Origin of the sequence: Nonomuraea sp. NPDC050328 (genome assembly GCF_044459405.1) — a bacterium.
In the GTDB taxonomy this organism is placed as follows: Bacteria; Actinomycetota; Actinomycetes; order Streptosporangiales; family Streptosporangiaceae; genus Nonomuraea.
Genome location: NZ_JBITIW010000003.1, coordinates 111923 through 553197, shown reverse-complemented (window position 1 = coordinate 553197; position 441275 = coordinate 111923). Strand labels below are relative to the sequence as shown.

General features: G+C 71.6%; 462 protein-coding genes, 1 tRNA gene and 2 pseudogenes (2 of these 465 running past the window's edge). 182 read left to right on the top strand and 283 right to left on the bottom strand.

Features of this window, described 5'->3' with window-relative positions; translation table 11 throughout:
* From ACIBG7_RS14045 to ACIBG7_RS14030, 4 genes are all read right to left on the bottom strand, one after another.
* Positions 1-707, bottom strand: partial view of an alpha/beta fold hydrolase gene (locus tag ACIBG7_RS14045; protein ID WP_397336404.1) — the 5' portion only. It extends 124 nt beyond the left edge of the window; only the first 707 of its 831 coding nucleotides appear in the window; its start codon is at positions 705-707; the stop codon falls past the left edge of the window.
* Positions 682-1179: a hypothetical protein gene (locus tag ACIBG7_RS14040; RefSeq protein ID WP_397336403.1), complete on the bottom strand. Its 498-nt coding sequence runs from the start codon at positions 1177-1179 to the stop codon at positions 682-684. Before ACIBG7_RS14040 ends, ACIBG7_RS14045 begins: the two co-directional genes overlap by 26 nt.
* Before the next feature lie 45 nt (positions 1180-1224).
* On the bottom strand, positions 1225-1776 hold the full coding sequence (locus ACIBG7_RS14035; protein ID WP_357923426.1) for a VTT domain-containing protein: 552 nt from the start codon (positions 1774-1776) through the stop codon (positions 1225-1227).
* Positions 1777-1869: 93 nt separating this feature from the next.
* Positions 1870-2703 (bottom strand): SDR family oxidoreductase, encoded by an 834-nt coding sequence (locus ACIBG7_RS14030; RefSeq protein ID WP_397336402.1) that lies wholly within the window; start codon positions 2701-2703, stop codon positions 1870-1872.
* A 124-nt stretch (positions 2704-2827) separates the two neighbouring features.
* Between ACIBG7_RS14030 and ACIBG7_RS14025 the strand changes: the two genes are divergently transcribed.
* The 3 genes from ACIBG7_RS14025 (at position 2828) to ACIBG7_RS14015 (ending at position 5090) form a co-directional block, all read left to right on the top strand.
* On the top strand, positions 2828-3577 hold the full coding sequence (locus ACIBG7_RS14025) for a class I SAM-dependent methyltransferase (RefSeq protein WP_397336401.1): 750 nt from the start codon (positions 2828-2830) through the stop codon (positions 3575-3577).
* A 65-nt stretch (positions 3578-3642) separates the two neighbouring features.
* Positions 3643-4500, top strand: coding sequence for a metalloregulator ArsR/SmtB family transcription factor (locus ACIBG7_RS14020; protein ID WP_397336400.1), 858 nt, complete (start codon positions 3643-3645; stop codon positions 4498-4500).
* A 2-nt stretch (positions 4501-4502) separates the two neighbouring features.
* Positions 4503-5090: a dihydrofolate reductase family protein gene (locus ACIBG7_RS14015; protein ID WP_357923434.1), complete on the top strand. Its 588-nt coding sequence runs from the start codon at positions 4503-4505 to the stop codon at positions 5088-5090.
* A gap of 21 nt (positions 5091-5111) precedes the next feature.
* Here ACIBG7_RS14015 and ACIBG7_RS14010 read toward each other — a convergent pair whose 3' ends face one another.
* Complete coding sequence (locus ACIBG7_RS14010) at positions 5112-5765, bottom strand: TetR/AcrR family transcriptional regulator (RefSeq protein ID WP_397336399.1); 654 nt, start codon at positions 5763-5765, stop codon at positions 5112-5114.
* Positions 5766-5853: 88 nt separating this feature from the next.
* Between ACIBG7_RS14010 and ACIBG7_RS14005 the strand changes: the two genes are divergently transcribed.
* Positions 5854-6795 carry a zinc-binding dehydrogenase gene (locus tag ACIBG7_RS14005; protein WP_397336398.1) on the top strand — a complete coding sequence of 314 codons (942 nt, stop codon included), beginning with the start codon at positions 5854-5856 and terminating at the stop codon, positions 6793-6795.
* 139 nt (positions 6796-6934) lie between these two features.
* On the opposite strand, the gene ACIBG7_RS14000 is transcribed toward ACIBG7_RS14005, so the two are convergent.
* Positions 6935-7651 carry a MerR family transcriptional regulator gene (locus tag ACIBG7_RS14000; RefSeq protein WP_397336397.1) on the bottom strand — a complete coding sequence of 239 codons (717 nt, stop codon included), beginning with the start codon at positions 7649-7651 and terminating at the stop codon, positions 6935-6937.
* Between the two features lie 41 nt (positions 7652-7692).
* Between ACIBG7_RS14000 and ACIBG7_RS13995 the strand changes: the two genes are divergently transcribed.
* Positions 7693-8166 (top strand): DUF6194 family protein, encoded by a 474-nt coding sequence (locus tag ACIBG7_RS13995; RefSeq protein WP_397336396.1) that lies wholly within the window; start codon positions 7693-7695, stop codon positions 8164-8166.
* A 53-nt stretch (positions 8167-8219) separates the two neighbouring features.
* Here the strand turns inward: ACIBG7_RS13995 and ACIBG7_RS13990 are convergent, their stop codons facing one another.
* Positions 8220-9425 carry an MFS transporter gene (locus ACIBG7_RS13990; RefSeq protein WP_397336395.1) on the bottom strand — a complete coding sequence of 402 codons (1206 nt, stop codon included), beginning with the start codon at positions 9423-9425 and terminating at the stop codon, positions 8220-8222.
* The gene (locus ACIBG7_RS13985; RefSeq protein WP_397336394.1) at positions 9422-10378 is read right to left on the bottom strand and encodes an EamA family transporter; all 957 of its coding nucleotides are present in this window, start codon (positions 10376-10378) and stop codon (positions 9422-9424) included. The genes ACIBG7_RS13990 and ACIBG7_RS13985 overlap by 4 nt, the downstream gene beginning before the upstream one ends.
* Before the next feature lie 105 nt (positions 10379-10483).
* Here ACIBG7_RS13985 and ACIBG7_RS13980 point away from each other — a divergent pair, with 105 nt between their 5' ends.
* Complete coding sequence (locus ACIBG7_RS13980; RefSeq protein ID WP_397336393.1) at positions 10484-10984, top strand: MarR family winged helix-turn-helix transcriptional regulator; 501 nt, start codon at positions 10484-10486, stop codon at positions 10982-10984.
* Here the strand turns inward: ACIBG7_RS13980 and sigJ (ACIBG7_RS13975) are convergent.
* Positions 10981-11904, bottom strand: a complete 924-nt coding sequence (gene sigJ / locus ACIBG7_RS13975; RefSeq protein ID WP_397336392.1) for an RNA polymerase sigma factor SigJ — start codon at positions 11902-11904, stop codon at positions 10981-10983. The genes ACIBG7_RS13980 and sigJ (ACIBG7_RS13975) overlap by 4 nt on opposite strands.
* A 129-nt stretch (positions 11905-12033) precedes the next feature.
* Between sigJ (ACIBG7_RS13975) and ACIBG7_RS13970 the strand changes: the two genes are divergently transcribed.
* The 5 genes from ACIBG7_RS13970 to ACIBG7_RS13950 all read left to right on the top strand — a co-directional run bounded on the left by ACIBG7_RS13970 (position 12034) and on the right by ACIBG7_RS13950 (position 16567).
* Positions 12034-12555, top strand: a complete 522-nt coding sequence (locus tag ACIBG7_RS13970) for a YceI family protein (protein WP_397336391.1) — start codon at positions 12034-12036, stop codon at positions 12553-12555.
* 42 nt (positions 12556-12597) lie between these two features.
* On the top strand, positions 12598-13290 hold the full coding sequence (locus tag ACIBG7_RS13965; protein WP_397336390.1) for a TetR/AcrR family transcriptional regulator: 693 nt from the start codon (positions 12598-12600) through the stop codon (positions 13288-13290).
* A 142-nt stretch (positions 13291-13432) separates the two neighbouring features.
* The gene (locus tag ACIBG7_RS13960) at positions 13433-14557 is read left to right on the top strand and encodes a VOC family protein (RefSeq protein ID WP_397336389.1); all 1125 of its coding nucleotides are present in this window, start codon (positions 13433-13435) and stop codon (positions 14555-14557) included.
* Positions 14554-15273 carry a hypothetical protein gene (locus ACIBG7_RS13955; protein ID WP_397336388.1) on the top strand — a complete coding sequence of 240 codons (720 nt, stop codon included), beginning with the start codon at positions 14554-14556 and terminating at the stop codon, positions 15271-15273. Before ACIBG7_RS13960 ends, ACIBG7_RS13955 begins: the two co-directional genes overlap by 4 nt.
* 82 nt (positions 15274-15355) lie before the next feature.
* Entirely contained in the window at positions 15356-16567 is a 1212-nt protein-coding gene (locus ACIBG7_RS13950; RefSeq protein WP_397336387.1) for a serine hydrolase domain-containing protein, read from the top strand.
* Positions 16568-19090: 2523 nt separating this feature from the next.
* On the opposite strand, the pseudogene ACIBG7_RS13945 reads toward ACIBG7_RS13950, so the two are convergent.
* Positions 19091-19909: pseudogene (locus ACIBG7_RS13945) on the bottom strand (BTAD domain-containing putative transcriptional regulator); the annotation flags it as partial.
* 206 nt (positions 19910-20115) lie between these two features.
* Positions 20116-20850 (bottom strand): NAD(P)H-binding protein, encoded by a 735-nt coding sequence (locus tag ACIBG7_RS13940; RefSeq protein WP_357923462.1) that lies wholly within the window; start codon positions 20848-20850, stop codon positions 20116-20118.
* Between the two features lie 87 nt (positions 20851-20937).
* Between ACIBG7_RS13940 and ACIBG7_RS13935 the strand changes: the two genes are divergently transcribed.
* Positions 20938-21600, top strand: coding sequence for a TetR/AcrR family transcriptional regulator (locus ACIBG7_RS13935; RefSeq protein WP_357923464.1), 663 nt, complete (start codon positions 20938-20940; stop codon positions 21598-21600).
* Here the strand turns inward: ACIBG7_RS13935 and ACIBG7_RS13930 are convergent, their stop codons facing one another.
* Positions 21601-22344 carry an NADPH-dependent F420 reductase gene (locus ACIBG7_RS13930; RefSeq protein WP_397336386.1) on the bottom strand — a complete coding sequence of 248 codons (744 nt, stop codon included), beginning with the start codon at positions 22342-22344 and terminating at the stop codon, positions 21601-21603.
* Between the two features lie 107 nt (positions 22345-22451).
* Between ACIBG7_RS13930 and ACIBG7_RS13925 the strand changes: the two genes are divergently transcribed.
* Entirely contained in the window at positions 22452-23312 is an 861-nt protein-coding gene (locus ACIBG7_RS13925; RefSeq protein ID WP_397336384.1) for a helix-turn-helix domain-containing protein, read from the top strand.
* Positions 23313-23348: 36 nt separating this feature from the next.
* Positions 23349-24083 (top strand): VOC family protein, encoded by a 735-nt coding sequence (locus ACIBG7_RS13920; protein WP_357923470.1) that lies wholly within the window; start codon positions 23349-23351, stop codon positions 24081-24083.
* On the opposite strand, the gene ACIBG7_RS13915 is transcribed toward ACIBG7_RS13920, so the two are convergent.
* A complete protein-coding gene (locus ACIBG7_RS13915) occupies positions 24080-24442 on the bottom strand; it encodes a nuclear transport factor 2 family protein (protein WP_357923472.1) in 363 nt (120 codons plus the stop codon). The genes ACIBG7_RS13920 and ACIBG7_RS13915 overlap by 4 nt on opposite strands.
* A 117-nt stretch (positions 24443-24559) precedes the next feature.
* On the opposite strand from ACIBG7_RS13915, the gene ACIBG7_RS13910 reads away from it, so the two are divergent.
* From ACIBG7_RS13910 to ACIBG7_RS13890, 5 genes are all read left to right on the top strand, one after another.
* Positions 24560-24928: a metalloregulator ArsR/SmtB family transcription factor gene (locus ACIBG7_RS13910; RefSeq protein WP_357923474.1), complete on the top strand. Its 369-nt coding sequence runs from the start codon at positions 24560-24562 to the stop codon at positions 24926-24928.
* A complete protein-coding gene (locus ACIBG7_RS13905) occupies positions 24921-26237 on the top strand; it encodes an alpha/beta fold hydrolase (RefSeq protein WP_357923476.1) in 1317 nt (438 codons plus the stop codon). Before ACIBG7_RS13910 ends, ACIBG7_RS13905 begins: the two co-directional genes overlap by 8 nt.
* Positions 26234-26935, top strand: coding sequence for a S9 family peptidase (locus ACIBG7_RS13900; protein WP_397336383.1), 702 nt, complete (start codon positions 26234-26236; stop codon positions 26933-26935). The genes ACIBG7_RS13905 and ACIBG7_RS13900 overlap by 4 nt, the downstream gene beginning before the upstream one ends.
* Before the next feature lie 69 nt (positions 26936-27004).
* Positions 27005-27349, top strand: a complete 345-nt coding sequence (locus ACIBG7_RS13895; RefSeq protein ID WP_357923480.1) for a metalloregulator ArsR/SmtB family transcription factor — start codon at positions 27005-27007, stop codon at positions 27347-27349.
* Entirely contained in the window at positions 27346-27831 is a 486-nt protein-coding gene (locus ACIBG7_RS13890; RefSeq protein ID WP_357923482.1) for an SRPBCC domain-containing protein, read from the top strand. The genes ACIBG7_RS13895 and ACIBG7_RS13890 overlap by 4 nt, the downstream gene beginning before the upstream one ends.
* A gap of 99 nt (positions 27832-27930) precedes the next feature.
* Here the strand turns inward: ACIBG7_RS13890 and ACIBG7_RS13885 are convergent, their stop codons facing one another.
* Positions 27931-28878 (bottom strand): hypothetical protein, encoded by a 948-nt coding sequence (locus tag ACIBG7_RS13885; RefSeq protein WP_397336382.1) that lies wholly within the window; start codon positions 28876-28878, stop codon positions 27931-27933.
* 121 nt (positions 28879-28999) lie between these two features.
* Here ACIBG7_RS13885 and ACIBG7_RS13880 point away from each other — a divergent pair, with 121 nt between their 5' ends.
* Genes ACIBG7_RS13880 through ACIBG7_RS13870 form a run of 3 tightly spaced genes read left to right on the top strand, consistent with a single transcriptional unit; the run spans position 29000 to position 31610 of the window.
* On the top strand, positions 29000-30124 hold the full coding sequence (locus tag ACIBG7_RS13880; RefSeq protein WP_397336381.1) for a sensor histidine kinase: 1125 nt from the start codon (positions 29000-29002) through the stop codon (positions 30122-30124).
* Entirely contained in the window at positions 30064-30711 is a 648-nt protein-coding gene (locus tag ACIBG7_RS13875) for a response regulator (RefSeq protein WP_397336380.1), read from the top strand. Before ACIBG7_RS13880 ends, ACIBG7_RS13875 begins: the two co-directional genes overlap by 61 nt.
* Positions 30708-31610 carry an aminoglycoside phosphotransferase family protein gene (locus ACIBG7_RS13870; RefSeq protein ID WP_397336379.1) on the top strand — a complete coding sequence of 301 codons (903 nt, stop codon included), beginning with the start codon at positions 30708-30710 and terminating at the stop codon, positions 31608-31610. The genes ACIBG7_RS13875 and ACIBG7_RS13870 overlap by 4 nt, the downstream gene beginning before the upstream one ends.
* Positions 31611-31624: 14 nt before the next feature.
* On the opposite strand, the gene ACIBG7_RS13865 is transcribed toward ACIBG7_RS13870, so the two are convergent.
* Positions 31625-32566 (bottom strand): haloalkane dehalogenase, encoded by a 942-nt coding sequence (locus tag ACIBG7_RS13865; RefSeq protein WP_397336378.1) that lies wholly within the window; start codon positions 32564-32566, stop codon positions 31625-31627.
* A gap of 127 nt (positions 32567-32693) precedes the next feature.
* Here ACIBG7_RS13865 and ACIBG7_RS13860 point away from each other — a divergent pair, with 127 nt between their 5' ends.
* From ACIBG7_RS13860 to ACIBG7_RS13850, 3 genes are all read left to right on the top strand, one after another.
* Positions 32694-33281 carry a peroxiredoxin-like family protein gene (locus ACIBG7_RS13860; protein WP_397336377.1) on the top strand — a complete coding sequence of 196 codons (588 nt, stop codon included), beginning with the start codon at positions 32694-32696 and terminating at the stop codon, positions 33279-33281.
* Positions 33278-34147, top strand: coding sequence for an RNA polymerase sigma factor SigJ (gene sigJ / locus ACIBG7_RS13855; RefSeq protein ID WP_357923493.1), 870 nt, complete (start codon positions 33278-33280; stop codon positions 34145-34147). The genes ACIBG7_RS13860 and sigJ (ACIBG7_RS13855) overlap by 4 nt, the downstream gene beginning before the upstream one ends.
* A gap of 99 nt (positions 34148-34246) precedes the next feature.
* Positions 34247-34627, top strand: coding sequence for a 3-keto-5-aminohexanoate cleavage protein (locus tag ACIBG7_RS13850; protein ID WP_397336376.1), 381 nt, complete (start codon positions 34247-34249; stop codon positions 34625-34627).
* Here the strand turns inward: ACIBG7_RS13850 and ACIBG7_RS13845 are convergent.
* The 3 genes from ACIBG7_RS13845 to ACIBG7_RS13835 form a co-directional block, all read right to left on the bottom strand.
* Entirely contained in the window at positions 34599-35315 is a 717-nt protein-coding gene (locus ACIBG7_RS13845) for a TetR/AcrR family transcriptional regulator (RefSeq protein WP_397336375.1), read from the bottom strand. The two genes, ACIBG7_RS13850 and ACIBG7_RS13845, sit on opposite strands and share 29 nt — an antisense overlap.
* Positions 35316-35361: 46 nt before the next feature.
* On the bottom strand, positions 35362-35694 hold the full coding sequence (locus ACIBG7_RS13840) for a YnfA family protein (protein WP_397336374.1): 333 nt from the start codon (positions 35692-35694) through the stop codon (positions 35362-35364).
* Positions 35695-35782: 88 nt separating this feature from the next.
* Entirely contained in the window at positions 35783-36928 is a 1146-nt protein-coding gene (locus tag ACIBG7_RS13835; protein WP_397336373.1) for an MFS transporter, read from the bottom strand.
* A gap of 152 nt (positions 36929-37080) precedes the next feature.
* Here ACIBG7_RS13835 and ACIBG7_RS13830 point away from each other — a divergent pair, with 152 nt between their 5' ends.
* Genes ACIBG7_RS13830 through ACIBG7_RS13805 form a run of 6 tightly spaced genes read left to right on the top strand, consistent with a single transcriptional unit; the run spans position 37081 to position 44705 of the window.
* Positions 37081-38277, top strand: coding sequence for an ROK family protein (locus ACIBG7_RS13830; protein WP_397336372.1), 1197 nt, complete (start codon positions 37081-37083; stop codon positions 38275-38277).
* Positions 38274-39212, top strand: coding sequence for a carbohydrate ABC transporter permease (locus ACIBG7_RS13825; RefSeq protein WP_397336371.1), 939 nt, complete (start codon positions 38274-38276; stop codon positions 39210-39212). The genes ACIBG7_RS13830 and ACIBG7_RS13825 overlap by 4 nt, the downstream gene beginning before the upstream one ends.
* Complete coding sequence (locus ACIBG7_RS13820; protein WP_357923506.1) at positions 39205-40011, top strand: carbohydrate ABC transporter permease; 807 nt, start codon at positions 39205-39207, stop codon at positions 40009-40011. The genes ACIBG7_RS13825 and ACIBG7_RS13820 overlap by 8 nt, the downstream gene beginning before the upstream one ends.
* A 13-nt stretch (positions 40012-40024) precedes the next feature.
* A complete protein-coding gene (locus ACIBG7_RS13815) occupies positions 40025-41278 on the top strand; it encodes an ABC transporter substrate-binding protein (protein WP_397336370.1) in 1254 nt (417 codons plus the stop codon).
* 26 nt (positions 41279-41304) lie between these two features.
* Positions 41305-42498, top strand: a complete 1194-nt coding sequence (locus tag ACIBG7_RS13810) for a glycoside hydrolase family 15 protein (RefSeq protein WP_397336369.1) — start codon at positions 41305-41307, stop codon at positions 42496-42498.
* On the top strand, positions 42495-44705 hold the full coding sequence (locus tag ACIBG7_RS13805) for a TIM-barrel domain-containing protein (protein WP_397336368.1): 2211 nt from the start codon (positions 42495-42497) through the stop codon (positions 44703-44705). The genes ACIBG7_RS13810 and ACIBG7_RS13805 overlap by 4 nt, the downstream gene beginning before the upstream one ends.
* Here ACIBG7_RS13805 and ACIBG7_RS13800 read toward each other — a convergent pair.
* The 4 genes from ACIBG7_RS13800 to ACIBG7_RS13785 all read right to left on the bottom strand — a co-directional run bounded on the left by ACIBG7_RS13800 (position 44684) and on the right by ACIBG7_RS13785 (position 47737).
* On the bottom strand, positions 44684-45442 hold the full coding sequence (locus tag ACIBG7_RS13800; protein WP_397336367.1) for a MerR family transcriptional regulator: 759 nt from the start codon (positions 45440-45442) through the stop codon (positions 44684-44686). The two genes, ACIBG7_RS13805 and ACIBG7_RS13800, sit on opposite strands and share 22 nt — an antisense overlap.
* Positions 45443-45490: 48 nt before the next feature.
* Positions 45491-46375 (bottom strand): DUF2268 domain-containing protein, encoded by an 885-nt coding sequence (locus ACIBG7_RS13795; RefSeq protein ID WP_397336366.1) that lies wholly within the window; start codon positions 46373-46375, stop codon positions 45491-45493.
* 107 nt (positions 46376-46482) lie between these two features.
* The gene (locus ACIBG7_RS13790; protein ID WP_397336365.1) at positions 46483-47238 is read right to left on the bottom strand and encodes an SDR family oxidoreductase; all 756 of its coding nucleotides are present in this window, start codon (positions 47236-47238) and stop codon (positions 46483-46485) included.
* A gap of 13 nt (positions 47239-47251) precedes the next feature.
* The gene (locus ACIBG7_RS13785; RefSeq protein ID WP_397336364.1) at positions 47252-47737 is read right to left on the bottom strand and encodes a carboxymuconolactone decarboxylase family protein; all 486 of its coding nucleotides are present in this window, start codon (positions 47735-47737) and stop codon (positions 47252-47254) included.
* A 133-nt stretch (positions 47738-47870) separates the two neighbouring features.
* On the opposite strand from ACIBG7_RS13785, the gene ACIBG7_RS13780 reads away from it, so the two are divergent.
* Positions 47871-48779 (top strand): RNA polymerase sigma-70 factor, encoded by a 909-nt coding sequence (locus ACIBG7_RS13780; RefSeq protein ID WP_397336363.1) that lies wholly within the window; start codon positions 47871-47873, stop codon positions 48777-48779.
* Between the two features lie 324 nt (positions 48780-49103).
* Complete coding sequence (locus ACIBG7_RS13775) at positions 49104-49844, top strand: VOC family protein (RefSeq protein ID WP_397336362.1); 741 nt, start codon at positions 49104-49106, stop codon at positions 49842-49844.
* A gap of 3 nt (positions 49845-49847) precedes the next feature.
* Here the strand turns inward: ACIBG7_RS13775 and ACIBG7_RS13770 are convergent, their stop codons facing one another.
* From ACIBG7_RS13770 to ACIBG7_RS13750, 5 genes are all read right to left on the bottom strand, one after another.
* Complete coding sequence (locus ACIBG7_RS13770; protein WP_397336361.1) at positions 49848-50768, bottom strand: aminoglycoside phosphotransferase family protein; 921 nt, start codon at positions 50766-50768, stop codon at positions 49848-49850.
* A gap of 72 nt (positions 50769-50840) precedes the next feature.
* Positions 50841-51725 carry a LysR family transcriptional regulator gene (locus ACIBG7_RS13765; RefSeq protein ID WP_397336360.1) on the bottom strand — a complete coding sequence of 295 codons (885 nt, stop codon included), beginning with the start codon at positions 51723-51725 and terminating at the stop codon, positions 50841-50843.
* Positions 51726-52026: 301 nt separating this feature from the next.
* Positions 52027-52680, bottom strand: coding sequence for a PepSY domain-containing protein (locus tag ACIBG7_RS13760; RefSeq protein WP_357923530.1), 654 nt, complete (start codon positions 52678-52680; stop codon positions 52027-52029).
* Between the two features lie 86 nt (positions 52681-52766).
* Positions 52767-53312: a pyridoxamine 5'-phosphate oxidase family protein gene (locus tag ACIBG7_RS13755; RefSeq protein ID WP_397336359.1), complete on the bottom strand. Its 546-nt coding sequence runs from the start codon at positions 53310-53312 to the stop codon at positions 52767-52769.
* A gap of 5 nt (positions 53313-53317) precedes the next feature.
* Entirely contained in the window at positions 53318-53665 is a 348-nt protein-coding gene (locus ACIBG7_RS13750; RefSeq protein WP_397336358.1) for a helix-turn-helix domain-containing protein, read from the bottom strand.
* Between the two features lie 74 nt (positions 53666-53739).
* On the opposite strand from ACIBG7_RS13750, the gene ACIBG7_RS13745 reads away from it, so the two are divergent.
* On the top strand, positions 53740-53907 hold the full coding sequence (locus ACIBG7_RS13745) for a hypothetical protein (RefSeq protein ID WP_397336357.1): 168 nt from the start codon (positions 53740-53742) through the stop codon (positions 53905-53907).
* Positions 53895-54230, top strand: a complete 336-nt coding sequence (locus ACIBG7_RS13740; protein ID WP_397336356.1) for a hypothetical protein — start codon at positions 53895-53897, stop codon at positions 54228-54230. Before ACIBG7_RS13745 ends, ACIBG7_RS13740 begins: the two co-directional genes overlap by 13 nt.
* 10 nt (positions 54231-54240) lie before the next feature.
* Here the strand turns inward: ACIBG7_RS13740 and ACIBG7_RS13735 are convergent, their stop codons facing one another.
* A complete protein-coding gene (locus tag ACIBG7_RS13735; protein ID WP_357923538.1) occupies positions 54241-54648 on the bottom strand; it encodes a MerR family transcriptional regulator in 408 nt (135 codons plus the stop codon).
* A gap of 48 nt (positions 54649-54696) precedes the next feature.
* On the opposite strand from ACIBG7_RS13735, the gene ACIBG7_RS13730 reads away from it, so the two are divergent.
* The gene (locus ACIBG7_RS13730; RefSeq protein ID WP_397336355.1) at positions 54697-55581 is read left to right on the top strand and encodes an NAD(P)-dependent oxidoreductase; all 885 of its coding nucleotides are present in this window, start codon (positions 54697-54699) and stop codon (positions 55579-55581) included.
* A gap of 4 nt (positions 55582-55585) precedes the next feature.
* Here ACIBG7_RS13730 and ACIBG7_RS13725 read toward each other — a convergent pair whose 3' ends face one another.
* Genes ACIBG7_RS13725 through ACIBG7_RS13715 form a run of 3 tightly spaced genes read right to left on the bottom strand, consistent with a single transcriptional unit; the run spans position 55586 to position 58940 of the window.
* On the bottom strand, positions 55586-56659 hold the full coding sequence (locus ACIBG7_RS13725) for a hypothetical protein (RefSeq protein WP_397336354.1): 1074 nt from the start codon (positions 56657-56659) through the stop codon (positions 55586-55588).
* A gap of 22 nt (positions 56660-56681) precedes the next feature.
* Positions 56682-57701 (bottom strand): ArsO family NAD(P)H-dependent flavin-containing monooxygenase, encoded by a 1020-nt coding sequence (locus tag ACIBG7_RS13720; RefSeq protein WP_357923544.1) that lies wholly within the window; start codon positions 57699-57701, stop codon positions 56682-56684.
* A 57-nt stretch (positions 57702-57758) separates the two neighbouring features.
* Complete coding sequence (locus tag ACIBG7_RS13715; RefSeq protein ID WP_397336353.1) at positions 57759-58940, bottom strand: MFS transporter; 1182 nt, start codon at positions 58938-58940, stop codon at positions 57759-57761.
* A gap of 86 nt (positions 58941-59026) precedes the next feature.
* Here ACIBG7_RS13715 and ACIBG7_RS13710 point away from each other — a divergent pair, with 86 nt between their 5' ends.
* Positions 59027-59620 carry a TetR family transcriptional regulator gene (locus tag ACIBG7_RS13710; protein ID WP_397336352.1) on the top strand — a complete coding sequence of 198 codons (594 nt, stop codon included), beginning with the start codon at positions 59027-59029 and terminating at the stop codon, positions 59618-59620.
* Here the strand turns inward: ACIBG7_RS13710 and ACIBG7_RS13705 are convergent.
* Positions 59610-60248, bottom strand: a complete 639-nt coding sequence (locus ACIBG7_RS13705) for a TetR/AcrR family transcriptional regulator (protein WP_397336351.1) — start codon at positions 60246-60248, stop codon at positions 59610-59612. The genes ACIBG7_RS13710 and ACIBG7_RS13705 overlap by 11 nt on opposite strands.
* A gap of 86 nt (positions 60249-60334) precedes the next feature.
* On the opposite strand from ACIBG7_RS13705, the gene ACIBG7_RS13700 reads away from it, so the two are divergent.
* Positions 60335-60979, top strand: coding sequence for a DUF4386 domain-containing protein (locus ACIBG7_RS13700; RefSeq protein WP_397336350.1), 645 nt, complete (start codon positions 60335-60337; stop codon positions 60977-60979).
* On the opposite strand, the gene ACIBG7_RS13695 is transcribed toward ACIBG7_RS13700, so the two are convergent.
* Positions 60972-61730, bottom strand: a complete 759-nt coding sequence (locus ACIBG7_RS13695) for a PIG-L family deacetylase (RefSeq protein WP_397336348.1) — start codon at positions 61728-61730, stop codon at positions 60972-60974. The two genes, ACIBG7_RS13700 and ACIBG7_RS13695, sit on opposite strands and share 8 nt — an antisense overlap.
* A complete protein-coding gene (locus ACIBG7_RS13690) occupies positions 61730-62683 on the bottom strand; it encodes an aminoglycoside phosphotransferase family protein (RefSeq protein WP_397336347.1) in 954 nt (317 codons plus the stop codon). The genes ACIBG7_RS13695 and ACIBG7_RS13690 overlap by 1 nt, the downstream gene beginning before the upstream one ends.
* Before the next feature lie 121 nt (positions 62684-62804).
* On the opposite strand from ACIBG7_RS13690, the gene ACIBG7_RS13685 reads away from it, so the two are divergent.
* Both ACIBG7_RS13685 and ACIBG7_RS13680 read left to right on the top strand, forming a co-directional pair.
* Positions 62805-64064, top strand: coding sequence for a carotenoid oxygenase family protein (locus ACIBG7_RS13685; RefSeq protein ID WP_397336346.1), 1260 nt, complete (start codon positions 62805-62807; stop codon positions 64062-64064).
* 20 nt (positions 64065-64084) lie between these two features.
* Positions 64085-64963 (top strand): GntR family transcriptional regulator, encoded by an 879-nt coding sequence (locus tag ACIBG7_RS13680; RefSeq protein ID WP_397336345.1) that lies wholly within the window; start codon positions 64085-64087, stop codon positions 64961-64963.
* A 15-nt stretch (positions 64964-64978) separates the two neighbouring features.
* Here ACIBG7_RS13680 and ACIBG7_RS13675 read toward each other — a convergent pair whose 3' ends face one another.
* Entirely contained in the window at positions 64979-65329 is a 351-nt protein-coding gene (locus tag ACIBG7_RS13675) for a VOC family protein (protein ID WP_397336344.1), read from the bottom strand.
* A 58-nt stretch (positions 65330-65387) separates the two neighbouring features.
* Between ACIBG7_RS13675 and ACIBG7_RS13670 the strand changes: the two genes are divergently transcribed.
* Entirely contained in the window at positions 65388-65930 is a 543-nt protein-coding gene (locus ACIBG7_RS13670; protein WP_397336343.1) for a TetR/AcrR family transcriptional regulator, read from the top strand.
* Positions 65931-65933: 3 nt separating this feature from the next.
* On the opposite strand, the gene ACIBG7_RS13665 is transcribed toward ACIBG7_RS13670, so the two are convergent.
* The 11 genes from ACIBG7_RS13665 to ACIBG7_RS13615 all read right to left on the bottom strand — a co-directional run bounded on the left by ACIBG7_RS13665 (position 65934) and on the right by ACIBG7_RS13615 (position 90501).
* Positions 65934-66689 carry an SDR family NAD(P)-dependent oxidoreductase gene (locus ACIBG7_RS13665; RefSeq protein ID WP_397336342.1) on the bottom strand — a complete coding sequence of 252 codons (756 nt, stop codon included), beginning with the start codon at positions 66687-66689 and terminating at the stop codon, positions 65934-65936.
* Positions 66690-66770: 81 nt separating this feature from the next.
* The gene (locus ACIBG7_RS13660; RefSeq protein WP_397336341.1) at positions 66771-67628 is read right to left on the bottom strand and encodes a helix-turn-helix transcriptional regulator; all 858 of its coding nucleotides are present in this window, start codon (positions 67626-67628) and stop codon (positions 66771-66773) included.
* Positions 67629-67711: 83 nt separating this feature from the next.
* Positions 67712-69529, bottom strand: coding sequence for an AMP-binding protein (locus ACIBG7_RS13655; RefSeq protein WP_397336340.1), 1818 nt, complete (start codon positions 69527-69529; stop codon positions 67712-67714).
* Complete coding sequence (locus tag ACIBG7_RS13650) at positions 69526-74841, bottom strand: amino acid adenylation domain-containing protein (protein ID WP_357923569.1); 5316 nt, start codon at positions 74839-74841, stop codon at positions 69526-69528. Before ACIBG7_RS13650 ends, ACIBG7_RS13655 begins: the two co-directional genes overlap by 4 nt.
* Positions 74838-75005, bottom strand: a complete 168-nt coding sequence (locus tag ACIBG7_RS13645) for an MbtH family NRPS accessory protein (protein ID WP_357923571.1) — start codon at positions 75003-75005, stop codon at positions 74838-74840. The genes ACIBG7_RS13650 and ACIBG7_RS13645 overlap by 4 nt, the downstream gene beginning before the upstream one ends.
* A 5-nt stretch (positions 75006-75010) precedes the next feature.
* A complete protein-coding gene (locus ACIBG7_RS13640) occupies positions 75011-80065 on the bottom strand; it encodes an SDR family NAD(P)-dependent oxidoreductase (protein WP_397336339.1) in 5055 nt (1684 codons plus the stop codon).
* A gap of 11 nt (positions 80066-80076) precedes the next feature.
* Positions 80077-83394, bottom strand: coding sequence for an amino acid adenylation domain-containing protein (locus tag ACIBG7_RS13635; RefSeq protein ID WP_397336338.1), 3318 nt, complete (start codon positions 83392-83394; stop codon positions 80077-80079).
* On the bottom strand, positions 83391-86438 hold the full coding sequence (locus ACIBG7_RS13630) for a thioesterase domain-containing protein (RefSeq protein ID WP_397336336.1): 3048 nt from the start codon (positions 86436-86438) through the stop codon (positions 83391-83393). The genes ACIBG7_RS13635 and ACIBG7_RS13630 overlap by 4 nt, the downstream gene beginning before the upstream one ends.
* Positions 86435-88045, bottom strand: a complete 1611-nt coding sequence (locus ACIBG7_RS13625; RefSeq protein WP_357923579.1) for a beta-ketoacyl synthase N-terminal-like domain-containing protein — start codon at positions 88043-88045, stop codon at positions 86435-86437. Before ACIBG7_RS13625 ends, ACIBG7_RS13630 begins: the two co-directional genes overlap by 4 nt.
* Complete coding sequence (locus tag ACIBG7_RS13620) at positions 88042-89403, bottom strand: DUF6002 family protein (RefSeq protein WP_397336335.1); 1362 nt, start codon at positions 89401-89403, stop codon at positions 88042-88044. Before ACIBG7_RS13620 ends, ACIBG7_RS13625 begins: the two co-directional genes overlap by 4 nt.
* Positions 89404-89418: 15 nt before the next feature.
* A complete protein-coding gene (locus tag ACIBG7_RS13615; RefSeq protein WP_397336334.1) occupies positions 89419-90501 on the bottom strand; it encodes a hypothetical protein in 1083 nt (360 codons plus the stop codon).
* Between the two features lie 270 nt (positions 90502-90771).
* Between ACIBG7_RS13615 and ACIBG7_RS13610 the strand changes: the two genes are divergently transcribed.
* Positions 90772-91800, top strand: a complete 1029-nt coding sequence (locus ACIBG7_RS13610; protein WP_357923585.1) for an LLM class flavin-dependent oxidoreductase — start codon at positions 90772-90774, stop codon at positions 91798-91800.
* A gap of 92 nt (positions 91801-91892) precedes the next feature.
* Here the strand turns inward: ACIBG7_RS13610 and ACIBG7_RS13605 are convergent, their stop codons facing one another.
* Genes ACIBG7_RS13605 through ACIBG7_RS13595 form a run of 3 tightly spaced genes read right to left on the bottom strand, consistent with a single transcriptional unit; the run spans position 91893 to position 103492 of the window.
* Positions 91893-97307 (bottom strand): SDR family NAD(P)-dependent oxidoreductase, encoded by a 5415-nt coding sequence (locus ACIBG7_RS13605; protein ID WP_397336333.1) that lies wholly within the window; start codon positions 97305-97307, stop codon positions 91893-91895.
* A gap of 3 nt (positions 97308-97310) precedes the next feature.
* Positions 97311-102371, bottom strand: coding sequence for an amino acid adenylation domain-containing protein (locus ACIBG7_RS13600; protein WP_397336332.1), 5061 nt, complete (start codon positions 102369-102371; stop codon positions 97311-97313).
* Entirely contained in the window at positions 102368-103492 is a 1125-nt protein-coding gene (locus tag ACIBG7_RS13595) for a thioesterase domain-containing protein (RefSeq protein ID WP_397336331.1), read from the bottom strand. The genes ACIBG7_RS13600 and ACIBG7_RS13595 overlap by 4 nt, the downstream gene beginning before the upstream one ends.
* A 475-nt stretch (positions 103493-103967) precedes the next feature.
* Here ACIBG7_RS13595 and ACIBG7_RS13590 point away from each other — a divergent pair, with 475 nt between their 5' ends.
* Together ACIBG7_RS13590 and ACIBG7_RS13585 are read left to right on the top strand one after the other, a co-directional pair.
* Positions 103968-110219 carry an amino acid adenylation domain-containing protein gene (locus tag ACIBG7_RS13590; protein WP_397336330.1) on the top strand — a complete coding sequence of 2084 codons (6252 nt, stop codon included), beginning with the start codon at positions 103968-103970 and terminating at the stop codon, positions 110217-110219.
* Entirely contained in the window at positions 110216-113299 is a 3084-nt protein-coding gene (locus ACIBG7_RS13585) for an amino acid adenylation domain-containing protein (protein WP_397336329.1), read from the top strand. The genes ACIBG7_RS13590 and ACIBG7_RS13585 overlap by 4 nt, the downstream gene beginning before the upstream one ends.
* Positions 113300-113331: 32 nt before the next feature.
* Here the strand turns inward: ACIBG7_RS13585 and ACIBG7_RS13580 are convergent, their stop codons facing one another.
* Positions 113332-113796 carry a hypothetical protein gene (locus ACIBG7_RS13580; protein ID WP_397336328.1) on the bottom strand — a complete coding sequence of 155 codons (465 nt, stop codon included), beginning with the start codon at positions 113794-113796 and terminating at the stop codon, positions 113332-113334.
* 383 nt (positions 113797-114179) lie between these two features.
* Between ACIBG7_RS13580 and rox the strand changes: the two genes are divergently transcribed.
* Positions 114180-115643: a rifampin monooxygenase gene (gene rox / locus ACIBG7_RS13575; RefSeq protein WP_397336327.1), complete on the top strand. Its 1464-nt coding sequence runs from the start codon at positions 114180-114182 to the stop codon at positions 115641-115643.
* Positions 115644-115718: 75 nt separating this feature from the next.
* On the opposite strand, the gene ACIBG7_RS13570 is transcribed toward rox, so the two are convergent.
* Positions 115719-116915 (bottom strand): MFS transporter, encoded by a 1197-nt coding sequence (locus ACIBG7_RS13570; protein ID WP_397336326.1) that lies wholly within the window; start codon positions 116913-116915, stop codon positions 115719-115721.
* A 154-nt stretch (positions 116916-117069) separates the two neighbouring features.
* On the opposite strand from ACIBG7_RS13570, the gene ACIBG7_RS13565 reads away from it, so the two are divergent.
* Together ACIBG7_RS13565 and ACIBG7_RS13560 are read left to right on the top strand one after the other, a co-directional pair.
* Positions 117070-117660 (top strand): helix-turn-helix domain-containing protein, encoded by a 591-nt coding sequence (locus ACIBG7_RS13565; protein ID WP_397336325.1) that lies wholly within the window; start codon positions 117070-117072, stop codon positions 117658-117660.
* A gap of 80 nt (positions 117661-117740) precedes the next feature.
* Entirely contained in the window at positions 117741-119204 is a 1464-nt protein-coding gene (locus tag ACIBG7_RS13560) for a SulP family inorganic anion transporter (RefSeq protein WP_397336324.1), read from the top strand.
* A gap of 16 nt (positions 119205-119220) precedes the next feature.
* Here the strand turns inward: ACIBG7_RS13560 and ACIBG7_RS13555 are convergent, their stop codons facing one another.
* From ACIBG7_RS13555 to ACIBG7_RS13540, 4 genes are read right to left on the bottom strand one after another with little or no spacing between them, the layout of a single operon-like run.
* Positions 119221-120645: a nitrilase-related carbon-nitrogen hydrolase gene (locus tag ACIBG7_RS13555; RefSeq protein ID WP_357923607.1), complete on the bottom strand. Its 1425-nt coding sequence runs from the start codon at positions 120643-120645 to the stop codon at positions 119221-119223.
* Positions 120629-121198, bottom strand: a complete 570-nt coding sequence (locus ACIBG7_RS13550; protein ID WP_357923609.1) for a TetR/AcrR family transcriptional regulator — start codon at positions 121196-121198, stop codon at positions 120629-120631. Before ACIBG7_RS13550 ends, ACIBG7_RS13555 begins: the two co-directional genes overlap by 17 nt.
* Before the next feature lie 39 nt (positions 121199-121237).
* Complete coding sequence (locus ACIBG7_RS13545; RefSeq protein WP_397336322.1) at positions 121238-122059, bottom strand: MBL fold metallo-hydrolase; 822 nt, start codon at positions 122057-122059, stop codon at positions 121238-121240.
* A 13-nt stretch (positions 122060-122072) separates the two neighbouring features.
* Positions 122073-122705, bottom strand: coding sequence for a TetR/AcrR family transcriptional regulator (locus tag ACIBG7_RS13540; protein ID WP_357923613.1), 633 nt, complete (start codon positions 122703-122705; stop codon positions 122073-122075).
* An 84-nt stretch (positions 122706-122789) separates the two neighbouring features.
* Between ACIBG7_RS13540 and ACIBG7_RS13535 the strand changes: the two genes are divergently transcribed.
* A complete protein-coding gene (locus tag ACIBG7_RS13535) occupies positions 122790-123890 on the top strand; it encodes a serine hydrolase domain-containing protein (protein WP_357923615.1) in 1101 nt (366 codons plus the stop codon).
* Here ACIBG7_RS13535 and ACIBG7_RS13530 read toward each other — a convergent pair.
* On the bottom strand, positions 123887-124984 hold the full coding sequence (locus ACIBG7_RS13530; RefSeq protein ID WP_357923617.1) for a hypothetical protein: 1098 nt from the start codon (positions 124982-124984) through the stop codon (positions 123887-123889). The two genes, ACIBG7_RS13535 and ACIBG7_RS13530, sit on opposite strands and share 4 nt — an antisense overlap.
* Positions 124981-125370, bottom strand: a complete 390-nt coding sequence (locus ACIBG7_RS13525; protein ID WP_357923619.1) for a GntR family transcriptional regulator — start codon at positions 125368-125370, stop codon at positions 124981-124983. Before ACIBG7_RS13525 ends, ACIBG7_RS13530 begins: the two co-directional genes overlap by 4 nt.
* Positions 125371-125462: 92 nt before the next feature.
* Here ACIBG7_RS13525 and ACIBG7_RS13520 point away from each other — a divergent pair, with 92 nt between their 5' ends.
* The 7 genes from ACIBG7_RS13520 (at position 125463) to ACIBG7_RS13490 (ending at position 133115) form a co-directional block, all read left to right on the top strand.
* Complete coding sequence (locus ACIBG7_RS13520; protein ID WP_397336321.1) at positions 125463-126344, top strand: ABC transporter ATP-binding protein; 882 nt, start codon at positions 125463-125465, stop codon at positions 126342-126344.
* A complete protein-coding gene (locus ACIBG7_RS13515) occupies positions 126341-127132 on the top strand; it encodes an ABC transporter permease (protein ID WP_357923623.1) in 792 nt (263 codons plus the stop codon). Before ACIBG7_RS13520 ends, ACIBG7_RS13515 begins: the two co-directional genes overlap by 4 nt.
* Before the next feature lie 78 nt (positions 127133-127210).
* On the top strand, positions 127211-127537 hold the full coding sequence (locus ACIBG7_RS13510; RefSeq protein ID WP_397336320.1) for a hypothetical protein: 327 nt from the start codon (positions 127211-127213) through the stop codon (positions 127535-127537).
* A 57-nt stretch (positions 127538-127594) separates the two neighbouring features.
* A complete protein-coding gene (locus ACIBG7_RS13505) occupies positions 127595-130213 on the top strand; it encodes a BTAD domain-containing putative transcriptional regulator (RefSeq protein ID WP_397336319.1) in 2619 nt (872 codons plus the stop codon).
* Between the two features lie 70 nt (positions 130214-130283).
* On the top strand, positions 130284-131336 hold the full coding sequence (locus ACIBG7_RS13500) for a serine hydrolase domain-containing protein (protein ID WP_397336318.1): 1053 nt from the start codon (positions 130284-130286) through the stop codon (positions 131334-131336).
* 53 nt (positions 131337-131389) lie between these two features.
* Positions 131390-132208, top strand: coding sequence for an SMP-30/gluconolactonase/LRE family protein (locus tag ACIBG7_RS13495; protein ID WP_397336317.1), 819 nt, complete (start codon positions 131390-131392; stop codon positions 132206-132208).
* A 43-nt stretch (positions 132209-132251) separates the two neighbouring features.
* Positions 132252-133115, top strand: a complete 864-nt coding sequence (locus ACIBG7_RS13490) for an alpha/beta fold hydrolase (protein WP_397336316.1) — start codon at positions 132252-132254, stop codon at positions 133113-133115.
* Between the two features lie 15 nt (positions 133116-133130).
* On the opposite strand, the gene ACIBG7_RS13485 is transcribed toward ACIBG7_RS13490, so the two are convergent.
* Complete coding sequence (locus tag ACIBG7_RS13485; RefSeq protein ID WP_357923635.1) at positions 133131-134024, bottom strand: DJ-1/PfpI family protein; 894 nt, start codon at positions 134022-134024, stop codon at positions 133131-133133.
* A 15-nt stretch (positions 134025-134039) separates the two neighbouring features.
* Positions 134040-134624: an isochorismatase family protein gene (locus ACIBG7_RS13480; protein ID WP_357923637.1), complete on the bottom strand. Its 585-nt coding sequence runs from the start codon at positions 134622-134624 to the stop codon at positions 134040-134042.
* Between the two features lie 135 nt (positions 134625-134759).
* Between ACIBG7_RS13480 and ACIBG7_RS13475 the strand changes: the two genes are divergently transcribed.
* Entirely contained in the window at positions 134760-135623 is an 864-nt protein-coding gene (locus tag ACIBG7_RS13475; RefSeq protein ID WP_397336315.1) for an MBL fold metallo-hydrolase, read from the top strand.
* Positions 135624-135737: 114 nt separating this feature from the next.
* On the opposite strand, the gene ACIBG7_RS13470 is transcribed toward ACIBG7_RS13475, so the two are convergent.
* Positions 135738-136499, bottom strand: coding sequence for an SDR family oxidoreductase (locus ACIBG7_RS13470; protein WP_397336314.1), 762 nt, complete (start codon positions 136497-136499; stop codon positions 135738-135740).
* Positions 136500-136525: 26 nt separating this feature from the next.
* The gene (locus ACIBG7_RS13465; protein ID WP_397336313.1) at positions 136526-137107 is read right to left on the bottom strand and encodes a TetR/AcrR family transcriptional regulator; all 582 of its coding nucleotides are present in this window, start codon (positions 137105-137107) and stop codon (positions 136526-136528) included.
* A gap of 90 nt (positions 137108-137197) precedes the next feature.
* Here ACIBG7_RS13465 and ACIBG7_RS13460 point away from each other — a divergent pair, with 90 nt between their 5' ends.
* The 4 genes from ACIBG7_RS13460 (at position 137198) to ACIBG7_RS13445 (ending at position 138782) form a co-directional block, all read left to right on the top strand.
* Positions 137198-137698: a hypothetical protein gene (locus ACIBG7_RS13460; RefSeq protein WP_397336312.1), complete on the top strand. Its 501-nt coding sequence runs from the start codon at positions 137198-137200 to the stop codon at positions 137696-137698.
* Between the two features lie 76 nt (positions 137699-137774).
* Positions 137775-138101: a PadR family transcriptional regulator gene (locus tag ACIBG7_RS13455; protein WP_357923647.1), complete on the top strand. Its 327-nt coding sequence runs from the start codon at positions 137775-137777 to the stop codon at positions 138099-138101.
* Positions 138098-138454: a DUF1048 domain-containing protein gene (locus tag ACIBG7_RS13450; RefSeq protein ID WP_397336311.1), complete on the top strand. Its 357-nt coding sequence runs from the start codon at positions 138098-138100 to the stop codon at positions 138452-138454. The genes ACIBG7_RS13455 and ACIBG7_RS13450 overlap by 4 nt, the downstream gene beginning before the upstream one ends.
* 1 nt (position 138455) lies before the next feature.
* Positions 138456-138782: a DUF1048 domain-containing protein gene (locus ACIBG7_RS13445; protein WP_357923651.1), complete on the top strand. Its 327-nt coding sequence runs from the start codon at positions 138456-138458 to the stop codon at positions 138780-138782.
* Positions 138783-138923: 141 nt separating this feature from the next.
* Here the strand turns inward: ACIBG7_RS13445 and ACIBG7_RS13440 are convergent, their stop codons facing one another.
* Positions 138924-139292, bottom strand: a complete 369-nt coding sequence (locus ACIBG7_RS13440; RefSeq protein WP_397336310.1) for a hypothetical protein — start codon at positions 139290-139292, stop codon at positions 138924-138926.
* A gap of 179 nt (positions 139293-139471) precedes the next feature.
* Between ACIBG7_RS13440 and ACIBG7_RS13435 the strand changes: the two genes are divergently transcribed.
* The 3 genes from ACIBG7_RS13435 to ACIBG7_RS13425 are packed head-to-tail and all read left to right on the top strand — an operon-like array spanning position 139472 to position 141259.
* Positions 139472-140050 (top strand): hypothetical protein, encoded by a 579-nt coding sequence (locus ACIBG7_RS13435; protein WP_397336309.1) that lies wholly within the window; start codon positions 139472-139474, stop codon positions 140048-140050.
* Between the two features lie 23 nt (positions 140051-140073).
* Complete coding sequence (locus tag ACIBG7_RS13430) at positions 140074-140643, top strand: TetR/AcrR family transcriptional regulator (RefSeq protein ID WP_397336308.1); 570 nt, start codon at positions 140074-140076, stop codon at positions 140641-140643.
* A complete protein-coding gene (locus tag ACIBG7_RS13425) occupies positions 140633-141259 on the top strand; it encodes a hypothetical protein (protein ID WP_397336307.1) in 627 nt (208 codons plus the stop codon). The genes ACIBG7_RS13430 and ACIBG7_RS13425 overlap by 11 nt, the downstream gene beginning before the upstream one ends.
* On the opposite strand, the gene ACIBG7_RS13420 is transcribed toward ACIBG7_RS13425, so the two are convergent.
* From ACIBG7_RS13420 to ACIBG7_RS13410, 3 genes are all read right to left on the bottom strand, one after another.
* On the bottom strand, positions 141222-141839 hold the full coding sequence (locus tag ACIBG7_RS13420) for a DJ-1/PfpI family protein (RefSeq protein WP_357923660.1): 618 nt from the start codon (positions 141837-141839) through the stop codon (positions 141222-141224). The two genes, ACIBG7_RS13425 and ACIBG7_RS13420, sit on opposite strands and share 38 nt — an antisense overlap.
* Before the next feature lie 5 nt (positions 141840-141844).
* On the bottom strand, positions 141845-142801 hold the full coding sequence (locus ACIBG7_RS13415) for a GlxA family transcriptional regulator (protein ID WP_357923662.1): 957 nt from the start codon (positions 142799-142801) through the stop codon (positions 141845-141847).
* Positions 142802-142869: 68 nt separating this feature from the next.
* On the bottom strand, positions 142870-143811 hold the full coding sequence (locus ACIBG7_RS13410; RefSeq protein WP_397336306.1) for a zinc-binding alcohol dehydrogenase family protein: 942 nt from the start codon (positions 143809-143811) through the stop codon (positions 142870-142872).
* Positions 143812-143907: 96 nt separating this feature from the next.
* On the opposite strand from ACIBG7_RS13410, the gene ACIBG7_RS13405 reads away from it, so the two are divergent.
* From ACIBG7_RS13405 to ACIBG7_RS13395, 3 genes are read left to right on the top strand one after another with little or no spacing between them, the layout of a single operon-like run.
* On the top strand, positions 143908-144774 hold the full coding sequence (locus tag ACIBG7_RS13405) for a LysR family transcriptional regulator (protein WP_397336305.1): 867 nt from the start codon (positions 143908-143910) through the stop codon (positions 144772-144774).
* Between the two features lie 60 nt (positions 144775-144834).
* Entirely contained in the window at positions 144835-146340 is a 1506-nt protein-coding gene (locus ACIBG7_RS13400) for an MFS transporter (RefSeq protein ID WP_397336303.1), read from the top strand.
* A 36-nt stretch (positions 146341-146376) separates the two neighbouring features.
* Positions 146377-146958 (top strand): TetR/AcrR family transcriptional regulator, encoded by a 582-nt coding sequence (locus ACIBG7_RS13395; protein ID WP_397336302.1) that lies wholly within the window; start codon positions 146377-146379, stop codon positions 146956-146958.
* Positions 146959-146987: 29 nt separating this feature from the next.
* Here ACIBG7_RS13395 and ACIBG7_RS13390 read toward each other — a convergent pair whose 3' ends face one another.
* Positions 146988-147284 carry a hypothetical protein gene (locus tag ACIBG7_RS13390; protein WP_357923671.1) on the bottom strand — a complete coding sequence of 99 codons (297 nt, stop codon included), beginning with the start codon at positions 147282-147284 and terminating at the stop codon, positions 146988-146990.
* Between the two features lie 457 nt (positions 147285-147741).
* Between ACIBG7_RS13390 and ACIBG7_RS13385 the strand changes: the two genes are divergently transcribed.
* The 5 genes from ACIBG7_RS13385 (at position 147742) to ACIBG7_RS13365 (ending at position 150969) form a co-directional block, all read left to right on the top strand.
* A complete protein-coding gene (locus ACIBG7_RS13385) occupies positions 147742-148128 on the top strand; it encodes a YciI family protein (protein WP_397336301.1) in 387 nt (128 codons plus the stop codon).
* A gap of 318 nt (positions 148129-148446) precedes the next feature.
* On the top strand, positions 148447-148995 hold the full coding sequence (locus tag ACIBG7_RS13380; RefSeq protein ID WP_397336300.1) for a TetR/AcrR family transcriptional regulator: 549 nt from the start codon (positions 148447-148449) through the stop codon (positions 148993-148995).
* Entirely contained in the window at positions 148992-149333 is a 342-nt protein-coding gene (locus ACIBG7_RS13375; RefSeq protein ID WP_357923677.1) for an SMR family transporter, read from the top strand. Before ACIBG7_RS13380 ends, ACIBG7_RS13375 begins: the two co-directional genes overlap by 4 nt.
* The gene (locus tag ACIBG7_RS13370; protein WP_397336299.1) at positions 149330-149656 is read left to right on the top strand and encodes a DMT family transporter; all 327 of its coding nucleotides are present in this window, start codon (positions 149330-149332) and stop codon (positions 149654-149656) included. The genes ACIBG7_RS13375 and ACIBG7_RS13370 overlap by 4 nt, the downstream gene beginning before the upstream one ends.
* A 47-nt stretch (positions 149657-149703) precedes the next feature.
* Entirely contained in the window at positions 149704-150969 is a 1266-nt protein-coding gene (locus ACIBG7_RS13365; protein ID WP_397336298.1) for a serine hydrolase domain-containing protein, read from the top strand.
* Positions 150970-151054: 85 nt separating this feature from the next.
* Here the strand turns inward: ACIBG7_RS13365 and ACIBG7_RS13360 are convergent, their stop codons facing one another.
* On the bottom strand, positions 151055-151900 hold the full coding sequence (locus tag ACIBG7_RS13360; RefSeq protein ID WP_397336297.1) for a serine hydrolase domain-containing protein: 846 nt from the start codon (positions 151898-151900) through the stop codon (positions 151055-151057).
* Positions 151901-152007: 107 nt separating this feature from the next.
* Here ACIBG7_RS13360 and ACIBG7_RS13355 point away from each other — a divergent pair, with 107 nt between their 5' ends.
* The gene (locus ACIBG7_RS13355; RefSeq protein ID WP_397336296.1) at positions 152008-153045 is read left to right on the top strand and encodes an RNA polymerase subunit sigma-70; all 1038 of its coding nucleotides are present in this window, start codon (positions 152008-152010) and stop codon (positions 153043-153045) included.
* Positions 153046-153075: 30 nt separating this feature from the next.
* Here the strand turns inward: ACIBG7_RS13355 and ACIBG7_RS13350 are convergent, their stop codons facing one another.
* From ACIBG7_RS13350 to ACIBG7_RS13340, 3 genes are all read right to left on the bottom strand, one after another.
* On the bottom strand, positions 153076-153660 hold the full coding sequence (locus ACIBG7_RS13350) for a dihydrofolate reductase family protein (protein WP_357923687.1): 585 nt from the start codon (positions 153658-153660) through the stop codon (positions 153076-153078).
* Positions 153661-153860: 200 nt separating this feature from the next.
* The gene (locus ACIBG7_RS13345) at positions 153861-154217 is read right to left on the bottom strand and encodes a TfoX/Sxy family protein (RefSeq protein ID WP_397336295.1); all 357 of its coding nucleotides are present in this window, start codon (positions 154215-154217) and stop codon (positions 153861-153863) included.
* The gene (locus ACIBG7_RS13340) at positions 154210-154860 is read right to left on the bottom strand and encodes a winged helix-turn-helix transcriptional regulator (protein WP_397336294.1); all 651 of its coding nucleotides are present in this window, start codon (positions 154858-154860) and stop codon (positions 154210-154212) included. Before ACIBG7_RS13340 ends, ACIBG7_RS13345 begins: the two co-directional genes overlap by 8 nt.
* Before the next feature lie 86 nt (positions 154861-154946).
* Here ACIBG7_RS13340 and ACIBG7_RS13335 point away from each other — a divergent pair, with 86 nt between their 5' ends.
* The 3 genes from ACIBG7_RS13335 to ACIBG7_RS13325 all read left to right on the top strand — a co-directional run bounded on the left by ACIBG7_RS13335 (position 154947) and on the right by ACIBG7_RS13325 (position 156605).
* On the top strand, positions 154947-155327 hold the full coding sequence (locus ACIBG7_RS13335) for a nuclear transport factor 2 family protein (RefSeq protein WP_397336293.1): 381 nt from the start codon (positions 154947-154949) through the stop codon (positions 155325-155327).
* 115 nt (positions 155328-155442) lie between these two features.
* Positions 155443-156042: a TetR/AcrR family transcriptional regulator gene (locus tag ACIBG7_RS13330; protein WP_397336292.1), complete on the top strand. Its 600-nt coding sequence runs from the start codon at positions 155443-155445 to the stop codon at positions 156040-156042.
* Positions 156042-156605, top strand: a complete 564-nt coding sequence (locus tag ACIBG7_RS13325) for a carboxymuconolactone decarboxylase family protein (protein ID WP_397336291.1) — start codon at positions 156042-156044, stop codon at positions 156603-156605. The genes ACIBG7_RS13330 and ACIBG7_RS13325 overlap by 1 nt, the downstream gene beginning before the upstream one ends.
* Positions 156606-156628: 23 nt before the next feature.
* On the opposite strand, the gene ACIBG7_RS13320 is transcribed toward ACIBG7_RS13325, so the two are convergent.
* Entirely contained in the window at positions 156629-157048 is a 420-nt protein-coding gene (locus tag ACIBG7_RS13320; RefSeq protein ID WP_397336290.1) for a DUF1761 domain-containing protein, read from the bottom strand.
* 50 nt (positions 157049-157098) lie between these two features.
* Here ACIBG7_RS13320 and ACIBG7_RS13315 point away from each other — a divergent pair, with 50 nt between their 5' ends.
* Positions 157099-157788, top strand: coding sequence for a winged helix-turn-helix transcriptional regulator (locus tag ACIBG7_RS13315; protein ID WP_397336289.1), 690 nt, complete (start codon positions 157099-157101; stop codon positions 157786-157788).
* A 566-nt stretch (positions 157789-158354) separates the two neighbouring features.
* On the opposite strand, the gene ACIBG7_RS13310 is transcribed toward ACIBG7_RS13315, so the two are convergent.
* The gene (locus ACIBG7_RS13310; protein WP_397336288.1) at positions 158355-159371 is read right to left on the bottom strand and encodes a recombinase family protein; all 1017 of its coding nucleotides are present in this window, start codon (positions 159369-159371) and stop codon (positions 158355-158357) included.
* 107 nt (positions 159372-159478) lie between these two features.
* Between ACIBG7_RS13310 and ACIBG7_RS13305 the strand changes: the two genes are divergently transcribed.
* Both ACIBG7_RS13305 and ACIBG7_RS13300 read left to right on the top strand, forming a co-directional pair.
* Positions 159479-160147: a GAP family protein gene (locus ACIBG7_RS13305; RefSeq protein ID WP_397336287.1), complete on the top strand. Its 669-nt coding sequence runs from the start codon at positions 159479-159481 to the stop codon at positions 160145-160147.
* A complete protein-coding gene (locus tag ACIBG7_RS13300; RefSeq protein WP_397336286.1) occupies positions 160134-161408 on the top strand; it encodes a DUF1254 domain-containing protein in 1275 nt (424 codons plus the stop codon). The genes ACIBG7_RS13305 and ACIBG7_RS13300 overlap by 14 nt, the downstream gene beginning before the upstream one ends.
* Before the next feature lie 30 nt (positions 161409-161438).
* On the opposite strand, the gene ACIBG7_RS13295 is transcribed toward ACIBG7_RS13300, so the two are convergent.
* Both ACIBG7_RS13295 and ACIBG7_RS13290 read right to left on the bottom strand, forming a co-directional pair.
* Entirely contained in the window at positions 161439-162428 is a 990-nt protein-coding gene (locus ACIBG7_RS13295; RefSeq protein WP_397336285.1) for a Tn3 family transposase, read from the bottom strand.
* Positions 162429-162797: 369 nt separating this feature from the next.
* Entirely contained in the window at positions 162798-163370 is a 573-nt protein-coding gene (locus ACIBG7_RS13290; protein WP_397336284.1) for a carboxymuconolactone decarboxylase family protein, read from the bottom strand.
* Positions 163371-163516: 146 nt separating this feature from the next.
* Here ACIBG7_RS13290 and ACIBG7_RS13285 point away from each other — a divergent pair, with 146 nt between their 5' ends.
* Positions 163517-164071 carry a TetR/AcrR family transcriptional regulator gene (locus ACIBG7_RS13285; protein ID WP_397336283.1) on the top strand — a complete coding sequence of 185 codons (555 nt, stop codon included), beginning with the start codon at positions 163517-163519 and terminating at the stop codon, positions 164069-164071.
* Between the two features lie 111 nt (positions 164072-164182).
* On the opposite strand, the gene ACIBG7_RS13280 is transcribed toward ACIBG7_RS13285, so the two are convergent.
* The 3 genes from ACIBG7_RS13280 to ACIBG7_RS13270 all read right to left on the bottom strand — a co-directional run bounded on the left by ACIBG7_RS13280 (position 164183) and on the right by ACIBG7_RS13270 (position 167136).
* Positions 164183-165673, bottom strand: coding sequence for a hypothetical protein (locus ACIBG7_RS13280; protein ID WP_397336282.1), 1491 nt, complete (start codon positions 165671-165673; stop codon positions 164183-164185).
* A 93-nt stretch (positions 165674-165766) separates the two neighbouring features.
* Positions 165767-166582, bottom strand: a complete 816-nt coding sequence (locus ACIBG7_RS13275; protein WP_397336281.1) for a hypothetical protein — start codon at positions 166580-166582, stop codon at positions 165767-165769.
* Complete coding sequence (locus tag ACIBG7_RS13270; protein WP_397336280.1) at positions 166582-167136, bottom strand: RNA polymerase sigma factor; 555 nt, start codon at positions 167134-167136, stop codon at positions 166582-166584. Before ACIBG7_RS13270 ends, ACIBG7_RS13275 begins: the two co-directional genes overlap by 1 nt.
* Before the next feature lie 176 nt (positions 167137-167312).
* Here ACIBG7_RS13270 and ACIBG7_RS13265 point away from each other — a divergent pair, with 176 nt between their 5' ends.
* Positions 167313-167906 carry a DinB family protein gene (locus tag ACIBG7_RS13265; RefSeq protein WP_357923720.1) on the top strand — a complete coding sequence of 198 codons (594 nt, stop codon included), beginning with the start codon at positions 167313-167315 and terminating at the stop codon, positions 167904-167906.
* Here the strand turns inward: ACIBG7_RS13265 and ACIBG7_RS13260 are convergent.
* Entirely contained in the window at positions 167882-168469 is a 588-nt protein-coding gene (locus ACIBG7_RS13260) for a dihydrofolate reductase family protein (RefSeq protein ID WP_397336279.1), read from the bottom strand. The two genes, ACIBG7_RS13265 and ACIBG7_RS13260, sit on opposite strands and share 25 nt — an antisense overlap.
* Positions 168470-168535: 66 nt before the next feature.
* Positions 168536-169375: a helix-turn-helix domain-containing protein gene (locus ACIBG7_RS13255; RefSeq protein ID WP_397336278.1), complete on the bottom strand. Its 840-nt coding sequence runs from the start codon at positions 169373-169375 to the stop codon at positions 168536-168538.
* A 156-nt stretch (positions 169376-169531) separates the two neighbouring features.
* On the opposite strand from ACIBG7_RS13255, the gene ACIBG7_RS13250 reads away from it, so the two are divergent.
* From ACIBG7_RS13250 to ACIBG7_RS13230, 5 genes are all read left to right on the top strand, one after another.
* Positions 169532-170728 (top strand): hypothetical protein, encoded by a 1197-nt coding sequence (locus ACIBG7_RS13250; protein ID WP_397336277.1) that lies wholly within the window; start codon positions 169532-169534, stop codon positions 170726-170728.
* Positions 170729-170894: 166 nt separating this feature from the next.
* Positions 170895-171356 carry a VOC family protein gene (locus ACIBG7_RS13245; protein WP_397336276.1) on the top strand — a complete coding sequence of 154 codons (462 nt, stop codon included), beginning with the start codon at positions 170895-170897 and terminating at the stop codon, positions 171354-171356.
* A 30-nt stretch (positions 171357-171386) separates the two neighbouring features.
* Entirely contained in the window at positions 171387-171923 is a 537-nt protein-coding gene (locus ACIBG7_RS13240) for a pyridoxamine 5'-phosphate oxidase family protein (RefSeq protein WP_357923917.1), read from the top strand.
* A gap of 39 nt (positions 171924-171962) precedes the next feature.
* Positions 171963-172370, top strand: coding sequence for a YciI family protein (locus ACIBG7_RS13235; RefSeq protein WP_357923919.1), 408 nt, complete (start codon positions 171963-171965; stop codon positions 172368-172370).
* Positions 172367-173512 (top strand): RNA polymerase sigma factor, encoded by a 1146-nt coding sequence (locus ACIBG7_RS13230; protein ID WP_397336275.1) that lies wholly within the window; start codon positions 172367-172369, stop codon positions 173510-173512. Before ACIBG7_RS13235 ends, ACIBG7_RS13230 begins: the two co-directional genes overlap by 4 nt.
* 15 nt (positions 173513-173527) lie before the next feature.
* On the opposite strand, the gene ACIBG7_RS13225 is transcribed toward ACIBG7_RS13230, so the two are convergent.
* The 6 genes from ACIBG7_RS13225 to ACIBG7_RS13200 all read right to left on the bottom strand — a co-directional run bounded on the left by ACIBG7_RS13225 (position 173528) and on the right by ACIBG7_RS13200 (position 177876).
* Positions 173528-173800, bottom strand: coding sequence for a hypothetical protein (locus ACIBG7_RS13225; RefSeq protein ID WP_397336274.1), 273 nt, complete (start codon positions 173798-173800; stop codon positions 173528-173530).
* Between the two features lie 50 nt (positions 173801-173850).
* Positions 173851-174516, bottom strand: coding sequence for a nitroreductase (locus tag ACIBG7_RS13220; RefSeq protein WP_397336273.1), 666 nt, complete (start codon positions 174514-174516; stop codon positions 173851-173853).
* A gap of 108 nt (positions 174517-174624) precedes the next feature.
* Positions 174625-174774, bottom strand: coding sequence for a hypothetical protein (locus ACIBG7_RS13215; protein WP_397336272.1), 150 nt, complete (start codon positions 174772-174774; stop codon positions 174625-174627).
* Positions 174775-174800: 26 nt separating this feature from the next.
* Positions 174801-175583: a MerR family transcriptional regulator gene (locus ACIBG7_RS13210; protein ID WP_397336271.1), complete on the bottom strand. Its 783-nt coding sequence runs from the start codon at positions 175581-175583 to the stop codon at positions 174801-174803.
* A 62-nt stretch (positions 175584-175645) separates the two neighbouring features.
* The gene (locus ACIBG7_RS13205) at positions 175646-176761 is read right to left on the bottom strand and encodes a serine hydrolase domain-containing protein (protein WP_397336269.1); all 1116 of its coding nucleotides are present in this window, start codon (positions 176759-176761) and stop codon (positions 175646-175648) included.
* A 92-nt stretch (positions 176762-176853) separates the two neighbouring features.
* Positions 176854-177876 (bottom strand): zinc-dependent alcohol dehydrogenase family protein, encoded by a 1023-nt coding sequence (locus tag ACIBG7_RS13200; RefSeq protein ID WP_397336268.1) that lies wholly within the window; start codon positions 177874-177876, stop codon positions 176854-176856.
* 179 nt (positions 177877-178055) lie between these two features.
* Between ACIBG7_RS13200 and ACIBG7_RS13195 the strand changes: the two genes are divergently transcribed.
* Positions 178056-178859 (top strand): alpha/beta fold hydrolase, encoded by an 804-nt coding sequence (locus tag ACIBG7_RS13195; RefSeq protein WP_397336267.1) that lies wholly within the window; start codon positions 178056-178058, stop codon positions 178857-178859.
* The gene (locus ACIBG7_RS13190) at positions 178856-179308 is read left to right on the top strand and encodes a GbsR/MarR family transcriptional regulator (protein WP_397336266.1); all 453 of its coding nucleotides are present in this window, start codon (positions 178856-178858) and stop codon (positions 179306-179308) included. The genes ACIBG7_RS13195 and ACIBG7_RS13190 overlap by 4 nt, the downstream gene beginning before the upstream one ends.
* A gap of 8 nt (positions 179309-179316) precedes the next feature.
* Here the strand turns inward: ACIBG7_RS13190 and ACIBG7_RS13185 are convergent, their stop codons facing one another.
* From ACIBG7_RS13185 to ACIBG7_RS13175, 3 genes are all read right to left on the bottom strand, one after another.
* On the bottom strand, positions 179317-179784 hold the full coding sequence (locus ACIBG7_RS13185; RefSeq protein ID WP_357923935.1) for an SRPBCC family protein: 468 nt from the start codon (positions 179782-179784) through the stop codon (positions 179317-179319).
* Between the two features lie 45 nt (positions 179785-179829).
* A complete protein-coding gene (locus tag ACIBG7_RS13180) occupies positions 179830-180738 on the bottom strand; it encodes a phosphotransferase (protein WP_397336265.1) in 909 nt (302 codons plus the stop codon).
* 72 nt (positions 180739-180810) lie between these two features.
* A complete protein-coding gene (locus tag ACIBG7_RS13175; protein ID WP_357923937.1) occupies positions 180811-181413 on the bottom strand; it encodes an NAD(P)H-dependent oxidoreductase in 603 nt (200 codons plus the stop codon).
* Between the two features lie 85 nt (positions 181414-181498).
* Between ACIBG7_RS13175 and ACIBG7_RS13170 the strand changes: the two genes are divergently transcribed.
* Positions 181499-182125, top strand: coding sequence for a TetR/AcrR family transcriptional regulator (locus tag ACIBG7_RS13170; RefSeq protein WP_397336264.1), 627 nt, complete (start codon positions 181499-181501; stop codon positions 182123-182125).
* On the opposite strand, the gene ACIBG7_RS13165 is transcribed toward ACIBG7_RS13170, so the two are convergent.
* Complete coding sequence (locus ACIBG7_RS13165) at positions 182122-182535, bottom strand: ester cyclase (protein ID WP_397336263.1); 414 nt, start codon at positions 182533-182535, stop codon at positions 182122-182124. The genes ACIBG7_RS13170 and ACIBG7_RS13165 overlap by 4 nt on opposite strands.
* 313 nt (positions 182536-182848) lie before the next feature.
* Between ACIBG7_RS13165 and ACIBG7_RS13160 the strand changes: the two genes are divergently transcribed.
* On the top strand, positions 182849-183181 hold the full coding sequence (locus ACIBG7_RS13160) for an STAS domain-containing protein (RefSeq protein ID WP_357923943.1): 333 nt from the start codon (positions 182849-182851) through the stop codon (positions 183179-183181).
* 15 nt (positions 183182-183196) lie between these two features.
* Complete coding sequence (locus ACIBG7_RS13155; protein ID WP_397336262.1) at positions 183197-184120, top strand: GNAT family N-acetyltransferase; 924 nt, start codon at positions 183197-183199, stop codon at positions 184118-184120.
* Here ACIBG7_RS13155 and ACIBG7_RS13150 read toward each other — a convergent pair.
* Positions 184117-185112 (bottom strand): hypothetical protein, encoded by a 996-nt coding sequence (locus tag ACIBG7_RS13150; RefSeq protein WP_397336261.1) that lies wholly within the window; start codon positions 185110-185112, stop codon positions 184117-184119. The genes ACIBG7_RS13155 and ACIBG7_RS13150 overlap by 4 nt on opposite strands.
* 94 nt (positions 185113-185206) lie before the next feature.
* On the opposite strand from ACIBG7_RS13150, the gene ACIBG7_RS13145 reads away from it, so the two are divergent.
* Positions 185207-185785, top strand: a complete 579-nt coding sequence (locus ACIBG7_RS13145; protein WP_397336260.1) for a TetR/AcrR family transcriptional regulator — start codon at positions 185207-185209, stop codon at positions 185783-185785.
* 24 nt (positions 185786-185809) lie between these two features.
* Here ACIBG7_RS13145 and ACIBG7_RS13140 read toward each other — a convergent pair whose 3' ends face one another.
* Positions 185810-186439, bottom strand: coding sequence for a maleylpyruvate isomerase family mycothiol-dependent enzyme (locus tag ACIBG7_RS13140; RefSeq protein ID WP_397336259.1), 630 nt, complete (start codon positions 186437-186439; stop codon positions 185810-185812).
* A gap of 89 nt (positions 186440-186528) precedes the next feature.
* Here ACIBG7_RS13140 and ACIBG7_RS13135 point away from each other — a divergent pair, with 89 nt between their 5' ends.
* Entirely contained in the window at positions 186529-187170 is a 642-nt protein-coding gene (locus tag ACIBG7_RS13135; protein WP_397336258.1) for a TetR/AcrR family transcriptional regulator, read from the top strand.
* Between the two features lie 7 nt (positions 187171-187177).
* On the opposite strand, the gene ACIBG7_RS13130 is transcribed toward ACIBG7_RS13135, so the two are convergent.
* On the bottom strand, positions 187178-187732 hold the full coding sequence (locus tag ACIBG7_RS13130; protein ID WP_397336257.1) for a hypothetical protein: 555 nt from the start codon (positions 187730-187732) through the stop codon (positions 187178-187180).
* A gap of 50 nt (positions 187733-187782) precedes the next feature.
* Positions 187783-188697 (bottom strand): LLM class flavin-dependent oxidoreductase, encoded by a 915-nt coding sequence (locus ACIBG7_RS13125; protein WP_357923956.1) that lies wholly within the window; start codon positions 188695-188697, stop codon positions 187783-187785.
* Between the two features lie 119 nt (positions 188698-188816).
* Here ACIBG7_RS13125 and ACIBG7_RS13120 point away from each other — a divergent pair, with 119 nt between their 5' ends.
* Entirely contained in the window at positions 188817-189593 is a 777-nt protein-coding gene (locus ACIBG7_RS13120; RefSeq protein WP_397336256.1) for a phytanoyl-CoA dioxygenase family protein, read from the top strand.
* An 80-nt stretch (positions 189594-189673) separates the two neighbouring features.
* Complete coding sequence (locus ACIBG7_RS13115; protein WP_357923960.1) at positions 189674-190297, top strand: DedA family protein; 624 nt, start codon at positions 189674-189676, stop codon at positions 190295-190297.
* On the opposite strand, the gene ACIBG7_RS13110 is transcribed toward ACIBG7_RS13115, so the two are convergent.
* Complete coding sequence (locus tag ACIBG7_RS13110) at positions 190294-191337, bottom strand: class I SAM-dependent methyltransferase (protein WP_397336255.1); 1044 nt, start codon at positions 191335-191337, stop codon at positions 190294-190296. The two genes, ACIBG7_RS13115 and ACIBG7_RS13110, sit on opposite strands and share 4 nt — an antisense overlap.
* 90 nt (positions 191338-191427) lie before the next feature.
* Here ACIBG7_RS13110 and ACIBG7_RS13105 point away from each other — a divergent pair, with 90 nt between their 5' ends.
* From ACIBG7_RS13105 to ACIBG7_RS13085, 5 genes are all read left to right on the top strand, one after another.
* Positions 191428-191874 (top strand): SRPBCC family protein, encoded by a 447-nt coding sequence (locus ACIBG7_RS13105; protein WP_357923963.1) that lies wholly within the window; start codon positions 191428-191430, stop codon positions 191872-191874.
* 41 nt (positions 191875-191915) lie between these two features.
* Complete coding sequence (locus ACIBG7_RS13100) at positions 191916-192257, top strand: hypothetical protein (RefSeq protein ID WP_357923965.1); 342 nt, start codon at positions 191916-191918, stop codon at positions 192255-192257.
* A 46-nt stretch (positions 192258-192303) separates the two neighbouring features.
* Positions 192304-193161 carry an alpha/beta fold hydrolase gene (locus tag ACIBG7_RS13095; protein WP_357923967.1) on the top strand — a complete coding sequence of 286 codons (858 nt, stop codon included), beginning with the start codon at positions 192304-192306 and terminating at the stop codon, positions 193159-193161.
* A 28-nt stretch (positions 193162-193189) separates the two neighbouring features.
* Positions 193190-195406: an ATP-dependent RecD-like DNA helicase gene (locus tag ACIBG7_RS13090; protein ID WP_357923969.1), complete on the top strand. Its 2217-nt coding sequence runs from the start codon at positions 193190-193192 to the stop codon at positions 195404-195406.
* A gap of 233 nt (positions 195407-195639) precedes the next feature.
* The gene (locus ACIBG7_RS13085; protein WP_397336254.1) at positions 195640-196839 is read left to right on the top strand and encodes an Ig-like domain-containing protein; all 1200 of its coding nucleotides are present in this window, start codon (positions 195640-195642) and stop codon (positions 196837-196839) included.
* Between the two features lie 61 nt (positions 196840-196900).
* On the opposite strand, the gene ACIBG7_RS13080 is transcribed toward ACIBG7_RS13085, so the two are convergent.
* On the bottom strand, positions 196901-197410 hold the full coding sequence (locus tag ACIBG7_RS13080; protein WP_397336253.1) for a GNAT family N-acetyltransferase: 510 nt from the start codon (positions 197408-197410) through the stop codon (positions 196901-196903).
* A 21-nt stretch (positions 197411-197431) separates the two neighbouring features.
* Here ACIBG7_RS13080 and ACIBG7_RS13075 point away from each other — a divergent pair, with 21 nt between their 5' ends.
* Entirely contained in the window at positions 197432-198175 is a 744-nt protein-coding gene (locus ACIBG7_RS13075) for an MBL fold metallo-hydrolase (RefSeq protein ID WP_397336252.1), read from the top strand.
* A gap of 34 nt (positions 198176-198209) precedes the next feature.
* On the opposite strand, the gene ACIBG7_RS13070 is transcribed toward ACIBG7_RS13075, so the two are convergent.
* The gene (locus tag ACIBG7_RS13070; RefSeq protein ID WP_397336251.1) at positions 198210-199136 is read right to left on the bottom strand and encodes a radical SAM protein; all 927 of its coding nucleotides are present in this window, start codon (positions 199134-199136) and stop codon (positions 198210-198212) included.
* Positions 199137-199257: 121 nt separating this feature from the next.
* On the opposite strand from ACIBG7_RS13070, the gene ACIBG7_RS13065 reads away from it, so the two are divergent.
* From ACIBG7_RS13065 to ACIBG7_RS13040, 6 genes are all read left to right on the top strand, one after another.
* Positions 199258-199578, top strand: coding sequence for a multidrug efflux SMR transporter (locus tag ACIBG7_RS13065; protein WP_357923978.1), 321 nt, complete (start codon positions 199258-199260; stop codon positions 199576-199578).
* Between the two features lie 77 nt (positions 199579-199655).
* Positions 199656-200216 carry a GNAT family protein gene (locus ACIBG7_RS13060; protein ID WP_357923979.1) on the top strand — a complete coding sequence of 187 codons (561 nt, stop codon included), beginning with the start codon at positions 199656-199658 and terminating at the stop codon, positions 200214-200216.
* Complete coding sequence (locus tag ACIBG7_RS13055) at positions 200213-201232, top strand: aminotransferase class V-fold PLP-dependent enzyme (protein ID WP_397336250.1); 1020 nt, start codon at positions 200213-200215, stop codon at positions 201230-201232. Before ACIBG7_RS13060 ends, ACIBG7_RS13055 begins: the two co-directional genes overlap by 4 nt.
* Entirely contained in the window at positions 201229-201522 is a 294-nt protein-coding gene (locus ACIBG7_RS13050; RefSeq protein WP_397336249.1) for a DUF952 domain-containing protein, read from the top strand. The genes ACIBG7_RS13055 and ACIBG7_RS13050 overlap by 4 nt, the downstream gene beginning before the upstream one ends.
* A gap of 151 nt (positions 201523-201673) precedes the next feature.
* A complete protein-coding gene (locus tag ACIBG7_RS13045) occupies positions 201674-202477 on the top strand; it encodes an ABC transporter permease (protein WP_357923984.1) in 804 nt (267 codons plus the stop codon).
* A gap of 63 nt (positions 202478-202540) precedes the next feature.
* A complete protein-coding gene (locus ACIBG7_RS13040) occupies positions 202541-203950 on the top strand; it encodes an MFS transporter (RefSeq protein ID WP_397336248.1) in 1410 nt (469 codons plus the stop codon).
* Here the strand turns inward: ACIBG7_RS13040 and ACIBG7_RS13035 are convergent.
* Together ACIBG7_RS13035 and ACIBG7_RS13030 are read right to left on the bottom strand one after the other, a co-directional pair.
* Positions 203947-205167 carry a cytochrome P450 gene (locus tag ACIBG7_RS13035; protein ID WP_397336247.1) on the bottom strand — a complete coding sequence of 407 codons (1221 nt, stop codon included), beginning with the start codon at positions 205165-205167 and terminating at the stop codon, positions 203947-203949. The two genes, ACIBG7_RS13040 and ACIBG7_RS13035, sit on opposite strands and share 4 nt — an antisense overlap.
* A gap of 46 nt (positions 205168-205213) precedes the next feature.
* Positions 205214-205789, bottom strand: a complete 576-nt coding sequence (locus ACIBG7_RS13030) for a TetR family transcriptional regulator (RefSeq protein ID WP_357923988.1) — start codon at positions 205787-205789, stop codon at positions 205214-205216.
* 94 nt (positions 205790-205883) lie between these two features.
* On the opposite strand from ACIBG7_RS13030, the gene ACIBG7_RS13025 reads away from it, so the two are divergent.
* The 4 genes from ACIBG7_RS13025 to ACIBG7_RS13010 all read left to right on the top strand — a co-directional run bounded on the left by ACIBG7_RS13025 (position 205884) and on the right by ACIBG7_RS13010 (position 209438).
* Positions 205884-207086 (top strand): sensor histidine kinase, encoded by a 1203-nt coding sequence (locus tag ACIBG7_RS13025; protein WP_397336246.1) that lies wholly within the window; start codon positions 205884-205886, stop codon positions 207084-207086.
* Positions 207067-207711: a response regulator transcription factor gene (locus ACIBG7_RS13020; protein ID WP_357923991.1), complete on the top strand. Its 645-nt coding sequence runs from the start codon at positions 207067-207069 to the stop codon at positions 207709-207711. Before ACIBG7_RS13025 ends, ACIBG7_RS13020 begins: the two co-directional genes overlap by 20 nt.
* Before the next feature lie 71 nt (positions 207712-207782).
* Positions 207783-208475, top strand: a complete 693-nt coding sequence (locus ACIBG7_RS13015; protein WP_397336245.1) for a hypothetical protein — start codon at positions 207783-207785, stop codon at positions 208473-208475.
* A gap of 162 nt (positions 208476-208637) precedes the next feature.
* On the top strand, positions 208638-209438 hold the full coding sequence (locus ACIBG7_RS13010; RefSeq protein WP_397336244.1) for a hypothetical protein: 801 nt from the start codon (positions 208638-208640) through the stop codon (positions 209436-209438).
* A 58-nt stretch (positions 209439-209496) separates the two neighbouring features.
* Here ACIBG7_RS13010 and ACIBG7_RS13005 read toward each other — a convergent pair whose 3' ends face one another.
* Together ACIBG7_RS13005 and ACIBG7_RS13000 are read right to left on the bottom strand one after the other, a co-directional pair.
* Positions 209497-210252, bottom strand: coding sequence for an ABC transporter permease (locus tag ACIBG7_RS13005; RefSeq protein WP_357923996.1), 756 nt, complete (start codon positions 210250-210252; stop codon positions 209497-209499).
* Positions 210252-211181, bottom strand: coding sequence for an ABC transporter ATP-binding protein (locus ACIBG7_RS13000; protein WP_397336243.1), 930 nt, complete (start codon positions 211179-211181; stop codon positions 210252-210254). The genes ACIBG7_RS13005 and ACIBG7_RS13000 overlap by 1 nt, the downstream gene beginning before the upstream one ends.
* A gap of 53 nt (positions 211182-211234) precedes the next feature.
* Between ACIBG7_RS13000 and ACIBG7_RS12995 the strand changes: the two genes are divergently transcribed.
* The 4 genes from ACIBG7_RS12995 to ACIBG7_RS12980 all read left to right on the top strand — a co-directional run bounded on the left by ACIBG7_RS12995 (position 211235) and on the right by ACIBG7_RS12980 (position 215423).
* The gene (locus ACIBG7_RS12995) at positions 211235-211621 is read left to right on the top strand and encodes a nuclear transport factor 2 family protein (RefSeq protein ID WP_397336242.1); all 387 of its coding nucleotides are present in this window, start codon (positions 211235-211237) and stop codon (positions 211619-211621) included.
* A 529-nt stretch (positions 211622-212150) separates the two neighbouring features.
* The gene (locus ACIBG7_RS12990; protein WP_357924001.1) at positions 212151-212402 is read left to right on the top strand and encodes a hypothetical protein; all 252 of its coding nucleotides are present in this window, start codon (positions 212151-212153) and stop codon (positions 212400-212402) included.
* A gap of 243 nt (positions 212403-212645) precedes the next feature.
* Positions 212646-214172, top strand: a complete 1527-nt coding sequence (locus tag ACIBG7_RS12985) for a UDP-N-acetylglucosamine 1-carboxyvinyltransferase (RefSeq protein WP_357924003.1) — start codon at positions 212646-212648, stop codon at positions 214170-214172.
* Positions 214173-214412: 240 nt separating this feature from the next.
* Complete coding sequence (locus ACIBG7_RS12980; RefSeq protein WP_357924005.1) at positions 214413-215423, top strand: tyrosine-type recombinase/integrase; 1011 nt, start codon at positions 214413-214415, stop codon at positions 215421-215423.
* Positions 215424-215888: 465 nt separating this feature from the next.
* Here ACIBG7_RS12980 and ACIBG7_RS12975 read toward each other — a convergent pair whose 3' ends face one another.
* Complete coding sequence (locus ACIBG7_RS12975) at positions 215889-216158, bottom strand: helix-turn-helix transcriptional regulator (protein ID WP_357924009.1); 270 nt, start codon at positions 216156-216158, stop codon at positions 215889-215891.
* A gap of 47 nt (positions 216159-216205) precedes the next feature.
* On the opposite strand from ACIBG7_RS12975, the gene map reads away from it, so the two are divergent.
* The 4 genes from map (at position 216206) to ACIBG7_RS12955 (ending at position 219435) form a co-directional block, all read left to right on the top strand.
* Complete coding sequence (map, locus tag ACIBG7_RS12970) at positions 216206-216973, top strand: type I methionyl aminopeptidase (RefSeq protein ID WP_357924010.1); 768 nt, start codon at positions 216206-216208, stop codon at positions 216971-216973.
* A gap of 330 nt (positions 216974-217303) precedes the next feature.
* Entirely contained in the window at positions 217304-217525 is a 222-nt protein-coding gene (locus tag ACIBG7_RS12965; protein WP_397336241.1) for a hypothetical protein, read from the top strand.
* 499 nt (positions 217526-218024) lie between these two features.
* Positions 218025-218588 (top strand): RNA polymerase sigma factor, encoded by a 564-nt coding sequence (locus ACIBG7_RS12960; protein ID WP_397336239.1) that lies wholly within the window; start codon positions 218025-218027, stop codon positions 218586-218588.
* Entirely contained in the window at positions 218581-219435 is an 855-nt protein-coding gene (locus ACIBG7_RS12955) for a CU044_5270 family protein (protein ID WP_397336238.1), read from the top strand. The genes ACIBG7_RS12960 and ACIBG7_RS12955 overlap by 8 nt, the downstream gene beginning before the upstream one ends.
* A 54-nt stretch (positions 219436-219489) precedes the next feature.
* Here ACIBG7_RS12955 and ACIBG7_RS12950 read toward each other — a convergent pair whose 3' ends face one another.
* Complete coding sequence (locus ACIBG7_RS12950) at positions 219490-222660, bottom strand: S8 family serine peptidase (protein WP_397336237.1); 3171 nt, start codon at positions 222658-222660, stop codon at positions 219490-219492.
* 135 nt (positions 222661-222795) lie between these two features.
* Between ACIBG7_RS12950 and ACIBG7_RS12945 the strand changes: the two are divergent.
* Together ACIBG7_RS12945 and ACIBG7_RS12940 are read left to right on the top strand one after the other, a co-directional pair.
* A pseudogene (locus ACIBG7_RS12945) lies at positions 222796-223257 on the top strand (MFS transporter); the annotation flags it as partial.
* 56 nt (positions 223258-223313) lie between these two features.
* Positions 223314-224075, top strand: a complete 762-nt coding sequence (locus tag ACIBG7_RS12940; RefSeq protein WP_397336236.1) for a MerR family transcriptional regulator — start codon at positions 223314-223316, stop codon at positions 224073-224075.
* A gap of 15 nt (positions 224076-224090) precedes the next feature.
* On the opposite strand, the gene ACIBG7_RS12935 is transcribed toward ACIBG7_RS12940, so the two are convergent.
* From ACIBG7_RS12935 to purB, 3 genes are all read right to left on the bottom strand, one after another.
* Complete coding sequence (locus ACIBG7_RS12935; RefSeq protein WP_397336235.1) at positions 224091-225140, bottom strand: DUF4037 domain-containing protein; 1050 nt, start codon at positions 225138-225140, stop codon at positions 224091-224093.
* Between the two features lie 166 nt (positions 225141-225306).
* Positions 225307-226053 carry a GNAT family N-acetyltransferase gene (locus ACIBG7_RS12930; protein ID WP_357924020.1) on the bottom strand — a complete coding sequence of 249 codons (747 nt, stop codon included), beginning with the start codon at positions 226051-226053 and terminating at the stop codon, positions 225307-225309.
* 6 nt (positions 226054-226059) lie between these two features.
* Positions 226060-227478 (bottom strand): adenylosuccinate lyase, encoded by a 1419-nt coding sequence (gene purB, locus ACIBG7_RS12925; protein WP_357924022.1) that lies wholly within the window; start codon positions 227476-227478, stop codon positions 226060-226062.
* Positions 227479-227558: 80 nt separating this feature from the next.
* Here purB and ACIBG7_RS12920 point away from each other — a divergent pair, with 80 nt between their 5' ends.
* Positions 227559-228533, top strand: a complete 975-nt coding sequence (locus ACIBG7_RS12920; RefSeq protein WP_397336233.1) for a hypothetical protein — start codon at positions 227559-227561, stop codon at positions 228531-228533.
* A gap of 544 nt (positions 228534-229077) precedes the next feature.
* On the opposite strand, the gene ACIBG7_RS12915 is transcribed toward ACIBG7_RS12920, so the two are convergent.
* The 9 genes from ACIBG7_RS12915 to ACIBG7_RS12875 all read right to left on the bottom strand — a co-directional run bounded on the left by ACIBG7_RS12915 (position 229078) and on the right by ACIBG7_RS12875 (position 237051).
* Positions 229078-230040, bottom strand: coding sequence for a winged helix-turn-helix domain-containing protein (locus tag ACIBG7_RS12915; protein WP_397336232.1), 963 nt, complete (start codon positions 230038-230040; stop codon positions 229078-229080).
* Between the two features lie 497 nt (positions 230041-230537).
* Complete coding sequence (locus tag ACIBG7_RS12910) at positions 230538-232478, bottom strand: hypothetical protein (RefSeq protein ID WP_397336231.1); 1941 nt, start codon at positions 232476-232478, stop codon at positions 230538-230540.
* 104 nt (positions 232479-232582) lie between these two features.
* Positions 232583-233416, bottom strand: coding sequence for a hypothetical protein (locus ACIBG7_RS12905; protein ID WP_397336230.1), 834 nt, complete (start codon positions 233414-233416; stop codon positions 232583-232585).
* Positions 233417-233420: 4 nt separating this feature from the next.
* A complete protein-coding gene (locus ACIBG7_RS12900) occupies positions 233421-233888 on the bottom strand; it encodes a hypothetical protein (RefSeq protein ID WP_397336229.1) in 468 nt (155 codons plus the stop codon).
* Positions 233889-233900: 12 nt separating this feature from the next.
* Positions 233901-234191, bottom strand: a complete 291-nt coding sequence (locus ACIBG7_RS12895) for a hypothetical protein (RefSeq protein WP_397336228.1) — start codon at positions 234189-234191, stop codon at positions 233901-233903.
* Positions 234192-234380: 189 nt separating this feature from the next.
* A complete protein-coding gene (locus tag ACIBG7_RS12890) occupies positions 234381-234632 on the bottom strand; it encodes a hypothetical protein (protein WP_397336227.1) in 252 nt (83 codons plus the stop codon).
* A gap of 165 nt (positions 234633-234797) precedes the next feature.
* Positions 234798-235205: an SsgA family sporulation/cell division regulator gene (locus ACIBG7_RS12885; RefSeq protein ID WP_397336226.1), complete on the bottom strand. Its 408-nt coding sequence runs from the start codon at positions 235203-235205 to the stop codon at positions 234798-234800.
* Positions 235202-236680 (bottom strand): DUF2637 domain-containing protein, encoded by a 1479-nt coding sequence (locus tag ACIBG7_RS12880; protein ID WP_397336225.1) that lies wholly within the window; start codon positions 236678-236680, stop codon positions 235202-235204. The genes ACIBG7_RS12885 and ACIBG7_RS12880 overlap by 4 nt, the downstream gene beginning before the upstream one ends.
* A complete protein-coding gene (locus ACIBG7_RS12875) occupies positions 236677-237051 on the bottom strand; it encodes a WhiB family transcriptional regulator (protein ID WP_397336224.1) in 375 nt (124 codons plus the stop codon). Before ACIBG7_RS12875 ends, ACIBG7_RS12880 begins: the two co-directional genes overlap by 4 nt.
* 247 nt (positions 237052-237298) lie before the next feature.
* On the opposite strand from ACIBG7_RS12875, the gene ACIBG7_RS12870 reads away from it, so the two are divergent.
* Positions 237299-238051 (top strand): GntR family transcriptional regulator, encoded by a 753-nt coding sequence (locus tag ACIBG7_RS12870; RefSeq protein ID WP_397336223.1) that lies wholly within the window; start codon positions 237299-237301, stop codon positions 238049-238051.
* 4 nt (positions 238052-238055) lie between these two features.
* On the opposite strand, the gene ACIBG7_RS12865 is transcribed toward ACIBG7_RS12870, so the two are convergent.
* Together ACIBG7_RS12865 and ACIBG7_RS12860 are read right to left on the bottom strand one after the other, a co-directional pair.
* A complete protein-coding gene (locus ACIBG7_RS12865) occupies positions 238056-238532 on the bottom strand; it encodes an SAM-dependent methyltransferase (RefSeq protein WP_397336222.1) in 477 nt (158 codons plus the stop codon).
* A gap of 29 nt (positions 238533-238561) precedes the next feature.
* Positions 238562-239944, bottom strand: a complete 1383-nt coding sequence (locus ACIBG7_RS12860; protein ID WP_397336221.1) for a hypothetical protein — start codon at positions 239942-239944, stop codon at positions 238562-238564.
* Between the two features lie 329 nt (positions 239945-240273).
* On the opposite strand from ACIBG7_RS12860, the gene ACIBG7_RS12855 reads away from it, so the two are divergent.
* The 5 genes from ACIBG7_RS12855 (at position 240274) to ACIBG7_RS12835 (ending at position 244302) form a co-directional block, all read left to right on the top strand.
* Positions 240274-240591, top strand: coding sequence for a hypothetical protein (locus ACIBG7_RS12855; RefSeq protein ID WP_397336220.1), 318 nt, complete (start codon positions 240274-240276; stop codon positions 240589-240591).
* Positions 240592-241004: 413 nt separating this feature from the next.
* On the top strand, positions 241005-241790 hold the full coding sequence (locus ACIBG7_RS12850; RefSeq protein ID WP_397336219.1) for a hypothetical protein: 786 nt from the start codon (positions 241005-241007) through the stop codon (positions 241788-241790).
* 2 nt (positions 241791-241792) lie between these two features.
* Entirely contained in the window at positions 241793-242893 is a 1101-nt protein-coding gene (locus ACIBG7_RS12845) for a radical SAM protein (RefSeq protein ID WP_397336218.1), read from the top strand.
* Positions 242890-243489 (top strand): dTMP kinase, encoded by a 600-nt coding sequence (gene tmk / locus ACIBG7_RS12840; RefSeq protein WP_397336217.1) that lies wholly within the window; start codon positions 242890-242892, stop codon positions 243487-243489. The genes ACIBG7_RS12845 and tmk overlap by 4 nt, the downstream gene beginning before the upstream one ends.
* A 15-nt stretch (positions 243490-243504) precedes the next feature.
* Positions 243505-244302, top strand: coding sequence for an endonuclease/exonuclease/phosphatase family protein (locus tag ACIBG7_RS12835; RefSeq protein WP_397336216.1), 798 nt, complete (start codon positions 243505-243507; stop codon positions 244300-244302).
* A 7-nt stretch (positions 244303-244309) separates the two neighbouring features.
* Here ACIBG7_RS12835 and ACIBG7_RS12830 read toward each other — a convergent pair whose 3' ends face one another.
* Positions 244310-244861 (bottom strand): class IV adenylate cyclase, encoded by a 552-nt coding sequence (locus ACIBG7_RS12830; RefSeq protein WP_397336215.1) that lies wholly within the window; start codon positions 244859-244861, stop codon positions 244310-244312.
* Between the two features lie 872 nt (positions 244862-245733).
* Between ACIBG7_RS12830 and ACIBG7_RS12825 the strand changes: the two genes are divergently transcribed.
* A complete protein-coding gene (locus ACIBG7_RS12825) occupies positions 245734-247410 on the top strand; it encodes a TROVE domain-containing protein (protein ID WP_397336214.1) in 1677 nt (558 codons plus the stop codon).
* Positions 247411-247466: 56 nt separating this feature from the next.
* Here ACIBG7_RS12825 and ACIBG7_RS12820 read toward each other — a convergent pair.
* Both ACIBG7_RS12820 and ACIBG7_RS12815 read right to left on the bottom strand, forming a co-directional pair.
* Positions 247467-247543 (bottom strand) — tRNA-Met (locus tag ACIBG7_RS12820).
* Between the two features lie 106 nt (positions 247544-247649).
* Positions 247650-247922 (bottom strand): hypothetical protein, encoded by a 273-nt coding sequence (locus ACIBG7_RS12815; protein ID WP_397336213.1) that lies wholly within the window; start codon positions 247920-247922, stop codon positions 247650-247652.
* A gap of 135 nt (positions 247923-248057) precedes the next feature.
* Here ACIBG7_RS12815 and ACIBG7_RS12810 point away from each other — a divergent pair, with 135 nt between their 5' ends.
* Positions 248058-248471, top strand: coding sequence for a hypothetical protein (locus ACIBG7_RS12810; protein WP_397336212.1), 414 nt, complete (start codon positions 248058-248060; stop codon positions 248469-248471).
* A 314-nt stretch (positions 248472-248785) separates the two neighbouring features.
* Here ACIBG7_RS12810 and ACIBG7_RS12805 read toward each other — a convergent pair whose 3' ends face one another.
* The 8 genes from ACIBG7_RS12805 to ACIBG7_RS12770 are packed head-to-tail and all read right to left on the bottom strand — an operon-like array spanning position 248786 to position 256410.
* A complete protein-coding gene (locus ACIBG7_RS12805) occupies positions 248786-249553 on the bottom strand; it encodes a CHAP domain-containing protein (protein WP_397336211.1) in 768 nt (255 codons plus the stop codon).
* Entirely contained in the window at positions 249550-249720 is a 171-nt protein-coding gene (locus ACIBG7_RS12800; protein ID WP_397336210.1) for a hypothetical protein, read from the bottom strand. Before ACIBG7_RS12800 ends, ACIBG7_RS12805 begins: the two co-directional genes overlap by 4 nt.
* Positions 249713-249850, bottom strand: coding sequence for a hypothetical protein (locus ACIBG7_RS12795; RefSeq protein WP_397336209.1), 138 nt, complete (start codon positions 249848-249850; stop codon positions 249713-249715). Before ACIBG7_RS12795 ends, ACIBG7_RS12800 begins: the two co-directional genes overlap by 8 nt.
* Positions 249847-250239, bottom strand: a complete 393-nt coding sequence (locus ACIBG7_RS12790) for a hypothetical protein (protein WP_397336208.1) — start codon at positions 250237-250239, stop codon at positions 249847-249849. Before ACIBG7_RS12790 ends, ACIBG7_RS12795 begins: the two co-directional genes overlap by 4 nt.
* On the bottom strand, positions 250236-250940 hold the full coding sequence (locus ACIBG7_RS12785; RefSeq protein WP_397336207.1) for a hypothetical protein: 705 nt from the start codon (positions 250938-250940) through the stop codon (positions 250236-250238). Before ACIBG7_RS12785 ends, ACIBG7_RS12790 begins: the two co-directional genes overlap by 4 nt.
* Before the next feature lie 19 nt (positions 250941-250959).
* Positions 250960-253734 carry a hypothetical protein gene (locus tag ACIBG7_RS12780; protein ID WP_397336206.1) on the bottom strand — a complete coding sequence of 925 codons (2775 nt, stop codon included), beginning with the start codon at positions 253732-253734 and terminating at the stop codon, positions 250960-250962.
* A gap of 6 nt (positions 253735-253740) precedes the next feature.
* On the bottom strand, positions 253741-253890 hold the full coding sequence (locus tag ACIBG7_RS12775; protein ID WP_397336205.1) for a hypothetical protein: 150 nt from the start codon (positions 253888-253890) through the stop codon (positions 253741-253743).
* Positions 253891-253905: 15 nt separating this feature from the next.
* Positions 253906-256410: a hypothetical protein gene (locus ACIBG7_RS12770; RefSeq protein ID WP_397336204.1), complete on the bottom strand. Its 2505-nt coding sequence runs from the start codon at positions 256408-256410 to the stop codon at positions 253906-253908.
* A gap of 298 nt (positions 256411-256708) precedes the next feature.
* On the opposite strand from ACIBG7_RS12770, the gene ACIBG7_RS12765 reads away from it, so the two are divergent.
* Positions 256709-257551, top strand: a complete 843-nt coding sequence (locus tag ACIBG7_RS12765) for a hypothetical protein (RefSeq protein ID WP_397336203.1) — start codon at positions 256709-256711, stop codon at positions 257549-257551.
* Positions 257552-257554: 3 nt separating this feature from the next.
* Here the strand turns inward: ACIBG7_RS12765 and ACIBG7_RS12760 are convergent, their stop codons facing one another.
* Entirely contained in the window at positions 257555-258424 is an 870-nt protein-coding gene (locus tag ACIBG7_RS12760) for a hypothetical protein (RefSeq protein ID WP_397336202.1), read from the bottom strand.
* Positions 258425-258539: 115 nt separating this feature from the next.
* On the opposite strand from ACIBG7_RS12760, the gene ACIBG7_RS12755 reads away from it, so the two are divergent.
* On the top strand, positions 258540-259130 hold the full coding sequence (locus tag ACIBG7_RS12755; RefSeq protein ID WP_397336201.1) for a hypothetical protein: 591 nt from the start codon (positions 258540-258542) through the stop codon (positions 259128-259130).
* Here the strand turns inward: ACIBG7_RS12755 and ACIBG7_RS12750 are convergent.
* The 27 genes from ACIBG7_RS12750 to ACIBG7_RS12620 form a co-directional block, all read right to left on the bottom strand.
* Positions 259103-261130, bottom strand: coding sequence for a hypothetical protein (locus ACIBG7_RS12750; protein WP_397336200.1), 2028 nt, complete (start codon positions 261128-261130; stop codon positions 259103-259105). The genes ACIBG7_RS12755 and ACIBG7_RS12750 overlap by 28 nt on opposite strands.
* Positions 261131-261163: 33 nt before the next feature.
* Positions 261164-263125, bottom strand: coding sequence for a hypothetical protein (locus ACIBG7_RS12745; RefSeq protein WP_397336199.1), 1962 nt, complete (start codon positions 263123-263125; stop codon positions 261164-261166).
* A 3-nt stretch (positions 263126-263128) separates the two neighbouring features.
* Complete coding sequence (locus tag ACIBG7_RS12740) at positions 263129-263344, bottom strand: hypothetical protein (RefSeq protein WP_397336198.1); 216 nt, start codon at positions 263342-263344, stop codon at positions 263129-263131.
* 41 nt (positions 263345-263385) lie between these two features.
* Entirely contained in the window at positions 263386-263778 is a 393-nt protein-coding gene (locus ACIBG7_RS12735; RefSeq protein ID WP_397336197.1) for a hypothetical protein, read from the bottom strand.
* A 5-nt stretch (positions 263779-263783) separates the two neighbouring features.
* Entirely contained in the window at positions 263784-264254 is a 471-nt protein-coding gene (locus ACIBG7_RS12730; protein WP_397336196.1) for a phage tail tube protein, read from the bottom strand.
* A gap of 66 nt (positions 264255-264320) precedes the next feature.
* Positions 264321-264767, bottom strand: coding sequence for a minor capsid protein (locus ACIBG7_RS12725; RefSeq protein WP_397336195.1), 447 nt, complete (start codon positions 264765-264767; stop codon positions 264321-264323).
* Positions 264764-265117, bottom strand: a complete 354-nt coding sequence (locus tag ACIBG7_RS12720; protein ID WP_397336193.1) for a hypothetical protein — start codon at positions 265115-265117, stop codon at positions 264764-264766. Before ACIBG7_RS12720 ends, ACIBG7_RS12725 begins: the two co-directional genes overlap by 4 nt.
* On the bottom strand, positions 265114-265428 hold the full coding sequence (locus tag ACIBG7_RS12715; protein WP_184968692.1) for a hypothetical protein: 315 nt from the start codon (positions 265426-265428) through the stop codon (positions 265114-265116). Before ACIBG7_RS12715 ends, ACIBG7_RS12720 begins: the two co-directional genes overlap by 4 nt.
* 16 nt (positions 265429-265444) lie before the next feature.
* Positions 265445-265840, bottom strand: coding sequence for a hypothetical protein (locus ACIBG7_RS12710; RefSeq protein ID WP_397336192.1), 396 nt, complete (start codon positions 265838-265840; stop codon positions 265445-265447).
* Positions 265841-265843: 3 nt separating this feature from the next.
* The gene (locus ACIBG7_RS12705; RefSeq protein WP_397336191.1) at positions 265844-266191 is read right to left on the bottom strand and encodes a hypothetical protein; all 348 of its coding nucleotides are present in this window, start codon (positions 266189-266191) and stop codon (positions 265844-265846) included.
* Positions 266191-266487 (bottom strand): hypothetical protein, encoded by a 297-nt coding sequence (locus ACIBG7_RS12700; protein WP_397336190.1) that lies wholly within the window; start codon positions 266485-266487, stop codon positions 266191-266193. The genes ACIBG7_RS12705 and ACIBG7_RS12700 overlap by 1 nt, the downstream gene beginning before the upstream one ends.
* Positions 266487-266831: a hypothetical protein gene (locus tag ACIBG7_RS12695; protein WP_397336189.1), complete on the bottom strand. Its 345-nt coding sequence runs from the start codon at positions 266829-266831 to the stop codon at positions 266487-266489. The genes ACIBG7_RS12700 and ACIBG7_RS12695 overlap by 1 nt, the downstream gene beginning before the upstream one ends.
* Positions 266831-267058 carry a hypothetical protein gene (locus ACIBG7_RS12690; RefSeq protein ID WP_397336188.1) on the bottom strand — a complete coding sequence of 76 codons (228 nt, stop codon included), beginning with the start codon at positions 267056-267058 and terminating at the stop codon, positions 266831-266833. Before ACIBG7_RS12690 ends, ACIBG7_RS12695 begins: the two co-directional genes overlap by 1 nt.
* Complete coding sequence (locus ACIBG7_RS12685) at positions 267055-267996, bottom strand: P22 phage major capsid protein family protein (protein WP_397336187.1); 942 nt, start codon at positions 267994-267996, stop codon at positions 267055-267057. The genes ACIBG7_RS12690 and ACIBG7_RS12685 overlap by 4 nt, the downstream gene beginning before the upstream one ends.
* Before the next feature lie 50 nt (positions 267997-268046).
* Positions 268047-268766: a hypothetical protein gene (locus tag ACIBG7_RS12680; protein ID WP_397336186.1), complete on the bottom strand. Its 720-nt coding sequence runs from the start codon at positions 268764-268766 to the stop codon at positions 268047-268049.
* A gap of 246 nt (positions 268767-269012) precedes the next feature.
* Entirely contained in the window at positions 269013-269156 is a 144-nt protein-coding gene (locus tag ACIBG7_RS12675) for a hypothetical protein (RefSeq protein WP_397336185.1), read from the bottom strand.
* Entirely contained in the window at positions 269153-271672 is a 2520-nt protein-coding gene (locus ACIBG7_RS12670) for a phage minor capsid protein (protein WP_397336184.1), read from the bottom strand. Before ACIBG7_RS12670 ends, ACIBG7_RS12675 begins: the two co-directional genes overlap by 4 nt.
* Positions 271656-273218 (bottom strand): phage portal protein, encoded by a 1563-nt coding sequence (locus ACIBG7_RS12665; protein ID WP_397336183.1) that lies wholly within the window; start codon positions 273216-273218, stop codon positions 271656-271658. Before ACIBG7_RS12665 ends, ACIBG7_RS12670 begins: the two co-directional genes overlap by 17 nt.
* A gap of 92 nt (positions 273219-273310) precedes the next feature.
* Complete coding sequence (locus ACIBG7_RS12660) at positions 273311-273571, bottom strand: hypothetical protein (protein WP_397336182.1); 261 nt, start codon at positions 273569-273571, stop codon at positions 273311-273313.
* A gap of 10 nt (positions 273572-273581) precedes the next feature.
* Positions 273582-273869, bottom strand: a complete 288-nt coding sequence (locus ACIBG7_RS12655) for a hypothetical protein (protein ID WP_397336181.1) — start codon at positions 273867-273869, stop codon at positions 273582-273584.
* A 14-nt stretch (positions 273870-273883) separates the two neighbouring features.
* Complete coding sequence (locus tag ACIBG7_RS12650; protein WP_397336180.1) at positions 273884-274984, bottom strand: hypothetical protein; 1101 nt, start codon at positions 274982-274984, stop codon at positions 273884-273886.
* On the bottom strand, positions 274981-275661 hold the full coding sequence (locus tag ACIBG7_RS12645; RefSeq protein ID WP_397336179.1) for a hypothetical protein: 681 nt from the start codon (positions 275659-275661) through the stop codon (positions 274981-274983). The genes ACIBG7_RS12650 and ACIBG7_RS12645 overlap by 4 nt, the downstream gene beginning before the upstream one ends.
* Positions 275662-275672: 11 nt before the next feature.
* Entirely contained in the window at positions 275673-276389 is a 717-nt protein-coding gene (locus ACIBG7_RS12640; protein WP_397336178.1) for a hypothetical protein, read from the bottom strand.
* Positions 276390-276421: 32 nt separating this feature from the next.
* On the bottom strand, positions 276422-276931 hold the full coding sequence (locus ACIBG7_RS12635) for a hypothetical protein (protein ID WP_397336177.1): 510 nt from the start codon (positions 276929-276931) through the stop codon (positions 276422-276424).
* A 12-nt stretch (positions 276932-276943) separates the two neighbouring features.
* Positions 276944-277423, bottom strand: a complete 480-nt coding sequence (locus ACIBG7_RS12630) for a hypothetical protein (protein WP_397336176.1) — start codon at positions 277421-277423, stop codon at positions 276944-276946.
* Between the two features lie 157 nt (positions 277424-277580).
* The gene (locus ACIBG7_RS12625; protein ID WP_397336175.1) at positions 277581-278867 is read right to left on the bottom strand and encodes a PBSX family phage terminase large subunit; all 1287 of its coding nucleotides are present in this window, start codon (positions 278865-278867) and stop codon (positions 277581-277583) included.
* A complete protein-coding gene (locus ACIBG7_RS12620; protein WP_397336173.1) occupies positions 278864-279289 on the bottom strand; it encodes a hypothetical protein in 426 nt (141 codons plus the stop codon). The genes ACIBG7_RS12625 and ACIBG7_RS12620 overlap by 4 nt, the downstream gene beginning before the upstream one ends.
* Positions 279290-279436: 147 nt before the next feature.
* Between ACIBG7_RS12620 and ACIBG7_RS12615 the strand changes: the two genes are divergently transcribed.
* Positions 279437-279883 (top strand): ASCH domain-containing protein, encoded by a 447-nt coding sequence (locus tag ACIBG7_RS12615; protein ID WP_397336172.1) that lies wholly within the window; start codon positions 279437-279439, stop codon positions 279881-279883.
* On the opposite strand, the gene ACIBG7_RS12610 is transcribed toward ACIBG7_RS12615, so the two are convergent.
* Entirely contained in the window at positions 279870-280889 is a 1020-nt protein-coding gene (locus tag ACIBG7_RS12610; protein WP_397336171.1) for a GNAT family N-acetyltransferase, read from the bottom strand. The genes ACIBG7_RS12615 and ACIBG7_RS12610 overlap by 14 nt on opposite strands.
* Before the next feature lie 143 nt (positions 280890-281032).
* Between ACIBG7_RS12610 and ACIBG7_RS12605 the strand changes: the two genes are divergently transcribed.
* Complete coding sequence (locus ACIBG7_RS12605; RefSeq protein ID WP_397336170.1) at positions 281033-282013, top strand: hypothetical protein; 981 nt, start codon at positions 281033-281035, stop codon at positions 282011-282013.
* Here the strand turns inward: ACIBG7_RS12605 and ACIBG7_RS12600 are convergent.
* The 3 genes from ACIBG7_RS12600 to ACIBG7_RS12590 all read right to left on the bottom strand — a co-directional run bounded on the left by ACIBG7_RS12600 (position 282006) and on the right by ACIBG7_RS12590 (position 285800).
* Positions 282006-282617, bottom strand: a complete 612-nt coding sequence (locus tag ACIBG7_RS12600; protein ID WP_397336169.1) for a hypothetical protein — start codon at positions 282615-282617, stop codon at positions 282006-282008. The genes ACIBG7_RS12605 and ACIBG7_RS12600 overlap by 8 nt on opposite strands.
* A gap of 1723 nt (positions 282618-284340) precedes the next feature.
* Entirely contained in the window at positions 284341-285336 is a 996-nt protein-coding gene (locus ACIBG7_RS12595) for a site-specific integrase (RefSeq protein WP_397336168.1), read from the bottom strand.
* Positions 285333-285800 carry a DUF6283 family protein gene (locus ACIBG7_RS12590; RefSeq protein ID WP_397336167.1) on the bottom strand — a complete coding sequence of 156 codons (468 nt, stop codon included), beginning with the start codon at positions 285798-285800 and terminating at the stop codon, positions 285333-285335. Before ACIBG7_RS12590 ends, ACIBG7_RS12595 begins: the two co-directional genes overlap by 4 nt.
* Positions 285801-286089: 289 nt before the next feature.
* On the opposite strand from ACIBG7_RS12590, the gene ACIBG7_RS12585 reads away from it, so the two are divergent.
* Complete coding sequence (locus ACIBG7_RS12585; protein ID WP_397336166.1) at positions 286090-286668, top strand: hypothetical protein; 579 nt, start codon at positions 286090-286092, stop codon at positions 286666-286668.
* 292 nt (positions 286669-286960) lie between these two features.
* On the opposite strand, the gene ACIBG7_RS12580 is transcribed toward ACIBG7_RS12585, so the two are convergent.
* From ACIBG7_RS12580 to ACIBG7_RS12430, 31 genes are all read right to left on the bottom strand, one after another.
* A complete protein-coding gene (locus tag ACIBG7_RS12580; RefSeq protein ID WP_397336165.1) occupies positions 286961-287509 on the bottom strand; it encodes a hypothetical protein in 549 nt (182 codons plus the stop codon).
* A 93-nt stretch (positions 287510-287602) separates the two neighbouring features.
* Positions 287603-288052: a hypothetical protein gene (locus ACIBG7_RS12575; protein ID WP_397336164.1), complete on the bottom strand. Its 450-nt coding sequence runs from the start codon at positions 288050-288052 to the stop codon at positions 287603-287605.
* Between the two features lie 60 nt (positions 288053-288112).
* Entirely contained in the window at positions 288113-288898 is a 786-nt protein-coding gene (locus tag ACIBG7_RS12570) for a hypothetical protein (RefSeq protein WP_397336163.1), read from the bottom strand.
* A 685-nt stretch (positions 288899-289583) separates the two neighbouring features.
* Positions 289584-289790, bottom strand: a complete 207-nt coding sequence (locus ACIBG7_RS12565; RefSeq protein ID WP_397336162.1) for a hypothetical protein — start codon at positions 289788-289790, stop codon at positions 289584-289586.
* Positions 289787-290185 (bottom strand): hypothetical protein, encoded by a 399-nt coding sequence (locus tag ACIBG7_RS12560; RefSeq protein WP_397336161.1) that lies wholly within the window; start codon positions 290183-290185, stop codon positions 289787-289789. Before ACIBG7_RS12560 ends, ACIBG7_RS12565 begins: the two co-directional genes overlap by 4 nt.
* Positions 290182-290469 carry a hypothetical protein gene (locus ACIBG7_RS12555; protein ID WP_397336160.1) on the bottom strand — a complete coding sequence of 96 codons (288 nt, stop codon included), beginning with the start codon at positions 290467-290469 and terminating at the stop codon, positions 290182-290184. The genes ACIBG7_RS12560 and ACIBG7_RS12555 overlap by 4 nt, the downstream gene beginning before the upstream one ends.
* Before the next feature lie 226 nt (positions 290470-290695).
* Positions 290696-291115 (bottom strand): hypothetical protein, encoded by a 420-nt coding sequence (locus ACIBG7_RS12550; RefSeq protein WP_397336159.1) that lies wholly within the window; start codon positions 291113-291115, stop codon positions 290696-290698.
* A gap of 116 nt (positions 291116-291231) precedes the next feature.
* Positions 291232-291432, bottom strand: a complete 201-nt coding sequence (locus ACIBG7_RS12545) for a hypothetical protein (protein WP_397336158.1) — start codon at positions 291430-291432, stop codon at positions 291232-291234.
* Positions 291429-292010 carry a hypothetical protein gene (locus ACIBG7_RS12540; RefSeq protein ID WP_397336157.1) on the bottom strand — a complete coding sequence of 194 codons (582 nt, stop codon included), beginning with the start codon at positions 292008-292010 and terminating at the stop codon, positions 291429-291431. The genes ACIBG7_RS12545 and ACIBG7_RS12540 overlap by 4 nt, the downstream gene beginning before the upstream one ends.
* Positions 292010-292531, bottom strand: coding sequence for a hypothetical protein (locus tag ACIBG7_RS12535; RefSeq protein WP_397336156.1), 522 nt, complete (start codon positions 292529-292531; stop codon positions 292010-292012). Before ACIBG7_RS12535 ends, ACIBG7_RS12540 begins: the two co-directional genes overlap by 1 nt.
* The gene (locus ACIBG7_RS12530; RefSeq protein ID WP_397336155.1) at positions 292528-292887 is read right to left on the bottom strand and encodes a hypothetical protein; all 360 of its coding nucleotides are present in this window, start codon (positions 292885-292887) and stop codon (positions 292528-292530) included. The genes ACIBG7_RS12535 and ACIBG7_RS12530 overlap by 4 nt, the downstream gene beginning before the upstream one ends.
* 21 nt (positions 292888-292908) lie before the next feature.
* Entirely contained in the window at positions 292909-293718 is an 810-nt protein-coding gene (locus tag ACIBG7_RS12525; protein WP_397336154.1) for a hypothetical protein, read from the bottom strand.
* Positions 293705-294058: a hypothetical protein gene (locus tag ACIBG7_RS12520; RefSeq protein WP_397336153.1), complete on the bottom strand. Its 354-nt coding sequence runs from the start codon at positions 294056-294058 to the stop codon at positions 293705-293707. Before ACIBG7_RS12520 ends, ACIBG7_RS12525 begins: the two co-directional genes overlap by 14 nt.
* A gap of 114 nt (positions 294059-294172) precedes the next feature.
* Positions 294173-294730 carry a WhiB family transcriptional regulator gene (locus ACIBG7_RS12515; protein WP_397336152.1) on the bottom strand — a complete coding sequence of 186 codons (558 nt, stop codon included), beginning with the start codon at positions 294728-294730 and terminating at the stop codon, positions 294173-294175.
* 55 nt (positions 294731-294785) lie between these two features.
* Positions 294786-295256, bottom strand: coding sequence for a RusA family crossover junction endodeoxyribonuclease (locus tag ACIBG7_RS12510; protein WP_397336151.1), 471 nt, complete (start codon positions 295254-295256; stop codon positions 294786-294788).
* Entirely contained in the window at positions 295253-295498 is a 246-nt protein-coding gene (locus ACIBG7_RS12505; protein ID WP_397336149.1) for a hypothetical protein, read from the bottom strand. The genes ACIBG7_RS12510 and ACIBG7_RS12505 overlap by 4 nt, the downstream gene beginning before the upstream one ends.
* A complete protein-coding gene (locus ACIBG7_RS12500; protein ID WP_397336148.1) occupies positions 295495-295653 on the bottom strand; it encodes a hypothetical protein in 159 nt (52 codons plus the stop codon). Before ACIBG7_RS12500 ends, ACIBG7_RS12505 begins: the two co-directional genes overlap by 4 nt.
* 9 nt (positions 295654-295662) lie before the next feature.
* Entirely contained in the window at positions 295663-296454 is a 792-nt protein-coding gene (locus ACIBG7_RS12495; protein WP_397336147.1) for an RNA ligase family protein, read from the bottom strand.
* A 97-nt stretch (positions 296455-296551) separates the two neighbouring features.
* Positions 296552-297415: an SPFH domain-containing protein gene (locus ACIBG7_RS12490; RefSeq protein WP_397336146.1), complete on the bottom strand. Its 864-nt coding sequence runs from the start codon at positions 297413-297415 to the stop codon at positions 296552-296554.
* Entirely contained in the window at positions 297412-297663 is a 252-nt protein-coding gene (locus ACIBG7_RS12485) for a hypothetical protein (RefSeq protein WP_397336145.1), read from the bottom strand. The genes ACIBG7_RS12490 and ACIBG7_RS12485 overlap by 4 nt, the downstream gene beginning before the upstream one ends.
* Positions 297660-298043, bottom strand: coding sequence for a hypothetical protein (locus tag ACIBG7_RS12480; RefSeq protein WP_397336144.1), 384 nt, complete (start codon positions 298041-298043; stop codon positions 297660-297662). The genes ACIBG7_RS12485 and ACIBG7_RS12480 overlap by 4 nt, the downstream gene beginning before the upstream one ends.
* Positions 298043-298237 carry a hypothetical protein gene (locus ACIBG7_RS12475; RefSeq protein WP_397336143.1) on the bottom strand — a complete coding sequence of 65 codons (195 nt, stop codon included), beginning with the start codon at positions 298235-298237 and terminating at the stop codon, positions 298043-298045. The genes ACIBG7_RS12480 and ACIBG7_RS12475 overlap by 1 nt, the downstream gene beginning before the upstream one ends.
* The gene (locus ACIBG7_RS12470) at positions 298234-298518 is read right to left on the bottom strand and encodes a hypothetical protein (RefSeq protein WP_397336142.1); all 285 of its coding nucleotides are present in this window, start codon (positions 298516-298518) and stop codon (positions 298234-298236) included. Before ACIBG7_RS12470 ends, ACIBG7_RS12475 begins: the two co-directional genes overlap by 4 nt.
* 54 nt (positions 298519-298572) lie before the next feature.
* Complete coding sequence (locus ACIBG7_RS12465; RefSeq protein ID WP_397336141.1) at positions 298573-299010, bottom strand: hypothetical protein; 438 nt, start codon at positions 299008-299010, stop codon at positions 298573-298575.
* A gap of 20 nt (positions 299011-299030) precedes the next feature.
* Entirely contained in the window at positions 299031-299276 is a 246-nt protein-coding gene (locus ACIBG7_RS12460) for a hypothetical protein (RefSeq protein WP_397336140.1), read from the bottom strand.
* Complete coding sequence (locus ACIBG7_RS12455; RefSeq protein WP_397336139.1) at positions 299276-300682, bottom strand: hypothetical protein; 1407 nt, start codon at positions 300680-300682, stop codon at positions 299276-299278. The genes ACIBG7_RS12460 and ACIBG7_RS12455 overlap by 1 nt, the downstream gene beginning before the upstream one ends.
* Positions 300682-301584, bottom strand: a complete 903-nt coding sequence (locus ACIBG7_RS12450; RefSeq protein WP_397336138.1) for a YqaJ viral recombinase family protein — start codon at positions 301582-301584, stop codon at positions 300682-300684. Before ACIBG7_RS12450 ends, ACIBG7_RS12455 begins: the two co-directional genes overlap by 1 nt.
* Positions 301581-301778, bottom strand: a complete 198-nt coding sequence (locus ACIBG7_RS12445) for a hypothetical protein (RefSeq protein ID WP_397336137.1) — start codon at positions 301776-301778, stop codon at positions 301581-301583. The genes ACIBG7_RS12450 and ACIBG7_RS12445 overlap by 4 nt, the downstream gene beginning before the upstream one ends.
* Positions 301775-302032, bottom strand: coding sequence for a hypothetical protein (locus ACIBG7_RS12440; protein WP_397336136.1), 258 nt, complete (start codon positions 302030-302032; stop codon positions 301775-301777). The genes ACIBG7_RS12445 and ACIBG7_RS12440 overlap by 4 nt, the downstream gene beginning before the upstream one ends.
* On the bottom strand, positions 302029-302352 hold the full coding sequence (locus ACIBG7_RS12435) for a hypothetical protein (RefSeq protein ID WP_397336135.1): 324 nt from the start codon (positions 302350-302352) through the stop codon (positions 302029-302031). The genes ACIBG7_RS12440 and ACIBG7_RS12435 overlap by 4 nt, the downstream gene beginning before the upstream one ends.
* A gap of 22 nt (positions 302353-302374) precedes the next feature.
* Entirely contained in the window at positions 302375-302743 is a 369-nt protein-coding gene (locus tag ACIBG7_RS12430; RefSeq protein WP_397336134.1) for a helix-turn-helix domain-containing protein, read from the bottom strand.
* A 223-nt stretch (positions 302744-302966) separates the two neighbouring features.
* On the opposite strand from ACIBG7_RS12430, the gene ACIBG7_RS12425 reads away from it, so the two are divergent.
* Positions 302967-303485, top strand: a complete 519-nt coding sequence (locus ACIBG7_RS12425) for a hypothetical protein (protein WP_397336133.1) — start codon at positions 302967-302969, stop codon at positions 303483-303485.
* A gap of 22 nt (positions 303486-303507) precedes the next feature.
* Here the strand turns inward: ACIBG7_RS12425 and ACIBG7_RS12420 are convergent, their stop codons facing one another.
* From ACIBG7_RS12420 to ACIBG7_RS12395, 6 genes are all read right to left on the bottom strand, one after another.
* On the bottom strand, positions 303508-304491 hold the full coding sequence (locus ACIBG7_RS12420) for a hypothetical protein (protein WP_397336132.1): 984 nt from the start codon (positions 304489-304491) through the stop codon (positions 303508-303510).
* Between the two features lie 35 nt (positions 304492-304526).
* Positions 304527-304787, bottom strand: coding sequence for a hypothetical protein (locus ACIBG7_RS12415; RefSeq protein ID WP_397336131.1), 261 nt, complete (start codon positions 304785-304787; stop codon positions 304527-304529).
* A gap of 985 nt (positions 304788-305772) precedes the next feature.
* On the bottom strand, positions 305773-306006 hold the full coding sequence (locus tag ACIBG7_RS12410) for a DUF397 domain-containing protein (RefSeq protein ID WP_397336130.1): 234 nt from the start codon (positions 306004-306006) through the stop codon (positions 305773-305775).
* A complete protein-coding gene (locus ACIBG7_RS12405) occupies positions 306006-306857 on the bottom strand; it encodes a helix-turn-helix domain-containing protein (protein WP_397336129.1) in 852 nt (283 codons plus the stop codon). Before ACIBG7_RS12405 ends, ACIBG7_RS12410 begins: the two co-directional genes overlap by 1 nt.
* 119 nt (positions 306858-306976) lie before the next feature.
* The gene (locus ACIBG7_RS12400; protein WP_397336128.1) at positions 306977-307582 is read right to left on the bottom strand and encodes a hypothetical protein; all 606 of its coding nucleotides are present in this window, start codon (positions 307580-307582) and stop codon (positions 306977-306979) included.
* Positions 307575-307892 (bottom strand): hypothetical protein, encoded by a 318-nt coding sequence (locus ACIBG7_RS12395; RefSeq protein WP_397336127.1) that lies wholly within the window; start codon positions 307890-307892, stop codon positions 307575-307577. Before ACIBG7_RS12395 ends, ACIBG7_RS12400 begins: the two co-directional genes overlap by 8 nt.
* An 86-nt stretch (positions 307893-307978) precedes the next feature.
* Here ACIBG7_RS12395 and ACIBG7_RS12390 point away from each other — a divergent pair, with 86 nt between their 5' ends.
* From ACIBG7_RS12390 to ACIBG7_RS12380, 3 genes are all read left to right on the top strand, one after another.
* Positions 307979-308740: a helix-turn-helix domain-containing protein gene (locus tag ACIBG7_RS12390; RefSeq protein WP_397336126.1), complete on the top strand. Its 762-nt coding sequence runs from the start codon at positions 307979-307981 to the stop codon at positions 308738-308740.
* Positions 308727-309194, top strand: a complete 468-nt coding sequence (locus ACIBG7_RS12385) for an NUDIX hydrolase (protein ID WP_397336125.1) — start codon at positions 308727-308729, stop codon at positions 309192-309194. Before ACIBG7_RS12390 ends, ACIBG7_RS12385 begins: the two co-directional genes overlap by 14 nt.
* A 114-nt stretch (positions 309195-309308) precedes the next feature.
* Positions 309309-309491, top strand: a complete 183-nt coding sequence (locus ACIBG7_RS12380; protein ID WP_397336124.1) for a hypothetical protein — start codon at positions 309309-309311, stop codon at positions 309489-309491.
* A 69-nt stretch (positions 309492-309560) separates the two neighbouring features.
* Here the strand turns inward: ACIBG7_RS12380 and ACIBG7_RS12375 are convergent, their stop codons facing one another.
* The 18 genes from ACIBG7_RS12375 to ACIBG7_RS12290 form a co-directional block, all read right to left on the bottom strand.
* Positions 309561-309971, bottom strand: a complete 411-nt coding sequence (locus tag ACIBG7_RS12375; RefSeq protein ID WP_397336123.1) for a hypothetical protein — start codon at positions 309969-309971, stop codon at positions 309561-309563.
* Positions 309968-310651 carry a hypothetical protein gene (locus tag ACIBG7_RS12370; RefSeq protein ID WP_397336122.1) on the bottom strand — a complete coding sequence of 228 codons (684 nt, stop codon included), beginning with the start codon at positions 310649-310651 and terminating at the stop codon, positions 309968-309970. Before ACIBG7_RS12370 ends, ACIBG7_RS12375 begins: the two co-directional genes overlap by 4 nt.
* Positions 310652-310727: 76 nt before the next feature.
* The gene (gene dnaN, locus ACIBG7_RS12365; protein ID WP_397336121.1) at positions 310728-311837 is read right to left on the bottom strand and encodes a DNA polymerase III subunit beta; all 1110 of its coding nucleotides are present in this window, start codon (positions 311835-311837) and stop codon (positions 310728-310730) included.
* Positions 311834-312148: a hypothetical protein gene (locus ACIBG7_RS12360; RefSeq protein ID WP_397336120.1), complete on the bottom strand. Its 315-nt coding sequence runs from the start codon at positions 312146-312148 to the stop codon at positions 311834-311836. The genes dnaN and ACIBG7_RS12360 overlap by 4 nt, the downstream gene beginning before the upstream one ends.
* Positions 312149-312356: 208 nt before the next feature.
* Positions 312357-312650: a hypothetical protein gene (locus ACIBG7_RS12355; RefSeq protein ID WP_397336119.1), complete on the bottom strand. Its 294-nt coding sequence runs from the start codon at positions 312648-312650 to the stop codon at positions 312357-312359.
* Positions 312647-313366: a hypothetical protein gene (locus ACIBG7_RS12350; protein WP_397336118.1), complete on the bottom strand. Its 720-nt coding sequence runs from the start codon at positions 313364-313366 to the stop codon at positions 312647-312649. The genes ACIBG7_RS12355 and ACIBG7_RS12350 overlap by 4 nt, the downstream gene beginning before the upstream one ends.
* A 14-nt stretch (positions 313367-313380) precedes the next feature.
* Complete coding sequence (locus tag ACIBG7_RS12345) at positions 313381-313716, bottom strand: hypothetical protein (RefSeq protein ID WP_397336117.1); 336 nt, start codon at positions 313714-313716, stop codon at positions 313381-313383.
* 12 nt (positions 313717-313728) lie between these two features.
* A complete protein-coding gene (locus ACIBG7_RS12340) occupies positions 313729-314025 on the bottom strand; it encodes a hypothetical protein (RefSeq protein ID WP_397336116.1) in 297 nt (98 codons plus the stop codon).
* Positions 314022-314408: a hypothetical protein gene (locus tag ACIBG7_RS12335; protein WP_397336115.1), complete on the bottom strand. Its 387-nt coding sequence runs from the start codon at positions 314406-314408 to the stop codon at positions 314022-314024. Before ACIBG7_RS12335 ends, ACIBG7_RS12340 begins: the two co-directional genes overlap by 4 nt.
* Entirely contained in the window at positions 314408-314905 is a 498-nt protein-coding gene (locus ACIBG7_RS12330; protein ID WP_397336114.1) for a hypothetical protein, read from the bottom strand. The genes ACIBG7_RS12335 and ACIBG7_RS12330 overlap by 1 nt, the downstream gene beginning before the upstream one ends.
* A 53-nt stretch (positions 314906-314958) precedes the next feature.
* Positions 314959-315189: a hypothetical protein gene (locus ACIBG7_RS12325; protein WP_397336113.1), complete on the bottom strand. Its 231-nt coding sequence runs from the start codon at positions 315187-315189 to the stop codon at positions 314959-314961.
* The gene (locus ACIBG7_RS12320; protein WP_397336112.1) at positions 315186-315416 is read right to left on the bottom strand and encodes a hypothetical protein; all 231 of its coding nucleotides are present in this window, start codon (positions 315414-315416) and stop codon (positions 315186-315188) included. The genes ACIBG7_RS12325 and ACIBG7_RS12320 overlap by 4 nt, the downstream gene beginning before the upstream one ends.
* On the bottom strand, positions 315413-315727 hold the full coding sequence (locus ACIBG7_RS12315; RefSeq protein WP_397336111.1) for a hypothetical protein: 315 nt from the start codon (positions 315725-315727) through the stop codon (positions 315413-315415). Before ACIBG7_RS12315 ends, ACIBG7_RS12320 begins: the two co-directional genes overlap by 4 nt.
* Positions 315720-316055: a hypothetical protein gene (locus tag ACIBG7_RS12310; protein WP_397336110.1), complete on the bottom strand. Its 336-nt coding sequence runs from the start codon at positions 316053-316055 to the stop codon at positions 315720-315722. The genes ACIBG7_RS12315 and ACIBG7_RS12310 overlap by 8 nt, the downstream gene beginning before the upstream one ends.
* The gene (locus ACIBG7_RS12305) at positions 316048-316260 is read right to left on the bottom strand and encodes a DUF4314 domain-containing protein (protein ID WP_397336698.1); all 213 of its coding nucleotides are present in this window, start codon (positions 316258-316260) and stop codon (positions 316048-316050) included. Before ACIBG7_RS12305 ends, ACIBG7_RS12310 begins: the two co-directional genes overlap by 8 nt.
* Positions 316260-316448 carry a hypothetical protein gene (locus tag ACIBG7_RS12300; RefSeq protein ID WP_397336109.1) on the bottom strand — a complete coding sequence of 63 codons (189 nt, stop codon included), beginning with the start codon at positions 316446-316448 and terminating at the stop codon, positions 316260-316262. Before ACIBG7_RS12300 ends, ACIBG7_RS12305 begins: the two co-directional genes overlap by 1 nt.
* A 57-nt stretch (positions 316449-316505) precedes the next feature.
* The gene (locus ACIBG7_RS12295; protein ID WP_397336108.1) at positions 316506-316838 is read right to left on the bottom strand and encodes a hypothetical protein; all 333 of its coding nucleotides are present in this window, start codon (positions 316836-316838) and stop codon (positions 316506-316508) included.
* Positions 316835-317572 carry a DUF2786 domain-containing protein gene (locus ACIBG7_RS12290; RefSeq protein WP_397336106.1) on the bottom strand — a complete coding sequence of 246 codons (738 nt, stop codon included), beginning with the start codon at positions 317570-317572 and terminating at the stop codon, positions 316835-316837. The genes ACIBG7_RS12295 and ACIBG7_RS12290 overlap by 4 nt, the downstream gene beginning before the upstream one ends.
* Before the next feature lie 364 nt (positions 317573-317936).
* Here ACIBG7_RS12290 and ACIBG7_RS12285 point away from each other — a divergent pair, with 364 nt between their 5' ends.
* Complete coding sequence (locus ACIBG7_RS12285; RefSeq protein ID WP_397336105.1) at positions 317937-318536, top strand: hypothetical protein; 600 nt, start codon at positions 317937-317939, stop codon at positions 318534-318536.
* 491 nt (positions 318537-319027) lie between these two features.
* On the opposite strand, the gene ACIBG7_RS12280 is transcribed toward ACIBG7_RS12285, so the two are convergent.
* The 11 genes from ACIBG7_RS12280 to ACIBG7_RS12230 all read right to left on the bottom strand — a co-directional run bounded on the left by ACIBG7_RS12280 (position 319028) and on the right by ACIBG7_RS12230 (position 331060).
* Positions 319028-319333 (bottom strand): HU family DNA-binding protein, encoded by a 306-nt coding sequence (locus ACIBG7_RS12280; RefSeq protein WP_397336104.1) that lies wholly within the window; start codon positions 319331-319333, stop codon positions 319028-319030.
* Between the two features lie 63 nt (positions 319334-319396).
* Positions 319397-320113 carry a DUF2786 domain-containing protein gene (locus ACIBG7_RS12275; protein ID WP_397336103.1) on the bottom strand — a complete coding sequence of 239 codons (717 nt, stop codon included), beginning with the start codon at positions 320111-320113 and terminating at the stop codon, positions 319397-319399.
* Between the two features lie 7 nt (positions 320114-320120).
* Complete coding sequence (locus ACIBG7_RS12270) at positions 320121-321740, bottom strand: DUF3560 domain-containing protein (protein WP_397336102.1); 1620 nt, start codon at positions 321738-321740, stop codon at positions 320121-320123.
* A complete protein-coding gene (locus ACIBG7_RS12265) occupies positions 321737-322390 on the bottom strand; it encodes an ArdC-like ssDNA-binding domain-containing protein (RefSeq protein WP_397336101.1) in 654 nt (217 codons plus the stop codon). The genes ACIBG7_RS12270 and ACIBG7_RS12265 overlap by 4 nt, the downstream gene beginning before the upstream one ends.
* 80 nt (positions 322391-322470) lie before the next feature.
* Complete coding sequence (locus ACIBG7_RS12260) at positions 322471-322698, bottom strand: hypothetical protein (RefSeq protein ID WP_397336100.1); 228 nt, start codon at positions 322696-322698, stop codon at positions 322471-322473.
* Positions 322695-322958, bottom strand: coding sequence for a hypothetical protein (locus tag ACIBG7_RS12255; RefSeq protein ID WP_397336099.1), 264 nt, complete (start codon positions 322956-322958; stop codon positions 322695-322697). The genes ACIBG7_RS12260 and ACIBG7_RS12255 overlap by 4 nt, the downstream gene beginning before the upstream one ends.
* A 15-nt stretch (positions 322959-322973) precedes the next feature.
* On the bottom strand, positions 322974-324440 hold the full coding sequence (locus ACIBG7_RS12250) for a UvrD-helicase domain-containing protein (protein WP_397336098.1): 1467 nt from the start codon (positions 324438-324440) through the stop codon (positions 322974-322976).
* 53 nt (positions 324441-324493) lie between these two features.
* The gene (locus ACIBG7_RS12245) at positions 324494-324781 is read right to left on the bottom strand and encodes a hypothetical protein (RefSeq protein ID WP_397336097.1); all 288 of its coding nucleotides are present in this window, start codon (positions 324779-324781) and stop codon (positions 324494-324496) included.
* Between the two features lie 74 nt (positions 324782-324855).
* Positions 324856-325572 (bottom strand): hypothetical protein, encoded by a 717-nt coding sequence (locus ACIBG7_RS12240; RefSeq protein ID WP_397336096.1) that lies wholly within the window; start codon positions 325570-325572, stop codon positions 324856-324858.
* Positions 325573-325863: 291 nt separating this feature from the next.
* Entirely contained in the window at positions 325864-327888 is a 2025-nt protein-coding gene (locus ACIBG7_RS12235; protein WP_397336095.1) for a recombinase family protein, read from the bottom strand.
* Positions 327776-331060 (bottom strand): efflux RND transporter permease subunit, encoded by a 3285-nt coding sequence (locus ACIBG7_RS12230; protein WP_397336093.1) that lies wholly within the window; start codon positions 331058-331060, stop codon positions 327776-327778. The genes ACIBG7_RS12235 and ACIBG7_RS12230 overlap by 113 nt, the downstream gene beginning before the upstream one ends.
* A 133-nt stretch (positions 331061-331193) precedes the next feature.
* On the opposite strand from ACIBG7_RS12230, the gene ACIBG7_RS12225 reads away from it, so the two are divergent.
* Positions 331194-331655 carry a MarR family winged helix-turn-helix transcriptional regulator gene (locus ACIBG7_RS12225; RefSeq protein ID WP_397336092.1) on the top strand — a complete coding sequence of 154 codons (462 nt, stop codon included), beginning with the start codon at positions 331194-331196 and terminating at the stop codon, positions 331653-331655.
* A gap of 48 nt (positions 331656-331703) precedes the next feature.
* On the opposite strand, the gene ACIBG7_RS12220 is transcribed toward ACIBG7_RS12225, so the two are convergent.
* The 5 genes from ACIBG7_RS12220 to ACIBG7_RS12200 all read right to left on the bottom strand — a co-directional run bounded on the left by ACIBG7_RS12220 (position 331704) and on the right by ACIBG7_RS12200 (position 337169).
* Entirely contained in the window at positions 331704-332180 is a 477-nt protein-coding gene (locus tag ACIBG7_RS12220; RefSeq protein ID WP_397336091.1) for a copper chaperone PCu(A)C, read from the bottom strand.
* Positions 332181-332190: 10 nt separating this feature from the next.
* The gene (locus ACIBG7_RS12215) at positions 332191-333441 is read right to left on the bottom strand and encodes an arginine deiminase (protein WP_357924032.1); all 1251 of its coding nucleotides are present in this window, start codon (positions 333439-333441) and stop codon (positions 332191-332193) included.
* 18 nt (positions 333442-333459) lie between these two features.
* Complete coding sequence (locus tag ACIBG7_RS12210) at positions 333460-334842, bottom strand: basic amino acid/polyamine antiporter (protein WP_357924034.1); 1383 nt, start codon at positions 334840-334842, stop codon at positions 333460-333462.
* Positions 334839-336329, bottom strand: a complete 1491-nt coding sequence (gene nhaC, locus ACIBG7_RS12205) for a Na+/H+ antiporter NhaC (RefSeq protein ID WP_357924036.1) — start codon at positions 336327-336329, stop codon at positions 334839-334841. Before nhaC ends, ACIBG7_RS12210 begins: the two co-directional genes overlap by 4 nt.
* A gap of 81 nt (positions 336330-336410) precedes the next feature.
* Entirely contained in the window at positions 336411-337169 is a 759-nt protein-coding gene (locus ACIBG7_RS12200) for a class I SAM-dependent methyltransferase (RefSeq protein ID WP_397336090.1), read from the bottom strand.
* Between the two features lie 160 nt (positions 337170-337329).
* On the opposite strand from ACIBG7_RS12200, the gene ACIBG7_RS12195 reads away from it, so the two are divergent.
* Complete coding sequence (locus ACIBG7_RS12195; RefSeq protein WP_397336089.1) at positions 337330-338919, top strand: ABC-F family ATP-binding cassette domain-containing protein; 1590 nt, start codon at positions 337330-337332, stop codon at positions 338917-338919.
* On the opposite strand, the gene ACIBG7_RS12190 is transcribed toward ACIBG7_RS12195, so the two are convergent.
* Positions 338892-340280 (bottom strand): MFS transporter, encoded by a 1389-nt coding sequence (locus ACIBG7_RS12190; RefSeq protein ID WP_397336088.1) that lies wholly within the window; start codon positions 340278-340280, stop codon positions 338892-338894. The two genes, ACIBG7_RS12195 and ACIBG7_RS12190, sit on opposite strands and share 28 nt — an antisense overlap.
* Before the next feature lie 98 nt (positions 340281-340378).
* Positions 340379-342790, bottom strand: coding sequence for a HelD family protein (locus tag ACIBG7_RS12185; RefSeq protein WP_397336087.1), 2412 nt, complete (start codon positions 342788-342790; stop codon positions 340379-340381).
* A 93-nt stretch (positions 342791-342883) separates the two neighbouring features.
* Here ACIBG7_RS12185 and ACIBG7_RS12180 point away from each other — a divergent pair, with 93 nt between their 5' ends.
* The 4 genes from ACIBG7_RS12180 to ACIBG7_RS12165 all read left to right on the top strand — a co-directional run bounded on the left by ACIBG7_RS12180 (position 342884) and on the right by ACIBG7_RS12165 (position 347079).
* Positions 342884-343648, top strand: a complete 765-nt coding sequence (locus tag ACIBG7_RS12180; protein ID WP_397336086.1) for an SDR family NAD(P)-dependent oxidoreductase — start codon at positions 342884-342886, stop codon at positions 343646-343648.
* Positions 343649-343695: 47 nt separating this feature from the next.
* Positions 343696-344472: an SGNH/GDSL hydrolase family protein gene (locus tag ACIBG7_RS12175; protein WP_397336085.1), complete on the top strand. Its 777-nt coding sequence runs from the start codon at positions 343696-343698 to the stop codon at positions 344470-344472.
* Positions 344473-344572: 100 nt separating this feature from the next.
* Positions 344573-346309 carry an alpha/beta hydrolase gene (locus ACIBG7_RS12170; protein ID WP_397336084.1) on the top strand — a complete coding sequence of 579 codons (1737 nt, stop codon included), beginning with the start codon at positions 344573-344575 and terminating at the stop codon, positions 346307-346309.
* Positions 346310-346380: 71 nt separating this feature from the next.
* Complete coding sequence (locus tag ACIBG7_RS12165; RefSeq protein ID WP_397336083.1) at positions 346381-347079, top strand: MerR family transcriptional regulator; 699 nt, start codon at positions 346381-346383, stop codon at positions 347077-347079.
* 56 nt (positions 347080-347135) lie between these two features.
* On the opposite strand, the gene ACIBG7_RS12160 is transcribed toward ACIBG7_RS12165, so the two are convergent.
* On the bottom strand, positions 347136-347606 hold the full coding sequence (locus tag ACIBG7_RS12160) for a pyridoxamine 5'-phosphate oxidase family protein (protein WP_397336082.1): 471 nt from the start codon (positions 347604-347606) through the stop codon (positions 347136-347138).
* A 60-nt stretch (positions 347607-347666) separates the two neighbouring features.
* On the opposite strand from ACIBG7_RS12160, the gene ACIBG7_RS12155 reads away from it, so the two are divergent.
* Both ACIBG7_RS12155 and ACIBG7_RS12150 read left to right on the top strand, forming a co-directional pair.
* Entirely contained in the window at positions 347667-348002 is a 336-nt protein-coding gene (locus tag ACIBG7_RS12155) for a metalloregulator ArsR/SmtB family transcription factor (RefSeq protein WP_357924053.1), read from the top strand.
* 34 nt (positions 348003-348036) lie between these two features.
* Positions 348037-348477, top strand: a complete 441-nt coding sequence (locus ACIBG7_RS12150; protein ID WP_397336081.1) for an SRPBCC domain-containing protein — start codon at positions 348037-348039, stop codon at positions 348475-348477.
* Here ACIBG7_RS12150 and ACIBG7_RS12145 read toward each other — a convergent pair.
* From ACIBG7_RS12145 to ACIBG7_RS12120, 6 genes are all read right to left on the bottom strand, one after another.
* Entirely contained in the window at positions 348437-348646 is a 210-nt protein-coding gene (locus ACIBG7_RS12145) for a hypothetical protein (protein WP_357924056.1), read from the bottom strand. The genes ACIBG7_RS12150 and ACIBG7_RS12145 overlap by 41 nt on opposite strands.
* Before the next feature lie 20 nt (positions 348647-348666).
* The gene (locus tag ACIBG7_RS12140) at positions 348667-349290 is read right to left on the bottom strand and encodes a LysE family translocator (protein WP_397336080.1); all 624 of its coding nucleotides are present in this window, start codon (positions 349288-349290) and stop codon (positions 348667-348669) included.
* Positions 349291-349359: 69 nt separating this feature from the next.
* On the bottom strand, positions 349360-350331 hold the full coding sequence (locus ACIBG7_RS12135) for a YafY family protein (RefSeq protein WP_357924059.1): 972 nt from the start codon (positions 350329-350331) through the stop codon (positions 349360-349362).
* 60 nt (positions 350332-350391) lie between these two features.
* A complete protein-coding gene (locus ACIBG7_RS12130) occupies positions 350392-351153 on the bottom strand; it encodes a TSUP family transporter (RefSeq protein ID WP_397336079.1) in 762 nt (253 codons plus the stop codon).
* Positions 351154-351320: 167 nt separating this feature from the next.
* Entirely contained in the window at positions 351321-351944 is a 624-nt protein-coding gene (locus ACIBG7_RS12125) for an ATP-dependent Clp protease proteolytic subunit (RefSeq protein ID WP_357929482.1), read from the bottom strand.
* The gene (locus tag ACIBG7_RS12120) at positions 351941-352528 is read right to left on the bottom strand and encodes an ATP-dependent Clp protease proteolytic subunit (protein WP_357929485.1); all 588 of its coding nucleotides are present in this window, start codon (positions 352526-352528) and stop codon (positions 351941-351943) included. Before ACIBG7_RS12120 ends, ACIBG7_RS12125 begins: the two co-directional genes overlap by 4 nt.
* Positions 352529-352662: 134 nt before the next feature.
* Between ACIBG7_RS12120 and ACIBG7_RS12115 the strand changes: the two genes are divergently transcribed.
* Positions 352663-353886, top strand: a complete 1224-nt coding sequence (locus tag ACIBG7_RS12115) for a sensor histidine kinase (protein WP_397336078.1) — start codon at positions 352663-352665, stop codon at positions 353884-353886.
* Complete coding sequence (locus tag ACIBG7_RS12110) at positions 353883-354518, top strand: response regulator (RefSeq protein ID WP_397336077.1); 636 nt, start codon at positions 353883-353885, stop codon at positions 354516-354518. The genes ACIBG7_RS12115 and ACIBG7_RS12110 overlap by 4 nt, the downstream gene beginning before the upstream one ends.
* A 5-nt stretch (positions 354519-354523) precedes the next feature.
* Here the strand turns inward: ACIBG7_RS12110 and ACIBG7_RS12105 are convergent, their stop codons facing one another.
* Both ACIBG7_RS12105 and ACIBG7_RS12100 read right to left on the bottom strand, forming a co-directional pair.
* The gene (locus ACIBG7_RS12105) at positions 354524-355396 is read right to left on the bottom strand and encodes a DUF2268 domain-containing protein (RefSeq protein ID WP_397336076.1); all 873 of its coding nucleotides are present in this window, start codon (positions 355394-355396) and stop codon (positions 354524-354526) included.
* 61 nt (positions 355397-355457) lie between these two features.
* On the bottom strand, positions 355458-356207 hold the full coding sequence (locus ACIBG7_RS12100; RefSeq protein WP_357929496.1) for a hypothetical protein: 750 nt from the start codon (positions 356205-356207) through the stop codon (positions 355458-355460).
* 58 nt (positions 356208-356265) lie between these two features.
* On the opposite strand from ACIBG7_RS12100, the gene ACIBG7_RS12095 reads away from it, so the two are divergent.
* The 9 genes from ACIBG7_RS12095 to ACIBG7_RS12055 all read left to right on the top strand — a co-directional run bounded on the left by ACIBG7_RS12095 (position 356266) and on the right by ACIBG7_RS12055 (position 364555).
* A complete protein-coding gene (locus tag ACIBG7_RS12095) occupies positions 356266-357255 on the top strand; it encodes an AAA family ATPase (RefSeq protein ID WP_357929499.1) in 990 nt (329 codons plus the stop codon).
* Positions 357252-358193 (top strand): DUF58 domain-containing protein, encoded by a 942-nt coding sequence (locus ACIBG7_RS12090; RefSeq protein WP_357929502.1) that lies wholly within the window; start codon positions 357252-357254, stop codon positions 358191-358193. The genes ACIBG7_RS12095 and ACIBG7_RS12090 overlap by 4 nt, the downstream gene beginning before the upstream one ends.
* Positions 358190-359137: a VWA domain-containing protein gene (locus ACIBG7_RS12085; RefSeq protein ID WP_357929505.1), complete on the top strand. Its 948-nt coding sequence runs from the start codon at positions 358190-358192 to the stop codon at positions 359135-359137. The genes ACIBG7_RS12090 and ACIBG7_RS12085 overlap by 4 nt, the downstream gene beginning before the upstream one ends.
* 11 nt (positions 359138-359148) lie before the next feature.
* Entirely contained in the window at positions 359149-359754 is a 606-nt protein-coding gene (locus ACIBG7_RS12080; protein WP_357929508.1) for a methyltransferase, read from the top strand.
* A complete protein-coding gene (locus ACIBG7_RS12075) occupies positions 359751-360290 on the top strand; it encodes a TrmH family RNA methyltransferase (protein WP_357929511.1) in 540 nt (179 codons plus the stop codon). The genes ACIBG7_RS12080 and ACIBG7_RS12075 overlap by 4 nt, the downstream gene beginning before the upstream one ends.
* A 35-nt stretch (positions 360291-360325) precedes the next feature.
* The gene (locus ACIBG7_RS12070; protein WP_357929514.1) at positions 360326-361126 is read left to right on the top strand and encodes a glycerophosphodiester phosphodiesterase; all 801 of its coding nucleotides are present in this window, start codon (positions 360326-360328) and stop codon (positions 361124-361126) included.
* Positions 361123-362550, top strand: a complete 1428-nt coding sequence (locus tag ACIBG7_RS12065; protein ID WP_357929516.1) for an MFS transporter — start codon at positions 361123-361125, stop codon at positions 362548-362550. The genes ACIBG7_RS12070 and ACIBG7_RS12065 overlap by 4 nt, the downstream gene beginning before the upstream one ends.
* A gap of 54 nt (positions 362551-362604) precedes the next feature.
* Entirely contained in the window at positions 362605-363315 is a 711-nt protein-coding gene (locus ACIBG7_RS12060; protein WP_397336075.1) for a DUF3152 domain-containing protein, read from the top strand.
* A 118-nt stretch (positions 363316-363433) separates the two neighbouring features.
* Complete coding sequence (locus ACIBG7_RS12055; protein ID WP_397336074.1) at positions 363434-364555, top strand: MBL fold metallo-hydrolase; 1122 nt, start codon at positions 363434-363436, stop codon at positions 364553-364555.
* A 55-nt stretch (positions 364556-364610) separates the two neighbouring features.
* On the opposite strand, the gene ACIBG7_RS12050 is transcribed toward ACIBG7_RS12055, so the two are convergent.
* The 3 genes from ACIBG7_RS12050 to ACIBG7_RS12040 all read right to left on the bottom strand — a co-directional run bounded on the left by ACIBG7_RS12050 (position 364611) and on the right by ACIBG7_RS12040 (position 368877).
* Entirely contained in the window at positions 364611-365504 is an 894-nt protein-coding gene (locus ACIBG7_RS12050) for a pirin family protein (protein WP_397336073.1), read from the bottom strand.
* Between the two features lie 35 nt (positions 365505-365539).
* Complete coding sequence (locus ACIBG7_RS12045) at positions 365540-367831, bottom strand: serine/threonine protein kinase (protein WP_397336072.1); 2292 nt, start codon at positions 367829-367831, stop codon at positions 365540-365542.
* Positions 367832-367905: 74 nt separating this feature from the next.
* Entirely contained in the window at positions 367906-368877 is a 972-nt protein-coding gene (locus ACIBG7_RS12040; protein WP_357929529.1) for a hypothetical protein, read from the bottom strand.
* A gap of 184 nt (positions 368878-369061) precedes the next feature.
* Between ACIBG7_RS12040 and ACIBG7_RS12035 the strand changes: the two genes are divergently transcribed.
* Positions 369062-369613, top strand: coding sequence for a DUF4396 domain-containing protein (locus ACIBG7_RS12035; RefSeq protein ID WP_397336071.1), 552 nt, complete (start codon positions 369062-369064; stop codon positions 369611-369613).
* Between the two features lie 19 nt (positions 369614-369632).
* Here ACIBG7_RS12035 and ACIBG7_RS12030 read toward each other — a convergent pair whose 3' ends face one another.
* Both ACIBG7_RS12030 and ACIBG7_RS12025 read right to left on the bottom strand, forming a co-directional pair.
* Positions 369633-370688: an FAD-dependent oxidoreductase gene (locus ACIBG7_RS12030; RefSeq protein ID WP_397336070.1), complete on the bottom strand. Its 1056-nt coding sequence runs from the start codon at positions 370686-370688 to the stop codon at positions 369633-369635.
* A gap of 58 nt (positions 370689-370746) precedes the next feature.
* The gene (locus ACIBG7_RS12025; RefSeq protein ID WP_357929537.1) at positions 370747-371766 is read right to left on the bottom strand and encodes an endonuclease/exonuclease/phosphatase family protein; all 1020 of its coding nucleotides are present in this window, start codon (positions 371764-371766) and stop codon (positions 370747-370749) included.
* A gap of 163 nt (positions 371767-371929) precedes the next feature.
* Here ACIBG7_RS12025 and menC point away from each other — a divergent pair, with 163 nt between their 5' ends.
* Positions 371930-373030: an o-succinylbenzoate synthase gene (menC, locus tag ACIBG7_RS12020; protein WP_357929540.1), complete on the top strand. Its 1101-nt coding sequence runs from the start codon at positions 371930-371932 to the stop codon at positions 373028-373030.
* A 156-nt stretch (positions 373031-373186) separates the two neighbouring features.
* A complete protein-coding gene (locus ACIBG7_RS12015; protein ID WP_397336069.1) occupies positions 373187-373936 on the top strand; it encodes a GNAT family N-acetyltransferase in 750 nt (249 codons plus the stop codon).
* On the opposite strand, the gene ACIBG7_RS12010 is transcribed toward ACIBG7_RS12015, so the two are convergent.
* From ACIBG7_RS12010 to ACIBG7_RS11955, 12 genes are all read right to left on the bottom strand, one after another.
* Positions 373891-374577, bottom strand: coding sequence for an ATP-binding cassette domain-containing protein (locus ACIBG7_RS12010; RefSeq protein ID WP_357929546.1), 687 nt, complete (start codon positions 374575-374577; stop codon positions 373891-373893). The two genes, ACIBG7_RS12015 and ACIBG7_RS12010, sit on opposite strands and share 46 nt — an antisense overlap.
* Positions 374577-376307 carry a dipeptide/oligopeptide/nickel ABC transporter permease/ATP-binding protein gene (locus ACIBG7_RS12005; RefSeq protein ID WP_357929549.1) on the bottom strand — a complete coding sequence of 577 codons (1731 nt, stop codon included), beginning with the start codon at positions 376305-376307 and terminating at the stop codon, positions 374577-374579. The genes ACIBG7_RS12010 and ACIBG7_RS12005 overlap by 1 nt, the downstream gene beginning before the upstream one ends.
* Positions 376307-377320 carry an ABC transporter permease gene (locus ACIBG7_RS12000; RefSeq protein WP_357929551.1) on the bottom strand — a complete coding sequence of 338 codons (1014 nt, stop codon included), beginning with the start codon at positions 377318-377320 and terminating at the stop codon, positions 376307-376309. The genes ACIBG7_RS12005 and ACIBG7_RS12000 overlap by 1 nt, the downstream gene beginning before the upstream one ends.
* Positions 377321-378847, bottom strand: a complete 1527-nt coding sequence (locus ACIBG7_RS11995) for an ABC transporter substrate-binding protein (RefSeq protein WP_357929554.1) — start codon at positions 378845-378847, stop codon at positions 377321-377323. It lies immediately after the preceding gene.
* Positions 378848-378965: 118 nt separating this feature from the next.
* Entirely contained in the window at positions 378966-380525 is a 1560-nt protein-coding gene (locus tag ACIBG7_RS11990; RefSeq protein ID WP_357929557.1) for a helix-turn-helix domain-containing protein, read from the bottom strand.
* A gap of 4 nt (positions 380526-380529) precedes the next feature.
* On the bottom strand, positions 380530-381333 hold the full coding sequence (locus ACIBG7_RS11985) for a serine hydrolase (protein ID WP_357929560.1): 804 nt from the start codon (positions 381331-381333) through the stop codon (positions 380530-380532).
* Positions 381326-382642 (bottom strand): serine hydrolase domain-containing protein, encoded by a 1317-nt coding sequence (locus ACIBG7_RS11980; RefSeq protein WP_397336067.1) that lies wholly within the window; start codon positions 382640-382642, stop codon positions 381326-381328. The genes ACIBG7_RS11985 and ACIBG7_RS11980 overlap by 8 nt, the downstream gene beginning before the upstream one ends.
* Positions 382639-383946 (bottom strand): serine hydrolase domain-containing protein, encoded by a 1308-nt coding sequence (locus ACIBG7_RS11975; RefSeq protein WP_397336066.1) that lies wholly within the window; start codon positions 383944-383946, stop codon positions 382639-382641. The genes ACIBG7_RS11980 and ACIBG7_RS11975 overlap by 4 nt, the downstream gene beginning before the upstream one ends.
* Positions 383922-385802, bottom strand: coding sequence for a S9 family peptidase (locus ACIBG7_RS11970; protein WP_397336065.1), 1881 nt, complete (start codon positions 385800-385802; stop codon positions 383922-383924). The genes ACIBG7_RS11975 and ACIBG7_RS11970 overlap by 25 nt, the downstream gene beginning before the upstream one ends.
* 85 nt (positions 385803-385887) lie before the next feature.
* Positions 385888-388335 carry a protein kinase gene (locus ACIBG7_RS11965; RefSeq protein WP_397336064.1) on the bottom strand — a complete coding sequence of 816 codons (2448 nt, stop codon included), beginning with the start codon at positions 388333-388335 and terminating at the stop codon, positions 385888-385890.
* 194 nt (positions 388336-388529) lie between these two features.
* The gene (locus ACIBG7_RS11960) at positions 388530-392066 is read right to left on the bottom strand and encodes a phosphodiester glycosidase family protein (RefSeq protein WP_397336063.1); all 3537 of its coding nucleotides are present in this window, start codon (positions 392064-392066) and stop codon (positions 388530-388532) included.
* Positions 392067-392518: 452 nt separating this feature from the next.
* Positions 392519-394975 (bottom strand): hypothetical protein, encoded by a 2457-nt coding sequence (locus ACIBG7_RS11955; protein ID WP_397336062.1) that lies wholly within the window; start codon positions 394973-394975, stop codon positions 392519-392521.
* A gap of 220 nt (positions 394976-395195) precedes the next feature.
* On the opposite strand from ACIBG7_RS11955, the gene ACIBG7_RS11950 reads away from it, so the two are divergent.
* Positions 395196-395888, top strand: coding sequence for a hypothetical protein (locus ACIBG7_RS11950; RefSeq protein WP_357929576.1), 693 nt, complete (start codon positions 395196-395198; stop codon positions 395886-395888).
* A gap of 96 nt (positions 395889-395984) precedes the next feature.
* On the opposite strand, the gene ACIBG7_RS11945 is transcribed toward ACIBG7_RS11950, so the two are convergent.
* Both ACIBG7_RS11945 and ACIBG7_RS11940 read right to left on the bottom strand, forming a co-directional pair.
* Positions 395985-396320 carry a spore germination protein GerW family protein gene (locus tag ACIBG7_RS11945; RefSeq protein WP_357929578.1) on the bottom strand — a complete coding sequence of 112 codons (336 nt, stop codon included), beginning with the start codon at positions 396318-396320 and terminating at the stop codon, positions 395985-395987.
* A 49-nt stretch (positions 396321-396369) separates the two neighbouring features.
* Positions 396370-397170 carry an NAD(P)H-binding protein gene (locus ACIBG7_RS11940; RefSeq protein ID WP_397336061.1) on the bottom strand — a complete coding sequence of 267 codons (801 nt, stop codon included), beginning with the start codon at positions 397168-397170 and terminating at the stop codon, positions 396370-396372.
* Between the two features lie 90 nt (positions 397171-397260).
* Between ACIBG7_RS11940 and ACIBG7_RS11935 the strand changes: the two genes are divergently transcribed.
* The gene (locus tag ACIBG7_RS11935; RefSeq protein ID WP_397336060.1) at positions 397261-397806 is read left to right on the top strand and encodes a TetR/AcrR family transcriptional regulator; all 546 of its coding nucleotides are present in this window, start codon (positions 397261-397263) and stop codon (positions 397804-397806) included.
* Here the strand turns inward: ACIBG7_RS11935 and ACIBG7_RS11930 are convergent.
* Together ACIBG7_RS11930 and pgi are read right to left on the bottom strand one after the other, a co-directional pair.
* Complete coding sequence (locus ACIBG7_RS11930) at positions 397803-399890, bottom strand: alpha-galactosidase (RefSeq protein ID WP_397336059.1); 2088 nt, start codon at positions 399888-399890, stop codon at positions 397803-397805. The two genes, ACIBG7_RS11935 and ACIBG7_RS11930, sit on opposite strands and share 4 nt — an antisense overlap.
* 52 nt (positions 399891-399942) lie before the next feature.
* Complete coding sequence (pgi, locus tag ACIBG7_RS11925; RefSeq protein ID WP_397336058.1) at positions 399943-401571, bottom strand: glucose-6-phosphate isomerase; 1629 nt, start codon at positions 401569-401571, stop codon at positions 399943-399945.
* Between the two features lie 195 nt (positions 401572-401766).
* On the opposite strand from pgi, the gene ACIBG7_RS11920 reads away from it, so the two are divergent.
* Together ACIBG7_RS11920 and ACIBG7_RS11915 are read left to right on the top strand one after the other, a co-directional pair.
* Positions 401767-402429: an AIM24 family protein gene (locus tag ACIBG7_RS11920; protein ID WP_397336057.1), complete on the top strand. Its 663-nt coding sequence runs from the start codon at positions 401767-401769 to the stop codon at positions 402427-402429.
* Between the two features lie 152 nt (positions 402430-402581).
* Positions 402582-402863: a Fe-S cluster assembly protein HesB gene (locus ACIBG7_RS11915; RefSeq protein ID WP_357929596.1), complete on the top strand. Its 282-nt coding sequence runs from the start codon at positions 402582-402584 to the stop codon at positions 402861-402863.
* A gap of 59 nt (positions 402864-402922) precedes the next feature.
* Here the strand turns inward: ACIBG7_RS11915 and ACIBG7_RS11910 are convergent, their stop codons facing one another.
* Positions 402923-403891, bottom strand: coding sequence for an acetylxylan esterase (locus ACIBG7_RS11910; protein WP_397336056.1), 969 nt, complete (start codon positions 403889-403891; stop codon positions 402923-402925).
* Between the two features lie 118 nt (positions 403892-404009).
* Between ACIBG7_RS11910 and ACIBG7_RS11905 the strand changes: the two genes are divergently transcribed.
* Complete coding sequence (locus ACIBG7_RS11905; protein ID WP_397336055.1) at positions 404010-405119, top strand: alpha/beta fold hydrolase; 1110 nt, start codon at positions 404010-404012, stop codon at positions 405117-405119.
* A gap of 3 nt (positions 405120-405122) precedes the next feature.
* Here ACIBG7_RS11905 and ACIBG7_RS11900 read toward each other — a convergent pair whose 3' ends face one another.
* On the bottom strand, positions 405123-406220 hold the full coding sequence (locus ACIBG7_RS11900; protein ID WP_397336054.1) for a Gfo/Idh/MocA family protein: 1098 nt from the start codon (positions 406218-406220) through the stop codon (positions 405123-405125).
* Complete coding sequence (locus tag ACIBG7_RS11895) at positions 406217-406909, bottom strand: sugar phosphate isomerase/epimerase (RefSeq protein ID WP_357929605.1); 693 nt, start codon at positions 406907-406909, stop codon at positions 406217-406219. The genes ACIBG7_RS11900 and ACIBG7_RS11895 overlap by 4 nt, the downstream gene beginning before the upstream one ends.
* A gap of 47 nt (positions 406910-406956) precedes the next feature.
* Between ACIBG7_RS11895 and ACIBG7_RS11890 the strand changes: the two genes are divergently transcribed.
* On the top strand, positions 406957-407322 hold the full coding sequence (locus ACIBG7_RS11890; RefSeq protein ID WP_397336053.1) for a DUF4440 domain-containing protein: 366 nt from the start codon (positions 406957-406959) through the stop codon (positions 407320-407322).
* Positions 407323-407350: 28 nt separating this feature from the next.
* Here ACIBG7_RS11890 and ACIBG7_RS11885 read toward each other — a convergent pair whose 3' ends face one another.
* From ACIBG7_RS11885 to ACIBG7_RS11850, 8 genes are all read right to left on the bottom strand, one after another.
* A complete protein-coding gene (locus ACIBG7_RS11885; protein ID WP_397336052.1) occupies positions 407351-409111 on the bottom strand; it encodes a bifunctional metallophosphatase/5'-nucleotidase in 1761 nt (586 codons plus the stop codon).
* Between the two features lie 31 nt (positions 409112-409142).
* On the bottom strand, positions 409143-409961 hold the full coding sequence (locus ACIBG7_RS11880; RefSeq protein WP_397336051.1) for a carbohydrate ABC transporter permease: 819 nt from the start codon (positions 409959-409961) through the stop codon (positions 409143-409145).
* Entirely contained in the window at positions 409954-410907 is a 954-nt protein-coding gene (locus ACIBG7_RS11875; protein WP_397336050.1) for a carbohydrate ABC transporter permease, read from the bottom strand. The genes ACIBG7_RS11880 and ACIBG7_RS11875 overlap by 8 nt, the downstream gene beginning before the upstream one ends.
* A gap of 4 nt (positions 410908-410911) precedes the next feature.
* Complete coding sequence (locus ACIBG7_RS11870) at positions 410912-412162, bottom strand: ABC transporter substrate-binding protein (RefSeq protein ID WP_397336049.1); 1251 nt, start codon at positions 412160-412162, stop codon at positions 410912-410914.
* A 157-nt stretch (positions 412163-412319) separates the two neighbouring features.
* The gene (locus tag ACIBG7_RS11865; RefSeq protein ID WP_397336048.1) at positions 412320-412499 is read right to left on the bottom strand and encodes a hypothetical protein; all 180 of its coding nucleotides are present in this window, start codon (positions 412497-412499) and stop codon (positions 412320-412322) included.
* A gap of 134 nt (positions 412500-412633) precedes the next feature.
* A complete protein-coding gene (locus ACIBG7_RS11860) occupies positions 412634-412948 on the bottom strand; it encodes a hypothetical protein (protein WP_397336047.1) in 315 nt (104 codons plus the stop codon).
* Positions 412949-413046: 98 nt separating this feature from the next.
* Complete coding sequence (locus tag ACIBG7_RS11855) at positions 413047-413808, bottom strand: GNAT family N-acetyltransferase (RefSeq protein ID WP_397336046.1); 762 nt, start codon at positions 413806-413808, stop codon at positions 413047-413049.
* On the bottom strand, positions 413805-415085 hold the full coding sequence (locus tag ACIBG7_RS11850) for a serine hydrolase domain-containing protein (RefSeq protein WP_397336045.1): 1281 nt from the start codon (positions 415083-415085) through the stop codon (positions 413805-413807). Before ACIBG7_RS11850 ends, ACIBG7_RS11855 begins: the two co-directional genes overlap by 4 nt.
* A gap of 117 nt (positions 415086-415202) precedes the next feature.
* On the opposite strand from ACIBG7_RS11850, the gene ACIBG7_RS11845 reads away from it, so the two are divergent.
* Positions 415203-416735 carry an amidohydrolase family protein gene (locus ACIBG7_RS11845; RefSeq protein WP_397336044.1) on the top strand — a complete coding sequence of 511 codons (1533 nt, stop codon included), beginning with the start codon at positions 415203-415205 and terminating at the stop codon, positions 416733-416735.
* Between the two features lie 61 nt (positions 416736-416796).
* Here the strand turns inward: ACIBG7_RS11845 and ACIBG7_RS11840 are convergent, their stop codons facing one another.
* Positions 416797-417549: a GAF and ANTAR domain-containing protein gene (locus ACIBG7_RS11840; protein WP_357929929.1), complete on the bottom strand. Its 753-nt coding sequence runs from the start codon at positions 417547-417549 to the stop codon at positions 416797-416799.
* Between the two features lie 177 nt (positions 417550-417726).
* Here ACIBG7_RS11840 and ACIBG7_RS11835 point away from each other — a divergent pair, with 177 nt between their 5' ends.
* The 4 genes from ACIBG7_RS11835 (at position 417727) to ACIBG7_RS11820 (ending at position 421478) form a co-directional block, all read left to right on the top strand.
* Positions 417727-418098, top strand: a complete 372-nt coding sequence (locus tag ACIBG7_RS11835; protein WP_357929631.1) for an STAS domain-containing protein — start codon at positions 417727-417729, stop codon at positions 418096-418098.
* 9 nt (positions 418099-418107) lie between these two features.
* Positions 418108-418650: a GNAT family N-acetyltransferase gene (locus ACIBG7_RS11830; RefSeq protein ID WP_397336043.1), complete on the top strand. Its 543-nt coding sequence runs from the start codon at positions 418108-418110 to the stop codon at positions 418648-418650.
* A gap of 74 nt (positions 418651-418724) precedes the next feature.
* Positions 418725-419675 (top strand): adenylate/guanylate cyclase domain-containing protein, encoded by a 951-nt coding sequence (locus tag ACIBG7_RS11825; RefSeq protein ID WP_357929636.1) that lies wholly within the window; start codon positions 418725-418727, stop codon positions 419673-419675.
* A 42-nt stretch (positions 419676-419717) separates the two neighbouring features.
* Positions 419718-421478 carry a DUF885 domain-containing protein gene (locus ACIBG7_RS11820; protein ID WP_397336041.1) on the top strand — a complete coding sequence of 587 codons (1761 nt, stop codon included), beginning with the start codon at positions 419718-419720 and terminating at the stop codon, positions 421476-421478.
* Positions 421479-421546: 68 nt separating this feature from the next.
* Here ACIBG7_RS11820 and ACIBG7_RS11815 read toward each other — a convergent pair whose 3' ends face one another.
* A complete protein-coding gene (locus tag ACIBG7_RS11815) occupies positions 421547-421987 on the bottom strand; it encodes a methyltransferase domain-containing protein (RefSeq protein ID WP_397336040.1) in 441 nt (146 codons plus the stop codon).
* Between the two features lie 356 nt (positions 421988-422343).
* Here ACIBG7_RS11815 and ACIBG7_RS11810 point away from each other — a divergent pair, with 356 nt between their 5' ends.
* On the top strand, positions 422344-423309 hold the full coding sequence (locus tag ACIBG7_RS11810; RefSeq protein ID WP_357929644.1) for a hypothetical protein: 966 nt from the start codon (positions 422344-422346) through the stop codon (positions 423307-423309).
* A 54-nt stretch (positions 423310-423363) separates the two neighbouring features.
* On the opposite strand, the gene ACIBG7_RS11805 is transcribed toward ACIBG7_RS11810, so the two are convergent.
* Positions 423364-423501 (bottom strand): hypothetical protein, encoded by a 138-nt coding sequence (locus ACIBG7_RS11805; RefSeq protein ID WP_357929646.1) that lies wholly within the window; start codon positions 423499-423501, stop codon positions 423364-423366.
* A 480-nt stretch (positions 423502-423981) separates the two neighbouring features.
* Between ACIBG7_RS11805 and ACIBG7_RS11800 the strand changes: the two genes are divergently transcribed.
* The 4 genes from ACIBG7_RS11800 to ACIBG7_RS11785 all read left to right on the top strand — a co-directional run bounded on the left by ACIBG7_RS11800 (position 423982) and on the right by ACIBG7_RS11785 (position 427875).
* Positions 423982-425043: a hypothetical protein gene (locus ACIBG7_RS11800; RefSeq protein ID WP_357929649.1), complete on the top strand. Its 1062-nt coding sequence runs from the start codon at positions 423982-423984 to the stop codon at positions 425041-425043.
* Complete coding sequence (locus ACIBG7_RS11795; RefSeq protein ID WP_397336039.1) at positions 425028-426257, top strand: hypothetical protein; 1230 nt, start codon at positions 425028-425030, stop codon at positions 426255-426257. The genes ACIBG7_RS11800 and ACIBG7_RS11795 overlap by 16 nt, the downstream gene beginning before the upstream one ends.
* Before the next feature lie 60 nt (positions 426258-426317).
* Entirely contained in the window at positions 426318-426839 is a 522-nt protein-coding gene (locus ACIBG7_RS11790; RefSeq protein WP_397336038.1) for a GNAT family N-acetyltransferase, read from the top strand.
* A gap of 112 nt (positions 426840-426951) precedes the next feature.
* Entirely contained in the window at positions 426952-427875 is a 924-nt protein-coding gene (locus ACIBG7_RS11785; RefSeq protein ID WP_357929658.1) for a DUF1838 family protein, read from the top strand.
* Here the strand turns inward: ACIBG7_RS11785 and ACIBG7_RS11780 are convergent.
* Positions 427857-428063 carry a copper ion binding protein gene (locus ACIBG7_RS11780; RefSeq protein WP_357929661.1) on the bottom strand — a complete coding sequence of 69 codons (207 nt, stop codon included), beginning with the start codon at positions 428061-428063 and terminating at the stop codon, positions 427857-427859. The two genes, ACIBG7_RS11785 and ACIBG7_RS11780, sit on opposite strands and share 19 nt — an antisense overlap.
* A 216-nt stretch (positions 428064-428279) precedes the next feature.
* Between ACIBG7_RS11780 and ACIBG7_RS11775 the strand changes: the two genes are divergently transcribed.
* Both ACIBG7_RS11775 and ACIBG7_RS11770 read left to right on the top strand, forming a co-directional pair.
* Positions 428280-428636, top strand: coding sequence for a DUF485 domain-containing protein (locus ACIBG7_RS11775; RefSeq protein WP_397336037.1), 357 nt, complete (start codon positions 428280-428282; stop codon positions 428634-428636).
* Entirely contained in the window at positions 428633-430285 is a 1653-nt protein-coding gene (locus ACIBG7_RS11770) for a cation acetate symporter (protein WP_397336036.1), read from the top strand. Before ACIBG7_RS11775 ends, ACIBG7_RS11770 begins: the two co-directional genes overlap by 4 nt.
* Here the strand turns inward: ACIBG7_RS11770 and ACIBG7_RS11765 are convergent.
* The 4 genes from ACIBG7_RS11765 to ACIBG7_RS11750 form a co-directional block, all read right to left on the bottom strand.
* Complete coding sequence (locus ACIBG7_RS11765) at positions 430282-430854, bottom strand: GNAT family N-acetyltransferase (RefSeq protein WP_357929670.1); 573 nt, start codon at positions 430852-430854, stop codon at positions 430282-430284. The two genes, ACIBG7_RS11770 and ACIBG7_RS11765, sit on opposite strands and share 4 nt — an antisense overlap.
* Entirely contained in the window at positions 430851-432326 is a 1476-nt protein-coding gene (locus ACIBG7_RS11760; RefSeq protein WP_397336035.1) for an APC family permease, read from the bottom strand. The genes ACIBG7_RS11765 and ACIBG7_RS11760 overlap by 4 nt, the downstream gene beginning before the upstream one ends.
* 61 nt (positions 432327-432387) lie before the next feature.
* Complete coding sequence (locus ACIBG7_RS11755) at positions 432388-433020, bottom strand: GPP34 family phosphoprotein (protein ID WP_357929676.1); 633 nt, start codon at positions 433018-433020, stop codon at positions 432388-432390.
* Positions 433021-433220: 200 nt separating this feature from the next.
* On the bottom strand, positions 433221-434093 hold the full coding sequence (locus ACIBG7_RS11750) for a 3-methyladenine DNA glycosylase (protein ID WP_397336034.1): 873 nt from the start codon (positions 434091-434093) through the stop codon (positions 433221-433223).
* A 90-nt stretch (positions 434094-434183) separates the two neighbouring features.
* On the opposite strand from ACIBG7_RS11750, the gene ACIBG7_RS11745 reads away from it, so the two are divergent.
* The gene (locus ACIBG7_RS11745) at positions 434184-434915 is read left to right on the top strand and encodes a ZIP family metal transporter (RefSeq protein WP_357929682.1); all 732 of its coding nucleotides are present in this window, start codon (positions 434184-434186) and stop codon (positions 434913-434915) included.
* Positions 434916-434955: 40 nt separating this feature from the next.
* Here the strand turns inward: ACIBG7_RS11745 and ACIBG7_RS11740 are convergent, their stop codons facing one another.
* On the bottom strand, positions 434956-435915 hold the full coding sequence (locus ACIBG7_RS11740; protein WP_397336032.1) for a magnesium and cobalt transport protein CorA: 960 nt from the start codon (positions 435913-435915) through the stop codon (positions 434956-434958).
* Positions 435912-438407 carry an ATP-dependent Clp protease ATP-binding subunit gene (locus ACIBG7_RS11735; protein ID WP_397336031.1) on the bottom strand — a complete coding sequence of 832 codons (2496 nt, stop codon included), beginning with the start codon at positions 438405-438407 and terminating at the stop codon, positions 435912-435914. Before ACIBG7_RS11735 ends, ACIBG7_RS11740 begins: the two co-directional genes overlap by 4 nt.
* Before the next feature lie 133 nt (positions 438408-438540).
* Between ACIBG7_RS11735 and ACIBG7_RS11730 the strand changes: the two genes are divergently transcribed.
* Positions 438541-439929 carry a threonine/serine exporter ThrE family protein gene (locus tag ACIBG7_RS11730; RefSeq protein ID WP_397336030.1) on the top strand — a complete coding sequence of 463 codons (1389 nt, stop codon included), beginning with the start codon at positions 438541-438543 and terminating at the stop codon, positions 439927-439929.
* A gap of 37 nt (positions 439930-439966) precedes the next feature.
* Positions 439967-441275 carry the 5' portion of a hypothetical protein gene (locus ACIBG7_RS11725; RefSeq protein WP_397336029.1) on the top strand. It continues 374 nt past the right edge of the window, so 1309 of the gene's 1683 nt are visible here — the first part of the coding sequence; the start codon lies at positions 439967-439969; the stop codon falls past the right edge of the window.

Genomic DNA, 441275 nt, shown 5'->3' with positions numbered 1-441275 from the left:
CGCCGGACCCCGCGCCGGAAGGCGGCCATCAGCTCGCCACCGGCCAGCCCCGGCGGGTCCTGGGTCGCGACGACGACCAGCGTGGGGCAGCTCAGCTTGTGCAGCGGCGGGATGCTGTCGCGAAACTCCGGCGTGTAGCGCACCGCCTCCAGCAGCTCCGCCGCCGGCCGGGCGTAGACCTGGCCGTCGCGCTCGACCAGCGCCCGGGGCGGGAACATCGCGCGGGCCTCGGCCGGCAGCGGCGCCCCCATCAGGGCGGCCTGCCCGTCGAACATGGCCTTGAGCCGCGCCAGCGCCTCGTCACGGGCGGCCGGATCCATGCCCGGGTAGTTGTCCGGATGGTTCTCGGCCGAACGCAGGCCGTCCAGGTTGACGACGGCCGGGGTGTGCGGGTGGCGCAGCGCCCACTGCACGGCGATCATGCCGCCCAGCGAGTGTCCGGCGACCGCCGGGGCGCCCAGCCCGAGGGCCCGCACGACCGCCTCCAGGTCGTCCAGGACCGCCTCCCACGACCAGGGGCCGTCGCCGGAGTGCCCGTGCCCGCGCAGGTCCACCGCGACCGTGCGCCGCCCGCCCAGGTCGAGGCCCGCCCAGGCCTCCAGTGTGCCGCCCAGCCCGTGCAGCAGCAGGACGGCCTCGCCGTCCCCGCCGGAGTCGCGCACGGCCAGCGGGATCTCGTGCTCAGTGATGACCTTGTCGTACGGCATGGCGCTCCTGGGGGTGGTTGAGCCGTTCGCGGATGGAGTCGGTGCTGACGCCGCCGTCCGGGTGGCGGTCGAGCTTGGCGCGCTTGACCAGGTCGTGGACGCCTTGGCGGGTGATGCCGAGCATGGCTCCCGCCGTGGCGAACGAGACCGCCGCCCGGCCCGGGAACCCGGCCCGCCGGGCCGTCGCCCGTCCGAAGGCCGTGCCCCACCACTCGTCCGGCGGGTCGAACGGGGCGTCCGGGTCGTCGCCGGGGAACAGCGCGGCGATCAGCCGGGCCGAGGTGCGCACGGCCAGCCGCTCGTCCGGGCCGAGGAGCTGGGCGGCCCAGACCTCGGCCTCGATGCGCAGCCGCTCGCGCACCGGCGCGACCGGTCCGGCCTCGCCGAGCAGGATCTCCAGGGGATCGGTGACCCGCCGCTCGACCAGCGCCGCCAGCTCGGCGGCGAGGGCGACGTGCTCGCTGGTACTCACTTGACGGACAATAGCAAGTACTTGCTCTAAAGTGTCAAGTAGCGCTCAGGCCGGGCGGCGCAGGCGCTGGACGAGCAAGGTGACCCCGGCGACCAGCAGGGACACCCCCGGCCCGATCAGCAACGCCCCCGGGCCGCCCACCGGGAGCAATCGGCCACCGAGGTAGCCGAGTCCCACGGTGCAGGAGACGAAGATGAGCTCGGACAGGACGGCGGCGAGCAGGAACCTACGGAACGGCAGGCCGACGATGCCCGCGGTGACCGCCCCCATGCCGCGCCCTCCCGGGATGAAGCGCACCCCGATCACCGACGGCACGCCGTACCGCTGGAAGCGGTCGGTCGTCCAGGCGAGTGCCGTGCGGCGCTTGGGTTTGCGCGACAACCAGGTGGTGGCCGGCTCGCTCCACTTCCGGCCCACGCCGTAGACGGCCAGGTCGCCCAGGACCGTCCCGGCCAGGACGAGCGAGGCCAGGAGCGGAAGGCTGAGGCCGCCCGTGGCGGCGAGCGCGCCCGCGCCCGCCAGCAGGGCGGAGTTCGGGATCATCGGCGGGACGGTGGCGAGAAGCAGGAGCGCGTAGAGGTGCAGCGCGCTGTCCATGCCGCCCAGGCTTCCAGGCGGACTCCGGCCGCGGCAACGGGCGCGAGCCGGTCCCAGGGGGATCTCCGAGATCGCCCCTAGGGGACCGCCGGGTTAAGGAGCGGGCTGGAACTGGACGGCGTGGTCGCGCACCCACTGCTCGAAGGAGCGCGGCTCCCGGCCGGTGAGCTGGGCCACGAACGGGGAGACGGTACGGGCCTCGGCGGGCGGGTCGCCCTGCCAGGCGGCCAGGATCTCGACCAGCTCCTCGGCGTGCCCGGCCTCGCGCCAGCGCTGCTTGGCCTGCTCCTCGGTCAGCTCGTCGAAGGCGAGGTCGCGGCCCACGACCTCGGCGATGGTCGCCAGCCGCTGACGCGGCGTGAGCGGCTCGGGGCCGGTCAGCGGGTAGGCCCGGCCGCCGTGGCCGCCGTCGGCCAGCACCCGAGCCGAGACCGCGCCCACGTCGCCCTCGTGCACGACGGCGATCGGCACGTCGCCGAACGGCTCGCTCACCCCGGCCCGCGAGCCGATCGCCGCCGCCCAGCCGAGCGTGTTGCCCATGAAGTCGGTGGGCTGCAGCAAGGTCGTCTCCAGGGAGCCGGCCAGGAAGGCCTCCTCGACCGGCCCGCTCTGCCCGTTCCACAACACCGCCACCCGCGCCACGCCGGCCTCCTCGGCCAGGGCCGCGAGCTCCGGGCCGGTGCGCAGGGTGGCGTAGTCGTCGCCGCCGACCGTCAGCAGGTGCACGCCGACCACGCCCTGCAACGCCTGCCGTGCCGTCCGGGGGTCGGTCAGGTCGCCGCGGACGATCTCGGCCCCGGCGGGCAGGACTGCGGCGGCGCGCTCGGGGTCCCGGGTCAGGGCACGCACCGGGTGGCCCTCGCTGAGCAACTGGCGGACGACGTGGCGGCCGGCCCGGCCGGTGGCTCCGGTCACAAGGAATGTCATGCCGGCTCACGCTAGGCGGATGCCCCGCCGGCCGCCTCGGTCCGCGGACCGAGGCGGCTCGGACTTTCGGCCTAGTCCGTTAACCGGTGGACATCGCGCCGCGCCCGAGGCGAGGGTGTACGGCATGCGACAGGAGGACATCTGGGACGCCGAGGCGGCCCAGAGCTACGACACCCCGGGCCGTGGCATGTTCGCGCCGGAGGTGATCGGCCCCACCGTGGAGCGCCTGGCCGAGCTGGCGGGCGGCGGGCGAGCGCTGGAGTTCGCGATCGGCACCGGCCGCGTGGCGGTGCCGCTGGCCGAGCGCGGGGTGCCGGTCACCGGGATCGAGCTGTCGCAGCCGATGATCGACCAGCTCCGCACGAAGGCCGGCGAGCAGGCCATCCCGGTCGTCGCCGGCGACATGGCGAGCGCGACCGCGCCGGGCGAGTTCACGCTCGTCTACCTGGTCTACAACACCGTCGCCAACCTGCTCACCCAGGCCGAGCAGGTGGCCTGCTTCCGCAACGCCGCCCGCCACCTGCGCCCGGGCGGCCGGTTCGTGATCGAGCTGTGGGTGCCGGAGCTGCGCAAGCTGCCGCCGGGCGCGGCGGCCACGGTGTGGCACCACGAGCCCGGCTACCTCGGCCTGGACACCTACGACGTGCTCGGCCAGCAGGTCGTCTCGCACCACTTCCGCTTCGGCGAGGGCCGCGAGGCCCGGGTGTACCGCACCCCCCACCGCTACATCTGGCCGGCCGAGCTCGACCTGATGGGGCAACTGGCCGGGTTCGAGCTGGAGTCGCGGCACGCCGACTGGTCGGGGGCGGAGTTCACCGCCGACTCGCGCTCGCACGTGTCGGTCTACCGCTTGCCGGAGGCGCTCGAGCGGTGAGCCAGGAGCGCGCGGTTAGTCATATTCCTTGACACGAATATTCTCTATGACGAATACTTCTCGGCATGGACGGACTTCTCGCCGCGCTGGCCGATCCGGCCCGGTGGCGGCTCGTGAGGTTGCTGGCCGAACGGCCCCGGGCGGTCGGCGTGCTGGCCCGGCTCGCCGAGGCGCGCCAGCCGCAGACCACCAAACACCTGCAAGCCCTCGAACGGGCCGGCCTCGTCGCGGTCCAGCGCTCCGGCCAGCGCCGCATCTACGCGCTGCAGGCCGAGCCGCTGCGGGAGCTGGCCGCCGAGCTGAACCGGCTCGCCGAGCAGGCGGAACAGGCTCGGCAGACCTTCGACCGCTACGGGCTCAACCTCGACGCCGAACGGCTCGCCGCCGCCGAGCCGGGGTGGGCCGACCAGCGGTCGTTCCGCTTCCGGCGCTCGCTGGCCGGGCCGCCCGAGCTGGTCTGGCGGCACCTCACCGACGCCGGGCTGCTGGCCCGCTGGTGGACGCCCGACGACCTGCGCGTTTCCGAGCTGGTCTTCGAGGCTCGGCCGGGCGGGCGGATCGTCCACGAGTACCGCGACGCCGAGGACCTCGACGGCGCCGACCCGGTCGCCGGACGGGCCCTCGGGACCGTCGAGGAGGTGCTGCCGGGGGAGCGCCTGACCTACCGGCTCTCCCCGCTGCTGGCCGACGGCGGGGTCGCCTTCACCGCCCACCTCGACCTGAACCTGCGGCCCGCACCCGGTGGCAGCGAGCTGGACGTGGACTTCCGCATCACCGGCAGCACGATCGGCTCCGCGGACTTCATCGCGGGGATCGAGCTCGGCTTCGGCCAGAGCCTCGACCGGCTCGTGACCACCATCGCCACCACGCAAGCCGAGGGCCCAGCCCCCTCCGCCACGAACCCTTCCTCGTCAGGAGCATGAGCATGTCCCGCAAGGTCACCGCCAACCTCGCCCTCACCCTCGACGGCCGCTACAACGGCCCCGGTGGACCCGGCGACTTCGGACCGTTCGCCCCGTACGTCGCCACCGACGTCGCCCGCGACCACATGACGCGCATCTGGGAGCACGCCACCACCGCCCTGCTCGGCCGGCTCAACGCCGAAGGCTTCCTGGGGTACTGGCCCCCGGTCGCCGACGACCCCGGCGCCGACCCGCGCGACCGCGGCTACGCCAAGTGGCTGGTCGACGCCGAGAAGATCGTCTTCTCCAGCACCCTGACCGAGGCGCCCTGGGAGCGCACCCGCGTCGTCAACGCCCCGGCCGCCGACGTCGTCACCGAGCTCAAGGCCACCGGCAGCGGCGACCTGCTGGTCAACAGCAGCGCGAGCCTGATCAAGCCGCTCCTGGCCGCCGACCTGATCGACCGCCTCCACCTCCTGATCTGCCCCGAGATCGCCGGCGGCGGCGAGCGGCTGTTCCTGGACGGCCTGCCCGGCACCCGCTGGACCCTCACCGACCGCCAGGCCGGCGACCTCGGCGAGCTGGCCCTGATCTACGACCGCGCCCGCTGACCCGGGCGTTCCATCCGGCGGTCAGGGCTGGTGCTCCCAGCGTTCGGTGAGGAGCTCCGGCGCGGGCGCCTCGCCCGGCAGCGGCGGGTGACCGGCACGCAGGCCGTCGAGCGCGATGGCGATGGTACGGCGGCGCGCCGCGCGGGCGGCCTCGATCAGGTCATCCCGCCCCTGCCGCTCCAGCTGCTGCATCAACGGCGACTTGGCGAGCTGCTCGATCAGCAGCGAGACGTCCATGGCTGTCGCGTCAGGCCGGAGTACCCCGGCGGCGTGCGCGCGCTCGATCAGCTCGCCGAGGAGCTCGTCGGAGCGGGCGAAGCGGGCGGCCATCTCGTCGGTCACCGCGATGCTCCCCGCCAGCGGCCCCAGAGACCCGCCGCTGAACTCGACGGCGGCTGTGACGTAGTAGGCCAGCCCCGCCCACGGATCCTCGTGCGCCAGGCCGTGCTCGCCTGCCCGCACCCACTGCTCCAGCGACAGCTCGCACAGGTGCTGGAACAGCTCGTCCTTCGAGCGGTAGCGCCGGTAGAGGCTGGCGATGCCCACTCCGGCCCGGGCGGCGATGGTCGCGACCGAGGCATGAGCCCCGTCCACGGCCAGCACGCTCCGGGCCGCCTCCAGCAGGGCCTGGTCGTTGCGCGCGGCCTCGGCGTGCCTGGGGGCTTTGCGTGCCATGCGTCCCACTGTAGCCCCGTTGCGAAGCGATTCGCTCCGTTATAGGTTCCCCCTTAAACGAAGTGAATGTATCCGTTTGGGGTGGGTCATGCGCGCAGTGGTGATGGACGAGTTCGGCCGGCCCGAGGTGTTGCGGGTGCGGTCCGTGGAGGACCCGGCGCCCGGGCCGGGACAGGTGCTGATCGCGGTGCAGTACGCCAGCGTCACCTTCGTCGAGACGCAGGTGCGGGCGGGTGCCGGGCCGTTCGGCCGGCCCGCCTTGCCGCGGGTGCCCGGCAACGGGGTGGGCGGCCGGATCGTGGCGGCCGGGCCGGAGGCGGACCCGGCGCTGGTCGGCACCCTGGTGGTGAGCACCACCGGCGGCGTCGGCGGCTACGCCGAACTGGCCCTCGCCCAGGCGCGGGACGTGGTCGCGGTGCCCGCGGGGCTGGACCTGGCCGATGCGGTGGCGCTGCTGGCCGACGGCCGGACGGCGGTGCTGCTGCACGGGCAGGCCGAGGTGAAGCCGGGGGAGCGGGTGCTGGTCGAGGCGGCCGGCGGTGGGGTCGGCAGCCTGCTGACCCAGCTCGCCGCCGCCTCCGGCGCGCACGTCATCGGGGCCGCCCGCGGGGCGGCCAAATCCTCGCTGGTGCTCTCGCTGGGCGCCGCCGCCTACGTGGACTACGGGCAGCCCGGCTGGGAGGAGCAGGCGCGTGACCTCGACCTGGTCTTCGACGGGGTGGGCGGGGAGATCGGCACCCGGGCCGCCGCGCTGCTGCGCGACGGCGGGCGGATCAGCGTGTACGGCATGGCCAGCGGCGCCGAGGCCGAGATCGACCGGGACCGGGTGCGCGTGCTGGGACTCACCGGACCGCCCGGCCCGGCCGAGCAGCACGCCCTCATCACCGAGGCGCTCACCCTCGCCGCCGAGGCCCGCCTCCGGCCGGTGATCGGCCAGACCTTCCCCCTCGACCAGGCCGCCGCCGCCCACCAGGCGATCGAGACCCGCGCGACCACCGGCAAGACCCTCCTCACCGTCTCAGCTTCCTGACCACCGCCGCGACCTTCCACCCCGGCCCGCTGCAGCCCGCGGTGAGGGTGGCTGGGGCGGGCCGGTGGGCGCGGGCACCCCTGGTCCACTGTGCTGGTGCCCGCCTGTCGACAATCTGGGTTGCCGGGCGGCTGGTGGCCTAAGGGCGTCCGGGGTTGCCGGGCGGGGTGAGGTGGTCGAGGACGGTGGCGAGGTCGGCGCCCGCTCGGAGCAAGGCCACCGTGCGGACGGCGATGCGGTCGAGGCGCTCGCGCAGGATGCGGTCGGCGTCTTCCAGCCGGGGCAGCGCGCCGACGATCTCGCGCACCGCGGCGATGCCGTACCCGCTGCCCCGCAGGGCGGCCACCACCCGGGCCGCCCGGATGGCGGCGACGCCGTACCGTCTGGCGCGCAGGGAGGTCACCCGCTCGGGGACCACCAGCCCCTCCTGCTCCCAGAAGCGCAGGGTGGAGGGCCGCACGTTGAGCGCCCCGGCCAGCTCGGTGATGGTCATCGCGTCCTCCTCCTGCTCCGGCGCGCCGGGTTCGGCCTGGATCGCGCGCAACGCCTCCAGCGCGCCGAGCGTCTCCTCCCGCTCCCGCGCCAGCCGTACGTGCACCGCCCCCACCGCCGCCGCGGCCTCGGCCAGGGGCCGGCCCCAGAGCTCTGCCAGCAGCCGCCGCGCCTCCACCGGCCCGGCCGCCGCCGCGAGCCCTCTGTAGGCCCGCAACGCCAGCACGTGCGTCTCGTGGTAGGCCCGATACCCGTTCTCCTGCCGTACGGCAGGCGGAACCACGCCCAGTCGCTCCAGGTCACGCACCTGCTGCAGCGAATACCCCGACCGCCGGGCGACCTCGGCCGTCCTCAGCACCTCCACGGTCCAACCCCACATAAGCACTTGAAGGACATGCTTGAACCATGAGTATGGACCAGATCCTGACGACCGTGCGCACCTTCGACGGCGTGCTGGTGGTGACCCCCGGACCCGGCGACGGCCTGCCCGAGCTGGCGTGGGGTGACGCGTTCTTCTACTACGCCCCCGACGGCGAGATGCCGCGCACCACCCAGCCCTACGGCACGATCGTGACGAAGGACTACCCCGACGACACCGCCTCCGACCTCGACCCCGAGGGCCGCTGGCGGCTGAACATCCACGTGGACCGCGCGACCTTCCAGACCCTGACCGGTGAGGAGCCGCGCACGCTCACCCGGCCCCGCGACTACGCGGCGGCCGACACCGTCGTCCCGCACCCGGTGTACGGCTCGCTCGGCTGGATCTCCGTCGTCAACCCCGGCCCGCAGACCCTCGACCTGGTGCTCGGCCTGCTGCGCGAGGCGCACGACGCGGCCCGGGCGCGCCACGAGCGCCGCCACGGCCAGCCGTACCCCTGAAAAACGCCGAGGACCGGCCCCCGGAAAGGAGGCCGGTCCTCGGGCCGCTCGGATCAGGAGCGGGCGACCTCGCCCTTCTTGGCGCTCCACACCGACAGCACGGTGAGGACGGTCAGCGCGGCGCCCACCCACAGGACCGCCGTGGTCGAGGCGGCGTCCACGATCAGCCCGCCCACCAGCGCGCCGAGCGCGATGGCCAGGTTGAACACCACGGTGTTCAGCGCGGTCGCGGCCTCGGTCCGGTCGGGCGCGGCCTTGAAGATGAGCATCTGCACGCCGACCGGCACGGCCCCGAAGGCCGCGCCCCACAGCAGGAGCAGGACGATCGCGGCGGCCAGGTTCCCGCCGGCGAGCGGGAAGAGCGCCAGCACCGCGGTGAGCAGCACGCCGCCGCCGATCACGGTGGCGTACACGTTCCGCCCGGCGGCGCCGCCGGCCAGGGCGGTGCCGGCGATGCCCGCCGCGCCGAAGCCGAGCAGCATCGGGCCGATCAGCTCGGCGTCCAGGCCGGAGATCTCCTGGAGGATCGGGCTGATGAAGGTGTAGGCCGCCATGTGCCCCATGACCAGCAGGAACGTGGTCAGGATGGCGGCACGGACGACGCGGTCGCCGAACAGGCCGACCAGCGTGCGCACCCGCAACGACTGGTGCGCGGGCAGGTTCGGCAGCAGCAGGAACAGCGCCGCCACCGCCAGCACGCCGAGCCCGGCCAGCGTGATGAAGGCGATGCGCCAGTCGGTCAGCCCGCCGATCAGCGTGCCGGCCGGTACGCCGAGGACGTTGGCCGCCGTGGCGCCGCCGAAGGCGATCGCGGTGGCGCGGGCCACGTGCTCACCCGGCACCAGGCGTACGGCGATGCCGGCCGCCAGCGCCCAGAAGCCGCCGATGCTGATCCCGACCAGGAACCGCGCCACCAGCAACGGCACGAAACCCGAGGCCAGGAAGGACAGCACGTTGGCGGCGACCATCAAGGTGATCAGGCCGAGCAGGACCTTGCGGCGGTCCATCCGCCCGATCGCCACCGGCACCAGCAACGCGCTGGCCGAGGCGACCAGGCCGGGCACGGTGACCATCAGCCCGGCGGTGCCCTCGCTGATGCGAAGGTCGCCGCCGATCGAGGTGAGCAGGCCGACCGGGAGCTGCTCGGCGGTCACCACCAGGAAGGTGCCGACCGCCACGGCGATCACGGCCAGCCAGTTCTTCAACGTGACGCGCTCGGCGGCGGCGCCGGCGCGGGAGGGGGACTCAACGGGACTCATACTCTGACCTTCTTAGGAGACACGACGACTTCCTCAGGGGAAGTGACTGCAGGCTGTCCAGGGCGCGGCGGGGCACCCGGTCTGGCGGGGGTCTGGCCGAGGAAGGTACCGCCGAGGGCGATCGCCATCCCCAGCACCTGGAGGGGCGACAGGCTCTGGCCGAGCGCGGCCCAGCCGATGATCGCGGCGGACAGCGGGCTCAGCAGGGCGAGGAAGGAGACGGAGGTGGCCGGCAGCCGGGAGATCCCGCGGAACCAGATCCAGTAGGCGACCGCGGTGCCCACGACGCCGAGGTAGGCGTAGCCCAGCACGGCCTGGCCGTCGAGCACGGGCGGCGCCCCTTCGACGAGGAAGGCCACCGGCAGGAGCAGCAGGCCGCCGGCGGTGAGCTGCCAGGCGGCGATCGCGGCCGGTCCGGCGCCGGCGGGCCGGCCCCAGCGCTTGGCCAGAACGGTCCCGGCGGCCATCGCCGCCGATCCGGCGACCCCGGCCGCGATGCCGGCCGCGTCCAGCGCCGCGTTCGCCCGCAGGACCACCAGGCTGACGCCCAGCACTCCGGCGAGCCCGGCCAGCACCTTGCGCCGGGTGGGCGGCTCGGCCAGCCACGCGGCGGCGAAACCGAGCGCGAACAGCGGCCCGGCCGCGCCCAGCACCGCGGCCACCCCGCCCGGCAGCCGGTAGGCGGCCAGGAACAGCAGCGGGAAGAACGCCCCGATGTTCAGCACCCCGAGGACGGCCGCCCGCCAGATCCACACCCCCTTCGGCAGGGTCCTGGCCACCGCCAGCAGGACCAGTCCAGCGGGCAGCGCTCGCATCAGGGCGGTGAACAGGGGGCGGTCGGGCGGCAGGAACTCGGTGGTCACCGCGTAGGTCGAGCCCCAGGCCAGCGGCGTCAACGCGGTGAGCGCGACGGTGCCCCAGAGCGGGGCGGCGCGCGTCGGCAAGCTGGACATCTGTTCTCTCCTCGTTAATAATCTCAACGTTGAGATAATCTCCCAAGACAGCTTCAACGTCAAGTTGCTTAACGTTAAGATAGTTACCGTTGAGAGGGTGCGCCGATGAGTGACGCCGTGGACCAGCTTCTGGAGCAGTGGAAACGGGAGCGCCCCGACCTGGCCCCCTGGCCCATGGGCATCGTCGGGCGCATCACCCGGCTCTCGCTCCTGCTCGACCGGGAGCTCAAGGAGTTCTTCAACCGGCACGGCCTCGAACGCTGGGAGTTCGACGTCCTGGCGACCCTGCGCCGCTCAGGGCCGCCCTACGAGCTCACCGCCGGCGCGCTCAACCGCGCCGCCATGGTCACCTCCGGCGCGATCACCAACCGCATCGACCGCCTGGCCGGTCGCGGGCTCGTCGAGCGCATCCGCGACGAGGACGACCGCCGCTCGGTCCGGGTACGGCTGACCGACGAGGGCTGGCGGCTGATCGAGGAACTGGTCCCGCTGCACGTGGCCAACGAGGCCCGCATCCTGCACACCCTCGGCGAGGAGGAGCGCGAGCAACTCGCGGGCGCGCTGCGCGGGCTGCTGGAGTCGCTGGGCGACACCTCCCTGGACTAGTTTTCGGTCCAGGGGCGCAGCTTCTCGGGATTGCGGACGGCCCAGAGCTGGGTGATGCGGTCGCCGACGACCTCCAGCGCGATCACCGCGACCGTCGCGCCGTCCAGGTGTGCCACCAGGCCCGGCCGGCCGTTGACCGTACGCTCGCGGAAGGCCAGATCCGGGACCAGCGTGGCGAGCTCGACCAGCACCCGGGCGATCTCCCTGGCCCCGTTGAGCGGGTCCAGGACGGCGGAGACCAGCCCGCCGCCGTCGGCCAGGCCGGTCGCCTCCGGGTCGAGCAGGGCGACGAGCGCCTCGATGTCCTTGGCCGCCCAGGCCTGCTTGAAGCTCCGGACGATCTCGGCGCTGCGCGCGGCCGGAGCCTGAGCCGGGGCCGAGTCCCGGATGCGCCGCCGCGCGGAGGAGGCGAGCTGCCGGCAGGCCCCCGGAGTGCGGCCGACGATCTCGGCCACCTCGGTGAACGGATAGCGGAAGACGTCGTGCAGGACGAAGGCGACCCGCTCGGCCGGCGTCATCTCCTCCAGGACCACCAGAAAGGCCATGGAGACCGATTCGTCGAGCGTCACCCGGTCGGCCGGGTCCGGTGAGCGCCCGCTGATCCACTCGCTCCGGTCCGGCACGGGCTCGGGGATCCACGCCCCCACATAGCTCTCCCGTCGCACCCGCGCCGAACGCAGCAGGTCGAGGCAGATGCGGCCGGCGACCTTAGTGAGCCACGCGCCCGGCGACTCGATCGCCCCCTGCTGGGCGCGGGACATCGCGTACCAGCGGGTGTAGGTCTCCTGCACCACGTCCTCGGCGTCGGCCAGCGAGCCGAGCAGGCGGTAGGCGAGGTTGATGAGCTGCCGCCGCTCGCTCATGATCGCGCTCAGGCCCGGGTCGAGCTCGCCGCCGTCCGGTTCGGGTCGCGTGGTCATGGTTCTCCCTCGTCGTCTCGGCCCTGTCCCTCCTCCTGACGAGACACCGCCGCCGAACGTGAGGCCTCACCTTCCGGGCGGCTACCCCGTCGTATCGCTGTCACCCCTTCGACCTGGGAGTCAGCACCGATGTCCGACCTCCGTACCGCCGAGCTCACCGGCCACTACACCCTCGACCCCGCCCGCACCCGCCTGGCCTTCCTCACCCGCCACACCATGGGCCCGTGGGTGCGCGGCCGGTTCGACGCCTTCGAGGGCAGCGCCCGCCTCGACGGCCACGACCCGGCGAACTCCACGGTCGAGGTCGCCGTCCAGGCGGGCAGCGTCCAGACCGGCAACCCGCAGCGCGACGAGCACCTGCGGGCCCGCTTCCTCGACGTCGCCGCGCACCCGCTCATCCGCTTCGCCTCGACCGGGGTGACCCAGCTCGGGCCCGCCGCCTTCCGGGTCACCGGTGGCCTCACCATCCGCGGCGTCACCCGGCCGATCACCGTGGACCTCGGGCTGCGGTACGGCGAGCAGGACGCCCTGGTGTTCGAGGGCTCGGTCGGCGTCAACCGGATGAAGTGGGGCGTGAACTGGAACGCGGCGACGAGCCTGCTGCTCGCCAAGGAGGTGACGCTGGAGCTCGAGATCACCGCCATCCCGTGACTGTGTTAGCGTTCTGGTCACGAGTTAGCCGGAGGTGAGGTCGTGGCCAGGACGCAGCGGACCGATCTGCGCGAGCGCGCCGACGCGCTCCTGGACGCCGCGGCGACCCTGCTGATCGAGGTGGGGTCGCGGGAACTGCGCATCGACGAGGTGGCGCGGCGGGCCGGGGTCGGCAAGGGCACGGTCTACCTGCACTGGCGCAGCCGGGAGGAACTGCTGCTGGCGGTGGGCGCGCGGGCGGCGGTCGCGATGCTCGACGAGGTCCTCGCCACCATCCGCGCCGACCCTGTCGAGGCCGCCCTGCACCGCTACCTGCGGCGGCACTTCCTCGCGGCCATGCGGCGGCCCCTTTTGCGCAGCCTGTTCGCCGACCCCGCCCTTCTCGGCGCCCACCCGGCCCGGGCCGGGGTCCTGGCCGCCAAGCTCGTCGCGGCCCGCGCGCACCTCGCCGCCCTGCGCGAGCACGGCCTGTTGCGGCCCGGTCAGGATCTGGCGGACATCGACCACGCCACGCAGGCCATCGCCTACGGCTTCTTCGCCGCCGGACCGCTCCTGCCCGCCGGCCCCCGCTTCACCCTGGAGCACCGGGCCGACCAGCTCGCCGACGTCATCCGCCGCTCCTTCGAGCCCTCCACCCCGCCCGCACTCGAGCTCTTCGCCGCCGCCGCGCCTCAAGTCCTGGCCGCCTTCGCGGAGCTCAGGACCGAGTTCCACCACCTGGCCTACGGCCCATAGCCCCGGCCCCTTCAGACCCGCCGCCCGACCCCTCCCTGACCCGCGATCACTCCCTGCCCCCGCGACCCCTCCCTGCCCGCGCCCTTCACGCCCCGCGACCCCTTTCACGCCCGAACCGCAGACCCAGAGAGGCCCTCCCCTCATGGCCAGCAGCGACCTCACCGGCCTTCACCACGTCGGCCTCGTCGTCCACGACCTGGGCGCCGCGATCGACACCTTCCGCCGCCTGGGCTTCCGAGTCGGCCCGCCCGCCTACCCCGCACTGCCGCCCACCCCCGGCGCGCCACCCGAGCCGGTCGGCGCGGGCAACACCCACGCCGACTTCCCCCGCGGCTTCGTCGAACTCCTCGCCTTCGCCCCCACCGATCGGACCGAACAGCCCGCCTCCGCCCCCGCCGAGCAGGCCGGACTGCCCGCTTTCACTTCCGGGCTGCCCGATGACGCCCGCCTCGTCCCCCTGGCCGTCCCGGACGCCAAGCTCGCCGCGGTGCGTGACGGGATCCGGAACACCCTCGCCGGCCTGGCCGACCGGCTCGGGCAGGCCGAGGGAGCGCACATCCTGGTCCTCGCCTCCGCCGACGCCGAGGCCACCGCCGCCCGGCTCGACGCGGCAGCCGTCCCGCACAGCGGAGCCCGCCCCGGCCAACGTCCCATCACCACCGCCGCCGGGACGACGCTCGCCCCGATCAAATACCTCGACCTCCTCGCCACCTCGGGGCAAGGCCTCCTGCCCGAGGGCCGGATCGGGGCCGCCGAGGACGCCCCGGCCGACCTCCTGGACGCCCAGCTCGGCCTCGACCACCCCAACGGCGCAACCGCCCTGACCGAGGCCCTGCTCTGCGTGGCCGAACCCGACCTCGACCCGACCACCGAGCGATACGAGCGCTATCTCGGCGTCCCGGCCGAGGCGGCAGGCTCGACCCGCCGCTTCACCCTCACCCACGGCCGCCTCACCCTCCTCACCCCCGCCGAACTGGCCCGCCTTCTCCCAGGCGAGCACCCGAAGCACCTGCCCACCCTCTGCGCCTACGTCATCGAGGTCACCGACCTCCCCGCCACCGAAGCCCTCCTGCGAGAAGCCGATCCCGCACGACCCGCCACCGAAGAACCGCCACGGAAAGCCGAGCCCAAGCAGGCCACCACCGAAGAACCACTGCGCGGAACCAGGCTCCAGCGCGCCGCCACCGGTGAGCCGTTCGTCCCCGCCGCAGCGGCACACGGCGCGGCGATCGTGTTCCGCCAGGCCACCCCGAAGCAGGCCCGATGAACGCCCGCCGCACGCTGACGACCGCCGCCCTCCTGCTGGCCGCCACCGCCTGCGGAGCCCCGGGCGGCGCCGACTCCCCACCGGACGGCCCCTGGCCCAAGACCGGCGTCCTGGAGGTGACCCTCTGCCGCGACTCCACCGCCGTCGGCTGCGACCGCGACGAGCGAGACGCCGACTGGGCCGCCATCGAGGCCAAGGTCCGCGCCATCCCCGGCATCCGCGACGTCCACCTCAAACCCCGCGAACAGTCCCGAGCCGAGGCGGCGGTCAGCCCCCGATCCCTCGAAGCCGACAAACTGGTCGGCACCCTCGACACCGTCACATCCGGCCGCGAACTGGAGCGCACCCTCTCCGACCTGCCAGGCGTCGGCATGGCCCTGGTCTTCCACCAGCATTTCTGGTCCGCGAAGGCCGACGTCTCCGTCCTGCTCTGCCACCGGGGCGGCCTTCTCGACAGCCTCCTGCCCACCTGCGAGCACCCCCCGACCGGCGAGGACCGCGAGGCGGTCGTCCGAGCGCTCCTGCCGCGCGCCGAACGCGTCTACTACGAGGACCGCGAGCACAACGCCCGCGTGTGGAACCACTACCTGCGCGAGCAGGGCACCCCAGGCCAGGAGATGCTGCACGTCAAGGGCCTGACCGTCGAACAGGCCCGCGCCGCGCTCAAGGGCGTGCCGGGCGTCGGCGGGGTGATCTCCACCCGCTTGTACGGCTGACAGCGCGGTGCGAGCGGTTTGTGAGCGACGGGCTGGAAGGTGAAGGCGTCCCTATCGCCCGAGTGCCCGAAGGAAGTCCCCGATGCCCCGCCACGCCCGCCTCCTGTCTCGTACGGCTGCCGCCGCGAGCCTGGCCGTGTTCGCCGCCCTCCCCGCCCCGGCCGCGGCGGCGACGCCGTACGAGCAGCTCAAAGACCTGGCCCGCCAACTGGTCGCCGCCGGAGCGCCCGGCGTGATCGTCCGGGTGGACGACGGACGCGGCCGGCCGGTCGAGATCGCCGAACAGGCGCCCTGGACCAGACGCGACCACGTGCTCAAGACCGGCGACGAGTTCCGCGTCGGCTCCAACACCAAGACCATGACCGCCACCCTGGTCCTGCAACTGGTCGCCGAGGGACGGCTCGCGCTGACCGACCCGGTGGAGAAGTGGCTGCCCGGCCAGGTGCCGAACGGTTCGGCCATCACTTTGCGCATGTTGCTCAACCACACCAGCGGCCTGGCCGACTACACCGAGGAACCCGCGCTGCTGCCGTCGATCCTGGGCAAGGACCGGCGCCGCTGGACCTCGGCCGAGCTGCTGGCCGTCGGGGTGAAGCAGGACCCGCTGTTCAAGCCGGGCAAGAAGTGGGCCTACAGCAACACCGGCTACGCCGCGCTCGGCGCCGTCCTCGAACGGGTCACCGGCAAGAGCCTCGCCGACCTGGTGCGCGACCGCATCGCCCGGCCGCTCGGCCTGGAGCACACCTACGTCCCCACCGGCTCCTCCTGGCGCGGCTCGTACGCCCGCGGCTACGAGAAGGACGCCGCGCACCAGCCGCCCGCGGTGCCCGTCGCCTGGCGGGCCCTGGTCGGCCCGCGCCGCAACGGCCACATCGACGTCTCGGCCAACAGCCCGAGCTGGGGCGGGGCGGCCGGGTCAGTGGTCTCCTCGGCGGGCGACTGGTCGCGTTTCACCCGTGCCCTGATGTCCGGCAAGCTGCTGCCCGCCACGCAGCTCGCCCAGCTTCGCACCCTCGTCCCGATCGACCCCCAGCAGCCGGACGGGCCCGGTTACGGGCTGGGCATCCAGAGCGCCACCACCCCGTGCGGCACCTTCTGGGGGCATGACGGCGGTATGCCCGGCTACCTCACCGTCGGCCTCACCGACCGCACCGGCAGCCGGGCGGCCACCGTCCTGATCGCCACCGAGTACTGGAGCGAGTTCGGGGCCGACGCCAAGCTCGCCAAGGCGGCGCAGGCGCTCCAGCTCGCGGCGATCTGCTCCATGTTCGCCAAGCCCGTCCCCCGCGGCTGACCGGGCGATGTCCGTGGCGGGAGTGGGGGGAACGGGGGCAGCGGCGGAGGCGGCCGGGGCGGCGGCGGTGAAGGTGGCGGTCACCAGGGTCTCGACCTCGGCTCGCGGCATTGCCGCCGCAGCCTCCCTCGCGGCCCCTGCTTTCCGCGCGCCCTCGGCCGCGTCGCCACCCAGGGCGGCGGCGATCTGCCGGCTGACCTCCTGGACGTCGGGGTCGTCCGGCGCCGCCCACCCCCGCAGCACGTCGGCCGCCCCCAGCAGCCGCGCGGCCTCGACCGGCCGGTTCCGCGCCACCTCGATGCCGGCCACCGCCACCGCGACCGCCCCGGCGACCGGCGTACGCCAGGACAACGCCAGATGTACGGCAGGCACGTTGAGCAGCCGCAACGCCCGCTCCGGACACCCCTCACCGGCCTCCACCCGCGCCAGCACCCCCAGCAGCAGAGCGTCCAGGTGCGGCGTCGAGCGCCCGCCCCGCGCCGGGTCCGCCGAGGGCGCGGCGGCGGCCAGCCCGGCGAGAGCATGGGCCCGGGCGGCGGCGGGACGGCCGGCGTGCCATTCGAGCTGAGCCAGCCCCAGGTGGACCTGCGCCTGAGACTCCGCGGAACCGGCCCGTTCGGCGCGGTCGAGCAGGCGCGCGAGCCGGCCCCGCCCACCGGCCACCTCCCCCGACCGCGCCCGGTGCAGAGCGGAGGCGACCTCGTTCTCCATGGTGTGCTCGGGCATGCCGAGCTCCTGGAAGTACCGCCCGGCCCGATCAGCCAACGCGGGGGCGTGCTCGGGACGGCCGGAGCGCCGCAGGGCCGAGCCGAGGGTGCTGAGCGTGGTGGCCACTCCCCAGCGCTCGCCCACCTCCTCGAACCCGGCCAGCGCCGCCGACAACACCTCGACGGCCTCCTCGGCGCGCCCGCCGTTCAGGGTCAGCACGCCCCGCACCAGCAGCGTCAACGACCGTCGCCACGGATCGGCGGACTGCTCGCCAGGCGCGGGGAGGTCGCCTCCTGAGGCGATGGCGAGGGCCAGACCGGCCATCTCCAGCACCGGGTGCGTCTCGGTGGGGAACTCCGACAGCACTTCACGGATCTGGGCGAAGGCCGCCTCCGCCTCCTCCGGCCGGGTCAGGACCTCCGTGATGGCCAGGGCATGCGCGGCCACCACCACCGCCCGCCCATCCGGATCGGCAGGTCCCCGCACCTGGCGGACTCGGGCGAGCAGGTCGAGCGAGTCCGGCGGGAAGTCCCGCAGGAGCCAGAACCAGCTCAACGCCACCGCCAGGCTGGTCGCCAGGTCGGCGTCGCCCGCTTCCGCCGCCCAGCGGAGGGCGGCCGCCAGGTTGTCGCGTTCGGCGCTCAGCCGTACCAGCCAGGGAAGCTGACCGGACGTGCGCAGGTGCGGGTCGGCGGTCCGGGCGAGGTGGAGGAAGTGCCGGGCGTGGCTCCGCCGTACGGTCTCCAGCTCGGCCCGGTCGGTGAGGCGGGCCACGCCGTACTCGCGGATGGTCTCCAGGGCCCGGTAACGGGGCTCGGCCGGGTCGGCGGAGGTGGCGAGCTGGAGCAGCGACTTGTCCACCAGGGACGCCAGCAGCTCGCCGACGTCGTCCGCCGGGTCGAGGGCGGCGAGCGCGGCGGCGGTCTGCTCGGTGAAGCTGCCGGGGATGATCGCGAGGCGTTCGAGGAGGGTGCGTTCGGCAGGGGTGAGCAGGTCCCAGCTCCAGGCGACCGCGGCGCTCAGGGTCTGGTGCCGGGGGAGGGCGGTGCGGGTGCCGTGGTTCAGGAGCCGGAAGCGGTCGTCGAGGCGGGCGGCGATCGCCTCGACCGGCAGGGTGCGCAGGCGGGCGGCGGCCAGTTCGATCGCCAGAGGCAGGCCGTCGAGGCGGCGGCAGATCTCGGACACCGCGGGGAGGGTGGCGTCGTCGAGGGTGAAGCCGGGGTGGACGGCGGTGGCGCGGTCGTGGAAGAGGCGTACGGCGGCGCGGTCGCGGGCCTGGCCGGGGGTGGCGCCTTCTTCGGGGAGGGCCAGCGGGTGGACCTGGTGGAGGGTTTCGCCGTCGGCGCGGAGGGGTTCGCGGCTGGTGGCGAGGATGCGCAGGCGTGGGCAGCGGGTCAGCAGGGTCGCCGCCAGGGTGGCCGCGTGCTCGATGAGGTGCTCGCAGTTGTCCAGGACCAGGGTGAGGTCTTTGCCGGCGAGCAGGTCGATCAGGGTGTCCGGGGTGATCGGGCGGCGGGGGGTGGCGGGGTCGGCGAGGAGGTCGTGGAGGGCGCGGGGCAGGTCGTCGGCGGTCAGGGCGGCCAGCGGGGCGAACCACACGCCGTCGGGTGGGGTCAGGTGGCTGCCGACCGTGTTGGCCAGCCGGGTCTTTCCCGCGCCGCCCGGGCCTACCAGGGTGACCAGGCGGGTGTGGGTGAGGAGGCGGAGGACGCGGCGTACGTCGTCGTCGCGGCCCACGAAGCTGGTCAGGGGCACGTCGAGGTTGCCGCGGGGGCGTTGGTCCGACTGGGGGGTGCGGAGGGCCTCCAGGTGGGCTTGCTGGAGGTCGGGGCCCGGGTCGGCGCCGTAGTCGTCGGCCAGCTTCTCGCGGGTGCGCTGAAAGACCGCCAGCGCCTCGGCGTTCCGTCCGGCGGCGGTCAGGGCGCGCATGAGCTGGGCGTGCAGGCGCTCGCGCAGGGGATGAGCGGCGGCCAGAGCCTCCAACTCGGCCACCAGGTCGAGGTGGGACGGCTGGCCCGGACTCGACAGGACGAGGGACGGGTCGGAGGGGAGGGTGAGGTCGGTGGTCGGGTGGCGGTCGGGGGGTGGCAGGGCGGTGGTGAGGATGAGGTCGGCCTCGATGCGGTCTTCCAGGGCTGCCAGGTGGGCGCGGGTGAGGCGGTCGGCCTCGGTGGGGGCGAAAGGGGCGGTGAGGACGTCGGCCAGGGCCGGGCCGCGCCACAGGGCGAGGGCGGCGCGGAGATGGGTGGCGGCATCGGCCGGGCGGGACCGGGCCTGGCGGCCTTGGCGGGCCAGGCGTTCGAAGCGCAGGGCGTCGACCGCGTCCGGCTCGATGGCGAGGCGGTAGCCGGCGGGGCCGGAGGTGAGCAGGGCCGGGTCGCCGAGGACGCGGCGCAGGCGGGAGACGAGGGACTGCAAGGCGTGGAGCGGCTCGTCCGGCGGATCCTCCGCCCAGAGGGCCTCGATCAGCGCCCCGGGGGTCACGGGGCGGCCGGCGTCCAGGGCCAGGCGGGCGAGCAGGGCCCGCAGCCGGGCGCCGCCGACGGGGGCCGGGCCGGTGGCGGTGTCGAGCAGCAGCGGCCCGAGCACCCCGACCCGGACCCGCCCCCCGCTGGGCTCGATCGAGTTCGCCATGCCCCCAGCCTGGCAGACACCCCCGGGCACCCGCGCACGCAGCAGACCCGAGCAGGCGTGCGCCCGCCTCCCAGAGAGATCCCCCGGTGGTCCCGGCGGGTGAGCTCACCACCGTACGGCCGGCGCGCAGGCGGGGTGAGCCGGCCGGCTGGCCGCACCGGATGAGGCCAGCCGACAGGGCCGGTGTGGCCAGAGCAGAGGGGAGGTCAGTCGGCAAAGGGGGTGTGGGCGAGGGCTGAGGGGGTGAGGCGGCCGACGATGGCGGGGGCTTCGTGGATGAGGGAGTCGTCCTCCACGGCCTCGACCATGAAGCGCGCATAGTCCACCCGGCGGGTCCGGTTGCTGGCGAGCACCGGGTCGCCGACGTGGCGGCTCCACACCGGGAGCCCCTGGCCGGCGCCCTCCTCCAGGTCACTGCCACGCACGACCGTCCACCGGCGGTCGCTGGCGAAGATTCGGCGGCACGCCTCCTCCTGGTCACGCACGTCCACCACCCGGGCCAGCCGGAGCAGCGGTCCGGCGACGGCGGTGGCGAGCCGGAAGGTCCAGGGGTAGACGTCCAGACCGTCACGGCTGATGTGCCAGCCACAGGAGAACACCAGCCGGGCGTCCAGAGGCGCATGGTCGAGCACGGCCTGGGCGGTGCCGGACGCGTAGTGGTGCACGCCGAAGGGCACCAGCACGGTCAGGACGGCGGAGCAGTCCCGCACGGCCCGCGCGACGACGGCGGGGGAGTCGGTCGGCCCGGGAACCACCTCGATCCGGTCGCCGAAGTCGGCCAGCTTGCCCACGCTCTTCTCCCGGCACACCCCCACCACGTCGTACCCGCGCTCCAGCGCCTGCGCCACCATGTACCGCCCGAGCTTGCCGGAGGCGCCGATGACGCAGATCCGCTTGCCCGCCCCCGGCTGGTCGCCCGCGCCTGACCCGATCGGTTGCACGTCCGTCTCCTCGTCCCCGACAGCAGCCTAACGCTGTTAGGTTCTCCCTAACAGTGTAAGGTTGTCAAGCCGTACGAAGGGAGAACCATGGAGGCCACCCCCCGCCGCCCCGCGCTGAGCCGGGAGGCGGCGCTGCGCACGGCGGTGGCCCTGGCCGACGAGGCCGGCTCGGGGGTGCCGAGCATGCGCCGCCTCGCCGAGCGGCTCGGCGTCGAGGCGGCGTCCCTCTACCACCACTTCCGCAACAAGGACGTGATCCTCGACGGCATGCTCGACCTCGTGTTCGCCGAGATCGAGCTGCCGTCGGACCAGGACGGCTGGCGCACCGCGATGCGCCGCCGGGCCGACTCGATGCGGGCCGTACTGCTGCGCCACCCGTGGGCGATCAGCCTGATGGACTCGCGGACCAACCCCGGCCGCGCGACCCTGCGCCACCACGACGCCGCCATCGGCTGCCTGCGCTCGGGCGGCTTCACCCTCTCCGGCACCGCCCACGCCATCTCGGCGCTGGACAGCTATGTCTACGGGTTCACGCTGCAGGAGCTCGGCCTGCCGTTCAACTCCCCGGCAGAGCTGGAGGACGTGGCGGGCTCGATGCTGGACCGGCTGCCGCGCGAGGAGTTCCCGCACCTGGCCGAGATGATCGTCGAGCGCGCCCTCAAGCCCGGCTACGCCTACACCGAGGAGTTCGGGGTCGGGCTCGACCTCATCCTCGACGGCCTGGACCGCGAGCGCGACCGCTGGCGGTAGCTACGACGCCGAGGGCAGCCGCGCCTCCCCGGCCGCCTGCCGTACCGCTGCGGCGACCAGTCTCCTGACCTGCTCCGCCGGTACGGCGAGGCCGGGCGTCCGGTAGGTCCAGGCGAGGAAGTCGGCGACGTCCAGGGCGGGGATGTCGCCCAGGTAGGGCCGGATGTAGGCGGGCGTGCCCGGTTCGATTCGCCAGCTCTCCGCCAGCGGGCCGACGCGCACCGCGTCGAAGCCCAGCCGGTCCAGCAGCCCGGCCGCCTCGGCGCTCGCCGCGTCGTCCCCGGCGATGGGCAGGGCGCTGCGGTCCGGCGCCCCGGCGGGCCGGGCGAGGGTGCCGAGCTGGTGCGGGGTGATGGTGTTGAACGCCTTGACCACCCGCGAGCCCGCCAGGTGGCGCTGCGCCAGCGCGCTGGAGGTCAGCTCGCCCGTCTCCAGTTCCGCCAGCCGGCCGTCGCGTTCGGGGTAGTAGTTGGCGGTGTCCAGGACGGTCCTGCCGGCCAGCGCCTCGGCGGGAAGCCTGCCGTACACGTGGAGCGGGATGGCGGCCACCACCAGGTCGGCGGCCCGCGCGGCCTCGGCCGGGGTGGCGGCCCGCGCCCGCGGGCCCAGCTCGGCCACGAGCCCCGCGAGGGTGCCGGGCCCTCGCGAGTTGCTCACGACGACGTCCATTCCGGCGGCGACGGCCAGCCGGGCGACGGCCGAGCCGATCATCCCGCTGCCGATGACGGCCAAAGGTCCAGACATGAGTGCTCCACAGGGTGTCGGGGATTTCCTCCGGACAGCCTGGAGCCGCCGCCCGCACCCGGCCAGGCCCGTGCTGTGGGTACGCACGGCGTGATTAGGCTGGCCGGGTGGACGAACGGACCGAGTTGCGGGACTTCCTCCGATCACGCCGGGCCCGGCTGCGGCCCGAGGATGTCGGGCTGCGCGACTACGGCCGCATGCGCCGGGTCGCGGGGCTGCGACGGGAGGAACTGGCCCGGGTGGCCGGGGTGAGCATCGCCCACTACACCCGCCTCGAACAGGGCAGACCCGAGAGCGTCTCGGACGACATCCTGGACGCGGTCGGCACCGCCCTGCGCCTGGACGCCGACGAGCTGACCTACCTGCACGAGATCGCCAGGCCGCCGCGGCCGTGCCCGGCGGTGACCTCGCCGCAGGCGCCGCCGAGCCTGCGTTACCTGCTGGAGTCCTTCGTGCTGACGCCCGCGCTCGCGCTCGGCCGGCACACCCAGCTCGTCGGCTGGAACGGGCTCGCGGTCGCGGTCTTCGGCGACTTCGCCGCGCTGCCGGAGGAGCGCCGCACTCTCTCGCACCTGCTGTTCACCGAACCCCGGCTGCGGGAGCTGTACGGCACGGGGTGGGAGCCGGCGGCGCGCGAGCACGTGGCCCACCTGCGGGTGCTGCTCGGGCGCTTCCGCGGCGACGCCGGGCTCGCCGCGCACCTCGACGGCCTGCTCGCGCTGAGCGCGGACTTCGCGCGGCTGTGGGCCGAGCACCCGGTCGCACGCGCCCGCTCGCGCGCCCACGTCCTGCACCACCCGGTGGCCGGGGAGCTGACCCTGTACGGCGAGCGCGTCAGCCTCCCCGACGCGCCGGCCTGCTGGGGGCTCGACCTGTTCGCCGCCGAACCCGGCTCGGCCTCCGAGCGGGCGCTGCGCCGGCTCGCCGGAGCCGATATTCGCTGGCCCCGCGACCGTCCGGCGAGCTAGCGTGCCGCCAGAATGCCCGTCGAGGGGAGAACCAGGATGACGTCCCAGCTCGTAGCGCTCTGTTTCGACGCGAACGACCCGCCCGCCCTCGGCCGCTTCTGGTCGGGCGTCTTCGGCTGGGACCTGGTCGACGACCCCCAGGGCGGGCCGACGCTGGTGCCGGACGACGACACCGGGTTCGCCATCCGTTTCCTGCCGACGCAGGAGAAGAAGGACCGGCCCAACCAGATCCACTTCGACCTGACCAGCGCCTCCCCGGAGCAGCAGCAGGAGACCGTCGCCCGGGCGCTGGCGCTGGGCGCGCGCCACCTCGACATCGGGCAGGGTCCCGACGCCAGGCACGTCGTGCTCGCCGACCCCGAGGGCAACGAGCTGTGCGTGCTGCCCGCCGGCAACAAGTTCCTGGCCGACTGCGGCTTCCTCGGCGCGCTGTCCAGCGACGGCACCCAGGCGGTCGGCTACTTCTGGGCCGCGGCGCTGGACTACCCGCTGGTCTGGGACCAGGACGAGGAGACCGCCATCCGCTCCCCGCACGGCGGCCCGAAGATCACCTGGGGCGGGCCGCCGGTGAACCTCAAGACCGGCAAGAACCGCCTGCACTTCGACCTCGCCCCGCCGCCCGGTGGCGACCAGGAGGCCGAGGTCGCCCGGCTGATCGCCCTCGGCGCCACCCGGATCGCCACCGGCCACACCGGCGGCGGCCGGATCCTGATGGCCGACCCGGACGGCAACGAGTTCTGCGTGGCGCCGCCCGCCTCGGTGATCGGCTAGGGCACGGCGAGCGGGGCCAGGTCTACGAAGATGCGGTAGTCGGTGATCAGCCCGTCCGCCCCCTTCCGCCAGATCGACACCGCCACGACGCTCACCTCCTTGCCGTCCAGCCGCCGGTAGGTGACCTCGGTCTCGGCGATGGTGTCGGCCTCCACCCGCCACGAGCGGACGATGCGGTGGGACAGCCCCGCGATGGTGGCGAAGAAGGCCTCCAGCCCCGAGGCGATGGCCGCATGCCCGGCCATCGGCTCGGCGTTCCCGAACACCAGCCGCGCGTCGGGCGCGAGCAGCCGGACGAACCGGCCGACGTCGAACGAGTCGACCTCCTGGAACACGCGGCGTGCCTCGTCGTGGGCCATGCGCTCTCCTTGGCGGGGGCGGGGGTCGCTGCTTCGGACGGTACGTGCGGCAGCGCCGGGCGACAAGGCTCCGCATATGTGCTTGCGTGTATATACGCCACTGTGTATATTCGAGGTGTGGTCAACAGCGTGCAACAGCGGCTGACGGCGATCTCCGAGCCGAACCGGTTCCGGATCGTCGAACTGCTCAGGGACGGCCCCCAGCCCGTGGGAGCCATCGTCGACGCGCTCGGTCTCGGCCAGCCGCAGGTCTCCCGGCATCTTCGGTTGCTGGCCGAGGCCGGGGTGGTCGAGTCGAGCAAACGGGCGCAGCAGCGGATCTACCGGCTCCACCCCGAGGCGATGCGCGAGCTGAGCGACTGGGTGCAGCGCTTCGCCGAGCTGTGGTCGGAGCGGCTGGACCGCCTCGGCTCCTTTCTCGACGAGGACGACCGCGCCACGACAGGGACGACCGCACCGACCGGCAAGGAGGACGACCATGCCTGACGGCATCACGATCGACCGGGCGAGCAACACCGTGCGCATCGCCCGCACCTACACCGCTGGCGTGGAGCGCGTCTGGTGGGCCTGGACCGACGCGGAGGCGATCAGCCGCTGGTGGGGCCCGCAGGGCTGGGACGCGACCGTCTACGAGATGGACGTACGGCCCGGCGGCCGCTGGCGCTTCCAGATCGCGCCCGCGGACGGATCGGCCGACCCGGTCCGCACCCTCGCCACCTACCAGGTCGTCGAGACCGGCGCCCGCCTCGGCTACGACGGCGCCTTCGCCGATCAGGAGTGGCGCGCCGACGGTCCCGACACCTTCCCCACGACGGCCACCTTCACCCCGGCCGGCACCGGCTGCACGGTCGAGGTCGCCGCCACCTTCCCCGACGAGCAGGCCCTGCAGCGCGCGGTCGAGCTCGAGATGGCCGAAGGCTACGCCGAGGCCCTCGACCGGCTGGCCGGCCTGGTCGACACCCCGAACAACGAAAGCGAGCCCATCATGTCCGAGCTGAACACCCTCACCTCCGCCGACGGCACCACCATCGCCTACGAGCAGACCGGCTCCGGCCCGGCGATCATCGTGGTCAGCAACGTCACCGAGGACCACACCAGCGTCGCCGGCCTGGCCAAGGTGCTGGCCGAGGACTTCACCGTGATCACCTTCGACCGCCGGGGCCGGGGCGCCAGCGGCGACCCGCAGCCCTACGACCCGGCGCGCGAGATCGACGACATCTCCGCCCTGATCGACGTGGTCGGCGGTACGGCAGCGCTCGCCAGCGGGTCCGGCGGCTGCGGGATCACCCTCGACGCCGCGAGCGCCCTGGGCGCGAAGGTGACCGGCGTCTACCTCTACGAGCCGCCCTTCATCGTCGACGACTCCCGCCCGCCGGCGCCCGCCGACTACCTGGAGCACCAGCGGGCCCTGGTCGCGGCCGGCCGGCGCAGCGAGGCCGTCGAGTACTTCATGACGGAGATGATCCGCGTCCCGGCCGAGTACCTGCCGATGATGAAGGCGGACCCGTCCTGGGAGGCCATGGCCGCCAACGCGCACACCTACACCTACGACGGCCTGATCCTGAAGGGCCTGCAGGACGGCAAGCCGCTGCCTGCCGACCGCTGGTCGATCGAGGCGCCGGTCGCGGTGGCCGTCGGCGGCAACGGCGAGGAGTTCATCCGCCGCGGCGCGCACGCCCTGGCCGCGATCCTGCCGAACGTCACCGTGCTGACCCTGCCCGACCACGACCACTCCGCCTTCTGGATGGCGCCCGAGGCGGTCGGTCAGCAGATCCGCGCCTTCCTGCTCGGATGAGCCTGCCGCTGAGCGCCGGCCTGGTGGCCGACGCCGGGCTGCCGGTCACCCCGGTGCTCTCGCCCGACGGGCGGAGGATCGGGTACGGCCGGCAGCCCGGCGGCACGTTGCACGTGGTCACCGTCGGCGGGCCGACCCGGACCGTGGGGGAGGGGCGCACCCCCAGGTGGTCGGCCGACTCCCGGCACCTGTTCTTCCTGGCCGGCGGCGAACTGTGGCGTGAGCGGGCCGACGGGGGCGACCGTACCTCCTGGCCGGTGGCGGCCCGTGACTTCGTCCCGCTCGCCGACCTCGCAACGGTCGTCGTGCTGTCCCCGGATCCCGGCGAGCCCGACCCCTGGGTGTGGAGCGAGGCCGCCGGGCACGACCGGCTGCGCCTGCTCGGTGTCTTCGAGGCGGCCCACGGCGGCAGCATCGGCTGGGAGGGCGCCGGGCCGCACCCGCACGACGAGCGGAGCCCGATCTCCTACGCGGCCAGGATCACCACGCCGGTGCTGATCGTGCACGGGGCGGAGGATGCCAACGTGCCGCTCGGGCAGGCGGTGTTCCTGCACCGGGCGCTGCGCCGGTTCGGGGTCGAGCACGAGTTCGTCGTCTATCCGCGGGAGGGACACACCATCGCGGAGCGCGCGCACCGGTTGGATCTGCTGCGCCGTACCAGGGAGTGGTTCCGCCGGCTGAATCCCGGCAGGTCGTAGTGGGTGGGTGGTGGACAGCGGGTGCCGTCGGCGGTAACCTACAACCAAATGGTTGTAGATGATGGGGCCGTGGATCAGACGTTCCACGCGCTGGCCGACCGGACCCGCCGGGACATCCTGCGACGGTGCGCCACGGGCGAGCTGTCGGTCTCCCGGCTGGCCGAGGCCTACCCGATGAGTTTCGCGGCGGTCCAGAAGCACGTCGCGGTGCTGGAACGGGCCGGTCTGGTCACCAAGGAGCGGAGAGGACGGGAACAGATCGTGCGAACCGCCCCCGACGCCCTGGCCCGTGCCCGCCAGTCGCTCGACGAGCTCGAAGCGCTCTGGCGGGGACGCGTGGACCGCATGGCCGCCCTGCTGGCCGAGGAGCCGGCCCCGGGGCAAGCCGAACCGAGGAGAGGAACGGAAAGATGAGCGTCACCGACGTCAAGACCGATTTCGACAGTCTCACCCTCACCCTGACCGCCGACTTCGACGCACCCGTCGAGCAGGTCTGGGAGTTGTGGGCCGACCCGCGCAAGCTGGAGCGCTGGTGGGGCCCGCCCACCTACCCGGCCACCGTCGAGGAGCACGACCTGACCCCGGGCGGCAGCGTCACCTACTACATGACCAGTCCCGAGGGCGAGCGGCACCGCGGCTGGTGGCGCATCTCGTCGGTCAACCCGCCCAAGTCGCTGGAGTTCATCGACGGCTTCGCCGACCCCGACGGCACGCCCTCCGCCGAACTGCCGACGAACACCGCCCAGGTGCGGCTGGTCGAGCACGAGGGCGGCACGCGGATGGAGCTGCGCTCGGTCTTCGACTCGCGCGAGCACATGGAGCAGATGGCGGCCATGGGCATGGTGGAGGGCCTGCGGCTGTCGGTCGGGCAGATGGACGCCCTGCTGGCCAAGTAGCCGCCGCGGCGGGCGACCGGCGGACCTCCCGCGCCGGTCGGCCCGCCACGCCTGCTCCGCCGGGCGGCCTGCCGTACCGGGCGGCCTGCCGTACCGGGGTCAGGCTCGGCGGCGGCGGTAGCTGATCGCGGCGGTCGCCAGCGCGGCGCCCCAGATCGGCCAGAAGCACTCCGGCAGCCACGCCCCCCATTCCGCCCAGCGGAACCGGCCCGCGATCGTCGCCCGGAGGTAGGTGATCCCGGCGACCGTGATGATGACCGACACGAACCCGGCGGGGATCACCGCGAGCAGCGGCGGCACCCGCCGGCCGCGCAGCCACGGGATCCAGCGCGGGAAGATCTCCCCCCACCGCTGGACGAGGCCGAGCGTGAGCACCCCGCCGAGCGCGCCGAAGGTGGCCAGGTAGGCCCCGGCCAGCCAGAGCCCCGGCTCACCCCCGGCGAGGAAGGCGTCGCTCACGCCGAGCGGGATGCCGAGCGCCCACGCCCAGCGGGTCGCGCAGTACACCAGCGGCACCCCGACCGCCACGTAGACCGCGACGCGGCCCCGCTGCGGCGTGAACCAGCGCAACCCGCCCTGCCCGCGCGCCGAGGCCAGGGCCACCGACGCCAGCAGCAGGCCGCCGGTGATGCAGAGCAACTGGTTGAAGACCGGCCAGTGCCAGGCGTCGGCCAGGCCGGCGCCGTCGAGCAGGCCGAAGAGCGGGCCGATCAGCAGGAGCGGCGTGTAGGCCACGCCCATCATCAGCCGCGAGTCCGGGATGACCAGGATGAGCAACGCGGCGATGACCCAGGCCAGGAAGCTCGCCGCCCGCACGCCCCGGGCCACCCCCACGGCCACGCCGGCGGTCAGCAGCCCGAAGGCCGCGACCACCCAGCCGAAGCCGGGGGTCGTCCAGGCCAGGATCGACAGCGCGCCGTCCGGGTCGGGGTCGGCGGCGCCCCAGGGGTATCCGGGCGCGCCCAGGGCCCACGCGGCGCCGAGCCCGCCGTAGGCCAGGCCCCACAGAGCCGCCGCGGCCGATCGGTGGTGAAGGGAGATCGTCATGGGACCAGCCTCCTGGCCAGGGCCGATGTCCTGACAGATGCCGTTCGGCACGTTCAGAAGCCCCGAGGGGTGCCGTTCGGCACCTTCGATCGAGTGCCGTTCGCCCCGTATCGTCACCCTGGTGAGTGTTCTGGGGGTTGTCGCCCTGTTCGTGGCGGTGCTGGCGGTCGTGGCCGGGTCGGTGCCGTGCTGCCGTCCCGTCCTGCCCGTGGCCGCCGTCGTCGCGGCGGGCACGTCGCTGCTGGTCACCGCGGCACACCTGACCGGCCCGGTGGTGGCCGGTCCCGGCGGTGACGCGCTGTCCATGGCGGAGAGCGTGGTCCTGACCGCGCTCACCGGGGTGGTCGTCCGCTTCGTCCCCGGCCGGCGAGCAGCCGTGCTCGCCGCGCTGGTCGCGCTGGCGGCGGCGACCTGGCTGCTGCGCGTCTTCGACGCGGCCTCGCCGCTGGAGGCGGTGGGGGCCTGCGCGTTCTGGGGCGCGGGCGCCGCGCTGGCCGCCGCCGTGGGCGGCCACCTGCGCCACACCGAGGTACGGCAAGCGCGTGCGGTCGCCGGCACCCGCCTGGAGCTGCGCCTGCGCCTGGCCAGAGACCTGCACGACTACCTCGCGCACGACATCAGCGAGATGGTCGCCCACGCCCAGGCCGGCACGGTCGCCGGCGACCCCCGCGAGGCGCTCGGCCGCGTCGAGGCGGCCGGGCAGCGCGCGCTAGCCATGCTCGACCGCACCCTCGACATGCTGCACCACGACACGCTGCACCACGACACGCTGCACCACCACATCCCGCTCACCCCCGGCGGCGACCTGGAGGGCATCCGGGAGGCGGCCGGCCGGTTCGCCGCCGCCGGGCCCGCCCGGGTCGAGCTGACGCTGGAGGCGGCGGACGTGCCACCGGAGACCTCGGCCCTGGCCTACCGGGTCGTGCTCGAAGGGCTGACCAACATCCGGCGGCACGCGCCGCAGGCCCGGCTGGTCGGCCTGCGGATCAGCACCTCCTCCGGCAGGCTCGACCTCAGCCTGACCAACGACGGCGTGCGCGCGGCCCAGCCCGCCGGGCGGCGCGGCGGCACCGGGCTGGCCGCCCTGACCTCGCTGGTCGAGGCGCACGGCGGGGAACTGCGGGCGGCAGCCGTACCGCAGGGGTGGTCGTTGACCGTCCGGCTGCCGCTGGCACAATCGCCGGAATGGCCACCCGCATCCTCCTCGCCGACGACCAGGAAGGCATCCGCAGCGCCTTCCGGCTGATCCTCGACGCGCAACCCGACATGAGCGTGGTCGCCGAGGCCGCCGACGGCCGGACCGCCATCGACACCGCGAAGGCGATCAAGCCGGACGTGGTGCTCGCCGACATCCGGATGCCGGGCGCGGACGGCATCGAGGTCACCCGGGCGCTGCGGGACACCGGCATCCACGTCGTCGTGGTCACCACCTTCGGCCTGGACGAGTACGTGGACGCCGCGCTCCGGCACGGCGCCGCCGGGTTCCTGCTCAAGCGGTCGGGTCCGGCGCTGCTGGTCGAGGCGGTTCGTGCGGCGATGAGCGGGGACGTCCTGATCAGCCCGCAGCTCACCGTCGGGCTGCTCGCGCGGCGTGGTGAGGCTCGGGAGGGCTCCGACGTGGTCCTGACCGAGCGGGAGGAGCAGGTCGTCACGCTCGTCGCGCAGGGGCGGACCAACGCGGAGATCGCCGCCGAGCTGTTCCTGTCGCCCGGGACGGTGAAGAACCACGTCGCCACCCTCCAGCGCAAGGTCGGGGCCCGGAACCGGGTCGCCGTCGCGGGCTGGGCGTGGGCGACCGGCCGGGCCGGCACGAGCGGGGGAGAGCTGGGATGAGGATGCACGACGACCAGCTCACGATCACTCCGGAGCTCGTGCGTGCCCTGGTGGCATCTCAGTTCCCCGAGTGGCGCGATCTCCCGGTCACCGAGGTGACCGGGCCCGGCACGGTCAACGCCATCTTCCGCCTCGGCGACGACCTGACCGCCCGCTTCCCCCTCCAGCCCGGCGTCACCGCCTCGGTGCGCGACGGCCTTCGGGGGGAGTTGGAGGCGGAGGCGGCGGCTGCCCGGGAGCTGGCCGGTCGCACCCGGTTCCGTACCCCGGAACCCGTCGCACTGGGTTCCCCCGGCGATGGTTACCCGCTGCCCTGGTCGGTGCAGACCTGGCTCCCCGGCACCATGGCCACCCCGGACTCCGTCGCCACCTCCACCGCTTTCGCCCACGACCTGGCCGACCTCATCACCGACCTGCGCGCCGTCGACACCCGCGGGCGCACCTTCACCGGCAAGGGACGAGGCGGCGACCTGCGCTCCCACGACGCCTGGATGGAGACCTGCTTCCAGCGCAGCGAACACCTGCTGGACCTCCCCCGCCTGCGCGCGCTGTGGGAGCGCCTGCGGGTGCTGCCGCCCGCCGGGCCGGACGTGATGTGCCACAGCGACCTCATCCCCGGCAACCTGCTCGTCTCCGGCGACCGGCTCACCGGCGTCCTCGACGTGGGCGGCTTCGGCCCGGCCGACCCGGCCCTGGACCTCGTCGCAGCCTGGCACCTCCTGGAGCCCGGCCCCCGGAAGGTGCTCCGGGAGCGGCTGGACAGCGACGACCTGACGTGGGAGCGCGGCAAGGCCTGGGCCTTCCAGCAGGCGATGGGAGCCGCCTGGTACTACGTGAGGAGCAACCCCGCGATGAGCCGGATGGGCCTCACCACCCTGGAGCGGATCTTGGCCGACTGACCCCGCCGCCACCCTCACCGAGCCGCCGCTGGCCCCGCCCCCGTCTCCGCGATGAACTCGTTGATCACCGCGGCCAGCTCCGGCCCGGCGTCCTCCTGGAGGAAGTGCGCCGCCCCGGTGATCAGCGGATGCGCCCGCCCCTTCGCCCCCGGGATCCGGTCGCTCAGCCCCCGGTGGTCACCCCGGCTGACATGGTCGAGGTCGCTGAACGCGCACAGGAACGGCACGTCCAGCCCCTCCAGCGCCCGCCAGGCCTCCCGCAGCACCGGAGTGATCTCGTCCTGCGGCGTGATCGGGATGAGCAGCGGGAACTGCCGCACCCCGGTCAGGTACGCCTCCCCGGGGTAGGGCGCGTCGTAGGCGGCCAGCGCCCCCGGGTCCAGCTCGGTGACGGTCATCGCGTCGATCACCGCCGACGGCTTGAACGGGTGGATGCGCTGGCTGGACTGCAACCAGGAGGCCAGCATCGGCCAGCCCTCGCCGAGGTCCTCCTCGCCCGTGCTCAGGCCGGTGTTGGCGGCCACGACCCGGCGGAAGCGGCCGGGCCGGGCGGCCAGCAGAGGCAGGCCGAGCGCACCGCCCCAGTCGTGGCAGACCAGGGTGAGCTCCCGCAGGCCGAGCACGTCGAACAGGGCCTCGCCGAGCCAGTCGAGGTGCCGCTGGTAGGTGTGGCCGAAGCGGTCGGCGAGCTTGTCCGACTTGCCGAACCCGATCAGGTCGGGCGCGACGCACCGGTGTCCCGCCGCGACCAGCGGCGGGATGACCCGGCGGTACAGGTAGCTCCACGAGGGGTTGCCGTGCAGCAGCACCACCGTCTCCCCGGACTCGGGCCCGGCCGGGCGCTCGTCGAGGTAGTGCATCCGCACCCGGCCGCCGTCCAGCGCGGCGTAGTGGGGGGTGAACGGGTAGTCCGGCAGGTCGGCGAACCGCTCCTCCGGGGTCCTCAGCACGTTCATGTCCATTTCCTGCGATGTTCCGGTCATGCCGATGAGAGATCCGGCGAGGGCGAAGTGTGACGTCACATTCCGGGCGCCGGATCCCTCTTATGGACATGAGCCGACACGACTCGTCGCGGGAGCGGCGATGAACAAGATCGAGCGGTACCTTCTCGACCGGGCCAGGTTCGCGCCCGGCGACCGCGTCACGCCCCGCCGGCCGGCCGGGCTGCGCGGGCCGGTGGCGTTGCCCGCGCCCGGCGGGCTGACCCACCTGCAGTTCCGCCGCTACGCCGGCTGCCCGGTGTGCAACGTGCACCTGCGCACGTTCGCGGTACGGCACGCCGACCTCACCGCCGCCGGCCTCCACGAGATCGCCGTCTTCCACTCCCCGGCCGAGGACCTGCTGCCGCACCACGAGGCGCTTCCGTTCGACGTCGTCGCCGACCCCGGCAAGGAGCTCTACGAGGCGTTCGGCGTCGGCCGGTCGGTGCGCTCGGTGCTGCATCCGCGGGCCTGGCTCGCGCCGGTGCGGCCCAGCACCTACGGTGTGGTGATGCGTGGCGTGTTCCGTGGCGGCCGGCCGTACCCCCGGAGCGGCGAGAACGTCACGGGGCTGCCCGCCGACTTCCTGCTCGACCCCGACGGCGTCCTGCTCGCCGTGCGGTACGGCAGGCACGCCGCCGACCAGTGGAGCGTCGAGGACCTGCTGGCGCTCGCCCGGAGCCACGCGTGAACGAGCAGGTCTTCGCCGAGCATCGCGAACTGCTGTTCTCCGTCGTCTACGGCATGCTCGCCACCGTCGGCGACACCGAGGACGTCCTGCAGGAGACCTGGCTGGCCTGGTCCGGCACCGATCTGGCGCGGATCGAGAACCATCGCGCCTACCTGGTCCGGATCGCCGTCAACCAGGCCCTGGCCCACCGGAAGGCTCTCGACCGCCGCAAGGAGACCTATCTAGGCCCGTGGCTCCCCGAGCCGCTGGTCACCACCGGCGACGCCGCCGAGCCGGCCGAACGCGCCGAGTCGGTGTCGCTGGCCATGCTCGTGGTGCTGGAGACGCTGACCCCGGCCGAGCGCGCGGTGTTCATCCTGCACGAGGTCTTCGGCTACCGGCACACCGAGATCGCCGAGATGCTCGAACGCACTCCGGCCGGCGTCCGCCAGCTCGCGCACCGGGCCCGTGAGCACGTGCGGGCCCGCCGCCCGCGCGCCCGCGTCGACCAGCGGACGCACCGGGAGGCGACCGAGCGGTTCATCGCGGCCGCGTTCGGCGGCGACCTGGCGGCGTTGCTGGAGCTGCTCTCGCCGGAGGTCACCCTGTGGGCCGACAGCGGCGGCAAGTCCGCGGTCGGCGGGCCCAGGCCGGTGCATGGCCGGGACAACGTCGCCCGGGTGCTGCTGGCGGGCGCCCGCGAGGTCGGCGACGTCGAGGTGCGTTACCGGCAGGTCAACGGCGACCCGTCGGTGGTCCTGTTCGCCGACGAGACGCCGTTCGCGGTGATGGTGCTCGACCTGGAGGACGGCGGCGAGCAGGTGCGGGACGTCTACGTGGTGAGCAACCCCGACAAACTCGCCACCCTCGGCGACGCGGCACCGTGACGGGCGCGCCGCCGGGGGAAGGTCTCCCCGCATGAGGCCCTCCTCGCCCGAGGCGTCGCCGTCGAGGCCGGCCTCTTCTCCGGGACCGGGGCCGGCGGGGTGGGGGTCTTCGCGGGAGTGGACGCCGTCGAGCGCTTCTTCGCCTGGCCGGGCGCGCACCGGGTGACGCGCGTCCTGGCGGAGATCACCGACACCGACCCGGACACCGCCGTGTCCACCGCCGCCGCCCTGCTGGACCGCCTGGCCGCCCACGCCGAACGGCCGAACGCCGTCCGCGCCGGACGGCCGAACACCGCCCGCGCGACCAGGCCGATCCTGCTGCACGGCGAGGACGGCTCGGCCTGGCCGGTGCTGGCCCTCGCCGGTGCGCGCGGGCTGGCGGCCAGGATCGGCCTCGAGGACACCCTCCATCTGCCCGGCGGCTCCCCGGCCCCGGACAACGCCGCCCTGGTCAGGGCCGCTCGGCGGCTGCTTCGGTGAGGGCCAGGGCGATGCAGTCGAGGACCCGCTCCAGCCCGTGCCGGAACCGTTCGTCCGGGCTGAGCCGCGGCTGCCGCGCCTCCAGCGTGATCTTGGTGAAGATCGGGTACTCGCCGCTGTCCACGATCTGCCGGATGCGCGGGTAGCTCTGCGCCAGCCAGTCGGCCTCGGACAGGCCGCTGCGGCGCAGTTCCCCGGCCCAGGTGACCTCCTCGCGGGCGGCGCCTTCGACGTAGCCGTTCAGCAGGGCCATCAGGCTGAGGTTCTCGTCGACGGGAACGTGGGCGTCGAGTGTCCCCATCACCCGCTCGATCAGCCGGAGCTGGTTGGGGCCGAAACCGGCCCGCGAGCGCTGGACGCCGGCGATCCACGGGTGGCGCAACCACATCGCCCGCAGCTCGCAGGCGTAACGGGTCAGGTCGGCGCGCCAGTCGCCGGAGGGCAGCCCGGCGAGGTCGAGCTCGCCCATCAGGTGGTCGGCGATGAGATCGACCAGGTCGTCGCGGCTCGGCACGTACCGGTAGAGCGACATCGCCCCGGCGCCGATCTCGGCCGCGATCCGCCGCATCGTGGCGGCCTCCAGCCCTTCGGCGTCGGCGAGCCGTACCGCCGCCTCGGTGATCTGCGCCCGGCTGTAGGCCGGTTTCGGGCCCCGGGCGGGGCGCTCGGGCCGCATCCAGATATTCATGTGGCCACGCCACCTCCTTGCTGCGTACAGGGTACTCAGTGGGCGGCTAGGAGCGGGGCGCGTACATGATCACAGCGACGCCGGCCAGGCAGATCAGCGCGCCCGCGACATCCCACCAGTCGGGCCGGAACCCGTCGACGACCATGCCCCACACCAGCGACCCGGCCACGAACACCCCGCCGTAGGCGGCCAGGATACGGCCGAAGTCGGCGTCCGGCTGCAGGGTGGCGACGAACCCGTACAGCCCCAGCGCGATCACCCCGGCGCCGATCCAGACCAGGCCGCGCTGCTCGCGCACGCCCTGCCACACCAGCCACGCCCCGCCGATCTCGGCCAGCGCGGCCAGGGCGAACAACACCAGGGAGCGGATGATCGTCATGCCTGCCAGTACAGCGCATCCCGGAGGTGACACGTGCTGCAGCCGGCGGGCCCGCGACGAGCTGGGGTGGACCCTCGCCACCGTCCGGCTACGGTGCGCGGTGCCGGACGGTGAGGGCGGCGAGGACGGCCAGCAGACCGGCCAGCGCGGCGAAGCCGTACCCCAGGAAGGACACCGTCGCGACGCCGGCGACCAGCAGAGGCCCGCCCGCGTCGCCGAGTTCGCGGCCGAGTTCGGCCGAGCCCATGGTCTGGCCCAGGCGTTCGGCCGGGGTGGTGGCCGCCAAGGCGGCGAAGCCGAGCGGGGTGATCAGGCCGGTCCCCGCGCCGATCAGCACCGCGGCGGCCAGGAGGCCGCCCAGACCGGGGAGCATGGCCGCGGCGAGCCCCGCGGCGGTGGTCAGCAGCCCGGCCGTGAGACCGGTGCGGGTGCTGAGCCGTCCCGCGTCGAGGGCCCGCCCGGCCAGCGGCTGGACGAGCGCGGCGCTGGCCGCCAGCGTGGAGGCCGCGGCCCCGGTGGCCACGGTGCCGAGCCCGGCCGCCGCGCCGGAGACGGGCAGGAAGCCGACGCCGACCGACAGCGCCGCGGTCGCCCCGGCCAGGGCGGCGGTCGGGGTCAGGAAGGCGCGGCTGCCGAGCCGCCGGGCCAGGTCGAGGACGGTCTGGCGGGCGCGCGGCAGCGGCGGCACGGCAGGGACGGCCAGCGCCGCCCAGAGCGCGACGGCGAGGCCGAGCCCGGCCGTCACCGCGAACAGCAGCCGCAGCCCGCCCGCCCAGACCAGGACGCCGCCGAGCAGCGGGCCGAGGGTGTAGCCGAGCGACTTGTAGAACCCGTACCCGCCGAAGGCGCGCCCGTGCTTGGCGCCCGGATTGAGCCGGGCGACCAGCGCGGAGGCCGCGGGGGAGAAGGCCGAGGCCGCCGCGCCCTGGCCGAGGCGAGCCGCCCACAGCCACCCCGGGCTGTCGGCCAGGGCGTAGAGCGCGGAGGCGGCGGCGAAGGCCAGCAGCCCGCCGAGCAGTACCGGCCGGGCGCCGACGCGGTCGGCCAGCGTGCCGAAGACCGGCTTGAGCAGCACCTCCGCGCCGTCGTAGAGGGCCAGCAGCCCGCCGAGGACCAGCAGCGAGGTGACCGCGTCGGAGGAGAAGCCGCCGAGGTTGGCCGCGACGGCGTGCGCGCCGAACGCCGTGGTGAAGCCCGCCGCGTACAGCGGCCACATGGCCGCCCTGGCGCTCACCCGGACTCGGTTCGGCAGTTCTGCACAGCGCAGAAGGTAGCAGGGCCACGCCGGTCGGTTTCGGAACGGTTTCGGAGGGTTGACACCGGCCGAAGCCCGGCTCCATATTTTCACCACTAACTTTATTGCCGAAGAAAGCCTGGTACCCCCACATGGCAGGCACTGACCGCGGCGACCTGACCCGGACGGCGATCCTCGCCCTCCTGGGCACGCTCGGGCCGCTGAGCCGTACCGACATCGCCCGCGAGCTCGACCTCAGCCCCGCCACCGTCACACAGCTCACCCGCGAGCTGATCGGTGCGGGGATGCTGGAGGAGCTCGACCTGAAGCCCTCGCGCGGCGGGCGGCCCGCGCAGTTGCTGGGCCTGATCGGCGCGGCGGGCCGCGCGCTGGGCGTCAAGGTGACCGCCGACCACCTGGTGCTGGTCGATGTCCGCCTGGACGGCGTCGTGCTCGGCTCCTGGGAGCGCCCGTTCGACCCGGCCTCCCCGCACGCGCTGGACGAGCTGGCCGACGCGGTGGAGGCCACGCTCGGCGCGCTCAGCGACGGGCCGCCGCTGCTCGGGCTCGGCGTCGGCGTGCCCGGCGCCGTGGACGACCAGGCGGCCGGCACCGTCAACGCGCCCACGCTGGGCTGGCAGGGCATGCCGGTCGGCGAGCGGCTGCGGCGCAGGCTCAAGCTGCCGGTGCTGGTGGAGAACGACGTCAACGCGCTGGCGGCGGCCGAGCGGCTGTACGGCAGGGGCCGCACGCACCGCGACTTCCTCGTGCTGACCATCGGCCGTGGCGTCGGCGCCGCGATCGTCACCGACGGGCGGGTGTACCGGGGAGCGCGCGGCGGCGCGGGCGAGTTCGGCCACGTGCCGGTGGCCGAGGACGGCCCGCGCTGCGGCTGCGGCTCCACCGGATGCCTGGAGGCGTTCGTCGGCACCGCCGGACTGCTCGCCGCCGCCGGCGAGCAGGACCTGGGCCCGGTCGCCTCCGTCGACGAGCTGGGCCGGGCCGCCGCCGAGGGCTCGCGGGCCGCGCTCGGCGTCTTCGCCGAGGCGGGCGCGATCCTGGGCCGGGCCACCGCCGGGCTGATCAACGTGGTCGACCCCGAGGTCGTGGTCGTGCTCGGCGAGGGCGTCGCGCACTGGCCGTTCTGGCAGCCGGGCTTCGACCGCGCCGTGCGCGCCCAGCTCATGCCCGGCCGGCGCGACATCTCCATCGAGGTCGAGGCCTGGGACGAGACGAGCTGGGCGCAGGGCGCCGCGGCGCTGGTGCTGGCCACGCCGTTCGACGCGGCCGGAGCCGCGGGCGAGCAGGGCAGGCTGGTGCGCGCCCGGCTGATCGGGACCCAGTCATGAGCGTGACCACGCGGGCGGCGTCGCCGGTCGAACGGGCCACCGCACCGCCCCGCCGTACCGCGGGACAGCGCTGGCGGTACGCGGGCACGGTGGCGATCTTCCTGCTGCCGAGCCTGGTGCCGCTCACCCTGTTCACCCTGGTCCCGATGGCCGGGTCGCTGTGGGTGAGCCTGCACGAGTGGGACCTGCTGCAGCCGATGCGCTGGGTCGGCCTGGCCAACTACGCCGACCTGCTGGGCGAGGAGGAGACCAGGGCGGCCTTCGGGCACACCCTGTACTTCATCGCCGGCTACCTCCCGCTGGTGTACGCCGGCGGCCTCGGCCTGGCGATGTTGCTCAACCGGGCGATGAAGGGCCGCAACCTCTTCCGCGCCGTCTACTTCCTGCCGGTGATCACCAGTTGGGTGGTCGTGGCGCTGATGTGGAAGTGGCTGCTCAACCCGGCCAGCGGCATCGTCAACTGGGCGCTCGGCCTGCTGGGCGTCGAGGGTCCCGGCTGGTGGACCGATCCGGACTGGGCGATGCCGTCGATCATCCTCGCCTCGGCCTGGAAGGACCTCGGCTTCGTCATGATCATCCTGTTGGCCGGGCTGCAGGCCATCCCGGGGGAGTACCACGAGGCGGCCCGCGTCGACGGCGCCTCCCCCTGGCAGCGCTTTCGCGGCATCACCCTGCCGCTGCTGTCGCCCTCGACCTTCTTCGTCGTGGTGATCTCGCTCATCAACGGCTTCCAGGTCTTCGACCAGGTGCACGTCATGACCGGCGGCGGCCCCGGCGGGGCCACCCAGGTGGCGGTGGAGCAGGTCTACAAGCTGACCTTCGAGTACGGCAGAGCCGGCGCGGCCTCGGCGTTGTCGTGGCTGCTGTTCGCCGTCGTGCTGGTGGTCACCCTCGTCCAGGTCCGCGGCCAGCGCAGGTGGGTGACCTATGGGTAAGGCGCTGAAGTACCTGCTGGTGATCGCTGGCGCGCTGGTGATGCTCTTCCCCTTCGCCTGGGCGGTGATCACCTCGCTGACGCCGGACGGCGCGGTGCTCGCCTCGCCGCCCGACTTCACCCCGGAAGGGGCCGGGCTGGGCGCCTACGAGCGGCTGCTGGCGGCGATGCCGTTCTGGCGCATCCTGGCCAACAGCCTCTGGATCGGCCTGGCCTCGACCGCGCTGCAACTGATCACCAGCGCGATGGCCGCCTACGCCTTCGCCCGGCTCCCGTTCCCTGGGCGCGGCGCGTTGTTCGCCGTCTACCTGGCCACGCTGATGGTGCCGCTGCAGGTGCTGATCGTGCCGCTGTTCATCGAGATGCGCACCCTCGACCTGACCGACACCTACTTCGCCGTGCTGGCGCCGACCGTGGCCTCGGCGTTCGGGGTGTTCCTGCTGCGGCAGGCCATCCAGCAGGTGCCGCGCGAGTTCGACGAGGCCGCGGTGCTCGACGGCGCGGGCCACCTGCGGATCTTCGCCTTCGTCGTGCTGCCGCTGATCCGGCCCGCGCTGGCCACCTTCGCCATCTTCGCCTTCATGGCGAGCTGGAACAGCTACCTGTGGCCGCTGGTGATCCTGCGCTCGCCGGAGTTCTTCACGCTGCCGCTCGGCCTGGCCGAGTTGCACGGCCGCTTCACCACCGAGTGGAACGTCGTCATGGCCGGCTCCGTGGTCAGCGTCGTGCCGATCCTCATCCTCTACCTGTTCGCGCAGAAGCACGTCATCGCCTCCGTCGCCCAGTCCGGCCTCAAGTAAGGACGAACCCCCCATGAAGAAGACCCTCGCCCTCCTGGCGCTCGCCGCGCTGGCCACCGCCTGCTCGCAGGGCTCGGCCACCAGGGACACCACCACCGCCGAGGGCGGCAAGGTGACGTTGCGCTACTTCACCTTCTCCGCCGCGCCCGACCACGTCAAAGACCTCGACAAGATCGTCCAGGCCTTCGAGAAGGAGAACCCGGCGATCGACGTGGTGGTCGAGACCGCCCCCTACGACCAGTACTTCACCAAGTTGCAGACGGCCATCGCCGGCGGCACCGCGCCCGACACCTTCGAGCTGAACTACGAGAACTTCGTGACCTACGCTGGGGCCGGCTCCCTGCTCGACCTCGGCACCGTCGCCGGCGACACCGCCCCGGCCGGCTACGCCGAGGAGTCGCTCAACGCCTTCCGGCACGAGGGCAAGCAGTTCGCGCTGCCCGCCTCCTTCTCCACCGTCGTGCTCTTCTACAACAAGGACCTGTTCGAGAAGGCCGGGGTGGCCCTGCCCACCGCCGACTGGACCTGGGCCGAGGAGCAGGCCGCCGCCGAGAAGCTGACCGACAAGGGCGCCAAGGTCTACGGCGACTTCCAGCCGGTGCAGTTCTTCGAGTTCTACAAGGCGCTCAAGCAGGCCGGCGGCGAGTTCCTGGCGGCCGACGGCAAGAAGTCGGCCTTCAACAGCCCGCAGGGCGTCAAGGCCGCCACCTGGCTGGTGTCCAAGGTCGGCAAGACCATGCCGACCGAGGCGGAGATCGGCGGCACCGCCGACTACGACACCAACCTCTTCAAGTCCGGCAAGCTCGCCATGTGGCACAACGGCATCTGGCAGTTCGCCGGGCTGAAGGACGTGCCGTTCGAGTGGGACGTGGTCGTCGAGCCCGGTGACGTGACCAAGGCCAGCGCGGTCTTCCACAACTCGGTGGCCGCCTCGGCCGGCACCAAGCACGGCAAGCAGGCCCACGCCTGGGCGAAGTTCCTGTCCTCGTCGAAGGTCGCGGCCACCACCCGCATCGAGTCGTCGTGGGAGCTGCCGCCGATCTCCGACCAGGCCGTGCTCGACGGCTACCTGAAGGACCCCGAGCCGGCCAACCGCCAGGCGGTCTTCGACTCGCTCAAGTCGATCGCGCTGCCCCCGGTGATCAAGCGTCAGCAGGAGATGCAGGACGCGGTGACCCAGGAACTCGGCAACGCCGCCGCCGGCCGCGTCAGCGTGCAGGAAGCGCTGACCGCGGCCGCCGCCAAGGTCGACGCGCTGCTCGGCTGACCCCATCTACCAGGAGAACTGACCCAGTGATCGTAGGAAGCGACCTGGCGCGGGCGCGGCTCGTCACGCGCAGCGTCGAGGTGATCGGCGCGCATCAGTCGCCCTCGGGGGCCTACCCGGCCAGTCCCACCTTCTCGGCCTACCGCGGCTACGCCTGGCTGCGCGACGGCGCGTTCATCGCCGAAGGCATGAGCCGGTCCGGGCAGGCCGAGAGCGCGAGCGCCTTCCACGCCTGGTGCGCGCGGGTGATCGGCGCCCGCCGCGACCAGGTCGAGAGCCTGATCGCCCGGGCCCGCGCCGGGCTGCCGGTCTCGGCGGCCGAGATGTTGCCCACCCGCTTCACCCTCGACGGCGGCGACGGCGCCGACGAGTGGTGGGACCACCAGCTCGACGGCTACGGAACCTGGCTGTGGGCGCTGGCCGAGCACACCGCCCGGCACGGGGCGCGGGTGCCGGGGGCCGAGGAGGCGGTCGGCGTCGCCGCCCGCTACCTGACCTGGTTCTGGAACCAGCCCTGCTACGACTGGTGGGAGGAGCACGTCGACCAGCGGCACGTCTCGACGCTCGGCGCCGTGCACGCGGGACTGCGCGCCGCGGTGACCAGCGGCCTGCTCGACAACCGGGAATCCGCCGCCGCCGCGCAGGCCGTGGCCGACATCGCCGCGCTGGTGGCCGAGCACGGCGTCGCCCCCGCCGGTCACCTGCGCAAGTGGCTGCCCTCCGGGCAGGGCGCGGTCACGCTGGTGGATCCGGGCCAGGCCGTGGCCCCGCTGCACGACCTCGACGCCCAGGGTCTCGGCGGCGACGCCGTGGACGCCTCGCTGCTGGCCTGCGTGGCGCCCTTCGGGCTCTACCCCGTCGGCCACCCGGTGGCGGTGGCCACGGTGGCCGAGGTGGAGCGGCAGCTCGCCCGCGACGGCGGCGTGCACCGCTTCCTGGCCGACAGCTTCTACGGCGGCGGCCGCTGGGTGCTGCTGGCCGGCTTCCTCGGGCTCAACCACGCCGCCGCCGGCCGTCGCGCGGAGGCGCTGCGCTACCTGGACTGGATGGCCGCGCAGGCCGACGAGTCGGGGCAGTTGCCGGAGCAGGTCTCCGACGTCCTGCTCGCGCCGCGCCGGCTCTCGGAGTGGACGCGCCGCTGGGGGCCGGTCGCGCGGCCCCTGCTTTGGTCGCACGGAATGTACCTGATGCTCGCCGACGCGCTGGAGGTCCGCGCATGATCACCCACCGCCCGTACGGCTCGGGCCACCCCTACGCCGACACCCCCGACCAACGGCTGCCGGTCACGCCCCTGGACGGGCAGCCGGTGGAGCTGCGGGTGCGGGCCGCCGCCTCGGTGCGCGAGCTGACCTGCCAGTGGCGCGTCGACGGGCGCGACGCCGCCGAGTTCGGCCTGACCAGGGTGGGATCGGCCGAGGATCCGGCCGGGGACGAGCAGCTCGACGGCGGGCACCTGGCCGCCGCGCAGGCGCGGGCCGCCCGGGCGGCCTCCGGCTCGTGGCGCGTCACGACGCCGCCGCTGCGCGCCGGGCATCGGTACGGCTACCGCTTCGTCGCCACGACCGACGGCGGTGCCCGCCGTACCAGCCGGTGGTTCGAGGTCACCGCGGCGAGCTGGCAGGACGGCGGCGGCAAGCTGACCACGCGTGGCGCCGACCGGATCGTGCCCGGCAGCGTGCGCTGGCTCGCCGACGGCGACGGCGTACGGCGGAGCCGGTTCGAGATCGCCCTCGCGCCCGGCGAGCACGTGGTCGGCTTCGGCGAGCGCTTCGACCACGTCGACCAGCGCGGCCGGACGCTGGACGCGGTGGTGTTCGAGCAGTACAAGGCCCAGGGCGAGCACGGCCGCACCTACCTGCCGATGCCGTTCGCGATCGTCGTCGGCGGCCCGCGCACCTGGGGCTTCCACGTGGCCACCTCGCACCGGACCTGGTACGACGTCGGCGACACCCTCACCGTCGAGGCCGACGGCGCCGAGGTGCACGTCACCTTCTACGAGGGCGAGCCCGCCCGCGTCCTCGACGCCTTCCTCAACGACGTCGGCCGGCCGGCCGAGCTGCCCGACTGGGTGTTCCGGCTGTGGGCCAGCGGCAACGAGTGGAACACCCAGGCCCGCGTCATGGCCGAGATGGACGCCCACCGCGAGCACGACATCCCGGTCGGCGCGCTGGTCATCGAGGCGTGGAGCGACGAGAGCACCTTCACCGCCTTCCGCGGCGCCCGGTACGAGCCGGGGGAGGAGCCGCACACGCTGGCCGACTACACCTTCCCGGCCGACGGGCCGTGGCCTGACCCGAAGGGGATGGTGGACGAGCTGCACGAGCGCGACATCAAGGTGCTGCTGTGGCAGATCCCGCTGCAGAAGATGCGCCCGCACCCCGCCCACCAGGCCGCCGTCGACGCCCGGCAGATCCTGGAGCACGGCGTCCGTGAGGCCGACGGCCGGCCGTACCGCAACCGGGGCTGGTGGTTCCCGCTGGCGCTGATGCCGGACCTGTCCAGCCCGGCGACCCGCGAGTGGTGGACGGCCAAGCGCCGCTACCTGGTCGAGGAGGTCGGCGTCGACGGGTTCAAGACCGACGGCGGCGAGCACGCCTGGGGTCACGACCTGCGTTACGCCGACGGGCGGCGCGGCTCGGACGGCAACAACCTGTTCCCGGTGCACTACGCCCGCGCCTTCGGCGACCTGCTGCGCGCGGCCGGGAAGGCGCCGGTCACCTTCAGCCGGGCCGGGTTCGCCGGGTCCCAGCCGCACGGCGCCTTCTGGGCCGGGGACGAGGACTCCACCTGGGAGGCCTTCCGTGCCTCGATCCGGGCCGGCATCACCGCGAGCGCCTGCGGCATCGTCTACTGGGGCTGGGACCTGGCCGGCTTCTCCGGGCCGGTGCCCGGCGCCGAGCTGTACCTGCGGGCCGCCGGGACCAGCGCGTTCATGCCGATCATGCAGTACCACTCGGAGTTCAACCACCACCGCACCCCGCGGCGGGACCGCACGCCGTGGAACATCGCCGAGCAGACCGGCGACGAGCGGGTCCTCCCGCTGTTCCGCGCCTTCGCCAAGCTGCGCGAGCGGCTGGTGCCGTACCTGGCGGCGGAGGCGGCCAAGGCCGTGCGCGGCGGCGCGCCGCTGATGCGCGGGCTGTTCTTCGACCATCCGCGCGACGAGCGGATCTGGGCCTACCCGCTGCAGTACAAGCTGGGCGACGCCCTGCTGGTCGTGCCGGTCACCGAGCCGGGCGCCGACCGGGTCGAGGCGTACCTGCCCGAGGGCGAGTGGATCGACGTCTGGACCGGCCAGGCCCGCCCCGGCGGTCAGGTGCTCACCCTGGACGCGCCCCTCGACCGGCCGCCGGTGCTCTGCCTGGCCGCGCACTGGCCCGGGCTGTCGGCCGTGTTCGGTTCAGGTCACATGCCCGACCGCGCGTAGGCGTGCAGCGCGTCCCGGACGAAGGCCGACCCCGCCGCGTCGTCGTACATGCCGGCGTAGCGGGGGTCGTCCACGTACATGTCGCCCACGCCGATCACCATCTCGATCGAGCGTTCCCGGTCGCCGTCGAACGTGGGCGTGCCCGGGATCCGGCTCAGCCACCGCACGTGCCGGGCGGCCAGCTCCTGAGCTTTGTCCGACTTCGGGGAGATCCCCGCCTTGGCCAGGTCGACCCAGGCGGCCACCAGGTCCTCGGCGTCGCGTTTCCAGGCCCGCTGCTGCTCCAGGGTCTTGCCGTGCCACCAGTCGTTGCTCACCCGGAAGGCGCGCTCACCCCAGCGGGAGATCACCTCGTCCCTGTAGTAGTCGTTGAACCCGGCCAGCATGACGTCCATCCGGGGCTCCCCGCCCGCCTCCAGGACCTCGAGCGTCTGCCGGACCGACCGGATCTGCCGGTCGAGGCGCTCGCGCTCCTCCTCCAGCGCCGCGATGTGACCGCGCAGCCCTTCGGCCGCGTCCACCTCCTCGGCCAGCACCTTCGCGATGGCGGGCAGACCCATGCCGAGCCGGCGCATCAACAGGATCCGCTGCAACCGCAAGACCGCGCCCGCGTCGTAGTACCGGTACCCGTTCGCCCCCACCCGCGACGGCGCCAGCAGCCCCGTGCTGTCGTAGTGCCGTAGCGCGCGGCTGGTGATGCCGGCCCTGGCGGCGAGTTCCTGGATCGTCCACTCCACCGTCCCAGTCTCACCGCTCGTCGGCGAAGCCCGGCACCCGGGTGCCGATCACCCTTCCCGGCGGGTGATGGCGATGACCTTGGCGGCGTCGGCGTGGAGGGCCTGGGCGGGGGTCTGCCCGGTGGCGGTCAGGTAGGCGTCGGCCAGGCGGTTGCCCGCGGCGTAGCCGGCGCCCATGGGCAGGCCGACGGGGGTGAGGCCGAACAGCTCGGCGCTCGGGTCGCCGTGCACCCAGGCGGTGAAGTTCTCCATGCCGGTGACGCCGAGCCCGGTGAGCACCTTGGCGAACACCTCGTCGTCGTGCAGGTGCGGGACGCCGATGCGGGTGTGGCCGAGCTCGTCGCCGTAGAGCTGGCGGGCGAAGGCGTCGGCCAGGCCCTCGGAGACGATGTGCTCGCCGACCGTGACGGTCGCCGGGTCCCACACCACCCCGCTGGGCGCGAACCGCAGGTTGTGGTGGAGCTCGTGCGCCGCGGTCACCTCCAGCCGCGCCACGTTCTCCGGGTAGGGCCAGAGGGTGATCACGATGGTCCCGGTGATGCCGCCGAACCCGGTCACGCCCTTGCAGGGACCCATGAAGTGCTCGTCGCCCGGGTCTCCGAGGATGACCGCCACGGTGATGTCCGGGGCTTCCAGCCCCGGGTTCGCCTCCACCAGTACGGCAAGCGCGTCGTCGAAGGCCCGCCGCAACCGCTCCAGGGCGCCGGCCGCCTCCAGGGTGTCGAGCGCGTCGAGGCAACGCTCCTCGTCCCGGTCGAGCGGGAACCCGGAGGTCTGCCCGTGCAGGGCCACCAGGTCGAGCTCGCCGGGGTGGTAGCGGTACATCGGCCTGGTGGGCTCCAGCATCTCGCCCAGCAGGGCGGCCCGGCCGGCGGGCGGGGCGAGCAGGATCCGCCGCATGGCGGAGAAGGTGTCAAGAACGGTGATGGACATGGCGGCGATGCTAGAAGTTGACGCAACGTCAAGGTCAAACCGCTGCACCCCAAGGGTGTTCCCACGCCCTCGGCAGAGCCGCGGGCGTGGGAACACCCCGGCAGGGGTCACTGGGTGGCGAGCCACTCCCGGAAGGTGGGGCCGGCGAGCTTGGCGTGCGGGCCGGGCAGGAAAGCACCCTCGGCGGCGAGCTCGCCGTCGGGCACGGCCGAGCCGTCCACGCCGACGACCTTGACGCCCCGGCGGGCGCCCAGGAGCGCGGCCGCCTCGGCCAGGATCTCCGCCCTTGGCCCGGCGATCTCCGGGACCGGCGCGGCCGGGTCGGGCTCGGCGGGCCGAAGGGCCAGGTCGGCGAGTTCCTCGGCCACGGTACGGCAGGCGACGAGCTGGGCGGGCAGCGCCGGGACGTGGGCGACCTCGCCCGGCTGCCAGTCGAGGAGCTGGCCGACGAACTCGTGGAACTGCGCGGCGCGCAGGATCCGGACCGGGAGCGGGCCGGCCGGCAGGAGGTCCTCGTGCGTCTTCTTGGCGGCGAGGAACCCGGCGGTGGCCTTGTCGGCCCCGATGATGGAGGCCACCACGAGCCGGGCGGCGCCGGCCTGCCTGCCGTACTCGTGCAGGTTCCGGGCGGAGGTGCGGAAGAAGGCGGTGGCCGCCTCCTGCTCGGAGGCGTGCCAGGAGGCGACGTCGACGATGATCTCGACGCCGGTGAGCGCCTCGGCCAGGCCGTCGCCGGTGATGATGTCCACGCCGGTGGCCCGCGACATCGGCACGACGTGGTGCCCGCGCTCGGTGAGGACGTCCACGACGTGCCGGCCCAGCCGTCCGGTGGCTCCGGCGACCGCGATCTTGGTGGTGCTCATGAGGGGTTCCTTCCTAGTCGGTGTAGTTCTGGCCGGGCGGCATGCCGGGGATCGGCTTGGCGATGAGCGCGGCGGGGGTGAAGAAGCCGATGTGCGCGATGGCCATGATCAGCGTCCACATCGCCTTGTCGTCGTAGTGCTCGGTGGCCCTGGCGTACAGCTCGTCCGGGACCCGCTCTCCAGACGGGTTCGGCGTCAGGACCGCCTCCACCAGCTCCAGCGCGACGCGTTCCGCGGCGGTGAACACCGTGGCGTCCCGCCAGGTCGCCACCGCGGTGATGCGCTCCTCGCTCTCCCCGGCCTGGCGCAGGACGCCGGTCTCGCGGACGGTGAAGTACGTGCTGCCCAGGAGCTGCCCGGCGCGCAACTGCAGCAGATGGACGGTGGTCTGCGGGATCGCGCCGTTGCGCAGGACGTTGTGCAGGCCGGCGGCGACCTCGGCCATCTCGGGGACGAACGGGAGCGGGCTGGGCATCCGCGATCGCTGATCTGCTGTCATGGCGAGACCTTCCTTCTCGTGAGGTGCGTGAACACGAGACGCCGGCCGCCGCGACCCTGTGACGGAGTCGCGTTGTGACATACGCCATCGGTCCCGGCCGTCACAGACGGGCGGGCTGCGGCGTCTAGTGCGCATGAGGGAACGCAGCGACCGAACCGAGGCGGTGGACTCGGCCACCGGGGTGTTCGTCACCCACCGCAACCTGCTCTTCACCGTGGCCTACGAGCTGCTCGGCTCGGCGGCCGACGCCGAGGACGTGCTGCAGGAGACCTGGCTGCGCTGGGCGGGCGTGGATCCGGAAACCGTGCGCGAGCCGCGCGCCTACCTGGTGCGGATCGTCACCCGGCAAGCGCTGGACCGGCTGCGGACGCTCGGCCGGCGCCGGGAGTCCTACATCGGGCCGTGGCTGCCCGAGCCGCTGCTGACCGCGCCCGACGTGGCCGAGGACGTGGAGCTCGCCGACAGCGTCTCGATGGCGATGCTCCTGGTGCTGGAGACGCTCCAGCCGACCGAGCGGGCGGTGTTCGTGCTGCGCGAGGTGTTCGACGTGGACTACGACGAGATCGCCGAGGCGGTCGGCAAGAGCCGGCCCGCGGTGCGTCAGATCGCCCGCCGGGCCCGCGAGCACGTCGCCGCGCGCCGGCCCCGCGGCGCCGGCTCCCCGGCCGAGCACCGCGCCGCCCTCCAGGCCTTCCAGCGCGCGGTCGAGACCGGCGAGCTGCAGAACCTGCTCGACGTCCTCGCACCGGACGTCGTCGCGCTCAGCGACGGCGGCGGCATCCGGCACGCCCTGCTCCAGCCGATCGTGGGCGCCGCCAACGTGGCCCGGCTGCTGGCCGCCGGCTGGTGGCGGCGGCAGGCCCCGCGGACGGCCGAGTTCGTGCAGATCAACGGCGGCCCCGGCCTGCTCGTCCGCGTCGGCGGCGAGATCGACGGCGTGGTGGCGGTGCGCGTGGAGAACGGCCTGGTCACCGGCGCCTACCACGTACGCAACCCCGAGAAGTTGTCCCACGTCGGCCGCGAGGTCGTGGTGAGCCGCTGATCCCTTCACCCGGGAGCAGCCCGGCGCTGGATCAGGCGCCGGGATCGGCCTCGCCGTTGAGGTAGCGCCCGGGTGAGGTGCCGACGGTCCGGCGGAACGCCGCGAGGAAGGCGCTCGGGGTCACGTACCCCCCCGTGTGCGCCACCTGCGACGAGGAAGACGCGGCGGCGGCCAAGCAGATCCGCCATCCGGCCGCACGACAGCAGCAGCCCGCCGAAGGCCGGGAAGTAGGCGTTGACGACCCAGGACAACCCGGACGCGCGGAACCCCAGCTCATCGCGGATGCGCCCTGCCCCCTCGCCGGGCGGGCATAGGGTGGTCGCCATGTCATTGCAGCTTGTTCAGGCGAACTTCAAGGCCAAGGACGACGTGGCACTCGGCGGGTTCTGGGCGGCGGCGCTCGGCTGGGACGTCTCCAGCGAGGGGCCCGGCGTGACCAACCTGCAGCCCGCGGGCTTCACCTGGCCGGACCCGAACGGTTTCTACCTCGACTTCGTGGCCGTCCCCGACCCGGAGACGGTGACGTACCGCGTGCACCTCGACCTCGCCACCACCTCCCAGGCCCACCAGGCCGAGCTGGTCGCCCGGCTGACCGAGCTCGGCGCGACCCCCGCCGACGTGGGCCAGGGCGACGTGCCGTGGGAGGTGCTGGCCGATCCGGAGGGCAACCTCTTCTGCGTGCTGGAGCCCCGGGAGCTGTACCGCGACACCGGGCAGATCGCCGCGGTGGTGGTCGACTGCGTCGACCCGCGGGCGATGGCGCGGTTCTGGGGCGAGGCGACGAACTGGACCGTGCACGAGGTGGACGACGAGCACGCGCGGCTGCGCTCGGCCGGCGGCGTCGGGCCGTTCCTGGAGTTCCTGCGCATCCCGCCCGGCGGGACCCCGGTGGCCAACCGGGTGCACCTCGACCTGATCCCGGACCCGATCGAGACCCAGAAGGCCGAGGTGGCCCGGCTGCGGACCCTGGGGGCGACCTCGGCCGACGTGGGCCAGGGTGAGGTGCCGTGGCAGGTGCTGGCCGATCCGGAGGGCAACCAGTTCTGCGTGCTGGGCCGGGCCTGACGCTCAGTCCGGAGCCAGGGCCTGGGTGATCTGCCGGGTGGTCTGCGCGGCGACGCGCGCATCGACGGCGGCGTAGGCGACGTAGGCGTTCAGGCCGGTCGCCAGCGCCCAGCCGCGTCCGCGCAGCCAGGTGGCCTCGTCCACCTCCAGCGCCTCGCGGAAGGCGGCGCGGGCGCGTGGCGTCATCAGCGTGTAGGCGACCATCAGGTCGCAGGCCGGGTCGCCGACGCCCAGGCCGCCGAAGTCGATGACCGCGCTGAGCGCGCCGCCGGTGGTCAGCAGGTTGCCGGTGTGGAAGTCGCCGTGGAACCACACCGGCGGGCCGGTCCAGCCTGGCGCCGCCAGCGCCGCGTCCCACACCGCGGTCATGGCCGCGGCGTCGAAGACCCCGGCCACCTGGGCGATCGTCGCCCGCGTCGCCCCATCCCGTACGGCCAGCAGCCCGCCGTCCGGGTGCTGATCCCCGTCCTCGGTGCCTTGAGCCGCGGGCTCGACCGCTGCGGTGGCCTGCGGAAACGGCGCCGGTTCGACGGCCTGGAGTGCCCGCAGGAAGCCAGCCAGCTCGCCGGCCGCCTCGGCCGAGTCGCCCAGCCCCTCGACGGTCGCCACCTCGCCCTCCAGCCAGCGCGACACCGCCCACGGCCAGGGGTACCCGAACCCCGGCTCACCCACCGCGACCGGCTCCGGCACGGCCAACGGCAGGTGCGGCGCGAGCCGGGGCAGCCACTCCAGCTCCTTGGCCGCCTGCTCGATCGCGTCCGAATGCCGCGGCAGCCGTACGGCAAGCCCGTCGCCGAGCCGGAAGATCATGTGGTCGGACCCGCCGGGCTCCACGAGCGTGAGCGGCAACCCCGACCACTGCGGGAACTGGGCCTCCACCAGCCGCGCGGCCAGCGCGGCATCGACGTGCGGACGGAACGACAAGCCGCCTCCCGGCGAACACGGAGCATGGACCCCTGATTGTCGCCCCAGACGCCGCGCCCGCACGACGGGTTTTCAGCCAGCCAGCGCCTCGCTCAGGTGCGCGCGGAAGCGGTGAGCCGCCTCCGACAGGTAGGCCCCCTCCCGCCAGTACAGCCGCAACACCCGGAAGGCCCCCGGCGCCAGCAGCCGGATGGCCGAGAAGCGGGGCCGCCCGGCCGCCATCGGCGAGTCGAGGTACCACGCGGGCCCGAACCCCACGCCGAGCCCGGCGGTGACCAGCTCGATGGCCGTCGCCGCCTCGTCGATCTCGCAGGCGACCACCAGCTCCAGCCCCGCCTCGGCGAAGAGCCGTTCGGCCAGCGTGCGCTGCCACAGGCCCGGCCGCGTGGTCACCACCGGTTCGCCGGCGACCTCGGCCATCGTCACCTCCCGCCGCCCGGCCAGCCGGTGCCCGAGCGGTACGGCGAGCACGACCTCCTCGCGCAGGAGCACCTCGTGGACCAGCCCCGGCCCGTCGAGCGTCTCGGAGGCCAGGCAGAAGTCGACCTGTCCCTCGCTCAGCCGCTCGGCCATCGCCGCGGGCGTCGCCTGGAACAGCCGGACCGCGACGCCGGGATGCTCGGCGAGGAAGCTCTTGACCGGTTCGGTGACCGTGAGCAGCGTCTCGGAGGCCAGCGAGACGCTGCCGTGGGTGAGCCCGGCGGCGTCGGTGAGCTCGCGCCTGGCGTCGTCCAGCTCGGCCAGCGCCCGGTCCACCCGGCGCAGGAACGCCGCGCCGAACCGGTTGAGCCGGATCCGGCGGCCCTGCCGGTCGAACAGCGGCACGCCCAGGTCGCCCTCCAGCCGGGCGATGGTCCGGCTGAGCGAGGGCTGGGCGACGCGGAGCTCCTCGGCCGCCCGGCTGATGTGCTCATGCCGGGCCACGACCTGGAAGTAGCGCAGCGACAGCAGATCCATGATGCCTCTGACGTTATGGATGCTCGGGAGAATCGATCCCGGACAGCATAGAACCGGGCGTGGCGCGCTAGAGGCCGAAGGAGTCGTGCGGTCCGGGCTTGGTGCTCGGCCGAGCCCTCGGCGGTCTCGGCGGGCAGCAGGCCCGGTGGCGGCGGTGCGCGGCGATCACCCCGGTGGCGTAGGGCAAGCACCCGCTAGTAGGCGGGCAGCTCCTCGCGCCGCGGCGGGCGGGCCTGGGGAGCCATGCCGGGCATCGCAGCACTCGATCACCCGGCCCTCAAGGGCCCGCCCGCGGCCGCGTTCAGCTGTTCTGCGCGTCCGTCTGGACCGTGCCGTCCTTGGCGTTCACCTTGACCTCGCGCTTGGCGCCGTCGGCGGTGACGACGTCGGCCTCCCAGACCGGCTTGCCGTCGTCGCTGTCCAGGTTCAGCTCGGTGATCCGGCCCTCGGGCACGGCCTCGGCCACCTTCTGCGCCGCTTCCTTGTAGTCGAGCGTGGCCGCCTTGACCAGGGCCGCCAGCTCGGCCTTGTCCGAGGCGTCGTCCTGCTCGGCGGCCGGTCCCGCGACCACGCGGCCGGAGGCGGCGTCCACGTCGAGCTGCTGCTCGGTGCCGTCCGGCTCCGCCAGGTGCACCTCCCAGACCTTGCCGTCGCCCTCGGCCTCGATCGAGATCAGCTTGGCGCCCTCCACCGCGGCCATGGCGGCCGCCGCGGCCTTCTCCAGGCCCTGCGTGTCCACCGGCCCGGACGCGCCCGCCGAGGGCGAGGACTCCGCCGGGTACGAGCCGGTCGGCTCACCCGACGGCGAGGCGGCCTGCCGCTCGGCCGCGAGACGCACCGCTGAACTGTCGCTGCCGGCCGATTGGCCGCCTGTGCCGCAGGCCGTGCCGCCGACGAGCGACGCCCCCAGCAGGACGATGCCGAGCAGGCCTGTCTTTCGGATTCCTTGTCGCATGTACGGCTTGCTCCCCGGGACTCGGCATAGGCAATACCAAGATTTCCTTTGCGCGGATCCCGCGTTTCATGGGAGCGGTCCGGTTTCTAGAACGTGTAGCGGGTGTGGCTGAACACCTGGCCGTCGTGCCCGAACCCGTAGGCCGTGCCGGGCGCCACCGCGAACAGCAGGTCGCCGCCCTTGCGGATGTTGTCGCCGAAGCCGAAGAACAGGCCGTCGGGCGAGGTGACATGCTCGCCGTACTGCTCCTCGAACGCGGCGATGACCTCGTCCTGCCGCGCCGGGTCGGTCACCTGCTCGGCCCTGCCCTCGACCACGATGTCGAGGCCCTCGGACAGGGACGCCTGCCCGGTGGTGAGGGCGCACTGCGGGTTGCCGGCCAGGTTCCTGGCCTTCTGCTCGGCCCGGCCGGTGCTGAAGTGCAGGGCCCCGTCGTGCCAGGCGGCGATCAGCGGCGTGACGTGCAGCCGGCCGTCGGGCCGTACGGTGGTGATCCAGAAGACCTCGGCCGCCCGCAGCCGGCGCTCGACCTCGGCCCAGTCGGTGGCGGTGACGTCCTCCGCCCCGGGGCGCGGGTGCAGCGCGGAGCTGTAGCGGGTGTCGAGTTCGGTCTTGGGCTGCTTCGCGGTCATGCGGGTCACTCCCTTCCCGAGCCGCCTACCCCACCCACCGCGAGGGAACCGCGGGGCCGGGCAGGAGCCGGGCAGCCCTGGCGGCGGTACTTGCCGGGGGCCGTGCCGTACTCGCGCTTGAAGGCGTTGGCGAACGCGAACTCCGAGCCGTAGCCGATCGCCGCGGCGATCTCGCTCAGCGCGGCGTCGGTGTCGCGCAGCAGACGCGCGGCCGTGCTCAGCCGCCACCAGGTCAGGTACGCGAGCGGCGGCCCACCCTTCGACCCTGCAGTGCTTGGCCGGGGCGTCGAACCAGGCGCGCAGGATGTACGGCAGCAGCAGGTCCAGGAGCGAGGAGACCACCAGGTCGGCACCGGGGCCGCGGGTTGAGCAGGGCGACCGCCGACGTGATCATGCTGGAGGAGGTGCCGAGACCCGGGCGGGTGAGGTGCTCGTCAAGGTGGCCGCGACCTCGTTCAACCCGTCGGAGATCGGCCTGCGCCGTGGCCTGCTGCACGACGTGCTCGGCCTCACGCTCCCGCACCCGCTCGGCTGGGACGTGGCGGGGAATCGTGCTCACCGGCTCGGGCGATCTCGCCCCCGGTGGCCGGGCTGACCGCGTGGCAGGCGGTGTTCGAGCACGCCCGCCTCCGCCCCGGCCACCGGGTGCTGATCAACCTGGCGCACGGCGTACCTGCCTCGGTGACCGAGCTGGCCGACTCGTTCGTCTCCGTCACCCAGCCGGTCGAGCACCCGCGAGCCGTGCGGTTCGTGGCCCGCAACGACCCCGGCCGGCTCGCCGAGCCGGTGACCTTGATCGACAAGGGCGTGGTGACCGTCGAGGGGGAGACCCGGCCGCTGGCGGCGCTGCTCGGCGTGCATCGCGCCGCCGAGCGCGGCCTCGTCCGCGGCAAGGTCACGCTGTCCGTGGAAGGGTGAGCGCCGGGGCTCAGGCCGGGACGGCGTCCGCCTCGGCGTCGCAGAACGGGCGGTAGCGCTCGTCCATCGACTGCTCGGCCGCGTCGATGTAGCCGGCCAGCGCGGCACGGGACCGGGTCAGCCGCTCGATCTGCTCGTCCAGGCGCTGGAGCCGGGAGCGGGTCGCGACCAGCAGCTCGGGGCAGGCCAGCAGCTCCGGCTCCTCCCCGGTCGCGCACGGCAGCAGGTAGGCGATCTCCTCGGAGGACAGCCCGGCCCCGAGCAGGTGCCGGATCTGCTTCACCCGCAGGATCGCGTCCTCCCCGTACTCGCGGTAGCCGTTCGAGCCGCGCTCCGGGGTCAGCAGCCCCTGGGCCTCGTAGTACCGCAACTGATGGGCGTTGACCTGCGTCCGGCGGCTCAGTTCCCCGATCAGCATCGAATCCCCCTTGACCTTCATACCAGCCTCAAGGTTGACGATAACCCCATGAACTGCACACCCAAGACCTCTGTGACCGTCCTCGGCCTGGGCCTCATGGGCCAGGCGCTGGCCGCCGCCTTCCTGCGGGCCGGGCACCCGACCACGGTGTGGAACCGCACGAGCGCCAAGGCCGACGCCCTGGTGGCCGAGGGCGCGTCGCTGGCCCCGAGCGTCGGCGCCGCGCTCAAGGCCGGCTCCTTGACCATCATCTGCCTCACCGACTACGAGGCCGTGCGCGAGCTGCTCCGCCCGAGCGAGGGCGAGCTCGCCGGCACGATGGTGATCAACCTGACCTCGGGCGACTCGGCCCAGGCCCGTGCCGCCGCCCGCTGGGCCGAGCAGCACGGCGCCGGCTATTTGGACGGCGCCATCATGGCCGTCCCGCCGGTGATCGGCACCCCGGAGGCGCTGATCCTGCTCAGCGGGCCGCAGGCGCACCACGAGAAGCACCGCGCGGCGCTCGGCTCGCTCGCCACCATCACCTATCTGGGCGAGGACCCCGGGCTGGCGGCGCTGTACGACGTGGCCGGGCTCGCCATGATGTGGAGCGTCCTGAACGCCTGGCTGCACGGCACGGCCCTGCTCAGGACGGCCGGCATCGACGCGGCCACGTTCGCGCCGTTCGCCCAGGAGCTCGCCACCGGCGTGGCCGGCTGGCTGCCCGGGTACGCCGAGCAGATCGACCGGGGCTCCTTCCCGGCCGAGGTGTCCGCCCTGGAGACCGACGTGCGGGCCATGACCCACCTCCTCGAGGAGAGCGAGGCCGCGGGGATCAACGCCGAACTGCCGAGGCTGATCAAGGCGATCGCCGACCGGGCCATGGCGGCCGGGCACGGCGGCGAGCAGTACCCGGTGCTGATCGAGGAGTTCAGCAAGCCAGCGGGCCGTTGACCGGTCAGTCGACCTTGCCGAGCTGGAGCCGCACGCCGTCCGACTTGATGCCCATCGTGTCGCGGTGGCGGCTCTTCCCGGTGCGCACGTCCACGACGGCGAAGCCCTTCGCGTCGTCGCCGTCCCTGAGCATGACCAGCACCTCGCGCCCGTTGAGCCACCGGTCCACCCCGGCGGCCAACGGCAGGCTTCCGCGCAGCGACGGCCGGTGGGCGGCGATCTTCCCGGTCCTGACGTCGATGCGGACCAGGCGCAGGTCCTCGGAGAGGCTGGCCAGGGTGCGGCCGTCGGGCGCCAGGGCGAACTCCCGCCCGAGCAGCCCGGCCGGGACGCGGAACCGTTTGACGGTCGACAGGTCCAGGTCGTTGAGGGCCAGCGTGGTGGTGGAGCGCCCGGTCACCAGCGACAGCCACCAGCCGTCGTCGCGCAGGGCGACGACCTGCTCGCTCGCGTTGTGGGTGAGGCCCGTCCGGAAGTCCAGGAAGGCGGTTCCCTCCCACTGGACGTCTTCCGACTCCTGGGGCTGGCCGGGGGAGGAGTCGCTGCCGTAGGCCACCCCGGCGAAGCGGCCGTCGGGGGAGAAGGTGAAGGCGGGCTCGCCGCCCCTGAACCGCACCTCGATCTCCTTGATCGCCCCGGTCGGCAGGTCGCGGACGAGGTAGCGGCCGTCGCCGGCGTCCACGTAGGCCAGCCGGTGGCCGTCCGAGCTCACCCTCAGCGCCTTTCCGGGGTGGGCGGCCGCGACCAGGAACACCTTCCCGGCGGTCGTCACGATCCGCCAGCCGGGCGGCTCCAGCCCTTCCATGGCGTAGGCGTGCCGGATCGGGGCCGGCAGCTTGTCCGGCAACACTCCGGGTTCGTCGTCCGGCGCCGTCTCGGGCGCACTCAGCTCCGAAAGCGCCGAAGGCAGGGCTTGCGGTACGGCTGCCGCCGGCTGGGGGCGCGGCGCCAGCGCGAGGGCGCCGAACCGCAGCACGATGAACGCACTGACCCCGGCGACGGCCACGAGGCCTACGACGATCAAGACCGAGGAGAGCCGCCGCCGGGGCGCGGCTAAGGCCCCGTTCGGGTTGTCCATGATGATCCTCCTAGTGGATCGATCACTTAACCATGGACAGGCCGGCGACGGTGTCGCGGGCGGTGCGGGCGGCGCCGATGAGGGTGGCGGAGGCGGCGCCGGTCCAGTCGCCGTAGCCGAGGAGGTGGAGGCGGGGCTCGCCCACGGCCCGGGTGCCGTGGACCGGGATGTGCCCGCCGGCCGTGCGCAGCCGCAGCGGGGACAGGTGGCCGAGGGCGGGGCGGAAGCCGGTGCACCAGATGATCGCGTCACACTCCAGGTGCGACCCGTCGGCCCAGGCCACGCCGGACGGGGTGAGCCGGGCGAACATCGGCTGGGCCTTGAGCACGCCCCGCTCCCGCGCCTCGCGGACCGGCGGGACGGCGACGATGTCGCCCAGGTCGCCACCCGCCGCGCCGCGGAGACGGCTGGTGGCGAGCTCGAACAGCGCCCGGCCGTCGAGCTCGTCGGGCAGCAGGCGGGGCGGGCGCAGGGTGACCCAGGTGGTGTCGGCGACGGTGGAGACCTCGGCGAGGATCTGCGCGCCGGAGTTGGCGCCGCCCACGACGACCACCCGCTGCCCGGCGAACCGTTCGGGCCCCCGGTAGCCGGCGGTGTGGATCTGGTCGCCCCGGAAGTCCCGCAGACCGGGATAGTGCGGGACGTAGGGGCGCGACCAGGTGCCGGTGGCGCTGATGACCGTGCGGGCCCGCCAGACGCCCGCGGGGGACTCGACGCGCAGCCGGTCGCCGTCCCGCCGCACGGCCTCGACCCGCGCGGGGCGGATCACGGGCAGGTCGTAACGCTGCTCGTAGCCGGTGAGGTAGGCGACCGTGTCGGCGGCGGACGGGTAGCCGCCGCCGGGCGGGGCGGGCATCATGCGACCGGGCAGGGAGCTGTACTGGGCGGGGGAGAACAGCCGCAAGGACGGCCAGGCGTGCTGCCACGCGCCGCCGGGCGCGTCCTGCGCGTCGAGGATGACGAAGTCGGCCTTCGCGCGGCGCAGGTAGTACCCGGCGGCGAGCCCGGCCTGGCCGCCGCCGATCACGACCACGTCGGTCATCGCCCCTCCCTGATTCGAGCCGCTCCAGTTAAGGCCGTTGATTAGAGGGGTGTCAAATCAGCGGCGAGGGCGAGCCGCGTACACGGCCGCACCCGCGACCAGGTACAGCCCGGCCAGCACGCCGAGCGCCCCGGCGAGACCGCCCGGAAGCTCGACCGCGTAGGAGCCGAGCCCGGCGCCGAGGAACAACACGAAGCCGTTGACCGCCATCCCGGTGCCGCGCGCCGGATGGGCGGCCGCCCCCCACAGCGCGATCATCGCGGGCACCAGCAGGGCCACCCCGGCGACGAAGACGACGCTCGCGATCACCAGACCCGCCAGGCTGCCGCCCAGCACCGCCTCGCCGCCCAGCCCGGCCGCCGCGACGGTGAAGCCGAGAAGCGCGGTGCGCGGCACCCCCAGGCGTACGGCCAGCGGCCCCGCCAGGAGCGAGCAGAACAGCGCGGGCAACGCCGCCGCCCGGACCAGCATGATCTCCCCGGCGGACAGCTCGGCCTGGGCCAGGTACGGCCCGAGCAGGCTGTACATCCCGACGAATCCGCCCAGCACCACCAGGTGCCCCGCGGCGAGCAGCAACGAGCCGGGCCGCACCGCGAACCGCACGAGCCCCGCGTAGCGCCCGGCCAAAGACTGCCCGGGCCGGTCCACCTCGGGCTCCCGGATGACGACGAAGGCGGCGAGCGTCAGCACGGCGAGCACGAGGCCGCCCGCGAGGAACGTCCCCCGCCAGCCGGTGAGCGCCGAGAGCGAGGTCGCGGCCACCTGCCCGAGAATGCCCGCGGTGAGGAAGGCGATCGAGATGGCCGCGATCGCCCTGGCCCGCCGCTGCGGAGGCAGTGCCTCACCCAGGTAGGCCAGAGCCGTCGGCGCGAAGGTCGCGGCGGCCAGTCCCTGCACGGCTCGCGCGACGGCGAGGACGCCCGTCGACGGGGCGAGGCTCACCGCGAACGTGGCGAGCGTGAGGGCCGCCAGGCCGTACACCAGGATGCGGCGGCGGCCGAAGTGGTCGGAGAGCGGCCCGTAGATCAGGAACCCGACCGCGTAGGCGAAGGAGTACCCCGCGGCCAGCGCCGCGGTCACCCCCTCCGGCCCGAGGTCGGCGGCCACCGGCTGGCGCAGCGGGATGGACGCGTACAACTGGATCAGCACGACCAGGGCGGTCCCGACCAGCAAGGGGACCGTGCCGGCGCGCGGCGCGGACGGCCGGACGGCGGGCGGGGTGCTCACGATGGCAGACATCAATCTCCAACTCCAACGTTTTAGTTGGAAACACTGTAACGCGCCGCCCGGGATTTGCAACGCGAGCGTTGGATATGCTGCGCGACATGGCCTGGAACACCGCCGAGACCAAGCGCCGGCTCAAGGAGTCCGCGACCGCCGAGTTCGCCGCGCACGGCCTCGGCGGCACCACCATGGAGCGCATCGCGCGCCGGGCCGGGATCAACAAGGAGCGGCTCTACACCTACTTCGGCGACAAGTCCCAGCTCTTCGCCGCGGTCCTGGCCGACGAGCTGAACAAGGTCGCCGCCGCCGTGCCGGTCGAGCACCTCGACGGGCCGGAAGCGGTCGGCGCCTACGCCGGGGCGGTCTTCGACTACCACGCCGCCCACCCGGAGCTGACCCGGCTCCTGCTGTGGGAGGGCCTGCTCGACCTGCCGCAGGTGCCCGAGGAGCCGGCCCGCGGCGAGACCTACCGCCGGAAGGTCGAGGCCTTCGACCGGGCGCAGCGGGCGAAGCTGATCAGCGACGACATCCCCGCGGCCGACCTCGCCTTCCTCGTCCTGGCCCTAGCCGGCTGGTGGTACGCCGTGCCACAGATGGCCCGGATGATGCACCCGGGCGAGCCGGCGACGCCCGCCAGCAGCAAAACGGCCCTCACCCGCGCCGCCACCAAGCTGGCCACCCCGTTCACCGGCTGAGCAGCCGCTCCAGGGCGTCCAGGATGAGCTCGAAACCGAAGGCGAACTCCTCGGCGGGGGTGTAACCGGCCCGCTGCGCCTGCGCGACGGCCGTCTCCCGCAGGTGCGGGTACGACCCCTCGGCCAGCCGTTCGGCCAGCTCGCCCGCGGCCTCGTCGACCGCCTCGAAGGGGAGCTGGCGTTCCTGCAGCGTGAAGCCGTACACGTAGCTGTCGATCACCGAGACCGCGTGCACGGCTCCGGCGGTCGAGAAGCCGGCCCCGCGCAGGCAGCCGAGCACCGCGTCGTGGTGCCGCAACGTGGCCGGGCCGGTGGTGCGCCGCGACTCCATCAGGCCGAGCGCCCAGCTGTGCCGGGCGAGGGTCTCGCGGGCCGAGCCTGCTCGGCGGCGCATCGCCGTACGCCAGTCGAGCTCCGGGTCCGGGAGCTCGATCTCGGCGAACACCGCGTCGACGATCCCGTCGAGGATCGCGTCCTTATTGGCGACGTGGTGGTAGAGCGACATGGCCTCGACGCCGAGCTGCGTGGCGACGTTGCGCATGCTGACCGCCGTGACGCCGCGCTCGTCGGCGACGGCCACCGCCGCCTCGATCACGCGTTCCCGGCTGAGCTGCGGGCGTGCGGGCACTCGGACCTCCTGCTTGACGGCCTTACAGGCGTAAGTGTAGCGTCGGCCTCCTGACTTACGGGTGTAAGGCAGTAGAGGAGCGGGATGTGCTGAAGACGGACAGAATGGCCGGTGTCCTGGCCCTCGCAGGCATGCTCGCCGGCGTGCTGAGCATCGTTCCGGTGCTGGAGGAGCCGGGGTTCCTCGCCCTCGTCCCGGCGCGGGAGGGCCAGCTCCTCCTCGGGGCCGTGGCGCAACTGGTGATGATCCCGGCCTACGCCGGGTTCGCGCTGTGCCTGCATCGGGCGCTGAAGGCCGAGAACGAGACGCTCGCCCTGGGCTTCGTCGGCTTCCGGCTGATCGCGGCGGCGTTCCACTTCGTGGGGGTGATCAGCCTGCCCCTGATCCTCCTGCTGTCCCGGCAGGAGGCCGCGCCCGACGTGGAGGTCCTGGCCGAGCTGCTGCGGACCGGGCGCGACCTGGTCAACCACGTCGCGCTCATCATCGCGCTCGGCCTCGGCGACCTGCTGATGTTCGCCGTGTTCTTCCGGTCGAGGCTCGTTCCCCGCTGGTTGTCGGTCTGGGGGCTGCTCGGAGTGGGGCTCGCCATCGCGGCGAGCGTGCTCGTGCTGCTCGGGGTGACCGGGGTGGTCACCCCGTTCTACCTGGCCCTGAACGCGCCGCTGGCCGTGCAGACCCTGGTCCTGGCGCTCTGGCTGATCGTCCGGGGTCTGGGCCGGCCGGTCAGGTGAGCAGGCCCTCGTGCGGGCCGGCGGTGTAGGAGATGCGCCGGTACCACTCGTTGGCCAGCATCTGGGCGCGGGCCGGCTCCGGCAGCGAGGTCAGCAGGGTCATCGACGCGCCGCGCGCGACCTCCGACTCGTGGGCGTGCATGGCCGCCCACTTGACCTCGGCCCACCGGGCGACGTCGACATGGGCGCTGACCTGGTCGTCCGGAACGCCGGGCAGGGTCAGCCCGGGCGCGGGCGGCGACCCGAACACCGCCTCCCAGTGGGCGGCCACGACGGAGCGCGGGATGGTCGCCAGGTAGACGGCCTTCGGCCGCCAGGGCTCGCCCGCCTCCGGATAGAGCTGGTCGTAACCGGCCGCCTCGACCGCCGCCACGGTCACCCGGTGCGTGTGCACGTGGTCCTGATGGCCGGAGGACCCGTACCCGTCGAAGGTGAGCACGACATCCGGCCTGAACTCCCGGATGTGCGCCACCACCCGGCCCACCGCCTCGTCCAGCGGCACGTCCACGAAGCGGGGACTGCCCGGAGCCGACTCGGGCTTGCCCGCGTCGGCGTACCCGAGCAGCCGAGGCTCACCCGCGCCGAGGATCTCCAGCGAGCGCGCCAGCTCGGTCACCCGCACGCCCTCCGCCCACGTGCAGGTCAGCACCGCGGTCCTCGCGCCCTCGGCGGCGTACTTGGCGAGAGTCCCGCCCGTCCAGATCGCCTCGTCGTCCGGATGCGCGTAGACGCCCAGCACCCCGAGAGCCATCAGCCCACCCTGACGCCGCCCGCGAAGGGCGACGCCTGCCAGTGCTCGACGGCGGGCTTGAGGTAGTCCATCAACTGCGGCAACTGCGGGACCAGGCTGAGCGTGGCGATGACCCGCAGCATGCCGACCGCGTTGACGAAGGCCAGGACGTCCTTGTCCAGCGGCCTGAGGCCGTGGCGCTGCGCGCCGCGGTCGTAGGCGGCCTCGTGCTCGGGCCCGAGCGCGGCCAGGTCCCACTCGACCGGCCCCAGCGTGACCAGCTCGAAGTCGGCGTAGCGGTCGCCGTCCACGCCGGAGAAGATGTTGGCCGGCGGGGAGTCGCCGTGGATCGGCTGCAGGTCGATGCCCGGGAAGCGGGCCTCGAAGGCCTCGCGGGAGCGCACCAGGGGTTCGAGGATCTCCCACTCGCGGCGCGCGCGGTCGAGCTCGGCCGCGCCGATCAGGTCCGGCTGCCCGTCGAGCTGCGCGAGGGCGGCCTCGACGAAGTCCGGGTCGGCCGCGGACAGGAACTCCAGCCGCCCCGGGTAGTCACGCAGCGCCGCGTGCAGGCCGGCCACGCTCTCTGAGTTGGCCACGTAGTCCGGCTCCTTGTCCCGGTCCTCCGCGACGAGCTGCCAGAACGTCATCGAGAACCCGTCCCGCTGCACGGGCTCGCGCGGCACCAGCGGACTCGGGGCGAGCACCGGGACGCCCTGACCGTCGAGCCAGTGCGTCACGGCCAGCTCGTCCCGCTGGCGGCGCGCGACGCCCGCCAGGTCGTCCGTGCTCGGCAGGACGGTCGGCATCCTGGCCACGACCGGCGCGGGCGCGAGGTGGACCACGACGGAGAACAGGTCGTGGAGCACCACGGGGTCGGTCACGGTCAGGCCGAGCTCCCGCCCGGCCGCGACAGCCGCCTCCACGGCGGCGGAGGTCCGGGCGGCCAACTGATCCGGTGTCAGGAAGGTGGTCATGGCTCCCATCTTTCCAGCACCGCCGCCCGGGCAAGATCCCGACGCCTTCTGCATTAGTGCACAGAGGAGCCTTTCCCCTTGTCGGAGCGGGATTGCCGTCGTCCCTGCGTACGGTGTCCCCATGAGATACCTCGAAGGGGACTTCGCCCCCGTCACCGAAGAGATCACCGCTTTCGACCTGCCGGTCACCGGCCGCATCCCCGCCGAGCTGAACGGCCGCTACCTGCGCAACGGGCCCAACGCCCTGGGCGTGGAGGACCCGGCCGTGCACATCTGGGGCATGGGCCAGGGCATGGTCCACGGGGTACGGCTGCGCGAGGGCCGGGCCGAGTGGTACCGCAACCGCTTCGTCCGCACGCCGGGGTTCGCCCCCATGGTGAACGTGATCGAGCATGCCGGCCGTACCTTCGCGATGGCCGAAGGCGGCCTGCCGCCGGCCGAGCTGGACGCGGAGCTCGACACCGTGGGGCTGCGCGCCCTGGGCGGCACCGCGGAGGGCTTCACCGCCGGGGCGCACTCCAAGCACGACCCGCGCACCGGCGAGCTGCACTCCCTGTCGTACATGCCGGGGCACGCCTTCGTGCAGCACATCGTGACCGACGCCGGGGGCACGGTCGTCCGGAGCGTCAGCATCCCCATGGCCCGCACGCCGTTCCTGCACGACTTCGCGCTCACCGAGAACCACGTCGTGCTGTGGGACACCCCGCTCGGCTTCGACGGGTTCGAGTGCCGGTGGGAGCCCGGCCGGCCGACCCGGGTGGGCGTGATGCCCCGCGCCGGGGGCGAGGTGCGCTGGCACGAGATCGAGCCGGTCCACGTCAGCCACACGCTCAACGCCTACGACGACGGCGGGTCGGTGGTGGTCGACCTGGTCACCGCCCAGGGCCCGTTCGACCCGGCCGACCCGGGCGCGATCCGGCCCGTCCTGGACCGCTGGACGATCACCCCGGACGCCCTCCACCAGCGGCGCGTCGACGACCGGCCGCAGGACTTCCCCCGGGTGAACGAGGCCCGGCTGACCCGGCCCTACCGCTACGGCTACTCGGCCGCGACCTCGTTCTACGGGATGCCGTTCGTGCCCGAGGGCGCGCCGCCGGACGACGCCTTCGTCAACGCCCTGGTCAAGCACGACCTGGAGCGGGGGACCGCCGAGGTGCACGCCTTCGGCCGGGACGAGGCGACCGGCGAGGCCGTGTTCGCCGCGGCGGGAGAGGGCGAGGACGACGGCTACCTGCTCGCCTACGTGCACAACCCGGCGCGCGGCGCGGGCGACCTGGTGATCCTCTCGGCCCAGGACTTCACCGGCGAGCCCGTCGCCCGCGTCCACCTGCCCGCCCGGGTGCCGCTCGGCCTGCACGGCAACTGGCTGCCCGACCGCTGAGGCGTGACAGCATGACCGGTGTGAGCGATCCGCATCCGCCGTACCTCCGGATCGTCGCCGAGATCGAGCGCCGCATCGCCGACGGCGAGCTGCGGCCCGGCGACCCCGTCCCGACCACCCGGGCGATCATGCACGACTGGGGCGTGGCGATGGCGACGGCCACCAAGGCGCTGGCCGCGCTCAAGCAGGCGGGCGCGATCGAGTCGAAGCCCCGCGTCGGCGCGGTGGTCGCTTCGCGCCGGCTTCCCTCCCGTACGGCAGGCGGCATCGAACGGGACCGCGTCGTCCGCGTGGCCATGGAGATCGCCGACGCCGACGGGCTGGCCGGCCTGTCCATGCGGGCCGTGGCCGCCAAGCTCGGCGTCGCCACCATGACCCTCTACCGGCACCTGGAGGCCAAGGCCGAGCTCACGCACCTGATCGCCGAGGCCGCCTTCGCCGAGATCGTCTACCCGGAGCCGCCGCCGGGCTGGCGTTCCCACCTGCGGGTGGCCGCCCAGCTCCAGTGGGCGGCCTACCAGCGCCACCCCTGGCTGCCCCGGCTGGTGTCCATCACCCGCCCGGCGATGCTGCCCGCGCAGCTCGCGTACGGCGTGTGGACCCTGCGCGCCCTCGACGGCCTCGGGCTCGACCCGACCACCCGCATGCACGTGTACGGCACGCTGGTGAACTACGTGCGAGGCACGGCGATCAACATCGAGAGCGAGGCCGCCGCCGAACTGGACACCGGGATGACCAGCATCCAGTGGGGCAGGGCCCGGCTGTCGGCCGAGGGGCCGCTGGTCGCCCAGGTCGCCGGGGCCGACGCGGAACTCGACCTGGAGTCGCTGTTCGCCTTCGGCCTCGAACGGGTCCTGGACGGCCTCACCTTCGTGATCACCCCCCACCGCCGGGGCTGACCCCGGGTCCTGAGCCTACGAAGCGGTCTGGTCGGTGGACTGGTCCATGACGATGAGCGTCGCGCCGCCCGGATCCCGGTAGGTGGCCTGGAAGCCGCCGGGGATCTCCGCGGGCTCCTCGACGACGGCGAGCGTCTCCGGGCGGGCCGCGTGGAAGGCCTCGACGCTCTCGACCACGAACACCGGCGCGACCGGCGCGGACGGGTCGTGCGTGTCCAGCATGATCTGCACGTCCGAGCCCGGCAGGCCCAGCGCGACGGTGGTGTCGCCCTCGCGCCACTGCTCGCTGAAGCCGAGGCTGTCGCGGTAGAGGGCGAGCGAGGCCTTGAGGTCGGAGGTCGGGATGAACAGGAACTCGAGCTTCATGGGAGCTGCCTCCTGGTCGTAACTGGATTTCCTCTGAGCATAACGGCATTATGGTGGCGTGCGCGAATGGATCCCGGTTTCGACGTCCCCCAAGGGCCGACTCGTCCTCGCCGCGGTCAAGGAGTTCGGCGCCCGGCCTTTCGAGGAGGTGACGGTCGCCGAACTGGCGGCGGCGGCCAAGGTCACCACCGGCGCGCTCTACCACCACTTCGGCAGCAAGCTCGGCCTGTACGCCTTCGTCCGCGACGACGTCGAACGCCGCCTGCTGGACCGCATGGAGGGCGCCCTGGCCGCCGCCTCCCCGACGTCCCCCAGCCCTGACGGGCCAGCGTCCGTCAACTCGGCCGCCGTGATGTCCGCCCTGCTGGTCGGCCTCGACTTCGCGGTGCGGGAGAACTTCCTGCACATCCTGGGCGAGCCACCCTCCGGCACCGCCCAGGATGCCCTCGCCGACCTGCTCGGCCGCCACGCCCCGGCGCCTCTGCTGGGCCGCATCCTCGCCGCCGCCTGGCGCGCCGCCCTCGCCGCGATCGCCGACGGCGCCCCGCCCGGCCAGGCTCGCGCCGCCCTCGCCGCCCTCCACCTCCGGTCACCCGGCTGACCGCTACCGGTGGGGAACCGACCCGACCAGCCCTCCGTCGACCACCAGGTCCTGCCCGGTGACGTAGGACGCGTCATCGGAGGCCAGGAACGCCACGGCGGCGGCCACCTCGGCAGCGTGCCCGATGGAGCCCAGCGGCACCTCGGCCGCGTTACGCCGGTCGGCCTCCGGGTCCGGGTTGGCCCCGCGGTACATCTCGGTGTCGATGTAACCCGGGCTGACCGAGTTGACGCGGATGCCGCGCGGCGCCAGCTCGGATCCCAGCGTGCGGGCCAGGTTGTGCACCGCGGCCTTGGTCGCCGAGTAGACCGAGGCGACCGGCAGCCCGCGGTGGATCGTCCACGAGGCATTAAGCACGATCGCGCCGCCCTCCTTGAGCAGCGGGAGCGCCTTCTGCACGGTGAAGTAGACCCCCTTGAAGTTGACGTCGCTCGCCTGGTCGAAGTCGGCTTCGGTCAGCTCGGAGCTCAGTTTGAAGACGCCGGTGCCGGCGTTGGCGAAGACCGCGTCGAGGCCGCCGCGCCACGTCTCGACCCGGCGCATCAGCCGGTCCAGGTCGGCCAGGTCGGCGGCGTCGGCGCGGACGGTCAGCAGGCGCGGCCCGGCGTCGAGCTCGGCGGCGGCCCGCCGCAGCCGGGCCTCGTCGCGGCCGGTGATGACGACGTAGGCGCCCTCGTCGAGCAGGCGGCGGGCGGTGGCCAGGCCCATGCCCGAGGTGCCGCCGGTGATCAGGACTGTGCGGTTGGTGAAGCGTTCCATGGCCATCATCCTGGGCGGCTCGCCGCTGGACCGGCAGTGCGTGACGAACCTGGGTCCGTCACCACCACCTTCCGGCCCGCCTCACCCGACGGCGGCCCCCAGGAGGGCGGCGAGGCGCTGCTCGGTGTCCGTGCCCGCCGCGGGCGTGTGCAGCAGCAGGCGGTGACCCGGAAGGTCGGGGAGGGTCAGCGTGGCGTAGTCGAACGTCAGCTCACCCGCGTCCGGGTGCAGGACGGTCTTCCTGCCGGTGCTCGCGCCGCGGATGTCGTGCTCGGCCCAGATCTCGGCGAACTCCGGGCTGACCGCGCACAGGTCCGCCGCCAGGCGCCCGAACTCCGCGTCGTCGGGGTAGCGGGCGGCATCCGCCCGGAACTGGCCCGCGATGGCGTGGGCGGCATCGCGCCAGTGCAGCAACGACGAACGGAAGCGGGCGCCGGCGAAGAAGGTGACCAGGCAGTTGTGGTCGTCCTCGCCGTACCCGAAGACCGCCTCGGCCGCCCGGTTGACCGCCACCAGGTTCCAGTGCCGGTCCAGCAGGTAGGCCGGGCGCGGCAACCAGGAGTCGATCACCTGGCGCAACCCGTCCGGCACCCGCCGGACCGCCACCGGTGGCGCCTGTGGGGGGTTGAGACCGGCCAGCAGGTAGAGGTGTTCCCGTTCGGCCGCGTCCAGGCGGAGCACCCGGGCGATCGCGTCCAGCACCTCGCCGGACACGTTGATCTCGCGGCCCTGCTCCAGCCACGTGTACCAGGACACGCCCACCCCGGCCAGGACCGCGACCTCCTCGCGCCGCAACCCGGGTGTACGGCGCGCGCGGCTGTCCCCAGCGGCCAGCCCCGCCTCGGCCGGGGTGACCCTGGCCCGGCGCGAGCGCAGGAACTCCCGCATCTCCGCGGACCGCCTGGCCCGCGCCTCGGCGGGCAGCTTCGCGATGTGCACGAACGCCATGCTAGGCCCAGCCCCGAAGCCGCCCAGTCCGAGGCCCGGGCCAACCTGTCCAGTGCGGCCGCAAGCTGCTCGGCTCAGGTGCCGGGGCGGGTTCGGGCCTGGCGGCGGCGGGCGGCGCGGTCGGTGGCGGCGGAGGTGAGGGAGACGTTCACCTCCGCCGCCGAGGTCTGGGTCTGGCTGAGGTGGGCGGCGAGGGAGGTGACCGTCGGGTGGGCGTAGAGGGTGGCGAGGGGCACCTTCACCCCCAGCGACTCCTCCAGGCGCCGCTGGACCCGGCCCATGCGCAGCGAGTCGCCGCCCAGGTCGAAGAAGGCGGTGCTCGCTCCCACCCGCTCCAGGCCGAGGACCTCGGACCAGATGGCCGCGATGGTGCGGGCGGGCTCGCCCACGGGTGCGGGGGAGTCCTCGGGCACGACGACGGGGTCGGGCAGGGCGTTGACGTCGATCTTGCCGGTCGGCGTCAGCGGGAAGGCGTCCACCGGAACGATCCGGGAGGGGACCATGAAGGCGGGCAGGGCCTCGGCCAGCGCCTCGCGGACTCCGGTGGCACGGCCCTTCACGTAGGCGACGAGCGAGCCGTCGCGCACCGCGACCGCGGCCCGGTCGACGTCCGGGAGCGCGGCCAGGGCCGCCTCCACCTCGCCCAGCTCCACCCGGTTGCCCCGGATCTTCACCTGCCGGTCGGCCCGGCCCTGGTAGAGCAGGAGGCCGTCGGGCAGCCAGCGGCCCAGGTCGCCGGTGCGGTAGAAGCGGGTGCCGTCGGAGTCCACGCCGAAGCGCGGGTCGTCCACCCGCCAGTACGAGGCCAGGTGGGCGCTGCGGATGACGATCTCGCCGACCCCGTCGGTGACCGCCCGCAGCTCGACCCCGGCGCCGTCGAGGGGCCGGCCGATCGGCACGACCCCGGCGCCCACGCCCTGCCCGGCCTCGATGGCGGCCGTCGTCAGGTGGTTCTGGACGGCGAAGGAGATCTCGGTGGCCCCGTAGCCGTTGATGAACACCGACCCGTCGGGGAAGTGCGCCACGAACCGTTCGAGGTCTCGCCGTACCACCTCCTCGCCGCCGAGCAGGACCGCGCGCACGCTCGCCAGCCGCCGGCCGGGGGCCAGGGAGTCGAGCAGGTGCCGGTAGACGGTCGGCGTCGAGTGGTAGACGGTGACGCCGTGCGCGTCCAGGTGCGCGGCGAGGTCGTTGAGCCCGTGCCGGTGCAGGTCAACCGGTACGGCGGCGCCCCCGTTCAGCACGGCGGAGAACCCGTCGGTCACCGCCATGTCGAAGCTGAACGACGACAGCACGCTCACCCGGTCGCCCGGCCCCAGCCGCAGGTTCGCGGTGTGGGTGCGCACCTGGAACAGCGCGTTGCGATGGGTCTGCACGACGCCCTTGGGCACCCCCGTGGAGCCGGAGGTGAACAGGATGTAGGCGGGCGCGTCCGGATCCACTGTCACGGGCGTGAAGCCTGCCGTACCGGTGGGGACGACGTGCGGGACCCCGGGAGCCAGCCGCGCGGCCAGCTCCCGGTGCCGCGGCGAGATGACGACCGCGTCGGGCTCGGCCAGCTCGGCCATCTGCTCCAGCCGCCGGACCGGGTAGAGCGGGTCCAGGGGGATGTAGAGCGCCCCGGCGCTGAGCGCGCCGAGGATGGCGGCCATCAGGTCGGGCCCGTGGTCGACCAGAATGGCCACCCGCTTGGCCCCGTCGACGGCCGCGGCGACGGCCCGGGCGCGGGCGCCGAGTTCGGCGTAGCTGAGCGTCTCGTCGGTGCCGATCACCGCGGGCCGGTCGGGGTGCTCGGCGACGACCTCCCAGAACCGGCCGTGGAGGCTGCCGGCCTCCCAGGAGGTGTGGGCGGGGTCGCCGCGGTGCAGGTGGGCGAACTGTCCGGTGGTCATGAGCGGGCCGCCAGTTGCTGGATGCCGATGAGGTCGTCGGGCAGGGCGTCGGGCAGGTCGGTGTCGAGCCCGGCCAGGACCTTGGTGCGCAGGCCGATGGCGGCGGCGAGCGCCAGGCCCGCGCCGCACAGCAGGTACGCCAGGGCCAGGCCGCGGCCGGGTCCGGTGCCGATCAGCGTGCCGAGGGTGCCGGCGAGCGCGCCCTGTTGCTGCATCAGCGGCTCCAGGACGCTGCCCGCCAGCGGCGTCAGCACGCCGAAGCCGAGCGGGAAGGCCGCCCACGAGATGGCCTGGTTGATGGAGACCACCCGGCCGTGGAAGCGCTGCGGCACCTTGATCTGCACGATCGTGGTGTAGACGCCCTGGCTGAGCGCCAGCCCGAAGCCCATGCCGAACAGGCCGAAGGCGATGAGCGGCAGCGAGGGCCGCAGGCCCGTGACGAAGCAGCACGCGGCGACGAGCAGCGTGAAGGTCATCAGGCGGACCATGCGCCGCTTCTGCGGGCCGCCCCACACCGCCATGAGCAGGCCGCCGAGCACGGTGCCGATGCCTTCGGCGAAGGCGACCGCGCCGACGTCGGCGGTGGTGCCGAAGCCCAGGACCATGGGGGAGACCAGGAACAGCGGGGCGGCGAGCAGCAGGTTGAGCACGGAGAAGTAGATCAGCATCGCGCGGAAGCCGCGGTTGCCCCACGAGTACCGCAGTCCTTCCGCCATCTCCTTGAGCAGCGGCTCGCGGCGGCGGCGGCCGAGCAGGTCGGGGAAGCGGACCATGACCAGGACGGTGACCGCCACGACGTAGCTGGCCACCGGGATGGCCAGGACCCCGCCGAGGCCGAGCGCGGCCAGCAGGCTGGCGGCGATCAGCGGCATCACCAGCATCGCGGTGCCGTTGACGAGCTGCGCGACGCCGTTGGCGTGGCCGAGGTAGCGCTTGGGCGCGAGCTGCGGGATGGAGGCGGTGAAGGTGACGCGTTCGAAGACCGAGGCGATGCTGAGCAGGCCCACCAGGACCAGGATCGGGACCACGCTGGTTCGTCCGGTGAAGACGAGCGCGGCCATCGCCGCCTGGCAGGCGCCCGCCGCCAGGCTGGACAGCAACAGCACGCGGCGGCGGTCGTGCCGGTCGGCCAGCGCGCCGGCCAGCGGCATGACGATCAGGCCGGGAGCGTACGCGAGCACGCCGACCAGGCCGAACCACACGTACGAGCGGGTCTCGGTGAAGATCCACACCGGCACGGCCCACTGGGTGAGCGCCGAGCCGAGCAGGGACAGGAGCTGCCCCAGCGTGACGGCCAGGAAGCGCCGCAACGCCGGATCGGCCGGGGGAGCCGCAGCAGGCGTCGCAGCGGCCTGCCCGGCAGCCTCCGGTGCAGCCGGGGTCGCCCCGGAGACGCCTTCGAGCCGCCAGGTCTCCCCATCGAGCTCGCCGGTCAGGGAGAGGTGCGTCTCGGTGAGGATGCGCGCCAGCTCGCCCGCCCGGTGCTTGACGAAGAAGTGCCCCGCCTCGTCCAGGACCACCAGCGCGGTCGTGCAGGTGAGGAAGCCCCACTCGGTGTAGCGCTCCTGGTGGTAGTCGGTCAGCGGGTCACGCTCGCCGACGACCGAGATGATCGGCGCCCGCAGCGGCGTGGCCTTCTCCTCCAGCAGCCGGGTGAAGTACGCCTCGGCGTTGCGCGTGTCGTGCCGCATGTTGGCCACGATCCGGTCGGCCTGCGCCGGGTCGAGCTCGTCCATGTCGACGCCCATGCCCTTGAGCCAGTTGGCGTGGTGGCGGTTGCTGGACTTGCTGTCGAACCAGGTCAGGAACTTGCTGACCGCGCCGGTCGGCCGGGCGGCGGGGAAGACGCCGCCGGTGTAGACGGCCCGCACCTCGCGTCCCGCCGCCTCCAGCCGGCGGGCCAGCTCGATGACCAGCGCGCCGCCGACGCCGCAGTGCCCGTAGAGCACGATCGGGCCGGACACCCGCGCCAGGATCTCCTCGGTCGAGCGGGCCGCCAGCTCCTCGAAGGGCAGCGCCTCCTCGTCCAGGCCGACGTCGTGGCCGGGGATGGCCAGGGAGTACAGCGCGTGCCCGGCGGGCAGCGACTCGGCCAGCGGCAGGTAGACCACCGCGCTGCCCCCGCCGTACGGCACGCAGACGATCGACAGCTCGGCCTCGCGCGAGGAGCGCTTGGTGAGCTGGTGCAGCAGCCGCCGCTCGGTCTCCTCCGGCCCGTCGATCAGCTCGGCGAGCTGCCGGATGGTCGGCGAGGCGAACAGGTCCATGACGCTGACCTGCCGCCCGGTGGCGTCGGTGAGCCGGCGCAGCTTGGCCACGACCTGGGTGGCCAGCAGCGAGTGGCCGCCGAGCTCGAAGAAGTCGTCGTCCACGCCCAGGCCCTCGATACCGAGGACCTCCGACCAGATCGCGGCGATCTCGCGCTCGGTGTCGGTGCGCGGGGCGACGCTCTCGGCGACCAGCAGGCGCTGGCCCTCGGGCGCGGGGAGCGCCTTGCGGTCCAGCTTGCCGTTGGTGGTGGAGGGGAAGCGGTCCATGGTGACGAACGCGGTGGGCACCATGTGGTCGGGCAGTCGCTTGCGCAGCTCGACGCGGAGCTGGGCCAGGTCCGGCTCGGCGTCGACCGCGAGGTAGCCGACCAGGCGCTTGTCACCCGGGGTGTCCTCGCGCACCAGCACGACCGCGTCGCGCACGCCCGGCTGGTCGCGCAGGGCGGACTCGATCTCGCCCAGCTCGATGCGCAGGCCGCGCAGCTTGATCTGGCCGTCGGTGCGGCCCAGGAACTCCAGCGTGCCGTCGGGCCGCCAGCGGGCCAGGTCGCCGGTGCGGTACAGGCGGCTGCCCGGCGGGCCGTACGGGTCGGGGACGAAGCGGTCGGCGGTCAGCGAGGGCCGCCGGTGGTAGCCGCGCGCGACCTGGACGCCGCCCACGCACAGCTCGCCGGCCACGCCGGGCGGCTGCGGGCGCAGGGCCGCGTCGAGCACGTAGATCGTGGTGTTCTGGATGGGTCCGCCCAGCGGCGCGACGGTCTCGCCGTCGATGCCCTCCGGGGTGACCGGCCACCAGGTCACGTCCATGGTCGTCTCGGTCGGGCCGTAGATGTTGACCAGCCGGCAGCCGGGCAGCGTCCGGCAGAAGCGCGCCCCGACGTGCCCGGGCAGCGCCTCGCCGCCGCTGGTCACCACCCGCAGCGAGGTGCAGGAGGAGACGTCCTCCTCCAGGAAGACCGCGAGCATCGACGGCACGAAGTTGGTCACCGTGACCCGCTCGGCGTTGATCAGGTCGCGCAGGTAGGCGGCGTCCTTGTGCCCGCCCGGCTTGGCCAGCACCATGCGGGCGCCGGTCTGCAGCGGCCACATGAACTCGCGCATCGACACGTCGGCGCTCATCACCGTCTTCTGCAGCATCACGTCGCCGGGGCCGAGCCCGTGGCGGCGCTGCATGTCGTCGATGTGGTTGACCGCGGCCGAGTGGGGCGTCGGCACGCCCTTCGGCCGGCCGGTCGAGCCGGAGGTGTAGATCATGTACGCCAGGTTGGCCGAGGTGGCCAGCGGCTCGGGGTCGTGGCCGGGTTCGTCCCAGGGCTCGTCCAGCGGCACGACCTGCACGCCTTCGGGCAGCAGCCCGAGCAGGTGGCTCTGCGCCAGCAGGACCGGCGCCTGCGCGTCCTCGACCAGGAAGGCCAGCCGGTCGACCGGGTACTCGGGGTCGAGCGGCAGGTAGGCCCCGCCCGCCTTCATCACGCCGAGGATCGCCGCGACCAGCTCGAAGGAGCGCTCGGCGCAGACGCCCACGAGCGTCTCCGGCCCGACGCCGCGCCCGCGCAGGCCGTGCGCGATGCGGTTGGCCATGGCGTTGATCTCGGCGTAGCTCAGCGTGCGGCCCTCGAAGGTCACCGCGGGCGCGTCCGGGGTTCGGGCGACCTGCTCCTCGATGAGGCCGTGCAGGGTGGCCTGGTCCTGGTACGGCGCGGCGGTGTCGTTGCGCCCGTGGACGTGCCAGTCGTACTCCTCCGGCGAGACCAGCGGCAGCTCGGACACCCGCAGCGAGGGCCGGCCGACCGCCTCGGCCAGCAGCCGGACGTAGCGCTCGGCCAGCGCGGCGGCGCTCGCGGCGTCGAACAGGTCGGTGGCGTACTCCAGGCGGCACTCGCCGGAGGTCAGCTCGAAGGCCAGGTCGCGCCGCGAGGTCCCGTTGCCGTAGCCGGTGCCCGAGTGCGGCAGGTAGTTGAGGCTGATCTGGAACAGCGGGTGCACGCCCGGGTCGCGGCGCGGGGAGACCGCCTCGACGACCTTGTGGAAGGGCACCTCCTGGTGCTCCCAGGACTCCAGGATCTGCTCGCGCTCGCGCTCGACCAGTTCGGCGAAGGTCGGGTCGCCGCTCAGGTCGCTGCGCAGGACCACGTTGTTGACGAACATGCCGATCAGCGGCGCCAGCTCGGCCCGGTCGCGCCCGGCGACCAGCGCGCCGATCACGATGTCGGACTGGCCGGACAGCCGGTGCAGCAGCGCGGCCAGGGCGGCGTGCAGCACCATGTAGGTGCTGGCCTTGTGCTGCCTGGCCAGCGCGTTCACCGCCGCCAGCAACTCGGCGCCGAGCGTGAAGGTCACGTCGGCGCCCCGGTGCGAGGGCAGCGCCGGCCGGGGCCGGTCGGTGGGCAGGGCGTGCACGGGCGGCAGGTCGGCCAGCCGCGCGCGCCACCAATCGAGCTCCGCCTCCAGCGCCTCGCCCGACAGGCTCTCGCGCTGCCACGCGGCGAAGTCGGCGTACTGGATGGCCAGCTCGGGCAGCTCGGCCGGGCGGCCCTCGACCGCCGCCGCGCACAGCTCGCGCAACTCGGCGGCCAGGTTCTGCTCGGAGCCCGCGTCGACCACGGTGTGGTGGGCGACGAAGGCCAGCCGCCAGCGTTCGGGCGCCAGCCGGACGATGGTGGCCCGCCACAGCGGCGCCGACTCCAGGTCGAGCGTCAGCTTGCCGTACCCGGCCAGCAGTTCCTGGAGCCGGGCCTGCTGCTCGGCCTCCGGCAGGTCGCTCAGGTCGGCCAGGTCGGGCGCCACGGGCACCTCGTCCAGCACGACCTGGGTCAGAGCGCCGTCGACCACGCGCAGGCCGGTGCGGAGCGTCTCGTGCCTGCGCACCACCTCGGCCAGCGCCTCGGTGATCGTCTCGGGGTCGAGCGGCAGGTCGAGCGGGGCGGCGTCGACCACGTTGTACGCCGGGACGTCCCCGGCGAGCTGCGCGGCCAGCCAGACGCGCTCCTGCGCGAAGGAGGCGGGCGCCAGCCACTCGCCCACCTGGACAAGTTCGGTCACCGGCGCACCCGCTTCGGCCGCATGTCGGTCCAGACCTGGTCGATGTGGTCCAGGCAGGCCTGCCTGTCACCCTCGAAGCCGGCGGGACGCCAGCCCGCGGGCAGCGGGCTCTCGGCGGCCCAGATGGAGTACTGCTCGTCGTCGTTGAGTACTACCAGCCACATGGTGGTCACCTCCGGGACAGTCTCGGGATCGTGGTGGGCGCCGGCTCCTTGACGCTGAGCTGCTCGACGCGGGCGGCCATCTGGTCGACCGTGGGCGCCTCGAACAACGTGCGCATGGGCAGCTTGACGCCGGTCGCCGCCCTGATCTGGGCGATGAGCTGGACGGCGACCAGGGAGTTGCCGCCCAGGTCGAAGAAGTCGTCGTCGCCGCCGACGCCGGCCACGCCCAGCACCTCGCCCCAGATGCGGGCGATGGTGCGGCCGAGCTCGGTGGCCGGCGCGTTGTACGGCGTGGCCCGCTCGGCCGGCGCGCCCGCGGCGGCCTGCGGGACCGCGAGCGGTTCGCGTTCGCGTTCGGCCACCTCGGCGAGCGCGACCGCGCTGACCACCACCTGCGGCCCGAGCCCGGAGGCCAGGACCGCGCGGAAGGCCTCGGCGCCTTCGGCCGGCCGGATGCCGGTCCGGTCGGCCTCCTTGACCGGGGCGGCGGCCCGGGCGACGTCCAGGCCCGCCGCGTCCACCCGGCGCAGCAGGAACTCCTCGATCTCCACCAGCACCGCGCCGCTCTCGTCGAACACCGTCAGGTCGGCGGCGACCAGCTCGGCAGTGGTGCTGCGGTGGCGCAGGTGACTGTAGAAGCGGGCGGGCAGCGGCGCGTGCACCAGCAGCCGGCCGTAGCCGAGCGGCAGGTAGGTGCCGCTGCGAGAGGCGCCGAAGGAGGTGGCCACGTCCAGCAGCGCCGGGTGCAGCACCCACTGGCCGGCCTCCTCGGGGAAGACCGCCTCGACCAGGGCCAGCTCCTCGCCCTCGCCGTGCCAGACCTGCCCGGGCTCGCGCCAGTGCGGTCCGAAGGTGATCGCGCTCTCGCCCGGCTCGGGCGTGGCCGGCCGCAGCCGGCCGAGCAGCTCGCCCGGTTCGACCTTCGCCGGGATGGCGCTCACCCAGGCGGCGCCGCCGGAGGTGCGGGCCCGGCCGCCCGCGGCCACCTCGAAGCGGCCGTCGGTGACCGTCACGCTGACCTCGGTGGGCTCCAGGACGGCCAGCGGCTCGGCGAACACCACGTCGCTCAGCTCGATCGCCTGGCCGTCCTGGCCGGGCACGCAGGCCTCGAAGGCCGCGCGGGCGAGCTCGAGCTGGGCGGTGCCGGGCAGGACCGGGGTGCCGCCGATGCGGTGCTCGTCCAGGACCCAGTGCGCGGCGGCCGACAGCACGCCCCTGACCACCGGGCCGCTCCTGGAGCCGAGCAACTGGTGGCGCACGGGGTCGCCGCCGGTCTCGACGGCCATGCCCACCTCCAGCCAGCCGCCCCAGTTGATGGCGACCACGCCTTCGTGGGCGCGGGCGAAGGCGTCCTGGAAGGCGTTGGCCGCGGTGTAGTCGACCTGGCCGAGGCCGCCGGTGAGCGCGGTCACCGACGAGCACAGGGCGAAGAAGTCGAGATCCTGGTCCTTGAAGGCGTTCCAGAGCGCGATCGTGCCGGCGACCTTGGGCGTCAGGACCCGCTCGACCTGGTCGGGGTCGCGGACCTCGATCATGCCGTCGCCGGGCAGGCCGGCGGCGTGCACGACGCCGTCGAGCCCGCCGTAGGCGGCCAGGACCCGCTCGGGCGCCGGGTCGGTGACGTCGGCCTCGACCACGGTGACCTGGCCGCCCGCCTGCTCGATGCGGCGGATCGCGGCCAGCGCCCGGGCCGTGCGGCTGTCGTGGGCCGACAGCCCGGTACGGCTCAGCAGCACGAGCCGGGCCTTGTACCGGGTGCCCAGGTCCTCGGCCAGGGTGATGCCGATCCCGCCGAGGCCGCCGGTCACCAGGTAGCGGCCGCCTTCGCGGATCGCCTCCCCGGCTGGTTGCGGGGTGACCGGCTCGAAGGCGCGCCGCCAGCGCCGGGCGCCGCGCAGGGCGACCGGCTCACCGGCGGGGGCGCGCAGCTCGGCCAGGACGGCCGCGTCCTTGGTGGCGGCGTCCACGTCCACGTGCGTGACGGTCAGCCCGGTCAGCTCCAGCGGCGCCACCTGGACGATGCCCGCGACGGTGGCGTGTTCCGGGCAGGTCAGGTCGCCGCCGAGCGGGTCCTGGGTGCCCTGGGTGAGCACGTCCAGGCGCAGGCCCTCGGCGGGCACGGACTGGAGCAGGTGGAGCAGGCTGAGGAAGCCGCGCTCCTGGACCGGCTCGCCGTCCAGCGCCCAGGCGTGCACGATCCGGGTGGCCGGGAGCGCCGCGGCGAGGGCCTGGTAGTCCTCCGCCGCGCCGGGGCGCAGGGTGTAGCCGCCGTCCACCGCCTCGAAGGCGGCGCCGGGCCGTACCTCGACGACGGTGGTCCCGGCCGCGCGCAGGGCGGCGGCCAGGCGGGAGCCGCGCGGGCCGTCGGCGAACAGCAGGCAGGCCTCGATCGGCTCGCCGGGCTCCGCGGGCGGGAGCTGGTTCCAGACCGGGACCTCGTACCAGGAGGTGCGCCTGGGCGCGGGGGTGACGGCTCCGGCGCCCGGCTCGACGAAGTGGCGGGTGCGCTCGTAGGGGTAGCCGGGCAGCGAGACCCGGCGGCCCTGCGAGGACAGCTCGACCGGGACGCCCGCGACCCACAGCCGGGCGGCGGCGCCGTACAGGACGGTGAGGTCGGAGGCCTGCTCGCCGGGGCCGGGCAGGCTGGAGGCCGGGGCGAAGGCGCCGGCGGCGACCGCGTCACGCAGCTGCATGCGCGCCAGGCTGGACAGTTGCTTGCCCGGCCCGCACTCCAGCAGCGCCCAGTCGCCGGGGGAGGCGGTCAGGGTGCGGACGCACTCGCCGAACAGCACCGGCTCGCGCAGGTGGCGGGCCCAGTAGGCGGGGTCGGTGGCCTGGGCGTCGGTGATCCAGGTGCCGGTCACGTTGGACAGGAACGGCACCTGCGGCGCCTGCCGCGGCACGGCGGCGACCAGGGCGGTGAACTCGTCCAGGATCGGGTCCATCATCGCCGAGTGGAAGGCGTGCGAGGTGCGCAGCGGGGTGCAGCGCATGCCCTTGGACCGCAGCAGGGCCGCGAACGCCTCGATCGCCTCGGTCGGCCCGGCCACGACGCAGGCGCCGGGCCCGTTGACCGTGGCGACCGAGACGCCTTCCGGCAGCAGGTCCGCCAGCTCGGCCGGGTCGCGCTGGACGGCCAGCATCGAGCCGGGCGGCATCGACTGCATGAGCCGCCCGCGCGCCGTGACCAGGCGTAGCGCGTCCGGCAGGGCGAAGACGCCGGCGACGGTGGCGGCCACGTACTCGCCGATGGAGTGGCCGATCATGGCCGCCGGGCGCACGCCCCACTCCTGCCACAGGCAGGCCAGGGCGTACTCGACGGTGAACAGCGCGGGCTGGGTGAGCCTGGTCTGCCCGAGCTCCTCGGCGGTCAGCTCCGCGCGCACGTCCACGCCGAGCTCCGGCAGGAGCAGCTCGGCGCAGCGGTCCACCGCCGCGGCGTAGGCGGGCTCGGCGGCGTAGAGCGCGGCGCCCATGCCGGGGTACTGCGCGCCCTGGCCGGAGAACAGGAAGGCGACCGAGGGCTCGCCCGCCTGGCCGCTCTCCCAGCGCTTGCCCAGCGCCGAGGCGTCCTCGGCGACGATCGCGGCGCGGTGCGGGTAGGCGGTCCTGCCCACCCGCAGGGTGTGGGCCACGTCGGCGAGCGTCACGTCGTCGGCGGGCGACAGCCCGTCCACGTGCTCGATCAGGCGCTTGCGCGCGGCCTCCAGCGCCTCGGGCGTGCGCGCCGACACCTGGATCAGCGCGGGGCCCTCCGCCGCGACCGGCGTGCGGGGCGGCGCCTCCTGCAGGACCAGGTGCGCATTGGTGCCGCCGATGCCGAACGAGCTGACCGCCGCCCGGCGCGGGCCCTGCGCGTTGTCCCACTTGGTGAGGCTGGAGGTGACGTAGAACGGGGTGGCGTCGAAGTCGATCGCCGGGTTGGGCCGCTCGTAGTTGACCGTCGGCGGGATCAGGCCGTGCTCCATCGCGAGCACCGCCTTGATCAGGCCGACCACGCCGGAGGCCTGGCTGAGGTGGCCCAGGTTCGACTTGACCGAGCCCAGGCCGCACCAGCCGCTGTCGTCGTGGTCGCGGCCGTAGACCGCGGTCAGCGCCGCGACCTCGATCGGGTCGCCCATGGCGGTGCCGGTGCCGTGCGCCTCGACGTAGCCGATGGTGCGCGGGTCGACCTCGGCCATGCCCAGCGCCTGCGCGATCACCTCGGCCTGGCCCTGCAGCGAGGGCGCGGAGAAGCCGACCTTGGTCGCGCCGTCGTTGTTGATGGCGTTGCCCAGCACGACGGCGCGGATGTTGTCGCCGTCCTCCAGCGCGTCCGACAGCCGCTTGAGCGCCACGACGCCGACGCCGTTGCCCCACATGGTGCCGTCGGCCCCGGCGTCGAAGGGCCGCACGTGGCCGGAGGAGGAGGTGTAGCCGTCGAGGGCGACGTAGCCGCGGCTGTAGGGCAGCTCGATGCAGACGCCGCCGGCCAGGGCCATGTCGCACTCGGCGTTGCGCAGCGCCTCGCAGGCCAGGTGGATGGCGACCAGCGAGGTCGAGCAGGCCGTGGTGACGCTCAGGCTCGGTCCGCGCAGGTTCAGCCGGTAGGAGACGGTGGTGGCGATGTAGTCGGGGTTGTTGCCGACCGACAGGCCGAGCAGGCCCGCGCCGGCGACGCGCGGGTTGGTGCGCAGGTTGAGCCACTGGTAGGTGCTCGGGCCTGCTCCGCCGTACACGCCGATCTCGCCGTCGTACTGCCCGGGGTCGTAGCCCGCGTCGGCGAGCGCGGCGTGCGACTGCTCCAGGAACAGCCGCTGCTGCGGGTCGGCCAGCTCCGCCTCGCGCGCGCTCATGCCGAACAGCGGCGCGTCGAAGCCCTCCATGTCGGCCAGCACGTGCACGGCCGGCACGAACGCCGGGTCGTCCAGCTCCTCCTCGGTGACGCCCAGCGCGAGTTGCTCCTCGCGGCTGAAGACGGTCACCGACTCGACGCCGTCGACCAGGTTGCGCCAGAACTGCGTCAGGTCGCCGGCCCCCGGCACCCTGGCGCTCATGCCGATGATCGCGATGGGTTCCACGCTGAACTCCGTCACAGCCGGCCTCGCTTCCTGCGTTGGTCGGACCGCTGGCGGCGGGCCTGCGCCCGCTGGTCGGCCCGGTTGAGAAGGGGTGCGCCCGTGTCGCCGTCGAGATAGCTCGCCAGCGCGCGGACGGTGGTGTGCTGAAAGAGGTCCACGACGGCGGGCCGCCGTCCGGTCCGTTCGGCCAGGCGGTCCTGCACGACGAGCAGGGACATCGAGGTCCCGCCCGCGTCGAAGAAGTTGTCGCTGACGCCGACGCTCTCGCGGCCGAGCACCTCGCACCAGACGGCGGAGACCAGGAGCTCGGTCTCGGTGACCGCGACGCCGCCCCTGGCGGCGGGCCGTTCCGGTACGGCAGGCGCCAGGACGCCGGCCCGCAACGCCTCCAGCCCGTCGGCGTGCAGGCCGGTGACCGGGCGGCCGGGCTCGGCCGTGCCGCCTTCCAGGAGGGCGGCGTAGGCGGCGACGAGCGTCTCGATCCTGTCCCGGTCGAACAGGTCGGTGTTGTAGACGCAGTCCACCGCGTGCCCGCCGTCCCGTTCGGCCACGTAGACGGTCAGGTCGAAGGGCGAGCCGGGCTGGCCCGCCTCCAGGCTGCCCGCGCGCACGCCCGGCAGGTCCAGGTGCGGCGCGGGGAAGTTGTAGACGTTGAACAGCACCTGGACCAGCGGCGAGCGCCGCGGGTCGCGGGGCAGCGCGAGCGCCTCGACCACCGTCTCCAGCGTCGCGCCCGGATGGGCCAGCGCCGACAGCAGCTCGTCGGAGGCGGCGGCCACCCGGTCGGCGAAGCTGTCGCGCTCGCCCATCCGCAGCCGCAGCGGGGTGATCTCGACGAAGAAGCCGACCAGGTCCTGGAAGGCCTCGTGCCGCCGGTCGTCGATCGGGGTGCCGATCACCAGGTCGTCACGGCCGGTGACGCGGCGCAGCAGCTCGCCCAGCCCGGCCAGCAGCACCGCGGGCACGGTGACGCCCAGTTCGCGGGCGGCCCGGTCGAGGTCGGCGCCGAGCCGCCGGGTGACCATCGCGCCGTTGTAGGTCTGCGCGGCCGGCCGGGGCCGGTCGCCGGGCAGTTCGAGCACCGGGGCGACGCCCGCCAGGTGCTCGCGCCACCAGGCCAGGTCGCCGGGGCCGCGCCGGGCGTCCCTGGCGGCCCGCCAGGCCGCGTAGTCGGCGAAGGCCGCGGGCGGCGGCTCCAGCGGGCCGTGCCGGTAGGCGCGCGAGAGGTCATCCAGCAGGGGCCGCTGCGACCAGCCGTCGAAGACCGCGTGGTGGAAGGTCAGCACCAGCACGTGCTCCTCGGGCGCCCGCCGGACCAGCACGGCCCGCCACAGCGGCCCGGTGGCCAGCTCGAAGCGGTGCCCGGCCTCGGCCTGCACGATCGCGTCGAGCTCGCCGTCGGTCACGGTGAACGGCGCCTCGCCGGGCGGGTCCACCTCCACGTACGGCAGGCCGCCCGCGTCCGGCACCCGCCAGCGCAGCACCTCGTGCCGGGCGGCCACCGAGGCCAGCGCCTTGCCCAGCGTCTCCACGTCCAGCGGGCCGCGCAGGTGCTCGACGAGCTGGATGTTGTAGGCGGAGCTGTCGGGGGCGAGCTTGTCCAGGAACCACAGCCGCCTCTGCGCCGGGGTGAGCGCGGGGACGCTGCCGTGCGGGAGCGGGTCGGGCTCGGTGAGCGCCGCGGCCACGCCCTCCAGGGTCCTGGCCGCGTAGACGTCCTCTACGGCCACCTCCAGGCCGAGCTCCTCGCGCAGGGCGGCGACCAGCCGCATGACGCCGATGGAGTCGCCGGAGGCGAAGAAGTCGTCGTCGAGCCCCGCCTCGCTGGTGCCGAGCACGCGCTGCCAGACGGCGGCGACCTGCCGCTCCCGCTCGGTCACCGGCGGGCGGGCGGGCGCGGCCGGCTGCTCGCGCAGCGCGGCGGTGTCCACCTTGCCGGAGGGCAGCAGCGGCAGCTCGGGCAGCAGCAGCACCCGGGTGGGCAGCATGGCGCCGGTCAGGTGCCTGGCGCAGTGCTCCAGGACCTCCTCGGCGGTGGCGGTGTCGGGGGTGCAGTAGGCGACGAGCCGGCCGTCGACCAGTTCGACGACGGCGTGGGCGAGCTTGGGGTGGGCCCGCAGCACGGTCTCCACCTCGCCGATCTCCACCCGCTGGCCCCTGATCTTGACCTGCCGGTCGGCGCGGCCCAGGAACAGCAGCTCGCCGTCGTCCTGCAGCACGACCAGGTCGCCGGTGCGATACAGCCGCCCGCCCGGCTCGCCCCACGGGTCGGGCACGAACCGCTCGGCCGTCAGCCCGGGCCGTCCGAGGTAGCCCCGGGCCAGGCCGGGCCCGCCGATCAGCAGCTCACCGGGCTGGCCGGGCGGCACCGGCCGCAGCCGCTCGTCCACGACGTGCAGGTGGTGGCCGCCGAAGGCCCGGCCGAACGGCAGGGGACGCGTCCAGGTCCCGCTGGTCTCGAACGCGGCGACCGCGACGGTGGCCTCGGTCGGGCCGTAGGCGTTCAGGAACCGCCGCCCGCCGGCCGACCAGCGCTCGACCTGCTCGGGCCCGGGAGCCTCCGCGCCCGTCATCATGACGCGCAGCGCCGGCAGCCCGGCCGGGTCCAGCAGCGGCAGCAGCGGCACCGGCAGGATGGCGAAGCTGACCTCGTGCTCGGCGGCGAAGCGCTGGGTCCTGGCGGCGTCCCGGCGGTCCTGCTCGTCGACCAGCATGAAGGTGCCGCCCGCGGCCAGCGTCACGGCCAGCTCGGCCACCGAGACGTCGAACAGCAGGCTGGTGAAGCCCAGCGTTCTGAGGTCCTCGCCGGCTCCGATCAGCTCGCCGCAGCCGTCGGCGAAGGCGGACATCGCGGCGTGGCTGATCATCACGCCCTTGGGGCGGCCGGTGGAGCCGGAGGTGAACAGCACGTAGGCCAGGTCGTCCGGCCCTGCCGTACCGGCGGAAACCGAACCGCTCCCGCCGGTCACGGGCACCAGGTGCGGGGCCTCGACCAGGCCGGCGGTCTGCTCGTCGACCACGATCACGTCGAGCCCGGCGTCGGCGGCGATCTCCGCCCGGCGCGCGGGCGGGCCGTCCGGGTCGAGCGGCACGTAGGCGCCGCCCGCGAGCAGTACGCCGAGCAGTCCGGTCACCATGGACGGCGTGCGGCGCAGGCAGACGCCGACCAGGCGGTCGGGGCCGACGCCCAGCAGGCGCAGCTCGGCGGCGAGCGCGCGCATCCCGGCGGCCAGCTCGCCGTAGGTGACGACCTGGTCCCACTGCCGTACGGCAGGCGCGTCCGGACGGCGCGCGGCGTGCTCGAGGACCAGGTCCGGCAGCGTGGTCATGGCATCCCCAGCGGGTCGGTGGTGTGCAGGCGGAGCTCGGTGAAGTAGCGGCGGCCCTCGGCGTCGGTCAGCCAGGCCTGCTCGGGACCCGGCAGCATCTCCGTGATCACCAGCCGGGTGCCCGGGTCGCCGGCCCGGCGCACCATCGCGCACAGCAGGGCGGCGTACAGCGGGCTGCCCAGGTCGACGTAGGTCGGCTTGATCTCGGTGGACAGCTTGACGAAGACCCGCTCGGGCAGCCCGAGGCGGCGGCGCCAGGCACGCACCGCCAGGTAGGCCTCCTTCTCCCCGCGCACCTCGCCCAGGCCGCTCTCGCCGGTCGTGGTGCGCCAGGTCTCGCGCGCCACCACCAGCCGGTCGATCGTCAGGCGCGGGGTGTGGCCGCGGGCGGCGGTGAGCTTGAAGCCGTCCACGGCGTGCATCGACATCAGCCCGGCGAACATCTCCAGCAGCGGCCGGACGGTCCCGTCCGGCCAGGTCGCCACCAGCTCGCCGTCCTGCTCGCCGACCAGCACGGAGGCCGCGCTCAGCAGGGCGCCGGGGTCGGCTCCCTGCGCGGCCGTCCAGCCGAGCTGCCGGTCGGTCGGGCCGTCCAGAGTGGCGGCCATGCGGCCGGTGAAGCGCGGCCAGCCCTCGGGCGGCAGCGGGTGCACCCGGTCGGGGCCGAGGTCGGTGACCATCGCGGTGCGCAGGAACTCGGGGTCGGGATGGGCCCGGGTGAACACCGCGCAGTTGAAGGTGGGCCAGGCCGCGTGCAGCTCGCCCAGGACGATGAGGAAGTCGCCGTTCCTGATCGCCTCCGCGCTCTCGGCGCAGATCTGCAGGTCGGGGCTGTGCAGCCGGGCGGTCGACCAGCCGGGGAGCACGGCGGGGAAGGCCCGCTCGGCGGCCTCGGCCAGGTCGGCGGCGGTGAAGCGGAGCTCCTGGACCGGCTCGTCGGTGAGGCCGAACAACCTGGTCCAGCGGGCGGCGAACTCCTCGGCGACCGTGTCGACCGGGCGGTGCCCGGCGCCGAACAGCGCCCCCTGCGCCAGGAACCACAGGTCGGCCAGGCGCACCCGCTCGTCGGTGGCCCGCAGCTCCTCGTACAGCTCGCGCAGCGCGGCCCCGTAGGCGGCGGCCAGTTCGGCGGTGAGCCACCGGGCCGCGCGCAGCAGCAGCGCCAGCGGCTCGGCCAGGGCCTCCAGCACCGGAGCGCCGAAGGCGACGTGCACGTCGCGGACGGTGTCCTCGTAGACCAGGCCGCGCCCGGCGTAGGTCTGGCCCGCCTTGCGTTGCGCGTCCAGGCCGGTGACCTCGGTGAACTCGCTGTCCATGGCGCCCAGCGCGCGCAGCAGCGCCTCGGGGTCCCCGGCGGCGGCCGCGACCCGGTCACGGGCCGCGCACAGGCGGTCGAGCCCGGCCAGCGCCGCGTCGAGGGCCTCCTCGGCGGAGGCGGGCGCAGCGGCCTTGGCCTCGGTCAGCAGGCGGTGGAGCCGTACCTCGGTGTCGGGCGCCTGCGGCAGCTCGCCCCAGGACAGCAGCCCGCGCTCGGCCAGCCGCTCCAGCAGGACCATCGCGTCGTCGGCGGTCCGGATGCCGGCCTGCCCGCTGACCCCGTCGGCCACCGCCGCGGCCGACCTGCGGCCGTCGCACAACGCCAGGACGGCGGCCTCGGCGGCCGACAGCACGATCGGCGGCTGCGCGGGCCGGTGCAGCTCGCGGCCCTCCAGCGCCAGGTGTGGCTGGAGGGCGAGCGGCAGGCAGGGCCGGATGTCCGGGTCGGCGGCCAGGCGGGCGGCGTAGGCGCGGATGGCCCAGTCCTCGAACCCGACCCGCCGCTCGCGCACCAGCCCGGGACCGGGCTCGACGGTGATCGCGGGGCCGTCGGCGTCGATCCTGGTCCAGGTGACCGGGCCGAAGAAGCCGATGGTCTCGTTCTTGGCGCAGTAGCGCTGCCAGTACTTGGCCAGCATCAGCTCCCGCGAGCGCCGCCGGTGGTTGCGCGGCCCGGGCGTGGCCAGGCCGTCCAGCGACGGCAGCATGGTGCGGTTCTGCCAGATGACGGCCTCGCGCAGCAGCGGGTCGGCGGCCAGCTCGGTGGCGCGGGCCGCCATCTCGGCGACGGCGGCCTCGAAGGTCTTGTCGAACAGGTCGCCGCCGGCGTCGGGACCGCCGCGACCGTCGGGACCGTCGGGGTCGCCGGCGGCGTCCAGGTGCTCGTCGGCGGCCAGCGCCAGGTCGGGCGCGGCGAACAGCTCCAGCCCCTCGGCCGGGAAGCCGGTGCTGCGCAGGATCGCCTCCCGCCACACCGACCAGCCGGTCCGGCCCAGCGGCGTCAGATGCGGCCGCTCCAGCAGGTCACCGGCCACGACGCCCAGGATGCGCTCCATCGACTCGTGCAGGAAGAAGTGCCCGCCCGGCTCGACGTGCAGCTCGAAGCCGGCGCTGGTGTGCTCCTCCCAGTACGGCATGGCCCCGGTGACCGGGTCGTCGGCCCCGCCGAAGGCGGTGATCGGCACCGGCAGCGGCTCCTCGGCCTCGTAGCGGTAGCCGTCCAGCCAGGCGAAGTCGCCGCGCAGGATGGGCAGCACCAGCTCCAGCAGCTCGGGGGAGTCGAGCACCTCCCGCGGCATGCCGCCCAGGGCGCTGACCCGGGCCAGCAGCACCTCGTCGGGCGCCTGGGACAGCCCGTCCAGCGGGTCGATCCGGTCCGGCGGGCGGCAGCCGCCCAGGTACAGCCGCTCCGGCAGGCGCTCGCCCCGGCGGCGCAGCTCGCGCACCACCTCGAAGCCGACCCGGCCGCCCATCGAGTGGCCGTACAGCGCGTACGGTCGGTCCGCCCGCGCGGCGATGACCTGCGCGAGCTCGGCCACGTCGAAGCCGATCGGCTCGGTGATGCGGCTCTCGCGGCCGGGCGGCACCACCGAGAGCACCTCCAGGCCGGGATCGGCCGCGGCGGCCCAGCCGTGGAAGGCCACGGCGCCCGACCCGGCGTACGGCAGGCAGAACAGCAGCGCCCTGGCCTGCGGCCGGGGGCGGGGGACGCTGAACCAGCGGCTCATGATGCTTTCTCGATCCAGTAGGGCTCGCGCTGGAAGGGGTAACCGGGTAGCGGTACCCGGCGGGCGTGCGCGGCTGCCGGGAGGTCCACCGCGTCACCGCGTTCCCAGGCCGAGGCCAGGTCCCGCAGGTCCGCGGGGGCGTCCGGGGCGGGGCCTCCGCGCAGCAGGGCGACGGCCTCGGCGGCGTCCCGGGCCACGACGGCGAGGCGGTGCGGGAAGGCGCGGCGGCCGGCCAGGGTGAACGCCACGTCGTCCAGGCGGCACGGCTCGGCCTCCAGGAACCCGGCCAGGTTCGCCGCGGCCTCCCGCAGGGCCTGCTCCGACCGGGCCGACAGGACCAGCACGTGCCAGCCGTCCTGCTCGGGCGCTCGCTCGGGGGCCTCGAAGGACTCCACGATGACGTGCGCGTTGGTGCCGCCGAGCCCGAACGAGCTCACGCCCGCTCGCCGAACCGCCAGCTCGTGGTTCTTGACCGGCACGAAGAACGGCCCGAACTCGATCTCCGGGTTCGGGGTGGTGAAGTGCAGATTGGCCGGGACGATCCCGTGCCGCACCGCGAGCACGGCCTTGATCAGCGCGGCGGCGCCCGCGGCGGCGTCGAGGTTGCCGATGCCGGTCTTGACCGAGCCGAGCGCGCACGAGCCGGCCGGCAGCCCCGCGCCGAAGGCCCGGGTGAGCGCGGCCACCTCGATGGCGTCGCCGGTCGCGGTGCCGCTGCCGTGCGCCTCGACGTAGCCGATGTCGCCGGGCGACAGTTCGGCGCCCGCCAGCGCCTCGGCGACCACCATGGCCTGCCCGGCCAGGCCGGGGGCGGCGAAGCCGGCGCGGGCGGCGCCGTCGTTGCCGACCGCCCAGCCGCGCAGCACCGCGTAGATCTGGTCGCCGTCCTGCACCGCGTCGTCCAGGCGCTTGAGCGCGAGCACCGCGACGCCGCTGGAGTAGGCGGCGCCCTGGGCCTCGGCGTCGAAGGCGCGGCAGCGGCCGTCGGGCGAGACCAGCCCGCCCGGCGTGTGCCGCCAGCGCGGCTCGGTGACGCTGACCCCGCCGGCGAGGGCGAGGTCGCAGCGGAAGTCCAGCAGGTTCTGCGCCGCCGTACAGATCGCGACCAGCGAGCTGGAGCACGCCGTCTGGACGGCCATGGCGGGACCGGTCAGGCCGAGCCGGTAGGCGGCCTGGGCCGGCAGGTAGTCGGGCGCCCAGCCCGCCGGGTGCTCCCAGTCGCCGTCGAACTGGCGGAACAGGAAGTAGCGGTTGGCAGAGGACCCGGCGAACACGCCGACCAGGCCGTCGAAGCGCTCCGGATCGCACCCGGCGTCCTCCAGCGCCACCCAGGACTGCTCCAGGAAGAGCCGCTGCTGCGGGTCCATGCGCAGCGCCTCGGCCGGGGAGACGCCGAAGAAGCCGGCGTCGAACCCGGCCACGTCCTCCAGCCGGCCGCCCGCCGGGACGCCGGTGCCTGGCTCGATGCCCAGCTCCAGCAGTTCCTCCGGGCGGTAGTCGTGGATCGCGTCCACCCCGCCGAGCAGGTTGCGCCAGAAGGCCCGCACGTCCGGCGCCTGCGGGAAGCGGCCCGCCATCCCGACGACGGCGACTGCTAGCTCGCTCACGGACGCAGGACCGCCTCGGCCACGTCCTCGACCGACGCGACCTGGATCATGGCGTCGCTCTCCAGCAGCCGGTAGTCGGCGGCGCCGTAGGAACCGGACCCGTGCACGACGATGTCGCGGCCCTCCTCGACCAGCCCGCGGTCCACGGCGTTGGCCACGCCGGTGAGCGCCATCACCAGCGACCACTCGCGCAGCGCGCGCAGGTCGGCGGGCAGCGCGCACGAGGTGGGCGCCAGGAGCTCGCGAAGCTGCGGGTAGCGCTCGACGCACTCGGCCAGGGAGACCACGATGCCGTCGCCGCCGAAGCGCTCGATCAGGTCGTTCATCGCCGGGGAGGTCGCCGGGCGGTGGGTGTAGAACGTCGGGTCGAGCACCTCCTGCGGGTCGTAGGTGACCTGCGGGAAGCGGGGGTCGGCCGACTGGCGGAACAGGCCCTGGCCGTCGGGCTCGTAGGCCGGCAGGCCCTCCCGGTCGAAGCTGCCGTGCCGCAGGTTGAGCACCATGTCGGGGGTGCCCAGGTGCTGCACGAGCAGCGTGGCCGGGCGGGTGTCCGGCGAGGCCAGGCCGTCCTCCTCCAGGACGTCGCGGCCGCGGTGGTAGCCCAGCATGCCGAAGGCGCTGGAGACGGCGTGGGCGTGCAGGCGCGGCACCGGGCCGATCGGGTCGACCTCCTGCTCGAAGAAGGCCCGCGCGGTGTCGGCGACCAGGTAGTTGGCCAGGTCCAGGGAGTACCACAGGCGGCCGGGGACCTCGGCGGCGTGCTTGTCGGCGAAGGCCCGGCCGATGGCCTTGACCTCCTCGGGCTCGGGGCCGGTGTAGAGCAGCAGCGGGTTGAGCGCGCGCAGCGCGGGGTCGGTCGACAGCCGGCTGGAGCGCAGCTTGCCCAGGCAGGAGGCGGGGGCCAGCACCACGACGCGGAGCTGCTCCGGCTCGACCAGGCCGGCCTCGATGGCGCGCAGGACCGCGTCGCGCAGGGCGGTGCCCTTGTTCGCCGAGGTGGGCGAGAAGATCGTGACCGGCTCGCCGTAACGCCGGATGTACTCCACCGCGCGGGCCACGATGAGCAGCGAGGCGAACGTCTTGGTCGTGCCCGTGCCCGGGTTGCGGGTCAGGTCGAGCAGCGTCAGGCGGTGCCCGCCGTACTGGCCGAGGTGCTGCCAGGCGGCGGTGGCGGGCGCCAGGAAGTCACGCAGCGGCTGGTCCAGCTCGGGCAGCAGGAAGCCGGGGGAGAACGAGCCGCCGTCCCGGATCGGGGCCGGGTCGCTCACGCAGGCGGCGATCGCGCGCGGCAACCTGTCGTAGAAGTCGACGAGCAGGTTGGCTTCCCGGGTGGCGGGAGACAGAACGGAATTCGGCATGCTGGCGGACCTCGTTCAGGCGTGGGGATGCTCGGATGGGTGCCGGTCACGCAGCCGGGTCCTGAGCTGGTCTAACTCAAGTCGGACCCGGTCGAGCTCGTGCACGGGGAATTTCGGAATTTCGGTCAAGTCGGAAGTGAAGGAAATAGTGTCGTTTTCAACAATGACGCCGTCGCGAGCGGCGGACCGCTGGTTGAAGGCGACCGCCTCCTCGCGGCTCAGGCCCGCGGGAAGATCGAGTTCGAGCCGGGAGCCGGTCAGGCGCACCGGGTAGCCGCCCGGCAGCCCGAGCGGCCCGGGCAGGCTCACGCGCTGCTCCTCGCCGGCGAGCACGCCGAGCAGGACGCGCGCGGCGGCCAGTCCGGTGACGTGGTTGAGCTCGCTGCGGGTGGTGGAGCGCTGGGCGGCGAGGAGCCCGCCCACACCGGCCACCGGTTCGCCGCCCACCCAGGCGCGCGCCTCCTCCGGCTGCGCGTGCAGGTGCGCGTGGTGCGCCAGCACGGCCAGGTGCTCGTCCGCGCCCAGGCGCAGGGCGCCCCGCAGGCTCGCGGCCAGCAGGTTCACGTTGCCGATCCCGCACAGCACCGGCACGTCCAGGGCCGACAGGACCGGGTTGACCGCGTCGGGGAAGCAGGCGTTCACGAACCACGCGTCCGGGCAGGCCTCGGCGACCGCACGGCCGGTGCGGACGGCGAAGTCGGCCTGGAAGGGGAGGGTGAGACCGAACCCGGCGCTCCGGACCAGGGACGTCCAGGCGGACGGGGCGTGCGTCGCCTCCCAGGGGGACTGGGTCGAGGCGGCCAGCACGACCCCGGCGGGGTTCAACCCGGCCAGGGTCGAGACCAGGTCGCCGGAGAGATCGGCGGTGAGGTCGCCGGTGAGGTCGACAGGGACCGGCTCGGCCACGACCGGGGCGCCGGTCAGGGCGGCTCGGGTCGTGGTGACGTAACAGACCTCCGCGGCCCGCTCCGGGGTGCGGCCCGCGACGACGAGTCGGAGCGGGGTGCGGGCGAGGGTGGCCAGGGCATAGGCGAGGCCTCGGGCCAGCCCGCCGGTACCGATCAGCACGAGGGGCCGCCCGCCGAAGGTTTCGGTCAAACCGTAATTCTCCTCGGGTGGGGCTGTAATTCACCTGGGATCGCCAGGCCGGGACACATTGTGATGATCAACCTGGATTTATGTCAAACGTCCGGTTAGTCCGCACTTCTAAGATGGTTTGTAGCGCGAAGTATGACTGTCCGAAATATCATCACTTTCCGGCAATCCCGATTGACTTAGTCGACAATGCCGCTTGGCCGGAGGATCTTCGCAGAGGCCGTCCGACGGGGGATGATGCGGAGCGGAGGCACCCCCACACGAGGAGCGGACGTGCGGCTCGGATTCAGCATCGGAACACTCGGCCCGGTGGCGGCCAGTCCTGACGACCAATTACGGCTGGTCAAGGAGGCGGAGCGGCTGGGCTACGCCTCCGTCTGGGCCGCAGAGGGCTACGGCGCGGACCCGGTGACGACGATGGCGTGGCTGGCGGCCGGCACCACGCGCATCGAGCTCGGCACCGGCGTCGTCCAGATCACCGGACGCAGCGCCGTGGCCACCGCCATGGCCGCCGCCACCGTCGACCGGTACTCCCAGGGACGGTTCCGGCTGGGGCTCGGGGTTTCCGGCCCGCAGGTGACCGAAGGCTGGCACGGCCGGCCCTACCACCGGCCGCTGGCCCACCTCCGCGACTACGTGGCCGTGGTACGGCAGGCGCTGGCCGGGGAGCCGGTCAGCCACAAGGGCGAGACCCTGGAACTGCCGCTGCCCGGCGGCAAGGAGCTGAGCCTGGCGATCTCGCCGGTGCGCAAGCCCCTCCCCATCCACCTGGCCGCCATGGGCCCCAAGGCGATCGCGCTCGCGGGCGAACTCGCCGACGGGTGGCTGCCCATCCACTTCCCGCCCGAGCACCTGGCCGCCTCCACGGCCCACCTGCGCGAGGGCGCGGCACGAAGCGGCCGGGCGCTGCCCGAGGTCTCGCCCATGGTGCTGGCCATGGTGGACGAGGACCCCGGGTACGCCTGCGACCTGGTCCGCCCCATGCTGACGCTGTACCTGGGCGGCATGGGCACCCGCGCGGTCAACTTCTACAACCGGCTGGCCCAGCGGCTCGGATTCGGCGAGGTGGCCCGGCGGGTGCAGGAGGTCTACCTCGAAGAGGGGCTCGGCGCGGCCATGGACGAGCTGCCCGACGAGCTCGTGGCGGAGCTGGCGCTGTGCGGCACGCCCGCCCGCGTGCGCGAGCGGCTGGAGGCCTACCGCCGGGCGGGCGCGACCAGCGTGATCGTCGGGCCGGCGGCGCCCACCGTGGAGGACCGGGCCGAGCAGCTCGGCTGGCTCGCCGAACTGCTCGGCCCCTGAGGCCCTGAAATCCCTGAGGCCCCGAAACCCTGAGGCCCCGAAACCCTGAGGCCCCGAGACCTGAGGCCCTGAGGCCCTGAGGCCTCCTCAGGTCACGCGCGGGGCCTCGGCGTGATGCGGGCGGGGGCGGACTGCCCCTGCTCGCGCGCCTCGGTCACCAGGGCGCCCATCCCGCGGATCGTCGCCACCTCGAACAGGCTGCGCATCGGCAACCGCACCCCCAGCTTGCGCCGGATCAGCGCGATGAGCTGGACCGCCACCAGCGAGTTGCCGCCGAGCTCGAAGAAGTCCTCGTCGGCGCTCACCCGCCGGGTGCCCAGCACCTCGCACCACAACGCCGCCAGCGTGGTCTCCACCTCGCCCTGCGGCGCGATGTAGCCGGTGTCGCCGTGCTCGTCTCCGCCGTCGGAGCCGGTGCCGACCGGCCGGAGGCCGTCCTCGATCGTCTCCTTGGTCAGCGTGCGCACCCCGGCCACGAAGTCGGCGAGAGCCGTGGCGTTCACCACCACCTGCGAGCCGACCGCGAAGGCCAGCAGCCGGCGGAAGGCGTCGGCCCCCAGGACGGGCAGGATGCCCAGCCTGGCGCCCTCGCGGTCGAGCGCGACACCGGCCGCCGCCGACTCCTCGGCCACCTCCGGCACGTCCGCGCTTTCCCGCGCACCCTCCTCGACCCGCTGCGACATCGCGCCGGCGTCCACGCGCCGCAGCACGAACTCGGCGATCTCCACGATCCGGCGGCCGGTGTCGTCGTAGAGCGTCAGGTCCACGGCGATCACCTCGCCCCCGGTGTCGCGGTGCACCGCGTGGCTCCACACCCGGGCCGGCATCGGGGCGTGCACGGTCAGCTTGCCGTACCCGAGGGGCAGGTAGCTGTGCTCGCCCGCCGCGCTGACGAACGCGGTGGCCTCGTCCAGCAGGGCCGGGTGCAGCCCGAAGCGGTCGAGTTCGGCGGCCGTCTCCGGGCAGGCCTCCAGCCGGGCCAGCTCCTCGTTGACGCCGTGCGCGACCGAGCGCAGGCTCCGCCAGCGCGGGCCGAAGGTGACCAGGCCGGAGGCGGAGGCGAACAGGTTCTCCTCCCGCACGCCGAACGAGCAGCGCTCCTGGATCCCGGCCAGATCGGCGAGCGGCGCCGACTCGGGCAGGTTCCAGGCCGCGCTGCCCTTGACGTGCGTCTGGGAGCCGCCGCTGATCACCTCGAAGTCGGCGCCCTCGGCCGTCGCGGTGAACAGCACCCGAAGGTCGGCCGAGGCGTCCTCGGCCACCGGCAGCGGCGCGACGAACGCGACGTCGCGCAGGACGACGACGTGCTCGGCGCTCGGGCTCGGCACCACCGCGGCGAAGGCGGCGCGGGCGCACTCCAGGTAGCCGGTGCCGGGCATGACCGGCACGCCCGCCAGCCGGTGCTCGGCCAGCACCCAGTGGGTCGCGGGCGAGATCCGGCCGCCGCACCAGGGCAGCCGCCCGTCGGCCGGCTCGTGCAGCTCGGTGAGGATCGGGTGGTCCAGCGGGCTGAGCTGGTCGCCGCGCTGCAACGCGCGGAAGGATTTGGGCGCCTCCACCTCGGCGGCCATGCCCACCTCCAGCCACGCGCCCCAGTTGGCCGAGATGACGCGGCCCGGCCAGGTGGCGGCGTAGGCGTCCAGGAAGGCGTTGGCCCCGCAGTAGTCGACCTGCCCGAAGCCGCCGGCCACCGCGGTGACCGAGGAGCACAGCAGGACGAAGTCGAGCTCGCCGAAGACCTCCCGCAGGGCCTGCGCGCCCAGCAGCTTGGGCGCCATGACGGCCAGGGCCGCCTCGCGGTCCTTGACCTCCGCCATGCCTCCGCCGGGCAGGCCGGCCGCGTGCACCAGGCCGTCGATGCGGCCGAACCGGGCCAGGACGGTGTCGCGGACCTCCCGCAGCGCGGTCGCGTCGGTCACGTCGGCGGCCAGGACGAGCACCTGGGCGCCCGCCTGCTCCATGCGGGCGATCGCCTCGGCCGCCCGGCCGCCGCGGCTGCCGTTCAGCCCGGAGCGGCCGAGCAGGACCAGCGCGCCGCGGGTGCGGGTGGCCAGGTCCTCGGCCAGGGTGAGGCCGATGCCGCCCAGGCCGCCGGTGACGACGTAGACGCCGCCCTCGCGCAGGCCCGCCATCGGGTCGGCCGGCTCGGGCAGCTCGACGGGTTCGTAGCCGCGCGTCCAGCGCCGTCCGGCGCGCAGCACGACGGGGGAGGGGATGCCGCCGTCGGGCTCGGCCGGGTCGGTCGCCAGCTCGGCCAGCGTCGCGTCGAGGTCGCCGGACGCCGACTCGACGTCGAGGTGGCGCACCGACAGCCACGGCGCCTCCAGCGGCAGCACGCTGGCGATGCCGGTGACGGTGGCGTGCTCGGGCCGGCGCACGTCGTGGCCGAGCACGCCCTGGGTGCCCTCGGTGAGCACGTCGAGATGGACCGCCGCGTCCTGCTCGCGCGGGCTCTGCGCGAGCGCCTGGAACAGGGCCAGCAGGCTGAAGAAGCCGCGGTCCTGGGCGTCCAGGATCGGCTCGCCGCCCTGGCCGTCGAGCGCCCAGGCGTGCAGGATCCGCGCCGGGGTGCCGGTCTCGGCCAGGAGCAGCTCGCAGTCCTCGCGGGAGCCGGGCCGCAACGTGAAGGAGCCGTCGGCCGCTCTGCCGTACTCCTTGCCCTCCACGGCGCGGATCACCTCCGCGCCCGCCGCTTCGAGCGCGGCCAGCAGCGGCTCGGCGACCGGGCCGGCGAACGCCAGCCAGCGCCGCCCGGTCAGGTCCGGGGTACGGCGGGCAGCGGCCAGCGGCGCCTGCCGCCACGAGGGCAGCGCGAACCACTGCTCGACGGGAAGCGCCCCGGTCTGCGGCGACTTGGGGTAGATCAGCTCGGGGTCGGCCGCGACCGGCACCCAGTGATGCGTGCGCTCGTAGGGATAGGTCGGGAGCGGCACCCGGCGGCCGGGCTCGCCGAGCGCGTCCACGACCGCGCCCGCCGCCCACAGCGTGCCCGCGGCGGTGTAGATCACCTGGAGGTCGGTCGCGGTCTCGGTGGGCCCGGGCAGGCTGGGCAGCGGGGCGGGCGCGCCCATCGGGAGCTGGCTCCTGATCAGCCCGGCCAGTTGCCGGCCGGGCCCGCACTCCACCACGTGCCACTCGCCCTCGGCCGCCAGCGTCGCCACGCAGTCGGCGAAGCGGACCGGCTCGCGCAGGTGACGCGCCCAGTACGCCGGGTCGGTGGCTTCGGCCGCGGTGATCCAGGTGCCGGTGACGTTGGACAGGAACGGCAACGCCGGCGCCTGCCGGTCGATCGAGGCGACCACCTGGTGGAAGTCGGCGAGGATCGGATCCATCATCGGCGAGTGGAAGGCGTGCGAGGTGCGCAGCGCCGTGTGCCCGATGTCGTCGGCGGCCAACCGGGCCGCGTACTCCTCGACCAGCGCCACCGGACCGGCGACGACGCACGCGCCGGGGCCGTTGACCGTGGCGATCGACAGGCCCTCGGGCAGGCCGGGCCGTACCTCCTCCTCGTCCAGCCGTACGGCGAGCATCGCGCCGGGCGGCATGCTCTGCATGAGCCGGCCGCGGGCGGCGACCAGCCGCAGCGCGCCGGGCAGGTCGAACACGCCCGCGACGGTCGCGGCCACGTACTCGCCGATGCTGTGGCCGATCATCGCGCCCGGCTCGACGCCCCACGAGCGCCACAGCATGGCGAGCGCGTACTCCACGGTGAACAGCGCGGGCTGGGTCAGCTCGGTGCGCCTCAACCGCTCGTTGGCCGACTCGTCCCCGAAGATCAGCTCACGCAGGTCCAGCCCGAGCTCGGGCCGCAGCAGCTCGGCGCACTCGTCCACGGTGTCGCGGAAGACGGCCTCGGTCCGGTAGAGCTCGGCGCCCATCCCGGCGTACTGCGCGCCCTGGCCGGAGAACAGCCAGGCCACCCGCGGGCTGCCGGCCACGCCACGGATCAGCCGGCGCGAGTCGCCCAGCGCGCGCACGGCGTCGGCCCGGTCACCGGCCACCACGACCGCCCGGTGCTTCATCTCCCGCCGGCCGGTGCGCAGCGTCTGCGCCACGTCGGCGAGGTCGAGGTCGGCCTCCTCCAGCCGGGCGGCCAGCCGGCTCACCATCGCGGCCAGAGCCGTCGGCGTGCGGGCCGACAGCCGCAGCAGGTGCCGGCTGCGGTGCTCGCGCGGGACCGGGGGCAGGGGCGGCGCCTCCTCGACGACAACGTGCGCGTTGGTGCCGCCGATGCCGAACGAGCTCACACCGGCCCGGCGCGGCACTCCGTTGGACTTCCACTCCGCCAGCTCCGCGGCCACCCGGAACGGGTTCTCCCCGAACGGGATGCGCGGGTTGGGCCGCTCGTAGTTGAGCGTCGGCGGGATCAGGCCGTGCTCGACCGCCAGGACCGTCTTGGTCAGTCCCGCGATGCCCGCGGCCGGGCCGAGGTGGCCGATGTTGCTCTTGACCGAGCCGATCGCGCACCAGCCGGCGTCGTCGGTGCCGCGGCTGAACACGCTGGCCAGCGCGCCGACCTCGATCGGGTCGCCCACCGAGGTGCCGGTGCCGTGCGCCTCGACGTAGGTCACCGTGCGCGGCTCGACGCCCGCCACCGACAGCGCGTTCGAGACCGCGACCGCCTGCCCTTCGAGGCTCGGCGCGGAGAAGCCCGCCTTGGTCGAGCCGTCGTTGTTGATGGCGTTGCCGCGGATGACCGCGCGGATGTGGTCGCCGTCGGCGATGGCGTCCGACAACCGCTTGAGCACGGCGACGCCGCCGCCCCCGCCCCAGATGGTCCCCTTGGCCGAGGCGTCGAAGGCCCGGCAGTGCCCGTCGGGGGCGTAGATTCCGTCCTGGTGGTAGAGATAGCCCCACTCCGGCGGCATCTCGAAGGACGCGCCGCCGGTCAGCGCCATGTCGCACTCGCCGCCGCGCAGCGCCTCGCAGGCCACGTGCACCGCCACCAGCGAGGACGAGCACGCCGTGTGCAGCGTGAGGCTCGGCCCGCGCAGGTCCAGCTTGTAGGAGACGAAGGTCGACAGATAGTCGGGATGGTTGCCGACGTAGACCGCCAGGTTGCCCGCCGAGGCGTGGGTCTTGCGGTCGCGGCGGATGTAGACCCACTGGTACTCGTCGGAGCCGATGGCCCCGTAGACGCCGATGTCGCCGTCGTAGCGGGCCGGGTCGTAGCCGGCGTCCTCCAGCGCCGTGGCCGACAGCTCCAGGAACAGGCGCTGCTGCGGGTCGCGTAACTCGGCCTCGCGCGGCGACATGCCGAAGAACGCGGCGTCCAGCGCGCCGTAGTCGTCGGTGATCGCGGCGGCGCGGACGAAGTTGGGGTCGTCCAGGAGGTAGTCGGGCACGCCGAGGGCGGCCTGCTCCTCCCGGGTGTAGAACCGGACCGACTCCACGCCTCCGACGAGGTTGCTCCAGAACTGCGTCACGTCCTGCGCGCCGGGCAACCGGCAGGCCAGTCCGACGACCGCGATCGGCTCGACCAGCGGTTCGTCCTGCGGACCTGTCATGCGTCACTCTCTCTTTCTGGCCTGGTCAGGCCGCCGAGAAATGGTCCGGGCACGGCTTGCGGCGATTCGCCGGGCGGCGCGGTCGAGACCTGAGGTGGTGCTCTGGCCGTCCAGGTGCACGGCCAAGGAGCGGACGGTGGGAAAGCGGAACAGATCGACGATGGACACCTCGCGGCCCAGCGGGCCGCTCAGCCTGGCCTGTACCTCGGCTGTGGCCAGGGAGTGGCCGCCGATGTCGAAGAAGTTGTCGTCCAGGCCGATGCGGGGCCGGCCGAGCACCTCGCGCCAGATCCCGGCGATGAGCCGCTCGGTCTGGCCGGCCGGCTCCTCCGCCCCGGCCGACGCCGGCCGTGGCGGCGGGTCGGGCAGTGCGGCCCGGTCCAGCTTGCCGTTGGGGGTGAGCGGGAGCGCGGGCAGCAGGATCACCTCCGCGGGCACCGCCGCCTCCGGCAGCCGGGCCCGCAGATGCCGCTGCAGGTCCGCGGCCCTGGTCCCCGGCCCGGCCGGTACGGCGTAGCCGCGCAGCACCGGCCCGCCCGGCTGCTCGACCAGGGCGGCGGCGGCCGCTCGCACCTCCGGGTGCTCGGCCAGGACCCGCTCGATCTCGCCCAGCTCCACCCGGTGCCCTCGCACCTTGACCTGCCCGTCGGCCCGGTGCGCGATCACCACGCGCCCCTCGGGGTCGTAGCGGCCCAGGTCCCCGGTGCGGTAACGAGCGATCCCACCGGCTTGTGTGGCGGGGTGGCCGGCTTCCGTGGCAAGGCGGCGCGTTTCCGTGGCGGGACGATCCGTTTCGGTGGTGAGGCGGTGCGTTCCCTTGTCGAGGTGGTCCGTGTCGGTGGCGAAGCGGTCGGCGGTGAGCTGTTGATCGAGGTAGCCGTCGGCCAGCCGCCTGCTCCTGACCACCACCTCGCCCAGCTCACCGACCGCCGCCGGTACGCCACCCGGGGTGAGCACCAGCAGCTCGGCCCCGTCGACCCCGTGACCCACCGGGACAGAGCCGGTGCCGCACTCCTGCGCGCCCAGCTCGTGGAGCGCCTGGAGCTGCGGCGTCTCGGTGGTGCCGTACCCGTTGACCAGCCGAGCGCCGGGCGCGATCGTGCGTAACCGGGTGACGTCCGCCCAGTCGAGGCGGTCCCCGCCCAGCACGACCAGCCGCAGATCCGGCAACCTCAGCCCCGCCGCGGCCAGCAGCCGGGCGAGCTGCGGCGTGAGGTGAACCACCGTGATCGCGTGCTCCTGCAACCAGCGAGCCAGCCGGGCCGGGTCGCGGACACACTCCTGCTCGGGCACGTACAGGGTCGCCCCCAGCACCAGCGGGACGAACGCGTCCCGCAGCAACGGATCATGGGCCAGCCCGGCGAGCAGAGCGAACCGGTCGTCCTCGGTGAGCTGGAAGGCGCGCGGGTACCAGTCGAGGAAGCGGGCCAGGGGGTACTCGGCGGCGTGCACGGGCTTGGGATCCCCGGTCGTGCCGGAGGTGAAGGCCAGGTAACCGCGCTCGGCAAGGGGGACAGCCGGCAGCCCTCTTCCCGCCCGGTCGGCCGGTCCTGGGACGGGCAGTTCCGGAAGGTGGGCGAGCTCGGGCGGGGCCGTGGTGCCGGGACAGCACAGCAGGGCCGTGGCTCCGGCGGCCGCTGCCTGGGCGGCCAGGCGAGCCGGTGGGAGCGCCGGATCGAGCACCGCCCACCGCGCTCCGGCCGCGAGCACCCCCAGCAACAGCCCGGGCAACTCATAACTCCGAGCAGCGAGCACCCCGACCGCCTCCCAGGAAGCGGCCTGCCCGAGAGGGGTGGTGACCGCAGCGGTGGTTGCCGCCGCCAAGGTGACCAGTTGGCCGTAGGTGAGGGTGCCGCCGACGCCGGTGACCGCGGTTCGGTCGGGATGGGCGGCGGCGCGGCGGTGGACCCGCTCGACCAGCCCGTCACCCGCCCACTCCGCCAGCTCCCTCTGTCCGTCCGGGAGCCCAGAACCGCCTGGCAGCCGGTGGCCGGCGGGGCGCAGGGTCGCCTCCTGGACGGGGGAGCCGGGAGCGGCCACGACCTGGTCGAGCAGCCGCACGTACCCCGCCAGCAGCGCCTCGATCCGCTCGGCGCGATACAGGCGGGGGTTGTACACGGCCTGCAGCTCGTAACCCCCGGCCCGCTCCCCGACGTACAGCGTGAGGTCGAACAGGGACCCGGGCAGCCCGGCCGGCAACGGCTCGACGGCCACACCGGGAAGGTCGAGCCGCGGCTCGGTGTAGTCGTACATGTTGAACAGCACCTGCACCAACGGGTTACGGGCAAGATCCCGCCCCGTCCCGAGCCGCTCGACCACCCCCTCCAGCCGAACGTCCAGGTGCGCCATAGCCTCGGCCAACGCCTGCCGACACCCCACGACCTGCTCATCGAAGGACACCGAGCCCCGTACGGCCAGCCGTACGGGAAGGACCTGCACCAGGCAACCGACCAGCGGATCAAAAGCCGGATGCCGCCGGTCCGCCACGGGGGTGCCGACGACCAGGTCGTCGGCCCCGGTCAGCCGGGACAGCACCTGGGCGAAGGCCGCGAGCATCACCGCGTACGGCGTCGCACCGAGCCGGGCGGCCAGCGCCCGCACCGCGTCACCGGACGGGATCGTGGCGTGCGCGGCGGCCCCCTCGAAGGTCTGCACGGCCGGCCGAGGATGGTCCCCGGGCAGGTCGAGCACGCTCGGCACCCCGTCCAGCCGCTCGGCCCACCACCCGAGCGCCTCGCCCGAGGGCCGGGCGTCGAGCCAGGCCGCGTAGCCGGAGAAGTCGACCGGCAGCTCGGGCAGCGCCTCACCCCGGTAGGCACGGGAGAGATCGTCGAGGAGCACCTGCTGCGACCAGCCGTCGAAGACGATGTGGTGCGCGGTGAGCGCGAGCACGTGCTCCCGGTCGCCGACGCGCAGCAGCCGGGCCCGCCACAACGGTCCCGCGGCCAGGTCGAACGGCCGCCGCGCCTCGGCCGCCAGCCACTCGTCCGTGCTGCCGCCGGCGGCGAGGTCCACCGGAAGCGGGACCTCGCCGGGCGAAGCCACCGCGACCTGAGGCACGCCGTCGACGTCCGTGACGCTCCACCGGAGGACCTCGTGCCGCCGATGCACCGCCGCCAGCGCCCGCCGCAGCGCGTCGAGGTCGAGCGGCCCGCTGAGCCGCTGGGCGAGGGCGATGTTGTGCACCGGCGTCCCGGGCGCCAGCCGTTCCACGAACCACATGCGCCGCTGGATCGGGGTGAGCGCCGGGACCGCCCGGGCGGGCGGCTCGTCGGCGGGCGGGGCCGCCTCGGCCCGGCGGGCCAGGGCTTCCACGGTCCGCCCGGCCAGCACGTCCTCGACGGTGATCTCGCGGCGCAGGTCGGCACGCAGGGCGGCGACCAGCCGCATGGCCAGCAGCGAGTGCCCGCCGGAGGCGTAGAAGTCGGTGTCGAGGCCGGGCGGCCCGAGCTCGAAGACCCGTTCCCAGGCGAGCGCGACGGCCTTCTCCACCGGGGTGCGCGGCGGCCGGTCAGGTGCCTGTTCCGGCCCCGTGGCTTCGGCCTTGAGCCGCTCGGCGCTCTCGGCGCGGAGCCGCGCCAGGTCCACCTTGCCGGCGACGGTCAGCGGGAGTACGGCCAGCCGCAGTACCCGGACCGGGATCATGTACCGGGGCAGCCGGTCCTGGCAGTGCGCCCGCACCTGCTCGAGCCCGGGCGCGCTCAGCGGCGCGAGGTAGGCGGTCAGCTCCGGCCGTCCGCCCGGCCCGGGGGCGAGGTCGACGACGGCCTGCCCGATCTCCGGATGGGCCCGCAGGACGACCTCGATCTCGCCCAGTTCCACCCGCTGGCCCTGGACCTTCACCTGGCGGTCGACGCGGCCGAGGAAGCCGATGCGGCCGTCCGGCTCGATGACCACGCGGTCGCCGGTGCGGTAGAGCCGGCTGCCGGGCGGCCCGTACGGGTCGGGCACGAAGCGTTCGGCGGTGAGCTCGGGCCGGTTGAGGTAGCCGCGGGCGAGCTGGGGGCCGCCGATGAACAGCTCGCCCGGCGTGCCGGGCGGGCAGGTCTCGCCGTGCTCGTCCAGGACGCGGGCGATGCAGCCGGGCAGCGCGTGGCCGATCGGCAGTGGCCGGTCCCAGGCGCCGGACAGTTCGGTCCCGACCACGCACACGGTCGTCTCGGTCGGGCCGTACCAGTTGTGGAAGCGGCGCGTCCCGGGGCGGGCCCAGCGGGCGACCTGCTCGGGGCCGGCGGGCTCGCCCGCGGTGAGCACGTCGCGCAGCGTGGGCAGCCGGTCCGGGTCGAGCAGGGGGAGGAGGGCGGGTGGGATGGTGCCCCAGGTCACCTCGTGCTGTTCCAGGAAGCGTTGCAGGCGGGCCGGGTCGGTGCGGTCCTCGTCCGGGATGAACATGACCGAACCGCCCCTGGCCAGGGGGGCGAAGATGTCGAGGACCGAGACGTCGAAGCCGAGCGCGGCGAAGCCGATGCTGCGGCAGCCGGCGTCGAGCTCGAAGTAGCGGCCGGCCATGGTGACGAAGGCGACGGCGGCGGCGTGTTCGACCACGACGCCCTTGGGGCGTCCGGTGGAGCCGGAGGTGTAGAGGACGTAGGCGGCGTTGTCCGGGCGCGGCCGGTCCGGCGGGGCGTCGCCGGGCCGCTTCGCCCGCTCACCCACACCGATCAGGTCAACGCCCATGCCGGAGAGGCCGGGGTCGGTTGAGCCGGTGCCCGGGCCGGAGAGGAGGGCCCGGCCCGGCTCGTCGGTGACGACGATCGAGAGGCCGGCGTCGTCCAGCACGTCCAGCAGCCGGGCCCTCGGATGGGCCGGGTCGAGCGGGACGTAGGCGCTGCCCGCCGCCATGACGCCCAGCACCGCGACCAGCAGGTCGGGGGTCCGGCGGGCGCACACGCCGATGCGCGTCTCCGGCCCGGCGCCCGCCTCGCGCAGCCGGGCCGCCAGGCCGGTGGCGGCCTCGGCGAGCTCGCCGAAGGTGAGCGCGCGCGTCCACTGCCGGATGGCTACGGCGTCGGGGGTCCGTTCGGCCTGGGCCAGGACCAGCTCGTGCAGCAGGGGCCCGGTCATGGGGCCCAGCCCGGGGCCAGGTCGAGCCGGAGCAGGATCCGCTCGTACGGCGCGGCGACCGCCAGGACGGCTTCGCCCTGCCGTACGGGGAGCGGCAGCACCAGCACCCGCCAGCTCTCCAGAGCGGGGTCGCCGACCGGCCGCCACGCCCCTCGGGTGGCCGGGTCGGTGAAGGCGAACCGGTCGGGTGGCACCCCGGTGGCCGAGCCGAGGGCCTGCCGGGCGGCGGCGACCCGGGCGGCCAGCCGGTCGCGCTCCTCCTCGGCGGCCGACTCGATCCAGCCCGCCTCCTCGGGATCGAGCGCTTCGACGATGGAGGCGTACGGCGTCACCCTGCAGATCGCCACCCCAGGGCTCGGCACCGCGCTCACCCGAACCTCCCCGGCACGGGTGCCGAGGTCCTCGGTCGGCGCGCCGAGCTCCTCGGCCAGCAGCCGCGCGAGTTCGGTGGGCGCGTCCCGCAGGAACAGGTGCCCGGCGGCCACGGTCCGCAGGCCGAAACCGGCGCTGGTGTGGCGGGCCCAGCCGAGCAGGTCGCCGGGCCCCACCTCCTGGTCGTCGGCGCCGGCGAAGGCCACCACAGGCACGTCGAGCGGCGGCTCGGCCAGGTAGCGGTAGGCACGGATCCACCGGAAGTCCGCCCGCAGGATGGGCAACGACCACGCCCGAAGCTCGGGCTCGTCCCGCAGTTCGGGCTGCGCGCCCGCCCGCCGTACGAGCTGGTCGATGAAGGCGTCGTCGGGCAGGTCGGTGGTCGCGGCCAGCGGCACCCGCCGGTCGGGCGGGTGCGCCGCACCGACCAGAAGCCGTTCAGGCAAGGGCAGCCCCCGGCGGCGCAGCTCGCGCACGACCTCGAAGGCCAGCCGCGCCCCCATGCTGTGCCCGTAGATCGCGTACGGCCGGCCGGTGTGCGGCGCGATCTCGTCGGCGAGCGCGGAGACGCTGAACTCCGGCGGCTCGTCGCCGCGTTCCTCCCGGCCGGGCAACTGGATGGGAACGACCTCGAACCGCCCGCCCGCCACCCGGCGCAACTCCCGGAATGCGCCGGCGGCACCACCGGCGTAGGGAAGGCAGAAGAGCTGGACGGTGGTGGACAGGGGAGGCTGGGTGGCGATGCTCAAGGCACTCCTGTGGGCTGGCAGGCCAAGGCGTCCCGTTCACCGGGCGGTCATCAAGGGCTGTGCGATAAATCCTTATAACTAACGTTTTGTGGTGCAGTCAACTGCCATATACGGACATGCACAGATGGTAGAAGTCGCCGCACGGAATCCGCCCCCGACCTGGACCCGCCGTCCCTTGGGCCGGATTCGCGCAGTGCGATAAAGGGCTTCTCGGCCTGTCTGAAACGAGCACGCCCGTCTCCCGAACTCTCTCGACTCCCGCCGGATGAATAGGTATGAATAGCTTCGTCCACCTCGTGAATGCCACAAAAGACGACGTTCACCAGAAAGTGAGGCAGGAGTGACCTCCTCGCCGGGGCTGTCCGCAAGCGAGCTAGAGCTTTCCGACCCCAAGCGAGCCTTGCTGGAACAGCGCCTGCGCCGGCGATCGGGCCCCAGACGTGCCGCGATCCCGCGCCGCGAGCCGGGTGCGGAGGTGCCCCTGTCGTTCGCGCAGGAGGGCCTGTGGTTCATGGAGCAGTTCGCTCCGGGGACCGCCGCCTACACCGTGCCGCTCGTGCTGCGCCTGCGCGGGCCGCTCGACACCGGCCGGCTCCAGCACGCGCTCGACTCGCTGGTGGCCAGGCACGAGATCCTGCGCAGCCGCTTCCCCGCCGACGCCGACGGGCGGCCACGGGTCGAGGTGGCCGAGCACGTCCACGTCGAATTGCGCCACCAGAGCGCCGCCGACGAGACCGAGGCCCGCGCCCTGCTCGGCGCCGACCTGGGCCGGCCCTTCGCCATCGCCACCGAGCCGCCGCTGCGCGCCACACTGGTACGGCTGGCCGACGAGGAGCACGTGCTGCTGGTGACCCTGCACCACATCGCCGGCGACGGCTGGTCGCTGGAGATCCTGGCCGGGGAGCTGCGCGCCCTGTACGCGGGGGAGGACCTCCCAGAACCGGCCGTGCAGTACGGCGACTTCGCGCTGTGGCAGCGCTCGCGCCCGGCCGACGAGGCGGACCTCGCCTACTGGCGCGAGCAGCTCGCCGGCGTGCCGCCCATCGACCTGCCGCTCGACGGCCGGCGCGGCGCCGTGGCCACCTTCGAGGGCGACTCCCACGCCTTCACCATCGACTCCGGCCTGCTGACCGCCGCCACCAACCTGGCCAGGGAGCACGACGCGACGTTGTACATGGTCGTCCTGGCCGTCTACCAGGTCCTGCTCGGCCGGCACAGCGGGCAGGACGACTTCGCCGTCGGCACTCCCGTCGGCGGTCGCCCGCGCAGCGAGCTGGAGCAGCTTGTCGGCATGTTCGTCAACATGCTGGCCATGCGCGCCGACCTGGCGGGCGACCCGACCTTCACCGAGCTGCTCACCCGGGTCCGGCGGACCGCCCTGGACGCCTTCGAGCACCAGCGCCTGCCGTTCGAGCAGCTCATCGGGGAGCTCGGCCTGGCCCGCGACATCTCGCGCACCGCCGTCTTCCAGGTCGCGCTGGCCCTGCAGAGCTACGCCGAGGAGAACGCGGACTGGCCCGGGCTGCGGGTGGAGTCCTTCCCGCTGGCCGCCCAGGCCGCGCCGTTCGAGCTGGAGCTGTTCCTCACCGAACGCCGCGACGGGCTCGACGGGCTGTTCGTCTACAACCGCGACCTGCTCGGCAAGCACACGGTCGAGGAACTGGGCGCCCGGTTCGTGACCCTGCTGCGGGCCGCGACCTCCGCGCCCGACCGGCGGGTGTCGGAGCTGGAGATGCTGACCGCCGAGGAGCGGACGCACCTGCTCGCGCTCGCCGAGGGGCCGCGCCTGCCGTACCCGGAAGACAAGACCCTGGGCGAGCTGGTCGGCGAGCAGGTCCTGCGCACGCCGGACGCGGTCGCCCTGGAGCTGGACGGCGAGCGGCTCACCTACGCCGAGCTGGAGCGGCGGGCCAACCGGCTCGCGCACCGCTTACGCGAGTGCGGCGCCGGACCCGGCACCCGGGTCGCGGTCTGCGCCGAGCGCTCGTTCGAGCTGGTGGTCAGCCTGCTGGCCGTGGTCAAGGCCGGGGCGGCCTACGTGCCCCTGGACCCTGACTACCCGCGCGACCGGCTGGAGTTCATGCTGCGCGACGCCCAGGCCGTGGTGCTGCTGGCGCAGGAGGCGGTCCGCGACCGGCTGCGCGACGTGGGGATCACGGCGCTCGCGCCGGAAGCCGACCTGCCCGGCCTCCCGGACGAGGCGCCGGAGCCGGTGGCGACCCCCGACGACCCCGCCTACATGATCTACACCTCCGGCTCCACCGGCCGCCCGAAGGGCGTGCCGAACACGCACGCGGCCATCGGCAACCGGCTCGACTGGATGCAGCGCGCCTTCGCCCTGGACGGGTCGGACGTGGTGCTGCAGAAGACGCCCGCCGGGTTCGACGTGTCGGTCTGGGAGTTCTTCTGGCCGCTCATCACCGGCGCCCGGCTGGTGCTGGCCGTACCGGGCGGACACCGGGACACCGCCTACCTGCGCGACCTCATCGCCGGCAGCGGCGTGACGACCCTGCACTTCGTGCCGTCGATGCTGGCCGCCTTCGTGGAGGAGGAGGGCATCGAGGCGTGCACGTCGCTGCGCCGGGTGATCTGCAGCGGCGAGGAGCTGCCGCCCCGGCTGGCCGACCGCTTCTTCGAGCGGCTGCCGCACGTCGAGCTGCACAACCTGTACGGCCCGACCGAGGCGGCCGTGGACGTCACCGCCTGGCGGTGCACGCCCGGCGACAGCCGCGTGCCGATCGGGCATCCGGTGCAGAACACGCGCATCCACATCCTCGACGCGCGGCTGAACCCGGTGCCCTTCGGCGTGCCGGGGGAGCTGCACATCGGCGGGGTCCAGGTCGCGCAGGGCTACCACGACCGGCCCGCGCTGACCGCCGAGCGGTTCGTGCCCGACCCGTACGGCCCGCCGGGCGCGCGGCTGTACCGCACCGGCGACCTGGCGAGGCTGCGCCGCGACGGCGCGGTGGAGTTCCTCGGCCGCATCGACGGCCAGATCAAGATCCGCGGCCAGCGGGTCGAGCTGGGCGAGATCGAGGCCGTGCTGCGTGAACAGCCGGGCGTGCGCGAGGCGCTGGTCCTGGCCCGCGACGAGGGGCTCGTGGCCTACGTCGTCACGGCCGCGCCCGAAGCCGACCTGCGCGCGGCGCTCAAGGCGCTGCTGCCCGACCACATGGTGCCCGGCGCCTACGTGATCCTCGACGAGCTGCCGCTCAGCCCGAACGGCAAGGTCGACCGGGCCGCGCTCCCCGCGCCGCCGCGCCCCGGCCCGGCCGGCGGACGCGGCGAGCTGCCGAGCAGCCCGGCCGAGCTCGCCGTCGCCGAACTCTGGGGCGAGTTGCTCGGGCGCTCCGACATCCGGCTCGACGACGACTTCTTCGAGATCGGCGGCCACTCGCTGGTGGCCATCCAGGTGGTCGCCCGGCTGCGCCGCCTGCTGGCGCCGGTCGAGGGCCGCTCGGTCGGCGTCATGGACCTGTTCAAGAACCCGACCGTGCGCCTGCTCGCCGAGCTCATCGAGGGGCCCGCGCCGGCCGAGGACCGGCCGCGCGAGCTGCTGCACCGGCTGACCCGCTCGCGGGCCGTACCGGCGCTCACCTTCGTCTGCTTCCCGTACGGCGGCGGCAGCGCCCTGGTCTACCAGCCGCTGGCCGACGCCCTGCCCGAGGAGTGCGCGCTGTACTCCATGGCCTTCCCCGGCCACGACCCCGGCCGCCCCGACGAGCCGGTGATGCCGCTGGAGGAGGTCATCGAGCAGTGCGTGCGCGAGATCCTCGACAACGTGCACGGACCGATCGCCCTCTACGGCCACTGCGGCATCGGCGGCGCGGTCACCGCCGAGGTGGCCCGGCGCTTGGAGGCGCGGGGCCGCGACCTGGAAGCGGTCTACATCGGCGCGATCTTCCCCTTCGCCCGGCCCGAGGGCCGCATCGCCGGGCCGCTGGGCCGGCTGCTGCGCACCGACCGGCTGCGCGGCGACCGGGTCTACGAGAACCGCATGAAGGCTATGGGCAACGACATCAGCGGCCTGGACGAGGAGCAGGTCCGGTTCATGGTCCGCAACCAGCGGCGGGACACGCTGATCGCGGAGGAGAGCTTCACCCGGATGCTGGCCGAGCGGGCCGAGCCGTTGCGCGCCCCGGTCATCGCGGTCGTCGGCGCGCAGGACCCCGCCACCGACTACCACCGCGAGCGCTACCGGGAATGGCGTTTCCTGTCGCCCGACCTGGCCCTGGTCGTCCTCGACGAGGCGGGGCACTACTACCTGAAGTACCGCGCGGACGACCTTGCGCAGATCCTCACCAACACCCACATCGCGATGGGCTACGGCGCCACCGACGCGCTCAGCCGTACCGCCCGGGGACCGGCGGCGGGCTGGTGGATCGAGGAGACCTCGCCGCCGTCGCAGCCGGAGCCTGAACCGGACCGGCCGAAGAAGGAGCCGCCGCCGCCCAGCATGCGGCGCTTCCTGACCGTCTCCGCCGCCCAGCTCGTCTCCATGATCGGCACCGCGGTCACCGACTTCGCCATCCCGATCTGGGTCTACACCACCACCGGCTCGCTGGTGAACTTCGCCCTGCTGGTGGCCCTGGCGATCATGCCGGGCGTGCTGGCCGCCCCGCTGGTCGGCGCCATCGTCGACCGGTCCGGGAAACGGTCCATGATGGTCCTGGGCAACTGCCTGGCCGGCGGCGTGCAACTGCTGTTCGGGCTGTTGCTGTGGAGCGGCAACCTGGCCGTCTGGCACATCTACCCGCTCACCGCGGCGCTGTCGGTGACGCTGATCTTCCAGCGGCTGGCCTACTCCTCGGCGCTGCCGCAACTGGTCCCCAAGCGCTACCTCGGTCACGCGGCCGGTGTGGTGCAGATGTTGCTCGGCACCTCCCAGTTCGTCGCGCCGCTGCTGGCCGTCGCGCTGCTGGCCGGGATCGGCCTGGGCGGCATCCTGGTGATCGACGTGGCCAGTTTCGCCGTCGTGCTGGTCGCGCTGGCCCTCATCCGCTTCCCCGCGACCCTCGGGCTGGAGCGGCGCGAGCCGATGGCCACCGAGATCGCCGCCGGGTTTAGCATGTCCCTGGGCAACCGGCACCTGCGGGCCGCGCTGCTGTACTTCGCCGTCCTCAACGTCATGCTGGCCGCGGTGCTGATGTCCGTCTCGCCGCTGGTGCTGTCCTTCGCCGACCTCGGTACGGCAGGCCGCGTCGCCTTCGTCGGCGGCCTCGGCGCCACCCTCGGCGGCGTGCTCGTCGCCCTGTGGGGCGGCCCGCGACGGCGCCGGATGCGCGCGGTGCTGCTGGGCACGCTGCTGCTGAGCCTGTTCGCGGTGGTCACCGGCCTGCACGCCTCACCGCTCGTGGTCGCCGTGGGCGCGTTCGGCCTGTGGTGCAGCCTGTCCGTGGTCAACGGCGTCTTCATGACGATCATCCACGTGAAGGTGCCGCAACGCTTCCACGGCCGGGTCATGGCGTTCAACCAGATGATCTCCTGGTCGACGCTGCCGATCGGCATGGCCGTCGTCGCGCCGCTGGGGGAGCGGCTGCTGGAGCCGCTCCTGGCCCCCGGCGGGGCGCTGGCCTCCTCGGTCGGCGCGGTGATCGGCGTCGGCCCCGGCCGCGGCATCGCGTTCATGTACATCCTGCTCGGCCTCGGCATCGCGGTGCACGTGCTGGTCTCGATGCGCATCCCGGTGCTGGCCCGCTTCGACGACGAGGTGCCGGAGGCCGAACCCGACGACCTCGTCGGCGCTCAGGCGCTGCAAGGCCGGGCGGGCAACGTCGTCAGCCTGGCCTGGAGCGCGCCCGCCTTCGCCAAGGCGCTGACCATGCCGCTGTCGGCGGCCAAGGCCGCGGAACTGCTCGGCGAACCCGTCGAGAGCGTGCTGCTGCGCACCGGCGGTGAGATCAGCGCCGTCTACGAGGTCAGGACCGCCACCCGCGAGCTGATCTTCAAGCTCTACCCGGGCCTGTTCACCGACCGCATGCGCAAGGAGCGCCGCGTCTACGAGCTGCTGGCCGGCAGCGGGGCGCCCGCACCGGCCGTGGTGCTGGCCGACGACTCCAAGCGCGACCTGCCCCAGGCGTACCTAGTCATGACCAAGATCCCCGGACAACCGCTGTCCCAGGTGTCGGCCACGCTGGACGAGGAGAGCATCGAGCGGCTCTACCGCGACATGGGCCGAGTCCTGCGGGCCGTGCACAGCGTCGAGCTGACCGCCTTCGGCCCGTTCGACGGGCTTCAGGAGCCGACCAACGACGCCTACGTCGGCGGCGAGTTCGAGACGAAGGCCGCCCGGTTCGCCGAGTTCGGCGGCGACCCCGAGCTGCACGCGGCGCTGGTCGCCAAGCTGCGCACCGGCCGCCCGCTGCTGTCCCGCTGCGCCACGCCCGTACTGCTGCACCACGACTTCCACGAACGCAACGTCATGGTCGCCGAGCAGGACGGGCGCTGGGAGCTGACCGGCGTCATCGACGTCGAGAACGCCCTCGGCGGCGACCCGCTCATGGACCTGGCACGGACCGACTACTTCGCCGTCCGCGGCGACGCCCGCCGCCGGCGGGCGCTCCTGGAGGGGTACGGCCCGCTGCCGGCCGACTGGGCCGAGCGCCTGGCGTTCTACCGGCTCTACCACGCGCTCGACCAGTGGCACTGGCTGGCCACCATCGGCGAGGTCAGCGCGCTGGAGCCGATCACCGGGGAGATCCGCGAGCACCTGACGGAGGCACCGTGACCGAGAGCGTCTTCCCCGCCTCCTACGCCCAGCAGCGCATCTGGTTCCTCACCGAGCTGACGCCCGACCTGCCGCTCTACAGCATCGGCGGCGTCTACCGGCTGGAAGGGTTGCGGGTGACGCGGCCCGAGCTGGTGGAGGAGGCGCTCCGGCTGGTCGTGCGGCGGCACGAGCCGCTGCGCACCCGCTTCGAGCTGCGCGACGGGCAGGTCGTGCAGCTCATCGCCCCCGACGTGCCGGTGCGCCTGGCGCGGAGCGACCTGTCCGGCCTGGACGCGGCCGACCAGGCCGCCGAGCTGGCCGCGCTCGGCGCCGCCGACGTGGCCGAGCCGTTCGCCCTCGACCGGGCCCCGCTGTGGCGGGCCCGGCTGGTGGACCTCGGCGGCGACCAGTGGCGGCTGGTGCTCGTCACCCACCACACCGTCTTCGACGCCTGGTCCTCCGAGGTCTTCGCCGAGGACCTTGCCGAAGCGCACGCCGCCCTGCTGGAGCAGCGCGAGCCCGCCTTCGGCAAGCTGACCGTGCAGTACGCCGACTACGCCGTCTGGCAGCGCGAACGGCTCGACGCCGGCGAGCTCGACGAGGACCTGGCCTACTGGCGCGAGCGGCTGGCCGGTGCGGTGCCCCTCGAACTGCCCACCGACCGGCCCCGGCCGGCCGAGCTCAGCTACGCCGGCGCCAACCACGCCTTCACCGTCCCCGCCGAACTGGCCGAACGGGTCACCACCCTGGCCAAGTCCTCCGGCGCGACCACCTTCGCGGTGCTGCTCACCGCCTTCGCCGCCCTGCTGGCCCGCTGGAGCGGGCAGAACGACGTGGTCATCGGCTCACCGGTGGCCGGACGCGACCTGCCGGAGCTCAACCCGCTGGTCGGCATGTTCGTCAACACCCTGCCGCTGCGCGCCGACCTCGGCGGCGACCCGACCTTCGCCGAAGCGCTGGACCGGGTCCGGGACACTGTGCTGGAGGCGCTGGACCGCGCCGAGGTGCCCTTCGCGCGCATCGTCGAGGAGGTACGGCCGCCGCGCGACCCGGCGCGGACCCCGCTGTACCAGGTGGCCTTCAACCAGTTGCCGTTCGACGTCCGCGGCCAGTTCGGGACCGGTACCGCCAAGACGGACCTCACGCTGGAGGTGCAGAACCCGGACGGGGAGATGAGCGCCTGGCTGGAGTACAGCACCGACCTGTTCGACCCGGAGACCGTCGCCGAGCTCGCCGGCAGCTACCTCGCCCTGCTCGACGCGGCCACCGCCGACCCCGCGCTGCCCCTGTCCCGGCTGCCGCTGATGTCGGCCGCGCGGCGGGCCGAGGTGCTGGCCTCCTGGCACGGGCCGCGCCTGCCGTACCCGCAGCAGCCGCTGCACGAGCTGGTCGCGGCCCGCGAGCCGGACGCGCCCGCAGTGATCGTCCCGCACGAGGACCGCACGCTGACGTACGGCGAGCTCGACCGGCGGGCCCGCGCGCTGGCCGCCGAACTGATCCGCCGCGGCGTCGGCGGCGAATCACCGGTCGCGGTCTGCCTGCCGCCCGGCGGCGACCTGGTGATCGCGCTCCTGGCGGTCCTGAAGGCGGGCGGCTGCTACGTGCCGCTCGACCCGCGCTACCCCGAGGCGCGGCTGCGCTTCATGCTCGACGACTCCGGGACCGCCCTGGCTCTGACCACGCCCGAGCTGGCCGGGCGGCTGCCCGGCGTGCCGTGCCTCGTCGACTTTCCCAGCGAGCCGCCCGCCGGCCTGGTGCTGCCACGGGTGTCGCCCGACGATCTCGCCTACCTGATCTACACCTCCGGCTCCACCGGCACCCCCAAGGGCGTCATGGTGCCGCACCGGGGCGTGGTCAACCTGGTCGAGAGCCTGGCCTTCGACGCCGCCGAACGCATGCTGCTGCTCACCCCGCTCTCCTTCGACATCGCCGCCCTGGAACTGTTCGGGCCGCTGCTGGCGGGCGGCGCGGTCGTGGTGGCTCCGCCGTCCGGCAAGCTCAGCGGCCTCGACGTCACCACCGTCCAGGCCCCGCCCTCGGTGCTGGCCGAACTCCTCGACCAGTTCCCTCCCGGGCTGCCCCGCCTCTTCAGCGGCGGCGAGCCGCTGACCGGCGGCCTCGCCGCGCGGCTGCAGGCCGTGGCCGGGCAGGTGCACAACATGTACGGCCCGACCGAGACCACCATCTGGTCCCTCACCCACCGCCTCCGGCCCGACGACCCCGCCATCCGCATCGGCCGCCCGGTGGCCAACACCACGGCCTACGTCCTGGACGCCTCCATGGAGCCCGTGCCGCCCGGCATGATCGGCGAGCTCTACCTGGGCGGCGACGGCCTGGCCCGCGGCTACCACCGCCGCCCCGACCTCACCGACACCCGCTTCGTCCCCGACCCCTTCGGGCCGGGCGGGCGCCTGTACCGCACCGGCGACCTGGTGCGCCGCTGCCCGGACGGCCTGCTGGAGTTCATCGGCCGCACCGACGACCAGGTCAAGGTCCGAGGCGTCCGCATCGAACTCGGCGAGGTCGAGTCGGCCCTGCTCACCCACCCGGGCGTCACCAGGGCCGCCGCCGCCGTCCGCGACGACGCCCCCGGCGGCCCGGCCCTCGTCGCCTACGTCGACCACCTCGCCCCGGTCGGAGAACTGCGGGCCCACCTGGCCGACCGCCTCCCACCCACCATGGTCCCCAGCCTCTACGTCAGCGTCGACACCTTCCCCCGCCTGCCCAACGGCAAGCTCGACCGCACCGCCCTCCCTCCACCCCAGCCCCTGGCCCCCTCCACGTTCGCCGCACCCCCTTCCACGGCAGCGGAAGAACTGGTCCACGAGATCTGGGCCGAGGTGCTCGGCTTCGACACCTTCGGCGTGGACGCCGACTTCTTCGACCTCGGCGGCCACTCCATGCTCGGCACCCGCGTGATCGCCCGCCTCTGCTCCGACCTGGACCTCGAACTGCCGCTGAACACCCTCTTCCTCACCCGCACCGTCCGCCGCCTGGCCGCCGCCGTGGAAGCCCGCCTCACCGCCGAGATCGCCGCACTCTCCGACGAGGAGGCCCTCACCCGCCTCACCTCATCCACCGGACAGGAGGACACCTGACCCAGGTGGCACCCGCCGCCCTGAACGAGGCTCTAGGCCGGGCGAGGCACGCTGACGGCGTGAACCTCGCCCTCGACGACGACGATCTGCGCGCCCGACCCCGGCTGCAGGAACTCCCGCACGTCTGCCTGGGCACGAGGCCGTTCGACCAGGCCTACGCCAAGCTCAGCCAGCGCCGCCCGCAAGGATTCAAAAGGGAGCGCCGGCTGCAGCGGCCCGTACTCGATCCGGATCGGATCCGCAGCGATGCCGACCCCGGCTGGCCGAAGCCGATGGAACTGCACCGTGAAGTGGACGCCCCACCATGTCGGCGCCCCGATGTGCCGTTCCCAGAAGAACTCGACCAGACCGTAGTCACGCCACATCCGCCGCCGAGCCCGGTTCTCCGCCGACGTGGCCCCGAGGATCCCGTCGACCTCGTCCGGACTGCTCGTCGAGTCGGCCCCCAGGACATGCCCCCGCACGATGACATCGACGGCAAGGCGCAGCGTACTCACGCTGGGGTGTTACGGGGAGCTCTCGTCACACCGGCTGAGTGTAGACAGGTCGCCCTTCTTGGCGCCTGGTGGGGCCGCGCGCATCACCCCGGTCAGCACGTGGAGCGCATGCGGCCGAACCTTGACGGACGTCGTGGAACCTTCGGCCCAGCCTCGGTCCTCTTCGCCGGAACCAACCCCGGCGTCGCCGTCCCTTCCTGTGGGTGGAAAAGGGTTGGACGGGGTGGTGTTCAGGCCGCTAAGTTGCGGGCGACCGTGACATCGCCCGAGGAGGTGGGACCCATGAACGCAGTAGCTATGTGGGTGCTCCCCCTGCCGTCACGGTCGGGCGATTGACGTAGGTGTCGCCGGGAGCGCCAAGGCACTCCTGAAGGGCAACACCTATGCATTCTCAGCAGGCGCCCACGCCGAGCGGTGTGGAGCGGGAGCTGGACAGGTTCGATGTGGTCGTCGTGGGCTGCGGGCCCACCGGGGCGATGCTGGCCGCCGAACTGCGGCTGCACGAGGTGCGCGTACTCGTGCTGGAGAAAGAGACCAGGCCCACGTCGTTCGTTCGCATCGTCGGACTGCACGTGCGCAGCCTCGAGTTGATGGCGATGCGCGGGTTGCTGGAACGCGTGCTGCCGCATGGGCGGCGGCGGCCGGCGGCGGGGTTCTTCGCCGCGATCCCCAAGGCGGCGCCCAAGGGGCTGGATTCGGCGTACGCCTACTTGCTGGGCATTCCGCAACCGGTGATCGAGCGGCTGCTGGAGCAGCGCGCGGTCGAGCTCGGGGCGGATGTGCGGCGCGGGAGCGCGGTCGTGGGGATCGAGCAGGACGGCGAGGGGGTGACCGTGGAGCTCGCGGACGGGGAGCGGGTGCGGGCGCGGTATGTCGTCGGGTGCGACGGCGCGCGCAGTACGGTGCGGAAGCTGCTCGGGGTCGGGTTTCCCGGGGAGCCGGCACGGGCGGAGACGCTGATGGGGGAGATGGAGGTCGGGGTCTCGCCGGAGGAGGTCGCCGCCAGGGTGGCGGAGACCGGCGGGGCGCAGCAGCGCTTCTGGCTCCGGCCGTTCGGCGAGGGGGTCTACAGCGTCCTGGTCCCTGCGGCCGGCGTCAGTGATCGTGCGGAGCCGCCTACGCTCGATGACTTCCGGCAGCAGTTGCGGGCGATCTTCGGGACGGACTTCGGGGTGCATTCCCCGCGCTGGCTGTCGCGGTTCGGGGATGCCACGCGGCTGGCCGAACGGTATCGGGCCGGGTGGGTGCTGCTGGCAGGGGATGCCGCGCACATCCATCCGCCCATCGGCGGGCAGGGGCTCAACCTGGGCATCCAGGATGCGGTCAACCTCGGCTGGAAGCTGGCCGCGCAGGTGCGGGGCTGGGCACCGGAAGGCCTGCTGGACACCTACGAGGCCGAGCGGCGGCCGGTGGCCGCGGATGTGCTGGACAACACCCGGGCGCAGACGGAGCTGCTGTCTCCCGAGCCGGGCCCGCAGGCCGTACGCAGGCTGCTCACCGAGCTGATGGACTTCGACGAGGTGAACCGGCACCTGACCGAGAAGATCACCGCGACCGGCATCCGATACGACTTCGGCGCGGGGCCCGACCTGGTCGGCCGCCGCCTGCCCGATCTGGCAACGAAGCAGGGCCATCTGTACGGGCTGCTGCATCGCGGGCGGGGGCTGTTGCTGGATCGGACGGAACGGCTGGACGTCGCCGGCTGGGCCGACCGGGTCGACTGCCTTGCGGATCCGGCGGCGGAGATGGACGTCCCGGCCGTTCTGCTCCGGCCGGACGGGCATGTGGCCTGGGTGGGCGACGATCAGCGGGAGCTGGACGATCAGCTCACCCGCTGGTTCGGCTGACGGGCCGAGCCAGACGGGAGGGCATCAGCTCGGGGTGCGCTGGGCAGCAGGCCGTACAGCGCACCCCGAGCGGTTCTACGGCTCGCGGCGGGACAGGGCCCGGTCGAGCAGGACGGCCGGTACCACCGCTGCGGCCAGGGCGGCGCCGATCCAGGTGACGGATGTGATGCCTGCGCCGGCGGTCAGGGCGGCGGCGGCGAGGGCCGGGACGAGGCTGATGCCGAGCTGGAACGCCGAGACGGTGGTCGCCCCGGCGAGGGTGGGCGCCGCGGCGGCGATGGTGAAGACCCGGCCGTAAAGGGCGGGGTTCAGGACGAACGCGGCGACCCCGAGCAACAGGACCAACGGGACGACGGCCAGCGCGTGCCGGCCCAGCAGCGCCAGCAGGATCGACACGGCCGCGATCCCGAAAGCCCCGGCCAGCAGCGCGAAGGTGGGCCGCCGGTCGGCGATCCGGCCGCCGACGGACACGCCGGCGAAGGCCCCGACGCCGAAGAGCGCGAGGACGGCGGGGATGCACACGCCGGGAAGGCGGGTGAGGTCGGTCAGGAAAGACGCCAGGTAGTTGAACGTGATCATGTAGGCGGCCGTGCTCAGGATGGTGACGCCGTAGATCACCCAAAGCTGGGGCCGCCGCATCGTCCGCAGCTCGCGGCGCACGCTCGGCTCGGTGTCCGCCCGGGTCGCCGGCACCGCGATCAGGCTCAGGACGGTCCCCGCCACGGTCAGGACGACCACTCCCCAGAACCCGCCACGCCAGCCGGTGAAGTAGCTGAGCATCGCCCCCGCCGGGCCGCCGGCGACCATCGCCAGGCTGAGCCCGCTCACCACCACCCCCGAGGCCCGGGCGGTGCGGTCGGGCGTGACCAGGCTGATCGCGATGACCGCCGCGACCGCCCAGTACCCGGCGTAGGCCAGCCCGCTGACGAACCGGGTGGCCAGCAGCACGGCGTAGCTGTCGGTCAGCAGGCCGATCGCCACCGAGGCGGCGAAGACGACCTGCGTGGCCACCAACGTGGTACGGCGAGGCCAGCGCAACGTCAGGATGGCGAAGGGCGGTCCGCCGACGACCACCCCGGCGGCGAAGGCCGAGATCAGCGCCCCGGCCGTCGACAGGCTGATCCGGAAGTCGCCGGCGATCTCCGGCAGCACCCCGGCCAGCAGGAACTCCGCGCTGCCCATCGCGAACAGGCTGAAGGCCAGGATGTAGACGCCGACCGGCAACCTCCCGCCCGAAACCGCAGCCTGCTGAGGGGCGGTCTCGACGCTCATCGGCCCTCACCCGTTCCCATCATCATGATCACGTCCTGCGTCTTCAGTGTCGTCTCGCTCATCGCGATCACCTCCGCCGCAGACGATGCGCCCTCCGTCCCGGAGGGGGCAATTCTTGTTGCCGTTTCTGGGAACGGTGCGGTGAAATGGCGGCGTGGACGACCTTTCCGCCATCACGGCCGCGCTCGCCGAAGTCGGGCCGCGCCTCAAGCGGCTGCGCATCCAGCGGGACGTGACGCTGGCCGAGCTCGCCGCGGCCACCGGCATCTCCAAGAGCACGCTGTCGCGGCTGGAGTCCGGCCAGCGCCGTCCCAGCCTGGAACTGCTGCTGCCCATCTCGCAGGCGCATCAGGTGCCGCTGGACGAGCTGGTGGGCGCGCCCGAGGTCGGCGACCCCCGCATCCGGCTGACCGCGAGGAAGGTGAACGGCAACACCGTGCTGCCGCTGACCCGCCAGCCGGGCCCGATCCAGACGTACAAGATGGTCATCCCGGCGCGGCGGACGGAGCCCGAGCTGTGCACGCACGAGGGCCATGAGTGGCTCTACGTGCTCTCGGGGAAGTTGCGGCTGCTGCTCGCCGACCATGACCTGGTGCTGGGGCCGGGGGAGGCCGCCGAGTTCGACACCAAGCTGCCGCACTGGTTCGGCAGCACCGGCGAGGGGCCGGTGGAGATCCTCAGCCTCTTCGGCCGCCAGGGGGAACGCATCCACGTCCGCGCCCGCCCGCGTTCGTCGAAGAAATGACCCGAGGGTAGAGTTCCTGGCCGCGGGAAAACGCGCCGCTCCGCCGCCGGGCGGTTCCCTCCTCGCCCAAGGACGTCGTCTTGCTGTTGCCCGTCACCCGTCCGGCCTGGCTCTCGCCGAAGGTCGCCCGTACCGAGCTCCTGTCCGGCCTGGTGGTCGCGCTCGCCCTCATCCCCGAGGCGATCTCGTTCTCGGTCATCGCCGGTGTCGACCCCAGCGTCGGCTTGTTCGCCTCCTTCACCATGGCCGTGGTCATCGCCGTCGTGGGCGGCCGGCCCGCGATGATCTCGGCGGCCACCGGCGCGGTCGCCCTCGTGGTCGCCCCGCTGGTCCGTGAGCACGGGCTGTCCTACCTGATCGCCGCGGTCATCGTGGGCGGCCTCATCCAGATCGCCCTCGGCGCGCTCGGGGTGGCCAGGTTGATGCGGTTCGTGCCGCGCTCGGTGATGGTCGGCTTCGTCAACGCCCTCGCGATCCTGATCTTCATGGCGCAGGTGCCCGAACTCACCGGCGTGCCCTGGGCGGTCTACCCGCTGGTCGCCGGCGGCCTGGCGCTCATGGTGTTCTTCCCGCGCCTCACCACCGTGGTGCCGGCCCCGCTGGTCTCCATCGCGATCCTGACCGCGATCACGCTCGGCGCGGGCCTGGCCGTCCCGTCCGTCGGCGACCGCGGCGAGTTGCCCTCGGCACTGCCCGCCTTCGGCCTGCCGGACGTGCCGTTCACGCTGGACACCCTGGCCGTCGTCGCGCCCTACGCCCTGGCCCTGGCGCTGGTCGGGCTCATGGAGTCGCTGATGACCGCCAAGCTGGTGGACGACCTCACCGACACGCACTCGAACAAGACGCGCGAGTCCGTCGGCCAGGGCGTCGCCAACATCGTCACCGGCCTGTTCGGCGGCATGGGCGGCTGCGCGATGATCGGCCAGACGATGATCAACGTGAAGAACGGCGCCCGCACCCGGTTGTCGACGTTCTCCGCCGGCGTCTTCCTGCTGATCCTGTGCCTGGTGTTCGGGCCGTGGGTCTCCCAGATCCCGATGGCCGCCCTGGTCGCGGTGATGATCCTGGTCTCCTTCGCCACCTTCGACTGGCACTCGATCGCCCCGGCCACGCTCCGGCGGATGCCGTGGGGGGAGACCATCGTGATGGTCACCACCGTCGCCGTCGTGGTCGTCACGCACAACCTGGCCATCGGCGTGGTGGTCGGCTCGGTCACCGCGATGGTCATCTTCGCCCGCCGCGTCGCGCACCTGGCCACGGTCACCGCCGTCCCCGACTCCGACCCTGACCGGGCCGTCTACGCCGTCACCGGTGAGCTGTTCTTCGCCTCCAGCAACGACCTGGTCTACCAGTTCGACTACGCGGGCGACCCCGACGAGGTCGTCATCGACCTGTCCGACGCCCACATCTGGGACGCCTCCTCGGTGGCCGCCCTGGACGCCGTGACCGGCAAGTACGCCGCCCGCGGCAAGACCGTCACGGTGACCGGCCTCAACGCGCCGAGCGCCGAGCTGCACGACACCCTCGCCGGCCGACTGTCCTGACCGGCCCGCGCCCGGCTCACCGGGCCGAGGCCACGGCCGGGTCGCTCCGCCGTACCTCGGAAGCAGCGTCCGGGCCGGGCCTGCGGCGGAGCGAGAGGACGGCCCCCACGCTGAGGGCCGTGCACAGCCAGGCGAACCAGTCGCCGAAGCGGGCGTACGGGGTCTTGCCGGGGCCGGCGGGGACTGTGGCGGTGGTCAGGACGAAGTCCTCCCGGGTGTTCTCTGTGTCGCCGCCGGCCAGCACGCGGCCGTAGCCGTCCGAGATCATCGGCGTGCCCTTCTGCGCGGCCCAGGCGATCGCGACGCCGCTCTCCACCCCGCGCAGCAGGCCGCTGCGGCTGTGCTGCCAGCCGTTCCCGAACTCGTCGGCAGCCGGTACGGCCAGCAGCCCCGCCCCGGCCAGGCCGTAGGAGCGGGCGGGGTCGGCGAAGTTCAGGTCCATGCAGTTGGCCAGCCCGATCGTGCCCCCGGCCGCGTAGACCAGGTCGCGCCCGGCGACCAGCCCCGCGCCGGGCGCGACGTGCCACTTGGTGTAGACCGCGGGCGCCGAGCCGTCGCCGGCGTAGGCGAGCACCTGGTTGTACTTGGCCTCCGGCGTCTTGTGGATCACCCCGACGACGACGGTACGGCCCAGCGTGCCCAGCGCCCGGTCGAGCACGGCCCGGTCGTCCGGGCGGGTGGCGAACGCGGCCTCGGGCAGGACGACGGTCTCGACGGAGGCGGGCAGCGCGGCGATCCGTTCGGCGTAGCCGCGCAGCCGGTTCTGGGCGTCCGGCTCGTCGAGCTGCGGCGCCCATTGGAATCGCCCGGCGACGAGGAGGGCGACCTGCCGCCCGCCGGTCGCCGGTTCGGCCAGCCGTACCAGCCCGAAGCCGACAGCGGCGGCGCAGAGCACCGCGCCCACGGCGATCGCCCGGGGCCGGAGGGAGGCGAGGGCGGCGGGGACCAGCAGGACGAGGTACTCGACCGACCACGACCCGGCCACCGACGCGATCTGGATGACGGCGGGCAGGTCGGCCTGGGTGCCGGCCAGCGGCCACAGGATGCCCACCGGGCTGGTCATCAGGTACAGGTGCCCGAGCGCCACCCAGAGCGCGGGCGCGGCCAGGACGGCGAGCACCGCCCGGCCCCGGACCATCAGCGCGCGGAAGAGCGCGACGACCAGCGCGAACAGCAGCGCCGAGCCCGTCATGATCACCAGGGCGACCGGGAACGGCACCGACGGGGTGTTGAGGTAGAAGTGCAACTGGTTGCCCTGGGCGAGCAGGTAGGCCAGGAAGGCCGCCCCCGCCGCGCTCCACCCGCCAACGCGCGGTGCTACCAGCAGCAACGGCAGGGGAGCCAGCCAGGTCAGCGCGGGCACCGGGGTGAGGCCGGTGCCGAAGAAGAACAGGACGGCCGAGGCCGTCGCGGCTAACGGAAGGCTAAGCCTGGAGACCATCGATGATCCTTCTCGCGGTCCGCTCGCACAGGCGGCGGAAGTCGGGTTCCGGCAGGGCGATGCGGCCGTTCAGGTAGAGCAGGACCAGACCCTGCGCCGCGGAGGTGAGCGCCATGGTGGCCTCCAGCGGGTCGTCGCGGCGCAGCAGGCCCTCGTCCATCCAGTCGCGCACGGCGGTGAAGATCGGCCCGAAGGTGGGGGAGTCGCCGGTCTGGAAGTCGTCGGGGTAGCGGCGGGCGTCCTCGCGGCGGTCGGTGAGCAGGAAGCGGTAGACGTTCGGCTGGCCGAGGGCGAAGTCCAGGTAGTCGTTCAGCAGGCCGGTCAGCCGCTCGGCCATGGGCTCGTCGCGGCGCTCGCTCCAGGTGCCGGCCGCGGCGGCGAAACCGGCCTCGGCCACCGCGCGCAGCAGCGCCTCCCGGCTCGGGTAGTGCCGGTAGGCGGCCATGGCGCTCACGCCGACGTCCGCGGCCACCCGGCGCATGGTCACGGCCTCCGCGCCCTCGGCGGCGAGGATCGCCAGGGCGGCGGAGGCGATACGTTCGGCGGTCGTCACGTTTACAGCGTATACAGCCGACGTATACGCTGTAAACAATCAGCCGGTTCCGGCCCAGCGGGCGAAGCCCCGGAGCTGCCCTTCGTGCACGTCGACCACCCACTCCCAGCCGGGCCCGGCCGAGGTGACGCGGGGGTCGTCGAAGGGGCGGCCCTCCCGCAGGGCGAGGACGTACGCCCGGTCCAGCTCGATCCGCTCGCGGAACCGGCCGGCTCCGCAGGGCGACCCGTGGCCGGGGACGACGGCCTCGACCTTGGCCGCCACGCCCTCGAACAGGTCCAGGGCGGCGAGGTAGTCCTCGACCGGGTCCGCGGTGCCGTCCCAGTCGAGGATCGGGACCAGCACGTCGGAGAGCATGTCGCCGGCCACCAGCACCCCGCGCTCCTCGATGAGCAGCGCCGCGTGGCCCGGCGCGTGCGCCCGGTGCTCGATGATCCGGACCTGCGGGCCCTCCCAGGGGAGCCGGGTGGTCCCGGCCGGCAGGGCGGTGATGAGGCCGAGCAGGTCCAGCGGGATGTGCTCGGCGAGGCCGGTCGGTTCCAGGTGGGCGGCTATCTCGGCCTTGGCGTCCGGGGCGGCCAGTTGCTCGCGGATGGCGGCCGCGCAGCGGGCCGTGCCGTACCGCGGTGGCGTGCCGAACCGGGGGTGCCAGAGCAGGTGGTCCCAGTCCGGATGCGTGGAGAAGCCCGCCGCGACCGGCCGCCCCGACGCGGCCAGGTCGTCGGCGAGGCAGGCCAGCTCGTGGTCCTGGATCCCGGGATCGACGAGCAGCACGCCGTCCCGGCCGTGCACGACCACGGTGTTGGTCCGCACGAACTCGCTCTCGTGGACCAGCACACCGTCGGCGACCTGGTTCAGCACGGGTGACTCCCTTTCATTTCGCGCCGTAGGCGCGGAGGAAGGCCTGGACGGCTGAGGTGGCCAGTTGGGCGCGCTCGGCGTCGGAGTAGTCGGCCGAGGCGCCACCGCAGAACATGGCCCGGTTGACCGGGATCCACAGCAGCAGGCCCATCAGGTGGTTGGCCGCCAGGTAGGGGTCGTCGGCGTGGAGGAGCCCGCGCTCGGCCAGCCGCTGGAAGCCTGCGCTCAGCGTGGCCAGGACCGGCTCGAAGCCGAGCTCGTACCAGCTCCGGCCCAGGTCGGGGAAGCGGTCCGCCTCGGCGATGATCAGGCGCCGCAGCCGCAGGACGTCCGGTTCGAGGAGCCGGTCGAGGAAGGCGCGGGTCAGCCGTCCGAGGTCGCGTTCGAGGTCCTCGGTGTTGTCCAGGGTGGCGGCCACGACCTTGATCACGCCGTCGAGCTCGCCCGCCGTACTGATCACCAGGTGGGCGAAGAGCTGCTCCTTGTCGGTGAACTGCTTGTACACCGTCTGCTTGGAGACCGACGCGAGCGAGGCCACCTCGTCCATGCTCGCGCCCACATAGCCGTTGCGCAGGAAGACCGAGCGGGCGGCCTCCACGATCTGTGCGCGCTTGCGGGCCGACCGGCCCTCTTCAACCTCTGCCATGAAAGAAGAGTACTAGACAGTCCAGTACTGTGACGAGTACTGTACCGTCTAGTTCCGAAACGACGAGTAAGTCAGGTGGATGACATGAGCGAGCTTCAGAAGCAGGTCCAGGGTCTGGCCGACGAGCTGGTGGACTCCGGCGCCGAGCGCGGGATCCAGGTCGCGGTCTACCGCGACGGGCAGCAGGTGGTCGACGTGGTCGCCGGTGTGGCCGACCCCGAGACCGGCCGCCCGGTGACCCCCGACACCCCCTTCTACAACTTCTCCATCGGCAAGGGCGCCACCGCCACGGTCGCGCACGTGCTGGCCGAGCGCGGTCTGTTCGAGTACGGCACGCCGGTGGCAGAGCTGTGGCCCGAGTTCGGCGCGCACGGCAAGGGCGGCGTGACCGTGGCGCACGTCCTGTCGCACACCGCCGGCGTCCCCGGCGTGCCGCTCGACACCACGCCCGAGGACATCTGCACCTGGGACACCATGGTCCACGCGCTGGAGAACGCCGAGCTGTGGTGGGAGCCCGGGACCAAGGTGGGCTACCACGCCTACACCTTCGGCTTCCTGGTCGGCGAGATCGTCCGGCGGGTCACCGGCAAGCCGATCTCCCAGGTGCTGCTGGAGGAGGTCTCGGGACCGCTCGGCATCGGCGACGAGCTCTACTTCGGCATGCCCGCCGACCAGCACCACCGCCTGGCCCGGCTGGAGGACGCGCCCATGGACCCGTCGGCGTTCATGGACATGCCGGCCGACCTGCCCATGTTCAAGGCCGGCCCGATGACCCTCATGCCGACCGCCGAGCTCGGCAGCCGCACCGACTACCTGCTGTCCGACATCCCCGCCGGTGGCAAGACCTCCGCCCGCGCCATCGCCCGGATGTACGCGGCGCTGCTCGGCGAGGTGGACGGCGTCCGGCTCATCTCCGAGTCCCGCCTGCGCGAGGCCACCTCGGTGGTGTCGAGCGGCATGGACGAGGTCTTCGGCATGCCGACCGCCTGGGGGCTCGGCTTCGCCATCGGCCGCCCGGACGGGATGCCGGGAGCCGGCCAGGGCGTCTTCGGCGTGGGGGGAGCCGGTGGCAGCGCGGCCTACGCCGACACCGCCACCGGCGTGACGGTCGCGATCACCAAGAACCGGCTGACCCACGACTTCGACGTCGTCAAGGCCGTCGGCGACCTGGTGGCCGCCCACTAGACCCCGCTCGGGCTCCCGAAGAGGGAGGGCCGCTCGGGCAGGTCGAGCACGCCCGACAGCGCGAGCAGCCCGACCAACGCCACCCCCGCGACGAGGACCCACGCGAGCGGGTGGCCGAGGTTGAGCGTCCACGAGCCGGACCTGATCCGGGCGTGGACCAGGAACGCCGGGTCGCGGCGGTTGGCGTACACGGCCCCGGCGAGGAACCAGTGGCGATCGTCGTCGCGCTGTACGACACCCGAGTCCTCCTGCTCCTCTCCCGGCAGGGCGGGCAGCCGGTGGCCGGCCTGGCCGACCCGGAACTCCCAGGCGACCCAGACCGCCGCCAGCACGACGAACGGGGCGAAGGCCGCCACCTGCCAGAGCGGGCCAGGACGGACCACCTCCCACTGGAGCAGGGCGGAGACGGCCAGGCTGAGGTTCACCGCCGCCACCGCCAGCAGGGACAGGACGGCGACGCCGCGCAGGTACGCCCGGTAGCGCCGCGCCGATCCGCGAGGCCGGGCGGCGTCGAGGTCGGGCCTGGCCCGCAGCACGGCGAGGGTCGCGAGGAGGCCCACCACGGTGACCGCCACCTGCGCGAGCACCGGCTCGAAGGCGCTCAGCGGGGTCGTGGGCACCCGGGCGGCGCCGCCGTACCCCGGGAAGGCGGGGAGGGTGGCGGGCAGCGAGCCGTACCGGACCCAGCCGAGCCCGGCGGTGAGCAGCAGGACCGCCGCCGCCGGAAGCGCCCAGAGCCACGGCAGGCGCACCGGGTCGGTGCGGAAGCCGGTGTCCACGGTGACGCCCTGCCGCCGCTCGGCGCTCCAGCCGCCGGCCCGCTTGGCGGCCATGATCCGGCGGTGGGCCACGAAGTGGAGAGCAAGACCGGCCGCGACCAGGACGGCCACGACGACGCCCACCGGGACCCAGAACGTGGCCGGCACGGCGAGCACCCCCGCGCCGACGACGCCGCGAGTGTAGAGCCGCCGCGCACCGGCCACGGCGGGGTCGGTCGCGCGCTCGGCGCTCACGCGCACCCCGAACGGCAGGGTGGGCCGGGCGATCGCCGGCAGCGTGACCAGCAGGCAGGTCACCAGGATGACGGTGATCATGAATTCTCCTCGAAGCCGAGCAGCAGCGCCTCGCAGCGCCGCAGCACCTCCCGCCGGTCCAGGCCGTGCACGGTCGCCTCGGCGAGCAGCACGCTCATCCGCGCCTGCCAGTCCTCGGCGAAGGCGTCCTCCGGCGGGCCGCTGTCGGGATCCCGCCGCACGACGGCGCCGCTCTTGCGGTTGATCCGGATGACGCCCTCCTGCCGCAGCAGGTCGTAGGCCTTGTTCACGGTGTGGAAGTTGATGCCGAAATCGCCGGCGAGCTGGCGGGTCGAAGGGAGCGGGTCGCCCTCCTTGGCCTGCCGCCGGGCGATGGCCTGCAGGATCCGGTCGCGGATCTGCTGGTAGATCGGGACCTCGCTGTCGAGGTCGAGCGTGAGCTGCACCCTCCGATTCTATCTGATATACAACTTATAGAACAGATAGAGCTTGGAGAACATGACATGATCCGATTTGCCCCCATCGGCGCGGTGACGGCGTGAACATCGAGGTCCGCGGCCTGACCAAGGCCTACGGAGCGGTGCGAGCCGTCTCCGATCTCAGCTTCGACCTGCCGCCCGCCACCGTGACCGGCTTCCTGGGCCCGAACGGCTCGGGCAAGACCACCACCATGCGGATGATGCTCGGCCTGGTCACCCCGACCGCCGGCACGGCCACCTTCGGCGGCAGGCGCTACGCCGACCTGCGCAACCCCTCGGCCGTCGTCGGCGCCGTCCTGGACAGCGCCGGCTTCCACCCCGCCCACACCGCCCGCGACCACCTGCTCGTCTACGCCCGGATGGCCCGCCACGGCGTCCGGCGCGTGCGGCAGGTCATGGACCTGACCGGCGTCGCCGCCTTCGCCGACCGCGGCACCCGCGCCCTCTCCACCGGCATGCGGCAACGCCTCAGCCTGGCCACCGCCCTGCTCGGCGACCCGCGCGTGCTGCTGCTCGACGAGCCGAGCAACGGCCTCGACCCCGAGGGCATCGCCTGGCTGCGCGGCTTCCTGCGCGACCTGGCCGCCGAAGGCCGCACCGTCCTGGTCTCCAGCCACGTGCTCGGCGAGATCGAGCACCTGGCCGGCCACGTGGTCCTCATCCGCCGGGGCCGCCTGGTCACCACCGGCCCGCTCTCCCTGCTGTACGGCACGGCCGCCGTCCTGGTCCGCACGCCCCAGGCGGACCTGCTGGCGGCCCGCCTGACCGCCACCGGCACCCCCGTGGAGCACGCCGGCCACGACCTCCTGCGCGTCCACGGCCTCAGCGCCCCCGAGGTCGCCGAGACCGCCGCGCACCACGGCGTCGTCCTGCACGAGATCACGCCGGAGCGCCCCTCGCTCGAACAGACCTTCCTGCACCTGACCGGAGACCCCCGATGACCGCCCTGCTCTTCGCCGAATGGACCCGCCTGACCCGCACCCGCCTGTGGTTGTGGGGCCTGCTGGCCGCCGGGGGCACCGGAGCCCTCATCGGGCTGCTCGCGCTCGCCGGCCCCGAGAACTTCGACCCGCCCCTGCCCGCCCTCCACACCGCCCAGGGCACCCACGCCCTGGTGGGCCTGCTCGGCGTCACCGTCTTCGTCCCCGCCCTGCTCGGCAGCGTCGCGGTCGCCTCCGAACACCGGCATCGCACCATCACCACCACGACGCTCTACGCGCCCCGGCGCTGGACCTGGCTGGCCGCCAAGCTGACCGTCTACACGGGGGTGGGGCTGGCCTACGGCCTGCTCGCCACCGCCGTGACGGGCGGCGCGCTGTTCGCGGTCGCCGCCGCCAAGGGCCTCACGCTCGGCCTGCCCGCCGCCGCCGTCGCGGGCATGCTGGGCCGCATCGCCGTGGCGATGGCCGTCTACACCCTGCTCGGCGTGGCCGTGGGCGCGCTCCTGCGCAACCAGGTGGCCGCCCTGGTCGTGGTCGGGGCCTACTTCTACTTCGTCGAGACCCTGCTGATGGTGCTGCCGGGGGTCCGGGAGCTCTACCCCTACCTGCCGGGCGGCGCCACCGCCGCGCTCACCGGCTTCACCTACCTCACCGACGCCGTCGCCACCCAGACCGGCCAGGCCGTCACCCACCTGCTCCCGGCCCCCGTGGGCGCGGCGGTGCTGGTCGCCTACGCCCTGCTCGCCGCGGCTCTGGCCATCGCGGTGCCGCTGCGCCGCGACATCTAGCGCGCGACCCAACGCTGGGCCAACAGCCGGAGGCTAGCGTCCGTCGTCCCCCTCATCGCCTCATCGAAGGAGACGACCGTGATCCGTGGGATCGTCACCGCCACCGCGATCCTCTCCCTCGCCGCCGGCGCTCTGCTCGCCTCCATGCCGCCCGCCGCCTCGGGGATCCCGCGCGACTGCACGGTGGCGGAAGGCTCCGGGCCGTCCGATTCGGGCCGGGCCCGGTGCACGTCGGGCACGGGCCACTTCCGGGCGGTCGCCTACTGCACCTCCAGCCCGACGTTCAGCCACGGCGGGTACTACTGGGGGCCGTGGAAACGGCCCGGCGAGGCGTGGTCGGTGGTGACCTGTCCCAGCTCCGCGAAGTACGTCGTCGACACCGGCTACGAACTGGCCAACTGGTAGCCGGGCGGTTGGCCCGGGCTGTCAAGGACTCCGAGCCCGGGTTGTCATAATCGCGGGATGGATCTCGGGGTGCTCGGAGCGGTGACGGTGCGGGGCCTGCCCGTCCCGGCGGGCAAGCAGGCGGTCATGCTGGCGTTATTGCTGTGCCACCCCAACCAGCCGGTCCCGGGGGAGGCGCTGGTGCAGGCGGCCTGGCCCGCCGCGCCGCCGTCCCCGAGCACCTTCCGCTGGCACCTGCACCAGCTCCGCGGCCTGGTCGGCGACCGGCTCACCCGCCAGGGCGACGGACACCTGCTGACGGTCCGTGACGGCGAACTGGACGCGGCCCGCTTCGAGACGCTGACCCGGGCCGCCCGCACCGAGCCGCCCGCGCGGGCGCTGCCCCTGCTGGAGCGCGGCCTCGCCCTGTGGCGCGGCGAGCCCTTCGGCGGGCTGCGCGATCCCCTGGCCATCCAGAGCGAGGCCGCCCGCCTGGAGGAAGCCCGGCTGCTGGCCGTCGAAGCCCAGGCGCGGGCCCTGCTCGCGCTCGGCCGCGCCGCCGAATGCGCGCTCGCCCTGGCCGCCGTCGCCGAGGCCCACCCCTTCCGCGAGTCCCTGACCGAGCTGTGGCTTCGCGCCCTGGCCGCCTCCGGCCGCCGCAACGAGGCGCTGCGCCGGTTCGAGCAGACCCGCCGCCGCCTGCGGCACGAGCTCGGCGCCGAGCCCTCCGAACCTCTGCGCCGCCTGCATGAGGACCTGCTCCACCGCGACCCCGCGCCGGAGCTGCTGCCCCCGGACGTGCACGCCTTCACCGGACGTACGGCGGAGCTGACCGTCCTCGACCGGCTCCTGGACCGCACGCCGAGCGTCGCGGTGATCAGCGGCGTCGGCGGCGTCGGCAAGTCGGGTCTGGCCCTGCACTGGGCCCACTGCCGCCGCGACCGCTTCCCCGACGGCCAGCTCTACGCCAACCTGGGCGAACACACCCCGGCCGAAGTGCTCAACCGCTTCCTGGCCGCGCTCGGAGCCGCGGCCATCCCGGTCGAGCAGGACGCCCAGGCCGCCCTCTACCGCCGCATCACCGCGCAGCGCCGCACCCTGGTCATCCTCGACAACGCCACCGGCTCCGCCCAGGTGCAGCCGCTGCTGCCCGCGGGCCCCGGCTGCGCGGCGGTGGTGACCGGCCGCAGCCGGTTCGAGAGCCTGGTGGCCGAGGGCGCCCTGCCGATCCCGCTGGACGTGCTGTCCCGCACCGACGCCGCCCTGCTGATCGGCCGGATCGCCGGGATCGAACCGGCGCAGGCCGAGCCGCTGGCCGAGCTGTGCGCCCTGCTGCCCCTGGCGCTGCGCGTCGCCGGAGCCAGGCTGCTGACCCGGCCCGGCGGCCTCGAAGCGCTGACCGCCCGGCTGGCCGGGGAGCTGCGGCTGGACGAGCTGCGCGTCGGCGAGCTGGACGTCCGAGCCAGCCTGGAGGCCGGCTACCACGACCTGCCCGGCGCCGAACGCCTGCTGTTCGAACGCCTGGGCCTGCTCCAGGCGCCCAGCTTCACCGCCTGGACCGCCGCCGCCGTCCTCGACGTGCCGCTCACCCGCGGCGGCGACCTCCTGGAACGCCTGGCCGAGCGGCAACTGCTGCAGCCGGACGGCATCGACTGCGCGGGACAGGAGCGCTACCGCTTCCACGACCTGATCCGCCTGCTCGCCCGCGAACGCGCCGGCACCGGCCCCGACCAGCACGCCGCCGTGGAGCGCTTCCTGCGCTGCCTGCTCACCCTGGCCAAGAAGGCCTACCTGCGGGAGTACCGGGACGCCTTCCGGCTCATGGAGTGCGACAGCCCGCCGTGGGAACCCGCCGGGCACGTGCTGCCGGAGGACCCGATGACGTGGCTGGCGGCCGAGCGCACCACCCTGCTCGCGGCGGTCCGCCAGGCCGCCGACCTCGGCCACACCGGGCTGAGCTGGGGATTGGCCCTGGCCGGTGTCCGGCTGTTCGAGATCCAGGGCAACCTGCTCGACTGGCAGCAGAGCACCGAGGTCGCCCTCCAGGCCTGCCGGGACCACGGCGACGAGCGCGGGGTCGCGGCGATGACGGTGTCGCTTGGGTCGGTGGCGGTCTTCCAAAAGCACTACACCAGGGTGGTGGACCTGCTGGCCGGCGTGCTGCCCGAGCTGGACAACAAGGCGTTCCGCGCGATGGCCACAGGCAACCTCGCCTACGCCGAGCTCGCCCTGGGCCGGACCGAGGACGGGGTGGCCCGGCTGACCGAGGCCGTCTCCATCGCCGAGGGAGCGGGGGACCCGGTCGTGGAGGCGGTCCTGCTCGCCCGCCTGTCGCTGTTCCAGGACGACCCGCGTCCCGCCCTGGACCGGGCGGCGGCCCTGGCGGCGGGCCGGCGGCGGGTGTCGCTGATGGTCCTGCTGTGCGACCTGCGGGCCACGTTGCAGGGCGGCCACCCGGCTCAGGCTGAGGCGCTGGCGCAGCGGCTGGTGGGCGAGGTGCGGTGCTACGGCGACCGGATCCTGGAACGTGAGGCGTTGGCCATGCGGGCCGAGTGCCTCAACGCGCTGGGCCGGTTCGAGGAGGAGGCCGAGTGCCTGCGCCTCGCCCACGACCTGGCCCTCGCCCAGCACGCCCAGCCGGCCGCGGACCGCCTCGCCGTACGGCTGGAGGCCTTGAGCGGTCGGATCCGGCGGTAGGGCAGGCCCTACCGCCGAGAGGCCGGGTGACGTCACTGATCTTGACGCTCCGCCCGGCCAGCATGGGCACATGCGTAAATATCTGGCTGTGACCGTGCTGGCCTCCGCCGTCCTTGCCTCCGCCTCGCCCGCGCTCGCCGCCACCGAACCGTTGCAGCGGCAGGTCGACCGGTTGACCGAGCACTCCGCCGTGCCCGGCGCCTTGTTGTCCGTGCGGGAGCCGGACGGCACCGTCCGCACCTGGACCTCCGGCACCGCGCAGCGTGGCACCGGCAGGCCGATGGTCGGCTCGGACGCCCGTTTCCGTGTGGCCAGCAACACCAAGCCGGTGATCGCCGCCGCCGTGCTGAAGCTCGTCGACGAGGGCCGGATCGACCTCGACCAGCCGGTGGAGAAGTACGCTCCCGGGTTGCTGGACGGCCGGCCGATCACCGTGCGGCAGATCCTCACGCACACCAGCGGCCTGCCCGAGTACGGGAACCTGATCGACCCCAAGGGCCCGCTGGACGATCGCACCTTCCTGCGGGCCGCGCTGGACGCCGACCCGGTCGGGCCCGGCTGGTCGTACGCCAACACCAACTACCTGGTCGCCGGGATGCTCATCGAGAAGGTCACCGGCAAGGGCTTTCGCGCCTACACCCGGCAGACGGTCCTGCGCCCGCTCGGCGACACCTACTGGCCGCGCAAGGACGAGACCGGCATCCGCGGCAAGCACGCCCACACCTACGGCGTGGACCCGTTCAACCCCGAGAGCCAGGGCCGCAAGGTCGTCGACACCACCCGGCAGCCGGCCTACCTGTTCGGCGCGTCCGGCGGGCTGGTCTCCACCCCCGACGACCTGAACCGCTTCTGGCAGTCGCTCTCCCTCTCGACGATCAAGGCCATGACCGCCGACACCGTGCCCGCCGCCGACCCGCCCGGCGGCCGCCAGGGCCTGGGCCTCGTGCGGTACCAGCTCGCCTGCGGCCCCGCCTACCTGCACGGCGGCGGCCTGCCCGGCATCCGCTCGCTGAGCGGCCGCGACCGCGCCGGACGCGCCGTCACCCTCTACGTCACCGGCGTCCCCGCCGACGAGAAGGCCCTGTTCCAGGTGTTCGAGGCCGCCATGTGCGCCGGCCGATGACTTTTCCGCGCCCCGCCGGTCTACCTGCCACAACCCGAGGAAAGGAAGGCGCCATGGGTACCGGCGAGGTTCTGATGGACGGCATCGTGTTCGGCGAGTCACCGCGCTGGCACGACGGACGGCTCTGGTTCTCCGACTGGGGCGCGGGCCAGGTGATCGCGCTGGACGACTCCGGCAAGCACGAGGTGATGGCCAGCGTGCCGTCCTTCCCGATGTGCATCGACTTCCTGCCCGACGGGCGGCTGCTGGTCGTCGACTCCGCCCACCAGCAGGTGCTCCGGCAGGAGCCGGACGGCTCTCTGGTACGGCATGCCGACCTGTCCGGCATCTCGGCCAAGCCGTGGAACGAGATCGTGGTGGACGCCGGGGGCACCGCCTACGTGAACAGCATCGGCTTCGACTTCCCCGCCGGCGAGTTCGCCCCCGGCTTCATCGTGCGGGTCACCGCCGACGGCGCCGTGGAGCAGGTCGCCGGCGACCTGGCCTTCCCGAACGGCATGGCGCTCACCCCCGACGGCCGCACGCTCATCGTCGCCGAGTCCTACGCCAACCGGCTCACCGCCTTCGACCTCGACCCGGACGGCGGCCTGTCCGGCAGGCGCGTGTGGGCCGAGACCCCGGGCGACCACCCGGACGGCATCTGCCTCGACGGCGAGGGCCGGGTGTGGTACGCCGACGTCGGCAACAAGCACTGCGTGCTGGTCCGCGAGGGCGGCGAGGTCGTCGCCACGATCGGCACCGAGCGCGGCGCCTTCGCCTGCGCGCTGAGCCCGGGGGATCAGCCGCGGCTGTACGTGGTCGGCCAGGAGTTCGGCGGGCCGGACGCCGCGCCCAGCGGGCAGGTCGTCGCCTTCCCGGTCACCACGGGCTGAGCCGCGCCGACTGACCGGGGGAGTCGCGGGTACAGGCGAGGCCATGTTCGACGGTTTCGCGGCAGAGGTCGTGGCGGTGGGGGAGACGGAGCTGTTCGTCCGGCACGGTGGCACGGGCAGCCCGATCCTCCTGCTGCACGGCCATCCCCGCACCCACGCCACCTGGCACCGGGTCGCCCGCCTGCTGGCCCGGCAGCACACGGTCGTCTGCCCGGACCTGCGCGGATACGGCCGCTCCGGCAAACCGCCCACCACCGCCGACCACGCGCCCTACTCCAAGCGCGCCATGGCCGGTGACCTGGCGACCCTCATGCGCGAGCTCGGTCACGAGCGGTTCGCCGTCGCCGGGCACGACCGGGGCAGCTACGTGGCCCACCGGCTGGCCGCCGACCACCCCGGCCGGGTCAGCCGCCTGATCGTCATGGACGGCATCCCCATCGGCGAGGCGCTCGCCCGCGCCGACGCCAGGTTCGCCGCCGCCTGGTGGCACTGGTTCTTCCTCGGCCAGACCACCCAGCCGGCCGAACGCGTCATCAACGCCGATCCCGACACCTGGTACGCCACCACCGACGAGCACATGGGACCGGAGGCCTACGAGGACTTCCGGCGAGCCATCCACGACCCGGCCGTGGTGCACGCGATGTGCGAGGACTACCGCGCGGGCCTCACCGTCGACCGGGACGCCGACGACGCCGACCGCGCTGCCGAACGGCGGCTCACGATGCCCACCCTGTTCCTCTGGTCGTCCAAGGACGACATGGAGGAGCTGTACGGTGACCCGCTGGCGATCTGGCGGGAGTGGGCCGGCGACGTCCGCGGCCACGCGATCGACTCCGGGCACCACATGGCCGAGGAGGCCCCGGAGGACGTGGCCCGATCGCTCCTGTCCTTCCTCAACGACGGCTGAGCCGGCCCGCCTCGATCAGGCGCGGGCGCGCAGGCGGCGCAGGGTACGCGGATCCTCGAAACCGACCTCGCGGGCGGCGGCCTCGACCGTGGCGCCCCGGCCGAGCAGGTGTTCGGCGCGCTCCAGGCGCAGGGCGTTCTGGTAGGCCAGGGGAGTGCGGCCGGTCGCGCGGGTGAACAGGCGGGTGACGGTGCGCTCGCTGCAGCCGGTGGCCGTGGCCAGCAGGCTCAGCGGCAGCCGCTCGGTGAAGCGGGCCTCGATCAGGTCCTGGATGCGGTGGACCGTCTCGTCCACGTGCGAGCGCCAGCGCAGCAGGGGGCTGATCTGCTCCGCCGTACCGTCTCTGTGGGTGTGCACCAGCATCGCGCGGGCGACCTGACCGGCGGCGTAGGGGCCGTGCCTGGTGGTCACCAGGTGCAGGGCGACGTCGATGCCGCTGGCCACGCCGGCGGAGGTGACGACCCGGTCGTCCTCGACGTACAGCGCGTCCTTGACCACCCGTGCGCGCGGGTAGAGGCGCGCGAGCTCGTCCTGGACGGCGTGGTGGGTGGTGCAGCGGCGGCCGTCCAGCAGCCCGGCGCGGCCGAGCGCGTCGGCACCGGCGCAGACGCTGGCGACCGTGCCGCCCGAGGCATGGTGCTCGCGCAGCCGGCGCAACGTCCGCGCGCCGGCCGGGCGGGTGGGACCGCGCCAGCCGGGCACGACGACCAGATCGTCGGAGGCCAGCGGCGGCCAGGCGGTCTCGGCGCGCAGGGTGAGCCCCTGCACGGTGGCGACCTCGGCCTCCTCGCCGACGTAGGTCAGGGTGTACGGCCGGCCGAGGTCGTTGGCGGTGGAGAAGACCTGGGCGGGCCCGGCCACGTCGAGCAGGTGCACCTGCGGGATGAGCAGGAAGACGACGCGGGACACGGCCGGCACCCCTTCCTAGGCTCCGGTGAGCTCGGCCACCGTCCTGATGGTGGCGAAGCGGCCGGACAGAGCGTATTCGGTGCGGGCGACGATCTCGTCCACGCCGAGCGTGCGCGGATCCTGGACGAGCTCGTCGAAGGGCGCGTCGTGCGGGGCGTCGCGGTGGGGGATCGGCGTGGTCGCGGTGGCGTCGATCGCGAAGTCCACCTCGAAGCCCAGGTCGGAGGCCAGCCGTGTGGTCGTCTCGCAGCACTGCTCGGTGCGGATGCCGCACACGGTCAGCTTCCTGATGCCGCGCTGGGTGAGGTACTGGTGCAGGTTCGTGGTGGTGAAGGCGTTGTGGGCGGTCTTGGTGAGCACCGGCTCGCCGTCGAGCGGCTTGATGCCGTCCATCAGCCGCACGAACCCGCGGGCGGGGTCGAAGACCGTGCCCGACCCGGGGCGCGAGCCGAGCACCCACACCACCGCGTCGCCCGCGCTCCTGGCGGCCTCGGCCAGGCGGTTGACCTGGGGGACGATGTCCGGCTGGGAGGTGTGCCGCCAGTCGGGCATCTCGAGGAAGGAGTTCTGGACGTCGATGACGACGAGTGCGCTGGTCATGGCCTCAGCCTGGCGACAGGCGGCGGCGAGCTGAAGGCCGGATCCGGTCGGCCTGCGGGCCGATCCGGTCACCGTGGCCCGCCTCGGGTGGACGAGAATGCGACGATTGAGCGGTTTCTGCGTGAGGAGCACCCCTTGATCGACTTTGCGGCCGGCCGGCCTCGTCCCCATGCCTTCGACGTCGCCTGGATCCACGGCTCGCCGTCGGCCAAGCACAACACCGATCCCGACCTGCAGGTGTACGCCTACGACGAGCACACCTTCGTGCTGCGGCAGAACATGGCGATCAACTACGAGGCGCCCTTCCTCTTCCTGCTGTTCGGGAACGAGCAGGCCGTGCTCCTCGACACCGGGGCGACCGAGTCCGCCGAGTACTTCCCGGTGCGGGCGGTGGTCGACGGACTGATCGACGAGTGGCTGCGCCGGCACCCGGTCGACGACTACCGGCTGCTCGTGCTGCACACGCACGCTCATGGTGACCACGTCGCGGGGGACGCGCAGTTCGCCGACCGGCCGGGCACGGTCGTGGTGGACGCCGGGCTGGGCAGCGCGTGGCCGTTCTTCGGGTTCGACGAGGACCCGGGGCGGGTCGCGCTGGTCGATCTGGGCGGGCGGGTGCTGGAGTGCCTGGCGACGCCCGGCCACCACGAGGCGGCGATCACCTTCTACGACCCGTACACCGGGTTCCTCCTCACCGGTGACACGATCTACCCCGGGCGGCTCTACGTCCACGACTGGGCCGCCTTCGTCGGCACGCTCGACCGGCTGATCGACTTCGCCTCGACTCGGGAGGTCACCCATGTCGTCGGGTGTCACATCGAGATGACCCGGACGCCTGGGGTGGACTATCCGGTGCGTACCACCTACCAGCCGGACGAGCCTCCGCTGGAGCTGACTGTCGGTCACCTGACCCGGATCCGTGAGGCGGCCGGGCAGGTGGGGGAGCGGACGGGGGCGCATGCTTTCGACGACTTCATCATCTGCCGGTTGGACGGCTGAGCGCGTGTGTCTGTCGGTTCAGCGCCATGGTTGAGGGTGGTGGCTGGCCCGGTTGTTGGGCGGGGTTGTTAGGCGGGGTTGTTAGGGGCGGTGGCTGGGGGCGGTTTGTCCGGCTTAGTGCCAGTGCCGGTCGCCGATCAGCAGTGCCTCGGCCCCGCCGTCCGCGAAGACCACCTGCCCGGTGACGAACCGGTTCTCCGCACCCCCGAGCCAGCAGATGAGCTCGGCGATCCACTCCGGCCGCCCGGGAAAGCCGCCGAACGGCTGCGGCGCGGCCGTCTCGACCGCCGCCCGCACCTCGGGGTCACTGAAGATCCACGAAGCCGCGGGCGTGTCCACCACCCCCGGCGCGACGGCGTTGAGGGCGATCCCGGCCCCCGCCCAGTCGGGGCCGGGCGCGATCCTGCGCACCCACCGGTTCAACGCCCGCTTGGCGATGCCGTACGCGCCGGCCGCGATCGCCGGCTCCCCGTGGACGTAGGCGAGAGCAGCCGCCTCATCCCCGTCGAGGCACGCCTGGACCACCCGCTCGTCCGCCGGCGCGAGCGAGGACGTGGACGACACCACCACCGCCCGAGGCTCCCGCCCCTGCGCCAGCAACGGCCGAAGCCCTTCGAGCGTCGCGACCGCCCCGAAGTAGTTGGTTTCGAGCAGCCCCGTCCGCCCACCACCGGCGACGGCGAGCACCGCGTCGACGGGCCCACGCTCGGCCACCTGCTCCACCAACGACCGCCGCCCCTCGGGCGTGGACAGGTCCGCCCGCACCTCGGCGTCGTCGAGGTCACACCCGATCACCCTCGCGCCGCGCTCACGCAACAGAGCAGCGGTCGCCGCCCCGATCCCCGACGCCGAGCCGGTCACTACATAGGTCCGCATGGCACATCACCCCTTCAAAGGAAATTTCACGACATGGCGCGCGTGGCCCGGTCGAACAGCTCGACCAGCTCAGCCGCGCACAGCTCGGGATCGCTCCCGGCAGAGATCAACGGAGCGACCCCGTCGATCGAGGCCCGCAGCGCCGCCGCCATGACCTGCGGGTCGAACGCCCGGAAGTCGCCGGTGCGCTGCCCCTCACGCAACAGCCCGGCCAGCCGGTTCTGCGACTCGACGTGATTCCGCTCGTAGTCGCGCAACCCGCCGTTGAGCAGGATCTGCCGCAGCGCCTCCACCTCCCGCGCCTGCGCGGCGATGAACCCCACGTTCGCGCGGATGACGGCGCCCAGCAGCTCGCGGCAGCCGCTCACCCCGTCGAGGGCCGCGCTCATGTACGCCTCGCTGTCGGCCACCACCTGGTCGGCCACGGCCGCGAGCAACTCGTTTTTGCTGGAGAAGTGGTAGGTGATCAGCCGCTTGCTGCTGAGCCCGGCCTCCGCGCAGATCGCCTCGAACGTGGTGGCCTGGAACCCGCGCTCGGCCAGCACGCTGATCGCCGTGCGGGTGATCTGCTCCCGGCGCGCCGCCGTCGCCTCCTGCCGGCTGATCACGCGACTCTTCCTTCGTTATCCACCTGGATAAAATAATCCAAGCGGATAACAAAGCACAACCCCGCCCCGGCGGATCGCTAGGCTGCGCGCATGCCGCACAACATCTGCGCCCTGGTCGTCGCCGGACCGATCGACACCGAGCGGGCCGGCCTGGTGGGACTGCATGCCGTACTCGTTCATGACGACCTGCATGTCTTCCCGATCGACCACTACTACTCGGCCTACTGGAGCGCGAAGCGCGCCAATCACGCCAGGCTCGAGCTCCCCGCCGATCTCTCCGCGGCGATCACCTTCCCCGGGGAGGCAGTGCTGCGCGACCTGGCCGGCGAGGTGAGCGGCACGGACCGGCCCCGTTTCGCGATCATCCAGACCGAGTACTTCGCCGGGACGGGCTCCCAGTGGGCGGTCGCCTTCGAGGGCGTGGAACGGCTGTCGCCGGACGGCTCGTCGATCAGCCAGGCGCTCGCGGCGCTCGGCGTGCGGGCGACCGCCACCATGGACGAGTTCGAGGTGCTCGGCCTCACCGGCTTCCGTGGCAACCCCGACTACCTGGACGACTACGTCGACCTGTGCGACGAACTCGGCGTCTGACGCACGACTACTCAGTCCTACTGTATAGTAGTACTCGGTGGCACCAAGTACCGAAGAATCCCTGAAGAGGACCGCGATGGACGACCTGACCGAGATGCTGAAAGGCACTCTCGAAGGCTGCGTATTGGAGATCATCGGCAGCGAGGAGACCTACGGGTACGCCATCACCCGCCGGCTGAACGACCTCGGCTTCTCCGAGGTCGTCGAGGGCACGGTGTACACCATCCTGCTGCGGCTGGAGCGGAACGGGCTCGTCCAGGTCACGAAACGGCCGTCCGAGCTCGGCCCGGCGCGCAAGTTCTACGCGCTCAACGACGCAGGACGCGCCCGCCTCGCGACCTTCTGGGCGAAATGGGAGTACGTCTCATCGCGGATCGACAAGCTCAAGGAGGGCGGCAGATGAGCTTCTGGGAAACCATCACCGGCAGCGATCTCACCAGGGAATGGAAGGCGTTCGAGGTCCGGGCCGCGGCCTTGCCGGCCGACTATCGGGCGGCGTGGGAGCAGATCAAGGCTCACCTCTTCGCCTACGGCGACTTCACCGGCCGGAACCTGACCCCGATCGTCGACGGCGCCCTGGGCCTGCTCGAAGAGACCGCGGCCGACGGGCAGGACCTGCAGGACGTGCTGGGTGACGACATCGCGGGCTTCTGCGCCGCCCTGGCCGGCGGACAAGGCGCCCGCACCTATCGCGACCGGTGGCGGGCGCAGTTGAACAGGAACGTCGCCAGGAAACTGAGCCGGCTGGGAGGCTGACGTGGGCATCCGAGACATCATCGAAGGCAAGAAGCAGTGGCGGGCGCACCAGGCACGGGTCAAGGCGCTCCCGCCGGACTACCGGATCGTCTACGAGGAGATCCAGCGCTACTACTTCAAGGTCGGACCGACCGACCTGATCGACGGGTCCCTGCTGCCGGGGCTGCTCGACTTCTTCGAGGAGGGGGCCGCGGCGGGCACGGGTGTCCTGACCCTCATCGGCGAGGACGTCGCCGCCTTCGCCGACGACCTGATCAAGGACACCCCCACCTTCGCCGACCTCTACCAGGAGTCCGTCGCTGCCAAGCACGGGACGCCCGAGCACTGACCCCACCGACGACGGTGCGGGCGCCGTCCTGGCCGCCGCCCCAGGCCAGGACCGGCGGGCGATGGGTTCAAGGGGACGCGATCCTGCGCCTGCCGCCCACCGAAACGGTCGCCGCCGCTGTGACCCTCGTCCAGCGCGACGCTAGAGCGCCTCACCCAGCAGCCGCCGCAGCTCCTCCCCCTCGACGACGGCCGACGCCTCCGCCCGCCCGCCGAACCGAAGCCGCGTGAGCACCCAAAGCTCGGCGCGGCCGAGGTCCGCCTGCGTCCCCTCCGCCAGCTCAGGAGGCAGGTCGTCCGGCTCGGTGGCGCGGTAGGCGACGAAAAGGTCGGGCACCGTCAACCCCCGCCCGTCCGGCCCGAACCGCTCAGCAAGATCCTCAGCCAGCTCCCCCCGCGCCCGCCCGGACAGCACGTGCGCCGACAGCGCGTAACCCAGGAACTCACCGATGACCCTACCGGGATCGTCGGTGACACGGATGATCGGCCCGTCACGCCAGATGGCACGCATGACCGGACAGACTAGATCCGAAACAGCGACAGTCAACTTGGGCAGGATCTCCATACTCCTGCCGGTTGGTCCTGCAGCTGCCGCACCTTTAGCCGGGCTCAGGCTGAGGGCGGCGCAGGTGCCCGAGGCGAAGCCGTACACCGCGGTGAGTGTTGAAAGGGGCCAACGAGGGGATCGGCGTGCGAGAGATTCGGGGCGAGCTGGTTCTGCGGCCGGATGCCCGCAAGGGGTGGGTCTTGCTGGGGGCGGCGTCGCTGGCGGCCGTTGCCATCGTCGGGGCGATTCTGATCGGTGATGCCCCGACGGTGTTCGCGCCGATCGTGGGCGCCGCCTTCGTGCTCCCGATCCTGCTGGGAGCCGGTGCCCTGGTCCGGGCCCGGATCATCCTGACCACGGATGAGATCGTGCTGCGGGGGATCTTCTCCGAGCAGCGCCGCCCTCGGGGACGTGCCGCGCAGGTGGTGCGCGTGACCCTCCTCGCGCCGCGGGGGTCGCCCGGCGAGACCCTGTTCGTACTCGACGCGGACGGCGAGCCGGTGCTCAGGGTGCCCGGCGGCGGCTACGCACGCGAGGACATCGACCGGCTGGTGACCGCGCTGGGGGTGCCGTGCAGCGGGCCCGATCACGCCGTCAACGCCAACGAGCTGGCCAAGACGCACCCGGGGCTGGTGTCGCGGGTCGAGCGGCATCCGTATCGGATCGCGTTCGCCGTCCTGGCGGTCGTCGTCATCGTGATCGCGGCGTCGATCATGGGTTGACCGGTGGGGTGTACCATCGGTACATGCCGTTGCCACGTTTCTACCGTCTGCCCGCCGACCGGCGGGAGTCGATCCTGCGCGTCGCCAGGGAACACTTCGCCCGGGACGGCGCCGACCGGGCCTCCTACAACAAGATCATCGCCGAGCTCGGGATCTCCAAAACCTCGGCCTACCAGTACTTCGACGGCAAGGACGACCTGTTCGCCGGGGTGATCGAGGACGTGCACGCGCGGATGTCTCAGGCGCTCGGGGCCTGGGCGGACGCCGGCTCGGCCGAGCAGTTCTGGGAGCGGTTGCGGGCGGCGTCCGACCGGCTGGCCGCGCACGGGCTGGCCCATCCCGAGGACCTGGCGCTGCTGGATGCGAGCACGGCGCAAGACCCGGCGCCGTGGCTGACGCCCGTGCTCGACAACGGGCGGGCACTCGGCGTGATCAGGTCCGACGTGGATCGGGAGCTCATGCTCGCCGCCACGGCCGCCGTCCTGCGCGCCGCCGATGTCTGGGCGGCCGAACGGCTTCGCGAGGGCCGAGCCGTACCGGATGTGATCTGGAGCCTGGTACGAGGAATGTGGAGCAAGCCCGATGAGAGCTGAGATCGACTGGAACATCCCGGCCACGCCGCCGGGGTGGAGGGGTGCGTTTGAGCGGTTCATGGGCCCGGGCAAGAGCCGGGCGGAGCTGCGGATGGAGGTCGCCGGCTCGCTGGCGTGCATGGCGCTGCTCGGCTGGCACCTGCTCGTGGCGCCGGTCCAGGGTGGCTGGCCGCAATGGCTGGTCACGGTGGTCATCGGCCTCGACCTCGTGGGCGGCGTGATGACCAACGCGACCAACGCGGCCAAGAGGTGGTACCACCACAAGCCCGCCCGCGCCCGGATCGGGTTCGTCGCCGCGCACCTCGTCTACCTGGCGGCGATGGCGTTCGTGGTGCTGGACGCGGCGTGGGGGTGGTTCCTGGCCAATTCCGCGCTGCTGCTGGCGGGCGCCCTGCTCATCGAGAGCGTCAGGCTGGAGGCCAAGCGGCCCGCGGCCATGGCCGCCTACATGGCCACGGTGCTGGTCAACCTGACGGTCCTGCCGGTGCCGGAGGCCCTCGACTGGTTCACCGTCCTCTTCTTCCTCAAGCTCCTGGTGTGTTACCTGGTGCCGGAAGCGCCCATGCGCTCGGCGCCGGTCACTGGACCGGGATCAGCCGCAACGCCTCCTCCTTGAGCCCGCCCAGCGTCTTCATGTCGTACGGCGGAGCCGGGTCGTACTCGATGGCGAGCTGAACCGTCTGCGCCACCCGCTCCCCGGCCTCCCTGGCCAGCAACATCAACGCCATGTCGATCCCCGACGACACCCCGGCCGCGGTGACGATCTTCCCGTCGAAGACGACCCGCTCCTCGACCGCCGTGCTGCCGAGGCCGTCCAGGTGCCGCACCCACCCCCAGTGCGAGGTGGCCCGCTTCCCGGCCAACACCCCCGCCGCGGCCAGCACGAACGAGCCCGAACACACCGAGGTGGTCCAGGTGGAGGTCTCGTGCGCCCGCGCGATCCAGCCGGTGAGCGCCTGGTCGTTCATCGCCCCCGTCGTGCCGGGCCCGCCGGGCACGATGATCACATCGGGGCTGGGCACCTCGTCGAAGCCGGCGGTGGCCAGCAGGGTGAGCGTGCCCTGGTCGTCGGTGACGGGCCCCGGCTGCCCGGCGACGAAGGTGACCGTCCAGCCGGGCGCGAAGGCGAGCGCGGTGTACGGCCCGACCGCGTCCAGCGCGGTGAACTGCGGATACAGAGCGATGGCGACATGCATCGTGGTCAGCCTTTCCTGGAGTGGAACCGGCGGCGGTAGTCGCCGGGGGAGACCCGCCAGTGCCGGCGGAAGACTCGGTACAGCGTCTCCGGCACGCCGAGGCCGGTGAGGCGGGCGACCGTGTGCAGCGGGTGGTCGGTCGCCTCCAGCAGCCGCCGGGCGGCCTCGGCGCGCGAACGCTCCACGTACCGGCCCGGCGACAGGCCGCTCTGCTCGGTGAAGACGCGGGAGAAGTGCCGCTCGCTCATTCCCGAGCGGGCGGCGAGCGCGGGCACGCTCAGGTCGTCGGCCGGGTGCGCGTCGATGTAGGCGAGCAGGTCGCGGAGCGGCTCACGGGTCGGGGCGGCGATCTCCATGGGGCTGCTGAACTGGCTCTGGCCGCCCGGCCGGTGCAGGTACACGATCAGGCCGCGGGCCACGTCGCGCGCCAGATCGTGGCCGTGGTCCTCGGCGACCAGCGCGAGGGCGAGGTCGATGCCGGCGGTGACCCCGGCCGAGGTCCAGACCTGGCCGTCCTTGATGTAGATCGGGTCCGGGTCGACGGCCACCGCCGGGTACTCGGCGGCCAGGCGCCGGGCGGCCAGCCAGTGCGTGGTGGCCCGGCGGCCGTCGAGGAGCCCGGCGTGAGCGAGCAGGACCGCGCCGCTGCACACCGACGCGACCCGCCGCGCGCTGCTTGCCAGCCGGGCGAGGCCGCCGATCAGCGTGTCGTCGTGCCGGGTCCGCCAGACCTGGAGCCCGCCGGCCACGAGCAGGACGTCGATCTCGCCGCTCACCTCGCCGATCGCCCGCTGGGCCTGCACCGTAACGCCGCCCTGCGCGGTGACCGGCCCGGCGGCGGGGGCGACGATCTCCACCTCGTAGGCGCCCGGCTGGATCAGCCCGGCGGTGGAGAACACGTCCGCCGGTCCGGCCAGGTCGAGGAGCTGGAAGCCCTCGTGGATGACGATGACGACGCGCATGCCTTTCATGCTGGTCGATCGGCGGGATGGCGTCTATGACACGTCTATTGCAGATTGCGCCATCGCCCTTACGGCATGCGGAGGACGACCTTGCCGGTGGTGCGCCGGGTGATCAGCGCGGTGAGGGCGGTCGCGGCCTGGTCGAGCGGGTACTCGGCCCCCACCAGGGGCCGGAGGCGTCCCGAGGCGGCCAGCTTGAGCAGGTCGTGGAGCGGTTCGGCGGCTCGGCGGCCCGGCAGGCGCAGGTGGGCGCCCAGCCAGTAGCCGCCGACGGTGATGTTGCGCTCGGTGAGGATCGCGGGGTCGAGGGGCGCGGGGTCGATCCCGCCGGAAGTCCCGTAGCTGATCAGGCGTCCGAAGGGGGCCAGCGCCCGGGGGGCCGCGTCGAACACAGGGCCGCCGACGGCGTCGAGGATCACGTCGGCCGGGGCGCCGCCGTTGGCCTCGCGGACGCGCTCGGCGTAGCCGTCGGCCTCGCCCTCGATCGCGGCGTCGGCGCCGAGCCGGAGGACCAGGTCGCGCTTGTCGGGGGTGGAGGCGGTGCCGATGACCCGTCCGGCGCCGAACTCCTTGGCCAGCTGGATCGCCAGGTGGCCGACGCCTCCGGCCGCGGCGTTGACGACGACGGTTTCGCCGGGAAGGATCCGCGCCGCCGTACGCAGCAGATGCCAGGCGGTCAGCCCCTGGACCAGGAGGGCGAGCGCGGCGCCCGCGGGCAGGTCTTCGGGAATCTCGACCGGGTTGGTCGCCAGCGCCTTCGTGGCGTAGCCGCTGTTGGCGAAGGCGAGCACGCGGCGACCGTCCGGGTCGCGGCCGACGACCTCGCTGCCCGGGACGAACGGAAGTGCGGGCGGCTGGTAGGCGCCGCGCAGGCGTTCGGCGTCGGCGAAGTTGAGACCGGCGGCCTCCACGTCGAGGAGGGTCTGGCCGGGGCCCGGCACCGGGTCGGGCAGGTCGGCGGGGGTCAGGACATCGGGCTCGCCCAGGCGTTCGGCCACCATTGCTCTCATGCCGTCAACGCTAGAAGCCGCACGATCGCGCAGGTAGCGGGCAGGGTTGGTGGTTGAGGCGGAATGTATGAAGATCTTTCATACGTTGTCGCCCTCGTGGATGACCTGAGTGTGGCCGAGCTGCGCGTGCTGGTGGCAGTGGACGGCGAGGGCAGCGTGTCGGGGGCGGGGGTACGGCTGGGCCTCACCCAGTCGGCGGTCTCGCACGCCCTGCGCGCGGCGGAGAAGAAGATGGGCGCGGTGCTTTTCCAGCGCGGACGCAGTGGTGCCAAGGCCACGCCGGCCGGTTATGCGGCGGTCGGGCACGCGCGGCGCATCCTGAGGCTGATCGAGGTGATGAAGGTCGACACCCGTACGGCCGCGCGGGGCGAGGTCGTGGGGACGATCCGGGTGGCGGCCTTCCGCAGCGCGGCCTTCCACCTGCTGCCCAGGGTGCTGGTGCGGTTCGGGCAGCGGCATCCGAAGGTGACGGTGACCGTGCGGATCGTGCCGGACCTGGGGCGCGGGATCGCGGGCGAGGTGGCGGACGGGCGCGCCGACGTGGGCGTGGTCACGCTGCCGGTGTACGTGGACGGGCTGGTCACCAAGGAGCTGTACGCGGAGCCGTACCTGCTGGCCTATCCAGAAGGGCATCCGGATCCGCGCTCGCTGCCCATGATCGATTGGCACGAGAACTGCGCGGGGGAGACCCGGCGCTGGCTGGCCCGGCAGGAGTGGATCCCGCCCGGCGACATCACCGTCGAGGACGACGGGGTGGTGATGTCGATGGTGGGGCACGGGCTCGGCGCGGCGATCGTGCCCCGGCTGTCCACGGTCGGCGCGCCCGGCAAGGTCGCCACGGCCTCGCTCGGCGACGACGCGCCGCAGCGGCACGTGGGGTACGTGACCACGCCCGAGCTGGCCGGCTCGGCGATCATCCGCGACCTGCTCGGCGAGCTGCGAGCCATGAAGGTCCTGTCTTAGTGATTCTTTGAACGATCGTACTAGTTGTACTATCGTTCAAAAAACACGAGGAGGACTGCCTTGTCTGCTGTGGCCACCCGACGCGAGTGGGCGGGCCTGGGACTGCTGGCGCTGCCGACGGCCCTGCTCGGCCTGGACCTGACCGTGCTGTACCTGGCCTTTCCGAGCATGGCCGAAGCCCTGAACCCGTCGGCCACGCAAACCCTGTGGATCATGGACGCCTACGGGTTCTTCGTCGGCGGGTTCCTCATCACCATGGGCACCCTGGGCGACCGGATCGGACGGCGTCGCCTGCTGGTGATCGGCATGGCCGCCTTCGCCGCGGTCTCGGTGTTCACGGCCTTCGCCCCGAACGTCGAGCTGCTGATCCTGGCCCGGGCACTGCTGGGGGTCGCCGGGGCCACGCTGATGCCCTCGACGTTGTCGCTGATCTCGGCCATGTTCACCGATGTACGGCAGCGCGCGGTCGCGATCGGGATCTGGGCGATGATGTTCGCCCTGGGCATGGCCGCCGGCCCCATCGTCGGCGGCGCCCTGGTCGGCACGTTCTGGTGGGGAGCGGCGTTCCTGCTCGCCGTCCCCGTCGCGGTCGTGGTGCTGGCGGGGGCGCGGGCGCTCCTGCCCGAGTACGCCGATCCTGGCGCGGGCCGGCTCGACCTGGTCAGCGTCGCCCTGTCGCTGGCCGCGATCCTGCCGGTGATCTATGCGATCAAGCACGCCGCAGCGCACGGCGCGGACCTGGGCACCGTACTGCTCGCCGCGCTCGGCGTGCTGGCCGGAGTGATCTTCGTGCGTCGCCAGCGCGGCCTGGCCTCGCCGCTCCTAGACGTCACGCTGTTCACCAGCCGGGCGTACTCCGTGGCGCTCGCCGTTCTGCTGATCGGGCTGGTCGGGGTGGGCGGATCCATGTACCTGGTCACCCAGTACCTCCAGCTCGTCGAAGGCCTGACGCCGTTCGCGGCGGGACTGTGGATGGGGCCGCCCGCGCTGGCGATGTTCGCCGCGGCGATCGGCGCCCCTCTCGTCGCCCGGCGGGTGCGTCCCGGCCTGGTCATGGCGGGCACGCTCGGCCTCTCGGTGATCGGCTACGCGCTGCTGGCCTCGGCGGGGCCTGGGGACGCGGTGCTGGTGGTGGCCGGGTTCGCGTTCATCTACCTCGGCCTCGGCGCGATCGCCGCCCTCGGCACCGACATGGTCGTCGGCGCCGCCCCGGCCTCGAAGTCCGGCTCGGCCGTCGCCATGTCCGAGACCGTCCAGGAACTCGGCATCGCCGTCGGCGTGGCCGTCCTCGGCAGCCTCACCACCGCCCTCTACACCGCCCGCATGGTCGCCCCCGCGGACGTCGCACCGGAGGTCGCGGCGCGTCTCACCGACAGCCTTCCCGGAGCGCTGTCGCTGGCCGGCCACGTGCCCGGCCAGGTGGTCGAGGACGCGCGGCAGGTGTTCGCCGACGGGGTGAACCTCGCCGCCGCCGTGGCCGGGGCCGCGATCGTCGTGGCGGCCGTGCTCTGCCTGACGGCCCTGCGGCACGTGCGTCCGCTGGGAGACGAAACCGAGCGGCCGTGACGGGCTGGACTACCCTGGACCCCAGGGGAGGGGAGCATGAACGAGGAGAGCGAGCCCGTCGACGGGCGCAAGGCCCGCGGTCACCGGCGACGCGCCGAGATCATCGACGCCACCCTCGCCATCGTCATGCGGGACGGCGCCGCGGGCGTCACCCACCGCACCGTCGCCAAACAGGCCGGCATCACCACCAGCCTGAGCACCTACTACTTCGCCACCCTCGACGACCTGCTGGTCGCGGCCCTGTCCAGCGTCGCCGACGCCTACACCGCGCGTATCCACCAGATCGTCGCCGGTCCCGGGGACAAGCTCCGTGGCCTGGCCGAGCTGATCGCCGAGTCCGGCGGCCCCGGCCGGGCGCGCGCCTTGGCCGAGCGTGAGCTCTCCACCCTGGCCGCTCGCCGCCCGGCGCTGGCACCCGTCGCGCGTCGCTGGCGGGAGAACGTCGCCGAGCTCGCCGCCACCCTCACCGACGACCTCGAGGCCATCGCCGCCCTGGTCGCCGCCTCCGACGGCCTGTGCACCGCGATCCTCATCGACAACGCCCCGGCCGACAGCGACTACGTCCACCGCATCCTGGCCCGCGCCATCCACGCGCCCCAGGACGCGGTCCCCTCCTGAACGGGCCTCGACGGTACGGCACGTCCGAATCAGTGCCAGCCGGTGCACCACGAGGAATTCGACCCCGCGCTCTTGCCGCAGGCCCGGAAGACGAGATTCGGATCTGAACTGGTGTAGTGAGCCGGCGTGTAGTTCCTGGGGTCACCACCGCCGTTGCCCCAATAGGTGAAGGGGCCGCACTGAATCCAGCCGTTCCCCTTCGTGCTGGAAACGTCCATCCAATACTGGTCGCCGTTGTTCCAGGCGCCGGCGAGCCGGGCCCACCCGGCCTGTCTCCCATTGACGTACCCGAAGCGCAGTTCCGCCCTCGCGCGGCTGAAACTCACCGAGGCGACTGTGTAGGTGCCCGTGGCGTTAACCGGATTCGGCCACGAAGAGCAACTTGCGGGATCCGCCGAAGCGGTGCTTGGAAGGGCCAGTTGTGCGGCAAGGAGTCCAACGGTAGCCGTCAGACCGGCAAGAGATTTTCTGAGCATGTCCGTCTTTCTGTGAGGTCGAACCCTGTTGGGCCATGGGATTCTGCGACCAGGTCCAGCCGGCGTACGGCGGTGCCCGGTATTCGACAGCGGTCCCGCGTGTCACGTCGGTCTCCGGACTGGGAGGCTGACGCCGTGAGCCTAGGCGTCCGCCGTTGGTTTTCTGTTGGGTACCGCAGTCGGTGAGATCGGAATCGGAAGCCCCTTGCCGCGGCGGCGGGATTACCGGGTTCGCGCCGTTCCTTGTCGTTGAGGGGACGACGGGTGTCGTGTTCCGTTCTCCGAGACCCGTGCAAGATTGGCCGGCATGGAGTTCTTCTGTTACCACCGTGACCGGCCCGGTTCTGCTGCTCTGCGCGAGAAGCTCACCGAGGAGCACTGGTCCTACATGGACCGCTACACAGCCGAGTTGATCGCCCGTGGGCCGACCCTCGACGGCGACACGGCCACCGGCAGCGTGCACATCGTCGATTTGCCCGATCCGGCAGCGGCGCGGGCGTTCGCGTTCGACGAGCCCAACCAGCAGGCCGGCGTCTATCGGGACGTCATGGTGCGCCGCTGGCGCAACGTGCTGGGTCGCACCATTGGGACTTCCCCGGAGGGCGTGATGGCGGTGACCACTACTTGGTTCTCGGCCTGGCTGAGGGAGAGGCCGCCGACCTCGTCCCGCCGGCCGGCCGGCGGGACGACCTGATCGCTTACGGGCCGCTGCTGTCCGACGACGGCACTGTCTGGCTGGGCACCGCCGCCTTGATCCAGGCCCCGGATCCGGGTACGGCCCGCACGATCCTGACTCCTGAGCTGTATGCCGATATCGAGGTCCACGACTGGACGTTCGGCGGACGGCGATGAACGTCTTGCCGAAGGTGGCGACGGTCAGGACGCCGCGAGATGGCGGGCGCCGCCTTCCACGGTGAGCGCGGCACCCACCCGTGCCGCGCGGGGCGCTCCCCCCGCTCGGGGGTCGAAGGCGATCATTGTTACTTTACCTTCCGGAAGGTAAAGTAAAAGTGTGACGACGAACGCGAAGGAACGCATCCTCGACGGTGCCCTCGATCTGCTCCGGGCCGAGGGCGGGGGAGCGGTCACCCTGGATGCCACCGCGAAGCAGGTGGGGCTGACCAAGCCCGGGCTGATGTACCACTTTCCGACGAAAAATGCCCTCATGCTCGGCGTCGTCGACCACGTCGGCGCGCGGTGGGAACGCCTCCTGCTCGCCCACCTGGGACAGCCGAAGGAGACCGCGTCCCCGCGGCAGCGGATCCAGGCCTACGTCGAGGTCGCGCTGTCCGAGCGGTTCGACCGCGCGGACTTCGCGGTGTTCTCCGACGCGCTCTACCGAGAGGCCCTCACCGAGACCTGGGTGCGCCGCTTCGAGTCCTGGGTGACCGTACCCACCACGCTGCCACCGGCGGTGCGGGCCCGGCTCACGTCGGCCCGCCTGCTGGCCGACGGCTACTGGATGGCCGATGCGACCGGTGTCTTCCCGGTCCCCGAGCAAGACCGGCACCAGGTGCTCGAGGTCGCCAGGCACCTCCTGAGAGACGAGGATCCCGCATGAAGAAATGGTGGTTGTTGTCCGCCGCGATCCTGCTAGAGGTAGCCGCCACACTGTCGTTACGCGCGGCCCTCGACAACCCGGTCTGGTTCGGCATCGTGGCGGCCGGGTACGCCGGGGCGTTCGTCACGATCGCGTTCGTGCTGCGCCTGGGCATGGGCGTCGGCGTGGCGTACGGCATCTGGGCGGCATCCGGCGTCGCGCTCACCGCGATCCTCTCCTCCATCCTGTACGGCGACGCGCTGTCCACGATGACCGGCGTGGGAATCGCCCTGGTCATCGGCGGGGTGCTGTGCGTCGAGCTCGGCTCCCGCGCCCATCCACGACTGGAGGGCACGTGAGCTGGCTGTTCCTGTCCGCCGCGATCGTCTCCGAAGTCGGCGGCACCCTGGCGTTGCGCATGGTGTCGCACGGCCGTGGCCGTACGCCCTGGGTCATCACCCTGATCGTCGCCTACCTCGCGGCGTTCGGGTTCCTCACGCTCACCCTCGCCGACGGGATGGCGCTCGGTGTCGCGTACGGCATCTGGGCGGCGTCCGGCGTAGCGCTCACCGCACTGGCCTCTCGCGTCCTGTTCGGTGAACCGCTCACCAAGGTCATGGTCCTCGGCGTCGCGCTGATCGCCGCGGGCGTCCTGCTCATCGAACTCGGTGCCGCGCACTGATCGACATCAGCAGCTCATAGGCGCCGGCCAAGAGAATGGAGATCCGCATGACAGCCCATCAGGACCACGTCCCGACCAGCGGTGACGACCTCGAGCACGGCGTGGAGGAAGGCTGGGGAAAGGTCGCCGACGCCTTCCGCGCCAACTTCGACGACCCCGGCGAGGTCGGCGCGGCCTGCAGCGTCTACGCCGGCGGCCGCCTGGTCGCCAACCTGTGGGGCGGGCTCGCCGACCGCGAGACGAACCGGCCGTGGAGCGACAGCACCATCGTCCAGGTCGCCTCGGCGACGAAGGGCGCCACCGCGATCTGCGCCCACCTGCTGGCCCAGCGAGGCGAGCTGGACCTGGACGCCCCGGTGACCCGGTACTGGCCGGAGTTCGGCGCCAACGGCAAGGAAGACGTCAAGGTGCGCTGGCTGCTGTCGCACCAGGCCGGTCTCCCGCTCGTCGACGGGCCGCTGACGTTCGAGCAGGCGTGCGCGTGGCACCCGGTCATCCGCGCGCTCGAGGCGCAGAAGCCGTTGTGGAGGCCGGGCACCGAGCACATCTACCACGCCGTCACCTACGGCTTCCTGGTCGGGGAACTCGTCCGCCGGATCAGCGGCAGGTCGCTGGGCACGTTCTTCGCCGAGGAGGTGGCCGCCCCGCTCGGGCTGAGCGCCTGGATCGGGCTGCCCGAGGAACACGAGGAACGCGTGGCCCGGCTGCACTACGCCGACGCCTTCAGCGTGGAGGAGTTCCTCGCCGGGCTGATCAAGGCGACCGGGCTCGACGCGGACACCGTCACCGCCTGGGTCCAGTCCATGTGGACCCCGGGCTCGATCCAGATGCGCGCCGGCGAGCTCGGCGGCGCCCTGGACAACACCTCCGGGGACTACATGCTGACGCGCGCCTGGCGGGCCTCGGAGTTCCCGGCCGCGAACATGATCGCGGACGCGCACTCGCTGGCCCGGATGTACGCCGCCACCGTCAGCGACGTCGACGGGTTCCGGCTGCTGGATCCGGCCACGGTCGAGCGGATGTCCGTCGTCCAGACCGACAAGACCAGGATGTACGGCTTGCCGCCAGGTCTGGACCTTCCGGCCGACCGCTCCTTCTACCTGTCGCTGGGGTTCTGGCGAGCGTCTCCCATGGCGTCGATGCTCGGGCCGGGATCGTTCGGCCACCCGGGGGCCGGCGGATCGATCGCCCTCGGCGACCCCGACGCCGGTGTTGGCTTCTGCTACGTCACGAACCTGTGGAACTTCCGCCCCGACGACCCACGCGCGTCGAACCTGGTCAAGGCCGTCCGTACCTGCCTCGACCGAGGGTGAGACAAGCCGCCCTTCGTCTGAGGCGAGCAGGCAGGCCGGGACACCTCCCGGACGGACCTGGCCCCGATTCCACTGGCAACAGGCGTCAGCGCCTTCCCTGCCAGGAGTAGAAAGCGCCGTGCAGGTGCTCGAAATGGTGATCGACGTGGTCCTCTGACCACTCCACGTCCTCGAAGATTCGGGCTGGATCGCCCTGAGAGCTCCAGGCGTAACCGTAGGGGCGATCCCAAGGCCCGCCCTGCTGGAAGACGACCACCCCGCGCTCGCGGCGGATCTCCTCGAACTCCATCTCACCGACGGTCCGGGGGCCGAGCCGGTCACCGTCCTGCATGGTGCGAGCGAACGCCTCCATCCCTGCGACCGAACGGACGAACTGCTCGTCGCCGGTGCCTCGGAAAGCCACGATCGCCAGCATCATGACGCCGGCGATCGTGAGGACACCGAAGAACGCCAACACTTGCGAACATCGACTGCCAAGCGGCATCGCGGCCTCCAGCGGATCGTCGTGGCGAAGGTCTTGGTTGTTGCCGCAGTTGAAGATCCCGCTGGTGTGGTTGAGTAATTGCCTGATGGTGATCTCGCGGCCGTCGTCGCCGTTGCCGCAGACCCGGTCGGGCAGCCACTTGTCCACCTTGTCGTCGAGGTCCAGCTCGCCCTCGGCCCCCAACTGCAGCGCCACCGTGCTGGTGAACGCCTTGGCGGCGCTGCCGATGCGGATCTGTTCGTGCGGGCGTTGCTTGCGGCCGGTCGTGGTGTCGGCCACGCCTGCTCTGCCGTACCACCGCTTCTTGCCGTCACGGACCTCGGCGACCATGCCCGGCACGCCGTGTCCGGCCATTACCAAGCCCACCGCCAGCAGCCGCCGCGCGTTCGAGCCATACGTCCCAGCATGGGGATCCCCTTCCGGGATGAACGGGACGACCCCGTTCATAGTGTTCCAAGGTCGGGGAAAAGCTATGGGCCGGTGGCTTCACCGATCAGAAATCCTTCGCCACGTCGTCAGTTCTGCTGGCCGTACCGGTGAAAGGATTGATGACCATGACCGACAGCAGACCGCTGGGCGCCGACGAGGCCACGTTCCTCGCGGCGGTTCGTTCGGGCGACCCGGCGCGGTTCGCGCTCGTCACCGAGCGCCACCGGCGTGAGCTGCAGGTGCACTGCTACCGGATGCTCGCGAATTACGAGGACGCCCAGGATCTGACGCAGGAGACGTTCCTGCGGGCGTGGAACAAGCGGGAGTCGTTCAAGGGCCACGCGACCCTGCGGACCTGGCTGTACCGGATCGCGACGAACGCCTGCCTCGACTTCCTGGAGAAGCGCAACGACCGCACCCCCGTGCCAACCGGACTACCCGGTCTGGGCTCCGAGGTGCTGTACCTGCAGCCCTTCCCCGACCGGATGCTGCCCGAGGATCCGCAGGAGTCGGTGGTGGCGCGGGAGACGATCGAGCTGGCGTTCATCGTCGCCGTCCAGCACCTGCCGCCGCGACAGCGGGCGGTGCTCATCCTGCGCGACGTGCTCGGCTGGCCGGCGTCGAAGACCGCCGACGTCCTCGAGCTGACCGTCGCCTCGGTGACCAGCGCGTTGCAGCGGGCGCGGGTGACGATGCGCGAGCAACTGCCGGGCCGCCGCCTCGACTGGCGGAGCCCAGCCACCCACGAGCTGTCGGACGACGAGCGCAGTGTGGTGAAGGCGTACATCGACGCCCATGAGCGTAACGACCTGGACGGGCTGATGGCCCTGCTCCGCGACGACCTGCGCTTCGCCATGCTGCCCGAGCCCGGCACATCGGTCAGCACGGCGAAGGATGCGGTCGACGGCTGGGTCTCCGGCGGGCTGTTCCAGCGCGGCTACGACGACTGGCGTTGCCTCACCACGACGGTCAACCTCATGCCTGCCGCCGTGCTGTACCGCCGCATCCCCGGGGACGTGCAGTACCGGCTGTTCAACATCGCGGTCCTGCACATCGTCGACGGGAAGATCGCCGAGCTGACCGGGTTCGACGCCACCGGCAAGCCATGGCTGGGCCTGCCGGCGACCCTGCCGTCCGACGTCGACGACGTCACCGCGGAATGAGCAGCCTGCCCCACCGTCCGCCGACGAAGATCATCGCCTCGTCTCGTAGCGGGTCATCATCACCCCGCCGGGGAACGTCCGCGTCTCCACCAGCTTCAGGTTCACCCAGTTGTCCAGGGCGGCGAAGTACGGCGTGCCGCCGCCCACCAGGACCGGCTGGGTGACCAGCACGTACTCGTCGACCAGCCCGGCCCGCATGGCCGCGCCGGCGAGCGTCGCGCCGCCGATGTCGATCGGGCCGCCGTCCTCGGCCTTGAGCCGGGCGATCTCGGCGACCGCGTCGCCGGTCACCAGACGGGCGTTCCAGTCGACCTTGTCGATCGTCGAGGAGAACACCACCTTCGGCATGTCCCGCCAGCGACGCGAGTACTCCATCTCGGCCGGGGTGGCGCCGGGCCGCTGGTCGGCGGTGGGCCAGCTCGCGCTCATCACCTCCCACAGTTTGCGCCCGTACAGCGCCAGGCTGGTCGCGCCCACCCGGTCGGACCACCACTGGAACAGCTCGTCGCTCGACGACGAGTCCGGTCCGTCCCCTCCGCTCCAGCCGAGGTCGTCGCCGCGCGCGGCGGTGTAGCCGTCCAGGGTGACGTTCATGGCGAAGATCAGTTTCCGCATCGTGTTCAGCCTCCTGTGAGTCGGTCTCGTACGTACCGACGGTGACGGCGCGGGAAGCTAATCGGTGCGCGATCCGCGGGCGGCCGGTTCAGGGTGCTGCCGTCCCGGCCGGGGACGTCGGTTGCTCGGCGCGACCCACGTTCCGGTTTGTCGCTGTGAACCCCGGCGGTGGAGTGCCGGCAGCACCCTGGCGTGCCCCGTCAGCTTGATCGTCGCAGGGAGTCCACGTACCGGTAGGCGTCGTGCGCGGCCTTCCGCCACAGCGCGAGGGTCTCGGTGTCGCTCTGCTGGGCTGGGACCGCGACCCATTCCCGCATGGTCCGCTTGCCCATGGTCACCGGGTTGGCTGTTCCCTCGTCGAGGAGCCGGCGAGCTTGATCGTGGGGGAGCTTCACGATGAGCTCGCCGTCGTGGCCGAGGAAGGCGAAGATCTTGCCCCCGGTGCGGAGCCCCGGACTGCGGAACATCGTCGCCAGGGCAACGTCCGGGTCGTCGGCGTAGTCCTCGGCGAGCCTGTTCAGGAGGTCCCGATACAGAAGATCTCGATCGTCAGCCACTGGCGAACCCCGCTTCCGGTAGAAGGCGCTGGAGCGCCGCCGAGGAGCCGTCGACGACGAGCCCCTGGGTCTGGGCTGTCGGCAGTGTCATCAACCCCGTGAAGAGCGCGACCAGCACCTGCGGCGGCGCGGTGACGGTGGCGTCGGCCTGCCGCGCCGTAGAACAGGGGAGCACCTGGATCTGGCCGTGGTCGGCGATGATGTCGCAGCCGTCGTGCAGGTCGCCGAGGCGCACGGTGACGGCGGGTTGGTCGGGTGAGCCGTCCCGGCACAGGTGGCGCAGGGGCAGCGTGAACCAGTGCATGCGAAACGCGTCGCCGTCCGGTGGTTCCAGCATCAGCGGCGCGCCCCAGCGGGTCAGTTCGCGGACGACCCCGCTGAGCTCCTGGCCCCGGTCGGTGAGCCGGATGAGCGTCGCGGCGATCGGTGGCGGCTCGTCCTGGCGGGTGATCACTCCGTTCGCCTCCATCTCGCGCAGGCGTTCGGCGAGCAGGTTGCTGGCGACGCCTGGAAGGCCGCGTCGCAGGTCGGAGAACCGGCAGGGGCCCTGAGTCAGCAGCTCGCGGACGATCAGCAACGTCCATCGGTCGCCAACCAGGTCCAAGGCCCGGGCCATCGAGCAGTACTGGTTGTACGAACGCATACCCAACAGCGTAGCAGCATGGTTGAGATTCTCATCTAGCTGGTTTAGTTTCTCTACCAATCGTTTCGCTCATCGGAGGATATGGCATGACTGTCGTCAGCACCGCCGCGCCGGTCCCGCTCCCGGCCTACTATCGGATCCTCACCGGCGGGATCGACGCCTACGGCGAAGGCCGGGACCTTGCGCCCCTCCTGGCCGACGACCTCGACTTCGAGGGCCCCATCGCCGGGCGCGTCACCGGGGCGGCCCGCTTCCTGCAGGGCGTCAAAGGGTTCATCGCCAATGTCGGCACGATCGACCTGATCCAGGAGGTCCACGGGCCCGACGGCAGTGCTGTTCTCTACGACGCCCAGCTTCCCCGTGGCGGCGTCAGGTTCGCCGAGTTCTTCACCTTCGCCGACGGCAAGATCCAACGGCTTCACCTCCACTACGACCCCGCCGACTACCTTGCCAAGGGAGGAGCCTGACCGACCGGCACCACCGGCGCTTCCTGCGGTGCCGGGACAGCTCCTGTGCGGGGTTGTGCGCGCGTGCCGCCACCTCCTATCTTGGAATAGTCGTTCCAAGATAGGAGGTGGCAGCATGCCCGACATCAAGCACTTCGACCCCGAGGCGACGCTGGACCAGGTGGTGACCCTGTTCTGGCAACGCGGGGCCGACACCACCGGCATCGCCGACGTAGTCCAGGCGACCGGGCTCAGCCGCTCCAGCCTGTATGCCACCTTCGGCGGCAAGGCACAGTTGCAGGCCGCCGCGCTGGGCCGCTATCTGGAGCGGCAGTCGCGGCCGGTGTTCCAGGCCCTGGCCGCGGACGAGCGCGGCGTGCCGGCCATCGCCGCGTTCTTCGCGCGGCTGGTGGCGGCGCGGTGTTCGGGTGAGCACGCGCGCTGGGGGTGCCTGGTCACCAATACGCACGCCTCGGCGAGCGGCGGTCTGCCGGAGATCCGGGAGATTCTGGACCGCCACCACGATGCGCTGCGGGCGTCGATGCTCGCCGTACTGCAGGCCGCGCGGGCGCTCGGCCAACTCCGGGACGGTTTGGATCTGGAGGCGGCCGCCGAAGCCCTGACCCTGCAGGCCTACGCGGTCAACCTGCGCTCACGAGCCGGCGGGGAGGCGGACGATCTGCTGGCCGGCGTGCGCGCCGTACTCGATGGTTTCACCACCACCCAGGAGAGATGATGAGCGGTTTTCGCACCTACGACGAGAGCGACGCCCCCGAGGCGGCCCGTCCCATGCTGGAGGCGGCCAAGAAGCGGATGGGGTTCGTGACCACGCTGAACGGGGTCATGGCCGAGTCGCCGGAACTGCTGGCCGGCTACAACGCGCTGGCCGAGCAGTTCGGGAAGTCGTCGCTGCCGGCGGCGGCCAAGCAGGTGGTCCTGATCACCGCGAGCGTGGCCAACGGCTGCGAGTACTGCGTGGCCGCGCACTCCACGCTCGCGCTGCGCGCCCGGGTGCCGGTCGCGGTGGTCGAGGACCTGCGCGCGGACCGGCCGCTGGACGACCCTGCGCTGGAGGCGGTTCGCCGCCTCACGCACGCGATGGTGGCCCAGCGTGGCTGGGTGACCGAGGCCGAGATCGAGGAATTCCTGGCCGCCGGTCCCACCCGCCGTCACGTGCTGGACATCGTGCTCGGCGTCGGCATGAAGACCCTGTCCAACTACACCAACCACATCGCCTGCACCCCGCTCGATCCGGCCTGGGCCGACCAGGCGTGGACGGGCGCGCCGGTCAGGGGCTGACTCCTTCCAATCAGCCTGTACGGCTACCGCACCAACCCGATGGCCAGGGCCATGCCCAGGAACGACGTCAGCTGATAGGCGCTGTTGATCACGGTGAGCTGGGCCGGCTTCTGCTCGAAGGCGTTGTGCTGCGCCAGCGTCGTCAGCGACAACCCGAGCCAGGCGGCGAATCCCACGGCCAGATCGAGCCAGAGCGGGGCGCCGCCGTACGAAACCGACACGACGGAGCACGCGGCGGCGAGCACCAGCGCGGTGAGGAGAATCGACGCCAGGAGGACAGCGAACGGGCGCTTGCCGGCCCGCATCGAGTCCTCCTCGGTGACCCCGGTCAGCTTCCGCCAGACGCTGCCGAAGAGCCCCCAGTCGCTGTACCACACCCAGGCGATCGCCGTCCCGACCACGATCGCGGCCACGACGGCCACCCAGCTGATGCTCATCTCCATGCGGGCCCCTCTGCTCGACATCTCCCGGACGGTTGATATAATCAACCACGATGGAGAACATCAAGCAAGACTCGAAAAAGCCTCGCTCCTACGGGCAGTTCTGCGCCCTGGCGCGTGCCCTGGACATCGTGGGCGAGCGCTGGACCCTCCTGATCGTCCGCGAACTGCTCCCCGGGCCGATGCGCTACACCGAGCTCAAAGCCTCCCTCGCGGGGATCGCGACCAACCTCCTGGCCGAGCGGCTGCGGGCCCTGGAGTCCAACGGCATCATCGAACGCCGCCTGCAGGAGACGAGCGTCGTCTACGCGCTCACGCCCTGGGGTGCAGGGCTTCGCGAGCCGATGGAGGCCCTCGGCAGATGGGGCGCGCCGCTCCTAGAGACAGGACGCGACGGCGACTCGTTCCAGCCGCGCTGGCTGACGCTTGCTCTGCCCGGCCTGCTCCGGGGCATCACCGCGACCCCTCCGGTGGAGCTCGGCATCGAAACGGACGGGTTGCTCATGATCCTGCGTATCGACGAGCACGGCCCCAGTGCCTTCGTCCGGCCCGATCAGCAGCCGGACACGGTCTTCGCCGCCGCACCGGAGGTCGTCATCGGGCTCGCCGCCGGTGCGCTCACGGTCGAACAGGCGCTGTCCGCGGGGGACGTCCGGGGCGACAGGCAGGTCCTCGAGAAGGTGTTCCCTCCGGAGCGCAAGACCACTGAGGTCGCGTCTACACCGTCACCGATGGGTGGCTGACCGCACTCGTGATTCGCGCGCCCCGATGGGCGCCGGCTCGTTCTCACGCCAGCATGTGACACAGGATTCAAGTTGTCTGTCACACTCACCATCGCCTGATCGCGTCCGCCCGGCTCGGCATCATCCGCCCTGCATTCTCCGCCCACGTCGTCTCCGAGGGGGCGCCATCGAGTACGTGCGCTGGGCCAACCGTCTGGTTGCCGGCCCGCCGGGAGTGCGGAGCAGTCTCTTGCGCGAGCGCCACGTGCTCAAGGTCGTTCTCATTGCTTATGGCCGTACCGCTGTTCCTCAACCCGGGATTGGAGCCGCTGACCGGCGCGGCCAACGTCGATCGGCGAAGGCCTTCTTCGCCACCAGCGTGGCGGTGACGGGGGTCGAAGTACAGCGGAACGAAAACGTACGCTAAGCCCGTTCGCGCAGGTCAGCTGTAACGGCTGAGTACGGGGGTCAGGAGAGGCTTGGCGTACGTTCCCGTTCGATCACACAGATCCGGACACGTGCGATCGGACCGAGGCTGTGACTCCGGGGGCGCCGGGGCGCGGTGCCGTTGTGATGGGGCCGCGAGGTCACTGGGCGGGGCGAAGGTCGGCGAGGTCGGCGTGGGCTGCCTCGATTGCCTCGGGGTAGGACTGAGCTTTGTCGTGTTGGGCCAGGGCTCGGTAGATGCTGGCCAGGCCGGGGTTGCGGCCCTTGCGCTTGCCGGTCGGGATGATCAGGTCGGGGCGGATGGCTTCGACGGACTCGCCGGCGGCGCGGCGGCGCAGCACGGTGTGCAGCATGTCGTCGGTGATGACGGGTGGCCGGCCGCCGTGCTTGCCTTTGCGGGCGGCGGCGTCCAGGCCTTCCAGGGTGGCTTCGCGGATGTTCTCGTGTTCGGTTTCGGCCATGGCGGCGAAGAAGCCGAAGAGCATGCGGCCAGGGCCGCTGGGGTCGTAGATGCCGGGGAGCGGGCTGGCGAGCATCTCCAGGATCAGGCCGTGGGCGGTCAGGTGGTCGGCCAGGGCGGTGAGTTCGGCGGCGTCGCGGCCGAGGCGTTTCATCTCGTACCCGGTGAAAATGACGCGGCAGTGCGGGGCGTGGGCTTTGATCTGGCGGGCGGTTTGCAGTGCGGCTTCGAACTGTGGGCGGACCCGGACGCGGGTGCTGATCTTCTCGGAGAAGAGCTTGTCGCGGGGAATGCCATGCGCGGCCAGGGCGTCGAGTTGTGACTGCAGTTTCTGGGTGAGGTGGGAGCAGCGGGCGTAGCCGATGCGGATGTCGGCGCCGGGGGTGCCGGTATCAGGCGCGGCCGGTGGCGGGGTTCCGGGTCGCCAGGGCTGGCCGGGGCCGCGATCGGCTGAGGTGGGCACACGCAGCAGCTTGGCGAGCCGGGCGACCTTCTTGAAGCGGCCGGTGTGGTAGATCCCGGCGACGGCGCCTGAGCGGGACCCGGCAGGGTGAGCCGGGCTGGGCGAGCCGACGGCCTGGTGTCTCGCGGCGGCCGTTTTCGATCTTCCTGCCGGAAAGGATTCGTTTGAGAACTTGGCCATCGCCGAGCGGCGGGAAGCCGCAGAGCCAGTCCTAGGCGGCGATCGTCCGCACATCCGTCATGACGGGACACCTTTCCGGCGCGAAAGCCCCGTCTCGGCACAGTCAAGCCTTTGCTGGCAGAGGGGATGATCGTGGATATAGAGGCGGGTAGCAAGATCGCATGAACGTCACCGGGGAGTTGCTGCCGCTGGCGTTGGGTGTTGCGATCAGCCCGGTGCCGATTATCGCGGTCATTCTCATGCTGCTGGCGCCTCGCGCGGGCGGAACCAGCACCGGGTTCCTGATCGGCTGGGTGGCCGGCGTCGTGATCGCCACCGTCCTGTTCGCGATGCTGGCAGAGGCCGTAGGGCTGGAGTCGGGTGGGCAGCCGTCTGCCGTGGTGTCCTGGATCAAGCTGCTGCTCGGTGTGGTCATGCTGCTGTTGGCGATCAAGCAGTGGAAGGCCAGGCCCAAGGAGGGCCAGGCGCCCAAGCTGCCCGCCTGGATGGCGGCGATCGACAAGATGACCCCGGGCAGGAGCGAATCGATCGGTTTTCTGCTGTCGGCGGTGAACCCGAAGAACCTGGCCATGTGCGTGGCCGCCGGGGTGGCCATCGCCCAGGGCGGCTCCTATGTGCTGCCGCTGGTGGTCTTCACGGTGATCGCCGTCAGCACGGTCGCCGTCCCGGTGATCGCTTACGCGGTGGCCGCCGAGCGGATGCGCGGGCCGCTCAACTCCCTGCGCCACTGGCTGGAGCACAACAACGCGACCGCATTGTCGTCCTGCTGCTCGTGCTGGGCGTGGTGCTGGTCGGCAAGGGTCCTGGAGGACTGTGATGGAGCTGCGTGAACTGGCCGCCGACGCCTACGTCTACGGTTTCCCGCTCGTGTTCGACGTCGGGCAGATCGACCGATTCGTCCGCGAGGGTGTGGGTGACCTGCCCGGCGCGCCGTTCAACACCTTCGCGCACGGCAAGCACCTGGCCACGCCGAAGGACGAGTTCGTCAGCGTCAACAACGACACCCTCTACTCCATCGCCCAGCTCGACCTTTCCAGCGGCCCGGTACGGCTACGCGTGCCCGACACCGGCGAGTGCTACTACGTACTGCAGTTCGTGGACGCATGGAGCAACAACTTCGCCTACGTCGGCAAGCGCGCCACAGGCACCCGCGCCGGCGAGTACCTGATCGTGCCACCCGGCTGGAGCGGACAGGCCGACGTGCCGGTGATCCATGCACCGACCGCGGTGGCCACCATCGTCGGCCGCATCGCCTGCGACGGCCCCGACGACCTGCCCAACGTCTTCGCCCTGCAGAGCGGCTTCACCCTCGACGGCCAGCCAGGCAACGGTATCCCCGACGTGAAGGCTCCGCAGGACCTGCTATTTCTGGAACGCCTGCGCCGGTGGATGGCCGCTTTCCCGCCCGCCCCCGCTGACCAGGACTACGCCGCCAGGTTCGCGCCGCTCGGGCTTCTGGACGGCCGGCCGTACACCAGCGCGGACCCGGAGATCCTCGCCGGGCTCGCCGACGGGCGCGAACGGATCGAGCAGACCATGAAGGCCGGCCACCAGGCCCCGGTCAACGGCTGGGACGTCAACCCGCACGCCTTCGACTACAACCTGGACTTCTTCGAGCTCGGCACCCTGGACGAGGCGGCTTGGCGCCTCCCCGACCGGGAGCAGTCCTACCTGGTGCGCGCCGTCAGCGCCCGGGCGGCGTTGTGGGGCAACCATGGTTACGAGGCCGTCTACCCCACCGTGCGCGTCGACTCCGACGGCCGGCAGCTCAATGGTGCCCACTCCTACACGCTGCGCTTTGAGGAGCTGCCGCCGGTGGGCGCGTTCTGGTCGATCACCATGTACGCGGCGCCCGACTACTACCTGGTGGACAACCCGATCGGCCGCTACTCCATCGGCGACCGCACCCCAGGCATCCAGCACGCCGGCGACGGATCGCTGACCATCGTCATGAGCCACGAGGAGCCCGCCGACACCGCCAACTGGCTGCCTGCCCCCGCGGGCGACTTCCGGCCCATGATGCGGCTCTACATGCCGGGCCAGGCCGTTCTGGACGGCAGCTACCGGCTGCCACCGGTGGTTCGTGAGTGAAACCGTCTTCTCCTTGCGTGCCGCTGCGCCTCAGTCCTGGGCGTCCTGCTCGTCCTCGTCCTCGGCGTCGGGATCGGGAGTCTCGGGGTCGCGCAGCGGACGGCGCGCCCCGCCGAGCTCGTGGCGGTAGAAGGAGTAGCGTCCGTGCACGTTGATGTGCTTGCAGATGAACGGCGAAAGGCGTGCCACATCCGCCTCCTGCACCGGATAGCCCTGCTCGCGCAGCTGGGCCAGGGCGTCGTCGATGTAGGTGGTGTTCCACAGCACCAGGCAGTTCAACACGATGCCCGGCGCGCCCAGTTGATCTTCCAGACCGTCGTAGTAGCGGTGGAACAGCTGTCCCTTGCGACCGTGAAAAACCCGCGCGGCCAGGGCATGGCGGCCTTCCTGCAGGTTGCGGATGCCCTTGATGTCGCGCCGCAGGTCCTCATCGTCGATCAACGCCAGCACGTGCAGCGACTTGAAGACGCGGCCGTAGGTGTTGATGGCCTCACCCAGCGCGGTGGGGTGGCCGCCGTGCAGCATCCGCACGACGTCGTATGGGCTGACCTCGCTGGTGTAGATGGAGGCGACCAGCCGAATGATCTCCTCCCACTGGTGGGCGACCTTGGCCAGGTCCAAGCGGCCGCGCGCCAGCGAGTTCAGGGCGCCGTAGTCGGCCTCGGGCTGGGACTTCCATAGCTTTTGATCCGGCAGATCGGCCAGCGCCGGCCGGTACTCGCGATCCAGCAGGTGCGCCAGGCCGAAGACCAGGTCGGAATACGAGCCGGTGTCGGTCACGATCACATCCGCCCGCCGGCCCTCGCCGCTGGAGAAGGTGACGTCCAGGGCGTGCAGGCAGTCGCGGTCGGTGCCGGAGACGACCTTGGCCGCGACGCCGAACGCCTGATCGTTGATCATGTTGAGCCGGGTGACACCGCGCTTGGGACCGAAGTACTTGCGGTTGGGGCGGGCGTAGGCCGAGGGGACCGGGACGATGAAGCGCATCCCGTCGATCGCCGCGACCAGGCCGCCGCCCAACGTGCGGAGGGTGCTTGGTGCTGCGAGCGAACTGCGACCTGTGCGATGGAACGGGAACGTACGCCAAGCCTCTCCGGACCCCCGTACTCAGCCGTCGCGGCTGACCTGCGCGAACGGGCTCAGCGTACGTTTTCGCTCCGCTGTACATCGACCCCGGTGACGGCGCGGGGGCATCTCGTGGCAAACAGGGCCTCGGCGGCCTGCGCCGCGCCCACCCGGACCTTCAGCTGAGGTTCGCGGGCGCGAGGCCAAGCCTGTCGTACATCTCGCCCAACGCCCCGCCGCGGTGTGGCCGAGCTCGGGTGAGATGCCGGCCGGCGTATCGGTGACACGCCGGTCGGCTTCGCCGTCGATCCGGCGCAGGGCCCCTCAGGCCTCGCGCGTAGCGCTGCTCGCGGTGCGTTCGAACGGGGTGACCAGTGGCCATTCCACGTCGACATCGAGTGCCTCGTTGACGTAGTTGGTGAAGATGTTGCGGGCGACGTTGGCGATCACTTCGACGATCTCCTCGTCACTCAGTCCGGCCTGCCGGGCAGCGTCGAAGGTCTCCTTGTCGACCGGGCCACGGTTGCGCGTGATGGCCAGCGCCAAGTGCAGGACGGCCTCCGACTTGGCGTCCAAGCTGTGGCCGCGGCGGGCGGCGGTGATCTCTTCCTCCGGCAGCTTGACCGCGTTGCGGGAGACCATGGTGTGCGCAGATAGGCAATAGGCGCAGCCGTTGGCCTCTGCGACGGCCAGGGCGATGCGTTCCTGCGTGGCGGCCGGGAGCACGCCCTGCTTCAGCGCGCCGAACAGACCCAGGAAGCCCTGGAGCGCGGCGGGACTGTTGGCCATCGCCGTGGCCATGTTGGGGATCACGCCCAGGGTCTGCCGGGTGGCGGCGAGCTGCTCGGCGGCGGCGCCGGTCGCGGTGGCGGGGTCGATGAGGGGAACACGGGTCATGGGGCACATCTCTCTTTCACACTGACCAAACAGAACGTTCGGTTCGATACGAGGAGTGACGCTAGGGCGGCGCGTCGGGATTTGTCAAACAGAACGTTCGGTTCGATACTGGTGGGGTGACAATGCCAGAGACGAAGGCCTCCCCGGTGCGCGAGCGCCTGTTGGCCACCGCGGACCTGCTGTTCTACGCCGAAGGCATCAGGGCGGTCGGCATCGACCGGGTGATCAACGATGCCAACGTCTCCCGCTCCACCATGTATGTGCACTTCCGCACCAAAGAAGACCTGGTCGCCGCCTATCTGCGGCGCCGTACCGACACCTGGCGCGCTCACGTCGAAGCCGAGGTGTACGCCCGGGCCGGCGACCCGGGCGGTCGGGTGCTGGCTTTGTTCGATGTCTTCCACGAGCAACTGTCCAGTCCGGCCTATCGCGGCTGCCCGTTCGTCAACGCCGCCGCCGAATACCCCCACCACGACGGCATCCAGGCCGTCATCGCCTACCACCGGCAATGGCTGCCGGATCTGCTGCGGCGCCTGCTGCAGCGGCCATCAGGTGATGACGCCCTGGTCGCTGCGCTGGTCCAGCTCATCGACGGCGCGATCACCGCCGCCCACCTGGATCGCGACGCCCACGCCGCCGCGACCGCACGATCGACCGCGGCGCTGCTGCTTGATCGGCCGCTCGCCTCCGACCGGCCGTAGCGGCGCGCCCGCGTCATGACCGCGAAGCCTGTCAGCGGCAGATTCAGGCGGGCTGCCCGGCCTCTTTCACGCTCACCTGCTGACCGTCGTCCTCCTCTTCCGCCTCGACCTTCACCTGCAGCGCGCAGGCGGGCATCGGTCTGCTTGTCGGTGGAGTGCCGCCATGTCCGGCGTCCGCGGAGTGGTCGCGGGGGGAAGGGATCTGCGTGCCGTACCGATCCGCCCCTGCTCCGTCCAGATTCCCGACGAAGGTCGGAAAGCGAGGGCGGCGGCCAGGCAGGCGATGGGTATGACAGGCAGCACGTACCGGTGGTCGAAGTCCAGACCTGCGACCGGGCCGATCAGCAGGCCCATCGCCACGGCCCACGGCAGCAGCGCCACGCGGGGCCGCCGGATCGCGGCGGCCCCGCCCAGGAGGAGGATCAGACCCAGGAACGGGCCGCGCAGGTAGGCGGCGTACTGGTAGGCGATGAGGAAATCCGCGTACGGGGAGACCGACGACAGGCCGCGGAGGTCCGGGTCGTACTCCCGTTTCACCTTGGCGATCAGCGGCTGGCCGGGCAGCTCCCAGTGCCCGCTCTTGAAGCCGAACGCCGGGGTGGTGCGGTCGGGGTGCGGGATCGGGGTCCAGGAGAAGGCGATGGCGGTGTCGCGGGCGACGTCGCCCAGGTAGTCCAGCGGCTGGGCGAGGATCGCCTCGATCGCGAACGAGCGGGCCAGGTCGTTGTGCGTGAAGCGGTCGCCGGGCAGCAGGTTGAGCGAGGCTCCAGGCGCCCACACGTACTCGGAGGCCGCGTCCACTTTTGTCCCGTTGGGGCAGAGGCGCGCGAGATCGGGCGGCGGCTGGATGCGGGCACAGTCGGCGAACGTCATCGTGCGGGCCCACAGGGCGACCCCATCGGCGCCGCTGATGGCGAAGCGGCTGTGGTGCTGGGCATACCAGGCGGCGTACCCGGCCAAGGGCAGCGCACCGGCCAGAACCAGCGCAGCCAGCGGCCGCCGCCCCACGCGCCGAACGGCCAGCACGAGTACGACGAGCAGGAGCAAGGGCAGCGCGATCGTCCTGGTCAGCGCGGCTGCGGCGAACAGCAGGCCCGCTCCGGCGGCGGCGCGCACGGACAACCGCGGCGACCACATGAGTACGGCCAGCCCGGCCACGATCAGGAAGATGAACTGCGTGTCGGACAGGACGGCATGCTCGAGGCGCAGGAAGGAGGCGTCGAACAGCATCGGCACCGTCGCCGACGCCGACGCCCAGCCGGGCGTCGCCCTGCGGCGCAGTACCGCATAGAGCAGCATGCCGGTGCCCAGGCCGATGGCGTGCTGGACGGCCGCGACCAGCTCCACGCTGTGGAACGGCAGCAGCGCCCGCAGCAGCAACGGGTAGCCGATCGGGTGGAACGTCGCGGACGGAGCCGGGTGCACGGCGGTGTCGAGGTAGGTGAAGGAGTCGTACCAGTAGAGCGTGACGGGGCGGTAGCCGAGCATCGTCACCACCCGCAACACGGCAGCCAGGAGCAGCAACGCGGCGAAGACGCGGTGGTCGGCGAGGGCGGCCAGGCGGCGCTGAGAAGGCAGCGCCACGCGAGTGTCGGTGAGCACGCGAAATCCGATCGTGGGGGCAGGACGGAGGTCCGCGCATGCCGAGGACGACGCATGGCGGCAATGGGGGCGGCTCTCGGCGTCAGGCCGGGATCAACAGCGAGACTGCGGCCCCGGGTTGCGCTGGGTGCTGGGCTCGGCACCGACCAGGAGAAGGGCCTGGCCGTCGGCGCTCATGACGCCGTCGTGCACGTACCACTCGCCGGGGGCGGAGGGTCCCGAGGGCTTGCCGTACGAGATGTACGAGGGGGTGACGCCGCGCTCGCGCAGCAGGGCCGAGATCTCGGCGACGCTCTTGTTGACGTAGCCGACGCAGTGCAGAGGCTCGCCCGGCAGGGCGATGCCGGGCGGCATCGTGTACCTCTCGCCGGGCATGGCCCGTCTGCCGAGACTGATCTCGGCCTTCTTGTCGAAGTCGACCGGCACCTTCAGGCCGACAGGGCAGCCGGCGAACCGCTCGCACGGTCCCGGGGCGTCGATGGTGGTGATCGGACCGTCGGGTACCGGTTTGCCGGATCTCAACCAGTCAACGTCGTTGATCACGACTATTTGGCCCGCCAGGCTCGCGGAGGTCGGTACGAGGTCGAGCGTGATGTCCAGGCCTCTGGCCCGCAGCTCCCGCTGGTACACCTCGGGCTCGGCCAGCAGGTCCTTCACCGTGATCACGTAGTGGTCGTCCACCAGCTCGATGTCGAGCGCGGCGGAGGCGGGCGCCTGGGCGAGGCCGAAGGACAGCAGGGCCGCGAGCGTGGCCAGCACCGGTACGGTCGCCCACCTGCGCGACCAGGTGCGGCGGCGCTCGGGGACGGGGACGGAGGTGATCTCATCGAGCAGTTCCCTGGCGAGCGGCGTCGTGCCGGGACCGGGATCGGGCGCGATGCCGGCCACCAGGCGGTCGATCTCGTGCATCACACAGCCCCCTTCGTCATCGCGACGGCACGCAAGCCGATGCGGGCCATGTCGACGCCGGCCGCGTCCAGGTGTCCGGCCAGCCGTTTGCGGGCCCGATGCAGCCGCAGCCGGGCGTTGGCCCGCGAGCAGCCCACGACGGTGGCGATCTCGTCGGCGTTCAGCCCCTCCCAGCCGGCCAGCGCGAGGATCTCCCGGTCGTCGGCGCTCAGCCGCCCGAACGCCTCCCGCACGCCCGCCAGGCTCTCGCCGGCCTCGGTGTGCTCCGCCCACACCGCGAGCTGGTGACCGAGCCGCTCCACCAGCTCGCTGCGGCGCGACTCGGCGCGGCGGCCGTTGGCCAGCACCCGGCGGGCCACGCCGAACAGCCACAGGCGCGCGTCCCGACCCTTGGGGATGTCGTCCAGCCGGCGCCAGGCCGTGGCGAACGTCTCGGCGAGGGCATCGGCGGCATCCTCGTGGGAGTCGGTCCGTCGGCGGACATAGCTGAGGATGTCGGGATAGCTGGCAACGTAAATCACCTCGAAGCGCTGCTTGCGGTCATGGTGGGTCACGCTGCCTTCTCTCATCCGTAAGGTCCGACACCCCGTACCTGTCCGGACCCGCCAGATAGTTTCACCCCGATTTCCGCCGAAAGTGGCTCTCCCGCACGTCCTGTCGGCCGCCGGCACCGCGCCGCGACTCCGCCCGGATTTGGGGCGATGGGCAGCCCATGGCAGGCTCATGCCGCATGATTGACGACTTCGCGAAAGACACCCTGCACGGCAGGCTGCGGCGAGACCGCAAGGCGTTGCTGTGGAAGCTTGACGGCTTGGCCGAATACGACGCCCGCCGGCCGTTGACCGCGACCGGGACCAACCTGCTCGGCCTGGTCAAACACGTGGCCACCGTCGAGGCCAGGTACTTCGGCGAGGTTTTCGGCCGTCCTTCCCCGGGGCCGCTGCCCCGGTGGCAGGACTCCGACGGCAGCGATCATTGGGCGGCCGAGGACGAGAGCCTCGATGAGATCGTCGGCTTCTACCGGCGCACGTGGGAACACTCGGATGCGACGATCAACGAGCTCCCGCTCGACGCCGCAGGTCACGTGCCGTGGTGGCCGGAGCCTCATGCCGGCACGAACCTGTTCGCCGTCCTGGTGCATGTCCTCGGTGAGACCGTACGGCATGCCGGGCACGCCGACATCCTGCGTGAGGGCCTCGACGGCCGGACCGGGTTGCGCCCCGAACACGAGCAGCGGATCGACGAGGAAGCCCGTGCGGCCCACCGCGCGAGGATCGAGCAGGCCGCATCGCTCACGGCTCAGCCGGCCCGGCGCACCCGGTAGCGCAGGTGAAGCACCCGGTTGCCCCGGATCACCACGTCAGGATCCTCCAGCAGGTGCTGCGCCTGGACCGGCCCGAAGAAGCGCTTGCCGGACCCGAGCACGACGGGCACGACGTCCATGCGCACCTCGTCGACCAGGCCCGCGGCCAGCACCTGGCCTCCGACGTCGCCGGCGGCGACCTCGACCAGGCGGTCGCCCGCGAGATCCTGCGCCTTGGCCACGGCCGCCTCGACGCCGTCGACGAAGTGGAACGGCGCCCCGGGGTCCCAGCCCTCGGGCGCCGGCCGGTGCGTCACGACGACCACGTGGTCGATCCCGCCCGGCGGCTTCCCGTCCCAGCCGCCGGTCAGGTCGAAGACGTGCCGGCCGACGATCGTGACGCCGATCTGGTCCCAGTACGGCCGGGTGTAGTCGTACGACGTCTGCGACACCTTCACCACGCCGCTCTCGTCCAGCGGGACGTCACCGCTGGTCAGCCAGTCGAACAGCGGTCCGGGCTGGTCATCGTCGCCGGCGATGAAGCCGTCCACCGACACCGAGCTGTACATGACCACCTTGCCCATGGGGCTCTCCTCTGCTCTCGGGTGCCCTCAAGCTAGCGTCTGGCGAGCCGGCGCTCTTGTAAGAAATCAATCGGCCGGCAGCGGCCAGCCGTCCAGCACGTGGCCGGGGTGTTCGCGCAGGAAGCGCCGCCGGACCTCGAGGTAGCGGGTCGGGGTGAGCCCGGTGAACGCCCGGAACTCGTGGCCGAAGTGCGCCTGGTCGAAGTAGCCCGCACCCCCGGCGAGCTCGCCCCAGTCGATCGGCCCGGCGGGGTCGATCGAGAACACCGTGGCGGTGAAGCGGTAGGTGCGGGCCAGCCGCTTCGGCGTGACGCCGACGAGCTCCTTGAACCGTTGCGCCAGATGCGTGCTGCTGACCCCGGCCGCCGCGCTCAGGTCGCCGATCGTCACCGCCCCGCCGGTCGCCGCGATGACGCCGCTCGTGTGGCGCACCAGCCCCAGGCCGGCGGTCTCGCGCAGCCGTCGCATCAGCTCCTGTTCGAGGAGCGTCACCATCTCGTACGGCCCGGCCGCGCCGGCCAGCCGCTCGCGCAGTTCGGCAACGGCGGGCCGGCCCCAGACCTGCTCCAGCGTCACCGGCCGGTCACGCAGCTCGGCCGCGGGCATCGGCAGGAACTGCGCCGGCCCCCACGGCTTGAAGTGCACGCCCACGGACCGGGTCCGGGGCGGGTAGCCGAACTCGATCGCGCGGGTCGGCATGGTGACCACGCAGCCGTCGGCGTACTCGGCCGTCTCGAGGTCGGTGCCGGCGCGGATGCGGAACGGCGGCCCGAGGTTGACGATGAGCAACGCCGAGGGAGACGGCGGCAGCAACAGCCGGGCGTACGGCGCCGAGCCCTCCAGGTAGTAGAGGTCGTCGATCAATCCGTCGAGCGGCGGCCGCGGCGCTCTGGAGACGTACTCCACGCTCACAGTATGGCCGACCTCTGCCGACGCAGCGTTACTTGCGGGAATTCTGCATTCTCGCAAGTCATTCGGACGCAACGGATCTTATTTTTCGATTTCCATTTTCTAGAAAACAAAAAATGCTACCGTGAGACCGTGACAGCAGAAGCCGGTGTGATGACCCCGTGTAAGCACTGCGGAGCCCCGATCGAGCAGCGAGGCGGCAAGGGGCGGCCACGCGCCTACTGCCGCGAGGGGGACTGCCAGGCGGCGGCCAAACGGGAGCGGGAGCTGAGGCGCGCCACCCCAGGTCTGGAGGGGGCGCTGGCCAGGGCGGAGCAGTTCTACGACCGCATGGAGGCGGGGCTGAGCGCCGTGCTGGAGCCGCTGGCGCACGCGCTGGCCGAGGAGCTGAGTCCCGCCGGGGTCGAGGCGAAGCTGAGCGCGGTGCAGGCCGAGGCGCACACGCGGGTGGCGATCGCGCGGACGGAGCGGGAGCAGGCGCTGGAGCAGGTACGGCTGGCGCGGGAGGCGGTCGAGCGGGCCAAGGCCGAGACGGAGGCCATGCGGGAGGCGGTCGAACGGGCGCACGAGGAGCGGGACGTGGCCGTCGCCGAGGGGGAGACGGCCAGGGAACAGGCCCTGGCGGCGTTGCGGGAGGCCTCGGCGACCGAGCGGCAGGCCGTACAGGCGGTGCAGGAGGCGGTACGGCGGGCCGAGGCGGCCGAGAAGGCCCGCGACCAGGCCGTCAAGGAGCTGGCCGAGCGGGTGGATGCCGCCGAGGCCAAGGTGGACCACGCCGAACGGGAGGCGCAAGCCGTACGGGAGGCCGCGGAGGAGACCGCACGGCGGGCACGGGAGGACGCCGAGGAAGCCGTGCGGCGGGAGAGGGAGGAGGCCGAACGGGTACGGGCCGCCAGCGAGGAAGCGGTCAGGAAGGCCAAGGAGCGCCTGGGCAGGGCCCGGGAGGAGGCCGAGGCGGCGCGGGTGGCGCGGGCCGAGGCCGAGCGCGAGCTGGCGGTCGCGGCGGCGCGGGCGCAGGTGGCCGAGCGGGAACGCGAGCGCGCCGAGCAAGCACGGGACGAGGCCTCGCGGCGGGAACGGGAGGTGTCGGCGGCGGTGGAGGAGGCACGCAAGGAGCGGGCGGCGGCCGAGGCGAGGGCCACGGTGGCCGAGGAGCGGGCGGCGGCCGAGCGGGAGCGGGGCGCGGCCACGGCCGAGGAGCGAGACCGGGTGCGGGGGGAGCTGCAGCTCGAGCGGGCGCGGGTGGCCGACCTGCGGGCCGAGCTGGAGGCCGTCCGGGCCGAGGCGGCGCAGTTGCGCGAGCGGGCGGTCCTGGCCGAACTCCGGGCAGATGGCCCCAAGTCCGGCTGAACCGCAGGACACAGGGCCCTAAAACCGGCTGAACCGCGACCCGCTCGTCCGAGGTTCTCCGGGCGGGAGAGAAGCGCGGGCGAAAATCGGTGCCGTCAGGATGTCGAGAACGCGGGTCCGGCTCCGTCCCCGCTCCAGCAAAGACCCACCGAACAGGAGAGACACCATGGCACTGCAGCGGATGGACAACATCGGCATCGTCGTAGAAGACCTCGACACGGTCATCGCGTTCTTCGTGGAGATCGGCATGGAGGTGGAGGGCAGGGCGCCCATCGAGGGCCCCTGGGCGGCCCGGGTGGTCGGGCTGGAGGACCAGCGGGTCGAGGTGGCGATGCTGCGCTGCCCCGACGGGCACGGCAGGGTGGAGCTGGCGAAGTACCACCTGCCCGAGGCGGTCGCGGGCGTGCCGGAGAACGCGCCGGCCAACACGCTGGGCATCCGGCGGATCATGTTCGCGGTCGACGACATCGACGACGTCCTCGCCCGGCTGCGCACCCACGGGGCCGAGCTGGTCGGCGAGGTGGCGCAGTACGAGGACTCCTACCGGCTCTGCTACGTCCGTGGCCCCGAGGGCCTGGTGGTGGCTCTGGCCCAGCAGCTCGGCGGGCCGGCCGAGCCACAGAACTGACCGCCTGACATCCACCGAGAGGAGCGCACCATGCAACCGCACGAGATCGCCGAGGTCCTGAACCGCCCGCTCAGCCAGGAGCTGCTGGCCCGCGACCTGACCCGCCTGGCCTACGTCGCCAAGGACGGCACCCCGCGCAACATCCCGATCGTCTTCGCCTGGAACGGCTCCGAGGTCGTGATGTGCACCCCGAAGAACGCCCCCAAGCTGCACGCCCTGCGCGCGAACCCGATGGTCGCCCTGACCGTCGACACCGAGTCGCACCCGCCCAAGATCCTGCTCATCCGGGGCCGGGCCGAGCTGGACCACGTGGACGGCATCCCGGCGGAGTTCCTGCAGCAGACCACCACCTACCAGATGACGCCCGAGCAGCGGGTGGAGTGGGAGGCGGAGGTGCGCTCGCTCTACCGCGACGGGATGGTCCGGATCGTGGTGACCCCGACCTGGGCCAAGCTGATCGACTTCGAGACGACCCTGCCGAGCCCGGTCGAGGAACTGCTGCGGCGACGCGCCGAAAGCACGAACGATGATGTCGAGAACCCGCCCGCCGCTCCGTCCCCGGAGTGAACACGGCCACAATGGGCCGGGGAGCGAAGGAGAACCGTCATGGCCAAGTACCTGCTGCTGAAGCACTACCGGGGCGCCCCGGCGGCGGTCAACGACGTGCCGATGGAGCAGTGGACGCCGGAGGAGCTGTCGGCCCACGTGCAGTACATGGTCGACTTCGCCACGCGCCTGCGGGACACCGGCGAGTTCGTCGACACGCAGGGGCTCACCCCGGAGGGCACCTTCGTCCGATACGACGGTGAGGGCCGGCCGCCGCTCACCGACGGCCCGTTCGCCGAGACCAAGGACCTGATCGCCGGCTGGATGGTGATCGACGTCGACTCCTACGAGCGGGCGCTGGAGCTGGCCGCGCAGTTGTCGGCGGCGCCGGGCGCGGGCGGCCGGCCGATCCACGAGTGGCTCGAGGTGCGCCCCTTCATGACCGAGCACTTCCCGGTGATCGAGTGAACGAGGCACTGCTGCGCAAGCTGGTGCCCGAGGTGATCGGCGTCCTGGTCCGGCGTGGAGCCGACTTCGCGGCGGCCGAGGACGCCGTCCAGGACGCCCTGGTCGAGGCCGTGCGCGGGTGGCCGCAGGAGCCGCCGCGCGACGCCAAGGGCTGGCTGGTCACCGTGGCCTGGCGCAAGTTCCTCGACGCGGCCCGCGCCGAGACCTCCCGGCGGCTGCGGGAGCTGCGCGTCGACAGCGAGCCCGAACCGGGCCCCGGCCAGGCCTTCGACGACACGCTGCGGTTGTACTTCCTGTGCGCGCACCCGTCGCTGAGCCCGGCCTCGGCCGTCGCGCTCACCCTGCGCGCGGTCGGCGGCCTGACCACCAGGCAGATCGCCGAGGCCTACCTGGTGCCCGAGGCGACGATGGCCCAGCGCATCAGCCGGGCCAAGCGCACCGTCGCGGGGGTGCGCTTCACCCGGCCGGGCGAGGTCGCCACCGTGCTGCGGGTGCTGTACCTGGTCTTCAACGAGGGCTACTCCGGCGACGTCGACCTGGCCGCCGAGGCGATCCGGCTCACCCGCCAGCTTGCCGTGCTGACCAAGCACGAGGAGGTCGCGGGCCTGCTCGCGCTCATGCTGTTGCACCATGCCCGCCGTACGGCACGCACCACCCCGGACGGCGCGCTGGTCCCGCTGGCCGAGCAGGACCGCGGCCGGTGGGACACCCGCATGATCGCCGAAGGGGTCGACATCCTGCAGGCGGCGCTGGCCCGCGACCGGCTCGGCGAGTACCAGGCGCAGGCCGCCATCGCCGCCCTGCACGCCGACGCCCCGGCGGCCGGGGAGACCGACTGGGTGCAGATCGTCGAGTGGTACGACGAGCTGGTGCGCCTGACCGGCAACCCGGTGGCCCGGCTCAACCGGGCGGTCGCGGTCGCCGAGGCCGACGGCCCCCGGGCCGGGCTGGCCGCCCTGGCCGAACTCGGCCCCGCTCTGCCCCGGTATGCGGCGGTCGCGGCCTACCTGCACGAGCGTGACGGCGACCTGGTCACCGCGGCCAGACTGTACGGCGAAGCCGCCCGGGCCGCCACCAGCCGCCCCGAACGCGACCACCTCACCCGCCAGGCCGCCCGGCTCAACACCCGCCTGCGCCGGTGAGCGCCCACCCGCGGTTCAACGGGTGCGGCGCAGTTCCTCCAGCGTCGCGGCGACCTCGGCCACCTGCTCGGGACGCCGCGTGGACCAGTCGGCCATCCCGTTGAACCACCGGCTCCACACCGCCGCGACCCGTTCGGGGGTGATCGGCTCCGCACCGCGGACCAGCGCGGCCAGATCCTCCACCTCGGGCCGGTACTCGTCCTGCGGCGCCCCCATGGCCAGCAGCCCTTCGGGGTCGTACCGGTCGATCACGCGATGGACCGCGGCGGTCACCTGATCGTCGCTCATGGGGATCAGTATGCACTTCGCCGCCCGGCGGCCGGTTGTCCCCGCCGCGCTCACACCCCGATGAAGCTCACCGTCTCCCTCAGGTCCGCCCGCCCCGTGCGCAGCCGTGGCACGCCTTCCTTCTCGAACCCCACCGAGACCCCGCAGAACAGCACGAGCCCATCATCGGCTCCGACCAGCCGGCTGACCGTCTCGCGGTACATCGTCCACATCACCTGGGGGCAGCTGTGCAGCCCTTCCGCTCTCAGCAACAGCATGACCGTCTGTAAGTACATCCCCGCGTCGCCCCACTGCCCGGGCCCCATCGTCCGGTCGAGGTAGCAGAACAGGACGACCGGCGCCCCGAACGCCTGCGAGTTCAAGGCGGCGATCTTCCTGGGCCGGTCGGGGTCGTCACGCTCGATGCCCAGGGCTTGGTAGCGCTGGGCGGCTGCGGCGGAGAAGCGGTCCAGATACGGCGAGGTCAGCTCGGCCGGGTACATCGGATACTCGCGCTCATCACCCGGGTCTGCCGCCCGAGCCCTGGCCGTGGCGCGCCTTTTGAGTTCGGCCAAGGGCTCACCGCCCACGACGTACACGCGCCACGGCTGGAGATTCCCGCTCGACGGCGCCCGCGCCGCCGCCGCCAGCACGCGTTCGAGCAGTTCCTTGGGCACCGGCTCATCGCTGAACGCCCGCACGGCCCGGCGACTGTCCACGGCTTCGTACACATCCACGTCTTCGCGCCCCTTCACTCCACGCTGAGTCTTCCCCCCCGTACGGCAGGCAGACCAGCGGCGAATAGCGATGGGCGGCCCTGGCTACCGCCAGCGGTGTCGGGCGGGTCACCACGCGAGCCCGGCAACCACAGCCCGCCCGACGGTCGCCGCGATGTCCTCGACGTACACCCGCCGGTGAGCGGGAGCCGCCGGCCAGCCGGGCTTGGCGTCGAACAACATGAGGACCGTGTGGTCCAGTCCGACCTCGACCTGCACCGCACGAGCTTCAGCGATGGGTGTGGTCAGTGGGTGCCCGGTCGGGGGATGTGGATGCCGGCGGCGCGGAGCTTGGCCTCGACGAGGGCGATGCCGTGCTCGGTGGCCGTTCCCTGCTGTTCGCCGTGGTACGCGAGCAGGTGGTAGCGGGCGGCGGTGTCGGTGCGGGCCTGCAGGCCGGTCACGATCTTGAGGTGCGCGGGGTTGGCGAGGAAGTGCTCGGCCATGGCGGTGGCGAGCTCGGCCACGCGCGGGTCGTCCGGCTCCCAGGCCGCGGCCTCGCTCGCGCGCCTGCTCAACGCGACGAAGGCCGGGTCGTCGAGAGCGTGCTCGACATGGGCGAGGAAGTCGTCGAAGCCCTCCGGGACCAGGGCCCTGGCCAGCACCCAGCCCTCCCGGGTGGCCGCCACCTGCTCCGCGCCGAAGCCCAGGTGGGACAAACGCTGCAGGAGCGCCACGGCGCGGTCGGGCAGCAGGGCCCGATCCCCGTCGGCGAGCCGGCGCAGCAGGTCGCGGCGCGCGACCAGCTCCTCGATCCGCTCGGTGAGCTGCCGGTCGACGTCGGCCAGCGCGGTGGCGAACAGCGAGCCGTCGGCCTCCAGCAGGGGCCCGATCTCGGTCAGCGGCACCCCGGCGGTGGCCAGCGTCCGGACCTGCACCAGGCGCAGCAGCTCGGCCGAGCCGTACCTGCGGTAGCCGGAGCCGTCGCGCTCCGGCTCCTTGACCAGGCCGAGCTTGTGGTAGTGCCGCACCGTCTTCACCGTGACGCCGACGAAGGCCGCCGCCTGCCCGATCGTTACCCCGTTCATCCGCCGCATTCTGCTGGTGTCCGGGCCCGGTGACCAGGCCGGCCGGGGAGCGGAAGCCATCGTCAGGCGGCCCGCCGGCCGCAGAACACCTCGTGGACGAGCTTGCGCTGAGCTTCCGGGAAGGCGGCCGCGATGGACATGCCGGCGTCGTCCACCCAGTTCAGCACGGCGGTCAGCGTCCTGCCGCCGTCGGGCGTGCCGTACATCAGGCTCACGGAGCCGACGTTGCCGCCGTTGTGGGTGATGAGGGTGTCGCCGCAGTCGGTTTTCTGGACGAACACGCCCAGCCCGTAGTCCATGCCCGGGAGGCCCGTGGCGTACGGCGTGCACATCTCGCCCAGCAGCGGGGCGGGCAAAATCTTGCCGGCCAGCAGCGCGGAGATGAAGGTGGCCAGGTCCTGGGTGGTCGAGATCATGTCGCCGCCGGTGGAGACCCAGGAGGGGTTGTAGCGGGTGATGTCGGCCGTCTCCTGCCGGCCGTCCTGCTCGTAGCGGTAGTAGATGCGGGCGTGCGGCCGCGGGATCTCCGGCGAGGCGTCCGGCAGCAGGGTGCCCGACAGCCCGAGCGGGTCCAGGATCCGCTCGCGCATCTCCTCGGCCAGCGAACGGCCGGTGACCTGCTCGACCAGCAGCCGGGCCAGCACGTAGTTGGTGTTGGCGTAGCTCCAGCCGGTGCCCGGCTCGAACCGGGCCGGCTTGGACAGCGCCAGCCGTACCAGCTCCTCGGGCCGGTAGGTGTGGAAACGGTTGTCCAGCCACTGCCGGCCGGTGGCGCGGTAGGGGACGGGGACGCCGTGCACGGTGGAGCCGTCGTCGTAGACCTCGCCGGTGAAGTTGAACAGCCCGCTGGTGTGCTGCAGCAGCATCCGCACGGTGATCCGCCCGTCCAGGTCGAACGCGGGCAGGTAGCCGGCCACCGGGGCGTCCAGCTCGATCCTGCCCTCGGCCACCAGGTGCAGCACCAGGGCCGCGGTGAAGGTCTTGGTGTTGCTGCCGATCCGGGCGTGCCCGTCGACGGGCGGTGTGGCGGTGCCGTCCAGCTCGGCCACTCCGGCGCTGCCGGTCCATTCGCCCCGCTCGTCGCGCACGCGCAGCGTCACTCCGAGGAACCCGGACTCGACGATCTCCTCGATCGCCTTGCGCAGCTCGGGGCGGTCGAAGCTGTCCTGCTGGGTCATGGTGGTTGCCCTTCTTCTCGGTCGGCCTGTCGCCGCTGCGCCGAGCTTCCACCTTGACCCGAGGTCAACCTCAACCGTGATCTGGATCACACTCACGGGCGCAGCAGCGTCTTGATGGCGCGGCGCTCGTCCATCGCCCGGTAGCCCTCGGCGGCCTCCTCCAGGGGCAGGTCGAGGTCGAAGACCCTGCCGGGGTCGATCCGCCGGTCCCAGATGAGGCCGATGAGCTCGGGCAGGAAGCGGCGGACCGGGGCCGGGCCGCCGTGCAGGTGCACGCCGGAGAAGAACAGCTCCTCGCCGGGCAGCGCGACGTCGTGGCTCACGCCGACGTATCCGACGTGGCCGCCGGGGCGGGTGGCGCGGATGGCCTGCATCATCGACTCCTGGGTGCCGACCGCCTCGATCACGCTGTGCGCGCCCAGGCCGCCGGTCAGCTCCTTGAGCGCCGCGACGCCCTGGTCGCCGCGTTCGGTGAGGATGTCGGTGGCGCCGAACTCGGTGGCGAGCTTCTGCCGGTCGGCGTGGCGGCTGAAGACGATGATGCGCTCGGCGCCGAGCTGCCTGGCGGCCAGGACGCCGAGCAGGCCGACCGCGCCGTCGCCCACCACGGCGACCGTCTTGCCGGGGCCGGCCTCGGCGGCGACGGCGGCGAACCAGCCGGTGCCGAGCACGTCGGAGGCGGTCAGCAGCGACGGGACCAGGCCGGGGTCGGGCATGCCCGGGGTGGCGACCAGGGTGCCGTCGGCCAGCGGGACGAGCGCGTACTGCGCCTGGGTGCCCAAGGCGCCCATGGGTACGGCATGCACGCACCGCGACTGGTAGCCGGCCCGGCAGATCTCGCAGGTGTTGTCGGAGGCGAAGAACGAGCCGACGACGAAGTCCCCGACCTCGATCGTCTCGACCGCGTCGCCGACCTGCTCGACGACGCCGACGTACTCGTGACCCATCGGGGCCGGTCCCGCGCCCCGGTCGATGCCCCGGTAGGGCCACAGGTCCGAGCCGCAGACGCAGGCGGCGGTGACGCGGATGATCGCGTCGGTGGGGTCGGCGAGGTGCGGGTCGGGGCGGTCCTCGACGCGGATGTCGCGGGGGCCGTGCAGAACTACTCCACGCATGACAACGATCTCCTTCGACGGTGGGTGGTGATGGATGCGATCAGCGTGCCCGCCCCGCGCAGGGAGGCCTTCCCCAGGTCGGCAGGGGTTGAACAGGGCAGACGATCTCTTTCCCCGCCCTTCGGGGGAGCGGTCCACGACGTGCGCCACATGTTCGCTATATTCAGTACATGCTAAATATGGCCGGTGTGCTCCCCGTCGACGGCTGCGACCTGCGCTACTCGGACAGCGGCGGCGAAGGGATGCCGGTGGTCTTCACGCACGGCGCCGGGGCCGACCACGTGATGTTCGACGCCCAGGCCGACCACCTGCGCGCCCGAGGCTTCCGCGTCGTGGTCTGGGACCTGCGCGGCCACGGCCGCTCCCAGCCGGCCGGACGCCCGTTCACCGCCGAACGGGCGCTGGCCGACCTACGCGCGCTCATCGGGCATCTGGCGCTGGAGCGGCCCGTCCTGGCCGGCCAGTCCCTGGGCGGCAACCTCAGCCAGGCCCTCGTCCGGCGGGAGGCGAACCTGGCCCGGGCGCTGATCGTCATCGACTCGGCCTGGAACGCCGGGCCGCTGTCGTGGAGCGAGCGCCTGCTGCTCAAGCTGGCCGCGCCGATGCTGCTGGCGCTTCCGGCCTGCCGGCTTCCCGAGCTGATGGCCGCCGCCTCCGCGCACACCCCGGCCGCCCGGGCCGATGCGCGCCGCGCCTTCTCGCAGTTGTCGAAGAAGGAGTTCGTCCAGGTGTGGAAGGCCGCCGTGGAGCTCGTCGCCCCGGATCCGGGATATCGGACGCCCATACCGCTGTGCCTGATCCGCGGCCAGTACGACCGCACCGGCACCATCGCCTCCGCCATGCCCCGCTGGGCTCGCGCCGAAGGCGTCGAGGAGATCGTCATCGCCGACGCCGGCCACCTCAGCACGCAGGACAACCCGCAGGCCGTCAACGCCGCGATCGAGTCGTTCCTGCGCACGCTGACCCGCCAGGAGCAGCGATGAGCGGCGAGCGGCGCAGCGCGTTCATCGGCTCGGTGGGCGACCTGCTCGCCTCGTGGAACCTGCCGCACGCCACCGGCCGCGTCTACGGGCTGCTCCTGGTCAGCGAGGAGCCGCAGTCCCTGGACGCCATCGCCGCCGAACTCACGCTGAGCAAGGGCTCGGTGAGTACGGCGGTGCGTCAGCTCGACTCCTGGGGGCTGGCCAGGGTCATTCCCCAGCCCGGCAGCCGCCGGCTGCTGGTGGAAGCCGCCGGCGGCCTCGCCTCCCTGCTGGAGGCGAGCCACGCCCGGGCCAAGACGCTGATCGCCGCCCTCCGGAAGGGCGAGGACCTGGTCGGCGCCGGCCCGGCCCGCGACCGGCTCCAGGACGTGATCGGGCTGTTCGCCGGGTATGTCGAGGTGGGGGAGCAGATGCTCGCCACCTACCGCCGCGGGCGGGAGCCGCGCTGAGCCGCCTGTCAGCCGGTGTTGCGGGCCGCCGTCTCGGTGAGGTCCTTGATGTGCTGGTTGCGCAGGCGGATGAGCCGGGTCATGTACCGGCGCAGGACCAGGCGTTCGGCGAAGGCGCCGAGCGGGCCGTAGGGGGCGGCGAAGTCGATCACGTCTCGCATCACGGTGCCCTGGGCGCTCGCCTGGAAGTGGTGCTCGTGGTGCCAGCGGCGAAACGGGCCGGCCACCTGCTCGTCCACGAAGAACGACGGTCTGACGTAGGCGCTGATCGTCGAGGTCAGCCGCCAGGGGAGGCCGAAGTGCCGGGCCTGCCAGGTGACCTGGTCGCCCAGGGCCAGGCGTCCCGAGGTGACGCCGGCGACCGCTCGTTCCCGTGAGGCGCGCATCGAGGCGGTGTGGGTCTCCACCGACAGCGAGGTGTCGAAGACCAGCTCCACCGGGGCGTGGATGAGGGTGTCGACCTCGAAGCGTGGCATGGCCCGATCGTAGGGCGCACCCGCCGTACCCCGAGAACCGGGCGCTCAGAAGGCGGCGATCCGGCGCAGGGCGGCCTGGGCGGGCGGACCCCAGGTGGGTTGCCCGCCGGGACGGCCCCGCCGCCCGGCCTCGGCGACGAGCAGCGCGCTCACCGCCCGCGCCGCCGCCCACCCGCGGGCCCTGGCCAGGGTGGCGGCGTCGGGGCCGGGCCCGTAGGCGGCGTGAAAGGACCCGGCGGCGCCGTCCGGCAGCAGCGTCCAGACGGCGGCCAGATCCCACGCCGGGTCCCCGGCGCACAGGTCGCCGAAGTCGATCACCCCGCCCAGGGCGCCGTCCCGGGTCAGGACGTTGGCCGGGTGCAGGCCCCCGTGCAGCCACAGCGGCGGGCCGGCCCAGGCGGGCGCGGCGACGGCCTCCGCCCAGATCGCCCGCACCGCCGCCGGGTCGGGGACCAGCCCCAGCTCGGTGGCGGCGGCGAGCCGGCGGGTGAACCCCTCGGTGGCGGCGCAGACCGCTCCGCCCCGGTCGCGGCCCTTGGGTGCGCCGGCCGGGGCGGGCTGGTGCAGAGCCGCCAGGAACGCGGCCAGGGCCTGGGCGGCCTGCGCATCGTCGGTGAGCGGGGCGCGGTCTGCGGGCTCGCCGGGCACCCAGGTGGTGACGATCCACGGCCGGGGGAGCAGCGCGGAGGGTTCGCCCAGGCGCTGGGGGACCGGGACCGGCAGCGGCAGGCGCGCGGCGAGCGCCGGCACCCAGGCGTACTCCTTGCGCAACAGCTCGTCGGCCGACTCGGTGGCCCAGGGCAGGCGGACCGCGAGGTCGTCGCCGAGCCGCCAGAGCTGGTTGTCCCAGCCGCGCGCGCCCAGCCGCAGTGGGCGGTCGGCGAGGTCGGGATGCTGCTCGCGCAGCAACTCGCGGACCAGATCTTCGGTGATCTCAACCCCTGCGCACGTCATGAGCCACCACGGTAGATCCCGGTTTCCGCGCGGGGCCATCCAGGTGGATCACCGGGGGAGGGGGCCGCGTGGTCAGGCTGCCACCTGCGGTACGCGCAGGCTCTTGAGTGCGCCGGCCCAGGCCACGACCTCCTCCAGCAGCTCGTTGAGGGTCGGCTCCTGGTGGGGGCCGGGGGTGAGGATGCCGGGCTCGGTGGGGTCGGCGAGCTCGAAGTCGGTGAAGGCCGACAGCGCCACCTGGGTGCGCACGCTGGCCACCTGCAGCTCGGTCATCGTCAGCCGCAGATGCTCGACCGCCCGCACGCCGCCGTGCACGCCGTGGCTGACGAAGCCGGCCGCCTTGTTGTTCCACTCGGCGTACAGGAAGTCGATCGCGTTCTTCAGCCCGGCCGGCACGGAGTGGTTGTACTCCGGGGTGACGAACACGAAGCCGTCGAAGGCGGCGATCGTCTCGGCCCAGCGGGCGGTGTGGGCGTGGCGGTAGTCGCCGAACAGCGCCGGCACCGGCTCGTCCAGCACCGACAGGCCGTACTCGGCCAGGTCGACGACCTCGAAGGCGGCTTGGCCGGCGGTGACGGCCGGGTGGCGGGCGGCGACCTCGGCGACCCAGCGGGCCACCACGGCGGTGCGGCGGCGGGGGCGGATGCTGCCGACGACGACGGCAATCTTGATCATGGCGTTCTCCTTCAGCGGGGCGATGTCCGGTAAAGTACAACGCACATGGCAAAAAGTAAAACGCTCCCTGCAATTAAGGAGATCCATGACCGAGCAGCCCCGCCGCGGACGGTCGGACAAGCGGCAGGCGATCCTGGCCGGCGCGCTGGCCGTCTTCGCCCGCGACGGCTACACCCGCGCCAGCATCGACGCCATCTCCGCCGAGGCCGGCGTCTCCACGCGCACCGTCTACAACCACTTCGCCGACAAGGCCGAGCTGTTCCTGAGCGTCATCCACGACAGCGCCGCCCGCGCCGCCGAGGCCCAGATCGCCATCATCGACCGACACCTGCGCAAGGTCACCGACCTGGAGGCCGACCTGATCGCCTTCGGCCTGGACTGGACCGCCCCCATGCCGGACCTGGCCGCCCACTTCGCCCTGGTCAAGCAGGTCGGCGCCGAGGAGGGCCACATCCCGCCGGAGGCGATCGAGACCTGGCGGCGCACCGGGCCGCAGCGGGTGCGGGCCGAACTCGCCGCCCGGCTCCGCCACCTGGCCGAGCGCGGCGCGATCCGCGCCGAGGACCCGGAGCGGGCGGCGTTGCACCTGATGCTGCTGGTCTCGGCCGACCTGCCCGAGCGCGACCCGCACGCCCCGCAGCCGGAGCGCAGCGCCGCCACCGTCGCCGCGGGCGTGCGGACCTTCCTGCACGGCCACCAAGCCCCGAGCTAGTCGGGCAGGGCGCCGAGCTGGCGCAACTGGCTGTAGAGGTCGACCACGCCCCACACCTCCGCGATCCGCTCGCCCTCGAAGCGCAGCACGAAGATCTCGTTGTAGCGGACCTGCCGCCCTGTCGGCGGCATGCCGCGGTATTCCCCCAGGTGGGTGCCGGTGACGGTGTTGCGCATCACGACCTTGTCCCCCTCGGTGATCACGTCTTCGGTGCTCACCCGGATGTCGGGGAAGGCGCGCAGCAGCGTCGACCACACCAGCTTCAGCGCCTGCGGCCCGCTCAACCCCATCGGGACGGGCGCGTGGAAGATCAGCCCGGGGGTGACGACCTCGTCGATCGTCTGGGCGACGACGTCGGCGTCGCCGCTGTTGATCGCCTCGTGGAAACGGGTGAAACCGGTGTTCGGCACGGGGATTCTCCTTCGCTCACGGCATCGGTGCTCACCTGTTGTGACGGGGCGGGAGGCGCGAATGTGAGGCGTACGGTAAAATCGAAGCACCGAGGACACACAGAGCGTTGGCACCTGGTCGGCGACACCCCGGCGAACCACACTCAACCGGCCCGTCCGCAGGGCCTGGACAGGCGGCACCCGTGCCGCCACCCGCATTCGCCCGACGCCTGACCCTTCTCGATCCTCGTCTTCAGCTTCGCGCCTGACATTCGCCCCGCCCGACCAGCGGGCGGCGCGGTCTCGCCTTCTTCCACTCCGATCGGAGCCCGTCATGACCGTCCGTACGCTCAGCCCGCCGGCCACCATCGTCCATCTGTCGGGTGACATCGACATCTTCACCACCGCCCAGCTTCGCCGGCGGCTGCTCAACGCGCTCGACTCCAGCACCGGCGCCCTCCAGCTCGACCTGGCCCAGGTCACCTTCTGCAGCGCCGGCGGCCTCGGCGTCCTGCTCGGCGTGCAGGCCCGCGCCAAGGCGCAAGGGGTCGCGCTCACGCTCGCCTCGGTGCCGCCGTTCATGCTCCGGCTGCTGCACGTGACCGGCCTGGCGCGCCGCTTCCCGATCGCCCCCTCGCCCCTGATCAGCGCGAACAGTCTGAACTAGGTCTAATCTTCGGTGGTGATTTCCTTCCGCCCCGCCACCGAGGCCGACCTGGCCCACCTCACCTCCTGGACCGTCGAGGAGCCCGTCGGCTGGATCCCGGCCGGCCGCTACCTCGACGACCTGGCCGAGGGCATGTACCGGCCGGAGTGGAGCTGGCTGGCCGTCCGTGACGGCCGCCCGGTGGGCCGGGCGCTGTGGTGGGGCCCGCGCCACAGCGACCACCCGGTCGCCCTCGACTGCCTCGACGTGCACCCCTCGGTCCCCGACCGTACGGCTGTCGCCGCCGCGCTCGTCCAGGCGGCGCTCGCCGGTTTCACCAAACCCGTCCAGTACGCGATCAAGGTGGCCGGCGGCTGGCGCGAGCGCCCCGACCTGGCCGCCGCGGTCGAGTGGCGCCGCGCCGCCGCCCACGCCGCCGGCCTGGCCCACGAGGTCGAGCGCCTGCAGTTCGAGTGGCGCCAGGGCGCGCCGGTCCCCGAGGCCTCCGGGGCGCTGCGCTTCGCCCAGGCCGACGACGCCCAGTTCCTGGCCGTCTTCGAGCGCATCGCCGCCGGCAGCCTCGACGCTCGGACCCGGGCGAGCGTGGCCGCGATCGGCCTGGAGGCCGCCGCCCGCGAGGAGATGGACTTCTACCTGTCGGCGCCGGGCAAGCGCGAGTGGTGGCGCCTGGCCTACACCCCCGAGGGCGAGGTCGCCGGCATGGCGATCCCGTCGGCGACGCCGTACCACGTGAACGTCGGCTATCTCGGCGTGGTGCCCGAGATGCGCGGGCGCGGCTTCGTCGACGAGCTGCTCGGCGAGATCACCCGCTTCCACGCCGCCGGTGGCGCCGAGCGCATCACCGCGACCACCGACCTGGCCAACGCCCCGATGGCGGCGGCCTTCCACCGCGCCGGCTACCTCGTCTCCGAGATCCGGCTCACCCTGTCCAACGGCTAGCCGCGGTAGAAGCGCGCGACCGCCTCGAAGGCCTCCTTCGGCTCCCACGGCCGCCCCTCCAGCACCCTGACCAGGCCGTAGCTGCCCAGGTCGAGGTCGGCGGCGGGGTCGCCGGGGCGGTGCGGGTAGTCGTAGAGGGCGAAGGTGAAGACGAAGGCGGCCTCGACGCCGGCCGCCTCGAACAGCTCCAGCAGCTCGCGCACCTCGCGCGCCTGACCGGCCTCGTCACGCTCGCGCACGCCGTTGACGCGCACCGGGACCCGGTCGGCGTCCACCTCGATCACCTCCAGGCCGCGCGCCCCGTCGCCCGCCGCGCCCCGGTAGGTGGCGCAGCCGAACTCGGTGATCGCCACCGGCTTGCCGAGCGCGACGAGCTGGGCCACGCCGTCGGCGAAGCGCCCGGCGCTGTCGGCCGAGCGGTACAGGTCCATCGACAGCACGTCGAACAGGCTCCAGTCCACCCGCTCGAGCTGGATGGCGGCGTAGGTGACCGGGCCGGCGAAGCGCTCGCGCACGACGGCGACGGCCTGGCGCAGGAAGGCGTTGAGCCGCTCGGCGAGCGGGCCGACCTGCTCGCGCACGGTGGCCGGGTCCAGCAGGCGGCGCAGCCGCTCGTCGGTGTCGCGGCCGGCGACGAAGCCCGGGTTCATCAGGCTGTGCTCGGCGCCGGTGACGAAGACGACGCTCGCGCCGGTGCGGCGCAGCCGTTCGGCGCGTTCGGCGCACTCGGCGAACAGCTCCAGCATCTGCGCCTGGCTCTGCTCCAGCGGGTAAGGCGAGAACCACACCTCCAGCCCGAGCCCGGCGGCGATGGTCGCGGCCAGCTCGATGCGGCCGGGGTCGCCGCCCATGACGCGGACCGCGGTGCAGTGCAGCTCGTCGCGGATGACGCGCAGCTCGTGCTCGACGAGGTCGCGGCCGAACTGCGCCGCCCGGCCCACCCTGCCGTTGAGGACGAAGCCGGTGTCGTAGCTGACGCCTTTGATGCGCATGCCGTACTCCCAGACAGAATTTAAGGTACGCGACGTACCTTAAATGGCGTACGGCAAGCCAGGCAACCCCGGTGCGCGGGCTACGATCGCTCCCGTGAGTGGGCAGACGAGGCGGCGCGGGGCCGCCCTGGAGGAGGCCATCCTGCGGGCCGCCGCCGAGGAACTGGCCGAATCCGGCTACGCGGGGCTGACCATGGACCGCGTCGCCGCCCGGGCCGGCACCAACAAGAACGCCCTGTACCGCCGCTGGCCCAACCGCCTGGCCCTGGGCGTGGCCGCCTACCGCCGCCTGGCCCGCGACATCGCGCCGCCCGACACCGGCACCCTGCGCGGCGACGCCCTCGAACTGCTGCGCCAGGCCAACCGGCACTGGAGCTCGCCGCTCGGCGGGGTGCTGCGCGAGCTGCTGGTGGCCGCGGGCGGGAGCGGCGAGCTGCTGGCCGAACTGCGGGAGCATTCCGGCGAGGCGCTCGCCGCGCCGTGGCTGGCGATCCTGGAGCGTGCCGCCGCGCGTGGTGAGATCGCGGCCGAGATGCCGCATCCGCGGGTGGTGACGGTGGCGATCGTGCTGCTGCGCAACGAGTTCGTGGTGCGCGGGGTGCCGAGCGCGCCGGACGAGGTGCTGGTGGAGATCGTGGACGAGGTGTACCTGCCGCTGCTGCGCAGCCGCTGAAGAACCGCTGCGGCGAAGGGAGCCTCAGGCTCCGCTGTCCCCCTGGAGGGCGGCGGCGCCGGGGCCGGTGAGCTCGCCCGGCCGCACGGGGCGGCCGGAGACGGCGAGCAGGAGGGCCAGGGCGCTGCCGCGCACCTCCGCCCCGTCCCCGGAGCCGAATCGGGCGTCGGTGGCGACCAGGCGCAGGCCCCGGGCCCGCTCCTTGCCGCCGCCCATGCCGACCCCGGTCTTGAGCTGGTGGGCCAGCGCGGCGGCGACGTGCTCGGCGGGGTACTGCCGCGACAGCCCGAGCGGGCGGCGGATGTCCTCGCCGTGCACGAAGGCCTCCACCAGGCGCGTGGCCGGCGGAGCCGGAGCGCTGGTGGTGCGGGAGGCGGCGGCGCGGAAGGCGTCCAGGGTGGCCTGCGGGTCGGCGGCGCGCTCGCGGGCCACCGCGGCGGCGTTGTAGCGGTCGAAGTCGAAGCGGGCGGCGGCCAGGCGCGCCAGGAAGCCCAGCTTGGTGGTCTTGGCGTCGTCGGCCAGGTGGGCCAGCACGTCGTGCACGTCCCAGCCGGGGCACAGGGACGGCGTGGCGAACCGTTCGGCCGGCACCTGCCGCAGGTCGTCGATCAGCGCGTGCCGTTCGGCGTGGACCACGGTCCAGATCTCGTTCATCGTTGGCTCCTCGTCCTCGCTAACTGAACTGTACCGTACAGGAAAGTTGTTTCTGTACTCAAGAGTTCAGTTGGCGTTAGGATGCGGACGTGGGCAAAGACAGCAGCACCAGACCAGCGCCGCCCTCGGGCCGGCGGGCCGAACGCAACCGGCAGGCGATCGTCGCCGCGGCGCGCGAGCTGTTCACGCGCGAGGGCTTCGAGGCCGGCATGGACCAGATCGCCGCCGAGGCGGGGGTGTCCAAGGTGACCGTGTACAACCACTTCGGCAGCAAGGAGGAGCTGTTCACCGAGGTCGTCGGGCAGGCGATGGGCGAGGCGCACACCACGATGGCCGAGCTCGCCGCCCGCCTGGCCGGCGCCGACGACGTGCGCGAGGTGCTGCTGGACACCGCCCGCGCCCTGGTGGAGGCGGGCACCGACCCGGCCCGGCTGGCGCTGCGCAACCTGGTCACCGGCGAGCTGCGCCGCTTCCCCGAACTCGGCCGGGCCTACCAGCACAGCGGCCCGGCCCGCTCGGCCGCCGCCCTGGGCGAGGTCCTGACCGAGCTGTGCGCGCGCGGCCGGCTGGACATCGCGGACGTGGAGGTCGCCGTCGTGCAGTTCTTCAGCCTGACGCTCTACCCGCATCTGATCGCCGCCTCCATCGGCGGCGCGCTGCCCGCGGACCTGGCCGACCGGCTGCTGCGCGACGGGGTCGAGCTGTTCCTGGAGCGCTACCAGGCGAGCTGAGGCGGTCTCACGCGCTCCACGCCTCGTGCACCGCGGTGACCGCCGAGGAGGCGGGCCGGCCGCCGGTGCGGGTGACAAGCGGCCGGCCGGGTACGGCGTGGCCGTCGACGCTGATCGAGGCGTGCTCGCACGGGATCACCTGCATCGACAGCCCGTGGCTGACGCCGCCCAGCGGGAAGTCGGGCTGCGCGAACGGCCGGGCGTCCAGCGGGCCGGTGATCGCGACCGCCAGGCCGGCCGCCTCGGCGAAGGCGCCCTCGCCGGGGTCGACGCGCAGCCGGACCTGCGCCTGCTCCACCCGCGGCGCCGGCCACGACGGCAGCGCCCGGGCCTCGTCGAAGCGGCGCACGAAGTACTCCTCGATCCACGCCGCCAGCGCCGCGTCGCCGCCGGCCACCCGCAGCCCGGCGGGCGTCCACACCACCAGGGCCTCGCCGCTGCCGCGGGTGGACCAGTCGATGCGCCACAGCGAGGCGTACCCGGTGGGGGAGCCGCCCTCGTCGTACAGGGTCGCGAACGGGTTGGCTCCGGTCAGCAGCGGCCGGCGGGTCCGGTAGGTCATGGGGACGATCCTCCAGGCACCCGCACAAGGAGGCGCACGCGGGGCCCGGCTCAGGCCACCTCAACCGCCACCGCCTGCCGTACGGCGGGGGCGATCTCCTGCGCCCAGCGGCGGAGCGCGCGCTCGTCCTGCGTGCCGTGCTCGGCGCTGAACAGGGTGAACCCGGCCGCGCCGTGCTCCAGCACGGCCCCGGTCAGCTCCTCGACCCACTGCTCGGCCGACCCGCCCAGCCAGCGGCCCTCGCGGTCGCGGGTGGCCGCCAGCGGCCGGTCGGTGATGCGGCCGGGCAGGTTGAACACGGTGCGGATCTGCCGCGGGTCGCGCCCGGCGGCGCGGGCGGCCTCGTCGATGATCGGCCGGGAGGCGCGGTAGCGCTCGCTCAGCCAGTCGGCGGCGTGCCCGGGGATCCAGCCGTCGGCGACGCGGCCGGTGGCGGCCAGCGAGCTCGGCCCGACCGAGCCGGTCCACACCGGGGGAGCGGCCACCGGGGCCGGCTCGATGCCGTCCACGCGGTAGTGCTCGCCGTGGAAGGTGACCGGCGCGCCGCCGCCCGACAGCTTCCTGATCAGCACGATCGCCTCCTCGAAGGCCGCCACCGCCTGCCCCGGCGTCAGGGCCGGCACGCCGAGGTCGGCGATGCGGCCCCACAATCCGCCCGCGCCCATGCCCAGCACCACCCGGCCGCCCGACAACGCCGACAGCGAGGTGATCGTGCGGGCCAGCAGGGGAGCGGGCCGGGTCGGCAGGTTGGTCACGTTGGCCAGCCCGGCGATGCGCTCGGTACGGCCCAGCAAGAAGCCCAGGGCGGCGTAGGCGTCCACCCGCCCGCCCAGGTAGGGGTGATCGGACAGCGAGAAGTGGTCGAGCCCGTCGCGGTCGGCCTGCCGTACCAGGGCGAGCAGGGCGGGCAACTGCTCCAGGTCCGACGGGGCGCCGAAGCCGAACAGGACGTCAGTGGTGGTCATAGCGGTCTCCAACCCGTAGAGTTCGTGTCCCGAACCATATTGGTTCGGGACACGAACTTCAAGTCGGGGGCGGAGAAAACCGGTTGGGCCGCCGGCCCGCATGGCCCACCATCGAGACCATGGCCCTGACGCCCCACGACCTCGACCGGTTCGTCACCGACGGCTTCGTCCTGCTCGAAGAGGCCTTCCCCCGGCACCTGGCCGAGGAGTGCCGGGCCTTCCTGTGGCGCGAGACCGGTCTCGACCCCGACGACCCCGCCACCTGGACCCAGCCCGTCGTGCGCCTCCTGGGCTACGGGCAGCCGCCCTTCCAGGCCGCCGCCACCACCCCGCGCCTGCACGCCGCCTTCGACCAGCTCGCCGGCCAGGGCCGCTGGCACCCGCGCCAGGGCTTGGGCACCTTCCCCATCCGCTTCCCCCACCCCGACGACCCCGGCGACGCCGGCTGGCACATGGACGCCGGCTACAGCCCCGACGACGGCCGCAGCTACTGGCTCAACCTGCGCTCGCGCGGCCGGGCCCTGCTGATGCTGTTCCTGTTCTCCGACGTCGGCGAGCACGACGCGCCCACCCGCATCAAGGTCGGCTCCCACCTGGACGTGCCGCCCTTCCTGGCCCCCCACGGCGAGGACGGCGTCGAGATGTTCGAGCTGTGCCGCACCATGGACGCCGCCGGCCGCCTCGACGCCCCCGAACGCCCCGTCGCCCTGGCCACCGGCCGCGCCGGCGACGTCTACCTGTGCCACCCCTTCCTCATCCACGCCGCCCAGCCGCACCACGGCACCCGGCCCCGCTTCATGGCCCAGCCGCCGCTGCTGTCCACCGGCCCGCTCGACCTCGAACACGGCCCGCACACCCCGCTCGAACAGGCCGTCCTGCTCGGCCTGGGACGCTGACCGAGGCACCCGCCCGGAAAATGCGTCTTGTCCGGCGCGCGTTTGCCCCGCCATCGACGAGGTAGAGTCCCTCCTTGCCGATGAGTGACACCATCGCCGACTGGGCGACCAACCTGATGCAGACCCTCGGCGCCCCAGGCGCCGGGCTGGCCATCGCGCTCGAAAACCTCTTCCCGCCGCTGCCCAGCGAGGTCATCCTGCCCCTGGCCGGCTTCACCGCCGGCCGCGGCGGCATGGGCCTGGCCGAGGCGCTGATCTGGACCACCGTCGGCTCCGTCGTCGGCGCCCTGGCCCTGTACTGGCTGGGCGCCGCCCTCGGCCGCGACCGCCTGCTGGCCATCGCCCGCCGCATGCCGCTGATCAAGGTCTCCGACATCGAACGCACCGAGGCCTTCTTCCAGCGACACGGCGGCAAGGCCGTCTTCTTCGGCCGCATGGTGCCCGTCTTCCGCAGCCTCATCTCCATCCCGGCCGGCGTCGAACGCATGCCCCTGGGCCGCTTCACCCTGCTCACCACGCTCGGCAGCGCCCTGTGGAACACCGTCTTCATCCTGGCCGGCTACCTGCTAGGCGACAACTGGGCCCTGGTGGAGGGCTACGTCGGCATCGGCACCAACATCGTCATCGGGCTGATCGTGCTCGCCTTCCTGACCTTCGCCGGCGTACGGCTGGCCGAACGCCACAAGGAACGCAAACGCTCCTAGGGCCGAGCCTCGTACACCAGGTTGAACGGCGTCTCGGCCACCCGCCGGAACCGGCTGAACCCGGCCTCGGCCGCCAGGCGCCGCACCGGCTCCTCCCCGGCCTGGGCGCCGAGGGCGTACCCGCCCTCCTGCGACAACGCGTTCGGCACGCACAGGAACGCCGAGAACGCGTAGTACACCCGCCCCACCGGATTGAGGTTGTCGGCCACGCTCTCCCCGGCCGCCGGCTCGACGATCATCCACGTCCCGTCCGGCGCCAGCCGCTCACGCACGTGCCGCGCCGCGCCCAGCGGATCGCCCATGTCGTGCAGCGCGTCGAAGGTGGTGACCAGGTCGTACGGCCCGCCGCCGAAGTCCTGCGCCGAGGCCACCTCGAACCGCACCCGCCCGGCCGCCTCCCCGGCCTGCTTGCGCGCCGCCTCGATCGACCCGGCGTGGTAGTCCGACCCGGTGAACGTCGAGTTCGGGAAGGCCCGCGCCATCAGCAGCGTCGAGGCCCCGTGCCCGCACCCGACGTCGGCCACCCGGATGCCGGCCCGCAGCCGCTCCACCACGCCCTCCAGCGCCGGCAGCCACGCGCCGACCAGGTTGGCGCTGTAGCCGGGACGGAAGAAGCGCTCGCACCCGGCGAACACCTCCCCGTCGTGCTCGTGCCAGCCCATCCCGTCGCCGGTCCGGAACGCCTTGGTGATCTCCTCGTCGGCCTTCAGCGCGCCCAGCGCGAGCTGGAAGGCGCCCGGCACGAAGATCGGCCCGTCCGGGTCGGTCAGCGCGAACGCCTGCTCCTCGGTCAGCCAGTACGACCCCGAGGCCGCGTCGTACTCCACGTACCCGCCGGCCGCCTGGCCGCGCAGCCACTCCTCCACGTACCGCACCGCCGTACCGGTGCGCTCGGCCAGCTCGTGCGGCCGCAACCGGCCCCCGGCCAGCGCCTTGTACAGCCCCAGCCGGTCACCGACCACCACGCCGCCGGCCCCCATCGTCGCGCCCAGATCGCCGACGAACCGGCCGACGAACTCCATCAGACGCCCCTCGTCCATGGACCTCCCCCTTCTTCGCTTGTCCGACAGACCCACCGTGCGGCCGCGGCGTGTGCGCGCACGTGTGAGAGCGTGGAAGGTGTGAAACCCGTGCATCTGGGCGCAGCCCTCGAATCCGCCGCCCCGCCCGCGCAGGTCTTCGCCGTGCTCACCGACTGGCCACGGCACGCCGAATGGATGGTCCTGACCCGCGCCGAGGTCCGCCGCGGCGACGGCCGCGGCCCCGGCAGCGTCATCGCCGCCTTCAGCGGCCTGGGGCCGATCGGCTTCCTCGACACCATGGAGATCACCACCTGGGAGCCGCCGCACCTGGTGATCATGCGGCACACCGGGCGCGTCGTGCGCGGCCGCGGCGCCATCCGGGTGCGCCCGTGGGGCGGGGGCGGCAGCCGGATCGTCTGGGCCGAGGAGCTCGACCTGCCCTTCGGCCCGCTGGGCCGGCTGGCCTGGCCGCTGGTGCGGCCGCTCATGCGCCGGCTGGTGCTGCTGTCGCTGCGCCGGCTGCTGCGCCTGGCCGGGCGGGGGGTGGGCGGCTGAGCCGCGCGTGTTTACCCTGGACAGCAGGGAGGTGGTGTCCCATGTCCGCCGAGCCGGCCTTCAACCACCGGCCCAAGGTCTGGCCCCAGGCCGCCCACGACGACGAGGTCGAGGACCCCGACACCTGCTGGGTGTGCGGCGTCAAGATCAACCCGCGGGACCGGTCGCTGCACGCCGGGGAGCTGGCGCCCTCGCAGCTCACCGACCCGGACGAGGAGTCCACCCGCGACTACGTCGAGACGCTGCTGCGGACCGAGCTGGCCGACACGCCGGTCTCGCTGCTGGACAGCCAGGTCGCCCTGCTGGCCCGCCGGGCCGCCGCCGCCCTGTACGCCCGCGGCGCCATCCGCCCCCGCCGCTCCGACTGGCGCCCCCGCCCCTGAACCCCCATCCCCGCGTCCCGGAGTGGCGCACGTTACCCTGGCGGGCGTGCCGAACCCCGCCGCACCCGCGCACCCCACCGGCCCCGCCGGCCGCCCCGCCGACCGCCTCGCCGACGTCAACGGCGTCCGCCTGGCCTACGACGTGCGCGGCCAGGGCCCGCTGGTGCTGTGCGCGCACGGCCTGACCTCCAGCCGCGCCGCCGAGGACGCCTCCGCCCTGCTCGACCACGACCACATCGCCGCAGCCGCCGGCCGTACCGTCGCCCGCTACGACGCCCGCGGCCACGGCCGCTCGCAGGGCCGCCCCGTCCCGGACGACTACCGCTGGCCGGCCCTGGCCGGCGACCTGCTCGCCCTGGCCGACCTGCTGCAGCCGCACGCGCCGGTGGCCGGCATCGGCGCCTCCATGGGCGCCGCCACCCTGCTGTGGGCCGCCGTACGCGAACCCGGCCGCTTCGACCGGCTGGTGCTGCGCATCCCGCCCACCGCCTGGCAGACCCGCACCGCCCAGGCCGCCGTCCTGGCCCAGAGCGCCAAAGCCCTGGAGCAGGCGGGCCTGCGCGCCTGGCTGGCCGCCGCCGGGCCGTCGCCGCAACCGCCGCTGTTCGCCGACGACCCGCTGCCGGTCCTGCCGCCTGCCGTACCCGAAGAGCTGCTGCCCTCGGTCCTGCGCGGCGCCGGCGCCTCCGACCTGCCCGACCCCGAGGACCTGGCCAAGATGGGCGTCCCGACGCTGATCCTGGCCTGGGCCGGCGACCCCGGCCACCCCGTCTCCACCGCCGAACGCCTGGCCGCCCTGCTGCCCGCCGCCGACCTGCACGTGGCCACCACCCGCGCCGAGCTGGCCTCCTGGACCGGCCGCGTCAGCGGCTTCCTCGCCGGGCCCGGCGGTGTTCTAGGCTGACCCGCGGCGGCGTAACGAGGAGAGGCCCGTGGCAGCAGGTGGATCCGGCGTCACCCCCGTCACCTTGACGGGCGTGCTCGAACGCATCACCTTCCAGGCCGAGGACACCGGCTACACCATCGCCCGTCTGGCCACCGAACGCTCCGGCGACGACCTGCTCACCGTCGTCGGGCCGCTGCTCGGCGCCCAGGTCGGCGAATCGCTGCGGCTGAGCGGCCGCTGGGGCTCCCACCCGCGCTACGGCCGCCAGTTCGAGGTCCACTCCTACGCCACCGTGCTGCCGGCCACCATCCAGGGCATCCAGCGCTACCTCGGCTCCGGCCTGATCAAGGGCATCGGGCCCAAGATGGCCGAACGCATCGTCGCCCACTTCGGCCTCGACACCCTCGACGTCATCGAACAGGCCCCGCACCGCCTGGTCGAGGTGCCCGGCCTCGGCCCCAAACGGACCAAGCTGATCGGCCTGGCCTGGGCCGAACAGAAGATCATCAAAGAGGTGATGATCTTCCTGCAGGGGGTCGGCGTCTCCACCAGCATCGCCGTGCGCATCTTCAAGGAGTACGGCGAAGCCGCCATCACCGTCGTCAAGACCCACCCCTACCGGCTGGCCGACGACGTGTGGGGCATCGGCTTCAAGACCGCCGACACCATCGCCCAGGCCGTCGGCATCCCGCACGACAGCCCCGAACGCGTCAAGGCCGGCCTGCGCTACACCCTGTCGCAGGCCGCCGACGACGGCCACTGCTACCTGCCGGCCCCCAACCTCGTCGCCGACGCCGTCAAGATCCTCGACGTGCCCGCCGACCTGGTCACCGCCTGCCTGGCCGAATCGGCCGCCGCCGAGGAGGTCGTGCGCGAGGACGTCCCCGCCGGCGAGGCGAGCGTCCCGGCCGTCTACCTGGTGCCCTTCCACCGCGCCGAGCTGTCCCTGGCCTCCGGCCTGCTCACCCTGCTGCACAACGGCCACGACCGCCTCAAGGCCTTCCACGACGTCGACTGGGCCAAGGCCGAGGCCTGGCTGCACGCCCAGACCGGCGCCGAACTGGCCGCCGAGCAACGCCAGGCGGTACGGCTGGCCCTCACCCACAAGGTCGCCGTCCTGACCGGCGGCCCCGGCTGCGGCAAGAGCTTCACCGTGCGCTCCATCGTGCTCATGGCCCGCGCCCGCAAGGCCAAGGTCATCCTGGCCGCCCCCACCGGCCGCGCCGCCAAACGCCTGGCCGAGCTCACCGGCCACGAGGCCACCACCGTCCACCGGCTGCTGCAGCTGCGCCCCGGCGGCGAGGCCACCTTCGACCGCGACAACCCCCTGCAGGCCGACCTCGTCGTCGTCGACGAGGCCTCCATGCTCGACCTGCTGCTGGCCAACAAGCTCGTCAAGGCCGTCGCGCCCGGCGCCCACCTGCTGTTCGTCGGCGACGTCGACCAGCTTCCCTCCGTCGGCGCCGGCGAGGTGCTCAAAGACCTGCTGGCCGCCCCCGACATCCCGCGCGTACGGCTGACGCAGGTCTTCCGCCAGGCGGCCGAGTCCGGCGTGGTGACCAACGCCCACCGCGTCAACGACGGCCGCCACCCCGTCCTGGAGGGCATGAAGGACTTCTTCCTGTTCCCGTGCGAGGAGCCGGAGGAGATCGCCGCGCTCACCGTCGACGTCGTCGCCCGCCGCATCCCGCGCAAGTTCGGCCTCGACCCCCGCCGCGACGTCCAGGTCCTGGCCCCCATGCACCGCGGCGCCGCCGGGGCCGGAGCGCTCAACCTCGCCCTGCAGGAAGCCCTCACCCCCGCCCGCGAGGACCGCCCAGAACGCCGCTACGGCGGGCGCGTCTTCCGCATCGGCGACAAGGTCACCCAGCTGCGCAACAACTACGACAAGGGCGCCGCCGGCGTCTTCAACGGCACCGTCGGCGTCGTCACCGACCTGCGCGGCGAGGAGTCGAAACTGACCGTCCTCACCGACGAGGACGAGCACGTCGACTACTCCTTCGACGAGCTCGACGAGCTCGCCCACGCCTACGCCGTCTCCATCCACCGCTCCCAGGGCAGCGAGTACCCCGCCGTCGTCATCCCGCTGGCCACCAGCGCCTGGATGATGCTCCAGCGCAACCTGCTCTACACCGCCATCACCCGGGCCAAGAAACTCGTCGTCATCGTCGGCTCGCGCCGCGCCCTGGCCCAGGCGGTGCGCACCCGCGGCGCCGGCCGCCGTCACACCGGCCTCACCCACCGCCTGCAAACCCGTCCGTAAACCGCCCGCCCGCTGTTAGCCCCGGCTCCGCCGTACCCCCGCAGACCGCTTCGAGGCGGCTGCGGGGGAGGGGTGAGGCATCTCTCCGCACCCCCCTTGACCCCGCTTGACCTCGCGGTTGACTGCGATGAGTGATCGAAATGTGACCGAACTCTGCCGAAGCATGCAGCGTCACATAAATAGGACCATTAAGGTTTTGTCACTATGTTGCACGTATGGGGGAGAGGATTGCCGTGAGGATTGCGCCGCCTTGGAGGAAGCCGGTCGCCGGCCTGGTCTTGGCGCTGGTGGCGACGCTTTCGGCCGCCTGCTCGGGCGGCCAGACCGCCGGCGGCGGCACCGGCGGCAACAACGGGGGCGAGGCCGCACCGCCCGCCACCCAGGCACCACCCGCTCCGAAGATCCAGATCAGCCCCGCCACAGGTAACACCAAGGTCAAGCCGGACAAAAGAGTTGTCGTGGCCGCCAGCGGCGGCACCCTTGACGAGGTGAGCGTCCAGGCCGGCGGCCAGGAAGTGCGCGGCGCGTTCAACGCCGACCGCACCCGCTGGATCTCCAAGGAACCGCTCAAGCCGTCCACCGGCTACACCGTCTCCGCCAAGGCCGGCCAGACCACCCAGAGCTCCACCTTCACCACGCAGAAGCCGGAACGCGAACTGAAGGTCATCGACGTCACCCCGGCGGTCAAGGGCGAGAAGGTCGGCGTGGGGGCGCCGATCATCGTCCGCTTCAACACCGCCGTCACCGACAAGAAGGCCGTCGAGCAGGCCCTGCAGGTCAACGCGGAAAAGCCGGTCGACGGCGCCTGGCGCTGGGTCGGCGACGACCAGGTCATCTACCGCACCGCCAAGTACTGGCCCGCCCACCAGACCGTCACCTTCACCGCCGCCATCACCGGCGTGCGCGGCGGCGACGGCCTGTACGGCGTCGCCGACCTGACCAAGAAGATCGAGATCGGCGCCCGGCAGATCGCCACCCTCGACGTCCGCAAGAAGGTCATGTACGTCCGCCACGACGGCAAGCTCGTGCAGACCATGAAGGTCAGCTCCGGCATGGGCACCACCCGCGAGTACACCACCACCTCCGGCATCCACCTCACCATGGAGGCGGTCAACCCGGTCTGGATGGAGTCGCCCGGCCGCAAGAAGGGCGACCCCGGCTACTACAAGGTGCTCATCAACCACGCCACCCGCATCTCCAACTCCGGCGAGTACGTCCACGCCAAGGACAACGTCTGGGCCCAGGGCGTGCGCAACGTCAGCCACGGCTGCATCAACGCCCGCCCCGACCAGGCGCGCTGGTTCTACGAGCACAACCAGCGCGGCGACATCGTCGACATCACCGGCACCAGCCGCAAGCTGGAGTGGAACAACGGCTGGGGATTCTGGCAGCTGTCGTTCAAGGAGTGGAAGAAGGGCAGCGCCCTGAAGTAACCCCACCGCGCAAAGCAAAAGGAGGGTGGCCGGTTGCTCCGGCCACCCCCCTTTTCGCCTTTCACGCCCCGGTCAGCTCGCGCTCCAGCACCATCCCCGGCCACGTCCCCACCGTGAACGGCTCGGCCCGCCGAAACCCGCAACTCTCGTAGAAGGCCACCAGTCGGCCGTCGTCACCGGCGTAGCAGTCCACCCGCAGCACCGCCACGCCCAGCCGGGCCGCCTCGCCGTAGGACCACTCCAGCAGCGCCCGCCCCACCCCCAGGCCCGCGAAACGGCGGTCGGTCACCAGCGCCTGCACATACAGCTCGGCCACCTTGGCCGGCTCGACGTAGGCCGGCGGCACCGCGCCCACCGTCACCGTCCCGGCCGGCACCCCGTCCACCTCGGCGATGCGCATCCCGCCCGACTCCGCCCAGGCGCGCACCTGCGCCTCGCGCTTGTCGTTGCCGGTGAACGGCTCCGACCCCCACTGCCCGGTCCGGCCCTGCGCGGCCAGCCACGCCACCGCGCTGTCGAACATCGCCAGCACCGTGCCGACGTCGGCCACCCCACCCTGTCGAATCTTCATCAGGCGACCATACTGGGACAGATGACGGTCCTTCATCTCAACTGCGGCACCATGCGGCCCGCCGGCGCGCCCCCCGTCGTCTGCCACTGCCTGGTCGTCGAGACCGCCCACGGCCTGGCCCTCGTCGACACCGGCCTCGGCCGCGGGCTCGGCCTGGCCTTCCGCTGGACCTTCAACCCCGACCTCGACCCCGCCGAAACCATGCCCGCCCAGCTACGCCGCCTCGGCTACGCCCCCTCCGACGTGCGCGACATCGTCCTCACCCACCTCGACCTCGACCACGCCGGCAGCCTGCACGTCTTCCCCGACGCCCGCGTCCACCTGCACGGGCGCGAACTCGACGCCGCCCGCCGCCCCGCCACCGCCGCAGAACGCCGCCGCTACCAGCCCGCCACCTGGGCCCACGGGCCGCTGTGGCGGCCCTACACCGACGAGGGCGACCTGTGGTACGGCCTGCGCGCCCAGCCGCTCGACAAGCTCGACGGGTTCGCGCTCGTCCCGCTGCCCGGGCACACCCGCGGCCACAGCGGCGTCGCCGTCCGCACCGGCGACGGCTGGCTCCTGCACGCCGGGGACGCCTACTTCTTCCACGGCGAGATCGCCGACCCGCCCTACTGCCCGCCCGCGCACCGGCTCCTGCAGCGCCTGGCCGCCGTCGACCACGAACGCCGCCTGGACAGCCTCGAACAGCTACGCCGCCTGCCGGCCCAGGTACGCGTCTTCAGCGCCCACGACGCCACCGAACTGGCCCGCGACACCACCTGACGCCCGCTTCCCGCTGTTCTGTGCACGGCCCGCCTCAGATCAGGGCGAGCTGACCGGGTTCGGTCTTACCCTGCCGCACCCCGCCCACCGGGGCCATCCCGCACGCCGCCGCCAACGCCCCGATCTGCGCCACGATCCGCGCCTCATACCCCGCCGCCGGCATCCCCGCCCGGTCGTACACCTGCTCATACCGCTCCACCAGCCCCGGATGCCGCTCGGCCAGCCACGCGGTGAACCCCGCCCGCGTCGCCGCCGGCAACCGCAACACCACCGGCCACACCCCGCCGGCCCCCGCCGCCGCGATCCGCCGGACCGTCGCCTCCAACTGGTCGGCGCCATCGCTCAGCAACGGCAGCACCGGCCCCATCAGCACATGCACCGCCACCCCCGCCTCCGCCAACGCCGCCACCAGCTCCAGCCGCGCCTGCGCGCTGACCGCCCCCGGCTCCACCTCCCGCCGGATCCGCTCGTCCACGAACCCGATCGACACCGCCACCCGCACCCCCGCCCGCGCCAGCAGCCCCGCATCCCGCACCACCAGCGGGCTCTTCGTGTACACCGTCAGCGGCACCCCCGCCCGCCCGGCCGCCGCCACGATCGCCGGCATCAGCCGATAACGCGCCTCGGCCTCCTGGTAGCAGTCACCGGCCACCCCCACCGCCAGCTCCTCACCACCCCACGCCACCAGCTCCCGCTCCAGCCGCACCGCCGCGTTCGCCTTCACCACGATCCGCGCGTCGAAATCCCGCCCCGCGTCCAGCCCCAGCCGCCGGTGCGCCCCACGCGCCCCGCACCCCCGGCAGGCGTGCACGCACCCGCGATACGGCGAAACCCCCCACCGCTGCGGGATCCCCGCCCACGCCGGCACCCGCTCGATCACCGTGCGAGCCTGCGTCTCCAGCAGCCCCGCCCGCGCCACCGACCGGCGTTCGATCAGCGGCCGCTCATCCACCGCATCCACGAGCGAAAGCACGTCCCAGCCCACGACAAACAATGGAACACGCATTCGACCCAGCTCGCAAGGCACTCCACTAAAGTGACGCCCGACCCCCGCACCCAGCTCCGAAGGATCCGCCCCTGCCATGGCCTGGCTCCTGCTCGCCCTCGCCATCACCACCGAAGTCCTGGCCACCACCGCACTCAAACTCAGCGACGGGCTGACCAACTGGTGGAGCGCCGCCGTCGCCGCCGGCTACCTCGCCTCCTTCGTCCTGCTGGCCCAGGTGCTGAAACTCCAGCTCGGCATCGGCACCGCCTACGCCGTCTGGTCCGGCGCAGGCACCGCCGCCATCGCCGTCATCGGCGCCGTCTTCCTCGGCGAGACCCTGTCCGCCGCCAAGATCGCCGGCATCGCGCTCATCATCGCCGGCGTCGTCGTCCTCAACCTCGCCGGCGGCCACTGAACGGCGCCGACCCACGCTGAAATCCCAGGTCGAAACCCGCTCGCACCCGCCCGAACGCCGCTCGTAGACTGCACCACGTGCTGAAGCCGACCCTTCCCCTCACCACCGAACGCCTCGTGCTGCGCGCCTTCACCCCCGGCGACCTCGACGCCCTGTACGCCTACAGCTCACGCCCCGACGTCGCCCGCTACCTGTACTGGGAACCCCGCGACCTGCCCGCCGCCCAGGCCGCCCTCGACAGGAACCTCAACCGCACCGCACTCAACGCCGAAGGCGACGTCCTCGAACTGGCCGTCACCCTGCGCGACAGCGGCGAACTCATCGGCAGCGTCCTGCTCATCTGGACCAGCCAGGCCCACCAGCAGGGCGAGATCGGCTACATCCTGCACCCCGGCCACCACGGCCGCGGCTACGCCCCCGAAGCCGCCCGCGAACTGCTCCGCCTCGGCTTCGAAGACCTCCACCTGCACCGCATCACCGGCCGCCTCGACGCCCGCAACACCGCCTCCGCCCGCGTCCTGGAAAAACTCGGCATGCGCCGCGAAGCCCACCTGATCGAGAACGAGTTCGTCAAGGGCGAATGGGTCGACGAGGCCGTCTACGCCATCCTCGCCACCGAATGGCGTGCCCAGCAGTGAACGCCCTGATCGACGCCAAGGACCTGTTCGAGGCCGACCCCGGCTTCCTCAACACCGCCAGCTACGGCCTGCCGCCCCGCGCCGCCAGCCAGGCCCTCGACACCGCCCTGGCACAGTGGCGGCGCGGCAGCACCGACTGGAGCACCTGGGACGCCGCCACCGACCGCGCCCGCGCCGGCTTCGCCCGCCTGCTGGACACCACCCCCGACCACGTCACCATCAGCTCCACCGGCGCCCAGCTCGTCTCCAGCATCGCCACCGCCCTGCCACCCGGCGCCCGCGTCCTGGTCCCCGACATCGAGTTCACCAGCAACCTGTTCCCCTGGGCCCAGGCCGCCACCGTCGAGACCGCCCCGCCCGAACGCCTGGCCGACGCCATCCACCCCGGCCTGGACGCCGTCGCCTTCAGCCTCGTGCAGTCCGCCACCGGCCAGGTCGCCGCCCTCACCGACATCATCACCGCCGCCCGCGCCCACGACCTGCTCGTCGTCACCGACGCCAGCCAGGCCGCCGGCTGGCTGCCCTTCACCACCGACGGCCTGGACGCCGTCGTCTGCTCGGCCTACAAATGGCTCATGGCGCCACGCGGCGCCGCCTTCGCCTACACCTCGCCCCGCCTGCGCGAACGCATGCGCCCCCTGGCCGCCAACTGGTACGGCACGCCCGGCCACGCCGGCTACTACGGCCTGCCCATGACCCTCTCACCCGACGCCGCCGCCTTCGACCTGTCACCGGCCTGGTTCTGCTACGTCGGCGCCGCACCCGCCCTCGACCTCATCAACGAGCTCGGCGTGCCCGCCATCCATGCCCACAACCTCGCCCTGGCCAACCGCTTCCGCGCCGGCCTCGGCCAGCCGCCCGGCGACAGCGCCATCGTCACCACCCCCGGCGCCGACGCCGCCAAGCTTCAGGCCGCCGGCGTCCGCGCCGCCGTACGGGCGGGGAACCTGCGCGCCTCCTTCCACCTGTACAACACCACCGACGACGTCGACCGGGCACTGGAGGCCCTGGCATGATCCTGCACCTGGCCCTGGAACGCGACTGGCGGCAGGCGGGGGAGACCTACACCGTCTCCACCCTCGGACGCACCCTCGACCAGGAGGGCTTCATCCACTGCAGCGCCGACCTCGACCAGCTCGACGGCGTCGCCGCCGCCTTCTACGCGGGCGTCACCGAACCGCTGCTGGTGCTGCACATCGACCCCGCCGGGCTGGACGTGCGCGTCGAGGGCGGCTTCCCGCACCTGTACGGCCCGCTGCCCCGCACCGCCGTCACCACCATCACCCCCTACCCGCCCACCCCCTGACCCGCCTCCCCGGCCGTTTCCCGAGCCCGTCTGCTTCTGATTCCGGCTGTTTGTTCCCGGCCGGCCCGTGGGCCGGCCGGGAAACTGTCGGACCGCCCCCGTAGGCTCACACCCGCCCACCCCGCCGACCGCCCGAAGGACACCCAGCCGCATGCTCACCATGGCCGCAACCAACCGGATCCACGCCGGCCGGATCGGCGCCGTCGTGGGCCGCAACGTCGGCGCCCTGCGCTCGGGCCCCGCCTACTGGCTCGTCCTGCTGTCCGGCTTCTTCGAGCCCCTGCTCTACCTGCTGTCCATCGGCGTCGGCGTCGGCGCCCTGGTCGGCACCATCCCCACCGCCCACCACGGCGAGATCCCCTACGCCACCTTCGTGGCCCCCGCCATGCTCACCGTCTCCGCCATGTCCGGCGCCCTGTCGGAGACCACCTTCAACTTCTTCTTCAAGCTCCGCTACGCCAAAACGCTCGAAGCCGTCCTGGCCACCCCCGTGCGCCCCATCGAAGCCGCCCTGGGCGAGCTCATCTGGGCCGTCATCCGCGGCACCGTCTACACTCTCGCCTTCCTCCTGGTCATGGTCGCCTTCGGCCTGACCACCCCCGCCGGAGCCCTGCTCGCCCTGCCGATCACCCTCCTGGTCAGCTTCGCCTTCGGCGCCATCGGCATGGTCGCCTCCACCTTCATGCGCGGCTGGCAGGACTTCGACCTGCTCACCGCCGCCCAGTTCTCCCTCTTCCTGTTCTCCGGCACCTTCGCCCCCGTCGACACCTACCCCACGGCCCTGCAGTGGCTCGTCTACGCCACCCCGCTCTACCACTCGGTCGAACTCGTCCGCGCCGCCACCATGCTCACCCCCACCCCCGGCCTGGCCCTGCACGCCCTCTACCTGGTGGCGATGCTCGCGATCGGCATGAAGATCGCCGCCCACCGCATGGAGAAGATCCTCCTCAAATAGCGCCCGGGGGCCTCGCAAGAATCTTCAAGACCCCCGCCCCCCGCCCGGCCGATCCTGGCTGCCATGACCGCACCACCCGCCCCGGCACCACCCGCCTGCGCGCCGGCCGTCCGGCGCGGCCCGATGCTCGCCGTCCTGCTCACCGGCCAGGCCATGGCCTCCATGGACGGCTCCATCGTCTCCGTGGCCGCCCAGACCCTGCGCGAAGACCTCGACGCCGACGGCAGCGCCATCCAGCTCATCGTCTCCGGCTACCTGCTCACCACCGGCGTCCTGCTGGTCACCTGCGCCCGCCTCGGCGACCTGCTCGGCCAGCGCCGCGCCTTCCTGCTCGGCCTCGGCTGGTTCACCACCGCCTCCCTGCTGTGCGGCCTGGCCCCCAACGCCACCACCCTCGTCCTGGCCCGCATCGCCCAGGCCGCCGGCGCCGCCCTGCTCACCCCGCAGATCTTCGCCCTCATCCAGCAGCACTGGGACGCCACCGCCCGCCGCACCGCCATCGGCCTCTACAGCATGGTCCTGGCCCTCGGCGTCGCCCTCGGCCAGGTCCTCGGCGGCCTCATCGTCAGCACCGACCTGTTCGGCCTGTCCTGGCGCCCGGTCTTCCTGCTCAACGTCCCGATCGGCGTCGCCGTACTGATCGCCGGACCCCGCCTGCTGCCCCGCGCCCGCCCCGACACCCGCGCCCGCCTCGACCCGGCCGGCGTCGCCGTCCTCACCCTGGCCATGACCGCGCTCACCCTGCCGCTCATCTTCGGCCCCGGCCACGGCTGGCCCGCCTGGGCCTGGATCACCCTGGCCGCCGGCGCCGCCCTGCTGGCCCTCTTCGCCCGCCACGAGACCCGCGCCCGCCACCCGCTCCTCGACCCCGCCGCCCTGCGGCCCGCAGGCGTCAAACCCGGCCTGGCCGCCTGCTGGCTCGTCATGGGCGCCTACACCGTCTTCGTCCTCACCCTGACCCTCCACCTGCAGGCCGGCCTCGGCCACACCCCGCTGCAGGCCGGACTCGCCTTCGCCCCCTACGCCGCCGGGTTCGGCGCCCTCAGTCTCACCTGGACCCGCTACCCGCGCCGCCTGCAGCGCGCCCTGCCCGTCGCCGGCCCCCTCGCCCTCGCCGCCGGCGCCAGCGCCCTGGCCCTGCTCAGCCGCGAGCACTGGCCCACCCTCGCCTCCGTCCCGCTGCTCCTGCTGGCCGGCGCCGGGCACGCCGCCGGCTACAGCCCGCTCACCGCCCGGATCGCCACCCTGGTCCCGCCGCACCTGGCCTCGGCGATCTCCGCGCTCAACTCCACCGGCCCCGTCCTGGCCGGCGTCAGCGCCGTCGCCGGCCTCGGCAGCCTCTACTTCGCCGCCGCCACCTCCGCCGCCGGCCTCCTGCACATCACCGCCGCTCTCACCGTCCTGCTCCTGGCCGGTACGGCCTGCGCCCTGCGCGTCACCCGGCGGGGGAGCGGCCCCCGCACCGGGGACTAGGCGGCCACCGGCAGCTGCGAGAACCCGCGGATCGTCACCGAGGGCCGCAACCGCCCCGCCCCCGCCGCCCGCAGCCCCGGCAACCGCTCGGCCAGCACCCGGAAGGCGATCTCCCCCTCGATCCGCGCCAGCTGCGCCCCCAGGCAGTAGTGCACCCCGCTGGAGAACGCGAAATGCTCCGCGGCCTGCGCCCGCCTGATGTCGAACACCCCCGGATCGGCATACACCGCAGGATCACGGTTGGCCGCCGCCAGCACGGTCAGCACCTGCGTGTCCCGCCGCAACCGGCGCCCGCCCAGCTCCACCTCACGCTGGACCACCCGCCCGGTCAGCGGCACCGGCGGATCGAAACGCAACACCTCCTCCACCGCCCCGGCCGCCAGCCCCGCATCGGCGCGCAGCAGCTCCCACTGCTCACGATGGCGCCCGAAGAGGTGCACGCCGTTGCCGATGAGGTTCACCGTCGTCTCGAACCCCGCGATCAGCAGCAACTGGCACGTGGAGACCAGCTCCCCGGCCGTGATCCGCTCCCCGTCGACCGCGGCCGCCAGCACGCTGATCACATCCTCACCCGGATCGGACCGCCGCCGCCCGGCCAGCTCCTCGAACAGAGCCGTCATCGACCGCGTCGCCGCCGCGAACTCCGCCCGCTCACGCACCCCCAGCCGGCCGTCCATCGCCAGGCCGGTCAGCGTGCCGTACCGGGCGAAATCCCCGCGCCGCTCCTCCGGGATGCCCAGCAGCTCACTGATCACCGCGATCGGCAACGGCGCCGCGAAATCCGCGATCAGATCGAACGGGCCCGCCCCGGCCCGCTCCAGCAGCCGCCCGGCCAACTCCTCGATCCGCGGCCGGAACGCGTTGATCAGCTTGGGCCGGAACGCCGGCGCCACCAGCCGCCGCAACCGGCTGTGGTCGGGCGGGTCCAGCTCCAGCAGCGACGGCGCCATCCCCAGCGGGATCGCCTGCGAGGCCGGCAGCCGCCCGGCCGAGTCCCGCATCCCGAACTCCGGCCCCCGCAACACCCGCGAGCACAGCTCGTGGGAGGAGACCGCGGCGTACCCGATCACGCTGCGGTAGACCGGCCCCCGATCCCGCAGCCGCTCATACAACGGCCACGGATCCTGCCGCGGCACGTACAGCGGCGCGATCCGGTCCCCGCAGGCGGCCAGCGTGCGCGCCGCCGCCCGGATCGCCAGGTCCTTCATCATGGACATGCTTCCTCCTCGGGTCCGCGGCGCACCTCGCGCGCCGGCCATCTCCTCAGGACGGTGCGCCGATCCCGCCCAGCAACGTCGACACCACCAGATCAGGCGCGTCCAGCGGCGCCAGCCGGCCCAGCGTGATCGCCTCCCACGCGCTGTAGACCAGCCCGTGAAAGGTCAGCGCCGCCCACCACACCGGCACCTCGCCGCGGAAGATCCCGCCCCGCTGCCCCTTGCGGATCAGCTCCTCGACCGGCTCGTCGAAGGCCCGGATGCGCGCGGCCAGTTCCTCGTCCAGGTCGAGCGACGGCTGGCGCGCCAGGAACTCGATCCGCGGCCCCAGCGGAATCACCGCCGTGACCAGCCGCCGCAGCGCCTCCAGCACCTGCTCGTCCGGCACGTCGAGGCCCGCCTCGCCGAACGCCTTCTCCACCCGGTCCACCGCGTCGTGGGCCACCGCCACGAGCATCGCCTGCCGCGTCGGATACCGCTTGGTCAACGTCGTGCGCCCCACCCCGGCCGCGGCGGCGACATCGGCCATCGACGCGGACGGATCAGCGATGAGCACCTCGGTGGCGACATCCAGAATCGACTGCCGCGTCCGGGACGCCCGAAGCCCCTCATGACCGATCATGCACCGAAGTGTACAACGATGTCCCCCTTAGGGGCTAGGGCGTCCCCAGGGGTCAAGGCGAGGGACCATCCGGGAGCCCGGCAGACTGTCACCCGTGAACAGGAGGGTCCGCACCGCACTGGAGGCCATCGCACTCCCGCCCACGGCCTTCCTCGGCTCCGGCTGGCCGTGGCGAGCACTGGGATACCTGGCGTGCAGCGCGGCCCTGTGCGGGCTCGCGGTGCTGGCAGGCGCCGGAATCAGCACGCTGGAGCAGACCTGGGCCAGGGGAGCGGCCACCCTCGCAGGAATATGCCTTGCCGTACCCCTGGCCGGCCGGCTCGAACAACGACGCCTGCCCTGGGTGGACCGCAGAGCAGGCGGTACGGTCACCCCCAAGCGGGCCGCAGGAGCCGGACTGGCGTCACTGCTGATCCTGAGCTGGATCGACGTCATCATGGTCGGCCTGACCGTCGCCGGCCCCATCCTGCTGATGCTCACCCCCCTCGTCCAGCCGCCCGACGCCATCGCCACAGGCCCCGCACTCGCCGTGACCGCGGCAAGCCTGCTGCTGCTCCCACCCGCCGCCTACACCTTCACCGCCTGGGCCGGAGCACGCGGCGCGATCATCCGAGGACTGCTCGGCGGCAAGGACGCCGAACTCGAAGAAGTCCTGCGCTCCCGCGCCCGCCTGGTCGACGCCTTCGAAGTCGAGCGCCGCCGCATCGAACGCGATCTCCACGACGGCGCCCAGCAACGCCTGGTCGCCCTGTCCATGCGGCTCGGCCTGGCCAGACTCGACCTGCCCGCCGACTCACCCGCCGGCGAACAACTCGCCCTGGCACACGAAGAAGCCAAGCGCGCCCTGACCGAACTACGCGAACTGATCCGCGGCGTGCACACCCAGGTCCTGACCGACCGCGGACTGGCCGCAGCCGTACGGGAGGCAGCCGACCTCGCCACGATCCCCGTGGACCTCGACCTGGTGATCGAACCACGCCCCCCGGCCGACGTGGAGATCGCCGCCTACTACGCCGTCACCGAATCGCTGGCCAACATCGCCAAACACAGCCGAGCCCAGCACGCGTCGATCCGCGCCCGCCTCCATGACGACACGCTGACGCTCCAGATCGAGGACGACGGCCAAGGCGGCGCGGACCCGGCCCGCGGCACCGGCCTCATCGGCCTGTCGGACCGCCTCGCCGTACTCGAAGGAACCATCGCCGTGACCAGCCCGCAAGGCGGGCCCACCCGCATCCGGGTCGACATCCCGGTACCCCACTCGAGGAGGGACACCCATGCGGGTCGTGATCGCTGAGGACGACGTGCTGCTGCGGGAGGGACTCGCCGGACTGATCGCACGCTTCGGACACGAGGTCGTCGCCTCCGTCGGCGACGCCGCAGCCCTGACCGAGGCAGTGCACCAGCATCGCCCCGACGTCGTGGTGACCGACGTACGCATGCCACCCGGATTCACCGACGAAGGACTCCGGGCCGCCGTCGCCCTGCGCACGCAGACACCGCTGCCGGTGCTCGTGCTCAGCCAGTACGTCGAGCAGACCTACGCCGCCGAACTCCTGGACTCCGGCGGCGGCGCCGCAGTCGGCTACCTCCTCAAGGACCGGGTGGGGGAGGTGACCGAATTCGTCGACGCGCTCACCAGAGTGGCCGCCGGCGCCACCGTCGTCGACCCCGAGGTCGTACGGCGGCTCCTGCGACGCAGGCGCGACCCGCTCCACCGGCTCACCCCCCGCGAACTGCAAGTCCTCGGACTGATCGCCGAAGGACGCGCCAACGCCGCCATCGCCAGGCAACTCGTCGTCACCGACGCCGCCGTCGCCAAGCACATCGCCAGCATCTTCACCAAGCTCGACCTGCCCCCCACCGGCGACGGCCACCGGCGCGTCCAAGCCGTCCTGGCCTACCTGAACGAGCGAAGGTAGTGCCAGCTCTACCTCCCAGGCTCGCCCGCACGCCAATGTGCCCCCAGGCCCCCGCCGCTTGAATCGACACCATGAACAACGACTTGCCCGGCAGATGGATCGAAGGCACCGGACTCATCGCGGGCCCGCTGCTGGTGGCGACGGGCGTACTGCTGAAACTCGGCCACGACGCGTTCTTCCCCGCCCAGCTCGCCGCCTTCGCCGACAACCCCACCCAGATGACCGCCGCCTACAGCTGTCTCGCCGCCGGAATCGTGCTGCTGTGCCCGGCCGCCCTGGCCGTGGCCAGAAGGATCGGCCGCACCCACCCGCGCTGGGCACAATGGGGGCTGGCCCTGACCCTCGCGGGACTGTTCGCCCGCGCCTTCCACGCCGGAGTGAGCCACCTGGCCTTCCAACTGGTGACCGTCCAAGGCACCAGTACGGCACAGCAGGCCGTCAGCGCACAGTACGGCTCCTTCCACATCTTCCAGACCATCAACCTCGCGACCATGGCCGGCTGGATCGTCCTGGCGGCCGGCGCCTGGCGCTCCGGCGCCCTGAGCCGGGTGGCGTCGGTCGGCCTGGCCTTGATGGCGGCCATGCCGGTCGGGGTACTCAAGGGCACGGGCGTGATGTCCATCGTCGCCGCAGCGGGCCTGTGCGTGGCCCTGATCCCGCTCGGCGTCAAGATCCTGTCGCAAGGGCCGGCACCGCGCTGGTGGACCTACCCCCTGGCCGCCGTCATCGCGACGGCCGGAGCCTTCATCAGCCTGGCCGGCTGACACCACCGGACGGCCAAGCCGCGATCATGAGCGACCGCGGGAAAGGGGGAGACCCGGCTGGTTTCCCGTCCTTTCCCGTCCTTTCCTTCATCTCCCCGTACGTTTTCGTCCTTTCCCGCAACCACATGCGACCGCCGCCGCGGCCCAGGCACCATGGGGTGCATGCCGCGAGCCCGCCCACGCCTCGCGCGCGCTCTCCAGCGCCTGCTCGAACCGGCGCCGCAACGACCAGCGCGCCCCCGCACCGGCACCCGCCACCCGCGGCCGGTCACGAACACGACCACACGAACCGCACGAACCGCCGACAGGGCCCGCCTCCTGCGGCAACAGGCCGAGATCGAACGACTCCGCGCCGAACTGGCCGCGCGAGAACACCACGACGCCGCTCACCAGGCAGCGACGACGCCACGGCACGTGGGGCGAGCGGTGCACTGGTGGACCGCCACCGGCACCGCCCTCGCCGGACTGGCCGCCGTCCCAGCACTGGTGATCTCGATGAACGCGCTGGCGATCAGCGAGCAGCAGCAGGCCGACACCCACGCCGCCTTCATCGGCCGGGTCGCACTCCAGCCCGAGACCGGCTGGGCCTCAGAGATCCTCGACGGAGGCCAACTCGTCGTCACCAACGCGAACTCGATGCCCACCGAGCTGTTCCTCAGCATGAAGGTGACCGCCGGATCCTTCCAGCAGGCCTACGACTTCCAGGTCGAGATCGACGCCTGCACCCAGTTGACCATCGACACGGTCGAGATGGAGCTCGACACCAGCCAGGGCTGGGAAGGCATCAACCACGCCTACGTCCACAACCCCCTCGACGGCCGCTGGTGGAAGTATCCGCCGGCCGGCGACCTCATCCCCGCCCACCCGGTCGCACGGGAGATCGCCGTCCCTAGCCGCTACAAGTCGCTCCCGCCCGCGTTCGAGTCCGTGGGCAAGACCAAGGACCTCTCCGGCTGCGTCTGACCGGCCCACCCTCCCAACGGCCGGTGCACAGCAGAGCTTCGACGACCCGGCCTCGGCCTCAGTCGCGCAGCCGGCGAGCGAACGCCACCGAAGCCCACCACGTGCCCAACGCCACGAACGCCACCAGCACCCCCACATGCGCCACCAAAGGCCACGGAGTCGCATCGCCCAAGATCGCCGCCCGGCACAACACCACCGCATGCCACAGCGGCGACACCCACGCCAGCACCCGCAACGCGCCCAGCTCGTCCACCGGGAAGAACACCCCGGAAAACAACGACGCCGGAATCATGACAAACCGGAACAACAGCGCGAAATAGCTATCATGCTCGATCGACGCCGCGAACGCCGTCACCGGAGCCGCCACCGCCACCGTCAACAACGCGGCGACCAGGGGAGTGGCCAGCACCCACGGCGACGCCACCACCCCGAACGCCCACACCACCGCCAGGAAGACCACAACCGCGATCTCCACCCGCACGACCAGATACAACAACCAGCCCCGCAACATGTCGCCCACCGACACCCGCGTGGCATACATCGCATGCGCCGAACGATCCCACTTGAACGACCCCAGCACCGGATACGTCGACTCACCCACCGCCATCTGGAACGCCGTCGACGCCAGCACCCCCGGCACGATCCACGCCGCGTAACTCACCCCGCCGAGCTCGCCCACATACTGACCCACCCCCAGCCCGATACTGGCCAGGAACAACAACGGCAACGCGAACGACGAGAACACCGACGCCCGCCACAACCGCTTGTACAACACCATGTACCGCTCGAACACCGCATACGTCGGATGCGCCATCAGTCCACCAACGTCCGGCCGGTCAGGTGCAGGAACACATCCTCCAGCGACGAACGCCGCACCAGCACACTCGACGGCGTCAACCCCCGCCGATGCACCTCGTTCACCGCCGCGTCCCCGTCCTTGGCATACAGCAGAATCCGATCCGGCAACGGATCCACCCGATCACCGATCCCGTCCAGCGCCGGCACGAACCCCGCCAACTCCTCCAGCCCGAACCGCAACTCCACGACCTCGGGGGAGGAGTACTGCCCGATCAACGACCGCGGCGACCCCTCCGCCACGATCCGCCCACCGTCCATCACCACCAGCCGATCACACAACTGCTCGGCCTCATCCATGTAATGCGTCGTCAGCACCAGCGTCGTGCCCCGCTGCTTCAACCGGAACAACCGCTCCCACAGCAGATGCCGCGCCTGCGGATCCAGCCCCGTCGTCGGCTCGTCCAGCAACACCAGCTCCGGATCGTTGACCATCGCCCGCGCGATCGTCAACCGCCGCTTCATCCCGCCCGACAACGGCTCCACCATCGACGAAGCCTTCTCCGTCAACTGCGCGAACTCCAGCAACTCCACAGCCTTCGCCCGCGCCTGCGCCCGACTCAACCCGAAATACCGGGCATACGTCGTCAGATTCTCCCGCACCGTCAGATCAGGATCCAGATTGTCCAACTGCGGACACACACCCAGCCGCGCCCGGATCGACGGACCCTCCGACACCGGATCCCGCCCCAAAATCCGCAACTCACCCGCCGACGGCAACGACACACAACTGATCATCCGCATCGTCGACGACTTACCGGCCCCGTTCGGCCCCAGAAACCCGAACGCCTCGCCCGGCGCCACCTCCAGGTCGATCCCATCGACCGCGGTGAAGTCACCGAAGCGCTTCACCAGCCCACGCGCGTAAATCAACGGAGAGTCAGACACGCAGCAGACCCTAGCCGCCGCCACCGACACTTCCGCAACCCGATAATGACCCCATGAACCCCCGGCAGGCCGCCCAGCACTTCGCCGACACCTGGCAACACGGCTGGAGCACCCACGACGTCGACGCCATCGCCGCCCTCTACCACGACGAAGCCGTCCACACCTCCATGCCGTTCCGGCCCCCGCACCACGGCAAAACCCAGATCACCGACTACATCCGGCGCTCATTCCACGACGAGACCAACCCCCGAGCCCGCTTCGCCGTACCCCTCGTCGACGGCAACCACGCGGCCACCGAATACCACGTCACCACCGACCAGGCAACCCTGTCCGGCTGCGTCTTCGTCACCTTCGACCCAGACGGACTCGCCCGCACGACCCGCGACTACTGGCACGAGTCACCGAACGCCACCGACCTCACACACGCACCGGGGGAGTGAGCGAACCCACCGGGCGCACCATCTGCCGCGTCACCTCTTCCGCCGACGCCGACGCCGGGGCCTGCACCGGACGGCGCGGCGCGCACCCACCCCGGCAGTAACCGTTCGTCACGATCAGCCGCCCACGCAGCGGCGTGTAGGCGTCACGACCGGAGGCGGGCAGGACTCCCTGGCACACCTGGCACAAGACTGTGTCGTTCCCCACGGGTGCACTCCTTTATCCAGATGTAGCTACTGGCAATCAGACTATGTGCGTACATCACAGACGTGTCGCTATTTCCACGGGCCGTCAAGATAAACGTCAGGGGGCGGAAGAGGATCTACTTGACATAATGTTCATTATCGAGCATATCGGGTGATCGGGTTCGTACAGGATCATCACCCGAGCGTACGGCTTGCTCGCCCCATCGGTTTCGGGTGGCGGGCGCCCGGGATCCGGTCGGCGGCGGCGGGATTCGCCTGCCGTACCGGCGATTGTCGTGGGCCGGCACCAGGGCGTGCGCGGCGTGTGGCGCGTTACCATCGAGGCATGCCGAGCCTGGCGATCTCCACATCCGGCCTGATCGTTGTGACCATCCTCGTGACCGCGCTGCTCCTCGCGCTGATCATGCTGGCGGTCCGATTCGTCCACCGGCCTCCGACCACCGCCCCCAGCGGCGAACTCCTCGAAAGAATCCGCGACCTCAAGGCGCGCGGCCTCGTCCAGGACGCCGTGCTGCTGGTGCGCGGCGAGGCCGGGATGAGCCACCGTGCCGCGGTCCGGTTCGTCCGCCGTCTTTGACCCCTTCTTGGCCGGACAATATCCCATACCAGACAGAAGGTGAATTCTGTCTGGTATGGGATTTACTCTCGCCGGAAGGGATGGTTGACCCAGTCGTCTCGTCGATCACCCTCTCCTTGACGTACGGCGGAGCATCCCGTGACCCCGGGCGCGTGACCGCCCCGCCCGCACCCCGCCACGCCGACGCCACACCGGGCCCACCTTCCGCTGCCGCATCTCATATCTGAGATATGGTTGCCGACTATGGCAGACGACTACCTCGCCCGCATCGGACGGCTCATCCGCGACGCCCGCCAGCACCGCGGCTGGACCCAGTTGCAGCTCGCGGACGCCCTGGGCACCAGCCAGAGCGCGGTCAACCGCATCGAGCGCGGCAACCAGAACATCAGTCTTGAGATGATCGCCAGAATCGGTGAGGCGCTCGACAGTGAGATCGTCTCTCTGGGGTACTCGGGTCCCATGCATCTGCGTGTGGTGGGCGGCCGCCGGCTGTCGGGCAGTATCGACGTCAAGACCTCGAAGAACGCGTGCGTGGCGCTGCTGTGCGCGTCGCTGCTGAACTCCGGCCGCACGATCCTGCGGAACGTGGCGCGGATCGAGGAGGTCTACCGGATCCTGGAGGTGCTGTCCTCCATCGGCGTGCGGGCGCGCTGGATCAACGGTGGCGACCTGGAGATCGTCCAGCCGGCGCGGCTGGAGCTGGAGTCGATGGACACCGAGGCGGCTCGCCGTACCAGAAGTGTGATCATGTTCCTGGGGCCGCTGATGCGGCGGATCGACCGCTTCACCCTCCCCTACGCCGGCGGGTGCGACCTGGGGACGCGGACGGTGCAGCCGCACATGACGGCGTTGCGGCAGTTCGGGCTGGAGGTGACCGCGACGGGTGGTTTCTACCACGCGGTCGTCGACCCGGAGGTCTCCCCCACGCGCGCCATCGTGCTGACCGAGCGTGGCGACACGGTGACGGAGAACGCGCTGATGGCGGCGGCGCGGCACGACGGGGTGACGGTGATCCGCAACGCCTCGTCGAACTACATGGTGCAGGACCTGTGCTTCTTCCTGGAGGAGCTCGGGGTGCGGGTCGAGGGCATCGGGACGACGACGCTGACCGTGCACGGGGTGGCGCAGATCGACGTGGATGTGGACTACTCCCCCAGCGAGGATCCGGTCGAGGCGATGTCGTTGCTGGCGGCGGCGGTGGTCACCTCTTCCGAGCTGACGATCTGCCGGGTGCCGGTGGAGTTCCTGGAGATCGAGCTCGCGGTCCTGGAGGAGATGGGGCTGGAGTGTGATCGGGGTCCGGAGTACGCGGCGGCCAACGGGCGGACGCGGCTGGTGGATCTGACGGTGTTGCCGTCGAAGCTCCGCTCCCCCATCGACAAGATCCATCCGATGCCGTTCCCGGGGCTGAACATCGACAACGTGCCGTTCTTCGCGGCGATCGCGGCGGTGGCGCAGGGCTCGACGTTGATCCATGACTGGGTCTACGACAATCGGGCGATCTATCTGACGGAGCTGACGCGGCTGGGGGCGTCGGTGAAGCTGCTGGATCCGCATCGGGTGCTGGTGGAGGGGCCGACGCGGTGGCGTTCGGCGGAGATGATGTGCCCTCCGGCGTTGCGTCCGGCGGTGGTGGTGTTGCTGGCGATGCTGGCGGCCGAGGGAACTTCGGTGCTTCGGAACGTTTATGTCATCAATCGGGGGTATGAGGACCTCGCTGAGCGGTTGAATGCCGTTGGGGCGCAGATTGAGACGTTCCGCGACATTTGACGGAGTCGGTAGGGGATGCGTGGGGTGAGGGCCCGGCTCGTGGCGAGCCGGGCCCTCGCTGTTGCCGCCCGCGGCCGTGGTTTTGTGGTGGTGTTTGTGGCAGTACGGCGGAGCCGCTCCCCCGCTGTCCCGGTTGGTGTTCTCGCTCTTCGGCGGGGTGGTGAAAGTGTCGGTGGGGCCCGCTAGCTTGTCGTTCAGTCCGCCGGGCAGGGCGGGTTCGTCGAGGGTGGAGGGGGTCAGGTGCGGCCTGCGGAGCTCGATCGGCTGACGGTGGCCGAGGCGGCTGATCGGTATGTGGAGCTGGTGCGCGCGCGGACGCTCACGGGTGGGCTGTCGGCTTCGACGGCGGAGGTGTACGCGCGTGATGTGGCGACGTTGGTGGAGCTGGCCGGTGAGGGCCGGGTGCTGGACGATCTGACCGGTGAGGATGTGGACGCCATCTTGCTGGCGTTCGCGCGGAAGCCGGATGGTCGGCGTCGTGAGCCGGGTTCCGGGGTGTTGCAGAGTGCGTCGTCGCAGGCGCGGTTCCGGCGGTCGATCTCGGCGTTGTTCAAGCATGCGACGCTGGCGGGGTGGGTGCAGATCAACCCGATGGCGATGGCGACGGTGTCGGCGCGTGAGCGTGGGGGTCTTCGGGCCGAGCGGCGGGCGTTGACGCGGGAGCAGGCGCAGGGGTTGATCGGGGCGGCGCGGTCGATGGCTCCTGAGGGTGAGCGGCGTCGTGATCAGCGGACCGAGGCGCGGGATGGGCTGATCGTGTTGTTGCTGGCGACGGTGGGGCCGCGGGTGTCGGAGCTGGTGCGGGCGAATGTGGAGGACTTCTTCACCAACGACGGTGTGCGGTATTGGCGGATTTTCGGTAAGGGGGGCAAGACGCGGGATGTGCCGCTCCCCCAGCTTGTTGCTGCGGCGTTGGATGCGTATCTGGCTGAGGGGCGTCCTGCGTCGCCGGACAAGGCGTTGTTGTTGTCGTGGCGGGGGCGGCGGCTGGCCCGGGGGGATGTGCAGGCGGTCATCGACCGGGTGCAGGAGCGGGTGGAGCCGGGTCAGCGGCGTTCGGTGACGCCGCACGGGTTGCGGCATACGACGGCTACGCATTTGCTGGCTGATGCGGTGGACATGGATGCGGTGCGTCGGGTGCTGGGGCACAGCGACCTGTCGACGTTGGGGCGGTATCGGGACGAGCTGCCGGGTGAGCTGGAGGTGGCGATGCGGTCGCATCCGTTGTTGCGCCCGCGTTCGGGCGGGTGAGCTGGGCGGGGTGACGTCGCGGGGTGGGTGATCCGCCCGGGACCGCGTGTCGTCTCACGTACGGGTGGCTGAGCCGGGGTCGAGGTGTTGGTGTGCTCGCAGCGATGGCGAGCCTGCCCGGTCGGTCGCGGTAGCCGCTCTCCCCGCCACTTGTGCTCCCCCACCTGGCCTCGCGCGGGGCCGTTAGTGGGGTCGTCACCTCGGGTCCTGGATCACGGACCTCGGGCTCTGGATCACGGGAGGCCGCGTCCTGCCATGTGACTCGGTCGCGGAAGGGCTGGCCACTCGGGCGGGCGTCCGCTGTCAGGGGGACGCAGCGTCGCATCGCCCAGGACGTGCCGCCACCCGTCCGGCAACTCCCCGCCCTACCCACTGCTGCCGGTGACGCCGCCAGGGCTGGGGGTTCGGGGTCGGGACGCCTGCGTTCGGCTTCGCCGTACATCTGATGGGACAGGGTGCGGGGGGTCAGGAGACCGGTTCGGAGGCGGGGTCGGTGAGGAGGAGGCGATGGGCGAGTTCGTCGAGGGAGACGCCGAGGGTGGTGGCGAGGGCGGCGATGGTGAAGAAGGCGGGGGTGGCGATCCGGCCGGTTTCGATCTTGCGGAGGGTTTCGGCGGACATGTCGGCCGCGGCGGCGACTTCGACGATGCTCCGGTCGCCGCGGGCTTGGCGCAGGACGGTGCCGAGGCGTTCGCCGCGCAGGCGTTCGGCGGGGGTCATGGGAGGGCGGACCATGGGCAGAGTCTAGCAAGCGGGATTTTAATACCGGTATAGTTATCCGCATGGTTGAGATCAAGACGCCTGGCGAGGTCCAGGCCATGCGCGAGGCCGGACGGGTCGTCGGACGGGCCCTGGAGGAAGTGCGCAAGCACGCGGCCGCCGGGGTGAGCCTGCTGGAACTGGACGAGGTGGCCGCGCAGGTGATGGCCGAGGCGGGGGCACGCCCGGCGTTCCTGCACTACCAGCCGCATTTCGCGCCCACGCCGTTCCCCGCGGTCATCTGCACCTCGGTCAACGACGCGATCGTGCACGGCATCCCCACCCGCCGCCGCCTGGCCGACGGGGATCTGCTGAGTGTCGACTGCGGGGTGTACCTGGACGGGTGGGCGGGTGATGCGGCGATCAGCTTCTCCATCGGGGCCGGCTCCCCCGGCGACGCCGCGCTGATCGAGGCGGGCGAGCGGGCGTTGGAGGCGGCGATCGCCGCCATGGTGCCCGGCGGGCGGCTGGGCGATGTCGGGGCCGCGATCGAGCAAGTCGCCAAGGCCGGCGGGTACGGCGTGCCACGGGACTTCGGCGGGCACGGGATCGGGCGGCACATGCACGAGGACCCGGCAGTGCCCAACCGGGGCAAGGCGGGGCGCGGGATGGTGTTGCGGCCGGGGCTGGCGCTGGCGATCGAGCCGATGTTCGTCGCGGGTGGTGATGGGCGGTACACGGTGGATGAGGACGGGTGGACGTTGCGGGCGCTGGGCGGGCGGCGGGCGACGCACTCCGAGCACTCGGTGGCTGTCACCGAGGACGGGCCCGTGATCCTCACCCTTCCCTGAGCCGCGAGCGCGTGCCCTCCCCCGCCGAACCGTCTGCCGGGGGCTCCGGCTGGTCGCGTCCGAGGGCCGTGTCACGGCATGGGGCGCCTCGCCGTACTGGGAGTTAGTGCGGGATCGTCCAGGGCGGTGTCCAGGTGGGGCCGGTGATGGCGGGGATGGCGGGGATGGCGGGGATGGTGGCGAGGTGGGCGTCAGAGCCGATTCCGCCGCTGCTGCCTGGGCTCGACGGAGCTGTTCACGCCGATGGGCATCGGGACGACCGTCGAGCCCTACCGTGGAGCGCACGGGCTTGACCTCTCGCTCGATCCGTCCCTAGACGAGATCGTGAGCGTGCGTGACACACAGGCCGCCGAGCTCGAGGCCTGGCTCGACAAGGTCACCGCTGAGCAGCTCGCCGGGCGAGCGCCGGTGCCCGACGACGATGTCTGGCCGCCATACGCCCGGGGCCGCTCGGTGCGGCAGTGCTTCGGCACGGTGCTCAACGAGACCTTCGAGCACCACGGCTTCTGCGTCCGCGATCTCGACCTGATCGAGGCACAGGACGGTGAGTAGGACCGGCTACGGACTCACGCGGCACTTTCTCGAGTATCCGGCGGGCCTGAGCCAGGTGCGGGCGGCCCGCCGGGAGGGCGGCGAGCTCGTAGAGGTGCGCCGCCCTTGAAGGCCCGCCGGTGAGAATCGCGCCACACGGCCTAAACGAGCGGCACCACCGCAGGTCACGGTGCGCGACTGCGCCACCCTCCGAGGACGGGTTTCGGTCCGGACGTTCGAGGATGAGTCAGGCGCGGCAGTGCTCGATAACGCTGGACCCGGTATTTCCGCAGGTCGCGGCTCGCTAACAGCATTCATGTCAGTCGTCCGGGAGCTCCCGGTTACGCACCGTCGCTTTGGGGCGTGCGGCGCGGTTCTTACCAGCACCCCTATGGGCATCTCGGCACGGAGCATCCTGCACGAGGTTGGTAAGCCGGAAGAAAGTGCGGGCGTGCAGCGAAGGATGGGATGAGAGTGATGATCACCATCTGGAAGGCACACACATGACGGAGACGGGCACGTGACCGCCGACGTGAGTGAACAGGTGACCGACGCCGACCTCGTCGCCGCCTACCGGCGCGACCCCGAGCTGTTCACCGCCGTCTACGACCGCTATCTCCGCGACATCTACCGGTACGTGGCCGGACGCCTGGGCGCCCAGGTGGCCGAGGACATCACGGCGGAGACGTTCCTGCTGGCGTTCGATCGGCGTGACCGGTTCGACCCGGAAGTGGGCGGTTTGAGGCCGTGGCTGTTCGGGTTCGCCACGAATCTGGTGGCAAGGCATCGCCGTAAGGAGGCTCGCCGGTACAAGGCGCTGGCCCGGCTGGACCCTGCACCGGTCGTGGAAGGGCACGAGCACCGGGTCGTCACCTCCGTGAGCGCGCAGCCGTACCTGGCTATGGCCCTCGCCTCGCTGAACGGTGGCGAGCGTGACGTGCTGCTGCTCATGGTGCTGGGGCAGCTCAGTTACAGCGAGATAGCCCAGGCGCTCGGCATTTCCCTCGGCACGGTGGGTTCGCGGCTCAGCCGGGCCCGCGCCAAGATCCGGGCCCTCAACGACAAGGAGACGACCCATGAATGACCTGGAAGAGATCGCCCAGATGCTGGCCGAGCCGGAGCCGTCCGCTGGGATGGTCGCGCGCGGCAGAGGCCGTCTCCTGCGCAGGGCGCGACGGCGCGTGAGCTGGTTCGTGCCGGGGGTCGCCCTGGTCGCCGCTGGGGCCGCCGCGGCGGTCGTGATCGCCACGGGAGTGCCCGCGAACGACGGCGCACCGGTCACGGGCAAGGAGGTCCTGCTCCTGGCCGCTGTCAGTGCGGAACGTACGACTCAGGGCTCCGGGACGTACTGGCACGTCACGCGTAAGGCGTTCACGGCGGACAGCCCGCCGATGGAGAGCTGGACCAGGCGTGACGGCAAGCGGTGGACCAAGGGCGTGCCAGGGGATCCCGTCGACGACGTCATAGCGGCACCGGCCTGGAAGACGCTCAGACTCAAGGGCGCCGACATCGGTTTCGAGGATCTCGAAAGGCTACCGACGGACCCGGAGGCGCTGAAAGAGTGGATCGCGGAGCGCAAGGGCGACGAGAAGGACATGTCCGCGTCGGAGATCAGCGGCGATCCCACCTTCACCCTGCTCGCGCTGATCACCGAGCTGCCGACCCCCGCGGAGGTCCGCTCAGCGGCGTTCCGCGCGCTTGCCGCGACCCCGGGGGTCGAGAACACGGGTGCGGTCGAGGGCGGACAGCACCTGCGCTTTCCCTCTCCCGACGGCGGTCAGGACATTGAGCTGGTCGTCGATCCGGACCAGGCCCGGGTGACCCGCGCCAACCTCGTCATCGTCGACGACGGTGACGTGTTCTGGAGCTCCAATTTCATCGCCGTGACCACCGAGTGGACGGACCACCTTCCTCCGGTGAAGAAGAGCTAGACGCGGTTCCGCCCTCGGGACGCAACGCCCGAGGGCGGACGAGCCCCGCCTGGCTCAGCCGACGGCGTACGCGCGGGTCACGGTCTGGATGACGCGGTTGCCCGCCTTGTCGGTGACCGTCGCGCGCAGCGAGACATGACCCGGCGCGGTCGGATTGGCCAGCTGCGCAGTCCAGCCCGTTCTGGTCGCCTGGACGTGCACCGGCCGCCACGTCCGCCCGTCGTCGGCGGACGACTCCAGCTTGATCGAGGTGACGGCCGCCCGGCGGGCACCGGGAGCCCGCTCGACCCGGATCGGCACCGTGGTCCGTGATCCGGGCTCGGCGTGGTTGGCGTCGTCGAGGCCTTGGGGTGCGTAGCGCACGGCCATCAGCGGCAGGGATTCCGGCTTCGCCGTACGGGAGGAGCGGAAGGTCCAGACGGCATCGACGCCCGTGGACAGCCCTGCTTCCGGTCGCCGGGAGGAAGCGGTCAGCGTGTAGGCCGTGTTCGCCTCGGGCAACGTGGCGGTGAGCGAACACCGCTCGCTCTGGCAGCCGTTGATGTCGGTGGTGGCGATCTCGATTCCGTTCATGGCGAGGGTGAGGGTGCCGGTCGCGGTTTCGTCCATGCCGGTACGGCCGGCGCCCGCGCTGGTGTACAGCCCGTGGGCGGGGAAGTCCAAGGTGTCACCGGTACGGCTGCCGCCGGAGACGGCGAACGAAGGACCGATCACCGCGGCGTTCCAGACCTGGGTGAAGCCCTTGTCGCGCACCGGGCCAGTGCCGAGCTCGACCAGGCCACCCGTGCTGAATTCGTCGCTCCACGCAAGCCCAGGGGTGAGATACCGCGTCAGGCTGCTCGGCAGGGGGATGCCCGAAGTGCGCATCATCCCGGAGAAGTCGGTGCCGGGCAGTACCGCCCCCGAGTACAGCGTGCCGGTGGCGCCGGGGACGGATGAGCGGTAGGTCTCGGTCGCCTTGACCATGTCCCTGGTGCGCGCGGCGTAGCCGGGGTTGTCGGGGAAGCCGCCCGCCCGATGGTCCACGAGGTCGTAGCGGTACGGGGTGGGCGTCGTGTCCTTCTTGGTCCAGACGGTCTGGGCCTGGTAGACGAAGCCCGGTTGCCGCATCGGAACGACGTGCAGGCCACCGGAGTAGTTGGCGGATATCTGGGTCCACCATGGACCGTTGACCATGGCCAGATCGAACCCCCGGCCGGGGACGGCGGTGGGGTCGTCGACCGTGAACGCGGCCTGCCTGGCCTTGCGGCCGTCGACCGTCAGCGGCACGTCGGCATCGTTGATCTCGAACGGCTGGTGCGCGATCGTCAGGCTCGAGTCCTTGCGCTCGTAGATGTCGGTGTAGAGATTCCAGCGCCCCTTCGGCAGTCTGATCCTGGCCACGTTGCCGTGGAAGACGAGGTCGCGCGCGGTGCCGGTCGCCTGGTCGTAGACGAAACTCCGTACGGCGTCGGCGGCGGACCCGTCCCTGGCCAGGACGGTCACCGTGGCGTCATAGGACTCCGGTTCCACGTAGGCCCCGGCCGGTGTGCGGACCACCGTGTCACCGGCCGTGGCGGTGATGACGCTCGGATAGTCACCGGGGCTCTTGCCCTCGGCGTCGATCGTCACCGTGACCGACGCCTGCCCACCCGAGGGCACCTCCAGCCGCTGCGGCGACAGGGTGAGCACCTCCGAGTCTGTCGCGAGGTCCAGAGTGACGGGCGTGGCTCCGGTGTTGGTGTAAGTGATCTTTCCGGTGGCGCGCCGTTCGCCAGGGTGCTGCCAGGGGAACGCGGCCCACACGCCGGTGGGGGCGGCGATCAGCGCTTGGCTCAGCGCGCGGGGTACGTCCACCCGGCCAGTGCCCTGCTGGTACGGCGTGGCGGCGCCGGTCGGCCTGGCACTGCCGACGAGCGCGGCCTTGAGCTGCTGCCCGCTCCAGGCGGGGTGGCGCTGGGCGAGGATGGCAGCCGCTCCCGCCACGTGCGGACTGGCCATCGACGTGCCGCTCATCGCCACATGGGTTCCGTCGGCGGTGCCCGACGCGGCGGCGGCGACGATCTCCAGGCCGGGGGCGGTGACGTCCGGCTTGACCGCGTGATCGCCGGCTCTGGGCCCCGTGCTGGAGAACGGGGTCACCTGGTCGGAGCGGTCCACCGCGCCGACGGTCAGCGCGGCGTCCGCGCTGCCGGGAGTGTTCACCGTACCCGTGCCTGACTCGCCGTCGTTGCCGGCGGCCACCACGAACAGGGTGCCCGTCCGCTGCGACAGGGTGTTCACCGCCTGCTCGACCGGGTCGAGGCCGGGTTCGTCGGGGCTGCCGAAACTCATATTGACGATCTTGGCCCTGACCTCGGTGGCCGCCCACTCCATCCCGGCCAGGATCGCGGAGTCGGTGGGCCCAGCGACTCCACCCACCTTGCCCAAGGCGATGCGGGCGCCCGGTGCCACGCCGCGATGCTTCTCCCCGGCACCCGCGACGATCGAGGAGACATGCGTGCCGTGCCCGAGGCGATCGACGATGTCAGGCTCGTCGGAGAAGTTCCGTGACTGGGTGACCACGTCCTTCAGATCGGGATGCGCGGGGTCATATCCGCTGTCGAGCACGGCGACGGTGACGCCCTGCCCGGTGAAGCCCTGCTGCCACGCCTCGGTGGCGCCGATCTGCCTGGTGCTGCGGTCCAGAGAGTACGAACGCCGGCCATCCAACCAGATCCTGCTCTTGCCCGCCGCGAGCGTGGACACCCCGCCGAGCAGGCTCCGCCACGCCTCTCCTGCGCTCTTCTTGGCCACCCGCTGTGACGTCATGCCCAGACTGGTCAGCCGCCGTGTCGTCGCGGTGCCCTTCAGTGCGGGGGCGGCGCCCTCCCTCGACTGGGTGATCAACGGGATGTCGGCCGTGTCCGCATCGCCGTAGCGCCATTCGAGCAACTGGGTGACATCGAACAGCCGCTCGTCCAGCACCCCCTGGGCGACCAGGGACGCCGCGTCCGAGGGGACGACGTACAGGTGCCCGTTGCGGTAGCTGGAGGAGAAGTGCACCTCCCGGTCCCCGCCCGGCTCGACCCGGAACCTCTTGCCCGCGACCACGACCCGGTCGCCGGTCAGGAGCGTCACACTGCCCGCCGTACCGGAGCCCGGTTGGCCGGAACCCCCGTTCTCGGCTGTGACGGCTCCCGGTGTCGCGGCCGCCCCCAGCGTCGCCGCCAGGACCGCTGCCGCCAGTCCCTTGCTCAACGTCATTGACCCTCACAAGACTAGAAATGGATCACTTTCCTCCCCTGTTCGCCGAAGGTCGTACTCTTCTTCCATGACCGCCGGCCCGGCAGTTGACCTGGACCGCACGTGAAGTTCTAGCGTGGACGGCACTACAGTCAGCGGCAGTACGGCCTGGCCGTGGCCACGCCGGCGGTCGGCGGGCTGTTCGGTTCGTGGCTGGCCAGGCCGCTCGTCGCCCGGTTCGGACAGCATCGCGTGCTGGTCGCGGCGGGGACGGCTCGGGCGCTCTGGCCGGTCGGGCTGGCGTTCGCGCAGCCGGGGACGGGTGGGATGGTGCTGGTGATGGCCGTCGAGTTCGGGTTGATCTTCTGTTGCGGGCTGTTCAACCCGGTCTTCGCCACCTGCCGTCTGGAGCGAGCCGAGCCCGGCCGGGTGGTGCGCCTGCTGACGGCGTGGGCGGTGACGACCAGGGCGGCCACCGCGTTGCTGACCGCGCTGTGGGGGGTGCTGGGCGGCCTGGTCGGGGCGCGCGCGGCGATCGGGGCGGCCGGGGTGCTCGTGCTGGCGACACCGCTGCTGCTCCCCCGCCACGCTCCGCAGCGCACGTCGGGGCGATCATGAGGTCGTCGGGCGGCTTCGGTTGACCCTCACGTGAGGGGAGGGTGCACGCTGGAGGCATGAGCTTCTCCGTGGGGCAGGTGGCGCGGCTGGCCGGGATCACGGTCCGTACGCTGCACCACTACGACGAGATCGGGCTGCTGTCGCCCGGCGAGCGCAGCGCCGCCGGCTACCGCCGCTACACCGACGACGACCTCGTCCGGCTGCAGCAGATCCTGTTCTACCGCGAGCTCGACTTCAGCCTGGAGGAGATCGCCGTCATCCTGGACGACCCGCAGGTGGACGAGATGACCCACCTGCGCCGCCAGCACGAGCTGCTGCAGGTACGGCTGGGCCGCGTCCAGGACCTGCTGGCGGCGGTCGAGCTGGCCATGGAGGCGCGCGGCAGCAGCATCACGCTGACGGCGGCCGAACGGCTGGAGGTGTTCGGCTCCTTCAAGCCCGAGGAGCACGAGGCCGAGGCCGAGCGGCGCTGGGGCGGCGGCCGGGAGTTCGCCGAGTCCCGCCGCAGGGTCGCCTCCTACGGCAAGGCCGAGTGGCTGCAACTGCGCGAGGAGGGCGAGCAGCTCATGCGGGAGGTGGCGCAGGCACTGAAGGCGGGGCTAGAGCCGGACGATCCGCGGGTGATGGATCTGGCCGAACGCCACCGGGGCTACATCAGCCGCTGGTTCTACGACTGCGGCTACGCCGTCCATCGCGGGCTGGGGCGGCTGTATGTGGAGGATCCGCGCTTCACCGAGGCGGTCGACCAGGTCATGCCGGGGGTCGCGGCCTTTCTGCGGGAGGCGATCGAGGCGAACGCCGACCGGTACGAAGGCTGAGCGGCTGCCGAACGGTCACAGGCCGAGGGCGGCCCGGGTGAGCGCCCTCGCCAGCGGGGGCCGCATGAGGACGTCCACCGAGTCGGTGAGCTGGTCGATGCTTCCGGTGGGCGGCAGGGCGGCCAGTTCGCCGCCGGACAGGAGCGCCTCGGCGAACCGTTCGCCGCCGATCACCTCGAACGGCTGGCTGTGGAAGGCGCGCACGCGGGCGGGCAGCGGTTCGGTGAGCGCGATGCGGTTGTGCCAGGCGGCCACGCGCTCGTAGGCGGCCGACAGACCCGCCTGCCGTTCTCTCCAGGTACGGCCGGCCAGCGCGGTGGCCAGGGCCTGCGACACCTCGGCCGAGCCGGGCAGGCGGGCCATGGCGCTGCCGAGCCATTTGGCGTACGGCGGATAGCGGCGGCGCAGCAGCAGCGCCAGCCGCATCACCTCGCGGGCCAGGCGGGCGGTGTTCACCGCCGAGCCGACGTCGTCGCCGACCTCGCCGCAGCGGCCGACGAACGGCTCCTCCTGCGCGATGCGCCGCCACTGGCAGGCCAGCACGTACCGCCAGATCGGCTCCGGATACCAGCGCAACGCCGCCCGCGCATCCTCCAAGCCGCCTTCACCGATCCCGTCACCGAGCCCTTCACCGAGGCCGTCGTGGAAGACCTCGCCGCAGGTCACCTCGGCCAGGCGCTGCCACGGGGCCGACAACCAGTCGAGCACGTCCATGCCCTGACGCGGGTCGAACCCGAGCAGGCCGCGCAACCAGCCACCCAGCTCGCTCACCACCACACCCGGCTGGTCGACCTCGTGGTAGGGGAAAACCGTGCGGTAGCCGCGGAAACTGGCCGGCAAGCGGGGCACGATACGCTCGGTGGCCTCCTGCTCGCAGCCCGGCGGCACGAACACCAGCACCCGCGGCCCCCAGTCGTGGTCGACCGAACGGGCGGTGTCGAACGCCAGCACCTCCGAGCCGGGGCCGACCAGCGCGGCGCTGTGCGGGAGGGGGCCGGCGAGGGGGGCGACGACCTCGGTGTAGAAAGCTCGCGACAGGTCCAGGCCTGGTATGAATCCGCTCATCACCAGGTCAACTCTGCCTGACGCCCATGCCGGGAATCACCCGGTTTTCCGGGCACCGCCCTCCAGGAAGAATCGGGCCCGCCGAAGGAGAGCCACGAGCTGCACGCGGATCGAGCCTGAGGTTGGGCTCGGCCGGACGGCCGCGAGCCAACCAGCCGAGTGCCCGCTAGGCGAGCGCCGGCAGCCAGCCCACCGCCAGCCGCCGCCGGCTGAACCCCAGCCGCGCGTACACCGCCAGCGCCGCCGCGTTCTCGTCGTCCACCATCAACGCCGCCCGCCCGTGCTCGGCCACCAGCTCACCGGCCAGCCACCCGCACACCCGCGCGGCCAGCCCCGCACCCCGATGCCGCGCCACCGTCGCCACCCCGGCCAGCAACCCCACCGACGGCGTGCTCCACGCGTCAGCCGCCACCGACGCCAACTCGCCCTCCACCCGCACGCCCGCCCAGCGCCGCACCGCGGCCATCCCCGGCTGCGCGTACGACGAGGGCGCGTGTACGGCCAGCAGCGCCGCCACCTCACCCTCCTCCGAGACCGGCAACCAGCCCACCCCCGGCCACCCGTCGTCGTCACCGAGCGGCGGGGCGGGCAGGCTCATCCACGAGAACCTGCCGCCGATCTCCAGCCCCTCGACCTTCAACGCCAGCTCCTCCAGCAGCGACGCCGACCCCATCGGCCGATACGAGCCGCCCAGCTCCGCCAGCGCGAACCGCACCAGCTCCACCGCGCATGCCGTACCGCCGGTCACCACCAGCCGGTCACGGTGGGCCAGCCCAGGGCAGGCGGCCACCACCGCGTCCCCCAGCGCCCACGCCCGGGCGCCACCGTCGAGCCGCTGCGCGGCCCACACCGCCAGATCGTCGTCACCACACGCCGAGCGAACCTCCTCGACGCGCGCCAGCTCCCTGATCACCTACGGTCAGAGGATCGCGCCCGGCCGGTAGGCCGCAGCCTCCGGGTAGGCCGACACCACCGCGCCCACCTGCTGCGTCACCGCCTCCACCTGGTCGGCCGCCGCCCCGGTGAACCCCACCCGGTCGGCCAGCAGCGCCCGCAGCGCCGCCTCGTCCAGCGGGAAGCGCTCGTCGGCCGCCAGCCGCTCCACCAGCGTGTTCCCCACGCCCTGCGAGCGCATCGCCAGCGCCGCCGCCACCGCGTGCTCCTTGATCAGCTCATGCGCCTGCTCGCGGCCCACCCCGGCCCGCACCGCCGCCATCAGCATCTTCGTCGTCGCCAGGAACGGCAGGTACCGGTCCAGCTCCGCCGAGATCACCGCGGGGAAGGCACCGAACTCCTCCAGCACCGTCAGCATCGTCTCGACCAGGCCGTCGAAGGCGAAGAACGCGTCCGGCAACGCCACCCGCCGCACCACGCTGCAGGAGACGTCCCCCTCGTTCCACTGATCGCCCGCCAGCTCACCGGCCATCGAGGCGTACCCGCGCAGGATCACCATCAGCCCGTTGACCCGCTCGCACGAGCGCGTGTTCATCTTGTGCGGCATCGCCGACGAGCCGACCTGGCCCTCCTTGAACCCCTCGGTCACCAGCTCGTGCCCGGCCATCAGCCGGATCGTCTTGGCCAGCGACGACGGCGAGGCCGCGAGCTGCACCAGCGCGGAGACCACCTCGTAGTCCAGCGAGCGCGGATACACCTGCCCCACGCTGGTCAGCCGCCGCTCGAACCCCAGGTGCGCCGCCACCCGGTCCTCCAGCTCACCGGCCCGCGCACCCAGCAGATCCGTCATGTCCTGCGCCGTCCCCACCGGGCCCTTGATCCCGCGCAGCGGGTAGCGCACCAGCAGCTCCTCCAGGCGGGAGAAGGCCACCAGCAGCTCATCGGCCGCCGTCGCGAACCGCTTGCCCAGCGTCGTGGCCTGCGCCGCCACATTGTGCGAGCGCCCCGCCAGCACCGTCGACTCATGCTGCGAAGCCAGCGCCGCCAGCCGCGCCAGCAACGCCACCACCCGGTCGCGCACCAGCACCAGGCTCTGCCGGATCTGCAACTGCTCGACGTTCTCCGTCAGATCCCGCGACGTCATGCCCTTGTGCACGTGCTCGTGCCCGGCCAGCGCGTTGAACTCCTCGATCCGCGCCTTCACATCGTGGCGGGTGGCCCGCTCCCGCTCGGCGATCGACCCCAGGTCGACCTGCTCGACGACCTTCTCGTAGTCGCCCACCACCCCGTCGGGTACGGCCAGCCCCAGCTCCGCCTGCGCCTTCAGCACCGCCAGCCACAACCGGCGCTCGGCGATCACCTTCGCCTCCGGCGACCAGATCCGGGCCAGCTCCGCCGAGGCATAGCGGGCGGCGAGCACATTCGGGATACGCGGCTTCGTCACGTTGCCCCAGCCTACAAGCGCCCCGCCCCTTCCCCCGCACCAGGGCGCGATAATCCGGAGGCCGAACCACTGGAGGACGGATGACGCTGTTCACCTGCACCGGCTGCGACGCCGTCCTGACCGCGCCCCTGTCGCGCGTCGCGCTGCCCGTGCACGCCCGCCAGCGCTGGGGCCACGAACTGCTCGGCCTGCTCATGGAACCCGGAACCTACGCCGTCGACCCCCACACCTCCCGGTCGCCGGGCGAGATCGTCATCACCCCCGGCGACCTGCGCGGCACGGTCATGATCCCCGCCAACTGCGAAGCCGGGTGCTGCGGGCCGGGAGACTTCGGCCACCTCAACACCGCCTGCGCCCGATGCGGGAACCAGGTGGCCACCCGGGTCGACGACTGCGGACAGTGGCAGTGCACCTGGCTGCACCCGTCCGCCGTCCGCGCCGTCATGGGCCCTGAGCCAGCCCCGGCGCCCTGGCACCGGTTACGCGAACTGCACCCCGGTATCCCCGCGGTCGACCTGGACGGCGTCCACCATCCGATGTGGGCGGCCGCGATCGGCGAAAGCCTCGCCCACCTGCTGGCCGCATCGCACGGCACGCCGATCACCGTCCCGCCCGGCCCGCTCACCGGCCTGCTGCGCCGTACCCTCGACACCCTGCTACCGCGGCGAGGCCCAGCCAAGACCCTCGTCCTGGCCGGACCCGACCTGCCGCTGCGTCACGGCGGCCCCGAGGTGATCGCGCTCGTCCCCCGCCACCCGCAGACCGGCCTGCTCTGGCACCCCCACGACGACACACCCGTCGCACCCCTGGCCGCCGACGTCTGGACCTACCTGACCCGCCCCGACGACCGCCTGCCCACCCCCGCCTCAGGCACCCTGCACCGCAGCATCCACCTCGACCACCCGTCACCGCCGCCCGCCCGCCTGGGCTTCGAACCGGACTACGCGATTCTCCTGCGCACCCTCGCCCGGCTGCCCCAGGTGAGCGAGCCGTGGCTCCGAGCCGCCTACGACAGGCTCCTCCGCGAACGGCCCTACACCCTGCACGCTCCCTGACACGACCGCGCCCGGCACCCCCAACGCAGGGGGTACCGGGCGCGGTGAACCGGCGGTCAGACCGAGGCCTCCTCCAGCACCTTCGGCTCCGGCGCGCCAGCGCCCTTCGCACGGCCGCCCAGCCGGTCCTTGGCCCGCTCGACCAGCACATACAGAGCCGGAACGCCGAATGCCTGAATTGATGCAAAGAAGATTCAATGCCTGTGACCTGCCCCAGGGCCTTGCGGGCGTCCAGGCCCATCAAGTTGTCCCATAATCAGCGCGTGCGGGATGTACTCGAAATACGCGCAATGTGCGAAAATAGAGTCATGCCGACTCGTGCCGAAGCCTTCGCGTCAGCGGGCCTGATCCTGGCCCGTGCCCGCGCTCGACGCGATTCCCTCTCCCCCGAGGAAGCCGCACGCGAGGCGCACATCCCTGGCGGCCCTTCCGTCGATGAGCTTGTTTGTTTGATTCGGGCGCAGCGTAATGCTGCGGCCGAGCACGCGGCAGCGTGAGCGCCTTTACATTGTAGATTTCTAGATCGCTCTTTTGGCGACGCGGTTCAGGCTGCGCCCTTGCGCAGCGCGGCCCTCGCCGCGGCCACTCCCCTCGCGCACGCTTCGACCGCTGCCCGCACCTCCTCGGCCGTCTGGCGGCGGGCACTGGCCGGCAGTTCCTCCGTTGCACGCGCCCGAGCCCTGTTGGCGCGGGCTACCGCCTGGGACGGCAGGTCCCCAGAGAGCTCCCCCTCCGGGCCGAGCCAGAGCGCTAGGCGGTGACGGAGACGGGCGCGCAGGGTCCGGGCTCGAACCGCCTGAGGCAGGGGCAGGGTCGGCGAGCTGGGGTCGATGTTGCCCCAGCGCTCCCCGTCAGGGCGGACGTTCAGCGCGTACTCCACGTCTGCGGGCGTCGCTCCGGCCTTGAACAGCGGACGGAGCAGGGAGCGCAGGTCACGGGCCGACAGCGCCCGGAGCGTCAGGTTGTCGGAGCGGAGTCGGTCGCAGGCAGCAAGCATTTCCGCTTGCCGGTTAGGGCGCAGGGTGCGTCGCCAGCTTTTGCTGGTCTCCTCGCGCGCGTGCGCGCGTGCGTATGGGAGAGATCCTCCCTCAAGAGCAACCACAAAGGCGGGGGTGAAAGTTTCGTCCCCAGGGCTTTCACCTGCGGAAATGCTCAGCACAGGGGCGAGGTGGGGCCGGGTGGGCACCGTTTCGACCGGCCAGGGGATCTCGTCCTGGTCGACGTTGTGGGCCTCCGGTTCGAGGTCGCCTTCGAGGACGCTGGTGGGGATGGTCAGGCGGTACTGGGCGGCCTCGTTGCCCCGGCCGTCGTCGCGGGTGCCGTACATGGTGCCCGGCCGGTATCGGACGGTCGTGCCATGAACCTCGGTGAGCAGCAGGCCGTGGTCGCGCATCCAGGCCATGTAGTTGGCGATGGTGCGGGTGCTGACGCCGAGTTCCTCGGCGAGTACGGCCCAAGTGGCGCCCTTCTTGGGCGCGGTGAGCATGTCGCGGGTGGAGCGCTTCATGAGCTGCCAGGCGAGTTGGAGGATGCGGCGTCGCCAGTCGCCGCGGCGGTTGGTCGCGCCGGACAGGTAGTCGACGGCATCGAACCAGAGGCCGAGTGCGGGCGCGATGATGCGCTGTTCGGCGTGGTGTTCGTCTTCGGCGAGGTGTGCCGAGAGACCGGGGACGGCGAGCTGTGTGCCCGTTTCGGGGCATGCAGGACTAGCCGCTTGGCGAGGTGCTATGGTAAATCTCCAAGCGATCGTGGATCTCGTGATGCGCTGCTCTGGCCGTTTGGTTGGTCGCCTGTGGGCCGGAGCTGAGCAGATGATCCGCTTGCTGTTCAGATGTGAAGGGGCGCCCCGCTGTGCGGGGCGTTTCTGCTTTTCAGGGGCTCCTTGAGGGGGTTGCTGTCGGGGTTGGGGGCCGGGTCTGGCGTTCCGACCCTAGCGCCCACAAGATGATATTTACCAGCTTTACGCGAACTTCTCGAAAAGTCTGCAATCGCCGTTCGTGTGGGTCATTGACCAGGCCGGAGCGTGCCCTCAGGAGACAGCAGGGCCCACGTGTCGCCGTCGCGGACGACGGGCAGGCGGGTCGCGAGTCGCGCCAGGGCAGCCTTGATCTCGCTCAGGCTCGCATCGCCCAGCTGGCCGCCGGCCGCTGCGACGATGTCGGCCACGTCGAGGAAGCGCGTGGCGCGCTCCAGGACGCTCTCAACGACGGCCTCGACGTCGCCTCCCGTCTGTTCACGCTCGCCGGTCTTGGCGGGCGGGACGGGCTGGCGTCCGCGGGCGAGGTGGTGGAAGTACTCGTCGAAGAAGCCCAGGGTGATGTCGTCGATCTGGCAGGCGGCCGGGGACGTCGCGATGCCGTACGTGTCCTTGGCGATCATGGAACGCCAAGACGCTGCCGGGCGGCGGTCGACGCCCTTGAGGTAGCCGAGTCCCACGGTCTCCTGCCCGTCGGGGAAGTACTCGGGCAACTTGCTGGGGTCGGCGGCAAGGCCCGCCATGTGGTGGTCGACGCTGGAGCCGGTCCGGAAGGCGGCGATGGAGCCGCCGCCGAAGATGTTGGCGCGAAAGACGTCCTCCTTGAGCTCGGCCAGGCCGATGTTCTGGGCGTAGATGTCGATCGCGCCGCCGGGCTTGCGCCAGGTCTTGGCTGCAGGGCCGAGGATGTCGATGGCCTGCTTGCCGTAGGTGGGCGACTTCAGCAGCAGCGGAAGCTCCTCAAAGACGAGGAGCAGCATCTTCATCCCGGAGTAGGGCACGCCCGGCCTGCCGCCGACGTCCGGGTCTCCCGGGAAGAGGAACTTCTTGCCGCGCCGCTCCCGGCCGTGCTCGTCGACCCATGAGACGCTCGCGAGGAACTCGGAGCGGCGGCCCATCACGTAGTCGAGCGCGAGCGTGGTGGAGAAGACCTTCTCGACGCCGAGCGCGGTCAGGTTCGTCCGGTCGTTCCAGTCCGGCTGGCTGTTACCGCCTTGCGCGTCCAACAGGATGGTGGCGATCGTCTCGCAGCCTCGGGCGAGTGCCATCTTGGTGGAGCCGAACTCGGACTTGCCTGAGCCGGTGGTGCCGCAGTTGCACCCCATCTGGGCGCCGCGCTTCTTGGTGTAGAACGCCCAGTGCGCGGGCTGCCCATCGCCGAAGTAGCCGACGCGGGCGATGCCGGTGTCGGGGTCGATGCGGGCCTGGTCCTCCTCGAGGAAGCGGGTCTGCTGGAGCTGGTCGGCTCGCTCGATCACGGTGAGTCGGCCGCGGGAGTTGTTGCCGGTACGGGTCGGCTCGACGATCACCTGCGGGAGAGAGACCTCCCAGGCGGAGGCGATGGTGCCGGTGGCCTTGATGAGGTTGTCGGTCTGGGTCTTGCCGGGCACGCCGACGATCTCGGCGGTGAAGCCGATGCCGGGAAGTGCTTCGGGGGTGGCGAGGTGTGTGCCGGCGAGGTGTGGGTTGTTTGGTGCGGCGCGCTCAGCCCACAGCTGGACGGGTGTCTGGTCGACTGCTGGCGTCGCCGGGAGCTCGGGCTGAGGTTCGTTGGCCACCGGGCCCCTGCGGTAGCGGGCGCGGTGGCGTCGCCAGAAAGGGACCGCCATCACCAGGCCCACGCTCCACAGGACGAGCGCGGTCCCGCCGTAGGGGCCCCAGATGTAGGCGGCCAGCAGCCACAGGAAGCTCAGGGTGATGCCGACGCCGAATGGGGCGACGCCGCGCCGGGCGATGGCGATGACGGCTGCGGCGACGCCGACGATGACGAGGCCAAGACGCAGCAGGAGACTCATCGCGGTGATCTCGAACAGCCAACCGGCGAACTGGAGGCCGCTCAGCCACACGATCGGGGCAAGCATGATCAGGGAGTGGCGGTGCCTGAATGCCGTCTTGCGCGCGGCGCGGCGCAGCTCCTTGCCTGGGGTCCTGGTCGGTTGCTCGGCGTCCTGGTCGGCGGTGATGGTCATGGGGTGTCCTCAGGTCTGGGCGAGGGTCTGGCGTCCAGTGCCGCCGTCCGTCCCGGGCCCCTCGATCGGTCGGGGACGGACGGCGACGCAGGCCGCCAGCGCGGCTAGTTGTTGGCCAGGGCCCGGACGGCTTCCGCAAGCTGGTCCGCTTGCGACTTGGCCAGTGCGACGGTGTCCTGGTAGGCGGACAGCAGGGTGATGATCTCGCCGTGACCGGCCAGGGCGCTGAGCATGTTGCCCTTGACGTTGTCGCTGCCGGAGACGCGACCGGCTTGGGCGGCGGCTTCGCTGTCGCACCAGACGATCAGGCTGGCCAGACCGTTGGCTTCTGCAGCAGTCATGGTGGGCTCCTTCGGTGATGGGTGGTGCTCTTCAGGTGCGGGTGGTGCTGGGGCCGCCTCGTCGTCGGGGGCGGCCTGGTCGAGGTTGGTACGGCGGGCCGCGCAGGGTCGGCAGTACCAGCCGGGTGGGTCGCGGTCGGGGTAGTGGACGGCGTGCGGGGACGCGCAGTCGCGGCACACGTGCTGGGTGTCCTGGATGATCTCCAGCTCGATCGGCTCGGCGTGCTCGTCTTGGTAGGCGGCATACGCGGCGGCCATGCCCTGGTAGGCGCTGAACAGGATGCGTCCGCCTGCGGCGATGGTCTTTCCGGTGCCGTACAGGATTCCGCCCGCCAGGCTGGCGGTTCCCCAGGTGAGGGCGAGGCCGGCGGCGAGCCAGCGGCGCGGCTCCTTCCAGCTGGGGTTGCCGTCGAGCAGCTGCTTGCGGGTGTTCCGGTAGGTGCTGCGCAGCGCCTGGTATCCGTCGCGGAATTCGGCGGCGGCCTGGTCGGCCCCGGCCTTCCATGCGCCGATCGCGGCGGAGCGGGTGTCGGGACGTCGCCAGAGGATCAGACTGCACAGCAGGGCAGCGATGAGCAGGGAGAGGAGCAGCATCATGGGGTCACCGTCCGGCCGTCATCTGGGAGATGACGTTGTCTGCGGTGGTGCCGATCTTGCTGACCATGGGGGTGAGCTGGCTGTTCACGCTGGGCACGAGCAGGATGAGCGTGGGCACGAGAGCGGCGATCCACATGGTGGGCTGCTCCAGGCCCTTGCCCCCCTCCCCCTGGTCGCCCTTCTTGCCCTTGCCCTTGCGCTTCTTCAGGTAGTCGCTGACGTCCAGGACGACGCCGAGGCCGCACCCGGCCAGGGCGCTGGCGGTCACGATGGGCAGGATCTCGTCGGGGACCCAGCTGGTCGCCCAGGTGATTGGGTCGCCGACGAGCGACAGCGCGAGGGTGCATCCGGCGATGAACATGAGCACGACGCAGAGGAACGGGGCCTTGCGGCGCTTCATGAAGGGGCGGGCGACGAAGTAGACGATGACGGTCGTGCCGAGGCCGGCCGCCCACTGGAGTAGCGAGTTCATGGCGGGGTTCCTTCAGGTGAGGAGGAAGAGGGCGGCCGACGACAGCCACTTGATGACCGTGGCGATCAGGTCGCGGGCCTGTGGGCTGACCAGGACGAGCAGTCGTTCGACGGCCAGGAAGGTGAGGGTTCGGGCGGGGTAGCGGGCCAGCCACAGCGCGGTCTGGGTGAGCACGTTGGCCGGGACAACGACGAGGAAGCCGTAGGCGCGGTACAGCAGCAGGAGAGGCACGACGTCGGTGGGCGTCGCGGTCCGGTACTGGTGGACGATCTCCTCGACGGACGGCAGCTGTTCGGCGAACACACGGTGTCGCCGGTGACCGCCTTCTTCATGGTCGCAGTGGTGGAGCGTCGCCACTCACCCGCGGCGCGCCAGACGACGAGCGCGGGTGTGACCTTCGGCTGCTGCTCGGCGGGGGCGTCGTGGCCGCCGGGGAAGGCGTAGACGCGGCCCTCCTGCTCGGCCTGCGGGGCGGGGTCTTGGGGTTCGGGGTCATCGGCGAAGGGGCTGACGAGCCTTCTCATCGTTCACCTCCTTGAGGGTGTCGCGGGCGATGTGGCACAGCTGCTCGGCCAGGTCGCGGCGGGCGGCGTCGGCGCGGGTGGGGTTGAGGTGTGCGAGGTCGGTCAGTTCGGCCAGGAGCCATCCCCAGGCGGCTTGCAGAACGTCGCGGCCGTCCTTGGCGGTTTTGGCGCGCCTGAGGTAGCGGCGTTCACTGCCGTTGACGGGGTGTGGATCTGCCACATGTTCCTCCTTGCCTGTGGCTACTGTCCGTGTTGCCGAGTAGGGTGGTCTCGCGCGCGGGTGCACGTGCGCATGTGCGCGTCCGCGCGTTGGGGGCCCGCCTTTGGGCAGGTAGGGGACGTGAGTCGAAGGGGACCGCGCCCGAGGCTGTCACGGTGAGTGACATCAGGCGGAGATTTCTGCGGCCAGGGTTGCCGCCCAGGCGTCCCAGTTCAGGTCCCACTCGCCTCCGTCAGGGACGAGGCTGTAGCTGTTGACGAGGAAGTCGCAGACCAGCCGTTTGCTGATGAGGTAGAGCCGCTCCCCCATCGCCCCGGGCAGGCGGACCAGCATGGAGCCGGCGTCGTCGGGGTTGGGATGGACCTGCATGTCCGCCCATCGGGTCGGGCGGCCAAGGGCGTCGTCGAGGTGCTGGCGCGGGTACTCCGCGACGGTCTTCATGCCCTTGCGGGTGCGGATCGAGAACGTCACGAAGAACGGGTCGTCCGATCGGTAGGCGAGCCACACCATCAGGGCCCGATCGTGGACGGGGTCGGCGTCGACGAGGGGCAGGCGGGTCTGGATGGAGTTCATGGGGCTACCTCGTGTCCGTTGATCGGTTCCTGGTTGAGCTGGTCGCGCAGTGGCCGGGCTTTCGCCGGGCCGATCCGGAGGAGTTCCATCAGCCGATCGGCGGTGACGGGCCGATCGAGTTCGCCCTGCTCGATCAGGTCAGCGGCTTCCGATCGGAGTTCTTCGATCGGGCGGGTCCGTCGCCGATCGGATCGGGTCGGATCGGGTGCTGACCTGGGCCGGGCCGGGGTGGGATCGGCCGATCGGGTGGTCGAGTCGGATGAGGTGGGGCTGCTCGGTGCAACCGATTCGGTGTCGTTCGGGTTGGGTGTCGGGTGCTTCGATCGGGTGGGCTGTTCCGATCGGGTGGAGTCGATTGGGGTCGGATCGGCTGGGCCAGCGGGCCGATCGGGCTCGTGGATGATCGGGCCGGACACCCGATCGCGGTCGGGTGCCGCTTCAGTGGGAGTGGTGCTGCTGCGGCCCGACTCGATCGGCAGGCGATCCGATCCGATGGCGATTTCGCTTGCGGGATTGAACGGCGGAATGATCGGGCCGAATCGGCTGATGAAATTCTGGATGTTGCTCATGGCCTCGACGGCCGCCGGATCGGGATCGGGTCCGTACAGCTCGGCGGCGGTGGCGGCGAGCTGCGCGAGGGCGAGTTCGAGAGCATGCCCGTGCGTGGTGACCACCGCCGTGTGAGCCTGCTCGCGGAGCTGGTCGATACGGACTCGCGCCAGCGCCTCCTCGCGGGTGGTGATTCCTTCCGCGACGGCGACCTTGAACGCGGCCCAGGTCTCGCCCCGCAGCGAGGGGATGATCCACCGCCACGCGCCGAACGTCGGCTTCTGCCGGACGAGTAGGTCCTGCTCCCGTTGGGTGTCCCAGCGCCGCCAGCCCGAGTACAGCTGCCACAGCACCGGCGAGAACAGCGAGGCGCACCCGAAGACGATCGCGTAGCCGCTCGTCAGGGGATGGTCGAGATTGTGCTGCCAGTTGAACCAGCCGATCGCCGCGGCGATGGCTAGCGACAGCAGGCGCAGGAGCGGGGCCGAGTAGCCCTTGATGGTCTTGTCGTGGCTGAAGAATCCGACGATGTTGGCGATGGCCTCCACGACGACGGCCAGGGGCAGTGCCGCCCACCAGGGCCATCCGGACACCAGGACCAGCGCGAGGACCTGCCCGAGGACGGCCGCTGCGTTCACGCCAACGATGCCGGTGGCAAGGGTCGCGTGGAATCCGCGGCTCGCCCATCGCTGCCGGCTCGCGGCGCGACGCTCGGTGCGCAGCTTCTCGACCTCCTGGAGGGCCCGGACGCGCTCGGCCGCGGCCTGCTCGGCGTGCTCGCGGCGTGCGGCGTCTTCGGCCAGGGTCCTTTCGCGGGTTCCTTGGACGAGAAGCGCCAGGCGTTCCTGATTGAGCCGTTCGGCCTCAAGCCGCTGGCGAGCCTGCTCCGGATCGAGATCGTGCTTGCGCGCGAACCACAGCTTCACGCCGCTACCTCCTGAGGGAAAGTCGCAAGCGATTTCGCTTGCGACTTGAGGGTACGCAAACGCGCCCGCACCTCTTCGCGGCGGTCGGCGGCGATCTGAGCGCCGAACACCCCGTAGATGAGACGCAGCTCCTCCGCCTTGTTCTTGGCGGCGAGCACGCGCGCGAGGTCTGAACGCGTCTGGAGCTCTCTGCACTCGGCGACGACGGGGCATGCGCCGCACAGGCGCATGGCGCCGACGCGGCTGGTCTTGCCGTGGAAGAAGTCGTCGACGGCTCGGCCGGCGCATCCGGCGTTTGCGGACACCTGCTGTTGCAGGGTTGTCGTGGGTACGTCCTGATTCGGCGCTGGCGATGCGATACTGAGGGACATCTCTTCACGTCCTTCGGGTCGTGGCTCACATTCGGGTGAGGGAGATACGGCGGCTCCCGGAGCGTTTGGCTGACGCATCAATCCGGGGGCCGCACTCTTTGGTCAAATCCTCCCCCTGTTGTTGCAACAACAGGGGGCACGGAGGTCAGGATGAGTCCCCAAGGGGACTCGTGTCAACTCAGCTGGTAGGGACGTTGCCGCAGGACGCGTTAACCTCTCTCTGACTCACCGGACATGAGGGGGCCCTGTGGCAGAGCCGCAGTGGAAGCGGATCGCGAGCGACCTCGCGCAACGGATCCGCGAGGGCGAGTTCCAGCCCGGCTCCTACCTGCCGCACCGCGACCAGCTCCGCCAGGAGTACGGCGGCGTGGCCACCAACACGATCGCCGCAGCCGCCCGCGCGCTCACCGAGCAGCTCCTGATCCGCCGCGTAGCCAACAAGGGCTTGCTCGTACTCGACCCTCAACCTGCCATCGTCAACGTGCCGCTCAACGTGCTGGCCCACGGCCGCCTGTGGCGCTTGAGCTGCCAACTCGCCGGAGCCGTCGGTGACATGACGGTGACCGACGTCGAGCGCGGGCCAGCGAGCCCCGACGTTGCCGAACTGCTGGACCTGCGGACAGGTGATGAGGTGGTCACGCGCGTGCGGCGCGCCACGATCGACGGGGCCACGATCCGGCTTGACCGCGCCGTCTACCCCGCCGACCTCGTCAAAGACAGTGCGCTGACACGACCGGCGACGATCGACACCGGAGCCGGAGTCGCGCTGGCCGGCCTCGGGCACGCACCCGCGAGGATCGCGCGCGCCACGGTGTGGACGCGCCCGTCGACCAGCCAGGAAGCAGCCCAGCTGACGCTGCCACGCGGCGCTCACGTCCTGCTGGCCGAGTGCGTTGCCCTCGATAACGACGGCCGCGCCGTGGAACTGCTCCGCATCGTGACCAATCCTCAGCGGGTGCGGATCCAGACCGTGGACGCGCCCTTCCCGCCTGCCTGGTGACGGGTCACTCCTGAGGGTCGGCCCAGTAGTCGGAGAGCATCTCCCCCGGCCAGTCCGGCTGCCGAATCGGACCACGCGGCCCCATCTGTGAGAAGTAGGGTGCCAGGTCGTAGACGGGCGTGCCGTCGACGGCATCCAAGTCGGCGACGTGCAAATCGAGTCCGTCGACCTTGAGCAGCCGGGGGAAGGACTGGGCGAGCTGGTTGGGACGGCGGTGGTTGCGGTGCGCGAACGTCCCGGTGGGCGGCCAGCGGGGATCGTTGCGGGGGCTGCGGGCGTGCAGCGCCACGTCGGTCGGAGCCGCACGGTGGAAGTGCCACACAACCACCAGGTGCGAGAACTCCTCCAGCCCTTGAACCACCTCATGCGGGAAATCGGCGTTCAGACGGATGATCGCCTGCTCTCCCCAGTGGTCGTCGGTCGGTTCGGTGCGTCCGCCGACGACTACGCCGATCGGTGTGATCGTCAAGGGTTCGGCCACGGGAGCTCCATTCGTATCGGGCTGGCTGGTCAGTCGAGGTTGGCCAGGTACGCGGCGGCGCGCGCATCGAGGTCGGCGATCGCTGGGATGCCGCGGCGGCGGTAAGGCGACAACAGGGTGCGCATCTCGACCACGGATTTGCGTGCGCGGCCGGAGTACACCCCGTCCTGCATGGCCTGCAACGCCGTGTCCCACGTGGCGCACGCCTGGTCGACCTCGCCGACCGATAGGTGCGCCGCGCCCAGGTATCCCAGCGTCACAGCGTGGGTGCGTTTGAAAGCGGCACCGCGGGTGCGAACGCTGTGCCGGAACTGGCGGATCGCGCCCCGGTGGTCTCCGCTGGCGCGCAGGGTGCAGGCCGTCTCGTGGGCCAGGCTCGCGGTGGCGAAGAAGAACGTCCGGAACGGCTCAGTGATCCCATCCCGTGCCTCCGACAGGTCGTCCTCAGCGCGTAGGAGCGTCTGAGCCGCCGCCCGGGACTGTCCGGCGCTGGCCTGAGCGCGGGCGTAGACGACGCCGAGCAGGGCCCGCTCCCTCGGGGTGGCCGACAGGTAACGCTGCCCTTGCACGGACGCCTCGGCCAGCTCCAGGCCGCGCTGCGGGTGACCGAGATCGAGCGCCTGGTGCGCCATGGCGCGCAGGACGTGCCCCGTCAGCGGAGGGTTCCCGGAGTGTGCGCACAGCTTCAACGCGAGCAAGAAGTACTGCTGCGCCAGCGGGTGCTCACTGTTATCGAAGGCCATCCAGCCCGACAGGTACGCCAGCTCGCCGGCCGCGGAGAACATCTCCGCGCGTACCTGGTCGGAGGGGAACGTCCCGCGCAAGAACGCTGCGACCTCCGTGTGGAGGTACTGGACCAGCGCGGTCCGGCCGTGGCCGCCGCCGCGCCGCTGATCGATCTGGGAGAAGGTGGCGAACAGGTCCCTCACGGTGTCGACGTCACCCGCTCCAATCCGCTGAGGTCGCGCTGACGCGGCGGCCGGGGTGGAGGCCATGCGATCCCACCACACCTGGTCGGGCAACGCCAGCGAGGTCGCCGAGTAGACGGCGCCCTTCAGCAGCTTTCTGCGGTCTGGGTCCAAGTCCGATCTCCCCAGGTTGGCCAGCGCGGCGACAGGGTCCAGGTGCCACGGAGGCGGCTCCTGCCCGGCGGTGGCCGAGTCGGCGAAACCGAGATCGGCGAGGGTGAGATCGCGCCCCAGACGGCGAGACAAAGCCTGACACAGCAGCGCTGGCGCTTGACCAGAGGGGTGGCTGCCCGCGACCCACATGCTGATGTGCGAGCGGCCGACATGCGCCTGGGAGACTCCGCTGTCTCGTGCGACGCGGTTGAACGCAGCCGCCGTCTGGGCGCGTGACCACCCCGCTTCGGTCAGCAGGTTGGCCAGCCGGTCGTTGCGAACGCGCGCCATGTCTGGGCTCTCCCGCAGTTCAGTCCTGTGTCATGAACGATCTAGCCCCCTGTCACCAACCGTAGTTGGCTGCGGGGGTCGTTCCCAGCCCCTTCAGGAAAGCGCCACAAGATCTCCAGTAGCGCCGTTGTTGATCTTTGACCACGTTGACCACCTCGGCCTGTCCGGCCATCTCCCCATCTCGGCCCGCCCAGGGTCAGATAGGAGGCGACCATCCAACCTCGCAGGCAGGGGAGGGCCATGTGGCTTCCATAGATCCTGGGCCCCCTCAACAACTCGGGCCACTGACCGGAATCACCTCCGACCTGCCTGCGAGAGCAGCCGACGAGATGGCGGAGGAGTTGCGGGCCGAACTCGCGATCCTCAACGTTCCAGCGATGGTCTTGGGAGACGCCGAGAGGGCCGTGTGCAGCCTGTGGCCCTACCTCGTGGCGATGACGGACGGGCGGATGATCTGGTGGTGCTCGCCTCACTCCAGCCGGAGGGGCCGGACGCTCTGGACATTCGCCTGGGTAGCTCCCACTGCCGCCGTAAGGCTCGCCGCCCACTATCGCGTGCTCATCAAACAGCCTCTTCCTCCGCCGCTGACCAAACTCGTCGCATTCGCTCTCGACCTTCCGGAGGAGAACGATGCCGCCCACCCGTGATCAGGTCACGGCGCCCCCATCGCCTACCCCAGGGCACTGGTGGTTCTACTGGCGTCCGTGGGCCCAGACCTTGTCCGCCTGGCATCTGGCCGACCCGAGCGAGTGCCGTGTCGTCGAGGCCAAGGACGACGCCCAGCTCACGGACCTGATGGTCGAGGTCGAACTTGAACTCCGGCAGGCTCTCGCAGCCCACACCCTGGCTTGGCAGGTGCCCGCCTTGCCTGGAGAGCCTGCCGGGCACAACCCTGCGGTCCCGGGATCGAACCCCACCGCCGGAAGCACCTGGAGTGGGGGCGACACTCCGGCCGTATCTCCCGGGACCGCAGGCACCACCCACGCAGCCAGACACCGCCGAACCCCCATGGCCGACGACCATCTCTGATCTCGGGATGACGCACCTCATGACCCACTTCATGCTCGACCACCCCGGATGGGACCACTGCCAAACCGGACCGGTGCGCGCCGTGCGCGCCGGCGGCGGCATCTGGCAAGTCAACACCCAGCCCCTCTTCTCTGCGACCCTGATCAAGACCTCCGCCCTCGATCCACGCGTCGACGTCTATGACCCTGCCAAACTGGATCCGACGCTGACCCCGCCTGGTCTGCTGGCGGCGCTGCGGCAGGCCGGACCGGTCGCCCGGCTGCGGAATCCGGACTTGTGGGACGCGCTGGCTACGGCCATCATCCGGCAGGTCATCCGCGCCGGGCATGCCAGGCTCATGCATCAGCGCTTCCGCGCCGCTGTCGGCCATCCGGTCGAGGACACCCATCTGATGCCTGACGCGGCCACGGTGGCCGGCCTGAAGGCCGAGGTCTTCAACGACCTCGGCATGGCGTTCAAGGCCCGGCCGCTGCGTACCGCCGCCGAGCGCTACCTAGCCGACGGGCCAGGATGGGAGCTTCTCGCCCCCGCCGAGACGCTCAAGGCAGTGATGACCGTCTCGAGGATCGGCCCGTGGACCGCCTCGGCCGCCATCGCCGATTACACCGGCGACTTCTCCTTCTACCCCTACGACGACCTGGCGGTCCGTACCTGGGCTGCTCGCGCCGACCCCGGCACGCCCTGGCCCATCACCTCCGCCGACTTCGCCGACCGATGGAGGGAGGCAGCCGGGCCGCACCTGTCCACCTTGACCGCTCTCACGCTCGCCTGGGGGGAGCGACACATCGCCATTCCCTTACCGCGCTCTGGAGGCTGAACGTGCACAAGTCCCTCATCGTCGACACCGCCGCTACCTCGTGCTACTTCCGCACCTCGATCGCTGGGGACGGCCGTAAGGCGCTGATCCAGATCACCGAGAGGTGCAACCTGCACTGCGCCCACTGCTTCGTCTCCTCCACGAAGGAGGGCCTCGACCTGCCGTACGACGCCCTCACCGACGCCGTGATCCCCCGGCTTCTACGCGCCCGTGTGGAGCGCATCACCCTGACTGGCGGCGAACCGTTCGTCCACCCCGATCTGCTGGCCCTGTGCCGCCACCTGGCCGAACTCAACGTGCCAGTCGGGATCTGCACCAACGCCACCCAGACGAGTGACGCCCAGATCGACGAGCTCGCCGCCCTCGGCAACGTCCACGTGAACGTGTCGTTGGACGGGTTCCGGCCCGAGAGCCACGGCAAGTTCCGCGGCGACCGCGCCTCCTTTGACGTGACCGTGTCGACGGTCCGCAAGTTCGCCGACGCCGGGCTCCTCCAGGGACTGCTGTCCACCCCGAACATGCTCACCACGGTGGAGGAGTTCGCCGCGCTGTGCGAGTTCGCCGTCGAGGTAGGCGCCGAGTACGTGCTGATGAACCCGCTGTCGTCCATGGGCCGCGGGGTCAAGAGCCAGGGCAAGCTCGCAGCTGCCGACGACACGATGCGCGCTATCCAGGCCGTCACCAGCCAGTTCCACGAGCAGGGACTCGAACTGGTGCACATCCGCTTCCCGAATGACGAGCTGCCGCTCGGCGGCTGCGACGCGGGCAAGCTCATCTACGTCTTCGCTGACGGGGGCACCGCAGTTTGCCCCTACCTGGTCTTCGCTGCCCGCACGCCTCAGTCGCCCTACCCCGACAGCGACTTCCTCGTCGGCAACATCCTGCACAACGACGTCGTGACCGCGCTCGACGCCTACGACCTGGGCGGCAAGTTGGCCATGGGCGGCAACCCCACGTGCGGCTCCTGCTCGCTGGGCGGATCCTGCGGCAAAGGCTGCCCGGCCGCTGTCATCAGCCGCGGCCTGCGCATCGGCGAGGTTGACGCCGAGCAGTGCCCCCGCGTCGACACACCGCTCCTGCAGATCGGCCGGAGGCCCGCATGAGAGGCGTCTTCGTCGCTGTCGAGGGCCCCAATGGGGTCGGCAAGACCACCTCGGCCGCCGGCCTCACCGCACGGCTGCGCGAGCGCGGCATCCCGGTGCTGCTCACGACGGAACCCTCCGACACGCCGTTGGGGAAGCTGTCGCGCTCCGGGGAGAGCGGCATGGTTGGCCGGGCCCTCGCGCTGGCCATCGCCGCCGACCGCGCCGCTCATGTGCAGTCCGAGATCGAACCCGCGCTCGCCGGCGGCACGTGGGTGATCAGCGACCGGTACCTGCCTTCCTCCCTTGTCCTGCAACGCCTCGACGGCATGGAGCTGGAGGAGATCTGGACCTACAACGCGTTCGCGCCGCCGCCCGCCGTTACCTTTTACCTCGATCACGACCCGGCGATCATCAGAGCGCGATTGGATGAGCGCAGGCATCGGTCCCGGCTGGAGCGCATCGGCTCACCGGAGCAGGAGGTGGCGCTGTACGGCGACGCCTTCCGGTTCCTGGAGGGCCGCGGGTGGCGGCAGTCTCGGATCGACTGCCGTGACCGCACCCCGGCGGAGGTCGTGCTCTTCATGACCAACGTTCTCGACCAGCTCGACCCCTGAACCAAGGAACATGCTGTGCTGTCTGTCCTCACCGTCAACGTCGGCGCGGCCTCTCGGGACCGCGCCGAACGCATCCTCGCCTGGCTCGCCACCCGGCCCGAGCACGTGATCCTGCTGACGGAGACGAGTGCTGGCGCGGGCACCGCCCACCTGCTCGACGCGTTCGCTCGCGCCGGATGGGCGGTGGTCAACACCCCCGACGTGGGAGACCGGGGCGCGGCATTGGTGAGCCGGATCGCCCTCGCCGACGAGCAGCCGTCGCTGTCCGGCATCACCGTCGCCGGACGGGTCGCTACCGCTTGGCTGGACACCCAGCCGCAGGTACTCGTCGCGAGCGTCTATATCCCCTCACGCGATCGGAGTCAGGACAAAGTCGACCGCAAGCAACAGTTCACCGCGTCGCTCCTTCGAGCGGTCCAGGAGCTTCCCGAACGTGCACGTGAGCACCTGGTGCTCGGCGGCGACTACAACTCCATCAGCCGCACCCACGAACCTCGGCACCCGGGATTCCTGGCGTTCGAGTACGCGCTCCTGGACGCTCTATCCGACCACGGCATGGTAGACGCTCACGACCTGCTCCATCCCGGCGCCCAGCCGCACAGCTGGATCGGCAGGACCGGGGACGGCTACCGCTACGACTACTTGCACGTCGGCTCCGCGCTGAGGGGCACGGTGACGGAAGCCGCCTATCTGCACGACACACGTGAGCAGAGCCTTACCGACCACGCGGCGGTCACGATGACGCTCCAGATCAAGGCGGCCGAGCTCGCCACAAGGGAGCTCGGGGAGCGCGACGAGATCGCCTTGTTCTGACCTCTGGTCAGGCGGGCGTGAGTGCCCGGCGGACGAGCGAGTCGTAGGTGTCGGTGACCCGCTCCAGGGCCAAGCCGAACGAGCGGGCGAAGGCGTCCAGTCGCTCCTGCGCGGCCTCGCCCGGCTCACCCGCGCCCGTCACGGTCTCCAGTTCGAGGAACAGCCCCGCGTGCTCGACCTCGTCCACACACACGGCGATGCCGTCCGCGGCCTGTCCGGTGCGGCGCGTCTTGACGATGCGCACGGTCGGTTGAAAGCCCATCTGCACGACGGCCTGGTGCATCTGCTCGCGGTCGGCGACGATCGTCTCGTGCTCCAGGCACGCCATTTCGTTCGCCAGCGGCGTCTTCACCGTGAACAGGTGCCGGTTGCCCTGGGTGCGCAACCTCGCGAACGCAACCCCGACCTTCGACTGTCCGTAGTCCCATCCAGGCTGCGCGTAAGCCTGATCATCCTGACGCACGGGAGCCGACAACCGCACGCCGTGAGACGCCAGCGACAGCGCCACCCCTTCGGCCGTGGTGTGAAGCAGACGGTATTTGACCTCGATCTCCTGCACTGTCCGACTCCCACGATGGCCTGCCTGCGCTGACCGCGAAAGCCTAGCCGAACCACCCATCACACAAGCTTGGCTTTGCCACATCCATCACGCTGGATTCACACACAATCTGAGATGCGGCCTGGGCTTGGGCGGAGCTAGAGTCGCAAGCGAAATCGCTACCCTCAGCGTCCTGATCGTCGGGCTCGGTGCGGGCGCGGGTCGAACGATCGCCGGTTATCTTTTTGCTAAGAAGACACCATCCGGCGTCGAGACCACATCCGCGCTCGCTCCCGGTCTTGCGATCACTGGTGCGGTCTGGTGGGGGCACGGGTCGAAGTCCGCCGGTTATCCGCTGATAACGGGGTTGTCGCAGGTTCAAGTCCTGTCCGGCTGGCTGCTGTAGGGCAGTAAGCGGTCGGTAGCTCAGTTGGCAGAGCACCTAAACGCCGTTGGACGTCCCACATCCGTGCCCTCTCCAGGCCGCATCGTTCGTCAGTTCTGCCGATGCCATGGGTCGAATCTGGTCGGTTATCACGCCACCAGTGGATGCAGGTTCAAATCCTGTCGGGTCGCCTGGCGGCGGCCCGTCGCCCCGTATTGGCAAGGGGCAACCCGGCCGGAACACCACATCCATGGCATCGGCAGGGCTGACGAGCACGGGGAGGGGCGGGTCGAAGCTGACCGGTTATCTCCAGGTACCGCCAATGCGGGGTTCGAGTCCCCGCCGCCCGGCTCGTTCGGGCGTCGTCCAACGGCAGGACTGCGGTTTGATCCGGTAGGCATCACCACATCCGCCCCTCCCCTCCCCTGCATCCGCCGTTGGCGGGTCGAACTCAAGGAGGTGCCGGATGGCACGCAACCGTGACCCTCTCGCAAGCGTTTCCGCTCACATGACCCCTCAGACACAGCCGATCCCTGGCCACACCAACCAGGTGCGCAACAACGCGGGCGGCTACAGCTTCGCCAAGGACACCTGGCAGCGTCTCGAAGACTTCCTGATCTTGGGGACCACGGGCGGCACCTACTACGCCGGGGAGCGCGCGCTCACCACGGACAACGTCGGCGTGCTGTTCGAGGCCATCGCCAAGGACGGTCCCCGCGTCGTGCAGCTGATCGTCGACATCTCCACCGCGAAGCCGCCGCGGGCGCCCAAGCCCGGACCTGCCATCTTCGCACTCGCCGCCGCGCACGTGCGCGGCGACCAGGAGACTCGCGGGACAGCTCGCAGGGCGGTGCCGCTGGTGTGCCGTACGACGGACCACCTGGCGAAGTGGTTCGGCTATCGCAAGCAGCTCAGCGGAAAGGCCAGTGTGAGGGGCGGGGCCTCCCCGGTCATGGGCGCTTCCACGCGCCGAGCGCTGACGCTGTGGTTCCTGGAGGGCACCGCTGAGGAGGTCGCCTTCCGTGCCTGCAAGGCGATGCAGCGCAAGACGCCAGCCGGGGAGTCGTTTCAGCTGCGTGATGCCCTGCGGCTGGCGCACCCGCACCGCCGGCAGTTTCGCACGCCGGAGCTGAGCGCCAAGCTTCTCGAGCCCGGCAGGCAGACTCTGCTCGGCTGGATCGCGGGGACCATCCCCGACGATGTGGCGCGTGATGAGCTGGTCACGGTCGACAAGTTCCTGACCGCCAAGGCGGTCACGAACGTGAAGCAGGCCGTCCGGGTGGTCGTCGAGCAGCGGGTGCCGTGGGAGTTCCTGCCCAGTGAGCTGCTGCGCGAGCCGGAGGTGTGGGACGCCCTGGTGGACACGGTCGGCCTGACCGCGCTCCTGCGCAACCTGGCCCGCATGACTCGTCTGGGCACCCTGCGCCCGATGGGCGACGCCACCCGGCGCGCCGTGGCGCGCCTCACCGACCGAGACGCGCTCGTCAGGGCTCGCATCCACCCGATGGACGCGTTCCTGGCGCTTCGCGTGTACGGCTCGGGCCGGTCGCAGCCCAACCCGCGTGCCGCAGCGCACACCTGGGCGCCGGTCCCCGCCGTGCTGGATGCCCTGGAGGAGACGTACGAGCTGAGCTTCGGTTCCGTCGAGCCTTCGGGCAGGCGGTTGCTGGTCGCGGTCGACTCCTCCGGCTCGATGTCGGGCGGTTGGTACGGTCGCGCGGTCGAGGTGGGCGGTTCGATGATCGGGACGCCGTACGAGGTCGGGTGTGCGATGGCGGTCATGCTGGCCAGGATCGAGAAGGGCAACGCGCACGTCATCGACGTGGACATCAGCGTGCACCGCTCGCGCGTCACGCCGCGGACCAACCTTCGGGAGATCCGGTCGTGGCGGCCGTCCGGCGGCGGAACAGACCTGAGCCTCCCGTTCACCTGGGCGGCCGGGGAGCGCCTGGCGGTGGACGGCTTCGTCGTCCTGACCGACAGCGAGAGCTGGGCGGGACGTTCGCACCCGTCGCAGGCGCTGGAGTCCTACCGGCGCACCACGTCGGCTCAGGCCCGCGTGGTCGTGGCCGCGATGACGCCCGCCGGGCATACGATCGGCGACCCAGGCGACGCTGGGGTGCTGAACATGGCGGGTCTCGACGCGAGCCTGCCGATGGTGGTCAACGGGTTCCTCCGCCAGTAGCAGCGCATGGCGAAAGGGCCCGGTCATCCACGATGGATGACCGGGCCCTTTGTCGTTGGTGGCGGGGACCGGATTTGAACCGGTGACTTCTGGCGTATGAGGCCAGCACGCTTCCTGGCTGCGTCACCCCGCGTCGTTGGCGGCTCGTTGTCCTAGGCCGGGCCGCCGCAGACCGGCACCTCACGATGCCGGAGTCTCACCGATGTCCTCGTTGTGACGGGGCGTGAGACGCGCAGATGCTACTGGTCGTAGCGGACGGGCCGATGCTGCGATGATGCGTAGGAGGGCTGCCTGGTCGAGCCGAGCAGGACGCCGAGCGCGGGCCAGCGCTGCTCCAGCGCCCGGAAGAGGCCGTAGTACAGGCCGGTGCCGAGCACGACCGCGCCCGCGCTGATCTGGTCGGCTGTAACGCCGTCGATGGTGATGCCACGAAGGGCGAGCCAGCCGAGGGCACCGCCAACGAGCGACGGAACGACGGTGCGCCACAGACTGAGAAGCCACTGGTGAAACATGCTTGCTCCTTGAGGTTGTAAAGCCCCGCGGGTGCGGGGCGAAGGACACCGGGGGGCTGATGGGCGCACCGATAGCGATTCCAAAGCGATGATCGCTACGGTCGCGACGATTTGTTCCGTCACGAAGGGGAGCACATGCATCGCAAGCACATCCTCGGCGCACTCGTGGTGATCGCGGCTGCAACCATCGCCAGCCCAGCCACGTCCGCATCGGCTGACGCCGGCCGCACATACGCTGGCTGCCCTGTGGGGTACGTCTGCCTCTATAAGACGTCGACCCCCGTCAGCCCTCCGGCGATGAAAGTCGGAGGCAACTGGAGTGGCAGCATTTCGGGCATCAAGTCGGTGTTCAACAACGGGACGCTGAACTCATGGCCGAATGCCCTGATTGAGTACAAGTGGTGGAACGGCAGTATCTGGGATGACGGCTACAAGTGCGTCAAGGCCGCAACCCCCACCGTCCCCAGCCGCGGTCAGTTCGCGTCCGCGGTTCCAATGACCGTCAAGTGGATCTCCTGGCTGAGCGACAGTGCTTCCGTCTGCCGGTGACCCGCTGAACTCCCTCAGTACGTCTCGGGGGTGGGACTGCATGGACGTCGACTCGCCCGCGATCAGGTATGCCTAGCGGACGCATGAGCTCTCGCGGCGGGGTGGGCACGTCAGCGAAGGGGAGAAGCCGGGTGGCGGCATCAGCCCTCTATGCTGGCCGCTGTTGGTGAATCAGAAGCTAGTTCGTTTCGTCGATTAAACCCGGCACGCGCTGTTCGGGAGGCTCGTCGTCAAGCGCTGATTCATCTCTCCTTGTGGCATCCCCCCTACAGTCGGGCCCGCCTCGTTGGGGGGCGGGCCCGTGCTGGTCCACGTCACGCCACCTTGAGCAGGGCGGCCCACGTCGGAGGACCGGTCCGGCCGGCTTCGTCAGCGACGTTCGCGGCTTTCTGGAAGTCGCGCAGCTGCTTGTCGTGGTAGCGGGTGAAGACGGTCTCGTCGACGGTGTCAGGGACCGGATAGCCGCGGGCCTCCAGCAGGCACGTCAGGGTCTTGACGTGCCAGCCGGTGAGCGGCTTGTCGGCGTCGTAGTAGAGGGCGGGCAGCTTCTTCACGATCTCCTCCATCCAGTTGAGTGCGGGCTGCGGCTTGGGCTGGGAGGGCTTGGACGGCGTCTTGTAAGGCGGATTCCAGAAGCCAGCGATAACGCTTGCGGATCTGACCCTGCGTCGGCACGCGTCGGCCGTGTTGCCCTCGATGGTCTGGACTCTGCCGTCGCCCAAGTTGCGTTCGACGATCCCGACGTGGTCGATCGCGCCGATGCTGTCGCTCCCGGACCAGTCGAAGAAGATCACCGCTCCGGGCTTGGCGTGCTTGCGCAGGTTGTCGGCCGTGCCGGCGAACCAGCGGCGCAGTTCCTTGCCGTCCTGCGCGTGCCAGACGGTGTAGGCGCGATCCCCTCGCGGCAAGACCGCCGCAGCGTTGTTGGAGCGGCGGGCCCACTCGGTAACGCTCATGTTGCACCAGGGCGCGGTGAGGAATGCTGCACCGTGTCGGGCTGCGTACGCGCGGGTGATGGCGTTCGGCCGACCCTGTGTCCCGAGGGTCGCGCGGGCGGCGGCGAGCATGGCGTTGACGCTCATTCGAGTTCTCCGTCCTCGTCGTGGGGGTCGCCTTCGTAGATGCCGGTCAGCGGGTTGAGGACATAGCCCAGGCCGCGCAGCACCTGCTCTTCGTCGGGTTCTGTCGGACCCCACGGCCGCAGGTCCACGCTCGCGGCCACGAGCTGGTCCTCGGTCGGTTCAGACATTGGTCACCTCCTGTGCGGGGTCGAGGAGCAGCCACTCGGCGACGGTGATGCCGAGTGCCGAGTTCGGCACGTGGATGGGGAGGACGGCGGGCACGACAAGCAAGCCGCCGTCCGTTGGGAAGATCGTCATTCTGGGGATGGCGGGTTCTCGACTATCCGCTCTGTGCCGGTTGTCCGCCGCTGGGGCTCGACCGGGAACAGCCCCTCGCGGTGCTGCTGAAGGTGGGAGGCCAGCCCGTCCTCCACCCGGCGCACGCCCTGCTCGACGCGATTGATCGCATCGCGTAGTGAGGAGCCGTGGTTGGGCTTGAGCTCTGCCTCGATCAGCGCCACCCGCTCGGCGAAGCCTGGCCGGTACGGCACGCCGGGGCGCGCCTCTTCGCCGTTCCAGTCGTCGAGGAAGTGCGATAGGCGGCGCAGCCTGCGGGCCATCCCGGTCAGCGCGCGGGCGAGCAGCGCGAGCGCGCCGCCGACGATGGTGATGACGACGAAAGCGTCAAGCCACGGGATTCCAGTCACTTGCCCTCCGGCCCGTTGCTGTGGGGCGGGGTGGACGGTCCGTCTCCGCCCTGCATCCCGGCGAAGGTGGCCGGGGGCTTGAGCGTGAAGGTCGCGGGGGCGCCGTATCCCTGGGTCTCGCGCTGCCAGTCGACGGCGAGCCGGCGCGCGGCGACCCGTACCGGGTCGAGCCGGGTCTGCGAGCGGATTGGATCGAGTGGATCGGTGGGAGCCATGCGTCGTGAGCCGACGAACTCCAGCGCGCCTTGCCGGTCGGTGCGCGCGGCGGGTTCGAGGGTGAGGCGGTGCAGCTTCACCTGGCGAAGACGCTCTTGGTGCGCGGCAAGCCGCTCGTGGTCAGGGACGCCCGGTGTCCAGCAGGTGGGCAGGCCGCGGGTGGCCGCGAGGATCTTGGCGGTCTCCGGCTGCTGCCACGCGAGCGCGTCGTCGGGGTTGGGGATGTACGGCTCGTACAAGATCACGTCGAGGAGCGTGTCCACGTCCTCGGGGTCGATCCCGTACTCGGCCGCCCTCCACTCGAACGTCACGTGGGGGAATGAGTGGGTGCCGTGCATGGCCGTGTCCGGTTGGACGAAGTACACCCCCCACATGGGCTCCGCGCCGTCGGGGATGATCGGCTGGTGCTCGCTGGTCTCGACCTGCCGGGCGAGCGTTGTGTGGGAGTAGCCGAGTTCGGCGTCCCAGATGTGCAGGGTCTCCACCCTGCCCTCCTTTGCGAGGTCAGTGGCGGTGAGCCCACCAATAGATCGCGAATGATTCGTTGAATGAGGTGTTGATGCGGAAGCTGGAGGTGTTGGAGTCGACGACGTACCAAGACCCCGAAGGCAGGTGGCTGCTAGGGCTCCCGACGCCCCGTCTGATCACGCAGACGGGGCCCATGTTGGAGGCCATCGTCGGCCCGTAGCTGCGGATGGTCCAGTTGCCGGTTCCGCTGCCGATGCCAGGTTCGGTGTAGGAGCCAGCGTGGACGGCGTCGTAGGAGTTGGCGCTGGCCATGTCCCAGTAGCGGCCCCGCGTCACCCACCGGCCGGCCGAGTCGAGGTAGATGTAGCTGTCGAAGCTGCTGCTGCCGGTGTAGTAGCCGAATCGGGCGTAGCCGGAGCCGACCTCCAGGCCGCCGCCGTACTGCGATCCGAACGAGCGCATTCCCAGCCAGATCGAGTTGGAGGCGACCTGCATTTCTGCGCGCGTGCTGTAGTCGTTGTTCGTGGTGATCGACACCGCAGCTTCGCCACTGTAGTCGGAGGAGTAGACCCGGCTGTAGTTGGAGCCGCCTGATGGGTAGAAGCGCAGGTCGAGCGTGGAGCTGTCGAGGACGAACCGGCGGCCGGTCGGGGCTGACCTGATGAGCGGGCCGGTGATCGTCTTGCCGTTCAGAGCGTCGGCGGTGATCTTGTCGGCGGTGATCGACCCGGCCGCGAGCTTGTCGGCCGTGATGGCCGCCGCTGCGAGGTGGCCGGTCTGGATTGCGCCGGTCTGGATCTTGTCGGCCGTGATCGCGTTGGCCTGGATCTTCCCGGCGTCGATCGCGAGGGCTTGGATCAGGCCGCCGGTGATGCTGCCTGCGACGATCTTCGCGTCAGCCGGGATCGAGCCGGTGATGATGTGCTCGGCCCCGTTGATGATCTCGCCGATCATGTCAGTGTCCACAAGCGGTTTCGCTTGCGAGATGACGCGGGTGGACTCGCCGCTCAGGTTCCCGGACCGGTCGATGGCGACGAGCCAGAACTCTCGGTCCACGTTGTACGGCTGGCCCGGCACCACGGCGGTGCCCGCGCGCTCCAGCCACTCCACCTGCTGGCCTTCGTCACCGAGGTCCAGCGGGTCCCGCATCATGATCAGGACGCGGGAGAAGTCCTTGGGCATGCCGGTGGCCGCGCTCGTGAACCCGTCCCAGGAGATCCGGAAGATCCCGAGACGGCTGTCGACGACCGGCGTAGACGGGTCGGGCGGCGGCGTCTCGTCGTCCGGGATGGTGATCACCGCTGTACCCGCAACCACACCCTTGGTGCCCTGGTTGGTGGCGCGAACCCCGAACTGCCAGCGCGTCTTCGGCTCCAGCGGCGAGTAGGTGACGCTGGTCGCGGTGGTGGTGGCCAGCACGCGCATCGCGCCCGTGCCCGGCGGGGTCTGCCCGACCAGCTCGTAGCCGTCGACGGTGAGCGGTGTGCCGTTGACGTCGCTGCTCACGCCCACCCAGGAGACGGTGATCTGCCCGTGGGCATACCCCTCGTCGTCCAGGTAGGCGGCAGGGCTCACGAGAAGGCCGGTGGGAGCCGCTGGGACGCGGTTCTCGTTGTCCCCTCCAGGGTCTCCGCCGTTGCCTCCGCTGGAGACGCCTCCAGCGAGGATGCCCGCGGCCTGCCGGGCGAGCTTGATCTCTCGCTCCAAGAACCTGTCGTTGAGCGTGAGGTTGCCGCCTACGACGCCGTCGTCACCGCGCGACAGCGTGATCTGGCGGATCCGCAGGGCATCGGGCTTGCCCTCCTCCCCCGGCGCCCGGATGGTGTCGCCCGGCCGGTAGTCGGCCAGCGGCAGGAACCGCGCCCGTTGCGGTTTGATCTGGCGGGTGAACTGCACCCGCTCGCGGCTCGCGCGCTCCAGGGCCTGCCCGGCGAGCAGCCGTGCGGTGCCCTCATCCTTGACGCCGCCCTGCGACTGGTATGCCTCCCACCGGCCCCACGGAGCGACCGCGGCCGGATTGGTGACCTCGACGCGCAGCCCCTCCTCGCCGACGACGAGGATTGCCGAGGCGGCGTCCTCCAAGGTGGCATCGTCGGGCGCCTGGTCGATGTCGCGGCCTAGGACCAGCTCAACCGGCGCCGGCCCGGCGGCCAGCTGGCGACCCAACGTGGTGCCCTCGTTGTAGACCTGCAGAACACGGCCGGTCATCTGCCAGTCGCATACGCCCTGCTCAGACAGGTTGATGAGGAGCTGGAGGAGGTCGGTTCCGGGCTCCAGGCCGATCGTCAGCTCAGCCGACCACGGTTGGCCGGCCGAGTCGTGGGTGGCCGTGAAGTCCACGGCCAGGCCCGGCAGAGTGCCCCGGCCGGACCCTTCGCCGATCAGGGTGGTCAGGATGTGGCCGACGCGGACAGCGTTGAACTGGCGCTTGCCGTCCACCATGTCGAGCGTCGGGTAGAGGACCAGCTTGCGCAGCATCCACGCCCAGCCGGGCAGCGAGAACCGTTGCGCGCCGGTCTGGTCGGTCGCGTCTCCGGACCTCCTGATCCTCAGGAATCTGCCGTTGGCGGCCTCGCTCCACGCGCCACCGTCGACGCAGTACTCCAGCGCCACCTCGCACGGATCGCGCAGCCAGGCCGCGCCCTGAGCGTGGGTGGTGTAGGTCAATTCCAAGCTCGGCACGTCGTTCAGCGGCAGTCCGGCGTCCCAGCTCAAGGGTTCGCCCAGGAGTCCGAGCCGCGGCCCGTTGGGGGCGTGTGCGACGAGCCTGACCCCGAACCGGAGCCGCTCCCCAGGAGTGATCACTTGCACGGCGGATCAGCCTGCGTTCTTCGGGATCGGCGCGCCGACCTGCTCTTGCAGCTGGTCGACCGCGAGCGCCAGGAGGACGTTCTCGTAGCTCAGCTCGTCGATACGGCGGCGCAGCGCGGCGATGACCGCCTCCGCCTCCACGTTCAGGTCCCGCACTCGGTACTCCTTGGGTTACATGCGCCAGCCCCAGAGCTGGGCGGTGATGGCGACCACCTGCGTCGTGGTGGGGCTGACGAAGACGCTCGTGGTGGTCCTGGCCGACACGCAGGCTCCGACGCGGGGACTGCCGGTCGCGCCGACGTCGATCGTGGCCACCACGTACGGGGCGCTGGCCATGGTCGGCCCGTAGGTGAAGGTGGCCCCGGCCTGGTTGGCGGGGATGGTGACGGTGCTCATCACGAGCCCGGCGTCGCCGCCGTTGTAGGACCAGGCCCCGGTGTGCCGGGTCGAACCTGGCAGGAAGGTGAGCTGCTGGAGCTGTGCGGTGGCGTGTCGGTTGAACCCGAAGCGCGACTGCGACTCCTCCAGCGCGAGGAACCCGCCGTTGTCGAAGGTCGTGGCCGGGTCGCGGACCCGTACGTGGTAGGCGCCGGCCGCGTGCATCACCCTGGTCTCCGCGGTGCTGCCGTTCGTGCCGGACAAGGTGATCAGCGTGGCTTCGCCGGGGAAGAGCGAGCCGTCGCTGTAGATGCGTGAGTAGTTGGCTCCGGTGCCGGGGTAGAAGCGCAGCTCTGGGACGGTCGCGCCGGATGGGTTGATGATGACGCGCGCCCCCGTCACACCGGAGGCGAGCTGGCCCACGAGCGACACGCTGCCGGTCGCCGAGGAGATGGAGACCGTCTGGACGCCGCCCGAGTCGTAGGCGGCCAGGCCCGTGCTGTTGAGCTCGACCCGGGCTCCGGCCGCGCTGCCCGCGACGATCCGGGTAGACAGGGTGAGCACCGATTCGAGCTTGGCCGCCGTCACCTGGTTGGCCCCGATGTGGGCGGCTTGGATAGCGCCGACGTCGATCTTCGCGGCAGTGACGGCGTTGGCCACCAGGTTGCCGGTCGTGATTGAGCTCGCAGCCGCGTCCCCGGACACCAGTTGGACGGCCGCGATCGTGGCCGAGCCGGACGGCGCGGACTCGTTTCCTGAGCGGTCCACGGCGGTCAGCCGGAACTCACGGTCTTGGCCGTACGGCTGGCCGGGGACGACGATCCCGCCCGCTTGCTCCAGGTAACCGACCTCGGACCAGCCGGGCGCGAGCGGATTCTGCATCCACACCAGTGCCCGGACGAAGTCCGGCGGCATGAGCACCCCGCCGACGCCGTGCCCGTCCCATTGGACGTGGATGACGCCGAGACGGGTCGACAGCGAAGGCGGCGTCGGCACGGGCGGCGCGTCGACGTCGTCGGGGACGGTGACCACCTGCTGCGCCGAGAACGCGCCGCGCGCTCCCTGGTTGGTGGCCCTGACCTTGAACGCGTATTGCTCGCCGATCACGAGCGGGCTGTAGGTCGCGTTCGTGTCGTCGGCTTGGGTCAGCGCGACGAGGAACCACGGTGCGCCCGCCTGGTTGACGCGCATGAACAGCTCGTAGCCATCGATCTCAACGGCCGTACCGCTGACGTCGACCACGACCGCACCCCACGAGGCGGTCACCTGGCCTTGGGGGACGCCGGCCGAGTCGATGTATGCCTGGGCGTCCACGAGCAGCCCGGTGGGTGCGGCGGGGGTGCGCGGCCGGGGCGATGAGGGCGCCGGACGCGCTCCTGACCCGCCGGATGCTGTCGAGCCGCCGACGATGCCCGCCGTGCGCCGGGCGAGGCGGATGTCCTGTTCGAGCAGCCGGTCGTTAAGGACGACGTTGCCGGAGAGCACGCCGGTCTGATCACGGACCAGGGTGACCTGCCGTACCCGCAGCGACTCCGGCAGGCCGCCCGCGCCGGGCGCGAGAATCCGGTCTCCCGGCCGGTAGTCCAGGACCGGGAACCAGCGCGACGCGGCCAGGCTGATCTGCCGCGTGCGCTGCACCCGTTCCCGTTCGGCGCGCTTGAGCGCCGCGTCGGCGAGCAGCGCTGCCGTACCAGGATCGGACACGCCGCCCTGGCCGACGTACTGCTCCCACCGCCCCCACGGCGCGACAGCCGAAGGGTTGGCGTAGGTCTGCTGGAACTGGTTGTCGCCCACGACCAGCACGGCGGACGCGGCGTCCTCGAGGGTGCCGACGTCCGGGGCGTGAGTGATGTCCCGTCCGTGGCGCAGATCCACCGGGGCGGGACCGGTCGCGAGGTCGCGCGCAAGCTCGGTGTCGGCGTTGTAGGCGCGCAGCTGACGGCCCTGCATGGAGAAGTCCAGGACGCCCTGCTCCGCCAAGTTGATCAGCGTGGTGAGCGCGTCCATGCCGGGCTCGTAGTAGATCGTCAGGATCTTGGCCCACGGCTGGCCCGCCGAATCGTGCGTCGAGGTGAAGTTCCACGACAGGCCGGTCAGCGTCCCTCGTGCCTGTCCTTCGGCCAGAAAGGTGGCGAGGATCGCGCCCGGTGTCGCGCTGGGGAAGGCGCGCTTCCCGTCGACCAGCGGCCGACTACCGGGGTAGAGGACGAGCTTGCGCAGCATCCACACGTAGCCCGGCAGGTCGAGCTGCTCGACGGCCGCCCGGTCGGTGAGGTCAAGCCGCCGCCGGATCAGCAAAAACCGAGAGTCGGTAGGCTCCGCCCAGCCGGTCCCGTCTCTTGAGACCTCGATGGCAATCTCGCAGGGATCGGCGAGCAGGTCGCTCCCAGGCCCGTCGTAACAGTGCGTCAGTCTGAGCGCGGGCACATCGTTGAATGGCCAGCCAATCTCCGTGCCTAGCGGGGCCGAAAGCACACCACTGCGCGAGCCGTTGGGGCCGTACACGGCGAGCCGAAGATGCATCACACCTCCAGCCGGCTTTCGCTTTTCCGGATCCGGATGTACGGGACGGCCTTACGACAGCGAGACTGGAGCAGTGACTGAGCCGACGGCAGAGGATTCTCGAGACAGCTCCCTGCTTACACAGATCGAGCGGGAGATCATTGATCGAAATGCCCCACTTGGTGACATTCTTCTCAAATGCGCCATTTGGGGAAGCAGCAGACGCTCAGGGTCATTCCGGGACTGGATAAGGCGTGAGCTGAACGGCTATGAGTCCGTTGAAGTCTCCCCGGCCTATAGGGCTGCCGTTGGCACCCTCTGGGTGACGCACGTAGACCGGAATGATCACAAGGCAATCCCGCACCAGGTGCCCCCGTCATACTTCCCATCCGCACTCAAGGTCAGTAACAGGACCCGCCTAACCGAGTCTGTCTCCGAACTCGAAGCCTTAGCAGCCCAAGAGAAGACCCTCTTAGTAAAACCCACCGACTTCGACACGCTACCCGACCTGATGACAAGCCTAGGCTGGATGATTCAACCGAATGGAGTTCCGCCGAAGATAGGCGAGGTCTACATAGAGATCTCGCCGATAGCGATTAGGGGTGTGCTGGGTCGTATCCGAGGAACTCTGGCAGTCTTTGTTAGCGAGCTCCGGGCAAGCCTCCCCGAAGGCCAGGAAACCCCATCTGTCGAGGCCACAAACGAAGCACTCGCTATAGCCATTCCCGAGTTCCGCGTTGAGAATAGTCCAGGAGCGATCGTCAACTTCACGCATGGAAACGCAGGCGCGATCTCCACCACCGCGCCCTCGCCGCCGGAGCCCAAGAAGGACCGGTTCTGGCCGACAGTTGGATGGGGCGTTGCCACCCTTATCGCACTCGTCAGCATGTATGCCGGTCTCGGACAGTGGCTCGGTTGGCCAGCTCCTTGGAAGTAGCCCTCACAGATAGGCGCGGCGGGCCCGAATTTCCAGCCCGGACGCACCAGTCGTGGACGTTGCTGAGCTGGTGACCAGCACGACGCGCGAGAAGGGATCTCCAACGCCCACCGCCGGAGTGAGCTGGAGCCAGTGGAACGCCGAGCCGGGGCCGGTCGCCTGGATCTGGCCGGTCACGTCTGTGCCCGCGCTCATGTCCCAGGTGTCGGTGGTGACCAGGCGCGCCTTCATCTGGCCGCAGTCGATGAGGAGGCGTTGCCCGGCGGTCAGGCCGGAGGGCCTGGTGATGGTGTCTCCCGTGGCCACGTCCGTGATCGCGGGGTTGACGGCGGGGCCGGTGACGCGCAGCAGGGCATCGGTCACCGGGCCCGTTGACCCTGCAAGGGTGGTGGCGGGCTGCTCGACGGCGTTCGCGCTGCCCGCCCAGGTGGTGGTGATCGGGTCGCGCCAGAACACGCCGGGGATCTTGAAGACCGCCGTGAGCCGGCCGCGCGCCGATCCGACGTCGACCTCCGGCTCCGACACCGAATCGAGCGCGACCTCCGCGACGCGGACGATGGAGCCCGCAGTGTAGGAGAGCGTCATCAGCCGGTGACGGACGCCGATCAGAGCCGCGAGTGCTTCCAAGTTCGCTTCGAGCTGCTCGAAGCCGCCGTCGCTGCCGGACGGGGTCCGGCCGGTAAGTCCGAAGACGAGCGGGATCGTGGTGGTCTCCAGGTCCAGGCCCACCATGGGGAGTTCTCCTGACCGGCCGGGCATCTTGACCGACACCGAGCGGGCGGCGGGAAACGGACGGCGGCGAGTGCCGCTCTTCAGCTTCCAGCAGCCCGCGGGGTGGTCCAGGGCCACGCCGTCCAGCGTGTATGTCGGCACGACACCTCCAAGTAGTCATGTAGGGCTGATCCGAGAGGGTCGGCCATAGACTGACCGCGACGGCCACGCCCTCAGGAGGAACCAGATGGGTGCCATCCAAGAGCCCACGCCCGAGATGGGCCCGTTCCACATCGAGGTGCGGCGGGAGTCGTTCTTCTTCCGGGGCCCCGCCCGGGTACTGCGGGTCGCTGCGCGCGACGAATGGGCGGTTCCGCTGTCGGCCGCCGCCCAGGCCGCGGCGGCCATGGATCAGGCGATGGATCATCTGGGGTTCACCGAGTACATCGCCGAGGGCGGAGAGGTGAGCATCCGGCCTGAGGCGCAGGTGGAGGACGGTTGGCTCATCTTCCGCGCGTGGACCGGTGTCGCCGCTTATCCCGGCGACACAGAGGTGAACGGCCACGACCACGCCGAGGTCGAGCTGCTGTACGCCGACGTTTCCGCCATCCGCTGGATCCTCAACGCGATGGGGGATGACCCCACCCCAGACCACTGGGCCGACGATCCCCGCTTCCCGTTGTCCGAGCATCGCCTGACCCTCACCACGGTGACGACCAATCCGGTGCTCGACATTCCGGAGACCTCGCTCGGCGTCTGCTCGTGTGCAGCGTTCCGCACTGCCGACGCCGTGTCGCTCCCCGAGGTCGCTGCTGGCTGGCGGGACCACATGCGGAGCCTTCAGAGCACTCCGAGCATCCCGGCGTAGGCCAAGCCCCGGTTGATCGTGGTTGAGGTGGGCTCCGCCTGCGGGTTGTAGGTGTGGACGGTGATGTTGACCGGCCCTGCCGTACGGCTCGCGCCTGTCGCGATCATCCCAGTCGAGGCGATGGAGGCGGCCAGGTTGGGAGCGAACGACTTCTCCAAGCGGGTCGCTATCCTCCCTGCCGTGGCCAGGACGTGCCCGGTGGAGCTCGTCATACCGTTCGCCATGCCGAGCATGGTGTGACGTCCGATCTCGGCGAACACACGGCTGGGAGAACGGATGCCGAGAGCGTCGCGGACCCAGTCGGGCATGATGTTGGAGAAGAAGGCGTAGATCGCGTCCCTGAACCAGGCGGCGGCCGACACGATGCCGTCCCACAGCCCGGTCAGCAGCAGGTAGCCGATGTTGCCGATGCTGTTTACGAAGCCGATGGCCGCATACCCCGCCGCGGTGAGCGCCCCGGTGAAGTCGCCCGACAGGAGCCGGGCCACGCCGGTCACCAGGTCGGCGATGACCGGGAGCAGGTCCGTGGCGAGCTGGAGCAGCGGTGGCAGCAGCGGCAGCGCCGCGTAGAGCACGTCGGTGAAGGCATACGCCATCCGGACCAGGTCCGGCAGGACGTCCTGCACGCCGGCGGCCAAGCTGCGCACGATGATCGCCGCCAAGTCGGCGACCACCGGGATCAGCGGGGCGACAGCCACAAGCAGTTCCGCCAGCGTGATAGCGATGGGTGAAAGCGCGGGTCCGAGCTCGCGCACGGCCAGGCCGATCGCGTCGACAACGGCGATCACCCCTGGGCCGAGGTCGGCGAGCGCGGGCGCGACAGCGGAGATGGCTTCCGTCAGGACCGGCCCGAGCTGCACGGCCAGGTCGGCGACCACGGGTGCCAGCTCGGCCAGGCCGCCCGCGATGGCGAGCACGACCGGGACGAACGCCTCGCCGACCCTGCCGAGCGCTGCGAATACCTCGACCAGGACACGTTGGCCCTGCGCCGAGTTGACCCATCGGTTGACCCCGTCGAGGACCTGCCCGATCACGCCGAGCGCGCTGCTCCCCGCGGTGCGCAGCGCGCCGAGCACGCCGGTCACGATGCCGCCCACGTCGCGGGCGGCAGCACCGATCTGCTTGAAGACCTCTACCGCGCCGGTCATCCACTCCAGGGCGCGGCCAGATGCTGCGGCCGTACTCAGGAAGGTGCCGAGCCGGGCGGCGGCGCTCGCGATGCCGGGCGCGAGGCCGGCCGAGAACGACGCTCCGACCACGACCAGGTCACGCAGACCGGCGGCGACGGGCTGGATCGCGGGGGTGAGGTCGGCGATAGCGCTGGCCAGCGACCCGAACACGGCTTCCAGGGCGGAAGCTGTCTCCGCCGTGCGAAGGAAGTCGGCGACGGCCAGACCCGCGAGACCGAACTGCGCCGCAACCGCAGACATGCCAGCGGAAACGCTTGCGGAAAGCGCCGCAGCAACAGCGGTGATCTGCCCCGCGAGCGGCGCGAAGAAGGCGTCCTGCACCGACAGCCTCAGGCCGTCGATCACAGGCTTGAGCTGTCGCAGCTCCCGCGCCGCCCCCTGGGCCTCGCGCGACAGTCCTGCCAGCGACTCCTGGAAAGCCTCCTCGTCATCGCCGAGCGCCGCCGTCGCGGCGTCACCGACACCCCGGAAGGCCAGCGCGAGCGTGGCCAGCCCTGCGGCGCCCAGGGCGGCCACGCCGGGGAGAGCGGCGATGATGCCGCCCGCCGGAGCCAGCGCGAGACCGAGGGCCTGGAGGTGGCCGGCGGTCGAGACCGCAGCCGCGGACAGGACGGCGAACTTGACCGCCGTGGCGGTGGCCGCCACAGCGGTGGAGGTGAGCGATTGGACTGCGCCGCCGGTCACCCTGCCGAGGCGGGTTCCGAAGTCCGTGGCCGAGACGCGGCTTCGGACGAACGCCCGCTGGAGCTTGGCGGACATCGTGTCGCGCAGGTCGAGCAGGATGAACAGCTCGCCGACATTGATCGCCACCTCGCACCTCCCGTCCGGGCTGGCGTGGCGGGATCAGCTGAGGCCGATGGCGGCGGCATACTGCAAGCCGCGGTTCACCGTGCGGCTGGTGGGTTCCGCCTGGGGGTGGATGTTGGTGACGTTCACCGTCACGGTTCCCGGTACCGTGCCGCCGCTCGGCGCGACCGCGCGGCGAGCGGCTTGCCCGGGGACCTTCCCCGCCCGGCGGCCACCTGATCGGATGGCCGTCTTGAGGCCGGGTGGGATGATGCCGACCTTTCCCGGGGTCGCGCCGCTGATGGCGTCGCCCAGGCCGCTGGATTCGCGGGCGAGCCCGGCGCGGAAGGCGGCTCCGAAGCCTCGCGTCGCCTGGTCTGCGGCGCGAAGGACGGCGGGCTGCTCGGCGGTGACTCCTTCGGCGAAGCCGAGCATCGTGAACGAGCCGATGACGGCGAACACCCGGCTTGGGGAGCGGATGCCGAGCATGTCCTTGACCCAGTCGGGCAGGAGGCTCCCGAAGAACTCGCCGATCTTGTTCAGGAACCACTGTGCGCTCGACTTGATGCCTTCCCAGAGGCCCGTGAGCAGGTTCTTTCCCAGCTCGATGATCTTCAGGAAGGCGGTCTTGATGACCGTGCCCGCGTTGGAGAAGGCGTCCTGGACGACCTTCAGCGCCCCCTTGAAGTCGCCTTGGAAGAGCTTGACGACGGCCTGCACCAGGGAAATCAGCGGAGGCAGGAGTGCGGTCGTGATCTGAACCAGCGGCGCGATGAACGGCGTGACGGCGCTAACGATCTTGGCGAACACCGTGGCGAGCGTGGTCAGGATCGGGGTGAGCGCCTTGACCAGCGTGACCACGACCGGGAGCAGCGCTGTGATCAGCTGAGAGATCGGCGGCAGGATCGGCAGCAAGGCCGTGATGACAGCCCCGAAAACTTCAGCCAGGGCAGCCAGCACGGGCTGGAGCGCCACGAGAATCGGCTGAAGGGCCGAGGCCAGCGCGCCGACGATCTGGGTCAGAACCGGCATCAGCGCAGACGCCAAGGTGGCCGCCAGCTGCAGAAAGGGCGGCAGCAACGGGATCACCGCCGCGGCGATCTGCGCGAACTGCGTGATCAGCTGCCCGATCAGCGGGCCGAGTTGGACGAGAACCGGGCCGAGCTGGGCGGACAGGGTCTGGCCGACTGTGGCCAGCCCGCTCATGAGCGGGCCCGCGACCTGTGCCGCCAGTCGCACGAAAGCCGCAAGCAGGGGCGCTATCGACTGGAGCAGGCCACCGACCCCGGTGACCAGCGTCGCCAGGAGTCCGCTCGACTGCGAAAACGCTTGCGAGATGGGGGTGAGGAAGCCAGCGAGCTGCGAGCCGAAGGTGCCCATCGACCCGGCCAGGGCCGACAGCATCGGCGTGACCGCTGCCACCACGCCCTGGATCGCGGGCAGCATGGGCTTCAGGAAGTCGCCCAGCCCGGCTGTGAACTGGCCGATCAAGGGGGCGAGCGTCTTGAACATGTCCCCCAGTGCGGGCGCGATCTGGCTGGAGAACATGCCCTTGAGCTGGCCCGCAGCGGCGATCAGCGGTCCTTGGAACACCGACGCCGCATCCGCCAGGTCGGCCTGCACCGACGTCTTCAGGTCCGCGAAGGCGGCCTTCACGGCAGGCGCGGACATCGCCGCCTGGATGCCGATCTTCGCTATCCCCGCGGTGATGCCAGCGAAAACGCCAGCGAGGACGCCACCTACAGCGACGCCGGCTACGCCAACGCCCGCCAGCAGCCCGGCGCTCTTCGCGCCTGCCGACGCCATCTTCACGCCCGACGAGACGAAGGCGGCTCCGGCCCTCGACGCGCCGGAAGCGACCGTGCCCGCCATCCGCACGGCGGCCATGCCGACCATGACCATCGCCGCATGGATGCCGGTCGCCTTGACCTTGATCCCGGCGGTGGCCTGGCCCAGCGGGCCGGTCAGGCGGTCCTTCAGTTCGAGCGTCGCGTACAGCTCGCCCACGTTCAACGCCACAGCTCACCTCCGGTGGTGACGGTCTTCGGGGGTGAGGGAGCGGGCGGTCCGCGTGTCGGCGGACAGCAGGCCGAGGATGCGCACCCGTAGCCAGCGCCAGGTGCGGGTGAGAAGGATGCCGGGCTGGTCGACGTCGATGCCGTACTCGGTGTGCAGGTCGGCCTCGACGAGCGCCCAGCGTTGCAGCAGGTCGGCCCAGGAGACGGCGTTGCCGTCCACGTCCAGGCCGTCGTCTGCGTCATACCATTCGCGTAGCCCCGTCAGCGGGTCGATCGGCCCGCCCGAGCCTTCGCCTGCGGGGCCGCCGCTTCCGGGTCGGCCCGCCAGTGCTTCGCCGCGGTGTCTTCGTCGGTGGCGATCCACAGGAACGCGGTGACGCCACAGTGCTTGATCTTCGCCCAGGACACGCCGTCGCTGATGAGCTGGTCGTAGACGTCGCCGAGAACCCGCCTGTACAGGTCCTTCTCTCCGTCGTCGTCGAGCTCGGCGGCGTCGATCTCCTGGCCGTTGGCGGCGCTGATCCCGGCCGCCATCAGCTTCTGACAGAACAGGCCGACCTCGGCGGAGGCTGGCGGCACGTGGTAGACCTTGCCGCCGACCGGGAGGTCCAGGCCGTCGCTGAAGAACTCGTTGAGGTCTGTGAACTTCGCCATCGGGCTCAGGCCGCCACCGGGTTGTCGATCTCGATGGGCTCGCCCTGGCCGGTCAGCTCGACCTCGAACGGCTCCAGGTCGGTCACCTCGCCACCCGCGCCCTTGTACTGGACGGCGGCGGTGCCCTGGAAGGCGTCCGGGCTGCCGTCCTTGCGGTACCAGCGGATCTTGACGTTGGCGTTGATACCGACGACGAGACCGGCCTGGCGCAGGAACTCCTGGCCTGGGTCAGGCACGAAGGAGGCCGAGCCGGTGTCGCGCTTGCGGCGCCCCTCGATCTCCAGCGCCCACTTGCGCTGAGTGACGACCTCGCTCGCCCAGCCGTTGCTGTCGAAATCCGAGTCGTCCTCGGTCTCGCTGTCGAGGGTGAATTCGAGCTTGGTCAGGCCCTTGACCGTGGTCCAGGCCGGTACGGCGGTGCTGGAGGTGTCGACCTCCAGGGTCCAGTCCTTGGCGAGGAGGCTGCGAAGCGCCATGTGCTTGCTCCTTCGGGCATGCGAAATACCCGCAGGCGTTTTCGCTTGCGGGTTGGGTGGTGTGGGTTACTCGTTGCGGTGCGGCGACGGGCGGTCGACGAGCAGGTCGTAGGAGTCCGCGCGGCCCCAGCGCCCGTTGGCGTCACGGTCGATCGGCGCCACGATGCGGCGCTGCGCGAGCAGGACGTGCACGCCGGTGTCCAGCGTGTGGTTGGACAGGCCGTGCAGCGCGTCGAACACGAGGTCGGCCAGGTCGTCGACCACGCGGGGATCGGCCTTGCCGCGGATGCGGACCTGGATCTGGGTGTTCGTGTCGGACTGGGTCAGGTCGTCGCCGGCACGGCCGGTGCCGTACACCGCGAGGGCGATAGCCATGTCCGGGCTCGCGGGCAATCCGCCGATGGTGATGGCGGTCTGCCCGTCGCTGTAGATGCCGGACGGGTTCCAGTCCCCCACTCCGACGTCGGCCAGCAGGACGGCCAGGCCGGAGAGAAGATCCCGGGTGAACGTCATGACAGCGCCCGCCGGATCTGCGCCGCGACCAGCGCCCGGACAGTGTCCGCCTCGTCCCGCGCCGGGTCTTCGAGGTACTTGGCCTTGCGGCCCGATGCGTGCTTCAGGTCGAGGTCCTCATGCTGGACGAGCGCGTAAGGCGTCTCGTAGGAGACTGCGGCCGTCAGCGACGACTCGTCCACGGTGGCCGCGCCGGACCTCTCCAGCGTGGCCTCGTCGATCGGGACCTGCGTCCGTGACACCTGGAGGACGTGCTCGGCCCCCAACTGGAGACCGCGCGCGGCGGCCCGGTTGACCTTGGTCATCAGTTCCAAGGGGGTGATGTTCGCGTTGAACTCGGCACGGCTCATTGGCACACCACCTCCACGTGGTCCGGGGTGGGCAGCCCGCCGCCGTCGCGGGTGTAGGAGGCGAGGACGGTGGTCGTCCTGCCGTTGACCGTGACCTGGGACCCAGAAGGGCACCGGGTGCCGGGAAGCATGTAGATGGTGATCTCGGAGACGACTTCGAGGCCCTTGTCGTCCCTGACCATGCGGCGTTCGTCGTCGGCCAGGCACTTCACAGTGACGGGCGGGCCGTAGACGGGGCCGTAGGCTGAGTCGCCCTCGAAAGGCTTGATCACAGCGGTGTGGCGCAGCAGCCAGCCAGGCAGGGTCGTCACGTGAGTACCCGCCCTTCTACCAGCGAGGGCCGTCGATGACGATGCCCGGCAGCAGCCCCGCGGTGCGCAGGATCGACAGCGCGTCCTGCGCGTACCGGGGCGGCCCGTCGCCTGCTCCCCCGCTGGCGCGGTCGAGCTTGACCGAGCCGATCGAGACCGACTTGAACGCGCTGGCCACGCCGTACGGGTCGCCGACCGCGATCGACCAGGCGGCCTGCGCGCACGTCGCCTGCCGTACCGCTTGCCGGACCTTCGTATCCGTGGGCATCTCGGCGGCGTCGACCGCGTAGACCGCGCCCATCAGCAGCTCGTCGATGCGTTCCGACGCACGTGCGAGCGCCTGCTCGATCCCGTCCGGAGCGTCCTGGCCGGTGTAGTCCGCGTAGTCCTGCGCGGTCGCGTACACCAGCACGGCTCAGGCCGGGAGCTCGTAGACGGCGACCGAGACGCCGGTGATGGCGGAGAAGTTGATCCACACCTTGCCGTCGGCGTGCCGGTAGACGGCGGGAAGCGGCGGGATCAGAACGTCCCCGATGGTGGCGGGGATGATGTAGTCGCGGTCAGGGATTTCCTGGCCGTCGATCGCGCCGGGGATGACCAGGGTGACGGTCTTCGGCGCGGCGTCGGTGTTCTTGATGCGGATCATCCGCTTGTCCGACCAGGTGAACATCAGGCCGTCCACGACCGCCGGGTTGGCCGGCGCCGTGGCGACCGCGAGACCTGCTCGGGGCAGCGGCGTGATGGTGGCCTCAGCGCGCGCCATCAGTCATCCTCCTCGTCGTCGCGGCCGAATTCCTCGACAAGGGCGGCCTTGGACAGGGACTTGGCGTCGCCTTCGGCCATGCCGCGGGCGACTGCGTAGGCGACCCAGGTCGCCTTGGTGTCGTTCTCGGAAGGCCGCTCAGGCCGAGGCTCTGGAGCAGGCTCAGGGTCCTGCTCGGGGAGGTCCTCGGGGGCGGGCTCAGCGATCAGCAGCCACACGTCCAGGTGGTCGAGCCGTACATCCCGATCGGGGAGCTCGACCACCTGGCCGGTGCTGGAGTTGCGGTAGACGAACATCAGCCGTTGGCGTCCAGCTCGACGTCGATCTGGATGGTGAGGTCGGTCGGGTTGCCGTCCGCCGTCACCACCACCGCGGCGAGCGTGTCGCCAGCGGCGAGCTTGCCCACGGCTGCCGTGGGGCTGGCCGAGACCCAGGTCGCCGCAGCGGCGGCCGACAGGGGCGCGGCCAGCAGGTTGCCGCCGTTCTTCGTGGCGTTGAGGGTCGCTCCGGTGCCGCCCACACGGTAGGCGCGGATGGCCTTCACCTTGCAGGCGACCGGCGCTCGCCACAGAACGTGGGTACCGGCGGTGGGGGCCTTCAGAGTCAGGACCCGCTCGGTCAGTCGAGCCTTGTACGACATCAGTTGAACTCCTGCCAGTAGTCGCCGACGAGCTGGCGGGCCGCGGTGATGGCCTCGTCCTTCGTGGCGAATCCGTCGATGACGTGACCGGACACCCCGTAGTTGTCGGTCGGGTTGAGGAAGCGCACGTACAGCGCGTAGTTGGTCGCCGACACGTAGCGGATCTCGATGTCCGTCACGCGCGTCAGAGGGACGACCTTGCCGCCGAGGCGGATCCACTTCGTCACGCGTCACCGACGTTCTTGCCCTTGATCAGGACAGCGCGGTTGGGGTCGATCGTCTTGGTGCCGTAGAGGCAGTCGATGCTGACGACGTCCTGCTTGAGGTCGATGTCGTAATCCATCACGACCCTCAGCCCGAAGCCCTTGTAGGAGGCGACGGCGGCGTTGGCGGCGCCCTGCGGCAGCACCAGCGGGCGGGTCACCAGTGCGAAAGCCGTCCGGTGGAAGGCGACGCCGACCTCGGTCGTAGACGCCCCGGTCACCTGGTCGGGCACCTTGATGTTCTGCGTCTGGTACGGGTCGAACCCGAACACCCTGCGACCCAGCGACGCCTCACGCAGACCGTCCGTGTCGCCCCTGGCGTCAGCGCGGTGGAAGAGCTCGTCACCGAGCCACTTGGCCTCGATCTCAGGCCCCACGACCAGGTGCCGATCAGCGGCCGGCACGTTGCGCTGGTTCAGAACACGGCGGGCGTCGATCGCGGTGCGCGGGTTTCCATAGGCGAACACGTTCTCGCCGGGCGGGTTGGCGGGCCACTGGCCGGTACGGCCGACCTCCTGCACGATGTCGTTCCGGAGGGCGAGGATGTCCCGGTCGATCTTCTGGCTGATCGCCTCCATCGCCGGGTTGAGCAGCTGGACACCGAAGTCCTCGATCCGCAGGGTCAGGTCCTCGGCGGTGACCGCGAAGCTGACGTCCGCGAAGTGGTTCAGCGTGACGGGGATACCCGTTTCCTGCGCGTTCTGGATCTCGATGCCGTTCGCGCGGGAGAACTCCTTGGCCTCGAAGACCGCGGGCTTCCTCACGTTGACGGTGTCGCCGACCTTGGACGCGAAGTCCTCGTCGTAGTCGCGGTGGACGAGCTGCGCCATGACGCAGGTCTCGTACAGGGTGGCAAGCGCCGCTCGCGCGATCACGTTCGGCGTCAGAAAGTTGTTAGGCACGAATGCCCCTCCTAGGCAAAAAGAGAGCCGCGAGCGGAACCGCTTGCGGCTTAGTCAGCGGACTTCTTGTTGCGCCGGAAGGCGCGGAAGTCGTCGGTGGTCATCTGCTCCGGGTCCGAGGCACGCGCTCCGGGTCCGCCGGTGAACTCGCCGCCGCTCTTGGCGGGCGGGCCGGTCGTGCCGGACGCCTTGAACTTCGGGTTGTCCTCGACGGCCTTCTGAATCGCCCCGGTCAGCGCGGAGCTGAACCCTTCGCCATCCGGGTCCATGTCGCGCACGTTGCGCAGGAACGAGCGGCTGTCGAGCAGCGCATCGGGGTCGGCGCCCAGCTTGGTGCTCGCCCGGTGCACGGCCAGTTCGATCAGGGCGCGGCGGTGCCGGTCCTTCTCGGCATCGCGTTCCTTGGCGGTGCTGTCCTTCTCGGCGGTCAGCTTCTCGATGACCTGCTGCGGATCGAGAGGCTTTTCCTCCGCGTCCACGAGGCCGAGCGCCTTGCCGATCTGCTGGGCGAGGTCCTTCTGCGCCTGAGCGACCAGGTCCTCGGGGGACGGACCCTGCTGGGCCTTCTGCTCCTCGGCGGCCTTGCGGGCGTTCACCGCTTCCATGCGGGCGCGGCGCAGTTCCGCCTGGGCCCACGCGGGAAGGTCGTCGATCTTGCGGGCGTCGGGCTTGGCCTTGTCGTCCGGTGCCGGCGTGGGCTCGGGCGTCGGCTCGGGTGCCGGTTCCGGGGCGGGAGGATCCTGGGGCTTGTTGTTCTCGTCGGGGTCCAACTGTGCTCCTTGTTCAGTCAGTGCCGCCCGGCCTACGGGCTGCGCACGCCGCCCGGCCTACGGGCAGCCTGAAGTCCCGCGAGCGGTCTCGCTTGCGGGAATGCCGCGCCCGGCCTGCGGGCGGTCCGGCACTGGGGGAAGCTGCTCGCCGCCGTCCAGCGTGCTGCGCGAGCAGGAGGCCGCCGGCTCGACCGGCGGCGGACATGCGAAAGGCCCGCACGAGGCGGGCCTTTCAGGAGGTGGGCTCTACTGGTCGTCGGCGGGGGGTTCGTCGTCCATCCAGTTTTCGATGGTCTTCTCGGGCTCGGCCGTCACGATCAGCGTGCCGGGTTCTTCAGCATCGGCCCACCTGTCCTCGATCGACTTGGGCTCCGGTTCCGGAGTGCTCATAGGGGGATCACCTCCACGTCCAGATGACGGACACCGCGTTCGTCGAATCCATGATCGGTCACCACGCGGTACTTGATGCCGCGCTGATGCATGAGCTCCGCTTCTTCCTTTGTACCAGGGTCCGGAGCGCGGTCGGGGGGTGCAATGTCGGACAAGCGGATCGCGGAGGTCCCCGGTGGGGTGACGATTCGCATGATGACGGGCGGGTCTCCCCCTTCGGCGAATCGCCGAGCGATGCGCTGATCTGCGCTGGTGCTGGCGTAGGACAGGTCGATCCACTCCAGCCCGGCGACATCGACGTCATCCCAGGCAGACCCGAATGCCTTCGTGTCGCGGATTCCCCGGAACGACAGCACGGTCTTCTTGAGCTTCGACAGAGGCATGACCTTGTCGATGTCTCTGATCTGGCTGTGGTTCGGGTCGTTCTCGCGCAGCCGCTTGTTGATGTCCTCGTAGTCGGAACCCTGGTAGCCGCCAAGTGCGCGAGTGCTGCGCATGACCTGCTCGTCGGTCCACCCGGAAGGGCGAGGATCCAGCTTGGATGGGTTCGCGTAGGAGTGGACGGTCAGCTGCGTGGGTGCGGCGTCCAATGCGTCCCGACCTGTCGCGGCCGTCGCGCGCTTCTTGTCGTAGGCGCGCTGCCGTTGAGCGAGCTCACGCACCTTCTTGAGGCGGCGCATGAGGTCAGCACGTCGGGCGATGAGCCGGTCAGCGACGTCCTTGTCGAGCCCGGACTCGGAGATGATCCGGCGGATCTCAGCTGGCGTGACCTGTTCGACTCGTTCGAGCGCCTTCTCCTGCTCGACCGGTGTGAGCCCGCCGAACAGCTTCTCGGCCTGCGGTGCCTGCTTGCGATGCCGCAGGGTTCGCCACTCGGGCACGGTGTTGCCGAACTTGTCGCCCTTCGCACTTCCTTGGGCGCGGAACAGCATCGAGCCGCCCGTGTCGATCCGGGTCACCGAACCGTCTGGCGACAAGAGCATGTTGTCGAACGTCAGGCCCGCGGTGTCCCAGTTGGCCAGCCAGGCGTCGGCGCCGAACCCTTCACGCGCGGGCGCGCGGAGTTCCTCGGCTGTGGCCTGCTTTCCGTCCACGACTCGACTCGCGGTCTGCGGTCCGTCGGGGAGGCCCGGCGCGCCGCTCCCCCGGCGAACGTCCGGGGTTCGGATCCCGGCAGCCCGGTAGAGACGGGCGGAAGCGACTTCGTTGGCGGCGTGTGTCTCGGACTGCTGGGTCTTGACGTACCAGCGGTTGCCGTTGGCGTCCTCGAACATGCCGCCGGGGTTCGATCCGCCCTGGGGCCCGACCTGGCGAAGCTGGGTGAAGTCGCCGGCCTCGACGCCGGTGGCGTTTCCCTGCTCCTCAACGTCGCGGCGAGCTGTCTCCTCCGCGCGCTGAGCCTGTTCTTCGGTCGCACGACGCTCGGCGTCCTGGGCGTTCAGACGTGCCTGCTCCTCGCCTCGCTTCGGTTCGTCGGGCTTCGTCAGCTTCGGCTTGGGCTGGGCCGCGACTGGCTTCGGCTTGGGCTTGGGCTTCGGCGGCGGAGCGGTCGGCTTCGCCGGGACCTTCGTCACGCCCGGCAGGTACGCCGACAAACTGTGACGGCACTGCGGATGGAAGAGCCCAGCGAGTCGGGCCGCAGCCACCGTCGCAGCCACTTCGACCTCGACCTGCACACCGTCCTCGAGGGCGTGCTCAACCGAGATCGTTCCGGCCGCTCGGGACTGCGTGAGGACCTTCCCCTCCCAGGGGTCGCACTTCTCGCAGTTCCACGGCGTCGTCGAGACGATCACCAGGTCGATGCCCGCGTCCCGCATGACCGCGAGATGGCCGTCGACGGCCGCGCGGGCCGTGGCGGTGCGCATGGCCATGTCCACGTAGGTGGACATCCGCCACTGGCGGCCCGACTTGTCCCGGAAGGGAGCCACCGGGAAGAGGCGCTTCAGCGCGTCCCTGGCGGCCTCCTTGCGAGTGCGGGCGCCGGTCAGGACCTGGCCAGCGGTGTCGGCGATCACCTTGCGGTAGATGTCGTCGACCACGCGTAGCGCCGACAGGTGGACGGCGGACAGCTTCTCCACGGTCTGGCGGGCGAGCTCGTTGACGCCCTGGCCGGGGTTGATCAGCTTCTTCGATCCCAGCTTCCGGGCGTCCTGCAGAACCCGCTCCAGGCGCTTGCGGACCTTGTCGTCGTGCACCTGCGACAGCGCGGCCACCACGGCGGAGTCCATGCCATCGGCCCAGGACTGGAGCACGGCCTTCTCGGCGGCCTTCTTGGCTACCGATTCGAGCCGCTTGATGATCTGCTGGGCTTCCTTACGGAGTTGCCCGATCTCGGCGAACCGGCCCTCCTGCCACCGCCCGGCGTCCTGCTCGTCGTCGCCGCCCGTCGCGCGTTTGGCGATCTTCTCGGCGAGCAGTTGCTCCGCCTCGGCGTACATGCGGGCCACGAGCTTGGCCCGTTCGAGAGCCTGCTCGATGGCCTGCTCTGGAGTCGGCCCGCTAGTCGTCGTCGCCATCGCCCGGGACGTACGTCTCGTCCAGCTCGGCCGGGTCCGGCAGGTTCAGTCCGAGCTCGTCGCGCAAGCGCCGGACCTCGGCCTTGACCTGGGTGTCGTCCCAGTCGGGGTGGAGCATCCGGACACGGGTGTCGAGGCTGGCGGACTGGGCCCGGTTGAGCATGTCCAGCGTCCGGCTCAGGCTCTCCGGGTCAGGCATGACTCCGTCCGGCCACTCGATCGTCGCCTTCTCCGCGACGACCTTCGTTCCGAAGACGGCCAGGTCGATCGACAGGAGAGCCTCGGCGAGCCACGCCAGCGCGGGCGTCCAGTAGTTCAGCTTCTTGCCGCGCGTGACGAACGACTTGCGCTCACGGGAGTGGATCTCCGTCGCCGTCGCGGCCTGCCCGTCGCCCGCCTCCCCGAAGCTCTGCACGGAGTAGCCCGCGCCGCGCAGGATCTGCGCGAGCAGCGTGCGGGCGGTCTCCTTGTGCTCGGCGACGCGGATGTCGAACTGGGAAATCGTGATCATGCTGGGTCCGCCGTTGGCGGGCGGCATCATGCCCAGGCCGGAGTAGACCTCCCGGTCCGGGTCCCAGGTCGAGCCCCGGCCTCTGCCGGTGTTGGCCAGATAGACCTCCGGCACGATGATCCGGCCCTTGCCGAGCCGCAGGTCGCGCATCCAGCTCGTGTAGGTCTCGTCCAGCGCATCCATGAGCGGCTCGACGCCGCTGTAGTCGCTGCGGCCGAGCGACGTGCCGCGCAGCAGCCGGTGCGGCTTGATGTTCGGCACGTAGTAGGTGAGAAGGCCCTTGTCGTAGCCGGTGTCCAGGCCGCCTTCGGCGTCCACGATCTCGGCGAACCCTGCGGTCTCGGGGTGGTCCTCCAGAGGCACCTGCATGCCGAGCCGTTCACGGTCGCCGCGGTACAGCCCGTGGTAGATGCGGCCCTGCTCGTGGCGTTCGAGGTGACGCCAGACGGCCTTCTCCTCCTCGTGCACGACCTTCCAGAAGGTGACCGCGCGCAGCCGGTTGTTGGCGAACTCCGGCACCGCAGCATCGGCCGGGACCAGGTCGAGGATGGGGTAGTCGGCGACTTCGCTGTTCCAGCCGACCCTCAGGTAGACGCCGCCGTATGCGGAGCCGATCTCGGCGGACTCCAGCAGCATGCTGTACACACCGCCGTCCGCGAGGATCTTGTCCAGCCGCGTCTGGCCCTTCTTTCCGGGAACGCGAAGCGTGGGCGGCTCGCTGAACAACAGGTCGGCGCTGGTGGCGCTGATGTCGGAGGCGATCGGCACGTGCAGCTTCGTGCTGCGCGACTGGCCAGCCGGAATGGGTGAGCCCCAGAACCAGCGGGCTACGCGGCCGACGACGCCGCCGGCGTACTGGAGCGGCCGGTCCCAGCCCTTCAGGTCGAGGCCAAGGCCGGGCGTCACGCCCGCGCCGTACACCTGCGACAGGCGGTCGGGGTCGCCTGAGTACCAGGCCCCCCACTGGGCGTACAGGCGGTTCTCCTGCCGTGTGTGGGGCGGGGGCCATTCCATATCACGGTCGGGAAGCGGCACCGCCACCTCCCTTCTTGCAAGCGAAAACGCTTGCGGGAATGGCGAGCCGCTGGAGCTCGTGCTATGGGTGGGTAAGGGGATCAGGCTGTGGTTCAGACCTGCTCTGGCCAGTGCCAGGTGCCGCCGCGGTGCGCGGGCGGGTTCACGCCGTACGTCTCGTGGTGCTCGCAGCCTCCCTGCGCCAGGGAGTGGAAGAACAGGCCCGTGGGATTCACGACGGCCAGGCCCACGGTGTTCCCGTCAGGCCCGACCTCCGTGATCTGGGCGGCACGGCACTGGGAGGCGTACTCGCCCCCCGGCGTGCCGTAGGAGACGTAGTGGACGATGCGGCCAACACTCGGCTTCGGATACACGGGACCTCTTTCAGATGATGGGGACCAGGCCGGAGGGCAGCACCGGCCGTTCGTCGGGCCGGGTCACACGAACCCACGCCTGGTAGGTGCCGTCCGACAGAGGGACGGCGCCCGGGCCGATGAGGAGTCGCGCCACGGCCCCGTGATCTGAGACGTCGCCCCAGATGGCGGGATGCCACGCGTCGTCGGCCGGCTCGACCCCTGGGACGGTCAAGGCGATCTCGACCGGCTCGCTGCCCAGAGCGTTGCCGACGAAGATGTTCAGGTACTCCCTCGACATCGAGGAGATGGGCTGCACGGCTTGCCTCCCTGCTACGTGTGCGGTGAACTCGCCGACCAAAAGCGCGAGGGTGCCGCCGCCCAGAGCGGGGGCGTGGGGAGCGAGAAGCGCCCGGCTGGGTCGGTCTCGGTGACTCCGGCCAGGACGCGGCGCTTGACCCTGGGCATCGGTCGGGCTGCGGCGCTGGATTGGGCGGTGCCCAGGAGGCCACCGACTGCGGCTGTGAGCGGGATCGCCCGCGGAGCGGCCAACGCCTGGCCGAGCAGGTTGACCTTGATCCGGCTGAAGGAGCGGGCGGTGGCACCGTCCGATGCGCGGCCGAGGCGGGGCCTGCTACGTAGCGGACGGCTGGTCGACGTCTCATCGGCGGGAGTGAGCTGCCGAATCTTCAGCGCCCGTACGGGCGGTGCGGTAGCTGGGTAGGCCGCCGGGGTCAGGGTTCCGCCCTGGGCCCGCTCGGCGCTGCCAGCGCTGTCCGATTCGTGGGCGGTGTTCAGCCGGACAGTGCCTGGACTTATGGAGAGCGGGTGCTCGAAGCTGGGAGCCAGCCAGAGCCGGAACTCGAACTGAAAGGGCCAGACGGCGAGCGCTTCCTCATCGCTGCCTGTGCCCGTCAGCTGGAGCGAAGCAGGGGTGATCGAGTTCGCGTCGTCGAACTCCCAGTCGTAGGCGATGGTCAACGGCCGGCCTTCGATGGGCCGGGCGAGGTCGGCCTGGCGGGCCTGCTCGATCTTCGCCTCGTCGGTGAAGAGGAGCTGGTCGATGAAGACGGCGTCCAGGCCGTTGCTGGCGCTGCTGTCCTTCTGGTAGCGGAAGCTCACCTCGGAGCGTCCAGCGACAAGGAGCCTGACTCGCTCCCAGCCCTTCTCCCCTGAGGCACTGAACTGGAGGACGCCGTCGACGTAGACGTGCAGGAAGTCGTACCGGGCTTCGGTGGACGTGCGATACCAGAAGCCGACGAGCTTGGCCCAGGGCGGCACCTCGAAGGTCGCGGCCGACGTCTCGGTGTCAGTGATTTCCCCGCTGCGCAGGCACCAGGTGCCCAGGTGAGACAGGGCGTCTGTGCGCAGCCACGTCCCGGCGAATGGGATCGCGTAGGTCTCGTCCTCGAAGTCCTCGACGATCTCGGTCATCGTCGGCCCCCGACCGTCGCTCGAAGGCCGCGCCGGTCGAGCAGTTCTGTGAACCAGCTCCGATGCGGCTGGCCGACCCGCAGGGCGGGCATCCGGCGGACGATCCTCTGGGAGACAACCGACTCGGTTGCCGTCATCAGGCGTCCAGCCTTGTGCGGGCTGAGCGAGCGGACCTGTGTCAGTTCCACGGCCCGAGCGAATCCGACCCCTGTTCCGTGGGTCAGGGCCCCTGCCTGCTGGTCCTCGACAGCGCGGGCCAGCTGGCCGATCTTCACGGCGCGGATCCGGCGGGAGACGTCCGTCTCGCGCTTCTGGATCAGCGTCCACCCGCTGCGCAACTGGGGAGCGCGAGCGCTCTCCTGGGCTCCCCCAATGCGGGCCGACTTGCTGGCGTGGAAGGCCCGCGCGACGTCGGTCTCGGAGACGGACGGTAGCGGCGGTGTCTTCAGAGCCGTGATCGGCCATGCCCGGCTGGAGTAGCTGGCTTTCCTGGCGGGGCCGATCTTGACGCCGTGTAGGTTCCTGACCTGGGTGAACTCGTTCGACGCCAGCGGCGAAGCTGTGCGCGCCGTACGAAGTGGCCGTGCGGTCGGTCGCTCGGCAGCGGGGAGCACGGTCGTGGCTCGTGCCCGGAGAATGCGTGGGAGATTCGGGAAGCCTCGGCCGATGCGGGCCACCGGTCACCCCCTCACCAAGACGAGGCGCGGTGGACCGCGATGGGCGGCCGGTGGATGCCGCGCAAGCCGCGAACAGCTACTGGTGCCGCCTTGATCTCCACGGCGCACACACCCCACCGGGTAGAGGGGGACGGTTCGCCGCTTCGGATGTCGAAGGAGACCGGTGTGCCCACCGCAGGGGTGGCCGCGGCCTTGCGGATGGCCATCCCCGACAGGTAGGAGGCACCGCCCTGGTTGAACGTCTCAGCGACATCCGAGCTGGACGGTGTCGCCGTCTGAAAGTCGTCGGCAGCGGCGCAGAAGCCCCACGAGTCAGGGGATGTCGAGGTGTATGCCGGAAAGGTCCAGTTTTCGACCCCCGTGCTCTGGGAGCTGTTGGTGGCTCCGACTGGGTCGCTGAGATCGGCGCCGGTCAGCACATAGATCTTGATGGCGATCGGCTGGGTTCCTTCGCTGGGGAAGAAGTCCATGGTGCCGGTGACGCTCATCGACTGAGCAATGGCGGAAGAGGTGTAGATCGCCGAGCAGCCGTTGGTGTGGATGCCCTGAATCCGGAGCGTCCACGACAGGGCTGAACCGGTGTTGGTCAGGGCCACGCTGCCGTCGTTCTTGCTCATGACGCAGGCGACCAGCAGCGACCCGCTGGGCGGGGTGAAGGAGCTCGTTGCGACGCTGGTCGCGTAGGCGGATACGAGGGACGGCGAGGAGCCGTGGACCTGGATTGGCATGGCCCTCCCTGATCACGGATGTGCTGATCGGGTCAGATCCGTTCGAGCCAGAAGCAGGCCGAGATGGAGACGGCCGCCGGGAACTTGGCACGCAGGATGAAGCCGGTGTTCGGCGCGCAATCGGGGCTGTCGCCAAGCGGCAGGTCGTAGAGCACGACACCGCCGTTCGGGGTGAGCGGCCAGGTATCGATCACGCTGAGGACGGTGGGTTCCTTCCCCGCCGTCCACGCCATCGAGGCGAGGAAGCCAGCCGGGATCGGCCTGCCGTACACCTGCTGCGGGACCACTGCGGTCATGTCCGTGGACGCCCCTGCGACTGGCGGGTTGGTGGCGAACGTCGCAGCGCACACCTCGATATCGCCAGGCACCGCAGTAGCAGAAATGCCGTACAGGCCCACCCGGAGCTTCTTCAACTCCAAGCCGAAGGCAGCGGGGGCCTGGACGCCGAGCACGCTGCGCGCGACGTTCGCAGTGAGCGCGACCGGCGCGGTGACCTGGGTGGCGGGGTTGACCGTGGCCACGGTGTAGCCGGCCTTCGACATGTGGACTCCTCCTCACGCCTGCGCGGCGAAGAAGCCGTTGGGGTCCACCTGGGCGACGATCGCGGTGCCGTCCGGCGTGATGGGGAAATCGTGGCCGGTCAGCGGGATGATCGCCGAGTCGGCGGGGGCGGTGCCTGGCCGGTAGCAGACCAGGATCTTGCCCCACGCTCCGCCGTCCGCCTGGACGGCGTTCCACGTGGTGTCGGGGAGGTCGAGCAGGACGTAGTTGCTCAAATCGTTCGGGGTGGGAGGCGTCAGGTCACCCGCGGCGATGACCTTGCGGCTGTAGCCGGTGTTGGTGGCCTCGCGGCTGGTGCCCGTGGTGATGATGTCGGCCAGGGTGTCCCAGTCGCGGAGCGTCTCGTCCGCCTCCAGGTTCTCGGCCTTCAGCGCGACCAGGAGGAGCGCGCTACCTGCGGGGTCGCCTGCGATGACCCTGCGGTAGAGCTCCGCGGCCCGGCCGAGTGCGATGTTGAAGACGATGTCGGACACGGTTCTCCTCCGGCGAAGACGAATGGGTGGTTTGGAGGTGGGGCCCCGGCCCGCGCTGCCCCTCAACAGCTGGGCCGGGACCACACCAGGGCTCGACGCGCGGACGGAGAAGTCCGGCGGAGCAGGCCCGTCCCGCGGACTAGTGCGGGACGGACGTCTACTTGTAGTTCGGGACGGGTTCGAGGAGCTGCGCCCAGGCGGCCTGCGTGGTGTGCAGGCCGTACCGGGCGGCGTCCAAGGAGTGGTCGTCGAGCTTGATCGGCGCGTCGTCGCCGCGTTCGGCCTTCTTCTCGTCCCAGCTGTAGCTACCGACCTCGCCGAGGAAGCCCACGCAGGAGCGGTGCACCCGCAGATGGTCGGCGGCGATGAGGTTGGAGACGGTGCGAATGCCGTCCAGGACAGAGTTGTCGCCCATCATCGGCAGCAGCCCGTCTCGGTGCAGCTGGGTGATGAACGAGGCTGCGGACGGGTCGACGATCAGCCACTCGGGCCGCACCCCGCGGGTACCCGGCCCGTATGAGTCGGGCATGCCGTCGAGCCATTCCTGGAGCCGCGACGAATACTCGGCGTCGGTCAGCTGCCGGCGTTCAACGCGGGAGTCCCACCGCAGTTCGGAGGCCAGGTAGAGGCGCCGCTGGCCGACCTTGTCCGGGGTGGAGACGCCGATGAGCAGGGCCGCGAAAGGATTGACCGTGCCATAGTCGACACCAACGCTGAGCCAGCGCTCCATGAGCGGGATGTGGTCGACGATGTGGCGGTCGGGGTCCCACATGTCGTAGATCGCGCCCTCGGCCATGCACCACTCGCCGAGTACGTACCTGCGGTACCAGAGCCCGGTGTACTCCGCCTTGAGGTTGGTGACGTAGACGGGGTCCAAGCTGTGGTTGTCGTCGAGTTGAAACTGCCACCAGCGCAGGTCCAGCTCGTGGCTCCGCAAGAGGAACCGCTTGCGAAGCCAATGGTTCGGCGCGTCGGGGTTCGTGGTGCAGAAGATCTTGCTACCAGGCACCGAACAGCGGGCAAGGAGCTGGTCCCAGAACGCCTCCGGGATCAGCGTCGCCTCATCCACATACGCACCCGCACACGTCATGCCCCGCAGACGGGACTCGGCACGGACGTCGTTGGCACTGATGATCTCGATGCGGCGGCCGAGAATGTTCGCAGTCGGCGCGCCCCGGTTGTAGAACACCCTGCGCGCGACCGGCCCGGTCAGCGCGGGGTCCATCAGCGGCTCAAACACGTTGCGCGAGATGGTGTCGCTGGTCTTGCCGACGATCACCAGACTGCCGCCGCGAGGAGCGCGGGAGACGTACATCAGCCACCTGAGCAGGCTGGCGATGGTCTTTCCCGATCTGACCGCGCCCGTCCAGATGTTGATGCGCGCGGTGGACTCCGCGATGGACCTCTCCTGCTTGGGCGACAGCCGGACCAGGCCCAGGCTCACCCGTCGTCCTCGTCGTCCAGGTCCTCGTCTTCGTCGCCGGACTCGATCTCGCCGACCACGTGGGCCTCGACGACCTCATCCGGGGTGTGACGCCCGCGCAGCGAGTCGAACAGTGACCCGAGCAGCGACAGGACGTCGCCGTCCTGGGCGCCGTTGCGGTTCATCTGGTCCAGGCCGAGCAGGTAGCTGCGGCGCGTGATCAACTTCTCGCACGCCTCGACGGCCTTGACGTCGCCGTCGAGAGCCTTCGGCCAGAGGGCCTGCATCAGCCGGTCCAGCCGCTTGATCTCGATGTCGAGCAGCTGCTCCGAGGACTCCTGCTGCGCTTTCGCCGCGGAGGCGAGCGCGCGCGTCATGTCCTTGGAGACCGCGCGGGCGCCGCCCTTGATGCCGAGCTGCCGCGCGATTGCGTCGTGGCTCATTCCAGCCAGACGCATCTGAACGATTTTTGCTCGCCGCTCAGCGACCTCAACTCGCTTTGCAAGGGGGACACTCATTGAGCAGCACCCCCTAAAAATGTCAAGGTTGGTCTGCGTCGAATTCGCTTATCGGTGAGCTATCCTGCGAGAATGCGAATGATTAAAGCGATCACCATTAAGCAGCCCTGGGCGGCGCTGATCGTCGCCGGCCTGAAGGACGTCGAAAACAGGTCGTGGGACACCCGCTACCGCGGTGAGCTGCTGATCCATGCCGGCCAGAAGGAAGACCCCCGCGGCTGGGCCCGAGTGGCCGATCTTGGGGTGGCACTCCCCCAGGAGCTGCTCCAGTCAGGCGTGATCCTGGGGTCGGTCGAGCTGGACGACGTCGTGCGCGAGCACGACTCGGCGTGGGCCAACCACTTCCAGTGGAATTGGGTCCTGTCGGGCGCTCAGCCCGCGACCCGGTTCGTCGAGGCCAGCGGCAAGCTGGGGCTGTTCGCGCCGCCGCTCGACTGGCGTCGTGGCTTCACCGACGTGGACGCGCCGGGGCTGACGGGCTGGTCGAAGGTGAGGGACCTCGCCGTCACCGGGGGCTGATCGGGGCGTACTCGAAGGACACGGTGCCCAGCCGCCGCGGGTTGAGGGAGTGCGCGTGCAGGTGCTTCTCCTTCGAGGTGGTGCGCAGGCTCTTGTCCTGCCCAACCAGCCTCCATCGCGGTGACCGGGAGCGGTAGGCGATCAGCGCCGGATGCGACAGCACCGCGCGCAGGCGATAGCCGCGCTCGTACAGATGCTGTCCCATCCATTCCGTCAAAGCGCCGCCGATCGACAGCCCCTGATAGTCCGGCAACACCACAGTGCGGTGCGCCATTTTAATATTGCGGGTCTTTGGGTGCGGAAAATGCCGATACGACGTGAACGCCACCAACTCGCCGCCGATAAAACCACCGAAACACTTCGCGGCCTTATGCAGGGTGCCGGTCAGATAGTGATGACGGCGAAAGACTTCCCAGGCCGACCGATCGACCTCGCGAACGTCGAGCTGGAGCGCGGGCCGGGATTGAACCGACCTCCACTCAAAGCTGCTCGTGGCGACGTCGAGCACCCAGTCTGGCTGCAGCCAGTCGAGCACGTCGTAGTGGCACGTTACGGCCACAAGCTGTCGCTTCCCGCGCCGTACGGCTTTCGCGACGGCGTGGCTGGCGACCTTGGCCACCTGCCGGTCGACCACGCTGGTGAACTCGTCGACGACGACCAGGCCGTCCGTGTCGGCCAGCGCACGGGCGATCGACGCTCGGAAGGCTTCACCGTTGGAGAGCGTGCCGTACGGCCGGAGCCACGCCGGCGGACTGGACAGGCCGACCGCGCCGAGCAGCGCGACGATGTCCTTGATGCCCATCCCCTTCGGGAAGTCATCGACGAGGGCCTGGTTGGTCCACGTCTGGGTGCCCATGATCTTGTCTGGCCACAGGTGCCGGGCGATCGTGGACTTGCCCGCGCCGGATGGCCCTACGATCAGGCCCACGTTCCACGGCTTCTGCTCGATGGGCAGGTCCATGGACCAGGAGTTGGTCAGCTTCTCCTCGATGGCCACGTCGAACATGCCCTGAAGCTGGAGCACTCTGGGCGAGGGCTGGACCGGGGCCGACAGGGTGATGTCAGCGCGCACCAACACCGCCTTTCGATGGTGAGGGGTTACGGGAATGGTGGTGCGAGTCCGGCGGACGCAGCCCTACTCTCGATCATGTGACGACCCTCGACCGCGACACGCTCGTAGCATCCGCGCAGGACTTCGCCCGGCGCGCTCTTGACGCCTACCTCGACGACGACACGCGGGTGATCCTGATCAATGCCGCGCTCTCGCTTGAGCACCTCAGCAAGGCATGCCTATTCGATAAGCACCCAGCGCTGTTGGTGGAGCTCCGAAACGGCAACCTCGATTCGTTACTGCACCTTATCGGCTTAGGCGCGAACGCCCGAAAACTAAAGGAGCCCCGGACGATCAGTGCGAGAGAGGCCCTCGCAAGGGTCGACCAACTGATGCCGGTGCGGACACCCAAGCCGCTACTGGAACAACTCATCGATGTGCGAGACGGGGTCGTACACGCTGGCTACCTGAACCCAGCCAACACCAGGGAGGTCTTGGCGGGCTTCTTACGGTTCTCCAACGAGCTATACGACGAGATGAACGTGGAGGAGCCACTCCGCTGGAGTAGCCATGCCGAGCTCGTAGCGTCGCTTATCCGAGACTCACTCACTGAGATCGATCACGAGGTCAAGCGCAAGATCGCAGCAGCCAAGCAACGCCTTGCCCGCGTGATGAGCATGGTTCCCCCCGATCAGCAGGCTGCGCTAGACGCCGCGCGCCAAGGGCTCATGCCGACCTCATATACCTTTTTCCGGCCGGAATACAGGCACTACGATTACCCGATCATGCAACTTTCGGCGACCTGCCCGGCCTGCAACCATTCAGACGCGTCCGTGTGGGGGCGCATAGAGTGGGGCGCTGCGGAGTTGCGGGCAATCTCCCCGATTCCTCTTGATTTCGGCGGGCGCGAGGAGGCCAATCTACTTTTCCCCGAGGCGTTCTTCTGCGCATCGTGCGAGCTGCGGTTTGATTTCTCTGATGAGCTGGAGGCAGCAGGATTCTCTGTGATCGAGATCGTCACCCCAGGTTGGCGTGAGGATAGCTTCTGGGACACGGATGGGCCGATTTCAATCACATGAGGGCGCGGACTTTGTAGCCCTGCTTGACCAGGCGCTGGAGCAGTTCTACCTGCTGGTCTTCATTTTCGCAGGTGACGACCACGCCCCAGACCGTTGGGCGGTCTTCCTCGTCGGCGTCGCCGGGGTCGGGGAGCGGTTCCTCGTCATCGTCGAAGGTCGGCCGGTCGGCGTTGAGCGCCTCTTCGAGGTCGGCCAGGTCATCCATGTCGTAGCCGGTCGCTGCCAACAGCTGCGCGTCGATCGCGGCGATCGAGGTGAGCATGTCGACCAGGCCGTGCCCGTGCCAGCCGCCCTTCTCGGACAGGTGGTTGCTCGCGATCAGGTACGCCTCGGCGTCGGCGTCGGACCGAGACTCCCAGCCGCGCAGGATCGGGACCATCCACGCGCCGTTCTCGGCGACCTGCACTCCAGAGGGGGCGCCGACGCGTTCCGCCTCCATCATTTCGAGCACTTCGAGCCGGCCGTGGCCGACGACCAGACGGCCGGTCCGGTCGTCGAGCTCGCCCGCGATGAGGAGGCCGAACTGCTCGATCGCGGCGCGGATTCCCTCGAGGTCGTGGTCCTTGGGGTTGCGTGGGGCGCGCGGGATGGAGGCGAGCGCCATGTGCTCGATGTAGCGGGATGCCGGCAAGGTCCACCTCGTTCAGGCAGAGGGGCGATGTTGGGTTCCCGAGCTGGTCGCGTCGCTCCACTCCCCCGGTGGGAGGCGCGACCGGCTCGGGACCACTGTGCAGGACATGCCCGCGTTCATGGTAAGGGCCCCGAACCTGTGCAGGTCCGGGGCCCGTTCAAGGGGTAGATGTTGGTCGTGGAGACACTCGTCTCACGATGGGCGTTACCCTACGCACGCTTGTCAAGCCGGGGCAACCGCGATTGCGTGTGAATGGGCAGCGGCCCGCTCAGAAAGCCTTGGGGGACGGCGAGCAAGCAGCTACCGTTAGCAAGGACGGTGTCACACGACTCCAGCTTGCCAGCAAGAGCAGGTAGGAAACGATCACAAGACCTACTCCGATGTACGTGGTAACAAAACGATGGAGCGATGATCCATCGCATCGCCTAACCGCACACGGACCAGTTCCACACATAAATATGTCTTAGCGGCTTCCTGGAGGCGCCCAGATGGATTTCCTGACTGCTTTCCTTGCGAGCTTGGGGGCAGTCCTTCTTGAGGGAGCAAAAGCCACTACACAAGTATCCCTTGAGAGAGGGCTTAACTCTAAAGGGGAGCTAGATCTCTCGACGGGCACGCCACAAACGGTTCTTGTATCTCTCAGGCTTAGAATGATGTCCTCCGGCACCATGGTTAAGCCGCACTGGGTTTACGTTGGCCTCAAGTCCAGAGGAGGTCCACTACTAAGGGTCATGCTCGCCCACGGGGAACAACTGCGAGTGCGGATCCCAGCTCAGCCTTCGGGATATGACCTGTATGCGCTATTCGTCGACCTGCCATCCTCAACTTCCGACAAGCCCGTTATCCGTGCCGCAATTCTAAATGATCACATACTTCCCGTGGGCAAGAAAGCTCTTAAGTATCACGAGACCGTAGGTCCTCTTCGCTATGTCGATCGCATTGAGCTAGAAAGAACAATCACAGAAAACGATCTGCACTTTTCCCTTCCTTATATCTTGCCGCCAGGGCAATTCCAACTGTTGCCTGGCCTCTTCGACATCAGTACAGGTCGCTTTGCCCCGCTTGGCAGCGGGCCTGAGATTCCCTCTAGCCCTACTACCAGAGCAACGACGCGGCCCGCTCTGCCTCGCCCCGCCGAAGGCTCACGCAACCCCAACAGCACAGGCAGCTCGCACTTGCTCGACGGCGAACCTGCCGATACCCCCCTCCCTCCCGCCAGAGACAGAGCGCGGCCCGCTCTTCCGCCTCCGTCGGGCAAGGAATCAGGCAACCCCCACAGAAGCGGTCCGCCGAGATCAGCAGAAGCTAGCCGAGCCAATGACGGCTACGCAGCGCCTGAACGGCCGAAACGCAAGCGTCGCAAAGCCGGGCCCCCACTTCCTGAATACATCTCCAGGGAGCGCTTCGCTGTCGAGCTCTACAATGAGACCCCGATGTCCGAGGAAGATTTTGCGTCCTTGGGCCTGAACATCAAAGGGCAGTGGCGATCAGCCTACGGATATTCCTCGCGCGGCTGCATGACTTACGAGGCGTCGGGCAGGAAGTGTGACCATAGTCCAGCCCACGGCTTCCTGCTTTGCAAGAATCATCTCTTCGACTTATACGACGGCATGATCTTGGCAGTTGTGGATTCGGAAGATGTATTCATGAGGTGAGCGATAGGACCGACTCAGCGCCAGGCTCGCCTCCGCAGAAATCACAACCCGAGCCCGGCGGCGGCGTTGTCGGTCCACCGGTCCACGATCTGCATATAGCCGAATAGATCCCTAGACGTGGGAGACCAACCGCCCTGCGCCGCGATCGACACCGCGTCGTGCCCAGCGCGGCGAGCCTCCGTCGCCAGACCCGAGCGCAGGCCGTGCGCTGTCCGGCCTTCCAGCCCGGCCCGTTGAGCGGCGCGGGTCACGACGTCCCCGACCGCCTGACCGGACAGTCCCCGATCCCGCAGATTGTCGTGCCGGTCGATCCACCGGAACGCCGGGCCCTCCACCAGGCCGGACGCGGCCAGCCACGCCCGCCATGCTCGGACCGGGCAGGTGAGCGGGTTCGACCCGTACGGCACGGCCACCTCGCGGGCGCCGCGCTTGCCGTACCGGACCCGGACGAGGAGCCCCTCCTCGACCTGGTCGACGTCGGTCACGTGCAGCCCGGCGATCTCCGACCGGCGGGCCGCGACCGCGAACCCGACCAGGAGCAGCGCCCGGTCACGGAGACCGGCGAGCGTGTCGTCCGGGCAGGCCCGGCACATCAGTCGCAGCTGCGCGACCGTGACCGCGGGTGCCTTCCCCCGGCCACGCCGCTCGTTTGCCCGAGCGAGATTATCCGCCTCCGCGGCCATCGCCCTCCGAGCGGCCTGCATGACCGGCTTGTCGATCGGCCGGCCCGCGTCCCGGAACGTCACCGACACCCCGGCGAGCCGCCGGTCCACGGTCGAGGGGGCGCTCCCTGCCGTGTACAGCCAGTTGACGAACCCGACCAGCGTGCCGAGCGTCGCCGCGCCGATCGGGATGCGCAGGTCAGCGCAGTACACCGTCCACGTCCTCCAGTCGTCGTCGTAGGCCCGGCGGGTGTTCGGCTTTGTCGTCTCGTCCAGGTAGGCGACGGCGGCCTGGTCGAGCGCGGCCAGCCGCTCCGCGACCTCGTCGTCCAGGACCAGGGCACCGCCCGGGAGCTCCGCCAGTTCGGCGGTCATCGCCGCCCCCCATCGTCGTGCGGGAGGTAGGTGACGAACTGGTCGTCGCGGCACGCCGCCAGCGCGGGATCGTCGGGAGAGACGCCGTTCGCGACGGCCATCGCCCGGTAGTTGTCGTACAGCTCGACGGGCGACTGCACCGTCGAGAAGTCGACGCGGGACAGCCGTAGCCTGATCGCCAGGTTGTGCGCAGCGCCCCTCAGCAGGAAGCCAGCGCACGTCTTCGGGCGGCGCGACCCTGCGGCGTGGCAGCCGAACACCTTGTCGGACATGTCGTAGCTGGTGCGCGCCGAGAACCGGAACACCTCCGCCGGGAAGGCGCCGGCCGGTGCGTCCTTACGCCAAGGGCAGCGTGTGCAGGGTTCCGTCTGGAATTCGTCGCTGCCGCCCTCGAGGGATGTGACTCCCCAGACGCCGTCGCCTCCGTCGTGGACGCCCACGACGCGTGGCGGGGTTTTGCTCATGATGATCTCGCTTCTTCGGGTGAGGCGAACACCCTGTGGCTAGCAGGATGATCATGGATTCTGACCCATGATAAGGGAACCCTATCGTGAATTACCAGCATTTCGCGAAAAGTTAGAATCGACGAATGTTCGCTCGGAGGGCCTCGAACTGCGAGACGTCCCTAGCGATCATCTCCGTTCCATAAAGCCAGGAGCCAGCCCTTCATCACCGCAGTGAAATGAAGGAATGACAGATAGTTCAGCCCGCTTGCGAAGGCATCGCCGCATCGCCTTCACATGGACAGTTCTCGTGATCCTTGCCCTGACCTCAGGCATCAGCGCCCAGCTCGCGGCAGCACCCGCCGCTCCACCTCGATGGTCCATCGCCTTCATAGGCTTTGCCTTCTTCAGCATGCTGATACTCGGCCGGTGGGGCCAATCAATCGGCGTGATGGCTGGCTTCGAGGCCCAACGCCGAGCCGCCGAAGACCCCGGCCAGAAGATCCAGGGTCGAATCCAAGCCGTGAACGACGCCTTCGCCGAGACCGCGCGCCTCATGAGCGACCTTGATCGAGAGATCCGAGCACAACAAGCCGCCCGGTTAGCGCTCATTGCCGAGGCCGAGGAACAGAAGAACCTCCTCGCCATCAACACTGACCAGGCAGAAGGAATTCGCAAGATCATCATCGGTCAAACCGATGCGACGGTCCGAACCGAACGCCGACGCCAATGGATGTTCTTCGCCTTCGGCCTCCTCGTCTCCATCCCCATCGGCATTGGCATCAACCTCGTAAGCGACAACATCACCGCAAGCCAGCCACCCGCGCCCCCGGCCTCCCCCGCGCCGACCTCTTCACCCGCTCGACCCTCAGCAAGTCCCTCACGTTGACGAAGCCGCCCCCCTCCCCCGGCCGACGCAACCTCGGCACCCCCGACACCCCATCAACCACCCAACACCCCAACACACCCGACGCCACCCACCGATTCACCGTCGAACGCGACACCCCAACACGCGCAGCAGCACCATCAAGATCCACCCACATGACACCCATCATGCGGCAACCCAGACAAAGCGCGACCACAACAGCAGCGCGGCCCCGGGGCCGGCAGGGGGGGTACCCCCCGGACACGCGAAAGCCGCCGCACGCGGTGATCGCGTGCGGCGGCTTCGTTCGGTGCTGCTAGGCGCGGCGCGGCGCGACGTCGCCGACGTGCTTCGCAAGCTCGGCCTTGGCACTCGCCATGTCATCGGCAAGCGCCGCGATCGTGTCGGCGTAGCGCGCTTCGATGTGCGCGGGCGTGCGGCGCGACTGCTTGCGCGCGCCCGTCTCCGTAATCTCGGCGAGGCTCCGCCAGATCGTCACGCCCGTGCTGACGACGGTCCGCACTTCGGCGGGCTTGCCAGTCAGCCACGCGCAGATCTGCGCAAGCCAGCCGTCGTTCAGGATGGCGCGACGCACGCCGCTTGCGGGCAAGTCGGTGCCGACCGGCGCGACCAGGCCAGCCATGTGCAGCATGTCCGCCCAATCCTCCGCCGCAGTCTCGACACAGAGGTTGGCAGCGGCGATCCGGTCGGACACCTCGCCGGGCTTGGTGGCGGACGGCTCGCCGGACTTGGCGGCGGACTCCGCGCGCCGCACGGTGGCGGCCAGCGCGTCATGCATGACGCGGGCAACGTCGATTCCGTAGCGCTCGGCCTTGCGCAGAAGCGGGACCTTAACGTTGATCATGATTCGCATGGTGATGCTCCGTTCGGGTGAGGTTGGCTGACTGGCTAGGTCGTGTGGGGTGGCGCGCGGTCCCCGAACCGCGCGCCGGTGCTGCTACTTCGCGGTGGCGGGCTTGGCGGCGGGCTTGCCGTTCTCCAGCTCGGCGACCTTGGCGCGCAGCGCCGCAAGCTCCGCATCCTTGGCGCGGTTCTCGGCCTCCGCAGCGTCGGCGCGGATCTTGTCGATCACCGCGCGGAACTGCGCCGGGGTCATGCTCGCGAGGTACGCGGAGTCACCTCCGAGCTTGGCCAGACCACGGGCGGAACGCTTGATCCACTTGCCGCCCTTGGCGTCGGTGAAGACGTGCGCCGCGTTGTCGGCGTCGCCCGCCTTGACCAGCTCGTCAACGGGCATCACGTCGCCCGTGAGCTTGCCCTCGGTGAAGTAGTCCGCCCAGACGGCGGGGACCATCGGCACGTAGCGGGTGAAGCGGGTGAGCTTGTCGAACGCGGCGAGAGCGTCACCGATGCCGGTGAGGATCTGGGACGTGGTGAAGCTGGTCATGGTCGCACCTTTCGGGGCTGTAGGGGGCGCTCCCGCCCTGTTGCGGGAGCGCCGGGGGTGTTACAGGACTTGCGTCTCTTCGCCCGTGTCCGTGGACGTGGCGGGCTTAGAGGCGGCTTCCGGCTTGCGCTTCCGCTTGCGGAATCGGAGCGTGAGCCCGACCCCAATCGCGAGTGCCAGCAGGACCGCACCGACCGTCAGGCCGACCGTCGGCGGGATGCCCTTGTCTGCGCTGGCGAGTCCGGCACCCGCAAGGGGTTCCGTCCGGCTCGTGGAGTCCGCTTGCGGTTCCGCTTGCGGGTTTCCAGGACGGCCGGAGGGTCCGGGCGAGCCGGGCGGGCCCGTAGGTCCGGGGTCGCCCTTCGGACCGGCGATGCCGCGCGGTCCTGCCTGCCCTTGCGGGCCGGTGCTTCCGGGCGGGCCCGTGGGTCCGGGCTTCCCGTCCGCGCCGGGCTTGCCGGATGGGCCGGTGTCGCCCTTGGGCCCTTGGGCACCGGGCTTGCCGTCCGCTCCCGCCTTGCCGGGTTCGCCGGGCTTGCCGTCGGCACCGGGCTTGCCGGGCGCGCCGGATGGTCCGGGGTCACCCTTCGGGCCTTGGGCACCGGGCGAACCGGGAAGCCCTTGCGGGCCGGGCTCGCCCTGCGGGCCCTGCGGTCCGGGCGGTCCGGGCGGGCCCGTGACCGGCACGAACACCGTGACCGTGGTGGTCACGGTGACCTCCGGTCCCGGCGTGCCGCCGGGCGGATCATCCTGTGCCGCTGCGAGAGCGGCGATCGGTGTGCCCGTGAGTGCGAGTGTCGCGACCAGTGCCGCGATGCCCCGCCGGGCGTTGGTGAATGTCATCACGACACAAATTGTGTCGTTGCCAATCTTGGCCTTGAAGCACGAAGTGATCTCAAATCGGACACAAGTTGATCACAACGAAGGTGGGCGGCTAGCTGACGTTATAGGGCGGCATTTCCCTATCAACCAGGCGTTTTGGTCGCCTTGTGTCAATGTGGGTTGACTCTGGGTGCGGGGTTTGGGGTGTGGCAACGTGGGTTGACGCCTCTTCCGCGTGGGACATTTTGTGTCTACGCTTGCGGGGTGGCTGAGCGGGAGTTGTCGGATGAGCAGCGGGTGGCGCTGGCGGAGTTGAGGCATGTGTCGGCCGAGTTGGCGAGGTTTGAGCGCCGGCAGCGGGAGTTGGTGCTTCAGTGTCGCGAGGTGTTGGAGATTCAGGCGCGGGATGTGGCGTTGGCTGCGTATGGGGAGTGGTCGGAGACGACTCGTCGGCGGATTCAGCGGATCCAGGGGACGTCTTGATCTTGGTACGACCAGGGTCGAAGCGCTGTAGTTGTCTCTGAGCACACGAAAGGGTCGGGGGTATCCATGGATACCGACCGACCCTTGTTTGTGTCCCAGTGTCGATTCTGGGACCGTCTAGCGTGCGTCTCGTGTCAAGCTTTGCGCGTATTGCGCGAACAGTCCGTAGAAGGTCAACCCCAGCAGCGACGAGACGAGAAGCTGGGGGCGCGCTTGTTTGTGCTGGTCATCGCCCGGTGAGGCGGTGGAGAAGTGTCCGCTTGGGCTTGTAGGTGTGCTGTGGGCAGTGGTCGCCTCCGAGGTCGCAGTGGATCCAGCCGTGTCGGGCGGCTTCGGCGCGGCAGCGTTCGATGCGGGTGTCGTTGACGCGGACGAAGGCGACGGGGCAGCCGTGGGCGTCGCAGGCGATGCTGGGCACGGTGGTGCGGCTCATGGGGTGATCACGGTGATGTTGTCGAGGATGGTGAGGGTGACGGGCTTGAGCTCGGTCTTCTCGTAGACCCTGAAGCCGCGCGCGTCGAGGATGTACTCCCCGTTTTCGTCTCGGGCTGGCCGCGAGTCGCTGCGGTAGAAGTTGCGGCTTCCGCGCCCGTTGGGCTGGATCTTGACGCGGGGCTCGCGGTCGCGGCCGGTGATGGCCTGGTGCGTGGGGTTGTCGGGGTCGGCGCGGACCCACTTGTAGACCTTGGGGTCGTAGATGGCGTCCCAGATGTCGATGACGACGCCTTCGGTGATTTCGCAGCTGCGGCTGGACATGCGCGGGTAGAGCACGGTGGTCCCGATCGTGTAGGTGTTGCCGCGCCAGTCGGTGCGGGTCGGTGTGGTCATTCCTGCTCCTGGTGGTCGTTGGTGGGTCGGCGGAGGAGGTCGCGGGCGAGTTCGGCGCCGCGGCGTGCGGTGTCGGTGCCGGGTGGGCGGTTGTCGGTGGTCCAGGGTTCGGGCCGGCGTGCGTTGGTGGGTCGCCAGCCTTGGCCGCGGAGTGCGTGGAGGTATTCGAGGGCGAAGATTTCGGCGTCGGTGGGGTCGTCCTGGTTGTCGCGTTCGCGGAGGCGGTGGGTGAGCGCGGCGACGGCGGCCCGGGTTTGACGGTCGAGGCTCTCGTGGTCGGTCATGGTCGTTCCTTGCTGGCCATTCTGCTTGCGGGTTGTCCACATGTCGCCGGGTGTGATCTCGTCCCCTTCCTCCTCAGGTTGTGAGACCCCGGCCCGCGTTAGGGATAGAAGGTGTTAGAGGGATAGGTCTTAGAGGGATGGGGTCACGCTGTGGCGTGACCTAAGAGCCCCTTTGGTCACGTTCGGGCGTGACCTATCGGGCCCTTAGGTCACGTTGTGGCGTGACCTACCGGTCGCTTTCCGGGCCTTCCGACGACCCGTTATCCACAGGTCGCGGGGGTAGCTCGTACGACGCGGGCAGGAACGGAAGCTCGTAGTCGACCGCGTGACCCTTCCGCGCGAACACCGGTCGGCCACGCGTGTCGGTCCCGATCTGCACGCGCACCTCCAGGCCCCGCCGGGCGAGCCGCTGCAACGCGTCGTTCAACCCGCGCGGCGTCAACCCAGCCCGGTCGGCGATCAGCTCGGTCAACGTGATCCGCGTCCCGTCGTCCCGCCGGTCGCCACGGTGCGACCACATACGCCTGCTGTGCTCGTTCGCGCGCTCCGCGACGATCAACAACACCAGCCGCTCGGCCGCCGTCAACCCCTCGGCGGCGGCCGTACCGAGCCAGCCGGCGACCTCGCCCATCAGTCGAGCGCTCACCCACTCCCCTCCCCCTCAACGTGCCGAGGGCCTTGAGGGAAGGTCTCGCCTTACTGATCATGCATACCGTCACGCAAGCACCCGCCGGACCGGCAAGCCAGACCGAACCTTGGGAGTCACGGTGCCTCCACCACCCGGTACGTGACGTGCGGCTTCCGCTCCAGCTCGGCTTGGGCGCGGCGGCGTCGCGCATCCCGCTCGGCGCCGGCCCGCGTCCAGAACCGGCGAGGCCGCAGGTGCCGGTCCACGGTCGACTCGCCGAACCGGCCCCCGATCCGCAGCTCCACCAGAACCTGCCAGCGCTTCCAGACCTTCACGCTTCGCTCCCCTCAGCCGGGGCCAGCTCGACGACGGCCTGGTGGCCAAGGAGCTCCAGCAACGCGCCCATCGTCCGGTTGTGCCGGGCGTCGGCCAGCGCGTGGTGCTCACTCCCATCCCGGGACGGCAACGGCGGTCGGCCCAACCGGACATGCTCCTGCTTCAGGTCACACGAGAACATCGGGACGCCGGTCGGCAGGTTCACCATCGGCCCCCACAGCTGTGCAAGGGCGACGTGGTCGTACGCCGCGTAGTAGGCCCACAGCTCCGGCTCCGGCGTCGACAAGATGAACTCGCGCACCTCGTTGGCGATCACCCACTGAGGCTTGACGGCCACGTTGGTCTGGTCGAGCCGAAACTGCGGCGGCCCACCGAACGGGCCCCTCCGGATCCCGTCGACCAGCGGCAGGTGCGGGACGACGTTCTCCACCAGCCAGTCGTGCTTCGCGATCTCCTGCCACGGCGCGTTGCAGTTGACGCTGTAGTACTCGCGGCCGTCGTCAGCGACCAAGCCGATCGAGATCAGCTCGATCGTGGTCCCGGTGTCGAGAAACTCGGTGTCGTAGTAGATGCGCATCAGGCGCTCCCCCATTTCTTTCGGATCTTGTCTGCCTCGCCCGGCCCCCACTCGCGTCCGGCAGGCGCGGCGGTGTCGAACGGGCTTTTCATGGCGGCGAAGTCTTCTTCGCCGCGGTGCTCCCACGCCGGCCGACCGCACCGGTCGCACGAGCTGTACGGCTGGCCGACCCACGCGAACCACTCGCATAGCGGACTTTCCGCGTCGGCTACGACGCCTGTGAACACCTCATCGGCGTTGTCGAGCGTCGGGTCGACGTGCTCCGGCCCGCCGAGGTAGTAGCCGACCCAGTCCGCTTCGACGTACGTCCATGACCGGCAGCCCAGGCAGACGCAGTACACCTTGGCGGCCGTGGTGTTCGGCTGGCGGATGTTGACGCGGCCGTGCGCGTCGAGCAGCTGGCACTCGAACACGAACGACAGCGGCTTCCACGTGTGGTCTTCGCCGACCACGCACTTGTCGTGCGCGCCGCGCGGACTCGCGTTGATCTGCCGGTCGGCGTAACTGGGGCGGCTCCTCACGTCGCGCCCTCGGCGGTGCCCACGTAGCGGATGCCGAAGTTCTGGCCGCGCTTGCCGACCGTCCAGGTGCCGGTGACGACGCCGTTCGCGATCGTGGCCGAGCTGATCAGGTGGTCGAGGTCAGCCAGGAACATCGGCCACTCGTGTCCGTCCTGATCGGACCACATGAAGTAGGCGGCTGACCGGCCGCGGCGGCGGCCGGTCACGGTGAGGGTCGCAGGGAACGTGGTGATGGGCCTCCAGTCCGGCGGAACGACCTCGTACGTGCCGGTCTCGGGAATCCGTCGGTGGTTGTCCTGCGGGTAGTGCATGAGGTTGCCGCGCTGGTCGTAGGGCGCTTCCTTGAGTGTTTTCACGGTTCTCCAATCGGTCGGTGGTCAGGCGCTCGCGGCTGCGGCGCGGGCTTTCGCCTTCTGCAGGTAGCCGCGGGAGATCTGGAGCCGCTCGGCCACCTGGTCGGGGGTCAGGCCCTGCCGGGCGAGGAACTCGGCGTCCTCGGTGACGGCCTGGGCCCGGGGCACCGTGGTTCCCAGATCGGGTTCCGCGTCGGGGTCGTCGATGTCGTCCCACGCGGCCAGGGGCGCCCATCCGTTGCGTTGCGCCCGGTTGCGGACGACGGAGGCGGTGTGCCGTTCACCCCGGTTAGTGAGTGGCGGGTCCTGGTCAAACAGGAGGGCGGTCACGTCGCGGATTGCGCGAGCCTGGAAGACCCGGAGGATCATCGCCACGTTGATGACCCTGTCGAGCTGCCAGCGGGGCACGTCACAGAGTTCGGCCACGCGCGGCATGGACCAGCCGCGCAGCATGAGCGCTTGGAGGCGGCGGCGGCTTCCGGCCGCGTTGATCCTCGTTTCGTCGGGTAGCCGGTCAAGATCGATGGTGAGCGCGAGCAGCCGCATTGCGGTCTCCGTTCGCATCCGCGCAGACCCCGGCGAGCCTCCCTCGCCGTACACCAGCAGGTCGATGCTGCGTGCAGGGACCTGTGCCGCGAGGGCGATGGCGTCGTAGGAGATGTACCGACGCAGGTTCAGGACGTGAGCGCGGACCACTTCGGTGTCGGCGAACGGCGTCCACCGGCCGTACGCCTGGAGTCGATACCGTTTGCGCATGTAGGCGGCCATCGCTGCCTTGCATTCCAAGCAGCGGCATTTCTGGATGGTGTAGGTGGCGTACTCACCGTGTCGCATTTCGGTGGGCTCCTCTCAGGGCGCGGCGCTGGCGGGCTAGGTCGAGCCGGACCACGTTGGGCGGCAGGACGGCAGGCAGTTCGGCTTGGACGGGGTTGGCGCGGGCGCAGGTCGCGACGTGCGGCATGAACACGTCCTCCCAGGGCTGCCGTGGCAGCGCCTCGGCACCGTGCAGGGCCCTGGACTTCCACGCGCGTGGTCCGACCCGATAACAGGCCGTGTTGCCGGTAGGGGCGGGCTTGGGATCGACCGCCAGTCGACGCCCGGCGTCGGTCACGGTCCACAGGATCGGCTCACGGCACAGCCCGCAAAGGGACAGCTCGTATCCCTGGGGAATCATCTGGCGTCCTTTCGGCGGCGGTTTCGGTTGGGCGGATCTGGAAGAGAGGAAGCTGGTGGCCGACGAGCTGGCCGTCGACGAGGATCGGTATCGCGTCGTCAGCGTCGTGCGGCGTCACGTTGCGGCCTCGCTGGTCTGCTTGTGGGCGTCGCGTTTCTGCTGCTGGCGGCCGTGGTGCGCGTCGATCGAGCAGGTCACGCAGTTGCGGCGCCGCCCGAAGTCCGCGACAGGCTTCTCCCGGCCGCAGTTGGGGCAGGTGCGGAAGCCGGTGGACGCAGGCTTGGCTTTGGCGATGCGCTTCTGGTACGCGGCGTTCGTCTTGGCCCGCGTGCATTCCAGGCATGTCGATTGGCGGCCATCCTTGCCGTCCTTGCGCCGGCCGAACTCCTCGACGGCTTTCAGCTTTTCGCAGGCCGTGCAGCGACGGGTCTGGGAGGGCAGACCGCGACGGCGCTCCGCGAACGTGAGCCCGCCCATCACCATCTCCGGGTCGTGCTCCTCGGTGAACGCTGCTGCCCACGTCCGGCACTCGTCGATCACTGGGCACCTGGCGCAGATGGCCTTCGCCTCAGCGATGCCCGCGGTTTCGGTGGACGACATGACCGGGGCCTGGCCGATGCAGGCCGCGCGGGCATGCCAGTCGGGTACCTCGCCGAAGACAGTGCGGATCAAGCAGTCACTTCCTGACGGTTGGCGAGTTGCCTCAGCCCCGCTTGATCCCGTCCGGTCACTGGGCTGCTCCCAAGGTCCAGATGCGGATCACGACGCCCGGTTCGGTCAGTGCGTCGGGGTCGGCTGCGCCGACGTAGAGCTTGCGGGGGTTGTGGTAGGCGACCACGCGTGCGTCGTCCTTCCAGATGTGCGCCGTGGTGAGCGCATCTTCGGTAGAGCGGATGATCTTGGAAAGGTCTGGATAGACCGTGTGGTGAAGGCGCTTCACAGTCCTGCCGCGAGCGAACGTGAAGCAGAACTCGGCGAGCAGCGGCCCGTCCAGACAGATCCAGTCGGGTCCGGCGGCCACGCGCGCAGCATCGTGGACCGCCTCACGCCAGGGCCCGACCTTCTTCGACGACTCCTGAAGCGCGACACGGCCCGTGAACTGACGGTCCTTGCCCCGGCCCTTGTAGATGGGACGGCCGTTCTTACTGCCCTGCGGCGCCGGAATACCGAAGACCGTGAGCGTGAAAGCGGGTGTCAACGCCACTCCTTGGGGGCCTTGATGCTGGTCAGTCCCTGCTCGCGGACGTACAGGTCCCAGACGCGGTCATGTACGCCGTCCGGCGTGGACTCGACGGCTCGGGCCTGGGCTTGCGCCGCCAGGCGCTGCGCGTTGCGGCGGCGGCGTTGAGCTCGGTGGTGGTCGAGCCATGCTCCGGCGATGAAGAGCACCCACGCAGCGACCACGAAGCCGCCGATGACGGCGAGAATGTCCTTGATCACGATGGCTCGTCCCTCTCGTTGTCGATGTCGGTGGGCGGACGCTGCGGCTCGGTGTCGAGCCACAGCGCCGCGGCGGCGAGGATGGTGAGGATCAGCCCGAGCCCGGCGAGCATGACCACCAGGTACGGATCAGCGGTCCAGAGCGCGGCGAGCACGGGCTCTGCCTACGCGGCGGCGCGCAGCCGCAGGGTGCGCTCGTAGTCCTTGAACCTGAGCTTGGCCCTGGTGCGCCGATCTCTGGAGGTGAGGACAATGCCTTCTGCCTGGCCGGGCGGGCCGCTGATGCGGGCACGGGTGGTCTTGTACGGCTGGAGCAGTTCGTAGGCGTCGTCGATGGTGCGCGGCAGCTCGCTGCCGGGGATCTCGAACAGGAGGGGAACGCGCGCGAGTGCGTGACGGTCGGCGTACTTGGTCACGGCGTCGTCTTCGAGCCAGTCCTGGCCACCGTGGTCACGCCAGGAGGCGATGTCCTCGACCGGCCGGTCGAGGACATCGACGGGGACGTAGCTGACGTCGAACAGCCGGGTGGCGACTTCCTTGCCGTCGCCGTAGGACGCCCAGGCGGGGGTGCGGCGGTCGCCGTACACCTCCAGATAGGCGGTGAGGATGCAGCCCGACTGTCGATTCTCGATACGCCCGGCGATCTCGGCGAGGGCCTCGACGATTCGCAAGGACGGGTTGACTACCAGGTCGCCCTGAGCGGTGAGGATCTCGTCACGCGAGCCGATCAGCCAGCCGGAGTTCTCCGGCAGGACGACGATGCGGGCGTTGCTGCCGTCCACCTTCTCGTAGGCGTAGGCGGTGCCGGTGAAGCTGATCGGGTTGTCCTCGAGGAGACGGCCCTTGCCGCGGGCGCTCATCTCGATCGGGTGATAGGTGGGGATCGACGGGTACTTGGTGGCGGAGTCGAGGGCGCGCAGGCGGCCGTTGTACAGGTCAGATAGTTGAAGCGTCATGGCAGTCACCTTCTTGATCGAGTCGAAGAGGGGGGCGCCGCCGGCCGCAGCGTGCGTGAGCCACGCGGCGGCCGGTCAGCGAGAGAGTGTGCGCGGACTACTGCGCCTTGCCGGGTGTGACGTTGACCTGCCCGTCCGAGACGATCACCTGGATACGTCCGTCCTGGATCGCCTTGTAGAGCACCGCGCCCTCAGCGCCGAGGATCTCCACCAGTTCTCGCAGCGGTTCCATCGCGGTCTTGGCCGTCGCGTTCTTGGCGACCTGGGCCTTGTTCTCCTCGACGGCCTGCTGTGCTTCGGCCATCGCCTTGCGCACCCCCGCGGGAGGCTGCGGCATCAGCGACAGCGAGAAGTTCGTGAAGAAGCCAGCGCCGCCCTGTTCGGTGAGGAACTGGCTCATGTACTGGGCGACCTTGGCTTCCCAGTCCTGCTTGGCCTGGGGGTTGGCGTAGACGAGGTCACGCCAGGCGAACTCCTTGGAGGCAGCGTCCATCGCGCGGTCGAGCGGCTGGGCGATGTAGACGCCGAGCAGCTTGTCCCATCCGGCATCCTCGAACGCGCGATACTTCAGGCCGATCTGCTCGTGGAACTTCTGCAGCGTCTTGCAGTCGGTGGCCAGGGAGAAGGTCGCCACACCCGAGACCGACAGGTCCAGCGGGTCCTTGGTGACGGTTCCGATCGGCCCGGCCTCCGCGTTCTTCTTCGGCTTGAGACCGGCGGGGTCCGCAGGATCGGCCGCGAACTCGAAGGTGCGCTGCCCGGCCGGGTAGAGGTATGCCTGGTCGTTGGGGCCAGAGATGTCCTGCTTGCCGGGGTTGATGCAGTTCTGGAAGCTGGTGTCGCTGAGGGGCCCGGCGTCGTACACGATGCCAACCTGGTCGGGCTCGGGAGTCGTGATGGAGCAGGCGGTCGCAGCGAGAGCGACGGCGAGCAGGGCGGCAGGAGTGAGTTTGCGGTTCATGCGCGGATGTCCTTGCGGGTGGAGGGGCGAGTGTGGAACTTGCGGATCTTCAGGTCGAGTAGCTGGGCGGTCGGATCGACGCCGAGCTGCTCTCTGGCCATCTGGTGGAGCTCGGCGATGAACTCGCGGTGCTGTGCAAGTTCGCGCTGGTTGGCGCGGGCGTCCTTGACGCGGGACTGGATCCACACGACGGCGACGTAGGCGACGGCGATGATGGCGACGAGGACCAGGACGGGGACGGCTCTCACGAGGGCCGCCTGGCAAGCTCGGCATCGATGCGCGTTTGCTGGGCGTCGTCGACGATGGGGCGGACCAGGTCCGCGATGAGCGCCGCCGCCGGCCGGGTGGAGAACTGGCGGCCTTCACGCTCGCGGTCCTGGACGAGGGCGTGAGCGATCGGCGCGGTGACGACAAGGTTGTGCTTGGCGAGCAGCGCGTCGAGCGCCTCGACGGTCGGCACCTCGGCAGGCGTGCAGCCGTACCAGAACACCTCGACCTCGTCGCCGTCCGGGTCGTCGCCCGGCTCGACCGCCGACAGGAAGTAGGTGGACAGCGGCGCGTCCCAGCCGATCTCGGTCCTGCGTTCTTCTGGCGCTCCCGGCTCGTTGGCGATGGTGTAGCAGCTCATCAGCGGCCACCCCGTCCGAGAGCCGCGGTGACGGCGTGGAACAGGAGTGAGATGAGGAGGGCGTTGCCGTAGCTCATCTCGGGGATGGCGGCCCACCACTGGTGGTGGAGGTAGGCGACCAGCAGCATGATCAGCCAGGAGTTGACCAGCCAGTACGTGGCTGCCAGCAGGACGGTGAAGAACATGGTGGTCACTCGCCCTTGTCGGCGGCGCCGGTGACGCCCGCCCATTCGAGGTCGTCGGGAGTGCACGGGCGCAGCTCGACGGCCGACGTGTCGTCCTCCTCGATGGCCTGCTTGGCGCATCGCTCGAACTCTCGAAGCGCGTGGGCGAGCGGCAGCGGCCTGTCCGGTGCCATCGGGGTGCCGTCGATGAAGACGTACCAGTACGGCCCCGTCTCCTCGTCGTAGTGGATGACGCTGTAGTCGGCGCTGCCGTCGCTGTTGAGCGCGATCTGCTCTTTCATCAGTCCCATGGCGGGCTCCTTCTTCGGGTGAGGTGGCTTCTCGCAAGCGATTTCGCTTGCGGGTTAGGTGGACTCGTGGGTGGGGGCCGCGAACACGCGGTCCACCACCTTGCCGAGGTGCGGGTCGATGTCGCCCAGGGCGTTCTCCGACTCGGCCGTGGCGGCGGCACGGTTCTCGTCGCGGTAGCAGGGCGCGTCCGTGCGGTGGATGATTCCGGGCTCGGCCGGCTGGCCGCAGGCGCACAGCGCGGCGGCGGTCGCTCGCTGCTCGTCCGCGCGCTGGAGCTGGCTGATGCGGATTCTCAGGTCGCGGTGGTAGGCGGCGACCACCCGGCCCAGCTTGTCCGCGATCTGCTCGGCGTCCATGAGGGCGCTCAGATCGCCTCCTGCGGCCGGGATGCGGAGCTGGCCTGCCACGAGGGTGATCTCCGTCAGGTTGACCTGGTGGTAGATCTGCTCAGGGCTGAGGGGTGTGTCCGCGACGAACACCTGTCTGATCATGGTGGTTCTCCCGTTCGTGGTCACGTGGTCTTGCGGCGGGCGCGGGCCTTCTGGGCGTCCTTGCAGGTGACGCAGCGGCATCCCCAGTTGTGGTAGGCGCCGGAGGTGCCGTGCGGCACCAGCTCGGGGTTGGAGATCGCTTTCGCCCGGAGGTTGGCCCTGGTGATGCGCAGCCGTTCGGCCACCGCGAGGGTGCACGGCGCGCAGCGGCATCCGCCGTTGTAGGTCCCGGCCTTGCCGTGCTGGGGAGACTTCACTCGGCCCATCAGTTTTGGCCGTCCTTGGCGCGGGCGGCCTCGGCCTGGGCGATGATCGCGGTCCAGGTGTCGAGGACGCCTCCGGCGGCGTTCAGGCCCTGGAGGAGCGTGGCGAGGTCGGCCGAGGACAGCTCATCGGGCTTGGTGATGGTGCGGCCGAGAAGGGCTGAGGTGTCGCGGAGCCGGTCTTCCTTGGTGTCCACGCCGAGGCCCTGGAACAGGCCCCCGATCTGGGAGAGCTGGAGGTTCCGCTCTGTCTCGATCTCGGCTCGCAGCTGCCGCAGCGCGGCAATCACCTGCTGTGCTTCCTCGTGCGTGACCTCGCTGCTGGAGGTGATGGGGCGGTCGAGGAAGTGCGAGAGGTAGGTGAACCGTGCCTCGTCGTTGACGGCCTTCGAGCCCGCCCCCGTGGCGGCGGTGATCTCGCAGTCCTTGAGCAGGGCGTGCATCTCAGCCTGCTGGCTCTTGCTGATCATCACGACCGGCTCGGCCTCGTGCGACTCCTCCTCGTCGACCAGCTCGGCCTCGTGAATGTCGTCATCCGCCGCGGGCTGGAGCTCGGACGCGGACTCGGCCTCCGGCGTGGCCTGGGTCTGCGCGGCCATGTTGAGGGCGTGCATGACCTGGGCGGCTTCGGCCCCCGTCAGCTCCTCGGTCTTCTGCACCGGTCGGCCCACGACCTTCGACAGGAAGCCGGGCGCGGTCTCCTTGGTGTAGCCCTGAGCGACCATCGCCGCGCCGATGGCGTTGCGCTGGTTCTTGCTGGCCTTGCCGGTGTCCTGGGAACCGTCGCCCTGGCCGGGGTTGAACCCCAGCGCGTCGCCGAGCGACTGGCCCTGCGGCATTCGGGCGTCGGTGATGACGATCGAGCCGTCTTCATTGACTTCCGCGCCGAGTTCCTCGGGCGTGTAGCCGACGCCGCGCAGCGCCTCCTCGCAGGCTTCGCGGGCCGCTTCCGTGATCGCCCGAGCCTTCAGCATGGCCTCGGGATAGGCTTGCCACACCTTCTTCCCGGTGACCCCGGCAGCAACGGCGCGGGCCCACGTCCACTCCGAGCGGAACTCGAATTCAGGGTCGTCACTACGGACGATCGTGGCAACCGCCTTCTCCAGCTTGCCGCTCTGCGGATCACGCTCGACCCAGACGCGCATCCGGTGGCCGGCGTCCCGCACCAGAGCGGAGATGAGCCCCGAGGAGGCGCATGCCCGGCCTTCGATGATGTGCACACCGAGGATGGCGGCCATCGGCGAGATACCGAGGGAACGGCCGAACTCGACCGCGTACAGCACGTTGCCCGGCTTGTTCCGGTACTGCGCGGGCAGGAGGTCCGACACGGCCAGGGCCTTGGCGTACTCCTGCCGCTCCACGAGGCTGTCCTCGCGGCGGATCACGGCGGGCAGGGTTTCAGTGGTCATCAAAAAGCTCCTACGAGGTCGGAAATGTCGGGCAGGGTCTTCTCGAACTTGAGGTAGGGCACGCCTTCGGTGCCCTTGGCCATGCGGATGGCGACCAGTTCGCCGTTGAAGTAGGCCCGGCGGGCGTTGCCCATCGCGGCCAGGAGCTTGCCCTTGGCCATCAGCGCCGCCGCCTCCGCGGAGTCGAGCTCCTGGAGCGCGTCGATCACCTCGATGGCCAGGCCGGGCTCCATGAAGTACTTGCCAGCCCGGTCAATCAGTGGGTGCTGGCGGCGCAGCGTCTCGTACGTGGCCTTGCGGTCGTCGAGGTCGGGCATGTCGCCCAGGAGGAGCGAGGCCATGAACGACTCGCACCGCTCGCGGATCACGGCGGCGTACTGCTCGTCGTAATCGACCACGTACTCGCGAAACTCCAGGCGGCCGGTGAGCAGCCCGACGCGGGTACGGCGGGCGCCGATGGTGTCCATCTGGAACAGCACCTGGACGAGGTAGTACAGCGGGATCTCGTCGGTGCCGGGCCTGCCCCATTCACGACCGTCCGCGTCGGTCTTGCACTCGATCAGCTCGGCCAGCTCGTCCCCGGCGTACAGAAGCCGATCCGGAGAACTGAGCTGCCAAGGCCGGTCGTTGCTTACCCACGTGCCTCCGGGCAGCATCCGGTACTCCGGGTGCCGATCGGCGAGCCAGTTCGCGACCGCGGGCTCGAGGTAGTGGCCGCGAGCCTGTTCCTTGGTCTGGGGCTCCGGTTCGACCAGCCCGGCCATGAGGCACCACAGGGAGAACGGAGACTCCCAGGGCGACAGCCCGAGAACAGCGGCAGCTTTGGAGGCGGACATGTAGCGCAGCCACTCCAGGGAACCGGGCTCAACGGCCGGAATCTGGTGGGCGGTCAGAACGGTCACAGACCACGCTCGCGCTCGTACTGCCACTCGCTGTAGGTGTCCAAGGCGACCCCACCGCGCCACGACGGCGTGGCGGGGTACGGGTGACGGCGCAGCTCGCTCGGCTGCTCTTCGCGGAGCGCGCCGATGAACGCGTCGAGTTCGTCCTCGCTGGGCGGCTGCTCGCCCGGAGGCGTCATGGTGGTGCTGGTCACGCGGCGGGCTCCGGGACGTATTCGGCGATCATGATGTGACGACGGACCTGATCGATCAGCGCGTCGGCGAGGTCGGACGCCTCTCGGGGGTCGAGCTGCTCGGGCAGAATCTCGACCAGCGCGCGGCGCAGCGGAGCGTAAGCAGGGCAGGTCTCGTGCTGATGGGCGTAGAGCGCGAGGATCGCGGCGTGCTTGCCGTACTGCTCGGCGATACGGCGGATGGCATGAGTTTCGGCGTCGAGGGGGGTGCTCATCGGTCGCCCCCGGCAGCGGCGAGGAGAGACTCAGCGCTGACCGGCTGGGCCTTGGCCGCGAGGTCGAGCAGAGGCAGGAGCGACTCCCAGACAGTCACGCTGGCGGATTCGCTTGCGAGTGCGAGGCGGGCCTGGTCGGACCGGTAGAAGTGGCCGGGGATCTGCTTCCAGCCGAGCCCGTCGAAGCGGTAGGCGTAGAAGCGCGGGTTGCGGCCGTCCGGTGTGCGCCGGATGACCACGTCCAGCTGATGAGCGTGGACGACGGTCCACACGCTGCGGCGGGTTCGGATGCTGAGTGTCGAGGGGGTGAGTCGAGGCACGGCAGTTCCTTCCGGGTGAGGGCTACGGGGTGTGCGCGTCGCTGGCTTGGGCGATGCGCTTGGTGATGCGGTCGAGCTCGGCCTTGCGGCGCTTGAGCTCCAGCCGTACGAGCGCGAGCTCTTGCGTGGCCGCAGTGAGCTCGGAGGCGACGTATCGGTGGAGCAGGTGATCTCGGAGGGCTTGGCGCGGGATGCGGAAGCTCTTCTTATGGACGGGGATGTTGCCCAAGCTTCCGTCCCGGATGAGCCCGAGGACGGTGGATGGGCTCACGCGCATGACCAGTGCCGACTCTTGGACGGTCAGGAGCTCCTTCTCGGGGGGAGCCGCTGCGTCGAGAATGCCGTTGACCAGGTCTTGCGCGCTGCCGGTGGGGTCGTTCACGGGGTTCATGTCCCCCATCGCGACCTTGGTTGGTGATGATCGACTAGCACAATCAGACGCTAGTCGATCGTTCTCGAAAGTCAAGGTTTTTCGGGAAATTCGCGAAATTCACGCATGACCTTGAGATGCTGGGAAGTGCCTGTAGGTACTGGCATTCCGCGCACGCCCTGGTACGGTTGGCGCAGCAAGCGCAAAAACCGCAGGATCACGGAAATCACGAAGGAGCCGGGCTGTGGCCACCAACAAGAGCGCCTCACCAGCTCTGCCGCCTGAAGCCAGCCTCATCCGCCAGCTACGGGAACGACCTGCTGCGCTCAGCCGCAAGATGAGCCTGTCGGCCGCGATGAAGCGGCTGGCCGAGATCGCTCCTGACGGCTACGGCTTCAGCGACGGAACATGGCGCAACATCGAAGCCGGCCGGAAGGTCGCGGAGGACTGGGAACTCGTCCTCATCGGGCTCGTCCTCTACGCCACCCCCGAGCAGATCGAGGCGACCGGACGCAAGGCCGCTGCGGAGCTGCTCCGCAAAGAGATCGACGCACGGGCCAAGACCGAGCTGGCGGCCTCCAAGGTCAGCTTGGAGGACATCCCCGCGGGAACCAAGCAGAAGCTGCTCCGCCAGCTGGCAGAGATCGACAATGTGCCGGGGGCGACGGAGCAGGACCGCCAGGAGATGCGTGACGTGCTGTTCGGCCAGATCGACGCACTCATGGACATGCACGCGGCCACACTGCGGCTCAGGGCTCGCTAGCGGACCTGCTTGCGGAGCCTGGCTACGACGCCTGGCGCTTCGGCATCCACTCGCTGGTCGCCGCGATGAATCCCAGCTGGAATCGGCTCTTCGCGCCACAGAACTCCAGGAACTGGCCGATCCGGCGGGTCAGGTTGCGCTGAGAGACGCCAGTGGCTTTGACGATCATCGAGTCCGTCGCGCCGTCGGCCAGCATGCTGAGGATCTGCAACCCGTCCTCGTCGAACAGGGCCGCCTTTGCCCGGCGCGGTCGCTTGCCGAACTCGTTGCCGGCGCGTCGAACGAAGGCGCTGGCCGGGATGCTCTGTGCCCACCGGGCGTCGAAGGCGGCCAGGACTAACGACATCATCAGGCCGGGCTGGATCACCAGGACTGCCCCGCTCTCCCGATCACGTGGCATGATCGCCAGCTCACGGTCCTTGACGAGCATCTTCGTGGGAAGGTCGTCGTCCGGCGCCACTCGCACCTCGCATCCGCTGTTGTGCGACTTCGTGATGTCGCGGCGGGCCGCAGGATCAGAGAACACGCTGGGCTCCACCAGGATCCGGCACCTCGTGTTGTGCTCCACGACATCATCGACCAGCGGCGTCACGAACTGGTAGGGATAGGTGTACATGGCCCGCAGCTCCCGCACCGCGGTGTCGCGGATCTCCGAAAACGTTTTCGTGATAGCCGCAGGATCGCGGATGACCTCGACAGGGTTTTCGGCCGAAACCCAATTGTTCGGGTTCTGGTTGAAGCGGCTGACCAGATCGTCCAGCGCGGATTTCGCGGTGGTGTACTCCTTTTCGATGCGAAGCACACCACCGCTCAAGGCCAGCGCGGGGTTGCATGCGCTGATCAGCTCGTGGCCCGTGGTGAGATGGCGTTCCGCCAGTTTGCCCAGCATCCTCTCCGCGACGTCACCGAACTTCTCGATGACCTTGACGCGGGGCACGGGGCTGCTGGCCAGTACGAACTGGTAGACGTGGCTCTCCTCATGGTCGAGCCCGAGCGCCTTGTACACCTGTTTCTCCTAGTCGGCTTATGCGTTCTGTCGTATCACCGGAGGGGCATCGCGGAGGCAAGGTCCTGCTCGTGGAGAATGCCGAGCTCGTAGGCGAGCTGCGCCGTGGCCGTACGGGCCTTCCTGTGGCGCTGCTGCGCAGCGCAGACGGAGGCCAGCACCGGCACGGCGAGCCACCATAGTGCGAGCAGACTGAAGGCGTGAGCGCTCGGCCCGGCCGGGCCGAGCGCCACGAGCGCGCCGCCGAGCGCGCCCAAGGCCCACCCTGCGGTCGCGGCGACCATACAGACGCGCATGCGCCCGCTCTGTCGTGTCAGCATGCGCTTTCTTCCGAGTGAGAACTGCGCTCGTCTCGGCTGCTACCAGCCGCTTCCGTGGGCGTTGCGCTCCACGACGGGGGTCGGGTGCGGAGCCGGCGCCGGGTCGCTCGTCGGGAGCGGGGCCGGCGTCGGGTCGCTCGTGGGGAGCGGGGTCGACGTGGGAGAGGTTTCCGGAAGCGGGTCCAACTCGCCAGCTGAAGTGCTGGCGGGTTCGGGCTCGGGGCTCACGGTCGGCTCTGCGGTGGTTGCGCCGGGCGGCGTGGTGACGTCGCTTTCGGCAGCGCTCGGGAGCGCTCCCGCCAGAATGATCGTGACCGCTGCCGCTCCGGCCGCCAGCATGCCGATCTTGCTCCTGAGGTTGAAGTCCATGTGGACCGTTCCCTTCTCGTGCTCACTCCGTGCACCTGCCACTGACATGCGGTAGTGCAAGAGTCAACTTTCTGTGTGAGCGTCCAGAAAAACCGCTCTCGCACCGCGTGTCCATGGATTCGTCCGGCCTGTTTTGGCCACGGCCATAACCCGCCACTCGCGGCTACCTTGCCCCGTATAGCCCACTGCGGATCGTAACCCCTAGATCAGCAAGAAAAGATAACGATCATCTATCGCCGCTCGTGGAGGGCATGGTGCGGGAATCCCGGCCGGTGGCATAGTGTGACCTTCCCCCAAAACGGGAAAGGTTCCGAACCATTAAGGGAGCTCCTATGAGGCGAACCATCCAAGTCGCGGGCGCTGTAATCGCATTGTGCGGAGCAGCCACCATCATGCTCATCAGCGTCGTGACTCCTGACCCCGCCGAACACCCCATCCTCACCGCCGCATTCGTGGCGTTGATCCTGGTGGGAGCACTCCTAGGATTCGCGTCCCTGCCGTACGGACTCCCGGAGCCGCAGACTCCCTCGGAGGCGTATCGACAGGGCCGAGTCGATGCACGCGCCGAGGCCCAAGGCTTGCAACGTTCCATCTAGGTGGCGGCGGACACGCCCCCAGGAAGCCCGTGCCACTCCTCCAAGTCGAACTGGCCGGCTTCCATACCCTTGCGGAAGCACAGCCACTCGAACGGCGTGAAGGAGAGGGTCTTCCCCAGCCCCTCCGGCTTGGAATCCCCGACTTCGATGCGATCCCCGTTGAGGCGCACTATGACGCAGCCATCCGCGGTGTCCGACCATGAACTCTTGCGCCATTCGTGGGACAGCACTACAGCTCCTTGACGATCTCTGAGACGAAGGCGGCGGACTGCTGAGGAGTCAACGCCAGGCCCGCGAGGAGCTCAAAGCGGCCGTGGAACTCGCGGACGGTCTCGATCTTATCCACGACTTGTTCACTCGGCGGAGTCTCGAAAAACACGTAGTCCGCGCCGCCAGGCAGTGACAGCAGGACGAAGGGGCCTCCCAAGCCCGGGTGGGCGCCCACCGAATCCTCAAGCACCTGGAAGGTCACGTTGGGCCAGCTGGCGATGAAAGCGAGCCGGTCGAGTTGTTCACGCATGACCTCCGCGGTGCCGATCCGGCGGCGAAGCGCCTGCTCTCCAACGATCACGTGCAGGCGGACGGGAGTTTCGCATCCCAGCAGCTGTCTCTGCCTGGCGAGCCGCGCCTTGAGCTGGAGGTCAACCAGGTGAGGCGTGCTGCTATGACGGCCGGCCGCGAAGATCTCCTTGGCGTAGGCCGCGGTCTGAAGAAGGCCGGGAATGAGGAGAGGCTGCCAGGAGCATTCGACGGTCGCTTCGGTCTCCAGCGCCACGTACTCGCCGAGGACGGCGTCGAACTCTCGCCACCACGGCGTAAGCCGCGCCTGGCGGGCGAGTTCTCGACAGGTCGTCGCGACGTCGTCACTTGCCTCGTAGACCTCGAGCAGGTCAGCTAGATCTCCAGGCGTGGGCAGGCTCTCCCCCGTCTCGATCCTGGACAGCTTGGTGCGGCTCCAGGAGCGTCCCAGAGGGCGAAGCCGGTCGACGACATCACTCAGCCTCTGGGCGCGATCGGATCGAAGGTCCCGGAGGATCTGGGCGAGGTGACGCTGGCGCAGGGGCGGACTGATGCGCTGCATCTAGGGATTGTCCATACTGGTCAGAGGCCAGTCACGGGAATTTCGCCATCTTCATGAGAACGTGACGAAAGATACTTACTAGCCATACAACGGGCTGGAAAAGATCTCCGTCGACGCGATCAAACGGCGACCGGGCGAAGGTCTTCCAGAGCTACGACCAACTGCTTGGCCAACATGAACTCCAGCCGCCGATAGGCATCCAACGTGGCGAAATGATCCGCTGCGGCCGTGACCAGACCCGATCTGGTCACCTTCATCAAGTCGCCGCGCACGCCGTACGGGTGGGCGGCCTGCACGCTGCAGACCATCCCCGCTCCCAGCCTGGGACACGTGGCCAGCGCTTCGGGGATGCAGGATTCACACGTCGGCGGCGCGCTCGTGAACAGCACCCCGTCGGCCGACGTCTCGGCGGGCGCAGCCAGCAGCCACGAGATACGCCCATCCCTCATGACCGCCGTGCCCCCGCACACCTGGCACAGCCGCTGCCACATGCACCGTCGCTGTCGCAGCGTGTTGACCAGCCGCCACTGCGGCTTCCCTCGACGGTGCAGCCCAGCTCGGTACCACAGGACGCCCTGATTCCAGTCCTGCTCAACCGCGCCGACGAAGCCCAGTCTCACCCGTTGCGTGGCTCCCGCGTCCGGCAGGAGCATGAGCTGAAGGTCGGGCAGTTCCTCGTCATAGGCGGTGATGTACGGCACGCGCAACGCGGTTGCGCTAGTCATGGACGATGCCCCAGTTGATTGCCCCGCCCGGCTCTCCCTCTCGCCGCGCTCGCAGCATGACGTCCCCGTATCGGTAGCGAGGGGCCTTTGCCGAGTTGTCCAGCCAAGCCTGCTGGATGACGCCAGTGACCTGATCGCCGGGCATCCTTTCCAGTGCGGAGGCCAGATGTGCATCGGCCCGCCATAGATCGCTGGTCACCCCAAGACTGCCGAGACTGTCACCGTTAGCGACACTCCAGGCATACAGGCCGACGTAGGCCGAGGTGCCGCCATCCTCCGTGGCGGCCGGGACGTTTGTGACCGGCTCCATACGTCCCAGAGTGTCGTTACCTCGCAGGACGCCGGAACTTCTTCTAGGACGCTGACGGGACGTCTTCTGACGCGTATAAACGTCCCATGGCACCGAACGAGCGGCTGCGCATCGCGATGGCCAGCGCGCACCTCACCGCCGCCCAGCTGGCCGAGGCGGTCGACGTTGACCCCAAGACCGTCGAACGGTGGATCAATACCGGCCGGACACCTCATCCGTCCACGGCCCGCCGCGCTGCGATCGTGCTGCGCGAAGACCTGGCCTACCTATGGCCCGCCGTCGAGCACGGCCGCCAGCGCCACCGCCGCAACAGCGAGTTCGTGGCCGCCTACTCCACCCGGTCGGATGCGCCGCTCGACCTCTGGCGGACGCTCTTCGAGAAGGCAGAACGGCAGATCGGCGTTCTGGTGTACGCCGCGGTGTTTCTGCACGAGTCCTGGCCGGACTTCAACGAGCTCCTGGCCGCCAAGCACCAGGCTGGCGTCCAGATCCGCATACTGCTCGGCGACCCGGACTCACCGGTCATCACAGGGCGCGGCCAGGAGGAGAAGTACGGCCACGGCATCGAGGCGAGATGCCGTGTCGCGATCATGCACTACACGCCGCTGATCGAGTCGGCAGGCGTCCAAGTTCGCCTGCACGACACCACGCTGTACAACTCGATCTTCATTGGCGATGACCGGATGATCGTCAACGCGCACGTGTTCGGGATGAACGCCTACGGCGCGCCCGTCTACCACCTCAAACGCGCCGGCGACGGCGGCCTCTTCGACGTCTACGCGGCCAGCTTCGACGAGGTCTGGCAGCTATCCCGCCCCGTGAAGCAGGTGACTCATGCCGCGCACTGAGTACTACGACGACCCCCAGGCCCCCGAGCCCAACACCCTGGTCGTCGGGGTGTCAGTCGCCATCGTGGAGGACGGCCGAGTCCTAATGCAGCGACGCACCGACAACGGGCTGTGGGCACTGCCGGGAGGCGGCATGGACCTCACCGAGTCGGTGCCCGACGCAGGCCGCCGCGAGGTCCGGGAGGAGACGGGGTACGAAGTGGAGATCACCGGCATGGTGGGGCTCTACACCGACGCCCGTCACATCATCGCCTACAGCGACGGCGAGGTACGTCGCCAGTTCAACATCTGCCTGAAAGGTCGTGTCGTCAGCGGGGAGATGGCCATCAGCGGCGAGTCCACCGAACTTCGATGGGTTCCGATGGAAGAGATCGACGAGCTGCCCATGCACGCCACCCAACGCCTTCGGCTCCAGCACATCGCCGAGGGCCGGGAGCAGCCGTTCGTAGGCTGATCGGCACCGGATGCGCCTGGCCCTAGGTCCGCTTGCGCACCATAAGCCCCACCTACCCCACAATGCGAACATATGCTCTAATGTGTGGTCTAACTGCGCATTTGGAGGCCCTCTATGCCGTTCCCGGACTACGCCGACACCGTCCTCGCTGTCGTGGCGGCAGGCGGATGGATCTTGGCCGGCGTGGTCACCTGGCGGCATCGCCGGAACGAGGCGGGGCGCAGGCAGGCATACGAACTGGGCATGCTCCACGCGCAGGAGATGGCTGAGGATTTTCGCGCCGTACAGCGCAAATGAATGCGGCCCCCGGCGAATCGCCGGGGGCCGATGCGGATGTGATGACATTCAACGCCCGCATGCTCGAATCTAACGGCTGGCGGCGCCGTCCACAATCTGCCGGATCTCGTAGATCGTCAGACCTACCCCAGCCGGGTCGGCGGCCTTCGTCATGTCCGCGATGTCCTGCCGCTTCACCAGCGGCCGGGTCGTCGACGGCTCCACCCGGGGCGGCTGGCATGCCGCGACGATGGCCGCCTCCATAGCGGCCCGAGCCCGATAGAACGCCTCAATCGCCGCGGACAGCTTGTCGGTCGCCTCCTGCTGTTGTTCGGCCAGCGTGGGCAGATTCCGTTCCTTGGCTCGCCGGGTCTCAGCCTCCCAGCGATAGGCAGTGGCAATCGGGACGTTCAGCTCGGCGGCGGCCTCGGGCACGCTTTTACCCTCCTGGACGAGTTCAGCCAAGGCTTCCCGCGGCGAGACCTCTATCATGATCGTCATGATATCGCCTTTCCCTTGAGAATCTCGCTGACGTGGTCGTTGTAGTACGCCAGACTCCACAAGGCACCGCATCCGCCCACGGTGGCGTCACACTCGATCCACTCCTCCCCCGCCGTGCGGATCAACGCACGAAGATCACACCCGGGGCAGGGCCCGACCAGCTCCTGCACATGCACAGTCCATGGAGCCAGCCCGTGGGCGGCCCTGCGCAGGGCGCCGATCTCCTCCATGAAATCGACGATCCACTCTCTGCTCGCGGCCCACTCGACGTGGCGGGCAAGGAATGCCGCCAGTTCCGGAACGCCAGCAGCAGCCGGGTAGACCAGGCCGCGGTGCTCACAAACCAGCCAGACCCAGTTCTTCAGCGTGCTGGGTATCGATGGCGGGCCTACCTGATCGTCGTCATCACCGCGATAGGCCACAGCTCCGTCGTTGATCATGCACAGCACATCGAGACGGGCCGGTACGGGCGCTTCGACGCGCCCGCCGGAGATCCTGTCGCCGCCGCTGGTTCCGGGCATCACGTGCTCGCCGAGCCAGCGGTGCAGCGCGGGCGCCGCACCGAGATCGCGCCGCAGCCGGTTCGAGCACGGAAAGCAGATCAGCAGCCCGTCCGCGGCCTGGCGAGGATCGCCGTCTCCGCCGCAGGTGGGCGCTACGCACAGGGTGGTTTGGGTCAAGGGGCTCCCTCCAGTCATGGGCGAGGTCGTCTCGCAGGCAAAACCGCTTGCGAGACGACCTCGCTATTGTGGCTGGTCACCCCAGCCGCAGCGCCATGACGAGGTAGCGGTAGACCGGCTGCTCGGCGTCCTCAGTCACCATCACGGGCTTGGCCGGTCCGTTCATGCCGAGCCGCACTCGTGGCGTGTCTACGCCGGTGAGCCCGTCCAGCAGGAAACTCGGCTGGAACCCCACCGTGACCGGCGGTCCCGTTACGTCCGCCTCAACGATCTCGGCTGCTCGGCCGAGACCGCCGCCGCCGGCTTCGACGAGCACCTCACCGTCGCGGAACGTCAGTCGCACCGCTGTGCTCTTCTCCGCCACCAGCCCGATGCGCTTGACCGCCGCGACGAGCGTTGCCACATCGACCGTTGCCCAGGTCGAGTAGTCCAGGCTGAGCCGGGCACGGTAGTCGATGTAGTCCTCGCCCATCAACCGGATCGTGGTGAGACGTCCTCCTCCGGCGATCGAGACGAGCTTGTTGTCCCAGCCGATCTCCACCTGGCCTGGGCCGTATCCCTTCACGGTGCTCTCCAGCTGCGCGGCAGGCACCATCATGGACGCCGGTGGAGCCTTCCTCTTCCCCTGCGCGGGGACCGCGGTCCACGCGAAGGAGCGGCCCGCGATCCGGTAGCGGTCGGTTGCGGCGGCCGAAACGTTCTCACCCTCGATGTCGAAGCGGACGACGCACAGCATCGGGATCGTGGTATCCCTCGTCGCCGCCGGGGTGATCTGGCCGGACACCTGCTGAAGCAGCGCGCCGTCGATGACCGCGCTGGGGTGCGGCGGCGCTGGCAGCTTCGGATAGTCGTCGACGGGCAGGGTGAGGAGCCCGAACTCGGCCGTGCCGCAGCGCACGACCAGCTCCGCCTCCGACAACGACAGCTCCACCGACTTACGCGGCAAGCTCTTGCACACCTCCACGAGCAGCCGTGCGGGCAGCAGCGCCCGTCCCGGCTCGGCCACCTGCGCGGAGACGTCGCACTGTGCGGACACGTCGTAGTCGTAGGCCGACAGCCGCAGCTTGTCGCCTTCGGCCTCCAGCAGCATGCCCGACAAAACCGGCACGGCCGGCCGGGATGCGACGGCCCGGCCAGTCCAGGCGACCGCGTCGCGCAGGAGCGCCAGGTCGATCGTCACCTTCATGATGTCGACGTCTCCTTCTTCCTCTTCCTCGGCTTCTTGGCCTTCGGCTCGTCCGGCTGCTCGCCGAACAGCTCTGCGGCCATGGACGGGTCATAACGCCGCACACACTCCTCGCACGAGGTGAAGCCCTTCGACGACTCGGCGCGGAGGTTCAGCCAGCCGGAGCCCTCGTTGAGGCGCACACCTTCGGCGATCCAGTCGCAGTCGGCGTAGATGTGGCCAAATGAGCCTTCCGGGTACCACGGCCTGACCCAGTCGTTGAACTGCGCCCAGTGCGGCGCTGGCGTTTCCGCTTGCAGGTTTGCCCTCATTTCTCGGGCCTCTCGTCCTCCATGGCCAGGGCGACCGGCAAGCCGAGCGCCCACACGTAGATCTTGTATCCGGGCAGCGGCTTGCGGCGATATTCCATGGCCATGGCCAGGCACCCCAGCAGGATGAACTCGCCCGCTCAGTAGTCCATCCTCACGACGTGGGTAACCGGGACCGGGTCGGAGCAGTGCTCACACAGAACCGGAGCGGTCACGACAGCTCCGGAGCGTAGACCGTGGGGAGCGGCGTCGGGCCGTCGTACTGGCGGCAGGTGCACTGCTCGGTCCCCCACGCGACTTCCTCGCCGTACGCGTTGTAGTGGGTGACGATCTCCACGCGGCCGTGGCACTGCCCATTGGCTACGTCGTGGTAGGCGAGCCGATGCCCACAGCCGCAGATCGCCTTGATCTGTGGCTGACGGCGCCGGCCTGGGATCAGCCAGCTGGCGGTCACGCCTGCGGCCACGCCCGCCATCCCGATGAGGAAGCTGATCAGCTCGTTCATGCTCTGCCTTTCGGAGGGTTGCGCTTCACGATCTGGAGGCCGCTGCTCGTCACCGTGAACAGGGCGACGAACGAGCGGGTGTCATCCCAGCCGCCGCTGTCGAGTTCCTCGACGAGCTCGCCGTCGTACAGCAGCCCGCAGAACGGGCACATGATCGCGGCTGGTGCCTCGACGTCGGCTTCGAGCTGGACCGGCCGGCCGCAGCACGGTACGGCGGCCTCATGCCGAAGGCCAGCGAGGTGCTTCACCTCGCGGAAGACGGGTCGCCCGGCGACCAGGTCCGCTCGGACGACCGTTTGGCTCCATTGGATGGGCGGGAGTGCCGGTGCCTGCTCCGGCTGCTCCCGTTCGACCATCTGCAGGCCCGCACGGTGCAGGGCCAGATCGATCTGGTCGGCCAGGAGCATCGCACGGACCTCGTCCATTCCCTCTCCGGCGGTGGCCAGGACGGCGGCCATCACCTCGACGGGGATGCTGAGCTTGGGCAGGACTCGGGCACCGCTCCCGGCCAGCGCGCTTCGCGCGGTGGCGACGATGCGGCGCACCAGGCCGGCGAGCTGGACGTGGTTGCCGAGCACCACGAATTCGTCGCAGTTGTAGGGCGCGGCCAGCACCAGCGCGTGACTGACGCCTGTGGGCGGCGTGCCCTCGAACAGGTCTTTCCTCTGCTCAGCGCGCAGCAGCTCGGCGGTGACCCGGTCCGCGTCCGCCGTCATCGTGTAGGTCCCCATCACTGCGCCCCGGTGCCGGTGACGGCGTCGAAGATGTCGCGGACCATGCGGGCGTCGTCGAGCGCCGTGTGCGAGTCGTACCGGTTGAGGTCGACGAACGCGCCGTACAGGTCGCGCGACCGCCACGGGATGCCGGGCTTGATCGTGGCGGGGTCGCCGCCGTGTCCGTACAGGTGACCGAGGGCCAGGGCCTGGACGTCGATGAGGTGGTAGTTGGCGGTCCAGCACTGGCCGTGGCGGGCGAGAAAGCTGCGGCCGAACCGGTAGTCGAAGGCCGGATTGCTGCCGACGACGTACGCCCCGTCGAGGAGGACGGCCAGGTCGGCAGCGACCATCGGGGCGTCGATTCAGTTGAGCACGTCTCCCGGCTTCCGGCTCGGTTCGTAGTCGCTCCGCGATTCCACGAACGCGGTGGCCAGCTTGACGGCGCGGCCCGCAGAGCTGCGGGTGACTCGGCAGCGCTCGTAGTAGCGGCCGATCGTGAGCGAGTTGGCGTCGGCGCCGGCCAGGTCAGGCTTGATCTGCCACCAGTGTTCGCGGTCGGGTTCGCCGGGCTTGCGTTGGATGAGGCCGATCTCCCACAGGTGGCCGGTCTGGTCGTCGAGGGACGTGGTTTCGAGGTCGAGGAAGACGAGGCTGGTCATGCGGTGCCTTTCGAGTGTTCGGTGCAGCAGATGCCTGCCTCCCGCAGCAGCGAGTCGCCGGGGTCTTCGGCGAACCGGGTCATGCACCGGCAGCAGGTGTAGATCCATCCGCGTTGCGGGTGGCCGTCAAGGTCGACGGCGACGGCGTGGCAGGAGGGGCATCGGTGGCTCTTGTCGTGATTCCACTCCACGACCTGTCCAGCCGATGCGCTCCACTCGGCGCCGGGGTTGGCCCGGTGCCAGTGACGGTGGTGGGCGGCGGCCTCCTCCGCGGCGACCTTCACGACCTGCCGCGGCGACACGAACAGGCACGTGCCGGTCCGGCAGATCGCGATGTGCCAGCGATTGGAAAACGGTTCCACTCTGACGACGAGGCGGGGCATTAGTCCTCCTGCCCGAGCCAGGCTCGGATGTGCTGGTTGAGGTGACGGGCCAGCGCCTCATCCACGGCGCGACCGTCGATGACGGACTGGTGGTTGTTGCGGGCGTGCACGACAAGCCGGATCACTTCGGTGAGCGCGTCGGCCATCGACCTGGTAGGGGTGCCTTCGCAGTAGTCGGCGGCGATGGCGTCGATCACCAACCCCAGGCCGCTGACGATCCCGCCGGGGCCGCTGACCATGACGTTGAGGCATTGCTCGTGGTAGCCGTACGCGCCGAGGCGGAGTGGGAAGTCCATCCAGCCGCGCGAGGTCATCATCGTGATCGTGTTGGAAGGCGCGTTGTATGTGGTGGGGCCGACTATGAGGAAGCCGTACCCGTACCGGGCGTCGTAGGGAGTGATGTACTTGCGCGGGATGCGGTTGACCTGGCAGAAGTCCACCATGTCCCGTTTCAACCCGTGGACGAGGTTGGCGTCGCCGAGACCGGATCGGTCCACGTGGTCAAGACGAACGAAGGAGTAGCCTCGCTCGGCGGCTGCGCCCGCCGCCATCATGCGCTGCCTGCCGAGCGCAGGGCGTCCTTGAGCTTGGCCAGGCGGCCAGGCCCGAATCCGGTGTAGCCGAGCATCTCGTCGTCGGTGTGCTGAGCGAGGTGGCCCAGGGTGCGGATGCCGACTCCGGCCAGCGGGTTCGCGACGTGCCACGACATACCTGGAAGCTGCCGGATGGGGTGTGCTTCGGGCAGGCCGGTGGCTGCGACCAGTTCGGCGAGGGTGCTCATGATGGTGCTCCGTCGATCGTGATGGGCAGGGTGGTTCCGCAGCAGACCACCATGTGGTCGGCGCGGATCTTGGGCGTGTGGTTGTCGTGGCCGATCTCAGCGGCCAGGTCGCCGAGCAGCTCGGGGTCGGCCTGGAGCTGGGCCCAGGACACGCGGATCTCGTCAGGGGTCGGCCAGTGGATGCCCGCGCAGGGGTCGCACGGACATCCGGCCGGGTGCAGCGTCACAGCGGTTCCCAGGCACCGGTGTCGGCGTTGGGGTAGCGGATTTCGGCCGATCCGGTGTTGGCGGCTGCCCAGTCCTTAGGCGCGAACCAGAGTTCGCCGCCTTCCTCACCGGGCGGGACGACGATGTTTCCCTCGTAGTCGAGTTGGCCGTCGCCGTCGTAGATCCGGAACGGGGTGCCCTGGCCGGCGCGGAGCGCGGCGCGCACGCGGTCTCGCAAGGCGCGGTTTCCGCTCCCTCGGATGAGGAAACGGCCGGTGTACTCGCCGCCGCAGTGGTCGACGGTGATGGCCCAGCCGTACGGCTCACGCATCAGGTTGTCCCTCCGTGCGGTTCGAGTAGGACCGGCACACGATGGTGCCGGTCAGCGCGATTCGCGGTTCGTCCCACGGCTTCACCTCGATGGCGTAGCCGCCTTGGTGGCGTGCGACCTGCAGGTAGGCGGCGTGGGCCTCGGTGAGGTCCCAGGTGTAGAACGGCGTGCCGTTGGTGAAGGCGAGCGCCACGGTGATGGGCTTGTCGAGGTGGAGCGTCAGCCACTTGAGGGCGGCGAGGGCGCCGGCGTCGTTGCGGAGGTCGAAGGTCACCTCTGGATTGGTGTCGCCAGTGAGGACGCCGTTGGGCTGGTCGGTGTTAGGCATCGGCACGTCGTCCCGTGCGCCGGATGTCGTCGCCCTGATCGGGCAGCATGCCGAGCACGGCGCCGGAGTCCCAACGGACAGCGACGCCGCCCATCTGTTCCACGTGGATGACCGTGCCCTGGTCGCCCGGCTGAAGCCCGGTGTAGCGGTCGGCCGTGGCCACCAGCTCGACGCGGTCGCCGGGGGCGAAGTCGTTGAGCTCCATCACGCACCGTCCTGGCTGACGGTGATCGTGAATCGGCGGGTGGGGTAGACGACGGTCACGGTGTCGCCGCCGCTGTAGTCGAGGGCCTCGGGCGTGGGCAGCTTGTCGGAGTCGTCGCACACGATGAGCGCGTGGAGCAGGCCGTCGTGCACCTCGGTGGCGATGTCGTCGACCGATGGCAGATACATGGGTGGTTCCTTCGTTATGGGGCGCTGGCTCCGCCACGGGGCGGAGCCAGCGCGGGATCATGCGGCGGGGGTGGGTGCTTCGCGCAGGGTGATGCGGTGCGGCTCGTCCCCGAATCGGACGGCTTCGCCGTGGCTGGTGACGAGGAAGGCGTAGAGCGTGCCGTAGCTGTCGCACAGGTTCCACCAGACCGGCTGGCACGAGCTGATCTGGTGGGGGCCGTGCCGGAACATGTGCGTGATCGGCCGTTCGCCTTCCCAGACCGGCACCGCCAGCTGCTCGCTTGAGTAGGCGGTGAAGGCGTCGAGCGTCATCAGCTCAAGCCGGGTCTGCGTGCGGACGAGGAAGATCACGGGGTTGTCTGCGTCCAGCGGCAGGGTGTGGCGCGTCATCGCAGCGCTCCTGCCGATGCGGTGGCCGATACGCGGTTGCTGCCGCCGATGTCGGCCTGGTCGCCGGCCGCGCGCCCGGCGCTGTAGCCGGAGGCGTTGGTCAGCGTCCGCTTGGGCGCCTTGCCGAGCTTGGGGTAGCGCTTGTCGAAGGCCGCCTGGACCGCCTGCTCGCGGCTGGCCAGGACCAGTTCCGTGGAGCGGCCCGAGGACGTCGTGGCGTCGGCGGGACGCGGCTCGCATGTCGCGGCGCGCTCGGCTTCCAGCATGCGTTCGTAGACGCGGGTATAGAACCCGAGCATCCAGCCCTTCTTGAACGCCGTGGAGCTCTTGCCGCTGCCGTCGCGGGCGGTGCGTGCGCCCTTGCCCATCTGAAGCTGGAGGGAGGCGTTGAGCAGTTTGACCTGCTCCAAGTCGGAGGCGTGCCCGACGATCGTCACGCGGTAGCCGTGAGGCAGTTGCACGTAGACGGGGCGGCACCGCTTGGCGCGGGCGATGTTGACGAGCAGGGCGCGCCGGTCGACGCCGTAGGAGGTTCCGATGAGGATCTCCCAGGTGGTGACTTCGTCGGCGACTTGGCCGCTATCGGCCAGGTGCGCCATCTCGATGCCGTACTTGGCCATGAGTCGCAGGGCAGCCGCCATGTAGGTGTCGGCTTCGGCCTCGAAGTTGGTCGCCTGGGCCTTGGCGAGAAGGCCCTGGATGCGCTTGAGGGTTTTGTCGGACACGTCCGTCACGTGGACTCCGTTCGCAGGCGTGGTTCGGGTGAGGACTGGCGATGGCTAGTCGCCAGCTTTTTCGCTTGCGTTCACCGCTTTGAGCTGCCGGTTTACGCTTTCGCGATCACTTGCAGTCTCTCAATTTGTATGCGTTTTCGCAACTGTTATTAGAACGATCTGAGAGCTTCCCAGACAGCGACAGAAGCAACCCCAAGGGATGAGACCCGACGAGCGATCAGGGACCGTCACGGACGCTCACAGACGCATACAGACCCCTTTCCATGTCGGTCGTGCAAGCGCTTTCGCATGCTGCGTTCGGCGGTTCCGTTTGCGCAAAAACCGGAATCGTGGGATCACTTAGAGGAGACGACTCCTGAGCCGGATGGAGAAGGCCACCCCTATGGCAAGGGCAAAGCCGCAAGAACAGACCGCTGACGCGGCCCCGCAGGTCACGTTTGTCGAGCCCGGCAAAGGCACCACGGCGTCGAAGTCCAAACAAGCAAAAGCGCCAGCGCCCATCGGCCACGGTGAGCTCGAAGCCACGCCCCGCCGCATCAAGCAGCCCACCGAACGAGTTCGCCTTGCCGTACGAATCGAGCCGGCCGTCAACGCCCGTCTCACCGCAGCCTGCGCCGTCACCGGTGGCGGCCCTCAGAAGGTCGTCGAGGACGCCCTCAATCTCTACTTCGACGCCCTCGGCGTTCCCCAGGACCTGCCCCTTCCGAAGGGCGAACGAGTGCAGCGCGAGCGGACCCCGCGAAAGCGCACCCACGGCACCGCGCACCTCGACCTGGTCCCCCTCGGCGTCCGCCTGCTGCCGCTGACAGACGCGAGGCTGACCTTCGCCTGCGAGAACATGGCGATGGGGCCCCAGGACATGGTCGAGACGGCACTGAACGCCTACTTCATGCGCAACAAGATCCCGCACCATGTCGAGCCGGACAAGGTCACGAAAGTCGTTCAGGGCGAGGTCCAAGCCTGAGCGGGCCCCCGCCGCGCTCAGGTTCGGATGGCCGCAGAGACTCCGACAGGAGCCGGTGCCCCTCCTCGGAAGACAGCAGCCCCTCCGCAGGGCGGCAGCCGTGCTCGCACAGCATCATCGGGTTGTCCACTGCACCCCACAGGCGGCACAGCATCGGTCTGCCCGGCGTCTCATAGACGGCGCACTTGCCGTCCTCCAACGCGGGGCAGCTGTACTCTCCCTCCAGCAACAGCTGCTGCGCACCGCGCTGCGCCGTGGGGATTCGATAGCCAGCCTCGCGAATCCGCTGGTGCTCGCGCCCGCTCATGGCGATCGGGCCGCATGCTTGCTGGCACAACCCCTTACAGCCGACATCAGGGACTTGCGCGTACAGCGCGGCCAAGCGCGCATCTTCGAGTTCGCTCCAACGGCTCACCATGCCTCCAAAGACGAGGGGACGAGAGGGGACGAGAGGGAGGGTGCGAGCGGTGTTCCCGCTCGCACCCGAGGGCTTACGCCGAGCGGCCAGCCGCCTGGCGGCCGTTCACGTTCACCAGCTCCTTGAAGTCCGTGCCGGGCCGGAACTTGGGCGCCCAGCTCTCCTCGACCTTCACCTCAGCGCCGGTCGAGGGGTTACGGGCAGCCCGGGAAGGCTTGTGGACCTGCTCGAAGACGCCGAACCCGGTGATGCTCACCTTCTCGCCGCTGGCCACGGTGTTGACGATGACGTCGAGCACGGCGTTGACCACCTCAGCGGCCTCGCTCTTGGGCAGTTTGGCTTCCTCGGCCACGGCCGCGACGAACTCACGCTTGTTCATGATCGATCTCCTGTTTCCCTTTGCAGTGCGGACATTCTTACCGCCAGCGTTTCCGCTGGCGGTCTAGTCGGCCGGTCCATCCGGCGCGACGAACTCCAGGACGTGGACCCGGTTCAGGGACAGCCGCGCCATGGGCGCATCGATCCCTCCGCCGAGCTCCAACCGCCTCACGTCAGCCTCAGCGGCGTCGGCGAGGGCCCTGGAAAAGCCATCTGGGCTATCAGAAAACGGCAGGTCAGGACGCCCTCCACGAAGGATGATCTTGTGGGCGAGGACGCTGCCGTAGGTGGTGATGTAGTCGGCGCGAAAGCGGCGACGCAGCGACGGCGACCACTTCGGGTCATGCTGAGTGTCAGGCAGCGAACGCAGATGGACGTTGTAGACCTTCACGGCGCACTTGGACGCCTCGTCGATCTCCTCCAGCAGTTCGGGCAGGCGGAGGGCGACCTGCTCGGCCAGACCACCGAGCCCGCCGAAACGCAGCAGGTAGCCGCCCCATCGATCGCGTGGCGAATCCCCTGGGCCGTACGTCGGCAGGATGCAGCCGTACGCCTTCACGATCGACACCATCGCCAGGTAACGGGGTTTGCCGTAGCCGCCGGTCTCCGGGATGGCGAGGTTCTGCCACTCGTACCACTCGTCGGCGCGCTCCTGCCGCAGGCGGCGGCGAAGGGCCTGGGCGAGCTCGTCGGCCGCGGCGCGTTCGTGCTCCGACGTGCTGCGTCGCGCCAGCTCTTCCCAGGCGGCGACCCGCGCGGCGAGCTTCGCGATCGGGTGCATGCTCGCCTCAGCCCGGGATGACGACGAGCAGGGCCCTGACCAGCGTCCCCGACCCCTTGAACGTCTCCGGAGGCAGTTGCTCGATCCATCCGGCGCGGGCCTCGACCATGCCGCGGAAGGCGACGGCGGCTGTTCTCGTACTGTGAGCCACTCCCGCGCTCATCACGGCGACCAGGGTCCCGCCGGGCTTGACGAACTTGAGCGCGTGGTTGACGTGCTCGATGTCCTTGCCGGACCGGAACGGCGGGTTCATGATCACCGCGTCGTACCCGGCCGGGTGGAGCCTCTCTTGCCCAGGTTCGACGGTGAGGAAGTCCGCGGCCAGGACCGCCCGAGCGAAGCCGGCGTCGGCGAGCTGGCCCGCCATGCCCGGGTGGAACTCCACGCAGTCCACCAGCCCGCCGCGCGCCGCGACCGCTCGCGCGATGTTCCCGGTGCCCGCTGAGGGTTCCAGCACCGTGACCCCCACGTGAACCCCGGCCTGGGCCACAAGCCGGTCGGCCAGCTCCGGAGGGGTGACGAACACGTCCAGGTGCGCCGACGCCGTGGTGCTCACAGCGGTGACCTTCGCCTTGAGCGCGGCCATCGCCTCCTCGTCGACGATCGGGGCGACCGTCACCTTCTCCCGCTCCTTCGCTGGTCGGCGGCTGGTGGCGGCGACGGTGACCGGCCCTTCGTCGGCGTGCGGGCACTCCACCTTCAGCACGTCGGTGTAGGGCACCTTCGGCTGCCAGTGGTCGCGGAAGTCCAGCCGCGCGGTCACCGTGTTGACCCTCATGACCAGCCCGTTGTAGCCCCACGCCCAGACCCGATCGCCGACGTGCACGTTGTGCTTGCCGTACTCGACGAGGATGCCCTCCTCGACGGCGGCGGCCACCTGCTGCTTGTCGTAGGCGAGCTGGTCCTCCAGCTGTGCCTTGCGGGCGAGCAGCTGCTCACGGTGCCCGCCCGTGGCGGGCTGGTGGGTCTCGGCGTAGTAGGGCTTGCCGCTGTGATCGCGGAACACCCGCTCGTATCCGTCCAGGCTCCGCTGGATGCCGCGCAGTTCGGCCTCCGCCTTCTTGATCCGCCGGGCGGTTACCCGCGGCCGAGCAGAGTGGGCAGCGGCAGACCCGACCGCGTTCGCACGACGTGCCGCGTCGTGCGCGAGGTCGCTTTCCTGCGCTCCGGTCTGCATCGCTCGGTCGATCTTCTCCCGATCGCGTCGGGCTCGCCGCTCGGAGTGGTGGCCGACGAGGATCGGCTGACCCATCGGGATGCCATCAGCGATCTCGTGGGCCCTGCCGTACGCGGAGGCGGCCCGGCCGGCGTGACGCTCGGCCTTGTTCGACAGCGCGTGGCGGCGGTCCTCCAGGCGGTCGGCCTGGTCGGCGAGCACAGTTGCCCGGTCGCGGTGCTCGTCGTCGATGTCGACTGTGACCTCGAATCCGGCCTCGCGCAGCTTCTCTGCGCCACGGTTGATCTTCCAGCGGTCGGCGACCCGATCACGAGAGTGCCGGATGCCGATAGCGCGGATGGACGGGAAGTAGTGGAAGCCGATCGGCTTGAGGATCTCCCAGGCTCCGTCGCCTTTCCTCGTACCCTCGACCAGCGTGCCGTCGACGTGGGTGTGCCTGATCGTGATCACAGGTCGTCCTCGTCTTCCCCCGCCGCGACGATCTCCTCGGCGAGCGTCAGCGCGGCGCCGGGATCGATCGCAGAACCGGGGCGCAGGGCGAACGCCTCGCAGGTGGCGGGGCACTCGGTGGTCGTGTCGTCGGCGCTGACGGGGGTTGTGCCGCAGAACAGGCAGGTTTCGATAGGGCGGGTCTGCCGGACGTCGAAGGTGCCGCCTCGGACGAACCAGCGCACCTTGGGCGGGACCGTGATCTCGCCCAAGGTGCGCTCGCTGGCCTTCTTGTCGTCCTGGTCGCTGTCGTCCTTCTTGCGGCCCGCGCGGCGGAAGGTGACCATGCCCTTCTCGCCGCTCTTGACGCAGCGGCCCTGGGTGAGCCAGTACTGGAAGCTGCCGCAGTGGGAGATGGGCCTGCGCTGTGCGGCCAGCAGCATCAGGTTCTTCGGCGAGTAGCCTTCGCTGGTCTCGTCGGTGGGGTCGTTCTTGATGCCGATGCTGGCCGCCATCGCGCAGAACAGGTCCAGTTCGCCGGGGTCGGTGGTGAGGAGCGCGGCGTAGCTTTCCAGCAGTGCGTTGGCCACCGCCTTGTTCTCGGCGGCCTTGTTCTTCATCGCCTCGGTGACGCGGCGACGTGTGCGCTTGGTCGTGGTGGTCCGTGCCATTTCGGGTGAGGTCCTCTCGAAAGCTATATGGCTTGCGGGGATGGCGGGTGGCTCGTGGCTGTCGAGCCACCCGCATTCGGTTAGGTCGTGGCCTGCTGGGTCGTCTCAGGGGGCGACACGGTCATCTCGGCTTCAAGGAGTCTGGGGTCGAAGCCGGGGATGAGCTCGGCGTCCGACCGGCACAATCCGTAGTGCCAGCCGTCGATCGTGGCGGCCACCTCGGACAGGTCGTCGCAGCCGGTGGCGCCGCACGGCCAGTCGTTCTCCATCGGCCGGCGTAGCCGGGACCAGACGATGTCCGGGCTCAACGCTTCACTCCTGTGACGGCTTCGAGCTGAGCCGCGGCTTCGAGCCACGCCCCGGCCTTGCGGAAGTCGTCGCCGTGCGGTTCGCACGGCTGGTAGGGGTTTCCGGATTCCCGCGCGGACCTGGAGCAGTCGTTGCAGTCGCCGTTGAACGTGTACTCCTCGGCGGCGTGCTGCAGGCCATACAGGATGTCCCGCACGAGGCCCTCGGTAAGAACGACAGGAATGGGCCGGTCGGGGTCGTACACGGGCACTGCGGTCATGGCGTTCTCCTTGGGTTAGGCGTTGACGCTGTCGTTTTCGCTTGCGGGATCGACGTAGTCGTCGACCCAGGCGAGGCCCTCGCGATCGAGGACGAACTGGGCGCGGGTCACGGTCACGTAGGCGAGCATCGCGTCGCTCGCGCTGACCTTTCCGGGCTGGTCGTCGGCCGTCCGCTTCGGCTCGGGGAAGTCGTCGGCGATCCGCACACGGTGCCACTCCCGACCCTTGCTCTTGTGCGCGGTGGACAGCACCACGTCGGCCCGGTCCTCTGCCGACAGGCCCTCGACGAGCGAGATGATCTCGTCAGGCCCGAACTGGTCGATCAGCCGCACCATGGGGGCCAGGTCGGAGCCGGATTCCTCCTGTTCGACGTAGTCCTGCACCTGCCCCCAGTTCTGGAAGGCGAACAGCTCGGGGTGCGCACACCCGGCTCCTGCCTTCAGCTGGATCGCGGCTTCGGCGAGCGACTTGATCTGGCTGCCGCCTCCCACGATGGACACCCGGCGGTGAGCCTCCATCTGCTCGACCGCATGTCGCAGGGTGGCTGCGTTGGTCCGGCACAGGATCGCGTCTGGGTCGGGCAGCTCGTCGAGGCGGGAGTTGATCTGGTCGAACCCGGTCAGCCGGAGCGGCGCGTCCAGGATCTCCAGCCACTTGTTGGCCTCTTCGGCGACCGCGGCGCCGAAGCGGAAGCTCTGCGACAGGGTGAGGCGGACCCCGTCGAACGAGGTCATGGCATTGACGCTGCCGCGCCATCCGTAGATGGACTGAGCGGAGTCACCCACGATGATCTTCTGCGCGTTCCGCTGGCCTTCCACGATCGAGATGACCGGCGGGTTGGAGTCCTGCGCCTCATCGAGCAGCACGTAGTCGTACGGCAGCTGCGGCCCGGACAGCGACCAGATCTTCAGGTAGGCGTCGTGGGAGAAGGGCAGCCGCCCGTCCGTCCGACAGATGTCGGCCCAGGCGAGGGCGGCGAGCGGGGGAACGACCGTCCGGAGGACGGCCATCGTGTCGTGATCATCCAGACCCGTGAGGCGGGGCACCGGCTGAAGGGCGATGTCGGAGTATCCGGACTGGCAGAAGCGGCCGACGGTCACCATGACGACGCGGGCCAGCATCTGCGGCGAGATCAGCAGATCGTTGACGCGGATCGGCTCGTTGATCCGCAGAGCCTTGGCGATGTCGAGCGCACGCATCCGCGGGGCCTTGAGCCGACGTGCATACAGGCGGCCCACCGCCCCGAAAGCCAGCGAGTGAGCGGTCTTGCACGTGACGTCGGACGGGAAGGACTTGGCCGCGTCAGTCTGGATGCTCTTGTTGTAGGCCAGGTACAGGCCCTTCCTGCCGCGGGTCTGGGCGGCGCACATCTTCAGGGTGGAGCTCTTTCCCGCTCCGGCGCCGGCCTCGACCACGAGGTTCTTGCCGGTGAGGTAGGCGTCGATGACGGACTGCTGCTCGATGGTGGGGGTGGGGGCCATGGCGATCTCCTTCGGGTGGGGGTGCTGCCCCGGGCCGGGCCGGGGCAACGGCGTCAGGCTTGAACGGTGAGCATCGCGTCGCGGATGGACACGCACTGCTCCAGCGCGAAGGCGATCGCCTCCTCGGCCATCTGCGGGCCCCAGTCCTGCGTGCCGAGGACCTTGATGAGGGCCTGGCGGACATCGCCGAAGGCGTGATCCTCGCCGGTCAAGGCCGGGTCGGCGGCCTGCTGGAGGGCGCGGAGATTCAGCAGCAGACAGTCAGCGAGGACGGCGACGGACAGGTCATCGCCGCTACCGAGACCCTCCACCATCAGTTTCAGGGGGACCAGGCTGTACATCGGGGCTCCTTCGATCGGGTGAGGTCCGGGCCGCGCTGGCTGGACGCGACCCGGAAAGCGATTTGGCTTGCGAGTTAGTGGCCGGTGTTCCGGCAGACCGGCTGCCCCTGGGAGACGGAGACCGCGATCCCGTCGCAGGTCCGGCAGGACGCGGGCTCGGCCTCCAGCAGCTCGTGGGTGGCGTCGATCGCGGCCGAGACGATCAGCTGAGCGTCACGGCCCGTCGCCGTGCCGACCGTCGTGTTCAGAGAGCCGGCGGCGACGGCGGCGGCGTCATGGGCGGCGTCCTCGATCCGGTGGTAGAGCTCCGTCCAGGTGACGGCGTACCGGTCGAGGTTGGCGCTCTCGGCGGCGGCCCAGGCCACGGCGTCGATGATGTACTCCGTGCACGCTCCTGCGGCGCGGGCCTCGGCGGCCTTCACGTACAGCGGGAGCGGCTGGCCGTCGTGGTACTCCACCGGCGGCGGGACCTGCTCGGGGCTGTCGGCGACGACTTCGGTGTGGAAGCAACCGCCGCTCTTCCCCCAGGTAGCGTTGCCGGGGCGCTTCCAGCCGTGGGCGGCGAGGACCTGGTCCCAGTCGGGGGTGGCCTGGCAGTAGCAGGTGAGGGTGTCGATGATGGCGACGACCATCTCGCTGGCGAAGAGGCTGCGGCTGTCGACCTCCGGCTCGTCGGTGTCGGCCTGGGTGATGACGATCAGGTAGTTCTCGGGCAGCTTCTCCCCGTTGAGGTTGGTGAGAAAGGTGTGCGGGGTGACGATGCCGGTTGCGACGTAGCGGGTGAGGGTCATGGCGTTCCTTCCGGGAAACGCCGCAGGGACCGGCGTATGCCGGTCCCTGCTGGCGGTTTGGCTTGTGGGTTGTGATCGGGATTCATCCTCGGGGCCGGTTTGGTGCGGCCCCTTTGTGCGGCGTTTTCGCAGCTCAGATCAGGTTTGATCTTCGCTGATCTTCTCACGATGATTGCGTTTTCGCAACCAGACGACCTTTCGCGCTGTGACCAGCTCAGACCGTCCCCAGACGCACCGATCACCCAACCGGACCCCAAGACCAACCAGTCCCCGAACTCCCCCCAGCGACCCCTACAGACGCTTCTGGCCAGCAATACGGCTTGCTTGAGTGGCCAGCCGATATCGCGACAGCTTGCCCTTCCCCTCACGCGCCAGCACACCCTCCGCCGCCAGGACCATCACAGCGCGACCGAAGGTCGGCAACGTCGCCCCCACCCGCACCCGCAACTCGCGAGCACCGAGCGTCTCCCCCCGCATCTCCACCAGCGCCCGGACGATCTCCGTCTTGACGGCATCGAGAGTGGGCTGAGCAGGCATCGGCTTCAGCAGCACGTACCGCGTGATAGGAGGAGTTCCTTCCCGAGCCACAACGCCCATCGACACCAGATCCCGCATCGCGCGAGTGAACGTCGGCGACGAAGCCCCCGCCAACGCGCGCAGTTCCCCCGCGCCGAACGACCGGCCGCCACCGTCCGTCAGCGCCTGCACCACCACCTCGATGACCCGCTCCAGCTGAGCCTTCCCGCCCAGCCGAACCCGCTTGGCCTCCCCCTCGAACGTCGGGTAGATCCACAGCCACGCCTGCTCATACGACGGCTTCTCCACCGCGACGCGCTCGATCACCTGCATCAGCAAGGAGCGACGCTCCAGCACCCCCAGACTCGGCCACTCCGCCACAAGGCCATCCATCACCTGCCGAGCCGCCCGAGGCGAGATCCGCGCCTCCTCAGCGTCAGCCTCCAGCTGCCGAAGCGACTCCCTGAACTGAGCCTGCTCCGCCAGCAGGTCATCTCGAGTGCGTAGATACGAATCCTCCGGAATCAGGCCACGGGTCAGCAGAAGCGTCTGCCGGTCGAGCTCACCCGCAACCCGCTCCAGCTCCTTCGTCAGCCGACGCACGTCCTTCTCGCGCCGCACAGGCTCGACACTCGCGGCCGCAGCGGCGGCCTCGATCTCCGGCGCCCAATCTCGAAGGACGCTCAACACGGCCTCATCCACCGCGCGCAGAGGCACATGCCGCGAGCCGCACACCTCCTCATCGTGGCGAGCCCTGGATCCGCAGTAGAACGACGCGGACCCCTGTCTCAGGTGCATACCCCCGCCGCAGTGCCAGCAGCTGATGAACGACACGTAGTGATGGACGGAGCGAACCCGGCGAATGACCTTCCCAGCTCGCAACGCCAGGTACTTCGCCCACAACTCTGGGCTGATGAGAGCCTCATGAGCTCCAGGCCGAAAGACCCGGCGCGAGCAGCGCGAGGGTCTACGGCACGCGCACTCCGGATCATGGATACGGATCAGGCCAGCAGCGAAGCCCCTGTCCATGAGTTGCACGACGGTCTCGGCGCTCCACAGAAGACCGCCCGAGGTCCTGAAGCCCCTCCGGTTCAGCTCGCGAGCCAGTGACGCGAAGTTCTGGTCCACCACCCACGTCTCGTACAACTCGGCATGCATCTCGGCCGCGCCCGACTCCATGTCCGGCTCGTAGCGCTCTTCGCCGTCAGATGGATCTCGTAGGGTGTGCGTCGGCGAGAGCGGATGAGGCATGCGCCCGCGCCGGATATAGCCGAAGTAGGCGCGGCCATAGGGCGGCAAGCCGCGGGCGACACGGTTCTGATACGCATCGGCCCACGACTCGCCAGCCCGATCCGACTCGAAAGCGGCGATCTCCATAAGCACGCCGCGGGTCAACTTCCCCACCGCCGTACGTGCATCCACCTCCTCGGTGGAGGAGATCAGTTCGCCGCCGGCCGCTTCCACCCGGGCGAGGTTGAGCTGGTTCCCGGTCCGATTCCGGCCGAACCGCGAGTACTTCCAGACGAGGATTGCCCTGGCTGTCCCCTTCTCGACCTGGGCAATCGCGTCCATGATCTTGCGCTGGAATGTCCGGCCGGACACGTCCAGGTCTTCTATCCAGCCGCCTTCGGGCCACATGCCCGGCGGGATGTAGTACCCCCGCCGGGCGGCGTATGACTCAATGGAGTCACGCTGAATGGCTGGCGAGATTTTCTCTTCCAGCATCATCGAGACGCGGATGTACCCGATCGCCGGAATCAGGCCCGCGGCGGCCAGCGCGCCGGTTCTTGATTCGCTCATGCGTCATGCTTGCACCAACGTAAAGCGTGGGCACCAACACCAGCGTCAGCAGCGTCGAGGACACCAGGCCGCCGATGACCACCACGGCCAGCGGCTGCGAGATGAACCCGCCCGACCCCGTCACCCCGAGCGCCATCGGCGTCAGAGCGCAGATCGTCGCCACCGCCGTCATCAGGATCGGCCGCAACCGCCGCCGGCCGCCCTCCAGCACCGCCTCCACGATGCCCATGCCCTGCTCGCGGTACTGGTTGATCAGGTCGATCAGCACGATCGCGTTCGTCACCACGATGCCGATCAACATCAGCATGCCGATCAACGCCGGCACCCCCAGCGGCGTCGAGGTCGCCACCAGCAACCCCACCGCACCGGTCGCCGCGAACGGCACCGACACCAGCAGGATCAACGGCTGCACGAAACTCCGGAACGTCGCCACCATGATCATAAACACGATCGCGATCGCCGCCAGCATCGCCAGCCCCAGATCACCGAACGCCTCCTGCTGATCAGCCGACACCCCGCCGATCTCGTAATCGACCTCCAGCGCGTCCAGCTTCTCCTTCAACGCCGCCGTCACCGACCCCAGATCCGACGCCTCCGCCTTCGCCGACACCGTCGCCGAACGCTCACCGTCGATCCGCGTCACCTGCGTCGGACCGTCGACCCGCTCCACCTCGGCCACCGACGACAGCTTCACCAAACCCGCCGCCGTCGCCAGCTGCAGCTTCTCCACCGCCTCGACGTCCTCAGGCGCGTCCGACACCCGCAACACCAGGTCACTGGCCCGCCCGTCCAGCGTCAGCTGACCCAGCGGAGCCCCACGGAAAGCCTGCGCCACCGCCTGACCCACCGCCGCCTCCGACAGACCGCGCGCAGCCGCCTTCTCCCGGTCGACCCGCACCTCGATCCGCGGCGCCGACGCCTGCAGGTTCGACGACACCTCCCGAAGCCCCGGCACCTGCTTCATCGCCGCCGCGACCTCGTCGGCCGCAGCCGTCAACGCCGCGGTGTCCGCGCCACGCACGACCACCTCGACCCCGTCGGAGGCGAAACCGCCACCGCCGCCGCCACCGACCGACACCTCACCGACGCCCTCCAGGGCGCCGATCCGCTCACGCAACCGCTCCTCGACCGCAGGCGTGTCCGCCCCCTCGGCCACCGTCACCGAATAGCTCACCCGGTCGGCGCCGCCGCCCAGGCCACCCATCATCTGGTTGCCGCCGCCGACGGTCACCTGGTAGGAGGAGACCTCCTTGACCTCCGACAGCACCTGCTCGACCTTGCGCGCGGCGGCGTCCGAACGCTCCAGGTCGCTGCCGACCGGCATCCGCTGCGTCATCGAGATGGTGTCCTGGCCGGAGGAGTCGATGAAGTTCGTCTCCAGCCGCCCCGCCAGCCCCATCGTGCCGGCGAAGACGACCACACCCAGCAGCAGCGTCAGCCAGCGCCGCCTGGTCGCGAACCGCAGCACCGGCAGGTACATCCGCTGCAGCGGCGAGCGCAGCTCCTTGTCCTGCACCGCCTGCGCCTGCTCCGGCGAGAGCGGCTTCGACTTCAGGAACCAGTACGCCAGCACCGGGATGATCGTCAGCGACACCAGCAGCGACGCCAGCAGCGCCACCGTCACCGTGATCGCGAACGGCGAGAACAGCTCGCCCACCATCCCGCCGACGAACGCGATCGGCGCGAACACCGCCACCGTCGTCAGCGTCGAGGCCGTCACCGCCCCCGACACCTCACGCACCGCGCTCACGATCGCCTGCCGCTTGGCCTCGCCGTACCCGAGGTGGCGCTTGATGTTCTCCAGCACCACGATCGAGTCGTCGACCACTCGGCCGACGGCGATGGTCAGCGCGCCCAGCGTGAGCATGTTGAGCGAGTAGTCACCCGCCCACAACGCGATCAGCGCGATGACCACCGACAGCGGGATCGACACCGCCGTCACCAGCGTCGAGCGCACCGACAGCAGGAACACCAGGATGACCAGCACCGCGAACGCCAGACCGAGCAGGCCCTCGGTGGTCAGGTCCTCGATCGACCGCTCCACGTACGGGGCCTGGTCGAACACGACCGTCACCGCGGTGTCGCTGGAGTCGCCCAGCGCCTTGGTCAGCGACGGCAGCTTCTCCCGCACCGCGTGCGAGATCGACACCGCGTTGCCGTCCGGCTTCATCGTCACCGACACGCCGAGGCTCGGCTTGCCGGAGGTGCGCGTCAGCGTGCTGGCCTCGGCCAGCTCCCGCTTGACCTCGGCCACGTCGCCCAGCCGCACTGGCTTCGGCGCCACCGCCCGAGTCTGCGGCTGACCCTGGGGCTGGGCCTGCCCGGCCTGACCCTGCTGACCCGCCTGAGGCCGCTGGCCGGTACCCGGCCGCGCCTGCTGCTGACCCGGCTGGCCGGCCTGACCTTGCTGACCCTGCTGCTGGCCGGCCTGCGGTACGGCAGGCGTCAGATACAGGTCCTCCAGCTTGTCCACCGTGTCGACCCGCGACCCGACCTGCACCGTCAGCGACGTGCCGTCCTCGCTCAACGACCCCGCCGGGATCGGCGTCCCGTTGGCCCGCAACACCTCGGGAATCTGCGCCGGCGACACCCCCGCCAGCGCCATCTTCCCCAGATCCGGCTTGATCACCACGACCTCGTCACGAACCCCCGTGACGCTCGCCTCCCGGACCCCCTCGATGCCCTGCAACTCCGGGATCAACGTCTTGCGCAGCTTGTCGGCCATCGCCCGCTGGTCGCCACCGTCACCGACGGCCAGCACCAGCACCGGAATGTCGTCCGTGCTGCCCGCCACCACCTGCGGATCCACCGCGTCCGGCACCTGCGCCCGGCTCACCGCCTGCTGCATGCGCGAGACGGTGGCATCCATGTCGGTGCCGTAGGCGAAGGCGACCATCACCGTCGCCAGCCCCTCCTTGGAGGTCGAGGTCACCTCCTCCAGGCCCTCCAGGCCACGGAAGGAATCCTCGATCGGCTTGGTGACCTGCTCCTCCACGATCTCCGGCGAAGCGCCCTGGTAGACCGCGAACACCGACGCCATCGGAAACGACAACGACGGGAACAACTGCTGCTTCAGCTGCGGAATGGTGAAGAGCCCGAAACCGCTGACCACCAGGGCGATCAACACCACCAGGCTGCGGTTGGCAAGGCTCGCCCGAGCCAGCGCCGTCATGCGTCCTCCTTCGTCACGTGGCCCCGGGCCACGCCCCCTCCAAGAGTTCGCACCACACTAACACTTTGCCTTGAACGAATATTTAGCCCCGCATGTCATTCCTGATAACCTTCTCAGGAAGCGAGAGGTGGACGTGACCGACCAAGGCGACGAACGCGAAGAACTGATCGACCGCATCAGCCAGACCCAGCGCCACCTGGCCCGGCTGCTCGCCCGCCAGCACTCCCCGCTGTTCACCTCCACCCTCACCATGCGCCAGCTGCACGTCATCATGCTCCTGGCCTGCACCGACTCCACCTCCGGCCAGGACCTCGCGCACCGGCTCGGCGTCAGCCTCGGCACCGTCACCGGCCTCATCGACCGCCTGGTCCGCCTCGGCCTGGCCGACCGCCACGAAGACCCGCGCGACCGCCGCGTACGCCGCATCGCCCTCACCGACGCCGGCCGCAAGCTCGTCGAGGAGCTCAACGACGCCGGCCTGGCCCACTACCGCGCCATCATGCAGCGCCTCGACACCGAGACGCTGCGCGCCCTCGACCACGTCACCGCCAAGATCCGCGAAGTGGTCGAAGACCCGGGCCTCTCCCCTGGATGACGGGGGTTTTTTGGAGTGGGTACGGCATGCTGTACCCACTGATCGCCTTTACTTTGTAGATTTAACAGCGACCCGGACCGTTACCGACCCCGCCGTCGGGAAACGGAAGGTCACCGGGAACGGGGTCGCTCCGAGCTGCCGGGTCGTCCCCGCCAGCTCCAGATGCGGCCGATCCGACCCCTCCTGCAGCGACACCTGCCCCTTGGGCGGCACCACCACCCGGATGCCCCGCGTCCGCGCCCCCGAGGCGTCCACGTACACCACCGCCGAGGCCGCCTCCGTGCTCACCTGATCCAGCACCTGCTCCTTGTCGCTGTCGTTGAACAACGTCAGGTAGAGCGGCAGCGACTGGCCCACCTTCTGCTCGTTCATCGGCGGCGCCACCACGTGCACATGCACCAGCCGCACCTGCCCCACCTGAGCGTCCACGTGATTGCTGCGCCAGTCCTCCGGCCCGCGCGCCGAACCGCACCCGGCCAGAACCACCACGGCGGCCAGCGCCGCCCACCCCCGAACAGCCCCCACAGCTCCCCCTCTACACCGCGTCCCGCTCGATCGGGCAGGTCATGCAGTGCGCGCCCCCGCGCCCCTTGCCCAGCTCGAACCCCTCGAACTCCAGCACCTCCACCCCGCGCTCACGCAGCAGCTTGTTGGTGTACTGGTTCTTGTGGTAGCCCATCACCACCCCGGGCGCCAGCGCGAAGAAGTTGTTGCCCGAGTCCCACTGCTCACGCGCCTGCTGGTAGTCGTCGCCGCCGGTCGGGATCACCTCCAGCTTGCCCACCCCCAGCGACTCCTCCAGCGCCCGCACGAACCCCGCGTCCCGGTGCACCTCCAGCGTGCCGGGCTTGTCACCGGGCCGCAGCGAGTAGGTGGTCGCCGTCTCCAGGAACGGCGGGTAGGCCGTCGCCTTGTCGGCGTCCAGCAACGTGAAGACCGTGTCCAGGTGCATGTAGGACCGCCGCTTGGGGATGTGGACCGCGATCACCCGCTCGGCCGCGCCGGCGGCGAACAACGACAGCGCGATGTGCTCGACCGTGCGCGCCGTGGTCCGCTCGCTCAGCCCGATCGCCACCGTCTTGCCGCCCACCGGCATCATGTCGCCGCCCTCCATCGCCGCGGTGCCGTAGTCCTCCTCGTGGAAGCGCTCGTCCTCGCCCGCGTGCGGGTACCAGAAGCCGAACTCCGCCTCGGTGAACATCGGGTGGTGGTGGTAGATCGTCGACTGGTTCATCGTCTCCAGCAGCCGCGCGTGGTAGAACATCGGGTTCAGCGACACCCCGCCGTACAGCCACGCCGCCGGATCGCGCTGGTAGAGCGAGTTCGGCAGCGGCGGCAGGATGAACTCCGCGTCCCCGGAGGCGGCCGCCACCAGCGAACGGTCGTCGTGCACGGCCGCGCCGTACTCCTGCTTGGTCAGCCCGCCGATCAGGTGCGTGGCCAGCTTCTGCCCGCTCCAGCCGGCCAGCGTCTCCCGCACGGTGTCCACCAGCGCCGGGCCGACCGTCAGGTGCGTCACCGCCGCCTCGATCGCCCGCTGCTTGGCGTCGAACGTCGCCTCCAGCGCCTCGGCCAGCAGCTCGTGGTGGTAGAAGACCTGCACGCCCCGCTCGCGCATCAGCGCCACGAACGCGTCGTGCTCACGCTGGGCCTGCTCCACCCACAGGATGTCGTCGAACAGCAGCCGGTCGTTGTTGGTCGGGGTGAGCCGCTGCAGGCTCAGGTCGGGCCGGTGCACGATGACCTTGCGCAACGTGCCGACCTCGGAATGAACGCCGAAACCCATGATGATCCGTCTCCGTTCTCAGATGGTGATCAGGCCGGTGGCCAGGCCCGCGACCCCCGCGACCGCCCCCGCCGCCACCGCCGCGAACAACGCCAGCTCGGCGGGGGAGAAGACCCTCCTGCCCCGCTCGCGCCTGGTGATGACGAACAGCACCGTGCCCGGCGCGTAGACGATGCACGACAACAGCAGGAACTCCAGCCCCGCGGCGAAGATCAGGAACGCGGTGTAGAGCACCGCCAGCGCCGACACCAGCACCTGCCGGGCCGCGCCGCCGAGCTTCAGCGCGTACCCGGCCGCCAGCAGGTAGGGCACCAGCGACAACGAACTGCACAACTTCAGGGTGAAGGTGAAGGCGTCCTCCGACCACAGGGTGACCGCCAGCACCGCGGTGATCAGGAGGCTGCTCATCACCAGCGCCGCGACCGGCGCGCCGTGGCGGTTCTCCCGCGTCAGGAACGCCGGCATGTCGTCGTCCTTGGCGGCCACGTACAGCACCTCGGCCGCCATGAGCGTCCAGGCCAGGTAGGCGCCCAGCACCGAGACGATCAACCCCACGCCGATGAAGGCCGCGCCCCACGGCCCGACCACCGCCTCCAGCACCCCGGCCATCGACGGCTGGCGCACCTCCTCCAGCTCCGCGCGCGGCAGCACGCCGTACGACAGGACCGACACCGAGGCGAAGACCGCCAGCACGCTCAGGAAGCCGAGGACGGTCGCCCGGCCCACGTCCTCGCGGCGGCGCGCGTAGCGGGAGTAGACGCTGGCGCCCTCGACGCCGAGGAAGACGAAGACCGTCACCAGCATCGTCGCCCGCACCTGCGCGAACAGCGACCCCCCGGCCTCGCCGCCCCAGAAGTTGCCCGCGAACACCCCGCCCTTCAGCGCCACCGCGACGATCACGATGAACAGCAGGATCGGCACCAGCTTGGCGATCGTGACGATCCGGTTGATCGCCGCCGCCTCCCGCACCCCGCGCACGATCATGAAGTGGAAGGCCCACACGCCGGCCACCGACACCACGACCGCCAGCACCGTGTCCCCCTCGCCGAAGCCGGGGACGACCGCGCCCAGCGTCGACTTGATCAGCACCCAGTAGCTGACGTTGCCCACGCACGCGCTGGCCCAGTAGCCGAAGGCGGAGAAGAAGCCGGGGAACTCCCCGAACCCCGCCTTGGCGTAGGCGTAGACGCCGGCGTTCAGATCAGGCTTGCGTACGGCCAGCATCTGGAAGACGAAGGCCAGCATGAGCATCCCGAACCCGGCCACCGCCCACGCGATCAGCGCCCCGAACACCCCGGTCGCCTGCGCGAAGTTCCGCGGCAGCGAGAACACCCCGGCGCCGACCATCGAGCCGACCACCATCGCGGTCAGCGTCGGCAACGACAGCCGCCCGCCGCTCACCCGCCCACCTCCTCCACCTTCGCCACCCTCTCCACCTTGAACCCGGTGAACCCGTACAGCACGCTCAGCAGCGGGCTGAAGATGTTGAACAGGCAGAACGGCAGGTAGGCCAGCGTCGAGACGCCCAGCACGGCGCCCATGAACGCGCCGCAGGAGTTCCACGGCACCAGCGGCGAGGTGACCGTGCCGCTGTCGGCGCACAGCCGCGACAGGTTGCCCGGCGCCAGCCCCCGCCTGTCGAACTCCACCCGGAACACCCGCGCCGGCAGCACCAGCGCGATGTACTGGTCGCCGGCCACCACGTTCAGCCCGAACGCGCACGCGAACACCGTCAGGAACAACCGGCCGGTGCTGGTCGCGGCCCGGATCATCGGCTGGATCAGCCGGTCGATCAGCCCGAACTCCTCCAGCACCGTGCCGAAGGTGACCGCCCCGATGATCAGCCACAGGGTGAGCAGCATGCTGTCCATGCCGCCGCGCGACAGCAGCCGGTCGACGTCGGCGATGCCGCTCGCGCTGGTGAACCCGGTCGCCATCGCCTGCCAGGTGGCCTTGATCCCGGCCAGCACCGGGTTCAGGCCGGGCTCGGCGACGAAGGCGCGCACCACCTGCGGCTGGGTGAAGACCGCCAGCACCCCGGCCACCAGGCTGGAGGCGAGCAGCGCCAGCGCCGCCGGCGCCTTGCGCACCGACAGCACCACCAGGACCAGCAGCGGCAGCAGGTTGAGCGGCGTGATCCAGAAGATGTCGCCGAGCGCCTTCAGGTCCACGGCCGTCTCGGCGGCCGGCGCCGGGGCCGGGCCGGCCGCGCCGAGCACCGCGAAGACGGCGAAGGCCAGCACGAAGGCCGGGATCGACGTCCAGGCCTGGCGTTTGATGTGCGCGTACAGGTCGATCTTCACCAGTTGCGCGGTCAGGACCGTCGTCTCCGACAGCGGCGACAGCTTGTCGCCCAGGTAGGCGCCGGAGATGACGGCGCCGGCGGTGATCGCCGGCGAGACCCCGATGAGGGTGGCGATGCCGACCAGGCCGACGCCGATCGTCCCGGCCGTGGTCCACGAGCTGCCGATCGACAGGGCGATGACGCCGCAGATGAGCGCGCCGGCGGCGTAGTAGATGCCCGGCGACAGGACCTGGATGCCGTAGTAGACCAGGGTCGGGATGGTGCCCGACAGGTTCCAGGTGCCGATCAGCGCGCCCACGGCCAGCAGGATGAACATGGCGCTGGTGATCGACGACAGCGCCCGCCGGCTGCTGGCCTCCACCTCGTGCCAGGGATGGCCGTTCTTCAGCGCCACCAGCGAGGCGATCATCGCGCACAGCACCAGCGCCACCTGGATCGGGCCGTCGAGGGCGTCCAGGCCGAACAGCGCCAGCGAGCCGCCGATCAGCAGGATCAGCGCCCCCAGCGGGATGAACGCGTCGGCCAGGCTCGGCTCGCGCACCTCACCGGCCACGCCGTTCCCTCGTGGTGGCGAGGATGACATGCGCCTAGCGTGTCCTCAACGAAGGCGAGCGAACCGGGCGGCAAGGAAGATTCTTCGCAAACGCAGGCAGTCGCCGGCCGGTCAGACCGGCTTGCGGGCCTCCACCAGCACGCGGGCCGAGTGCGCGACGAACACCCCGTCCCGCTCGATCCGCTCGTGCAGCTCCCGCAACCGCTCGCCGTAGCGCTCCACCTCGAACCCCGGCACCAGCCACACCACCTTCCGCAGCAGGTAGACCACCGCGCCGATGTCGAAGAACTCCATCCGCAGCCGCTCCGGCCGCACCGTCACGACCTCCAGCCCCGCCTGCCGCGCCTGCTCCGCCTCCTCCTGCGGATCCCGCTGCCGCCGCGCCTCCGGCTGCGGCCCCAGGAAGAACTCCACCAGCTCGAACACGCTCGCCGGCCCCACATGCTGGGCCAGATAGGAGCCGCCCGGCCGCAGCACCCGCGCGATCTCGGCCCACCACGGCCGCACCGGATGCCGGCTGGTCACCAGGTCGAACGCCTCGTCGGCGAACGGCAGCGGCGGCTCGTCCCCGTGCGCCACCACCACGACGCCGAGCGGATGCAGCAGCCGCGTCGCCTTGGCCACGTTCGGCGGCCAGCCCTCGGTGGCGACCATCGTGCGCGGGAAACGGCCCGCACCGGCCAGCACCTCGCCCCCGCCGGTCTGCAGGTCGAGCGCCGCCTCCACCTCGGCCAGCCGGCCGGCCATCAGCCGCTGGTAGCCCCACGAGGGGCGCTCCTCCGTGGCGCGGCCCTCCAGCCAGGAGAAGTCCCAGCCCTCCACCGGCGCGGCCGCCGCCTCGGCGACCAGGTCCTCGAACGATCTGCGCATGCCGCCATCATCGCAAGCCGGCCGCGCCCGGGACGAAATCGGCTCGCCCCATCGCGGTCGCGTCCGTAGACTGGCCACATGTCCACGCCCCGGATTTCTTAGCTCAGGACCCGCCTTCGCGCCACAGGTGTGTCCTCAAGCTATTCCGGAGCGTCAAATAATGCTTACCTTCCGTGCACTCGACGTGCGCGTGGGCCCCCGCCTGCTGCTGTCCGGCGTCACCGCCCACGTCTCCCCCGGCGACCGCGTCGGCCTGGTCGGCCGCAACGGCGCCGGCAAGACCACGCTGATGAAAACCCTCGCCGGCCTGCACCCGCCCGCCGCCGGTACGGTCACCCGCACCGGCCCCCTCGGCTACCTCCCCCAGGACCCGGCCGCGGCCGAACCCACCCAGAGCGTCCTGGCCCGCGTGCTGTCGGCCCGCGGCATGGACACCGCCGCCGGCGACCTGCGCGCCGCCGAACACGCCCTCGCCGAACACGCCGACGAGCGAGCCATGGCCCGGTACGCCCGCGCCGAGGCCGAGTTCACCGCCCGCGGCGGGTACGCGGCCGAAGCCGAAGCCGCGCGCCTGGCCGCCGGACTCGGCCTGCCCGCCCGCCTGCTCGACCAGCCGCTCGCCACCCTGTCCGGCGGCCAGCGCCGCCGCGCCGAACTGGCCCGCGTGCTGTTCTCCGACCGCGGCACCCTGCTGCTGGACGAGCCGACCAACCACCTCGACGCCGACTCCGTCGCCTGGCTGCGCGCCTTCCTCACCGGCTACGCCGGCGGCCTGATCGTCATCACCCACGACACCGGCCTGCTGGCCGAGGTCGCCAACCCCGTCTGGCGGCTCGACCCCGACCGGGCCACGCTGGAGACGCACAACACCGGCTGGGAGACCTACCTGCTCGACCAGGACAGCGCCGAACGCCGCCGCGCCCGGCAGCGGGCCGCCGCCGAACGCAAGGCCGCCACCCTGCACGCCCAGGCCGACAAGATGCGCTCGCGCTCGGCCACCGCCGTGCGCGCGCGGGACATGGCCCGCCGCGCCGACCGCATGCTCGCCGGCCTGGAGCCGGTACGGCGCAGCGACAAGGTCGCCCGCATCCGGCTGCCCGAACCCGAGCACTGCGGGCGCATGCCGCTGGGCGCGATCAGCCTGACCAAGTCCTACGGCAGCCTGGAGGTGCTCGGCGGCGTGGACCTGGCCGTCGACCGCGGCAGCCGGCTGCTGGTGCTGGGCCTCAACGGCGCGGGCAAGACGACGCTGCTGAAGATCCTCGCCGGCCGGCTGGCGCCCGACGCCGGGCGGGTCGTGCCGGGGCCGGGGTTGCGGCTGGGGTACTTCGCGCAGGAGCACGACACGCTCGACCCCGCGCTGACCGTGGCGCAGAACCTCGCCGCCGCCGCGCCCGGGCTGAGCGACGGGGAGGCGCGGCGGGTGCTGGGCTCGTTCCTGTTCTCCGGCGACGACATCGGCAAACCGGCCGGGGTGCTGTCCGGTGGGGAGAAGACGCGCCTGGCGCTGACCGGGCTGGTCAGCTCCGGCGCGAACGTGCTGCTGCTGGACGAGCCCACCAACAACCTCGACCCCGCCTCGCGCGCCGAGGTCCTGGCGGCGGTGGACGCCTACCGGGGGGCGGTGGTGATGGTGACGCACGACCCGGCGGCGGTGGAGGCGCTGCGGCCCGAGCGGGTGCTGCTGCTGCCCGACGGGGTCGAGGACCTGTGGAGCCCGGGCTACGCCGACCTGGTCACCCTCTCCTGACCCGAGCCCTTGTGACCCTCCCCCGCCGCCCGTTCCGAAGCCACCGGCTCCCGCCCGGCCTCCCGCCGACCCCCGCCCTCCTGGCCCCCGCCCTTCTGGGCCGGCGGCTCCGGGTGGGCCGGGGGTGATTCCGGTACGGCGGAGCCCGCCTCGCTCGCGGGGCGGGCCCCGCCGGCCAGGGCGTGCCAGGCGGCCAGCGCGCAGATCACCACCAACGCCACCAGCAGCACCCGATGATCGACCACCGCCACCAGCACCGCCCCGGCCGCCACCGACACCAACTGCGCCCCACCCGACACCGCGTCGAACGCCGTCGCCACCCGCCCCACCACTTGATGCGGGCTGCGCCGCTGCACCAGCGTGCTCATCGCCACCGACGTCAACGTCAGCCCCGCCCCCGCCGCCGCCATCGTCGCGACCATCACCAGCTCGGCCGTCACCAGCCACAACCCGACGGCCCCGCCGTACAACGCGACCCCCACCCCGATCACCGCCAGCTCACCCCACCGGCCGATCGACGCCCCCGCCGCCAGCCCGCCGAGCACCGCCCCCACCCCCATGGCCGCCGACGTCACCGCGGTGAACTCCGGCGCCCGCCCGAGCTCGTCGATCACCGCGAAGATGAGCGACTCGGTCGCCCCGCCCACCGCGAACATCAAGCACAACGCCAGCCCGGCCCGCCGCAACGCCGCATCCACCCGTAAGTGCCGCACCCCGGCCAGGAACTCCTCCCGCCAGCGCGGCCGGACAGCGACCCGCCGCCCGTCGGCCCACCATCCGTCCGGCCGGCCCGGCGCCACCCGCGCCGGCAGCAACCCGAAGGCCACCGCGGCCAGCGCGAAGGTCACCATGTCGAACACGACCACCGCGCCCAGCCCGAACCCGGCGTACAACGCCACGCCCAGCAGCGGCCCCACCACCCGCAACCCCTGGCGCAAGGTGAGCAGCGCGCCGTTGGCCTGCGCCAGCAACGCCTCGGGGATCATCGACTTCAGCAGCCCGCTCAACGCCCCGAAGATCACCGTGTACGAGCAGCCCATCGCCATCGACACCAGGTACAGCACCCAGAACGAGCCGGGCCCGCGCACCGCGGTGAGCGGCAGCAGCGCCGGCGCCGACAGCAGGCAGGCCGCGATCAGCAGCCGCCGCCGGTCGACCCGGTCGATCACCATGCCGAACAGCGGCGCCAGGCACATCGGCACCGAGAAGAACAGCAACGTCAGCCCGGCCGCGCTGTTGGACCCCGAGTAGGTCTTGGCGAGGATCGCCGGGATCAGCAGCAACGAGGCGTCACCCAGCAGGCTGACCGCCATCCCGAGGCAGACCAGCCGGAAATCCCGCCGCCCCAGGACCGCCCGCATCAGACCGGTCCGCCGGCCTGCCGGCCCACGATCCGGTGGCGCCCGCCGAGGCTCCTCAGCGCGCCTCCTCCCCTTCGCTGCTGTTTTTCACGGAAACATTAGCCGCAGGCTGGGTCAACCAACCGACCGTCTTTACTTTGTAGATTCCTAAGGACGTCGGGGAGCGGCCCCTCGTGCACGATCGTCAGCCGCCGCGTGGCCCGGGTGACCGCCACGTAGAGGTCGCGCGCCCCCTGCGGCTGGGCCAGGATGCCGGCCGGGTCGACGACCACGACCGCGTCGAACTCCAGGCCCTTGGCCTGCGTCACGGTCAGCACCGCCACGGCGGCGTCGACCTCCCCGGCCTCCGGCAGCAGCGCGGCGATCTCGGCGTGCCGCGCGTCGCAGACCACGACGCCGACCCGGCCCTCGCCGATCGCCTCCTGCTCGCCCGCCACCAGCTCCGGCAGCCGCTCGGGAGGGAGTTCGAGCGCCAGCGGCGGCTCGCCGCCCGAGCGCACCGACTCCGGCGGCTCCAGCGCCGGGTCGACCAGGTGCAGCACGTGCCGGGCGACCTCCATGATCTCCACCGGCGTGCGGTAGTTGACCAGCAGCCGCTCCTCGCGCCAGCGGCCCTCCAGATGCGGGTCGAGCACCTGCCCCCAGGCCGAGGCGCCGGCCGCCGAGCCGGTCTGCGCGATGTCGCCCACCACGGTCAGCGACCGGGCCGGGACGCGCCGCATGAGCATCCGCCAGGCCATCTGCGACAGCTCCTGCGCCTCGTCGACGATGACGTGGCCGTAGGCCCAGGTGCGGTCGGCCGCCGCGCGCGCCGCCGTGCTCAGGCTGGGGCCGCCGTCGTCGTGCCGGTCGGCCAGCAGGCCCGCGTCCAGCTCCTGGTAGCCGAGATCGGCCACGCCCGAGCTGTCGAGCACCTCGCGCGCGTACAGCTCGGCCTGGTCGCGCTCGGCCTGACGGCGGCGTTCGGCCACGCGGCGGGCGCTGTCGTCCTCGCCGAGCAGCTCGGCGGCCTCGTCCAGCAGCGGCACGTCGCCCAGCGTCCACTCCACGCGCTCCCAGTCGACGCCGCGCCAGGTGAAGGCGTCGCCTTCGGCGGCCACCAGGTCGGCCAGGTCGACGCGGTCCCAGTCGACGCGCGGCTCGCGGACCAGCAGGGACCACTCCAGGCCTTCGGGCGCCAGGCGGCGCAACGTCTGCCGGTCGGCCAGCAGCTCGCCGACCAGGCGCTGCGGGGTCAGCTCCGGCCACAGGGCGTCGATCGCCTGCCGTACCTCCTTCAGCTCCCACAGGTCCGCCGCGTCCTGGGCCAGCTCGCGCTCGCGGGCGCTGTCGTCCTCCTCCTCGGCCGGGGCCAGCTCCTCGGCCAGCGCGGCCTCGAAGGCGGCCGCCTCGCGCTCGGACATGAAGGCGGTCAGCGCGGTGGCCTCCTCGAACTGCCGCTGCCGGTCGAGAGCCAGCTCGCGCAGCAGTTCGGTGACGAAGAGCTTGCGGGCCATGTTGTGCGGCAGCCGTACCGCGCGGGCCCGTTCGCGCACCTCCGCGCACCGCTCGCGGGCGACGCGCAGCACCTCGCCGTCGAGCTCGACCTCCAGGTCGCCCTCTGGCAGGCGCTGGCGGTCGGCGACGGCGGCGGCGATCAGATCGGCCATGCGCGGGTCGCCCTTGACCACCGCGACCGGCGCCGGGTCGTCGCCCGCCGCGCGCACGCCCGGGAACAGCTCGCCGACGGTGGCCAGCACGACCTGCGTCTCGCCCAGCGAGGGCAGCACCTGGCCGATGTAGCGCAGGAACATCGCGTTGGGGCCGACCACGAGCACGCCGCGCCGCTCCAGGGTGTCGCGGTGGGTGTAGAGCAGGTAGGCGGCGCGGTGCAGCGCGGCCACCGTCTTGCCGGTGCCTGGGCCGCCCTGCACGACCAGCGCGCCGGCCAGGCCCGAGCGGATCACCCGGTCCTGCTCGGTCTGGATGGTGGCCACCACGTCGGTCATCCGGCCGGTGCGGCCCCGGCGCAGCGCCGCCAGCAGCGCCGCCTCGCCGACCAGGGTGCCGCGCTCGGCCTCGCCCATGCCCTCCAGGTCGAAGACCTCGTCGTCGAGGGCGACGACGGACCGCTCGCGGGTGTGGATGTGGCGGCGGCGCACCAGCGTGCCGGGCTCGCTCGCGGTGGCGACGTAGAAGGGCCGCGCGGCCGGGGCGCGCCAGTCGATCAGGACGGACTCGTGCTCCTCGTCGCGCAGGCCGATGCGGCCGATGTAGGTGACCTGGCCGGCCCGGTCGTCGACGCGGCCGAAGACCAGCCCGTTCTCCACCGCGTGCAACTGGGCCAGGCGGCGGGCGCGCTCGCCCGCGGCGGCCTCGCGCTCCACGCGCTCGCGCGCGATGGTCACCTCCGAGCCGCCGGCGTAGGCGGTCCGCAGCGCCTCGGCGGTGCTCCGGCGCAGCTCATCGAGCCTGCCGTAGACCGCTGAGACTTTTTCCTGTTCGAGCTTGACAGCTTGACGGATGGCCATTCCGCTGTTAGTCTCCTTCATAGAGGTTTCGGACCTCTCTTTGTTGTGCGCCCGAGTTATTCAGCTTAGCACGCGCCGGTAAGCTCCGTGACCATGATCTCCGGCTACCTGCAGCGCCTGTTCTCCCTCGACGGCCGCACCGCCCTCGTCACCGGCGGCTCCTCCGGCATCGGCTACGCCATCGCCGAGGCGCTCGGCCGCGCCGGCGCCGCCGTCGTCCTCGTCGCCCGCCGCCCCGGCCCGCTGCGCGAGGCCGCCGACCGGCTCACCGGGTACGGCGTGGCCGCCCGTTTCATCGCCGCCGACCTCGGGGTGCGCGCCGACGTCGAGCGGGTGTGCGCCGAAGCCGGCGAGATCGACATCCTGGTCAACGACGCGGCCAACAACATCCGCAAGCCGATGGCCACCCTCACCGACGCCGACTACGAGCAGACCATCGCCACCAACCTGACCGCGCCCTACCTGCTCGGCCAGCACTTCGGCCCGCGCATGGCCGCCCGCGGCTGGGGCCGCGTGATCAACATCGGCTCCCAGCAGAGCGTCAGCGCCTTCGGCGACAGCGGCGTGTACGGCGTGGCCAAGGCGGCGCTGACCGGGCTGACCCGCTCCCAGGCCGAGGCGTGGTCGCCGGCCGGGGTGACGGCCAACACCATCCTGCCCGGGTTCGTGCTCACCCCGCTCACCGAGCCCGCCCAGGCGATCCCCGGCCGGGTCGAGGCGCTGGCCGCCCGGCACATGGTCGGGCGCAACGGCCTGCCCGCCGACTTCGCCGGCGCCGCGGTCTTCCTCGCCTCCCCCTCCGCCGGCTTCGTCACCGGGCAGATCCTCTATGTGGACGGGGGCTTCTCGGTGCACTAGAAACCGGGATGAGTACCATTCGAGGGTTCTCGAGGGAGGAGCGGCCTATGAGCACGTTCGAGCGGTATGTGGCACTGGGTGACTCCCAGACCGAAGGCATGAACGACGGCGACGAACGCACCGGCTACCGCGGCTGGGCCGACCGCCTGGCCGCCGAGCTCGCCGCCTGCTCCCCCGGCCTGCGCTACGCCAACCTCGCGGTGCGCGGCAAGCTCGCCCACCAGGTCCGCGCCGAGCAGCTCGGTCCCGCCCTGGCCTTGCGGCCCGACGTGGCGACCGTCATGGCCGGCATGAACGACCTGGTCCGGCCCGGCTTCGACGCCGTCGCGGTGAGCGCCGAGCTGGAGGCCATGTACGCCGCGCTCGCCAGCGCCGGGGCACGGGTCGTCACCTTCACCTTCCCCGACATCGGCCGCATCGCGCCGATCGCCGCCCGGCTGCGGCCGCGGCTGCTCGACTTCAACGACCGCATCCGCGCCGCCGCCGGGCGGCACGGCGTGCTCGTCGTCGACACCTACCCGCACGACGTGACCGTCGACCCGCGGCTGTGGAGCCACGACCGCATCCACGCCACCTCCCTGGGGCACACCCGGATCGCCGCCGCCGCCGCGCACGCGCTCGAGCTGCCCGGCAGCGGGCCCTCCTGGTGCGACCCCCTTCCGCCGCTGCCCGCCCTGCCGTCCTGGCGGCGGGCCGGGGCGGAGCTGGCGTGGGCCGGGTCCTTCCTCGGGCCCTGGCTGTGGCGTCGCCTGCGCGGGCGCTCCTCCGGCGACGGCCGCACCGCCAAGCAGCCGGACCTGCTGCCGGTCATCCTTCCCGACTGACCGGGAGCCTGTCCCCGCGCCTGCTCTGCGGAGGTGGTTTTGCCCAACCTTCGTGCTCCCGGGCGGTCGGGCAGAGGCCCGGGCGGCAATACCGGAGCATGTGACCAGCAAGATCATCAGCCGCCGCCCGGACCTGACCGGCCTGGCGCTCGCCCTGGTGTTCTTCTGCCTGTCCCTCACCCCCTCCCTGCTCCCCCGCCCCTGGACCTGGCAGGGCGTGGTCGGCGGGATCACCGCGGCCATCGGCTACACCCTCGGGGTCCTGGCCGCCACCTGCTACCGGGCGGCACGCTCGCGGATCGGCCCGCCACCCCGCCGACCGGCGATCGACCCCGGCCGGGTGCTGACGTGGGCGGCGGCGGTGGCGATCCCCGTCTCCCTGATCGGAGGCGCCCACGCCCAGGGCGAGGTGCGCCGCCTGATCGGCGTGGAGCAGGTCGAAGGCTGGGAACTCCTCCTCGTCCCCCTGCTGGCCGCGCTGGTGGCCGCCGCCTTCGTGCTGGCCGCCCGGCTGGCCAGGCTTGCCGTACGAGCCCTGACCTCCCTGCTGGCCCGCGTGCTGCCCCGCCGGGCGGCGGTCGCGGCGGGGTTCACGCTGGGCGTGGCGCTGCTGACCCTGGTGGTGTGGGACCTGCTGCTCGGCTCCCTCATCAACCGCACCGCGGCCGGCTTCGGCCTGGCCGACGGCACCACCCCGCCCGGCATCACCCGCCCGCCGTCCGGCCTGCTGGCCGGCGGGCCCGGCTCGCTCACCCCCTGGGAGACCCTGGGACGGGAAGGCCGGATCTTCGTCGCCCACACCCCGGACGCCGGGCGGATCGCCGCCTTCACCGGCCGTCCCGCCAAGCACCCGATCCGGGTCTACGCCGGGCTGGGCTCGGCCGCCTCCCCCGCCCAGCAGGCCGGCCTCGTGGTGCGCGAACTGCACCGCACCGGCGCGTTCGACCGCAAGATCCTCGTGGTGGCGGCCAGCACGGGGACCGGGTGGGTCAACCAGAAGGCCGCCCAGGCCGTGGAGTACCTGCACGGCGGCGACACCGCCATCGCGGCCATGCAGTACTCCTACCTGCCGAGCTGGATCTCCTTCCTCGTCGACCGCAGCCGGGCCCGGGAGGCGGCCGGCGAGCTGTTCGCGGCGGTCCGGCGCGAGTGGGCCCGCCTGCCCGTGGGTGACCGGCCGCGGTTGCTGGTGTACGGCGAGAGCCTGGGCGCCTTCGGCATCGAGGGCGCGCTGCGCGAGCCGGACACGCTGCTCACCCAGGCGCAGGGGGCGCTGCTGGTCGGCTCCCCGCGCTACAGCCCGATCCACCGGCAGGTCCTGGCCGGACGTGACCCGGGCAGCCCGGTCTGGCGTCCCGTCTACCGCGGCGGACGCCACATCCGCACCGCCCAGCACCCCGCCGACCTCACCTCCGCCGCCACACTCCACCCGGCCCCCGCCCTCCACCCGGCCCCCGGCCTCACCGCGACCGCCCCGCCGCGGCCCGCACGAGCACGGGTGCTCGGGGAGTGGGAGCAGCCGCGGGTGGCGTATCTGCAGAACGCCTCCGACCCGGTCGTGTGGTGGGAGCCGGAACTGCTCTACCGGCGGCCCGACTGGCTGCGGGCGCCGGTCGGGCCGGATGTGAACCCGCGGATGAGCTGGTGGCCGATCATCACGTTCTGGCAGGTGCTCGCCGACCTCGTCGCCGCCGCCGACATGCCGCCGGGCCACGGGCACGACTACGGCACGGCGATCCCCGCGGGCTGGGTGGCGGTCGCCGCGCCCGGGGGCTGGACGGCGGCCGACAGCGCCCGACTCCAGGCGCTCATCGCGCAGGTGCGATCGGGCCAGTAGCGGCCGGCTCACATCGGGCTGCGGCCATGATCGCTTGACTCTCGGGTAACCCGAGACGGGATGCTGTCGGGGTGAGCAGCGACAAGTTCCTGAGCATCGGCGCCTTCGCCCTGATCAGCGGGCTGTCGATCCATGCCTTACGGCACTACGACGAGCTCGGCCTGCTGCGACCGGCGATCGTCGACCCGACCACCGGATACCGCCGCTACCGCCCTGATCAGGTACGGCAGGCCCGGCTGATCTGCGCGCTGCGGCGCGTCGACGTGCCGATCGACGCCGTCCGCGTCGTCCTGGACGATGCGGACGGCGAGTCGCTGCGCACCGTGCTGCATCGGCACCGAGAGCGGCTGGTGGACCGCGCCCAGGTCCTTTCCCACATGGTCCGCACGGTGGACCACTACATCGAACAGGGAGTGGCCATGCCCGACCTCAAGACCCCGCGCATCGTCCAGGTGACCATCACCGTCGCGGACCTCGCCGAGTCGATCTCCTTCTACCGGGCCGCGTTCGACGCGGTGTTCAACGAGGAGATCTCCTCCTTCGTGTTCGGTACCTGGCCGAGTGAGGAGTTCTTCCTGCTGACGGTCGCGCACGAGCACGGCCAGCGCTCCCGGTTCGGCCTGCTCGTCGAGGACGTGGACGCCGCACACCACCGCGCCGTCGACGCCGGGGCCGTCGAGGTCTTCCCGCCGGCGGACAAGCCGTGGAAGCCACGGTCCTCGTGCGTGACGGACCCGAGCGGGAATCACATCGACCTCTATCAGGCCTGACTTGGGGCGGGTCTCCACCTGAGTGGCGGGACAGCCGAGCGCCTTTACTTTGTAGATTACTTACGGGCGATCCGCCGGAACCCGCGACCCGCGTGCCAGGAGTCGATCACGAGCTCGTCGCCCGACACCCGGGTCCACACGACCTCCTCCACGCTGACCCGGAACAGGTGCGCCCCGCTGCCGGGCAGTTCGTGGGCGGCCAGCACCGCCGGGTCGGTGACCTCCTCCGCCCGGCCGGACACCTTCGCATCCCCCGGCCACGACGACGGATCGCTCTCGTCGGGGTCGGGAGAGGTGACGTGGATGGCCATGCGCGGGTCGCGCCGCAGGTCGAGCGCCTTGACCGCGCCGGGCATGGAGCCCATCCAGAGCTCCCCGTCGCGGAAGGCGGTCTCGGTGCCGCTCACCCGCGGCGAGCCGTCCTTGCGCAGCGTCGCCAGCACCTTGTGCTTGTGCCCCGACATCAGCCGGTGGACGACGGCCGCGAGCTGCGGCGCGTCCTGCTCGAACTCAGCCCACGTTGTCATGTGGCCCATCCTGCACCAGGGCACCGACAAAACCCGGCCGGGAGCTATCGTGGACGCACAATGGTTAACAGCGATGTGAACGACCTGGACGCGACGCTCGCCGCCCTGGCCGACCCGACCCGGCGCAAGGTCATCGACCTGCTGCGCGCCGGCCCCCGCCCAGCGGGGGAACTGGCCGCCGCGGTCGAGATGAGCCCGCCCGCGCTCAGCCGGCACCTGCGCGTGCTGCGGGCGGGCGGCCTGGTGGAGGCGCACACCGACGAGGACGATGCCCGGCTGCGGCTGTACCGGCTGCGGCCGGAGCCGTTCACGGCGTTGCAGGCCTGGCTGGACCAGGTGCAGGCATTCTGGTCGGAGCAGCTCGGCTCGTTCAAGGCCCACGTGGAGCGCGGATGAACGATCGGCCCGGCTGCGGCGGGGAGGGCGCGCGGTGAGTTCGGTGCGGGCCAGCGTGGTGGTGCCGGTCGGGGCCGAGGCGGCCTTCCGGATGTTCACCGCCGAGATCGACGCCTGGTACGTGCGCGGCCCGCACAGCTGGGTGGACCCGGAGCGGGCGGTCGGCATCCGCTTCGTCGACGGCTACCTGCGCGAGCTGTGGTCCGACGGCGGGCACGTGGACACCGGGCGGGTGCTGGCCTGGGAGCCGCCGCGCCGGCTGGTCTGGGCCGACCTGCTCAACGACGGCTCGATGGAGATCGAGGTGGCCTTCACCCCGGTCGCGGAGGGCACCGAGGTCACGCTGGAGCACCGGGGGCTGGACACGCTGCCGCCCGCGGTGGAGCGGCGCATCCGCAAGGGGTACTCGTGGAACATCGCGCTCGGCTGGTTCGCTAGCGCCTGCCGTACTTCTTGTGCACCGCCTGCTTGCTGACCTGCAGCGCGTCGGCGATCTGCGCCCACGGCAGGCCGTTCACGCGGGCGCGGCGCACGTGCACCGCCTCGATGCGCTCCAGTTCGGCGCGCAGCGCCCGGGCGGCCTGCAACGCGCGCAGCGGGTCCTCGTCCTCGGTCTGCTGCAGGAGGGCGGCCAGATCGCTCATGCGCCCAAGGTAGCCGAGCTTCAGCGTGTGTCCATCACCAGCCGGGCGCCCAGGCCGATCAAGACGACGCCGCTGATCTGCTCCAGGCGGCGCCGTACGGCAGGCCGGCCGAGGAAGGCCTTGGCGCGGGCGACCGCCCAGATGACCAGGCTGTACCAGACCGTGTCGACGATCACCCAGATCAGCGCGAGCGCGACCAGGGTGAGCGGGACGTTCTGCCCGGCGGGCACGAACTGCGGCAGGAACGACAGCGCGAACACCGCCGCCTTGGGGTTGGCCGCGCAGGTGCCCAGGCCCATCAGGTAGGAGCGCCTCCACCCGCCGGCCACCGGCGGCTCGGGCCCCTCCTCGGCCTGAAGAGCGGGGCGGCGGGCCTGCCACAGGGCCTGCGCTCCCATGACGACCAGCACCACCGCGCCGACCACGCGCATCAGGTCGTAGGCGACCTGCGAGGCCAGCAGGAGCGCGGTCAGGCCGAAGGCGGCGGCCAGACCCCACAGCAGCACGCCGGTCTCGTTGCCGAGCGTGGCCGCCAGGCCGGAGCCGCGGCCCGAGCGGATGGTCTGGCGCAGGATGATCGCGGTGCTGACCCCGGGGACCATCGCCACCAGGACGCACGCGCCGACGAACGCGAGAAGGTACATGCCGGCGATCGTCGCACGCGCCCGCCCGCCACGGCCGCTGGTTTTCCGCCCCGTAGAGCGCTGGTACGGCTAGCCGTACAGCTTGTGGAGTTCGGCGGCGGCCTCGGTCATCAGGGCGCGCATCTCGGGCGGCTCCAGCACCTCCACCCGGGCGCCCAGCCGCAGCAACACCCAGCGGGCGTGCGTGAGCGACTCGACCGGCAGCTCCAGCACGCGCCAGCCCTCGGCGTCCGGCTCGCTCGCCTCCCGCAGCGCCGCCGCGCCGACGTCCTCGCCGACGGTGTAGCGGAACAGGGCGTCCAGGTCGGGAGCCAGGCGGATGAGGACGCGGGCGGTGTACATCTGCTCCATGAACCGGCGCGAGTACTCCTGCCAGAAGGCGGCCAGGTCGAAGCCGGGCGGGTGCTCGAACGTGCCGGGCAGGGTCTCCACGGTCAGGATCCGCGCCACCCGGTAGGTGCGCGGCGAGGCCCCCGCCGGAGCGGCCACCAGATACCACGAGCCGCCCTTCAGAACCAGACCGTACGGCTGGACCACCCGTTCCACCTCGGCCGGGCCCCACTTGCGGTAGGTCATCCTGAGCGGCCGGTTGCCCCACACCGCCTCCGACACCTCGGCCAGGTGGGGGACGTCGTCGGCGCTGCGGTACCAGCTCGGCACGTCCAGGTGGAAGCGCTCGCGCAGCCGGGCGGCCTGCGAGCGGGGCTCGGGCGGCAGGGCCGAGAGCAGTTTGAGCTCGGCGTTGGCGGCCAGCCGGTCCAGGCCCAGCTCGGCGGCCGGGCCGGGCAGTGCGGCCAGGAACAGGCCGGAGGCCTCGTCGGCGGTCAGGCCGGTCAGGCGGGTGCGGAAGCCGTCCAGGAGCTGGTAGCCGCCCGCCGGGCCTCGGTCGGCGTAGACCGGGACGCCGGCGGCGGACAGGGCCTCGACGTCGCGGTAGACGGTGCGGACCGACACCTCCAGCTCGGCCGCCAGCTCCGGCGCTGTCATCCTGCCCCGCGCCTGGAGCAGGAGCAGCAGGGAGAGCAGGCGGCTGGCTCGCATACCCGCCAGTTTAGGCCCGCCGCCCCCGGCGCGAGGGAAGCCGTCAGGCCCGGGGGCCGGTCAGCCCCACTGCATCCAGGCGAGGCGCGCGACCATGGCCACGACCACCACGAGAAGCACCACCCGCACGAACGAGGTGCCGCGCCGCAGGGCCATGCGCGCCCCGAGCTGGGCGCCGGCGACGTTGCACACCGCCATCCCGAGCCCCAGCGCCCACAGGATGTGCCCCTGGACGGCGAAGACCGCCAGCGCGCCGAGGTTCGTCCCGGTGTTGATGATCTTCGCGGTCGCCGAGGCGTGCACGAAGTCCAGCCCGACGATCGTGGTGAAGGCGATGATCAGAAAGGTGCCGGTCCCCGGCCCCATCACCCCGTCGTAGAAGGCGATGCCCACCCCGCCGATCAGCACCGCCGCGACCGTCCGCGCGCGGGTGCGCAGGTGCGGGTGCGGCAGGGCCCCCATCGCCGGGCGGAAGGTCACGAACGCCGCCACCCCGAGGAGCACGACCATCACCGCCGGCCGCAGCACCTCCGCGCTCACCGCCACAGCGGCCAGCGCCCCCAGACCGGAGGCGCCCACCGCCAGCACCCCGGCGGGCACCGCGAGACGTTTGTCCACCTTGGTGGTCAGCGAGTAGGTCACCGCGGCCGAGGCGGTGCCGAAGATCGAGGAGAGCTTGTTGGTCGCCATCGCCTGCACCGGCGTGACCCCGGCCACCATCAGCGCCGGGAGCTGCAGCAACCCGCCGCCGCCGACCACGGCGTCCACCCATCCCGCGCCCGCGGCCGCCACCAGCAGGATGACGATCTGCTCCAGCGACACGTGCTCCCCCGATTCCCGAGTCCCCCGATGTCCCCAAGGGCCGGTCATGAGGGTATAGAGCACCGTTCAGTGCTCACTCTTCCGGGGGTCATCGGAAACGGCGCACGGCGTCCGCCCGGCCGGTGGGCCGGACGGACGCCGCCGGGCGGCCGGGAAGCGGCGCGTGGTCAGGCGGCGCCGGCGTGGGTGAGGACGCGTTTGCGGCTGGCGTACACGTCGTCGATGAGCCCGTAGGAGCGGGCCTGCTCGGCGGTGAAGATCCGGTCGCGGGAGATGTCCGCACGGATCAGCGCCGGCGCCACCCCGGTGTGCCGCGACAGCAGCTCCTCCTGCTGGTCGCGCATGCGCAGGATCTCCCGGGCGGCCAGCTCCATGTCGCTGCCCTGCCCGCGGGCCCCTTCCGTGCGCGGCTCGTGCAGGAGCACCCGGGCGTGCGGCAGCGCGGCCCGCTTGCCGGGCGTGCCCGCCGCCAGGAGCACGGCGGCGGCCGAGGCGGCCTGGCCGATGCAGACGGTGTTCACCTCCGGCCGGATGAACTGCATCGTGTCGTAGATGGCGGTCATCGCGGTGAACTCGCCGCCGGGCGAGTTGATGTACAGGTGCACGTCCGCGTCGGGGTCGATCGACTCCAGCGTGAGCAACTGCGCCATCACGTCGTTGGCGGAGGTCTCGTCGATCGGCGTGCCGAGGAAGATCACCCGGTCCTCGAACAGCTTGGTGTACGGCGTGCTCTCCTTGACGCCGTAGGAGGTGCGCTCGGTGAAGGAGGGCAGCACGTAGCGTCCGCTCATGCCGGCGTCACCCCGCTCGTGATGTCCTTGGCGTTGCGCACCACGTGGTCGACGAAGCCGTACTCCTTGGCCTCCTGCGCGGTGAACCAGCGGTCGCGGTCGGAGTCCTCCTGGATGCGGGCCAGCGGCTGGCCGGTGTGCTCGGCGATCAGCTCGGCCATCAGGCGCTTGGTGTAGAGCAGGCTCTCGGCTTGGATCTGGATGTCGCTGGCGGTGCCGCGGATGCCGCCGAGCGGCTGGTGCATGACGATCCGGGCGTGCGGCAGCGCGTAACGCTTGCCCGGGGTGCCGGCCGACAGCAGGAACTGCCCCATCGAGGCGGCGAATCCCATGGCGACGGTGGCGACGTCGCACGGGATGAACTGCATCATGTCGAACAGCGCCATCCCGGCGTGCACCGCGCCGCCGGGTGAATTGATGTAAAGGGTGATATCCCGATCGGGGTCGGCTGCGGCCAGCAATAGCAACTCGCCGCACAGCTTGTTGCAAATGTCGTCGTCGACCTCTTGGCCGAGCACGACGATGCGCTCCTTCAGCAGCCGCTGGGCCAGCGTCTCCGACCAGGCGGACGGGGTCTCAGGCATTCTCGCGTCCTTTCTTCGCACTATTGCGACCATAACCCCGGCCATTTGAAAATCCAGATTCTTTCGCTGTGCGCGCATTTCTCCAAAGGCATAATCCGCTCTGAGTGAATTTCGCTCGACATATCATGGTGCCCGTGAGATGGAGCATGCTGGCCCGGCGGTGGATCTGCCTGGTCTTCGGCGGGGCGCTGCTGATGCCGTACATGATGGCCGGGGAGATCGTCACGGTCCTGTACGGCATCGGGCAGCCGGGCAGCCCGCTGTTCGCCGTCCAGCCGCTGATCTTCCTGGCCGCGTTGCCCGTGGTCTGGGCCAGCGGCCTGGTGCTGCCGGTGCGGACCCTCGCCGCGCCGGCCGCGCAGGCCCTGCTGGAGGTCGACGTACGCCGGAGCGGCCCGCAGAGCCGGGCCGACCGCTGGCGCACCGCCGCCTGGTTCGTGCTGCACCTGGGCGTCGGCGGCGTGGTGAGCGGCTGCACGCTGGCCCTGCTGCCGCTGGTGGTGTGGACGTTCGTGGTGCCCTTCACCGGCGACCCGTGGGACCTGGCCGGCATGGCGCTGGAGCCGGGCCGGCACCTGGCGTGGCTGCCGCTGGCCGGTCTGGCGGCGCTGGCGGTTCTGGGCGGGGTGGTGATGGCCGGGGGCGCGGTGCTGGTGCGCGGGGCGCGGGCGCTGCTCGGGCCGTCGGCGGCCGACCGGCTGCGGGAGGCGGAGGAGCAGGCCAGGGCGCTGGCCGAGCGCAACCGCCTGGCCGCCGAGCTGCACGACTCGGTGGGGCACGCGCTGAGCGTGGTGACCCTGCAGGCCGCGGCGGCCGGGCGGGTGCTGGAGCGTGATCCGGCGACCGCGCGCACGGCGTTGTCGGCGATCGAGGAGACGGCGCGGACCGCGCTGGCCGACCTGGACGAGGTGCTCGGCATCCTGCGGGCCGACTCACGCGGGCGGGCGGCCCAGCCGGCCGGGTCGCCGGGGCACGGGCCGCAGCCGTCGCTGGCCGACCTCGACCGGCTGGTGCGCGGCACGGGCGCGCCGGTGACGGCCGAGGTGGGCGATCTGTCGCAGGTGCCGGCGGTGCAGTCGCGGGAGGCCTACCGGATCGTGCAGGAGTCGCTGACCAACGCGATCAAGCACGGCTCCGGAGGCCCGGTACGGCTGGCCGCCGTCGTGCGCGACGGGGTGCTCGACCTGCAGGTGCACAACGACGCCGGCGAGCACGGCCGGGCGCGGAACGGCACCGGGGGACGGGGGCTGGAGGGGATGCGGGAGCGGGTGGCGCTGCTGCGCGGCGAGCTGAGCGCCGGGCCGGTGGAGGGCGGGTGGCGGGTGCACGCCCGGCTGCCGCTACGGTCTACGCCATGACGCTCACAGTCGTGCTCGCCGACGACGAGGACCTGATCCGCGCCGGCCTGCGGATCATCATCGACGCCGAGCCCGACCTGCGGGTGGTCGGCGAGGCGGCCGACGGCGCGCAGGTGCTGCCGATCGTGCGCCGCGAGCGGCCCGACGTGGTGCTCATGGACGTGCGGATGCCCGGCCTGGACGGCATCCAGGCCACCGCCCGGCTGGCCGCGATGGACGAGCCGCCCAAGGTGCTGGTGGTGACCACCTTCGAGAACGACGACTACGTCTACGACGCGTTGCGGGCGGGGGCCGACGGGTTCCTGCTCAAGCGGACCCGGCCCGACGACCTGCTGCAGGCGATCCGGCTGGTGGCGGCGGGCGAGTCGTTGCTGTTCCCGGCCTCCATCCGGCGGCTGGCGGCCGGCCGTGCCCGATCGGCCGCGCCTCTGGAGCGGCTGACCGAGCGGGAGGGGGAGGTGCTGCGGCTGATGACGCGCGGGCTGTCCAACGGGGAGATCGCCGCCGAGCTGGTGGTGGGGCCCGAGACGGTCAAGACGCACGTCGGCAACGTCCTGGCCAAGCTCGGCGCCCGCGACCGCACCCAGGCGGTCATCGCCGCCTACGAGTCGGGCTTCGTCAGCCCGGGATAGACACCTCAGCGGGCCGCGTCGGCGCGGCTGATGATCTCGGAGCCGGGCAGGACGGTCGCCCGGGCCGCCGACAGGCCGGTGGCGGCCAGGAAGCGGTCGACGAGGTCCAGGCCCACCGCGTACCCGGCCATGTCCGGGATGCCCCGCGCCTGGCCGCCGAAGCGCACCGCGGCCGAGTCGCCGAGCACGTACCCGGGCGTGTGCCGCATCCCCTGCAGCCCGATGTCGGCCATGATCAGCTCCCGCGCCCGGTCGAACTCGGCGCCGGTCACCATCCCCGACCACGGCCCCATCGCCGCCTCCCCCGACAGCTCCCGGACGAACGCCTCGGCCAGCCCCTCGGCGACCACGTGCTCCCCCACGGTCACCGTCACCGGGTTCCACTCGACGTTGCGGTAGCGCACCTGGTGGTGGAACTCGTGCACCGCGCAGTGCGCGATCCGCCCGATGTTGTCCTCGGTCGGCCAGGCCAGCAGGTACAGCCACCCGGGCGCCCCGCCCATGCCGTAGTAGCCGCCGGTGGTGCGCATCAGGTACTCGTCGTCCGGGTTGCCGAGGACGAACATGACCTGCAGGTCGTCGGGGGCGACGAGGTCCGGGACCTCGCGCCGCAGGTGGGCGAGTGCGGCGTGGAGCCGTTCCTCGATCTGCTCCAGGAGCCCGGCGGCGGCCAGGTCGCGGACCGCCTCGGCGTAGCGCGGGTCGTCGGCGTCGACGCGGAAGCCGCCGCCCTGCTGGACCAGCTCGACCGGGTCGCCCGGGGGGAGCGCGCCGGCCATCGGGGCGAGCATCCCGCGCAGCAGGCCGGGCCGTTCCTCCAGCGGGCGCTCCAGGAGGGCGGCCATCGTGGTGAGGGTGTCGTGCACGTGTAGCTTCATGCCGCCGACGGTAGAACCTGCCGTTACGTGAGGCTCAAGCCGATAAATCCGTCCCGCGGCGTCAGATCGGTTCGCCTTCGCCGTCCCCGCCGTCGGTCGGGCCCGGCGACTGCGGTCCGGTACGGCTCTGCGACGGGCTGGGCGTGGGCTCCGGCTGGGGCTGCGGGCTCTCCGGCGTGGGCGGCGGCGTCGGCTCGAACATGGTCGGCGGCAGCGGCCGGCGCGGCGGCGCGCTCTCCTGGTCGTTGCGCAGGAGCAGCAGCCCGACCAGCACCCCGAGCAGCAGCATGACGATGAGCACCGCCAGCGCGATCAGCACCCGGCGCCGCGTCTCGGTGGGCGGCCTGCGGCCGGGCGGCGGGCCGGGGGCGGCGGGTGCGCGGTCGGTCAGCCAGTAGGGCACGTAGTCAGGGCCGTGGGCCTCGCCGAGCAGCATCCCGCCGACCATGACCGGCTCCAGGAAGCGCTCGGCCCCCGGCCGCCCCGGCACGTACGGCGTGGCCACCCAGGGCGCGGCCCCGAGGTCGGACTCCACGACCGGAGGGAGCCCTGTCGCCGCTCCCCCAGGCGCCCCAGGCGCCGCTCCCCCGGCCGGGACCCGCTCGCGTACCGCGCTCACGAAGCGGTCACGCGCCGCCCCGTCGAGCGCCGCCCCGCGCGTCAGCAGCGCGATCGACACGACCCGCCCGTCCGGCCCCTGCCCCAGGTAGACGAACCCGGCGGGCGCGGTGTGCAGGCGTGCCTGGATCCAGTACGGGCCCAGCCGCGGCGGGTCACCGTACTGCAGGGGAAACGCCCCTTTGATGGTCACAGCAGCAATCTTCCCCACGAAGCGTGGATCAGTGCATTTTCCGGGGAAGATTGGTGGAATGAGCGTCGCCGAAGATCTGACCGTCGCCGACATCCGCCACGCCCTCGACGAGGTCAAGCGGGTCATCGTCGGCCAGGAGCACATGGTGGAGCGGCTCGCGGTGGCGCTGCTGGCCCGGGGGCACTGCCTGCTGGAGGGCGTGCCCGGCGTGGCCAAGACGCTGGCCGCCTCGACCCTGGCGACGGTGGTCGGCGGCACCTTCGCCCGCATCCAGTTCACCCCCGACCTGGTGCCGAGCGACATCGTCGGCACCCGCGTCTACCACCCCTCCAGCGAGCAGTTCGACGTCGAGCTGGGACCGGTCTTCGTCAACTTCCTGCTCGCCGACGAGATCAACCGGGCCCCGGCCAAGGTGCAGTCGGCGCTGCTGGAGGTGATGGCCGAGCGGCAGGTGACGCTCGCCGGGGTCACCCACCCGCTGCCGAAGCCGTTCATCGTGCTGGCCACCCAGAACCCGATCGAGTCCGAGGGCGTCTACCCGCTGCCCGAGGTGCAGCGCGACCGCTTCCTGTTCCGGGTGCGGGTACCGCATCCCAGCGCGCACGAGGAACTGGAGATCCTGCAGCGGATGAGCGTCAGCCCGCCGGTGCCCGAGCGGGTGCTCGACCCCGAACGACTGCTGGCGCTGCAGCAGCAGGCCGAGCAGGTCTCGGTGCACCAGCTCGTGGCCGACTACGTGGTGCGGCTGGTGATGGCCACCCGCGTCCCCGGCGACTACGGCATGGCCGAGCTGGCCGACACCATCGAGATCGGCGTCAGCCCGCGCGCCACCCTCGGCCTGGTCTCGGCCGGGCGGGCGCTGGCGTTGCTGCGCGGGCGCGACTACCTGCTGCCCGACGACGTGCGCGACGTGGCCGTGGACGTGATGGGGCACCGGCTCATGCTGACCTTCGACGCCCTGGCCGACGGCGTCGATCCCGACCAGGTGGTGCGGCAGATCCTGCATGCCGTACCACCGCCGCTCGTGGTCTGGAACCAGCAGCGATGAGCAACCGGGCCGAGGTGGCGCTGCGGCGGCTGGAGCTGACCATCACCCGGCGGCTGGACGGCCTGATGCACGGCCAGCACCAGGGCCTGCTGCCCGGCCCGGGCAGCGAGGCGGGCGACAGCCGGCTGTACGTGCCGGGCGAGGACGACGTGCGGCGGATGGACTGGGCGGTCACCGCGCGCACGACCGTGCCGCACGTGCGTGACCTGGTCGCCGACCGCGAGCTGGAGACGTGGGCGCTGGCCGACCTGTCGGCCAGCATGGACTTCGGCACCGCCGAGACCGACAAGCGCGACCTGGTGGTCTCGGCCATCGGCGCGATCGGCTTCCTGGCCAGCCGGATTGGCGACCGGTTCGGGGTGCTCGTGCTGCACGACGAGTACATCCACCGCATGCCGGCCCGGACCGGCCGGCCCGCGCTCTACGGGCTGCTGCACTCGCTGCTGGAGGCGCCGCGCGGGCGGGCCGTACCGGATGCCCCCGACCTGGCCGAGGGCCTGGACGTGCTGGCGGCCACCCGCCCGCGGCGGGGGCTGCGCGTGGTGGTCAGCGACTTCCTGGACGCCGAGCCCTCCCTCGACCCGGACCTGGAGCGGCCCTGGGAGCGGCCGATGCGCCGGCTGGCCGCCCGGCACCAGGTGCTGGCGGTGGAGGTGATCGACCCGCGCGAGCTGGAGCTGCCCGACGTGGGGCGGGTCGCGTTCAGGGACGCCGAGAGCGGGAAAGTACGCGAAGTGCACCTTTCTCCCAAAGTACGGCAGGCATACGCGGAAGCCGCGGCCCTCCAGCGGGAGGGCACCCGGCGGGCGCTGCGCCGGGCCGGGGCGGCGCACCTCGTGCTGCGCACCGACCGGGACTGGGTGCACGACATCGCCCAGTTCACCCTGAGGCAACGCCGGATGGCGCACGTGCGCGCCCGGCCGGGAGGCCGCCCATGACCTTCCTGGCGCCCGGCTGGCTGTGGCTGTTCGCCCTCGTGGCCCTGGTGCTGGCCGGCTACGTGGCCTCGATGTGGCTGCGCCGCCGCTACACCGTGCGCTTCACCAACCTGGCGCTGCTGTCGCTGGTCATGCCCCGCACGCCTGGCTGGCGGCGGCACGTGGCGCCGGCGCTGTTCCTGGTGATGATGAGCCTGCTCGTGGTCGGCGCGGCCCGCCCGGCCGACCAGGTGCGCGTCCCGCGCGACCGCGCGACGATCATCGTGGCCCTGGACGTGTCGCTGTCCATGGAGGCCGACGACGTCACGCCCAACCGCATCACCGCCGCCAAGCGCGCCGCCCAGCAGTTCGCGCTCGACCTGCCCGACCGCTTCAACGTCGGCCTGGTCTCCTTCGCGCGCTCGGCCAACGTGGTGGTCTCCCCCACCACCGACCATCAGGCCGTGGCCACCGCCATCGGCAACCTGACCACCCGGCCCGGCACCGCGATCGGCGAGGCGGTCTTCAACTCCCTCGACTCCATCCGCTCCTTCGACCAGCGCGCCGCCACCGACCCGCCGCCGGCCGCGATCGTGCTGCTGTCGGACGGCGACAACACCTCGGGCCGGGCGGTCAACGAGGCCATCGACGCCGCCACCCAGTCGCGCGTGCCGGTCTCGACCATCGCCTACGGCACGCAGGAGGGCACCGTCGCGATCGAGGGCCGCCCGGTGAACGTCCCGGTGAACAAGGCCACCCTGCAGTCGCTGTCGGACGGCACCTCCGGCCGGGCCTACAGCGCCGAGTCCGACACCCAGCTCCGCGAGGTCTACGAGCAGATCGGCACCTCGCTCGGCTACAAGCTGGTCAACCAGGAGATCAGCCAGTGGTTCATCGTGGCCGCGATCCTGGCCGGGGTGCTGGTGGCGGGTGCGGCGGTCTTGCTGGGCTCGCGCATCCCGTAACGTTTTCCCACGTGACACCTAATTCCGGGGCCCACTATTTCGAGGAGCGGCCGGCCGCGGCGAGCAGGCCGGGATCGGTCGATCTCGTGCTGCCCGACCTGCACCTGAGGCTCGAGACCGACCGGGGCGTCTTCTCCCCCGAACGCATCGACCTGGGCACCCGGATCCTGCTGGAGAGCGTGCCGCGGCCACCGCAGGAGGGCGACCTGCTCGACCTCGGCTGCGGCTACGGCCCGATCGCGCTGACGATGGCCTCGCGGGCGCCGGAGGCGACCGTCTGGGCGGTCGACGTGAACCGCAGGAGCCTGGAGCTCACCGAGCGCAACGCGCGAGCCGCCCGCCTTTACAAAGTAAGATCGACGCATGTCGACGACGTCCCGGACGAGGTGCGCTTCCGCGCCATCTGGTCCAACCCGGCGATCAGGATCGGCAAGGCGGCGCTGCACGAGATGCTCACCCGCTGGCTGTCCCGCCTGACCGACGACGGCGCCGCCTACCTGGTCGTCCAGAAACACCTCGGCTCCGACTCCCTGCAGCGCTGGCTGGCCGAGCAGGGCTGGCAGGCCAGCCGCCACACCTCCCGAGCCGCCTACCGCATCCTCAAGGTGATCCGATGAGAAAGCAGCTTCGCCCGACCGACGTCAAGCGCCTCAACCGCACCTGGCGCCGCGCCACCGGCAACCGCCTGGCGATGATCGTCGAATCGGTCACCGGGCCGTTCAACGTCGGCGCCATCTTCCGCAGCGCCGCCGCCTTCGGCGTCGACCGCATCTGGCTGGCCGGCAACACCACCCCGCCGACCAACCCCAAGGCGGGCAAGACCGCGCTCGGCACCGACCGCCTGGTCGCCTGGAAGGACGGGCTCACCGCGGCGCAGGCCGTACAGGAAGCCAAGGACGACGGCTACACCGTGCTGGCCGTGGAGCTGACCTCCGACGCCAAGCCGCTGTTCAAGGCCGACCTGGCCCGCGACGTCTGCCTCGTGGTCGGCAGCGAGGACCACGGCTGCTCCCCCGCCCTGCTGGAGGCGGCCGACGGCGAGATCTACATCCCCCAGGTCGGCCGCGTGGGCTCCTTCAACGTCTCGGTCGCCGCCGCCATCGCCCTGGCCGAGGCCCGCCGCCAGGAATGGCAGGATCTCGCCGACCTGTAACCCAAAATTCGCCGTACGAGAGGCATACTCACGTCGTGCTCAGCCGTCGCTTCGCCTTCCTCGACCACAGCGGACCCCTCGCCTTCGCCCACCGCGGCGGCGCGCTGGAGGGAGCCGAGAACACCGTCGCGGCCTTCGAACGGGCGGTCTCCCTGGGCTACACCTACCTGGAGACCGACGCGCACGCCACCGCCGACGGGGTGCTGCTGGCCTTCCACGACCACACCCTCGACCGGGTCACCGACCGGCGCGGCCGCATCGCCGACCTGCCCTGGTCGGCGGTACGGCAGGCGCGCATCGGCGACGGCCACGAGATCCCCCTGATGGAAGACCTCATCGGCAGCTTCCCCGACGCGCGCTTCAACATCGACGTCAAGGAGGCCGGCGCGATCCTGCCCCTGGCCCAGGCCGTGCGCAGGACCAATGCCTACGAGCGCGTCTGCCTGACCTCCTTCTCCGACGAGCGCCTGGCCAAGGCCCGCGCCGCGATGGGCCGCGAGGTCTGCTCCACCCTCGGCCCGCGCGGCGTCGCCACCCTGCGCGCCGCCGCGGCGACCTCCGGCTACGGCCGGCTGTTCGCCCGGCTGCACCGGGCGGGCATCCCCTGCGCGCAGATCCCGATGGGCTTTCGCGGCCTGCGGGTCACCACCCGCGCCCTCGTCCGCACCGCGCACGCCCTCGGCATGCAGGTGCACGTGTGGACGATCAACGACCAAGCCCGGATGGAGCACCTGCTCGACCTGGGCGTGGATGGCATCATGACCGACAACCTCACCGGCCTGCGCAGCGTGCTCGACCGGCGCGGCCTGTGGCCCCAAGACGGGAAAGCCGCATGACCTCCTCACCCCCCAAGGTCTTCGACGACTCCCCCGCTGCCCGCCGACGCGAGCAACGTGGCTGGTACTTCTACGACTGGGCCAACTCGGCCTTCCCCACCACCGTCCTGACCGTCTTCCTCGGCCCCTACCTCACCGAGATCGCCACCGGCGTGGCCTGCGCCAAGGACTTCGCCGGGCAGGCCTGCTCGGTCGACACCTTCGATGAGCTGGCCGCCGACAACCCCGGCCTCGGCTACGTGGACGTGCTCTGGATGGACATGCGGCCGGGCGCGTTCTACCCGTTCGTGGTCGGCATCGCCGCCGTGATCCAGGTGCTGCTCATGCTGATGGCCGGCGCGCTGGCCGACCACACCGGGCGCAAGAAGCAGCTCATGGGCTTCTTCGCCTACCTCGGCGCCGCCGCCACGCTCGGCATGTGGTTCGTCGCCGACGGCCGCTACCTGCTCGGCGGCTTCCTCTACATCCTGGCCAGCGTCTCCTTCGCCTGCGCCTTCGTCATCTACAACTCCTTCCTGCCGGAGATCTCCACCCCCGACGAGCGCGACAAGGTCTCCGCGCGCGGGTGGGGCTTCGGCTACCTGGGCGGCTTCCTGCTCCTGGCCATCAACCTGGCGATCTTCCTCGGGCACGAGTCGCTCGGCATCTCCAAGGGCGACGCGGTCCGGCTCGCGCTGGCCTCGGCGGGCGTGTGGTGGGGCGGCTTCACGATCATCCCGCTGCTGCGGCTGCGCAACCGGCACGCCCGCCCGCGCGGCTCCGAGACCGCCGGGCAGGCCGTCGCCGGCAGCTTCCGCCAGCTCGCGCGCACCATCCGCGAGCTGCGGTACTACCCGCTGACGCTGGGCTTCCTGGTCGCCTACCTGATCTACAACGACGGCGTGCAGACCGTCATCTCCTTCTCGGCCACCTACGCCAGCAAGGAGCTCGGGCTCGGCCAGACGGTCCAGATCAGCGCCATCCTCATGGTGCAGCTCGTGGCCTTCTTCGGCGCGCTGCTGCTGGGCCGGCTGGCCCGCACCTACGGCGCCAAGCAGGTCGTGCTGTTCGCGCTGGTGGCCTGGACGATCGTGGTCGCGGTCGCCTACTTCCTGCCGCGCGGCTCGGCGACCGCCTTCTTCGCCATGGGCTTCGCCATCGCCATCGTGATGGGCGGCACGCAGGCGTTGTCGCGCTCGCTGTTCTCCTACGTCATCCCGCGCGGCAAGGAGGCGGAGTACTACAGCCTCTACGAGATCAGCGACAAGGGCTCGACGCTGCTGGGCTCGTGGACGGTGGCGCTGGCGGTCAACCTGACCAACAGCTACCGCATCGCCATCCTGTCGCTGGTGTTCTTCTTCATCATCGGCGGACTGATGCTGTGGCGGATCAACCTGCCCAGGGCGATCCGCGCGGCGGGCAACGAGGTCCCCGAACGGATCTGACCGGCCGGGTACGATCGTCTGGCTTCCCCCAGCGTCCGCGTTCAGGGGGAAGCCGTGCCGTCGTCCTGGCCCGCCGTCCTGGCGGCCACCGTGCTGGTGCCCGCCGCGCTGCTGGCGGCCGGGTGCGCCGCCTCCCCCTCCGAGCGCCGACCGGCCGCTCCTGACCACCCGGTGGTCGCCGCGTCCCGTCCGGCCGACGCCGTCCCTCCCGGCGAGAACCGCTCGGCGGGCGAGCCGGAGCGGCCGGCGCGCGTGCCGTACTCCGCCTCGGGCCGCTACCGCGTCGCGCCCGGCCAGGACGCGCCGCCGACCGGCGGCGGGAGGGTGACCCGCTACCTGGTGGAGGTCGAACGCGGCCTGCCGTTCACCGCCGCCGCCTTCGCCGAGCAGGTGCACCGCACGCTGAACGACCCTCGCGGCTGGGGCCGCTTCCGGCGCGTGGACCACGGCCCGGTACGGCTGCGCGTCGCGCTGACCAGCCCCGCGCTGACCGACCGGCTGTGCCTGCCGCTGCGCACCGGCGGCGAGCTGTCCTGCTGGCGCGACGGCCGCTCGGTCATCAACGCGCTGCGCTGGGCCCGGGGCGTGCCGCACTACAGCAGCCTGCCGGCCTACCGGCAGTACGTGATCAGCCACGAGGTCGGGCACGGTCTCGGACACGGCCACCGTTCCTGCCCCGGCCGCGGCCGGCGCGCGCCGGTGATGCTCCAGCAGACCAAGTCCCTGTACGGCTGCCGCCCCAACCCGTGGCCGCACCCGGGCTAGGACGCCGGGCAAAGGAGGTCTAAAACATATCGCGATATATCAACCGAACCGGGAACACTGATGGTGGACTCGGCGGTTGAGCAGATAGATCGTGGAACATCCGGGCTGTGGGGGCGAGATGGCTGGTGGCTTGAAGCGGGCGGCGAAGGTGATCGCGGGCGGAGCGGCGCTGGCGGCGGCGGGCTGGGCGCTGCGGCGCATCCCCGCCGAGCTGGGCGTGCGGCCCCTGGAGTCGGGGCCGGACCGGGCGACGCGGATCCAGCGCTCGCCGCAGTTCAAGGACGGGGCCTTCCACAACCCGATGCCGGAGCCGACCACCGTCGGCGTCCCGTCGCCCGGCCTGCTGGGCGAGCTGGCCCGCGACCGTGACACGCGGCGGCCCTCCGGCATGGTGCCCGTCCTGGTGCCCTCGCTGCCCGAACCGGCGCCCGACGGGCTGTCGGTGGTCTGGTACGGCCACGCCTCCACGCTGGTGGAGATCGAGGGCCGCCGGGTGCTGTTCGACCCGGTGTGGAGCAGGCGCGTCTCCTTCTCCCAGCTCGCCGGACCGAGGCGGCACCACGCGCTGCCGGTCGAGCTGGCCGCGCTGCCCAAGGTGGACGCGATCGTCATCTCGCACGACCACTACGACCACCTGGACATGGCCACCGTCATGTCCCTCACCCGCACGCAGAGCGCGCCCTTCCTGGTGCCGCTCGGCATCGGCGCGCACCTGGAGCGCTGGGGCGTGCCGCTGTACCGGATCATCGAGCTGGACTGGGAGGAGGAGGCGCAGGTCGCCGGGCTGCGCTTCGTCTCGACCGCCGCGCGGCACTTCTCCGGGCGCTCGCTGCGGCGCAACGACACGCTGTGGGGCTCGTGGGTGGTCGCCGGGCAGCGGCGGCGGGTCTTCTACGCCGGTGACTCCGGCTACTTCTCCGGCTACAAGGGCATCGGCTCGGCGCACGGGCCGTTCGACCTGACGCTGATGCCGATCGGCGCCTACAGCCCCGCCTGGCCGGACATCCACATGAACCCGGAGGAGGCGGTCAACGCCCACCTCGACCTGGGCGGCGAGCTGCTGCTGCCGGTGCACTGGGCGACCTTCACCCTCGCCCTGCACCCGTGGGCCGAGCCGGTGGAGCGGCTGTGGCGCGAGGCGGCCGGACGCGACGTGCCGATCGTGGTGCCGCGGCCCGGCGAGGGCGTGGTGGTGGATTCGGCGCCGACGGTCGACTTCTGGTGGCGCAAGCTGTCCTGACCGGTCGACGCTTGGTGGGGCAAGCCGTCCCCGAGGGCAGCTTGCGCCCGGCGGGTCAGCGGACGCGGCCGCGGGGCTTGAGGCGGATGGTGGGCATCGGCGGCGCCGGCAACGGATCGCCGTCGAAGCCGGCCACCTCGCCGAAGCCGCTCCCCTCGCTCCACTCCTTGCGGAAGGCGAGGATCTCCTCGTGGCTGCGGCCCACGAAGTTCCACCACATGACCAGCTCCTCCGCGAACGGCTCCCCGCCGATCAGAAGGACCCGCCCGTGTCCGTCGAGCCGCACCCGGTCCCGGCCCGGGCCGAGGTAGTCCAGCGTGGTCATGTCCCCGCTCAGCCACAGCACGCCGTGCTCGAAGCCCGGATCCAGCGGCACCTCCAGCTCGCCGTCCACGGTCAGCTCGGCGCACACCAGCGGCGTGTAGGTGGTCGCCGGCGAACGCAGCCCGGCCAGCGAGCCCATGATCACCCGGATGCCGTCCCGTTCGGGCAGCTCGGCGTGGTGCTCGAAGTGCGGGGCGACGTGCCGGTGCTCCTCCGGCAGGGCCACCCACAGTTGCACGCCGTGCAGGGTGGTCCGCGGCGACTCCTCCGAGTGCGAGATGCCGCGCCCGGCGGTCATCAGGTTGAGCCGGCCCGGCCGTACCGTCCGCAGGCTGCCCACGCTGTCGCGGTGCAGCACCTCCCCCTCCACCAGCCAGGTCACCGTCTGCAGCCCGGTGTGCGGGTGCGGCGGCACCCGCATCGTGGCGACCTCGGGCCCGTAGGTGTCGAGGAAGCACCACGCGCCGATCATGCGGCGGCCCCGGCCGGGCAGGATGCGGGTGACGTTCATGGCGCGGGGGCCGCCCAGCGCCACCTGGTGGCCGGACAGCCGCTCGACGGGCCGGCCGGGCTCGGCCTCGGCGGCGCAGCGCAGCTCCTGCGGATTCGGGTCCACGTTGCTCACGCCCCCGAGCCTAAGGCCCGCGCCGCCGCCGGCCCTCAGCGGAGGGTGTAGTAGAACGCCGAGCCGGCGTCGGCCTTGGGCACCTCGGCCAGGACCCGCACCTTGGCGCCGGTGAAGCCGATCACCACGATCTGCGAGCTGCCGTCGTCATCCTGCATCCAGCACGACAGATGCGCCTCGTCGAACCACCACGAGTCGCCCGTGCACGCCGACTCGAAGCGCCGCGTCTCCTGGCCGCTCGCGGTGTCGTACACGCAGTGGTCGCCGTTGAGCAGTCCCGGGCAGGTGGTCTGGAACTGCCGGCCGGACGGGGAGAACAGCAGGCCCGCCGGGGCCGAGCCGACGTTCGGCACGCGGCGCACCCGCCGGCCGGAGGTGTCGAAGAAGCGCAGCGCCTGCTGCGGCGAGCGGCCCATGACCACGACGCCGCGGTCCTGGTCGTCGAAGCCGAAGGCGACGTCGCGCAGCGAGCTCTCGCGCAGGGTGACCACGTTCACCCGGCCGGTGCTCACCTCGACGATGGCGAAGCCCGTCGACTGGTAGCCCTCGCCGGCCTCCTTGCCGACGTTCAGCAGGACGCGGGTGCTGTCGCGCGACCACTGCTCGACGTAGGCCAGCAGCGGGTACTTCACCGTCTCCACCATGCGGGTGGCGCCGGTGGCCTTGTCGGTGAGCTCGACGCTGTCGCGGCCGGAGTCGGTGTAGCGCTTGGGCCTGGCCACCTCGTGCTTGCCGTCCGGGGACAGGAGGGTCTGCCAGTAGCCGGCCTTGGGGGCGAAGGCGCCGGTCAGGGACTGGCGGGGGTAGAAGGTGGGGGACTTGGTGGCGGGGTCGACGACCGTGTAGGCGGTCAGGATCGACGGGTCGGAGGGGTGCTCGAACAGGGTCACGCCTGTGCCGGGCAGCTTCACCTGGGACAGACCCGCCGTGGCGACCGGCTGCGCGGGCTGGGTCGCGCCGGGGCTTTGACCGGCAGTCTGGCCGGGGGTCTGCCCGGCGGTCTGGCCTTCGGCCGTCTGGCCGGGGCCGGGGCTCTGGCCGGGCCCGAGGCTCTGGCCGGGGCCGGCCGTCTGGCGGGTCACGGGGTCTTTGGCGGTCATCACCACGATCACCGTCACCAGGGTCACCACCACCGCCAGCGCCGCCGCCACCCCGGCCACCACCGGCCCCCGCCGCCCGCCCACCCGCTGGTACGGCGGAGCCGGACTGGGGTGCGGCGAACTCGGGTGAGGCGGGCCGGGGTGAGGGGAGCCCGAGCCGAAGGAGCCCGGCCGGATCGGGCCCGACTGAGGGAGGCCCGACTGAGGGTGCCCGCTCCAGGTCGGTGGCGGGGGAACCGGCCCGCCGGGGTGGTGCCACGCCTGCTGCGCCGGCACGAACGGCCGGCCGCCATGGAGACCGGGATCGGACTGCGGCGCCGTACCGGGTGACGGGTGAGCGGCGGACTGCGGGTGAGTGAGCGGTGAACCGGGTGGCGGCGGGTGGTCGGGAGTGGCGGCGGAGGCGGCTTCGTGGAGGGGGACCGGCTGGCCGACGAGGGCCATGATGGCCTGTTCGGCGGTCGGCCGGCGGGACGGGTCCTTGGACAGGCAGGCCGCGACCAGGTGACGCAACGGCCCGTCCAGGCCGGCCAGGTCGGGGGGCGCCTGCAGTACCTGGTGGATCACGGCCGGGACCGACTCCCCACCGAAGGGCGGCCGGCCACGGGCGGCGTAGACCATGGTGGCACCCCAGGCGAACAGGTCCGCCGCCGGCGACACCGGGTGCCCCATGATCTGCTCGGGTGAGACGTACCACGGCGTCCCGACCGGCGCGGAGGTAATCGAGGTCATGTCCAGCGCCCGCGCGATCCCGAAGTCGATCACCCGCGGCCCCTCGGCGGCCAGCAGCACGTTGGCCGGGCTGAAGTCGCGGTGCACGATCCCCGCCTGGTGGATGGCGGCCAGCGCGGTCACGGTCCCGATGGCCAGCCGGTGCAGCGCCACCCCCGAGCGCGGCCCCTCCTCGGCCACCACCTGGTGCAGGGTCGAGCCGTCCACGAACTCGCTGACGATGTACGGCCGCCCGTCCTGGACGCCGGTGGCCAGGCAGCGCGCGGTGCAGAAGGGCGCCACCCGCTGCGCGAGCGAGGCCTCGCGCACGAAGCGCTCGGCGGCCACCCGGTCCCCCGCCAGGTGCGGCCGCAGCCACTTGATCGCGACGAACCGGCCGTGCTCGCCGTCGCCCAGGTAGACCACCCCCTGCCCGCCCTCGCCGAGGCGGCCGCGCAGTTCGTGCCCGCCGAGGTGGGTGGGGTCTTCCGGCCTGAGGGGCGTGAAGGACGGCATGCCTGGATTATGCCTGCCGGCCTTGCACCCGGCTTGCCGCCGCGGCCAGCCGGCCGAGCGGCCTGTCGGCCGGGTCAGTAGACCGAGATGTGGGGATGGTCGTAGTGGTTGGCCGTCGTCCCGCCCCGGTTGCTCATGAAGCGCCAGCTTCCGGTGCGGACGTGCCAGATGCGCTGGCGGTAGATCACGTACATGATCCCGAGCCGCTTGGCGTTCTTGACCACCCAGGCGGAGATCTCATGCCCCCGCTTCACCTCGGCCGGGCTGGGCATCGCGCCGCCGGTGCTGAGCATGAAGTCGCAGGCCCGGCCGAGCGGGTGCTCGCCGCCGTCGTTGAAGGAGCGGTAGCAGCCGACGCCCTTGCCCGACCCGAACCGCTCGATGAGCAGGTCCTTGACCAGGCGCATGCGCGGGGTGATGTGATCGGCCCCGCCGGGCAGTTCGGGCACCCAGGTGCCGTCGGAGCGGCGGAAGCCCGGGGCGTCGTGCGCGAGGTCGATCTTGTCGCGGATGCGCTCGATGGTCTTCTCGGCCCGCTTGCGGCGCTTGTCGAGGTCCTTCATCGAGGTGCGCAGCCGCTCGGCCGACTCCTCGGCCTCGGCCAGCGCGCGGGCGTGCCGGTCGCGCACGGCGGCGAACCCGGCCACCCGGCCGGCCTCCTCCTCCAGCAGGTACTGGGTGAGCGTCTGGCGGCGCAGGGTGCTCTCGGGGTCCACACCTCCGGACAGCATCGCGAGGGTGTGCTCGTTGCCGCCGTTGACGTACTGGCCGACCGCCATCCGGCGCAGCCGCTCGGACTGGACGTCGAGCACCCCTTGGGCTTCGTCGAGCCGGCCGCGGGCCTCGCTGTCGACCTTCTCGACCTTCTCCAGGGCGATCCGGGCCTGGTAGTAGTCGGCGATGAGCTTGTCGGACTCCTTGCGCAGGTCCTTCAGCTCGCGCCGCAACTGCTTGAGCGACGGCTTCGGGTCGGCGTGGGCGGGCACCGCCACCAGCACGAGTGCGGCCACGGCCGCGAGGACGGCTCGGAGGAACCCAACCGTCACGCTTCTCCTTCGCCCGTTCGGCAGGGCTCGCGGCCCTCTGTCCGATGGACGATGTTAGCGCCAGGCTTGGGCGGGTAACGCCAGGACTTCGAGCCTGGGTCTCGACTGCCCGACCGACACCCTCTAGGGGTATAGGGTACATTGGCGGACGTTTGCCTGATTGTAGAACTGAGAGCGAGTCGTCATGGCCGAGCACGATCACCACGCCCACCACCAGCCCGCCCACCACCAGCCCGCCCACACCGGGCACGGTGAGCACGCAGGACATGGGGCGCACGGCGGGCATGGGCCGGCGCCGACGACCTGGAAGACGGCCGCCTCGGCGACGTTGCACTGCCTGACCGGTTGCGCCATCGGCGAGGTGCTCGGCATGGTGATCGGCACCGCCCTGGGCTGGGGCAACCTGCCCACGATCATCCTGGCGGTGGCCCTGGCGTTCGTGTTCGGTTACGCGCTGACCATGCGCGGCGTCCTGAAGGCGGGCCTGACCTTCGGCCAGGCGCTCAAGGTGGCGCTGGCCGCCGACACCGTGTCGATCATGATCATGGAGATCGTCGACAACGGCATCATGCTGGTCGTGCCGGGCGCGATGGACGCCGGGCTGGCCTCGGGGCTGTTCTGGGGCGCGCTGGCGTTCGCGTTCCTGGTCGCCTTCCTGGTGACCTGGCCGATCAACAAGTGGATCATCGGCAAGGGCAAGGGCCACGCCGTCGTCCACGCCTACCACCACCACTGAGCCCCGCCGGAGGGCGGGATCAGGCGGCCTGCGTCTCGGCCGCGAGCAGCCGCCGCACCCGGGAGGCGGCCTCCCGCCCGGCGCGGTTGGCGCCGACGGTGCTGGCCGAGGGGCCGTAGCCGACGAGCTGCACCCGCGGCTCGCGCACGACCTGCGTGCCGTCCAGCCGGATGCCGCCACCGGGCTCGCGCAGGCGCAGGGGGGCGAGGTGGTCGAGCGCCGAGCGGAAGCCGGTCGCCCAGAGGATCACGTCCGCCTCCGCCGTACGCCCGTCCGGCCAGGCCACGCCGTACGGCAGGATGCGGGAGAACATGGGCTGCCGCTCGAGCGCGCCGCGGACCATCGCCTCGCGCACGACGGGAGTGGAGCCGAGGCCGGTGACGCTGACGACGCTCTGCGGCGGCAGCCCGGCCCGGACGCGGGCCTCGACCAGGGCGACCGCCTCGCGGCGGGCCTCCTCGCCGAAGTCGTCGCCGCGCCAGACCGGCGGGCGGCGGGTGACCCAGAGCGTGCCGGCGGCGACCTCGGCCAGCTCCGACAGCACGTGCATCGCCGAGGCCCCGCCGCCGACCACGACGACGCGGCGGCCGGCGAACTCGGCCGGGCCCCGGTAGGCGGCGTAGTGGAGCTGCCGGCCGGCGAAGCCGGGCGCGCCCGGATAGTAGGGCCGGTAGGGGCGGGTCCAGGTGCCGGTCGCGTTGACCACCGCGCGGGCGAGCCACTCCCCCGCGTCCGACCGTACGGCCAGCAGCCCGCCGTCGCGGCTGACCGAGGCGACGGTGACCGGCCGCAGGACCTCCAGGCCGGTGTCGCGTTCGTAGCCGGCGTAGTAGCCGGGCACCACGACAGAGGCCGGCAGCAGCCCGTCGTCCCGCGGTTCGCGGCGCAGGCCGGGCAGGTCGAAGACGCCGTGCACCTTGTCCATGGTGAGCGAGGGCGAGCGGTGCCGCCACGCGCCGCCCGGTCCGTCGGCCGCGTCCAGCACGACGGCGGGCACCCCCAGCCGCCGCAGGTGGTAGGCGCTGGACAGGCCCGCCTGCCCGGCGCCGATGACGACGGCGTCGATCTCCCGCACCTCGGACTCCCTTCCACCGAAGGGAAACCGCCGGCGGGCCCGCGCTCTTCCCGGGCGGTCAGCCGGTGGCGGGCAGGCGCAGGTCGGCGTAGACGCCGCGGTGGTCGGTGCCGGGCACGTCCAGGATCTCCACGCCGGCCACCGAGGCCCGCCGGTCGGCCAGCACGTGGTCGATGGTGATGATCGGCGGCACCCGCCGCGCGTTCGGCCAGGTCGGCACCAGGCCCTTGCCGGCCTGCTCGGCCGCGTCCAGGTAGCCGCGCCCGAGCAGGTCGCGGAAGGCGCGGTGGTCGAGGCTGGCGTTGAAGTCCCCGGCCAGCACCCGGATCCGGTCGTCGCCGGCGGCCGGCGGCAGCGCATCCAGGGAGGCGTTCCACTCGGCGGTCATCCGGCCCAGCGGCGGGTTGGGGTGCACGGCGACCACCTCGACGCGCGCGCCGCCCGGCAGGGTGAGCGCGGCGGCGGGCATGTGGTGGCCGATCGGCGTGAACAGCCCGTCCAGCTTGGTCAGCGGCAGCGTGGCGTACAGGCCGCTGCCGGAGGCGCTGAACTCGGGTTCGAGCACCCGGTGCGGCATCAGCGTGCCGAGCCCGGCCGCGTCCAGGCGCTCGACCTGGGCCGGAGTCAGCTCAAGGGCGCTCAGCACGTGCGGCCGGTGGCGGCGCACCAGCTCGACGATCGCCGAGGCGTCGGCCCGGCCGAACATGTTGATCGCCAGCACCCGCAGCTCCTGGCCGCCCGCCGCTGCCTCGCCGCCGGCGACGGTGCGCGGGACGACGGTCGCGGCGAGCGCGAGCGCCGCGGCCAGCGCGAGCGCGGCCTGTTTCCACGACCGCCGTACGGCCAGCAGCAGCGCCGTCAGCCCGCCGGCCGCGACCGCGTACGGCGTGAGCGTCATGAGCTGCGTCAGGAAGCTCCCGGTCTCCAGCCCGAACACCCGCAGCACCGCCCATAGGGCCAGCAGTACCGCGACGGTCCAGCTCAGCCAGCGTCTGCGGCGCCGGCGCGGCGGAGTTCCCGGCTCCGCGGGCCCGCCGGAGGTGCGGCCGGGCGTGGTGGTGGTCTCCGTGTCATGCACCGTTCCAGCGTGGCCGACCAACCTGAGAATCCCGTGAAGAACATCTTTTTTCGTCGTGTTGCACGAATCCGGAGGCTATGGGCTCCTCTTAGGGTCCAGAGGGGGTATGCGAAGCCCGCCCCTGGGAAGCAGAAAATCAAGAGTGCGAGACCTGGAGTAGAGCGTGAAGATCACTGGGGTTGAGCTGCGGCGGATCGCGATGCCGCTGGTGGCGCCGTTCCGGACGTCCTTCGGCACCGAGACGTCCCGGGACGTCCTGCTGGTGCGGGTGGTGACGCCCGAGGCCGAGGGGTGGGGCGAGTGCGTGGCCATGTCGGAGCCGCTCTACTCCTCCGAGTACGTGGACGGCGCCGCCGAGGTGATCAAGCGGTTCCTGATCCCGGCGCTGCCGGCGGACGTGGACGCGCAGTCGGTCGGCCGGGCGGTCGAGCCGATCAAGGGGCACCGGATGGCCAAGGCGGCGCTGGAGACCGCGGTGCTGGACGCCCAGCTCCGCGCGGCCGGCGAGTCGTTCGGGCAGTTCCTGGGCGCGGCCAGGGACGAGGTGCCGTGCGGCGTCTCGGTCGGCATCATGGACACCGTCCCGCAGCTCCTGGACGCCGTGGACGGCTACCTGGCCGAGGGCTACGTGCGGATCAAGCTGAAGATCGAGCCGGGCTGGGACGTGGAGCCGGTGCGCGCGGTGCGCGAGCGCTTCGGCGACGAGGTGCTGCTCCAGGTCGACGCCAACGCCGCCTACACGCTGGTGGACGCCCGCCAGCTCGCCAAGCTGGACGACTTCGGGCTGCTGCTGATCGAGCAGCCGCTGGCCAACGACGACATGGTCCAGCACGCCCAGCTCGCCAAGCAGTTGCGCACCCCGATCTGCCTGGACGAGTCGATCGAGTCGGCCGAGCACGCCGCGGCGGCGATCGCGCTGGGCGCCTGCTCGATCATCAACATCAAGCCGGGCCGGATCGGCGGCTACCTGGAGGCGCGGCGCATCCACGACCTGTGCCGGGCCAACGGCATGGCGGTGTGGTGCGGCGGCATGCTGGAGACCGGCCTGGGCCGGGCGGCCAACGTGGCGCTGGCGGCGCTGCCCGGCTTCACGCTGCCGGGTGACACCTCCGGTTCGCGGCGCTACTACGCCACCGACATCACCGAGCCGTTCGAGCTGGACCACGGGCACCTGAGCGTGCCGAAGGGGCCGGGCCTGGGCGTGGAGCCGATCCCGGACATCCTGGAGGAGGTCACGACCGCCACCGAGTGGATCTCCCTCTGATCCTGCCTGCCGTACGGCCTCCGGACGCGTTCCGGGGGCCGTCGCTGTTGTCCAGGGCCGGAGGCCGGAGGTCCTAGGCCGGGACACGAAGAGGGGCCGGGCACTTGGTGAAGCGGCACGAATCGACGGCGGGGCGCCCTGTCATACCGTCGCCCTGTGACGGATAACGTACGTGAGTTGCGGGATATCAAGGACTTTGTCCGGGCCTGCGAGCTGTTTGATGACATCTGGCATTTCGAGCAGGACAACCGGCCGGTGACCCCCGACCTCATGAAGGCGCTGTCGCACGCGGGGGGTTACGTGGCCGGGGCGTTCGACGGGGACGTGCTCGTCGGCGCGTCGGTCGGCTTCCTGGCCGAGGGGCGGGCGCTGCACTCGCACATCACCGGGGCCAGGGCCGGGCACGGCGTCGGTCACGCGCTCAAGCTGCACCAGAAGGCCTGGGCGCTGGAGCGGGGCCTGGAGCGCATCTCGTGGACCTACGACCCGCTGGTGTGCCGCAACGCCCACTTCAACCTGGCCAAGCTGGGCGCCCGGCCGGTGCAGTACCTGCCGGGCTTCTACGGGGTGATGGGCGACTCGATCAACCAGGGCGACGACTCCGACCGGTTGCTGACCGTGTGGGAGCTGATCGACCCGCCGGCCTGCTCGGCGGAGCCGGCCGAGGTGCTGCTCGACACCGAGGGGCGCGTCACCGGCTCCGAGGCCCCGACCGTGCTGGTCGCGGTGCCGCAGGACGTGGAGAGGTTGCGCCGCACCGACCTCGCCGCGGCCCGGGCCTGGCGGCTGGCCGTGCGCGAGGTGCTCGGCGGGCTGCTGGAGGGCGGCGGCGAGGTGGTCGGCTTCCGCGACCGGCGCTACTACGTGGTCAGGCGGGGCACCGCGGCCAGCAGCGCGCGCGTGTAGTCGTGAGCGGGCTCGGTGGTCAGCCGCTCCGCCGGGCCCTCCTCCACCACGCGGCCGCCGTGCATGACCGCGATGGTGTCGCAGACGTAGCGCACCACGGCCAGGTTGTGCGAGATGAACAGGATCGACAGTCCCAGCTCCGCCCGCAGCTCCCGCACCAGGTTGAGCACCGCGCCCTGCACGGAGACGTCCAGGGCGCTGGTGATCTCGTCGGCGACCAGGAGCTCGGGCTCGGCGCCGAGCGCGCGGGCGATCGCCACCCGCTGGCGCTGCCCGCCGGACAGCTCGCGCGGGTAGCTGCCCATCACCTTGGCGGGCAGGGCGACCAGGTCCAGCAGCCGCTCCACCTCGGCCCCGCGCTCGCGGGCGGGCAGGCGCAGCAGCGCCTCTGCCACCGACTGCCCGATCGTCATGCGCGGGTCGAGCGAGGCGTAGGGGTTCTGGAAGACCATCTGCACCCGCCGCCCGTCGCTGATGCGTCCGGTGTGCGGGACGAGCCCGCTGACCGCGCGGGCCAGCGTCGACTTGCCCGAGCCCGACTCCCCCACCAGGCCCACGATGGCGCCCGGCGGGATCTCCAGGGTGACGTCGTCCACCGCGGTGAACGCGCCGTAGCGGACGGTCAGGTTCTCGATGCGCATCAGGCCTCCCAGCAGGCGACGTCGTCCACGAGCGGCGGCCGCTCGGCTTGGCAGCGGGCGGTGGCCAGCGGGCAGCGGGGCGCGAAGGCGCACCCGTCGCCGACCGCCTCGGGGGCGGGCTGGCGGCCGGGGATGCTGGCCAGGGGCCGCGACCGGTCGGTCGACATGTCCGGCAGCGAGTCGATCAGCGCCCGCGTGTAGGGGTGGCGGGCGGCCTTGAGCTGGTCGGCGGGGAGCTGCTCGACCACGCGCCCGGCGTACATGACCACCACCCGGTCGCACAGCTCGCCGACCACGGCGATGTCGTGCGAGATGAACAGCACCGCGGCGCCGGTCTCCTCGACCACCTCGCGCAGCAGCTTGAGGATCTGGCGTTGCACGGTGACGTCGAGGGCGGTGGTCGGCTCGTCGGCGATGATCAGTCGCGGCCGGCCCATCAGGCCCATGGCGATCACCGCGCGCTGGCGCATGCCGCCCGACAGCTCGTGCGGGTGCTGGCGGGCGTTGCGGGCCGGGTCGGGCAGCCGGACGTGGCCCAGCCGGTCCACCGCCTTGGCCCACGCCTCGGCGCGGGTGGCGCCCTGGTGCACGGTGGCCACCTCGGCGAGCTGCCCGCCCACCTTGAGCGCGGGGTTGAGCGCCGCCTCCTGGAAGACCATGGCCAGTTCGCCGTCCAGGTCGAGCCGCGCGGAGGTGACCACGCCCGGGTAGGGCACCAGCCCGCCGATGGCGGCGGCGGTCAGGCTCTTGCCGCTGCCGGACTCGCCGACCAGGCCGACGATCTCACCGGGCGCGACGGCCAGCGACAGCCCGCGCACCGGCGTCACGCCGCCGGGGAAGGTGACCGTCAGGTCACGCACCTCCAGCACCGCGTGCGGGTCGCGCTCCTGCTCGGCCGCGGGCGGCGCGGCCACCTTCTCCGGCGCCAGGACGGCGGCCCGCCGCGCGGCCTTGACCAGCGCGTCGCCGATCAGGTTGAACCCGATGCCGGCCAGCGCGATGAAGACCGCCGGCCCGAGGGCCACCTCCGGGGAGACGTAGATGCGCGGGAAGCCGTCGAAGAGCAGCCGGCCCCAGTCGAAGTCGGGCGGCTGCACGCCGAGCCCGAGGAAGGACATGCCCGACAGCGCCAGCAGGCTGGCGCCCATGGCCTGGCTCAGGTTGAGGATGAGCGGCTCGGCGATGTTGGGCAGCACGTGCCGGACCAGGATGCGGTGGCGCGGCACGCCGAGCATGCGGGCGGCGCTGACGTAGTCGGCGCCGGCGACCGAGGCGGCCAGGGTCTGGGTGAGCCGGGCGAAGCCGGGCGCGACGGCGGCGCCGATGCCCAGGACCGCGCCCTTGGCGCCGAGCCCGGTGACCACCGCGACGAACATGGCCAGCAGCAGGCCGGGGAAGGCCACCAAGGCGTTGACCGTGCCGGTGACCAGCCGGGCGCCGCGCCGGGGCAGCACCGCGGGCAGGGCGCCGAGCACGGTGCCCACCACCGCGCCGATCAGCGTGGCGGCCAGCGCCAGCGCGAGCGAGAACTGCCCGGCGACCAGGACGCGGGCGAGGATGTCGCGGCCGAGGTTGTCGGTGCCGAGCGGATGCGCGGCCGAGGCGCCCTGCAGGATGGCCGTGGAGTCCATGCGCTCGGCCTCGGCGCCCCACACCAGCGGGCCGACGACCGCGAGCACCGCCAGCGCCGCGACGATCACCAGGCCGGCGAGCCCGGATCGGTTGCGCATCAGCTCTCCTTGAGGGTCGAGGTCGGGTCCAGCAGCGCGATCAGGAAGTCGACCAGGAAGTTGACGACCAGGACGGCCACGCCGTACACGAGGATCACGCCCTGCGCCACCGGGTAGTCCTTGAGGGTGATCGACTCGACGATCCGGGCCCCGAGGCCGGGCCAGGCGAAGACGTACTCGACCAGCACGCTGCCGGCGATGAGCGCGGTGAGCAGCAGGCCGCCGGTGGTGAGGGTGGCGGTCAGCGTGTTGGGCAGCACGTGCCGCAGGTGCAGGCGCAGTGCCGGCAGCCGTTTGGCCCGCGCCAGCCGTACGTAGTCGGCCGACAGCTCGCGCGCGGTCTGCGCACGGGCCAGCCGGGCGATCATCGCGGCGGGGCCGATGGCCAGCGCCAGGACCGGCAGGATGTAGGACTCCGGGCCCGACTTGCCGGCCGGCGGCAGCCAGCCGAGGGCGATGGAGAACAGCGAGACCAGGCCGATGGAGTACAGGAACTCCGGCACGGCCACCGCGCTGCCGGTGAGGGCGCCGAAGGCGGTGTCGGTGCCGCGGTTGCGGCCGTTCTCGGTGCGGATGGCCGCCCACATGCCGAGCGGGACCGCGACCACGAGGGACAGGGCGGTGGCCAGCAGGGCGAGGGTCAGCGTGCTGGGCAGGCGGGCGGCGATGACCTCGCCGACCGGCTGGCCGGAGATGAAGGAGGTCCCGAACTCGCCGGTCAGCGCGTTGCCGGCGTAGGCGGCCAGCTGCTCCAGCCAGGGCCGGTCCAGGCCGAGCGCGGCGCGGCGGGCCTCGACGAGCTCCACCGGCGCGGCGGGCCCGAGCGCGGCCCGCACCGGGTCGCCGGGGATGAGGTGCAGCATGGCGAAGGAGGCGACCAGCAGGACCGCCAGCGAGATGAGCAGCCGCAGCAGGTGGCGGAGCAGCCGCCGGCCCCCGGCCCGCCGGGCGGCCCCGCGCGTCGCGCGGGCCGCCTTAGGCGCGGCCGGGGGAACGATCACGGGGCTCGCCACTCAGTTGCTCCCCTCGACGCGGAAGGAGTAGGGGTCGAAGAGCCCGGCCTGCTGGGCGGCCTTGGCGCCCTTGGTGGCGTTGAGGACGGTGATGGTGGAGACCGGGACCAGGTCGGAGTTGGCGATCAGGGCCGACTCGGCCTCCAGCCACAGCTTGCAGCCCTCGGCGCCGGGGGTGGTGGCGGCCTTGGCGACCAGCTCGGTGTAGCGCTCGTTGGCCAGGTGGGCGAAGTTGGCGCCCTTGGGCGCGGCGGGTCCGGACAGGAAGCCGACGAGCTGGCTGGGCAGGGTGACGCCGATCGGCAGCCAGACCACGTCCCAGTCCTGGGTGACGTTGAGCGACTCGGCGAGCTTGGTGTCGATGACGCCGTTGAGCTTGACCTCGACGCCGATCTTCTTCCAGGCGGCGGCCAGGTACTCGGCGGCGGCCTGGACGCCTGGGCCGCGGGTGGTGGTGTAGAGCAGGCGCAGGCTCAGCTTCTTGCCGTCCTTGGCGCGGATGCCGTCGGCGCCGGCGGTCCAGCCGGCGGCGTCGAGCCCGGCGGACGCGGCGGCCGGGTCGAGGCCGGGCACGTGGCCGCTCACCGAGTCGCCGATGCAGGGCGGCACGCCCGGGACCAGCCCGGTCACCGGCTTGCCGGTCCCGCCGCTGGAGACGCGGCCCAGCTCGGCCAGGTCGAGCGCCTGGGTGAGCGCCTTGCGGACCGCCACGTCGTTGGTCGGCCGGTCCTTGCCCTGGTGGTAGAAGTACTGGCCGTTGCTGACGTTCTCCTCCTGCTTGTCCACCCCGGGTGCCGCCTGCACGCGCTGGCGGTCGGGGCCGAAGAAGGTGGCGGCGTTGACGTCGCCGGACATCAGCAGGTTGGCCGCGGTCTGCTCGTTGGGCACCACCTTGAGCACCACCTGGTCGGGCAGCTCGGCGGCCGACCCCTGGCGCTTGGCGAAGGTGTAGTGGTCGCTGGGGGCGACCTCCTTCAGCTCGTACGGGCTGGTGCCGTAGGTGGCCTTGGCCAGCAGGGAGCGGTCCTGCAGGCCCTTGCCGCAGACGATGAACAGCAGCCGGGTGCTCTCCAGGATGAAGCTGAAGGGCTCCGGCGTGCTGACGGTGACGGTGGCGGCGTCGGCGGCCGCCTTCATCCCGACCGGCGCCAGCACGCCCAGCAGGGGCGACTTGTTGGCCGGGTCGGTCAGGTAGTTGATGTTGGCCGCGACCTCGGCCGGGGTGAGCGTGGAGCCGTCCGAGCACTTGACGCCCTGGCGCAGGGTGAAGGCGACCGCGTCCGGCTTGACCTCCCATTTCTCGGCGAGGCCGGGAATGATCTTGCCGTCGGGCGAGGTGCGCACCAGGGTCTCGTAGGCGAGCGAGAGCACCGAGTTGGTGGCACCGAGCACGGCGGTGGCGGGGTCGAGCAGGCCGGGGTCGGCGCCGACGGCGATGGTGAGCGTGGCCGGGCCGGCCTCGCCGGCTCCGCCGCCGCACCCGGCGGCCAGCAGGGCCAGCGCGGCGGCCGCCGCAGTCTTTCTCATGGGGCGCTCCAGGAAGGGCAAGGGGTGATGCGCCCCACATTCGTCCCTCGGCCCCCGCCGGGGCTTCGTGCCCGGTGACGAAATGCGCGGGCCCGCTCGTGCGGATGCCCGAAGAGCGCTAACGCCGGAAGATGCGCATCTGCAGCATCAGGGCGAAGCGGGCCTCGGGATCGGCCAGGTCGAACCCGCCGATCTCCGACAGCCGCTTGAGCCGGTAGCGGAAGGTGTTGGCGTGGACCATCACCTCGGCCGAGGCCGCGGCCACGTCGCCGAAGTTGTCCAGGTAGGCGCGCAGCGTGGCCAGGAGCTGGCTGCCGTGCTCGGCGTCGTAGGCCTGCAGCCGCTGGTAGGGGCCGGTCGGGATCTGCTCCTCGGCGGCCACGGTGTCGGCCACCTGCAGCAGCAGGGCCTCGACGTGCACCTGGGCGTAGCCGGCGGCCTGCCCCGCCGTACCCCTGGTGCGCAGGACGCGCAGGGCCCGGTCGGCGTCGGCACGCGAGCGGGCCACCTCGGGCAGGCTGGCCACCACCCGGCCCACGCCGACGTTGGCCGCGTAGCGGGGGCCGACGCTGGCCAGGAAGCTCTCAGCCACCTGCAGGGCGCGCTCGTCGGTGTGGGTGGGCAGCACGGCGTAGGCGACCGGCCCGAGCGCCGCGGCGGCGGCCCGTGGATGGATGGAGCCGACGTGCAGGGCCAGCGCGTCGCAGAAGCGCTGGCGGTCGCTCTCGCTCTTGGCCGGGTCGGTCTCGGGCTCGGCGAGCTGGGCGGCCAGCACGCACAACCGCTCGGTGGCGATGCCCAGCCGGCCGGCGGCCTCGGCGGCCTCGGCGCCGCCCTCCAGGACGGTGGAGAGCAGGTCGGCGCGGAGCCGGCGCTGGCTGCCCGCCCCGGCGCGCTCGCGCAGCAACTGCAGGGCGACGATCTTGGCGGCGTCGGTGAGGGCGCGCTGGCGCTGCTCGGTGAGCGGCTCGTGCACCGCCGCCCAGATCGAGCCCAGGATCTCGTCCCCCGACCGTACGGCTATCGCCACCCGGTTCATGCTGTCGCCCTCGAGCTCCATGTAGATCGGCCCGCGGCTCTGGTAGAGCTCCTTGAACAGGCCGCGCTCGACCAGCATGCGCTGGTACATCTCGGGCACCTGACGGCCGAGCACGGTGGCGATGCGGCCGGCGTCGGCCTCCTCCTGGCGGGCGGAGAAGGCCAGGACCCGGGCCGAGCGGTCCTCGATGGTGACCGGCGCGTCCAGCAGCGCGCAGACCGCGTTGGCCAGGGAGAACAGGTCTCCTTGGGGGTCGTCGTCGAGTTCGCCCTCGGCCAGCAGGGAGCGCAGCAGCGCCGAGACCTGCGACCAGGAGGCGGCCCGCGACAGGCCGAGCACGCCGGTGCCGGTGGCGGCCGCGGCCTGCCGTACCGCCTCGGAGTCGGCGACCGGGTGCTTGACGACCAGCGCGACCGCGCCAGTGGAGCGCTCCAGCAGGTCGAGCAGCTCCTGCGCGCTGCGGACGCCGACGGCCAGCAGCAGCGTGCCGGGCGGCAGGTGGAGCTCGTCGTGCGGGTCGAAGATGTGCACGCCGGTGACCTCGGTGTCGAGGTCGGCCGGTGGGACGGCCACGTCCAGCACGGTACTGCCCAGGTCCTCCAGGAGCCTGCGCAGACTGGCACGTGGCCGTTCGTTCACCTGGTCAAAGTACACGCAACCGGTCCACGGCGTCGCGGCCGGCCCGGCCGATGGCGGCGTCGGCCTCCGGATCGCGCAGCCCGAAGCGCGGCGAGCGGAGGAAGACCGCGACGGCGTAGCGCCTGCCGTCGGGGTACTCCACGACGCCGGCCTCGTTGCGCACGCCCCAGAGCGTGCCGGTCTTGCCGGACACCTTGACCTCGTCCGGGAAGCCCGCGGCCAGGCGGTGCGGCCAGATCTGGCGGCCCATGATCTGGCGCACCTCGGCGCACGCCTCGGGCGGGCCGGCCTCGTCCCGCCAGATGCGCGCCAGCAGCTCGGTGATCTCCCGCGGCGTACTGGCCGTGGTCCGCAGGGGGTCACGGACCGGCAGGTCGCGGATGATCTCGTCGGTCAGCTCCTCCAGGGGGTGCTCGATCTGCGCGAACAGCTCGGCGCAGCCCCCGATGAGGTGCGTGCGGGTCAGGCCCAGCTCCTTGAGCGTGGCGTTGACGTTGTCGCAGCCGACGCGGCGCAGGAGCACGTCGGTGGCGGCGTTGTCGCTCATGGTCATCATGAAGTGGGCCAGGTCGCGCAGGGTGAGCGAGACGTCGTCGGCGCAGCCGGAGGTGCCGATGCCGCCGTCCTTGTCCCGCTCGCCCACGGTCAGCCGCTCGGTGCGCTCGATCTGGCCGAGCGCCGCCTGGCGGGCGTACTCCAGCACGATCGGGATCTTGAAGACCGAGGCCAGCACGACCGGGTCGTCGGCGCCCTGGCCCACCTCGGCGACGCCGTCGACGTCCCGCGCGTGGACGAAGATCTCATACACGGGGCAGCGCCCTCCCGTTGTGCAGGTAGGCGGCGCGGCCGTCCCGCACCACGAAGGTGACGGTGTCGTGCTGCCCGTCCTCCGCCTCGGCCGAGATGAAGGAGTCGCCGGAGTGGTGCACGTAGTGCTTGGTGGTCTCGGTGGCGCCCATGCCGGCCATGAACTCGCCGGGCAGCAGGGTGAGCCGCAGCCCGCCGTCGGCGCCGGCGACCTCGTAGGCGAGCTGCGGGCCGGCGTAGCGGCCGGTGTAGACGGCCGGGTCGAAGTCCGCGCCCGGCTCGCCGGGGACCGGGAAGTCGGGCACGTCCAGGCCGGTCTCCTCGCGGATGATCGGCAGCGCGAGGTCGGCCAGCAGGCCCAGGAAGCCCTCGCCGTTGGCGCTCATCGCGATCACGAAGTCGCTGCCCGGAACCACCCGCCAGAAGGTGCTCTGTCCGGGGGTGCCGCCGTCGTGGCCGAAGGCGCCCCAGGAGAACAGCTCGAACCCGAGGCCCCAGCGGTCGGCCAGCAGGCCGGAGACGCCCGGCACGGCGATCTGGACCTCGCGCATCGCCGCGACCGACGCCTCCGACAGCACGCGGGTGCCGTCCTCGGCCAGGCCGCCGGCCAGGAACATCCGGCCGAAGCGCACCAGCTCGCGCGGCGCCAGGCACATGGTCGAGCCGGCCGGCGCGTTGGAGCGCGGCATCTGCCAGCGCGGGTAGACCTCCTGCCCCGGGCCGATGTGCCCGGCCGAGGCGCGGAAGAGCACGGCCTCCTCGCCGAACAGCGCGGACTGCGTGGCGCCCAGCGGGGTCAGCAGGCGGTCGCGCAACGCCTGCTCCCAGGTGGTGCCGCGCAGCCTGGCCACCAGCGCGCCGAGCACGACGTAGCCGGCGTTGCAGTAGGAGAACAGCTCGCCCGGCTCGTGCACCTGCCCGGCGTCCTTGAGGAAGGCCACGAACTTCTCGAGGCAGTCGTCGCCGCGGCCGGTGTCCTCGAACAGGTCGCCGTCGAAGCCGCCGCTGTGCGACAGCAGGTGCCGCACGGTGATCGGGCCCTCGACCGGGAAGTCCGGCAGGTAGGCGCGCACCGGCTCGTCCAGGTCGACCAGGCCGTCCTCGACCAGTTGCAGGACCAGGGCGGCGGTCCAGACCTTGGTGGTGGAGCCGACCTGGAAGACGCTGTCGGGAGTGGCCAGCACGCCGGTGCGGCGGTTGAGCACGCCCGCGGCGGCCTCGGTCAGCTTGCCGCCGGACCAGACCGCGATGCCCGCGCCGGGGGTGCCGTGCTTGTCCAGGGCCTCGTTGAGGCGGAGCTGCAGGCTCACGCTGACTCCTTCTTGGGGGTGGCGCGCACACCGAGGTGCAGGTACGGCGAGCCGTCGGGCAGCTCGTAGAAGACGGCCGACAGCCAGTCCGGGTCGCCGGGGCGGCGGGCCACGAAGGTGACGTCGTCGACCGGGACGAGCGCGAGCTCCTGCGGCTCCTGGAGGGCGGCCAGCGCGCCGGTCGCCTCCATGCGCAGCGTCAGCTCGCCGCCGCCGTCGGTGATGGTGATGCGGGCGCCGACCCGCTCGTAGACGCCGGTGTAGCGGGCCGGGTCGATCCGCACCGGCTCGGCGGGCGGGGCCAGCCTCGGCCGCACGACCAGGCCGTCGAGCTCGGCGAACAGCTCGGTCGCCACCGCGTGGGTGAAGGCGCCGCTGTGCCCGCCGTTGGCGGAGACCGCGACGACGGTGCCGGTGTCGGGCACCACCCACAGCATGGCGTGCTGGCCGATGGTGTTGCCGCCGTGCGAGACGACCTTGTGGCCGCTCCACTCGTCGAGGATCCAGCCGACGCCCCAGTGGCTGCCCAGCGCGTGCGGGTCGGGGATGGCCACCTGCGGCTCCCACATCACCGCCGGGTCCTTGAGCAGCCTGCCCTCCAGGTGGGCGCGGCCGAAGGCGACCACGTCCGCCGGACGGGCGTTGATCAGGCCGGCCGGGCCGCACGAGCGCATCAGGCCCCACACCGGCGTGGTGGCGCCGCCCTCCACGTGCCCGGTGGCGGCGCGGAAGCGGATGACGTCCTCCGGCAGCGTCCAGGTGTGGGTCAGGCCGAGCGGGTCCAGGATCTGCTCGCGCAGCGCCTGGTCCCAGACCTGGCCGGTGAGCCGCTCGACGATGCGGCCGGCGATGATGAAGCCGGAGTTGCAGTAGGACTGGGTGGCGCCGAGCGGGTGGTTCTGCGCCAGGGTGGCGCAGGCCTCCAGGTAGCGCTCCACGCAGTCGTCGCCGCGGCCGGTGTCGAGGAACAGGTCGCCGTCGATGCCGGAGGTGTGGCTCAGCAGGTGCCGTACGGTCACTTGCCGGGTCACCTCGGGGTCGGCCACCTTGAACTCCGGCAGCAGCTCGATCACCGGGGTGTCCAGGGTGAGCCGGCCCTGCTCGGCCAGGATCATGAGCTGGGTCGCGGTCCAGACCTTGGTGACCGAGCCGATCTGGAAGAGCGAGTCGGTCGTCACCTCGACCCCGGTGTCACGGTTGAGCACCCCGGCGGCGAACTCGTGCAGCTCGCCGCGGTGCCAGTAGGCCAGGGCGGCGCCCGGGACCTCGTACTGCTCGATCAGCTCTGCGAGTCGATGACCCATTGCTGCAGCCACTGCACGATCCTCTCGTTGTAGTCAAAGCGGTGGGACGGGCGTCCGTTCAGGATGAACAGGTGGGAGCCGCCCGGATAGCGAACCAGCCGGACCGGCACCTCCCGCTCACGCAGCGCGGCGAACCACTGCTCGGCCTGGCCGACCGGGCAGCGGTCGTCGTTCTGGCCGTGCAGGATCAGCGTCGGCGTGCGCACCCGGGAGACGTAGGTGAGCGGCGAGGTCTTGACCAGCTCCTCGCGCAGTTCGTGCCGCTTGAGCAGGAGGCCAGCGTCGGAGGTGCCGCTCATGCTGGTCAGGTCGCTGACGCAGCCGCCGGGGATGACGGCGCGGAAGCGGTCGGTCTGGGTGCTCAGCCAGCAGCTCATGTAGCCGCCGTAGCTGTAGCCGGTCACCGCCAGCCGGTCGGGGTCGGCCACGCCCTCGGCGACGAGCTCGTCGAGGGGGCTGAGGAAGTCGCCGGTGTCGGCCAGGCCCCAGGCGCCCAGCGCGGCGGTGTAGAAGGCTTCGCCGTACCCGTCGCTGGCGCGCGGGTTGAGGGTGAGCACGGTCCAGCCGGCGGCGGCGAGCACCTGGTGGTAGAGGTGGACCCCGTCGAAGACGGGGGCCCAGGCGTTGTGCGGGCCGCCGTGGATGTCGAGCAGGAGCGGGCCGGGCCCGCTCAGCTCGGGGTCGCGCAGCACGAAGCCCTCGACCTCGGTGCCGTCCGGCGCGGTGAAGCGGCGCGCGGTCGCCTCGAACAGCGCCACGTCCGCCGGAGCGTAGGCGGTGAGCTGCTCGCCGTCGAGGAAGACCTCCCCCTGGCTGTACGGCGTGGCCGCCACGTGGGCGACGCGGCCGGCGGCGACGCTGACCCCGGCGACCACCTGGCCACCGGCCTCCAGCGGCTCGGCGCTCGCCGAGCCCGCGGGCAGCCGGACGAGGTGGGTGTAGCCGCGGTCGCGCACGCAGAACAGCAGGTCCTCGCCGAGCAGCGCCGGCGTCGCGCCGGGGTAGCCGGGGGCGCCGGTCATGACGTTGCGGTCCAGGCCGGTCTCGATCTCGACGGTCTCGCCGCCGGTGAGCTCGAACAGGCGGGTGTGCCCGGACGGGTGCTCACGGAAGCCCGCGACGATCAGGCGCTCGCCGAGGTACCACGCGGCCGTGGCGATGAGCTCGGGGCCGGTGAGCCGCTCGGGCTCGCCGCCGTCGAGGCCGACGCGGTGGATCGCGCCGCGCACGCTCAGGTCGCCGTCGGTGCCGGGCCGCCCGGGCGCCGGGTCGGCCGCCTTCTCGATGTCGGCGGCGAAGACCAGGTGGTCGCCCGCCGGCGACCAGGAGGGCTCGCCGGCGTGGAAGGCGCCCGAGGTGAGCCGGCGGCTCTCCCCGGAGGCCACCTCGACCACGAACACCTGCGAGGTCAGCCCGCGCAGCAGGCCGGCGCCGTCGGCCTTGTGGTCGAGCCGGTCGGCGACGACGGGCGCGTTCGGGTCGAGCTCGCCGGCCGGGCCGCTGTAGGCGATGAAGGCGCCGTCCGGCGACCAGACGGCCGCGCCCGCGCCGAGCTTGGCCTCGGTGAGCACCCGCGGCTCGCCGCCGGACATGGGCAGCAGGTGGAGCTGCGGGGTGCCGTCGACCGGCTTGAGGAAGGCCAGGGTGGAGCCGTCGGGCGACCAGCGCGGGGCGCTGCCGGTGGCCAGGCGCCGGGGCTCGGCCCCGGGCGCGGCCAGCCAGATCTCGGCGACGGTGGCGTCGCCGTCCCGGTCGGAAGTGGTCAGGGTGTAGGCGACAGCCGTGCCCGCGGGGTCGATCCGGGGATCGGACGGCGTCGCGAGACGGTAGAGGTCGTCCAGGGTGAGGCGGCGCATGCCGGAACCGTAGGACGGTTCCGGGCCGGGATCTTCGGGCTGCGGCACGAACGCGGACGGGCTCGTTGGTGCCGCAGCCCCATGCTCACGCCGGGACGCGCGGGCCGTAGTACAGGATGAGCCGCTCCCCCACGGCTTTGGGGAAGGTCGCCAGCTTGCGCACCAGGTTGCCCTCGAAGTCGATCACCCGGAAGTCGGTGTCGGTCCAGCAGGTCAGGTGCTCCTCGTCGAACCAGCCGGTCTGGAAGGTGCAGGGCGAGGCGAAGCGTTTGTGCTCCTGGCCGCTGGCGGTGTCGTAGACGCAGTGGTCGTTGTTGGAGGCGTCCGGGCAGTCGGTGACGAACTTGGCCCCCGACGGCGAGAAGAGCGTCTCGGCCTCGCCCTCGCCGACGTTCGGCACGGCCTTGGCCTGCTGGCCGGTGGCGCTGTAGAAGACCACCTTCTGCTTGGCCTTGGTGTTGGTGAGGCCGATGACGCCCTGCTGGCGGTGGTCGAAGCCGAAGTTGGTCTCCTTGTCCACGCCCTTGATCAGGCGCGCGCGGAAGGTGGCGTCGAGGTCGCGGACGTCGATGATGCCGAAGCCGCTGGACTGCCAGTCGCCGCTGACGTGCTTGCCGACGTTGAGCAGGATCCTGGTGCTGTCGTGCGACCAGGTCTCGATGTAGGCCTCCATCGGCTGCTTCACCGTCTTGACCTGCGTGGTCTTGCCGGTCGCCTTGTTCACCACCTGGATGGTGTCGTACTTGTCGCCGGTGTAGTTCTTGGTGCGCAGCGCGGTGTAGGCGCCGTCCGGCGACACGCGGGCGGCCAGGTAGTTCGGGTAGCCGCGGTAGCCGGTGCCATTCTTGGCGTAGTCGACCCAGTCGGCGTCCTTGGTCTTCTTGTAGGAGAAGCCGAGCAGGGTGATCGGGTCGCTGTCGTGGCTGATGAGCCGGGCCTTGGCGTCCGGCAGGGTGGTGCTCTTCAGCCCCTCGGTGGCGATCGGCGTGGCGGTGGGGGACGGCGGCGGGGAGGTGGCCGGCGTCTGCTCCGGGGACTTCTCGGGCGTCTTGTCCGGGGTGGGCGGCTGGTTGGTCTCGCCCGCCACCGGGGTCGTCCCGGTCTTGCCGCCGGTGTTGACCACCACGATCACGACCACGGTCGCGAGCAGCGCCAGGACCGCCGCGACCGCGGCGAGCAGCAGGCCGGTCTTCTTCTTCGGCTGCGCGGGCACGGTGTGCTGCTGTTGCTGCTGCGACCAGGGCTGCTGGCCGGGGTACTGCGGCTGCGGCACCGGGCCGCTCTGGAACTGCTGGTGGCCCGGGAAGCCCTGCTGGCCGCTCGCGAAGGACGGCTGGCCGTGCTCGTACGGCGGGGTGGACCCGTGCGGGCCGTTCGGGTACTGCGGACCTCCGGGGTACGGCTGGCCGGGCGGCGGCACCTGCTGGTGCGGGCCGCTCGGCTGCGGTTGGTGCGGCTGCGGTTGGTGGGGCTGGAGGTGGTGCGGCTGCTGGTAGGGGCCGCCGGGGTGGTGGGGGCCGCTCGGCTGCATCGGCCCGCCCGGCTGGTGGGGGCCGTTCTGCTGGTGGGGGGCGTAGGGGCCGCTCGGCTGGTGCGCTCCGGGCGGCGGGACCGGCCCCGACGGCTGGAACGGCCCGCCGGGCCCCGCCGGGGTGGCCCAGCTCTGCGCCTGCACGCCAGGCACGGCCATGCCGCCGGCCGCCGCCCCCTCGGGCAGCGACGCCCCGGGGTTGTGCAGCAAGCGCATGATCACCTGCTGGGCGGTGGGCCGGTGTGCCGGGTCCTTGGACAGGCAGGCCGCCACCAGGTCGCGCAGGTCCCCGTCGATGGTCGACAGGTCCGGCTGCGCGTTCAGCACCCGGTTGATCACCGCGGGCACCGACTCGGCGTAGAACGGCGCGGTGCCCGCCGAGGCGAACGCGATCGTGCTCGCCCAGGAGAACATGTCCGCCGCCGGGGTCACCTGCGAGCCCATGATCTGCTCCGGCGCCATGAACGCCGGCGTGCCCATCGGCGTCGAGGTGATCGTCGGGCCGCCCTCCAGCGCCCTGGCGATGCCGAAGTCGATCACGCGCGGGCCGTCGGAGGCCAGCAGCACGTTGGCCGGGCTGAAGTCGCGGTGCACGATGCCGGCCTGGTGGATCGCGGCCAGCGCGGTCGCGGTGCCGATGGCCAGCCGCTGCAGGGCCGAGCCGCTGCGCGGGCCCTCCTCGCGCACCACCTGGGCGAGCGAGCGGCCCTCCACGAACTCGCTGGCGATGTACGGCCGGTCGTTGTGCACGCCGGTGGCGACCACCTTGGCCGTGCAGAACGGGGCCACCCGCTGGGCCACCGAGACCTCGCGGGCGAACCGCTCGGCGGCGACCGCGTCATCGGTGAGATGGGGATGCAGCCACTTCAGCGCGACGAGTTCGCCGTCGGGGGCCTCACCGAGATAGACGACGCCTTGACCACCCTGGCCCAGGCGACCGCGCAGCTCATATGCCCCGATTCGCTGTGGATCATCCGGTCGGAGGTCAGACGCTAATGACATAGGTAGATTATTGTTGATCCATCGGGCGAGGATGCGCGTCACCCTCGCGGGGGACCCGCCGACGTGCGCCAATCGTTATCCGGGCGCCCTTGGCCGATCCTGGCCGGGTCTTGTGGCGGCTTGCCGTACCTGCGCCAAAGCCTGGTGGCCCGCCTCCGCGGGCGGAGACGGGCCACCAGGGCAGGCTGGTCAGGTCAGGCGGCGGCCTTGGCGGCCAGGGCCACGGTGGCCTCGCGGGTCACGCCGTTGACGGTCACCGAGACGATCACCTGGCCCTCGCGCAGCGCCGTGAGCGCGCCGGTCGCCGGGTCGAGCCAGGCGGTGTGCCACGGCTTGAGGCCGGCTCGCGTGCCGATGTGCAGCGCCGGGGAGCCCGCCCACTGCGCCGAGACCGGGTAGGCGACCGGGACGGTGCGCGTGCCCTGGACCAGCGACGCGCTCACCTTGCCGGGCGTGCCCACCGTCACCGAGGCCGGCGCGGTCAGCGTCAGCTCGTCGACGTGCGGGCGCACCTGCGCGCCGATCCAGGTGGGCGCGTCCACGAACCAGTTGCGCCGCACGTGCGCAGCCTCCTGCTCACTGACCGGGTCCACGCCCCACAGCGACCAGCCGGTGAAGCCGCCGTCGTCGGCGGCCGTCGCCGGGTTCTTGCCCGAGTTGCCGTTGATCAGGTACGGCACGGCGTCCACCCGGGAGGCGTGGAAGGTGCCGACGTGCGCGCCGATGAAGGCCGCGCCCTTGCCGGTGGTGCGCTGGAAGTCGGCCAGCCAGCCCTCGACCAGCGCGGCCTCCTTCCGGTCGCCGAGCTGGCTGCCCTTGCCCGCCGTGGGGTCGCGCGGCGGCACGTGGAACAGCACCACGACCGAGCCGACCCGCGGGTTCTTCGCCGCCTCGTCGAGCCGCTCGCGCAGCGCCGCGACCTGGTCGAAGCCGCCGCCGCGCAGGTTCAGCCGCGAGGTGTCGAGGGTGACGAACCGGGTGCCCTTGTGGTCGAACGACTTCGACGTCGCCCCGAACACGGCGCGGAAGTTGTCGATCTTGCCGCCCATGACCTCGTGGTTGCCCGGGATGTAGTGGTAGGGCAGCTCTCCCTTCAGCTCCTCGTCCAGGATCCGCTTGGCCAGCGCGAAGTCCTCCGGCGAGGCCTCGTCCACCAGGTCGCCGTTGATCAGCAGGAAGTCGGGGCGCGCGGCCTTGATCTCCTGCAGGGTACGGCGGGCGTTCTTGACGATGTCGCTGTCCGGCTGGCGGGCGACGAACTGGGCGTCCGACATGACGGCGAAGCGCCACTCGGCCTTGGCCACCTCCGGCCGGATCACCGGGTCGGCCACCTTCGGCGCGGCGGGGATCTCCACGGGCGGCGGCACCTTGGCGACCAGGCCGTCGATCAGGATCTCGCTCGCGTACTTGGCGTCGGGGCGCGTCTCGGCGACGTAGAAGCGGCGGAGCCGCATCGGGTAGTTCACGCCCGGCGGGACGGTGAACTCCACGAACTTCCAGCCGGTCCACGTCACGTACGGGCCGCGCAGGATCTGCGACTGGCCCAGCGCGTCGTAGAACTCCAGGCTCGGCCACTCGCCCTTGCCGTTGCCGTGGATCCACAGGCCGAAGCCCTGCGGCTGGCCGTCCACCACGATCTGCTGCGGCGGGCTGGCGTAGGCGGCGCGCGTCGCGGTCGACTGGGTGAAGTCGTAGGCCAGCTTCAGCGCGGTGCCGCTCTGGCCGGGGGCCGCCGACAACGAGCCGGTCGCCCGGGCGGCGGCGAACGTCCAGGAGGCGGCGTTCTCGAAGTCGGCCACCTTGGCCTCCACCGAACCGACCGTCACCGGGACCGCCACGCTCGCCCGGCCCACCTTCGCGGTGATCAGGCCGGCGCCGGTCGGCTGCTTCGCGGTCACCGCGAACGCGCCGTGCTCGGCGGGGGTCACCTCGAACAGCGTCTTGTCGTAGTCGAGCTGCACGTCGGCGGGCTCGATGGGGGCGGAGTTGCCGTTCCGGTCGTACCCCACCACTCCGAACCGCCCGCTCGCCGCCGCCTGAGCCACATCGGCGCTCTGCCCGTCGGCCGCGGGCTTCGCGGTGCCGTCCTGCGCGGTTTGGTCCGGGGTAACGGACGGCTGCTGGCCGGGGTCCGCCGAGGTCTCCGGGCCGGCCGGCGTCTGGGGAGTGGCCGACGTCTGAGGAACTGCCGCCGCCTGGGAGGCTGTGGAGGCAGCGGCGGCGGGGACGGTGAGGCTGAGGCGGTCGGTGGTCGCGCCGAGCCGGGCCAGCGGCTGCAGCACCGTCAGGTCGATCTCGCCCTTCGCCTCCCCGCGCCACGCCGTCACCTTGGTCTGGCCGGGCACCAGTGCCCGGAAGACGCCGTCCCGGCCGACCAGGCCGTGCACCGCGGGGTTGGCCCGCCACTTCGGCTCTCCGGCCGCCGGGCCGTAGGTCTCGTCGAACCCCGCCGCGGTGAGCTTCCGGGTCAGGCCGGGGAACACCCGCTCCGGCCGCCCACCGGCGACCGGCCCGACACCGGGCGCCTTGTCCGGGTCGCTCGCGGTCTCCAGCCAGAAGCCCTTCAGCTTGCCGCTGCCCTCGGGCGCGTACAGCGCCAGCCCGTTGGGCACGTGCCGCTCGCCGCCGTCCGACGGGCTGTTCTCCACCTGCACCGACGCCGCGCCGGGCTCGCGCGCCAGCAGCGTCGAGGAGCCGCCGCCGTCGAGGTTGAGCGCGTTGTGCGCGCCCAGCTCGACCATCATCTGGGCCAGCTCGCTCAGCGTCACGCCGCGGCTGTCGGCCTGCCGGCCGTCCACGGTCAGCAGGTGCATCGTGCGGCCGTCGGCCGAGAAGCCCACGGCGGTGCGGGGGTGCGCCGCCGGGTCGGTGATCGGCTGGACCGCCCCGTCCTTCACCAGGACGTGGCTGCCGCCGACCGCAGTCCGGATACCACCCGGCTTAGGCTGATATTTCACCTCAATCCGGTCGCCGACCTTCAGCCCGGCCAGCGCGTCCGCCCCGGCCTCCCGCCCGAGCAGGATCGTGGTCCCCGCGACGACCGGACCGCTCCCGGCCGCCTGCCGTACCGCGGTCACCGCGCCGTCGCGCAGCTCCACCTCGGTCACCTTCGCCGCGCCCTCCACGGTGCGCGTGCGCGCGTACGAGCCCCACAGCGGCGTGAACACACCCACGCCGCCGGACTGGATGCGCTGGTTGAACTGCGTCAGCGGGATCGTCGCCCCGCCCGCCACCGCCGCGCTCCCCTCGAACGCCGCAGTGATCACACTGCCGACGCCCTCCGGGCTGATCGCCACGGCCTTGTCCCAGCCCTGGACCGGTGACTGGACGAGCTCGCCGTCCTTCACCCCGATGCCCTGGGCGGCGCCGGACTGGTTGATGTCGAAGAAGTCGCCGTTGACCGCGGCGACCGCCTTGGCCCGGCCCGCCGGACCGGACAGCGGCTCGGTCTTGGAGACCTCGCCCGAGAACAGGTAGCCCGCGCTCGCCTTCCCCAGATCCGCCGACAGCGCGTCCGCGCGGAGCCATCCCGCGGCGTCGTATCGGTCGAACGAGGTCAGCGTCACGCCCGGCGCCACGGGCCGGGTCCGGCTCGCCGTCTCCAGCCGCTGCGTGACCGGAGCGGCCAGCAGGGTGGACGGCGCTTCATAGGAGGAGGCCGGCGGGCCGTCCTCAAGGGGGGGTTGACCCAGGAGAAGGGTCGCGGCTAGTGCGATGTTGAGGGTCTGCACGACCGAACTCAATCTTGCCGTGGTTACAAGTTTCAAGACCTACGGGTGGACTAAAAGAAAATTTCATCCCCGTCCACGTTTCCGGCGTCCATCTGATTCCGTTCTGGCGTCCGTCCCATCCCCGTTCTCGCACCCGCGCCTGTCGCCGCGCCACCCGTCCCCCAGCCGCCCCATCCCTCGGCGCCGCGCCCGATCACCGCCACTCCCTGTTCTGGCCGCCGCCGCCTTGCCCGTCGCCCGCCCGCGGCCGCCTCACCCGCACCCCACCAACCCCCAGGCCCGCCACCCCTCCACCAGACCCGGCCGCCCACTCCCCCAAAGGAGGGGCGGCGGGACAGGCAAGTGCCCGGGCGGTCAGGTGTCGGGGCGGGGCCACAGTCGAAGACCCCGCTAGGTGGCTGGCCTACGGTCCAAGAGCCGCCAGACGGCTGGTCCTGCGGGGTCCGGTGTGGTCAGGGTGAGGGGACCGATCCGCCGCCGGTCGGGGTCGGGGCGTCAGGGGTGAGGAGGGCGGCCGAAGCGGTCAGTTCGGCGCCGCTGGGCTCCTCCAGAACCGCGCCGGAGGAGGTCGACATGCTGCGAACCCCGGCGTAAAGGACCAGGGGTACGGCAAGCGCGACGGCCATCGACAGGACGGCGGTGCCGGAGTCGTTGACGAGCATCCCGACGCCCCCACTGACGAGGGCACCGATGAGGCCGGCACGCAGCATGGGGGCACGGGTGAAGGCCTCGGGGACGGCTCCGGCGCTGACCTTGCCGGGGCGCATGACGGCGAAGATCAAGAAGGCCAGGCCGGCGATGACGATCGGCATGAGGTTCGGCGAGAGCAGCGTGTGCAGCATGGCGCCGAGCTTGCGGCCGATGAGGGGCCAGAAGGTGCCGTCGATGACCTGGCCGACGAAGCGGCCGAGGTGCGTCTGGGAGGCGGGCGGGCGCAGGTGGTCGAGGACGGCGATCGCACTGACGGTGACGCCGCCGAGGATGCAGAAGAGGCCGAGCCTGATCACCGAGACCCGCTTGCCGGCGACCAGGAGCGCGGTGACGGCGATGCCGGGGACGAAGGCGATGACGCCGCCGAAGTCGCTGCCGACGCCGGGCCAGCCGGCCAGGAGCATGGCGATGACGCCCAGCGCGGTGACCAGGGCGACGGCCACGCGTTTGCGGCCGGTCCGGACGAGGCCGTCGGCGGCGACCGCGGTGACCATCAGGACGGCGGTGGCCAGGAGGGCGAACGGGATGTTCGCCAGGCCGTAGTAGCGGCCGCCGACCACCGCGGTGTAGCCCATGAGGCTGTTGAACTGCATCGTCGTGCCGGTGAGCAGGTCGGCCAGCAGTACCGCGCCGGTGACGCCGGCCACCACGGCGGGCGGGCCGAGGGGGTGGCGGCGCCAGGGGCCGGACATGGCCGCCAGGAGGATCACCGCGGCGATGGCGACCACGCCGCCGATCAGGGCCACGCCGGGCTGGCCGGCGTGGGCCCACGGCAGGAGGTTGACCAGGTACGTGGAGACGGGGATCGAGGCCAGGCCCAGGCCCGCGGTCGCGATGCCGGTGGCGCGGCGGCGCTTGGAGAGGAGGAGGAAGGTGATGAGGTAGAAGGCGACCTGGAGGACGGCGAAGCCGGTGAAGAAGTGGCCGGTCAGGCCCCGGACCGTGGTGCCGGTCAGGTCGGCGCGGGCCAGGTGGTCCTTGGCCTCCGCGACGGTCACCAACCCGCCGGTCGCGTCCTCGCCCGCAACCGTCGCACCCGCAGCCGTTTGACCCGAGCCTCCAGCCGTTTCGCCCGAGCCTCCAGCCGGCGCGCTCCCAGCCGGTGCGCTCCCAGCCGGTGCACTCCCGGCGGGTTCGCCCGTGGAAGGCAGGCCAGTGGTTGTCCCGGTCGGCGCCGTGCCGTCCCCTGCGGGGGCGGAGGCGGCTGGCGTGGGGTTCGGCTGCGACCTGAGGGGGGTGCCGGGGGGTGGGGCGAGGGTGGTGGAGCCGGCGGGCCAGGGGACGCCGACGACCTGGGGCGGGATGGGCGCGCCCAGAGCGGTCAGGAGGCTGGCGGTGATGTCCGGGATGATCACGATGTCGGGGCGGCGGGTCGAGGTGGTGCCGAGGTAGGTGCCCTTGGCGCCCGGAGCCTTGAGTAGGGCGACCCGCAGGTGGGGGACGCCACCGTGGTCGCCCAGGCCGGCCAGGAGGATGCGGGTGTCCGGCGGGAGCTTGGCGAGGGCCGCGCCGACCTCGGCGTCGGCGGCGCGGACGGCGGCCTGGCGGGCGGCAGGGGCCAGCAGCTCGGCTTCCTTGGTGAGGACGCCGGCGGGAAGGTACGGGGCGATCAGCTCGTCGACGTCGATCGCGGTGACCTGGCACTTGGACCAGTCGGTGAGGGCGGCGGGCGAGTCGGCGTAGTGGTCGACCCTGCCGGACTTGTCGGCCAGGGCCAGGGCGGCGCCCCGGCCTACGGCGGTGGTGCAGTGGCCGGCCTGGTGGAGGGCGTCGCCGAGGGTGCCGGCGTGGACGCCCTCGCCGGACTGGAGCAGGGTGGCGAAGCCCGGTACGGAGGCGGAGTCGCCCGAGCGGGTGGGCTCGGGAGGCAGGCCGCACCAGCCGCCCGAGGCGGCGCGACGGCCGGCCGAGACGGTCAGCCAGGCGTCGTAGGGGCAGGTGGTGGTGCCGACGGCCTTGACGGAGAGGGAGCCGAAGCCGCTCTCGCCGGCCAGGCGCCACAGGTTGGGGGTGGCGGTGGCGTCGAGGTCGGTCCAGTGGAGGCCGGGCACGCCGATCAGGGCCACGCGCGGGACGGCCCCGGCGGCCTGAAGGCCGTTAGGGCTGGTTCTAGCTGCGGGGGCCGCGAGGGTGGTGGCGGTGGCTGGGGTCGCGGTCCAGGCGACGAAGAGCACCAGCAGTACAAAAGCCCATCTCACTACGGCCCCCATGCGAGCTCGGCCCCGGCAAACGCCTGGGAAAGGTAGCACGAAACGCGGGGGCGGCAAGGGCGGATGGGTGTCCTGTGGATAACCGCTTGGCCTTGAGGGAAGGGGAAAGGCGCCAAGCCCCGGACCGTCCGGGCCCCGGCCTCTGGTGTGCGTGCCGTACAAGCCGCAAACTGGGAGGAAAGGGATCGCACGGAGCAGTGGAGCACCCGTGGACATTCACCTCGACCCCATGCCGGTCCTCTCCAAGGGCAGGCACCGCAACCCCAAGCGTGGCGCCTGCTTCATGGAGCTGGCCTCCTACCTGGCCGGAGAGCGGTGGAGCGACCACCCGGCCTGCACCCATCCGCTCCTGGCCGCGCTGGCCAGGCTGGTCAACGACAACACCACCGACGCCCGGCGCGGTGAGCTGGTCCGGCTGGTTCCCTCGATCATCGGGCTGACCGGGGACGATCTGCGGATCGACGCGACGATCGCGCTGAGGTGCGCGACCACCGCGCTGCCGGTGGCGGCGGCGGAACGGCAGCTCGCGCTGGCGGTCTCGGTGCTGGCCTGCGAGGAGATCCTGGCTCGGCTGGACGGGCGGGCGGCCGGGCTGAGCGAGCAGAGTGCGCGGGCGATGGAGCAGGTGCCCGTGGCGGCTCGGCAGGCGCGGAAGTTCAGCCGGTCGGCCCGGATCACCGAGCGGGGGTTCCGGCGGTATGCGGCGCCGAACGCGGTGCAGCTGGCTGTCGTGGGGATCGCGCAGGCTTGTGTGAGCGATCCGGACACGATCTTGCGGGAGTTGCTGGCGGGGGCGATCGCCGACTGCCGGGCGCTCTTGCCGGAGGAGCCGGCGGCCACCGAGCAGGTCGCCATGAGAGAGGCCCCCAAGGGGCAGGCCGTACTGGCGGAGGGCGCGTAGGGGCAGGGCCCCGGAAAACAAGGGTCCTGAGAACAAGGGAGGGCCTGCGATCCACAGGTGGATCGCAGGCCCCTAGGAGCTGCCCGTGGTCTGGGGCTAGCGGCGGCGCTTGCGGAAGATGGCGCGGATGGTGAGCAGCAGAACCACCCCCACGAGCTGGCCGCCCACGACGATGCGGTTGACGTCGACCGCCGGCTTCCAGTGCACCTCGCCGTCCTTGATGACGTAGACGCCGGCCGGTTTGGCGGCGACCGCGTAGCCGCCACCGCCGCCGGGTTCGTCGATCGACCCCTTGCCGGTGCCTCCGCCTCCCGCCTGGGCGACCCTGGCGACCGGAATGATCGTGACGTCGTCGTGGGTGACGGGTTGACCGAAGACGCGGCCGACGGTGGCCGCGTCCGTGGTCTGGTCGAGAAGCTCCATGATGTTCATGCCACCAATGTGACATCCACCCGTGCCGGTCGGCCAGTTAACCCAGCGGTCATGGCACGGGTGTGAGGAATTCCTCGGCGTAGGCGGCCAGGGTGCGGGGCTCGCGGCCGGTGAGGTCCTTGACCGTGCCGGCGAGCGGGGCCCAGCGGTCGTCGGCGAAGGAGGCCATGTACTCCGCCAGCACGTACGGCAGGCCCCGCGCGGCCAGTCTGGCGCCCATCTCGGGCACGGGCAGGTCGGCGTAGCGGATCGGCCGCCCGGTGGCGGCGCTCAGGACGGCCGCGAACTCGGCGTGGGTCCGGCTCTCCGGCCCGGTCAGCACGTGGTCGCCGGAGGCTCCGACCGGCCGGGTGAGCAGGGCCCGGGCGCAGGAGGCGATGTCGCGGGCGTCGATGTAGTTCATCCGCGCCTCGCCGTACGAGCCGTGGAAGACGCCGTCGCCGTCGAGGTCGGCCGCGAAGTTCTGCATGAACCCGGTCGGCTGCAGGATCGCCCACGGCACTCCGGAGGCCCGCAGGTGCTGGTCGACGAGTCCGTGCAGGCCGCCGCCGAGCGGCTGGCCGGGGGCCGCGCCCCGGACCGACACCGTGACGATCTGCGCCACGCCGGCCTCGGCGGCGAGGTCGATGACCGCCTGGTGCCCGGCGACGAAGCCCGGCCACAGCGAGCTGTTGAGGAAGAGCCGGTCGCCGGGCGAGAACAGCCCCGCGAAGCTCTCGGGCCGGTCGAAATCGGCCACCACCGAAGCGGAGGCCCGGCCAGCTTGGCGGACCACCCCAACGGCCTCCGACCCCAGCTCGGCCAGCAGCGCGCGCCCGATCGTGCCCGTGGCACCCGTCACGAAGATCATGCCCAACCCCTTAAGCGGACGATCAAATTCCGGTTAGCTGGACGCTACACTAACCGGAACAGGATCGTCCACTTACGCCGGGAGCCGCCGATGCGCGCGGACGCGCAGAAGAACCTGGGCAAGATCGTCGAAGCCGCCGCCGAGGTCCTGGCCGAGCACGGCGACCAGGCCCCGATGGCGCTGATCGCCCGCCGCGCCGGGGTCGGCGTCGGCACGCTCTACCGGCGCTTCCCCGACCGCGGCGAGCTGCTGGCCGCGGTGGGCGAGCACTACGTCCGGCACGTGACCGAGCGCCTGGCCCGGGCCGAGCGCGAGCCGGACGCGTGGGCGGCGCTGCGCGCGTTCGTGGCGTGGGTGGCCGATCCGGGCCGCGGAGCGCTGGCCGGAGCCCTGGCCGAGGTGCCGGAGGAGGCGCTGGCGGCCCGGCCGGAGTTCGTGCGCATGCGCGAGGAGTACGGCCGGGCCGTGGCGCGCCTGGTGGCCCGCGCGCACGCCGAGGGCAGGCTGCGGCCGGACGCCGGGAGCACCGAGATCATGACCCTGCTGAAGGTCTTCACCTGCCACCCCGAGGTGCCCGACCCCGGCCGCTACCTGGAGCTCATGCTCGACGGCCTGGAGGCCCGAAGGCCAGGCTAGGGCTCGCGGGTGAGCACGACCAGGTCGCTGCGGTAGTCGTCGCCGCTGCTCCACCACGAGGGCACGGCCAGCCCGTGCTCCATCAGCGTGGTCCCGTGCCAGACCCGCCCGTCCCCGTCGCGGTAGCGCGCCTCCGGCTCCAGCCCGGCGAGCCGGAGCCGCCAGGGCGCCTGGCGGCGATCCGTGAACGGGTTGTAGGCCAGCACGACCACCCGGTCCTCGTGCACGTACTGCACGGCCGAACGCTCGCCCCCGGGCCGCCCGCCCAGCCGGTACAGCCGCCCCTGCTGCACGACCGGCCGGATCTCCTTGTAGGCCGCGATGTGCGCCGCCGCCTCGGCCAGCTCCCCGGCGGTCCACTCCCCCAGGTTGCCGCCGACGCCGAGCGCCCCGGCCATGGCGACGTGGAAGCGGTAGCGCAGCGGCACCCGCCGCCCGGTGATCGGGTTCGGGCTGTCGGTCACCCAGCAGGACATCGCGCCCGCCGGGTAGAGGTGGGAGTACCCCTGCTGGATGCGCTGCCGCTCGAGCGCGTCGGTGTTGTCCGAGGTCCACACCACGTCGGTACGGCGCAGCATCCCGAAGTCGATCCGCCCCCCGCCCCCGGAGCACGACTCGATGCGCAGCCCCCGGTGCCGGGCCCGCAGCTCGTCCATGATCGCGTAGACGCCCCGGGTGTGCCCGATCCACAGCAGGTCGTCCGGCCCCGCCTGGGTGAAGCTGCGGTTCATGTCCCACTTGAAGTAGTCGAGCCGGTAGTCCCCCGCCAGCCGGTCGAGCCAGCCGAGCGCCCACTCCCGCACCTCGGGCCGGGCGTAGTTGAGCACGAGCTGGTTGCGCGCGGTGTCGCGGCGGCGGCCCGGCCAGTGCAGCACCCAGTCGGGGTGGGCGCGGTACAGGTCGCTGTCGGGGTTGACCATCTCGGGCTCGACCCAGAGCCCGGCCCGCATGCCGAGCTTGCGCACCTCGTCGAACAGGCGGCGCATGCCGTCGGGGAAGCGCTCGGGGTTGGGCCACCAGTCGCCCAGGCCGCGCCGGTCGTCCACGCGCCCCCCGAACCAGCCGTCGTCCACCACGAACAGCTCGACGCCGAGCTCGGCGGCCCGGCGGGCGAGGCCGAGCTGGCCGTCCTCGGTGACGTCGAACCAGGTGGCCTCCCAGGAGTTGTACAGCACCGGGCGGACCTCCCGCGGGTGCGGCAGCACGTGCCGTCGCGCGTAGTCGTGCCAGGCCCGGCCCGCGGCGCCGTACCCGCCGTCGGTCACCAGACCGAGCGCGGGCGGCGTCTCCAGGGACTCGCCGGGGGCCAGGTCCCAGGCGAGGCCGTCGTGGCCGAACCCGGCGGTGATCGCGACCTCGCCCTCGGCGCGGCGTTGCGCGGTCAGCCGCCAGGAGCCGCTCCACGCCAGGGCCACGCCGTACACCCGGCCGTGCTCCTCGCCCGCGTCACCGATCATGATCCACGGGTTGGCGGTGTGGGAGGTGGTGCCGGTGCGGCTGGTGAAGGTGGTCTCGCCCACCGGCAACGGCCCGCGGTGCGGCTGGGTCTCCAGCGCCCAGTCGCCGGCGACGCCCAGGTAGACCGGGTCGGCGCGCTCCGGGACGGGCCAGGAGCCGGAGTCGAGGCGCAGCAGCCGGACCGGACCCGTCGTGGCGGTGGCGGTGACCCACCGCTCGATGACGTCGCTGTCGTCGTGCACCCGCAGGTGCAACACCACGCGCAAGCCGTACTCCGGGTCGAGCAGGACCAGGTCGAGCCGGCCGGCGGTGAACTCGGCGGAGTCGAAGGTCAGCTCGACCGAGCGCACGCCGCCCTCGTAGACGGCCTGGAGGCTGGGCACGCCCCAGCGCCGCCCGCCGTCCACGGGCAGCAGCTCGACCAGGTCGTCATCGGGCCGGAAGCCGGAGGCGAAGCGCCCGCTCACCCGGTCCCCGGCCACCTCGGCCACGGCGGCGGCGGGCAGGCGCGGCCCCCAGTACCACTGCACGACGCGCCCGTCCTCCTCCGCCGACAGGACGTAGGTGGAGGAGGGGGTGTGCGCGGCCCAGGTGCGGGGACGGCCTTCGACTGCTACGACGGGCATGGGGGTCCTTTCGCGAAGCGGTTGTTCCCCCATGATTTCCCGCCGGACCGGGTCAGACCGCGCGGCCCCGCAGTTCCCGGTAGCGCTTGACGAGCTGCGCGGTCGAGGCGTCGGGGTAGTCGGTCGCGGGCTGCTCGGCGGTGAGCGCGGGCTCCAGCGCGAGCGCCATCTTCTTGCCCAGCTCGACGCCCCACTGGTCGAAGGAGTCGACGCCCCACACGGTGCCCTCGACGAAGACGATGTGCTCGTACAGCGCCACGAGCTGGCCCAGCGTGCCCGGGGTGAGCTTGGGGGCCAGGATGGTCGAGGTGGGACGGTTGCCCGGCATCACCTTGTGCGGCACGATCTCGGCCGGGGTGCCCTCGGCGGCGATCTCCTCGGCGGTCTTGCCGAAGGCCAGCGCGGTGGTCTGCGCGAGCAGGTTGGCGGTCAGGATGTCGTGCATGCCCTCGCGGTCCTCGAACGGCTGGGCGAAGCCGATGAAGTCGGCCGGCACCAGCCGGGTGCCCTGGTGCAGGAGCTGGTAGAAGGCGTGCTGGCCGTTGGTGCCCGGCTCGCCCCAGAAGATCTCGCCGGTCTCGACGCCGACCGGGGTGCCGTCGGCGCGCACCGACTTGCCGTTGGACTCCATGGTGAGCTGCTGCAGGTAGGCGGGGAAGCGGTGCAGCCGCTGGCTGTAGGGCAGGACGGCCCTGGTCTCCGAGCCGAAGAAGTCGGCGTACCAGATGCCCAGCAGCCCCATGATCACCGGCATGTTCTCGGCGAACGGCGTGGTGCGGAAGTGCTGGTCCATGGCGTGGAAGCCGGCCAGCATCTCGCGGAAGCGCGCCGGGCCCACGGTGATCATCAGCGACAGGCCGATCGCGCCGTCGTAGGAGTAGCGCCCGCCGACCCAGTCCCAGAAGCCGAACATGTTGGCGGTGTCGATGCCGAACTCGGCCACCTTCTCCGCGTTCGTCGAGACCGCCACGAAGTGCTTGGCCACCGCCTCCTCCCCGAGGGCGGCGACCAGCCAGTCGCGGGCGACGCGCGCGTTGGTCAGCGTCTCCAGCGTGGTGAAGGTCTTCGAGCTGATCACGAAGAGCGTCGAGGCCGGGTCCAGGTCGCGCAGCGCGCCCAGGATGTCGGCCGGGTCCACGTTCGAGACGAACCGGGCGGTGATGCCGGCGTCCACGTAGTCGCGCAACGCTTCGTAGGCCATGGCCGGTCCGAGGTCGGACCCGCCGATGCCGATGTTGACCACGGTCTCGATCGGCCGGCCGGTCTGGCCCAGCCACTCCTGCCCGCGCACCCGCTGGGCGAAGCCGGTCATCTTGTCCAGCACGGCGTGCACGTCACCGGTCACGTCCTGGCCGTCCACGGTCAGCTCGGCCTCGCGCGGCAGCCGCAGCGCGGTGTGCAGCACGGCGCGGTCCTCGCTGACGTTGATGTGCTCGCCGGTGAACATGGCCTCGATGCGCTCGCGCAGGCCGGCCCGCTCGGCCAGGGACAGCAGGAGCCGCATCGTCTCGGCGGTGACACGCTGCTTGGAGTAGTCGAGGAAGAGCTCGCCCGCGACCACGCTCAGCCGTGCGGCCCGCTCGGGGTCGGCGTCGAACAACTCGCGCAACGTCTTTCCGGACATCTCCTCGTAATGCTTGCCCAGTGCCGCCCATTCGGGGCTGTGCGTGATATCGGCCACGGTTTCCTCCAGATGTTCCCTTCAGCGCCCTACCCAACAGGCGGGCTGTCGTTACTCTTCCACGCCTTCCGGGGCCGACGGGTGAGCAGGGGCCGGTACGGCGAGGCCCGCCGCCGAGCCATCTCGACATAAAGGGATAAACTATGACATATCACCATGCGGGAACGAGGAGACCTCGGATGACGTTGGCCTGGTATGCGTAGTTCCTTCTTCGGCAACCTCGACGCGCAGCACGCGCCGCCCGGCTTCGCCCTGCAGAACACCAAGATGCTCCGGGTCACCCTGCCGGAAGTCCTGGCCCGGCAGGGGTCGATGGTCGCCTTCCAGGGCCAGATGAGCTTCGACTACGAAGGCTCCGGCGGCATGGGCAAGCTCTTCAAGAAGGTCATGACCGGGGAGGGCCTGCCGCTCATGCGGGTGCGCGGCCAGGGCCAGCTCTACCTGGCCCAGAACGCCGACGACATCCACCTGTTCTACCTGGAGAACGAGGGACTCACCGTCAACGGCCGCAACCTGCTCGCCTTCGAACCGCAGCTCGGCTGGGACATCAACCGGGTCCAGGGCGCGGGCGTGGCGGCCGGCGGCCTGTTCAACACCACGATCAACGGCACCGGCTGGGTGGCCGTCACCGCGCACGGCACCCCGGTCATGCTCGACGCCGGCCAGGCCCCCACCTTCGCCGACGGGCAGTCGGCCGTCTGCTGGAGCGCCGGGCTGAACGTGGGCGTCAACCGGACCTTCAAGGCCGGGGCGCTCATCGGGCGCGGCAGCGGCGAGGCCATGCAGCTCGCCTTCCAGGGCCACGGGTTCGTCCTGGTCCAGGCCAGCGAGGGCCCGCCCGTCCCCACCGCGGCCTGACCGCGGGCAGCCACCCCGTCCCCCGCACGGACCGGGGCCCACTGGGCGAGCAGGAGCCCGCCCAGTGGACCCTTCCCCACCTTCGGGTTAGCGGGCTCGATCGAGGGCAGGGCCAGCCGGGTCGAGAACCCGACAAGTGAGGAGGAGCCGTCGTGCTCACCCTGACACCCGGCGCCGCCCAGGCGATCCGCGACATCACCGCCGGCGCTCCGGAGCCCGGTCGCAACGGCATCCGCATCTCCGCCGACGGGCCGGACGCCGCCACGCTGGTGCTGTCGGTCGCCGCCGGCCCCGAGCCCGCCGACGAGGTGGTCGAGGCCGAGGGCGCCCGCGTCTACCTGGACGAGACCGCCGCCGCGGTGCTGGACGACAAGGCCCTGGACGCCGGAGCGCACCCGCAGGGCGGCGTCGCGTTCACCGTCACCGAGAGATAGACCGGCGCGCGGACGCCCTCGTGGAGCTTCCACGAGGGCGTCCGGCGTTCCGGAACCCGTCAGAGCTTGGCCAGGAAGCGGACCTGCTCCAGGCGCTGGAACCCGCCGCCGCCCTCGTGGTTGTTCCACGGGTAGACGGCGATCTCCTTGTCCCCGGCCCAGTGGTTGTAGGCGGCGAACACCGTCGAGGGCGGGCAGATGTCGTCCATCAGCGCGACCGAGTACAGCGCCGCGGCCTGGGCCCGGGCGGCGAAGTTGACCCCGTCGAAGTAGGACAGCGTGCGGAACACCCGCTCCTCGCTGTCGCGGTTGGTCGCCAGGAAGCGCACGATCTCCTGGTAGGGGTCCCGCCCGGTGATCTCGACCGCGCGGCGGAAGTGCGTCAGGTAGGGCACGTCCACCATCGCCGCCCGCACGTCGGAGCGGAGCCCGGCCACGGCCTGGGCGATGCCGCCGCCCTGGCTGACGCCGGTGACGATGATCCGGTCCGGGTCGACGAGCGGGTGCGCCCTGGCCACGTCCACCGCACGCACGGCGTCGGTGTAGACGCGGCGGTAGTAGTACTCGCGCGGGTCGAGGATGCCGCGGGTCATCATGCCGGGGGCGTGCGAGTTGCCGGTGCCGTACGGGTCGGCGGTGGCGCCCGGCCGGTCGTAGTTGGAGCCGCCCTGGCCCCGGGTGTCCATGATCAGGTAGGCGTAGCCGGCGCTCGGCCAGAAGGTGTGGTCGTGCGCGAAACCGCGCCCGCCGCCGTAGCCGATGTACTGCACGACGCACGGCAGCGGCCCCTGCGCCCCGCGCGGCACCACGAACCAGCCGCTGATCCGGTCGCCGCCCCATCCGGCGAAGGAGAAGTCGAAGATCTCCACCAGGGCCAGCGGCAGGTCGTAGGGCGTGAACTCGGCCGCCGTGTCGTGCTGAGCCGCCTCGGCCAGGGTGGCGGACCAGAACTCGGCGAAGTCGGCGGGCTCGTCACGCTCGGGCCGGTACTCGCGCAGCTTCTCGATCGGGAGATCGAACAGAGGCATGGGGGGTTTCCTCCGGGTGAAGATCCATAGAGCTATCTGTCCCGATATTTCATCAGAAAGGCGATAGCTTCGTTTTGTGCGGCCCCTCACTAGACGGGTGATACGCGGGGTGTCCGGAGTGACGGTTCTGGCGCTCGCCCCGGTCCTCGGCCTGTTCATGCTCGCCGGCGCCACCTCCTTCACCGGCGATCCGTCGGTCTTCATCCTCGCCGGACTGGCCGTCTTCGGCGCGATCCTGCTGCTGGGGCTGCTGTTGTGCGTGCCGCGCCCCGCCCGGCCGCTCTGGCGCTGGGTGCGCGGCGCGCTCGTGCTCGGTACGGCGGGGCTGGCCGTCTGGCAGGTCTCGGCGGCCGTGCTCACCCCTCCCCCGCTGCCGGGGGCGTTGCGTCCCGTGCCCGGCCAGGCCACCTGGTCGCTGCCCACCGGCTCCGAACTGGCCTACGTACGGCTGGCGCCGCGCGGCCAGGCCCGTCCCGAGCCGGTCGTCGTGGTGCAGGGCGTGCCCGACCTCGGCGGCGACGCCGCCGTCTTCGCCGGGCTGGCCGACCGGACCGTCTACCTCTACGACCGGCTCGGCACCGGCCGCTCGGCCCGGCTGGCCGACCCGTCGGGCTACACCGCCGCGCGCGACGTGGCCGACCTGGAGGCGGTACGGCAGGCGATCGGGGCCGAGCGGATGATCGTGCTCGGGCACTCGGCCGGGGCGGAGGTCGCCACCGCCTACGCCACGGCCTTCCCGGACCGGGTGGCGAAGCTGGTCCTGTCCTCCCCCACCCCGGCCGCCTCCGCGGTGCGCTTCGCCGGGCTCGACACCACGCAGAGCCGCCGCCTGGCCCTCTCCCTCCTGCATCCGCGCTCGCTGGCCATCGACACGCTCGCGCAGGTCGATCCGGCCGCCGCCAGGGCCTTCGCCTCCGACGCCGAGCTCGACGCCCGCCTCGACGCCCGCAACGCGCTGGTCGCGCCCGCCCTGTCCTGCCCGGGGGCCTCGCCGTACCGGCCGCGCGGGGCCGGCGGTCTGGCCGCCCTGTCGCGGCGGCCGGCCCCGCTCCTGCGCGCCGAGCCCGCCGTCCCGACGCTCGTGATCCGGGGCGCGTGCGACCCCGCGCCGCCGCTGGGCCGCTTCGCCTCGGCCCGCCGGGTGGAGGTGCCCGGAGCCGGGCACCACGTCTACCGCGACCGGCGCGAGCCGTACCTGAAGGCGGTCAACGAGTTCCTGGCCGGCTGAGCGTCAGGCGCCCGGGAGGGCCACTGCCGGGTCCCAGCCGTCCGGCAGCGGCGGCACGGGGGCGAAGCCCGAGGTCACCGGCACGAACTCGGCGCTCTCCGCCGAACGCAGGATGGCTGTCATCACGTCCAGGACGTGCAGGGCCAGCTCGCCCGAGGCCCGGTGCGGCACGCCGGCCGCGATGGCCCGCGCCATCTCGGCCACGCCGGTGCCGCGTCCCGCCGTGCTCCCGCCGACCGGCAGCTCGGCCCAGTCGCCCGACCCGGTACGGCGCAGCCGTACCGGACCGGTGAAGGTGTTGGGATCGGGCGCGGCCAGCGTCGCCTCCGTGCCGGTGATCTCCACGAAGCCGTGCCGGGGCAGCGGCGAGTCGAAGCTGAAGACCGAGGTGGCGGTGGCCCCGGAGGCGAACTCCAGCAGGGCGCTGACGTGGGTCAGCACCTCGACGTCGAAGCCGGTCCCGGCCAGCGGCCCGGAGCCGATGGTGCGCCGGGTGTGGGCGCGCGAGCCGTTGGCGGCCACCCGGGTGACCGGGCCGAAGAGCACGGCGAGCGCGGTGAGGTAGTAGGGCCCCATGTCGAACAGCGGCCCGGCCCCGCGCTGGTAGAGGAACTGCGGGCTGGGGTGCCAGGACTCCGGGCCGGGCCCCTGCAGCAGGGTGATCGCCGAGCCGGGCGTGCCGATCAGGCCGTCGGCGACGGCCCGCTGGGCGGTCTGCAGGCCCGCGCCGAGGAAGGTGTCGGGCGCGCAGCCCACCCGCAGCCCGGCCGCGTCCGCCTCGGCCAGCAGCGCGCGCCCGGCCTCGGCGTCGAGGGCCAGCGGCTTCTCCACGTAGACGTGCTTGCCGGCCCGGATCGCGGCCAGGGAGACCTCGACGTGCGCGGCCGGGACGGTGAGGTTGACGACGATGGAGACCTCGGGGCGGGCGATGATCTCGGCCGGCTCCCCGGCGTACGGCACGCCGTACTGCGCGGCGACCTCGGTCGCGCGCTCGACGTCGAGGTCGGCGCAGCCGATCACCTCGATGTCCGGGAAGGCGGTGAGGTTGCGCAGGTAGGCGTGGCTGATCGTGCCGCAGCCCACCACGGCGACGCCGGTCAAGCCTCCACCTCCCGCAGGTAGGCCAGCGAGCGGGCGACGGGCTGCCACATGTCGCCGTCGAAGCGGTCGAGCTCGACGACGCGCATGGCGTGCGGCGCGGCGGCGAGGATGTCGGGGATGGGCAGCGTGCCGTCGCCGACCGCGGTCATGGGCTCCTCGACCGTGCCGGGACCGTCCTTGACGTGCAGGAAGCGCACCCGCTCCCCCAACTCGCGCAGCAGCTCGGGCACTTGCGCGCCGCCGACCGCCGCCCAGTAGACGTCGATCTCCAGGAACACCTCGGGGTCGAGGGCGGCCAAGAACTCCTCGAAGGCGGGGATCTCCCAGAAGTGGTTGTGGTAGCCCACCCGCAGCCCGTGCCCGGCCGCCCAGGCGGCGGCCTCGTTCACCCGGGCGGCGCTGCCGCGCACGTCGCCGGTGAACTCCTCGGGCGAGATGAACGGGATCACCAGGGTGTCCAGCCCGATCAGCTTGGCGGCGGCGGCCACCTCCTCGCGGCGTTCGCCCAGCAGGGGCGCGTGCGCCGAGCGCACGGCCAGCCCGGTCTCCTCCAGCAGCGCGCGCAGCGCGGCCGGGTCGGTGAGCAGGTCGTAGGGTTCGACCGCCGTGTAGCCGAGGGCGGCCAGGCGGTGCAGGGTGTCGGAGAGGGATGGCTGGTCGCGAAGGGTGTAGAGCTGCACTCCGTACATAAACCAGGACTTTACGGACACCAAGCCGATCATGGAAGACTACGGGGATGACCGACGAGGAAGCGATCCGGACGGCCGTCGACGGGGAGCTGCGCCTGCTCGACCCGGTGGTCCGCGCGCGGCCCGACCAGGTGGCGGCCCTGCTCGACCCGGAGTTCACCGAGGTGGGCGCCTCCGGCCGCACCTGGGACCGGGAGTCGATCATGACCCTGATGGGACCGGCCGCCGGACAGGGACCGCGCACGGTCCCCCATGAGGTGGCCGGGCGGGTGGTGGCGCCCGGCGTGATCCTGGTCAGCTACCGGACCGAGTCCGGCGGCTTCCGCGCGCGGCGCAGCTCGATCTGGCGGCTGCGGGAGGGGCGCTGGCTCCTGTACTACCACCAGGGCACCCCGGAGCCCGGGACGGCGTGAGGCCGCCCCGGGTGGGGTCGTGCCGTGGTCAGAGCTGCTTGGCGACCGCGCGGTCCAGGGCCGGGGGCGTGAGCGGGCCACGGGCCAGGTAGTCGCGGAAGGCCTCGTAGTCGCGGCTGCCGCGCACCGCGTCGGTGAAGCCGGCGAAGGCGGTGTAGCCGTCCGCGCCGATCAGCGTGTAGGCCAGCGCGGCCAGCCGGTAGCCGCGGGTCGGGTCGAGCGGGACGCCGCCGATGAGCACGTCGGCGGGCAGCACCCGGTCGCCCACCGGCTTGGACAGGTCGTAGGAGAAGCGCACGTTCCCGGAGACCGCCAGCGGGGCGAAGCGCACGGTGCCGTTGGGCTGGGTCTGCCACTGCTGCTCCAGAGCCTGCTCGATCTGGGCGCCGGTCACCGAGACGGTGAGCACGGGGTTGGCGTACCCCCAGGCGGCCCAGGCCTCGCCGAACAACACGGTCCCGTCGGCGTCGGCCGGGTTCGCGCCCTTGGCGAACCTCAGGTCGGCGCGCAGCGAGTTGGAGCCCTTGACCGGCGCGACCGCCACCATGGCGAGGTCGGCGGCGCCGCCGGGCGTGCGGTGGGAGTCGGCGTGGGCGACGTCGGCGGCGAGGTTGCCCAGCGTGCTCTCGCCGTCGGCGTCCCGCACCCGGGTCACGTCGCCGGTGAGCGCGCCGACCGGCCGGGCGTAGGACTCGGCGCCCTTGGCGAGCCAGTACTCGACGAGCTCGGTCATGTCGCGGTCGGGCGGGACGTCGCGGGTGACGGCGTGGTTGGCCGAGGTGGTCGCGGAGCGGATGACGTCACCGGTCCGCGGGTCGATCTTGAGGTTGAGCTCGTTGATCAGCCGCCCGTGGTTGGCCGGCTCGACGACCGGACGCAGGTCGCCGGCCGGGTCGGGCAGGGCGCAGTTGAAGCCCCAGTGCCAGTGTCCGGTGACGATCGCGTCGATGTCCGGGGTGGCCCGGGCGGCGAAGTCGGCGATCGGGCCGGTCAGGTTGGCGCAGCCGTCGAACTCCGGCCCGGCGTACCCGCCCTCGTGCACGTTGGCCACGATGGCCTCGACGCCGCGCCGCTTGAGCTCGGCGGCGTACTTGCCGGCCGTCTCGACCAGCGGCAGGTTGTCGAGGCCAGGCTGGTAGGAGGTGGAGCCCTCGACGGTGGTGACCGTGGTCAGGTTGATGACGCCGACCGCGACCCGGCCGAAGCGCTTGATCACGTACGGCGGCAGGACGGGCCGCTCCTGGCCCTTCCTGACGATGTTGGCGGTGGAGAAGGGAAAGTCCGCGCCGCGGAACGGCTGCCCGTCGGAGTCGGTGAAGCAGCTGTCGACACCGATCTCGCCGAAGCACTTGCCCTTGCCCATGTGGCCGCGCAGGAACTCCAGCGACCGGTCGAGCTCGTGGTTGCCGACCGCCGCCACGTCCACCTTGATCTTGTTCATGAACTCGATCGTCGGCTCGTCGGCGTGGTAGGCCACCTCGGTCGGCCAGCCGCTGAAGAAGTCGCCGGCGGCCAGCGTGAGGGTGTGGTCCCGCCCGGCGCGCAGCCGTTCGAGATGGGTGGCGATGTACGGCGCGCCGCCCACCACCAGCACCTTGCCGGTGGGGTCCTTGATGGTGCCGTCGGTGGCGTTGTGCTGCGGGGTCAGGTAGCCGTGCAGGTCGCTGAGGGTCAGCACCTGCACGTCGACGGGGGCGGGTCGGGCCGCGACCGCCGCGGTCGCCGGGCCGGTCAGCACGACCAGCCCGGCAACCGCGACGACGGCGATCCTGCTGCGGAAGGAACGCACGCGTGAAGCTCCTAAGGAGGGAGAGGGGGTTTCAGCCCTTGGAGCCGGTGAAGGCGATACCGGCGATGAGCTGGCGTTGCATGACGACGAAGAGCACGATGATCGGCAGCGAGGCGACCGCCGATCCGGCGAAGAGCACGGGGAAGTCGGTCTGGAACTGACCGCGCAGGGAGGCGAGCCCGGCCGAGAGCGTCATCATCTCCGGGTCGGTGTTGACCACCAGCGGCCACAGCAGGCTGCTCCACGACCAGAGCACGGTCAGCAGGCCGAGGGCGAGCAGGCCGGGCCGGATCAGGGGCAGCATCACGTGCCAGAAGATCTGGAAGGGGTTGGCGCCGTCCAGGCGGGCCGCCTCGTCCAGCTCGCCGGGCAGGGTGAGGAAGAACTGCCGCAGCAGGAAGACGCCGAAGGCCCCGAACACGCCCGGCGCGATGAGCGCCTGGAGGCTGTCGAGCCAGCCGAGCCCCTGCATGATCTCGTAGCGCGGCAGCAGGAACAGCTCGCTCGGCACCATCAGCACGGCCAGGAAGACCATGAACAGGGCGTCGCGGCCGGGGAAGCGCAGCCGGGCGAAGGCGAAGGCGGCCAGCGAGCAGAACAGCAGTTGCCCGGCGGTGACCGCGACGGTGACCAGGACGGTGTTGAGGAACTGCCGGCCCAGCGGCACCGTGCGGAAGGCGTCGGCGTAGTTGGACCACTGCCACGAGGGCGTGAAGGTGGGCGGGGTGCGCAGCGACTCGGTCAGCGTCTGCAGCGAGACGACGACCTGCCAGACGAACGGCGCGAACATCAGCAGCGCCCCGGTCAGCAGGATCGCGTGCACCCGCCAGACGCCGCGCCGGCTACCCATAGTGCACCCACCTCTTCTGCAGCCTGAACTGGACGGCGGTGAGCACGAGGATCAGCCCGAGCAGCACCACGGCGATGGCGGCGGCGTAGCCGCGCGAGTGCTGCACGAAGCCCTGCTCGTAGAAGAGGTAGACGATCGTGCGGCTGCCGGCCAGGGCCGGGCTCTCCGGCTCCACCATCAGGTAGACCAGGTCGAAGACCTGCAGCGCGTTGATCACCGTGATCACGGTGACGAAGAAGGTCGTCGGGGTGAGCAGCGGCAGCGTGATGCTGAAGAACTGCCGCAGCCGCCCGGCCCCGTCGATCTCGGCCGCCTCGTAGTAGTGGCGTGGGATGCCCTGCAGCCCGGCCAGGAAGAGCACGGCGTTGTAGCCGAGCGAGGTCCACACGCCGACGATGGCCACCGCGTAGACGGCGGTGTCCGGGTCGCCGACCCAGTACGGCCCGTCGATGCCGAGCTCGCCCAGCAGGTGGTTGATCAGCCCGAAGTCGCCGTTGAACAGGTAGCGCCAGGTCAGGCCGACCGCCGCGGGCATGGTGACCACCGGCAGGAAGTACAGCGTGCGGTAGAAGCCGAGCCCGCGCAGCCCGCGCACGTTCAGCAGCGCGGCCACCACGATGGCCAGCGGCACCCCGGCCAGCACCAGCGCCGCGTACAGCCCCGTGTTGCCCAGCGCGCCGAGCATCTTCTCGTCACCGGCCAGGCCGGCGAAGTTGGCCAGGCCCACCCAGGTGGAACCGCCGAACACGCCCGACTCGGTGAAGCTCAGGTAGAGCGTCTGGACGATGGGCCACAGGAAGAACACCACCAGGCCGAAGGCCATCGGGGCGATCATCAGGTAGCCCCACAGCCACTCGCCCGGCGGGCGCCGCCGCCCCGTGGCCCGGGGTGGCGGGCCGGTGGCGGCGGCCGTGCCGGGCGCGGCCGCCGTCTCGGTCGAGACCATCCGCCTACTCCTTGGCCAGGATCTCGTCCATCTGGGCGGCGAGGTCCCTCGCCACCTCCGCCACCGGCCGCTTGCCCGCCCACGCCTCGGTGAGCAGCGTCTTCTGCGCGTCCTGCCACTTGGCGGTGTTCACCGAGACGGGGTACGGCACGCCGTGCGGGATGGAGGCGTCGTAGGCCTCCTTCAGCCGGTAGGGGTAGTTCTTGAACCAGGCGTCCTGGGTGCCCTCGCGCAGGGACAGCGAGCTGCCGGGGGTGCTGCTCATGATCTGCTGGGCCTCGGGCGAGGCGAGGAAGGCGGAGAACTTCTCGGCCTCGGCCTGGTGCCGGCCCTTGGCCGAGACGGCGGTCGACATGCCGAGCATGATCACGCCGCCTTTGGCCGGGCCCTTGGGCAGCGGCGCGGCGTCGACGGCGTCCTTGATGTCGGTGTTGCCGGCGTAGATCGGCGCGAACCACATGCCGCCGTACTGCATGGCGTACTTGCCGCTCTGGAAGAGCTGGATGCCGTCGGTGTCGGCGTAGACCTCGGCGGGCGGGGCCACCTTGTCCCGGATCAGCCCGGTCCAGAACTCCAGGCCCTGGATGGAGCCGGGCTCGGCGAAGCCGGACTTCTTGCCGTCCTCGGAGATGACGTGCCCGCCGGCCTGGTAGATCGTGTTGTAGAAGCCGACCTGGTCCCACATCGGGGCCATGATCCCGTACTGCCTGTCCTCGGGCTTGGTCAGCTTCTTGGCGGCGGCCTTGACGTCGTCCCAGGTCCAGTCGGCGTTCGGGTGGGCCACGCCGGCGGCGTCGAAGAGCTTCTTGTTGTACCAGAGCACCGGGAAGCCGACGCTGAACGGCACGCCGTAGAGCTTGCCCTCGTAGCGGTAGGAGTCGACGACCGAGGCGGGCAGTCCCTCGACCGGCTTCTCGTCCAGCGGCTTGATGATCCCGCCCTTGGCGTACAGCTTCATGTTGAGGCTGTTCATCCAGAACACGTCCGGGGCCGCGCCGCCGGTGGCGGCGGTCTGGAGCTTGGTCCAGAACTGGTCCCAGGGGGTGATCTCCAGCTTGACCTTGATGCCGGGGTTGGCCTTCTGGAAGGCGTTGATCAGGTTGGTGCTGCCGGCCTGGTCGTTCTTCTCCCAGATGGCGAAGGTGATGGTGACCTCTCCGGAGCCGGAGCTCGAGCCGGTCGAGGCTCCGCCACCGCAGGCGGCGACGGCGAGGGAGAGGCCGACGAGCCCGGCGACGGGCAGGCGTAAACGCATGGTTCTTCCTTCAGGGGGTTCGGCGGGCGTTCGCCTACCTCTTTATGCTGGAGTCCACAAATATTCAGCACAGCAGCGACGAGGTCAAGAGGAATATCGTCCGCGCATCGCCCGTAGATCCGACCCAATAGAGTGAAGTCCACCATTAAACGATCGGCTACCACCACGCCTGGGCGAGCCTGAGCACCGATTCCAGCAGCGTACGGGTGTAGGGGTCGCGCGGCGCGCCGAGCACCGTCTCGACCTCGCCGTGCTCCACGATCCGGCCGGCGTTCATCACCGCCACCGCGTCGTTGACGTAACGCACCACGGCGAGGTTGTGCGAGATGAACAGCATGGTCAGCCCGAGCTCCCGCTGCTCTCGCGCACCAGGTTGAGCACCATGCCCTGCACCGAGACGTCCAGCGAGGAGGTGATCTCGTCGGCGGCGACCACGGCCGCGCCCATGCTCAGCCGGGGGTCGAGCGAGGATTAGGGGTCCTGGAAGACGAGCTGGACGGCCCGCCGGTGCGCGGGCAGGATCCACCCGGCGCTCAGCGGCGCCAGCCCGACGGCCCCCGGGCCAGCGTGGTCTTGCCGCAGCCCCACTCGCCCACCAGCCCGGTGACGTCTCCGACGGGTGTAGGGGTGGTGTGGCCCCTCGGTCGGCCGCGCGACCGGCAGGTCCTCGACGATCGCCCCGACGTACATGGCCAGCACGCGCTCGCACAGCTGGGCGACGACGGCCAGGTCGTGCGAGATCAGCAGGACCGAGGCGCCGACGCCGCGCAGCCGGGCGGCGGACACGAAGTCACCGGCCGCCGGGCGGGTCGTAGGTCCGGACCGAGGAGATCTCGGTGTCCAGGCTGCCCGGCGAGGCCACGGCGTCGAGTATCCGGGGCAGGCTACTCACGCTGGCGCTCACGGCATAGGACATACCACCCATCTCTGGTCACGTCGACGATCTCGTGCCCGCAGGCCGCCGCGCCCAGCAGGGCCTCCCGCACCGCCGTGCGCCAGCGCCGGGCGGTGGCCGGGTCGGCGGCGCGCAGCGCCAGGATGTCCTCGGGCATGGCCACGGCCAGCAGGTCGTGCTCGCCGGGGGCGGCAGCCGTACGGGCCGGGGCGGGGCCGTCCCGGCCGACCAGGACGGTGGCGGCCGAGACGTCCGGGCGCGGGCGCGGCGCCCGGTCGAGCTCCCACACCGCGTACAGCCGGTCGCTGGAGTCGCCGGCGTTGATCGCGTCGGCCATGGTGCCGTAGAAGTCGGGCAGGTAGGCGGCGACCCGCGCGCCCAGCCGGTGCACGTTGAGGTAGGCGTTGCGGGTGACCAGCGGGTCGAAGGTCCAGGAGATGGCCCGCACGCCGCGCGCCCGCGCCCACTCGCGCTGGTGCCGCTTGAGCGCCTGGCCGACGCCGCCCCTGGCGCCGGGCAGCACGCCGGTGATGTGCGAGTGCAGGTGGCCGTCGCCGGCGAAGAAGCCGATCGAGATGCCGGCCAGTTCCCCGCCCACCCGCGCGCCGGCGACGTAGCCGCCGACGTGCGCGATGGTGCGGATGAGACCGGCTTCGAGCAGCCGGGCGCCCCAGATGCGGGTGATCAGCTCGGCGGCGTCGTGGTGGTCGGCGACCGCGGTCAGCTCGCCGACCACGAGGGTCTCGGTCATCTCGTCTTGGGGGTGGCGCGGCCGCCGAAGTAGAGGTACGGCGAGCCGTCCGGGAAGGTGGTGCAGACCACGCCGCTCCACAGCTCCTCGCCGTCGCGCCGGGCGAGGTAGCGCCCCTCGCCGACCGGGACGAGCGTGTAGTGCATGGGCTCGTCGAGGTCGGCGAAGCTGCCGGTGTTCTCGTACCGCAGGCGGCCCGGGGTGACGGTGATGCGGGCGCTGGTGCGCTCGTAGACGCCGTCGTGCTCGCCGCTCCAGGCGGGCGGGTCGGCGGGCGGCTGCGGCAGCGGGCGGGGGCTGACGCCGGCCAGTTCGGGGAAGAGCCGGGCGGCCAGCGCGCGGAACAGCCCGGCGGTGTCGCCCCCGTTGGCCAGCGCCGCGACGGTGACGCCGCTGCCGGGCAGCACCCACAGCATCGCGGACTGGCCGATGGTGTTGCCGCCGTGCGACCACACCGGGACGCCGTCCCACTCGTCGAGGATCCAGCCCAGGCCCCAGTGCGAGCCGAAGCTGCCGTAGGGCAGCTCGACCTGCGGCGTGGCCATCGCCTCGACGCTCGCCGCCGACAACAGCGGCGAGTCGAGGAAGGAGCGCCCGAAGCGCACCACGTCGGCGGCGGTGGCGCAGATCAGCCCGGCCGGGCCGATCGAGCGCATGATGCCCCAGGTCGGCGTGGGTCGCTGCGGCTCACCGGGCTCCCCGAGGTGGCCGGTGGCGGCGCGGAAGCGGATCACGTCCTCGGGCAGCGTCCAGGTGTGCGTCAGGCCGAGCGGCTCGATGAGCATCGAGCGGAGCGCGTCGTCCCACACCTGCCCGGTGAGCACCTCGACGATCCGGCCGGCCAGCACGAACCCGGCGTTGGAGTAGGAGTGCGCGGCACCGGCCGGGTGGGCGGGCGCGAGCTCGCGCACCGCCTCGGCGTAACGCGCCAGGCAGTCGTCGCCGCGCCCGGTGTCGTGGAAGAAGTCGCCGTCCACGCCGCAGGTGTGGGTCAGCAGGTGGCGTACGGCGACGCCCGGGCAGAGCCCGTCCAGCAGGCGGGCCACCGGGGTGTCGAGGGTGAGCCGGCCCTGCTCGATCAGGAGCATGATCTGGGCGGTCGTCCACACCTTGGTGATCGAGCCGATCTGGAAGATCGAGCCGGGGGTGACCTCGACCCCGGTGGCGAGGTTCAGGACCCCGGCGGCCTCCTGATGGATCTCACCGTCGTGCCAGTAGGCCAGGGAGGCGCCCGGCACCCGGAACTCCGGGCACAGCTCTGCCAGCAGCTTCGTCATGCTGGCACGCTAGGCGGGCCCGGGGCCGTCCCTCTTCGTCCGACTCGACCAACGCGCCCCGCCTTGTTAGGTGTCTGACGACAAGATTTGCCGATTCATCGGGTGTTGAGTGCTGTCATGCATGATCTCCTCCTCCGTGGCGGGACCGTCCACGACGGCCTGGGCTCCCCCGAGGTCGTGGCCGACGTCGCGATCTCCGGCGGCCGGATCACCGCCGTCACGCCGGGCGCGGCCGGGCCCGCCCGGCGCGTGCTCGACGTCTCCGGCCTGATCGTCGCCCCCGGCTTCGTCGACCCGCACGCCCACTCCGACCTCGTGCCGCTCATGCCGGATCCGCAGCCCTTCAAGCTGCTGCAGGGCGTCACCACCGAGATCAACGGCAACTGCGGCTTCTCCTACGCCCCGCACGCGCCCGCGCTGGCCGAGCTGACCGGCGAGCGGGTGCCGGAGTGGAGCTTCGCCGGCTACCTGGAGGCCGTCGCCGCGGCCGGGCCGACCAACCACGTCGCCACCCTGGTCGGCCACTCCACTCTGCGCGGCGCGGTGGCCGGCTTCTCCCCCGCCCTCACCCCGGAGCAGCACGCCCGGATGCTGGAGCTGGCCGAGGAGGCGTTCGCCGCGGGAGCCTGCGGGCTGTCCAGCGGGCTGATCTACCCGCCGGGCTCCTACGGCGGCACCGACGAGCTGGTCGCCCTCGCCGGCGTCGCCCGGCGGTACGGCCTGCCGTACACCACGCACATGCGCGACGAGGGCGCGCGGCTGGCCGAGGCCCTGGACGAGGCGATCGAGGTGGCGCGGCGGGCCAGGGTGCGGCTGCAGGTCTCGCACTGCAAGGTCGGCGGGCGGGCCAACCACGGGCAGGCCGGGATGCTCCTCGGCAAGCTGCGCGCGGCCCGGGCCGAAGGGCTCGACGTGCTCGGCGACCAGTACCCCTACCTGGCCGGCTCGACCGTGCTGGCCGCGCTGCTGCCGCCGGTCGCGCTGGAGGGCGGCGCGCTGCCCGAGCGGCTCGCCTCCGCCGCCGAACGCGCCCGGCTGCGCGAGCTCACCGCCGGCACGGGCAGCGGCACCGGGCTCTGGCGGGACGCCGACCCGGACAAGGTCACCGTGATCACCCACACCCGCCCCGGCGTCGTCGGCCGGACGCTGGCCGCCCTCACACCGGCCGGCGGCGACCCGTGGGAGGCGCTGTGCGAGCTGGTGGCGGCCGACCCGGCGGCGACCATGGTGATCGAGATGATGGCCGAGCCGGACGTCCAGGAGATCATGGCCGACCCGCTGATCGGCATCGGCTCCGACAACGGGCCGCCCACCGGGCTGGAGCACCCGCGCACCTGGGGCTGCTTCCCGCGCTTCTTCGGCGCCTACGTGCGCGAGCGCGGCGTCGTCTCCTGGGCGGAGTCGGTGCGGAAGGCGACCTCGCTGACCGCCGCCCAGTTCGGGCTGCACGGCCGCGGCTGGCTCGGCGCGGGCGCGGTGGCCGACGTGTGCGTCTTCGACCCGGCCACCATCGGCCATCCCGGCACCTACACCGAGCCGTCGCTGCGGCCCACCGGCATCGTGCACGTGCTGCTGGAAGGCCATCCGGTGGTGGAGTCCGGCGGGTTCACCGGCGAACGCCGCGGGCGCGTGCTGCGCCCGCGGCGTTAGCGGTACCGGTCTCCTCGTCGGACTCCCGGCTCGCCCACCCCCGTGCGGCGAGCCGGCGGGATCAGATCGGCTCGTCGAAGGCGGGCGGGCGCGGGTCGTGCCCGGTGGCCGAGCGGACGATCTCGGTCGCCAGGTCGTGCAGCTTACGGTTGCTGCGCTGCGAGGCGGCCCGCAGCCAGGCCATGACCTGCCCGGCGTCGCACCGGCGGCGGGCCATCAGGATGCCGATCGCCTGGTCGATCACCGCCCGGCTGGCCAGCGCGTGCCGGAGCTGCGCCACCAGCTCCGCCTGCTCCGAGGCCCGCAGGGTGGCCTGGAGCAGTATCGCGGTGTGCTGGGCGGTCAGCTCGGCCGCGGCCTGGACCGCGTCGGTGAAGCCGTCACGCTGCTCGGAGTAGAGGTTGAGCGCGCCCAGGACCTGCTCACCCGCGGCCAGCGGGTGCGAGCAGACGCTTAGAATGTCGCGTTCCAGAAAGCGGTTGGGCAGCTCACCCCAGCGGTGCTCGGCGGCCAGGTCGTTGGAGCAGACCACCCGCCCGGTGCGCATGGCCTCCCGGCACGGGCCGTCGCCGGACTCGGCCTGCATCCGGTCCAGCGACTCCACGCGCGAGTCGCTGGAGGCGGCGGTCAACCGGCCGCCGTCCTGGCCCAGAGTGAAGCCGACCATGGGGTGGGTCGGCATGCAACGCGAGGCGATGTCCGCGATCTGACGCAGCGCCTGTTCTGTACTGATCGTGTTCAGGAGCACCGCGGTCAGCTCGTGCAGTGCCTCGGCCAGACGCCCGTTCTCCTCGGACCGCTCCAGGCCGGTCATCAAGACAACCTCCTCATGTTCGGGTAACGGTCTCCTTACCTAAAGACAGCGGTTGATGCATACGTTCGGAAAGCCGCGCGTCCGTGACCCCCCTCGCCTAGACTTCCGCAGCAGTAGCCGGTCGGTTCGGAGGCGCAGCCCCGGTCGGTCCGCGCTGCCCTGGCGAGGTTTCGCTTCATGCCCCTCCTGATCACCCTGCGTCGTCTGCCCGGCCGCCTCGTGCTGGCCCTGGAAGGCGAGCTCGACCTGGTCTCCGCCCCCGCCTTGCGCGAACGCCTCGACACCGTCCTCGCCGAGCACCCCGAGCCGGACCTCGATCTCGACCTCGACCTGACCGGGGTCGGCTTCCTCGACTGCGCCGGAGCCCGCGTCATCGCCGAGGCGCTCGACCGGCTGGAGGAGCGCGGGGGCCGGCTCACCGTGCTGCGCCCCAAGCCGATCGCCCTGCACCTGCTCCAGCTCATCGGCCTGGCCCCCGAACTGCGCATCGTGGGGGCCACGCCGTACCGTGACCGGACGGTCCGCCCGGACGGCGGCCCGCGGGGCTAGCCTGGGCCCATGCCACGCACCGTGGAGACCGCGCGGATGCTCCTGCGCCCCTTCGCCGCCGGCGACGCCGGCGAGCTCTTCGCGCTCGACAACGACCCCGAGGTCATGCGCCACATCAGCAAGCGGCCGGTCTCCCGCGAGGAGGTCGAGCGGGAACTGCGCTGGTTCATGCGGCCGGGCGAGTACGGCTTCTGGGCGGCCGAGGAACGGGCCGGCGGCGGCTTCCTGGGCTGGTTCCACCTGCGCCCCCGCGAGGAGGATCCGCCCGGCCACGCCGAGCTCGGCTACCGGCTGCGCCGCTCGGCCTGGGGCCGCGGCTACGCCACCGAGGGGGCGATCGCCCTGGTCGCGCTGGCCTTCGGCGAGCTCGGCGCCGAACGCGTCTACGCCGAGGGCATGGCCGCCCACACCGCCTCGCGGCGGGTGATGGAGAAGGCCGGGCTGCGCTACGTCCGCACCTTCGACGCGGGCTGGCCGGAGGTGCTCGACGGCGCCGAGGAGGGCGACGTGGAGTACGAGGCGCTGCGCGCCGACTGGCGTCCCACAGGCTGAGACGCCCGGGGTATGGAACGGGACCCCGCGGGTGTTATCGTGCCCGCTACCGCGAGGAAACGGGCAGGTCACGCATGGCAGCAGAGGATCGCCTCGCTGAGGCGTTTCTGGGCGAGACCCGGCGCTACACCAGTCACCAGGTCGCCGAGATGGCCGGGGTCCCGGTCTACCGGGCCCGGCGCTTCTGGCGTGCCCTGGGCTTCGCCAACGTGGCCGACGACGCGGTCGAGTTCACCGACTCCGACGTCAGCGCGCTCCGGACGCTGCTGTCCCTGGTCAGCGAGGGCGTCTACGACGAGGAGCACGTGCTGCTGCTGGCCCGCTCGCTCGGCCGGGCCACCGCGCGGCTGGCCGAGTCGCAGGCCGAGCTCGGCGCCGAGACGCTCGACCAGGCCGGGGTACCGCTGCACGAGCGGCCGGCCGCCTGGCGCAAGCGCGCCGCCCGGGTCGTGCCCGACCTCGAACGGCTGATGACCTACACGTGGCGGCGCAACCTGGCCGCCTCCGCCGGCCGCCTCGCCGACCAGGACACGCATGCCGTACGGCTGGCCGTCGGCTTCGCCGACCTGGTGGGCTTCACCCGGCTCAGCCGCCAGCTCACCGAGAGCGAGCTGGCCCAGCTCGTCGAACGCTTCGAGAGCCGCTCCCAGGACGTCGTCACCCTGTACGGCGGGCGGGTGGTCAAGACGCTGGGCGACTCGGTGCTGTTCGTCGCCGACCGCTCGCACGACGCCGCCGAGGTGGGCCTGCGGCTGGTCGAGGCGCACCAGCGGGTGCGGCTCATGCCCGAGCTGCGGGTGGGGCTGGCGGTCGGGCCGGTCATCGGGCGGATGGGCGACGTCTTCGGCACCACGGTGAACCTCGCCAGCCGGCTGACCGCGCTGGCCAACCCGGGCACCGTGCTGGCCGATCCCGCCCTGGCCGCCGAGCTGGCCGACGACGTGGCCTTCCAGGTCCGGCCGGTCAGCAAGCTCACCGTGCGGGGGCTCGGCGAGCTCGTCCCCAGCGCGATCCAGAGATCGTAGGGTGAGAGCTGGTACAAACCGCCCAAACCAGCAGGAGCTTGCATGTCGGTCAACGAGGACCTGGCCAAGATCGCGGCACGTTACTTCCAGCAGAAGATGACCGCCGACCCCTTCACCGCGACGAGCTTCGGCATCCCCGGCTACGACGCCCTGGTCGGCGACCCCAGCCGTGACGGCGACCGCATGCGGGCCGCCGCCCTGGAGGAGACCGCGCTCGACCTGGCCGCCCTCGACCCCGCCCGGCTGGAGGGGCAGGACCGGATCACCCGCTCCATGCTCGTCACCCTCGTCGAGACCGAGCTCGCCGAACTGGCCGGCGCGGCCGGCGAGGTCGGCGTCACGGCCGGCATCGCCGCCGTGCAGACCGGGGTGCTCAGTCTGCTGCCCGCCACCCCGCTGCCCACGGCCGAGCGGGTCGCCGACTACCTCACCCGGCTGGAGGGGCTGGGCGGGTACTTCGACGCGTGGCTGGAGCGCTACCGCCAGGCCGGCCGCGAGGGCCGCCACCAGACCGCGCGCGGGCTGCGCCAGGCCATCGCCCAGCTCGACGAGTACCTGGCCGGCGACCCCAGCGCCGACCCCCTCCTCGCCCCGCTCCCCGCCTCCGCGGAAGCCCTCGACGGGGGCGCCGCGGGTGGTCTTGACCGGGGCGACTCGGGAACCGGTGACGGGGCCGCCCGCGAGGCTGTCGTGTTGCCGGCCGATCCTCGGGCCGAGGGGCAACGCATCGTCGCCGAGATCGTCCGGCCGGCCCTGCTCCGCTGGCGGACCGCCTTCGCCGAGGAGTTCCTCCCCGTCGCCCGCGACGACGACCACGTCGGCATCTGCCACGTCCCCGGCGGCCGCGAGGCCTACCTGGCCGCCGCCCGCCAGCACACCACCACCGACCTGACCCCCGAGGAGATCCACCAAATCGGCCTCGACGTCATCGCCGCCCTCCGCGAGGAGTTCGCCGAGGTCGGCGGGCGCGCCCTGGGCCTCACCGACCCCGACGCCGTCATGGCCGCCCTGCGCGAGGACACCTCCCTCCGCTTCGAGACCGCCGAGCAGATCATCGCCAGCGCCACCGAGGCCCTCGACCGCGCCCAGGCCGCGCTCGGCGACTGGTTCCTGCCCTACGCCATCGCCCCCTGCGAGGTCCGGCCCATCCCCGAGGTGGCGGCCAAGGACTCCGTGCTGGCCTACTACTCCCCGCCCATCGCCGACGGCTCGCGGCCCGGCATCCACTGGATCAACACCTACGACCCCGCCTCGCGGGCGCGGTACGAGTACGAGGCGCTGGCCTTCCACGAGTCCGTCCCCGGCCACCACCTCCAGCTCGCCATCGGCCAGACCCTCGACGGCCTGCCCGACTTCCGGCGCTTCGGCCACTTCACCGCCTACGGAGAGGGCTGGGGCCTGTACACCGAGCGGCTCAGCGACGAGATGGGCCTCTACAGCGGCGACCTGCAGCGGCTCGGCATGCTCTCCTTCGACGCCTGGCGGGCCTGCCGCCTGGTCGTCGACACCGGCATGCACCACTTCGGCTGGTCCCGCTCCCAGGCGGTGCGGTTCATGCGGGACAACAGTGCGCTGTCCCAGGTGAACATCGACAACGAGGTCGACCGCTACATCGCCTGGCCCGGCCAGGCCCTGGCGTACATGGTCGGCCGCCTGCGTCTCCAAGACCTCCGCCGCCGCGCCGAGGACGCGCTGGGCGAGCGCTTCGACATCCGCGTCTTCCACGACAAGGTGCTCTCCAGCGGCTCGGTCCCCCTGGCCACCCTCGAAGAGATCATCACCGACTGGATCACCACCGCCTGACCCGTTCTCCCGGTCCCTCGGGTCACCCGCCCCACTCCTCCGGGTGCCCCGAGGGCCGAGCGCCTCCGTCAGCCGAGGGGCGCGGTCGCCCGGAACCCGGCCAAGTCCCCCGACCGCAGGGGGGTGACCGCCCACCCCTCCTCCGCCACCGCCCCCATCGCCCGCTCCACGGCGGCCGACGGGCCGCCCGGCGTCTCGTACACCACCACCAGCCGCCCACCCGGCCGCAGCACCTCCCGCAACACCGCCATCTCCCGCGCCGGCGACCGCGTCCAGAACAGATTCACATTCACCGCCAACGCCTTGTCGAACCACCCCCCACCCCCTGCCTCCCCCTCACCCCCGAGCTCCCCCGCCAGCTCTGCCACCTCCGCGACCACGAACCGAGCCCGCGCATCCCGCACCCGCCGCCGAGCCCGCTCCACCTGGGTCCCCGACCGATCCACCCCCACGACCGCCCCGTCCCCCAGCCGCTCCAGGATCAGCTCCACCGCCACCCCCCCCCGCACCCGACCTCCAGGACCCGCTCCCCCGGCCCCACCTCCAGGCACTCCACCGCCCACCGCAACCGCTCCGGAATCGCCATGGACCACCTCTAACACACCCGCCGCCCAGGGACCCGTGAAACCGTCGCCGGCGAGGTCTACAGTGGCTAGCGTGGCCCCGGTTATGACGCGCCGACGGCCCTGACGAGTGCGGGCACCTCCCAGCCGCTTGCCCCGGCCCAGAGGTGCCTGCCTCACCTCATCTGAGCCCGGCCATCGCCAGATAGACCATGACGAGCGCCGCCACGCAGAAGGCGGACCCGGCGAGGAGGACCAGCGCCACCCGCAGGACCTGGCCCGGCAGCAAGGTCACGCAGCCGATGCTCGGCGAAGCCCTCGGGTTGAGCCCGGCGAGCATCTCGGTCTGGGAGTCGGTCAGCAATCCCGCCGTCCCGCCCGCTGGTCATCTCCGCACCTACGCCGCGATCTTCGCCACCCCGCGCTCCGTGCAGGGGCGGGTGATCCGCCCCATCCCTCCCGCCGACCTCACCCCCGAGGAGGCCAGGCGGTACGGCGAGCTGGAGCGGGAGCTGCTGGAGCTGCACCGCGCCGCCACCGGGCAGCGGAGCGCCTCCGGGCCGCGGGCGGCCGCGGCGGTCGACCCGTGGGAGTTCGCCGACGGTGGAGCCGTGACCATCGTCTGCGGCGGGCTCTCGGCCAAGCTCCGCGAACGCATGCCGTACACCGACCCAGACGATCCCGACTACACCGACCTCTACTCCTGGGCCGACCCCGACTCGCTGGTCGAGCTGTACGGCCACATCCGGGAGCACAATCCCGGCTCGACGGTGAACTACCGGCGTTCGGGGCACCTCGCCTCGGACGACTACGCCTCGCATCTGGTCCTGCTCGGCGGGCCCGACTTCAACGACGAGACGCGCAAGGTGCTGCGCAGGATGCCGATGCCGGTCACGCTGGAGTCGAGCCGGGCGACCGAGGAGGGCCCGTACTACGAGGTCCCGGGCGCGGGCCGGCACCATCCCGTCCTGATCGAGGAGGGCAGCGTGCTCCTGGAGGACGTGGCGTGCTTCTACCGCGGGCCCAATCCCTACAGCCCCGATCGGACGCTGACGATCTGCGCGGGCATCTACGGCCGGGGCACCTTCGGGATCGTGCGCGCGCTGACCGATCCGTCGCGGCGGCAGGGCAACGCCCGTTTCCTCGCCGAGCGTTTCGCCGGGCAGCCGGCGTTCGGGCTGCTGTCGCGGGTGCTGGTGGAGGACAACCGGACGCTCACGCCCGACTGGACCCGCCCGGAGTTCCGCCTGCACGAGTGGCCCGGCTGACCCGGGAACAGGCCGCTGGAGATGGGCGCGGCGTTGCGCCCATCTCGGCACTCGTCACCGCAGTCCGGCCATCGCCAGGGAGATCGTGAGCAGCGCCGCGACGCAGAACGCGGAGACGGCGAGAAGGACCAGAGCGGTCTTCAGCAACGTGGCGACGGTCCGGGTCAGGCTCCGGAGGGACGCGAGCGTCACCCAGATAAAGAATGCGGCTATTAATGCTAGAAATCCCACTTTGTCCGTATGGGCCGCGGACAACTCCTCCGTCATGACGAGGACGGTGCGAAGTTGCAGAACGGACGCTATGTTAAGCATGCGACTCCTGAAGGTTTTGACGCGCCGATGGAGTCCGGCCGCGGCCTCATCCGTCTCCGGATTGCCCTGAGTGCCGCAGCGCGGTGGGGTGTCTGCTCGCGTAGTGCCCCTGCCTCGCCTGGAGGCGATCGCGCCGTCGCCGTGCCGTTCGCTACAGAGTTCATTTTACCCCGATTGAAATTCTGAAATTTCCAAAAATCACACCTGATTTCAGATCGAGGCATTCCCGTGCGGGGGTAGGCTAACCACCACGGCTCGCAGGAAATCCCGATCGTGCGTTCACCGGCACTTCCTCCCGGGCTGACGACCTGGTGCTTCTTCAAAGAGTTGAGTGAACATCAGCGAGTTTCAAATGGAACTTTGAAGTTCGGAGGTGCGGGCGTCATGGTCAAGCGCGAGCTGGCCCACGAACTCCGTCGGCTGCGCACCGAGCACTGGCCGGGCAAGAGGATCAAGCAGGACGTGCTGGCGAAGGCGCTCGACGTGCGTTCCTCCAGCGTGTCGATGTGGGAGTCGCCGCGGAGCACGTCGGTCCCCCCGGTGCGGCGGCTCGAGGACTACGCCCGGATCTTCTGCACGGACCGCTCGTTCAACGGCGACAGCCTGCGGGTTCTCGACGACCGGGAGCTGACCTCCGGCGAGCGGGCGGAGATGGAGCGGCTGCGCAAGCACCTGCTCGGGCTGCGCCCGGAGGCCCAGCGGCAGGCGCACGCGGCCTCGGAGGCGCCGTTCCCGGGAGCCGACCCCTGGGTGTTCACCGACGGCAAGCCGATCACCATCGTCACCGCCGAGATGCCCGCCGATCTACGGCCGGTCGCGGAGTACAGCTCCCCCACCAGCCCGCACTACGTGGAGTCCTACCGCTACGCCGACCTCGACGCGATGTTCGAGCTGCACGGCCACATCAGGGCGGCCAACCCGGCCAGCCACGTGACGCGGTGCACCCACACCATGCTCACCGCCGACCTGCTGGCCCACCACCTGGTGCTGCTCGGCGGCGTGGACTGGAACCAGACCACCACCGACGCGCTGACCCGGATCAAGCTGCCCATCCGGCAGGTCAACGACTGGGACGGGCCGCAGGGGCCGTACTTCGAGGCGGACGGCGAGCGCCACCATCCCAGAACGGCCGGCGACGCGCTGGTGGAGGACGTCGCGCTCTTCTACCGGGGGCCGAACCCGCTCAACAAGGAACGCACCCTGACCATCGCGAACGGCATGTACGGCAGAGGCACCTGGGGCGCGGTCCGCACGCTCACCGACGCCGAGTTCCGGGAGCGCAACTCCGCCTACATCCGCGAGCGCTACGCCGGCTGCACCGAATTCGCCATCCTCACCCGCGTGACCTTCGTTCAGGGCGAGGCCATCACCCCGGACTGGACCATCGAGTCCTCTCGCCTGTTCGAATGGCACACACCATGACCTCCGACGCCACCCCGTTGCACCACGGAAGCCACCGCCACCTGCTGCTGGCGCTGGACGCACCCGTGGGCACGGCCCGGGTCGACGCCATCGTCGTCCCGACCGTCCGCAACCCCCTGTCGCTGCGGCACGCCGTGGAGGTCGCCGGCGAGCTGGCCTGCCCGCTGGTGCTGCTGTGCAGCGGCCGATATACCAGCGCGGCTCTCGCGCACTGGTACTACCGCGACAGCGCCCCGGAGATCATCGCGATCGACGTCCCGGACCAGCGGCTGCTCAACCTCCCGTCCTTCGCCACCTCGCGGCTGCTCGCCCGCACCGCCGGAGGCCGGTTCCAGCGCCATTCCGACACCTCCGCCAAGCGCAACCTCGCGCTGCTGCTGGCCCGGCTGCTCGGCTGGAAACGCCTGGTCTTCCTGGACGACGACATCAAGATCGGCGCACCCGACGACCTGCGCCGGGCCGCCGGCCTGCTGGACGTCTACAGCGCGGCGGGGCTGAGCGTCGGCGGCTTCCCCGACAACTCGGTGGTCTGCCACGCCAACCGGCTGCTGGGCGGGCGGCAGGACTCCTTCGTGGGAGGCGGGGCGATGGCCGTCGAGACCACGCGCACCGTCTCGTTCTTCCCCGACATCTACAACGAGGACTGGTTCTACCTGCTGGACGGCAAGGGCCTGCAGCAGCTCGCGGTCACCGGGAAGGTGCTCCAGGACCCCTACGACCCCTTCCGCACGCCGCAGCGCGCCCGCGGCGAGGAGCTCGGGGACGTGCTGGCCGAGGGGCTGTTCTGGCTGCTCGACGAGAACAAGCCGATCACCGAGGCCGACGAGGCGCACTGGAGGATGTTCCTCGGGCTGCGCCGCAGGTTCCTGGACGACCTGCTCGCGCGGCTGCGCGCCCGCTACCCGTCGACCCCGGAGCAGGCGCGGATGGAGGAGGCGCTCAAGGCGTCGCGAGGCCGCCTGGAGCTCATCGCCCCGGACCTCTGCGTGACCTACCTGCAGGCGTGGGAGGCCGACCGGCAGCGGTGGGCCCGCTTCCTCAAGCACCTGGCACCGATCCCGGCGGGGCTGAGCCGGAAACGGACCGTGCACCTCGCGGTCAGCCGCCTCTTCACCGCTCCCCTGCCGCAAAAACCCCTGTATCACTCCATAGGCCACCAAATCCCGCAAGTGCCGTCAAACCCTGCCAAAGCGCACGAGCCCGCCTTGGTGTGACTTGACAGACTTCGCCGCTGAACTTGTGACCTCGGGGCGGGCCTGCCCAAGGTAGGTGTCATGCGTCACGTCCGCATCGCCGAGGCCGAGGAGGACGATCTTCCCTCTCTGGTCGACGCACTGGGACAGGAGCACTACTTCGCCACGCAGCTCGCGCGCCAGCGCGACGGGCACGGGGTGCTGCTCGTGGCACTGGACCGGTTCACCCCGGTCGGGGACGTGTACGTGTGGCTGGCCGAGGCCGAGGAGCCCGAACTGCGGGACGGGCTGGCCGGGGTGCCGCTGCTGGTGCATCTGGAAGTGGCGCCGCGGCATCGGGGGCGGGGCATCGGCACGCGGCTGGTGCTGGCCGCCGAAGAGGTGGTACGGCGGCGCTGCGGGCGGGTGGCGCTGGGCGTGAGCCCGCAGGACCACCGGATGCACCACTTCTACCAGCGGCTGGGCTATCGGGCGTGGCGCTGGGAGCCGGTGCGGACGCATCGGGAGAGCTGGGACGAGCAGGGGCGGCTGCTCAGGGAGCCGGACCTGTGCCGGGTGCTGATCAAGGATCTGCCGCCGAGGTCGGTCGAAGGGGCGCTCTGAGGGGAGCCGCCCCGGTCGGCCGAAGGGTCGCTCTGAGGGAGCCGGCAGAGACCGGGAAGGCGCGCGGCGAATCTGCTTTGCCCAGCAGCCCCGAGCGGCGATCATGCTAGGCATGACTGACGACTCCCCCGAGAACCCCACCGCCCCCGGCCCGCTGTACGAGCAGGTCACCGACGTCAAGGCCAGGGCGTTCCTGCAGGCCATGGGCCGGCCGGACGGGCAGGACATGGTGTACCGCATCTCCGGCTCGGTCTACGCGCACGTCCCGGCGGACGCGCTGGCGCCGGCACTGCGGCACGGGCAGAAGCTGTTCGGGCTGGAGGGCTACAACGTCCGCCGGTTGTTCCGCGAGCCGGGCACCGACCGGCTGCACGTGCTGACCCGGGAGTTCGCCTGCTACACCGACCCGGCCGACCCGGCCCGGGTGCTGCGCGAGTGGGCCAACCCGCTCGACGGGCGGATCTACCCGGTGGTGCCGATCAACAACGACGCGGTCAACCTCGGGCCGTTCCCGGTGGGGCCCGGCTTCCGCGGCTTCCCGTGCCGGGAGATCCACGGCGAGTGGGTGTGGAGCATGGACATCCCGCCCCGGACCGACCTGCTGGGCACGGTCGGCGACGACTTCGGGCTGGCCGGCGGCATCTACACCACGATGGAGATGTTCGACTTCTACGTGAGCGCCGAGGAGGCGCGGCAGCGGGCGGAAGGCCTGCCGTACGGGGCGATGCGGGTGAAGAACAGCTGGACCCGCAGCGGGCCGTGGGCGCCGTTCATGGGGCTGCGCGAGCGGGAGACCGAGGGCGGGCACCTGGTCTACCACGCGCGGAGCTGGAGCCTCGACTCGGTCGAGGAGGTGGAGCCGTGGCTGCGGGAGGAGGCCGGGCCGCTCTATCTGAGCAGCCCGGAGGCGCCGGGGCCCAACCAGACCTCGTGGACGTCGTTCTGGGCCAAGCAGCTCGGCGCGGGTGAGCTCACCTGGGCGAAGTGGTGCGAGGAGAATGGAAGGCCGCAGCCGGGTCAGGAGACCAGTTCGTAGCCGGCTTCCTCGACCGCGGCGCGCACGGCCTCCTCGGCGACGGGGGCGGCGCTCTCCACGGTGAGGCGCCCGCTTTCGAGGTCGACGTCGACCGAGGTGACGCCGGCGACCTCGCCGACCTCCTCCTTGACCGAGGAGACGCAGTGTCCGCAGGTCATGCCCTTGACGGTGTAGGTAGCAGTGCTCATGGGCCCCTACTGTACCCCTGCCCGGTATCCCCTTCGCGCGGGGCGTGGATTTTCCCAATTCCCCGGAATTGAACGCCCCGGAACCCGTATCTTTTTGGAGTTGCATCGCCACATAGCGTGATCAGGGGAGGGTCCGTGGGAGGGCGGCACAGTTATGCCGGTTTAGCGCAGGATCGACGGTTCAGGCTGCTGCGGACGAGGTTCCGGAGGCTGGCCGTGAGCGTCGTCGTCTCCTTCCTCGGCTGGTACTTCCTCTACATCATCCTGTCGGCCTTCGCCCGGGACTTCATGGCGCGCCCGGCCATCGGCAACATCAACATCGCGATGCTCCTGGGCATCCTGCAGTTCGTCTCGACCTTCTTCCTGGCCTGGCGTTACACGCGCTACGCGCGGCGGATGCTGGACCCGCTCTCGCAGCAGTTGCGCGAGGAGGCCGAGCGGCAGCGCGCCGAGCTGGACAGCATCGAGCAGATCATGGCCGAGCGCCGCCGGATCGAGACCTGGACACCGGAGCGGGCCGGCCCGGCGGCGCGGGGCGCGCGGCACCGCAGGTCCTACGGGGAGACGCGATGACCGGCGGGCGGTTGCTGACCTTCGGGCTGTTCGTGGTCTTCATCCTGATCACCCTGGCCGTGACGTTCTGGGCGCGGGCCAACACGCGGGGCAAGGACGACTTCTACGCCGGCGGCCGGGCCTTCTCCGGCCCGCAGAACGGCCTGGCGCTGGCCGGCGACTACATGTCGGCCGCCTCGTTCCTGGGCATCGCGGGCATCATCGCGCTGTCGGGCTACGACGGCTTCCTGTACTCGATCGGCTTCCTGGTGGCGTGGCTGCTGACGCTGCTGCTGGTGGAGCTGATGCGCAACGCCGGCCGCTTCACCATGGCCGACGTGCTGACCCACCGGGTACGGCGGCAGCCCCGGGTCAGGACCGCCGCGGTGATCTCGACGGTGACGGTGAGCGTGTTCTACCTGCTGGCCCAGATGGTCGGCGCGGGCGCGCTGGTCTCCCTCCTGCTCGGCCTGGAGGGCGGTACGGCGAAGGCCGTCACCATCGTGGTGGTGGGCGCGATGATGATCTTCTACGTCAGCTTCGGCGGCATGAAGGGCACCACCTGGGTGCAGATCATCAAGGCGGTCCTGCTGATGGCCGGCACAGTCGTGCTGACCGCGCTGGTGCTGGGCCGCTTCGGCTTCAACATCAGCGCGCTGCTCGGCGCCGCGCAGGAGGCCAGCGGCAGGACCGGCTTCCTCGACCCGGGCAACCGCTTCGGCCGGACCGTCCCGGGCGACCCGGTCGGCACGCTGATCAACAAGCTCGACTTCATCAGCCTGGCCCTGGCCCTGGTGCTGGGGACGGCGGGCCTGCCGCACATCGTCAGCCGCTTCTTCACCGTGCCCGACGCCCGCGCCGCGCGCACCTCGGTCAACTGGGCGATCGGCCTGGTGGGCGCCTTCTACCTGATGACGCTCGCGCTCGGTTTCGGGGCGACCGCGCTGGTCAGCCCGGAGCGCATCATCGCCGAGGACCCCAGCGGCAACACCGCGGCGCTGCAACTGGCGCAGGTGCTGGGCGAGGCGGTGGCCGGGCCGGTCGGCGGCGACCTGCTGCTGGCCTTCATCGGCGCCGTCGCCTTCGCGACCATCCTGGCGGTGGTCTCGGGCCTGGTGATGGCCTCCTCGACCTCGCTGGCGCACGACTACTTCGGGCACGTGCTGATGTTCGGCCGGCCGCGGGAGTCGCAGGAGGTCGCCGTCGCGCGGCTGTCCGCGTTCGCGATCGGCCTGCTGGCCGTGGTGCTGGCGGTCGTCGCGCGCAACCAGAACGTCGCCTTCCTGGTGGCGCTCGCCTTCGCCATGGCGGCTTCGGCCAACCTGCCGGCGATCGTGCTGTCGCTGTTCTGGAAGCGCTTCAACTCCACCGGGGTGGTGTCGGGCATCTACGGCGGGCTGGGGGGTTCGCTGCTGCTGGTGCTGCTCTCCCCGGTGGTGTCGGGGAAGGTCGACCCCGTGACGGGCGGCAGCCTGTCGCTGCTGCCCGCCGGGGTCGACTTCCACGTCTTCCCGATGGAGAACCCGGGCCTGGTCTCCATCCCGTTCGGCTTCCTGTGCGCCTGGCTCGGCACGGTGCTCAGCACCGAGAAGGCCGACCAGGAGCGGTACGACGACCTGTCGGTGCGCTCCCTCACCGGAACGGGAGCGCACACGCCGCGCCAGGACTAGGCGCCGGGCCGCCACATGGGCCAGAACAGGGTGCCGTCGGGCAGCGCGAAGGTCTCGCGCGGCTCGTAGCCGTGCCGCAGGTACAGGGCGCGGCTGGACGGGCTGCTGGCCTCCAGGTAGGCGGGCAGGCCGCCGAGTTCGGCGTGGTGGTGCTCCATCAGGCGGCTGCCCAGCCCGCGGCCCTGGCTCTCCGGGTGCACGGCGAGGAAGGCCAGGTGGTGGTGCGGCTCGTGCGGGTGGTTCTTGCCGAACAGCTCGTCCAGGACGCGGAAGCGCTCGACGTTGTCGCCGACCGCGGCGGCCTGCCGTACGTCGTAGTCGGGCGGGTCGGGCACCTCGCGGTCGTTGTGGAACCAGACGGCCACGGCCGGGCCCTCGTCGAGGACGTCCACGTGACCGTGGAGCATCGCGTGCTCGACGAGGATGCGGAAGTTGGCCGCCATGATCTCCTGGCGTCCCGCGGGGTCGGGCAGCAGGTAATTGACCGCCTTGAGCGGCTGGAAGGCGGTGGCGACCAGCTCGGAGACCCAGCCGGCCTCTTCTGGGGCGGCGCGGCGGACGGCCGTCAACGGACCGCCTCCGTCCCGGCCTTGGCGCCCAGGCCGATCTGGGCGTACACCTGCGGGTTGGTGGAGCGCAGGACGAGCGCCCACACCACGCCGAGGACGACGACGCCCGCGTAGACGATGGGCACGACGGTCACCATGGGGTGGTCCGGCCCGAGACCGAGGATCACGTCGAAGCTGGTGATGCCCACGTAGGCCATGACGCCGAGGATGATCGCGGCGGGGACGGGCGCGACGAGGCGGTGGCCGACGCCCTCGCCGCGGTGGTCGCGCAGGAAGAACAGCACGATGGCGACGGCGGTGGCGAAGAGCAGGACGAGCACGCCCGCGCCACCGGTGGCGCCGCCGACGAAGAAGGCGACGATCGGGTCGCCCTGGAAGAACATGACGGCGAGGATGATGAGCAGCGCCACCCCGCTCTGGGCCAGCGAGCCCGCCTGGGGGGCGCCGGTGCGCACGCTGGTACGGCCGAAGGCGGCGGGCAGGATGCGCTCGCGGCCGAGGGCGAACAGGTAGCGGGCGATGGTGTTGTGGAAGGAGATGGAGGCGGCCAGGAGGCTGGTGATGAACAGCACCTTGGCGATGTCCACGACGACGCTGCCGAACTGGGCTCCGGCCAGCACGAAGACGGTTTCGGCGGAGTTGTCGGTGGCGAACTTGACCAGGTTGCCGGGGCCGGTCGCGACCGACAGCGCCCAAGTGGACAGCGCGTAGAGCACGGCGATGATGGCGATCGAGGAGTAGGTGGCCAGCGGCACGGTACGGCGAGGCTCGCGGCTCTCCTCGGAGAAGACCACCGCGGACTCGAAGCCGACGAAGCCGAGCGTGCCGATGACGATGAGCGCGGCGGCGCCCTCGGAGAACAGCAGGCTGGGCGAGGCGGCCGCGAAGGTGAGGCCCTCGGCGGAGGGGTTGAGCAGGTCGCCCAGGTTGAACAGCAGGATGACGGCGACCTCGGCGGTCAGCAGGACGGCCAGCAGCTTGCCGTTGACGTCGACGCGCAGCACGCCGAGGACCGCGACGAGCAGCCAGGCCAGCAGGGCGATGACCCCCCACGGGATCTGCAGCCCGATCCAGCTTTCGAGCAGCCCGGAGGCCTGGACGCCGAGCATGAAGAAGGCGCCGACGGCCAGGCCGTTGTAGGCGACCATGGCGAGCCAGGCCGCGGCGACACCGGCCGGGCGGCCGAGGCCGTGGGAGATGTAGGTGTAGAAGGCGCCGGCGTTGGCCATGTGGCGGGCCATGGCCACGTAGCCCACGGAGAACAGGGCGAGGACGAGTCCGACGGCGATGAAGGCGATGGGCAGGCCGATGATGCCGGTTCCGGCGATGGCGGAGGGAACGACGCCGCCGACCACGGTGAGCGGGGCCGCGGCGGACATGACGAAGAAGACGACCGAGGGCGCGCCTAACCGGTTGGCCGCGAGGGCGCCGGCGATCCGGTCCGGCTGCTTGCCGGATTCACGGGTGAGCATCGCTGTCCTTTCTGAGGCTTTGGTTGGGGGGTTCGTCAGAAGCGACGGAGGAGCGGAGGGTTCAGGAGCGGTAGGTCAGGACGGCGTCGCCGACCGCGGCGCTGACGTGCCGGCCGAGGTCGGCGAGCGGCTGGGGCAGGGCGGCCAGCACGGTGGTGAGGTAGCGCCGGGCGATCTTGCGTTCGGCGGGGTCGTCGACCACGACGTCGGTCATGCCGCAGGAGTCGACCAGGACGGCCAGGGCCATGTCCTCGGCGGCGAGCGGCTGCCAGCGCACCAGGGCCATGTTGAGCCGGGTGCGCGGCCACATGGCCTGGCCGAAGTCGGGGGCGTAGTAGCGGCTCACCTTGCGCTTGATCAGCCGGGGCGCCTCGCGTTCGAGCCGGCCCGCGGCGATCATGCGGCCCGCCACGTCGGTGATGGAGCGCTGGGCGAGGTAGGCGAGCCAGGTGCGGACGTCGGTGTGCTGCGGGGAGCCGGCCATGTCGGCCAGGACGGCGTCGGCGACCGTCTCCCCCACCGGGCGCCGGTCGGCGACCCGGATGGTGGCGCCCTGCACGGCGACCCGGCTGTGCAGGACGAGTTCGGCCAGGAGGGCTCCGGCCAGGCCGAGCGCCACCCCTTGGACGTGGAGGCGGGGTTTGCCCGAGCTCGTGGTGTCCCAGGCGATCAGGAAAAGTTCATCGGCCAGCAACCGCGCGCTCCTTGCAGACAGCCGCAAACCGACGGCCGTTCGGTGGACATGCCCAGTGACCTGCCCCCGCAGGCAGCGCGAAATGTTTATCAGAGTCCCAGAGGCCCGGCTAGCCCCACGATTCCTATTACCTGTTAAATCCGCCTTTGTCCTGATTTATCGGGCCGATTCTCCGGGCCGATTCTTCCGACAGAAAGAGTTTACGGTTGTACCATTTCGGCGCTGGGAGACTTCCGCAACGAACGGCACGCGACCAGCAGCCGCTCACGCAATACCGAAGCCCGTTCGGAAAAGCCGCGTTGTGCCGCCGCATACTCGGTGCGCCCTTCGGCGCTCTCGATCGGGATCGGCCGGTAGCCCAGTGCCCGCAAATCGTAGGGACTGGCCCGCATGTCCACTTCGCGGATCTCCCGCGCCAGCTCGAAACAGTCGGCCACCAGCTCGCTCGGCACCAGCGGCGAGAGTTTGTAGGCCCATTTGTACAGATCCATGTTGGCGTGCAGGCAGCCGGGCTGTTCGAGGTCGAGCTGGCGCTCGCGGCTCGGCTGCAGCGCGTTGAGCGGCCGGGCGGGCTCGGTGAAGAAGCGGAAGGCGTCGAAGTGGCTGCACCGCACGCCGCGCCGCTCGACGACCTCGTCGATCTCCTCCGGCGCCAGGCGCAGGGGCTGGGCGGCGTGCCGTACCTCCCGGGTCCGGTAGACCATGGCCCACTCGTGCAGCCCGAAGCAGGCCAGGTGGGCCGGGCGGGACGCGGTGGCCGACAGCAGGGCGACGGTGAAGTCGAGCAGCGCCCCGCGCCGCTCCAGCAGCCGGTCGGCGTCGAGCACGGCGCCCTTGGGGGTGTCGAGGTACTCCGGCCCGAAGTCGCGGGCGCCCTCCAGCAGCACGCCGGCGCCCGGGTGCCAGCGGCGCAGCCGCGCCGGGCGGTGGCCGTAGTAGGTGAACAGGAAGTCCTCCACCGGATGCGGCTGCCCGCTCTGGCGGCGGCGCAGATGCCCTTCGAGCCAGGCGTCCACCCGCCGGCCGTGCGCCTCGGCCCGCTCCTGCCACTCCTGCCGGTCAAGCTTTCTCACCGCACCATGGTAGGAACGGTTCGCCCACACCTGCGCAAAGATCGCGTGGCAACCGGCTCCGGCGGGGCCCGATCCCGGCAGGGTGGGCGCATGGCGGTCCTGGTTGCCCTGCTGGCGTTCTGCTCGACCCTGCTGGGCGGGCTGGTCGCGGCGCGCATCGGCGAGCGGCGGCAGGTGGTGCTGGGGCTGGCCGCCGGGCTGATGCTCGGCGTGGTCTTCTTCGACCTGCTGCCCGAGGCGCTGGAGCAGTCGGGCCAGGAGGTGTTCGGCGTGCCCGCGGCGATGCTCATGGCGGTCGGCGGGTTCCTGACGCTGCACCTGATCGAGAAGGCGCTCGCGCTGCACCGCGGCCAGGAGGAGAGCTTCGGGCAACACCACCACGGGCTCGAATCCGTGGGCTTGCTGACCGCCTCGGGGCTGGTCGCGCACAGCTTCCTCGACGGCCTCGGCATCGGGCTCGGCTTCCAGGCGGGCACGGCGCTCGGCGTCTCGGTGGCCATCGCGGTGATCGCGCACGACTTCGCCGACGGCTTCAACACCTTCACCGTCACCACCCTGTACGGCAACGCCCGCCGCCGGGCGGTCGCGCTGCTGCTGGCCGACGCGGCGGCCCCGGTGGCCGGCGCGGTCGCGGGCACCCTGCTGCGGGTGCCGCCCGAGCTGATCGGCCTCTACCTGGGGTACTTCGGGGGCTTCCTGCTCTACCTGGCCACGGCCGACATCCTGCCGCAGGCGCACGCGGTGCGGTCCTCGCGGCTGACGATGGCCGCGACGGTGGCGGGCGCGGCGTTCATGTGGCTGGTGGTCGGCCTGAGCCACTAGCGGCCTGAGCCACTGGCCGGCCTGAGCCACCGGCCGGCGCCTAGAGCCAGCCGTTGCGGCGGAAGGCCCGGTACAGCAGCCAGCAGGTCAGCGCCATCACCAGCAGCACCGCCGGGTAGCCGAAGCGCCAGTGCAGCTCGGGCATGTCGTCGAAGTTCATGCCGTAGATCCCGGCCAGCAGGGTGGGCGCGGCGATGATCGCCGCCCAGCCGGAGATCTTGCGCATGTCCTCGTTCTGCCACATGCTGATCTGCCCCAGATGGGCGTTGAGCAGCGAGCCGATCAGCTCCTCGCTGGAGCGGACCGACTGGGCGGCCCGGCGCACGTGCCGGGCCAGCTCGCGCAGGTAGGCGTCGGGGCTGCGCTGGTCGAGGAAGTCGTCGGCGACCGGCTCCATGGGCGCGATGGCGTCCCTGAACTCCAGGATCTCGCGCCGGAGCGAGTAGAGCGGCTTCACCGCGTCGATCCGGGGACCGGCGAACAGGTCGCGTTCCAGCTCGGTGACGTCCTTGGCCACCTCGGCCGCGGCCGACAGGTAGTCGTCGACCAGCACGCTCACCAGGGCGTAGACCGCGCCGAGCGGGCCGCGGCCGAGCAGCTTGCCGCCGCCGGTCAGCCGGGCGCGCGCCTGCGGCACCGGGTCGCCCCGGCCGTGCCGTACCGTGACCAGCAGGTTGCGGCCCAGCACCACGGCCAGGTCTCCGGTCTCGATCTGCGAGGTGGGCTCCAGGTACCAGAGCGTCTTGAGCACCCAGACCCGCAGGTCCTGGACGGTGTCGGACTTGGGCCGCTGGTGGTGGTGGCCGGCGTCCTGGAGCACGATGCCGGGCAGCCCGAGGTGCTCGCCCAGGGTGCGGAGCTCCTCGGCCGAGGGGTCGCCGAGCTCGACCCACAGGTAGGCGGAGCCGGTGAGCCCGGCCAGCACCCCGGGCAGGTCGCCCGGGGCGCGGTCGAGCTCGCTCAGCCCGTCGCCGGTGCACAGCCAGGAGCGGACGCTCATCCCTCCCGGCGCTCGCCCCTGCCGTCGACCGTCAGGGTCAGCCCGGACTCGGCGGCGTCGGCGCTCACCCGGTCGCCCGGCGACAGCTCGCCGTTGATGACCATGGACGACAGCCGGTTGTCCAGCTCGCGCTGGATGGTACGGCGCAGCGGCCGGGCCCCGAACTCGGGCTTGTAGCCCTTCTCGGCCAGCCAGTCCTTGGCCGCGTCGGAGACGGTCAGCGTGATGTCCTGGGCGGCCAGCCGCCGCTCGGTCCTGCCCAGCAGCAGGGTGGTGATCTGGCGGATCTCCTCCTTGTCCAGCCGGTTGAAGACGATGATCTCGTCGATCCGGTTGATCAGCTCGGGCCGGAGCTGCGACTGCAGCAGCTCCATGAGCTGGTCGCGCAGCTCGGCGGGGTCGCCGTTGTGCATGAGGATGAGGTTGGACCCCAGGTTGCTGGTCATGATCACGATGCTGTTGGTGAAGTCCACCGTGCGGCCCTGGCCGTCGGTCAGCCGGCCGTCGTCCAGCATCTGCAGCAGGATGTTCATGATGTCCGGGTGGGCCTTCTCCACCTCGTCGAACAGCACGATGCTGTGCGGGCGGCGGCGGACGGCCTCGGTGAGCTGGCCGGCCTCCTCGTAGCCCACGTAGCCGGGCGGGGCGCCGACGAGCCGGCTGACGGAGTACTTGTCCTGGTACTCGGACATGTCGATGCGGATCATGTCCTTCTCGCTGCCGAACAGGGCGTCGGCCAGGGCGCGAGCCAGCTCGGTCTTGCCGACGCCGGTCGGGCCCAGGAACATGAAGCTGCCGATCGGCCGGTTGGGGTCGGACAGGCCCGCCCGCGAGCGCCGGACCGCCTCGGAGACGGCGGTGACCGCGTCGTCCTGGCCGATCACCCGCTCGTGCAGGTGCTCCTCCAGCTTGAGCAGCCGGCTGCGCTCCTCCTCGGTGAGCTGGCTGGCGGGGATGCCGGTCAGCCGCGAGACCACCTCGGCCACGTCCTGGGCGACCACGGTCGGGGTGTCGTCGCGGCCGCGCCGGGCGCCCTCCAGCTCGGGGCGCAGCCGGTCGATCTCGGCGGTCAGCTCCTTGGCGCGGTCGAAGTCCTCGCTCTTGACCGCCTGGTCCTTGTCGCGGCGCAGGCTCTCCAGCCGCGCCTCCAGTTCGCGCACGTCCTCGCCGGGCGTCATGGCGCGCAGCCGTACCCGGGCGGAGGTCTGGTCGATCAGGTCGATCGCCTTGTCCGGCAGGAACCGGTCGTTGATGTAGCGGTCGGACAGGTTGACCGCGGCGGTGATCGCGTCCTCGGCGATCTTCACCTGGTGGTGCGCCTCGTAGCGGTCGCGCAGGCCGTTGAGGATGCCGACGGTGTCCTCCGGCGACGGCTCCGGGACCAGGATGGGCTGGAAGCGGCGCTCCAGCGCGGCGTCCTTCTCGATGTTCTTGCGGTACTCGTCCAGCGTGGTGGCGGCGATGACGTGCAGCTCGCCGCGGGCCAGGGCGGGCTTGAGCATGTTGCCCGCGTCCATGCCGCCCTCGGCCGAGCCGGCCCCGATGATGGTGTGCACCTCGTCGATGAAGACGATCAGCTCGCCGCTGTGCGCGGTGACCTCGTCGATCACCTTCTTCATGCGTTCCTCGAACTCGCCGCGGTACTTCGACCCGGCGACCAGGCCGCTGAGGTCGAGGGTGACCACCCGGCGGTCCTTGAGGGTGTCGGGCACGCTGCCGTTGACCACGCGCTGGGCGATGCCCTCGACGATGGCGGTCTTGCCCACGCCTGGCTCGCCGATCAGCACGGGGTTGTTCTTGCGCCGGCGCGAGAGCACCTCGACGCACTGCTCGATCTCGTCCTCGCGGCCGATCACCGGGTCCAGCCGGCCTTCGCGGGCCTCCTCGGTCAGGTCGCGGCTGTACTCGTCGAGGGTCGGGGTGTCGGTCTTCCTCTTCGCGGTGGCGACGCTCTCGGGGCCGGTGGCCACGATCGTCTCCTCCAGCTCGTGCGGCGAGACGCCGGCCGCGTCCAGCACCCGCGCGGCGGGCGAGTCGGGGTTGGCGGCCAGCGCCAGCAGCAGGTGGTCGGGGCCGATGCCGGAGGAGCCGAGGGCGCGCGAGATGCGCATCGCGTCCAGGAAGGCCTTCTTCACCGCCGGGCTGACCGTGGTGGGCTCCTCGCCCTCGGGGCCCTTGGGCAGCACCTGCTGGATGGCCTGGTCGAGGCGCTCGGGGTCGGCGCCGGCGTTCATCAGCAGCGCGCGGGTCACCGGGTCGCCGGTCGCGGCCTGCAGCAGGTCCAGGGAGTCCAGGTCGGCCGCGCCGCGCGCGGCGGCCAGCTCGACCCCTCGGCGGAGCAGCTCGCGGGCCGGTTCGGTGAGCATGCGGCCGATGTCGACCCGCTGCACGCTGGGCCGGGCCGGCGGCCAGGACTCCCGGCCCCCGCCGAAGAAGGTGTCGAATCCCCGGAACGGATCGCGGCCGAAGAAGGACTCAAAGGGCGATGTCATGATGGTCGGGTTTCCTGGGGCGCTTCTTTGCAACACCAACAACTCGGCAAATCACTCCATGACCGTCCGGCGGGCTTGCCGGGGCTCGGCCGCGGATAGTGAGCGGGGTGTGGCGGGCGCGATCATGGCGGGGATGCGGAAGCTGGCGGGCCGCGCCGCCGCGCGGGCCGCCGCTCTGGCCCGCGTTCTCCGCAACGGTACGGCCGGGCGGTACGCGCGCGGCCAGGTGATCGAGGTGCCCGGCGCCAGCACCCAGGCCGACTGGAACCGGCGGCTGGCCGGCTTCCTGTGCGAGCTGGGCGACGCGCTGCTGCGGGCCGGCGAGCAGACCTCGGCGGTGGAGGGGACGCTGAGCGACGTCGCCGCCCGCTACGGCGTGCGCTGCGCCTGCTTCGTGGTGCCGACGGGGCTGTTCGTCCGGGTGGGCGAGGGCGACGCGGGCGTCATGGACTTCCGGCCCGTCGCCGGCGACCAGCTCCGCCTCGACCAGGTGCAGGAGCTGTACGGGCTGGTCACGCGGCTGCGCGGCCGTACCATGCCGATCGAGCGGGCCCGCGCCGAGCTGCGGGAGATCCACCGGATGCCCCGCCGGATCAGCCCCGCCGGCTCGGTGCTGGGCTACGCGATCCTGACCGTCGGCCTCGGGCTGCTGCAGCACCCGACGTCCAAGGCGGTGCTCGGCTGGGCGCTGCTCGGCCTGGGCGTAGGCGTGCTGCGCCTGCTGGGCGCCCGCTTCCCGGTGCTGGCCACCGCGATGCCGGTGGTGGCGGCCACCGCGGTCACCTTCGTGGCGCTGCGCTGGGCCGAGCCGCTGCTGCACATGAGCCCCGGCGAGCTGCTCATCCCGCCGCTGATCGCCTTCCTGCCCGGCAGCCTGCTCACCATGGGCACCATCGAGCTGGCGCACGGCGCCACCCTGTCCGGCATGGCCCGGCTGGCCGGCGGGGTCAACGTGCTCCTGCTGCTGGCCTTCGGCATCCTGGCCGGGATCACCCTGGCCGACCGGACCGGGCTGCCGCCGGGCATCGCGGCCGACGGCGCGCTGGGCGGCTGGGCGCCGTGGGCGGGCGTGGTGCTGCTGGGCGTGGGCTTCCAGATCTTCTACTCGGCCCGTGCCCGAGTGCTGCCGTGGGTGCTGGTCTGCCTGCTGGCCGAGCGGCTGGCCCAGCTCGCCGGCACCGGCTGGGCGGGGCCGATGGTCGGCGCGTTCGCGGCCGGGGCGGTCATCCCGCTGCTCGCCGCGCTGGTCGAGCGCCGCACCGACACGCCCGCCCAGGTGCTCTTCCTGCCCTCGTTCTGGATGCTGGTGCCCGGCTCGGTGGGGCTCACCGGGGTGAGCGAGCTGGTCTCCGGACAGGGCGCCTCCGGCCTGGACGACCTGGTCCAGACGCTGCTCACCATGGTGGCGATCACGCTCGGCATCATGGTCGGCGCCAGCCTGCTGCCGCGCCGCCGGATCAGGGTCTCCGACGTTTCACCTGATCAAGGTGCGGGAACGACCACATCCGTCATTTCCCCCTGACGCACGCCGCTCGGGGGGACGTATGTGGTCGTGGCTGGTGGACGCCCTCCGGCAGCACGCCGAGATCGCGATCTTCCTGACCATGGCCCTCGGCTTCTTCATCGGCCGCCTCGGCGTCAAGGGCATCGTCCTGGGCTCGGTGACCGGCACGCTGCTGGCCGGCGTGCTGATCGGCCAGCTCGACATCAAGATCCCCGACCTGGTCAAGACGGTGGCCTTCATCGGCTTCCTGTTCGCGCTCGGGTTCAAGGTCGGGCCGCAGTTCTTCGCCGGGCTCAAAAAGAGCGGCATCCCGCAGGTCATCGTCTCGGTGGTGGGCTGCGTGGCCGGCCTGCTGGTGGCCTGGGGCATGGCCGTGCTGATGGGCTACGGGCCCGGCTGGGGATCGGGGCTGCTGGCCGGCGGGCTGACCCAGTCGGCCGTGATCGGCGTCGCCACCGACGCGATCAACGCCTCGGCGACGATCCCGGCCAACCTGAAGCAGACCTACGTCAACCAGATCCCGGTCGGCTACGCCGTCTGCTACCTGTTCGGCACGGCCGCCGCCGCCTACTTCCTGTCCCAGCTCGCCTGGCGGCTGCTCGGCTCCAAGAGCCTGGTCGAGGATTCCAAGAAGCTGGAGCGCGAACTCGGCACCTCCGAGGACCCCGACCTGGCCGTCGCCTACCGCCGCCTGGAGCGGCGCACCTACCGGATCAGCGCCGGCTCCGAGCTCGACGGCTCGGCGGTCGGCGCCTTCGAGGAGCGCGCCGCCTCGCTCGGGCACCGCATCTTCCTGTACCGCTACCGCCGCGGCGACACCATGGCCTACACCGACGCCGACACCGTGCTGCGCGCCGGTGACGTGGTCACCGTCACCGCCAGCCACGCCGACCTGATCCACGGCGCGATGAACGCCGACGGCGTCGAGGTGGACGACCCCGAACTGCTCGACTACGACATCGAGACGCTCCCGGTGGTGCTCACCAAGAAGGTGGTGGCCGACCTCACCCCGGAGAAGCTGGCCACCCATCCGGGCGCGCGCGGGCTGTTCATCACCAAGATCGTGCGCTCCGGGATCGAGATGCCGGTCGGGCGGCACAGCCCGCTGCACGTCGGCGACACCGTCACCATCCAGGGCGCCCGCGAACTGGTCGAGCGGGCCGTGCCGAAGATCGGCCAGGCGCTGCGCAGCAGCGACGAGACCGACTTCTCCTTCGTCGGCCTGGGCATCTTCCTCGGCGGCCTGATCGGCATCCCGACCATCGCCGTCGCCGGGGCCGACATCGGGCTCACCACCAGCGGCGGCGCGCTCATCATGGGCCTCATCTTCGGCTGGCTGCACGCCAAGCACCCCGCGCACGGCC

What these genes read in the sequence shown, in the direction of transcription:
- ACIBG7_RS14035 (WP_357923426.1), bottom strand. Translation starts at nt 1,776, where the DNA reads ATGGACAGCGCGCTGCACCTCTACGCGCTCCTGCTTCTCGCCACCGTC.
- ACIBG7_RS14030 (WP_397336402.1), bottom strand. Translation starts at nt 2,703, where the DNA reads ATGACATTCCTTGTGACCGGAGCCACCGGCCGGGCCGGCCGCCACGTC.
- ACIBG7_RS14025 (WP_397336401.1), top strand. Translation starts at nt 2,828, where the DNA reads ATGCGACAGGAGGACATCTGGGACGCCGAGGCGGCCCAGAGCTACGAC.
- ACIBG7_RS14020 (WP_397336400.1), top strand. Translation starts at nt 3,643, where the DNA reads ATGGACGGACTTCTCGCCGCGCTGGCCGATCCGGCCCGGTGGCGGCTC.
- ACIBG7_RS14015 (WP_357923434.1), top strand. Translation starts at nt 4,503, where the DNA reads ATGTCCCGCAAGGTCACCGCCAACCTCGCCCTCACCCTCGACGGCCGC.
- ACIBG7_RS14010 (WP_397336399.1), bottom strand. Translation starts at nt 5,765, where the DNA reads ATGGCACGCAAAGCCCCCAGGCACGCCGAGGCCGCGCGCAACGACCAG.
- ACIBG7_RS14005 (WP_397336398.1), top strand. Translation starts at nt 5,854, where the DNA reads ATGCGCGCAGTGGTGATGGACGAGTTCGGCCGGCCCGAGGTGTTGCGG.
- ACIBG7_RS13995 (WP_397336396.1), top strand. Translation starts at nt 7,693, where the DNA reads ATGAGTATGGACCAGATCCTGACGACCGTGCGCACCTTCGACGGCGTG.
- ACIBG7_RS13990 (WP_397336395.1), bottom strand. Translation starts at nt 9,425, where the DNA reads ATGAGTCCCGTTGAGTCCCCCTCCCGCGCCGGCGCCGCCGCCGAGCGC.
- ACIBG7_RS13985 (WP_397336394.1), bottom strand. Translation starts at nt 10,378, where the DNA reads ATGTCCAGCTTGCCGACGCGCGCCGCCCCGCTCTGGGGCACCGTCGCG.
- ACIBG7_RS13980 (WP_397336393.1), top strand. Translation starts at nt 10,484, where the DNA reads ATGAGTGACGCCGTGGACCAGCTTCTGGAGCAGTGGAAACGGGAGCGC.
- sigJ (WP_397336392.1), bottom strand. Translation starts at nt 11,904, where the DNA reads ATGACCACGCGACCCGAACCGGACGGCGGCGAGCTCGACCCGGGCCTG.
- ACIBG7_RS13970 (WP_397336391.1), top strand. Translation starts at nt 12,034, where the DNA reads ATGTCCGACCTCCGTACCGCCGAGCTCACCGGCCACTACACCCTCGAC.
- ACIBG7_RS13960 (WP_397336389.1), top strand. Translation starts at nt 13,433, where the DNA reads ATGGCCAGCAGCGACCTCACCGGCCTTCACCACGTCGGCCTCGTCGTC.
- ACIBG7_RS13955 (WP_397336388.1), top strand. Translation starts at nt 14,554, where the DNA reads ATGAACGCCCGCCGCACGCTGACGACCGCCGCCCTCCTGCTGGCCGCC.
- ACIBG7_RS13950 (WP_397336387.1), top strand. Translation starts at nt 15,356, where the DNA reads ATGCCCCGCCACGCCCGCCTCCTGTCTCGTACGGCTGCCGCCGCGAGC.
- ACIBG7_RS13935 (WP_357923464.1), top strand. Translation starts at nt 20,938, where the DNA reads ATGGAGGCCACCCCCCGCCGCCCCGCGCTGAGCCGGGAGGCGGCGCTG.
- ACIBG7_RS13930 (WP_397336386.1), bottom strand. Translation starts at nt 22,344, where the DNA reads ATGTCTGGACCTTTGGCCGTCATCGGCAGCGGGATGATCGGCTCGGCC.
- ACIBG7_RS13920 (WP_357923470.1), top strand. Translation starts at nt 23,349, where the DNA reads ATGACGTCCCAGCTCGTAGCGCTCTGTTTCGACGCGAACGACCCGCCC.
- ACIBG7_RS13915 (WP_357923472.1), bottom strand. Translation starts at nt 24,442, where the DNA reads ATGGCCCACGACGAGGCACGCCGCGTGTTCCAGGAGGTCGACTCGTTC.
- ACIBG7_RS13905 (WP_357923476.1), top strand. Translation starts at nt 24,921, where the DNA reads ATGCCTGACGGCATCACGATCGACCGGGCGAGCAACACCGTGCGCATC.
- ACIBG7_RS13900 (WP_397336383.1), top strand. Translation starts at nt 26,234, where the DNA reads ATGAGCCTGCCGCTGAGCGCCGGCCTGGTGGCCGACGCCGGGCTGCCG.
- ACIBG7_RS13890 (WP_357923482.1), top strand. Translation starts at nt 27,346, where the DNA reads ATGAGCGTCACCGACGTCAAGACCGATTTCGACAGTCTCACCCTCACC.
- ACIBG7_RS13885 (WP_397336382.1), bottom strand. Translation starts at nt 28,878, where the DNA reads ATGACGATCTCCCTTCACCACCGATCGGCCGCGGCGGCTCTGTGGGGC.
- ACIBG7_RS13875 (WP_397336380.1), top strand. Translation starts at nt 30,064, where the DNA reads ATGGCCACCCGCATCCTCCTCGCCGACGACCAGGAAGGCATCCGCAGC.
- ACIBG7_RS13870 (WP_397336379.1), top strand. Translation starts at nt 30,708, where the DNA reads ATGAGGATGCACGACGACCAGCTCACGATCACTCCGGAGCTCGTGCGT.
- ACIBG7_RS13865 (WP_397336378.1), bottom strand. Translation starts at nt 32,566, where the DNA reads ATGAACGTGCTGAGGACCCCGGAGGAGCGGTTCGCCGACCTGCCGGAC.
- ACIBG7_RS13860 (WP_397336377.1), top strand. Translation starts at nt 32,694, where the DNA reads ATGAACAAGATCGAGCGGTACCTTCTCGACCGGGCCAGGTTCGCGCCC.
- ACIBG7_RS13845 (WP_397336375.1), bottom strand. Translation starts at nt 35,315, where the DNA reads ATGAATATCTGGATGCGGCCCGAGCGCCCCGCCCGGGGCCCGAAACCG.
- ACIBG7_RS13840 (WP_397336374.1), bottom strand. Translation starts at nt 35,694, where the DNA reads ATGACGATCATCCGCTCCCTGGTGTTGTTCGCCCTGGCCGCGCTGGCC.
- ACIBG7_RS13830 (WP_397336372.1), top strand. Translation starts at nt 37,081, where the DNA reads ATGGCAGGCACTGACCGCGGCGACCTGACCCGGACGGCGATCCTCGCC.
- ACIBG7_RS13825 (WP_397336371.1), top strand. Translation starts at nt 38,274, where the DNA reads ATGAGCGTGACCACGCGGGCGGCGTCGCCGGTCGAACGGGCCACCGCA.
- ACIBG7_RS13820 (WP_357923506.1), top strand. Translation starts at nt 39,205, where the DNA reads ATGGGTAAGGCGCTGAAGTACCTGCTGGTGATCGCTGGCGCGCTGGTG.
- ACIBG7_RS13815 (WP_397336370.1), top strand. Translation starts at nt 40,025, where the DNA reads ATGAAGAAGACCCTCGCCCTCCTGGCGCTCGCCGCGCTGGCCACCGCC.
- ACIBG7_RS13805 (WP_397336368.1), top strand. Translation starts at nt 42,495, where the DNA reads ATGATCACCCACCGCCCGTACGGCTCGGGCCACCCCTACGCCGACACC.
- ACIBG7_RS13795 (WP_397336366.1), bottom strand. Translation starts at nt 46,375, where the DNA reads ATGTCCATCACCGTTCTTGACACCTTCTCCGCCATGCGGCGGATCCTG.
- ACIBG7_RS13790 (WP_397336365.1), bottom strand. Translation starts at nt 47,238, where the DNA reads ATGAGCACCACCAAGATCGCGGTCGCCGGAGCCACCGGACGGCTGGGC.
- ACIBG7_RS13785 (WP_397336364.1), bottom strand. Translation starts at nt 47,737, where the DNA reads ATGACAGCAGATCAGCGATCGCGGATGCCCAGCCCGCTCCCGTTCGTC.
- ACIBG7_RS13780 (WP_397336363.1), top strand. Translation starts at nt 47,871, where the DNA reads ATGAGGGAACGCAGCGACCGAACCGAGGCGGTGGACTCGGCCACCGGG.
- ACIBG7_RS13775 (WP_397336362.1), top strand. Translation starts at nt 49,104, where the DNA reads ATGTCATTGCAGCTTGTTCAGGCGAACTTCAAGGCCAAGGACGACGTG.
- ACIBG7_RS13765 (WP_397336360.1), bottom strand. Translation starts at nt 51,725, where the DNA reads ATGGATCTGCTGTCGCTGCGCTACTTCCAGGTCGTGGCCCGGCATGAG.
- ACIBG7_RS13760 (WP_357923530.1), bottom strand. Translation starts at nt 52,680, where the DNA reads ATGCGACAAGGAATCCGAAAGACAGGCCTGCTCGGCATCGTCCTGCTG.
- ACIBG7_RS13755 (WP_397336359.1), bottom strand. Translation starts at nt 53,312, where the DNA reads ATGACCGCGAAGCAGCCCAAGACCGAACTCGACACCCGCTACAGCTCC.
- ACIBG7_RS13735 (WP_357923538.1), bottom strand. Translation starts at nt 54,648, where the DNA reads ATGCTGATCGGGGAACTGAGCCGCCGGACGCAGGTCAACGCCCATCAG.
- ACIBG7_RS13730 (WP_397336355.1), top strand. Translation starts at nt 54,697, where the DNA reads ATGAACTGCACACCCAAGACCTCTGTGACCGTCCTCGGCCTGGGCCTC.
- ACIBG7_RS13725 (WP_397336354.1), bottom strand. Translation starts at nt 56,659, where the DNA reads ATGGACAACCCGAACGGGGCCTTAGCCGCGCCCCGGCGGCGGCTCTCC.
- ACIBG7_RS13720 (WP_357923544.1), bottom strand. Translation starts at nt 57,701, where the DNA reads ATGACCGACGTGGTCGTGATCGGCGGCGGCCAGGCCGGGCTCGCCGCC.
- ACIBG7_RS13715 (WP_397336353.1), bottom strand. Translation starts at nt 58,940, where the DNA reads ATGTCTGCCATCGTGAGCACCCCGCCCGCCGTCCGGCCGTCCGCGCCG.
- ACIBG7_RS13710 (WP_397336352.1), top strand. Translation starts at nt 59,027, where the DNA reads ATGGCCTGGAACACCGCCGAGACCAAGCGCCGGCTCAAGGAGTCCGCG.
- ACIBG7_RS13695 (WP_397336348.1), bottom strand. Translation starts at nt 61,730, where the DNA reads ATGGCTCTCGGGGTGCTGGGCGTCTACGCGCATCCGGACGACGAGGCG.
- ACIBG7_RS13690 (WP_397336347.1), bottom strand. Translation starts at nt 62,683, where the DNA reads ATGACCACCTTCCTGACACCGGATCAGTTGGCCGCCCGGACCTCCGCC.
- ACIBG7_RS13685 (WP_397336346.1), top strand. Translation starts at nt 62,805, where the DNA reads ATGAGATACCTCGAAGGGGACTTCGCCCCCGTCACCGAAGAGATCACC.
- ACIBG7_RS13675 (WP_397336344.1), bottom strand. Translation starts at nt 65,329, where the DNA reads ATGAAGCTCGAGTTCCTGTTCATCCCGACCTCCGACCTCAAGGCCTCG.
- ACIBG7_RS13665 (WP_397336342.1), bottom strand. Translation starts at nt 66,689, where the DNA reads ATGGAACGCTTCACCAACCGCACAGTCCTGATCACCGGCGGCACCTCG.
- ACIBG7_RS13655 (WP_397336340.1), bottom strand. Translation starts at nt 69,529, where the DNA reads ATGACCACCGGACAGTTCGCCCACCTGCACCGCGGCGACCCCGCCCAC.
- ACIBG7_RS13645 (WP_357923571.1), bottom strand. Translation starts at nt 75,005, where the DNA reads ATGTGGCTGGTAGTACTCAACGACGACGAGCAGTACTCCATCTGGGCC.
- ACIBG7_RS13635 (WP_397336338.1), bottom strand. Translation starts at nt 83,394, where the DNA reads ATGACCACGCTGCCGGACCTGGTCCTCGAGCACGCCGCGCGCCGTCCG.
- ACIBG7_RS13630 (WP_397336336.1), bottom strand. Translation starts at nt 86,438, where the DNA reads ATGAGCCGCTGGTTCAGCGTCCCCCGCCCCCGGCCGCAGGCCAGGGCG.
- ACIBG7_RS13620 (WP_397336335.1), bottom strand. Translation starts at nt 89,403, where the DNA reads ATGCCGAATTCCGTTCTGTCTCCCGCCACCCGGGAAGCCAACCTGCTC.
- ACIBG7_RS13605 (WP_397336333.1), bottom strand. Translation starts at nt 97,307, where the DNA reads ATGACAGGTCCGCAGGACGAACCGCTGGTCGAGCCGATCGCGGTCGTC.
- ACIBG7_RS13600 (WP_397336332.1), bottom strand. Translation starts at nt 102,371, where the DNA reads ATGACCGGGCCCCTGCTGCACGAGCTGGTCCTGGCCCAGGCCGAACGG.
- rox (WP_397336327.1), top strand. Translation starts at nt 114,180, where the DNA reads ATGCATTCTCAGCAGGCGCCCACGCCGAGCGGTGTGGAGCGGGAGCTG.
- ACIBG7_RS13570 (WP_397336326.1), bottom strand. Translation starts at nt 116,915, where the DNA reads ATGAGCGTCGAGACCGCCCCTCAGCAGGCTGCGGTTTCGGGCGGGAGG.
- ACIBG7_RS13555 (WP_357923607.1), bottom strand. Translation starts at nt 120,645, where the DNA reads ATGGTCTCCAGGCTTAGCCTTCCGTTAGCCGCGACGGCCTCGGCCGTC.
- ACIBG7_RS13540 (WP_357923613.1), bottom strand. Translation starts at nt 122,705, where the DNA reads ATGGCAGAGGTTGAAGAGGGCCGGTCGGCCCGCAAGCGCGCACAGATC.
- ACIBG7_RS13535 (WP_357923615.1), top strand. Translation starts at nt 122,790, where the DNA reads ATGAGCGAGCTTCAGAAGCAGGTCCAGGGTCTGGCCGACGAGCTGGTG.
- ACIBG7_RS13530 (WP_357923617.1), bottom strand. Translation starts at nt 124,984, where the DNA reads ATGATCACCGTCATCCTGGTGACCTGCCTGCTGGTCACGCTGCCGGCG.
- ACIBG7_RS13515 (WP_357923623.1), top strand. Translation starts at nt 126,341, where the DNA reads ATGACCGCCCTGCTCTTCGCCGAATGGACCCGCCTGACCCGCACCCGC.
- ACIBG7_RS13505 (WP_397336319.1), top strand. Translation starts at nt 127,595, where the DNA reads ATGGATCTCGGGGTGCTCGGAGCGGTGACGGTGCGGGGCCTGCCCGTC.
- ACIBG7_RS13500 (WP_397336318.1), top strand. Translation starts at nt 130,284, where the DNA reads ATGCGTAAATATCTGGCTGTGACCGTGCTGGCCTCCGCCGTCCTTGCC.
- ACIBG7_RS13495 (WP_397336317.1), top strand. Translation starts at nt 131,390, where the DNA reads ATGGGTACCGGCGAGGTTCTGATGGACGGCATCGTGTTCGGCGAGTCA.
- ACIBG7_RS13490 (WP_397336316.1), top strand. Translation starts at nt 132,252, where the DNA reads ATGTTCGACGGTTTCGCGGCAGAGGTCGTGGCGGTGGGGGAGACGGAG.
- ACIBG7_RS13480 (WP_357923637.1), bottom strand. Translation starts at nt 134,624, where the DNA reads ATGACCAGCGCACTCGTCGTCATCGACGTCCAGAACTCCTTCCTCGAG.
- ACIBG7_RS13470 (WP_397336314.1), bottom strand. Translation starts at nt 136,499, where the DNA reads ATGCGGACCTATGTAGTGACCGGCTCGGCGTCGGGGATCGGGGCGGCG.
- ACIBG7_RS13460 (WP_397336312.1), top strand. Translation starts at nt 137,198, where the DNA reads ATGCCGCACAACATCTGCGCCCTGGTCGTCGCCGGACCGATCGACACC.
- ACIBG7_RS13455 (WP_357923647.1), top strand. Translation starts at nt 137,775, where the DNA reads ATGGACGACCTGACCGAGATGCTGAAAGGCACTCTCGAAGGCTGCGTA.
- ACIBG7_RS13450 (WP_397336311.1), top strand. Translation starts at nt 138,098, where the DNA reads ATGAGCTTCTGGGAAACCATCACCGGCAGCGATCTCACCAGGGAATGG.
- ACIBG7_RS13440 (WP_397336310.1), bottom strand. Translation starts at nt 139,292, where the DNA reads ATGCGTGCCATCTGGCGTGACGGGCCGATCATCCGTGTCACCGACGAT.
- ACIBG7_RS13430 (WP_397336308.1), top strand. Translation starts at nt 140,074, where the DNA reads ATGCCGTTGCCACGTTTCTACCGTCTGCCCGCCGACCGGCGGGAGTCG.
- ACIBG7_RS13425 (WP_397336307.1), top strand. Translation starts at nt 140,633, where the DNA reads ATGAGAGCTGAGATCGACTGGAACATCCCGGCCACGCCGCCGGGGTGG.
- ACIBG7_RS13420 (WP_357923660.1), bottom strand. Translation starts at nt 141,839, where the DNA reads ATGCATGTCGCCATCGCTCTGTATCCGCAGTTCACCGCGCTGGACGCG.
- ACIBG7_RS13415 (WP_357923662.1), bottom strand. Translation starts at nt 142,801, where the DNA reads ATGCGCGTCGTCATCGTCATCCACGAGGGCTTCCAGCTCCTCGACCTG.
- ACIBG7_RS13410 (WP_397336306.1), bottom strand. Translation starts at nt 143,811, where the DNA reads ATGAGAGCAATGGTGGCCGAACGCCTGGGCGAGCCCGATGTCCTGACC.
- ACIBG7_RS13395 (WP_397336302.1), top strand. Translation starts at nt 146,377, where the DNA reads ATGAACGAGGAGAGCGAGCCCGTCGACGGGCGCAAGGCCCGCGGTCAC.
- ACIBG7_RS13385 (WP_397336301.1), top strand. Translation starts at nt 147,742, where the DNA reads ATGGAGTTCTTCTGTTACCACCGTGACCGGCCCGGTTCTGCTGCTCTG.
- ACIBG7_RS13375 (WP_357923677.1), top strand. Translation starts at nt 148,992, where the DNA reads ATGAAGAAATGGTGGTTGTTGTCCGCCGCGATCCTGCTAGAGGTAGCC.
- ACIBG7_RS13365 (WP_397336298.1), top strand. Translation starts at nt 149,704, where the DNA reads ATGACAGCCCATCAGGACCACGTCCCGACCAGCGGTGACGACCTCGAG.
- ACIBG7_RS13360 (WP_397336297.1), bottom strand. Translation starts at nt 151,900, where the DNA reads ATGAACGGGGTCGTCCCGTTCATCCCGGAAGGGGATCCCCATGCTGGG.
- ACIBG7_RS13355 (WP_397336296.1), top strand. Translation starts at nt 152,008, where the DNA reads ATGACCGACAGCAGACCGCTGGGCGCCGACGAGGCCACGTTCCTCGCG.
- ACIBG7_RS13350 (WP_357923687.1), bottom strand. Translation starts at nt 153,660, where the DNA reads ATGCGGAAACTGATCTTCGCCATGAACGTCACCCTGGACGGCTACACC.
- ACIBG7_RS13340 (WP_397336294.1), bottom strand. Translation starts at nt 154,860, where the DNA reads ATGCGTTCGTACAACCAGTACTGCTCGATGGCCCGGGCCTTGGACCTG.
- ACIBG7_RS13335 (WP_397336293.1), top strand. Translation starts at nt 154,947, where the DNA reads ATGACTGTCGTCAGCACCGCCGCGCCGGTCCCGCTCCCGGCCTACTAT.
- ACIBG7_RS13330 (WP_397336292.1), top strand. Translation starts at nt 155,443, where the DNA reads ATGCCCGACATCAAGCACTTCGACCCCGAGGCGACGCTGGACCAGGTG.
- ACIBG7_RS13325 (WP_397336291.1), top strand. Translation starts at nt 156,042, where the DNA reads ATGAGCGGTTTTCGCACCTACGACGAGAGCGACGCCCCCGAGGCGGCC.
- ACIBG7_RS13320 (WP_397336290.1), bottom strand. Translation starts at nt 157,048, where the DNA reads ATGGAGATGAGCATCAGCTGGGTGGCCGTCGTGGCCGCGATCGTGGTC.
- ACIBG7_RS13315 (WP_397336289.1), top strand. Translation starts at nt 157,099, where the DNA reads ATGGAGAACATCAAGCAAGACTCGAAAAAGCCTCGCTCCTACGGGCAG.
- ACIBG7_RS13310 (WP_397336288.1), bottom strand. Translation starts at nt 159,371, where the DNA reads ATGTGCGGACGATCGCCGCCTAGGACTGGCTCTGCGGCTTCCCGCCGC.
- ACIBG7_RS13305 (WP_397336287.1), top strand. Translation starts at nt 159,479, where the DNA reads ATGAACGTCACCGGGGAGTTGCTGCCGCTGGCGTTGGGTGTTGCGATC.
- ACIBG7_RS13300 (WP_397336286.1), top strand. Translation starts at nt 160,134, where the DNA reads ATGGAGCTGCGTGAACTGGCCGCCGACGCCTACGTCTACGGTTTCCCG.
- ACIBG7_RS13290 (WP_397336284.1), bottom strand. Translation starts at nt 163,370, where the DNA reads ATGACCCGTGTTCCCCTCATCGACCCCGCCACCGCGACCGGCGCCGCC.
- ACIBG7_RS13275 (WP_397336281.1), bottom strand. Translation starts at nt 166,582, where the DNA reads ATGCACGAGATCGACCGCCTGGTGGCCGGCATCGCGCCCGATCCCGGT.
- ACIBG7_RS13265 (WP_357923720.1), top strand. Translation starts at nt 167,313, where the DNA reads ATGATTGACGACTTCGCGAAAGACACCCTGCACGGCAGGCTGCGGCGA.
- ACIBG7_RS13260 (WP_397336279.1), bottom strand. Translation starts at nt 168,469, where the DNA reads ATGGGCAAGGTGGTCATGTACAGCTCGGTGTCGGTGGACGGCTTCATC.
- ACIBG7_RS13250 (WP_397336277.1), top strand. Translation starts at nt 169,532, where the DNA reads ATGACCCCGTGTAAGCACTGCGGAGCCCCGATCGAGCAGCGAGGCGGC.
- ACIBG7_RS13245 (WP_397336276.1), top strand. Translation starts at nt 170,895, where the DNA reads ATGGCACTGCAGCGGATGGACAACATCGGCATCGTCGTAGAAGACCTC.
- ACIBG7_RS13240 (WP_357923917.1), top strand. Translation starts at nt 171,387, where the DNA reads ATGCAACCGCACGAGATCGCCGAGGTCCTGAACCGCCCGCTCAGCCAG.
- ACIBG7_RS13235 (WP_357923919.1), top strand. Translation starts at nt 171,963, where the DNA reads ATGGCCAAGTACCTGCTGCTGAAGCACTACCGGGGCGCCCCGGCGGCG.
- ACIBG7_RS13225 (WP_397336274.1), bottom strand. Translation starts at nt 173,800, where the DNA reads ATGAGCGACGATCAGGTGACCGCCGCGGTCCATCGCGTGATCGACCGG.
- ACIBG7_RS13210 (WP_397336271.1), bottom strand. Translation starts at nt 175,583, where the DNA reads ATGAACGGGGTAACGATCGGGCAGGCGGCGGCCTTCGTCGGCGTCACG.
- ACIBG7_RS13205 (WP_397336269.1), bottom strand. Translation starts at nt 176,761, where the DNA reads ATGACCCAGCAGGACAGCTTCGACCGCCCCGAGCTGCGCAAGGCGATC.
- ACIBG7_RS13200 (WP_397336268.1), bottom strand. Translation starts at nt 177,876, where the DNA reads ATGCGTGGAGTAGTTCTGCACGGCCCCCGCGACATCCGCGTCGAGGAC.
- ACIBG7_RS13195 (WP_397336267.1), top strand. Translation starts at nt 178,056, where the DNA reads ATGGCCGGTGTGCTCCCCGTCGACGGCTGCGACCTGCGCTACTCGGAC.
- ACIBG7_RS13190 (WP_397336266.1), top strand. Translation starts at nt 178,856, where the DNA reads ATGAGCGGCGAGCGGCGCAGCGCGTTCATCGGCTCGGTGGGCGACCTG.
- ACIBG7_RS13185 (WP_357923935.1), bottom strand. Translation starts at nt 179,784, where the DNA reads ATGCCACGCTTCGAGGTCGACACCCTCATCCACGCCCCGGTGGAGCTG.
- ACIBG7_RS13180 (WP_397336265.1), bottom strand. Translation starts at nt 180,738, where the DNA reads ATGACGTGCGCAGGGGTTGAGATCACCGAAGATCTGGTCCGCGAGTTG.
- ACIBG7_RS13175 (WP_357923937.1), bottom strand. Translation starts at nt 181,413, where the DNA reads ATGATCAAGATTGCCGTCGTCGTCGGCAGCATCCGCCCCCGCCGCCGC.
- ACIBG7_RS13170 (WP_397336264.1), top strand. Translation starts at nt 181,499, where the DNA reads ATGACCGAGCAGCCCCGCCGCGGACGGTCGGACAAGCGGCAGGCGATC.
- ACIBG7_RS13160 (WP_357923943.1), top strand. Translation starts at nt 182,849, where the DNA reads ATGACCGTCCGTACGCTCAGCCCGCCGGCCACCATCGTCCATCTGTCG.
- ACIBG7_RS13150 (WP_397336261.1), bottom strand. Translation starts at nt 185,112, where the DNA reads ATGCGCATCAAAGGCGTCAGCTACGACACCGGCTTCGTCCTCAACGGC.
- ACIBG7_RS13140 (WP_397336259.1), bottom strand. Translation starts at nt 186,439, where the DNA reads ATGAACGAGATCTGGACCGTGGTCCACGCCGAACGGCACGCGCTGATC.
- ACIBG7_RS13130 (WP_397336257.1), bottom strand. Translation starts at nt 187,732, where the DNA reads ATGACCTACCGGACCCGCCGGCCGCTGCTGACCGGAGCCAACCCGTTC.
- ACIBG7_RS13125 (WP_357923956.1), bottom strand. Translation starts at nt 188,697, where the DNA reads ATGACCACCACTGACGTCCTGTTCGGCTTCGGCGCCCCGTCGGACCTG.
- ACIBG7_RS13120 (WP_397336256.1), top strand. Translation starts at nt 188,817, where the DNA reads ATGGCCCTGACGCCCCACGACCTCGACCGGTTCGTCACCGACGGCTTC.
- ACIBG7_RS13115 (WP_357923960.1), top strand. Translation starts at nt 189,674, where the DNA reads ATGAGTGACACCATCGCCGACTGGGCGACCAACCTGATGCAGACCCTC.
- ACIBG7_RS13110 (WP_397336255.1), bottom strand. Translation starts at nt 191,337, where the DNA reads ATGGACGAGGGGCGTCTGATGGAGTTCGTCGGCCGGTTCGTCGGCGAT.
- ACIBG7_RS13100 (WP_357923965.1), top strand. Translation starts at nt 191,916, where the DNA reads ATGTCCGCCGAGCCGGCCTTCAACCACCGGCCCAAGGTCTGGCCCCAG.
- ACIBG7_RS13080 (WP_397336253.1), bottom strand. Translation starts at nt 197,410, where the DNA reads ATGAAGATTCGACAGGGTGGGGTGGCCGACGTCGGCACGGTGCTGGCG.
- ACIBG7_RS13075 (WP_397336252.1), top strand. Translation starts at nt 197,432, where the DNA reads ATGACGGTCCTTCATCTCAACTGCGGCACCATGCGGCCCGCCGGCGCG.
- ACIBG7_RS13065 (WP_357923978.1), top strand. Translation starts at nt 199,258, where the DNA reads ATGGCCTGGCTCCTGCTCGCCCTCGCCATCACCACCGAAGTCCTGGCC.
- ACIBG7_RS13050 (WP_397336249.1), top strand. Translation starts at nt 201,229, where the DNA reads ATGATCCTGCACCTGGCCCTGGAACGCGACTGGCGGCAGGCGGGGGAG.
- ACIBG7_RS13045 (WP_357923984.1), top strand. Translation starts at nt 201,674, where the DNA reads ATGCTCACCATGGCCGCAACCAACCGGATCCACGCCGGCCGGATCGGC.
- ACIBG7_RS13040 (WP_397336248.1), top strand. Translation starts at nt 202,541, where the DNA reads ATGACCGCACCACCCGCCCCGGCACCACCCGCCTGCGCGCCGGCCGTC.
- ACIBG7_RS13035 (WP_397336247.1), bottom strand. Translation starts at nt 205,167, where the DNA reads ATGTCCATGATGAAGGACCTGGCGATCCGGGCGGCGGCGCGCACGCTG.
- ACIBG7_RS13030 (WP_357923988.1), bottom strand. Translation starts at nt 205,789, where the DNA reads ATGATCGGTCATGAGGGGCTTCGGGCGTCCCGGACGCGGCAGTCGATT.
- ACIBG7_RS13020 (WP_357923991.1), top strand. Translation starts at nt 207,067, where the DNA reads ATGCGGGTCGTGATCGCTGAGGACGACGTGCTGCTGCGGGAGGGACTC.
- ACIBG7_RS13015 (WP_397336245.1), top strand. Translation starts at nt 207,783, where the DNA reads ATGAACAACGACTTGCCCGGCAGATGGATCGAAGGCACCGGACTCATC.
- ACIBG7_RS13010 (WP_397336244.1), top strand. Translation starts at nt 208,638, where the DNA reads ATGCCGCGAGCCCGCCCACGCCTCGCGCGCGCTCTCCAGCGCCTGCTC.
- ACIBG7_RS13005 (WP_357923996.1), bottom strand. Translation starts at nt 210,252, where the DNA reads ATGGCGCATCCGACGTATGCGGTGTTCGAGCGGTACATGGTGTTGTAC.
- ACIBG7_RS12995 (WP_397336242.1), top strand. Translation starts at nt 211,235, where the DNA reads ATGAACCCCCGGCAGGCCGCCCAGCACTTCGCCGACACCTGGCAACAC.
- ACIBG7_RS12990 (WP_357924001.1), top strand. Translation starts at nt 212,151, where the DNA reads ATGCCGAGCCTGGCGATCTCCACATCCGGCCTGATCGTTGTGACCATC.
- ACIBG7_RS12985 (WP_357924003.1), top strand. Translation starts at nt 212,646, where the DNA reads ATGGCAGACGACTACCTCGCCCGCATCGGACGGCTCATCCGCGACGCC.
- ACIBG7_RS12975 (WP_357924009.1), bottom strand. Translation starts at nt 216,158, where the DNA reads ATGGTCCGCCCTCCCATGACCCCCGCCGAACGCCTGCGCGGCGAACGC.
- map (WP_357924010.1), top strand. Translation starts at nt 216,206, where the DNA reads ATGGTTGAGATCAAGACGCCTGGCGAGGTCCAGGCCATGCGCGAGGCC.
- ACIBG7_RS12955 (WP_397336238.1), top strand. Translation starts at nt 218,581, where the DNA reads ATGAATGACCTGGAAGAGATCGCCCAGATGCTGGCCGAGCCGGAGCCG.
- ACIBG7_RS12950 (WP_397336237.1), bottom strand. Translation starts at nt 222,660, where the DNA reads ATGACGTTGAGCAAGGGACTGGCGGCAGCGGTCCTGGCGGCGACGCTG.
- ACIBG7_RS12940 (WP_397336236.1), top strand. Translation starts at nt 223,314, where the DNA reads ATGAGCTTCTCCGTGGGGCAGGTGGCGCGGCTGGCCGGGATCACGGTC.
- ACIBG7_RS12935 (WP_397336235.1), bottom strand. Translation starts at nt 225,140, where the DNA reads ATGAGCGGATTCATACCAGGCCTGGACCTGTCGCGAGCTTTCTACACC.
- ACIBG7_RS12920 (WP_397336233.1), top strand. Translation starts at nt 227,559, where the DNA reads ATGACGCTGTTCACCTGCACCGGCTGCGACGCCGTCCTGACCGCGCCC.
- ACIBG7_RS12915 (WP_397336232.1), bottom strand. Translation starts at nt 230,040, where the DNA reads ATGAAGCGCTCCACCCGCGACATGCTCACCGCGCCCAAGAAGGGCGCC.
- ACIBG7_RS12910 (WP_397336231.1), bottom strand. Translation starts at nt 232,478, where the DNA reads ATGACCATCACCGCCGACCAGGACGCCGAGCAACCGACCAGGACCCCA.
- ACIBG7_RS12905 (WP_397336230.1), bottom strand. Translation starts at nt 233,416, where the DNA reads ATGATGCTGCTCCTCTCCCTGCTCATCGCTGCCCTGCTGTGCAGTCTG.
- ACIBG7_RS12900 (WP_397336229.1), bottom strand. Translation starts at nt 233,888, where the DNA reads ATGAACTCGCTACTCCAGTGGGCGGCCGGCCTCGGCACGACCGTCATC.
- ACIBG7_RS12885 (WP_397336226.1), bottom strand. Translation starts at nt 235,205, where the DNA reads ATGAACTCCATCCAGACCCGCCTGCCCCTCGTCGACGCCGACCCCGTC.
- ACIBG7_RS12875 (WP_397336224.1), bottom strand. Translation starts at nt 237,051, where the DNA reads ATGTCCCTCAGTATCGCATCGCCAGCGCCGAATCAGGACGTACCCACG.
- ACIBG7_RS12860 (WP_397336221.1), bottom strand. Translation starts at nt 239,944, where the DNA reads ATGGCGCGCGTTCGCAACGACCGGCTGGCCAACCTGCTGACCGAAGCG.
- ACIBG7_RS12855 (WP_397336220.1), top strand. Translation starts at nt 240,274, where the DNA reads ATGGCGGAGGAGTTGCGGGCCGAACTCGCGATCCTCAACGTTCCAGCG.
- ACIBG7_RS12850 (WP_397336219.1), top strand. Translation starts at nt 241,005, where the DNA reads ATGCTCGACCACCCCGGATGGGACCACTGCCAAACCGGACCGGTGCGC.
- tmk (WP_397336217.1), top strand. Translation starts at nt 242,890, where the DNA reads ATGAGAGGCGTCTTCGTCGCTGTCGAGGGCCCCAATGGGGTCGGCAAG.
- ACIBG7_RS12825 (WP_397336214.1), top strand. Translation starts at nt 245,734, where the DNA reads ATGACCCCTCAGACACAGCCGATCCCTGGCCACACCAACCAGGTGCGC.
- ACIBG7_RS12815 (WP_397336213.1), bottom strand. Translation starts at nt 247,922, where the DNA reads ATGTTTCACCAGTGGCTTCTCAGTCTGTGGCGCACCGTCGTTCCGTCG.
- ACIBG7_RS12810 (WP_397336212.1), top strand. Translation starts at nt 248,058, where the DNA reads ATGCATCGCAAGCACATCCTCGGCGCACTCGTGGTGATCGCGGCTGCA.
- ACIBG7_RS12805 (WP_397336211.1), bottom strand. Translation starts at nt 249,553, where the DNA reads ATGAGCGTCAACGCCATGCTCGCCGCCGCCCGCGCGACCCTCGGGACA.
- ACIBG7_RS12800 (WP_397336210.1), bottom strand. Translation starts at nt 249,720, where the DNA reads ATGTCTGAACCGACCGAGGACCAGCTCGTGGCCGCGAGCGTGGACCTG.
- ACIBG7_RS12795 (WP_397336209.1), bottom strand. Translation starts at nt 249,850, where the DNA reads ATGACGATCTTCCCAACGGACGGCGGCTTGCTTGTCGTGCCCGCCGTC.
- ACIBG7_RS12755 (WP_397336201.1), top strand. Translation starts at nt 258,540, where the DNA reads ATGGGCCCGTTCCACATCGAGGTGCGGCGGGAGTCGTTCTTCTTCCGG.
- ACIBG7_RS12735 (WP_397336197.1), bottom strand. Translation starts at nt 263,778, where the DNA reads ATGGCGAAGTTCACAGACCTCAACGAGTTCTTCAGCGACGGCCTGGAC.
- ACIBG7_RS12730 (WP_397336196.1), bottom strand. Translation starts at nt 264,254, where the DNA reads ATGGCGCTTCGCAGCCTCCTCGCCAAGGACTGGACCCTGGAGGTCGAC.
- ACIBG7_RS12725 (WP_397336195.1), bottom strand. Translation starts at nt 264,767, where the DNA reads ATGACGTTCACCCGGGATCTTCTCTCCGGCCTGGCCGTCCTGCTGGCC.
- ACIBG7_RS12720 (WP_397336193.1), bottom strand. Translation starts at nt 265,117, where the DNA reads ATGAGCCGTGCCGAGTTCAACGCGAACATCACCCCCTTGGAACTGATG.
- ACIBG7_RS12705 (WP_397336191.1), bottom strand. Translation starts at nt 266,191, where the DNA reads ATGGCGCGCGCTGAGGCCACCATCACGCCGCTGCCCCGAGCAGGTCTC.
- ACIBG7_RS12700 (WP_397336190.1), bottom strand. Translation starts at nt 266,487, where the DNA reads ATGTTCGTCTACCGCAACTCCAGCACCGGCCAGGTGGTCGAGCTCCCC.
- ACIBG7_RS12695 (WP_397336189.1), bottom strand. Translation starts at nt 266,831, where the DNA reads ATGTCGTACAAGGCTCGACTGACCGAGCGGGTCCTGACTCTGAAGGCC.
- ACIBG7_RS12675 (WP_397336185.1), bottom strand. Translation starts at nt 269,156, where the DNA reads ATGAGCACTCCGGAACCGGAGCCCAAGTCGATCGAGGACAGGTGGGCC.
- ACIBG7_RS12670 (WP_397336184.1), bottom strand. Translation starts at nt 271,672, where the DNA reads ATGGCGACGACGACTAGCGGGCCGACTCCAGAGCAGGCCATCGAGCAG.
- ACIBG7_RS12650 (WP_397336180.1), bottom strand. Translation starts at nt 274,984, where the DNA reads ATGACCGAGATCGTCGAGGACTTCGAGGACGAGACCTACGCGATCCCA.
- ACIBG7_RS12640 (WP_397336178.1), bottom strand. Translation starts at nt 276,389, where the DNA reads ATGCCAATCCAGGTCCACGGCTCCTCGCCGTCCCTCGTATCCGCCTAC.
- ACIBG7_RS12635 (WP_397336177.1), bottom strand. Translation starts at nt 276,931, where the DNA reads ATGTCGAAGGCCGGCTACACCGTGGCCACGGTCAACCCCGCCACCCAG.
- ACIBG7_RS12620 (WP_397336173.1), bottom strand. Translation starts at nt 279,289, where the DNA reads ATGAGCCACGACGCAATCGCGCGGCAGCTCGGCATCAAGGGCGGCGCC.
- ACIBG7_RS12615 (WP_397336172.1), top strand. Translation starts at nt 279,437, where the DNA reads ATGCGAATGATTAAAGCGATCACCATTAAGCAGCCCTGGGCGGCGCTG.
- ACIBG7_RS12610 (WP_397336171.1), bottom strand. Translation starts at nt 280,889, where the DNA reads ATGTTCGACGTGGCCATCGAGGAGAAGCTGACCAACTCCTGGTCCATG.
- ACIBG7_RS12600 (WP_397336169.1), bottom strand. Translation starts at nt 282,617, where the DNA reads ATGGCGCTCGCCTCCATCCCGCGCGCCCCACGCAACCCCAAGGACCAC.
- ACIBG7_RS12595 (WP_397336168.1), bottom strand. Translation starts at nt 285,336, where the DNA reads ATGACCGCCGAACTGGCGGAGCTCCCGGGCGGTGCCCTGGTCCTGGAC.
- ACIBG7_RS12590 (WP_397336167.1), bottom strand. Translation starts at nt 285,800, where the DNA reads ATGAGCAAAACCCCGCCACGCGTCGTGGGCGTCCACGACGGAGGCGAC.
- ACIBG7_RS12580 (WP_397336165.1), bottom strand. Translation starts at nt 287,509, where the DNA reads ATGATCAACGTTAAGGTCCCGCTTCTGCGCAAGGCCGAGCGCTACGGA.
- ACIBG7_RS12575 (WP_397336164.1), bottom strand. Translation starts at nt 288,052, where the DNA reads ATGACCAGCTTCACCACGTCCCAGATCCTCACCGGCATCGGTGACGCT.
- ACIBG7_RS12565 (WP_397336162.1), bottom strand. Translation starts at nt 289,790, where the DNA reads ATGAGCCGCACCACCGTGCCCAGCATCGCCTGCGACGCCCACGGCTGC.
- ACIBG7_RS12560 (WP_397336161.1), bottom strand. Translation starts at nt 290,185, where the DNA reads ATGACCACACCGACCCGCACCGACTGGCGCGGCAACACCTACACGATC.
- ACIBG7_RS12555 (WP_397336160.1), bottom strand. Translation starts at nt 290,469, where the DNA reads ATGACCGACCACGAGAGCCTCGACCGTCAAACCCGGGCCGCCGTCGCC.
- ACIBG7_RS12540 (WP_397336157.1), bottom strand. Translation starts at nt 292,010, where the DNA reads ATGCGCATCTACTACGACACCGAGTTTCTCGACACCGGGACCACGATC.
- ACIBG7_RS12525 (WP_397336154.1), bottom strand. Translation starts at nt 293,718, where the DNA reads ATGCGACACGGTGAGTACGCCACCTACACCATCCAGAAATGCCGCTGC.
- ACIBG7_RS12520 (WP_397336153.1), bottom strand. Translation starts at nt 294,058, where the DNA reads ATGATTCCCCAGGGATACGAGCTGTCCCTTTGCGGGCTGTGCCGTGAG.
- ACIBG7_RS12495 (WP_397336147.1), bottom strand. Translation starts at nt 296,454, where the DNA reads ATGACGCTTCAACTATCTGACCTGTACAACGGCCGCCTGCGCGCCCTC.
- ACIBG7_RS12490 (WP_397336146.1), bottom strand. Translation starts at nt 297,415, where the DNA reads ATGAACCGCAAACTCACTCCTGCCGCCCTGCTCGCCGTCGCTCTCGCT.
- ACIBG7_RS12480 (WP_397336144.1), bottom strand. Translation starts at nt 298,043, where the DNA reads ATGAGCTGCTACACCATCGCCAACGAGCCGGGAGCGCCAGAAGAACGC.
- ACIBG7_RS12470 (WP_397336142.1), bottom strand. Translation starts at nt 298,518, where the DNA reads ATGGGACTGATGAAAGAGCAGATCGCGCTCAACAGCGACGGCAGCGCC.
- ACIBG7_RS12465 (WP_397336141.1), bottom strand. Translation starts at nt 299,010, where the DNA reads ATGATCAGACAGGTGTTCGTCGCGGACACACCCCTCAGCCCTGAGCAG.
- ACIBG7_RS12460 (WP_397336140.1), bottom strand. Translation starts at nt 299,276, where the DNA reads ATGGGCCGAGTGAAGTCTCCCCAGCACGGCAAGGCCGGGACCTACAAC.
- ACIBG7_RS12455 (WP_397336139.1), bottom strand. Translation starts at nt 300,682, where the DNA reads ATGACCACTGAAACCCTGCCCGCCGTGATCCGCCGCGAGGACAGCCTC.
- ACIBG7_RS12440 (WP_397336136.1), bottom strand. Translation starts at nt 302,032, where the DNA reads ATGAGCACCCCCCTCGACGCCGAAACTCATGCCATCCGCCGTATCGCC.
- ACIBG7_RS12430 (WP_397336134.1), bottom strand. Translation starts at nt 302,743, where the DNA reads ATGAACCCCGTGAACGACCCCACCGGCAGCGCGCAAGACCTGGTCAAC.
- ACIBG7_RS12415 (WP_397336131.1), bottom strand. Translation starts at nt 304,787, where the DNA reads ATGCGCGTCTGTATGGTCGCCGCGACCGCAGGGTGGGCCTTGGGCGCG.
- ACIBG7_RS12405 (WP_397336129.1), bottom strand. Translation starts at nt 306,857, where the DNA reads ATGCAGCGCATCAGTCCGCCCCTGCGCCAGCGTCACCTCGCCCAGATC.
- ACIBG7_RS12400 (WP_397336128.1), bottom strand. Translation starts at nt 307,582, where the DNA reads ATGACTAGCGCAACCGCGTTGCGCGTGCCGTACATCACCGCCTATGAC.
- ACIBG7_RS12395 (WP_397336127.1), bottom strand. Translation starts at nt 307,892, where the DNA reads ATGGAGCCGGTCACAAACGTCCCGGCCGCCACGGAGGATGGCGGCACC.
- ACIBG7_RS12390 (WP_397336126.1), top strand. Translation starts at nt 307,979, where the DNA reads ATGGCACCGAACGAGCGGCTGCGCATCGCGATGGCCAGCGCGCACCTC.
- ACIBG7_RS12385 (WP_397336125.1), top strand. Translation starts at nt 308,727, where the DNA reads ATGCCGCGCACTGAGTACTACGACGACCCCCAGGCCCCCGAGCCCAAC.
- ACIBG7_RS12380 (WP_397336124.1), top strand. Translation starts at nt 309,309, where the DNA reads ATGCCGTTCCCGGACTACGCCGACACCGTCCTCGCTGTCGTGGCGGCA.
- ACIBG7_RS12375 (WP_397336123.1), bottom strand. Translation starts at nt 309,971, where the DNA reads ATGACGATCATGATAGAGGTCTCGCCGCGGGAAGCCTTGGCTGAACTC.
- dnaN (WP_397336121.1), bottom strand. Translation starts at nt 311,837, where the DNA reads ATGAAGGTGACGATCGACCTGGCGCTCCTGCGCGACGCGGTCGCCTGG.
- ACIBG7_RS12360 (WP_397336120.1), bottom strand. Translation starts at nt 312,148, where the DNA reads ATGAGGGCAAACCTGCAAGCGGAAACGCCAGCGCCGCACTGGGCGCAG.
- ACIBG7_RS12355 (WP_397336119.1), bottom strand. Translation starts at nt 312,650, where the DNA reads ATGAACGAGCTGATCAGCTTCCTCATCGGGATGGCGGGCGTGGCCGCA.
- ACIBG7_RS12350 (WP_397336118.1), bottom strand. Translation starts at nt 313,366, where the DNA reads ATGACGGCGGACGCGGACCGGGTCACCGCCGAGCTGCTGCGCGCTGAG.
- ACIBG7_RS12345 (WP_397336117.1), bottom strand. Translation starts at nt 313,716, where the DNA reads ATGGTCGCTGCCGACCTGGCCGTCCTCCTCGACGGGGCGTACGTCGTC.
- ACIBG7_RS12340 (WP_397336116.1), bottom strand. Translation starts at nt 314,025, where the DNA reads ATGACCAGCCTCGTCTTCCTCGACCTCGAAACCACGTCCCTCGACGAC.
- ACIBG7_RS12335 (WP_397336115.1), bottom strand. Translation starts at nt 314,408, where the DNA reads ATGCCCCGCCTCGTCGTCAGAGTGGAACCGTTTTCCAATCGCTGGCAC.
- ACIBG7_RS12325 (WP_397336113.1), bottom strand. Translation starts at nt 315,189, where the DNA reads ATGAGCACCCTCGCCGAACTGGTCGCAGCCACCGGCCTGCCCGAAGCA.
- ACIBG7_RS12315 (WP_397336111.1), bottom strand. Translation starts at nt 315,727, where the DNA reads ATGCGTGAGCCGTACGGCTGGGCCATCACCGTCGACCACTGCGGCGGC.
- ACIBG7_RS12310 (WP_397336110.1), bottom strand. Translation starts at nt 316,055, where the DNA reads ATGCCTAACACCGACCAGCCCAACGGCGTCCTCACTGGCGACACCAAT.
- ACIBG7_RS12305 (WP_397336698.1), bottom strand. Translation starts at nt 316,260, where the DNA reads ATGGAGCTCAACGACTTCGCCCCCGGCGACCGCGTCGAGCTGGTGGCC.
- ACIBG7_RS12300 (WP_397336109.1), bottom strand. Translation starts at nt 316,448, where the DNA reads ATGTATCTGCCATCGGTCGACGACATCGCCACCGAGGTGCACGACGGC.
- ACIBG7_RS12295 (WP_397336108.1), bottom strand. Translation starts at nt 316,838, where the DNA reads ATGACGCGCCACACCCTGCCGCTGGACGCAGACAACCCCGTGATCTTC.
- ACIBG7_RS12285 (WP_397336105.1), top strand. Translation starts at nt 317,937, where the DNA reads ATGGAGAAGGCCACCCCTATGGCAAGGGCAAAGCCGCAAGAACAGACC.
- ACIBG7_RS12280 (WP_397336104.1), bottom strand. Translation starts at nt 319,333, where the DNA reads ATGAACAAGCGTGAGTTCGTCGCGGCCGTGGCCGAGGAAGCCAAACTG.
- ACIBG7_RS12275 (WP_397336103.1), bottom strand. Translation starts at nt 320,113, where the DNA reads ATGCACCCGATCGCGAAGCTCGCCGCGCGGGTCGCCGCCTGGGAAGAG.
- ACIBG7_RS12265 (WP_397336101.1), bottom strand. Translation starts at nt 322,390, where the DNA reads ATGGCACGGACCACCACGACCAAGCGCACACGTCGCCGCGTCACCGAG.
- ACIBG7_RS12255 (WP_397336099.1), bottom strand. Translation starts at nt 322,958, where the DNA reads ATGACCGCAGTGCCCGTGTACGACCCCGACCGGCCCATTCCTGTCGTT.
- ACIBG7_RS12250 (WP_397336098.1), bottom strand. Translation starts at nt 324,440, where the DNA reads ATGGCCCCCACCCCCACCATCGAGCAGCAGTCCGTCATCGACGCCTAC.
- ACIBG7_RS12245 (WP_397336097.1), bottom strand. Translation starts at nt 324,781, where the DNA reads ATGTACAGCCTGGTCCCCCTGAAACTGATGGTGGAGGGTCTCGGTAGC.
- ACIBG7_RS12240 (WP_397336096.1), bottom strand. Translation starts at nt 325,572, where the DNA reads ATGACCCTCACCCGCTACGTCGCAACCGGCATCGTCACCCCGCACACC.
- ACIBG7_RS12235 (WP_397336095.1), bottom strand. Translation starts at nt 327,888, where the DNA reads ATGAGCGAATCAAGAACCGGCGCGCTGGCCGCCGCGGGCCTGATTCCG.
- ACIBG7_RS12230 (WP_397336093.1), bottom strand. Translation starts at nt 331,060, where the DNA reads ATGACGGCGCTGGCTCGGGCGAGCCTTGCCAACCGCAGCCTGGTGGTG.
- ACIBG7_RS12215 (WP_357924032.1), bottom strand. Translation starts at nt 333,441, where the DNA reads ATGGGTTTCGGCGTTCATTCCGAGGTCGGCACGTTGCGCAAGGTCATC.
- nhaC (WP_357924036.1), bottom strand. Translation starts at nt 336,329, where the DNA reads ATGTCATCCTCGCCACCACGAGGGAACGGCGTGGCCGGTGAGGTGCGC.
- ACIBG7_RS12200 (WP_397336090.1), bottom strand. Translation starts at nt 337,169, where the DNA reads ATGCGCAGATCGTTCGAGGACCTGGTCGCCGAGGCGGCGGCCGCGCCG.
- ACIBG7_RS12195 (WP_397336089.1), top strand. Translation starts at nt 337,330, where the DNA reads ATGCTTACCTTCCGTGCACTCGACGTGCGCGTGGGCCCCCGCCTGCTG.
- ACIBG7_RS12190 (WP_397336088.1), bottom strand. Translation starts at nt 340,280, where the DNA reads ATGCGGGCGGTCCTGGGGCGGCGGGATTTCCGGCTGGTCTGCCTCGGG.
- ACIBG7_RS12185 (WP_397336087.1), bottom strand. Translation starts at nt 342,790, where the DNA reads ATGGCCATCCGTCAAGCTGTCAAGCTCGAACAGGAAAAAGTCTCAGCG.
- ACIBG7_RS12180 (WP_397336086.1), top strand. Translation starts at nt 342,884, where the DNA reads ATGATCTCCGGCTACCTGCAGCGCCTGTTCTCCCTCGACGGCCGCACC.
- ACIBG7_RS12175 (WP_397336085.1), top strand. Translation starts at nt 343,696, where the DNA reads ATGAGCACGTTCGAGCGGTATGTGGCACTGGGTGACTCCCAGACCGAA.
- ACIBG7_RS12160 (WP_397336082.1), bottom strand. Translation starts at nt 347,606, where the DNA reads ATGACAACGTGGGCTGAGTTCGAGCAGGACGCGCCGCAGCTCGCGGCC.
- ACIBG7_RS12155 (WP_357924053.1), top strand. Translation starts at nt 347,667, where the DNA reads ATGGTTAACAGCGATGTGAACGACCTGGACGCGACGCTCGCCGCCCTG.
- ACIBG7_RS12145 (WP_357924056.1), bottom strand. Translation starts at nt 348,646, where the DNA reads ATGAGCGATCTGGCCGCCCTCCTGCAGCAGACCGAGGACGAGGACCCG.
- ACIBG7_RS12140 (WP_397336080.1), bottom strand. Translation starts at nt 349,290, where the DNA reads ATGTACCTTCTCGCGTTCGTCGGCGCGTGCGTCCTGGTGGCGATGGTC.
- ACIBG7_RS12135 (WP_357924059.1), bottom strand. Translation starts at nt 350,331, where the DNA reads ATGCGAGCCAGCCGCCTGCTCTCCCTGCTGCTCCTGCTCCAGGCGCGG.
- ACIBG7_RS12125 (WP_357929482.1), bottom strand. Translation starts at nt 351,944, where the DNA reads ATGAGCGGACGCTACGTGCTGCCCTCCTTCACCGAGCGCACCTCCTAC.
- ACIBG7_RS12120 (WP_357929485.1), bottom strand. Translation starts at nt 352,528, where the DNA reads ATGCCTGAGACCCCGTCCGCCTGGTCGGAGACGCTGGCCCAGCGGCTG.
- ACIBG7_RS12110 (WP_397336077.1), top strand. Translation starts at nt 353,883, where the DNA reads ATGACGCTCACAGTCGTGCTCGCCGACGACGAGGACCTGATCCGCGCC.
- ACIBG7_RS12105 (WP_397336076.1), bottom strand. Translation starts at nt 355,396, where the DNA reads ATGAAGCTACACGTGCACGACACCCTCACCACGATGGCCGCCCTCCTG.
- ACIBG7_RS12095 (WP_357929499.1), top strand. Translation starts at nt 356,266, where the DNA reads ATGAGCGTCGCCGAAGATCTGACCGTCGCCGACATCCGCCACGCCCTC.
- ACIBG7_RS12090 (WP_357929502.1), top strand. Translation starts at nt 357,252, where the DNA reads ATGAGCAACCGGGCCGAGGTGGCGCTGCGGCGGCTGGAGCTGACCATC.
- ACIBG7_RS12085 (WP_357929505.1), top strand. Translation starts at nt 358,190, where the DNA reads ATGACCTTCCTGGCGCCCGGCTGGCTGTGGCTGTTCGCCCTCGTGGCC.
- ACIBG7_RS12075 (WP_357929511.1), top strand. Translation starts at nt 359,751, where the DNA reads ATGAGAAAGCAGCTTCGCCCGACCGACGTCAAGCGCCTCAACCGCACC.
- ACIBG7_RS12065 (WP_357929516.1), top strand. Translation starts at nt 361,123, where the DNA reads ATGACCTCCTCACCCCCCAAGGTCTTCGACGACTCCCCCGCTGCCCGC.
- ACIBG7_RS12055 (WP_397336074.1), top strand. Translation starts at nt 363,434, where the DNA reads ATGGCTGGTGGCTTGAAGCGGGCGGCGAAGGTGATCGCGGGCGGAGCG.
- ACIBG7_RS12045 (WP_397336072.1), bottom strand. Translation starts at nt 367,831, where the DNA reads ATGCCGTCCTTCACGCCCCTCAGGCCGGAAGACCCCACCCACCTCGGC.
- ACIBG7_RS12035 (WP_397336071.1), top strand. Translation starts at nt 369,062, where the DNA reads ATGGCCGAGCACGATCACCACGCCCACCACCAGCCCGCCCACCACCAG.
- ACIBG7_RS12010 (WP_357929546.1), bottom strand. Translation starts at nt 374,577, where the DNA reads ATGCGCATCGAGAACCTGACCGTCCGCTACGGCGCGTTCACCGCGGTG.
- ACIBG7_RS12005 (WP_357929549.1), bottom strand. Translation starts at nt 376,307, where the DNA reads ATGCGCAACCGATCCGGGCTCGCCGGCCTGGTGATCGTCGCGGCGCTG.
- ACIBG7_RS11995 (WP_357929554.1), bottom strand. Translation starts at nt 378,847, where the DNA reads ATGAGAAAGACTGCGGCGGCCGCCGCGCTGGCCCTGCTGGCCGCCGGG.
- ACIBG7_RS11975 (WP_397336066.1), bottom strand. Translation starts at nt 383,946, where the DNA reads ATGGGTCATCGACTCGCAGAGCTGATCGAGCAGTACGAGGTCCCGGGC.
- ACIBG7_RS11970 (WP_397336065.1), bottom strand. Translation starts at nt 385,802, where the DNA reads ATGCGCCGCCTCACCCTGGACGACCTCTACCGTCTCGCGACGCCGTCC.
- ACIBG7_RS11965 (WP_397336064.1), bottom strand. Translation starts at nt 388,335, where the DNA reads ATGTCATTAGCGTCTGACCTCCGACCGGATGATCCACAGCGAATCGGG.
- ACIBG7_RS11945 (WP_357929578.1), bottom strand. Translation starts at nt 396,320, where the DNA reads ATGAACATCATGGAGCTTCTCGACCAGACCACGGACGCGGCCACCGTC.
- ACIBG7_RS11940 (WP_397336061.1), bottom strand. Translation starts at nt 397,170, where the DNA reads ATGATCTTCGTGACGGGTGCCACGGGCACGATCGGGCGCGCGCTGCTG.
- ACIBG7_RS11935 (WP_397336060.1), top strand. Translation starts at nt 397,261, where the DNA reads ATGCGCGCGGACGCGCAGAAGAACCTGGGCAAGATCGTCGAAGCCGCC.
- ACIBG7_RS11930 (WP_397336059.1), bottom strand. Translation starts at nt 399,890, where the DNA reads ATGCCCGTCGTAGCAGTCGAAGGCCGTCCCCGCACCTGGGCCGCGCAC.
- ACIBG7_RS11920 (WP_397336057.1), top strand. Translation starts at nt 401,767, where the DNA reads ATGCGTAGTTCCTTCTTCGGCAACCTCGACGCGCAGCACGCGCCGCCC.
- ACIBG7_RS11910 (WP_397336056.1), bottom strand. Translation starts at nt 403,891, where the DNA reads ATGCCTCTGTTCGATCTCCCGATCGAGAAGCTGCGCGAGTACCGGCCC.
- ACIBG7_RS11895 (WP_357929605.1), bottom strand. Translation starts at nt 406,909, where the DNA reads ATGTACGGAGTGCAGCTCTACACCCTTCGCGACCAGCCATCCCTCTCC.
- ACIBG7_RS11890 (WP_397336053.1), top strand. Translation starts at nt 406,957, where the DNA reads ATGACCGACGAGGAAGCGATCCGGACGGCCGTCGACGGGGAGCTGCGC.
- ACIBG7_RS11880 (WP_397336051.1), bottom strand. Translation starts at nt 409,961, where the DNA reads ATGGGTAGCCGGCGCGGCGTCTGGCGGGTGCACGCGATCCTGCTGACC.
- ACIBG7_RS11875 (WP_397336050.1), bottom strand. Translation starts at nt 410,907, where the DNA reads ATGGTCTCGACCGAGACGGCGGCCGCGCCCGGCACGGCCGCCGCCACC.
- ACIBG7_RS11870 (WP_397336049.1), bottom strand. Translation starts at nt 412,162, where the DNA reads ATGCGTTTACGCCTGCCCGTCGCCGGGCTCGTCGGCCTCTCCCTCGCC.
- ACIBG7_RS11865 (WP_397336048.1), bottom strand. Translation starts at nt 412,499, where the DNA reads ATGCTGTTCATCTCGCACAACCTCGCCGTGGTGCGTTACGTCAACGAC.
- ACIBG7_RS11855 (WP_397336046.1), bottom strand. Translation starts at nt 413,808, where the DNA reads ATGACCGAGACCCTCGTGGTCGGCGAGCTGACCGCGGTCGCCGACCAC.
- ACIBG7_RS11850 (WP_397336045.1), bottom strand. Translation starts at nt 415,085, where the DNA reads ATGACGAAGCTGCTGGCAGAGCTGTGCCCGGAGTTCCGGGTGCCGGGC.
- ACIBG7_RS11845 (WP_397336044.1), top strand. Translation starts at nt 415,203, where the DNA reads ATGCATGATCTCCTCCTCCGTGGCGGGACCGTCCACGACGGCCTGGGC.
- ACIBG7_RS11840 (WP_357929929.1), bottom strand. Translation starts at nt 417,549, where the DNA reads ATGACCGGCCTGGAGCGGTCCGAGGAGAACGGGCGTCTGGCCGAGGCA.
- ACIBG7_RS11835 (WP_357929631.1), top strand. Translation starts at nt 417,727, where the DNA reads ATGCCCCTCCTGATCACCCTGCGTCGTCTGCCCGGCCGCCTCGTGCTG.
- ACIBG7_RS11830 (WP_397336043.1), top strand. Translation starts at nt 418,108, where the DNA reads ATGCCACGCACCGTGGAGACCGCGCGGATGCTCCTGCGCCCCTTCGCC.
- ACIBG7_RS11825 (WP_357929636.1), top strand. Translation starts at nt 418,725, where the DNA reads ATGGCAGCAGAGGATCGCCTCGCTGAGGCGTTTCTGGGCGAGACCCGG.
- ACIBG7_RS11820 (WP_397336041.1), top strand. Translation starts at nt 419,718, where the DNA reads ATGTCGGTCAACGAGGACCTGGCCAAGATCGCGGCACGTTACTTCCAG.
- ACIBG7_RS11810 (WP_357929644.1), top strand. Translation starts at nt 422,344, where the DNA reads ATGCTCGGCGAAGCCCTCGGGTTGAGCCCGGCGAGCATCTCGGTCTGG.
- ACIBG7_RS11795 (WP_397336039.1), top strand. Translation starts at nt 425,028, where the DNA reads ATGGCACACACCATGACCTCCGACGCCACCCCGTTGCACCACGGAAGC.
- ACIBG7_RS11790 (WP_397336038.1), top strand. Translation starts at nt 426,318, where the DNA reads ATGCGTCACGTCCGCATCGCCGAGGCCGAGGAGGACGATCTTCCCTCT.
- ACIBG7_RS11785 (WP_357929658.1), top strand. Translation starts at nt 426,952, where the DNA reads ATGACTGACGACTCCCCCGAGAACCCCACCGCCCCCGGCCCGCTGTAC.
- ACIBG7_RS11780 (WP_357929661.1), bottom strand. Translation starts at nt 428,063, where the DNA reads ATGAGCACTGCTACCTACACCGTCAAGGGCATGACCTGCGGACACTGC.
- ACIBG7_RS11770 (WP_397336036.1), top strand. Translation starts at nt 428,633, where the DNA reads ATGACCGGCGGGCGGTTGCTGACCTTCGGGCTGTTCGTGGTCTTCATC.
- ACIBG7_RS11760 (WP_397336035.1), bottom strand. Translation starts at nt 432,326, where the DNA reads ATGCTCACCCGTGAATCCGGCAAGCAGCCGGACCGGATCGCCGGCGCC.
- ACIBG7_RS11745 (WP_357929682.1), top strand. Translation starts at nt 434,184, where the DNA reads ATGGCGGTCCTGGTTGCCCTGCTGGCGTTCTGCTCGACCCTGCTGGGC.
- ACIBG7_RS11740 (WP_397336032.1), bottom strand. Translation starts at nt 435,915, where the DNA reads ATGAGCGTCCGCTCCTGGCTGTGCACCGGCGACGGGCTGAGCGAGCTC.
- ACIBG7_RS11735 (WP_397336031.1), bottom strand. Translation starts at nt 438,407, where the DNA reads ATGACATCGCCCTTTGAGTCCTTCTTCGGCCGCGATCCGTTCCGGGGA.
- ACIBG7_RS11730 (WP_397336030.1), top strand. Translation starts at nt 438,541, where the DNA reads ATGCGGAAGCTGGCGGGCCGCGCCGCCGCGCGGGCCGCCGCTCTGGCC.